295 protein-coding genes, 4 pseudogenes and 1 riboswitch (2 of these 300 only partly in view) are annotated in these 461,373 nt (G+C 42.0%); of the genes and pseudogenes, 185 read left to right on the top strand and 114 right to left on the bottom strand.

The window, feature by feature from the left end:
• Both M2273_RS04710 and M2273_RS04705 read right to left on the bottom strand, forming a co-directional pair.
• On the bottom strand, positions 1-708 hold the 5' portion of the coding sequence (locus M2273_RS04710) for an alpha/beta fold hydrolase (RefSeq protein WP_429393619.1). It extends 9 nt beyond the left edge of the window; only the first 708 of its 717 coding nucleotides appear in the window; the start codon lies at positions 706-708; the stop codon falls past the left edge of the window.
• Positions 709-809: 101 nt separating this feature from the next.
• Positions 810-1,391 carry a Crp/Fnr family transcriptional regulator gene (locus M2273_RS04705; RefSeq protein ID WP_429393617.1) on the bottom strand — a complete coding sequence of 194 codons (582 nt, stop codon included), beginning with the start codon at positions 1,389-1,391 and terminating at the stop codon, positions 810-812.
• Between the two features lie 593 nt (positions 1,392-1,984).
• On the opposite strand from M2273_RS04705, the gene mgtE reads away from it, so the two are divergent.
• Complete coding sequence (gene mgtE / locus M2273_RS04700; RefSeq protein WP_429393615.1) at positions 1,985-3,361, top strand: magnesium transporter; 1,377 nt, start codon at positions 1,985-1,987, stop codon at positions 3,359-3,361.
• Positions 3,362-3,725: 364 nt separating this feature from the next.
• On the opposite strand, the gene M2273_RS04695 is transcribed toward mgtE, so the two are convergent.
• The 5 genes from M2273_RS04695 to M2273_RS04675 all read right to left on the bottom strand — a co-directional run bounded on the left by M2273_RS04695 (position 3,726) and on the right by M2273_RS04675 (position 11,454).
• On the bottom strand, positions 3,726-5,024 hold the full coding sequence (locus M2273_RS04695; RefSeq protein ID WP_429393613.1) for a TolC family protein: 1,299 nt from the start codon (positions 5,022-5,024) through the stop codon (positions 3,726-3,728).
• Positions 5,025-5,035: 11 nt separating this feature from the next.
• Positions 5,036-8,137 carry an efflux RND transporter permease subunit gene (locus tag M2273_RS04690; protein WP_429393611.1) on the bottom strand — a complete coding sequence of 1,034 codons (3,102 nt, stop codon included), beginning with the start codon at positions 8,135-8,137 and terminating at the stop codon, positions 5,036-5,038.
• A 13-nt stretch (positions 8,138-8,150) separates the two neighbouring features.
• Positions 8,151-9,269, bottom strand: coding sequence for an efflux RND transporter periplasmic adaptor subunit (locus tag M2273_RS04685; RefSeq protein WP_429393608.1), 1,119 nt, complete (start codon positions 9,267-9,269; stop codon positions 8,151-8,153).
• Between the two features lie 137 nt (positions 9,270-9,406).
• Positions 9,407-10,774, bottom strand: a complete 1,368-nt coding sequence (locus tag M2273_RS04680; RefSeq protein WP_429393606.1) for an ATP-binding protein — start codon at positions 10,772-10,774, stop codon at positions 9,407-9,409.
• The gene (locus M2273_RS04675) at positions 10,771-11,454 is read right to left on the bottom strand and encodes a response regulator transcription factor (protein WP_429393603.1); all 684 of its coding nucleotides are present in this window, start codon (positions 11,452-11,454) and stop codon (positions 10,771-10,773) included. Before M2273_RS04675 ends, M2273_RS04680 begins: the two co-directional genes overlap by 4 nt.
• Positions 11,455-11,712: 258 nt before the next feature.
• Here M2273_RS04675 and M2273_RS04670 point away from each other — a divergent pair, with 258 nt between their 5' ends.
• From M2273_RS04670 to M2273_RS04655, 4 genes are all read left to right on the top strand, one after another.
• Positions 11,713-11,928, top strand: coding sequence for a hypothetical protein (locus M2273_RS04670; protein ID WP_429393601.1), 216 nt, complete (start codon positions 11,713-11,715; stop codon positions 11,926-11,928).
• 81 nt (positions 11,929-12,009) lie between these two features.
• Positions 12,010-12,315, top strand: a complete 306-nt coding sequence (locus M2273_RS04665) for a PRC-barrel domain-containing protein (RefSeq protein ID WP_429393599.1) — start codon at positions 12,010-12,012, stop codon at positions 12,313-12,315.
• A 60-nt stretch (positions 12,316-12,375) separates the two neighbouring features.
• On the top strand, positions 12,376-12,618 hold the full coding sequence (locus M2273_RS04660) for a hypothetical protein (RefSeq protein WP_429393596.1): 243 nt from the start codon (positions 12,376-12,378) through the stop codon (positions 12,616-12,618).
• Positions 12,619-12,627: 9 nt separating this feature from the next.
• Complete coding sequence (locus M2273_RS04655) at positions 12,628-12,771, top strand: hypothetical protein (RefSeq protein ID WP_429393593.1); 144 nt, start codon at positions 12,628-12,630, stop codon at positions 12,769-12,771.
• 115 nt (positions 12,772-12,886) lie between these two features.
• Here M2273_RS04655 and M2273_RS04650 read toward each other — a convergent pair whose 3' ends face one another.
• From M2273_RS04650 to M2273_RS04640, 3 genes are all read right to left on the bottom strand, one after another.
• Positions 12,887-13,456, bottom strand: a complete 570-nt coding sequence (locus M2273_RS04650) for a CDP-alcohol phosphatidyltransferase family protein (RefSeq protein WP_429393591.1) — start codon at positions 13,454-13,456, stop codon at positions 12,887-12,889.
• 5 nt (positions 13,457-13,461) lie between these two features.
• Positions 13,462-14,481: a metal-dependent hydrolase gene (locus M2273_RS04645; protein WP_429393589.1), complete on the bottom strand. Its 1,020-nt coding sequence runs from the start codon at positions 14,479-14,481 to the stop codon at positions 13,462-13,464.
• Positions 14,482-14,600: 119 nt separating this feature from the next.
• Positions 14,601-14,774, bottom strand: a complete 174-nt coding sequence (locus M2273_RS04640) for a hypothetical protein (RefSeq protein WP_429393585.1) — start codon at positions 14,772-14,774, stop codon at positions 14,601-14,603.
• 30 nt (positions 14,775-14,804) lie between these two features.
• On the opposite strand from M2273_RS04640, the gene M2273_RS04635 reads away from it, so the two are divergent.
• On the top strand, positions 14,805-15,092 hold the full coding sequence (locus tag M2273_RS04635) for a hypothetical protein (RefSeq protein WP_429393583.1): 288 nt from the start codon (positions 14,805-14,807) through the stop codon (positions 15,090-15,092).
• On the opposite strand, the gene M2273_RS04630 is transcribed toward M2273_RS04635, so the two are convergent.
• Entirely contained in the window at positions 15,076-15,504 is a 429-nt protein-coding gene (locus M2273_RS04630) for an Arm DNA-binding domain-containing protein (protein WP_429393581.1), read from the bottom strand. The genes M2273_RS04635 and M2273_RS04630 overlap by 17 nt on opposite strands.
• Before the next feature lie 118 nt (positions 15,505-15,622).
• On the opposite strand from M2273_RS04630, the gene M2273_RS04625 reads away from it, so the two are divergent.
• The 3 genes from M2273_RS04625 to M2273_RS04615 all read left to right on the top strand — a co-directional run bounded on the left by M2273_RS04625 (position 15,623) and on the right by M2273_RS04615 (position 19,375).
• Positions 15,623-16,771 carry an acyltransferase family protein gene (locus tag M2273_RS04625; RefSeq protein WP_429393578.1) on the top strand — a complete coding sequence of 383 codons (1,149 nt, stop codon included), beginning with the start codon at positions 15,623-15,625 and terminating at the stop codon, positions 16,769-16,771.
• Positions 16,772-16,951: 180 nt separating this feature from the next.
• Positions 16,952-17,143, top strand: coding sequence for a hypothetical protein (locus tag M2273_RS04620; protein WP_429393575.1), 192 nt, complete (start codon positions 16,952-16,954; stop codon positions 17,141-17,143).
• A 42-nt stretch (positions 17,144-17,185) separates the two neighbouring features.
• Complete coding sequence (locus M2273_RS04615) at positions 17,186-19,375, top strand: FtsX-like permease family protein (RefSeq protein ID WP_429393572.1); 2,190 nt, start codon at positions 17,186-17,188, stop codon at positions 19,373-19,375.
• Positions 19,376-19,516: 141 nt separating this feature from the next.
• Here M2273_RS04615 and M2273_RS04610 read toward each other — a convergent pair whose 3' ends face one another.
• Both M2273_RS04610 and M2273_RS04605 read right to left on the bottom strand, forming a co-directional pair.
• Positions 19,517-20,185: a LytR/AlgR family response regulator transcription factor gene (locus tag M2273_RS04610; RefSeq protein WP_429393570.1), complete on the bottom strand. Its 669-nt coding sequence runs from the start codon at positions 20,183-20,185 to the stop codon at positions 19,517-19,519.
• On the bottom strand, positions 20,178-21,230 hold the full coding sequence (locus tag M2273_RS04605) for a sensor histidine kinase (protein WP_429393567.1): 1,053 nt from the start codon (positions 21,228-21,230) through the stop codon (positions 20,178-20,180). Before M2273_RS04605 ends, M2273_RS04610 begins: the two co-directional genes overlap by 8 nt.
• Before the next feature lie 159 nt (positions 21,231-21,389).
• Between M2273_RS04605 and M2273_RS04600 the strand changes: the two genes are divergently transcribed.
• Positions 21,390-22,064 carry a DUF4395 domain-containing protein gene (locus M2273_RS04600; protein WP_429393565.1) on the top strand — a complete coding sequence of 225 codons (675 nt, stop codon included), beginning with the start codon at positions 21,390-21,392 and terminating at the stop codon, positions 22,062-22,064.
• Positions 22,065-22,073: 9 nt separating this feature from the next.
• A complete protein-coding gene (locus M2273_RS04595; RefSeq protein ID WP_429393563.1) occupies positions 22,074-23,537 on the top strand; it encodes an aminotransferase class V-fold PLP-dependent enzyme in 1,464 nt (487 codons plus the stop codon).
• Between the two features lie 419 nt (positions 23,538-23,956).
• Here M2273_RS04595 and M2273_RS04590 read toward each other — a convergent pair whose 3' ends face one another.
• Positions 23,957-26,332 carry an ABC transporter permease gene (locus tag M2273_RS04590; RefSeq protein ID WP_429393560.1) on the bottom strand — a complete coding sequence of 792 codons (2,376 nt, stop codon included), beginning with the start codon at positions 26,330-26,332 and terminating at the stop codon, positions 23,957-23,959.
• Between the two features lie 309 nt (positions 26,333-26,641).
• On the opposite strand from M2273_RS04590, the gene M2273_RS04585 reads away from it, so the two are divergent.
• Positions 26,642-27,196, top strand: a complete 555-nt coding sequence (locus M2273_RS04585) for an HAD-IIIA family hydrolase (RefSeq protein WP_429393557.1) — start codon at positions 26,642-26,644, stop codon at positions 27,194-27,196.
• A 56-nt stretch (positions 27,197-27,252) separates the two neighbouring features.
• Here M2273_RS04585 and M2273_RS04580 read toward each other — a convergent pair whose 3' ends face one another.
• From M2273_RS04580 to M2273_RS04570, 3 genes are all read right to left on the bottom strand, one after another.
• Positions 27,253-27,981 (bottom strand): hypothetical protein, encoded by a 729-nt coding sequence (locus M2273_RS04580; protein WP_429393555.1) that lies wholly within the window; start codon positions 27,979-27,981, stop codon positions 27,253-27,255.
• Between the two features lie 289 nt (positions 27,982-28,270).
• A complete protein-coding gene (locus M2273_RS04575) occupies positions 28,271-29,959 on the bottom strand; it encodes a serine hydrolase domain-containing protein (RefSeq protein WP_429393552.1) in 1,689 nt (562 codons plus the stop codon).
• Positions 29,960-30,051: 92 nt separating this feature from the next.
• The gene (locus M2273_RS04570) at positions 30,052-30,846 is read right to left on the bottom strand and encodes a helix-turn-helix transcriptional regulator (RefSeq protein ID WP_429393550.1); all 795 of its coding nucleotides are present in this window, start codon (positions 30,844-30,846) and stop codon (positions 30,052-30,054) included.
• Positions 30,847-31,384: 538 nt separating this feature from the next.
• Between M2273_RS04570 and M2273_RS04565 the strand changes: the two genes are divergently transcribed.
• Positions 31,385-33,403: a M13 family metallopeptidase gene (locus M2273_RS04565; RefSeq protein ID WP_429393548.1), complete on the top strand. Its 2,019-nt coding sequence runs from the start codon at positions 31,385-31,387 to the stop codon at positions 33,401-33,403.
• A 238-nt stretch (positions 33,404-33,641) separates the two neighbouring features.
• Here the strand turns inward: M2273_RS04565 and M2273_RS04560 are convergent, their stop codons facing one another.
• Positions 33,642-35,069, bottom strand: coding sequence for a SusD/RagB family nutrient-binding outer membrane lipoprotein (locus M2273_RS04560; RefSeq protein ID WP_429393545.1), 1,428 nt, complete (start codon positions 35,067-35,069; stop codon positions 33,642-33,644).
• A gap of 10 nt (positions 35,070-35,079) precedes the next feature.
• Positions 35,080-38,211, bottom strand: coding sequence for a SusC/RagA family TonB-linked outer membrane protein (locus M2273_RS04555; protein WP_429393543.1), 3,132 nt, complete (start codon positions 38,209-38,211; stop codon positions 35,080-35,082).
• 339 nt (positions 38,212-38,550) lie between these two features.
• On the opposite strand from M2273_RS04555, the gene M2273_RS04550 reads away from it, so the two are divergent.
• Together M2273_RS04550 and M2273_RS04545 are read left to right on the top strand one after the other, a co-directional pair.
• Positions 38,551-40,635 carry a S9 family peptidase gene (locus M2273_RS04550; RefSeq protein WP_429393540.1) on the top strand — a complete coding sequence of 695 codons (2,085 nt, stop codon included), beginning with the start codon at positions 38,551-38,553 and terminating at the stop codon, positions 40,633-40,635.
• Positions 40,636-40,841: 206 nt separating this feature from the next.
• Positions 40,842-42,068, top strand: coding sequence for a D-alanyl-D-alanine carboxypeptidase (locus M2273_RS04545; RefSeq protein WP_429393538.1), 1,227 nt, complete (start codon positions 40,842-40,844; stop codon positions 42,066-42,068).
• A gap of 447 nt (positions 42,069-42,515) precedes the next feature.
• Here M2273_RS04545 and M2273_RS04540 read toward each other — a convergent pair.
• Positions 42,516-42,995: pseudogene (locus tag M2273_RS04540) on the bottom strand (HAD-IC family P-type ATPase).
• Between the two features lie 237 nt (positions 42,996-43,232).
• Between M2273_RS04540 and M2273_RS04535 the strand changes: the two are divergent.
• From M2273_RS04535 to M2273_RS04520, 4 genes are all read left to right on the top strand, one after another.
• Positions 43,233-44,753: an SGNH/GDSL hydrolase family protein gene (locus tag M2273_RS04535; RefSeq protein WP_429393535.1), complete on the top strand. Its 1,521-nt coding sequence runs from the start codon at positions 43,233-43,235 to the stop codon at positions 44,751-44,753.
• An 86-nt stretch (positions 44,754-44,839) separates the two neighbouring features.
• Positions 44,840-45,103, top strand: coding sequence for a hypothetical protein (locus M2273_RS04530; RefSeq protein WP_429393531.1), 264 nt, complete (start codon positions 44,840-44,842; stop codon positions 45,101-45,103).
• Positions 45,104-45,253: 150 nt separating this feature from the next.
• Positions 45,254-45,895 carry a hypothetical protein gene (locus M2273_RS04525; RefSeq protein ID WP_429393529.1) on the top strand — a complete coding sequence of 214 codons (642 nt, stop codon included), beginning with the start codon at positions 45,254-45,256 and terminating at the stop codon, positions 45,893-45,895.
• A 13-nt stretch (positions 45,896-45,908) separates the two neighbouring features.
• Complete coding sequence (locus M2273_RS04520) at positions 45,909-46,595, top strand: hypothetical protein (protein WP_429393526.1); 687 nt, start codon at positions 45,909-45,911, stop codon at positions 46,593-46,595.
• A gap of 197 nt (positions 46,596-46,792) precedes the next feature.
• On the opposite strand, the gene M2273_RS04515 is transcribed toward M2273_RS04520, so the two are convergent.
• Both M2273_RS04515 and M2273_RS04510 read right to left on the bottom strand, forming a co-directional pair.
• Positions 46,793-49,231, bottom strand: a complete 2,439-nt coding sequence (locus M2273_RS04515) for a TonB-dependent receptor domain-containing protein (RefSeq protein WP_429393523.1) — start codon at positions 49,229-49,231, stop codon at positions 46,793-46,795.
• Positions 49,232-50,144: 913 nt separating this feature from the next.
• On the bottom strand, positions 50,145-51,242 hold the full coding sequence (locus M2273_RS04510) for a WD40/YVTN/BNR-like repeat-containing protein (RefSeq protein WP_429393520.1): 1,098 nt from the start codon (positions 51,240-51,242) through the stop codon (positions 50,145-50,147).
• 241 nt (positions 51,243-51,483) lie between these two features.
• Between M2273_RS04510 and M2273_RS04505 the strand changes: the two genes are divergently transcribed.
• Positions 51,484-52,374: a winged helix-turn-helix domain-containing protein gene (locus M2273_RS04505; RefSeq protein WP_429393518.1), complete on the top strand. Its 891-nt coding sequence runs from the start codon at positions 51,484-51,486 to the stop codon at positions 52,372-52,374.
• A 426-nt stretch (positions 52,375-52,800) separates the two neighbouring features.
• Here the strand turns inward: M2273_RS04505 and M2273_RS04500 are convergent, their stop codons facing one another.
• Entirely contained in the window at positions 52,801-53,670 is an 870-nt protein-coding gene (locus M2273_RS04500; protein WP_429393515.1) for an NmrA family NAD(P)-binding protein, read from the bottom strand.
• A gap of 342 nt (positions 53,671-54,012) precedes the next feature.
• Positions 54,013-54,456: a winged helix-turn-helix transcriptional regulator gene (locus M2273_RS04495; protein ID WP_429393512.1), complete on the bottom strand. Its 444-nt coding sequence runs from the start codon at positions 54,454-54,456 to the stop codon at positions 54,013-54,015.
• A 1,361-nt stretch (positions 54,457-55,817) separates the two neighbouring features.
• Here M2273_RS04495 and M2273_RS04490 point away from each other — a divergent pair.
• The 10 genes from M2273_RS04490 to M2273_RS04445 all read left to right on the top strand — a co-directional run bounded on the left by M2273_RS04490 (position 55,818) and on the right by M2273_RS04445 (position 67,918).
• Entirely contained in the window at positions 55,818-56,390 is a 573-nt protein-coding gene (locus M2273_RS04490; protein ID WP_429393510.1) for an RNA polymerase sigma-70 factor, read from the top strand.
• Between the two features lie 147 nt (positions 56,391-56,537).
• On the top strand, positions 56,538-57,584 hold the full coding sequence (locus M2273_RS04485) for a FecR family protein (protein ID WP_429393508.1): 1,047 nt from the start codon (positions 56,538-56,540) through the stop codon (positions 57,582-57,584).
• Between the two features lie 204 nt (positions 57,585-57,788).
• Positions 57,789-61,160, top strand: a complete 3,372-nt coding sequence (locus tag M2273_RS04480) for a TonB-dependent receptor (RefSeq protein WP_429393505.1) — start codon at positions 57,789-57,791, stop codon at positions 61,158-61,160.
• A 20-nt stretch (positions 61,161-61,180) separates the two neighbouring features.
• On the top strand, positions 61,181-62,818 hold the full coding sequence (locus tag M2273_RS04475; protein ID WP_429393502.1) for a RagB/SusD family nutrient uptake outer membrane protein: 1,638 nt from the start codon (positions 61,181-61,183) through the stop codon (positions 62,816-62,818).
• Between the two features lie 132 nt (positions 62,819-62,950).
• Positions 62,951-64,936: a glycoside hydrolase family 127 protein gene (locus M2273_RS04470; RefSeq protein ID WP_429393499.1), complete on the top strand. Its 1,986-nt coding sequence runs from the start codon at positions 62,951-62,953 to the stop codon at positions 64,934-64,936.
• A gap of 142 nt (positions 64,937-65,078) precedes the next feature.
• Positions 65,079-65,309, top strand: coding sequence for a hypothetical protein (locus M2273_RS04465; protein WP_429393496.1), 231 nt, complete (start codon positions 65,079-65,081; stop codon positions 65,307-65,309).
• A 187-nt stretch (positions 65,310-65,496) separates the two neighbouring features.
• Positions 65,497-66,057, top strand: a complete 561-nt coding sequence (locus M2273_RS04460; protein ID WP_429393493.1) for a TetR/AcrR family transcriptional regulator — start codon at positions 65,497-65,499, stop codon at positions 66,055-66,057.
• Positions 66,058-66,151: 94 nt separating this feature from the next.
• A complete protein-coding gene (locus M2273_RS04455) occupies positions 66,152-67,030 on the top strand; it encodes an alpha/beta fold hydrolase (RefSeq protein ID WP_429393490.1) in 879 nt (292 codons plus the stop codon).
• A gap of 109 nt (positions 67,031-67,139) precedes the next feature.
• Positions 67,140-67,547: a deaminase gene (locus M2273_RS04450; protein WP_429393487.1), complete on the top strand. Its 408-nt coding sequence runs from the start codon at positions 67,140-67,142 to the stop codon at positions 67,545-67,547.
• Positions 67,548-67,714: 167 nt separating this feature from the next.
• The gene (locus tag M2273_RS04445; protein ID WP_429393485.1) at positions 67,715-67,918 is read left to right on the top strand and encodes a glyceraldehyde 3-phosphate dehydrogenase NAD-binding domain-containing protein; all 204 of its coding nucleotides are present in this window, start codon (positions 67,715-67,717) and stop codon (positions 67,916-67,918) included.
• Positions 67,919-68,045: 127 nt separating this feature from the next.
• Here M2273_RS04445 and M2273_RS04440 read toward each other — a convergent pair whose 3' ends face one another.
• Complete coding sequence (locus M2273_RS04440) at positions 68,046-68,963, bottom strand: NADP-dependent oxidoreductase (protein ID WP_429393482.1); 918 nt, start codon at positions 68,961-68,963, stop codon at positions 68,046-68,048.
• 214 nt (positions 68,964-69,177) lie between these two features.
• Positions 69,178-69,402 carry a hypothetical protein gene (locus M2273_RS04435; protein ID WP_429393480.1) on the bottom strand — a complete coding sequence of 75 codons (225 nt, stop codon included), beginning with the start codon at positions 69,400-69,402 and terminating at the stop codon, positions 69,178-69,180.
• A gap of 701 nt (positions 69,403-70,103) precedes the next feature.
• On the opposite strand from M2273_RS04435, the gene M2273_RS04430 reads away from it, so the two are divergent.
• The 8 genes from M2273_RS04430 to M2273_RS04395 all read left to right on the top strand — a co-directional run bounded on the left by M2273_RS04430 (position 70,104) and on the right by M2273_RS04395 (position 79,311).
• A complete protein-coding gene (locus tag M2273_RS04430; RefSeq protein ID WP_429393477.1) occupies positions 70,104-74,228 on the top strand; it encodes a two-component regulator propeller domain-containing protein in 4,125 nt (1,374 codons plus the stop codon).
• 158 nt (positions 74,229-74,386) lie between these two features.
• Positions 74,387-75,109 (top strand): SDR family oxidoreductase, encoded by a 723-nt coding sequence (locus M2273_RS04425; protein WP_429393475.1) that lies wholly within the window; start codon positions 74,387-74,389, stop codon positions 75,107-75,109.
• Positions 75,110-75,117: 8 nt separating this feature from the next.
• Complete coding sequence (locus tag M2273_RS04420) at positions 75,118-75,654, top strand: hypothetical protein (RefSeq protein ID WP_429393472.1); 537 nt, start codon at positions 75,118-75,120, stop codon at positions 75,652-75,654.
• A gap of 10 nt (positions 75,655-75,664) precedes the next feature.
• Positions 75,665-75,925, top strand: a complete 261-nt coding sequence (locus M2273_RS04415; protein ID WP_429393470.1) for an acyl carrier protein — start codon at positions 75,665-75,667, stop codon at positions 75,923-75,925.
• 2 nt (positions 75,926-75,927) lie between these two features.
• Complete coding sequence (locus M2273_RS04410) at positions 75,928-77,277, top strand: beta-ketoacyl-[acyl-carrier-protein] synthase family protein (protein WP_429393468.1); 1,350 nt, start codon at positions 75,928-75,930, stop codon at positions 77,275-77,277.
• Between the two features lie 5 nt (positions 77,278-77,282).
• Positions 77,283-78,095, top strand: coding sequence for an enoyl-ACP reductase FabI (locus tag M2273_RS04405; protein ID WP_429393466.1), 813 nt, complete (start codon positions 77,283-77,285; stop codon positions 78,093-78,095).
• Positions 78,085-78,486, top strand: a complete 402-nt coding sequence (locus tag M2273_RS04400) for a holo-ACP synthase (RefSeq protein WP_429393464.1) — start codon at positions 78,085-78,087, stop codon at positions 78,484-78,486. Before M2273_RS04405 ends, M2273_RS04400 begins: the two co-directional genes overlap by 11 nt.
• Positions 78,487-78,489: 3 nt before the next feature.
• Positions 78,490-79,311 (top strand): alpha/beta fold hydrolase, encoded by an 822-nt coding sequence (locus tag M2273_RS04395; RefSeq protein ID WP_429393461.1) that lies wholly within the window; start codon positions 78,490-78,492, stop codon positions 79,309-79,311.
• Positions 79,312-79,328: 17 nt separating this feature from the next.
• On the opposite strand, the gene M2273_RS04390 is transcribed toward M2273_RS04395, so the two are convergent.
• A complete protein-coding gene (locus tag M2273_RS04390; protein WP_429393996.1) occupies positions 79,329-79,490 on the bottom strand; it encodes a hypothetical protein in 162 nt (53 codons plus the stop codon).
• Between M2273_RS04390 and M2273_RS04385 the strand changes: the two genes are divergently transcribed.
• Positions 79,446-79,967, top strand: coding sequence for a glycerol acyltransferase (locus M2273_RS04385; RefSeq protein ID WP_429393993.1), 522 nt, complete (start codon positions 79,446-79,448; stop codon positions 79,965-79,967). The genes M2273_RS04390 and M2273_RS04385 overlap by 45 nt on opposite strands.
• Here the strand turns inward: M2273_RS04385 and M2273_RS04380 are convergent, their stop codons facing one another.
• Positions 79,968-81,380, bottom strand: coding sequence for a tetratricopeptide repeat protein (locus M2273_RS04380; RefSeq protein ID WP_429393458.1), 1,413 nt, complete (start codon positions 81,378-81,380; stop codon positions 79,968-79,970).
• A gap of 308 nt (positions 81,381-81,688) precedes the next feature.
• Between M2273_RS04380 and M2273_RS04375 the strand changes: the two genes are divergently transcribed.
• A complete protein-coding gene (locus tag M2273_RS04375; RefSeq protein WP_429393455.1) occupies positions 81,689-83,503 on the top strand; it encodes a glycoside hydrolase family 2 protein in 1,815 nt (604 codons plus the stop codon).
• Positions 83,504-83,521: 18 nt separating this feature from the next.
• On the opposite strand, the gene M2273_RS04370 is transcribed toward M2273_RS04375, so the two are convergent.
• From M2273_RS04370 to M2273_RS04355, 4 genes are all read right to left on the bottom strand, one after another.
• Positions 83,522-84,643, bottom strand: coding sequence for an alpha/beta hydrolase (locus tag M2273_RS04370; protein ID WP_429393453.1), 1,122 nt, complete (start codon positions 84,641-84,643; stop codon positions 83,522-83,524).
• A 1,137-nt stretch (positions 84,644-85,780) separates the two neighbouring features.
• Positions 85,781-86,779, bottom strand: coding sequence for a hypothetical protein (locus M2273_RS04365; RefSeq protein WP_429393451.1), 999 nt, complete (start codon positions 86,777-86,779; stop codon positions 85,781-85,783).
• 24 nt (positions 86,780-86,803) lie between these two features.
• Entirely contained in the window at positions 86,804-87,781 is a 978-nt protein-coding gene (locus M2273_RS04360) for a FimB/Mfa2 family fimbrial subunit (RefSeq protein ID WP_429393449.1), read from the bottom strand.
• A gap of 428 nt (positions 87,782-88,209) precedes the next feature.
• Positions 88,210-89,742: a S10 family peptidase gene (locus M2273_RS04355; RefSeq protein WP_429393447.1), complete on the bottom strand. Its 1,533-nt coding sequence runs from the start codon at positions 89,740-89,742 to the stop codon at positions 88,210-88,212.
• A 577-nt stretch (positions 89,743-90,319) separates the two neighbouring features.
• Here M2273_RS04355 and M2273_RS04350 point away from each other — a divergent pair.
• Positions 90,320-92,791 (top strand): ABC transporter permease, encoded by a 2,472-nt coding sequence (locus M2273_RS04350; protein WP_429393444.1) that lies wholly within the window; start codon positions 90,320-90,322, stop codon positions 92,789-92,791.
• A gap of 172 nt (positions 92,792-92,963) precedes the next feature.
• Here M2273_RS04350 and M2273_RS04345 read toward each other — a convergent pair whose 3' ends face one another.
• A complete protein-coding gene (locus tag M2273_RS04345) occupies positions 92,964-93,518 on the bottom strand; it encodes an outer membrane beta-barrel protein (RefSeq protein ID WP_429393441.1) in 555 nt (184 codons plus the stop codon).
• A 274-nt stretch (positions 93,519-93,792) separates the two neighbouring features.
• Here M2273_RS04345 and M2273_RS04340 point away from each other — a divergent pair, with 274 nt between their 5' ends.
• From M2273_RS04340 to M2273_RS04325, 4 genes are all read left to right on the top strand, one after another.
• Positions 93,793-96,159, top strand: a complete 2,367-nt coding sequence (locus tag M2273_RS04340; RefSeq protein ID WP_429393440.1) for an ABC transporter permease — start codon at positions 93,793-93,795, stop codon at positions 96,157-96,159.
• Positions 96,160-96,544: 385 nt separating this feature from the next.
• A complete protein-coding gene (locus M2273_RS04335; protein WP_429393438.1) occupies positions 96,545-96,949 on the top strand; it encodes a BlaI/MecI/CopY family transcriptional regulator in 405 nt (134 codons plus the stop codon).
• 11 nt (positions 96,950-96,960) lie between these two features.
• The gene (locus M2273_RS04330) at positions 96,961-98,523 is read left to right on the top strand and encodes a M56 family metallopeptidase (protein WP_429393435.1); all 1,563 of its coding nucleotides are present in this window, start codon (positions 96,961-96,963) and stop codon (positions 98,521-98,523) included.
• Between the two features lie 256 nt (positions 98,524-98,779).
• Complete coding sequence (locus tag M2273_RS04325) at positions 98,780-99,628, top strand: hypothetical protein (RefSeq protein WP_429393433.1); 849 nt, start codon at positions 98,780-98,782, stop codon at positions 99,626-99,628.
• A gap of 104 nt (positions 99,629-99,732) precedes the next feature.
• Here the strand turns inward: M2273_RS04325 and M2273_RS04320 are convergent, their stop codons facing one another.
• Genes M2273_RS04320 through M2273_RS04310 form a run of 3 tightly spaced genes read right to left on the bottom strand, consistent with a single transcriptional unit; the run spans position 99,733 to position 101,475 of the window.
• Positions 99,733-100,635 (bottom strand): alpha/beta fold hydrolase, encoded by a 903-nt coding sequence (locus tag M2273_RS04320; RefSeq protein WP_429393431.1) that lies wholly within the window; start codon positions 100,633-100,635, stop codon positions 99,733-99,735.
• A gap of 40 nt (positions 100,636-100,675) precedes the next feature.
• Positions 100,676-101,152, bottom strand: a complete 477-nt coding sequence (locus M2273_RS04315; RefSeq protein ID WP_429393428.1) for an SRPBCC family protein — start codon at positions 101,150-101,152, stop codon at positions 100,676-100,678.
• 5 nt (positions 101,153-101,157) lie between these two features.
• The gene (locus M2273_RS04310; protein ID WP_429393426.1) at positions 101,158-101,475 is read right to left on the bottom strand and encodes an ArsR/SmtB family transcription factor; all 318 of its coding nucleotides are present in this window, start codon (positions 101,473-101,475) and stop codon (positions 101,158-101,160) included.
• A 254-nt stretch (positions 101,476-101,729) separates the two neighbouring features.
• Here M2273_RS04310 and M2273_RS04305 point away from each other — a divergent pair.
• From M2273_RS04305 to M2273_RS04295, 3 genes and pseudogenes are all read left to right on the top strand, one after another.
• Positions 101,730-102,677 (top strand): annotated as a pseudogene (locus tag M2273_RS04305) (family 43 glycosylhydrolase).
• A gap of 449 nt (positions 102,678-103,126) precedes the next feature.
• The gene (locus tag M2273_RS04300; protein WP_429393423.1) at positions 103,127-105,058 is read left to right on the top strand and encodes a glycoside hydrolase family 97 catalytic domain-containing protein; all 1,932 of its coding nucleotides are present in this window, start codon (positions 103,127-103,129) and stop codon (positions 105,056-105,058) included.
• 334 nt (positions 105,059-105,392) lie between these two features.
• Positions 105,393-105,515, top strand: a pseudogene (locus M2273_RS04295) (nucleotidyl transferase AbiEii/AbiGii toxin family protein); the annotation flags it as partial.
• Between the two features lie 35 nt (positions 105,516-105,550).
• Here the strand turns inward: M2273_RS04295 and M2273_RS04290 are convergent.
• Positions 105,551-106,678, bottom strand: a complete 1,128-nt coding sequence (locus M2273_RS04290; RefSeq protein ID WP_429393420.1) for an epoxide hydrolase family protein — start codon at positions 106,676-106,678, stop codon at positions 105,551-105,553.
• Between the two features lie 27 nt (positions 106,679-106,705).
• On the opposite strand from M2273_RS04290, the gene M2273_RS04285 reads away from it, so the two are divergent.
• Positions 106,706-106,912, top strand: a complete 207-nt coding sequence (locus tag M2273_RS04285; RefSeq protein WP_429393418.1) for a hypothetical protein — start codon at positions 106,706-106,708, stop codon at positions 106,910-106,912.
• 113 nt (positions 106,913-107,025) lie between these two features.
• Here M2273_RS04285 and M2273_RS04280 read toward each other — a convergent pair whose 3' ends face one another.
• On the bottom strand, positions 107,026-107,304 hold the full coding sequence (locus tag M2273_RS04280) for a hypothetical protein (protein WP_429393416.1): 279 nt from the start codon (positions 107,302-107,304) through the stop codon (positions 107,026-107,028).
• A gap of 585 nt (positions 107,305-107,889) precedes the next feature.
• Complete coding sequence (locus tag M2273_RS04275; protein ID WP_429393414.1) at positions 107,890-108,948, bottom strand: acetylxylan esterase; 1,059 nt, start codon at positions 108,946-108,948, stop codon at positions 107,890-107,892.
• A gap of 486 nt (positions 108,949-109,434) precedes the next feature.
• On the opposite strand from M2273_RS04275, the gene M2273_RS04270 reads away from it, so the two are divergent.
• The 4 genes from M2273_RS04270 to M2273_RS04255 all read left to right on the top strand — a co-directional run bounded on the left by M2273_RS04270 (position 109,435) and on the right by M2273_RS04255 (position 127,569).
• A complete protein-coding gene (locus M2273_RS04270) occupies positions 109,435-116,748 on the top strand; it encodes a SpvB/TcaC N-terminal domain-containing protein (protein ID WP_429393411.1) in 7,314 nt (2,437 codons plus the stop codon).
• A 31-nt stretch (positions 116,749-116,779) separates the two neighbouring features.
• A complete protein-coding gene (locus M2273_RS04265) occupies positions 116,780-125,059 on the top strand; it encodes a neuraminidase-like domain-containing protein (protein WP_429393410.1) in 8,280 nt (2,759 codons plus the stop codon).
• 35 nt (positions 125,060-125,094) lie between these two features.
• A complete protein-coding gene (locus M2273_RS04260) occupies positions 125,095-125,625 on the top strand; it encodes a hypothetical protein (protein ID WP_429393408.1) in 531 nt (176 codons plus the stop codon).
• Between the two features lie 420 nt (positions 125,626-126,045).
• Positions 126,046-127,569: a hypothetical protein gene (locus M2273_RS04255; protein ID WP_429393405.1), complete on the top strand. Its 1,524-nt coding sequence runs from the start codon at positions 126,046-126,048 to the stop codon at positions 127,567-127,569.
• Between the two features lie 215 nt (positions 127,570-127,784).
• Here M2273_RS04255 and M2273_RS04250 read toward each other — a convergent pair whose 3' ends face one another.
• The 5 genes from M2273_RS04250 to M2273_RS04230 form a co-directional block, all read right to left on the bottom strand.
• Positions 127,785-129,911 carry a xanthine dehydrogenase family protein molybdopterin-binding subunit gene (locus tag M2273_RS04250; protein ID WP_429393403.1) on the bottom strand — a complete coding sequence of 709 codons (2,127 nt, stop codon included), beginning with the start codon at positions 129,909-129,911 and terminating at the stop codon, positions 127,785-127,787.
• Between the two features lie 5 nt (positions 129,912-129,916).
• A complete protein-coding gene (locus tag M2273_RS04245; protein ID WP_429393402.1) occupies positions 129,917-130,918 on the bottom strand; it encodes an FAD binding domain-containing protein in 1,002 nt (333 codons plus the stop codon).
• A complete protein-coding gene (locus M2273_RS04240; protein ID WP_429393399.1) occupies positions 130,915-131,694 on the bottom strand; it encodes a (2Fe-2S)-binding protein in 780 nt (259 codons plus the stop codon). The genes M2273_RS04245 and M2273_RS04240 overlap by 4 nt, the downstream gene beginning before the upstream one ends.
• A gap of 64 nt (positions 131,695-131,758) precedes the next feature.
• Entirely contained in the window at positions 131,759-131,971 is a 213-nt protein-coding gene (locus M2273_RS04235) for a hypothetical protein (protein WP_429393397.1), read from the bottom strand.
• Positions 131,972-132,125: 154 nt separating this feature from the next.
• Complete coding sequence (locus tag M2273_RS04230) at positions 132,126-132,947, bottom strand: sugar phosphate isomerase/epimerase family protein (RefSeq protein ID WP_429393394.1); 822 nt, start codon at positions 132,945-132,947, stop codon at positions 132,126-132,128.
• A gap of 385 nt (positions 132,948-133,332) precedes the next feature.
• On the opposite strand from M2273_RS04230, the gene M2273_RS04225 reads away from it, so the two are divergent.
• The gene (locus tag M2273_RS04225; RefSeq protein WP_429393391.1) at positions 133,333-134,061 is read left to right on the top strand and encodes a 3-keto-disaccharide hydrolase; all 729 of its coding nucleotides are present in this window, start codon (positions 133,333-133,335) and stop codon (positions 134,059-134,061) included.
• Positions 134,062-134,348: 287 nt separating this feature from the next.
• Here the strand turns inward: M2273_RS04225 and M2273_RS04220 are convergent, their stop codons facing one another.
• A complete protein-coding gene (locus M2273_RS04220) occupies positions 134,349-134,744 on the bottom strand; it encodes a VOC family protein (RefSeq protein WP_429393389.1) in 396 nt (131 codons plus the stop codon).
• A gap of 586 nt (positions 134,745-135,330) precedes the next feature.
• On the opposite strand from M2273_RS04220, the pseudogene M2273_RS04215 reads away from it, so the two are divergent.
• The 13 genes and pseudogenes from M2273_RS04215 to M2273_RS04155 all read left to right on the top strand — a co-directional run.
• A pseudogene (locus M2273_RS04215) lies at positions 135,331-136,734 on the top strand (NAD-dependent epimerase/dehydratase family protein); the annotation flags it as partial.
• Between the two features lie 2,063 nt (positions 136,735-138,797).
• A complete protein-coding gene (locus M2273_RS04210; RefSeq protein ID WP_429393387.1) occupies positions 138,798-140,105 on the top strand; it encodes an MFS transporter in 1,308 nt (435 codons plus the stop codon).
• A complete protein-coding gene (locus M2273_RS04205; protein WP_429393384.1) occupies positions 140,102-140,299 on the top strand; it encodes a hypothetical protein in 198 nt (65 codons plus the stop codon). The genes M2273_RS04210 and M2273_RS04205 overlap by 4 nt, the downstream gene beginning before the upstream one ends.
• A 65-nt stretch (positions 140,300-140,364) precedes the next feature.
• Positions 140,365-141,024 (top strand): NAD-dependent epimerase/dehydratase family protein, encoded by a 660-nt coding sequence (locus tag M2273_RS04200; protein WP_429393381.1) that lies wholly within the window; start codon positions 140,365-140,367, stop codon positions 141,022-141,024.
• Positions 141,025-141,034: 10 nt separating this feature from the next.
• A complete protein-coding gene (locus tag M2273_RS04195) occupies positions 141,035-141,556 on the top strand; it encodes a GNAT family N-acetyltransferase (protein ID WP_429393379.1) in 522 nt (173 codons plus the stop codon).
• Positions 141,557-141,772: 216 nt separating this feature from the next.
• Complete coding sequence (locus M2273_RS04190) at positions 141,773-142,774, top strand: MBL fold metallo-hydrolase (protein WP_429393377.1); 1,002 nt, start codon at positions 141,773-141,775, stop codon at positions 142,772-142,774.
• A gap of 12 nt (positions 142,775-142,786) precedes the next feature.
• On the top strand, positions 142,787-143,605 hold the full coding sequence (locus tag M2273_RS04185; RefSeq protein WP_429393374.1) for a helix-turn-helix domain-containing protein: 819 nt from the start codon (positions 142,787-142,789) through the stop codon (positions 143,603-143,605).
• Positions 143,606-143,866: 261 nt separating this feature from the next.
• Complete coding sequence (locus tag M2273_RS04180; RefSeq protein WP_429393372.1) at positions 143,867-144,460, top strand: RNA polymerase sigma factor; 594 nt, start codon at positions 143,867-143,869, stop codon at positions 144,458-144,460.
• Between the two features lie 109 nt (positions 144,461-144,569).
• On the top strand, positions 144,570-145,826 hold the full coding sequence (locus M2273_RS04175) for a FecR family protein (protein WP_429393370.1): 1,257 nt from the start codon (positions 144,570-144,572) through the stop codon (positions 145,824-145,826).
• A 129-nt stretch (positions 145,827-145,955) separates the two neighbouring features.
• Entirely contained in the window at positions 145,956-149,351 is a 3,396-nt protein-coding gene (locus M2273_RS04170; RefSeq protein ID WP_429393368.1) for a TonB-dependent receptor, read from the top strand.
• A gap of 10 nt (positions 149,352-149,361) precedes the next feature.
• On the top strand, positions 149,362-151,041 hold the full coding sequence (locus tag M2273_RS04165) for a RagB/SusD family nutrient uptake outer membrane protein (RefSeq protein WP_429393365.1): 1,680 nt from the start codon (positions 149,362-149,364) through the stop codon (positions 151,039-151,041).
• 118 nt (positions 151,042-151,159) lie between these two features.
• A complete protein-coding gene (locus M2273_RS04160) occupies positions 151,160-153,172 on the top strand; it encodes an FAD-dependent oxidoreductase (RefSeq protein WP_429393362.1) in 2,013 nt (670 codons plus the stop codon).
• A gap of 23 nt (positions 153,173-153,195) precedes the next feature.
• A complete protein-coding gene (locus tag M2273_RS04155; RefSeq protein ID WP_429393360.1) occupies positions 153,196-155,103 on the top strand; it encodes an FAD-dependent oxidoreductase in 1,908 nt (635 codons plus the stop codon).
• Between the two features lie 244 nt (positions 155,104-155,347).
• On the opposite strand, the gene M2273_RS04150 is transcribed toward M2273_RS04155, so the two are convergent.
• The 6 genes from M2273_RS04150 to M2273_RS04125 form a co-directional block, all read right to left on the bottom strand.
• Positions 155,348-157,498 (bottom strand): GH92 family glycosyl hydrolase, encoded by a 2,151-nt coding sequence (locus tag M2273_RS04150; protein WP_429393358.1) that lies wholly within the window; start codon positions 157,496-157,498, stop codon positions 155,348-155,350.
• Positions 157,499-157,693: 195 nt separating this feature from the next.
• Positions 157,694-159,388, bottom strand: a complete 1,695-nt coding sequence (locus M2273_RS04145; RefSeq protein WP_429393355.1) for a RagB/SusD family nutrient uptake outer membrane protein — start codon at positions 159,386-159,388, stop codon at positions 157,694-157,696.
• Positions 159,389-159,407: 19 nt separating this feature from the next.
• Positions 159,408-162,587 carry a SusC/RagA family TonB-linked outer membrane protein gene (locus tag M2273_RS04140; RefSeq protein WP_429393353.1) on the bottom strand — a complete coding sequence of 1,060 codons (3,180 nt, stop codon included), beginning with the start codon at positions 162,585-162,587 and terminating at the stop codon, positions 159,408-159,410.
• A gap of 664 nt (positions 162,588-163,251) precedes the next feature.
• A complete protein-coding gene (locus tag M2273_RS04135) occupies positions 163,252-164,868 on the bottom strand; it encodes a DUF6377 domain-containing protein (RefSeq protein WP_429393350.1) in 1,617 nt (538 codons plus the stop codon).
• Positions 164,869-164,960: 92 nt separating this feature from the next.
• Entirely contained in the window at positions 164,961-165,866 is a 906-nt protein-coding gene (locus M2273_RS04130; RefSeq protein WP_429393347.1) for a helix-turn-helix domain-containing protein, read from the bottom strand.
• 15 nt (positions 165,867-165,881) lie between these two features.
• The gene (locus M2273_RS04125) at positions 165,882-166,697 is read right to left on the bottom strand and encodes an SDR family oxidoreductase (protein WP_429393345.1); all 816 of its coding nucleotides are present in this window, start codon (positions 166,695-166,697) and stop codon (positions 165,882-165,884) included.
• 173 nt (positions 166,698-166,870) lie between these two features.
• Between M2273_RS04125 and M2273_RS04120 the strand changes: the two genes are divergently transcribed.
• From M2273_RS04120 to M2273_RS04110, 3 genes are read left to right on the top strand one after another with little or no spacing between them, the layout of a single operon-like run.
• On the top strand, positions 166,871-167,761 hold the full coding sequence (locus tag M2273_RS04120; RefSeq protein WP_429393342.1) for an SDR family oxidoreductase: 891 nt from the start codon (positions 166,871-166,873) through the stop codon (positions 167,759-167,761).
• Between the two features lie 6 nt (positions 167,762-167,767).
• Positions 167,768-168,694 (top strand): SDR family oxidoreductase, encoded by a 927-nt coding sequence (locus M2273_RS04115; protein ID WP_429393340.1) that lies wholly within the window; start codon positions 167,768-167,770, stop codon positions 168,692-168,694.
• Positions 168,695-168,711: 17 nt separating this feature from the next.
• Positions 168,712-169,635, top strand: coding sequence for a helix-turn-helix domain-containing protein (locus tag M2273_RS04110; protein WP_429393338.1), 924 nt, complete (start codon positions 168,712-168,714; stop codon positions 169,633-169,635).
• Positions 169,636-169,961: 326 nt separating this feature from the next.
• Here M2273_RS04110 and M2273_RS04105 read toward each other — a convergent pair whose 3' ends face one another.
• Together M2273_RS04105 and M2273_RS04100 are read right to left on the bottom strand one after the other, a co-directional pair.
• Entirely contained in the window at positions 169,962-170,957 is a 996-nt protein-coding gene (locus tag M2273_RS04105; RefSeq protein WP_429393335.1) for an SDR family NAD(P)-dependent oxidoreductase, read from the bottom strand.
• A 26-nt stretch (positions 170,958-170,983) separates the two neighbouring features.
• Positions 170,984-171,754, bottom strand: a complete 771-nt coding sequence (locus tag M2273_RS04100; protein ID WP_429393333.1) for an SDR family oxidoreductase — start codon at positions 171,752-171,754, stop codon at positions 170,984-170,986.
• A 148-nt stretch (positions 171,755-171,902) separates the two neighbouring features.
• Here M2273_RS04100 and M2273_RS04095 point away from each other — a divergent pair, with 148 nt between their 5' ends.
• Positions 171,903-172,217: a winged helix-turn-helix transcriptional regulator gene (locus M2273_RS04095; protein ID WP_429393330.1), complete on the top strand. Its 315-nt coding sequence runs from the start codon at positions 171,903-171,905 to the stop codon at positions 172,215-172,217.
• A gap of 69 nt (positions 172,218-172,286) precedes the next feature.
• On the opposite strand, the gene M2273_RS04090 is transcribed toward M2273_RS04095, so the two are convergent.
• Both M2273_RS04090 and M2273_RS04085 read right to left on the bottom strand, forming a co-directional pair.
• Positions 172,287-172,670 (bottom strand): DoxX family protein, encoded by a 384-nt coding sequence (locus M2273_RS04090; protein ID WP_429393327.1) that lies wholly within the window; start codon positions 172,668-172,670, stop codon positions 172,287-172,289.
• A 13-nt stretch (positions 172,671-172,683) separates the two neighbouring features.
• Positions 172,684-173,571, bottom strand: coding sequence for an SDR family oxidoreductase (locus M2273_RS04085; RefSeq protein WP_429393325.1), 888 nt, complete (start codon positions 173,569-173,571; stop codon positions 172,684-172,686).
• A 135-nt stretch (positions 173,572-173,706) separates the two neighbouring features.
• On the opposite strand from M2273_RS04085, the gene M2273_RS04080 reads away from it, so the two are divergent.
• Positions 173,707-174,078 carry a winged helix-turn-helix transcriptional regulator gene (locus M2273_RS04080; RefSeq protein ID WP_429393322.1) on the top strand — a complete coding sequence of 124 codons (372 nt, stop codon included), beginning with the start codon at positions 173,707-173,709 and terminating at the stop codon, positions 174,076-174,078.
• Positions 174,079-174,093: 15 nt separating this feature from the next.
• Here M2273_RS04080 and M2273_RS04075 read toward each other — a convergent pair whose 3' ends face one another.
• From M2273_RS04075 to M2273_RS04045, 7 genes are all read right to left on the bottom strand, one after another.
• A complete protein-coding gene (locus M2273_RS04075; RefSeq protein ID WP_429393319.1) occupies positions 174,094-174,666 on the bottom strand; it encodes a cytochrome b/b6 domain-containing protein in 573 nt (190 codons plus the stop codon).
• A 44-nt stretch (positions 174,667-174,710) separates the two neighbouring features.
• Positions 174,711-176,024, bottom strand: coding sequence for a chloride channel protein (locus M2273_RS04070; protein ID WP_429393317.1), 1,314 nt, complete (start codon positions 176,022-176,024; stop codon positions 174,711-174,713).
• A 250-nt stretch (positions 176,025-176,274) separates the two neighbouring features.
• A complete protein-coding gene (locus M2273_RS04065) occupies positions 176,275-176,742 on the bottom strand; it encodes an ester cyclase (protein ID WP_429393314.1) in 468 nt (155 codons plus the stop codon).
• 15 nt (positions 176,743-176,757) lie between these two features.
• Positions 176,758-177,099, bottom strand: a complete 342-nt coding sequence (locus M2273_RS04060) for an ArsR/SmtB family transcription factor (protein WP_429393311.1) — start codon at positions 177,097-177,099, stop codon at positions 176,758-176,760.
• A gap of 202 nt (positions 177,100-177,301) precedes the next feature.
• Positions 177,302-178,177 (bottom strand): RNA polymerase sigma factor, encoded by an 876-nt coding sequence (locus tag M2273_RS04055; protein ID WP_429393309.1) that lies wholly within the window; start codon positions 178,175-178,177, stop codon positions 177,302-177,304.
• 56 nt (positions 178,178-178,233) lie between these two features.
• Positions 178,234-179,010, bottom strand: a complete 777-nt coding sequence (locus M2273_RS04050) for an SDR family NAD(P)-dependent oxidoreductase (protein ID WP_429393308.1) — start codon at positions 179,008-179,010, stop codon at positions 178,234-178,236.
• 376 nt (positions 179,011-179,386) lie between these two features.
• The gene (locus tag M2273_RS04045) at positions 179,387-180,388 is read right to left on the bottom strand and encodes a glycoside hydrolase family 43 protein (RefSeq protein ID WP_429393306.1); all 1,002 of its coding nucleotides are present in this window, start codon (positions 180,386-180,388) and stop codon (positions 179,387-179,389) included.
• Positions 180,389-180,619: 231 nt separating this feature from the next.
• Between M2273_RS04045 and M2273_RS04040 the strand changes: the two genes are divergently transcribed.
• The 10 genes from M2273_RS04040 (at position 180,620) to M2273_RS03995 (ending at position 201,637) form a co-directional block, all read left to right on the top strand.
• Positions 180,620-184,699, top strand: a complete 4,080-nt coding sequence (locus M2273_RS04040) for a two-component regulator propeller domain-containing protein (RefSeq protein ID WP_429393304.1) — start codon at positions 180,620-180,622, stop codon at positions 184,697-184,699.
• Positions 184,700-185,071: 372 nt separating this feature from the next.
• Complete coding sequence (locus M2273_RS04035) at positions 185,072-188,119, top strand: SusC/RagA family TonB-linked outer membrane protein (RefSeq protein ID WP_429393302.1); 3,048 nt, start codon at positions 185,072-185,074, stop codon at positions 188,117-188,119.
• A gap of 16 nt (positions 188,120-188,135) precedes the next feature.
• On the top strand, positions 188,136-189,761 hold the full coding sequence (locus M2273_RS04030; protein WP_429393299.1) for a RagB/SusD family nutrient uptake outer membrane protein: 1,626 nt from the start codon (positions 188,136-188,138) through the stop codon (positions 189,759-189,761).
• Positions 189,762-190,008: 247 nt separating this feature from the next.
• On the top strand, positions 190,009-191,337 hold the full coding sequence (locus M2273_RS04025) for a BNR repeat-containing protein (protein ID WP_429393297.1): 1,329 nt from the start codon (positions 190,009-190,011) through the stop codon (positions 191,335-191,337).
• A gap of 30 nt (positions 191,338-191,367) precedes the next feature.
• Positions 191,368-192,474 (top strand): glycoside hydrolase family 43 protein, encoded by a 1,107-nt coding sequence (locus M2273_RS04020; RefSeq protein WP_429393295.1) that lies wholly within the window; start codon positions 191,368-191,370, stop codon positions 192,472-192,474.
• A 786-nt stretch (positions 192,475-193,260) separates the two neighbouring features.
• The gene (locus M2273_RS04015) at positions 193,261-194,661 is read left to right on the top strand and encodes a S41 family peptidase (protein ID WP_429393292.1); all 1,401 of its coding nucleotides are present in this window, start codon (positions 193,261-193,263) and stop codon (positions 194,659-194,661) included.
• Positions 194,662-194,740: 79 nt separating this feature from the next.
• Positions 194,741-195,826 carry a FecR family protein gene (locus M2273_RS04010; RefSeq protein WP_429393290.1) on the top strand — a complete coding sequence of 362 codons (1,086 nt, stop codon included), beginning with the start codon at positions 194,741-194,743 and terminating at the stop codon, positions 195,824-195,826.
• A gap of 79 nt (positions 195,827-195,905) precedes the next feature.
• Positions 195,906-199,187: a TonB-dependent receptor domain-containing protein gene (locus M2273_RS04005; RefSeq protein WP_429393288.1), complete on the top strand. Its 3,282-nt coding sequence runs from the start codon at positions 195,906-195,908 to the stop codon at positions 199,185-199,187.
• Positions 199,188-199,350: 163 nt separating this feature from the next.
• Entirely contained in the window at positions 199,351-200,808 is a 1,458-nt protein-coding gene (locus M2273_RS04000; RefSeq protein ID WP_429393286.1) for a hypothetical protein, read from the top strand.
• Positions 200,809-200,887: 79 nt separating this feature from the next.
• Complete coding sequence (locus M2273_RS03995) at positions 200,888-201,637, top strand: hypothetical protein (RefSeq protein WP_429393284.1); 750 nt, start codon at positions 200,888-200,890, stop codon at positions 201,635-201,637.
• 164 nt (positions 201,638-201,801) lie between these two features.
• On the opposite strand, the gene M2273_RS03990 is transcribed toward M2273_RS03995, so the two are convergent.
• The 6 genes from M2273_RS03990 to M2273_RS03965 all read right to left on the bottom strand — a co-directional run bounded on the left by M2273_RS03990 (position 201,802) and on the right by M2273_RS03965 (position 208,084).
• Positions 201,802-202,338, bottom strand: coding sequence for an RNA polymerase sigma factor (locus M2273_RS03990; protein ID WP_429393282.1), 537 nt, complete (start codon positions 202,336-202,338; stop codon positions 201,802-201,804).
• Positions 202,339-202,468: 130 nt separating this feature from the next.
• Positions 202,469-202,714, bottom strand: coding sequence for a hypothetical protein (locus M2273_RS03985; RefSeq protein WP_429393279.1), 246 nt, complete (start codon positions 202,712-202,714; stop codon positions 202,469-202,471).
• A gap of 137 nt (positions 202,715-202,851) precedes the next feature.
• Positions 202,852-203,928 (bottom strand): formylglycine-generating enzyme family protein, encoded by a 1,077-nt coding sequence (locus M2273_RS03980; RefSeq protein ID WP_429393277.1) that lies wholly within the window; start codon positions 203,926-203,928, stop codon positions 202,852-202,854.
• Positions 203,929-204,032: 104 nt separating this feature from the next.
• Positions 204,033-205,553, bottom strand: a complete 1,521-nt coding sequence (locus M2273_RS03975; protein WP_429393274.1) for a sulfatase family protein — start codon at positions 205,551-205,553, stop codon at positions 204,033-204,035.
• A gap of 265 nt (positions 205,554-205,818) precedes the next feature.
• Positions 205,819-206,640, bottom strand: coding sequence for a universal stress protein (locus tag M2273_RS03970; protein ID WP_429393272.1), 822 nt, complete (start codon positions 206,638-206,640; stop codon positions 205,819-205,821).
• Positions 206,641-206,659: 19 nt separating this feature from the next.
• A complete protein-coding gene (locus M2273_RS03965; protein ID WP_429393269.1) occupies positions 206,660-208,084 on the bottom strand; it encodes an inorganic phosphate transporter in 1,425 nt (474 codons plus the stop codon).
• A gap of 339 nt (positions 208,085-208,423) precedes the next feature.
• Between M2273_RS03965 and M2273_RS03960 the strand changes: the two genes are divergently transcribed.
• The 5 genes from M2273_RS03960 (at position 208,424) to M2273_RS03940 (ending at position 216,013) form a co-directional block, all read left to right on the top strand.
• Complete coding sequence (locus M2273_RS03960) at positions 208,424-209,011, top strand: RNA polymerase sigma-70 factor (protein WP_429393266.1); 588 nt, start codon at positions 208,424-208,426, stop codon at positions 209,009-209,011.
• 72 nt (positions 209,012-209,083) lie between these two features.
• On the top strand, positions 209,084-210,088 hold the full coding sequence (locus tag M2273_RS03955; RefSeq protein WP_429393264.1) for a FecR family protein: 1,005 nt from the start codon (positions 209,084-209,086) through the stop codon (positions 210,086-210,088).
• A gap of 143 nt (positions 210,089-210,231) precedes the next feature.
• Positions 210,232-213,501: a TonB-dependent receptor gene (locus M2273_RS03950; RefSeq protein WP_429393261.1), complete on the top strand. Its 3,270-nt coding sequence runs from the start codon at positions 210,232-210,234 to the stop codon at positions 213,499-213,501.
• A 93-nt stretch (positions 213,502-213,594) separates the two neighbouring features.
• A complete protein-coding gene (locus tag M2273_RS03945; protein ID WP_429393258.1) occupies positions 213,595-215,133 on the top strand; it encodes a RagB/SusD family nutrient uptake outer membrane protein in 1,539 nt (512 codons plus the stop codon).
• 10 nt (positions 215,134-215,143) lie between these two features.
• Positions 215,144-216,013: a glycerophosphodiester phosphodiesterase family protein gene (locus M2273_RS03940; protein ID WP_429393255.1), complete on the top strand. Its 870-nt coding sequence runs from the start codon at positions 215,144-215,146 to the stop codon at positions 216,011-216,013.
• 65 nt (positions 216,014-216,078) lie between these two features.
• On the opposite strand, the gene M2273_RS03935 is transcribed toward M2273_RS03940, so the two are convergent.
• Positions 216,079-217,101 carry a class I SAM-dependent methyltransferase gene (locus M2273_RS03935; RefSeq protein ID WP_429393252.1) on the bottom strand — a complete coding sequence of 341 codons (1,023 nt, stop codon included), beginning with the start codon at positions 217,099-217,101 and terminating at the stop codon, positions 216,079-216,081.
• A gap of 600 nt (positions 217,102-217,701) precedes the next feature.
• Between M2273_RS03935 and M2273_RS03930 the strand changes: the two genes are divergently transcribed.
• Together M2273_RS03930 and M2273_RS03925 are read left to right on the top strand one after the other, a co-directional pair.
• The gene (locus tag M2273_RS03930; protein WP_429393250.1) at positions 217,702-218,562 is read left to right on the top strand and encodes a universal stress protein; all 861 of its coding nucleotides are present in this window, start codon (positions 217,702-217,704) and stop codon (positions 218,560-218,562) included.
• Positions 218,563-218,860: 298 nt separating this feature from the next.
• Positions 218,861-220,255, top strand: a complete 1,395-nt coding sequence (locus M2273_RS03925; RefSeq protein ID WP_429393248.1) for an FAD-binding oxidoreductase — start codon at positions 218,861-218,863, stop codon at positions 220,253-220,255.
• 163 nt (positions 220,256-220,418) lie between these two features.
• Here M2273_RS03925 and M2273_RS03920 read toward each other — a convergent pair whose 3' ends face one another.
• Positions 220,419-222,344: an FG-GAP-like repeat-containing protein gene (locus tag M2273_RS03920; RefSeq protein ID WP_429393245.1), complete on the bottom strand. Its 1,926-nt coding sequence runs from the start codon at positions 222,342-222,344 to the stop codon at positions 220,419-220,421.
• 690 nt (positions 222,345-223,034) lie between these two features.
• Between M2273_RS03920 and M2273_RS03915 the strand changes: the two genes are divergently transcribed.
• The 7 genes from M2273_RS03915 (at position 223,035) to M2273_RS03885 (ending at position 236,915) form a co-directional block, all read left to right on the top strand.
• Positions 223,035-224,873 carry a family 16 glycoside hydrolase gene (locus M2273_RS03915; RefSeq protein ID WP_429393243.1) on the top strand — a complete coding sequence of 613 codons (1,839 nt, stop codon included), beginning with the start codon at positions 223,035-223,037 and terminating at the stop codon, positions 224,871-224,873.
• A 12-nt stretch (positions 224,874-224,885) separates the two neighbouring features.
• The gene (locus M2273_RS03910) at positions 224,886-226,850 is read left to right on the top strand and encodes a c-type cytochrome (protein WP_429393241.1); all 1,965 of its coding nucleotides are present in this window, start codon (positions 224,886-224,888) and stop codon (positions 226,848-226,850) included.
• Positions 226,851-227,209: 359 nt separating this feature from the next.
• Entirely contained in the window at positions 227,210-228,655 is a 1,446-nt protein-coding gene (locus M2273_RS03905) for a TolC family protein (RefSeq protein ID WP_429393238.1), read from the top strand.
• 24 nt (positions 228,656-228,679) lie between these two features.
• Complete coding sequence (locus M2273_RS03900; RefSeq protein WP_429393235.1) at positions 228,680-229,861, top strand: efflux RND transporter periplasmic adaptor subunit; 1,182 nt, start codon at positions 228,680-228,682, stop codon at positions 229,859-229,861.
• Positions 229,862-229,906: 45 nt separating this feature from the next.
• Positions 229,907-233,167: an efflux RND transporter permease subunit gene (locus M2273_RS03895; protein WP_429393233.1), complete on the top strand. Its 3,261-nt coding sequence runs from the start codon at positions 229,907-229,909 to the stop codon at positions 233,165-233,167.
• On the top strand, positions 233,164-236,460 hold the full coding sequence (locus tag M2273_RS03890) for an efflux RND transporter permease subunit (protein WP_429393231.1): 3,297 nt from the start codon (positions 233,164-233,166) through the stop codon (positions 236,458-236,460). The genes M2273_RS03895 and M2273_RS03890 overlap by 4 nt, the downstream gene beginning before the upstream one ends.
• Positions 236,461-236,537: 77 nt before the next feature.
• On the top strand, positions 236,538-236,915 hold the full coding sequence (locus tag M2273_RS03885) for a MarR family winged helix-turn-helix transcriptional regulator (RefSeq protein ID WP_429393229.1): 378 nt from the start codon (positions 236,538-236,540) through the stop codon (positions 236,913-236,915).
• A 69-nt stretch (positions 236,916-236,984) separates the two neighbouring features.
• Here M2273_RS03885 and M2273_RS03880 read toward each other — a convergent pair whose 3' ends face one another.
• The gene (locus M2273_RS03880; RefSeq protein ID WP_429393226.1) at positions 236,985-238,025 is read right to left on the bottom strand and encodes an acetamidase/formamidase family protein; all 1,041 of its coding nucleotides are present in this window, start codon (positions 238,023-238,025) and stop codon (positions 236,985-236,987) included.
• A gap of 134 nt (positions 238,026-238,159) precedes the next feature.
• Complete coding sequence (locus M2273_RS03875; RefSeq protein ID WP_429393223.1) at positions 238,160-239,560, bottom strand: M28 family metallopeptidase; 1,401 nt, start codon at positions 239,558-239,560, stop codon at positions 238,160-238,162.
• 604 nt (positions 239,561-240,164) lie between these two features.
• On the opposite strand from M2273_RS03875, the gene M2273_RS03870 reads away from it, so the two are divergent.
• The 9 genes from M2273_RS03870 to M2273_RS03830 all read left to right on the top strand — a co-directional run bounded on the left by M2273_RS03870 (position 240,165) and on the right by M2273_RS03830 (position 257,654).
• Entirely contained in the window at positions 240,165-242,435 is a 2,271-nt protein-coding gene (locus tag M2273_RS03870; protein ID WP_429393220.1) for a PSD1 and planctomycete cytochrome C domain-containing protein, read from the top strand.
• Between the two features lie 5 nt (positions 242,436-242,440).
• A complete protein-coding gene (locus M2273_RS03865) occupies positions 242,441-243,898 on the top strand; it encodes a DUF1501 domain-containing protein (RefSeq protein ID WP_429393218.1) in 1,458 nt (485 codons plus the stop codon).
• Between the two features lie 103 nt (positions 243,899-244,001).
• The gene (locus tag M2273_RS03860) at positions 244,002-246,158 is read left to right on the top strand and encodes a DUF2231 domain-containing protein (protein WP_429393215.1); all 2,157 of its coding nucleotides are present in this window, start codon (positions 244,002-244,004) and stop codon (positions 246,156-246,158) included.
• 404 nt (positions 246,159-246,562) lie between these two features.
• The gene (locus tag M2273_RS03855) at positions 246,563-249,664 is read left to right on the top strand and encodes a SusC/RagA family TonB-linked outer membrane protein (protein WP_429393212.1); all 3,102 of its coding nucleotides are present in this window, start codon (positions 246,563-246,565) and stop codon (positions 249,662-249,664) included.
• A 13-nt stretch (positions 249,665-249,677) separates the two neighbouring features.
• Positions 249,678-251,330 (top strand): RagB/SusD family nutrient uptake outer membrane protein, encoded by a 1,653-nt coding sequence (locus M2273_RS03850; RefSeq protein WP_429393209.1) that lies wholly within the window; start codon positions 249,678-249,680, stop codon positions 251,328-251,330.
• A 79-nt stretch (positions 251,331-251,409) separates the two neighbouring features.
• Positions 251,410-252,420: a winged helix-turn-helix domain-containing protein gene (locus M2273_RS03845; protein ID WP_429393207.1), complete on the top strand. Its 1,011-nt coding sequence runs from the start codon at positions 251,410-251,412 to the stop codon at positions 252,418-252,420.
• 8 nt (positions 252,421-252,428) lie between these two features.
• Complete coding sequence (locus tag M2273_RS03840; protein WP_429393204.1) at positions 252,429-254,027, top strand: solute:sodium symporter family transporter; 1,599 nt, start codon at positions 252,429-252,431, stop codon at positions 254,025-254,027.
• A gap of 98 nt (positions 254,028-254,125) precedes the next feature.
• Positions 254,126-255,583: a hypothetical protein gene (locus M2273_RS03835; protein WP_429393202.1), complete on the top strand. Its 1,458-nt coding sequence runs from the start codon at positions 254,126-254,128 to the stop codon at positions 255,581-255,583.
• A gap of 13 nt (positions 255,584-255,596) precedes the next feature.
• A complete protein-coding gene (locus M2273_RS03830; RefSeq protein WP_429393199.1) occupies positions 255,597-257,654 on the top strand; it encodes a hypothetical protein in 2,058 nt (685 codons plus the stop codon).
• Between the two features lie 136 nt (positions 257,655-257,790).
• Here M2273_RS03830 and M2273_RS03825 read toward each other — a convergent pair whose 3' ends face one another.
• The 9 genes from M2273_RS03825 to M2273_RS03785 form a co-directional block, all read right to left on the bottom strand.
• A complete protein-coding gene (locus tag M2273_RS03825) occupies positions 257,791-258,168 on the bottom strand; it encodes a hypothetical protein (RefSeq protein ID WP_429393197.1) in 378 nt (125 codons plus the stop codon).
• Positions 258,169-258,249: 81 nt separating this feature from the next.
• The gene (locus tag M2273_RS03820) at positions 258,250-260,481 is read right to left on the bottom strand and encodes a CRTAC1 family protein (RefSeq protein ID WP_429393194.1); all 2,232 of its coding nucleotides are present in this window, start codon (positions 260,479-260,481) and stop codon (positions 258,250-258,252) included.
• Between the two features lie 75 nt (positions 260,482-260,556).
• Complete coding sequence (locus tag M2273_RS03815) at positions 260,557-261,096, bottom strand: carboxymuconolactone decarboxylase family protein (RefSeq protein ID WP_429393192.1); 540 nt, start codon at positions 261,094-261,096, stop codon at positions 260,557-260,559.
• Between the two features lie 40 nt (positions 261,097-261,136).
• Entirely contained in the window at positions 261,137-261,682 is a 546-nt protein-coding gene (locus tag M2273_RS03810) for a carboxymuconolactone decarboxylase family protein (RefSeq protein WP_429393190.1), read from the bottom strand.
• 32 nt (positions 261,683-261,714) lie between these two features.
• Positions 261,715-262,974 carry an MFS transporter gene (locus M2273_RS03805; RefSeq protein WP_429393188.1) on the bottom strand — a complete coding sequence of 420 codons (1,260 nt, stop codon included), beginning with the start codon at positions 262,972-262,974 and terminating at the stop codon, positions 261,715-261,717.
• Between the two features lie 6 nt (positions 262,975-262,980).
• Complete coding sequence (locus tag M2273_RS03800; protein WP_429393186.1) at positions 262,981-265,752, bottom strand: TonB-dependent receptor; 2,772 nt, start codon at positions 265,750-265,752, stop codon at positions 262,981-262,983.
• Between the two features lie 28 nt (positions 265,753-265,780).
• Positions 265,781-266,341: a carboxymuconolactone decarboxylase family protein gene (locus M2273_RS03795; RefSeq protein ID WP_429393184.1), complete on the bottom strand. Its 561-nt coding sequence runs from the start codon at positions 266,339-266,341 to the stop codon at positions 265,781-265,783.
• 204 nt (positions 266,342-266,545) lie between these two features.
• Positions 266,546-267,094 carry a hypothetical protein gene (locus tag M2273_RS03790; RefSeq protein WP_429393181.1) on the bottom strand — a complete coding sequence of 183 codons (549 nt, stop codon included), beginning with the start codon at positions 267,092-267,094 and terminating at the stop codon, positions 266,546-266,548.
• A 78-nt stretch (positions 267,095-267,172) separates the two neighbouring features.
• Positions 267,173-268,099, bottom strand: a complete 927-nt coding sequence (locus tag M2273_RS03785) for an alpha/beta hydrolase (RefSeq protein WP_429393179.1) — start codon at positions 268,097-268,099, stop codon at positions 267,173-267,175.
• 299 nt (positions 268,100-268,398) lie between these two features.
• Here M2273_RS03785 and M2273_RS03780 point away from each other — a divergent pair, with 299 nt between their 5' ends.
• The 9 genes from M2273_RS03780 (at position 268,399) to M2273_RS03740 (ending at position 280,370) form a co-directional block, all read left to right on the top strand.
• A complete protein-coding gene (locus tag M2273_RS03780; protein WP_429393176.1) occupies positions 268,399-269,103 on the top strand; it encodes a FadR/GntR family transcriptional regulator in 705 nt (234 codons plus the stop codon).
• Positions 269,104-269,187: 84 nt separating this feature from the next.
• Entirely contained in the window at positions 269,188-270,333 is a 1,146-nt protein-coding gene (locus M2273_RS03775; RefSeq protein WP_429393174.1) for a sialidase family protein, read from the top strand.
• An 85-nt stretch (positions 270,334-270,418) separates the two neighbouring features.
• Positions 270,419-273,775, top strand: coding sequence for a SusC/RagA family TonB-linked outer membrane protein (locus M2273_RS03770; RefSeq protein ID WP_429393172.1), 3,357 nt, complete (start codon positions 270,419-270,421; stop codon positions 273,773-273,775).
• Positions 273,776-273,791: 16 nt separating this feature from the next.
• Positions 273,792-275,237, top strand: a complete 1,446-nt coding sequence (locus M2273_RS03765; protein WP_429393169.1) for a RagB/SusD family nutrient uptake outer membrane protein — start codon at positions 273,792-273,794, stop codon at positions 275,235-275,237.
• A gap of 23 nt (positions 275,238-275,260) precedes the next feature.
• Complete coding sequence (locus M2273_RS03760; RefSeq protein WP_429393167.1) at positions 275,261-276,040, top strand: phytanoyl-CoA dioxygenase family protein; 780 nt, start codon at positions 275,261-275,263, stop codon at positions 276,038-276,040.
• A 14-nt stretch (positions 276,041-276,054) separates the two neighbouring features.
• Positions 276,055-276,981, top strand: coding sequence for a dihydrodipicolinate synthase family protein (locus M2273_RS03755; RefSeq protein WP_429393164.1), 927 nt, complete (start codon positions 276,055-276,057; stop codon positions 276,979-276,981).
• 22 nt (positions 276,982-277,003) lie between these two features.
• Positions 277,004-277,948 (top strand): dihydrodipicolinate synthase family protein, encoded by a 945-nt coding sequence (locus M2273_RS03750; protein ID WP_429393161.1) that lies wholly within the window; start codon positions 277,004-277,006, stop codon positions 277,946-277,948.
• 49 nt (positions 277,949-277,997) lie between these two features.
• Entirely contained in the window at positions 277,998-279,110 is a 1,113-nt protein-coding gene (locus M2273_RS03745; protein ID WP_429393159.1) for a galactose oxidase, read from the top strand.
• 21 nt (positions 279,111-279,131) lie between these two features.
• Positions 279,132-280,370, top strand: a complete 1,239-nt coding sequence (locus tag M2273_RS03740; RefSeq protein ID WP_429393157.1) for an MFS transporter — start codon at positions 279,132-279,134, stop codon at positions 280,368-280,370.
• 83 nt (positions 280,371-280,453) lie between these two features.
• Here the strand turns inward: M2273_RS03740 and M2273_RS03735 are convergent, their stop codons facing one another.
• The 3 genes from M2273_RS03735 to M2273_RS03725 all read right to left on the bottom strand — a co-directional run bounded on the left by M2273_RS03735 (position 280,454) and on the right by M2273_RS03725 (position 286,716).
• Positions 280,454-281,986 carry a RagB/SusD family nutrient uptake outer membrane protein gene (locus M2273_RS03735; RefSeq protein WP_429393154.1) on the bottom strand — a complete coding sequence of 511 codons (1,533 nt, stop codon included), beginning with the start codon at positions 281,984-281,986 and terminating at the stop codon, positions 280,454-280,456.
• Positions 281,987-281,997: 11 nt separating this feature from the next.
• Positions 281,998-285,351: a TonB-dependent receptor gene (locus M2273_RS03730; RefSeq protein WP_429393151.1), complete on the bottom strand. Its 3,354-nt coding sequence runs from the start codon at positions 285,349-285,351 to the stop codon at positions 281,998-282,000.
• Between the two features lie 204 nt (positions 285,352-285,555).
• Positions 285,556-286,716, bottom strand: coding sequence for a FecR family protein (locus M2273_RS03725; protein ID WP_429393149.1), 1,161 nt, complete (start codon positions 286,714-286,716; stop codon positions 285,556-285,558).
• Positions 286,717-286,854: 138 nt separating this feature from the next.
• Here M2273_RS03725 and M2273_RS03720 point away from each other — a divergent pair, with 138 nt between their 5' ends.
• From M2273_RS03720 to M2273_RS03610, 23 genes are all read left to right on the top strand, one after another.
• A complete protein-coding gene (locus M2273_RS03720; RefSeq protein ID WP_429393147.1) occupies positions 286,855-287,433 on the top strand; it encodes an RNA polymerase sigma-70 factor in 579 nt (192 codons plus the stop codon).
• A gap of 237 nt (positions 287,434-287,670) precedes the next feature.
• Positions 287,671-288,849, top strand: a complete 1,179-nt coding sequence (gene nagA / locus M2273_RS03715) for an N-acetylglucosamine-6-phosphate deacetylase (RefSeq protein ID WP_429393144.1) — start codon at positions 287,671-287,673, stop codon at positions 288,847-288,849.
• 39 nt (positions 288,850-288,888) lie between these two features.
• Complete coding sequence (locus tag M2273_RS03710) at positions 288,889-289,647, top strand: glucosamine-6-phosphate deaminase (protein ID WP_429393142.1); 759 nt, start codon at positions 288,889-288,891, stop codon at positions 289,645-289,647.
• A gap of 63 nt (positions 289,648-289,710) precedes the next feature.
• A complete protein-coding gene (locus M2273_RS03705; RefSeq protein ID WP_429393140.1) occupies positions 289,711-290,778 on the top strand; it encodes a LacI family DNA-binding transcriptional regulator in 1,068 nt (355 codons plus the stop codon).
• Between the two features lie 77 nt (positions 290,779-290,855).
• Positions 290,856-292,187, top strand: a complete 1,332-nt coding sequence (locus M2273_RS03700) for a sugar MFS transporter (RefSeq protein ID WP_429393138.1) — start codon at positions 290,856-290,858, stop codon at positions 292,185-292,187.
• Between the two features lie 115 nt (positions 292,188-292,302).
• Positions 292,303-293,850: a beta-N-acetylhexosaminidase gene (locus M2273_RS03695; protein ID WP_429393136.1), complete on the top strand. Its 1,548-nt coding sequence runs from the start codon at positions 292,303-292,305 to the stop codon at positions 293,848-293,850.
• Positions 293,851-293,880: 30 nt separating this feature from the next.
• Positions 293,881-294,528: a carbohydrate-binding family 9-like protein gene (locus tag M2273_RS03690; protein ID WP_429393133.1), complete on the top strand. Its 648-nt coding sequence runs from the start codon at positions 293,881-293,883 to the stop codon at positions 294,526-294,528.
• Between the two features lie 67 nt (positions 294,529-294,595).
• Positions 294,596-296,173 carry a beta-N-acetylhexosaminidase gene (locus tag M2273_RS03685; RefSeq protein ID WP_429393131.1) on the top strand — a complete coding sequence of 526 codons (1,578 nt, stop codon included), beginning with the start codon at positions 294,596-294,598 and terminating at the stop codon, positions 296,171-296,173.
• 310 nt (positions 296,174-296,483) lie between these two features.
• A complete protein-coding gene (locus M2273_RS03680; RefSeq protein WP_429393129.1) occupies positions 296,484-298,139 on the top strand; it encodes a glycoside hydrolase family 28 protein in 1,656 nt (551 codons plus the stop codon).
• 11 nt (positions 298,140-298,150) lie between these two features.
• Positions 298,151-299,146, top strand: a complete 996-nt coding sequence (locus M2273_RS03675) for a pectinesterase family protein (protein ID WP_429393126.1) — start codon at positions 298,151-298,153, stop codon at positions 299,144-299,146.
• 8 nt (positions 299,147-299,154) lie between these two features.
• A complete protein-coding gene (locus M2273_RS03670; protein ID WP_429393124.1) occupies positions 299,155-301,059 on the top strand; it encodes a glycoside hydrolase family 88 protein in 1,905 nt (634 codons plus the stop codon).
• A 34-nt stretch (positions 301,060-301,093) separates the two neighbouring features.
• Entirely contained in the window at positions 301,094-302,587 is a 1,494-nt protein-coding gene (locus tag M2273_RS03665; RefSeq protein WP_429393122.1) for a tagaturonate reductase, read from the top strand.
• A 10-nt stretch (positions 302,588-302,597) separates the two neighbouring features.
• On the top strand, positions 302,598-304,250 hold the full coding sequence (locus M2273_RS03660) for a UxaA family hydrolase (protein WP_429393119.1): 1,653 nt from the start codon (positions 302,598-302,600) through the stop codon (positions 304,248-304,250).
• A 19-nt stretch (positions 304,251-304,269) separates the two neighbouring features.
• Positions 304,270-305,283: a zinc-binding alcohol dehydrogenase family protein gene (locus tag M2273_RS03655; protein WP_429393116.1), complete on the top strand. Its 1,014-nt coding sequence runs from the start codon at positions 304,270-304,272 to the stop codon at positions 305,281-305,283.
• Positions 305,284-305,290: 7 nt separating this feature from the next.
• Positions 305,291-306,847: an MGH1-like glycoside hydrolase domain-containing protein gene (locus tag M2273_RS03650; RefSeq protein ID WP_429393113.1), complete on the top strand. Its 1,557-nt coding sequence runs from the start codon at positions 305,291-305,293 to the stop codon at positions 306,845-306,847.
• Positions 306,848-307,069: 222 nt separating this feature from the next.
• Positions 307,070-309,823 (top strand): alpha-d-galacturonidase, encoded by a 2,754-nt coding sequence (locus M2273_RS03645; protein WP_429393110.1) that lies wholly within the window; start codon positions 307,070-307,072, stop codon positions 309,821-309,823.
• Positions 309,824-309,831: 8 nt separating this feature from the next.
• Positions 309,832-312,660 carry a glycosyl hydrolase family 95 catalytic domain-containing protein gene (locus M2273_RS03640; RefSeq protein ID WP_429393108.1) on the top strand — a complete coding sequence of 943 codons (2,829 nt, stop codon included), beginning with the start codon at positions 309,832-309,834 and terminating at the stop codon, positions 312,658-312,660.
• Entirely contained in the window at positions 312,657-316,232 is a 3,576-nt protein-coding gene (locus M2273_RS03635; RefSeq protein ID WP_429393106.1) for a malectin domain-containing carbohydrate-binding protein, read from the top strand. The genes M2273_RS03640 and M2273_RS03635 overlap by 4 nt, the downstream gene beginning before the upstream one ends.
• A gap of 18 nt (positions 316,233-316,250) precedes the next feature.
• Positions 316,251-319,013, top strand: coding sequence for a glycoside hydrolase family 78 protein (locus M2273_RS03630; RefSeq protein WP_429393104.1), 2,763 nt, complete (start codon positions 316,251-316,253; stop codon positions 319,011-319,013).
• A gap of 27 nt (positions 319,014-319,040) precedes the next feature.
• Complete coding sequence (locus M2273_RS03625; RefSeq protein WP_429393102.1) at positions 319,041-320,165, top strand: glycosylase; 1,125 nt, start codon at positions 319,041-319,043, stop codon at positions 320,163-320,165.
• Positions 320,166-320,173: 8 nt separating this feature from the next.
• Positions 320,174-322,588 (top strand): beta-galactosidase GalB, encoded by a 2,415-nt coding sequence (gene galB / locus M2273_RS03620; protein WP_429393100.1) that lies wholly within the window; start codon positions 320,174-320,176, stop codon positions 322,586-322,588.
• A 135-nt stretch (positions 322,589-322,723) separates the two neighbouring features.
• Positions 322,724-324,292 carry a sodium:solute symporter gene (locus M2273_RS03615; protein ID WP_429393098.1) on the top strand — a complete coding sequence of 523 codons (1,569 nt, stop codon included), beginning with the start codon at positions 322,724-322,726 and terminating at the stop codon, positions 324,290-324,292.
• A 19-nt stretch (positions 324,293-324,311) separates the two neighbouring features.
• Positions 324,312-325,247 carry a dihydrodipicolinate synthase family protein gene (locus M2273_RS03610; protein WP_429393096.1) on the top strand — a complete coding sequence of 312 codons (936 nt, stop codon included), beginning with the start codon at positions 324,312-324,314 and terminating at the stop codon, positions 325,245-325,247.
• Here the strand turns inward: M2273_RS03610 and M2273_RS03605 are convergent.
• Complete coding sequence (locus M2273_RS03605) at positions 325,242-326,132, bottom strand: AraC family transcriptional regulator (protein ID WP_429393094.1); 891 nt, start codon at positions 326,130-326,132, stop codon at positions 325,242-325,244. The two genes, M2273_RS03610 and M2273_RS03605, sit on opposite strands and share 6 nt — an antisense overlap.
• 428 nt (positions 326,133-326,560) lie before the next feature.
• Between M2273_RS03605 and M2273_RS03600 the strand changes: the two genes are divergently transcribed.
• The 23 genes from M2273_RS03600 (at position 326,561) to M2273_RS03490 (ending at position 369,160) form a co-directional block, all read left to right on the top strand.
• A complete protein-coding gene (locus M2273_RS03600; RefSeq protein WP_429393092.1) occupies positions 326,561-327,232 on the top strand; it encodes a DUF3826 domain-containing protein in 672 nt (223 codons plus the stop codon).
• A gap of 114 nt (positions 327,233-327,346) precedes the next feature.
• Positions 327,347-330,562, top strand: a complete 3,216-nt coding sequence (locus tag M2273_RS03595) for a SusC/RagA family TonB-linked outer membrane protein (protein ID WP_429393090.1) — start codon at positions 327,347-327,349, stop codon at positions 330,560-330,562.
• A 13-nt stretch (positions 330,563-330,575) separates the two neighbouring features.
• Positions 330,576-332,402, top strand: a complete 1,827-nt coding sequence (locus tag M2273_RS03590) for a RagB/SusD family nutrient uptake outer membrane protein (protein WP_429393088.1) — start codon at positions 330,576-330,578, stop codon at positions 332,400-332,402.
• Positions 332,403-332,470: 68 nt separating this feature from the next.
• A complete protein-coding gene (locus M2273_RS03585) occupies positions 332,471-334,123 on the top strand; it encodes a pectate lyase family protein (protein WP_429393085.1) in 1,653 nt (550 codons plus the stop codon).
• A gap of 26 nt (positions 334,124-334,149) precedes the next feature.
• Positions 334,150-337,308, top strand: coding sequence for a DUF6298 domain-containing protein (locus tag M2273_RS03580; RefSeq protein ID WP_429393082.1), 3,159 nt, complete (start codon positions 334,150-334,152; stop codon positions 337,306-337,308).
• A gap of 6 nt (positions 337,309-337,314) precedes the next feature.
• Positions 337,315-338,700 carry a glycoside hydrolase family 140 protein gene (locus tag M2273_RS03575; RefSeq protein WP_429393080.1) on the top strand — a complete coding sequence of 462 codons (1,386 nt, stop codon included), beginning with the start codon at positions 337,315-337,317 and terminating at the stop codon, positions 338,698-338,700.
• A 19-nt stretch (positions 338,701-338,719) separates the two neighbouring features.
• Positions 338,720-339,664 (top strand): glycoside hydrolase family 43 protein, encoded by a 945-nt coding sequence (locus M2273_RS03570; protein ID WP_429393078.1) that lies wholly within the window; start codon positions 338,720-338,722, stop codon positions 339,662-339,664.
• A 1-nt stretch (position 339,665) separates the two neighbouring features.
• A complete protein-coding gene (locus M2273_RS03565) occupies positions 339,666-341,504 on the top strand; it encodes a six-hairpin glycosidase (protein WP_429393076.1) in 1,839 nt (612 codons plus the stop codon).
• 29 nt (positions 341,505-341,533) lie between these two features.
• Positions 341,534-342,964 (top strand): sialate O-acetylesterase, encoded by a 1,431-nt coding sequence (locus tag M2273_RS03560; RefSeq protein ID WP_429393074.1) that lies wholly within the window; start codon positions 341,534-341,536, stop codon positions 342,962-342,964.
• Positions 342,965-342,971: 7 nt separating this feature from the next.
• Entirely contained in the window at positions 342,972-345,770 is a 2,799-nt protein-coding gene (locus M2273_RS03555) for a glycoside hydrolase family 2 TIM barrel-domain containing protein (RefSeq protein WP_429393071.1), read from the top strand.
• A gap of 3 nt (positions 345,771-345,773) precedes the next feature.
• On the top strand, positions 345,774-348,527 hold the full coding sequence (locus M2273_RS03550; protein ID WP_429393068.1) for a family 78 glycoside hydrolase catalytic domain: 2,754 nt from the start codon (positions 345,774-345,776) through the stop codon (positions 348,525-348,527).
• Positions 348,528-348,550: 23 nt separating this feature from the next.
• Positions 348,551-349,267 carry a DUF3826 domain-containing protein gene (locus M2273_RS03545; RefSeq protein WP_429393066.1) on the top strand — a complete coding sequence of 239 codons (717 nt, stop codon included), beginning with the start codon at positions 348,551-348,553 and terminating at the stop codon, positions 349,265-349,267.
• Positions 349,268-349,280: 13 nt separating this feature from the next.
• Positions 349,281-350,417: a sialidase family protein gene (locus tag M2273_RS03540; protein WP_429393063.1), complete on the top strand. Its 1,137-nt coding sequence runs from the start codon at positions 349,281-349,283 to the stop codon at positions 350,415-350,417.
• 11 nt (positions 350,418-350,428) lie between these two features.
• Positions 350,429-351,829 carry an acetylxylan esterase gene (locus tag M2273_RS03535; protein ID WP_429393061.1) on the top strand — a complete coding sequence of 467 codons (1,401 nt, stop codon included), beginning with the start codon at positions 350,429-350,431 and terminating at the stop codon, positions 351,827-351,829.
• A gap of 5 nt (positions 351,830-351,834) precedes the next feature.
• On the top strand, positions 351,835-352,725 hold the full coding sequence (locus M2273_RS03530; RefSeq protein ID WP_429393058.1) for a sugar phosphate isomerase/epimerase family protein: 891 nt from the start codon (positions 351,835-351,837) through the stop codon (positions 352,723-352,725).
• A 4-nt stretch (positions 352,726-352,729) separates the two neighbouring features.
• Positions 352,730-354,652: a right-handed parallel beta-helix repeat-containing protein gene (locus tag M2273_RS03525; protein WP_429393056.1), complete on the top strand. Its 1,923-nt coding sequence runs from the start codon at positions 352,730-352,732 to the stop codon at positions 354,650-354,652.
• A complete protein-coding gene (locus M2273_RS03520) occupies positions 354,649-355,356 on the top strand; it encodes an L-rhamnose mutarotase (RefSeq protein ID WP_429393053.1) in 708 nt (235 codons plus the stop codon). Before M2273_RS03525 ends, M2273_RS03520 begins: the two co-directional genes overlap by 4 nt.
• 69 nt (positions 355,357-355,425) lie before the next feature.
• Complete coding sequence (locus tag M2273_RS03515) at positions 355,426-356,505, top strand: Gfo/Idh/MocA family protein (protein ID WP_429393051.1); 1,080 nt, start codon at positions 355,426-355,428, stop codon at positions 356,503-356,505.
• A complete protein-coding gene (locus M2273_RS03510; protein WP_429393048.1) occupies positions 356,502-358,103 on the top strand; it encodes a sodium:solute symporter family transporter in 1,602 nt (533 codons plus the stop codon). Before M2273_RS03515 ends, M2273_RS03510 begins: the two co-directional genes overlap by 4 nt.
• 2 nt (positions 358,104-358,105) lie before the next feature.
• On the top strand, positions 358,106-360,301 hold the full coding sequence (locus tag M2273_RS03505; RefSeq protein ID WP_429393046.1) for an alpha-L-rhamnosidase C-terminal domain-containing protein: 2,196 nt from the start codon (positions 358,106-358,108) through the stop codon (positions 360,299-360,301).
• 121 nt (positions 360,302-360,422) lie between these two features.
• On the top strand, positions 360,423-363,707 hold the full coding sequence (locus tag M2273_RS03500; protein ID WP_429393044.1) for a glycoside hydrolase family 2 TIM barrel-domain containing protein: 3,285 nt from the start codon (positions 360,423-360,425) through the stop codon (positions 363,705-363,707).
• 4 nt (positions 363,708-363,711) lie between these two features.
• The gene (locus tag M2273_RS03495) at positions 363,712-367,113 is read left to right on the top strand and encodes a glycosyl hydrolase (RefSeq protein ID WP_429393042.1); all 3,402 of its coding nucleotides are present in this window, start codon (positions 363,712-363,714) and stop codon (positions 367,111-367,113) included.
• Between the two features lie 10 nt (positions 367,114-367,123).
• A complete protein-coding gene (locus M2273_RS03490) occupies positions 367,124-369,160 on the top strand; it encodes an aceric acid hydrolase (protein WP_429393040.1) in 2,037 nt (678 codons plus the stop codon).
• Between the two features lie 179 nt (positions 369,161-369,339).
• Here M2273_RS03490 and M2273_RS03485 read toward each other — a convergent pair whose 3' ends face one another.
• The 7 genes from M2273_RS03485 to M2273_RS03455 are packed head-to-tail and all read right to left on the bottom strand — an operon-like array spanning position 369,340 to position 378,988.
• Positions 369,340-371,652 (bottom strand): DUF5703 domain-containing protein, encoded by a 2,313-nt coding sequence (locus tag M2273_RS03485; RefSeq protein WP_429393038.1) that lies wholly within the window; start codon positions 371,650-371,652, stop codon positions 369,340-369,342.
• Between the two features lies 1 nt (position 371,653).
• Positions 371,654-373,087: a sialate O-acetylesterase gene (locus M2273_RS03480; protein WP_429393036.1), complete on the bottom strand. Its 1,434-nt coding sequence runs from the start codon at positions 373,085-373,087 to the stop codon at positions 371,654-371,656.
• A complete protein-coding gene (locus M2273_RS03475) occupies positions 373,071-374,672 on the bottom strand; it encodes a sodium:solute symporter (protein WP_429393033.1) in 1,602 nt (533 codons plus the stop codon). The genes M2273_RS03480 and M2273_RS03475 overlap by 17 nt, the downstream gene beginning before the upstream one ends.
• 13 nt (positions 374,673-374,685) lie before the next feature.
• Entirely contained in the window at positions 374,686-375,843 is a 1,158-nt protein-coding gene (locus M2273_RS03470; RefSeq protein ID WP_429393031.1) for a four-carbon acid sugar kinase family protein, read from the bottom strand.
• Positions 375,840-376,886 carry a 4-hydroxythreonine-4-phosphate dehydrogenase PdxA gene (pdxA, locus tag M2273_RS03465; RefSeq protein WP_429393029.1) on the bottom strand — a complete coding sequence of 349 codons (1,047 nt, stop codon included), beginning with the start codon at positions 376,884-376,886 and terminating at the stop codon, positions 375,840-375,842. Before pdxA ends, M2273_RS03470 begins: the two co-directional genes overlap by 4 nt.
• On the bottom strand, positions 376,883-377,815 hold the full coding sequence (locus M2273_RS03460; RefSeq protein WP_429393028.1) for a dihydrodipicolinate synthase family protein: 933 nt from the start codon (positions 377,813-377,815) through the stop codon (positions 376,883-376,885). Before M2273_RS03460 ends, pdxA begins: the two co-directional genes overlap by 4 nt.
• Positions 377,816-377,821: 6 nt before the next feature.
• Positions 377,822-378,988, bottom strand: coding sequence for an iron-containing alcohol dehydrogenase (locus M2273_RS03455; RefSeq protein ID WP_429393026.1), 1,167 nt, complete (start codon positions 378,986-378,988; stop codon positions 377,822-377,824).
• 643 nt (positions 378,989-379,631) lie between these two features.
• Between M2273_RS03455 and M2273_RS03450 the strand changes: the two genes are divergently transcribed.
• Both M2273_RS03450 and M2273_RS03445 read left to right on the top strand, forming a co-directional pair.
• A complete protein-coding gene (locus M2273_RS03450; RefSeq protein WP_429393024.1) occupies positions 379,632-381,176 on the top strand; it encodes a M28 family peptidase in 1,545 nt (514 codons plus the stop codon).
• A 53-nt stretch (positions 381,177-381,229) separates the two neighbouring features.
• A complete protein-coding gene (locus tag M2273_RS03445) occupies positions 381,230-382,423 on the top strand; it encodes a threonine synthase (protein ID WP_429393022.1) in 1,194 nt (397 codons plus the stop codon).
• 113 nt (positions 382,424-382,536) lie between these two features.
• Here the strand turns inward: M2273_RS03445 and M2273_RS03440 are convergent, their stop codons facing one another.
• From M2273_RS03440 to M2273_RS03430, 3 genes are all read right to left on the bottom strand, one after another.
• Positions 382,537-383,436 carry a glycerophosphodiester phosphodiesterase family protein gene (locus M2273_RS03440; protein ID WP_429393020.1) on the bottom strand — a complete coding sequence of 300 codons (900 nt, stop codon included), beginning with the start codon at positions 383,434-383,436 and terminating at the stop codon, positions 382,537-382,539.
• A gap of 144 nt (positions 383,437-383,580) precedes the next feature.
• Positions 383,581-384,456 (bottom strand): nucleoside phosphorylase, encoded by an 876-nt coding sequence (locus M2273_RS03435; protein ID WP_429393018.1) that lies wholly within the window; start codon positions 384,454-384,456, stop codon positions 383,581-383,583.
• Between the two features lie 34 nt (positions 384,457-384,490).
• Positions 384,491-386,641 carry a xanthine dehydrogenase family protein molybdopterin-binding subunit gene (locus M2273_RS03430; protein ID WP_429393016.1) on the bottom strand — a complete coding sequence of 717 codons (2,151 nt, stop codon included), beginning with the start codon at positions 386,639-386,641 and terminating at the stop codon, positions 384,491-384,493.
• Between the two features lie 464 nt (positions 386,642-387,105).
• Here M2273_RS03430 and M2273_RS03425 point away from each other — a divergent pair, with 464 nt between their 5' ends.
• The gene (locus M2273_RS03425) at positions 387,106-388,197 is read left to right on the top strand and encodes a phosphatidylinositol-specific phospholipase C1-like protein (RefSeq protein WP_429393014.1); all 1,092 of its coding nucleotides are present in this window, start codon (positions 387,106-387,108) and stop codon (positions 388,195-388,197) included.
• Between the two features lie 63 nt (positions 388,198-388,260).
• Here M2273_RS03425 and M2273_RS03420 read toward each other — a convergent pair whose 3' ends face one another.
• Positions 388,261-389,373 (bottom strand): metallophosphoesterase family protein, encoded by a 1,113-nt coding sequence (locus M2273_RS03420; protein WP_429393011.1) that lies wholly within the window; start codon positions 389,371-389,373, stop codon positions 388,261-388,263.
• 159 nt (positions 389,374-389,532) lie between these two features.
• Here M2273_RS03420 and M2273_RS03415 point away from each other — a divergent pair, with 159 nt between their 5' ends.
• Together M2273_RS03415 and M2273_RS03410 are read left to right on the top strand one after the other, a co-directional pair.
• Positions 389,533-390,144: a GDSL-type esterase/lipase family protein gene (locus tag M2273_RS03415; RefSeq protein WP_429393009.1), complete on the top strand. Its 612-nt coding sequence runs from the start codon at positions 389,533-389,535 to the stop codon at positions 390,142-390,144.
• Positions 390,145-390,227: 83 nt separating this feature from the next.
• Positions 390,228-390,908 (top strand): esterase family protein, encoded by a 681-nt coding sequence (locus tag M2273_RS03410; RefSeq protein WP_429393007.1) that lies wholly within the window; start codon positions 390,228-390,230, stop codon positions 390,906-390,908.
• Positions 390,909-390,926: 18 nt separating this feature from the next.
• On the opposite strand, the gene M2273_RS03405 is transcribed toward M2273_RS03410, so the two are convergent.
• Positions 390,927-391,391, bottom strand: a complete 465-nt coding sequence (locus M2273_RS03405) for a DinB family protein (RefSeq protein ID WP_429393005.1) — start codon at positions 391,389-391,391, stop codon at positions 390,927-390,929.
• A gap of 115 nt (positions 391,392-391,506) precedes the next feature.
• Between M2273_RS03405 and M2273_RS03400 the strand changes: the two genes are divergently transcribed.
• Positions 391,507-394,254, top strand: a complete 2,748-nt coding sequence (locus M2273_RS03400; RefSeq protein WP_429393002.1) for a bifunctional YncE family protein/alkaline phosphatase family protein — start codon at positions 391,507-391,509, stop codon at positions 394,252-394,254.
• 51 nt (positions 394,255-394,305) lie between these two features.
• Here M2273_RS03400 and M2273_RS03395 read toward each other — a convergent pair whose 3' ends face one another.
• Together M2273_RS03395 and M2273_RS03390 are read right to left on the bottom strand one after the other, a co-directional pair.
• Positions 394,306-395,070 (bottom strand): SDR family NAD(P)-dependent oxidoreductase, encoded by a 765-nt coding sequence (locus tag M2273_RS03395; protein ID WP_429393000.1) that lies wholly within the window; start codon positions 395,068-395,070, stop codon positions 394,306-394,308.
• Positions 395,071-395,181: 111 nt separating this feature from the next.
• Positions 395,182-396,093, bottom strand: coding sequence for a helix-turn-helix domain-containing protein (locus tag M2273_RS03390; protein WP_429392998.1), 912 nt, complete (start codon positions 396,091-396,093; stop codon positions 395,182-395,184).
• Positions 396,094-396,298: 205 nt separating this feature from the next.
• Here M2273_RS03390 and M2273_RS03385 point away from each other — a divergent pair, with 205 nt between their 5' ends.
• From M2273_RS03385 to M2273_RS03350, 8 genes are all read left to right on the top strand, one after another.
• Positions 396,299-396,850: an RNA polymerase sigma factor gene (locus M2273_RS03385; protein WP_429392996.1), complete on the top strand. Its 552-nt coding sequence runs from the start codon at positions 396,299-396,301 to the stop codon at positions 396,848-396,850.
• Between the two features lie 112 nt (positions 396,851-396,962).
• Entirely contained in the window at positions 396,963-398,045 is a 1,083-nt protein-coding gene (locus M2273_RS03380; protein WP_429392993.1) for a FecR family protein, read from the top strand.
• A 366-nt stretch (positions 398,046-398,411) separates the two neighbouring features.
• Positions 398,412-401,615 carry a TonB-dependent receptor gene (locus M2273_RS03375; RefSeq protein WP_429392991.1) on the top strand — a complete coding sequence of 1,068 codons (3,204 nt, stop codon included), beginning with the start codon at positions 398,412-398,414 and terminating at the stop codon, positions 401,613-401,615.
• A gap of 4 nt (positions 401,616-401,619) precedes the next feature.
• On the top strand, positions 401,620-403,104 hold the full coding sequence (locus tag M2273_RS03370) for a RagB/SusD family nutrient uptake outer membrane protein (protein ID WP_429392989.1): 1,485 nt from the start codon (positions 401,620-401,622) through the stop codon (positions 403,102-403,104).
• A gap of 258 nt (positions 403,105-403,362) precedes the next feature.
• Positions 403,363-405,567: an alpha-N-acetylglucosaminidase gene (locus tag M2273_RS03365; RefSeq protein WP_429392986.1), complete on the top strand. Its 2,205-nt coding sequence runs from the start codon at positions 403,363-403,365 to the stop codon at positions 405,565-405,567.
• Positions 405,567-408,536, top strand: coding sequence for a beta-galactosidase (locus M2273_RS03360; RefSeq protein ID WP_429392984.1), 2,970 nt, complete (start codon positions 405,567-405,569; stop codon positions 408,534-408,536). The genes M2273_RS03365 and M2273_RS03360 overlap by 1 nt, the downstream gene beginning before the upstream one ends.
• Before the next feature lie 243 nt (positions 408,537-408,779).
• Positions 408,780-409,907: an acyltransferase family protein gene (locus M2273_RS03355; protein ID WP_429392982.1), complete on the top strand. Its 1,128-nt coding sequence runs from the start codon at positions 408,780-408,782 to the stop codon at positions 409,905-409,907.
• 11 nt (positions 409,908-409,918) lie between these two features.
• The gene (locus M2273_RS03350; protein ID WP_429392979.1) at positions 409,919-413,212 is read left to right on the top strand and encodes a GH92 family glycosyl hydrolase; all 3,294 of its coding nucleotides are present in this window, start codon (positions 409,919-409,921) and stop codon (positions 413,210-413,212) included.
• A gap of 5 nt (positions 413,213-413,217) precedes the next feature.
• Here the strand turns inward: M2273_RS03350 and M2273_RS03345 are convergent, their stop codons facing one another.
• The 12 genes from M2273_RS03345 to M2273_RS03290 form a co-directional block, all read right to left on the bottom strand.
• Positions 413,218-413,745, bottom strand: coding sequence for a hypothetical protein (locus M2273_RS03345; RefSeq protein WP_429392976.1), 528 nt, complete (start codon positions 413,743-413,745; stop codon positions 413,218-413,220).
• Positions 413,738-415,009, bottom strand: coding sequence for a phthiocerol/phthiodiolone dimycocerosyl transferase family protein (locus M2273_RS03340; RefSeq protein ID WP_429392974.1), 1,272 nt, complete (start codon positions 415,007-415,009; stop codon positions 413,738-413,740). Before M2273_RS03340 ends, M2273_RS03345 begins: the two co-directional genes overlap by 8 nt.
• A complete protein-coding gene (locus M2273_RS03335; protein WP_429392972.1) occupies positions 415,006-416,286 on the bottom strand; it encodes a condensation domain-containing protein in 1,281 nt (426 codons plus the stop codon). The genes M2273_RS03340 and M2273_RS03335 overlap by 4 nt, the downstream gene beginning before the upstream one ends.
• Before the next feature lie 5 nt (positions 416,287-416,291).
• Complete coding sequence (locus M2273_RS03330; RefSeq protein WP_429392971.1) at positions 416,292-417,497, bottom strand: glycosyltransferase; 1,206 nt, start codon at positions 417,495-417,497, stop codon at positions 416,292-416,294.
• A gap of 9 nt (positions 417,498-417,506) precedes the next feature.
• The gene (locus M2273_RS03325; RefSeq protein WP_429392970.1) at positions 417,507-418,712 is read right to left on the bottom strand and encodes a glycosyltransferase; all 1,206 of its coding nucleotides are present in this window, start codon (positions 418,710-418,712) and stop codon (positions 417,507-417,509) included.
• A gap of 22 nt (positions 418,713-418,734) precedes the next feature.
• Positions 418,735-419,496 carry an alpha/beta fold hydrolase gene (locus M2273_RS03320; protein ID WP_429392968.1) on the bottom strand — a complete coding sequence of 254 codons (762 nt, stop codon included), beginning with the start codon at positions 419,494-419,496 and terminating at the stop codon, positions 418,735-418,737.
• A complete protein-coding gene (locus M2273_RS03315) occupies positions 419,487-419,786 on the bottom strand; it encodes an acyl carrier protein (RefSeq protein ID WP_429392966.1) in 300 nt (99 codons plus the stop codon). Before M2273_RS03315 ends, M2273_RS03320 begins: the two co-directional genes overlap by 10 nt.
• The gene (locus tag M2273_RS03310) at positions 419,774-424,051 is read right to left on the bottom strand and encodes a beta-ketoacyl synthase N-terminal-like domain-containing protein (protein WP_429392964.1); all 4,278 of its coding nucleotides are present in this window, start codon (positions 424,049-424,051) and stop codon (positions 419,774-419,776) included. The genes M2273_RS03315 and M2273_RS03310 overlap by 13 nt, the downstream gene beginning before the upstream one ends.
• Positions 424,052-424,078: 27 nt before the next feature.
• Positions 424,079-431,131 carry an SDR family NAD(P)-dependent oxidoreductase gene (locus tag M2273_RS03305; RefSeq protein ID WP_429392963.1) on the bottom strand — a complete coding sequence of 2,351 codons (7,053 nt, stop codon included), beginning with the start codon at positions 431,129-431,131 and terminating at the stop codon, positions 424,079-424,081.
• 898 nt (positions 431,132-432,029) lie between these two features.
• Entirely contained in the window at positions 432,030-433,469 is a 1,440-nt protein-coding gene (locus M2273_RS03300; protein ID WP_429392961.1) for a SusD/RagB family nutrient-binding outer membrane lipoprotein, read from the bottom strand.
• A gap of 5 nt (positions 433,470-433,474) precedes the next feature.
• Positions 433,475-436,603 (bottom strand): SusC/RagA family TonB-linked outer membrane protein, encoded by a 3,129-nt coding sequence (locus M2273_RS03295; RefSeq protein WP_429392958.1) that lies wholly within the window; start codon positions 436,601-436,603, stop codon positions 433,475-433,477.
• A 414-nt stretch (positions 436,604-437,017) separates the two neighbouring features.
• A complete protein-coding gene (locus M2273_RS03290; RefSeq protein WP_429392956.1) occupies positions 437,018-437,581 on the bottom strand; it encodes a TlpA family protein disulfide reductase in 564 nt (187 codons plus the stop codon).
• 116 nt (positions 437,582-437,697) lie between these two features.
• Positions 437,698-437,808: riboswitch (SAM riboswitch) on the bottom strand.
• A 354-nt stretch (positions 437,809-438,162) separates the two neighbouring features.
• On the opposite strand from M2273_RS03290, the gene M2273_RS03285 reads away from it, so the two are divergent.
• Positions 438,163-440,451: a GH92 family glycosyl hydrolase gene (locus tag M2273_RS03285; protein WP_429392953.1), complete on the top strand. Its 2,289-nt coding sequence runs from the start codon at positions 438,163-438,165 to the stop codon at positions 440,449-440,451.
• 17 nt (positions 440,452-440,468) lie between these two features.
• Here M2273_RS03285 and M2273_RS03280 read toward each other — a convergent pair whose 3' ends face one another.
• Entirely contained in the window at positions 440,469-441,506 is a 1,038-nt protein-coding gene (locus M2273_RS03280) for a LacI family DNA-binding transcriptional regulator (RefSeq protein WP_429392950.1), read from the bottom strand.
• Between the two features lie 311 nt (positions 441,507-441,817).
• Between M2273_RS03280 and M2273_RS03275 the strand changes: the two genes are divergently transcribed.
• Both M2273_RS03275 and M2273_RS03270 read left to right on the top strand, forming a co-directional pair.
• The gene (locus M2273_RS03275) at positions 441,818-442,699 is read left to right on the top strand and encodes an inositol oxygenase family protein (protein WP_429392948.1); all 882 of its coding nucleotides are present in this window, start codon (positions 441,818-441,820) and stop codon (positions 442,697-442,699) included.
• Positions 442,700-442,841: 142 nt separating this feature from the next.
• The gene (locus M2273_RS03270) at positions 442,842-444,533 is read left to right on the top strand and encodes a sodium:solute symporter family transporter (RefSeq protein ID WP_429392946.1); all 1,692 of its coding nucleotides are present in this window, start codon (positions 442,842-442,844) and stop codon (positions 444,531-444,533) included.
• A gap of 76 nt (positions 444,534-444,609) precedes the next feature.
• Here M2273_RS03270 and M2273_RS03265 read toward each other — a convergent pair whose 3' ends face one another.
• Positions 444,610-445,212, bottom strand: a complete 603-nt coding sequence (locus M2273_RS03265) for an RNA polymerase sigma-70 factor (protein WP_429392943.1) — start codon at positions 445,210-445,212, stop codon at positions 444,610-444,612.
• 143 nt (positions 445,213-445,355) lie between these two features.
• Here M2273_RS03265 and M2273_RS03260 point away from each other — a divergent pair, with 143 nt between their 5' ends.
• From M2273_RS03260 to M2273_RS03235, 6 genes are all read left to right on the top strand, one after another.
• On the top strand, positions 445,356-446,504 hold the full coding sequence (locus M2273_RS03260) for a FecR family protein (protein WP_429392941.1): 1,149 nt from the start codon (positions 445,356-445,358) through the stop codon (positions 446,502-446,504).
• Positions 446,505-446,707: 203 nt separating this feature from the next.
• Positions 446,708-450,022 (top strand): TonB-dependent receptor, encoded by a 3,315-nt coding sequence (locus M2273_RS03255; protein WP_429392938.1) that lies wholly within the window; start codon positions 446,708-446,710, stop codon positions 450,020-450,022.
• A 17-nt stretch (positions 450,023-450,039) separates the two neighbouring features.
• Positions 450,040-451,524: a RagB/SusD family nutrient uptake outer membrane protein gene (locus M2273_RS03250; protein WP_429392936.1), complete on the top strand. Its 1,485-nt coding sequence runs from the start codon at positions 450,040-450,042 to the stop codon at positions 451,522-451,524.
• Between the two features lie 334 nt (positions 451,525-451,858).
• Positions 451,859-452,593 (top strand): LytR/AlgR family response regulator transcription factor, encoded by a 735-nt coding sequence (locus tag M2273_RS03245; RefSeq protein WP_429392933.1) that lies wholly within the window; start codon positions 451,859-451,861, stop codon positions 452,591-452,593.
• Positions 452,594-452,811: 218 nt separating this feature from the next.
• On the top strand, positions 452,812-453,519 hold the full coding sequence (gene aqpZ, locus M2273_RS03240; RefSeq protein ID WP_429392929.1) for an aquaporin Z: 708 nt from the start codon (positions 452,812-452,814) through the stop codon (positions 453,517-453,519).
• A gap of 463 nt (positions 453,520-453,982) precedes the next feature.
• On the top strand, positions 453,983-456,124 hold the full coding sequence (locus tag M2273_RS03235; RefSeq protein WP_429392926.1) for a hybrid sensor histidine kinase/response regulator: 2,142 nt from the start codon (positions 453,983-453,985) through the stop codon (positions 456,122-456,124).
• A gap of 15 nt (positions 456,125-456,139) precedes the next feature.
• Here the strand turns inward: M2273_RS03235 and M2273_RS03230 are convergent, their stop codons facing one another.
• Entirely contained in the window at positions 456,140-457,726 is a 1,587-nt protein-coding gene (locus M2273_RS03230) for a gliding motility protein RemB (RefSeq protein ID WP_429392924.1), read from the bottom strand.
• A gap of 254 nt (positions 457,727-457,980) precedes the next feature.
• On the opposite strand from M2273_RS03230, the gene M2273_RS03225 reads away from it, so the two are divergent.
• Positions 457,981-460,998 carry a glycosyltransferase family 117 protein gene (locus tag M2273_RS03225; protein WP_429392922.1) on the top strand — a complete coding sequence of 1,006 codons (3,018 nt, stop codon included), beginning with the start codon at positions 457,981-457,983 and terminating at the stop codon, positions 460,996-460,998.
• Positions 460,999-461,146: 148 nt separating this feature from the next.
• Positions 461,147-461,373, top strand: the start of a protein-coding gene (locus M2273_RS03220) for a DUF3857 domain-containing protein (RefSeq protein ID WP_429392919.1). 2,353 nt of this gene lie beyond the right edge of the window; the window shows 227 of its 2,580 coding nt (coding positions 1-227); the start codon lies at positions 461,147-461,149; the stop codon falls past the right edge of the window.

The following is a 461,373-nucleotide window of genomic DNA, read 5'->3' as shown; positions in this document are numbered from 1 at the left end:
GCAGCCGTTTTTTAAGATCTGACTATATTTATCTTCCAGTCTGTATAAGATATCAACCAATTTATCCGGATGCTCCTTCATCACATTGTGCCCGCAATGTATTGCTTCGACATGCCAATCAGGAGAATTTTTTAAGTTCTCATATTGTTTGAAAAAGGGAGACTGTTCCCAACCACTGAGATAAATGAATGTACGGTTAAGAACTCGTTCATAATCCCCTTTCAAATGTAAACTTTGCATGAATGTTGCCAGCGGATGCGGTCTTCTTCGATTGTCTACCCCGGGCCGGTCTGCTACAGCAAAACCATCATCGCCGGCTCCGGCTACAAAACGTTGTCGGTATACTTCACTCGTCAGACTCCAGCAGGAATCTCCATCTTTGGGAATGTAGGCATCAATATAAACCAATGCATGTATCCTTTCCGGAATTTTATCTGCAACACCTGTGATCACCAGCCCGGCATAGCTATGCCCGCATAAGATCACATCAGTGAGGTTTTCTTTTAAGAAGACATCTATGACGAACTGGATATGCGTATCTAAATTTATGATCCTGTTTAGTATCCCGGATTGTGTTTCAAGACCCGGTAAGGTTAATGAAATACACTTTTTTCCTAACTGTTCCAGCCTTTCAGTTATCGGGTCATAAACCCAGCCACCGTGCCATCCGCCAGGAATAAACACATAGGTTTTTTCAATCTCGTTCATTTTTTTTATTAATTGATGACGAGACAAAGATGGTCGCTAATAGTTCAAACAACACATAAGGTAACTTAAGAAATACCGTTAAGGTAGATTAAGGATAACGCCTATTTTTTGAGGAGATCTTTACGAACTTTACTCAAGAACTCAGGGGTAATCCCTAAGTATGAGGCAATTTGTGTATTTGGAAGCCTTGACAGCAAGTGTGGGTATTGCTTCATGAAGGCCAGGTAGCGTTCCTCGGCCGTTGAACTGATCGCCTGTAAAACCCTGTTCTCTGTTTCAACTAAACGGTTTTCTACAATAACCCTGAAATTTCTGTCGAACTTGGGATTATTATCATACAGATGATAAAGATCAGACTTGGAGATCTGGAATATAACCGATGGTTCCATGGCTTCAATATAAACACGGCTTGGCTTTTCGAAATAAAAGCTAACGATCTCCATAAGCCAGTCGCCCTCGGCAGCAAACTGCAGGTTATGTTCTGTGCCCTTATCATCCACCTGGAACTTTTTGAAACAACCTTCAGCCACAAAGGTATAATGCCTGCAAACATCATTTTCCTGCAATATGAATTGCCTCCGCTTAATCTTCCGCTGAATGACCCGCCCCGCCAGGTCGTGCTTTTCCGCTGTATTAAGTGGCAGATAATTATCGAAACTTGAAAATAGTTTGTCTATAATCACAGGTTTTTATGCAAATATTTTTGAGGGTCAATATAGTGAAAAATAAAGGCCTTAAACCGAATGAATGTGGTTGCGAATTCCGCACTAACAATTCATAAATAGGAAATTATAAAACTCAATCCCCGGATTTTTCTTAAGATAGCCCGAGCTTCTAATGTTCTCAGGCAATAAATAGAGGAATACATTTTTTGATGAAATTGCAATATTATTGAAAGTAATTGCAAAACTTCAATTTTCCTTTCATTGATTTCAATATGTTGTATATTAACGAATCAGCCCGCCCTAAATCTTTATATTGGGGATTTTCTGGCAGAGTTTTGGCAGAGTTTTTTCTTAAAAAAATCCATAAAAAATCGTTGTTTAAAATATTAAAATGCTGTTTTTGTAACGGTTTCAAAAAATGCCATTTATAAAATTAGGGTATTTTTTTCAAACTCTTATGGAAATTTACTGCTTTTTAAAATATTCACCACAATAAATTATATGCTGAAAATCGCTTTAAAACTTTAGGTAATATATCGTTAAACTTCATCCTATATTCATCACAAATGTTTTAATTTCAAACCCATAAGTATGCATTTAAAAGTTACGGTATGGATTTAAAGGAAATAAAGGATAAAATAATCAATGGCGATCTGAAATCACTTTTCTATAAGGGGACAGAAACAGAAATTCACCCTTCCGATGTTGCCAAAATTTTAAAGTCGCTGCCAGTTGACATTGCTCTAAACTCTTTTGAGGGCTTTTCCGAAAAAAAGAAGATGATCATTTTTCCTTTTGCCGGTCATTTTTTACAGGCTAAAATTATTCAGCATCTGCCAGAAAAACAAGCAGCCGACCTTTTGGATAAGCTTAACTCAGACGACCGTTATTCCTTTTTTATTTCACTAAAAGCCCTTGAACGTTCCAAATATCTGGAATACCTCAATGACGAAAACAAAAAGGCGACCCTGGATATGCTGGGTTATCCTAAACAAAGTATAGCGAGGTTGGTTAATACGGATTTTGCTACCATAACCGAAAGCATGACTATCGCCGAAGCCAATGAACATTTACGTAAAAACCATACCGATAGTGTGACAGCCAATGTGATCTACGTAGTTGATGAAAACGGGAAGCTGCTGGACGACGTACCTGTACGCAGGCTGGTATTAAATGAACCGACCAAGCTGATCCGCGATATCATGGATCATGTTTGCTTACAACTGAATATTGACGAAAGTACAGAGGAGGCTATCCATAAATTCAAGGAGTATGACCGCACTGTGCTGCCGGTAACTAATACGGATAACCTGCTACTTGGTGTGGTAACGGTAGACGATGTGATGGATGTGGCCGAGCAACGCAGTACTCGTGAAATGCAAAAATTTGGGGGTGTGGAATCACTGGAGTATCCTTACGTGCATACACCAATTTTCTCACTCATTAAAAAGCGTGCGGGATGGCTCATTATACTATTTTTAAGCGAGATGCTTACAGCTACCGCGATGGGTTATTTTGAAGTAGAAATCGCCAAAGCGGTAGTACTGGCTTTGTTTGTACCATTGGTTATTTCCAGCGGGGGAAATAGTGGTTCACAGGCTGCTACGCTTATCATCAGGGCTATGGCGGTAAAAGAACTAAACGTAAAAGATTGGTGGTATGTAATGCGGCGCGAAATACTTTCCGGTGTATGCCTGGGCGCAATATTGGGTGCTATCGGTTTTCTGAGAATTACCGTTTGGCAGTATTTGCATTGGTATAATTATGGTGAGCACTGGATATTAATGGCTATTACCATCTTTTTCTCACTGATAGGCATTGTATTATGGGGGACATTAAGCGGTTCCATGATCCCGATGTTACTCAAACGATTAAAACTGGACCCCGCTACCTCATCAGCTCCATTTGTAGCTACCCTGGTGGATGTGACCGGTTTAGTGATTTATTTCAGTATCGCGGCAATTATGTTAAAGGGAACCTTACTTTAAACAAGATCCCCTTTAACACTTTTAATTGTAGTAATCTTTATTGTACATTGATAGTAAAGTTAGATATATTATCTCCCCTATAGCGGCGTACCACAGTAGCAGTACTATCTCCCTGTACTGTTGTTTGGTTTGTATATCCAATGGTCTTTATATAATATCTTCCCGGTGTCAGGTTACTGAAGGTAGCAACACCACCGCTATTCGCAGTGAGGATGTCATCATACTGGTTATGATAATACACCGTAATAAACCGTAATAATTAGACTGCCATTACCGCTGGGATCCTTTTCACAGGAATAAAACATGGTCAGGAAAACCAGCGATAAGCAGATTAAGTAAAATTTCTTTTTCATGATTCAATTGATTATTGTAAATCCCAGATGCCTGCTGAGCGCTCCAGCGTAATCAGGGCCGATGCGTAATTAAATAAAGCCTGGTAGTAATTCTGCTGCACATCATTATAGGTACGCTGCGCATTCAACACTTCCAGCAGCGAGGTTTCACCGCGCTTGTAGCTGTAGGTTTTACCGTCCAGTACTTTTTGCGCTTCGGTGAGTAAACCATTCTTAAACTGCGTGGCCTGTTGCTGCGCGGCTTTGTAGTTCATCCAGGCCTGCATTACTTCCGTTTGAATTTGCAGCAACACCTGATCATATTGTACCGCCGACTGTTTAATAGTATACTGTGCGGCTTTAATATCTCCTTTATAGTGATTGGAGAATTTCAGAGGGATAGACAGTCCGGCGTTCAAACTACGATAAGCCGGGGTTGGCGCTATTTCATTGGTAGCCGCTGCATTGTAAGTACCCCCGAGGTTAATGCCGAGGTCAATTGTCCGGTTAGCTTTCACTAATTGCAAGCTTTTTTCAGCAGCAGTCTTGGTGTTTAAAGCCACCACCAGATCAGCCCGGTTATTCTGTGCGTTGGCAATCAGGTTACCTAATGAAAAATCCCGGTCCTGTTTATCAAAACCGCCAGATGGCATAAATAATGTATCGGCATGCGCCTTTCCGGTTAATAAGTTTAGTTGTATCAGGGCTGTTTTCCAGTCGGCCTCATTTTGGTATAGGGTATTCTTTAAGGTACCGGCTTCCAGTTTGGATTGACGGGCATCGGTTTCTGTAATAGCACCCAATTTAAAACGGATGGAGTCGGCTTTGGCCAGCTTATCCATATTCTCCCAGGAATTTTTCTGAACCTGGAAAATATAAAAGTTTTGTATGGCGGCATAATAAGCCAGGGATGCATCGGCCCGCAGGTTACGGAAGTAATCTTCCAGCATAGCCTTGTTTAGTTCCACCTGGCTTTTAGCCAGATCCACTCTTGACCTTCTTTTTCCGCCCAATTCCAACGTGGTGCTCAGGCCGGCGTTATACCCGTAACCCAGTTTCTTACTGGCATTCTGATTATCAAATGCCCCGAAGGACAGTTCCGGATCGGGAAATACTTTCGCGGATTCTATTCCGGCTTCGGCAATACTTACATTGTATTTTTGAGCCTGATAATCCAGGTTCTGTTTTCCCACCAGACTTAAAAAAGTAGTAAGCGGCAGTTTGATCTTTACAAAAGAGGTATCAGCGCTTTGCTGCGCCAATGCTTTTGTATTATTCATCACTACGATGAATAACAGCAGGTATATGATATTGAAATTCTTAGTTTTCATGTCTTTATAGCTTATTTCTCAGGCTCTGCCGGTTTAAAATCATCCTTTCCCCATTTGCTTTCCAGCATGTAATACAAGGCAGGCAGCACAAACAGGGTAATGGCTGTTGCTACAAACAATCCGTATACAATTACTGTAGCCAATGGCCTTTGCACATCAGACCCGATGCCTGTTGCCAGCGATGCAGGCAACAAACCCAATGCTGCAACCGTAGCCGTCATCAACACCGGACGAAAACGGTCTTCAGCTCCTTCCACAACAGCTTTTAGTAAATCGTATCCTTTTTTCCGCAGGTCGTTGATGTGCGAGATCAGTATCACACCATTCTGTATGGCTACACCAAACAAGGCAATGAAACCTACGGCCGAAGACACATTCAATGTCATATCCCTGATGTTCAATGCCAGCATACCGCCAAATAAAGCCAGGGGCACAATGGATAAGATCAATCCCGCCTGACGGAATTTGCCGAATGCACCATAGAGCAGTAAAAACATGATGGCCAATGCCAGCGGCACAATCACCATCAGCTTAGCATATGCCCGGTTCTGGTTTTCAAACTGCCCGCCCCATTTGATCGTGTATTTGTCGTGATCATACTTGATGTTACTTTCAATTTTGCTCTGTGCTTCGTTTAAAAACGCCGTCAGATCATTGCCGCGTAAATTGAGTTTAACGGTCAAATGACGCTTGTTCAATTCCCTTGTAATGGTGCTTTCGCCTGTAGCGGTTTTTACGGTTGCAATTTGCGATAAAGGAATTTTTGCCCCTGTTTGCGAGGTGAGCATCAGGTTGGCAATTTTTTCGGGCGTGTTGCGGCTTTCTTCATTATAACGGCAGATTACGTCATAAACTTTATTGCCAGAAAATACCTGCGATATGGCTTTGCCGCCAATGGCTACTTCGATCAGTTCAGATACATCGCTTACGTTCAGGCCGTAACGGGCCACCGCATCGCGGTCAACACTGATCTGCAATTGGGGTAATGGAGGTTCCTGGTCAATGGCCACATCGGCAGCGCCTTTGATGCTCTTGATCGTGGTCATTACATTTTCTGCAATACGGCGTGTTTCCTTAAAATCTTCCCCGTATATTTTTACCACCAGTTCACTATGCGCGCCTGCAATTTTATCCATTACACCATCGATCATGGGCTGGCTGAACCCGACAGTATAGCCTGGCATGGTTGCATATTCTTTGGCCAGGTCGTTAATCAGGTCGGCTTTTGTCCTGCCGTTCTTCCATTCGCTGTAAGGTTTGATGCCAATGCTGCATTCAAAGTGCGAGGCCGTCCAGGGATCGGTACCGTCATCATTACGCCCGGCCTGCACCATCATATAGGTTACTTCACTGTACTTCATGGTATGCTGCCGCAGGGTATCACTCATTTCTTTTGATTTCTGTAAGGATACGCCAGGAGGAAGTTGCACCTGTAACCAGATGGAGCCTTCATCCAAAGGGGGTAAAAAATCTTTACCTACGGTGATGGAAAGTACTACTGCGCCAATTAAGGCAATGGCCAAAGGGATGAAAACCTGCTGTGGTTTTTTCATCACCTTTTTACCGCCTTCAAAATAGGCGGTGGTTAATTTTTCAAGCCATTTATTATGGAACAGTTTCCTGGGCTTTTTATAAACTGCATAAGCCAGACCCGGTATTAGCAACAGCGCAACCGCCAATGCCCCCAGCAAGGCAAAACCCACCGTGAAAGCCATTGGGGTAAACAGTTTCTTTTCTACCCTTTCAAAAGAGAACAGGGGCAGGTAAGCGGTAATGATGATCACCGTGGAGAATAAAATAGGTTTGGCAACGGCCAATGCCCTTTGCCCAATGGTAGCTTCGTGCAATTCTTCCGTAGGGCTTTCTTCCCGCTTTTTCAAAATGGTTTCCATCATCACAATGGCACCATCTACAATGATCCCAAAGTCAATAGCGCCCAGCGAAAGCAGGTTGGCCGGGATATGGGTAAAGTGCATCAGTATAAAAGCAACCAATAAAGCCAGCGGAATGGTGATGGCTACGATCAGTGCGCCGCGCCAGTTACCCAGAAAAACGATCAGCACAATAATAACCAGGGTCATGCCCTCCAGCAGCGTATGCGATACGGTATGCAAGGTGGTATCAACCAGGCTGGTCCGGTCTATGTATGGCCTAATCCTTACACCTTCGGGTAATACATTTTTATTCAGGTCTTCCACAGCGGCATGGATGCCCTCTAATACTTTTGATGGGTTTTCGCCCTTTAATAGCAATACGATGCCTTCATCGCCTTCGCTGTAATTTACTTTACGGTCGGTATAACCTAAAATGCCTTTGCGTTCCAGGTTGCCGTATTTCAAAGTACCTACATCCTTTAAAAAAACAGGTACGCCGTTTACCGACTTAACAACAACGTTACCCAAGCCCTCCAATGTTTTTACCAGGCCGATGCCCCGTACTACATAACCCAGGTCGCCACGTGTAAGTACACTGCCACCTGCGTTGGCATTGTTGTTATTGATAGCAGTTTGTATATCGGTAAGGGACAGTTTGTATTGTTCCAGCTTACCTGGATCAACTTCTAACTGGTATTGCGTGGTGATACCGCCAAAGTTAGTCACATCGGCAACACCTGCCACTTGCTTGATGCGCGGAATAATCGTCCAGGTTTGCAGGTCGGTGATCTCCCGCAGATCATGATTTTTGCTTTCGATGATATAACGATAGATCTCACCAATGGGTGAGGTTAGCGGGTCTAATCCGGGCTGCGCGCCATAAGGCAGGGTTACGTCGCTCAGGCGTTCGGTAATGCGTTGCCTTGCCCAGTAATCCTCAATACCATCTTCAAAAACGATAGTGATGATAGAAAGCCCGAACGTACTTTTGCTGCGCATTACGTGCATGCCCGGCATCCCGTTCAAGGCCCTTTCTACGGGAATGGTGATCTGTTGCTCCACCTCTTCGGCAGCAAGGCCGGGTACCTGTGTCACTACCTGCGAGGTCACATCGGCAATATCAGGGTAGGCCTCTACGGATAGCTGTGTCCAGGAATAATAGCCAAATATGGCCAGCAGGATGAACAATGCTGCGAAAAGCCAGCGTTTGTTTATAGCTGTAAAAATAAGTTTCTTCATGATGGCTATATTTTTATTTGGCATCCAGCAGGTAAAAGCCACCAGAGGTCAGGATCCGGTCGCCTGGTTTTAAGCCTGATTTAATGACCACCTGGTCGTGATCGGTATTCGCTGTTTCAATTTTCCGCTTTACATATTTTCCCGGTGCCGGTTCTGTAAATACAAAGCTCTCATCGTTCATTTGCAGTACGGCGGTCGTCGGGATCAGGATAACCTGGGAAGGGGCATTGTCAAAATCTACGGTAACATACATTCCCGGCTTTAGGGTCCGGTCGGCATTGTTACACTCGATCAGTACCTGTACACTGCGCGTGTCTTCATCCACCATGTCATTTACATGATAAACTTTCCCTTTGACCTGTTTTTCCGGTAAGGCAGCGATCTGGATAGAACATTCATCCAGCTCATGAATAAAGCGGATGTCTTTTTCCTTGATCTGCCCCGCTACCCAAACTTTGGATAGCTCGGCTACAGTTGCCACGCTGGTCGCATCATTTTTGATGAATTGGCCAAGCACCACATTGTTTTCGATCACCTGCCCGGCAATGGGCGAACGCACCACCAGTGGCTGGCCCAGAACCAGATGATCAGGATCGGCCTTAAATATTTTAATACCGATCACCGCGTTTTCATATTCCTTTTTTTCTACTTCATAAGCGCTCTTGGCTTCTTCCATATCTTTTTGCGTACCCACACCATGCGCTGTTAGGTCCTGTTGCCTCTTCAGGGTTTTTTCTGCCAGCTGCAGCTGCAATTTCTCCTGGAAAAAGATCTTTTGCGCGGTGATAAAATCGGGGGAGCTGACCTCAAACAAAGGTGTTTCCGGGGTGGTACGCATCCCCAGTTTTAAATAGGATTTGGTGATCCGGCCTGAAAATGGCGGCGCAATCTCCGCATATTGGGTCGGGATGGCTTTTACCGTACCCGCTGTTAACAACTGTAAACGGTAAGATTGCTCTTTAACCACGTCTTTTTTTAACTTGTCCGCCAGTTTGGAGTTTGGTGTTACCTGGATCGTATCGCCGGATAAAGTATAATCGCTTGTTTCTTTAGCGGCTTCCGGTTGATGGCAGGCTGCCATGATGAGTATACAGCCAGTAAACCCTATAGGGAAGAACAGATTTTTTTTCATAACGACCTTGCTTTTAATCAATACATAGTTACTGCCTGAGACAGCGATTATTTACGGTGCAAAGGTAGATGCCCGTTTTAGCAAGGACCGTTAGAGGACTATTAGAAAAAAATTAGAAATTCATTAGAGCGGATTCACTAAACATGGGATAGTTCAATAGTAAACACAGTGCCTTCGTCAATCATGGAACTGACGCCTATTGACCCTTTATGCAATTCGATGATCTTTTTGGTTAATGATAATCCAATCCCATTGCCACCGGCAAACTGTTTGTTGGCACCCCGGTAAAACGATTCAAAGATGTGCGGGAGTTCGGTTTCATTTATACCTAAACCCTGATCGATGAAACGTAGAATAGTTTTATCATTACTGTAATTGATAGATACTGTAGCTTCGTTTGCGTTGGAAAATTTGCAACCATTTTCCATCAGGTTTTTAAAGGCTACCCGCAACAAATATTCGTTGCCTAAAACAGAAATAAAATCATCATTCTCTATTTCCTGCTCAAAGCTGATATCGATCTTGTAACCTGGCCTGTCATGTAAGGCATCACTTCGGGCATCTAGAATAACTTCATCTAAACGCAATTCTTTAAAGGAAATCTCTGTGCGGTCATAGTTTGCTTTGGCCAGGTCGAGCAGGCTATTGGATAGGCGTACCAGTTTCTGCACATCACTGATCGCATGATGTATGGATGCTTTATAGGATTCGTTACTCCTTTCTTTTTCTACCGCAACCTGCAATTCAGTGAGCATTGCCGTAAGCGGGGTACGCAGTTCATGCGAAATATTGGATACAAACTCCTTTTGCGCGTCAAAAGATTTTTCCAGACGGTCCAGCATTTCATTAAAAGTAACCGCCAGTTCGCTGATCTCATCTTTTTCTTTTCCGGTATCGATACGCAGGTCCAAATTGGTAGCGGTAATTTCCTCTACCTTGTCCACCATATCAGAGACTGGTTTTAGAGCTTTGCTCGAAAAGACATGACCTGCTATATAGATCAGGAATACCGCTACAAAAAACGAAATGATCAAGGTATATTTCAGATTGCGAAGTTTTACATAGCCTCCCTGGTCATTGGCTATCGCTGTGATCACATAATCCTGGTCATGGTGATGGTAAAAAATACCTACAACCTGCATCTCCCCCTGGTAAAACCGAATCTCCTTTTTTTGGACAATCTCATCGATCATCCGTCGGGTTTCCTTTACCTGGTCGATATCCACCGCATCATGATATAATAGATTAAAGGAGGTATCATAAATGGCTACTTCTTCCTTAAACAAGGAGTTTTCAGCGTTCCGGTAGATCAGCTGCAAGACCGAAGGAGCCACTTTGGCATCCAGCAAAAGGTTCGCTTTATTAATGGCGGTGTGGCGTAGCGAACTGTAATACTCATTCTCTCTGTTTTTAGAAAAGGAAAAATAGACCACCAATGCAAAGGCCAATAATAAGGCCGCGATGATGGAGGTAAACAGCAAAGTGAGTTTATTACGTATGGTCATGACTCCTCCTGAAAAATAAACCCTAAACCGGATTTAGTGTGGATGAGCTTACTGCCAAAGTCTTTGTCGATTTTTTTTCGCAGGTAATTGATATAGACATCAATAAAGTTTGTTCCCGTATCAAAATGGGTATCCCATACTTTTTCCGCAATTTCGGCCCTGGATAAAACCCGTTCGCTGTTTTGCATCATATATTCCAACAGTTTCAGCTCTTTAGGGGTAAGACTTATAGTTTTACCCAACCGGGTAACTGTTTTGGTTTGGTTGTTTAATTCCAGGTCGGCGTATTTTAAAATGTTAGATTGCATCATCTGGTTTCCGCTTTTACGGTTCGTTACTGCCCTAATACGCACCAGCAGCTCTCGAAAATCAAACGGCTTTACCAGATAGTCATCAGCCCCGGCATCAAAGCCCTCTACCTTGTCATCGGTCGTTCCTAACGCCGTAAGTAGGATAACAGGCAGATCGGGCTTGCCCCGACGGATTTCGCGACATACTTCGATCCCATTCAGGCCGGGTAAAATAATATCACTGATCACCAGATCATAATCATTTTGAAGGGCCAGCTTTTTACCGGTTATACCATCATAGGCGATAGTGGTGAGGTACCCCCGTTCTTCCAACCCTTGCTGTACCAGCGTGGCGATGCGGACTTCATCTTCTATGATCAGTATTTTCATGATTAATCTTTAACCACCTGCAAATTAAGACAATTAATTATTTGCAATAAGAGTGGACCATTAAATATAAAATATTTAATGCTTGCATCCAGTTACTGTAAAATGAAAAATGAGTCCTGGGGCAACTTCTGGACGTTTTTCTTCCTGTTGTTTTTTGTTTCCTTAAGCGCAGGTGAGTGGGCAGCGCCGGCAGGCCCTGTCGTATAGGGATATTATTGGGCGCCTCCTGGCTTGATTGCGGCGATTATATTCGCGCTGTTGATCGCAGCCGTGACGCCTGCATCTCCTGTCCCTTGCAAATGGAATAATGGTAATATCAGAAAAAACACAACTACTGAAAAAATCCAGGAAGAAGAGGAAACGGCGGTAATAACTGTTGCGGCAATCGGTATCTTCTTTTGGGTATTGATGATTATATTAATTATTGCGGCTGTTGCAGGTTTTATTTTTAAACTGGATAACCGGCTGGTATAAACTATAATTATCGCTTTAAAGCGGGAATCCATATAAAAAGTATATAAAAGGGAGATTAAATGCAGACTATTAAAGGGAGGGATGATGAGACGTAACGTGAAAAATTTGGCTGGCTTCAGTATGGGTGCAACCGATGGTGAGTTTGGTAAAGTGGATGAATTTTATTTTGATGACGAAACCTGGACCATACGTTACCTTATTGTAAAAACAGGCGGCTGGCTGTTTGGTCTTAAAGTGCTTATATCCCCAACGGCTCTAAAAGAACCGGACTGGGAAAGCAAAATTTTTCAGGTAAACCTTACCAAAGAACAAATTAAAAACAGTCCGGATATAGATACAGAAAGAACCATTTCCCGCCAGCAGGAAATTGAACTTTACAGTCATTGATGGCTGGCCATATTATGGTCCTGTCGGCGTTGGATTTTATGGCGGCATGGGTTTTCGGGTATGGCTGAATCAAGGATACCGTTTGAAGAAAGGATATTGGCGGCATCTGACCAAAAAGAACCGGTTGATCCACACTTGCGGAGTACAAGTGAAGTTACGGGTTACCGGATCCATGCTACGAATGGTGAAATAGGGGACGTAGCGGACTTTATAGTTGATGATCAATTCTGGAATGTACATTTCCTCGTAGTGGATACAGGACATTGGTTTCCGGGAAAGAAAGTCCTGATCAGTCCCAAGTAGATCAATAAGGTGAAATGGGAAGAATCTTCGGTTGATGTCAATATCACGGTAAACGCCGTAAAGAACAGTCCGGAATATGATCCGTCAATGCCACTGCCGGAAACCTATGAAAATGAATTTTACCGTTATTATAGAGGGTTTGATAATAGTTAAATTTAACAGATATAGGGCGTTATTCGGGTTATAACGCAAAGAATTGATTGATGCCAAAGCGAAAGAATTTATGGTACTGTTTGTTTTTCCTGGTTGGGCGTGGTTTGCACAGGCATTAATTTTCGCTTTTTTTTAGCCAGTATAAGCCTTTTACATTGGTCCGGTAATCGGAGAGCAGGAGGGTCAATAGGATTTCTTCGATCAGATCTATTCCGGTGAGGATAATGGTGAGATAGAACAACCAATAAAAGGGCGAAAAAAAGAAAAAAGTGATCAGGAAAATTCCCTGGAATACCGCGGCAATTTTAGCTATATAGGTATGATAACTGGTCATCCTGCGATACTTGATGAAAGCCAAAGTGTTTTGCGAAAGATAAAGTACAAGTAAAATTATAATTGGTATGATCTCCATTAAAAGAAATTCGGAATTTTTAATGAACATGCCAATTATAGCGGCAATAATATTTAAGTCATCAGCAATAGAGTCTATCCTCGCCCCAAATGCACTTATAATTTTATACCGGCGTGCAAAATATCCATCTATGGCGTCAGTAAAAAAACTGAGCGCAAGCAGCCATTTAAATGTGTTGAATTGATGTGTAACTGCCAGATAAATAAGAAATGGTACGGCTATCATCCGGTAGAGGGTAATGCCGTTTATAATATAATAGCTATTTTTAGTCATATGCTTCATGGTGTATTGCCTGCTATCCGTCTGATGTAAGCTTCCAGGGAGCTTTTGTTCCATCCAGCCAGTCTGCCCTTCTGTAATAACACCGTTTGGTTACCACTGGCATTTAGCGGATAGCTCAACACAAATGGGGCATTGGGCATCCGCCAGCCTTGTACCTGCCCAAATCTTAACACATTTAAATACAGAGAACTGCCAGTTTGTGAAAGGGTATAATACGGGTCGGCAAAGGTGATTAAATGCTGTAGAACTCTTTTATCCCCGATCTTAACATTCAAGGAATCATTTTTAAGATGCTTTTCATACCGGACCGATTGCTGCGGATCATCCCATACGGAACTGTAACCCGTATAATAACCACCATCGACGGCCACGACAAGGTACCACAGCATACAATTGAATGGCGCCGGCGTAGTAAAATAGCCGGCTGGGTTCATTTGCTGTGACTTAAAAGAATGATTGATCTTACCGTTAACATAAACTTTATTGATAGCTGCAAAGCCTGTATAGCAGCCAGAAATGATGAGCATGGCCCAGGCCCATTTTTTTCGGTGCGGATACAAGGTACATTTAAAAATTAAGACGAGGCTTCCAACCAGCAATCCGGCCGTAAGCAGTGGATCGACCACATATAACAAATTGATGGAAAAACGCTGGTGACGGAAAGGCTCCAAAAGGCCTGTGCCATAGCTGTTACAGGTATCAATCAGGTCATGAAGCGTGAACTGGAAGCAAAAGAAAAAGAGGAGTGCGGTATACGATAAACCTGCCTGGTTATAGATTTTATGCACCGTGAATGCCAGAAATATTCCTGCAATCAACGCAAATAGAAAGGAATGCGTTAGACCACGATGGATCAGCAGGGATTGGTCTGCAGGTAAAAATAAGGCAGGAAGGGTATCTATATCGGGCAACACCTGAGCCGATGCACCCCAGATCAGGCCCTTTTTGCCCAGCTTTTTGGTCAATAAAACTTCGGTGGAGCAAGCGCCTAAAGCCAGGTGGGTGATTATATCCATGTTTCATCAATATCGCCAACTATAATAAGTGCGCTCCTTATTAAATGTTTGATTCATAGGAATTATTCTCCAAACTATTCTGGATTTTTCCAACTTTACCAAGCGCTTGTTAAAAGCGATCACACCACTTTGATCACGATCTTGCTGCGGCGGCAGGGTTTTGTGTTCAGTTCTTCCGCCTGTCTGGCTTCTTCCGGGCCCAGCATTGCCGATATGACCGGGCTGATTTTGTTTAAATTACAAAGCGCCTGATTGCATGTTTTTTTTATTTTTGAAACCTTCCTGGCCTGCATCTGTTTTCAATTCACTTAATAAACATGCCAATGAAAAGCTTTGAGATACCCGTTGGCCAAAGCCAGCACTTACTGAAATTCGAACCGCAGGAAAAAGCGAACAGCTTTAAAATATACGCCGTAGACCGGGCGGAGGACTGGATCGACCGGGAACAAGCTCGTTCGGTGGACATTCCCGCGGATGGGCTTTTGGGTACGATCACCATCTACAGCAAAACTCATTTTGACTTTGACGGTGTCGGCGCCTTTACGGGACAGGACCTGCAAAGTATCGCTGCCCAAATCATAGGGCACCCGCAATTCAAGGTAGGAATATAAATAGCTGGACGGAACGGGACAATAAAACCGGCCGCTGCGACAAATATGGAAACGATCTCAAATATTTCTGTGAGGTTTTATAATGACTGAGTGTGTTGGGGGAAAGCTGGTGGACCGCAGTTTTATTGTGGTACTCGAAAAGATGACTTAAGGTGTGCTCGACTTCTTCCGTACGTAAAAAGGTGTTTTTTATAGCCTCCGCGGTTATCGGCAGCTTTTTAAGTTGCAATTCCCCGTAGCACTCGCCAAATCCCCGCCTGATATCCCAGGAAGGGGGCTCTATATACTGCTTCAGTCCGAGGTGAATAATCTCCCTGTTGACGGTAATGCGCGCGTAAATAGGCACCTTTCCCTCTTTTAATTTGTCCGGTCTGATCAGGAATTGCAGGCCGAAAGTGTTTACTGTTCTCATATCCTTTGTGATTAATTGATAATTGAGGGATTTTGAAAATCTTTCATTGTAGTAATAACTGTGTTAACAATCCGATTAAAATACAACCTATTCAATTTTTACTTATTTTACCCGGGCAATGACCCAAACCACAGTTTATCTCAAATCAAAAAGCCATTATGAGATCCTCGACGGATTACGTGGCGTAGCCTCTATCTTGGTAGTTATATTTCATGTATTTGAAACTTACTCCGGCGATCGTTTTCACCAGATAATTAATCACGGCTATTTGGCGGTCGATTTCTTTTTCTTATTATCGGGCTTTGTGGTAGCTTATGCATATGATGACCGCTGGGGCAAAATGACCCAGTGGGATTTTTACAAACGCCGCCTTATCCGTTTGCAGCCTATGGTAATTGTAGGCACCATAATTGGCGCATTGCTTTTTTACTTCCAGGCCGGGGCATCGATGCCGCTCGTTGCTGCAACGCCTGTTTGGAAGCTGCTGGTGGCGATGGTGGTTGGCTTTACCATGATTCCGCTGCTTCCCTCAATGGATATCCGCGGCTGGCAGGAAACGCACCCATTGAACGGCGCCGCATGGTCGCTTTTGTACGAATACATTGCCAATATTCTGTATGCGGTGCTGATTCGCCGTTTCTCTAAAACGATGCTTACCATATTTGTCATATTATCGGCCTGTTTACTCGTTAATTTTTTAGTATGGGGACCGCAAGGTGACGTTATTGGCGGCTGGTCTATTGATAAAACGCAGGTTAATATTGGCTTTACACGTTTGCTTTATCCGTTTTTCGCGGGAGTATTGTTGATGCGTATGCGCAAACTGATACATATTAAAGGAGCGTTTGCAGTTTGCAGTTTACTTATTATTGTTTTTTTATCCGTCCCCAGGATTGGGGGCGTCACGCATTTGTGGATGAACGGTATATATGAATCATTTGTTATCATCGTTATTTTCCCGCTTATTGTAGCTATTGGTGCGGGAGGGAGTTTAATCAGCAAAAGTTCCATCAAGGTTTGCAGATTTCTCGGGGCCATATCGTACCCGCTTTATATCACCCATTATCCGCTGATGTATCTGCATATTGCATGGGTAAACAATAATAAGGTACCAATGGCCCAGGGCCTTTTGGGTGGCTTTGGATTGATAATTATTGCAATAGCCATAGCATGGGTGAGCCTGAGGTTTTACGATGAGCCCCTTCGCGAATGGCTTAAAAAGCGTTTCCTGATGAAAAAGGTGGTTAGCCAAAATGCATTAAAATAACAAAGGCCACGCTTTCGGGTGGCCTTCTTTCAGGTAGCCGACATCGTATACGTACATCATCTGTTCATTTTCGAACGTTTATTAAAGTAAAAAGCATATAATGTATTGATTTTAAATACTTTAACTGCGCGGCATATTTGTTGGGAAAATAAATCATTCGTACACCTAATCACCATTGCCATGTTCAAAAACTTTTTAAAGGTCGCTTTTAGAAACGTATCGCGGTATAAGGGCTTTTCATTGATCAATATTGCAGGTTTAACGCTGGGTATGGCTGCGTGCCTGCTGATAGGCTTATTTGTGCAGGATGAATACAGCTATGATAAATTTATGCCGGGGGGCGACAGCGTGTACCGGATATACAACCATTAAACCGACAATAACGAGGAAGCAGACCGCGCAGTTGCGCCGCCTGTGTTTGCGACAACACTGAAGCAGGAGTACCCGGAGATTGAGGCGGTGACGCGGGTAATGGCGTTGCCGCAAGTAAAAAGGCTTTTCGCGGCGGGGAACCACAAGTTTTATGAATCGAGCGGCCTTTTAGTCGATTCCACATTTTTCAGCGTATTCCCCCTCTCATTTACGCATGGGGTATCCGTCGGATCACTTGACGACCGTTCATCCATCGTATTATCGGAGGAAATGGCCGAACGTTTTTTTGGCAAACAAGATCCGGTTGGTAAACAGATAACATTGGATCAGCAGCCTCTCCTGGTGAAAGGGGTTTTTCAAAAAAATGCCAAATTCCACCTCCAGTTTAATTACCTCATCCCTATTTCGGCGGCCCAGTTACCGGCACAGCGTATGCAAAGCTGGGTTTGGCAGCAGTTCTATAATTATGCCAAATTAAAAAATGGTACAGACGTACCCGCATTACAGGCAAAATTTCAGAAGCTGGTAAAAGAACGGTCGGCGCCGTTTATGAACAGTAAACACGGCGGCAATAAGCCGGTTTTTCAGCGCCTGGCTGACATTCATTTATACGCAGCTAATTTCAAATTCGACATCCCCGGCCACGGCAATATTACCTATGTGCGGGCTTTAACCATCATTGCCATTTTCATCTTGCTTATTGCCTGTTTAAATTTTGTAAACCTTGCTACGGCAAAGTCGATGCAACGGGCAAAAGAAGTGGGGGTGCGCAAAAGCATTGGCGCGGCCCGGCAACAAATTGTGCTTCAATTTATTGGCGAAACCGTTTTACTCAGTTATATCAGTATCGTGTTCTCGGCTATGCTGGTGAAGATGTTGCTGCCCTGGCTCAACCAGTTTACAGGCAAGCATATCTCCATAAACCTGATGACAGACCCTGGCATATTGGCCCTGTTGCTTTTACTCGGCCTGGTTACCGGTGTTTTTGCGGGCTTTTACCCGGCGCTGGTTTTGTCGGCATTTAAACCGGTAAAAGTATTAAAGGGCAGTATCTGTTCGGACGTGCCCGGAAGAGCGGGCCGGCTCAGGAATACGTTGGTGATAACACAATTCACTTTATCGATATTATTGATGATTAGCGCGATTGTCGTTTTTAAACAAGTATCGTATTTGCACCACAAGGACCTTGGATTTAACAAGGATGAGATCATGTTCTTTCCGATGCGCGGAGATAATATGTCTAAAAACCAGGAAACTTTTAAAAATAGTTTATTGCATGTACCTGGTGTTTCATCCGTTTCTATCGGCTATGGCTTCCCCGGTGATGCAGTTGCAGGCGACGAAATAAAATCCATGCAAAATGGTAAATGGACGCAGCAGTCGGCCACGCAACTGATGGTCGACTATGATTATATAAAAACGTTGGATCTTAAAATTATTGCCGGGCGCGGGTTCGATAAAGCCATGCAAACAGATAAGGATCATGCATTCGTCATCAATGAAACCGCGGTAAGGGAATTAGGGTTCGGATCCCCCGAAAAAGCTATCGGGCAAAAGCTTGCATGGAACCCCTGGGGCGCCAGCAAACCCGATTCATTAAAAATGGGAGAGGTGATCGGTGTCGTAAAAGATTTTCATTACAAAAGCCTGTATGATAAAGTTGAAACTGCCGTATTGCAGATATTCCCTGACGCAGCCTGGAAGGTAGCCGTTAAAATAAACACGGCGGGTATGGAGAACACGCTTCAGGGTGTTGGGAAGGTATGGAACACATTTTCGCCCGAATATCCTATTGAGTACAATTTTTTGGACGAAAGTTTTGAGCAGATGTACTATACAGAAGATAAGCTGAAATCGCTGATGTGGATATTTACCGGTGTGGCCCTGTTTGTGGGATGTCTTGGTTTGTTTGGTTTGGCCGCATACACTGCCGAGCGAAGGAAAAAGGAAATAGGCATAAGAAAAGTACTGGGCGCCTCTACGCAGAGCATCGTGCTGCTGTTGTCCAAAAACTTTGTTCTGCTGGTGGTCATATCATTGATAATTGCGTCACCCGTGGCGTGGTTTTTCATGCACAACTGGCTGCAAAACTTTGCTTACCGTATTGATATCAGCTGGTGGATATTTGCCTTGGCTACCCTGGTAGCGCTTATTATAGCCTTTGCCACAGTAAGTTTCCAGGCCATAAAGGCTGCGTTACTAAACCCGGTAAAGAGCCTTCGCTCAGAGTGAGCTTCGCTTGCGGTGTAGCTTCAGCGTAGGAGCGCGGCTTTCGAAGAGTTTTGCAGGAACTTCAATCAACGAATGATAAATCTCCCTGTAACGGTACCGCTATCTTATCCCGCCGCATGTTTAGGCCGGGCTTACGTGAAATTAGGTTAATTTTTCAACGTTATCCTTATAAGCTCTCCCTACAGGAACCGACATCCCACCGATCTCCAGAAACCCGGCCGCGTATGATTCAATTTTATTCAAGGCCACAATAAACGAGCGGTGCACCCGCATAAAGAGTCGCTGCGGAAGCAAGGATTCGATTTGCTGGGTGCCCATTTTGGTGACATAAAAATTTTTAGCGGTGACAATCTTGATGTACTCACGCTGGCTTTCGATGTAGAGGATTTCCGAAAACCAGATCTTCACTTTTTTGTGCTGCACATTTAGGAAAAGGTATTCTTTCGCCTGTTCTAAAGGGCTTCTGATTTTATTCACCGCCTGCAGGAAGCGTTCGAAGGCAAAAGGTTTCAGCAGGTAGTCTGTAACATTCAATTCAAAGCCTTCTACAGCATACTGGTGATAAGCCGTCGTCACAATGACAGCCGGCGGTTGCGCCAGCGTTTTGAGGAACGCCATACCCTTCAGTTTGGGCAGATGAATGTCCAGAAAAATCAGGTCCGGCTGGTGATGCCGAAGATATTCTGTTGCACGCAGTGCATCTTTAAAAGTACCGGTTAGTTCGAGGAACGGCACTTGCGCAATATAGTCGGCAAGCACTTTGACCGCCAGTGGCTCATCCTCAATGATAATGCATTTGATATCAGACATGGCTGGCCAGGTTAATCTTCAGGGTCGCCGTAAATTGCGCTAAACCCTGGTGTACGTTTAAACTATAGTCGGTATACTGCAATTCCAGCTGACGGCGCAGGTTGGAAAGGCCGATGTGCTCCCTCACCACAGGCTCCCCGGTTGATTCTTCCGTGGAGTTTTTTACCAAAAAAACAAGCTGACGCTGATTCACCGAAAGATGAATATCGGCAGACGGATTATCCCTGGTTTCAGAAACGCCGTGCTTAAAAGCGTTTTCTACCAATGGTACGAGCAGGAGCGGGGGGATAGCCTGTTTCATATCCTCAATATCGTAATTAAAGTTGACCCTAAGCGAATCGTCATAGCGCAACTTTTCGAGTTCCAGGTATTCACCAACGATCCTGACCTCGTGTTCGATGGCGATAAAATCACCGCCCGTTTCGTACAGCATAAACCGCAGCATCCTGGACAGGCGAAGGATCGATTCGGGGGCCAGATCGCTTTTATCCCTGGCGAGTGCATAAATATTATTCAGGGTGTTGAACAGGAAATGCGGGTTGGTCTGAGACCGTAAATAATTCAGTTCGGCTTCGCGTTTTTCCAGGCGCAGTTGCTGGGCCGACAATTTTAATTGCTGGTGGTTATAACGGTACTTGAATAAGCCAAAAAAGAAAACGGACAATAAGCCATGCGGAACGATATGACCGGTGCCTTTTTCTACCGACTCAAATTGGATCAGCGCCGTATAAATATGCAGCTGTATTCCAAAGAACCGCCAGGCATATAAACCAAAGGAAAATAAGGCCAGCAGGCCAAACACCACCAACAGCCACCACAGTGTTTTGCTGATGGCCGGCCGCTTCCTTCTTAAAAAGGACAGGGTGTATTCAAAAAATATAAAGTTGACGACAGCGAGGTAAATCACCAGCCAGGTATTGTTGAAAAACCTGGGCCAGAACGAACCGGGTTCATTGGCCGAATCGACCACCAGCCAAAACAACAGGTAGCCCAGCGTGACCTGGATATAAAACTTAAACTGTTGTTTACTGATGTTTATTTTCATAATGCCTGAAAAGTAAAATTAGGCATTTCTGTGGATGTTGTCATTGACGTATATTCGCCGTTTGTTGACTGCTTAGCGCCGTCTGTTGACCGCGGGATCTACGCTTTATTTTAATGATTATATTGTTTGAAAAAACAATCATTCATTAAAAATTAAGGTATGAAGAAGGTAATTCAATTCGGGGAACAGGTCGAGGGCTACGACATCCCGGTACTCAACGAGCGGGAGATCAGGGCAGCGGCAGGCATCCTTTTCCTGGTGATCTTTACTTCCTATTTGCTCATTATACTGACTGGTGATTTTGTGCTGGCCAAATACGCGGTCACCCTTTTCTTTACCGACTTCCTGATCCGGGTGTTCGTAAGTCCCCGTTTCTCACCGGCGCTGATCATTGGACGGCTGATCGTACGCAACCAGGTGCCGGAGTATGTTGGTGCCCGGCAAAAAAAGTTTGCCTGGATCGTAGGGGTGATCCTTTCTTTCACCATGCTGGTATTTATGGTCATCATTAATTCTTTCAGCCCGATCACCGGGATCGTCTGCCTGTTGTGTATGATCTTCCTGTTTTTCGAATCAGCATTTGGCATCTGCCTGGCCTGTAAAGTCTATGCTGCGGTTTATAAAGAAAAAGTCCGGTATTGCCCGGGGGAGATGTGTGACGCAAAAGCAAGACAGCCGATACAAAAAACGTCGAAAGTGCAGTTACTGATTGTGCTGGTGTTTGCCGGCTATATATTTCTGATCGCCCATCTCTTTAACGCCAGTTTCCGGGAAAAGCCATATGATATGTTTGGGCTGTTCGGGCCGGCAAAAACGGCATCTAAAAGTAAATGACCCGGGCTGATGGCAACCTTGAGCACACTGGAAACTTATTTCGCCCATTTCCGGGATCATATCATCGGCAACGAACAAACCTTTGCGTCTCCCGATGGCCCCAGGAAGATACTATATGCTGACTGGACAGCCAGCGGGCGGGCCTACCAGCCCATTGAAGCGTACCTGCAACGGGAGATCCTGCCTTTTGTAGCCAATACCCATACGGGTTCCACCATTACAGGCTCCCTGATGTCGCAGGCTTACCAGGAGGCCAAAGCAACGATCAAACAGCATGTTAACGCGGGAAGTGACGATGTGCTGATCTTTTGCGGCAGCGGTATGACCGCAGCGGTGAATAAACTGCAGCGGATATTGGGCTTACGTGTTCCCGAACGGTTAAAGGATTATCTGGAAAAGGGAGGCTCATGCCTGGAGGTTAAGGAGCAGCTCCGGCCGGTCGTGTTTGTTACCCATATGGAACATCACAGTAATCAGATTAGTTGGCTGGAGACGATTGCTACCGTGGAGATCATCGGTAGCGATTTACGGGGCAATGTAGACCTGGATTGCTTTAGCGCGCTTTTAGAGCGATACCGGCACCGGGTTCATAAAATAGCTGCAGTTACCGCATGTTCCAACGTAACCGGGATCGAGACACCTTATCACGAGATTGCCGGCATCATTCATCAGCATGGCGGGCTGTGTTTTGTGGATTTTGCCTGTTCGGCGCCCTATGTCCGTATAGACATGCACCCTGAAGAAAAAAGCACCCGGCTGGACGCCATTTATTTTTCCCCGCATAAATTCCTGGGCGGGCCCGGTACACCAGGCGTATTGATCTTCAACAGCATCCTGTACAGCAACCAGGTGCCGGATCAGCCCGGCGGCGGCACTATCGCTTATAGTAACCCCTGGAAGCAACATACCTACATCGCCTGTATTGAAGAACGCGAGGACGGCGGAACCCCGCCTTTTTTACAGGGTATCAAAGCCGCCATGTGCATACGGCTGAAAGAAAGGATGGGAACCGGAAACATGCGCAAGCGGGAAAAAGAACTGCTGGTCATTCTTTTTAACCGTTTTGAGAAAATAAAGAACGCGACGATTCTTGAGGGCAGTGTTACGGATCGCCTTGGTGTCGTCTCCTTTATCATCCGGGGGGCGCATTATAACCTGGTCGTGAAGCTCTTAAACGATCGCTTTGGTATCCAGACCCGGGGCGGCTGCTCCTGCGCGGGCACATACGGTCATTACCTGTTGAACGTTAGCCTAACCGACTCTCAGGAGATATTAGGAGCTATACTTTGCGGCAACCCGCAGGGTAAACCCGGATGGGTTAGGCTATCCATTCACCCAACGATGACCGATAATGAAATGAATCTGATCATGGACGCGATCGGGCAGGTCGCTGCAAACCACACAGACTGGGGAATGAACTATCATTATTGTCCCGCAAACAACGAATTTTTACTGAATGCAAATATACGATGAGCCATTAAGCGTTCCGTTTAATCGGGCCCGATCCTGGATTCGTTTAGCTAAATACCAGAGACATCTTTTTTTGGCAGCGTTTGTTCGCGGTTGCCATCATTACAGGTTTAATAGGATGGACCACTGTCCCGCATCGTTCAATGCATAGGTCAATCCGTCGCTCATTTATTCACAAAGAAGATCATACAGGGCTAGGGATCGCAGGGGCAGGGATCTGGTTCTGCGATCCTGGTAAAACAGCGGCCGAACGGGCGCCTTGCGGTACGGGAACGCACAAGACTACCTGGCTGGCAAAGCCCGTAAATAAAAATAATTGATATTCATTAGCTGCCCCGGTTCGTTTTGCTCATGAATATCAAATGCAACGGCACGACTATAGTGTATGTCTGTAATTAATGCCATTTACAAAGGCAGACTTATCAATCCATTCTCAAACTTTTTACCGGGTTCATCAGTGCTGCACGGAAAGCCTGTAAACTGATGGTGAACATGGCTATTAAAACCGCAATTGTTCCCGCCAATGCGAACATCCACCATTGGATAGCTATTCGGTAGGCGAAACTTTGTAACCAGTTATGCATGGCCCACCAGGCGATCGGTGATGCAATGACCATGGCTATTACTACCAGTTTCAGAAAGTCTGTGGAAAACAGGGCAACGATACCTGTCACCGTGGCCCCTAATACTTTACGTATGCCGATCTCCTTCCTGCGCTGTTCTGCTGCATAGGTCGCTAAACCAAATAATCCAAGGCAGGCGATTAGCACTGTTAAAATGGCTACGATTAGAAATATGGTTTGTCTGATATGATCCTCATGATAAAATAAGTCCCATTGTTTATCGAGGAAATGGTATTCAAATAAATGGTTTTGATCAACCTTGTGGAGAACTGTATTCATCTCTTCAATGGTCTGGCCTATGTTGTCCGATGCGACTCTTACGGTAAAATAGTCAATGCTCTGAACCGGGTTATTCTGAAATCCCAGCACTATAGGAGCCACTGATTGGTGAAGCGATTGAAAATTAAAATCTTTCACAATACCGATCACCCTTGCATTAAATGGCTTATCCAGCGGGATTTTAATCAATTGTTCTGAAGGGCTTTTTATACCTAATTCCCTGGCAGCTGTTTCGTTGATCAGTACAGCAGCAGAATCACCCAGACTACCTGCCGCAAAGTTTCTTCCCTTATTTAAGGTAATTTGATAGGTTTTAAGAAAATGTGCATCCACACCCAAAAAATACATATCGTTGCCATCCGCTGCCTGTATATTTTCATTCTTTACTTTCACTTTGGGCAGATCTTTCCATTCACCGGGTACCCTTGAGCTTACCGATACATCTTTTACATGCGCCAACTTTCCAAATTCTGATTTAATAGTTTCTGCGGCCCCTCTTACCTTGCCGCTGTTGATATCTACCACCAATAAATGATCTTTCCTAAACCCCATGTCCTTGGTATTTATATATTGCATCTGCCTGTAAACGATGGTGATGACCACGATCATAATAATCGAAAGCACGAACTGGAAAACAACTAATGAGCGACGTATGGAAAGATTTCCCTTGCCAATATTGATCTTGCTTTTAAGCAGTAAAAGAGGCTGTAAACGCGCCTGGAATAAGGCAGGATAAACTCCCGATAATAATCCGGCTATAATAACAATCAACATAATACCGAACCATATGCGGTAATCGGTGCCAATCCCAAGTGTCAATTGTTTTTCCGTAAATGAGTTAAACCAAAACGACAATAAAAACCTGGTCAACCCTAAGGCAAGGAGGAGAGCAATGGCGGTTATTAAAAAAGTTTCCGTTAAAAATTGAGCAGTCAGGTTTTTTCGTGAAGCTCCGGTTACCTTCCGTACAGCGATTTCCTTTGTTCTTTTGGTAAATAGCGCGGTGGTTAAATTCATGTAATTGATACAAGCAATCAGGAGCACGAACAATGCAATGATCGAAAAGGTATAGATGTAGGTAAGGTTCCCGGTTTTACCCGGATTATTTTCTATATCGGCCGAATAAAAGTGAATGTCTTTTAACGGTTGCAGTAAAAAATGGCTTTGATATTTTACCGCTGCATCTTGATTTTGAACAGCAAGCCGGTTAATTTTTGTTTCCACATTATGCGCGTTCGTTTTATCATTTAACAGTATATAAGTGGTAAAACCATCGGAATTCCAGTCCGTACTTACAAAGTTCCTGAACGCCGCATTGTTTATACTTGATTCTGAAAAAAGAAGCTTAAAAGAGAGATGGGAATTGGATGGAAGGTTTTTCAATACTGCCGTTATTTTAAAAGGTGTTATATCCCGGTCAGATTTAATGAGCTTGCCCAATACGTCAGTGGTATGAAACAGCTTTTGTGCCATTTCCGCTGTAAGGATTACCGAATGGGGATCCCGCAATGCGGTAGCGCGATCACCGTACAATAATTCGAAATCAAAAATCCTGAAAAATCCCGGACTGCTTGTCCGGAGTTCCTCATAAAAAACATTGGTATTCTCAACAGTCGAGATATTGGTTCTTCCAAGGGCAAAAAGCCGTACTATTTCTTTTATTTCAGGGAAATCTGACTTAGATTTTTCAGAAACCTGGTATCCCGCAGCAGGGATTTTTGTTTGCTTTCCCTCAGCTGTAGTTTTCCGGTCAATAACCCTATAAGTATTCCCTGCATGCTTATGAAAGCTATCGTATGTCAATTCGTCAAAAACATATAAAGCAATCAACAAAAAGCTTGTTAAGCCGATTGTCAATCCAAAAATGTTGATGAATGAAAAAATTTTGTTCTTCATCAAATTACGCCACGCGATTTTAAAATAGCTTTTCAACATAATGAATATGTAAGTTATTTTATGGTCATTAATGTAAATTTCATGCCATTATTATAAATAACTTATAATCAGTAATTTATAGCAGGAATATCGCCCTTTAACTGTACGGATGCGTACGGTTATTGTGCGTAATTGAACAATAGGCTGCCCAGTGCCGGGTCTGATGAATTGACTCTTCCTTGGAATATATAATCTGCAACAGGCGGCAACTAACAGGTTCTGTTAAAGTTAGATAAAAAAACAAGCGGACTTCCTTAACTTTATGAAGGCATGCAGATGAACAAAGCGGTATTTTTAGATCTGAACGGAACGCTGGTATTACCACTCCGGCAGGAATCACTTGCGGAAATGGAACTCATTCCGGGGATCGACCTGGCTGTGGCGAAACTGCTGACCGCAAACTTCATTTGCCCGGTTGTGACCATCCAGTCCGGAATTGGCAAAGGACGGTTTACTGAACGTGAATTCAGGGATTGGTTTGCAGCTTTCTTCGGGAAATTGAAACTGGATGTCAAAGGACCCTATATTTGCCCGCACCGTTTTGCAGAAGATTGCATCTGCAAAAAGCCCAAGCCATTTTTATACGAGCAGGCCGTAAAGGATTATGCCATTGATCTGTCCGGGTCTTATACCATTGGCGATACCTCCTGGGATGTGCTGGCCGGGAAAAACATGGGCGGCCACGGTTGCCTGGTCAGAACCGGTTGCACAGAAAACGAAATGGAATATCGGAAGGCTAAACCACACGCTGCTTATGTCGGGCAAACATTGGATGATGTCGTGCAATGGATCCTGAAAACTGAGCAAAGCGGGACAACGGTTTAACGGCCTTGAATTTTATAGCCGGGATTAGCTTAATATTTTCTTTTCATAGCACGCATTCATTTCTTTAACAGGCTATCGATCTTTTTTAAAACGACCTCGCTTTCGTCCAAACTCGCGTTGGCCCTTTTTAATACATCATCCAAATCCGTATAAAAAGATAAAATGTTTTTGATCCCAGGTTGCGTAAAAAACGAACGGTCAAGAACCACCTGGTTGTTCGTGTCCCTTTTAAAATTATGAATGAGATAGTCTTTAACCTGGGTATTTAAAAATTGATTGAAGAAATTGATTTGCTGCCCCAGGTCGGGAATTTTTGTCTGGTACAGGTCGATAATGGTATTTTGCAGCGCTTCATCCTCTATTACATCTAACTTGCCGGACGATTTCAGCGATTCATACCGGTTAGTGTTGGGGAAAAAATAAACGTTATGAAACAACTTATAGGAATAATATTTCGTGCTGTCCGAAGACCAGTCGATGCCGTTCTCTGGTCTGAGGAAGTATTTTGCTGCATTTTTCATCGAAATGCATTTTGCAGATGAACCTTTTAATTCCTCCAGGTCATGGGTCAGGTCGGTTTTTAAACCGGCCAGGAATTTTTTTTCCAGCTTTTGGTCATCCTGGTTTTGCCGCCATCTTTCCAAAACCAGCGAAAGCGATATCGCAAATACGATAATCGCGATTTCTGTCAATATTTCTCCCAGTTTATGCCCCGGTTTCAAATTGTCCTTTTTCAGCAATCCAAAAACCCGCCGCGAATGCTTGATAACTTCGTTGGTGCTCATTGTTTAATCCTGATAAATACATCAATATTAGTTATAAAATATCAAAACCGTATAATTGGATTTGTGATCCATCTGATTCCTGGTTGGCGGTTATGGCTGGGGTTTAGGGTGACTAAATGGCGATTTGCAGCTTTTTACGGCCCGAACAGTCGGAATTCGGCGCCAAATTATTGAAAACGCTATCAAAGATCCAGCGAAAAATGGAACAGGCGTTGAGCTTTCTCCTTTAAAATTACAAAGCCTGTACCGGATTCGCTAAGCGAAAGTAAAACAGGCCAGCAGATGTTCATCATCGCTTGTCGTACTTCTTTTCGGTGGAATCATACTTTGTTTTGTTAAATAACAAGCCTGCTGCGTCGCCGCTGGCAAACTCAAGGGCCGTGATTGTTCCTTTACTATCTCTAACTGCCACAACGTGGTCAAAAAAGAATAGTTCGGTAAAAAGGTCATCAGCGCCTACAGGCCTCAATTCAAAACTTCCATGCCGATTGTTGCTCAGCCAGAGCCGTCCGTTTTTGAGCGAGATCGTAAAATTAAAATCCAATTCTGTGGAGGTATAAGAACCGACAAATTCCTTTAAAATAGTTTTTTCATCAGGAGGAACCCTTCGATAAAGCTCTGCAGGATTCGGCCCCGGTTTTTCCAGTTCGAGTTTTTGCGTTGTACCTGCTTTTATGAAATGATAGTTTACCTGCCTGTTGGCTGCTTGTTGAAAAGAACTATCGGCCACAGCCAGCAGTGCCAGATCACCAGCATATACCTGTCCGTTTTTTACACTAATTTTAATCCTTGATCCGTTCTGGGCGATATAATCCCCTGCAAGCCCTTTCGGGACAGTGCCTGCGTATACTGGGGCGCCAGATGCCTTACTTATTGGGTCATCGGTCATGCCTTCCGCCGGATGGGGTAGCAAAATCCTGACTATCGCATCCATAGCCCTGTTCGTCTTTGGGCCGTCATCACCATTCGTTAAAATAATGACACCGGTCTTTACATCGGGAAACACAGCCATAAAGTTTTTGTAGCCGGCCAGGCCGCCTTTATGTGTAAGCCTCCGCTGTCCCCAATATTGATCTGGTATGATCCCCATCGCATAATCCAGCATTCGGCCATTATTTAGCCTGCCTGGTGCAGTGAGCAAGTGTATTATCGCGGTATCTTTATAAGCAGGATGATAAAGATGGCGCATCCATTTGGCAAGATCAGCGGCCGTACTGAACATGCCGCCATCGCCCTGGGTGTAAATATTGTGGTTGACGTTACTGTATCCGCCCTGGTCACCGGCATAGGAGTCCGCCCGCTTTTTGATGATCTCAGCCGAGCCCGGTACGATGCGGCTGCTGGTCATTTGCAGGGGGCGGAAGATCGCTGAGTCCACAAAAGCCGCGAATGGTTTTCCACTGACTTTGGCGACGATCTCAGATAAAAGGATATAATTGGTATTGCAATAGGAGAACTTTTCTCCCGGTTTAAAGTTAAGCGTATGCTGTTTTTTGATCATACCAAGCGCCATATCCTGAGACAATAAACCATCCATGTTAAAACCGGTAAAGGGCAGCAGCGTAAAATCATCACGCAAACCGCTGGTATGGTGGAGCAGGTTCATCACGGATATCTTCGCGCCGTAACCTGGCAGCCAGGTAAGGTAAGTGTGGATATCAGCATCCGGGTCAACCTTTTTATCACGGATCAATAACGCAATGGCGTAGCCTGTGAACTGTTTTGCCAGTGAGGCGAGGTAGTACACACTTTCTTGTGAATTAGGGACACCATCTTCCAGGTTGGCCAGACCGAAGCCTTTACTGTAGATAACCGCATCATTTTGGGTGATCGCAACAGCGCAACCCGGGCCGGTAGCTGTTTTCCATCCGGAAAATGCACTGTCGATGCGTTGCATGGCCTCCGGTGATAAATCTTGCGCAAAACAAGCGTTCAGCATACCAAAAAGAGCAAAAGTAAAAACTAATAAACCTTTCATGGACACTAAGGTAAATACTATACATTTCAATAAATTGTATAAATATAGCGCGCTGGGGACCTATCTTGTAAGTGCCGATTATAACAACATCATCAGGCACGCAGATCCTTTGGAAGTAGCCCTGTCTGCTCTTTGAAAGCGCGGATAAAATGGCTTTGGTCAAAAAAACCGCAAGTGTATGCCACCTCCGCAAGCGGCTTATGGGTATAAGCAATAAAGCCTATTGCCCGCTCAATTTTTATCCTACGGCGGTATTCTCCAAGTGTTGTACCAAAATAACGAACAAAATAACGGGAGATATTAACGGGGTGGATGTTAACTGTCGCAGCGATTTCTTCTATCCCTATTTTTTCCTGCCAGCTGTCGTGCAGTAACGCTCTTACTTGTGCCAGCCATGGAGGAACAGTATCTAAATTACGCAGCCAACCTGATGCGGCATCCAGCAAAAGCATGTGGATACTGTCTTCAGAATATTCGTCATAAAAACAAATTTCTTTAAACAGGCGCGTCATTAACAGTTCGCCTCTAAAGCCAATTCTATGAATACCGTTAGCCACAATTGCCTCCGTTAGGCCATATTTGTTAAAGAAACCTGATTCCAGTTCAAGATTGACGTTGTTGCACATCCGGCTAAGCACCGTATTTTGATGTACTTCTTCTGAATGCATAAAGGAAATATGTTCAGTCGTCGTTCTATCTGACAAGAGCGTTTGGCGCCTCACTTGCATTTCCCCCCGTAAAACAAAACTCAAGTGTGCGTTCTCATGGTAATGTAGCGCACTTGTGCCCATATCCTTGTGGTAATTCGTCAGGCCGGCAAGCACATTGTCAGCATGATAAATTTTATTGGTTGTACTACAATATTGTCCTTTGCTTAGTCTCAGCATATTACCAGTAAAAGTACGGTTATTAGTATCAAAATGATCAAATCAAATGTGGCGAAGTGGGGAGAACATCGAACTAATCGGCTCAATGAAACTGTAGGTGTATTTTTTTGATTAATAAACGATTGGATGTAAAAAAGAACTGGACAGAACCGGAATTAACCGATCTGTCCAGTATGGTGGTATCTAATACCCTCCATTCTTGTCGAAATAAAAAAAGTACAATCCGACTCGGACTACCTTTTAAATCAGAGGCCACAAGTCGAAATATTGAAGCTCTTTTTGTATTCCGGAGATTTAAATTTAGGCGCTTATGCACACGCTGCAATGCCAAGGATAAAAAGTATCTCATGTTTACTTAGTATACATCATTCAACCTTTTACATTCGTTGCTATTACTGTTATTCAGACCTCATTTTTCCCGCTCAAAGTGGGTAATCCTGAATGGCCGGGGATGTTTGTATTTTCGGGCAAGTTTTCTTCCTTTGTCATTTTCTTGCGGAGTATGAAAATTTAATATCTTTAAACAAATCTTCAATTTATGAAAAAATTATTTTGCTTGTGTTTAACGGCAGTATTTTTCAGCATATGGAACTATTCGTATGCTCAAAAGACAGGTTTTGTTGATGTAGCCGGATTGAACCCGCAAATAAAACCCGGTGATAATTTCTTTCGCTTCGTTAATGGCCGCTGGGACGACACCGCAAAAATTGCTAGCGATCAATCAGGTGTGGGCTCTTACTCGTTCCTGAACATCCCGCAAAAACAACTGCTGCAAAACATCCTGGATAGCGTTTCAAGAACTAATAACAAGATGGGAAGCATTGAGCAAAAGATAGGTGACTTCTACGCATCCGGTATGGATATCGCAACGATCAATCATCGCGGATATCAGCCTATTAAACCAATACTCACAGGTATTGATGCCATCAATAATGTACCATCGTTACTCAGATTTGTAGGAACGGAATTAAAATCGGGTAATCGTTCAATCATTAGCTTTGGAGTTTCTCCCGACAACAAAAATAGCAGCTTAAATATTGCCCATGTCTACCAGGGAGGTATCGGTTTACCCGATAGAGATTATTATTTTAAAACCGATTCACCTACGCTGCACATTCAACAAGCCTATAAAGAATATGTCCGTACCTTGTTTGAATTAACCGGCAGCAGCCGTGCCGCCGCAATTAGGGATGCGGCTATAGCTTATGGAATCGAGAAACAAATTGCTGCATCACATAAATCAAATATTGAACTAAGAGATGTCAATGCAAACTACCATAAAATAGCTGTTGCCTCTATCAGGAACTCACAACCAAATATAGGTTGGGTGACTTTGCTTGCGGGCTTAGGCGCAACAACCGACTCGATCGATATGGCCCAACCCGCTTATTACGATAAGTTGAACACGTTGTTAAGTTCAGTCACCATCGATGACTGGAAAGTATATTTAAAGGCCGGCACCCTCGAAAACTATGCTGAAACACTCAGTAAACCTTTTGTTGATGCCTCATTTGAATTTAATAAAGTATTATCCGGGCAAGCCACGCAAAAATCCCGCAGGCAAATCATGACGGAAAGCGTTGATAGCTATTTAGGGCAGGCTTTAGGGCAACTGTATGTAAAAAGATATTTTAACGAGGATTCAAAAAAACGTGTGCTGATATTAGTAAACAACCTCCAGAAATCTTTTGAAAATAGGATCAATCATCTTGATTGGATGAGTGACAGCACTAAACAAAAAGCAAAGGAAAAGTTATATACGATCACAAAAAAAATAGGTTATCCGGATAAGTGGAGAGATTACAATAAGGTACAAATCAACAGAACAGAATACTTTGAAAATGTGCTCTTGCTAAACCAAAACGACTACCAGTTTCAGCTGGCAAAATTGAACAGACCGGTTGACAAAACAGAATGGGGTACAACGCCGGGTACGGTTACAGCGTATTATAATCCATCCCAAAATGAGATTGTTTTCCCTGCAGGTATTTTGCAGTTCTCTTATTTTGATTTTTCGGCAGATGATGCAATCAATTACGGAGGTATCGGCATGGTGATCGGCCATGAGATGACACACGCCTTTGATGACCAGGGCGCACAGTTTGATAAGGACGGTAACGTCAAAAACTGGTGGACAAAGGAAGATTATCAAAAATTCCGGGAGAAAACAAAACAATTAGCCGACCTATATACTTCGTTCACTGTTTTGGATACTGTTCATATTAAGGGAGCCTTGACATTGGGCGAAAACACCGCCGATAATGGTGGCATTGCGATCGCGTATGATGCATTTAAGATGACGCAACAAGGGAAGAGTTCTGAAAAAATTGATGGGTTTACGCCAGACCAACGTTTCTTTCTGTCAGTGGCCAGGATATGGAGGGTAAAAACAAGAGATGCGTTCCTTCGTACGTACGTGAACACTAATCCGCATTCGCCGGCCATGTGGCGGGTAAACGGTCCATTGATGAATTTTGCTCCTTTTTACCGTGCATTTAACCTGCAACCAGGCGATAAGAATTACAAACCCGATGATCAAAGAGTAAAGATTTGGTAAAAGGCGTGGAGGTAAAACCTACTATTAAGGGAATTAAAGCAGGTATTGATGAGCCATTTGAAAAAGCTACGGAACTTATTTTAAATTACAAGCTTACTTCTAAACAAACGGTAATAAACCGTCCGCCAATTTATTGGCAGACGGTTTATTAAATCAAAGCATGGAATTCTGAGGTTAATTAAAATAATATACCTGCTCCGCAATAGTTGTGAGTGGGCGGGTAAGACGAATCATAGCATCATTTATCCCACCAAAGCCTGTCGAGAAGGGAGCCTATCTTTGGAACATTAGTCCCGTTCTTGCTTCGCTCCCCTACGGTGTAATCAACACGGCGAATAAAAGAAGATAACACTGCATTTACCGGCAGGCTGAAGTTTTTGTATTTATAATCAAACCTGCGGGCATCATTCCAGGCCTCCGGATTAAGATAAGTAGCTATATATTTTTCTTTAAAAATTAAATCTAAAGTTAACCCCTGGACACCAACAGAGACAGCCGGGCTGGCTAAGTAGGCAATACGATCAGGATCCGAAGCAGGAACTTGTAACTTATCCATATTGGCATTTATACCTGTCAAATAAGCGGTATAGGCCCTTTCGCGATCGTTGGCGCGGAAAGCAGCTTCGGCTTCGATAAATTTAACTTCTGCATATGTAATGATTAAAACAGGTGATTTATCACCTGTCCATGTCGAGGTTTCTGAAATGTAACACTCATCATGAACGGTATTGTTTCCAGGAGGCCTGTTTCCTGCGCCACTTACAGTACCTATATATTTTCCGGTTATTGTTGTATCCGTAATTTTTCTGATACGGGGATCAAAAACACCATAAGTAGTACCGTTTAACTGATCTATCAACTGGTTAGACAGCCAGCCGCCAAGACTTAAGCTGGCGTTGCTCAATGCTACCCCTGCCCATGGATTACGCAGCTGAAAAGTAGCCATGCCCGCGTCATCCGCATTGGAAGTGAATGAATTACTTACCGCCTGTAAAACAGCGGTTGCATCATAGGTTGATGTTTTACTTATCTTGTTCAGCAACCTGGCCTTTAAAGCATAAGCCATTTTAAGCCATTTAGTTCTATCGCCGACATATATTAAGTCGCTTGTGGCTAAAAGCTTAATAGTTGCGTCTGTTTTAGTTAACTGGGTTATAGCCTCATCAAGTAAGCCCGTGCATGATTTGTACAGATCCTGGTCGGCATCATATTTAGGCGTAAACGTGGTGCCTTTGAAGGCTTCTGTGTATGGGGCACTTCCCCATAAATCATTCACCATACCTAAATGATAGGCTAAAAGTACATCCGCTACACCTATATACTCGCTTGAGTTTTGAGCGGTTGCTTTTGTTTTCATATCATAAATATCAGCCATGGCATAGTACAACGCATCCCAGGTGCTTGAAAAATCCAGTATCTGGTAAGTATCACTTGCAGCAGCGACTGATGGATTAGCTGTATATTGCACATAAGGTGCAACGATGCTGCCAACACTATAGCTATCCATACCGCTTTTATAGGTCGCGGTGGTAAGCCTCGAGGATAACACCGGATCGCTCGCCAGATTCGGGTTTTTATCCAGGTCAAAATACTTTTTGCAACCTGAGAAGGTTAATGATTCTACCGCAAAAAATATGATTAAAATATATTTGGAGAACTTTTGCATGATTACTTCTTTAAAAACCTACGTTAAGTGTAAATAAAATTTGCCTGGCAGCGGGATAGGTGAACCCAGACCAGCCATCAACATTACTCCCGGCATCCGCCGAAATTGATTCTGGGTCTAAACCATAATACTTGGTATGTAACCAAAGATTATTTCCGGTAGCCGAAATAGCAACACTGTGAATAACCTTTTTGGGCAGGAACTTTGCGGGCAAAGCATAGGTCAGGGTTAAGGTTCGCAAACGGATCCAGGAAGCATCTTCCACAAAAGGCTCAGAAATTGCCCTATAATAATTACGATAGTACCCTTCTCCGTAATTTACGCCATCGGGCCCAACGCCCTGACCTAACCAAACTGATTTGGTGTTAGGCGTTCCATCGGCCAATACGCCGGGGAATACTTTAAAATCTCTGCGGTTAGCTGTATAATCGGCAATACCAAATGCCGCGAAAAAGTTATCTAAGCGGTTAAAACGCTGAAATCCCCATCTGCCATCAAATAAAGCAGTTAAGCTAAGGCTTTTATAGGTGAATGTATTCGATAGACCGCCAATCCATTTAGGTTGCGAATTGCCTAAAAGTTTTTGATCTGACACTGCTCCCAATACCGGAAAACCATTTGCACCTATGAGCATCGGCTTGCTTTTGTCGGTAGTTACCGGATCTTCCTGGCCTGATCCGTAATAACGTTGCCAAATGGTACCGTAAATATTACCATAGGATTGCCCGGCAATCAGCTTCATGGTTGCCGGCGAATTTAAGTAACCGCCACTGCTACCACCATAGGTAATTGAATTAAGCCCTGCCGGCAGACTTAGTATCTTATTACGATTAGCTGAGAAGTTAAGGCTCGCATTCCAGGCGAAGTCCCTTGCTTTAATTGGGGTGCCCTTCAATATAAGTTCAATGCCTTTATTACGCATAGTGCCGGCATTTATATAGGTGTTTACATAGCCGGTTGTTGACGATACATCGGCTTTTATAATCTGATCTTTACTTAGTGAATAGTAATAGGTAAAGTCAAAACTTACACGATTTTTAAAAAAGCCCATTTCTAAACCACCTTCATAGGTGTTGGTGAATTGGGGTCTTAAGTTAGGGTTTCCTAACGAAGCGCTTCTGGTATAACCTGTATTTCCGGTAGGTAAGCTGGTATACGGAGCATATCCATTCGAAATCGCATAAGGCTGCGCATCTTTACCCAATTGTGCGTAGGAAGCTCTAAGCTTGCCAAAGCTCATAAATCCAGGCAATTTTAAGTGGTCAGAAAATACATAAGATAAACTTGCCGAAGGATAATTAAAACCCCGGTTTTCTTTAGCTAAACTTGATGTGATGTCCCTGCGCAAGGTAAGGGACAAAAAAAGGTAATTCTTATAATCAAAATCAGCCTCCCCAAAAAGCCCCATCAGGTGATATTGTGTTAACGTGTCATTAATATCAGTAAAAACAGATGCATTAGTCAATTCATAAAAGTTATATACACCAAGCTTTGTTCCTAATATACCTTTATCGGTTTCCCGTCTATCATAAATATCCTGGCCTATGCGCACGGTCGCATGCAGATCAGGCGTTATTTTATGGTTAAACGTTGCTATAAATGTGGAGGTAATAGCACGGAATTTAATATTATACTCGCCTACATAACCGTCTGCATTATCATATAAATGTTCTCCCGGTATTCCCTGGGGCCCCGGAGCGGAACGAACCCGGTTGTCATTGTAAGTATCCAAACCCGCCCTATAGGTAAAATCAAGCCAACTGGTTGGGGTATAGCTATAACTAATTCCTCCAATAAACCGGTTAACATCACCTTTAAACCTGTTTGTAGCGGCACCATAAATAGGATTGTTGGTTCCGCGCCAAACCTGGGTGCCGTCAGGATTCAAATAATCACTAACATCCCAGCGTGGTGAAAAATAAGCCAGGCTTTCTCCAAAACGGTCAGCATCATAGGAATAGCCGCCCGAATTGGTAAAGGTCATGTTAATGCTGGTTTTAAACTTTGGACTGATTTTAATATCTGTGTTTAATTTGCCCGAAAAGTTTTTATAATCGGTAAACGGAAGCATGCCGGTTTGATCAAAATAAGAAACCGATGAATAAAATCTCGCTATATCATTACCTCCTGCAACGGAAAGGGAATTACGGTTTTGTTTACCTGTTTGATAAGCTTGTTTATAGTTATCATAAAGCTGGGCCGGGTGGGTTGGGTCAATCGCTATAGCCTCCTGTACTGCAGGCCCCCATGCCGGACCAAGACCAATTGGCGTATATACCCCTAAAATACCGGCTGTATAGGTTTTTTGAACCGCCGGTAGTTTATCAGGATTCTCAAAACCATAAGTGCTGGAGTAATTAACCTGTACACCATTGGCCTTACCCCGTTTGGTTGTAATGACAATGACGCCGTTTGACCCCCGCAAACCGTACAGAGCTGTAGCTGCGCCGCCTTTTAATACGTTCATGGTTTCAATATCATCCGGGTTAATATCTGAGGCCCGGTTACTTACCGACCGAACGTTATATCCGGCCCCGGCCCCCAGGGTCGATGTGCTGTTATCCATCAGTACCCCATCAATAACAAACAGGGGCTGGTTATCGAGACCTACATCAATAGAGTTTACACCCCTGATCTTAATGTTTGCACCCTGGCCCGGGCCACCGCCAATGCTTGATATGGTTACACCGGCTACTTTTCCCTGCAACGCGTTCACAACGTTGGGCTGGTGGTTTTCATTGAGCTCCTGCGAGGTTACGCCCTGCGCAGAATAACCTAATTCGCGGGATTGCCTGGCTATACCCAATGCGGTCGACACGGTTACTTCCTGTAGCATTTTGCTGTCGGTTGCTAATTGAACATCAATGGTAGTTCGGTTATTGATTTGAATTTCCTGGGTTACATACCCCAAAAACCTGAACACCAAAACACCGTTAACAGGCACGTTCTTTAGTTGATAAATGCCTTTAACATCTGTACTTGTGGCGGAAGTAGCGCCTTTAAGGGATATGGTAACTCCAGGAATCGCTGTACCATCCCCGGCATCCAGTACCTTACCGCTAACCGGCCCATTTTGAGCGATGGCATTCCCGGCCCCGAATAATAGTAATGATAAAATGATTAACGTAAAAATTTTCTTCATAAGGTGGATTAAAATGTAATAAATAGTTTAAAATTCGATTTAATATTTCTTAAAAGTGGTAGTTTTTATATTCATTGTTAATGTTAGTTGCTTTATTTTGATAAAATTATTGTTAAAGCAATTTTTACGATAAAAATTCACCAATTATACTTATGTTTTTAGGTAGTATTTTATTTTTATCGAAAATTTGCTGCCGTTGTGCTACTATTATTGAAAATATTATTCAATAATCGAAATTATATTGATTATGTATTAAAAAAATTACAATAAATTTTTACATATTAAGCAAATTTTGAATGGAAATTAGGTATGATTGTGTTTAGTGTATCAGGTGTTTTTATGAAAAAATTATACTTTTTAAGCTGTCTCTTCTCACTTGTATTTTGTAACGATGCCTTCTCGCAAAAATTCACGCTTGATGCGGCATTAAGCTATCCGTTCCCTACGCAATTAACCAGCTGTCCGGCTTATTCGGAAATTGCCTGGGCGGTAAACCTTCGTGGGTTAAGGAATATATATGTAGCTGCAGGACCTGATTATAAACCCAGAAAACTTACCAGCTACATGACTGATGACGGGCAGGAACTTACCAGCTTATCTATTTCGGCTGATGGAAAGGCAGTTGTCTACGTAAGGGGAGGTGATCACAGCTCAAGTGAAGGGAACGTTGCGGTTAACCCCGCATTTGATCCCATGGGAACAAAGGTTCAGGTATGGAGTATACCATTTGCAGGCGGAGAACCTAAACTATTAGGGGAAGGTGATCTTCCGGTTTTATCCCCCAAAAGTGATCATGTAGCTTTTATAAAAAATGGCCAGGTGATGCTGGCGCCCGTTAACGGTTCAACACCTGCCAAAACGCTGTTCGAAACGCATGGTATGTGCAACGCTTTGGAATGGTCTCCTGATGGCAGCAAGCTGGTCTTTGTATCCAATCGTAAAGACCACGCTTTTATCGGAATATTTAGCGGCGTTGATAAACCCATTCAATGGATAGCTCCCGCATTCTACAGAGATGCCTCGCCCCGCTGGTCGCCTGATGGCAGTAAAATCGCATTTATAAGAACTCCCGGTCTGGGTGGCATACCCGATTCTGTATTAGTCAGAAAACATCAGCCATGGGCAATATGGGAGGCCGACGTTACTTCGGGTAAAGCTTCTATGATTTGGAAAGCGCCTGAAACGCTGGCCGGTTCAGTACCTACAACGGATGGTGGAGTTAACCTTAACTGGGCTGCAGATAACCGGATTGTTTTTTTATCCTATCATGACGGGTGGCCTCACCTGTATTCTATACCAGCCACAGGCGGGCAACCTTTATTGCTTACCCCGGGAGCATTCATGACCGAACAAATTAAATTGAGCCCTGATAAAAAGTTTGTGTTATTCAGCGCAAATACCGGGGGCGAAACGCAGGACATTGACCGCCGGCATATTGCCAGGGTTCCCGTTGATAAAGCCACTATGGAAATGCTCAGTACCGGCACCGGGATAGAGATATATCCAGTAATGGCCGATAATGCCTCAACAGTGGCTTTTTTAAGTTCGACCGGGCAACGGCCACTGCTACCTGCTTTAACAACCATAAACAGAAAGAAAATAGCACTTTTAGGTAAGGACCTGATCCCGGAAAATTTCCCCCAGAAATTAATTACACCTAAACAGGTACTATTTAAGGCGCCCGATGGCACAACAATACATGCCCAGCTTTTTGAACCTGCTGGGGGTAAGGGAAAAAAACCGGCCATCGTGTATGTGCACGGTGGCCCGCAGCGCCAAATGGTGTTAGGCTGGCATTTTATGGACTATTACGCTATCGACTATGCTGTTAACCAATACCTGGCAAGTATTGGATTTTATGTATTGGCTGTAAATTACCGGCTGGGTATCGGCTATGGATATGAATTTCATAAACCAGCCCATGCGGGTGCAACCGGTGTGTCAGAGTATCAGGACATTAAAGCTGCCGGCGAGTGGCTCTCTTCCCAGCCGGAAGTAGATGCCAGTCGCATCGGCATTTATGGCGGATCATATGGCGGCTATCTGACGGCTATGGCGCTGAGCCATGATTCCGGATTGTTTGCCGCAGGTGTAGATATTCATGGTGTACACAAATGGGCAAAGCCTGTTACAACCGGTGAACCAGCCCCGGACGCCGTTCAAGCCGCTAAGGTGGCCCTGCAATCATCCCCTGTATCGTGGGTGGATAGCTGGAAATCGCCGGTGCTTATTATTCATGCCGATGATGACCGTAATGTAGCATTTAGCCAAAGTGTTGATCTCATACACAGATTTGATGTTAAAGGTGTATCTTATGAATACCTGAGTATCCCTGATGATACACATCATTGGATGAAGTTTTCCAACGCGGTGACGGTTAGTGAAGCTACTGCCGAATTTTTAAAAAGAAAACTTTTACCCTAGTTGCTCAAAATGAATTTTACCGCACAGTATTTTCTGATACATGAATAAAAAATATGTAGTGATCGCTTATGAATAAAAGTACACGCCCAACCGGTATCCCTTTTAAGAAAACTTTCCGTCACGTTTTTCTGTACAGTGCCTGCCTTTTGGTAACAAGCCTCCTATTTAGCTGCTCCACACAGCGTGTGCCGAAACGGAAGATTCGTATGCTTATAGAAGAATCAGCTATTAACCGTGATCATTTTACCGGCTTTGCCTTATATGATCCGGAGAAAAGGGAAATGATCTATCAATTAAACGCTGATAAATATTTCATTCCTGCTTCCAACACCAAGCTGTACACTTTTTATACCGCGCTGCAAATGCTCGGCGATTCTATTCCGGGGCTGCGCTATATCAATAAGGGCGACTCCCTGATTTTCTGGGGCACAGGCGATCCTTCATTTCTGCATTCTACTATAAAATCAACCAAAGCTTATCAGCTGCTGAAGCAAACGTCGAAAAAGCTTTTTTACGCCGACAATTACACCGGAAACTTTTATGGCCTGGGTTGGCCATATGGTAATTATGGAGATTACTATCAGGCCGAAATAAACGCTTTGCCCGTCGAAGACAATGTAGCTGTAATTACCCCCGATCATCATGGCGGTTTACTTATAAAACCATCCTACCTGCAAAAATTCCTGATGCCGGACTCTGCATTCCACCCCAAATCATTTATGGTAAAAAGAAACCTGTTTGATAATGGATTTACATATCCGACAGGGGTGATACCTGATAAATACAAAGGGGAGATCCCATGGAAAACCAGCCTTGAACTCACTCAGGCTTTATTGCAGGATACACTCAAAAAGCCGGTTGAACTTATAAAAATGAATATGCCTGATACCGCAAAAATTTTATACAGCGTTGCTGCTGATTCTGTTTATAAAAGTATGCTGCTACCCAGCGACAACTTTATAGCCGAACAGCTGTTACTGGTGTGTTCATCCACACTGCCTGGCGGCAAACTGAATACACAAACTGTAATAGCATACAGTAAAAAAAAATTCATGAACGATTTGCCCGATGAACCACAATGGGTAGATGGTTCAGGTTTATCCCGCCAGGATCTTTTTACACCAAGAACAACTATTGCACTGCTGCAAAAAATAGCTAATAAAATTGGCAGCGAAAAACGGTTGCATAATTTACTTCCTACAGGCGGAGTTTCTGGCACACTGCGCAATGCCTATAAAACAGATAATGGCGTACCATTTGTGTGGGGTAAAACGGGCTCGCTATCAAATAACCACAACCAAAGCGGATACATCATTACCCGAAAAGGTAAAAGACTGCTGTTCTCCTACATGAACAATAATTTTACGCGTTCAACAACGGATATCCGTGGCGAAATGGTACGTGTAATGACTGAAATTCACAACTGCTTTTAAACATCGACGTGGGTATGCCTTATTCACGGCTTATACCGCTTAGGTCGCGGACTTACTTAGGATATTTTGTATAATCCGGACGGCTTACCGGTCAGAACAACCTGAATTTTGTAAACTAGCTTGTTTGTTCTACAATAACAACAGTAGTAATAACTCATTTTATAACAATCAAGATTTAATATCTATCATTGATAAAATGTGGATCGGATGGGATTGATTGGCGTGTAAAATAAAAATGTTTATTTGATATTTTTTGAAATTTAAATCCGACTAAGTATCCTGTTTAAATAAAGGTTATGTTACCTATTTGTTATTTTTGATTAATAAGTATTTGATAATCAACAATTAATTGCATTCCTGCCATGTGATCCGTTGGTATCAGTTAAAAGAGCGTGTGTGTCTCAATGCACACGCTTTATCCTTACATCGGCACCTATTAGTAAGTGATTACCGCTTGACCTTAAGCATGCTCACATTAATAGCCACGACAAACCGTACTGACCGTCATTAAGACTGCGCCCGCGGCTGGGCTTAATACAATACCTTGGCTATACAGCACACCGGCAGCCAGCGGCAACGCGATTACATTGTAACCGGTCGCCCAGGCCAGGTTTTGAACCATTTCCGGTAGGTCGCTTTACAGAATAAGATCAGGCTGACAATGTCCTTTGGATTGCTGTTTACCAAAACAATCCCGGCAGTTTCTGCCGCAATATCTCTTCCCGACCCAACGGCTATACCAATATCTGCTTATGCAAACGCAGGTGCGTCATTAACACCGTCACCGGTCATGGCTACAAACTCGCCTTTGCTTTGCAGTTCTTTGATTTTTTCCAATTTCTGATGCGGCAATGAATGACCTAACTCATTTATATTATAAAAGTGATCACTTTCCTTAAATGTGATTATGTTTTGACTATTAGTAATATAGTGTTATATTTATGTTGAATTGTTATAGTTGATGTATTTTCAATACTATTAATTATGTCCAAGTTCAGTGTTTTCTTTGTATCCCGTCCATCAAGACACCCTGCTAACCAGAAAGGGTACGACTCAATCAGACATTGTTATAGGGAAGAATATGTGAACCCTAAGTTTTGGCATGTTCATTTGCGGCCTCCGTCTTCAGTATTTGCGGGTGAAGACAATAATGGAAGACCTATCATGGCAGTTAATATTGCCTCACTAATTTGGACGGTTAAACAAGTCCGTGGATTATTTGAAGTTACTATCCCTGTGAATAGTTCTCATATAACTGGGGCAACAGTCGTAAATATCCCCGCTCAGGGTGAATATGAAATTACCTTACAAGTAAACCTCTCTGACGGGTCAAGTGAATCTAATACTAAAAATTTCAATTTCCGGGATTATTTAATAGTATCAATTGGTGACTCATTCGCTTCAGGACAAGGAAATCCTGATGTTCCAGCCATTCCTTCAATTGATGAAAAGGCCGCCTGTAAAGCAACAACTTTATTGTTAAGTGTTACAAAGTTAAAGGATAAGTTGGTTAAATTTTTAACCGGACTTAAGGAAGAAGTTAAAGATAAGATAGCAGAATCCATTCCCTACCTCGGGAAAGTTATAGTGGCAGATATCAATGCATTGGGAGATTTAATAGGATTTGTAAAGGATAGAGTTTCAGATTTGAAAAATGTGGTAGTAAATGCAGGTAAAGATGTTGTTGGATTAGCTATGGAAAGTGGGGAGGAAGTTGCAAGTTGGTTTGGTTTTGGAGACGGAGGCGAGTCTGAGGAGATTCAGTCCAAAGCCGCTAAATGGCAAGAACCAAAAGCATACCGATCATATCGTTCAGGACATTCTTTAGCTGCCAGGCAGATAGAGACGGCGATGAGTAATCGTTGTGTTACCTTCCTGTCTTTTGCCCGGACAGGCTCGGAAATAAAAGACGGATTATTGGGACCACGTATGGTAAACCCGAATGCATTTGGGACAGAGTCTTTAGATAACATTTCACTTGATGGCTGGATAGGCAATAAAGGTCAAATTCAGGAAGCTATAGACACAGTTAAAAATAGACCGGTGGATGCTTTAATAATCTCCATTGGTGTAAATGACCTTGGTTTTTCAAGCCTTACTTCGGATTCTATACTTTGGGAAACGGGCGAAAAAAGGAAAGACAGGGTTGCTACAACTGAAAAAAAAATAATGGATGATTTCCCGCGAAACCTGCAACTACTAAAAGACACTATTGATAATCAACTCAGGCCAGGGAAAATTTTCATAACCGAATATCCAGTTGGTGTTTACAAAGAAATAGAAACTCAAGGTCCCTGTGGTGTTTTGGGAGTTAAGGATCGCCCAATTCTTGGTAAGGGCTTTTTAGATCTTGACACTTCCGACGCTAAAGCATTAGGAGCATTGGGCATAAAACTTAATAATAAGATCCGTGAAAAAGCTGAGGAATTCGGATGGATTTTAGTTGACGGAATAGCATCAGGTTTTGATGGTCATGGTTATTGCTCAAAAAACTCGTTTTTTGTTTTTGCAGAAGAATCATGTTTAAAGCAAGGTGATTTCGAAGGCATGTTACACCCTAATGAGTTAGGTCACGAAGTAGCTCGGGATTGCATTGCGAAAGTATTACAAAGAGAACTTTTCACTCGCGAAGCACCTGGTCAAGCGAATTGGCTTGAACCTGTATTGCATGTTATGATGACTTGAAAAACAAGGATGTCTTTTGCCTTAGGACTCGTGGGAAGATAATATATAGTTAATATAATCGTAGCAATTAACAGAAAGGATTTGATATGGCAACTAGAGTAACTGGGAAAGTAATTACCTTGATTGCGGATAGGCAAGGTGCATTTATAGGGCTGGACAATGATCCTAAATTAGGTCCTAAAGACAATTTATGGAGATTGAAACTTGATCATGCAAATTATAATGCACTGTATTCACTTGCGCTTGCTGCGGCTGCTAATCGATGGTCACTAAATATTCGAATAGAGGGGGATTCTCCAATCGATGTCTCTGTCGATGCTGCTATTAAATCATTCGGAGTAGCATTGTGACTGAGCGACAATTATAGTGATCGATTTAAATACAAGCGTTATCTTTTAATTTTCCCGTACAGCCAGACTGTATGTTATAAACTTTGCACGAGTTGTAAAATGCGGATATCGGGTCCCGATTAGTTGATTTACCTCTTTTAATTCTTCATTATGGAACCTTCTGATTTAGCAGAATCAATAAATGTCGTCGATAATGATATTGCTTCCTGGCAGAATAAAATGCTGCCATCAATGCAAAGAATGATTATTGGCCTCGCCATATTTTTCTTCCTGGCAACCCTGTGCCAATTGGCATACCTACAATATGTTGTATTGTCTTTCCCCAAATTAGATCTATCTGAAACGCTTGTTTATCTGACTCCCAACGAAAAAAGTACATTTCAGGAAAGAAAAGAAGCGGTTATTTTGAAGTCTCAGATTTTATTGGAAAATAATACACTGGCACGAAGGCATCATCATGCCTATATTACCCTGATGTCAAGTATGTGGGTAAGGTATTTAGCTTTTGTAACCGGGATGATATTAGCACTAATTGGAGCAATATTTATTCTAGGTAAATTACAAGTAGAAAGATCAGTAGTTGGGGCATCAATTTATTCTGCAAATCTTTCCATAAAAAGCTCTTCACCAGGTATTATTCTTGCCGTTATGGGAACCTGTTTAATGATAATGACTATAGTGATGCAGCATACGGTTAGTGTAAATGATGCGCCTGTCTATTTGGAGCCAGGAACTGTTTCCCTTACTCCAAAAGGGCCAAAAGTGGTTTTTCCGTTAGATTCGATCAAATAATTAATTTATTACTATGAAAACTCTGTTTTTCCCAGCGATCATTTTAATATCGTTGGCATTTGGAAACAATTCGATAGCACAAACTGAACTAATTCTTAGCGACCGTGATTTAGTAGAAAGAGCTAATCAATATGTTGATGGGAAAGATTTTAGGAAAGCAGAAGCTTGTCTATATGCCTTAATTCAACGTAATGCAGAGCCATATCGAACAGATCAGAGGTTTAAAGCTGAAATTAATCGCGCTTTGAAGGAAGTTCGAAAGAACAAGGCGGGACCGGGTTCCTCTGGGAAAGCTGATGATCTTGGATTATTGGGGTATGTAAAAAAAGCTTTGAATGAAAAAGATTCAGAAGACCAAAAAAAAGCAACCACTACTGTACACGTAGGGGCAAGTAAGACTAGATCAGGAGTTTATAAAGATGGTAAAGGAGTTGAGTATCAAATTAACAGAGCTGGAAACAGCGTTTGGTGGACAACAAGAGATTCAAAGGCCCAATGGCCAACTATTCTGTATGGAAAAATTAGTGGCAACATTATAAAGGGTGAGTGGGCTTTTATGCCTCATTTGCAAAACACGATGTCGGGTACGATCAAACTAAAGATTTTAGATTCACAAAGACTTCAGGTTCAGGAAGTAACAGGGGACACTCAAAATCTTCTTAGAATTTCTGCAGGAACGGTATTGACGTTTACAAGGTAGCTGGTGTTTACTTTATTTCCTCTTTGTGCCCCCAACCTGGATATTCCGGGAGGCTTGACCATGTGATTCCGTTCTCCTAATTCATGTATTTGTATGAAAGGTATCAGTAAATTGATTTTGAATATAAGAGCATTGGCACGATCAAAGTGTTACGAAAAGGAACAAACCAATCAACTGGCTGCACGTTAGAAATGCTTTTAGTTCCCCGAAGGCGCTCCCTGAACATCGTCATTACTGATGCCCCTCTTGCTTTTCTTCACCGATTCTTTCAGCTTGCCGAAGCGGTAATTCAGGCTGACGGTAAAGCCTCTGAAGTAAGCACGGTTAATATTTGTTTGGGTAAAATCGGGTCCAAATGAATTCCTGATGTTATTCCTATATTTAGTGAAAGGGTTATTGACCGTGGCCGAGAACGAAAGTTTATCCTTCACCACATCTTTATTAACCGTGAACGATACACTGGCATAAGGGTTTGAAGTACCCTGGATGGAAAGGTTAGGGCCATTCAGAAACACGTTGGTGCTAACGCGCCAGCCCTTCTCAAAATTATAACCGCTGTTGACCGATGCACCATACATAAAGCCCTGATTTTTTACCAGCTGACCATTCACAATACCCTGCACACGGCCATGCGCAATTCTTCCGTTGAACGATGAGCTCCATTTTTTGGTAATGGGGTAATTGATATTGCCGTTGAAGGTAAACAGGCGGGCCTTACCGGTGTTATCAAAACTGTTGCGGGTAATATTCGTGGCCGGATCGAAAACGACAACAGGCATGATCAGGTCATTAAAATAATTATAGCCAAGCATCAGGTTCAACGAAGCCTTTTGGGTTCTGCTATAACCTAACTGGATATTATTGGATACCGCGGGCCGGAGGTTAGGGTTCCCCGACGATTCGAAATTTGGGTTCGAGCGATCTACAAAGGGGTTTAGCTGGTATATACCCGGGCGCTGTATCCTTTGTGAAAACCCGAGGTTTACTGTACTGGAGTTTTTAAACCGTTTATTGATACTTACTGAAGGTACGATATTAAAGAAGTTTTTGTTCAGCTGCGATGCGGTAGAAATAAAGTCGGCATCGATCTGTGTCTCCTCTATCCTGGCGCCTGCTTTAAAGCTCCAGTTTTGCAGGGTGTAGCTATAGCTGTTATATGCGCCCAATACATTTTGGCTATTGTCAAACTTATTGCTTCGCGATGGGTCGGCCTCAAAACTGCCTGTTGCCGCATTATATCCGAGGTACTGAAAATCACTGTTGTTATCGCGCATAATTGCTTTCACCCCCATTTCAATAGTCAACTTGTTTATTGGGTGTACATAATCTACCTGGAAAGTCTGTTCAGAAGATTCGCCTTCGTTGTTTTGCAGGTAATCGGGCGTCGTATAGTTCACGCGGTTTGACGCCGTCAGCGCCGCATGCTGCCTGTTGTTGAATGTATAATACTGGTACGAAAATGTGAGCAGCCTTTGCTTGCTGTTTTTAAAACCCAGCTGGTAATTTAAAGCCACATTCAGGCCCCTGCCGCCTGCCGTATTGTTATTGTACAGGTCGTACTGCTGAACCATGTTGCCTGCTTCGTTCAAAACGGAACTTTGCGTATTGATGCCGTCCTGGTTATTTCCGTTAATATTGAATTGCCCCGAGATAAGGTCAAGGTTGTCTATTTCGTAGCTGATCCCAACTTCCGTATAGCCATTTTTGCCATCCCATTCTGTCGAGTTATGCTGGTTGAGGCTGGTAGAGTTGCTCCCGGTAGTAAGTCTTGTAATGGAATTGAGCACTTCGGGCGAATTGGAAATATTCGCGCCAAAATAGCCCGATAGCTCCAGCTTGCCCTGTTTAGACGAAAACGACCCGCCCAATCTTGGGCCGCCTACCGGGAATACTTGGCTGACGTTTAGCGTACCATTGTACCCGTTATTCACTTTTTTATTGGTTACAATATTGATGATACCCGCCATTCCCTCGGCATCATACTTTGACGAAGGGTTGGTAATTACTTCGATGCTTTGAATGGTTGACGCAGGCATGCTTTTGAGGATATTTTTGGGGTCACGCTCCATCATACTCGATGGCTTGCCGTTAACAAATATCCGGTAGCTGCTATTTCCCTTCAGAAGGATATTGTCGTCGCCATCTACGCTCAACAAAGGCACTTTCCGCATCATCTCCAGCACACTGCTGCTTTTGCTGTCGGGGTCGGATTTTAAGTCGTAGGTGAGTTTATCAATCTCTTGTTTAATGATGGGCCGATCGGCTGTAATAGCCACCGTTTTAAGCTGTGTAGTTTGTTCGCTGATAGCAATGCTGCCCAGATTGGTGGAAGGTTTCGTATTTTCTGTCAGATCGACAGGGAGTGTTTTTGGGTTAAAACCGACACTTATCATCGAGAGGAGGTATTTTCCTGATGGCAGTTTTTCAAACCTGAATGTCCCGTCTGTTTTAGTCACGGCTGTGCGCACTAATTGCTTTGCTTGGTTGCGCAGGTTTACGGTTACATAGCCGACCGGTTGTTTCGATAGCGAATCGGTGGCAACGCCGTTTACTGCAAATAATGCCTGCCCGGCCTGTCCGAATGCCGCGATTCTAGCGAGTGAACACAGGATGATGAGTAAAAACTTTAATTTCATGATGTGATAGGTAAATGTTTGACAATATTTTTTTGAGCCCTTCCAATGAATGTTGTAACTTGCATAATACCATGTAATACATAGTACTATAAACATATGACAACAGCCTCAACGAATTTGTTACACTTACTTGAAATAAAAATTTTATAAAACTGCAGCGGTATCAATCGCCGTTTTTGAATGGGCCTTTGATGTATGCGGAGGCTGTACTCAAGCCAAAGGGGACCCAAAAGCATTGATCGTTCCCAAACCTGAACCCAATAATGGAATGAGGTATGACTGGAGCTGGACATTCTGGAATGCTTGACTATGCTGTTCCCTGCGCATTAGATCAATGAATTGTGTTGTTGAATAATAACCTGGATTCAAATTTATTTTGTTGCAGGCTGTCCGAAAGCACCAAACGAACAGCTGACAGCTCCTTAGTAATCCTGATCGATCACTAACCCGGCCTGCTGATGAACCTGCTAACGCTTAAGGCCTTGAACGTTCCGATCTTTCACCATGTAGGGGCCTGATGGATTCGGACCCATTACCAAAGAACTTGCTGATGCATTACAGGGTGTAGAACATGTCCCGCTTGCCAGCGAACCTGAATCGGTTCATTCTATTTCGGGTGAAACTGATTTGAAAATGTATAGGCGGTTAAAAAATGCTCTAAAGTGTAAGTTTTTAAGAAAGATGGCAACTAATCGTGAAAAACAAGTATGAAAACAAGAACCCTTTTAAAGTGAGTGTAATATATAAGGAGGAACAAAAAACTCCATGTCATTTACGTCTTTAAAAAAGAAAGGGATTATAAAAACGGCCTTCAATTATTTGAAGGCCGTTTAAAGATTTTGTATTTCATAATTTATTTAATTACTTAAGAATTTAAATCAGCAATACACATTATTTCTGAGTTTGGAGTTTTTCAACATCCTTTATTTGGTATGACATAAATTACGTTGCCCGAAACAGATAAATTGAAGCCATAATTTTCTACAGAAGGAAGTAACAGTTGTTTCCATGTTTTGCCCATGTCAGATGACCGGAATATACCATCTGAGCGGCCACATATTAAATATTTGCCCATTTGTTTAATAGATAAAATATCCGATGAAGATTTAACTAAGCCTATTTTTTTCATTAATAAGCTACTCCAGGAAGGCTGAAGTTCTTCACCTATGGCATTCCAGGTTTTTCCACTATCCAGTGAAATGTGTATGCTGTTTGTTTGGGTTATTGTGTTATAAACTATAGCAGCAAATCCTCTATCGATACGTTCCACAGCGATGCCAACGCCCCCTTCACTAATCACACCATCCCAGTTTTGACCATTATCGGTCGACCTTAATATTCCATCTTTGCTGGTAGACAGAAGTACACCGTTTGACTCTACCAATTTCATTGAACCGTCTCCAACATGCATTTGTTTCCAGGTTTTTCCACTGTTAGTGGATCTAAAAAGGCAGTTATTGGAGCCAATGAAAACTGTGCCTCCGGCAGTTTCAAAAACGGAGCGTACTTCTCTCTCTTTATAATTCTTGTACATCCAATCTATCGTTTTGTCTATGCGTACGGCTTGCTCTTGAAAATTTGTGTACATGGGCGACCAATCACTCGTTCCGTTTATTTTTTGTAAAAATTGCCCCCTGAAATTATATGCAAGTATCCCATTCTTGCCAGGGGCAATCTCACGCTGTTTACCAGGGAAAATCTCTTTTGTCCAAAAAGAAGTTGTGGAATTTGGTTCACTGTGATAAACCCCATTGCCGGCAAGTAAATAGAGCCCACGGTCATTTGCAAATAAACTATGACTCCACACACCTTCTCTCTGCAAATTTTCAGGCAGTCCTTCGCTAATGTCCTGCCATGTTTGTCCGCCATCAGTAGATTTGAAAACGATGTTTACAAGCCCTGATTTAGTCCCTGTTGTTTTCTCCCCTGCTTCCTTTTCTTTTAGTACAAAAGAATTTAGTAGAAATAATACCAGGAGGATAGCCGGAACAAATACAAATAATCTTTTCATTTTTTTAAATTTAAAGTAAAATATATTGATTAGTAATTAGCGGAAAGTAGCAAGTCGGGCAATACACATTATTTCTGCCCTCCTTTAGTTTTAAAATCAAATAATCAGGCTGTATACAACGTTTCTTTTATTTTTCATATCCTTTCAAATTTGATTCAGCGAAATTACTTTGAGATATTTCATCGCGGAGAATTTGGATTGTAAATAAAAATGTAAACTTTGTAAATAAAAACTTGACACTATGCATCTTAGCCGAAGTCTCCTCTACGGGAAACGCAAATACCTGTTCGGATTAATATTACTCTCGTTTATCTCTGTAATCTGCGCGGTTTTCAGTATGACCGGCAGTGACGACTTTATTATCGCCAGAAGGGAAGTTTTACTCCGGAGGATAGGAGATGAACTACTCACACAGTCGGGCGACAGTAAATCAAGGGTACTTCCGGTAAAAAAGATCGCAGAAAATGAATACCAGATCAGGTTTGAGCATGAGCTAACTTTTCAACCGGATTCCCTGGTAAATACTACCCGGCGTTTGTTGGCCAAAGACCCCCTCGCACATGACTATGTTGTTAACGTTTTGAACTGTGGCAACTCCAGTGTAGCTTATGGATACGCTATATCCAAAAATAAAAAAGATGATATTGTAGCTTGTAAAGGAAGAGTGCAACCCAGAGCATGTTACATGATCAACGTTAAATTCAAACCGAAGGGCATAAATACAGCAAAGAATGGATATCTTCTGGGCAGCCTGCCATTTTTAGCATTTATTGGGTTTATTTTTTTGAGATCGGTTAAGCCGCGAAGAGCGCTACCGGACGGTCAGTATACTAGTATGTTCACTTTGGGCTCGGCGTTGTTCGATGCAAAGAATCGGAAGCTGATAATAAATGGAAAGACGATAGACTTAACCGGAACTGAAACGCGTGTACTGCATATTTTCGCGGCATCTCCTAACGAGACCATAGAGAGAAGCCGGCTGCAAAAAGAGATATGGGAAGACGAAGGTGTTATTGTGGGCCGCAGTCTGGATATGTTCATATCAAAACTCAGAAAAAAATTGGAATTTGATCCCAATATCAACATTGTTGTTATACGCGGCAAGGGATATAAGCTTGAGATTAACTCTTAAGAAGAATCTCCTCGCTCCGAGTTGATCTTATTAGAATTCAATTTGGCATTGTAGAATTTTATCTTGAATTACTAATGTGGTATCATTAAAAGAATTACTCAGCGCCGGAGTCCCCACGAACCAATTTTTAGATGACCTGAAACGTTTAGCCACTCTGTTTAACGACTGAGGCCGATTTGAAATATCTAACCCGTTTTTGATTGAACCGCCGCTCTAAAATAAAGTGCATTTGCATTGCAGTCGTTTTTATGCTTAAAGTTATACCAGTACACTTGACTTACTTATTGCTCTACAAGTTTGGTGGTAGGTGTAATGAGCTTTAGCATGTTTTATTGCATAAATAGGCGGCGGGAAGATTATTAATTTAATCTCGTTTCGATTGAACCGCTCATCAATAGGACTTATTATTACTTCTTGTCATTTATCTCAAACCGTAAATGCTGGGCGATTCTTTTCAATAAAATCAGCAAACGTCATAGGGCGCATTCCCGTAATTTCTTCTATGGTATTATTGAAATTAGGAGTGCCAAAGATATTATCACTTTGTGTACTGGCAACATGATTTTTAAAATGATCATAGCTTCCCAAACCAATCGAGTCAGACATCTCTTGTACACTCACTTGTTCGTACAGAATATCTTTCCCAAGGATTTTGCTGATGATTTTAGCGATTTCCGTGTAACTTAACATTTCAGGTCCAAATAATTGGTAAATTTTGCCAACATGCTGATCCGGATTAGCTAATATGCTACCCACCGTCCTTGCAAGATCTTCGCCAGCTACCGGAGCGTGTTTTGCATCACCAGGGAAACTCATTTGTAACTTGCCAGCTTTAATTTGATTTGAGACATACAAGAACCACTCAGCAAAAAAAGTTGGTCTAAGGTCCGTTGTTGGAATGCCTGTCCATTTGAAAACCTCTTCTGATAAAAAATGACGGATTGTCGCCGGACTTTTTGAAGTTGAACTCACTTGTTTTTGCGACATATTTACAATAAATTCAGCGCCAGCTTCTTTTGCAGCTTGGGCGAATATCACGGTTACATCCAAAAGATCGGGACTTAATGGGTAGCAGAAATATCCTCTTTTAGCACCCTTCCATGCTAATCTGACATCATCCAAGTTTTGCATATCTCCTACAAAAATCTCAGCACCAAGTTCTTTAAGCCGGGCAGACCGAGCATCTTCTTTGTGCACCAGCGCCCGTACCTCGAACTCTTTTTTCAATAGAATCTCAACAGATGGCGCTCCAGTGGAACCTGTGGCACCCGTAATCAAAATTTTAGGTTTTTCCATTTTAAGTTTCATAATCAGTTCTTAATTAAGCTGAAATCAATTGCGATTGCCAAAAGTGTCGGTGTAGACGAGCCCTGTTAAACAATTACCTTTAATATCAAAACATTTGCAAATCTAACACCTCGCATACTCAAGAAGGTAATTGCAATGTAATTTAACTTGCATAATGCAAGTTAAATTACATTGCAAATTTTAGATGTTACGATAGTTTGGTAAATAATTTTTACAATCTGATTGCCGACACTCAGAGACTATGAACTTCAATAAGTACCTTGGAATACTCCGGTTTTAAGATGAAAAATTAACAAAAGTGACAAACCCAACTGTCTAACATGGATGACATCAAAGGGTTGTAGATTGTGCTTTTCTTTGGTTTTCTGCACGCATTCTTGCTAATTCCTTATACTTTTTGATCGTTTCCTCCCGATCAGGTTCGTATTCTATTATTAAGTCGGGTTCAACCCCTGGCGGGAAATTGGATAATCCCCAAATGGCTAATTCCATAATAACAGGAATTAAGTTGATGCTTTTTTCAGTCAGGATATAGTTGAACTTTGATTTTTTGTCGCGGGCTACCAGTTTTTCGACAAATTTTTGTGATTCCAGGATATTTAAGCGGTCCGCCAGAATATTTGTTGCGATTTTTTCCTGGGATTGCAGGAATTCATTGTAAGATGATTTACCCACGAAAATCATATCTCTCAGGATTAGTAAAGTCCACTTGTCACCAAGTATATCGAGCGAGAAGCTTATAGGGCAATTGGAACGTGGCAGGGCTGATTTCATAAAAGAAACTTTAATGCTTTATGCAGGTCTATTATTGTTGTGCTTTTGTAAGTCAATATGTAAATAAAATATGGTGTTATAAAATAGTACCGATAATCAACGGTATTGCGTGTAAGATGATCGTGGCTGTAATAATTGATAGGAATGGATGAAACACGACCGGCAAATACTTTGCTCAAGTCATTTTACAAGACAGAGAAATTATAAAAAATGGCCTTCAAATATTTGAAGGCCATTTAAAGATTTCATATAAAATCTTTTGACTTTAAATCCCACATGGGATTTTTGTACTCAGCGCCGGAGTCGAACCGCCATAATTAAAACAACAAAGCCCGATATTTTCATATCAGGCTTTGTGTCGATTTGTTTAAGTACTCCTGACGATACAAATATCGAACCGATTTTTGGATGATTTGCAATTTTTAATGCGTTTAACGGCCTGAAACAAGCTTTTTATATATGATGGCGGAAATTTATCGAACCGTTCAACCGCTATTTGGAATTATATGTTTAGTTGATTCCGACTTGTGACCGGCGGTTATGAGTTCGTGTAGCATGCCGACAGTATCATCCTTAATAATTAGAGCGTTTATATATCCATTACTAGTATCGGCTACGATAGATTTGTGAGCGGTGTGATACAACTAACCACCTAAAAGTTAAATGTGATGTACGAAGATTTAATCACTTGTTTCGCAAGAAGTGATTGCTAACGAGTTAGATACTCGCTTTGTTCATTTTTTTAGATAAACATTTGTTATTCAATATGTTTTTATATTTATTGTGAATATTCACCGGTCCGTATGAAGGACGAATTGGCCTCCAGGATTTAGGTGTGGCGCAAGGAGGATTGATCGAAGCGCCAAATGGGACCTGGTATTCTTATTTGTTCCGTGATTATGGTGCGGTGGGTCGTATAACCGTATCTTGCAAATAATCGTTTTATTAACACTTATTTATGAGGTAACAAAGTGCCTTATTTATTAAACTTTTAAGTTTAATAAATAATAATGAATGCTGTTTAATCGGTTAAAATAACAGGACTTTGTATTTCACTTGTTAACGTTAAAGTTAAAATTTAATTATTAGTGTTCTATATACAATTATTTTTCCTTTTTTTACTTGTAAATAAAAAATATTGCTTAGCTTGCCTCTAATTATAACCTAAGTAGTGTTCATGACACGCTTATATGCTAATGCAGTATTGATGATAGATGAAATGTGAAAATGCACAATTCACTGAAATTAAAGACACTCATCAAATAAAGATGTGTTAAATAAGTTTACAAATTAACTGTTCGTAATTATACTAACAGAATGAAGCTATTGTTCCTGTTTTGCAAACGCACAAAGCAATAAAAATGAAGAAGTTATGTGATCTTCCGGATAACGAGTTAGTCGAACTTTTCGGACAGGGAGATATTACAGCTTTTGAAGAAATTTATAACCGGTATTGGTTAGATTTATATGCGGCTGCTTATAAACGACTTAAAGAAAGAGAGCCCGCAAAAGAAATCGTCCAGGATTTTTTTACAAGCTTTTGGATCAACAGAACTCAGGTTAAAATACAGTCTTCTCTTCAGGGATACTTGTTTACATCAATAAGATATTTAGTATTAAATTATAAAAGGGCCGAGGCCGTAAGAAACACTTATAATGAATTATTACTGCTGGTGAATGATCGTTTTGATAACTCTACTGAGGAAAATTTCAGGTACAAGGAGTTAAAAGAAAGAGTTGACATGGAGGTAAATCAATTACCTACCAAATGTCGGTTTGTTTTTGAACTAAGCCGCAATCAATATAAAACTAATAAGGAGATAGCCCGGCTTTTAGGGATATCCGAAAAAACCGTAGAAAATCATCTTACTAAAGCGCTCCGCTATTTACGGGTTAATATTAACGTCTTCTTTCTTTTTTTCTTCCTTTGGTAGGTGTTTAAGAGTAATCCTGTTTTATCAGGTTTTAAGAACAACTTTGTTTTTTTTCAAAAATTATTCTGGATAAAGTAGGGGGTAGGGCCTGCTCAGGTTACATCTTATTATAAACCATAATTAAATCTTGTCTTTAACAAGCACTTAATGAAAAAGAAACTACCTGCCGATCTGTTGGAGAAATATTTTGCCGGCAAATGTAATGAACGGGAAAAGGCCGAGATACGTTCCTGGTATGAATCATTTGAATTGGATCAGGACGATGTTTCCAGTTTGTCCGAAGATGAAAGGGAAGCTTTCAAAATATTGATGTGGAACAGCATCGGGAGCCATATTAAAGATGCTGAAAATGACAATATTTTTCAACTTCGTAAGCTACGGTCAACGCGGTTCAGGTCGGTTATATATTGGGTAACCAGCAGTGCCGCGGTATTATTAATCCTGTTTCTTGTAAAATATAAGGGGCCTTCCCAAAACCCGGTGCCAGAAAATAATGAAAAAGTAATGCTCACCAATACCTCGAATGCCATCCGGAAAATAATACTTTCTGATAGCAGTATGGTGTGGATAAGCCCAAAATCAACATTAACTTATTTAAAAGTATTTGATAAGCAAAAGCGGGAAGTAACCTTAAAAGGCGAGGCTTTTTTTGAAGTAACAAAAGATCATAAACGACCCTTTTCAATTTATACCGGAAACATTATAACAAAGGTATGGGGGACAAGCTTTCGCATCCGGTCTTATACGGAGGATAAGACCACAAAAGTTGATGTGGTTACCGGAAAAGTTTCTGTAAGCGTTGCCGGCCAAAAGGAAAAAAATAAGGTATTAAATACCGCAGGCCAAACCAATGATTTAAACACGGGGGTAATGTTGTTGCCCAACCAGGGAGCTGTTTATGATAAGCAACTTGACCATTTGCAAAAAAATAATGAAGTGAAGGACGTATCTATAGACATGTGGAAAAAGATGAGTTTGTCTTTTAATAACACACCGGTAAAAGAGGTATTTGCTGTACTAAATAAAAGCTTCCATGTTCATATAAGTTCCAGTGATGAAAAGATCAACTCAGATTATTTGAAGGCCGATTTTACTAATGAAAACCTGCCTGCTATCATGGAGATACTGAAAAAAACTTTGGATGTAAGCTACAGTGTGCATGGAAGCGAATTTGTACTGGAAAGCCATCAATAACCAATTATATAAATAACCAATTAACCCCTAATAATTAAAAATATGAAAAAACGAATTAGTACTTAATCCCTTAAATTTTCTTGAAAAAAGAATAGGAGTGCTGGAGACACTCCTAAATCTTTTTATACCCGGAATGCGACGCCTTATACAGGTGATCCGGGCAGTTCTATGTCTCAATTTTTATCAAAAGAAACACTTAAATGTATGAAGATTTATTTACAAAACCATTTTGACTGGTTTAAAATTATGAAAGTCACTTTTAGTCAGCTCGTAATAGCACTCATTTTTACAGGAATGTCCTATGCTACTTCAAGCAAAGGACAGGCTGTATTGGACCGGCGGCTTGATTTTAATATCCATAACTCGAGCTTGAATACAGTTTTGAAACAATTGGAGAAAGAAACAAATTTAAAATTTGTTTATCGCAAAAGCCTTGTTGAAAAGGAACAGGGAATATCTATTGATGCAAAGCAAGAAAAGTTAAAGGAAATACTTACTGAACTTTTACAGTCAAGGGGAATTACCTTTGAGATCATTAGCGACCGTATTGTGTTAAGTAAAGTCAATAAAGATGATAACACAACCGGTTTACCTGCTGCTAAGGAACAGATTGTACCTGCAGAAGTTAATGCAACAGAAGTTAATGCCAAAACTATAACCGGCAGGGTAACTGATGAAAATGATAAGCCCATGCCCGGGGTAAGCGTTAAAATTAAAGGCACCAGTTTAGGTACACAAACAGATACAGATGGTAAGTACTCCTTAAGTGTTCCTGATGATAATGCCACGCTGGTGTTTTCTTTTATTGGTTATATACAGCAGGAAATTGTACTTAACGGCCGTAATATCATTAATATACTGCTTAAAGCATCACCTAACTCGTTAAATGAAGTTGTTGTAATTGGCTATGGGAGCCAAAGAAGAGCGGATGTAACCAGTTCGGTTGCTACAGTAAAGGCCGAAAATTTTGTTAAAGGACCTGTGTTAGATGCCGGGCAGTTATTGCAGGGCAAAGTTGCAGGCTTAACGGTTGCAGCCCCAAGCGGTAACCCAACCGATGGTACACAGATTTTATTACGGGGTAACACCACGTTATTTGGTGCTAATTCTAACCCTTTGGTAATAATTGATGGGGTCCCCGGCGATCTTAAAACGGTAGCTCCCGAAGATATAGAATCAATAGATGTATTAAAAGATGGTTCATCGGCGGCTATTTATGGGGTTAGGGGCTCTAATGGTGTGATTATTATAACCACCAAAAGGGCAAAAGGAACAAATACCAACAGTGTTGATTACAGTGGCTACACCACTACCCAGGTTATTTCAAAAAAGCTTGATATGCTTACCGCGCAAGATTACCGCGATCAGATTAAAGCAGGAACAAGACTTGCCTCATGGGATGCCGGAAGTAACACCGATTGGTTAAAGGAAGCAACCCGGACACCGTTTACACAGGTTCATAACCTGACTGTAAAAGGCGGAAACGGCACAACCAACTACCTGGTTTCTGCAAATTATCGTGCGCTGCAGGGTATTTTTAAAAGGAGCGACAATAATACCTTTACCGGCAGAATTGACGTAAATCATAGTATGTGGGATAATAAACTGAAGTTTAATTTCGGCTTACTTAATCAAACCAATAATTTCACGAGAAATGATAATGGATCTATTGACGGTAGTGGGTTTAATCAATTTGGCAGCTTCAGAGGTTGGATATATAGACAAGCAGTAATCCATAATCCAACGGAGCCTGTACGTAACGCTGATGGTACTTATTTTGAACAAACAGGAAACTTTGATTACGAAAACCCGATATCGCTTTTAAATGAAACTAACGGAGAATCAAAAACTGTAAACTCCCGTATGAATGGTACAATTACGTATAAGCCCTTTAATGATCTAAAACTATCAGCTCTTGTTTCTTACTCAAGGTTTAATTCAAATAATGGATATGCAGAAACCAAAGATAATATATCAACAATTAAAAGTAGTTTAAACGGATTTGCGTCAGTAAGCGCGAGGATGTCAATTGATCGGCTGACGGAGTGGACTGCAGAATATTCTAAAACCCTGAATGACCACCATATTGTAGTTTTAGGAGGTTATGGTTACCAGGAAAATGTTACCACAGGTATGTATGCCGATAATCAGGATTTTCCAACCGATATTTTTGGTTACAATAACATTGGATTAGGTGAAGGGATAAAGAACAAACTTGCTAATGTACAAAGTGGTAAAATAGAGACTAACCTGATCAGCTTTTTTGGAAGATTAAATTATAGTTATAAAGATAAGTACCTGCTAATGGCCAGTTTAAGGCGTGAAGGAGCCAGTCAGTTGTATGGAGCAAATAACCCCTGGGGTAGCTTTTGGGCAGTTTCGGGAGGTTGGAGAATCACCAATGAAAATTTCATGAAAGATCAGGAATTGTTTGATGATATAAAACTGCGGGCAGGTTACGGTATAACAGGAAATCCCCCATCAGCCGGTTTTCTGAGCCAGCCTCTAATAAATTATGGTGATTATGTGTATTCAAATGGTAAATGGACACGGATTCTGAAGCCTGCTACCAATGCTAATCCATTTATCAGGTGGGAAGAAAAAGCAGAAACCAATATTGGAGCCGACTTTAGCTTGTTAAAAGGAAGGATAAGCGGTAGCATTGATGTTTATAAGCGTCAGATCAAAGGGTTGCTTTATGATTATTCAGTGCCAAGTCCCCCAAACTTATACCCAATTACAACTGCCAATGTGGGAAAAATGGAGAATAAGGGTATAGAGGTAATGTTAAATTTTGTGCCGGTAAAATTAAGGAATTTTGTATGGAATACAAGTGTTAATTTTTCAACTAATACCAACAAACTGGTTAGTTTATCAAACGAATTGTACCAAACCACTACGCCTTATTTCACCACAGGATTTGCCGGTATACCGGTTCAAACCTTTACCAATATTGTAACTATAGGCAAGGGCATCGGCGATTTTTACGGATATAAAGTTATTGACATCGATGCAAATGGTAAATGGATATATGAAGGCCGGGATGGCAAACCGGTTAAGTATGATGATCTTGCGCATAGCTTTGAAGACAAAAAAGTAATTGGTAACGGCCTGCCCAAATTTTACGCGGGTTGGAACAATAGTTTTTCCTATAAAAACTTTGATTTGAGTGTTACCATGAGGGGGGCATTTGGTTATCAGATCATAAACTCTCAAAGAATGTATATGGAGAACCCTACCATTCAAAATTATAATATTTTAAAATCTGCTTACAATCCTGTTTTTGGAAAAACTGCATTGAAAGTAAATGCATTGGAGTTTAACAGCTATTATGTAGAAAACGGTGATTTCTGGAAGGTTGACAACATTACTTTTGGTTACAATTTCAATAAGATAAAAACCGGTTATCTAAGGGGCGCACGTATCTACGTGTCAACTTTAAACACCTTCACTATTACTAAATACAAGGGTTTGGACCCGGAAGTAAACAGGCTTGGCTTAAGTCCGGGTATGGATGATCGTGATAAGTACCCTACTACCCGTTCATTTACTTTGGGAGTGAATTTGAATTTTTAACAATTGAAAAAAATCAGACAATGAAAAAGTCAAAAAAAATATACTTAGTTATTGCAGTATTTGTTGCTGTAATAACAATATCAGCTTGTACCAAATTAAAAGATACACCATATACGGCTATTATATCCACCAAATTTAACCCAACTCAGGATGACCTGGCTGCATTGGTGGGAGCAGGGTATTCTCAATGGCGTTTTATACTGCTTGACTGGAATGGTCTGTGGCGGGCGCAGGAAATTACAGGCGATCAGCTGGTTATACCTAAACGGCCCTGGGGGTGGTTTGATGATGGCGTTTACCAAAGGCTGCACAAACACACCTGGACCACCGATGATGACGTGGTTAATCAAACCTGGTCCAGAACGTATGCAGGCATTACAAACTGTAACAGGATCATTTATCAGATAGAATCGGGCCTTATCCCGATCACCGCAGGGAAAGAAGCAACCCTGGCCGAATTGAAAGTGCTGCGGGCCTCATACTACGCAATCTTGTGCGACTTTTATGGTAATGTTCCCATTGTAACAAAGTTTGATTTGCCGGCCGGCTTTTTGCCTAAACAAAACACCCGCACCGAGGTATATGACTTTATTGTTAAGGAGCTTACAGACAATATACCCTTATTAAGTGCCGAAAATAATGTGGCTACTTACGGGAAGTTTAATAAGTGGGCAGCCTATACACTACTTGCCAAAATGCATCTGAACGCAGGTGTTTACACCGGAACACCTAAATGGGCTGAATGTATTGCTGCCTGCGATGCTGTTATAAACTCAGGAGCAGGGTATATATTGGAACCTGCCCAGAAAAATGTATTTGTAACAGAAAACCAAAATTCAAAGGAGATCATTTTTGCAATACCTATGGATGAGGATTATACCAACAACTGGAATGCTTTTGATCTTCACATGCAAACATTGCAGCAGGAAAACCAGGCTACCTATAATCTTAAAAATACACCCTGGGGTGGTATCTGTGCAATCCCTCAGTTTATAAGCACGTTTGATCAAAGCGATGCACGGTACCAGAATAATTGGATAAAAGGTCAGCAATATACTTCGGCTGGTCAGATGCTCTATGTTGCTCAGGGCGATTTTACAGGCAAACCACTAAGCTTTGTTAATGAACTGCCCGGACTTGAAAAAGGAGAATCTATACATGGTTTTCGCCTGGGTAAATTTGAAATAAAAATGGGCGCCACCAACAGGTTAAGTAATGACTATCCTGTTTTTCGCTATGCAGACGTATTGATGATGAAGGCTGAATGCCTATTACGTACCGGGAAGGCAGATGCCGCCGCCGTTATAGTTACCCAGGTTAGGCAACGCGATTTTGCATCAAATCCTGCTAAAGCTACTGTTACCGGAGCGCAGCTACAACAAGGTAGTTCATATGTGTATGGCCTTCAGGATAATGTAAATAACCAGCATACTACTGAAGGTGGTGCCGATATTCAATATGGCAGGTTTTTAGATGAGCTGGGCTGGGAGTTTGATCAGGAAGGCCACAGGCGCACCGATATGATCAGGTTTGGAGCATTCACTAAAAAATCATGGTTGTCTCATGCCGCAACTAATAATATAAACAGAATATTGTTCCCCATACCAAGAACACAAATAGAAAAAAATGCTAACCTGAAGCAAAACACAGGCTATTAATAGAATAAATAAAGTCAGTAACAGAGTATAGGACAACACATCCGTTGTCCTATACTCTTTAGTAGAGAAGAAATCGAGCGCGGTTTTAAAATAAACTTAATAAGTAATAAGCTGATATAAGATGTTCGTAAAATGAGAAAGTTAATAATTGCATTTTTAATGTATGGGAGTGGGGCTGCTGCGCAGGTAAAGGACTATCCCATTAAACCGGTAACTTTTACACAGGTAAAACTGGATGATCATTTCTGGTTACCGCGTATCGAAACCAACCGTACCGTAACCATTCCTGCATCGTTTGCCCGTTGTGAAAATACAGGCCGGGTTAAAAATTTTGAGATGGCAGCTGCCAGGAGCGGAAAGTTTTGTACCAAATTCCCTTTTGATGATACCGATATTTATAAAACTATAGAAGGGGCATCATATTCAATGGCTGTACATCCCGATGTTAAGTTGGATAAGTATGTAGATTCGCTGATAACCGTGGTTGGAAAGGCGCAGGAGCCAGATGGCTATCTTTATACCGCCCGTACCATTGATCCCCTGCACCCGCACCCATGGTCGGGCCCGGAGCGATGGGTAAAAGAAAATGAGCTAAGCCACGAGCTATATAATTCCGGACACATGTTTGAGGCCGCAAGCGCGCATTTTATGGCTACGGGAAAGCGTAATTTCCTGGATATAGCATTAAGAAATGCAGATCTGCTAATCAAAACGTTTGGTCCGGGGAAAAGGCATGTTGCCCCCGGGCATGAAATTGTCGAAATGGGGCTTGTGCGCCTATACCGGATCACCGGGAAAAAAGACTATCTGGATCTGGCTAAATTTTTTATTGATGAAAGGGGCAGGAGGGAGTATGATAAGAATAGTACAGATGAATGGAAAAATGGTATGTACTGGCAGGATGATAAACCGGTTGTGGATCAGACTGAAGCCGAAGGACATGCCGTACGAGCTATGTATTTGTATGCCGGAATGGCTGATGTTGCTGCTTTAACCGGCGATAAACAATATATTGAAGCTATTGACAAGATCTGGAACAACATGGTAAGCAAGAAAATTTATGTGCAGGGCGGAATTGGGGCTGTACCCGGAGGCGAACGTTTTGGTGCCGATTATGAATTACCAAACGCCACAGCTTATAACGAAACCTGTGCATCTATAGGTGAGGTTTTTTGGAACCAGCGCATGTTTTTATTACATGGCGATTCTAAATATATTGATCTGCTGGAGAAAGTGCTGTATAATGGATTGATCTCAGGTGTGGGTTTAGATGGAAAATCATTTTTTTATACCAATGCCATGCAGGTAACAAACGGGTTCACGCATCCTGCTTTAGAACCCGGCAGATCAGGATGGTTTGAGTGCTCCTGCTGCCCAACTAATATGGTGAGGTTTTTGCCGTCTTTACCAGGATATATATATGCTCAAAAGGATAATAGTGTTTTTGTTAATCTCTTTATTGCCGGGTCTGCCAATCTTCTGGTAAACGATAGAAAGGTCAGTATCACGCAGCATAACAATTATCCCTGGAAAGGTTTGTTATCATTTGCTGTTGAACCCGCATCACCCGCTGTTTTCGCCCTGCGGATCCGCATACCGGGATGGATATGTTCAGAAGCTATCCCTTCAGACTTGTATGCTTTTGAAAATAAATCATCGGCAAAGATCAATATCAAACTCAATGGCCATCCGGTTAAATATCATATGGAAAACGGTTATGCTGTTATCAATAGGCAATGGAAAAAAGGTGATGAGCTGCAGTTGGATCTTCCGATGGAGGTTAAAAAGGTTATCGCTCATAAAGCTTTAAATGATAACAAGGATAAAATAGCCTTACAACGTGGTCCAATAATATACTGTTCCGAATGGAAAGATAATGAAGGTAGTTTAAGTAACCTGATCATTCCCAAAAATACCGTTTTCAAGCCTCAGAACAAGGCTGGTTTATTAAATGGGGTCACGGTTTTACAAGGCGAGGTTATGAGAAAAGATAGTTTAGGCGTAAAAAAAGTAATGCTTACCGCAATACCTTATTATTCATGGGCAAACAGGGGAAAGGGCGAAATGATGATTTGGTTCCCGCAGGATGTTAGTGCAAAGCGCACAGGTACAAACTAAAAAAGCAGATGTTCGCCATATCGCTTGCGCAGGCGGTACGCAAGAGCATTGAAAGCCCGGTTGTTTCAACAACCGGGCTTTATTTACATCCATCAATAATTATTTCCCTGGAGATGTCAAAATTTCTACGCCCAAAGGCGGGATGAGCATTGGGATGGAATTTCCGGCTTATGTAGATGCCTGGGAATTACACAGGCGGGCACTGAAGGAAGGTATTGGCATTACCTCCGGTCAAATATTTTCGGCCACCAATCAATTCAATAATTATATCAGGTTAAATTACTGCCCCATTTGGAACACGCGTGTTGATAAGCATTTAGAAAAACTGGCATTGCTGATCATCAATTACCAGGCATATAACATCAATTCCTGAATTGGCCTCTATCCGGATCCGGAAATTGATTTTATGGTAGATGCAATAGCAATGCCTTTGCCGAACAAGCATCTGTGGTATTATTTAACTTTTATATGGCACTTTTCGTTGTTAATGCTATAATTAATTTATTTTACCGAACGTTCAGTATATTTGATTCATAATTCAAAAAGAACAATTTTAAAATATGCGTACTCAAAAAGTTGACCCTGAAAATGTAGACCTGAAGCTGTTTAAAACCTTTAGCGAACTTGGTTATGATGGCGCATCAATGGAATTGCTGGCCCAGGCAACAGGATTAAAGAAAGCCAGTTTATACCACCGTTTTCCAAATGGAAAAAAGGAAATGGCACAACACGTTCTGAGCATTGTTGAGGAATGGATACTTCAAAATATTGTTTCGGTATCGGCAAATAAAAAACTAAAACCCGAAACCCGGCTCAAAAAAGTTATTACCTCTATTGATGAATTGTATAATGGAGGAGCAAATAATTGCCTGCTCAGAACATTAACTATAGGTACAGATGCCGAAGCATTTAAAGAAAAAGTGAACAGTTGCTTTAACCTGCTGGCAGATGGTTTTACAGATATTGGCATTGACCTCGGCTTATCGTCAAAAGTCGCGGGGCAACAGGCAAAACTTATTAATCTCCTTATCCAGGGTTCACTTGTACTGGCCGGAGTTACCGGAGATAAAAATTATTTTAAAAACTGCCTGACCAAAATACCCGCATTATTAACTGCATAATTTAATCTGATACCAACAATTGTAATATTAATCAGAGAAAAGGAGTTTGGAATCTTATTATTTACCGAACGTTCGGTAAATAAATTAAAACAACATGAAAAATCAAACACAACATCACTTCATTAAGATCAATGGAGTGAACATTTTTTACCGTGAAGCAGGTCCTAAAGATGCACCTGTATTAGTGTTACTGCATGGCTACCCAAGTTCATCGCACATGTACAGAAACCTTATTAATGACCTATCAGACAAGTACCATTTAATTGCCCCTGACTATCCGGGATATGGCAGAAGCGAACAACCCGCCATCGCTGATTTTGCTTATACCTTTGAAAACTATTCTGTAATAGTACAAGAACTATTAAACCAGCTTAATATTAAAAAATACAGTTTATACCTCATGGATTACGGCGCACCGGTTGGATGGCGCATTGCATCTAACCACCCTGAAAGAATTGAGACCCTGATTGTTCAGAATGGCTGTGCCTATGATGAAGGCCTGGAAGCTTTCTGGGATCCGATCAAGGCTTATTGGGCCGACAGAAACAACAAAGAAGCAGAAACCGCATTAAGAGGGTTTCATGATGCCAATGGCTTGAAATGGCAATATACCCATGGCGTACCTGATGAAAGTGTGATTAGCCCTGATAACTGGGAAATTGACCTGCGTCACCTGGAAAGACCCGAAAACGGACAAATTCAGCTCGACTTGTTTTATGATTATCGTACCAATGTGCCTTTGTATCCAAAATGGCAGGAATACTTCCGTACTTATAACCCGGAGATGCTGATCGTGTATGGTAAAAATGATTATATATTCCCGGTTGCCGGCGCTGAAGCTTATAAAAAAGATATCAAAAACCTCGAATATCATTTATACGATGCCGGCCACTTTGCTTTGGAAAGTAACGTTAACGAAATAGCTGCCACCATAAGGCAGTTCCTTGATAAAAAAACAGGAGCTCAAAAATAATATCACCATAAAGCATACCATTGATCAGTAAACATCAATGGTATGTTTTTACCATTATTGATAACTTTAATAAAAACATTTTAAGCTTAAACATCACCAAGCATAAGCTATGGACATAGTAACTCATAAAACATACATGGATCGCTGCTTTAAATTGGCTGCAATTGCAACATCACAGGGAGAAAGCGAAGTGGGCAGCATTATTGTACTTAACGGTGAAATTATAGGAGAAGGGTATGAAAAAAGTCGTCAGCTTAAAGACGTTACCCGCCATGCCGAAGTCGTTGCCGTTTTAGATGCTATACAAAAGCACGGAACATGCGAGGGAGCAATATTATATTCAAATGCAGAACCCTACATACTCTGTTCCTACGTTATCAGACATTATAAAATTGCCTCGGTAGTGTTTAGTAAATATTGCGGGGAGCTGGGTGGAACCAATGAAAAATTCAATATTCTGACGACCAATGTAATCAAGAGTTGGGGAGTTGCACCTACTGTTCATGTTTATCTATAAAAACCACCATTATTCCTTTAAAAACTACCATACGATACTATGTATGGCTTGTAACTTTGCTGTCATGACCGGGTAATTTGTGCTTCTAATAACCACCTTTTGGAAACCATTAAAACACATTCCCTGTTACTAAATTCAATACAAGGTGAAAAACATAAAAAACAATTATGAAAAAATTAGCAATCAACGGCTTCGGAAGAATCGGCAGGGCCTCGATCAAAATAGCCCTGGAAAGCCCAGAATTAGATGTAATAGCTATTAACGACCTCATGCATATTGAAAATGCAGCCTACCTGTTAAAATTTGACAGTGTATACGGCCGCTATAATAATACGGTAGAGGTTAAGGGTGATGACGCCCTATATTTATAAAGACGCTAACGGTTTTAGCGGCTTAATGCGGGGAATCTTCCTTCCACTGCAACTCATCGGTGGCCTTGTTTGTGCCTGGATGTGGGTAAAGAAGGGGAGGCCATGACCGCTCGACCTCCCCGGGTCCTTACGGGCGAACGCGGACAATCGTCTTACCCTTGACCCGATTGGTCGAGTTATATTCAGCGACCGCGTCGTCGAGCGTAACGATGTTGCTTATATTCGCCCTCAGGCGGCCTTCACGGAACCTCCGCGCAATTTCACTCAATTGGGCGCGATCGGCTTCAACGACAAAATCGATAGTCAGAACTCCGGCTGGCTGCGCCTCGATCGGGCCGGCAACGGTTACAAAGGTTCCTCCGGCGCGAATCACGCCCAAAGATCGCATCGCGATGTCGCCGCCGAGGACATCAAAAACCAGATCTACCTGATCGATATCTTCTAATGTATCATTATCAAGGTCGACGAACTCATTTGCGCCGAAACGGAGCGCCGCTTCACGGTGCGCGGCGCGTCCGGTGCCAATGACATACGCACCGGCCTCACGTGCGAGCTGGACAGCCATCGAACCAACTATACCAGCCGCCCCATGTACGAGGACTCTTTGCCCCGACTGAAGGCGGCCATGCAGAAACAGCCCCTGCCAGGCAGTCAGACCCGGCATCACGAGCGCAGAGCCATCATTGAAATCAATATCATCTGGCAGCGGTGCAAGGTTTCGCGCCTCAATGGACACGTACTCTGCCAGGGAGCCATTGCGATACCAATCCTGAAGGCCGAACACCCGTTGCCCTACTGACAACCCTGTCGTGCCATAGCCAAGCACTGTTACCACTCCGGCCATTTCGTGGCCGGGGATCGACGGCGTGCGGTCACGATCAGCACGATCGGTCCAGGTCGACGGCCACGACAGCTCGTCCCCGGTAATACTGCCTGCATAAACCTGAACGATGACATCGTTTATCGCTGCCGGCGGTTCAGGCAACTCTACCAGTTTCATTCCGGCTAATCCCGCATCCTGGTCTGTTACAACAATTGCTTTCATAATACACCTCCTTTTTTGCTCATCAGCAAATACCCACTTTATGAAGTGATATTGCCGTATGCTATTGTTTTCATTTTTTTAGTTTTTAGCGTTAATACTTATCATTACACTTTCCGGGAAAACACTCCTGAAATAACAGAAGGTCGGAAATCTTGTTTTCAGCGTGTCAAACCTCCAGGCACCTTCAGAGAAGGTCGATTCGACCCGACAACGGTCAGATCGAGCCAGCCGGCGTAACGGCGGGAAAGTCCTTCTCAGGATCGAACACATTATTGAAAAAATTCGTAAGGGTATACATCGCCACCAGCGCGATGATCTCCATGACGTTGGCATCCGTGAAGCCGGCATCGCGGACCATTGTCACATCGGCGTCCCGCTTCGGATCGCTGGCATGGCCCTTTCGGGCGAGAATGATTTCATCGGCCGGCAGCTTGGCCATATGCTCGGCCGTAAGCTGTGAACCGTCAGGCAGTAGTTGTAGCCATTCCCTTCGGAAACAGCAAGGCCGATGCTGTCACTGGTCTTCACGTCGAGCGCCTTACTCAAGGAGCCGAACAGGGTCACCCATGTGTTGAACGCGATCGGGCTCTGCGCGAAGGTCGCCATCATATTTGGGCTAAACCCGATAGTTGATACCTGCGATTGCGACGTATTTCCATTACTATCCAGGGCCACTATTTTCCAGTAATAGGTTGTTTTTGATGTTGCTGATAATGATGTAGTTGTTACTTTCAGACCATTTAAAACATCCTTCAACCCATTCGCTAACTCTTCTGAGAGCATAATTTGCTACACTTAGCGCCTGGCCCCGCCGGTTGGATGGGCAGTACTAAAATTGATAAAGTCACAAATGGGCCATCGCAATATTAAATATTATATGAAACTATTTCCCATAAACACCGTATGAATAAAAACAAGAACTAACTTAAAATAAAGTTTTTGGTAGTTTGGAATTATTATAAATGTTAAAAGGCGGTTTGATTGATATAAGTTCTGCTCCGGTAGAAATTATTAAGATTAGATTCCTGAGGCCAAACTAATAGGCTCCGCAAATACGCGTATTATTTAGCCGCTGTAATACTTGTTTTGATTTAAAACATCAGCGGATTAGATATACCATAATAGTATTAACACAATAAAATGAGGCCAATATTTCTTTTTATCCCGTGTTTATACCTGCTTTTTCCCGGATTATCTTATTCGCAAATACACGCTCTTAAATTTAAACAGCTTAGTACAAACGAAGGTCTTTCCCAAAGCCATGTAGGAACCATTATTAAAGACAGTCGTGGCTTTATGTGGTTTGGAACCGAAGATGGCCTTAATAAGTATGACGGTTATAAATTTACTCATTATAAACACGACCAGAATAATAAAGCAACTATTATTGATAATTATGTATTAGCTATAATGGAAGACGGTTCCCATAATTTATGGATCGGAACCGAAAGCGGGCTTGACAGATTTGACCGGGCGACAAATACATTTATCCACTATTCCAATCATTTAACTTTTGCCGTCAGGTCTATCTTTTTAGATAGTAAAAAAAGGATCTGGCTGGGCACCAGTAAGGGCTTATATCTATTTAATGCTACAAATGGTTCATTTAAAAAATTTACACATACAGATAAAAACGGTTTAATTAACGACTTTGTTTACCAGGTTACTGAGGATAATAATGGCCGGCTATGGATAGGAAGCGATGATGGACTTTATCAATTTAATCCCCAAAATGGTAAGTTTATTCGTTATGTTCATGATCCGGCAAACAATAACAGTATTGGTGCCAGCTGGATAAAAGCGGTATATAAAGATAGCAAGGGCAATATTTGGGTAGGTACACATGGGGGCGGGCTGGCACTATATAACAGCAGAAGTGATTCATTTATAAATTTTAAACATAACCCCAATAACAGCAATAGTATTTGCCATAATGATATTCTTTCGATACTGGAAAGCGGCGACGGAAAGCTGTGGATAGGGACCGAAAATGGCGGCATAAGTGTGCTCGATTATCCGGCCAATAAGTTTATTTGCTACAAATTTGATCCAAATGACCATTACAGTCTTAGCAGTAACTCTGTTTATTGTTTATATAAGGATGACACAGGAAATACCTGGATAGGCACTTATTCGGGCGGTGTTAATTTTGTGCCGGAGTTTGGCAATAAATTCAGTTCCTATAGTCAAAACCCAAACAATCCCAATAGTTTAAGCAACAATAATGTGCTGGCCATCTCCGGCGATGACACTGACGAAAATATTTGGATTGGCACCGATGGGGGTGGGCTGAATTTATTTAACCGGAAGAAAAAAACCTTTATTCATTACCTGCATAATGCTAATAATAGTAATACGATAAGCAATAATCATGTAATGGCGATAGTATCAATAAATAAAAATATTATCGGTATTGGCTACCACATTGGTGGCTTTGACCTGTTTGATAAAAAAAAGGGAACTTTTATACATCACATGCCCCAGGCAAATAATCCACGCAGCCTTTCCCTTTCAGATATCAACAATATGTATAAAGACCATGACGGCAATATATGGTTAGGTACCTGGAAAGGCGGACTTAATTATTATAACGTAAAAACCGGTCTCTTTACACGATACAGGAACAACCCAAGGAATAATAACAGCATAAGCAGCGATATTGTTACTACCGTATTCCAGGATAAACAGGGCAATATATGGATAGGCACTGATAACGGCCTGGATATATTAAATCCTAAAACAGGCCGTTTTACGCATTACAGGCACGATGAGGGAAATAAACACAGTTTATCAAACAACACTATCGAGTCGGTTACCGAGACGGATGACAGTGATATATGGATAGGTACAAACGGAGGCGGACTTAACCTGTTTAACAAGCGCAGCCAAACATTTACGATATATACCGAAAGGGAGGGTTTGCCTAATAACGTGATCTATACGATTTTGAAAGATCGTAAAGACAACTTCTGGTTAAGCACCAACAAAGGGATTTCCCGGTTTAATCCCAAAACTAAACTCATCAGAAACTATGGTATTTCTGACGGGTTGCAGGGAGATGAATTTAAAGGCCACTCCTGTTTTCAAACTGCAGATGGGCAAATGTTTTTTGGCGGCGTAAACGGATTTAGCACTTTTTATCCCGATAGTTTAAAAGATAATGACTTTATTCCTCCTGTTTATATAACAGGGCTACAGATTTTTAACAAGCAGGTAACCACCGCCGATAAAAACTCCCCGCTTCAAAAAGATATCAGCGAAACAAGTTCCATAAACCTTTCCTATAAATACACGGTACTTACATTTGAATTTGCAGCCCTGAATTATACCATTCCCGAAAAAAACCAGTATGCTTATAAGCTGGAAGGCTTTGATAAAAACTGGAATTATGTGGGTAATAAGCGAACTGCTACGTACACAAATCTGGACCCCGGACAATATACATTCAGGGTAAAGGCATCTAATAACGATGGGAAATGGAACAATAAAGGTACATTTATCACCATTAATATTAAGCCTCCTTTTTGGCTTACCTGGTGGTTTAAATTAATTGCGGCTTTAATTTTTATAATTAGCGGCCCGGCATTTTATATTATCCGCACACGTTCCATATGGAAACAAAAGACCGAGCTTGAACGCCAGGTTGAAGAGCGCACCGAACAGCTGGCCCGGGCGATAGAAGTTGAAAAAAAATCGGCTCTTGAAGCAGAGGAGGCTAACAGGGCTAAAAGTATATTTTTGGCAACCATGAGCCACGAGATCCGGACGCCGATGAATGGAGTGATCGGGATGGCCTCTTTACTTGCCGAAACTCCTTTGGATGAAGAACAGCGGACTTTTACCGAATCTATACAAACCTGCGGCGAAGACCTGCTGGCGGTGATTAACGATATTTTAGATTTTTCTAAAATAGAATCGGGTAATATGGAGCTGGAGGAAAAGGATTTTAGCCTGCGTACCTGTATTGAAGAAGTTTTTGATGTTTTTGCTTTAAAAGCCGCCCACTTAAAGCTTGACCTGGTTTACCAGATTGACTATGATGTACCGGCGCAAATTATTGGCGATAGTTTAAGACTTCGTCAGATCCTGATCAACTTAATAAGTAACGCTATCAAGTTCACCAAAAAAGGTGAAATTTATGTGGCAGTACACTTATTCAGCACTTCAGAGGATAACCAGATTGAATTAAGCTTTGAGATAAAGGATACCGGTATCGGCATTTCTGCCGATAAGCTGAACAGGTTATTTAAAGCTTTTTCGCAGGTTGATTCGTCAACCACCCGTCAATACGGCGGCACGGGCCTTGGCCTGGTTATAAGCGAACAACTGGTGAAGTTAATGGGCGGTAAAATTAGTGTAGAAAGTGAAATTGGTAAAGGAAGTACATTCCGGTTTTCTATTCACTCGCAAAAAAGTTTACTGCAAGACCCAATACAAATAAACCATCATATGAATGGTTTTGAAAAAAGTGAAATTTTGATTGTTGATGATAATGATACCAATTGCAGAATTTTAAAAGGTCAGCTGGAGCAGTGGAAGCTAAGCCCGGTAGTAGCCAATTCAGGTGAAAAGGCCCTTGATATATTGTCGCAACAAATTGATTTTAAGCTGGTTATTGCCGACATGCAAATGCCGTTTATGGATGGAATTGAACTGGCAACCTTAATACGCGCTAAATACCCCGAATTACCCATAATGCTTTTGAGCTCCATAGGCTATATTTTCCATAAAGATAATCCCGATCTTTTTTGCGCTATATTAACCAAACCTGCAAAACAAGATAATTTATATAAACACATTTTAAAAGAACTTGGCAGGCGCATAAATTTTACCATTCATGAGCCGCTGCACGCCGATATTACAAAACATAAACTACCTGATAATTTTGCAAAAAGGTACCCATTGAATATTTTGGTTGGTGAAGACAACCAGATGAACCAGAAACTAATTATGAAGATTTTGAATAAATTAGGATATGAAGCCGATTTGGCAGCAGACGGACTGGAGGTACTGGATTTTGTTAATAAAAAAACATTCGATATTATTTTAATGGATGTACAAATGTCCAAAATGGATGGCCTGGAAGCTACACAAATAATAAAAAAACGATTCCCGACCCGCCCCTTTATTATAGCGATGACAGCCAATGCCCTTCAAACCGACTTACAAATTTGTATGGATGCAGGTATGGACGACTATATAAGCAAGCCATTTAAATTGGATGACCTGGTTAACAAGCTGGAAAAATGGGCACGGAAGAATTAATACAACTGGTTGATAAGCCTTGAACCAGTATAAAAGCAAGCATAATAAGTAACACTAATCAACAACTTTTCGTATACGTGTTTCTTTGACTAAGCCAGTATACATTTGCTTTCAATAATTTAATTACTATATTGATGGACTATTTTTTTATATGATAAATGACAGATAAAAAGATATTGATAACTGGTGCAAGCAGAGGCCTTGGTTTAGCGATATCGAAAAAATTATCAACAGAATACCAGTTAATTCTTCATGCTTCACGTGTCGGGAGCTTTGCAGAGGTTATACCCAATAGTCAGATCTTATGCGCAGATTTTTCTGAACCGGAACAATTGGTTAACTTTTGTAAACAGTTAAAAAAAGAGCATGGAGATTCGTTATATGCTATAATAAATAATGCCGGGGTTACTTTTGATAACTCGTTAATTTATCAACCCGAAAAGTCAATAGACGTTATGCTTAATGTTAATTTAAAAGCGCCTATCATGATTTGCAAAACAGCGATGAAAATTTTTAGTTTAAGTAAGCGTGGCGTTATTATAAATATAAGTTCGGTAGTAGCAGAAACAGGTAATGCATTCCAATCGGTATATTCAGCTACGAAAGCCGGACTGGTTGCGCTATCTAAATCATTGGCGCAAGAAGCCGCTGCACTTAACGAAGATCATCATATTCGGGTGCTTAGCGTTTCACCAGGCTTTATTGAAACCGATATGACTAATAATTTACCTGAAATTCAAAAAGAAAAATATTTGAAAATGATCCCATCAAAGAGATTTGGAAAGGTGGAAGATGTTGCAGAGATGATAGCCTATTTATTATCCGATCAGGCTTCTTATATCAACGGGACAAATATTCATATAAATGGAGGTTTAGTTTGATGGACTTTATGGATAATCTCATGGGAGTTGCCCCTGAGGATGTACTGGTCCATGGCCCTAAAAAAATCTTATTAAATAAATATCATTGGCATCAGCCCGGTGTGGGAATTATTGCCAGCTATTCCCCTACGACTGTAGATGTTGAAGATCATTTTGGAATATTCAGAGGCGTTGACCAGATTGAAGCCTTTGCCCAGGCTACCATCGTATCGTGCAGCGCCTATGCAGAATGTATAAAACAACAATGTACATTTAACCACCTTAAACAAACTTTTAACCCTTTATTTGTGAGTATAGGGCAGGTCAATTTTCGGGGATATTTACAACCCGGCGATGTATTTATCAGTATGGGTTTAATAACCTTTTATAAATTCAGACAAATGACCTGCGATGGAAGAATTTACAAAGTACCGAAGGGATTAGATGTTGATAACTACTTTGGTAATTATACAAAAGAAAAACTGCTTAAGTATGATTTAGAAGATGGGTTTACTTTAATAGCAGAACTATTTGATGTTACAGGACGAGGAATAAAAAAACAATAATTATAACCTAATGGAAAGACAAGAAATAACTACGGGCCTGATAGAAATATTAAGAACAGTCAGAACAATAGATCCGTCTAAACTGGATAATGTTACGGAAGATACTGATTTTATAGCCGACTTGAACACCCCGTCAACAGAAATGATAAACATAGCTGCCAAAGCCGAACAGAAGTTTGATGTAGAATTTGAGGATGACGACATCGATGACCTTGGCTCAAAAGTTAAGGATATTGTTGATTTGATCATAAAAACCAAGCAAAAAGTTTAATTATGAACATCGAGGGAAGGCGCGTGGCCATAGTAGGCATGGGAGGGGCTTTCCCTAACTGTAAGGATCTGAATGATTTTAAGGCAAAACTATTTAAAGGTGAAAGCCTTGTACGGGATTGGGACCTGGCGCTTGCCCATGGAAAAAATATCCGTTCAACAGTATCGGGTTTTATTACCGAAGAAGAAATGGGTCTGGAAGCTATTTACTCAACTCTTGCAGAAAATTATCCGGAAACCTATATTGATACGCTGGGCAGGATACCCGACGGCAATCTGGCTACGGCCGATGTTGGGAGTATCTGGGCTATGCTTGGAGCACAGGAGGCCATAAAAATGGCTGGCTGGACAAAACCTGAAACTGAATCTGAGCAAACAGGGGTAGTTATTGGTTCCGGAGGTGCGGGGCACGTCATTTTAAGGACCGCCTGGCATAATTTTTTTGAACTTAAACGCAAAACCCGTATCGCAGGTTCGCATACGGTTGACAGGGCCATGGTTTACCGGGATGCCGCCAATGTATCCTGCTTAATCAAAAACAGAGGTGTTTGCGAATCTATTGGTTCGGCATGTGCAACCGGGTTAGGTAATATCGGCTATGCTTATCGCCTTATTAAATTCGGTATTCAGGATCGTGTAATAGCAGGCGGGGTTGAGGGTACCTCGTTAGAAACGTTTATTGGCTTTGATGCCATGCAGGTATTAAGTAAGGGGTTTAAAGCTGGTGAAAGTTCCCGGCCATTCGATACCAGCAGGAATGGGTTTGTTTGCTCATTTGGCTGCGGCATTGTTGCCCTGGAAGAATATGAAGCGGCTAAAGCAAGGGGCGCGCAGGTATTAGCGGTAATTGACAATTACCATAACAACTCTGATGGTGCCGGCAATATGTTTTTCCCATCCTTTTCCGGCCAAAAAAGATTATGGAAGGGTTTATTTGGCGATAGTGCCATTAAAGCTGATGTTGTAAAAGTTCATGGTACTTCGACCCCGGTTGGTGATGCCATTGAATTGCTAAGCGTGGTTGATGTGATGGGCGAAGATGGTTACCAGATTGCCGCACCAAAATCGCAGTTTGGCCATATGCTGGGCGCTGCCGGCGCTGTTGAACTGATAGCATCTATATTTATGCTGCAAAACCAACAGGTGTTGCCCTGTTTAAATTCGGAAAGATTAAACCCCGAACTGGAATCATTTCAAAAAACACTGGAATGGGATGGCCCGGATAAACCGCTGGACGCTTACCGGCATTTAATATCTCCGCAAACACTGGCTAAAGAAGTTAACCGGATAGTTTGTTTGAACTATGGTTTTGGCGGTACAAACAGTGCCATGTCCATCTCCAGGAACAATTAAAGCCCATGATCGACAATAAAGATAAAGTAGCGGTTATTTTCGGGGTGAGGAATGATAGCTCCATTGCGTATGATATTGCCGTAAAGCTGCATAACTCAGGTTGTAAAATTGCATTGAGCTATGTTGACGATACAAAGGTAAATGTTTTGCATTTGCTTGATGAGTTAGGCGTACCGCAACATTTTGCTATGGAAGTGGACGTAAGAAATGAAGAGCAGATAACCAGATTTATGCAGTGGGTATATACGGAATTGGGCGCCATCGATTATGTTTTACATGGTGTTGCATTTGGAAATCAGCAGGTCATGTGCTACAGTTTACCGGGCAGCAATGTACCTGCACCAAAGTATATTGATATCCCGTTTGAAGATCTTATGGATTCCTTTAATATCAGTGCCTATTCGCTGCTGAGGATTGCACGGGTTGCAGAGCCTTTACTGGCTCAAAATGCCTCCGTATTAACGCTTACTTACAATGCCTCGCAAAGAGTGTTTCCTGGTTATGCGGGAATGTCTGTTAACAAGGCGGCACTTGAGAATATCGTAGTTTACCTGGCCGATTATTTTAGAAATAAGCAGATCCGGGTAAATGCTATATCTGCAGGCCTGGTCATGACCACGTCGGCAGGCGGTATAAACGGTGTGCGTAAGCTCAGGAAACTCAGTAAAGCTACAGCTCCGCTTGGTAATATTGAGGTTGGGGATGTAGGCAATGCTGCCTTGTATTATTTTTCAGACCTTTCAAAAAAAGTTACCGGAAACATACATTTTGTTGATGGCGGGTTTAACATTATGGCGATAGCAGCTGATGGAGAATGATATTTTAAGATCGATAAACAGCTTAACTATTGACAAAAAATTTGCAATTGGCAATGATCTTGTTTTTATCCCTGATTTTGAAGCTTCATTAACCCCACTGTTTAAAAATAAAGTTTACACCCCCAATGAGATCGTTTATTGTGATCTTTTTGATGATTCCCTGTTGCGCTACGCATCAACGTGGGCGGCAAAGGAAGCAGTATATAAAGCGATTAAACAGCTTGATCCGGCAGCTATTGGCTGGAAAAAAATCGAGATCATCAGGAAAAAAATTGGAGGTCAGCCCCTTGTTATCATTCACCGGCAACCGGCTGATACATTTAACATCAGTCTTACCATATCACACGATGGGCAATATGCCTGGGCTATTGCTATTGTCCAAAACCTTTAACGTATGACCAGCCATTACTTTGACCACACTTTCGTAAGGTTACATTATTATAAGTTTGGTACAGGTGCTGACAACATGTTATGCTTTCATGGTTTTGGGATGCATGGCAAACAGTTTAAATTAATGACTGAAACCTTTGGCGATAAATTTACGTTCTGGGGGTTTGACCTGTTTTTTCATAAAGAGACCTGGTTAAAAGATCAAAGCTTAGCCACAGTAAAAAAGGGTTTGCAAAAAAAGGAGTTTGCCAACCTCATTAAGGATTTTTGCAAACATGAACAGATTGGGCGTTTTTCGGTAATTGGCTATTCCATGGGTTCTCATTATGCCACAACAGTAGTTGAGGAGCTGCCTGATAGGGTTAATGAATATATTGTAGCTGCGCCTTCGTCTATTAATCCGGGCGCTTTGATCCGCTATTTCGGCAAAAATAAAACAGGAAATAAACTGCTTGAAAAATTAATGCTGAGCAAAAAGGCTATGATCAATTTAATAAGTTTATGCGAATGGTGTAAATTTATTGATGCAGCCGGGAGGGACATTTTACATAACGAAATAGGTACGGCCGAGTTAAGGTTTGCTTTATATGCCTGCTTTACTTATTTACGTCATTTAGAAACTAATGAACAGCAATTAATCAATATGCTCGAAAAGCATAACATCAGGAGTATATTTATTTTTGGCAAATATGATAAAATGTATTTACCCGCTATTGGTAAAGTATTTTTTACCAGGTTGAAACAGGCAGAAGTTATAATTTTAGAGGAGAACCACGAAATGATCAATAAAAATTTTGTTTCAACATTAGCAGAGCTGTTGTTATGATCATAAAATCAAAACCATTACATCCGTTTTTTTTTAAATGCGGGGCCATCATCATTGGCCTGATCTTTAAAAGGCGTTTTAATAAAATAGTTATTAAGGATATTGATATCAACCCTGGACATTCCTACCTGCTCATGTGTAACCACTTTAGTTTTCTTGATGGATTTTTGGCCTTTCATTTATGTAACCGGGTAATGTGGGGGCCGAACAGTATGAAACGCCTTTATATTATGTCATTAAAAAAGCAAATGCAAAAGAACAAGTGGTTGAGGTATTGCGGCAGCTTTTCCATAGATCCGGGGAAGCGCTCCATTAGAGAGAGCTTTGAGTATGCAGCCGAAATTTTACGTGAACCAGGTAATTTACTGCTTTTTTATCCGCAGGGGCAACTGGAAAGCAATCATATCAGGCGCATACAATTTGAAGATGGTTTAAACGAGATCATGGCGCTTACTCATGGCAAATGCCAGTTAATATGGAGCAGTAATATATTCGAATATTTTGAAAGCAGTAAACCTTCGGTGTATTTTGACATGTTAGATTGCGGGACCGGCGAGGATTTTGTTTTTGAATCAGTAAAACAAAAAATAAACGCTCACCACAAAAATGCATTGGATAAACATGTTCGCTTTACCCGAGAAAAAGAAGTTGCATAACTAATCCGCCTTGATTCGTTTCAGACCTTCTTTGGCCTGTGTATCAATGCTGTTTTGATACGCATGATCTTTCATCCGGAGCGTCATATTAAAATAATCACCGGCTTTTTTGTAATCCTTTTTTTGCTCATATAGTTCGCCTGAATATAATGCCGAGTTGGCGGCATAATAATAACTTTCGTTTTTACCTATATTAATGGCTTTCTGATAGTTTGTTAATGCCTCATTATAGGCATTCATTTTATCATAAGTTCTGCCTAATCTGTAAAAGAACTCTATTTTGTCCCGAATGATTTTAAAATCATTGGCTTGTTTAGATTTAAGTATCGCAAGCGCGTTATTGTAATAACCTCCGTCAAAATACAGCCTGGCTTTTAATAGGTCTAAATCCGGTTTAACATCATTTGCTTCTTTTAAAGCTTGTTTATCTTTTTCATCGGTCGCGGCCCCTCTGGTACGAACTAATGTTAAATAATTATTGTAATTGACCTGGTCGTTTTTTAAATAATAATAATAAGCCAGCTTTTGATAGGAGTCTTTAATATAGTTTATACCCTGGGTTTCTTTTATATACTTTAATAAATAATTGTTTGCATCCGAGTCCATACGGCACAATTTTGCGTTACCCAACCAATAATTTACAGCTGGCAAAGAAATATATTCAGATGAGCGCGGAACATTTAAAAAAAAGTTGATCGCTTCATCATTATGGCCTGTTTTATACGCTACATATCCCTTTAAATAGCTTTTTAACAGGCTTTTTTCATCCATATCATTTACTAATGAAATAAGACGTCCATAATTGTTTCTGCTATGCAATACATCTATATCTGTAAAACACATTAAAAAAATAATTTCATCCTTATAATAACTATACTTAGTTCCGGCTATTTGAACCCTGAATTTTTCCATTTGATTAAAGCCCCTGGAAATGTCACCCTTAATTCCAAGGAAACTGGCAATACCCTTCAAGTTAGCTGGAATAGCCCCGAATATTAAATCAATGACACCTAAGCTTTTTTGGTTCGGTAAAAAGTCTTTAAATTTTTCATTGTTTTCTGCTAACAGATTTTTGGCTTTGTTTAAATCCATCGTTGAAGAGGTATAATCTCCAAATTTGGCTTTTATTAACCCCCATTGCAGGTATATTTCTGCTTGTGAAAAGAGATAATATGGTGAATTTTTATCATTGTCTTTTATTTCATCGATCCTGTCAGATTTTCGATCCTTAAATTTTTCGTAATCACTTTTATTATCTGAATTTAACAGATAGAGGTAATCGATGTAATTATCTAAAAGAATAGTAATACCATTGTTGGCGTTTCTGCTCTTTTCTTCCTGTATGATCTTTTTAGCTTCCGGGAATCTTAATTCAAAAATAGCTTTATAAGCAGCTGTTGCATTTTGGTTCATGATGAAGCTGGCTTGCACAGGTAAGTGAAAACCAAAAAAGATGAAAACAATCAAAAAATATTTTAAGGACATTTTTCAAAGTTATCATTTGAATTATATTGATAATACGATCTGCGTGTTTTTCTTTTTGGAGCTCTGTATTCGTTTTTTTCAGGTGGAGCATAAACTACAGGTAGATTCCCCACGTTAGTCTGAATTGTGAAGTTCCGGACTTCAACAAACAACGGGTTTACAATTGATGATCAGCGTCGATGCTCAGATAAATTTATTTTAATAAGTTTGGGTTTCCTTCCAATAAACCAATGATCATGAATAAAAGCCGGATTCGCATAGCACTATTTCTACTAATACTTCTCATTAATTGTTCCTGTTTATTTGCCCAGGGGCCTGCCTTACCTACACCGTGGACAAAAGCAGCCTCAGGTGCCGAGATTCCTTTACCCGAATATCCAAGACCACAACTGCAACGCAGCGACTGGATGTGTCTGAATGGTAAATGGGATTATCGGGGAGGAAAAAATATTGCCAGCGCGCTCGGTCCGGAAAAACCCGTATCTTTTGAAAGTAAATCCGAACAAATACGCGTTCCGTATTGCCCGGAATCTGTGTTATCCGGCATTCAGCGTAAGCAGGAGATCAATATGTGGTACCGCCGTAGTTTTGTAATTCCTTCCGGTTGGCAAAACAAACAGATCGTTATTCATTTTGAGGCTGTGGCCCATCATGCAACCTTATTTGTGAACGGACATAAAGCGGGCAGCCACGCCGGTAGTTATGATGCCTTCAGTTTTGACATAACGCCTTATTTAAGCAACGGGGAAAATACATTGGTAGTTGCGGTTCAGGATCTGAATGACGGCCGCGTGCCATCCGGTAAAAGCGGCCCCCGCGGTGATTATACGTTCTGTTCGGGGATATGGCAAACCGTATGGTTAGAACCGGTAAACAAAACGTACATTGAGAACATCCGTTTACTGCCCGACCTGGCCAATGATCGTTTAAAAGTACTGGTAAACACTACAGGCGAAGGAAAAGTAGTCGCGGCAGCCCTTGATGGAAACAATGTGGTTTCGCAGGCAAAATCAGCAAGTGGCGCCTACTTTTACCTGCCCATTAAAACGCCAAAGCTTTGGTCGCCTGATGATCCTTTTTTATATAACCTGACCATCAGCCTGGAAGATGCCCATGGCCATGTTACCGATAAAGTGAAAAGCTATTTCGGCATGCGTGATATTAAATTGGGCAAGGTTAATGGCGTTACCAGGCCCTTGATCAATGGCAAGTTCATCATGCAGCTTGGGCTGCTTGACCAGGGTTACTGGCCGGACGGCATACTGACTGCCCCAACAGAAGAGGCACTCAAATTTGATATCCAGTTCACCAAAAACGCCGGATACAACCTGATCAGAAAGCATATGAAAACCGAGCCGCAGCGGTTTTACTACTGGGCTGATAAACTGGGATTATTGGTTTGGCAGGATATGCCGGCGATATGGTATCAAAATGAAGATACCACCAAAACAAGAACCGAATTCAGGAAAGAGCTAAAAACGCTTATTGACGAGCATTATAACGCTCCATCCATTATTACCTGGGTGCCTTTTAATGAAAACTGGGGTGCTTTTGATGTTAAGAATATAACCAATTGGGTTAAACAATACGATCCTTCAAGACTGGTGAACGGCAATTCCGGTTTTAACAATAACCCCAACTATCAGAAACCCTATGGCGACCCGGGAAATGGGGATTATGTCGATACCCATATTTATGTTGGTCCGTATGGCGCCTCGGTGCCCGACGAGCGCCGCGCAGCATCATTAGGCGAGTTTGGCGGCGTAGGTTTGTTTGTGCGCGATCATATGTCGCCTGTAGCCAATAATGCGTATGACTATGAACCCACCAAAGCCAGGCTGACGGATAGGTATGTGTTTTTGCTGGATCAAGTGGAACAACTCATGAAGTACAAAGGCCTGAGTGTGGCCATCTACACGCAAACAACCGATGTAGAACATGAAATTAATGGGGTACTTACATATGACAGGGCTGTGGAAAAAATGGAAATAGAAAGGGTTAAAGCGGTCAATGAGGCGGTTATTAAAGAAAGTTATAAATTGATGCCTTAATTTTCTCACAAATATTCGTCATTGCGCAACCTTCACCGGGTGATAATCTTTCCAAAGCCACTCCAGCGCTTCGGGAAGTGTTTGCTTTTTTACCTGATCGTCAACGTGCCGGGCGTTGCGGGCAAAAACAAACTGGTATGGATAGCCTTTAGCGGCAAGTACTTTGGCCATATTTTCATTTGCAACCACCCAATCATGCATGTCATCGCGCATGACGTTTGGATTAAAAAGGTCCTGGTCGCCTACCTCCATCCAGATTCGCAATGGTTTTTTGGGGCTTTTCTGCATCATGTGCTCATGAAATTCCCAGGCGCCGTGTGGTGTTTTGGGGTTGTAGGGCCATTGTTGGTTGATATAAGTACCGGAATAGGTGAGCACACGGTGATACCATTCCGGGTGATACCAGGCCATGATCAGGGCGCATGATCCGCCCGAACTGCCACCCATGGCAGCGCGACCGGCAGGATCTTTGGTTAGTTTCAACTGGCAATGCCTTTCCACCTGCGGCAGTATTTCATTTTCAACAAATTCTGCATATACGCCGCTCATCGTATCATATTCCAGACCACGTTCGCTGCCCTGGGCATCGCCGCTGCCGTTCCCGATAGAGATGGCGACCATCGCCGGTACTTTACCTTGGGCAATCAGGTTGTCTAATACCGTGAAAAGCAAATTGTCTGGCCCGTCGGCACCCACTATGAACGGCGCTGCGGTGCCGGCGACATACTGTTTTGGCACGTACACGGCTACCTGACGGGTGTAGGGAGCCGGATGGCTTGTAGTGACGATTAATTTAGCCGGGTTTGCCGGATCTGCCGTGCCAAATGTATTGGGTTCCCGGGCAATGCCGGGGTAAATTTTGCTGTCCTTCGAATCCATGGTAAAGCGAATTATGGTCCCCTGCGGTACGTTAGCCTGTACGATTGATTCCGGTGCAGGATGATGTGTCGGGCCTATAATAAAATTCCCACTGGAGTCGGGTGAAGGAATGGCGCCATCCGGTAATTCCTTTGCTGATACATAGCCAGGTCTATGCGGATCGCGGATTGGTATCTGGGCGATGGCCGGGTTTATGCTCCATATCAGGCAACACAACATACCGAACACTATGGTACGATTAATTATTTTGGTTAACTTCATTGATGTTGTTTTAAGGGAGGCGAACCTTATGCCTGCGTTTAAATTTAGGGCTTATCATTGTAGCATCAAAATTTGGGGGGGGGGTAATTTGAGGGCTATTGCTGTGGAATCGTACGGGGGGCAGATCGGGACTGGGGCATCCCTGGTACGCGGTCAGCGGTACGCCCAAGCGCGATCTTTGCCCTGCCTGGTAAAGATGCCCGCGATCGGATTCTTTTTGATAACTATCAATTTTAATATTATTTGATATTGTTATACTTAAGCGGTTTGAGGTCCCAGCTACAGCAGCCACCTGCCTTAAAGCATAGGCCAATTGAATACTGAATCAATGTCTGAATAGGTTGACAGCATTGTCGAAGGCCAAAATCCAATGCGATGCCCATTTATAAGTTATTAACGGTTCGAGTGAACCGGTCACCTCAGCTTTTCATCCCATCAGACATGCTTCAATAAAACAGAGCTCAATTGCAATTATCCATATACATCTTGTCGTATCGGCCGTTTTTTTATCAAACAATATCCAGGAGATCGCTTATTCTTTCTTGGATCAGATCTGTTTCGGAAGTAAAAAAATGTGATGTTTTGACTATGCCGTCGTAAATATACCTGAAACGGTGTCCTAACAAGATGAACGTGATATCCATACCCGCGTCTCTTGTGTGTTGTCTGATGATGAACTTACATTTAATAATTTGACCATTACTTTTTCTCGTGAACACTATGGAATCGGAAGTGGTGTGCAACCTCTCAAAAGAGATATCAAAAAATTTGTTAGTAATTTTGTGAGTTTGTAAATACTCGATGTACAGTTGGGTATAAGTTAACTCTCCGGACATTCAAATACGCTTGGTTTCCCTATTTAATTTTTTGCTTCTTTCCCTTGTAACAAAAATAAGAAGACACGGGTTGGTAAATAACGTTAAAATTGCGTGAACAACATTAAAGGCCGCAAAGGTGATTTTGCAGCCTTTCTCCATCGATCACATTAACGCTTCTTATTTAAACACGCCGATTGTTCAAGGCCGGTTAGTACTTCATCTACAACGATGTAATTTACCTTCCTATGCATAAAAATCAAAGTGAGCAGCTCTCTTTGTAATTATCTCTCTTAAACATATATCGTTGTATATGGGTGTCTTAAAAAGATATATTGTTGGTTGCTGAATCCCATACGGGATTAACGCTTATATTGAAGCCATTGCCTGCCGGTAGACCGGATCCGCCAAATAACCTACCCGTTACCGTTGTTTGATGACCGATTTGTACAGCAACATTATTAACAATTACGTCAGCAATGGCGTCTCCTGAATAATTGCCGGGAAACCCATCCAATCCAGCTGCTAAGCGTGGTTGCAAAGTATTAGATGCAAACATTCTGATGGAATACGATTTATCAGCGTTGAAAACGTACATACATAATTTCATGTTTTTTACACCTGTTGTAACCGGGACATCAGGCTGCGTGTATATAGTCGTTCGGCCATTGGCATTTAGAGGCCGTCCGGACGCTGTACTAAAAATGATAGGTTGGCCAGAGGTAGGATCATCCGTAAATGTCATGCCTATGAACTGCACATTTGAAGGAATAGCATCTTCGATATTTACAATAATTTTTGCGACGACCCTATTGAGCTGAATATTTTGGCTAATGCCATCTTCTCCAACTATAATGCTTTCCTTTTGGAAAAAAGTATCTTGTACTTGCGCGGCTTGTCCATACGTAAAATTATCATTCGTGAATGTTCCATTACCGGTAAGGGTAAGCCCCGTTTTACCGGCCGTGAAGGCAGCAGTATAGTTACCAGGAGCCAGCGTAACTGATACCCGACCAAAAGAGGTATCTGAAGCTAATTGCTTCGCTGCAAAAACACGATTTCCATCAGCTCCGTAAATGTTTATATAGATAACATCTACGGCAGCCTGGAGTGCCGAATCGGGCGCAGAGAATGTAGTATTTACCTTTAATTTACCAGACCTTATAGCAGCCGTGTTAAATATGCCTGTTGATTGTGCAAAGCCTATACTAAAGCTTACGCGGCTTGACTTTCCGGAGGTGTTTATTTTGTTATTGTTGTCTTTTTTACAAGCGAACAGCATAAGCATAATAGCTAACATACTGAATGTATATTTTCTCATTTGACCTGTTAATTAGTTATGAAATTAATAATGTATTGTTGTCGGGACGCCCCATTCTGAATTTATTGAGATGCTTAGACCATTACCGGAACTTCCATTTGAAAAACTGCCCGTAAGTATGGTTCGTTTATTTACCTGGCAGCTAACATTATTAGCGGCATGCGCTGCGATGATCTTGTTCGAGCTATCATAGGCTGTAAGCGTTATGTTGAATGGAACAGTAGTATTTAGTATTATTTGAGAAAACTTAAAGTTTGCTGTTCCTTTAACAGAATCAGGCACTACAAAGCTCGTGGTAAGTGAATCGGTTCCAACAGGCTGGGCGCTGCCTATGTTGTATTCAAAAAATTCGTTTCGGATAAGCATATCTACCCGGGCAGCGTTCTGAGGTATTACGCTATTAAAATTCACTTCCAGTTTGCCAACTACACGTTCAAGAGTAATTGGTTGATCGATAGGTGCGTTAGTCACAATCAGTTGGAATTTCTTGTAAAAAGTATCATACCATACGCCCTCATTGTTCGCTCCGTTGTGGCTTGTTTTGGGAGAATAAGAATAAAGATAACCATCGGCAAGCTGAAGGTTTTGTTTGTGAAAGTCAGTATGCTGGTCGTCCTGGGGGCCAACGGCCAATTTAAGTTGATTTTGCCCTGCGTCCGCTACAACAGTATAAGTTCCTGCTGTTAACGAATCCGAAATAATCCCGTAGTTGGATACGCCCGGTACCTGCTCCAGCTTTCTTATTAATTTACCTTGATTATCAAAAATACATAAATGAAGTACCGTAGCATACGACTCCATATTAGTTGTTGATGAATCAACCCGCAAGCCGTTGACCTGGGTTTTGCCATTAATAGCATTCGAAATGCTTTGTTTAAAATTAGAGACACTGAAAGTGACCTTGTAGTTTTTTTGAACAGGCTTCACTTCATTTGATTTCTCCATTTTACAGGAAAAAAGAAAAAAGAAAGCCATCGTCATGAAAAGTAGAGCTGTTTTCATTTGATAGAATTTTAATTGTTTATTATTCGGTTCAATAACACTGCATTCTTATAAATGCAATCAAAAAAAACTTTATTATAATATTTAATAAAATATATTTTTTTTCAAATGTATAAAATAACAACTAACTAAATCATTAAAATACAGCAAACTAAATCGTGTAATTACAATGTTACACCAACTTATAAAAAAAATAAAGCAACTTATTTCTTTATAATTAATATAAAATAATACTATTAATTATAACAAAGATGCAAATCAGCATGTTGCGAGATTATTTAAAAAAGATAAAGTTTTAGTTAAAAAGAAATGTGCTTACTAAGCAAATGTTTACTCATAACGAAGCAGCGCGGAGGGGTTTGAATCCAGGCATTACACCAGGAAACGGGCTGATCCTTTATTTCAGGACTATATTGCGTTCTTATACTTTAATACTTGGCCGGATCTCCTGGTTTAGGTATTGATTCCAATATAAACTTCCTGAGATCTGCTGTAGCTGATACCCGTGCATCTTTCTGCATGTAAATCATATGCCCGCTTTTATAGCAGATCCATTTAATGCGGTTTTTTAGCTTGCCGCCCGGGTCCAGCTGCCCAAGGGTGTACCTGACGTCAAAATAATCACATGAACCGTCATAATACCCCGATTGGGCAAGTACATGCAGATGCGGGTTTTCGGCAATGGCTTGCCGCAGGTTTTCGCCGGTATGATCATTGTCATAGTTCCAAACGGTTACATAGCCCGACATAACGTATTTAAGGTCAGTTTTGTAATTCAGATCATTCCTTAAATAGCTGTTAATTGCCGGCGTAAAAGCATTTGACCAAGCAGCAGTTTCGGCGGGGTAATCGGTGGTAGAGCCACCCGCTTGCCTGTCAATTCCTTTGTAGCGCGAGTCGAGCCTGCCTATGGTATAACCCTTATCGCGCAGCAGTGCTTTTTGAAACAGGTCGCGGTGAATATCCAGGTTATACTCCAAGATCAGTTTTTTCGGAAGACCACTATATCGCGCAATTTTTTCGGCCATTTCATCTTTTTTAGCATCATCTATAAAGCCCCCCTTGCTAAGTGCCGGCATTAATTGGTTGATGGTAAAGTCTTCCACTTCTGGTAGCAGGGTCATTAAATCTTTCTGCTGAAGATCAGGCGCGAGCATATGATGGTACCAGGCCGCAGCCGCAAAATAGGGAAGGGGTAAGGCTGCTGCTAACGGTCCGCTGCGGTCAATGCCAAGGTCGGTTGGCGACACCAGTATAACACCATTGAGATAAACTCCGTGAGTGTTTTGAAGCTCCAGTGCCAAGCCGGATACCCGATTAGTACCCGAGCTTTCACCGATCAGGAACTTGGGCGAAACCCACCTGTTCTTGCGTGTTATAAAAGTATTGATCCATTCAGCCAGGTATTTCACATCTTCATTTACCCCGAAGAATTTTGACCCAGGCGTGCTCTTATCTACGATCCTGGAATACCCCGTATTTACCGGGTCGACATATACGATATCAGCGACATCCAAAATGGAGTTCCTATTTTCGCTGACACCATAAGGTTGTATAGGATATCCTTCATCGTCGACATTGACCAGCTGCGGGCCGGTGTAACCGATCTGCATCCAGCAAGAGGGCGACCCAGGACCGCCATTAAAAGAAATTACCAGAGGGCGGCTTGATTTATCTTTTACACCATCGCGTTCATAATAGGTGTAAAAGACCCCGGCAACGGGGCGTCCGTCTTCATCCCAAACAGGGATACTGCCTGCTGTAGCCGTGTAGGTTATTATCTTGCCACTGATGGTAACCTGATGTTTGGTAACAACGGAAGAATCAATTTGCAGCAAACGACTCTTTGTAACGGGGTTCATGTTTTTAGTGGCTATATCCGCATCCGGAGCCGCTGCCTGGCCAAATGCAGTATTCGTACAATAGATAAGAACGAGGACAAAAATTAAAGATTTATTCATGCGGGCGGTTAAATAACCTTGCAAAATAAATTAATATTCAGCATCCATGCCGCAACTAAGCGTGTTTTTTTATTATATTACCCCGTTCTGACGAACGCCTCTTTCATGTGCTTCGCTGGACAAGTTTGTTCTCCTCTTATTAAATTGCGGATCCACTAAAAGGATAAATCGCCATGCCTTCGACCTTCAGGAACGGCAGCACGATACACGAATAAAGCATTTTATCCGTTTTCTAAACCGCGTCCGGTTTCTGCTGTAATTCTTCTATCCGTTTAGAGGCTTCGGCCAATCTACCCGGCCTATTATACATAATCGTACAATGATTGTAACGAAACCGAACAGTATGCTATAATAATTTTATATAATAAATTGATAATAAGAAATATACAACGCTGGCACTAGATTAGATGCGTTCTCATGTGTCGTTTTAAATATCATTCATCACATGGTAAGAATGAAGTTTTATGCCAACCCTTCCGGCAAAAAAATAAAATTTAAAGCTGCCCATCAGGTATTAACATCAAATTATTTTTAACCGTTAAAACCCCTTCCGAAAGGGAGATCAGGAGGTGCTATTATGTTTAAAAATTATTTCAAAACGGCTGTTAGAACCCTTACCCGGAATAAGCTTTACACGACGCTAAATATTGCAGGTCTTACGTTCGGCCTAAGTTGTTTTCTGCTGATAGGTCTTTATCTCTTTGATGAATTCACTTTTGACCATCAGCATAGCAAAGCTGACAGAATTTACAGGATAGTTGGACATAAAAACGTGAATGGCGAATCAACAACGATTGCGGGTGCTGGTTATCAGCTTGCAGAAGAGTCGAAAACAAAAATTCCCGGCGTTGAAAATACAACCCGCATCGTAAGGACCGGAAGATCAAATATTCTCAATCCTGAAAATCCATCTAATTTTTTTCAGGAAACCGTTACCATTGCCGATGAAAATTTGCTGCAAATTTTTGACTTCCCCTTAATCGCCGGTAACAAACAAACTGCATTGACGGAACCTAATTCGATTATCATTACACAGGAGCTCGCCATGCGGCTGTTTGACAAAACAGAGGTGCTCGGCAAAACATTGCAGTTTGATTTTATGCCCTCTCCTCTAAAAATTACCGGTGTTTTAAAAGATCATCCGCGCAATTCAACCTTTGATTTCAGCTCCGTGATTTCAGAACCAACTTTTAGCAACAGGCCCTCTTTTAAACAACGTGTAGCCAGTGACTGGTTATCGGATAGTTTTTCTGTATATACATTATTAAAACCCAATACCAGCGCGGGTTTCGTCGCAGCACAAATGGAGAAAATGGTGCGCGCTAATTTTACTGTACCAGCGGGTACAGCATTTTCTTTTAGTTTGCAGCCATTAAAAGATATCCACCTTAACTCTGAAAATATTATTGACGGTGCAAGAAATGGTAATGTAGATGCTATTGCTCAGGGAAGCCTGCTGTACATCAAGATATTTACATTCATTGCTTTTTTTGTTCTGCTAATCGCCGGCATCAATTACATGAATCTTACTACGGCAAGAGCTTCGAGTCGCTTAAAAGAAATTGGTGTGCGTAAAACGATAGGCGCACTCCAAAACAATTTAATGAAGCAATTTTTATTTGAATCGTTGCTCGTGACATCTGGCTCATTTTTGTTATCGGTGATTGTTGTTAACCTTGTGCTGCCTGCCTTTAATCAATTTACCAATAAAGAACTTTCACTTGGTTTCTCTTCTGATTATCGCATCTGGATTTATGCTATCCTTTTCGCCATACTCACCGGTTTGTTATCTGGTAGCTATCCTGCATTATTGCTTTCCCGCTTTAAGCCCGTTTTATTGCTGAACGGCTTTAAGGTTCAAAATAAAAGTGCTTTATCATTAAGAAAGGGATTGGTTGTTTTTCAGTTTACCATTTCGGTGGTAATGATCATTGCAGCCATCGTTCTGTTTCTGCAGGTAAAATATTTGAACAGTACCGACCTTGGATTTAATAAAAATCTTTTGGTTGTCATTGACGTGAATACGGAAAAGGCAAGAGCAAATTTTGAAACCGTAAAAACTGAGATGGCTAAAATTTCTGCTGTGCAAGATGTGTCAGTTACCTCAAGAGTTCCGGGCGAATGGAAAACCTTTCGTACGGTTAAGATTCAAAATTCCGGCAGTACTAACGAGTCAAAGGTTGCCTACATGTTTGGTGCGGATAAAGATTTTTTAAAAACGTATGAAATCAAATTATTAAAAGGAAGGAATTTTGATGCACCGGCAGATTCATCAGCTATCATCGTGAATGAAACAGCAGCAAAGCTGTTAGGTATAATAGAACCTGCCGGACAGATCGTTGAGATTCCTGGAATGTCGGAAAATGGCGACGGAAGCTTTACGTCGCTGAACGATAACAATATCCCTTTTGAGCCAAGAGTGATCGGAATAGTGAAGGATTTCCATTTTCAAACATTACATGCCAAAATTGAGCCGTTAATACTTGGCTACAATACAAATCCTGTGCAGCGTATTGACTATTATACCGCAAGAATAGCTGCTTCAAATATCAAAGGTACATTAGATAAACTGAAGGATGTGATGGTAAAGAATGATAAAAATGATCCTTTCGAATATCACTTTTTGAACGACCAACTTGCAGGATTTTACATTGAAGATGGGCGTCGGCAAATAATTTTAATATGGGTATCACTCGCGACCATTTTCATTGCGTGCCTGGGTTTATTTGGTTTGGCAACTTTTTCCGCTGAACAAAGAACAAAAGAAATTGGGATACGAAAGGTAATGGGGGCAACTGTTTTCAATCTGACAACATTGTTATCCAAAGACTTTTTGAAACTGGTCCTGATGGCTAATGGCATTGCGTTTCCTATAGCTTGGTGGGCAATAAGCAAATGGTTGCAGCAATATGCTTATCATATTGATATACAGTGGTGGTTTTTTGCCGCAGCCGGAGTATCAGCTTGTATAATTGCATTGTTAACCATTTCTTACCAGTCAATAAGGGCGGCAATCGCCAATCCGGTGAAGAGTTTGAGAACGGAATAAAGGTTTGTTATCTTATTATGTCTTTCTAAAGGCAGGTTAAATTCGATTAGAAGCTTAAATATTCAAAGGTGGATTACCCAATTACCATATGATTAGGCGGGAACAAAGTACTACCTGCATGAAAAAGCCCGGGCATTTGCGCCCAGGCTTGTCTACATGTTTAAGCGTCTGATTAGAAACGGTATGCCAAACGCAGACTTGCCTGATTAAGGGCTCCACTGTTTGACCAGTTTTCAAATCTCGCCCCAACTTCTATTCCGTTGCCAAAGGTATAGCCTACACCAGGCGACCACGCAAATGAAGTTTTATAGTTGGGGCTTTTGGCAGCAATTGCCACACCAGCCTGGCCTTCCACAAAAAAGCCGTGGCTAACGTAATACTTGATACCCACCTTAACGGGTATGAAACTGGCACCCGAACTATTATTGCCGTCAGCCTTGAGAAACTCCTTTTCGAAACTGGTATATGGCAGGTAGGTATACCCCGCTGATATGGTAAACATGGTGTTGGTGGCAATAGGCAACTCATATTTGGCCGATGCCCCCCACACGCCTGTGGAGCTACCCCGAACATGGTTCAAAGTAACTCCCCCGTCCAACCCGAAACTAAATCTGGCATGATCTGCCGGAGTCGATGATGTAGTAGTGGTGCTGGTTGATACTGACTGAGCAAAACTGTACCATACTGTACCGCATACTACGGCCAGCGTAAATAGGATCTTTTTCATAATAAAGTGTGTAAAGTTAAATTTGACAGCCCGGCAGGGTACCGCTGCATTGGCTGCTTGACAACACAGACGCATATTTTTTTGAGATATTATTTCAATCTTCCATATTTAACACTTGTTAACACCCTGTAAAGCTCGATACCAGGCGTTTACCATAAGCTTCACTGCCTGTCTGAATCTTTTCACACAGTTACCACAAGCTTTCGTTTTTTTTAAAAAAAGCTGCAACTTATTCCCTGATACCGGCGTCTTATAGTTATCAAAGCCTGATCATATGCTCAAAAATTACTTAAAGATCACCTGGCGTAACCTCTTGCGTCAAAAAACATTCTCTCTGATCAATATTCTGGGATTGACTATCGGCATGGCAAGTGCTGCGCTGATCTTGTTGTGGATCCAGAACGAGCTCAGCTTTGACCAGTTCCATGAAAAGAGGGAACGGCTTTATTCTGTTTATAACCGGTCGAAATTTGACGGGAAATTATGGAGCTGGGAAACCACGCCCAAAATTATGGGCAGGGTGATGAAAGAAGAATTGCCACAACTGGAAAAAGTAGCCAGGGTTACCGATGCCAGTTTTTTGTTTACTATTGGCGACAAGCACCTGACCGCGGCGGGCGACTTCACCGACCCTGACTTTCTTTCCATGTTCAGTTTTCCGTTGATCAGCGGAGACCAGAAGACCGCGTTGAGCGACCTGCATAACATCGTGATCACTGAAAAATTTTCCAAAAAACTTTTTGGTCAGGAAAATGCGATGGGCAAAACGGTTAAAATAGACAGCAATGCCTATTTCAAAGTGACGGGCGTGATGAAAGATCTGCCAAATAATACACGTTTTGATTTTGAATACCTGGTTCCATGGTCGTACCTAAAAAAGATCGGTCAGGATGATGAATACTGGGGTAATAACTCCATTCAAACCTTTGTGCTTTTAAAACCGGGTGTAACGGAAGCACATGCCGATGCTGCCGTGCTGAACTTTACTAAAAACCATTCCGATACTAAGGATATTCAGCAGTTTTTGCACCCGGCAGATAAATGGCACCTGTATTCGCATTTTGAGGATGGAAAAATAGTGGGCGGGAAAATTGAACGGGTTAGGGTATTCTCGCTGATCGCTGTGCTGATCCTTGTCATAGCCTGTATTAATTTTATGAATTTAAGTACGGCCAGGAGTGAGAAACGCGCAAGGGAGGTGGGTATCCGTAAAACGGTAGGCGCACTGCGGGGCTCGTTGATCTGGCAGTTTTTAGGAGAATCTGTTTTGATCGCCGCTATCGCCGGTCTTTTCGCCGTGTTCATCGTGCAGATCAGTATGTCGGGTTTCAACCAGCTTACCCAAAAGCAGTTATATGTACCCTACGGCAATCCGTATTTTTGGCTGATCGCACTTGGCTTTATTGTAGTCACTGGTGTCATTTCAGGAAGCTACCCGGCATTGTACCTATCTTCTTTTAAGCCTGTAGCCGTATTGAAAGGTACTTTTAAAGCAGCAAATACTTTGGTTACGCCACGTAAATTACTGGTGGTCATTCAGTTTACTTTTGCGGTGGTGCTGATCATTTGTACCATCATTATCCGCCAGCAGTTACAATATGCCCAGGACAGGGATACCGGTTACAGGAAAGATAACCTGATTTATACTTTCATGTCCGGCGATATCACGAAGCACTATCCATCCATCAGAAACGAATTGCTTTCGAGCGGTGCTGCAACTTCTGTGTCCAAAACGAATTCGCCCATAACCCAGCGATATAGCGACAGCTGGGGCTTCAACTGGCCTGGCTCATTGCCCAAGAACAAGGTCGACTTTATTATTTACAGTTCTGACGGGAGTCTGGTTAAAACCATGGGACTTAAGCTCGTAGCCGGCAGGGACATTGACCCTGTTAATTATCCGACGGATTCAACCGCTATGCTGGTTAATGAAGCTTCGGTTAAAATCATGAATCTTAAAGCCCCCGTTGGTCAGTCGATTACCCAGGGAGAGGGCAAAGACATGAAGACCTGGCATATTGTCGGCGTGATAAAGGATTTTATTATTAGCTCGCCGTACGAACCGGTACAGCACATGCTGATTGAAGGGCCAAGCTCATGGTTCAACATCATCCATTACAAGCTCAATAACGCCAATTCCACGAAAGAAAACCTGCGCCGTGCCGAAGCCGTATTTAAGAAATATAACCCGGATTACCCGTTTGAGTATAGTTTTGTCGATCAGGAGTATGCCAAAAAGTTTGGCGACGAACAAAGGATCGGGACGCTGGCCAGCCTGTTTGCCGGGTTGACGATCATTATATCCTGCCTGGGACTCTTTGGTCTGGCCGCTTACATGGCGCAGAACCGTATTAAAGAAATTGGTATAAGAAAGGTACTCGGCGCGTCGGTAGCCAGCGTGACCAACCTGCTTTCCAGGGATTTTCTGAAGCTGGTCGTGATCTCATTTTGCATCGCGGCACCAATCGCCTGGTATTTGATGTATCAATGGTTAAAGGGATACAGTTACCGGATTACCATCAATATCTGGGTATTTGTGATCGCTGCTGCGCTAACATTGGTGATATCTGTTTTGACAGTAAGCTACCAGGCCATTAAAGCAGCGTTAACAAACCCGGTGGAAAGTCTGAAAGGCGAATAGAACATCAAACGACGAGTCTGGATATCTACGCTCCAGCAGACCGGTGTGCTGCGGGTGGGTTGCGGCGATTGTGAATGACTGATCAATTGGATCGTGCGCCCTGGGTTGGTCGCTCTAAGTGTGCTTTGGCGTTGTTGTAATAAGCGATATAAAGGGCTTAATCACGGCGGTTATTCTGCTTTGATTTGCGCGAAAGCATAAGACGTGAACAGCGCATAGCGTCTGTTTTTGAAGGAGAGCGACTGCTTAATCTGAAACGCTGGCACATAGCCGAAGCTATAAAATAAATGCTATCTGTTTAAGCCAGTTGCCGTAAAGCTAAATTTTTTCTATAAAAAATTACATGGCTATTGCAACGTACGTTTTTAATACATACCTTTGATTTATGAGTTTATTTAAAAAAGATATTCCTACTGATGTAACGCCCACCAAAACCGAAATGGATGTTTTGCAGGTGTTATGGCAGTATGGCCCGTCGACAGTGAGGTTTGTGCATGATAAGCTTAATGAGCAAAAGGAGGCGGTAATTTACACCAGCACTTTGAAGCTAATGCAGGTGATGAAAGAAAAGGGGATGCTTGAACGCGATGAAACCCATATGAAACACGTTTACCGTGCCGCCCTTGTTGAAAGCAAAGTGAAAGGGAGTATGCTTGGGCGGTTTGTTGATTCGATGTATAACGGTTCGCCGAGCGATTTAATGGTAGCCCTGCTGGGCAATGACAAAACATCTGCGGAAGAACTCCAAAAAATAAAGGCGCTGCTCAAAAATATGGACGATAATCATTAAAACTTACAGCTATGTACCTGCTCCTGAACGCCAATGCCATTTCCCACAGCCTGATACAGGCTTTTAGCTGGATGCTGATCCATTCCCTATGGCAGGGTTTGTTGCTGGCCCTTAGCAGCGCGGTGGTGATGCTGCTTACCAAAAAAGCGAGCGCGGCAGTAAGGTACAACCTGGTACTTGTACAGTTTTTATTATTTGCAGGCGCCTGCCTGTTCACTTTTGCCTGGGAATGGAATAAGCCGTCGCAGCAAAGCATGCTGCAGTTTGACCATAGTATAGGCGACGGGGCATCAGCTTTATTAAGCCTGAATGCGGATGGGATACGGGCTTTTGCAGCTACCTGTATCGGTTATTTTACGGCCAATGCGCCGATGGTTGTGCTGTTATGGTTTGTTTTTTTTCTGTTCCGGTCGGTACGGATGATGCGCGGGCTCCTGTTTATCCGTGTCGCTAAACACAGGCAGGTATCCGAGCCGGTTAACTATTGGAAAAACCGGGTTGAAGTGCTTGGTGACAAGCTGCGGTTAAAGCGGGCTGTCCGGCTGCTGGAATCAGGCTACGTAAAAATGCCGATGGTTATCGGGCACTTGAAACCAGTGATCCTGATTCCGGCGGGCTTACTGGCCGGGTTGCCGCCCGAACAGGTGGAGGCCATATTGCTGCATGAACTGGCCCACATCCGCAGACATGATTATGGTGTTAACTTTTTACAAACCATTGCCGAAACGGTATTTTTCTTTAATCCCGGTTTATTGTGGATCTCTGCCTTGCTCCGTGATGAGCGGGAAAACTGCTGCGATGATGTTGCCCTTGCCCAAACAAAAAATAAGCGGGCGTTTATACAGGCGCTCGTCAGCTTTAAAGAGCATTCGCTCTACGGCGCAAATTACGCGGTTGCCTTCCCGGGCAAAAAGAACCAGCTGCTGCATCGGGTGAGCCGCATCCTGGGTAATCAAAACAAAACGGTAACCACTGGCGAGAAGGTGTTTTTGTTCAGTGGTGTGGTTATCCTTTCGGCTATTATTGCCACCACAGCCATAGCGCAGATCACGAAAGTCAATTATCCGGTAAGACGTAACACTCAGGTATATAAAAAGGAGCTGCGTGCGGCCCTGCCCATTGGTACCCAAAGGGCGGACATGGTAAAACAAGCCCATAAACCAAAACGTTCAAAACCCCCATATACCGGCGATATACAGCAACCCGCTCTTCCAAGCGAAAATGTGGTTAGGGCTTATGCCGAACTCGTTGCTCAGCAGGAGCAGGCCAACGGCGACCTATTAGCGGCGAAGCAAAAAGCCGAACGTGAAAATCGGCAGATCTTAGCTGATCAAGCGGAGTTTGACCGGGAGCAGCAGCAGGCCCGCCGTGACCAGGAGCAAGCTAAGCGCGACCAGGAACATGCGAAAATAGACCAGCAGCAGGCTATGCGTGATCAGGCGCAGGCGCGGCTTGACCAGGAGCAATCCGAAAGAGACCAGGCACAGGCCCTGCGTGATCAAGCGCAGGCCAGGCGTGACCAGTTACAGGTGGAACAAGCAGCTAAACCCAAAACCAACGTAAGCGTACAGTAAATGAATCAACACCAGGCTTTGTCAGGGCCGGCAGCGCTGCCAGCAAACGGAGTTGTGCATTTTTAAATTTAAGATAACCGGAATTTTAAGAAACTGCTTCGGGCGGGGTGACATGGTATTGCCGTTTATTAGCAGGAAAATTTTACATAACCTGAAAGGGGGAGCATTGAACCAACGAAAAGGGAAATAATAAGCACCAACAAAACAAATGAAAACCAGGCATCACAGCCTTCAACAAAATTTAAATCAGCAGAAAATGAAAACCAATTATTTAAAAAGCGGTATGCTGTTGCTTGCCGCCTTAACATTAACAACCGCAGCAAACGCGCAGAAACCGGCAAAAAAAACAGCCTATGCATCGTACAGTAATGACGACTCCCAGGATGGTAAGGGGCGCGAAAAAATCCAGACTTACCGGCAAGGTAAAACCTACCAGATGGAATTGTTAAACAACAAACTGACAGCCTTGACAGTTGACGGTAAAATGATACCTTCAGCCCAATGGGGCCAGTACAGTACGGTTATTGCGGCTATCCGCGAGCAGATCAGGAAAGATAGGATCCAGGCCCGTAAAGATCAGGCACAGGCGAAGCTCGACCAGGAACAAGCCGGCAGAGATCAGCAGCAGGCCAAACGCGACCAGGAACAAGCCGGCAGGGATCAGCAGCAGGCCAAGCGCGACCAGGAACAGGCAGCACATGACCAGGCGCATGCTAAAGTTGAACAGGAGGAGGCCCAACGTGACCAGGACCAAGCCAAGCGCGACCAGGAGCAGGCATCCCGCGATCAGCAGCAGGCCAAAAAAGATCAGGAACAGGCCCGCTTAGACCAGATCCAGGCGGGGAAAGATCAGGAGCAGGCAGCGGAAGATCAGCGGGTATTAAAACAGCTGACCAGCGATTTAGTAGCAGACCATATCCTACCCAATGAAGAAGCGCTGCATGATCTTTCCTTTAATGCCGAAGAATTGATCGTAAACGGTAAAAAGCAGCCCGACAATGTGTTTAAAAAATACAGTGGAAAATATAAACGATTTGCAAAGGGAAATACCTCCTATGAGAACGGCCAAAAGCAGTTTAACGGCCTGCATATTCACCGGAATTAACGGAACTTTCTTGGTCGAATTACCATACAAAAAGGTACACTGTTTATGATGGTGTGCCTTTTTGATGTAGATCAGTTCATCACCCGTGTATTCGGGTAATTTACTCATGGCTTTGTTTCTGATTGATTAAGGAAACTTTCAATCATTGGGATAACATAGTTTGCTTCTTTGGAATGAGATGGTAGTGTTGTTATTTCTCCTATGTACTCACCGTGTACACCAGGGATGATCGCTAATGCTGAGCCTGCGATCAGCCGCTGCATTTGGATAGCGTGTTCGGGTGTTATAACATCTTTGTCTGCTATGATGATGAGTGTCCGGGCTTTAATAGATTTGATCTGTTCATTCGGTATGTCTTTAAAATTCACCATCCTTTTAACATCCTTGTCGTGCATGATCTGCAGGCCATTTGCGTTTGGCGCAACTTGTTTATAAGCATCTTTTAACTGCTGGGGCATATTAGCCAATGTTGCCTGTTTCATAAAATCCCAAAACTGTGCAGGAACTCCGTTGCGTTTGCAGAGTGCAGAACCTAAGATCATTCTATTCACTATTTCCGGGTGACGGACGGCAATCTGAACGGCAGTTGTTCCCCCGTTGCTGAAGCCAAAAAAATCAGCTTTGCCGATTTTTAGATTTTTTAACAGTGCCGCAACATCATCTGCATCCTGTTCAAAGGACAGATCCCTATCCCTGTCACTGGTTCTTCCATGAGCTTGCAGCTCCATAGCTATAATTCTCCGGTGTTTAGCAAGCATGGGGATGATCCTTCCAAATGTGGTTTGAATGGTAGAGCCACCACCGTGGATCAGCACAAGTGGCTTGCCTTTTCCATAAATTTCATAATACATGTTGATGCCGCCAACTTGCGAATAGCCGTTTTTGGAAACTAAAGCGTCATTTACGGCCGGCTTCATTTGACCATTGATTTCCTTTGGCCGGTCCGCATTATTGCACGATGAAAATATCAGCGCTGTTAAAACAGCATATACGATTGTTGTTCTCATTTTATGGGTTTAGTTGAAGCAAACAATGTTGATCATTTTCTTAATGCAGCAGTTGACCGAGCTTATTAAGCATCTTGATCCAGCTTTGATAAGCACCTGTTTTCTTTGCTTCTTCTTCCGAAACGGTTTGATGGATCGAAACTTTGGTTTGCCCGCCAACCGATTCGAAGGTGACTGTTGTGATTTGCGCCTCAGGCCAGTCTTCGGTTTTGCCGGCGGTAACTGAACTTACGGAATTACCGCCTTCATCTGACATCACCATGGTAAAAACAAGTTTCTGATCCGGCAGGATTTCCAGGTAGGTGCCTTTGATCCAACAGTCGCCGTGTACTGGATCATGGATACAGGAATGAAAGTTACCGCCTTTTGTCGTATCAATTGACTTAAATTCAATGCTGCATCCATCGGGTGCATACCAGTGTTTGAGTTGCTCAGGAGCTGTCCATGCCTGGAATACGACTTCCCTGGGAGCGTCGAACAGGTGGGTAATAAAAAGTTCTTTTTTTGCTGTGTTCATAGCTGTTATTTTTTTGTTGCTGTAAGGAATTTGTCGAGTTTTTCAAATCGCTGGTTCCATAGTTTTCGGGATTTAGTTACCCAATCCGTAACTTCATCTAATTGACCAATCCGGGCTTCACAAAACTGCTCCCGGCCTTTCTGGGTAACGGAGATCATACCGCATTCGTTCAGCACTTTAATGTGTTTGGCAATTCCCTGTCTGGTCATGCCAGAATCATCAACGATCTGTGCAATATTTAACGGTCCTGCCGACAGCTTCTGAATGATCATTCTTCTGGTAGGGTCTGCAATGGCCTGGAAAACATCTCTTCTTTCTATCATAATAATACAACCATTTGGTTGCCAAATATAAATACAACCATTTGGTTGCCAAATATAAATACAACCATTTGGTTGTGCAAATATTATTTTAAAAAAAATGCTTCTTCCTCGGGAAATTATGCGAACACGTCATCATTGAAATCCGAATAGGGTATTCAGCAATTATTTTCCCTGTTAAGGGATTATTAACGTTTTTTTAATTGCCGGGTTGTTATTTGCGGTAGAAACAAAATTTAAATAACATCCTCTGCTATATGAAAAAAACGCTTGTCAGCTTGTTGTTCTTATCCATTACCTTCTTGCTTTCCTTAACAACCCGCGCTCAAAATCCCATTATCCGAAACATCTACACGGCCGACCCTTCCGCACATGTCTGGCGTGACGGGCGCTTATATGTATATCCATCCCATGATGTCGATCCTCCGCGCGGATGTGACCTGATGGATAAATACCATGTATTTTCTACAGATGACATGGTGCATTGGAAAGATCACGGTGAGATCCTTAACGCAACCCAGGTACCCTGGGGACGAAAAGAGGGTGGTTTTATGTGGGCTCCTGATTGCGCCTATAAAAACGGTAAATATTATTTCTATTTCCCGCATCCCAGCGGAACGGACTGGAATAAAACCTGAAAAGTTGGCTTGGCTACCAGCACGCAGCCGGCGGGTGGATTTGAAGCGCAGGGGTATCTTAACCTGGGCGACGATAGCCGTTCTATGATCGATCCCTGCGTTTTTGTTGATGATGATGGCCAGGCCTATTTCTACTACGGCGGCGGCGGCAGATGTGCCGGCACCAAACTGAAAGGCAACATGACGGAAATAGCGGAACCGCTACAAACAATGGAAGGGTTGAAAGATTTTCATGAAGCTACCTGGGTATTTAAAAGAAACAACATTTATTATTTGACCTATGCCGATAATCACGCCATCGACGGAAAAGGGGCTAACAGGTTAAATTATGCCACAAGCAAAAGCCCGCTTGGTCCCTGGACTTACGGAGGGGTATACCTCGACCCGACGGGCTGCGATACCAGTCATGGCTCCGTAGTGGAATATAAGGGCAAATGGTATGCATTTTATCACAATAGTGTGCTTTCAGGCCGCGGAAACCTGCGCTCAGTTTGTGTTGACGAACTGCATTTCAATAACGACGGATCGATACAAAAAGTAGTGCAAACAGGGTTGCTAAGTAAATGAATAGTTCTACTGAACTTTTGGCCGGTAAGACGATGCAACGCAAAAATCGTTCAATAATCCGCATTCATTTGGACAATACTTTTTAAAATCCGCTAAAGCCGTTGTTGCTATTTCGATTAGGTTAAAATACCGGTCGATCGTCGCTGTACAGTCCTCTAATGACTGATAATCACTGTTATGAATGACAGATTTTGATAAGCCGCTGAAGCTGATCTCTATCTTTTTTAAATAACATCCTACGGTGCTGAAACTGATGGCTTTTCCGGATGCCTTGCTGTAAGCATAGGCCAGATCCGTAATGGTCCAGGATGTTTTAATAAGTCATCGGCAATATTTCAATTTAAAATTTACAGTGATAATAAAGTCCATTGATGTAGCCATATTGTCCATTTTTTTAATGGTAGAAGTTGTTTTAATTTAACTGCTGTATTATCCAAGCCGCTCGACATATGAAAAACAGATTTATTTATTGCTCTTTAAGCTTAATAGCGCTTGAAGTATTTTTTTTAACTGCAAACTGTTTTGCCCAAACAAAAGCGCTCTACGTACAGTCTGAAGATCACCTGAATAAAATTACCTTGTCGCTAACCGGAGATGGAAGGCTGTCTTATAAAGTAACCCGGCGAAATAAAACAATAATTGACGATTCTCCTCTTGGCCTGAATTGCGATGATCAGGATTTTACATCCGGTTTATCAGTTGTTGAAATTTCACCCGCTCAAAAAAAGAGAGAACAATATGAATTGAAGGTAGCCAATAATAAAAGTGTAGACCATGTTCTTGAAAGCAGAAGCATAACTTTTAAGAATCGACAAGGAGCAGTAATGATACTGGACCTGATTGCCGGAAAAGAAGGTGTGGCTTTTCGTTACCGGTTTCAGGACGGGGACGAACGTGTGCGGTCAATTAAAGATGAGCTTACAGGTTTTCGTATAGTGCAAAATTCAAAAGGTTGGCTGGAGCCGTATAATAAGGCTGGCAAATATACGCCAGGCTATGAAGATTTTTACCTGAATGTAAATTCGGGCGACCCTATCGTTAACTCACGCAATCCTTCTGTCGGCTGGTGTATGCCTGCTCTTTTCAACGTAAATGAAAATAAAAGCTGGGTGTTGATTGCGGAATCAGGAACGGATGGTTCCTACCCTGGCTGTCATTTAAAGCCAGATGCTACAGGCGGAATCTATCAAGTTGCATTTGCTGAAAAAGACGAGAAGTATACCCTTCCTTTAGCCGATAAAGAACACGCCTATCCCGAGTCAAATCTTCCATGGGTTATGCCATGGCGGACTATTATTATAGGGGATCAGGCCGGAGATATATTGCTGTCAACTTTGATCACTGATCTGGCACCTCCTTCAAAAATTGAAGATGCTTCGTGGATAGAACCGGGTAAGGCTGCATGGTCATGGTGGTCGCATCCGGATGATCATTCGCCAGAAATCTATAATGAATTTACAGATCTTTCAGCCTCCTTTGGCTTTAAGTATACGCTCTTTGATGCCGGCTGGGAAAAAGCTAATAGAGACGGAAAGATCATTGACCATGCTATTTCTAAAGGGATTCAGCCACTGGTTTGGGGTTATTCATCAGAATATTTTGATCCGGAAAAAAGAAAAGCAAGATTTAAGCAACTGGCCCAGATGGGTGTTAAAGGCGTTAAAATAGATTTTTGGTGCTCGGACAGACAGGAAGTAATGGCCGCTATACAATCGGTTTTTGAAGATGCGGCTAAAGAGCACTTGTTGGTAAACCTCCACGGCACTACCGTACCAAGGGGCTGGCACAGAACCTGGCCAAATTATATGACAGCAGAAGCCATATTAGGAACAGAGAGCTATTTTTATGAGCCGAGATTTCCCGAAAAAGCTGCAGAACAAAACACGGTACTGCCTTTTACAAGAAACGTGGCCGGGCCTGCCGACTATACACCTTTTGCATTAACCATGAGAAAGTTCCCGCGTGTGAACACCGGGGTTCATGAACTTGCTATGGCTATGATCTACACGTCCGGCATTATTCATTTTGCAGATTCAAAAGAAGTATTTGATTCGCTTCCTGTTCAGGTTAAGAATTTGCTGAAAGAGATGCCTGCCACCTGGGATAAAACTGAATATATTATAGCTGAGCCAGGGAAGTCGATAGTGCTTTCCAGGCAAAAAGACGCACTTCATTATATTGTGGGTATAAATGGTACCAACAACAAACTGCCTGTTAGCCTGGATCTCAAAAAATGGGGCAAGGGATTTTCTAAGTTCAGACTCATATCAGAAGGAAAAGATCAGTTAATGGAATTCAACGTGCAAACCTATTCCCTCAGTTCCGCCTGGTCGTACGTGTTGGCTCCTAAAGGAGGCTTTATCATTCAGTTTATTAAATAGGATTTATAGTTATAACAACTTGGTTGAATTAAAAAATGAAGGTGGGGCTGCCCCGAACCTGTAGTCGGAGGAGATATGAAAAAGATTACTTTCTTGCGGTTAATAAACGTGAAAAGAGATTCAGAGACAACATTTACGTCTTCTTTCCCGCAGACCGAATTTATAAAAATCGATAAAGAAATTATTCCTAAATATAAAGATCTGCATACCGATGTCGAAGCGGCCATATATGATTAAGGAAATTGGTGAAGTTTTCCTTTTTTTTAGCCAGAAACCATGTTCATTTTACCTGTATTAAGCCCAGGTAGGGCTGGAACAAATTGAATCGGATGAAATGGGAATGGCGGCCGGGCTCATCGAAAAGGATTATTGGATCATGCATGTATTGTACGGTCTAAAAAGTCAAGGTTTTGAGTTTGAGCTGAAAGGAAGCACATCGCTATCTAATGGTTATCATATCATCGACCGCTTTTCAGAAGATATCGATAAAGTTCAAAGTTTTTTAAAAAAATCCTTAATATCATTAGCCAGCAGCAAAGGTTGCTCTACAGCCGCAAAATGTCCGCCTGCGGGCATAATTGTCCAATGCTGTATATTAAATCCCTTCTCTATGTAGGCGCGTGGCGGAGTAGGTAATTCTTTGGGGAATTTGGCGAAAGCCACCGGTACATTGATAAACTGGCCTTTTTCCAGCGCCAGCGGTTTCTTACTGTTTTCATTATAGATCCGCATAGAAGAATGGATCGTTTGCGTAACCCAGTATAAGGTAACATTTGCAAGCAATTCATCTTTAGTGAACGTATTTTCGATATTGCCCTGGCTATCGCTCCATCCATTAAATTTTTCCACGATCCAGGCACATAAACCCATTGGCGAATCATTAAGTCCGTAAGCTGCCGTAAGGGGTTTTGTAGCGTGTACATAAGCATAAGCCCCTTCCTTTGCTGACCATTCCGCCCCGTATTTTTGAAAAGCCAGTACTTCATCCGACGGTTTTTGTCCATCAAGCAGAGATGGTTTATAGGAGCCGGAAATGTAATTAAGATGCAGTCCGATAACATTTGTTGGATACCGGAGCGCCAGCCAGGAACTGATGCCGGAACCGATGTCGCCGCCTTGCGCACCATATTTGTCATAACCCAACCCCATCATTAGCTGATGCCATAGATCGGCAACATAGGTGCTGTTACAGCCCGGCTGCGTTATCTTGTCCGAAAAACCAAAACCTGGGACGGACGGGATAATTAAGTCGAAAGAATGATCGGGTTCTTCTGTAAGTAAGGGAATTAGCTTCATCATTTCCAGAAAAGAACCTGGCCAGCCGTGGGTGATTAATAATGGCAAAGATTGCTTGCCCTTTCCTTTTATATGTATAAAATGAATCTGATGGCCATCTATTTCGGCAATAAAATTGGGGTAAGCATTTATTTTATTCTCTATCTGACGCCAGTCGAATTTGGATTGCCAATAGTCTGCCAGCTCTTTCATATACGAAAGATCGGCGCCATAACTCCAGCCTGAACCGCTTAGCTCGTCAGGCCATCGCGTATGCTTTAAACGGAATTTCAAATCGTCTAAAATATCTTGTGGAACTGCTGCTTTGAATGGAGTGATCCTCATATCTGGTTTGTTTGCAGAATTAAACTTATGGCATTAGGTTCGAAAGGTACTAAAAATGCAGCTACGGCAATGGTGCCTTTCTTTATTAATTCCCTACGGTTGAGTGTCATCGTGGTTACATTTGCGCGGCACCTGCTCATACCTTTCGCGTGGGGGAGCGGTGAGGCCCCGGTTCGCCTTATGCTGCAAAAAATGCTCCATTTTTTGCAGCATAAGGCGCAGATGGTTTGGTAGTTATCCAGTGAAAAGCCGTATACCTGCGTATCCTCAATGTACAGGTAATTTAAAAAACCAATGTCTTAGCGCTACCCTAACAGCAAATCATCCGTTTTTGTCGGTCCCTCAATTTAGATTTCTTTTCCAGCAGCACACCCGTCAACATTGATTTTACTGTTTATGATTTCCAGGTCCTCAATAGTTAGCTTACCAATACGCATATCGTCAAACGAGGCCTTTTTAACAGATAAACGACCAAGATAAAACGCACCAATAGCAATTGACCCGATCGCGATGCATCCCAACGCAAAGGCTCCTGTCGCACCCGCGCCTATTGCCCGGGCGCCCAATGCGTAAGCGCCTATTGCCTTGGCGCTCCCCATTTTCTTACTGATATTTTTTATTCTCATGATCTTGTTCATTTTGTTTAGTGTTACCATGTTGACTTTTGGCTCCTTTTCAACTAACAAATATTTCGATAAAGAGTTGATACCCAAAGTATTTTTCAATTGCACACCGGATTAGCTATCCAACGTTTACTTAACTGTAACTTATCACTGTTTTTAATAGGGAACATTGACTTCGGCTTCGGCGAGCTGGTAGCCACCAGGCTTTTTGTGCACCTTGTAAATGATTGAGATTCAGTAATAAATAGAGATATTAGTGTAGCCCTGGTGGGCGCACCTAACTGGGCAAGCTTGATTTTTCATCGCTTGCCCTTTCTTTTTTAGCCTTTGAACGATCCAAAGAAACCGTCGATATCGGCGCAGAAAAACAAGAAAAGATACTTCAGGCGACTTATGCCACAGACGAACCGCGCATAACCAAAACAACCCGTATCTGGCCAAGGATTACTAATGCGGTTTCCATTCCAACCCTCCCTTCCACAGGTGCCTATTTTATAATGTAACAAGCACCTCCAAAGCAGTCAAGACAAATTCAGCCTGAACAAAGAGAGCCCGCCAATTCTGAGTGCAAGCCGCAAAAGCCAGCAACTACAGCCATTTGCTAAACCAATCCAGTGTCATTTTAAAATGTTCGGGCGTGGAGGTATGGAATAGTTTTGGGGTTATATCACGACTGATTTTGTTGGTCGCGTTTTTAGAGGTGTAAGCCTGCATGGCTGATGCATAAGCGATGTTTGCGCCGGGCAGTGGACAATTTGGATCGTTTTCGGTGCCGACAACCAGCAGGGCCCGCGGTGCCATCAGCCGCAGTAATGACGGACAGTCAAATTCGTCGGTAATATGGGGCAGCAATTTATCCCATACCGCCTTTACGTTCCGTTTGTTTAAGACCGAATCGCCCAGATCTTTAGCTGCCTGCAGATGTGCACTCTGGATCGTACCGGCACGTCCCTGCCATTTATCGTTATCTAACGACCATTTAAAGCTTTGTACCGAAATATCCAGCACGATCACTTTGATCCGCTGATCTGTTGATGCGGCAAGCCATGTTTCTATACCGCCCATGGAGATGCCGCCCATGCCCAGGCGATTGGGGTCGACATCAGGCCTGCTGACCAGGTAATCGGTCACTCGCCATAGGTCAAACGCGGTGTCGAACAAAAAGGGGTGGGTTTGGCGAGTTTTGTCTTTATTTTCCCAGGCGGCGGTTGCCGCTGCCACATATTCCTTTGAACCATGCGCGCCGCCGGCAATCCGTTCGCCATGAAAGCGGGCGTCAATAGAAACGCCCATAATGCCTCTTTTAACCAGCTGGTACAGGATCTTTTTGTTGTCCTCCTTTTTACCGCCTGTGCCGTGTAAAAAAATAACAGCGGGGTATGTTTTTGCTCCCGTAACCGGTTTGTAAATCAGGATGGGTACCCGTTCGCTCTTTTCGCTGTAAATAAAACCATGCTCGATGATTGCCGAATCTGTTTTGATTACTTCGAAGGCGGGGTTTAGCGGAACGCGCGGCCGCTCCAGCAGCTTTTTAAAATCAGCCGCCACCTGATTTGCGGGAGGATAATTTATTTGCTGCGCAGCTGAAAGCAGCGCGCTCAGCGATAACAGTATGCTACTGCAAAATACTTTGATCTTAAATAACATGTTGAGATGGATTTACAGGTACAAGGTATAAAACATAGCGCTTAATCATTGTAACAATATGAATATGCCAGGGGCGAGCGAGCAGGACAAGATTTGCCGAAAACCCCGGGTGATGGCTTCCAGGTAAACCGGGTGATTGATTTTTGAATGTCAATGCTTTTTATAATAAGCTGTTTTTAGCTTAAAAAATACCGTGAAAATACCTACTGTATTTATTAATAATTAAAAATAGCTTTAACTAAAGTATTCCTTTTATCAAACCTAGATAAACCAACCTTATTCACATGAAATTAAAAATGTTCAACCCTCCGGGCAACATGACTGACTTTGAGGGAATCTCTGGCCAGCGACAGCAATGGAACGATGTATTTGGAATGCCTTTCCCAGGACACTTGTTGTGGGTTAGCGCGCTATAACCCTTTACCCATTTCTTCAGAATGCCATCTACCAGCACCTACCATGGTAGATCCTTATCATTTGACAGCTATGAACGATAACTCTGCGAACCCAGCGGGAAAAATGAAACAAGTCTCCTATAATGAGATCAACCTGCCAAAAGGCGGTGGGGGTATGCGCAGCATGGGCGATGCTTACAAAGCCAATATATTCAGTGGTACGGGCTCTTATTCCATTCCTTTTCCTGTAACACCTGCACGGGGTTTTGAGCTTGAGGTCAATCTCGACTATAGTTCAGGTGCAGGCAATACTGAATTCGGCCTTGGTTTCTCTCTTTCGCTACCAAGAATTTCTCTTAATACCGAGAAAAGAATTCCCCGCTATGACGGGTTCGATGGGTTTACAATGAGCGGTCAAGGTGAACTTGTATTAAAAAAAAGCGCGGCTGACAACCCTAACCCGTATAACATTAACTTGGGTGGCATAAATTATGAGGTGAGCACGTACCTGCCCCGCATCGAGGCGGCATTTTCAAAGATAGAGCGGTGGAAAAAAGAAGAAAGCGACGACCAGTACTGGAAGGTCACCTCCCGCGAGAACGTTATATCCTATTTCGGCAGGAGCGCGGCTTCGCGTATATTTAATCCAGCTGATCCCAGCCAGGTTTTTGAATGGTTAGTAGATGAATCTGTTGATCCCAAAGGCAACCGCATCGTTTATACTTATAAAGAGGAGAATGATGAAAATGTCCCGAAAGATGTTTATGAAGTCAATCGCTCTATTACAGCGCAGCGTTACATACATCGCATTGAATACGGAAACTATAAAAAAAAGGACGGTTCAGGGCAAGCTTTTGCCTTTGCCATCATCTTTGATTATGGAGAATACGATATCAACGATCCCCTGACAGCATGGACTCCCGTGCAGGATTGGAGTTGCCGCCCTGATCCTTTTTCTTCTTATCATAGTGGCTTCGAGATCAGGACTTTCAGGCTTTGCCGGAACATGCTCCTCTTTCATTATTTTGAGGAGGAGCTTGGATCACCCTTCCTGGTTAAGGCCGGTACCCTGGAATATGATAACCGGGAATCGTATGACCCCATTCGCTTTAATGGAATCTCAAAGTTGAAGAAAGCAGGACTGAGGGCATTTCGCAAAGCATCAGCGGGCACATTCGAAACGCAGGATCTTCCGCCGCTTGAGTTTGGCTGGTCTGAATTTAACCCTCCTGAACGGCCGGAATTCAAGATCATGACCAGCGGGGGCTATGATATTCCTGGCTTGCTCGGTCCGCAGCAATTTTTCCCAGTGGATTTGAATGGGGAGGGTATACCGGGATTGCTCTATACCGACGGACAGTCCGTAATGTACCTGGAACCGGAAGGAGAGGGAAAGTTCAAAAGGCCTGAAAGCCTGTCGAAATTTCCGGCGAACAAGGATCTGGGCGGAGGTATCGCCTCTATACAGGATATAGATGGAAACGGGGAAATGGAACTGGTAGTTGCAGATGGAAATAAGACCGGGTTTTATGAGCTGCAGGGAGGGGTTGCCTGGCAAAAATTTCAACCGTTTGACAAGTATCCAACGGATTACGCCAATCCTGCAATGGAAAGTGCAGACCTGGGAGGTAACGGGAAATCCGATTTGCTGCTGATTGGAACTGAAGATATCCGCATTTATAATTCGGAAGGGAAGAAGGGCTATGAAAGTTTGAGGATAGTGCCGAACGTGAACAACATCCCGACGAATCCCCTGCAAGATCCCGTTGAATATGTAGGCTTTGCGAACATCTTTGGAGATGGAATGGCTCACCGCGTGCGGGTAGCCAACAAATCGGTACAGTGCTGGCCGTCGCTGGGATATGGAAATTTTGACGAAGTGGTTACGCTGGGGAATCCGCCGGATTTCGGCGGGGATTTTGATGCTGCACGCGTTTTCTTTACAGATATTGACGGTTCTGGTACGGCAGATCTGGTCTATGTATATCCCGACCGGGTGCAGGCTTACCTTAATCAATCAGGCAATTCCTTTTCAAAACCTATAGTAATATATCTGCCCGCCCCTTTCAGCACGCTCGATCAGATCAACTTTGCTGATATTCTTGGCAACGGAACATCCTGCCTTGTCTTCACAAAGATAACTCCGGTGCCCATACAGTACTGGTATAATTTCGGAGGCGAAACCCAGGCGGGAAACGGCGAATGGGTACAAAGCATCAAACCCTATCTGCTATGCAATATTGAAAATCACTTAGGCACGCTAACAACAATTAAATATAGCACCTCGTCGCGCTATGCGATGCAGGACAAACTTAAGGGACGGCCATGGCCTACTGTGCTTCCCTTCCCGGTGCAGGTAGTGGAGGAGATTAATACCTATGACAAAATCTCGGAAATACGCAGCGTTAGCCGCTATGCCTGGCATGATGGATATTATGACCCGCAAGAAAGAGCTTTCAGGGGTTTCGGTTACGTAGAATCATGGGATTGCGAACCTAGGGAAAATGGTAAAGAGCCGTACACTTCCATTTCGCCGGTTTACACGCGCAGTTGGTACCTCACAGGCGCCAATGCTGACTATGATGCATTACTTAAACAGTACAGGGAGGAATATTTCGACAAGGATAAAGAGGCGTTTAATTTCCCCAATAGCCACTTTACTGCAGCGGTTTACCGGCACGGGGAGGCTACGCTCCGGCAGGCTTATGCGGCGTTGAGAGATAAGCAGATCAGGCAGGAAATATATGGATTAGATAACTCTGCCGCAGCTGCTTATCCCTACTATGTCGAAGAATCCAACTACACTGTGGAGTTGATCCAGGCGGCGGAAGAGCATGCACACGGGGTATACAGGATAGATAGCCGGGAAACCATACAGTATAATTACGAGCGCAATCCGGCAGACCCAAATACCAGGCAGGAGTTTACGCTGGAAGTAGATCCGCTTTGCGGTGAAGTAACCAAAAACTGTACGGTATTTCTGGGCCGGAGAGATGTAAAAACACCATCTGTTACTATCTACCCGGAACAGAAAATGCTTAAAGCCACTGCCAATGCAAGTCTTTATATCAACACAAGCCAGGAGCAGGCATACTGGTACCGGGGCCTTTTATACGATCAGCAGGAATTTGACTTGCTGGGGCTGGATCTTGGTAAAGCAAAGTATTTCAGCTATGAGGAGATCAGTAAACGGGCGGCCGGTGCTTTTACTGAAATAGTGCCCTATCTGGGTAATCCACCCGCCGGGTGGACAGGGCCTTATGTATCGCAACTGAGCTGGAGCACCTCTTATTTCTGGAACGAAGACCAGGACAAAGTGCTAAACGAAGGTGAAATTTCATCCCGGGCGTTGCTCCATCACCAGGCCCAGGAAATTTACACCAGGGATAACATCAATTTAATCTATGGGGACCGGCTGAGCGAGGATGTTATATTGGGTCAGGGCGGGTATAGTTATAACGAGGCCCGTGGATATTATGAGAACAGGGGATTGGTGCAACATTATTTTAAAGATGCTGATAGCTTCTTTATGCCCTGGAAGGTGGAGAATTCATTTGTGAGCCCTGCTTCAGAGCTGTACCGAAATTCCACGCTGGAATACGATTCTTATTTTCTTGCGGCAATAAAATCCCGGCTGTACCTCGACGAAAAAACAGAGAATGTAACAAGCGCGGAGATTGATTACCAGGTAATGCAGCCTTGGCAGATCATCGACATCAATAATAATGTGAGCCAGGTACTTTACGATTCTTTCGGCAAGGTGATCGCCAGTTCTCTTTTCGGTAAAGAGGAGGGAAAGGCCTGCGGCGCCATGCGCTTATATGAATATGAAGGTTTGCCTGCAGAGTACATCCGCAGAGATAAGGCGGGCGATGGAGGCCCCATCACATTTGACGATGTTGTTAATAACGCTGAATATTATTTACAAGGTGCATTATCCTTTTTCTTTTATGATCTCCATGCGTATGACCGCTCTGTTGTTCTACAGCAGAGTCCTCAACCGCTGAATTCGGTCAGCCTGCAACGTTATAATTATTATCATCTGAACGGCGGAACTTCGCCTTTCAGTTGCCGCACCGAGATCGAATTCAGCGATGGCCAGGGCAAGATCATTGAGAACAAAATGCGGGTGGAACAGGGCGCGGCCGTCATGAGAGATGGAAAGGGCGCACTTTTAAGAAGCAAAGGTAAAATACGCCAGGCCGAAACTGGAACCCGTTGGCTGGTATCAGGCCGCACGGTTTATAACAATAAGGGCCTTGAAGCTGAACAATACCTGGCTTATTTCAGTAATATCCCGCATTACGAAACACAAAAAGAGATTACGGAAGAGGGGATTGTTCCTCCGCCGGCACGCTATTATTACGACCCATTGCAGCGGCTTGTACGTGAGGATACGCCTAAAGGCTTTTTTACAAAGGTGGAATATACGGCCTGGGAGGAATCACATTTCGATGAGGACGATACTGTGCTTGATTCGGAATATTACAAATGGTTCATGGCAAATTATCCGTCCGACCCCACGCAGGCGCAGAAGGATGAAAAGAATGCTTTGGACAAAGCGGCGCGGTTTTATAACACGCCGGCTATTTATGTGCTGGATAACGCAGCTGGCCGTATCCGGGAGATACAGACAGAAGAAGGGGGAAAGCAGCTTGCTACTTTCGTAGAAGAGGATACACAAGGCAGAAAAACATTGATTATTGACCCACGTCTTTTTAAATCAAACCTTGATAACGGGACAGCCTATTATAACTTTAAATACCTATATCCCATGGGTATAGAAAGCTATGCCTCCAGCGATAGCGCAGATGCTGGATTGGAACGTTTCTTCAATAATATCTTTTCTCAGCTTTGCTGGTCTATCAGCGCCCGCAATTATTGTCAGCTCGTTGTTTATGACAGATTGGACCGCAAAACCAAGCTCAATATCAAGCTGATTGAGTATCTCGGGCCGGTTATTGATTATGAAGACTTTAACCTTGTAGAGGTGTTTACCTACGGAGAGGCGCAAAGTGCTGCAGACACGGCCAACCTTCGTGGCCAGCTTTATGAACAAAAAGATCTATCCGGCAGCAGCCTTAGCCTGCAGTACAGCATGAGGGGCAATGTGCTGAAAAACTCCCGGCAGGTAGTGAAGGATTATGAGACGCCTGCTAATTGGAAAAACAATGTGGAGCTGGAGCCGGAGATATATCACCTTTCATTTACATTCGACGCTTTGGGAGATCTTCTCACAGAAGGCACACCGGATGGTTCCGTTACAAGTTTCAACTATAACATAGCCGGGCTGCTCGACAGGATTGAGGTAAGCAGTAAAGACAACTTTAAACAAGAGATAGTAAGCCAGATAGAATATGATGCCAACCGCCAAAGGCAGAAGATCCGCTACGGCAATGGTATACAGACTTCATATACTTATGAATGGACTACCCAGTTCCTCAGCCGCTTGTTAAGCACACGGCAGTTAGGAAATGATTCGATCGTGCAGGACATCAATTACACCTATGATCCGGTAGGGAATCTCACGCGGAGCTGGGATTACAGCGTCCAAACCGTTTTCTATAAAAATCAGCAGGTTGACCCTATGTCGGATTACACCTATGATGCGCTTTACAGGCTTATTAGTGCAACGGGGCGGCAGCATCCCGGCATTAATGCAAATACGTATAAGAATAACATTACGCAGGAAAGCTTCAAACAATCCATTTTCAGCCAGTTGCCCGCGCCCGGTGATGGCAGTGCGCTGGAAAACTATATGGAAACCTATACTTACGACGACTCGGGCAACCTGGTACGTAAGCAACATACTGCGGCCAGTTCTTCCTTCTCGGTTGATGCCCCGGTAAACAACAACAATAACCACCTGAAAGACGTGGAGTACGATGCCTGCGGCAACCAACGGCAAATTGCTATTAATAACACAGTCGCTCTTTCCTTTAACTGCTGCGAAAACTTAGTGCGTGCGGGGATCATCGAGAGGCCCGAGGAACCCGATGATTCTGATTATTATGTTTATGACAGCGCAGAAGACCGCACGCTCAAAGTAAACGAGCGCATGGCGCAGGGAGGCGCAGTAACCGAAATTTCGCGGAAGATCTATATTGGTAATTATGAAGTAAAGCAGAATTACCAGGTCGCCGAAGGGGTCTCTACCCTAACGATGGAACGGCGTACGCTGAGGATTATGGACGACAAGACCTGTGTGGCCATCATCCATTACTGGGAACAGGACGACAGGAAACGGGAAGTGGAAAAAACTGGTGGCCGCAGCATACGCTTCCAGATGGACAACAGTAATGGCTCAATATCGATGGAGATGGACGCGGATGGCGAGCTTATCAGCTACGAAGAGTATTTTCCATTTGGAGGCACAGCCATCATTGCAGGCGATAATGAACTTGAAGTATCCCTGAAGGATTACCGCTATTCGGGGAAAGAATGCGATGACAGTACCGGACTTTATTATTACGGGGCGCGCTATTTCATTTCCTGGCTGGGCAGGTGGTTGAATGCGGACCCTGTTGGTGATAAGGACGGACTTAACCTCTACTGCTATGTAAGTAATAATCCTTTATTGTACAATGACCCGGATGGCCGCACCAAAAAGCGGAAGCGGGAATGGGAGCTTCCAAAATCAAAAGTGAGGAAGAAAGCAAAGCAGACCGACCTGGACGGAAAGAGTACAAAAGGAAGAAAAAGCTGGTACCCTACTGGAGTAAAGGCAGTTACCCCTGCTATTCGCAAAAGCTACGTTACTTCCCAAACCGGGGTGATCGCCATTCTGAAGATAAACGGCGTTGCCATCCAAACCGGGAAGAACGGCCCTGCCTTTAAGACGCTGTCGTTTCCGGAGGTAGGCACGGAAAATCAAAAGGGATTGAAGATCAATCCCCATGCGGAAGACTGGAACATCTCTTCCTTCAGGACAGCTTATGCGGTGAGCAAAACATTCAGTAAATTCCGAAGCACTTATGGGGTGCCAAGTAGTACTGGTAATACAGGCGACGTGGGTGGAAAGGCGGTGTTCAGCCTGAGGATCAATTTTTCGCCATGCCTGGGCTGCGTGGGTACGATCGTATCCTTTAAAAAATTCCTGGAAACCGAATTAGGTGTGGGGACTTTTCTCCTCCGGACAAAATTCCTGCGGCCTTACGATCTGCCCAAAACCCTCACGTCAGACACATCCTCCAAGGCCACCAATTTTTGGGACGCTATTAACCTGCTTAACGAAAACGGCATCTATGTAAGGCTTCAATCCCAGGCTTCAGCGCAGAAGATGGTGCCCACTTTGAAGTTAGCCGGAACAGATTTCGGGCAGGATGTAATAAAAACGCTTTTCCCGACAGAATATGCACAGCTTACTAAGACATGGAAAACATTAGGCATAAGCCGCACAAAATAAAAATTAATCAAACGGTATAAACAAAGTCGACATGGCCTCAGAAAATAACGCGAATCAACCGGCAACATTCAAGTTGGCCCAGGCATTCACAGATGACAATCCTGACCTTGACATCCACTCAGCGGACCTTTTCAACAAGCCCACGCTGAAAAAATTGAAGCTGGATACACACGCTAAAGCGCCAACGGTGAAAGCCCTGCAGGCAAAGCAGCGGCTGGATAAGCTCCATTCAAGCGGGAGGGTAGTACAAACGCTGATGAGTAAAGGCATCACATCTGCCAATCATTTGGCTATTATACCGAGGGAAAAATTCGTAAAGGAATTTGCCGGCGAGCTGGGCCTGGAAAATCATGAAGCGGAGGATCTCCATAAGCGCGCCACAGGCGTCCGCAACAAATCCATGCACCTCTGGGCTTCCATTCGTGGCACCGTGGCGTCTCCTTTATACCGCGGTTCTGTACTGAATAACGTCAGCTCCGATGTGGAGAAAACTTTCTCGAACCTGCCCAGCTACCAGGACCTTTTTGGCACCCTTGACTATTGCAATTGTAAGGAATGCCGTTCTATTTTCGGCGCGGCAGCTTACCTGGTTGATCTGCAGCGTATTATTGAAGAATACGTTACCAAGCCCAATAAGAACACCATTCTTCCGGAGTTTCTTTTCACTTCCCGCAGGCCCGACATCGGGGAGATCGAGCTTAGCTGCGCCAAAACCAACGACCTGGTTCCTTATCTTCAGATTGTGAACGAAAGGCTGACCGCTTATGCCCAGGATTATCTTGAAAAAACTACGCCCGACCAGGTTATAGAAGCAATGGCCACCACGCTGATCTACCCGATGCAGTTACCTTTCAATTATCCGCTGGACCAGATCAATGTGTTGCTTAACAAGGTCGAAGCGCCCTACGGCGATATTCTGCTGGCGTGGAAGCAGCCTGACGCAATTTCATACGCGCGCGGGCTCACGCTTTCTCCCGAACAGCAAAAAATTGTCATCACCCAACTCCAAACTGCTGCCGAGATCGCTCCGTTTTATAATGTAACAGACATCACCAAGCTTAAAGATGCGGATACATTTATACAGAAGACCTGGATAAACTTTGCGGATCTGTTGAAGCTATTAGACCAGGACCTGAATGATGCGGAAAAGGCAGCCGGATTGCAGAAGCATTTTTATATTAACGAAGGGCTTAATGGCGAATGGGTCAAGATTGAACAGCCCGTAAACGATGGACCTTATGTACTGACCAACCTGGATGTGGTGCCACTGGACCAGATAAACAGGATCAAGCGGTTAGCTGCTGCCATCGGGCAAACGGTAATTGATACCGATTGGGCCTTGCGCTGCATAAAAAAAGGCGCCAATCCTTTATTAGACGATACCGCAATTGCTGAACTTAGTCAATTGCTGGAAAGCGCCGAGCTCCTGGATATGGACTTGGCCACGGCTTCTATGATGCTTGGGCCAATCAAAACATATGGCAAAGTAATAAACGGGAGCGGCTCAGCTTTTGATACACTTTTCAATTCTGCGGGTGTAGTTGCATCTAAACCTGCTTACCGCCCCTCGGGGAACCCGTTGAACTCGCTTTATACCATTACACCGCTGAAATGGACGCCGGAAAAACCCGAAGAAGATAACACCGCATCTATCAACCGGGTTTTGCCTGGTCTCGGCATGACTCTCAACGATGCAAACACACTTGGAAAATATCTTTATGGAACGACGGAAAAGGACTTGACGGTGGATGTACTTTCCGTACTATACCGTCACGCCTTGCTCAGCCGCAGCCTGCGGATGGGAATGGAGGCATATGTCCTCTTTTTACAGATCATGAAGCCGGCCGATCCTCAGTGGCCCAGCGCTGCCGAGCTTAACAAGCTGGTTAAAACCGCACGCTGGATGGATGACCAAGGCGTCAATCCTTATCACATGGATTACATTATAAACGGCAATCTGACGGTGTATGTGAATCCACGTTATCAGCCCGACCGGGTGGATGAATGGCTGCGCACCTTATGGGTGAACGTGAAGCCTGGTACCCCAGAAACAGGCAGCGACATAACCGCCCAGATAGCCATCCTTTTTGGCGCCGATGTGCCGCGTATCACCGCGGTACGTGAAATGGCCGTGGCGGCAGTAACAAAACCCACCGGTGTAACTACATGGGAAGATGGATTTATGACAGCCGATACAGATGGTAAGACACCGAAATACGGACCATATGTACGCGATGTGTTAAAATGGGTATCCCGCTGGATCGCGCTATCAGATGATATTGCCCTGCCTGCCGGGATGGTGGCAGGTATAGCCGGATACCCGGGGGCTTATGGCCTGCCTGATAAGTTTGACAGCATAGGTTTACAGTCTGTTCAATGGATAAGCATGGTGCAGGTTATGATGAAGGCTTATGGCGACTTCCAACAAAACCTGTTGGTTTACATCGCACGGGCTTCAGAAAATGCCCCTCTGGAAGATCAGCTGAATGCGCTGCAAAATGCCACAGGCTGGTTACCTCGCGATGTGGAAAGCCTGCTAATAGGGCCGCTAAAAGCAGATACGATTATATGCCAAAAGCTACAGGACCTGCAGGTCTGCATTACGCTGATGGACAAGTTGGGGGCGAACCCCGAATTAATTGACAACCTTGTGACGCTGGCCGCAAAACCGGCAACCGGGAACTGGGAATTATATAAGAAGACATGCGGGCAGCTCATTGATAAAATCGCGGGGTTATATGGGCAGGGGTGGCCCGGCGTATGGGCAACACTTTCAGGCGACCTCGCGCTGCATCTGCGCGACGCTTTGTTACCCCTTGTGCTGGCCGAGCTTAATTCAGATTATAAAGATATCACGGCAGTACGCAACGTGTATGAGTTTCTGCTCACGGATGTAGAAATGGGCCCCGAAACGAGCATCTCATATGTAAAAGAGGCGTTGAATGCCTGCCAGACTTATCTCCAGCGCTGCCGGCTAAGGCTTGAGCCCGGGGTACTTGATATGAGCAACATACTGGAGCCCTGGTGGGAGTGGATGATGAATTACAGGGTTTGGGAAGCCAACCGCCAGATATTTGTTTACCCGGAGAATTATCTCATCCCTACGCTTCGCAAAAATGTAACGCCCCAGTTTGCGGCTCTGTCCAAAACCCTGCAACAGGGCGATATCACCAAGGCATATGTAGGCTCGGCTTTCAGCAGCTATATCAACGGTTTTTCGGTCGTAGCGGAGTTGAAGCCGGTGGACGCCTACCGCAGTCGAATTGAAAACAGGGACACGATCTACCTGCTGTCACGCACCAAAACCGGCCCTTATGTCTATTACTATTGTGAGCAGCCGGAATTTATGCCATGGACTCCCTGGGAAAAAATAGACCTTACCATTAATTCTCCTAATTGCAGTTTAATCTATGCATTCAATCGTCCATTCATCTTTTGGGCCGAAATCACAAAGAACAACAGCTCTTCAGTTTCTGGCACACAAGGGGAAGTAACTACGAATAACAGCCTTGTGTATACGGCGACGCTGAAATATTCCTTCCTGAACCAGGATGGCGAGTGGGTACAGCCCCAAATACTTGTTGATCAGGAAACGATTTATTTTAATGCGGATGACAGCCGGAAGATCAACCTGAAGAACTCGCCTATTTTTGAAGGAGACTTCAACCTGGATGATCCGGATTGGAATAAAGTATTTGCCTTTAGCGTAAATGCCGACAACTACGTTACCCCGCCATCTTATAAGGCAGGTTCAGAACGGTTGGTTGTAATGTACGGACCGAACATAGCGAACACAGGATCGATAGTGGATGCAGAGGTCTCATCTCCAACAACCGATCCCAATGCAGCAGCCTTTTGGGCCAACCTGCATGTCAGGGCAGAAGATCACAACCGGATGATCGTAGGGCAAAACACCGGCTATCTGCCATTAATGAAGGTACGCATGATCAATGCAAGCCTTGAGCATGATGTACTGGTTCAGCACGAAGAATTTATAATGAACGATCCTTACCTGGCTAACGGGCCTTTATCCAATATCCAGGCAGAGCTGCAAAGCTCGGGCGAAGTGATGCAAATTGCCCGTTGTGCGGAAGCCATTAGCTGTAACCGTAAAGCTCAAATGGCCAGTAGCCTTGATTCCACCAGTCAGGCCACCCAGCTGGACGGGGATTCCTTTATCGCTACCGGTATCAATTCAGACCTCAGTACCCAAATATTTACTGCACTGAAAACTGCACAGGTAATTGACGCAAACGGGTTGGTAAGCCTGCCTGCCATGGTTACGCTTGACCTGTATAAGTCATTGGAGGGTATCACCGCCTATGATTCTTTTGGGCCAGTGCAATTCTCCGCTGTCCTGCAGGTGCTTTTCAATCATATGGAGGCGACACCCCTGTTCAGCCAAGTCAAGGGCAGTAATATTGTGCCAGTTGCAACGCAGCCCGGTTGGTTTATGTTTACCGTTAGTGATGAAATATTCCTGCTGACCCCTAAACCCAAATCGATAGAGAAAACTGCGTTCAGCACTTTTGCGCTTGGCCTGCGTATTGGCGCCCCGCTGCTAACGCAGGCATTTGCCATCATGAAATACAAGGTTTACGATCCTGTTGAAAAAGAGGAAGGCATTAGTGTAGCGTTATCTAAAAAAGTATATGACCGCCTGATAAAGTTTAGCCTGATATCTAACGGAAGGCCGACGATGGAGGCGACGTGGCAGAATTTTTACAGCACCCTGGAGTTTTTTGTGGATTTGGAGGAAATGACGGATGTGCAAATTGGCTACGTGTACCGCGCGTTCAATAACGCAGCGATTATTTTTAAGCAGGATTTTGTTCCTGTAGGGGTAAGCGAACCTGTTTCGGAAGATATATTCAAGGCATTGATGAAATTCAGCATCATTGATCCGGTTGGAAGGATTGATGATACGCTGCTTACAGGCCGGAACGTAATGACCTCACTGGGCAACCTGTTAAGTGCTAATAAAGTTTCGCAATCACAAATAGCCTCGGTTTATAAGATATTGGCTGCTTGTCCGAAGGCGGTCCAGCTTACTTACAATAACGACGGCGACGCAAAGGATAATACTACAACTGCCGAATTTGTATTTGATGTGGTACGTCTTTCCACCGGCGCCATCAACAAGATCAGTCGTGCGCTGTTCGTAAACGGGGTAGACGAACTGCTTAGTCTGAAAACGCAGCAGATACCGGTTGTTCCTGTGCTTCCGTTCGACAGGTTTAAACCCTCGGTAACCAACCTTGTATGGCCATCGGCGCTGGATGCAACACAAGTGGATTTCGATGGACTTTATGGTCAATACTATTGGGAGATCTTTTATCATATCCCCATGCTGGTGTCATACACGCTAAAGATCAACCAGAAATTCCCTGACGCTACAACCTGGCACCAATATATATTCAATCCTACTATCCGGGAGGAATATGTTACACCGGAGGCCATTGTGCGGGATTCAGAAGGGAAGATATTTATACAACAAGCCACCGGCATTGTGAGCAGTTTGAAAACCCATAATATAGGCGACCCGCCTGCACCCATTTTGAATGCAATTGGTGAAGTAAACCCCGGGTTCAAAGCCACCACTGACCTGGCTTTTCTGAAAGTTGCTGATCCGAGCCTTACTGATGACCAGATAACAATGGTCCGTAACATCCTGCTGAATTATCAATTGAATGCACCGTCAGGGCATTACTGGCAATTCAGGCCATTCCGCACCCACAACCTGGAAAGCCTGCAGGAAATGCTGTCTGATAAAAATCCGGCGATGCGGGTTTACAATGATGATCCTTTCGACCCCTTTGCGATAGCACGGCTGAGGATAGGTGCATTTGAAAAAGCAACTTTGATACAGTACATAGATAACCTGGTGGCCTGGGGCGATAACCTTTTCACTGAGGATACCTGGGAATCCATCACGGCGGCTTATATGATCTATGTTTATGCGTACAATCTGCTTGGCCCGCGTCCGCAGGAGGTGGGGGTTTGCCCCGGAGAAAATGTTGTGTTGACTTTCAACCAGATTGCAGCGAAGTATCCAAACGGCATCCCGCAGTTCCTGATCGAGCTGGAGCACTTTACCGGATCAGGCACCGGTTCGCACACTCCGATGCTCGGCCATGCCTTTAACGATCTGAACGTCTATTTCTGTGTGCCGGAAAACGCCGACCTGATGAGACGCTGGGACCTGGTAGAAGACCGCATGTATAAGATAAACCACTCCCTCAACATCAATGGCATATTCAGGCAACTGCCGCTCTTCGAGCCGCCGCTTAACCCGCTTGACCTTATCAAAGCGGCTAAAGCGGGCAATAACATACAAATGCTCACCGATTCAAAGCCAAAGATCTCGCCTTATCGCTACACATCTATCAGCAGCGTATCTGCCATGTTGTGTAGCACCCTTATTGAACTGGGCAGCGCCTTGTTAGCCGCACTGGAAAAGAATGATGCCGAAGCCCTTTCAGCGTTGCAGGCAAATCAGCAAGGGCAGATACTGGATATGACTACCACGATAAAGGAGGACCGGATATCTGAATTAAAGGCAACAATTGCAGGGCTAAACAGCTCCCTTGCATCGGCCAATAACAGGCTGACCTATTACACAGAGCTGATTGACGCAGGATTAAGCGGTTTTGAAAAGACCAGTCTGGATGCTGCTGCAGCCGGGCTGGCGTTCAACATCCTGGCGGGGATCAGCAAGACTGCTGCCTCCATAGGATTTGCGATACCTCAGGTAGGTTCACCGTTCGCGATGACCTATGGCGGAATACAGGTTGGCTCCGCAGTGAATGCCGCTTCAGGCGCGTTTGAAATCGGGGCGACCGTAAGCGCCTTTGTCTCACAGCAGTCTGCCACTATGGGGGGATATGAACGCCGCGGTCAGGAATGGGGGCTGCAAAAACAGCAGGCGGTATACGATTCGCAGAATATTCAGCAACAGATCGACGCCACAAACTATCAACTCGCCTCGGCACAGCAAGACCTGACAATCCACCTCAAAACTATCGAACAGAATAAGGTAGTGGAAAGCTATCTCAAGGACAAGTTCACCAACCAGGAATTATACCAATGGATGATCGGCAGCCTCAGCGGTACCTACTTCCAAACTTACGCGCTGGCCCTTGAAGCAGCCCGGCAGGCCGAAGCATCCTTCCAATATGAATTGAACAGCACACAGCGTTTTCTTTCATTTGACTACTGGGACAGCTTGCATAAAGGGCTGACAGCGGGAGAAGGTTTGAGGCTGGCCTTGAACCGCATGGACAGCGCATTCAGGGCGGGCGATGTACGGACACTGGATATAGTAAAGACAATCCCGCTTTCGATGCTTGCGCCTAACGCCTTGCTTAGCCTTATCAATACAGGCAAGTGCTCATTCCAGTTTACTGAAGCGCTGTTTGATTATGACTATCCGGGACAGTACTCCCGCAAGATCAAGACGATCTCTGTTTCAATTCCTGCGGTGCTCGGGCCATACCAGGATGTGAAAGCCATCCTGAAACAAACCAAGAATTATGTGGTAACGGATGGCAATGCGATTGCGGCCGTAAAATATCTGCTGAGCAGCCAAAATCCCAAACCATCCACCGGCCTTCGCGAAGATTGGGGTGTAAACCAAAGCATCGCCCTTTCAAAAGGCGTGGATGATTCAGGAATGTTCGTTATGGATTTCCAGGACCCCCGCTACCTTCCCTTTGAAAATACCGGTGCAGTTTCAGACTGGGAGCTCAGTATGCCTAAGGAGACCAACCGTTTCGACTTCAACCAGTTGTCTGATGTGATCATCACGTTGAAATATACAGCCTTTTTTGACGGGAAACTGGAAACTGATGTTAAGGCCGAACTGGCGAAATACCCCTTAAGTGGTGGCATCCTCGTAAATGGCAATATGCAAAGCAGCGCGTGGGTTGCATTCCTTATGGATACAGAAAATGCCGCCGTACAAACGCTCACGCTTAAAATTGATCCGACACAGATGGGGTTTTTCAACAGCTTTAACTATTACACCATTATCCTGCAGCTCGAGCTCGGCGAAGGGGTTACCGTAATGGATGGATCGACATTTCTGAAGCTGGTGGCAGACAGTACTACTACCGGTACCCCTCCATTGAATAAAGGCCAGGGGATAATTAGCAGCATTACCTGGGATGCAAAAAAACTTCCCACAAGCTGGAAGCTGGAGTTCGACCTCAATAGCGATGCTATTAAAACTATTTTGAAGGATGGACATATTGATGGAAAAAAACTCCTGAATGTGCAATTGATCGGGCTGTATAATGCCAAGTTGTATTAATAACAGATATAAAAAAATTTATTTCAGATTTAGATATGAACGAAAACGCGAATGAACGAAAGCTTCAGGAACAATGCATCGAGATGGCAGCGATCCTGGGCCTGGATGAGCCCGTGCCGGAGAGAACGCTCCGTACCGCACTGGCAGATCCGAACTACGCGCACAATCTCCTGGTGGTGCGAAATGAGACAGAGTACCTTACTTATTTGCTTGACCATCCACCTCCCGTTGCAGAAAAGGAGGGGAGCGACATTCCGGCAGCTACCCTTGTGAAACGAGCAGCTCGGTCGCTGCTGAAATGGGCAGGTACCGGTTTTTCTACGGTGTCAAATGAAACCTACGAGCGTAGGATTAACGCTTGTAACGTTTGTCCCAATCTGCGGGTGCCATCTTCAAATCAAAATGCCCTTTACAGCATTGCCGGCGCAATGAATAATAAATCTGTTTGCGGAAAATGTGGCTGTGTGGTAAAAGTGAAGGCGAGGAGGGGTACGGATACCTGCCCAGACCTGCATCCGTTTAAAACCGATTTAAACCGATGGGAGGAGCAATATTTAACGGAATAAACGCTCTCCCGATTGACATTTGTCTCTGAGCAAAGATGGAGAAAATGCAACAATAAAAATTTAGACGATCTAAACTTCAATAATTCATCACTAAAAACAAAAATCATGGGATACGATCCAAATGTTTGCTTACAAAGAATTAAGGATAAAGGGCGGCTACCCTGCGATGAGCTGGGATTACCCTACCACTGTGATACGCTCACCGGTGTAGACGGCGACTATCACGATGAGTGTGTAGAAGCCGGAATTATTTATTTCCAGGTGAAGGTTTCTACCTGCTGGAACCCTGTAACGAACCAGTTCAGATATTTTCCACCTGCAACCTATTTTGCAGAGTGCAACAAATTGATTTCTCAGGACAAGAACTGGCAACAGAGCTGGTGCTGGTGCTGCTGCGCATGTTTTGCCAAGGATACGCTGGTGGCCGTACCTGGCGGCTACGCAGAGATCTACACTATTCCAGTGGGCGCCAAAGTGCTCACCCGCGGCGTAGATGAGACCGATTGGTCAGAATCCTTGGTTAAATTCAGTATGGGTACCGGCGACGGCCCCCAGGCTTTTATGGTTTACATCGGCTTTGGAAATAACGTAGCAAAAGACCTGATCTGTACACAGGAACAGCCTTTTCTGCTATCCAATGGAAAATTCACGACCGCCGGTAAACTTACTCCCGGCATGGAATTGGTTGATAAAGATGGCAAGCCGGTTGAAATACGGTCTGCGAGCCTTGGCACCTATACCGGGGCCGTGCATCATATCGCGACAGCCAACCTGTGGAAAGACTCTCCGGATGGGCACCTTATCCTGACGGGTGGCGTAGTGGCAGGGGATTTTGATATGCAGATAAAATTCGGGAGCCTGCCAAACTCTCTGAAAAATGATCCTGAAAATGTCCATCCTTTAATAGGGACTAAAGCTTATGACACGGCTGTGAGCGGGATAAGTAATTTGGCCAAGCCTTCTAATACCCATTTTGAGTTTGTTCACAAGCAGACCAAAGGAGATGGTGAGGTTTCCAAAAAGCTTGGTAGCGGTAGTTTTAAAACTTATAGCCGTATTACCTCAGTCGTTCCGCATGGTGCGCAGGCGCTGCTTACACAAAAACAAGCCGAGGATATCCTCAAAAATGGCCGGCAGGTTCCGTTCTCGGATCCTACGCCTAAATATTTCTTTGACATTGCAAGTGCACAGCTCAGTGGTTTCTATAAAGACATAGTATTTTACCTTGACGTATTTGACGTGCTGCCAAACGTGTATGCCTTTGAAGCCTATGGGAAAAAGATTGTGCAGGTTTCAGGCGGGCTGGCAAGACTAATCGATTTTAACTTTGAAGGGCTCCTGATGGCCATGGCCCATGGTGTGGGCTGTTTTTACGGCGGTGAACCTAAAATTTCAGGCGGATATTCCGCAGTGGGACAAGCTGATCGTTTTGCATTCGGTAAGGTTACCAGTATGCTTTGGCTCGGCGACCCCGCATTCGGCTATATTAACGCCAGCATCCTTCAGTGGATGGCGCTCTTCAAACTTATTGATAAGGACAACTGGGGCGGTACCAATCCGCTCACAGATCCGTCCATTGATTGCCGTGAGCTTGTTATCCAGTCAGCTCCTTTTGGTGGCGGCCTGCCCCCTTGTGCCGGCGGTACGCCTCCAAAGCTAATCCAGTTACAAGTTGCACAGGCGCTCACCCTCGATAAGGTGGAGCTTATTTTTAACGTGGCGATTGACCCTTCTACAGCAGACAAGGTTTCGAACTATATTTTCTCGCCCGACGTAAAAGTGCTTGAAGCCAAACGCAGCACGGAAAAGGATTTCGTTGTGGAACTCTCAGTAAAACTTGAAGCGGAAAATAGTTATGAAGTTACGGCAAAAAATCTTAAATCTGCATTGGGCACAGGTATGGATCCAGCACATTCCACAGCCGGATTTGTTGCGCCGGAATAGATGTGTGGATGAACAGAAAATTTGAGAACAATAACCAAATAAAAATAGATGGGTGGCATAAAAATGCCCCCCGTTTATTTTTTTAGAAATTACGGAAATCTCATCTTCATTAAAAGTAATTTTGTTGGTGTATTATGTAACAGTGGGCATGACTGTGGACATCAAGACGAAGAACGCGAAGGATGAATAGCCACTAAACGGTCTGTTGGATCAACTTATAATAATTTATCAGGCGTGATCGGTACATCCCGTACCCGTTTGCCCGTAGCATTAAAGATCGCATTGGCAACAGCAGCCGCTACGCCAACGATGCCCACTTCACCTATCCCTTTAATTCCCATTTTATTCACGATACTATCTTTTTCGTTTACGAACATCGCGTCCATCTGGCCAATATCCATATTGGACGGCACATGGTAATCGGCAAATGACCGGGTTGCGAAATTACCCCAGCGTGGATCGATCAATGATTCCTCACTCAGCGCCATACCAATGCCCCAGGTGTTTCCGCCAATGATTTGCGAGCGGGCAGTTTTAGGGTTCAATATTTTACCGGCACCGACCACTGCCAAAAATCGGGTTACTTTCACCATACCCGTTAAGCTGTTCACCCGTACTTCGGCAAAATTCGCGTTAAAGCTATGCGAGGAATATTCGCCTGCATTAGCCGGTGCTTTGGCATCGGCACGGGTCTCGAATTCAGTAACCTGTTCCGACTGCATCAATTGGTAAGCCGTAGGGCGCACAAAAAACTGTTTACCCGATTTGTAGACCAATTCATTGGTGATCTTTTCGCAGGCATCATTAACGGCGTTGGCAAAACTGGCCGCACCAACCGAACCTACTGAACCCGCCGCAGGCGGCAGGTCAGAATCGCCAAGTTTAACGGTAACGTTGGCCAGCGGCATACCCAGACCATCCGCTGCCGTTTGCGTTAGTATAGTAAAAGTGCCCGTCCCCAGGTCAGATGCTGCGATAGCTACTACTGCGTTAACCGTATTGCCCGTGCGAGTCAACTTGATCGTTGCCGAGCTTGGCCTTTGACGTGCCGGGTAGGTACCGCAGGCTACGCCGTAACCGATCAGGTCGTTACCTACTTTATTTTGACCGGGCTGCTTTTTACGTTTTTCCCAACCGAAGGCTTTAGCCCCTTCCTGTAAACATGTAATGGTAGCCCGTGATGACCAGGGTTTACCACTTGATGGATCTTTATCCGGCTGGTTCTTTAAACGCAGTTCGATCGGGTCCATCTCAAGTTGATGAGCCAATTCATCCATAGCAGATTCTAAGGCGAAGCTGCCGGTAGAGTGGCCCGGACCGCGGGTATAAGTCGGTAAAATGACATTCATGGGCACCACCCGGTATTTGACCAATAAGTTGGGGACATCATACATGATCTTCGCGCCTTCGCCGCACCTTTCAATAAATTCATCCTCAATAGCGGTATGCGTTGTGGTTTCATGGGCCAGGCTGATCAGTCGGCCATCGCGCATAGCGCCGATACTGATCTTCTGAAAGTTTTGCTGGCGAAGACCCACCGAGTTGAACATTTGTTGCCGCGTCAGCGCCAGTTTGACCGGCCGGCTGGCAACCTTAGCCGCTACGGCAGCCAGAACAAGATTAGCCCATTGGCCGCCCTTGGAGCCAAAGCCGCCGCCAATAAATGGAGAAACGATGCGCACTTGCTCCGGTTTCATATTCAACGTTGCAGCCGCCGAGTTCTGCGCCCCGTTAATGATCTGCGAGCCATTGTATAAAATTACCTTATCGCCCTCCCAGACCGCTACAGTCGAATGCGGTTCCATGGGGTGATGGTGTTCTATCGGTGTATGGTAGGTACCTTCAAATTTGACCTCCGCGCTGTTGAAGGCCCCTTTTGCATCGCCCCGGTTATGGTCGGCCAGTTCCTCGCCTTTAGGCACTACTGCGCCGGGCGCCAGTTTTTCAAAATCAATTTTAGCGTCTGTATTTGGGGTATAGGTTACCTTAACCATTTTCGCCGCGTGGGTGGCCTGTTCAAAGGTCTCTGCTACGACAATACCGATATGCTGCCCGTAAAAATAAACTTCGGGGCCCTGCAGTAAAGCGCCACCCCGCAGGCCGCCTTTAACGTTGAGTTTGGGCGCGTTTTCATGCGTGATCACGGTTAGCACGCCTGGAAGACTTTTTACATCGGCGGTATTGATCGAAGTGATCTGACCCGCAGCGATGGTGCTTTTGAAAAGCACGGCGTAAGCCATTTCTTTTGCCGGATAATCGGTGGCATAATTAGCCTTACCGGTCACTTTCAATAAACCATCTATACGGGTGATGGCTTTGCCAATGGTGTTTTTGTCTTCCATAATTATTATCCGTTATAGCTATCACCTTTTAAGGCCAATTCCAGCGAGCTGATAATAGTGCGCTTGCCTAACTCTACTTTAAATTTATTGTATGCTAAAGGCTTTGCGCTGCGCATAGCCGCCTGGGCCGCTAAACTAAAGTTGGCTTTAGTAGCCGTTTTGCCTTTTAAAAATCGTTCTGCTTCTAATAAGGGCCAGGGTTTATGCGCCACGCCGCCCATGGCCAAATGTGCCGACACAATGCGGTTACCCTGTAACACCAAGCCGGCTGCTACCGATACCAGTGCAAAGGCATAAGAGTTACGGTCGCGCACTTTCACATAAGCCGAATGCCCCGCGAAGGCATTTGCAGGGAGCTCTATGGCCGTGATCAGTTCACCATGATTTAATATGTTATCTTTCTCCGGCTGATCGCCGGGCAGTCGATGGAAATCCTTGATAGAAATTAAGCGTTCGGTACCATTTGGCTGAAGTACTTTGATATTGGCATCTAGCACGGTAAGCGCCACTGCCATATCCGACGGATAGACCGCTATACAGGTATCCGACCAGCCGAATATTGCGTGCATCCGGTTAATCCCCTGCATCGCCGCGCAACCTGTGCCCGGTTCGCGTTTGTTGCAGGGCATGGCTACATCATAAAAATAACTGCAACGGGTACGCTGTAACAGGTTGCCACCATTGGTTGCCATATTGCGGATCTGCGCCGAAGCACCGGCCAAAATGGCCTTGGTTAACAGCGGAAAATTTTTGCGCACCAGAGGGTGGTTAGCAGCATCGGTGTTTTTACCCAGGCTGCCCAGCGAGATGCTACCATTTGTTAATTGTTTGGTCGTCGTCAGGTTTAGTCTGCCTAAGTCTATCAACTCATCCGGGCGCTCCACATCTTCCTTCATCAGATCGAGCAGGTTAGTGCCGCCCGCCAGGAATTTGGCTTTTACATTACTGGTCAACAGGCTGATAGCAGCAGGAGCGCTGCCAGCCTGGGTAAATTTAAATGGTCTCATATCGTCAGCCAGATTTGTTCCACACTTTTACCGGTTTGGGCCTCTTTAATAGCCGCCACAATGTTTGGGTATGCCCCGCAGCGGCAGATATTGCCCGACATGCGCTCGGCGATCTCCTCGTTACTCAGCATCAGGGAAGTTTGCGCCTGCCGCACATTCGCAGTCACATAGCTCGCTTGTCCTTCTTTAGCTTCTTTCATTAAGGCTACCGCTGAACAAATTTGCCCGGAGGTGCAAAAGCCACACTGAAAGCCATCATGTTTTAAAAAAGCTTCCTGCATCGGGTTCAGCTGATTGTCTTTCGCCAGGCCTTCGATCGTGATAACGGATTTACCTTCACAGGTCGCTGCCAATGTCAGGCAGGAAAGCACGCGGTTACCGTCAACAATAACGGTGCAGGCACCGCACTGGCCATGGTCGCACCCCTTTTTGGAACCCGTAAGACCCAAACGCTCACGCAGGGTATCCAGCAAGGTCATGCGTGAATCGACCATCAACCTGGTTGTTGCCGAATTCACTTTAAAACTAACGTTGACGCCATTTTCGATAGCCGCAGCAGGTAGTTCGTCAATTTCGCCCAGTGCCACACCACGGGCAAAGGCCCGTTCAGCGCCTAATAAGTAACCGGTCAGCAATCCCGCCGAGGCGAGGCCGACCAGCTTCATAAAATGACGACGGTTAAGCCCGGTCTGTATAATCTCTTCCAGTTCTTCCGGCATCAGATCGCCAAAGAGCTTCTTTTCCTCTTCGGTTAGTTGGGTAGGTCTATTGTTCATACAGAGTGCTGATTACTATCTAATAACACCAGCCAGGACGGATAGTTTGTGGGAATATTTGCAATCATTTTTTAATAACATGAGCAGCCAGGTAATCAATATTGGGTTTATGTATCTCTGATCCGTAACACCCAACATCCGAAAATCCAAGATCATCAGCCATAGTCAACACGATATTTGGCCGGTTACCCTTTACAGATGATTTAGCAGATTTTTTAAAAAAGATGAACAGCGAGGCTAAAAGAAGCACTGCCAAAGATAGATTGGTCTTTTTCATAGGACTTTAGATACCGCTTAGCTACAAGACCAAAGATAATCAAGCCACCGATCATACTGCTAAGGATCCATAAATAAACCGGTTAGCGATTTTTGCAAATAGCATCAACTTTAGTTGATGCTGTTTGCTTTCCTATCAAGTTAAATTTTATTGACTAAAACGGGTTATTAAACACCAGGTGCCGGGCAGCCTGCACTTCCTGAAGAAATACCGGAATGGTTTTATAAGGATCATAAGGTGGTTTGGCGCCTTTGTCGACTTCTACGCTTTTATTTGCACCCGGAGGCTCCAGGGTTTCTATAGGCAGGTAACCTTTATAGCCGGAGCGTTTAACGATATTCATTATTTTTACCACGTCCATTTTTATTGGGCCCGTAGGTCCGGAGAAACTTTCTTTAAGTTGGAAATTCACTGCATAAGGCATCGCTTTTTCAACATCGGCGTAAAGGAAAAAGCCGCTGTCCACAACTACCCCAAACCAGTCTGAATTAACCATTTTTACCAGTTTAATTACTTCATCGGCAGTTTTAATAAAATCACCATGGTTTTGTATGCCTATCAAAATACCTCGTTGCGCTGCATAGGCAGCACATTCTTTTATACTTGCGGCTATATAGCGGGTTACTTCATCCCTCCGGTTTTCATAACCGGCCGGAACCGGGCCGGAAAAGATCCTGATCACCGGCGCCCCTAATTTGGCAGCCACATCAATCCATGCTTTTACGAGTTTTACATCAGCTGCCCTTTTTGCCGGATCAGGATTGGTAAAATCGTTTCTTACCCCGGTGCCGCTAATATCAAGTCCCTGCAAAAAGGCATGCCTTTTTACCCGGTTAATAAACTCGTCTGTGGGTACGGCAGGATAGCCCGGAAAATAATAACCGGTGATATCTACCGCATCAAAACCTTGTGCTGCCGACCAGTCTATTAACTCAAATAATGACATACCCCCGTGTCCGTTCACTTTATTATTCATAAGGGGTTTGTTAAAAGAGTAGGCATTTAAGCTGATTTTAACATGCGATTTACCTTTATGCATTACTCCCGAATCACTTTGAGCATATAATGAAATGCTGTAAAATATCATGAAAATAATAGCAATCCAACATGTAGATTTTTGAATTTGATTCATTTTTACTGGTTTTGCATCCATAGCCTGGTTTAGTGTTTAATGGTTTTATGCGCTACTATTGGTTGGGGGGCCTGCAGCGGTAAACGTTACAGTTGTATAGTTAAAAATAATTCTATTTAATTCCAATTTTTCTGAAGGGTAATTGGAACGGCCTGATTATGGAACGGGATTGTACAGGATTGTTATTCGGTTGTTTGTTTGCATCTTTCACTAACTAATTATCCTGAATATGAAAACCAATAAATTTTTGCTGCCCACGGCTTTGCTGTTTGTTTTATTATCTGCGTTTACATTAATTACACAGGCGGATAAGGGTTTTAAACCCATGTTTGATGGTGAAACATTGAACGGCTGGGAGGGTGACCCCAAATACTGGCGGGTTGAAGATGGTGAGATTATTGGTGAAGTTACTCCTGCAACACTTTTAAAAGCTAATACCTTCCTGATCTGGAAGGGCGGTCAGCCTGCCAATTTTGAGCTGAAGGTGAACTATCGTATATCGGTCAATGGTAACAGCGGTGTAAATTACCGTAGTATACGGATTGACAGTCTGCCCTATGCCCTGAAAGGTTATCAGCAGGATATTGATGGGAAAGATAAATACAAGCTGGGGTATCCCCGTTATTCCGGGCAGAACTATGAAGAACGCGGTCGCCAGTTTCTGGCCCTACGTGGGCAGAAAGTTACCATTGATAAAGGTAAACTACCCCATATAACCGACTCGCTGGGCACAAAAGAAGAGTTGCTGAAAAGTATTAACTACGATGGCTGGAACGAGCTGCATATTATTGCCAAAGGAAACAAGTTGCAACATTACCTAAACGGCAAACTCATGAGCGAAGTAGTTGATAATGATACTCTTAATCGTAAATTAAATGGCCTTATTGGCGTACAGGTGCATGTTGGGCCGCCAATGAAGGTGGAGTATAAAGATTTTATGATCAAGGTTTTAAAATAGGTATATAGTAAACAACCCCCACCTATGGTGGGGGTTGTTTACTTATCAACACTATTATATTTGTATAAGCCGAAGAACAAAAACATCATCAGGTATGTATGGACAAAGGAATAACCCAGCTGGCAGCCTACTTTAAAGTAAGACAGGAAGCATTCAACAGACAGTATAGCTTAAGGGTATCAGCTGCCAAGTCAAACCAAATTATATAACTCAGGGTAGAAGATTTTTAAGTCTTAATTACCAAATGTTAGTGCTGACTGTAATTTTCTCAAATACCCCATGTCTGTTCACATATTATCCATCAATAGTACATTAAATTTATGGCCGTCGGGATCAGCAAAGGCAAAACCATAATAATTGGCTTCATCTCTTGCCACTTCCTGAAAAATATGACCGCCGGCGTTTTTAACCTTCTCTGCCCATTGATTCACTTCCGCCTCTGTTTCTGCAGAAAGTGTGAAAATAATTTCGCTGGTGGTTTTTGACCCGGGGGTTAAATACTCATCTATTTTTGAACCCTGTTCAAAAAAATGAATCACAAGATCATCATCACCAAAAATAAAACTAGCCAACTTCGGATAGTTGTTTGGCCCATTGGGAGTAAAACCCAATTGTGTATAAAATTGATTGGTGCGCTTCGCATCTTTTACACTAAAATTAGCCCAGATTTTTCTTGTTTTCATACGGTTGACTTTTGAAACAATTTTAACAAAAAAAGTCAACAACTGTTTCCCGATATAAATCAAGAAATAAGTTCTTTAGAAGCAATCAGCTTGATATTTAAAATGAACTCATCGTCAATTGCTTTGTCACCAAAGCTTTCAAAGAAGCTTTTTGAGCCGAAATAAGAATTAAAAATCACTCAAAAAGACTTAAAAAAAAGAAAATTATTTTTCAACTCGCGACTTGGAAATAAGCCGTCAGGATGTGACATCGTTTGCGCTTAGTTGCACACTATCGACGATTTTAGGCTGCCCTGGGTTCTCGGCAGGGAATGGGAACTTAATGCCAAGATGCACAACCCCGCTTAACCGTTCCTGCAATGTATATAGCGATAATAGTGGAAGAAGTTGAGCCCCGGGGATGCAAGGGGGATTTTGAATTTAATACTCTACTATAATAAATTGAAACTGAGTAATTATTATGCTAACAAACAAGCTGCCTTAGCCCGTTAATTTCGATGTCCTCTCAACAAAGTTAAATATGCCCATTCAACAAAACTGCCGACCTCTATAACGTGGAGTTTTGTGCTATCAAATATGTTTAGCAATGAAAGAGCAAAATTTAAAGGAAAAGGTACTGGTAACCGGCGGCACCGGCTTTGTCGGGGCACATTGCATCCGGCAACTGCTGCAAAAGGGTTACCGCGTGAAAACCACCATCCGGTCAATGTCCCGGAAAGATGACTTGATCGATATGCTGAAGACCGGCGGTATTGCTGATTTTGACTGCCTGGAGTTTACCGAGGCCGACCTGAAAAAAGATGCCAATTGGGATCAAGCGGCCGATGGCTGCGATTACGTTCTGCATGTAGCGTCGCCTATCGGACTAAGCATTCCCAAAGACGAGAACGAGATGATTATTCCCGCGGTTGAGGGCACCTTACGTGTACTTAAAGCGGCTAAAGCGGCTGGTGTTAAACGGGTGGTAATGACGTCGAATTTCGGCGCCGTGGGTTACAGCCACGCAGATACCTCGACGATCATTACTGAAAAAGACTGGACCGATCCAGACGAGCCGTGCCTATCAGCCTATAATAAATCCAAGGTCCTGGCAGAAACAGCGGCTTGGGAGTTCATGCAAAATACTGACGGCGGGATGGAACTTGCGGTGATCAACCCAATGGGGATCTTCGGGCCATCCCTTGGCCCGGAACTTTCAAGCGGTTTTGAATTATTGAAGAAGGTCATGGACGGTTCGCTGAAAAGGATCCCCAATATCACGCTGGGTATCGTGGATGTACGTGATGTCGCCGACCTGCATATCCGGGCAATGACCCATCCGGCCGCAGGCGGGCAGCGTTTCCTGGCTTTGGCCGGCGGCATCATCAGCCTGCCGGAAATCGCCCAACTGCTTAAAGATAACTTAGGTGAAGCGGCGGAATTGGTTTCCACCAAAATAATGCCTGACTGGATGGTGCGGATCGCCGCCTGGTTCAGCCCGGTCGCCAGAAATATCGTCCCCCAGCTTGGCCGTTACCGGAATGCCAGCAATGATAAGGCAAAAAGTCTTTTAGGCTGGCAGCCACGAAGCAATAAAGAGGCGATCCTGGCCACGGCAGAGAGCCTGATCCGCTACGGCGCCGTAACATCAGGACATGGGAAAAGCACGGTTGCCAAAAAGATATTGAGTTTGTTGCTGATGCTGTTTATGCTGACCGGACTGCATAAAGGCTTTGCGCAAACCAGCCAAACGATCCGGGGAACGGTTACCGACAAACTGACCCAATTGACGCTTCCCGGCGTGACCGTTAGCCTCAGCGGCGAAACCGGCAAGGGAACAACGACAGATGCAGCCGGCCGTTTTAGTATCACCGGAGTAACACCTGGCCGTTATGATATCGTTTTTTCTGTTGTCGGCTATGCACCGTATACCCAGCCTAACGTAGAGATCACCTCCGGGAAAGAGGTACTTCTTGATATCGGTATGGAAGCAAATGCGAAGTCACTTAATGAGGTCGTTGTGCGCGGAGGTGCGAAAAAACATGAAACAGTGAATCAACTGGCCGCGGTTAGCGGCCACTCCTTTACCCCGGAGGAAGTGAACCGCTATTCCGGCGGACGTTCCGATCCATCCAGGCTGGTGGCGAACTTTGCCGGCGTGAGTGCACCTGACGATTCCCGGAATGATATCGTGGTACACGGTAATTCGCCGTCGGGTATCCTTTGGCGGATCGAGGGGCTGAATATTCCCAATCCCAACCACTTTTCCACGTTGGGGACAACCGGCGGATCGGCCAGCGCATTGAATACGAATATCCTCAAAAATTCCGATTTCCTGACATCGGCCTTTCCTGCCGAATATGGCAATGCCAATGCCGGGGTGTTTGACCTGGGCTTTCGTACAGGCAACGCCAATAAACAGGAAACGACCATTCAGCTCGGTGCGCTTACCGGTCTTGAAGCGATGACCGAAGGCCCCATCAATAAGGATAAAGGTTCTTCCTATGTCGCCGCCTTCCGGTATTCATTTACCGGCCTGGCCCAATCGCTGGGTATCACGGTAGGCACCGCCGCCACGCCATTTTATCAGGATCTTTCCTTTAAGATCAACAGCGGCAACGGAAAGCTGGGGCGGTTCACGCTGTTCGGCCTCGGCGGAACCAGCAGCATTGATATCCTGCACGACAAAGTCGACCCCGATGATATCTTCGGTAATCCGGAAAGAGATTCCTATATGAAAAGCAGGATAGGTTTGCTCGGTCTGAAACACTTTATCCGGGTCAGCAACAAATCTTATTTCAATACGGTGCTGGGCGTTACTTATGCAGGCACGGTACAAAATATTGACAGCATCGGTGTAACAGCCCCGGCCCGCGTAGTTGAAGTAACGATGGATCAGTCGCGTTATTCCCTTAACACTTCTTTTAACAGCAACATTAGTCCCAGGTTGTTTTTGAAGATTGGTGCTATTGAGGAACTGATCGATATCAACCTTTTTTACCGTGATCGGGTGTCACCGCCGCATAACTGGGTACAGATCTGGGATTTTAAGGGCAACACCTCCCTTATGCAGGGGTATGCCCATTTGAAATATGATCTATCCGATCGTCTGGTGGCAAATGTTGGCCTTCATGCGCAATATCTTACACTGAATAGTTCGTCGTCACTGGAACCCCGCGCGTCGCTAAAATACCAGCTGACAGATAAAAGCACGCTGAGTGCAGGATTCGGCATGCACAGCCAGATGCAGCCTACCGACATTTATTTCTACCAGTCAAAAAATACCGACGGAACCACCGACAAGTCAAATGAGGACCTGGGTTTTACCAAGAGCCGCCACTATGTAATCGGTTATGAGGTTTTACCGGTACAGAACTGGCGGGTCAAGGCAGAACTGTATTACCAGCAGTTATACGATGTGCCGGTGAGCAATACGCTGAGCAGCTATTCCATGCTCAATGCGGGCGCACGTTCGTATTATTACAATGAAGAAGGGCATCTGAACAACAGCGGAACCGGCACCAATTACGGCGCAGAACTGACGATAGAAAAGTTCTTTAGCAACGGTTATTACGGCTTATTCACCGGTAGCCTGTACCAATCGAAATACAAAGGCAGCGACGGCATCGAGCGGAATACAGCTTTTAACGGAAAATATGTATACAATCTGCTGGCCGGCCGGGAATGGAAAACGGGCAAAAACAACAAGATCAGCCTGGATATGAAGCTGACCCGTGCCGGGGGACGTTATTATACACCGGTAGATTATGCGGCTTCGATTGCCAACAACCGGGAGATCTTACAAACCGGAGATGCGGCTTATTCCGCGCAGAATGCCGCTTTTTTCCGACTGGACATCAAAGTGGGCCTAACGATCAATAGTAAAAAGCGTAAACTTACCCACGCTTTCTACCTGGATATACAAAATATCACCAATAACCAGAATGTACTGGTAGACCAGCGCTTTAACCCGGCAACTGAAAGGGTTAGCACCGCTTACCAGATCGGTTTGTTCCCGAATTTTGTTTACCGCCTTCAGTTTTAACCGCCCTCACTTATTTATTTAAACAGCCGATGAAACAGCAAGATACAACGGGCGCCGGGGCCTGGCGCAGTATAGTCATTATCGTGTTTTTGGTAATTCTATCCATGGTTGACCGGAATTCTATCAACCTGATGATTGCGCCTATCCGAAAGAGCTTTGGTATTAATGACCTTCAGTTCGGCTTGTTACAGGGACCGGCATTCGCTGTGTTTTTCCTGCTGGGAAGCGTGGCGATGGGCTGGCTGGTGGACAAATATTCCAACCGCTGGCTTATTTATGCAGGGGTTATGCTATGGTCGATCGCTACTATTGCCAGCGGCTTATCCGGTAGCTTTACAGCACTGCTGATCGCCAGGTGCTTTGTCGGGCTGGGTGAATCCGTCTTACAGCCTGCAGGATGGAATATTGTCACCAAGCTATTTCCCGCTGACCGGCTTTCTACCGCTATGGGGGCACTTAGTGCAGGTTCAACTGTGGGTGTGGCCGTTTCGTTCATTCTGAGCGGTTACCTGATCAGCAAAGCTGCGCAAGGGCCGTTAATGCCGCTGCCATTTTTAGAACATGTCCAGCCATGGCAATGGGTGTTCCTGGCCGCGGGTGTTCCGGGCCTTCTCATTGCGCTGCTGATCTTTTTACTTCCTCCGGGTTCAGGAAAAGCAAATCTGGCTAACCCCAATAACTCCGGAAAACTTTCCGGGTTCATCCGCGAGAACCGCGCTTTTCTGTTCTGCCATTTCGCGGGATTCGGGTTGCTGAGTGTCATGGTGAACGGCGCTGCCGCCTGGGGACCGGAATACCTGACCAGGACCCACCAGCTGAACGCTAAAAATATCGGGCTGTTGTTCGGCTTTATCGGTGTTCCCCTCGGTGTAGGCGGCGTTCTTGTTGCGGGTTGGCTGGTTGACCGGGTTTTTAAAAAAGGCCATTATGATGCGCACCTGAGTCATTTTGTGATCAGGGCATTGCTGGTGGCGGTCATTGGCTTTTTAGGCTTCACGTTTGATCGTCAGGTGATCATCCCGCTGGTTTGTTTTGGCCTCATCCAGTTCATTCAACCTTTTGCAGGTGTAGCCGGCGCATCGCTGCAGGTTTCCACACCTGAACAGTATCGCAGCCGCATCTCGGCCGTCTTTATCATGTGGTACAATGGCGCCGGAATGATGCTGGGGCCAAGTTTTGTAGCCCTGCTCAGCAACGTGTTCGGGCACGGTAAACTCGGCATGGCTATCGCGGTCAACTACTTAATTCTTGGCAGCATCGCTGCGGTATTGCTGTGGGCGGGTCGACGCTACGCCTCGGCATCCTATCAACGTTATAACTTAAATCGATCCTCTTGAAAACTTTATCGTTCATCATCGCGTTTAACCGGTCATCCATAGTCTATGTTACACTGGCTTACAACGCCCCGACTGCTGATAGCACGGCATACCGGTACTATCCTTTAAAGCCCGCAGAAGCCTTCAGGCCTTTTACAACTGGTAATGATGCTGCTACTTCTGCAGGTTATCCAAATAATTATATGGCAATTTAATTTAGACCGCTCAACAAAGCGGCGTGGCAAATTAATGCCGAGCTTTGTATTTTATCATCAAAAAAATGAGCATCAAAATCATTATCACGGGAGCTACCGGATTTGTCGGTGAGGGCGTACTATTGGAATGTTTGCGACACCCAGGCATTTCAACTGTACTTATGGTCAACCGGCGGCCATTTAACCTGGAACACCCGAAGCTTAAAGAGCTGATTGTTCCTGAGCTGCAGCAAGCAGATGCCAATGCAGAAACACTGGCAGGATACGATGCCTGTTTTTTCTGCGCCGGGATTAGTTCCGCTGGGATGAGCGAGGAACAATATACGAAAGTCACCTACGATACGACCATCGCCTTTGCCAATGCGGTATTGCGGTTCAATAAGGAATTAACTTTTTGCTTTGTTTCCGGGAGTCATACCGACAGTTCTGAAAAAGGCAAGGTGATGTGGGCGCGCGTCAAGGGCCGGACGGAAAATGCCCTGCTGAAACTGCCTTTTAAAAAGGCATATAATTTTCGTCCCGGCGGCATGATCCCCACCACGGGACAGCAAAATGTAAAAACGGCTTATAAACTTATTGTAAAATTGATGGCCATATTAATGCCGAACCGTGTCAGCACCTTAAAGGAAGTAGGCCTGGCTATGATTCATGCGGCTATCGATGGTAGCAGCAAGCAGGTGCTGGAGATAAGCGACATTAAGGAACTGGCAAAACACGCGCTTTAATGAAAAATATATGGCTATAAATAAGGGAGTTATGCCGGCTTTGCCGGAGGGTGCAGGGCAACTGGCCGAACTGGTAAACAGCGCCTACCGGGGTGAAAGTTCCAGGCAGGGCTGGACGAATGAAGCGGAATTACTGGACGGCGAAAGAATAGATGAAAATGAACTGTTTGCGCTCTTACATAACCCTTTTATTACCATCCTGAAATACCAGCCCGGGGATATGATACTTGGCTGTGTCCAACTGGAACAAAAAGAGGACATACTTTATATCGGCATGCTGACCGTATCCCCGGCGTTGCAAACCCAGGGAATAGGCAAACGATTATTAAAGGCGGCGGAAGATCATGCCAAACAACAGGGTTACACAATGGCAATGATGACTGTGATCACCGTGCGGGTTGAATTAATTCGATTTTATGAACGGCAGGGATATGTTAATACCGGTTACAAGCAAGCTTTTCCGAAGCAGGCGAACGTTGGCATGCCTAAAACGCATTTAGAACTGGTCACACTGACCAAAGCGATTTCCTGACCTTTCAACAAAGTAAATTTAGACCGCTCAACAAAGCTAACTGACTTTTTAATGCCGATATTTGCTTTTTCCTGTTTGCCATAAGCTATGAAAAGATCACTGAATATTCTAAAACGTCCGATGCTGATCATTTTAGCTGTTGTGTTATTACTGTTTGTAGCTGTCTGTGCCGTTATGCATCAGCCGCAATTCGGCGAATTGCCTAAGGGGACCCGATTGGCGAGGATAGAAAAATCACCACATTTTAAGGATGGCCGCTTTCATAACCGTGTGGAAACGCCCACGATCAGCGAAGGCTATAGTTTTACCGGCGAACTCTACAAAACACTATTCAAGAATTATCCCAGGCGGGCTCCGAAAGATTCCCTGCCGTCTGTAAAAACAAACCTGAAAGGGTTACCACCCGGCAAAGACCTGATCGTCTGGTTCGGCCATTCCTCGGTTTATATACAGGCCGGCGGCATCAGGTTCCTGATTGACCCGTCCTTCAGCGGGAAAGCGTCACCCTTACCCTGGGGACCGAAAGCTTTTAAGGGCAGCAATATTTACGCGACAAGCGAAATTCCGGAAATCGATTATCTGCTGATCTCGCATGACCATTACGACCACCTGGACCATGAAACAGTACTCGCTTTAAAACACAAGATCAGGTACGTGGTGTGCGGTTTAGGAACGGGCGCTCATTTCGAGCGTTGGGGATTTACACCGGAGCAGATTATTGAAAAGGATTGGTACGAAAAAATTGCCGTGAATGACAGTGTTATCATCAACACTGAATCCTCGCACCATGATTCCGGCAGAGAGTTCACCCGCGGCAAAGCCTTATGGATGTCTTACCTGATCCAAACACCAAAAACAAAGATCTATATCAGCGGTGACGGCGGTTTTGATGACCATTTCGCAGCAATAGGAGAAAAATATGGAACCATAGACTGGGCAGTGATGGAGGACGGGCAATACGACAAGGCCTGGAACTCCGTCCACAACCTGCCTGAAGAAGTGGTACAGGCAACTTTGGACCTGAAAGCGGCCAACCTGCTTCCGGTACACCATTCTAAATTTATCTTGGGCAAGCACCCCTGGGATGAGCCGCTGATCAAAATAACCGAACTTTCCAGTCTAAAGCCGTACCGGCTGGCCACCCCCATGATCGGGGAAGTTGTCTGGCTGAATGACAGTTCACAGGTTTTTAAGCAATGGTGGAAAGGGATCAATTAAATGAATAAAGTTATGCAAGCTAAACAGATCACGTCCTGCTATATCGGCCCCCATATTTCCCCCGAGAATTTTGTTGCCGAACATTTCTTTTTACACCTCGCCAAAGGGATCATGAATGGTTATGACGGCCATAAGGATTACACACTGAACGCAGGTGAATATTGCCTGGTCAGAAAAAACCATTTAGCCCGGTACAACAAGCAAAAGGAAAACGACGAATTCGAGAAGGTGATCATCATGTTGGACGAACCATTTCTTAAGCAGTTCCAGCAAAAGCACAAAGTCAAGGCAAGTGAAGCAGTAAATAACGATGCTTTTATCCGCATCAAAAAGAACGAACTGATCGGTAATTTTCTGCAGTCGCTGAAACTGTACTATAATAAACAGGGAGCCATCAGCAATACCTTTGCCGATCTTAAAAGGGAGGAATTGCTGCTGATCCTGCTGCAAGTGCAACCTGAACTGGCGCAGATTCTTTTTGATTTCGGTATACCGCAAACCATAGACCTGGAGTCGTTTATGAACCGCAACTTCAGGTTCAACGTCGCCATCCAGCGATTCGCTTTTCTTACCGGAAGAAGCCTGACCCGGTTCAAGTACGATTTCAAGAAAGTATTCAATGACACACCCAGCCGCTGGCTGATCCGGAAACGACTGGAAGAAGCCTACTTTCTGATGGACAAAAAAGGCCGGAGAGCATCCGAGGTGTACCTGGAAGTCGGTTTTGAGGAACTTTCGCATTTCTCATTTGCTTTTAAAAAATCCTTCGGGTTTTCCCCCAGAGAGCTGGCTGAACGGGATCATATGAAAGACCGTACGAGCAGGGCTTAATCCTAAACCGATTGATGTAAATGGAATGACCTTCTCCATTCTGCAAACCCATTTTTAATTTTTCCTTGCTGAGCCCGAAATGCAAAGGCTGAAAAGTTACTAAACGCCATTAACTGCCTCTTAGTTCAATAATCAACGAGCTCAAATGGCTCAAGAGCTATCAGGTCAAGAACATAATCACAAATATCATCCAACATTAATTATCCGGCTCATTTTATTTATTACATTTGTTTACCAACTATTATAAATCTAATTATTTAAATGACCGAGCATGAAGATGAAAGGGCATTAATACTATGTATTATTGAAGGCGAGCGCACAGCCTTTACTGCCCTTTATTCACGATATATTAATAGTCTTTATCGCTATATATACTTGTTTACCAAATCAAAGGAGACAAGTGAAGATATCGTCCAAAATGTCTTTATTAAAATATGGGAACGTCGCGCGTCATTAAAAAACATCACAAGTTTTAAAGCCTATTTATACCAATGCGCCAAAAACCTTATGCTTGATGAAATAAGAAGAAATCAAACTAAGGAAAAAATATTTTCGATGTTCAAGGATGGTACAGAAGAAAGCGTTGAAGGATTTGAATCTAAAATTATTTATGGAGAATATTATCAAATAGCCCAGGATGCAATAAACCTACTTCCCGAAAGGAGAAAGTTAATAGTTGAAATGCGTACGAAAGAAGACCTTAGTCTTGATGAGATCGCCGAAAGATTAGATATCTCAAAATTTGTTGTGAAAAAACAACTATATTCAGGTTTACACTTTATCAAATCATATCTGCAGAAGCATGCTGAGCTTACTTTGCTTTTAGCCTTATTTATTTCTCTTTTTGAGTTGTAATGGGACTTTAATAAGGGGAAATTTTCTCTAATTCGTATTCCAACAGGACATTCTAAAAAAAAATACACCTCAAGGGGTTCTTTTGTCCGGTTCGTTCGTCTCTACCATAATGATGGACGAAAAATCACTTAATGAGTTCCTGGAAAAATATATAGCCAACCGGCATACGGAACGTGAACATGAATTATTCATGGAATGGCTAAACACCGCGCCCCTGGATGAGGTGCAGCGAATAATTGATAAATATCAGTTTGCTGCCCAAAGAAATTTGAATGAAGAGCAAATGCTATATCCGCACCTGGCCAGCAGGATTGAGGCAGGGATTGATGAGTTAGATAAAAAAGATCAACAAGTTAAGTCTGTAAAAACGTTATGGCCATCTTTTAAAAAGATAGCCTCAGTAGCAGCTGCTTTTATAGTGATTGCTTCAATTACAACCTATTTCTTATCATCCCGGAGTAGTAAAAAGCAGGAAATTACAGCAGCTAAAACCCCATCAAAAAATCAAATTCCTCCGGGTGGAAACAAAGCTGTGCTTACGCTTGCCAATGGCTCACAGATTATATTGGATAGTGTACAGAACGGTATATTAGCCAAACAGGCTAATATTGATATCCGCAAAACAACAGGCGGCAAAATTATATACAATGCATCAAACCCGTTGGGCTCCAATACACCAGCTTTATATAACACTATTATTACCCCGCGTGGGGGGCAATACCAGGTTACTTTATCTGATGGAACTAAAGTATGGCTTAATGCTGCTTCTTCATTGAAATTCCCGGCCGCATTTTCCAATAATGAACGTGTAGTTGAACTAACGGGAGAGGCATACTTTGAAGTGGCAAAACTTACCAGTCCCTCTGTTGCAGGGCGTGAGGGCAGCCGCATACCATTTAAGGTAATTACAGCTAACCAAACCGTTGAAGTATTAGGTACACATTTCAATGTAAACTCGTATGACGATGAGGCTACAATAAACACAACTTTACTGGAAGGCAGTGTAAAAATAGTTCAAGCTAAAACCAATGCTTCGCAATTGTTAAAGCCGGGCCAACAGGCAAAAGTTGGAGCTAAAATTCAAATATCAGATGTAGATGCCACACAAGCCATTGCCTGGAAAAATGGCTATTTTATTTTCTCACATGAAGATATCGGCAGCATTATGCGCCAGGTATCAAGATGGTATGATATCAATATTCAATACGAAGGTAATGTTACAAAAGAAGGATTTGTAGGTACAATATCCAAATTTAAAGATGTAGCACAAGTGTTGGATATGCTGCAATTAACAGGGGCCGTTCATTTTAAAACAGAAAACGATCCGGCAGAACCGGGAAAGAAAAGGATAATAGTTATGCCATAACACACACCATAAATGCGCTCCTGAAATACGAAGGTTCCGCCTGCCAGCGGAACCTCAAAATGTCTGGAATTAGCATATAAATCGCAACTAACAATCTAATAACCAATTAAAAACCAAACGTTCAAATGTATGAAAATTTTTACTCAAACCGGGTATAAGCTCCCTGCTTATGTCCTTGACAAAATGCTTATCGTTGCAGATTTGAAGCTTTTTGGCTGCAACTCGGCAAATAAAAGAAAGATCATTATGCGAATAAACCTAACATTTGCTTTTTTGATTACTGTGCTTTTGCAAATAAGCCTCGCAGCTGATGCACAAAAAGTAACATTTTACAAAGCAAATGCTTCGCTTGAAGATGTCTTAAAAGAGATTCGAAAACAAACGGATTACAATTTTTTGTATACCGATGGAATGATGAAAGGTACTAAACCTGTTGATGCCCAGTTTAAAAACGCTTCGATTGAAGATGCGCTTAAACAATGTTTTGCCGGCCAGCCATTAACTTATTCCATCAGCCAAAAAACAGTGATCATAAGACGGTTACCTAAATTGGTACAACAGGTATCCGTATCGCCATTACCTCCTCTTTCTATTAAGGGTAAGGTAACTGATACCTTAGGGGCGCCTCTCCCGGGGGTTAATATTAAACTTAAAGGAACGTCAACCAGTACAACTACCGATAATGATGGGCAGTATTCCATAAGCATCCCGGATGGGAGCGGCACTTTGGCCTTTAGTTATTTAGGTTTCACCACGCAGGAAGTAGAAGTAAACGGCAGAAACACGATCAATATCCAGCTTAAAGAGAAAGCCTCCGCATTAAATGAAGTGATAGTTGTTGGATACGGAACACAAAAGAAAGTGAATTTAACCGGTGCTGTTTCAGTAGTAACGGGTAAGGATATTGATACCCGTCCGGTTGGACAAACATCAGCGGCTTTAGAAGGTATAGCGCCCGGGGTAACTGTTACACAAAGCTCGGGCAGGCCGGGTGGCGACGCGGGTACTATTCGTATCAGAGGGGTTGGAACTATACCCACCAGCAGCGGTAGTAACTCTGACCCTTTGGTATTGATTGATGGGATAGAAGGTACAATGAATAATATTGACGCCAATATTATTGAATCCATATCTATTTTAAAGGATGCGGCATCAGCATCTATCTATGGTTCACGCGCTGCAAATGGTGTTATTTTAGTAACCACTAAGCGTGGCTCGGGCAAAAAAATCAGCATAACCTATAATAGCTATGCCGGATGGCAAAAACCAACAAATATGCCTGATGTGGTGGATGCACTTGATCATATGCTGCTGATGAATGAGGCATATACCAATGTAGGCAGAACCCAATTATATCCTAATGATTTAATTGAACAGTACCGTACCCAAAACGGGGTAAGCTCTGATAAATACCCTAATACAAACTGGCAAAAAGAAGTACTAACAGGTTCGGGTTTTCAGCAAAGCCATTTTGTAAATATTAACGGCGGATCAGATAATATCCGCGTGCTTACCTCTGTAGGATATTTTGATCAAAAGGGCATCATTCAACACTCAGGTTACAGGCGCTATACCGTTCGTAATAATACCGATATCACGTTTTCAAAAAAACTGAGTATGAAATTCGACCTTCAGTTTGTAAACGGAATAACCAAAGAGCCTGCTATAGGTACCGGAAATGTATTTAACTATATGGATGGTATTCCTGCCAACCAGTTAGCAAGAAATTCTAACGGCACATGGGGTATTGGCTGGAACGGCCTTAACCCGGTTGCTGCAAGTATAGATGGGGGCACTAATCAAACCACCAGCCCATCTGGAATTATCAATGCATCGCTTAATTACCGCCCGGTTGAGTGGCTTACGGCCGAATTTACCATAGCACCTAAACTGGGAGAAACTATCGGTAAAAATTTCAACAAGTCTATTCAAACCTATTATCCTGATGGAACTATAGGTTATAAATCGCCTGCTTTAACTTCATTAACAGAAAGTAACAGTCGTTCAGTTTATAACAACATGCGGGCCACACTTACCATGAATAAGGGATTTGGAGCTCATACGCTTAAAGTGCTTTTAGGTGCCTCACAAGAAGATTACCATAATGATTATATAAGCGCTTTCCGCGATACCTATCTATTGCCAAATTATCCGGTAATAAATGCTGGCTCGGCTGTAAATCAGCAAACTACCGGTACATCCGAAGAATGGGCGCTGCGTTCATTTTTTGGCAGGATAAATTATGACTACAAGCAAAAATATCTGTTAGAAGTGAATGGCCGTTATGACGGATCTTCACGTTTTTCTACAGGAAATAAGTACGCCTTTTTCCCTTCGGTTTCTGCCGGATGGCGTATATCACAAGAAAACTTTATGCAACCACTTAAAAATGTTGTTGATGAGTTAAAGTTAAGGGCATCATGGGGGCGCTTAGGTAACCAAAACATAGGCACTTATCCATCTGTAACATCTGTAGACTTAGGTTCAGGGACTTTGGGCAAACAAATTGTAAATATTGCCGCCCTTAATAATTTGGCTAACCAGGATATCAGCTGGGAAACTACCGAAATGTCTGATGTGGGTATTGACATGGTTTTATTTTCCAATCTTACCATATCTGCTGATTACTATAACAGGAAAACACGAGACATTCTCTTACAACTGAATATTCCTTTAATTATTGGCTTAAGTTCCCCGTTTCAGAATGCCGGGGTAGTTAGTAACAAGGGATGGGAAGTAGCAGTAGGTTATAAAGGAAACATAAATGAATTTAAATATGGCATAAACGTAAACTTATCTGATGTAATAAATAAAGTGGTTGATATGCGGGGTATAAACCAAACCGGGCTTCAGGTTAGCCAGGAGGGTTATGCTTACAATTCTATTTATGGATTACAGGCAGAGGGTTTTTTTAAAGATGCCCAGGATGTTGCAAGCCATGCAAAACAATATGGCACGGTTGCCCCGGGTGATTTAAAGTATAAAGACCAGAACAACGACGGTATAATTAATGATAATGACAAGGTGGTTTTGGGGAGCACAATTCCACGGTATACGTTTGGTGTTAATTTTAACAGCTCTTATAAAGGAATTGACCTAAGCTTTCTTTTACAGGGCGTGGGAAAAGGCAACTCTTATCTTTGGGGACCAGGAATAATGCCATTTAGCGTAGGGAATTTAGGCGGTACCATACTTGAACCTAATAAAGACCGGTGGACACCTGCAACTCCTAATGCAAAATATCCACGACTGGCATTTGGTGAATCTAACAATGAGCAAAACTCAAGCTTTTGGATGAAAGACGCTTCTTATGTGAGGCTTAAAAATGTACAGATAGGTTATACTTTCCCTGTTTCTATATCCAGCATGGCCGGAATTAAAAAATTACGGCTATATGTAAACGGTTCAAATCTTTTCACGCTTGATAAGTTCTGGGATGGATTTGATGTTGAATCACCCGTTGGAACTGTAAGTGTGTATCCGCAGGTTAAGGTTTACAGTTTTGGTTTAAGTGCTAATTTTTAATATTTTAAAAATGAAAAAGAATATAAAGTTTTGTTTACTAATCACTATCCTGGTTCTGGCAGGCTCGGCTTGCAATAAAGGCTACCTAGATAAAGGCCCTTTATCGGGCCCTTCAAATGAATCTTTCTTCAGCAGTCAGGATGAATTGGTACTGGCAGTAAATGGTATTTACACTGCTATGGTTATCAGTCCTACTGATGCTATGCCCTTTAATACTACCATAGATGCGGCAACAGATATTAACTGGGACCGTAACACCAGTGGCCTTCAAATATTAGGTAAAGGTAGCCAGGATAGCAATAATGACTATGCGCTAAGTTTATGGAGTTCATTTTACAAGCTTATTGCAAGGTGTAATTTTATATTAGACAATATAAGCAAGGTAAAAGACAAAACCACTCCTGAAATTTATGCGAGGTCTGTTGCAGAAGCCCGTTTTGGTAGAGCATTTGCCTATCAAAACTTAATTGAACTTTATGGTGGCGTACCACTGGTAACAAAAGTATTGTCTTTAAATGAAGCGCAGATTCCAAGAAATACGAAGGAAGAAGTTTTAAACTTTGTTTTAACCGAGTTAGATGAGGCCGCAAAAGATTTGCCGATAACTTATGGTACAGCTGATGTTGGCCGCGCAACAAGGGGGGCCGCACTTGCGTTTAAAGCCCGCGCCGCTTTATTTAATGGTAAATGGGATATTGCCGCTGCTGCCGCCAAAGCGGTAATGGATTTAAATACCTATAGCCTGCATACCAATTTTGGCGATCTGTTTACTTACAACGGTCAAAGTTCTAAAGAGATCATTCTCGCTTTGCAGTATTTAAAAACAGCAAAAAGGACACATTCTGTACCCCGCAATTTATTATCAAGAAACGGGCAGGGTACTGCCAATAAAGTTCCATCACAATCATTGGTTGATGCTTTTGAATGTACGGATGGTTTAACAATTGATAAATCACCATTGTATAATCCGGCAAAACCTTTTGCGAACCGCGATCCGAGGCTTGCTTTTACAGTGGCATTGCCAGGCTCTGTATACTTTAATTATCAGTTTGAAACACATAAGGACAGTCTTAAATGCTGGAATTATAATACAAACCCGGCAACAAGGATAGATAACCAGGATGCTATACATGCTTATGCTTCTTTTACCGGTTACTGCTGGCGTAAATACGTAGATTTAACCGACAAGGTAGACGTGTCCAATTCTGAATTGAATATCATACTGATAAGATATGCTGAAGTTTTGTTAACCTATGCCGAGGCTAAGATAGAAGGCAACCAGATAGATGCAAGCGTTTATGATGCTATTAATGCCGTTCGTCAAAGGCCAAGCGTAAACATGCCCGCAATACCATCAGGGTTATCACAATCCGAACTTCGTTCTATTGTGCACAAAGAACGTTTATACGAATTGGCGATGGAGGGCGTAAGGCTTTTCGATATACGTCGCTGGAAAATAGCTGAACAGGTAATGACCGGACCTTTTTATGGCCGTATACCGAAGGGATTATTAGCTACTGCACCTGTTATAGATGCAAACGGAATTGCAAAATATGATAATGTACCTAATAAAGCTGATATGCGTGTAATAGAAACCAGGCTGTTTAATGTTAACCGGGATTACCTTTGGCCAATTCCTAATATTGAGATTGTTACTAATCCAAAGCTGACACAAAATCCGGGCTATTAAGCCGGGAGATCTATCTATCGGCATAAACAATACTGATTTAAAGCCTGCTGTTGAACAGCAGCAGGCTTTTCTTTTATCAATTTTAACACTATGTTAATCATTTAACAAACTGATAGTTATGAAGAAGTATCAAAAGATTATAGCCCTTTTACTGGTTGCCCTAAGCTTTAGTGGTATACCTCATGCCCAGGCACAAAAAGAAAGTATTATAGAGGCAGATGTATGTGTATATGGCGGAACCTCCGCTGGCGTGATTGCTGCGTATACTGCAAAAAAAATGGGCAAAAAAGTCATACTTATTGAACCCGGCAAGCATTTGGGAGGAATGACCTCAGGAGGATTGGGTTATACGGATATTGGCAATAAATATGTAGTGACTGGCCTGGCCAGAGACTTTTACCGCCGTATTGGTGAACATTATCAAAAATTTGAACAATGGATTTTTGAACCCAAAGTTGCAGAAGGCATATTTAATGATTACGTGAAGATGGCCGGCTTTAACGTTTTATATGAAAACCGTATTATAAAAGTAAATAAGTCGGCAAATCAACTCCAGGAAATTGTAGTTGAAAATGCGGCCACACCAACTGTTGCTAATCGCAAAACTATCCGCGCAAAAGTATTTATTGATTGTACTTATGAAGGTGACCTGATGGCGCTGGCAGGCGTTGCTTATAGCGTTGGCAGAGAAGCTAATAGCCAGTATAATGAAACCGTAAATGGTGTGGAGGTAATGGAAGGGCATCAGTTTCCTGATGGGATAGATCCCTATGTTGTACCTGGCGATTCTAAAAGCGGTTTGCTATGGGGTATAGGCAGTTTGCAATTACAGCCAAAAGGTGCTGGTGATAAAAAGGTTCAGGCCTATAACTTCCGTATCACACTTACTAATGTACCCGAAAATCGCATCGCTATTACCAAGCCCGAAAATTATGACCCTAAAAAGTATGAACTGTTATTGCGTTTAAAGGAAAAAAAGCCCTGGAAAGCACTTAGTGATGTTTTTATATGGAGTATAATGCCCAATGGCAAAACAGATATTAACAACAAAGGTGGATTTTCTACTGATATGATCGGTATGAACTGGGATTATCCCGACGCCGATTATAACAAGAGGGCTATCCTTTGGAAACAGCATGAGGATTATACGAAAGGCCTGCTGTATTTTGTAGGTAATGATCCGCGTATCCCGGTAAATATCAGGACTGAAATGCAAAAATGGGGATACCCGAAAGATGAATTTACAGATAATCATAACTGGACGCCACAGCTTTACATCCGTGAGGCACGCAGGATGATTGGCGAACTGGTAATGACCCAGCATTATTGCCAGGGTAGGGAAGTAGCCAATGATGGTGTTGGTATGGCTGCCTACACTATGGATTCCCATAATTGCGACCGCCAGGTTGTAAGCGGGGTCGTAAAAAATGAAGGGAATGTAGAAGTTGGTGGTTTTGGGCCATATCCTATTTCTTACAGGGCAATTGTCCCAAAAGAAAAAGAAGCGGCTAATTTATTTGTTCCGGTATGTTTATCAGCCACACATATCGCCTACGGTTCAATACGTATGGAGCCGGTATTTATGGTTTTAGGTCAGTCTGCCGCTGTAGCTGCCTGCCAGGCAATTGATAAAAAGATACCGGTACAGCAAGTAAATGTAACAGCGGTGCAGCATATATTAAAAAGCAACCCCCTTGCAGATAATAGCACACCGGAGCTATTGGTTGATAATGGAGATGCTAATGTGCAAGTAACAGGTAATTGGAAAACTGAAAAGAACGGCGGTTACGGCCCGTCATTCCTGGTGGATACTTCAAAAGCGTCAACAATCAACTCTGTTCAATTTACTCCTGAAGTGGTTAAAGGTGGTACCTATCAGGTGTATTCTTATTTTCCAAAAGTAAAGAATGCTTCAGCTAAAACTATTTTTACCATTTATGATGGACAAAAGGCTACTGAAAAGGTAATAAACCAGGCAGATATCCAGGTTCAGGGACAAACATCGGGAGAGTGGATCTCATTAGGGTCTTATAATTTATCCCGTGGAAAAAAAACGTATGTACAGGTTTCAAATAAAAATGCAGATGGGGCCATCATTGCTGATGCTGTTCTTTTTGTTCCTGTTAAATAAACTACCAAAAAACATTTACAAGCATGAATATAGCTCCATTGAAAATTAAACTCTTGTTTTTTATAGGCATTGCATTTTGTACGGTTGTTAAGGCGCAACCCGGCGTATCCGGCACGGATATAAAAAAATACGACCTGGTGATTGTTGGTGGAACTCCTGCCGGTATCATGGCGGCTATTTCATCTGCCAGGTTAGGTAAAACATCGTTAATTCTTGAACGTACCTCGCATGTAGGCGGGTTACCTGCCAACGGGTTAGGGGCAACCGATATTGCCACGCGCGGCGCTACCACAGGTCTGTTTACAGAATTTGTTGAACGCGTTAAAAAATACTATACTGACAAATACGGAGCTTCATCTGAGCAGGTTAAAGCATGCAGTGATGGGTATCACTTTGAGCCATCAGTTGCCGAAATGATATTTGGACAGATGTTGGCGGAGCATGCCGGTAAAATAACAGTACTTAAGATGCGCCAGTTTGATGCCGAGCCGCAAAATATCCAAATAGCAAATGGTAAAATATCCCGCATTAGCATATTAAACAGGGATACAAAAAAACAGGAGGACTACGAAGGGAAGGTTTTTGTAGATGCAACTTATGAGGGCGACCTGGGCGCAGCAGCCAAAATACCTTTCAGGGTTGGCCGCGAGGGTAAAGGTGAATTTAATGAGCCCGGAGCCGGGAGGGTTTACAAATACTGGCAGGGAGCAGAGGGAGAAGGCAGTACTTACCAGGCAGATAATGCAGTACAATCGTATAACTACAGGATATGCCTTACCAATGACCCATCGAATAGTGTACCCATTGAAAAGCCGCTTAAATATAACAGGGATGAGTACGTTTCCATGATAGAAGATGTTTGGACAGGCAACCATACCGGTGTGCAAATGAAGCAGGTTACCACCGCAATGATGGAAGATAACCGTAAGAACCTCGCAAATGGCGGTGTAACTAAAATACCTGGAGACAGGTGGGGAATTGGCAAAATAACCAATATGGTAACCTTGCCTAACCACAAAACTGATGGCAATAATCAGCACATGTCATTTATTTCTACTGATCTTCCCGAGGAGAACTGGCCCTGGCCTACATCTGGCTGGGCCTGGCGCGACGCTTTTGCACAACGATTAAAAGAATATACGCTCGGTCTCATCTACTTCGCGCAAAATGAAAAAGAGCTTCCTGAAAGTTTTCGTAAAGCAACGAGAGAGTGGGGTTTGGCTAAAGATGAGTATAACGACAATGAGCACTTTCCCCGCCAGGTATACATCAGGGAGGGCCGTCGTTTTGAGGCTATGTATTTTTTCACCGCACATGATGCAACGCCTGTATCGCCAGGTAAGCGCCCGCCAGTGCATCCATCAAGCGTCACTGCAAGCCACTACGCGCTTGATTCGCATGCTGTAAGAAAGCGTGAGCCGGGTAAAATACACCTTGACGGCTTTATCAGTTATCCAACGGCTATTTATACCGTACCATTGGGAGTAATGGTTCCAAAACAGGTAGATAATTTGATTTTACCGGTACCGGTATCAGGCAGCCATATAGGCTTTTCTACTATTCGTATGGAGCCTTGTTGGATGGCCCTTGGGCAAGCGGCCGGGATAGCTGCATCACTGGCGATTGATAACAATACCCGTATAAGAGACATAAACAATAGCCAATTACAGGGTACATTAATTGATCAACATGCCACTTTAATATATTACAAAGATATTAATCCCTCAAGCCTGGATTTTAAGATGGTTCAATTAATGGGTTTGAAAGGCTACCTGCCGGATTGGGAGGCTAATTTGGAAGCTCCTGTCGATAATCAGCAGGTTGCGATATGGAATAAGTTGTCTGGTTTAAAAACAAGGTTTAAACCGGGGGTAACTACCCGCAAAGAAGTGTTAATTAGCATATATAAATCGCTAAGTAAAGTAAGATAACCGGATCAAAAAAATAACCTGCCAGCATCAGTTTCATGAAAACCACCGGGGTCTATGCTTTTCTGACACTCACTTCCATAGTACTTAGAGGTGGAGGCATATAAGAAATTAAAGTCAAGTATACTTTGGAGCTGGGCGGTTTGTACAGTAGCTATTATTACGATAATCGGGACGACGAATCCTCCGACGCCCAGATCACCATCATCGTCCCGGCTGCCTGAGTAAAGGAGCCGGGATTGTTTAATTATTTGCCGGTTGTTATTACCAATGTTTTACCTTTTTTTAGTTCTGCGTCATCAATAAAATAACCATTCACTTTTTGGCCATCATAACTGATATCGCTGATCTTTTTACCAGAGTTTTTTTTGATGATAGTAAAGCCTCGGTTGGTCCCTCCAAATTTAAAATCTACCTTGTCAAATAGCGGTACAGAAACGATATACTTAGCATCAGCAGGCGAAAACGGATAAAATCCCATGGCATTAAATACATACCATGATGACATTTCACCGGCATCATCCATGCCGGCATAAGCCAGTTTCTCTTTGCCCATACCATAAAAATGGTTCATGATACTATCCAGTATAACCTGTGATTTTTCTTGCTTGTTAACAAAGTAATACATAAACGGCGTGCTGTGATCGGGTTGGTTTCCCTGGCAATACTGCCCAATAAAGCCTGATATATTTTCGGCTTCATATCCTTTCCATGGAATGGTAAAAAGTGAATCCAGTTTTTGCTCAAAAGCTGCTTTGTTTGGATAAAGACCAACTAAGCCGTTTGGATCATGAGGAGCAAAAAAGGTTGACTGCCATGCATTGGCCTCGCGGTACATATATTCAAAATAAGGGTAATCCGGTTTGAAGTTTTTCACCCAGCTACCATCGGCTAAACGACCGCGCATAAACCCTGTTGCGTTATCAAATACGTTTTTATAATTACCGGTCTTACTCATAAGCATGCGGTAGTTAGCTGTATCTTTTAGCTCCTTGGCCAACAGGGCCACCGCGTAATCGTCATAAGAGTATTCCAGTGTTTTGGTAACCGCCGCTTTGGTAACGGTATTGGTAACGGGGTGCTCTACATCAAGCTCTGCTATGTAACCTTTGGTATTAAACTCGGTTATATACGGCCTGGTACCACCTTCAACAGTAGCATTTTTTAATAGCAGGTTATAGGCACTTTTTATATCATAATCTCTTAATCCTCTTAAATACGATCCGGCAATAAAGGCCGATGCATGATCGCCATGAAAAAAGGTTGGCATAAACCCTCTTATTTCTCCCTTATCTATTAATGATTTGATCACATCGTTGGTTACCTTAGGCGAAAGCAAACCGAGGAGCACCAGTTTATTACGGTAGTCGTCCCATAAAGAAGGTTCGGTATAATAATTAAACCCTTTGTTAACCACCTTACCACTCATGTCTGTAAAATCGCCGTTTGCGTCACTGCGCAAAGCGGGCCACAGAAACGACCGGTACAGACATGAATAAAACAATCCCTTTTGACGTTCGGTACCACCGGTAACCGTAATTTTTGAAAGCAGATCATTCCAGGTGTCTGCAGCTTCTTTCCGTACCTGATCAAAGCTTTTATTTAGCATTTCCTTCGCTAAGTTTTCCTTTGCATTTTTTATGCTCACAAATGAAAACCCTATCTTCATTTCCAGGGGCTTATCAGCATCTTCGAAACTCACAACCGGTACAGTTTTTGGTTCGTTTCTTTTCGACTCACTTTTTACCGAATCAATGCTTTTTATTTTGTGATTGGTAACCGCGTAGAAATACATTTTTTCGCCGGCTTGCTGAAAGCCTGTAAAGACATTGTCCCCTTCCTGAGTAATATTCCAGCTTTTAACCCGCTCGTTAGACATGGAAAGGTCTGCAATTAGTTTTTTATGTTCCCCGGTCTTAAAGGTATATTTATGAAAGGCACACCGTAATGTTGAGGTCAGTTCGGCATTAATGCCGTAGCGCTCCAGGTAAACCTGATAATAACCCGGATGGGCCGATTCGTTTTTGTGGCTAAATTCCGACTTATAATCATCGGCAGTTATGGTTCCCGTAGCCGGCAGTAAGGGGATATAACATAAATTCCAGTGCCCTTTACTGGTGTGGCTAAAACCATAAATAACCTTATCCTCATACTGATAACCCGAACCACTATGAAATTGCGTAACCGGAGTTAACTGAACCATGGCATTAGGAACCGATGACCCAGGAAACACTTCTGCGCCCCACACTCTTTTGGTAGGTACAAATCCCGCGTCTTTGGCATCCCATAATGTAGCTGTGCCCAATAATGGATTTACATAGTTAACGGGCGTTTTTTGAGCTTGCGAACGGCTTATGGCAAACAAAAAGATAATGATTAATACAAAATTCTTTTTCATGATAGCTGATTGTAGTTGTGTTGGGTTTAATATATGTAGTTGATGGCAAATTTTAATAAAATGAAAAAATAAAATGCAGCCAATGCATTTTATTTTGAATTAAGGTAAGATGCCCGGGGTTGACATCTTACCTTATATTTTTTTAACAAATTACTATATCTTTTCAATAATGAAATGATAAGCCTAATTTACCCATTACCATCCCGGATTTTGGGTTAGGTTCGGGTCGGTTTGGATACTTTCTGTAGGAATGGGCCACAGATAGTGTTTAGCCGGGTTGAATGTTCTGACCACTAACTTCAGGAAGGCGGTATTATTTGAAGCAAATTTGGCACCACGCACCTCGTTGCCCGGCGGGTGGTTCAGCACAACTTCTGCAATTTTCCACCTTTTGATATCGTCATAACGCAACGATTCAAAAGCCAGTTCGCACCTTCTTTCGTTCCTGACCTGGTCAATCATCTTCATGGTGGTATTACCGGGATAATTTAATGCTAAAGTATTAACAAAACCGGCTCTTATGCGTAATGGCTTTATTGTTTTATCCCAAACGGTTGCATCCATTTGTCCCAGCATGGTTTTTGCTTCGGCCTCCATCAATAAAACCTCGGCCCATCGCTGTATAACTATGTTTTCGCCATAATTAAAAGTACCGGCCGGAGCTGTAGGATCAAAATATTTCCTCCAATAGTATCCGGAAGTTGTAGCTGTAGGACCGGCTTCATTCTTTTTATTGGTGGCATCCGGCGCGGTTCCGGGTTTAATATAGATTATCTGCGAATTGCCTAAATTATTTATCCATCGGTATTTATCATAAACAATAGTATAACCTAAACGCGGATCGCGGTTTGCATAAGGCGCATTGTTTTCATCGTAGCCTGAACCCGGTTCAAATATGTTTTTACCATCCAGGGTAAGGTAGCTTTCTACCAGGTCCTGGGTGGGCACCAGGTTGCTATTGGTTGCCGCGGTAGCCCCGGATCCGGTATAAAAAGGTCCAAAGTCAGACCAATCAGTCCAGGTACGGTTAGGCTGCTGGTACCCCAGATCGGCTATAACCTCCGAATTATACTTATTGGTAGCGGAGAAAATATCGGGAAAAGAAGCCTGCAAAGTATAAGTGCCATTCTCGGGCTGGTTATTCATCAGGTCTTCACAAACAGCTGCACACTCGGCCCATTGGTTGTTATACAATAACACTCTGGCCTTCATGGCTTTTGCAGCTCCTTTTGTTATGCGCCCGCGATCGGCAGGTGCAAGTTCCTCTCTTTTTGGCAAAACAGCGGCAGCGGCATCCAGTTCGCTCAGAATAAACTTTATCACATCGGCCTTGGGCGTTTTCGAAACAACTTTCGCTTCTTCCGGGGTTTGAACTTTTGTAATCAAAGGAACATCGCCAAAAAAGTTTGTTAACCTGAAAATCGCGTGCGCCCGGAGGTATCGGGCTTCGCCTTTCATTCTTTCAATAAGAGGGGTACCCAATGTGGTATTCTTATCTATGTTTTCCAGAAACAGGTTGCATGACCTGATGTTGGTATAATAACTGCCCCACTCGTATTTAACCCTGTTTATGCCTGGGTTAAAATTAGCGTCGCTGCCGCTTGATATCTGGGTTGGCGTACCAACGTTAACATCAAGCGGACAAAACGCGTTATCAGAAAGAGCTTCGTTGTAAAAATAAGCCTGCGCAGCACTGCTCGATCCTGGTTGCCCGCCGCTAATTTGCTGACTGTAGCAAGTAGCCAGCGCATTGAATGCATTGCCGTTTACCTGCCAAAAATTATCATCGGTATACCTATCCTTCGGGCTGAGGTCAATCTTTTTACAGCCTACCACAGCAACCACAAGGATTATGATGAATTTTGTTTTATTAAAATATCTTAAACGCATAATAATTTAATTTTAATTGTTAAAAAGTCATGTCTAAACCCATACCATAGAAAACAGGCACCGGATATCCGCGTGGGCTGTTAGCACCCACAGTGTTATCCAGATTATTACCGAACTCAGTTCCTTCTGGGTCGGTAAATTTCAAAGGCGATATGGTGAGTATATTTTGAGCCGTAAAATATACCCTTGCTCTTTTTACACTTATTTTAGATAATAAACCGGCCGGCAAAGAATACCCGATCTGTACATTTTTAAGCCTTCCGTAGGCGGCATTAAATAAATACATATCAGAGCCGGTACGGTAATCATTATTGTTAGCCACCGTTCCGTTTTCGGCTAAGCGGGGATATTTAGCATCGGTATTTTGCGGTGTCCAGAAATCGCTCGAACTATCATACACCGTGCCTCCATAATTGCTAAAGTGGTAAGGTTCAATTAATTCGCCTCTTATCAGGGCGCTTCTTTTTAATACGCCCTGTATAAATATGGTTAAATCGAAACCTTTAAACGATGCATTGTAATTAAAGCCAAATGTGTATCTCGGAAAAGGGTCGCCTAAAATGAACTTATCCTGTGCGTCAATTTTGCCATCATTGTTTTTGTCAACAAACTTCCAGTCGCCCGGAGCCAGGCCTGTGGTATAATTCGCAAACCTGGGGTAGCTGTCAACCTCTGCCTGTGACTGATACAAACCATTGGTTTTATAGCCCTGATAAACCGTTATAGGGAAACCTACCCTGCGAACAAACTCAAACTCTTCTCTCTGGAATACATTTTCTGTTTGACCATAACTGAATGCCAGTAATTTGCTCTTGGCATCTGAAATACTGAATGAGAAGTTCTGCGCGAATGTTCCTCTGGTTGCATAGGTTATTTTTAATTCCCACCCTCTGTTTTGAACTTTAGAAACATTATATGAAGGGAAGCCTGACCCAAAGAGCGTTGGAACGTCCTGCCGTGGAGCAAGGATATCTCTTGTTATTTTGTTAAAATAATCGGCACCTACCGTTAACTGGCCATTAAAGAATGTAGCATCCGCGCCCACATCAAGCGTTGCTGCCTTTTCCCAGGTAAGATCTGTATTGGCGAGGTTACGAGTAGCACCTGCTGTTGAAGTATTATTAAAGGCGTATACATTGGCATTAGTATTAAATGAAGATGTAAATTGATAAGCGCTAACGTTTTGATTTCCTAATACCCCATAATTTGCTCTCACCCTCAAATCACCTACTTTCTCTTTATAATTGCTCATGAACTCTTCTTCGCTTAAACGCCAGGAGCCGCCTACTGAAGGGAAATATCCCCAGCGCTTATTCTTAGGAAAGTTTGAAGAGGCATCGCCTCTGAATGTACCGTCTAAAAAGTATTTATTGGCAAAAGAGTAGGATACGCGACCAAAATAGGAGTTAAGACTGGTTTCAGTGGTATTTGTAAGGGAATTGTATGAACCGCCGGTGCCTGGGTTTGAACCCGGATCTATTATTGTGCCGGTAGTTGGAACACCCAACAGGGAGTCAGTCAATGATTTACGCACACCGTTTCCCTCTGATGTATATGACTCATTTGCTACACCCACCAAAACATTTAAGGAATGTTTACCAAAGTTTTTAGTGTATTCGGCAATTAAGTTGGTATTTGTAGCAAGCGATTTGGTGTTATAGTTAGCCGTTTGCCTGCTTGAGTTAGACTCTCCTGTAGGGTAATATTTTAAGTCGACTTGCCTTTGTAACTGTGTATTTGCCTTCACTGTACCGCCGAATACTGCTCTGATTTTAAAAGCAGGCGTAATAGCATAAGCAGCGTTAAAGCTACCGTTTATCTCATCATTGTTTGTATATTGAAAACCGCCGTTACGTAAAAGATCTAATGGGTTAGATGTTACAAACCCGGTAATGTAACGCCCCTGAGCATCCTGAAAACTATCGGTTAATGGAGCACGAAGCGCGTCGCCAACTACATCGTTGAATGGTTCGTTATATTGGATCTTCGCGTAGGTTAAATTCCATCCGGTACTGAAATTACCAAGCGTAGCTGTTTGATTTAAACGAAAGTTAAACCTTCTTAATCCATAAGTACCATTGATCAAACTTTTCTCTAAATAATTCCGCTGATCAAAATAGCCAAAAGACATCAAATAGGTGCTGGTTGGCGATCCGCCACTTATGGTTAAGTTTTGATTGGTTTGGGGCGCATTGTGCATAATTGTTTCCAACCGCCAATCGCCGTCACCCTTTGCTTTAATATCTGCCAGTTGCTGATCTGAGTATTGAGGTGGTCTGCCTGAATTGGCCAGCGACATGTTTTTATCAAGCGCATTGTCATAAGCACTTACAGGGTGAAAGGTAAAGTGAGGAACTTGTGTACCGTATATGCCGTTGTAAGTAATGCTGGGTTTAGTCCCAAGCTTTCCTTTTTTGGTAGTAACTAATATTACACCATTGGCAGATCGGGAGCCATATATGGCGGCAGAACCGGCATCTTTTAAAACGGAAATATTATCAATGTCATTAGGGTTCAACGTGTTAATATCACCGCCAATAATTCCGTCAATAACAATCAGGGGATCATTATTACCAGTAGTTCCTGTGCCCCTTATATTGATGTTGTAAGATCCGCCACCCGACGGGCTCCAGCCTTTTTGTTGGATAATAAGGTTGGGAGATTCTCCTTGTAATGCTTGTATTGCACCGGTAACAGGGCGGCCTTCCACCGCCTGCGTGCCCGATACCCGGTCGACAGCGCCGGTTAGTGAAACCTTTTTTGCAGTTCCGTAACCTATTACCACAACTTCATTTAGGCTTTTGTTTGTTGAGGTAAGCTTAACATTGATAGTTGTTTTTCCGCCAATAGGAACCTCTACAGACTCATATCCGATATAGGAAAATACCAAGGTTTCTGTTCCGTCAACATTAATGGAGAAATTTCCATTTACATCAGTCAATGTTCCGGCTTGTTTTCCTTTTACACCAACAGAAACACCGGTTAATTTTTCGCCACTCGCGCCGTCGGTAACGGTTCCTTTTACAGTTATGGCAATGGGGCGCCTATTTATTTTTGCAGTAAGCGATATTTTACCGGGTACAATATTCTTAAAACCACCGGCAATACCAGCGTTTGACAGGAATAACATCACCATAACGACTATGCAAAATGGGGGCTTTTTGAAAATCGAAATTGCTGTTCGTAATTTTTTTTTCATAATTGGTTTTTGATTAGATACTAAAGAATAATGATTGAAATTTCAGTGATGATTGCCTTTAGTTTTTCTTCATTGGCATGCTTTTTTAGGTTAAAAATTGGCTAATAAAATCGTTTTAGGAACATCGCAAGAGGTATTCCTATCAATTTAATCATTGGTTTATGCTGTTCCGGGATAATAGCTATGGTATCGACAACTCCTTTGGACAGAAACCTGGCTCCATGCAATTTTGGAGCATAGCCTTACAGCTGCATTTTTATAGTCAACATCAAAGTCTCGTTTTCGACCGGCAAAATTTTTCAGCAGCCTGCAGCCTGCTTACCACATTTTACACACGCCATTACATCTCCGAAAAAAATATACTATTATTTGGTTTATAAGGGTTTCCCATCATCGGTAGTGCGGTTAAACTTAGATTAACCGTAAATGATTGGATATGTACAAAGTTGTACATAGAAAATTAAAATAAATGCCAGTTTGGTGGATGCTTACAAAAAATCCACTTGTGTTTTATTGTAATAAATTCATTATCAATAAATTAAAACACATTGATTGGCAAAAAATCTAACTTAAACTTAAGGCATTCAAGATAAAAACATTAAAATTAACCCAGAGATTAACCCCGGGGATAACCTTAACTATCAAAAAGCGCGAGTAAATCTGATTAAGGATGGATGTCATTGCTGTCAACGAAATTGATCTCCATTATCCTGTTTTCAAACTCGTCGCCCTGAACAAGTGCTTTTGATTTAATGCGAATTTTGTAGGTATAAATAGTACTTACAGCACTCTGTAATATATTGGCTATTGTTCGATTATCTTTAATACCTAATCTCATCAGGGCAAATATGCGCAGATTGGTATTTAAAACTTCGTTGTCCTTTGGCCATATCTGATCTTCAGGCTTTAGCAAGGCATTAAACGCGGCAATAAAATTAGGGAACAGCTTAAGGAATATATTGTCAAACGTATGGAATAAAGCATGGCGTTCCTGTTTAATATCAATTTCATTGGCTAAATGCAATAACTCCTCATAGTTCTTTATTTTGATCTTGCGTTCGGTATTTCTTTTAATTTTTTCAAGTTTGAGGATATAGCCAGAAATAACGTCAAAAAAATAACCAATGTATTCTTCTTTGATCTGGGTATCTTCTGAAAGTTTTTTATTTAATCCGTCTAAATGCAGATTCTTTTCCCTGACAATAGCCTCACGTCGCTTTACTCTTTTTAGCCTGATATATACAACTACAGATATAATTGCTACACCAGCTATAGCTATACTCAAAATGGTTATCAGATACGTTAATATTTGATTTTTTTTATTTTCAGAGTTAATAAGTTTTTGGGCAGACAGTGTAGTTAAAATAGCTACAATTTCTATTTTATGCAACTTATTGCCATAAATACTGGCCTGATCCAGTGCTTCCTGCAAAAGCAATTCGGCATCTTCTATTCTGCCCTCATCCATTAATATTTTCCCAAGTGTAAAAATAGCCAGGGTCTCTTTGGTTGATGAACGGATATCATAAATGGCGGCAAGCGTTATTAGTCGTATTTTTTTGGAACCCGTACTCAAGTTACTTAAATCGTGCGCTATCATGGCTCGTTCATGATATGTTGGCAAATTGCTGTTTAGTAATTTGATACAGTAAGCCGCAGCTTTGTCGTTTTGCCCGTATATAGTGCAGAGTTCCGCTAAATGTCTGTATTTTTCGTAAGATCCCGGCTTACTTAATTGTATTGCTGCGTTTAACGCTCTTATAGACTCTGCGCGGTTGGAAGGAGAATAAAATTCATCTGTATTGTATAAAGCCTGCCTGGTATATGCCTTGGATTTTAATTCATAGTATTTTAATTTGACACTGTCGGGCGCCTGCCTTACGTTAATTTGATTAAGACATTCGAAAGTTTCCTTAAACATACCCCAGGACGATTGAATAGCCCCCAGCTTTATTTTGCTTTCGTAAAGCTTAGGAATATCATGCATCTGACCGCTTAATTCGAGAAGTTTTTTGGTGTATACATGTGCCGAATCAAATACAAAATCTTTATATTCCTGGTACAATTTATCACAAATTGCATATTGCGTGTAAAAATCGGTTTTGGGAACCGTGCCTAAGGATTCTTTTAATTTTTTGATATGGCGGTCTTTTTCAGCATCGTAGAATTTTTTTTTAAGGATTTCGGATTTTAAAACCTGTAAAAGACTGTCAGTATATTCTTTACATTTTGCATTACAGGATACTATTACAAAAAAGAACACAGACAGCAACACTTTCATAATTAGAGCGGTTTATTACAGCTAATTTATATTTAATATGCGCATTAGAATAGCGTTCTTGAAACAAAATCAATTTAGCAAAATGCTTACTTTCAGTTCAAGCTGCGAAACTCGATAGGGGTTTTTCCGGTCTTTTGTTTGAAGAGCTTATTAAAATATTGCGGATATTCAAATCCTAAAGCATAGGCGATCTCGCCGACGGACTTATCGGTGCTGAGTAGCAAGTTTTTAGCTTCCTCGATCAAATAAAAATGGATATGGTCCTGGGTGTTCTTGCCGGTTTCTTTTTTGAGCAAGTCGCTCAGGTAACCTGATGATAAAAACACCTGCTCCGCCAAATCTTTGACGGTCGGCAGGCGTTTTTCAGAACTATCCTGAAAATAGGAACTCAAAATCCTTTCTATTTGCATGACGACTGCATTGTTCGAGTTCTTACGGGTAATGAACTGCCGGCTGTAGAAACGGGTGCAGTAATTTAGCAACAGTTCAATTTGCGAAACGATGATGTTTTGGCTGTGGTCGTCAATATTTTCCTTTAATTCCGCTTCGATCTTCGACACGCAGTCCTTTAGGATCTGATTCTCTTTATCTGACAGATGCAGCGCTTCCCCAACTTCGTAAGCGAAAAAACTGTAATCCTTCATTTTTTCAAATAATGAGGTTGCCCTGATCAGGTCCGGGTGAAAAAATACACCCCAGCCGGTTATGACCGCATCGGGCTCAAAATCGTTTTCCAGTTCCAGTACTTGGTTCGGCGCCATACAGATCAGGCTGCCATCCTGAAAGTCGACGATCTTATGGCCATATTTGACGTTGTTCCGGTTATAGCTTTTACAGATCAGTGAATAGAAATCGCAGGAAAGCAATGTCTTGTCTGTAATATCTTCGCTGACCTTGCTAAAATCGATCACTGCCACCAGCGGGTGCCGGACAGCCTGTTCCAGGCGGAAAAACCGGAACAGGTCTGAAATGCTTTGTAAATGGAGGAACAAGCTCATTACTGTAAATATAGCTTAAATCCCGAATTGTGTTTTCATCCCTGCGATAAACGTGGCATCATCGACTTCCCCCCGCTGTGCGATAATCGCTTTAGCATCTTCGCCTGCAGTATAGCGTAACTGGTTTTTACCATCGGTGGCCGCCTCAAATATCACATCCGCAACCACACTGGCCGGAGAAGCATTCTTAAAAAACTCCGGCATCCCCGCCAGTATCTTTTGGGCGATGGATTGATATTCGGCCATACTTTCATCATTGCTAAAATCCAGCGATCGACCTGAAAAATCGGTCGCGATAGCACCTGGTTCAACGATCTTTACTTTGCCACCAAACTGTTCCACCTCGTAACTCAACGATTCTGATATACCTTCCACCGCGAATTTCGTCCCATGGTACAAAGTCCCCAAAGGGAAAGTCATTTTACCGCCGATAGAGGAAATGTTAATGATGATCCCGCTCTTGTTGGCACGGAAATGTGGCAATAATGCTTTGGTCACATCCAAAAGCCCGATGACATTGGTGTTGAACTGTCGGATGATCTGCTCCCTCGAAAAAGATTCTAAAATCCCGTAAGCGCCATAACCGGCATTGTTCAGCAACACATCGATCCGGCCAAATTTTTCGATACCCTGATTTACCGCATTTTCGATTGAAGCCAAATCCTGCACATCGAGTCTGGTAACCAGTGCCTCATCCGAGTTAACTAAAGCGGTTTCCTTTTCAGGACTGCGCATGGTTGCAATTACATTCCAGCCTTTGCTTAAAAATAGTTGGGCAGTTGCCGCGCCTATACCGCTGCTGGCCCCTGTGATTAAAATTGTCTTTTTCATTTTTTTGTGTTTTATATGATGACCCAAAGGTCAGTTCAAAACGCGGCCGGCAGATAACACGAATTCAGGATGTTTGTATGCTTTTTACGGTTTTGGCTAAACCAAACGCAGATTTGGATAAATCCTGCCAGCCAAAGCAGTCCATCTTTGTATCAACAAAAGAAAAATTAATTATGCGTGTATTTGTTACAGGAGCCACAGGCTTCATCGGTACTGCCATTGTGCAGGAATTAATAAGCGCTGGCCACCAGGTATTGGGACTGGCCCGTTCGGATGCATCAGCCCAAAAGCTGATTGATGCCGGTGCAGAAGTGCACCGGGGTGACCTGGAAGATCTCGACAGCCTGCGCAGCGGTGCTGCGTATGCAGATGGCGTGATCCATGCCGGATTCATCCATGACTTTACCCGATTCCAGGAAGTTTGCCAGGTAGATAAAATAGCCATTGAAACCATCGGCGAAGTGCTGGCCGGTTCTAACCGCCCGTTTATTGTTACCTCCGGTACGGCGCTGGTAAGCCCGGGAAAGTTGGCCACCGAAGATATCATCCCGCCGTTCAACCCGGCCTGGCCGCGGGCTTCCGAACAAACTGCAGATGCTGTAGCAGCGCTGGGAGTGCGTGCGGCAGCCATCCGTTTGTCGCCATCGGTGCATGGCGATGACGACAAACATGGCTTCATACCCATTCTGGTCAATCTCGCTAAAGAAAAAGGCGTATCTGCTTATATTGGCGAGGGACAGAATCGCTGGAACGCGGTACATCGGCTGGATGCAGCCCATTTGTACAGATTGGCATTAGAGAACGCTGCATCGGACGCTCGTTATCATGCTTCTGCCGAAGAAGCCATCACGGTTAAAACGATAGCCGAAGCCATTGGCAAACAGTTGGATATCCCGGTAGTTTCCATATCACCTGAAGCAGCCGCTGAACATTTTGGCTGGTTTGCACACATGGCCGCGATAGACTGCCCGGCATCGAGCAAGTGGACACAGGAACATTTGAACTGGCATTCAACGCACTCCACATTACTTGCCGATATTGATAACGGCGTTTATACCAAATAAAAAGCGATGAAAATTATTGTAACCGGTTCTTTAGGGAACATCAGTCAGCCGCTTACAGAAATATTGATCGCCCAGGGACATGCGGTGACTGTTGTCAGCAGCGATCCCAAAAAACAGGCAGCTATCGAAAACTTAGGTGCGACATCAGCAATTGGCTCGATCTCTGATGTTAGGTTTTTGATCAATATTTTTAAAGACGCAGACGCGGTTTATGCCATGATCCCCCTGAGTTTTAGCGAGCCTGATCTGGGTGATTACCTGCACCGGATGGCGCAAAACTATGCACAAGCCCTCAAAGAAGCCAGCACCAAACGGATCGTACTCCTGAGCGGTTGGGCGGCAGACCTGGTTAAAGCCGAAAACGTAGAACACATATTAGATAAACTGGACGCCTCCATTACGATCATGCGGCCCGCGGCCTTTTATACCAACTTCTACCAGTCTATCGACCTGATCAAAGGCAAAGGCTTCATCGGCAAATTCCTGACGCTGCGTTATTCCGGTCTTCGGGCCTTGCTGAGCGGTAAGACCGGCTTACTAATGGGGAACTATGGCGGAGAAGACCGGATCGTTTTTGTATCGCCAAAGGATATCGCGGATGCCGTTGCTGAGGAACTGCGATTATTACCCAAAGAAAAAACCATCCGTTATGTAGGCAGCGAGGAAATGACTTGTAACGAAGCGGCAAAGATCATCGGTACTGCCGTAGGCAAGCCCTGGTTAAAATGGGTGCTACTATCGGACAAAGAAATGCTGCAGGGATTAAAGATGGCCAAAGTTCCCGAAAAGCTGGCGGAGACGTTAGTCGAAATGCAGGCAGCCATGCACAGCGGCAAAACCCTGGAGAATTTTCACCGGAGCAAGCCGAAAATGGGTAAGGTCAAACTCGCTGATTTCGCTAAAGAGTTTGCCGCAGCTTATCATAAAAAATAACGAACTTTATCATAGTTATGAATAATAACCAGCTTTACCATTTTCATACGATCACTGAATATCACCGGGCTGCGGGCCTGCCTAACCCGGCGCACCCGCTGATCAGCCTGGTGCATATGGACCACCTGGACAGGCCCCTGGCCCAAGGCACGTTCAGTTTGATCTATGATTTTTATTCGATCTCGATGAAAAGGGTGAAGAACGCTAAATTCAAATACGGCCAGCAGGCAAGCGATTTCGACGAAGGTGTATTGTTCTTCATGTCACCCGGTCAGGTGTTTGGGGTCGAAATTGAAAAAGGCAGCGTGATGCACCGTCCCGAAGGCTGGATGATCCTGATCCACCCGGATTTTTTATGGAACACCCCGCTGGCTAAAACCATCAAACAATACGAATTCTTCAATTACTCGGTTTACGAGGCGCTTTACTTATCAGACAAGGAAGAAACTATGCTCACAACTATCGCACAAAATATCGAGCAAGAGTACCATGCCAATATTGACCGGTTCAGCCAAAGCGTGATCATTGCCCATCTGGAATTATTGCTGACCTATTCGGAAAGGTTCTACCAGCGCCAGTTCATCACCCGCAAGATCGCCAGTCATGAAATCCTAATCAAACTGGAAGATTTACTCACCAATTACTTCAATAGTGGCGCACTTTCCCAAAAAGGACTCCCCAGCGTTACTTATATCGCCGAAAACTTAAATATCTCACCGGGTTACCTGAGCGGTTTGCTCAAATCCCTGACCGGCCAGAATACCCAGCAGCATCTTCACAACAAACTGATCGAACTGGCTAAAGAGAAACTCTCGACAACCAATCTTTCCGTTAGCCAGATCGCCTACGAGTTGGGTTTTGAACACCTGCAATCCTTCAGTAAACTGTTCAAGATCAAGACCAGCCTCTCGCCCCTGGAATTCCGTCATTCTTTTAATTGAAGCCGCCTCTTCCTTAATGACTTTAGAATAATTTGAGAATTGTCCAGTAGGGGCTCAGCCATAATTAGATCTTTGAAAAAACAGCAAAGTCCATAATCATTAAAAGGGATGGTTATTGAGGTTTTTTAGAAATAACTGCTGTCTGCTTGAGTTCATTAAAGCTATAATAGCCATTGGTTGGGCCCGAACCAAATGAACCACACAGGCATATGGTACCCACATACAAATTCATCTGCGATCAACTTGCCTTGGTTGCAGGAAGTTAAATGTAGGGTGTTATGTGTTTGAATTGAAATGCCATATGCCTGCGTGATCCAAGGGGAAAATTAATCAACGTTAAATGTAGCGCCTGTTAACTCTTCGGTCAGTTTCCACAATTGTTTGGCACTGGCTTCGTCTAAAGAATACGGTTTTACGCCATTGGGTATTGATGAATCGATAGCTAATTCGGCTATATCAACATCTTCGAGGTACACACCGCCTATTTCGTTTAATAGCGGGCTCGTAGCAGCCCATATGGTTGTGGCCGCACCTTGCGGAATGGTTTTAAGCGAATCAATAACTTCCGGTACAGGATTTCCTTTGTCATCTAAGAAGCCAAATTGCTGTAATATTTCAATTGGGGCCTCTCTGGCTAATTCTGTTCCCCAAATATTGCCGGGGTGAATTGAATATACACTTACGCCGAATGATTTAGCACGGTTGTCCAATTCAAGCGAAAGGAGATTGACAGCGGTTTTTGATTGTCCATAGGCTTGCAATGTTTCATAGTCACGATGTTTAAAATTCGGGTCGTCGAAATTGAAAGGTGCAAAATGGTGCCCCAAAGAAGAAACATTGATCACTCTTGCGCCATTCGCTTTTTTTAGCGCGTCCCACAACCTGGCAGTAAGCCGAAAAACTGAGAGATAATTGGTGGCGAGTTGCGATTCATTTCCTTTTGCATCACGGCGTAACGGCACGAACATAATTCCTGCGTTGTTAATAAGCAAGTGTAATGGTCTGCCCGAAGCCAAAAACTTTTCGGCAAAAGTGTCAATAGAATCAGGATCTATTAAATCCAATTCTTCTATTTCAACATTGGCAATTCCTTGCAGATTTTCCTTCGCTTTTTCAACATCTCTTGCAGGTACAATAATTGTTGCCCCGGCTTTTGATAGGGTTTTTACCGTTTCCAAACCAATGCCTGTATTACCGCCAGTAACGATAGCGATTTTTCCTTTGAGGTCAATTCCTTTTATTACATCATTTGTAGTTGATGTTGCGTTAAATCCAGAACCTATTGGTTTCTGCAACGCTCCATTATAATTATTCTGTATCATTTTCAGTATTGTTTATTTAAGATAAATTATTTCATCAGGCTGATATTTGTCATGCCGCCGTCTGATATAATTTCGGTACCAACAATAAAAGCCGAGTCGTCTGATGCTAAAAATACAGCAGCGTTTCCAATATCAGACGGAAGTCCTTGTCTGCCTACAGGTGTAATATCTATCCAAATTTGTTTTACCTGTTCCACTTGTTCTTGTGGTACAATTTTTCCAAAAACAGGCGTATCAATAGAACCTGGCGAAAGTGTATTAACCCGTATTTTTCTTGACAACAGATCCAGAGACAAACCTTTTGCCAATGATATGATAGCCGCCTTTGCTGCTCCGTAGATAGTCATTCCCGGTGCGGCACGATGCGCGGCAGTCGATCCAATAAGTATGATGGAAGCACCGTCATTTAAATAAGGAAGTGATTTTTGCACAGTGAAATAGGCGCTTTTCAAGTTCAGGTCCATGTAACGGTCGTAATTTTCTTCCGTAACATCGTTTATCGCAGCCATTGGCACGCCGTCCACAATACCGCCTGCATTAACTACCAATGCATCAATCTTCCCAAATTTATCAATGGTTTTCTTGAATATATTTTCCAGATCATTGATATTCGTGACATCACCTTTAATGCCGATAAAATCTGTACCTAACGTGTCCGCAGCAAGGTGTAATGTCACCTCGTTTCTTCCGGTAATAGTGCCAACCGCACCTTCATTTCTGAATGCTTCTGCAATACCAAATCCAATACCGCTATTGCCGCCTGTAACTATGGCTACTTTGTTTTTTAGTTTATTCATTTTCTCTATCTATTAAATTCTTGAGCTGCAAAGTTATACCAGATAGATATATTTTAGTAACTTTGTATCTAAAAGTAACAGTAACCTTGAAGTAACAAAGTAACTTATGGAGTGTATAAAAGAATTTCAACAGGATCGTAAAAAAGAAATGATGGCTGTTCACGATGCTATGGATGTGCTGAGTGGGAAATGGAAGATCTATATCATCTCATCTATCTGCCATTACAACAAAAGAAGGTTTTCTGACATTTTGAATGATGTGGTAGGTATTTCGAACAAGATGTTGAGCAAGGAATTAAAGGAATTGGAAATAAACAAATTGGTTGAACGAACAGTTTTAGACACGCACCCTGTAACTGTTCAGTATGAACTCACCAAACACGGCAAAACGTTACAGACAATAATTAACAATCTGACAGATTGGGGAATTCAACACCGAAGGGAAGTTATCGGGAAAAATTAATATGCGCAATTCATCGTGCTATTTATCCTTTTGTAAATCACTTTTCTTATTAACTCCTGTTTGAGCCAATTAAGATTGCAAATTCCTGTCCTTAATTTTATGGTAAGAAATGTACGATCCTACTAAAAACGCTAAAAAAATGATTGGGAAAACACGCATGACCATCGGGTCACCCACGGAGGAATGTGCTATAAACGCGGATACAAAGACAATGGTGAATGCCGCATAAACCCATTCCTTTAGTCTTTCTAACGTACGGGTCAAAGGAACCAGCAATATGATGATGCCCAGAAATTTGGCCACTGCCAGTTCGATCCGGAAATAGGAGGGAAAACCAAGGTGCCCGAAGGTTGCAACCATTTGCGGCGATGTTAGGTACGAATAGGACGAAAATAAGCTGCCCAATGCTGTAATGCCCGTTAACACCCAATAGGTGATTTTTGTAGTTTTCATTAGCGTTAATTAATTAGGATTTGCTGTAGAAAGATTTCAGATAATTAAAGACAGTTTCGGGCTTACGTCCCAGTATTTTTTCCAGATCATCGGTTACATTAGCGAATTCTCCATGTGCCACCGCTTGCTGCATCTCTTTAAGCGCAGGACCCAGCCATTCTGGTGTTCCGTTATTTTTCATGGTTTCCAGAAATTCAGCAACTTCAGGCGAGATATACTTAAATTTATCACCTGTAACGGCGCTGATCATATCGGCAATAGTTGCCCAGGTTATGGCCTCCGAGCCGGTCAACACAATAAATCTGTTATCATATTGTCCTTTCTCATCTATGGCGATAATTGCACCAGCCTCACCCAGTTCCGCGCGAAGGGCATATGCCGCTGTACCGTCCTCTGCTGGCAGGTAGATGATTTTCGTTTCTACTATTTGTTGTCCCGCGTAAAGTGGGATCATGTCCGTATAAAGCGATACCTGTAAAATAACATAAGTAATACCTGATGCTACGAGTGCTTTTTCGGTTATCATGTGGGCAACCGTCTTGTTTCCCAATAAGCCACCGTCCTCATTATCGTCTTTACGCTGCAAACTATAGTAAATGATCTTTTCTACACCGGTTTCCCTGGCTGCCCTAATCACATTCAGGTGCTGGTTTGCCCGGTGTTCAAGATCGTTACCGGATATCAACACTACGGTATCAACACCTTTTGTAGCTTCAACAAGTGAGGGGTAGTCGTTATAGTCGCCAATGGCGGTGCTGACGCCCTTGTCTTTAAAGGCATTGGCTTTTGTCTCGTCTCTGACAAGTGCTCTGACAGCAAATGCATTTTTGTTATTTAATAGCGTGGTGATTACTGCTGCACCCAGAGGACCGGTCGCGCCGGTAACTAATATAGTTTTCATGTTACTTTTAATTAACTTTGTATATTAACTTACTTTAAGTAAGTCAAAGGTATTTGGTAAGTATAATAAAAACAAGAAGACACCTGAAGATCAGATACTTACTTCGAGGTAACTATTATTGAGAATCAAAGTGATATGAAAAAAGAAAATTTAAGAAAATGTGAGGAGGGCCGGGAAAAAGCACCGATCACGGATGTTTTGTCACGTCTGGGAGATAAATGGTCGATGTCCACCGTGATCATGCTGGCGGATCATGGCACCTTACGTTTCAATGAACTGCACCAAATGATCGAAACGATCTCTCAAAAAATGTTGACAGTAACATTGAAGACGCTGGAATCAGATGGATTAGTGACCAGGAAGATGTACCCGGAGATCCCTCCTAAAGTAGAATACTCTTTAACACCGGTTGGTGAAACGCTCGTTCCTCATCTCATGGCATTGTACGATTGGGCTAATGAGCATATGCCTGCTATTAAGGCATCCCGGAGCCGGTTCCAGAGGTAGCCAAATTGTTGATATTCAGGTTTTGTCGCCGCTTACTATTTTTGAAATTATCCCTTTTTCAGGCCCAAACTCAGCAAGCATGACACCTCCAATATGCAATACGATAAAGGTAACCACATAGTAAAGTGATTGTACATGAATAAGTTCCATATTATGCTGTAAACTTTTTGGCCCGTTTTGTATCATAAAGCCCGTTAAAAGAGATATCGCCAGCAAAGAATAAAAAACAATGTACACCCAGGCCTGAAACTTTTCCTTTATTTTGGTCTTTTTTGAAAATGAACTTTTGTAGGCAATTCCTTGTACGGCAGTCAGTGCCATCCTGATGAGGTAGAGACCAATCAAGGTATAACCAGCCAGTATATGCCAGTTCCACATGGGTTTGCGTACCGCCTTCCCTATAACTGCGGCAGCTTTTGTGTTGATGTGAACATTTGACTTATTCAGGTTTTGCTGAATGATGTTCCCTACATGATCTTTGTTCATCCAACCCATTCGCAATAGAATAGTCAGTAAAAGAAATAACGTGGTAAAAGCGATAGCCCAGTGAATGAGCCGGTGTGCGAGATTAAACCTTTGTTCTCTCATATGATTTAATTTAGAAAAAATGTATTAGCAGATTAAGGGATAAATTATGTTTTGATCTTTTCAACGTGTTCAGCCATTTCAGTTTCTTCGGTAGTATTCAGGTCCCGTATAAATTGAAGTTTGAGATAGTTATAAAGTGAATGTTTGTCTACTAAAATGGATACGAGGCTGGAAATCATACCTGCTAATAGCAAGTGAAATATTACGGCATGGCGATCTGTCATTTCCAATACGATGATTATCGATGTAAACGGCGACCGCGTTACCCCGGTTAAGAATCCAACCATTCCTGATAAAATAAGCATATTAGTATCGATAGCTGAAAAATTGAACCAACTGGCCACTAAGGAACCTATACTTGCTCCCGCACCCAGTGCTGGTGTAAATATGCCGCCTGCCGCGCCTGTTGTGAACGATAATAATGGGCCGGCAGTTCTTAATATAGGACTATACCAGTGTACATATTTAGCAGAAGTAAACAGGGTGTTTTGCATAACATCTTTACCAGAACCCAAAATTTCGCGGTTAACGAAGTAAGCCAGGGAAATCATGATAAGTGAACATGCTACAACATATAATACATGATGCCAGGAGAATTTAAATTTTGTTTTCCACGCGAAAATGAACAGGATCAATTTTGATACATAGCTCCCAAGCAATCCTGAAATCAGGGCAACTACAGCTACACCACAAAATATGTATGAAGAAAGGCCATTTAACTTTGGCGAGCCTAAGTATAAATAGGGGCCCAGCATCGCTTGTGCTGTAAGGCCAGCAATAATAACAGACGAGACAATTGCGGTTTTATTATAACTGAAGTGTGTTTTGGTTAAGCCCTCCATAGCAAAAATAATACCTCCTAAAGGCGTATTAAATGTTGCGGCCACGCCGGCTGCCGCACCCGCGATAAGCATACTTGATTTGGTGATCTTTGGCCACCATTTTGGCAGTACCTCGTATATTATTTTAAATATGGAGGCCGCTATTTGAATAGTAGGGCCTTCTCTGCCGATAGCCCCGCCGCCAAGTGCCATGAATAAACTTGAAATTACTTTTATGAATGCCACACGGAGGCTTAATAGTTTGTCAACAACCGGGTTGTTTTTGCGGGTAGCCGATAATTGTATGGCCGCCATAACCTGGGGATCTCCGCCTCCTTTGGAATAAGGTGCAAAACGGTGAACGAGCCACCAGGCCACAACAAAACAAACGGGCGACAAAATGAACAACGCCCATGCATACCGGTCAAAAATGGAAGATGTAAAATCCTCCGCTATCTGAAAAAACTTACCGTAAAGAACTGCAACCAGACCTGTAATAATGGATGCGATCCAAAAGGGGACCGCCTGTAATAGCATTCTTTTTAAGGTTACATTTCTTGTTTTGCCAACAGAATGTCTTAAATGAAGCCCGGTGCTGTGCATAATTTTCATTAATGATAATATGTAACCCCGCGGCATTAGCGTTAAATAAACAATGCTTATTCAACGCTAATGCTATTAAAAGAAATTGACTTTTATATTTAAGGTCATTAAAGTTGAATCGTTATTTCGGAATAAACCGATACATTGATTCAATAATTGCCTGTAAATAGGGGTAATTAAATGATTAAATTTTTTGTTGAGAAGAGGCTTTGGTAAGCTGCTCATACACTTCCCAGGAATTACGCTCCACCCGGTTATGTGCTAATTTGTTATCGCGTATTTCCCATATGGCAGTTCCGATTAAATTTATAGGCTGATTATTAGGTTCCAGCCCAAACATGCCGTTATGGAAACCGGTAAATCTCCATCTTGATACTACCTTGGAGCCATCCTTGCTTTCAAAGATATCCAGGTTTTCTAAATTGGCATTGTTTATTGTTTTCAGAAATCCGGCAACCCATTGTTTAAAATTCTCGCGGCCTTTGATTTCTACACCAGCATTGGTGATCATAAAATCTTCAACCATAAGTTCATCAATGAGGTTTAAATTATAAGGGTAGCTCCACACGTTATTCCAAAAATGCAGAACCTTGTCTACCGGAGATAATTCCGACAGAGCCTGTTGTTGAGAGGTGTTTGAATTTTTCATCATTTTTATATTTAAGTTTTAACATAATAAGCTCAGTTCCTGAAAAATGGCTTCATTTCTTTTATAGTAGGTCCACTGGCCCTTATGGGTAGAGATAAGTAATCCGGCTCGTTGCAACACCGCAAGGTTTTCCGAAATGGTAGACTGGGTCATACCAGTTTTCTTTTGGATTTGGCCCCCGCAAATACCTGTAATAAATGGTTCTTGTTGGTCTGGAAAATAATATTCAGGTGTTTTAAACCAGGCCAGTATTTGCAAACGGGTGGGGTTAGCGAGCGCTTTAAAAATTTCTACATGATTCATGACACAAATGTACATCGGGATTTCCCGATATTCCAATTGTTTTTTCTGAAATGACATGAAATTGACGGTATTAACATCAAGGATAACCTTTCTGTTTTGTGCGTTTATAGCACTCACAACTTTGCCGCGTTAGATATTATGTGTTGTTGGCACCCTGACCCGGAAGTTCAACAACCACAACTTTTTGACCTTTGAAACAGGACGCCGGGGGCAGCGATGTGATGATCGCTTTGAAATTTAAAATTGTAACTGGTAACGCTTAGTTTAAATGAAACAGTTGCTTGATTTGCGGGTCAAAAAGCAGCGATTCAATAAGTTGATCGCCAGCCTTTGTATCCGCATAAACCTGGCTGGTAAAAAAATGAAGGTATTTGCCTTCCATAAGGCTGTCTAATTCCTCGTTCTTGGCAACTGTTACTGAAAGAATAGACTGACGATATTCCGGTTTAAACGTCTGCGTTTCGGCATCTATTTTACCTTCATTCATAAACCCTTTCGTTTTCTTAAAGCACCTGCATGGATTATCCGGGTTCATTAACCCGCATTTATGGTCCATAAACTGGAAAAGATCCGCCTTTGCCCGTGATAATTGTTTTCTGAAATTCTCCGGAGTAATATCAAGCAATGCCGAAGCGATAGTAGATTTAATGTTAAAAATACCCCCAAGCACAAAAATAGCCCTTTGCTGCCTGTCCAGGCAAAGCAGCATGCTCGACATACAATTGTTACGCACGTCGGTAATGTGATCGCTGTACCGTTCCTGCTCTTCAAGGCTCATATCCTCACTATCATGCACCTCATCAATATAAACACCGAGCTTATTAAAAGAAATTACCTCCTTCTCCGCCTTTTTGCGTTTACTGCTGATAAAATGGTTCATGACCATGCGATACAGCCAGGTACGGAAACTACTTTTACCGCTGAATAAACTGAGCTTTGTTATCATTTTAATCAGTACTTCCTGTGTCAGGTCGGCCGCATCATCAGCGTCCCTTACCAGCTTGAGCGCTACGTTATAAATAAAGCGTTGGTGCAGACTGACAAGTTTTTCCATGGCTTGCCTTGAACCGTCGCAGGCTTGCTGAACGATGATGATGTCCTGGCTTTCATCGTATTTTTCGATAAATGGATACATGATCAAAAAGTTTATAGTGAGGCGGCATGTAATAACCTGCAAGTTAGTTAATTAAATTAGCTTCGGCCGGCAGCAAGACCGCCATCAATATCCAGAATAGTTCCGGTAATCCATTCCGCGTCGTCGGATAATAAAAACACGATAGCGTTAGCCACGTCCTGAGGCTGGCCGTTACGGCCTAAGGGATGGATGCTATTTAAACCCTTATAGGCATTTTTAACACCTTCAGCTGAACCGGCCAATTCATCCAGAACGCCAGTTTCAACAACACCGGGAGCAATGGCATTTACACGAATTTTATCATCAGACAATTCCATTGCTGCATGCTGTGTAAAAGCCTGCAAAGCGGCTTTGGCCATTGAATAAGCTGAGGTTGGGGTTCCTTTGACAGCATGTTTTGCCCAGTATGATCCGACGTTAACAATTGATCCGCCACCATTGGCTTTCATTTTTTTTGCGATCGCCTGGGTAATGAAATAAAACCCTCTGTTAATATCCTGAAAAGCATCATAATCTTCACGCGTGCTGTCCAAAAATGGTTTGGGAGCAAAAATACCTGAAGCATTTACCAGGTAATCGATGGCCTGATTGTCTCTATCAAGTGTCGAAATGTAATTAGTCACGTCCTTATCTGACGTGAGGTTAAGCCTGATTCCGGAGACCTCGCCGAATGCGCTTAATTCTGTTACGGCTGCATCAACACTTGACTGACTTTTACTGATAACAATCACTTTAGCGCCGTTTTCTAACAATAATTTTGCAGTGGCTTTGCCCATGCCGCTTGTTCCGCCAATTACAATGGCTGTTTTTGAGTGGAAAGATGAAGTTTTCATAATTGCTTTTTTAATTTGTTTACACCTTAGACGCATCTTTTAAATACTGTGACAACTTTAATGATGACGTCACAAAGCAGCTATGCCGGTCATTACTTTATCAATTGACAGGGTCAAAATCAGATCGATCAATCCCTGTTCTTCTATTAAGTCTTTTTGTATTTGACAGGAAAGTTTAAAAAACGTTCATAAAAGCCCTTTGCACTGTACTCTGAGTGCAGTCACCATTTATGAGATCACTTTAAAAAGGATTGGTAGAACAAAGTGATTTTTACGACTAACTGATGTCGCGCATAGGCAACATGCCTTCCGTTGAAGTGCATATTATGGAAAACACGGCGGATGCCAGTGGTGTGGTGAGCCAGGTCAGTGATCGTCAGCGTGTAATGGTCTCGGCGTGCACTATCAGCCTGTCGCCAGAGTCATCTACTTCAAACAAATGGGGTATCCGTCGGTACCGGCCATTAATATTCTGGTGACTATGTACTGCCATCAACAGTTTGCCCTGTAATGTTTTGAATAGCATGCCATGTCCGAAATTAGGCGGGGTAATAGGTTCTTTCTCATGTACCCATGGGCCATCGAGCGTACCGCTTGAAGAATAGGCCACACCTTGCGTATAAACGTCATACACCCAACTTGTCCAAATCATACCCAGGCGCCCTGTTTGGGTACGGAACACGTACGGTCCGTCTGTAACCTTATTAGGGTGGACATTCCCGTTTTCATCCTTTTCCCTGCTCCAGGGAGAATCGCTGGCGCGGAATAATACCTTTCCAATTCCCACAGAGCCGCTTAAATCAGGTTTTAGTTCAATTTTCTCGATAGTGCCGTTCCAGTTCTGTAACCATTCATAGCAATATATTATATAAGGTTTTCCATCCTTGTCCACCCAAAATGTTCCGTCCAGCGTCGGTTTGTTAGCAGGCAAATAAGTAGCGTCATGCATTGGCACATAAGGGCCGGCCGGCCGATCACTGACCAGGACATGAGATGCACGGCGTTCTATGACATTGCCTTTTACTGTATCAATCTTAACGTCACGGTTAGTAAACGTAGCAAAGTAATAATACCTGCCCTTATACTCATGCAATTCCGCAGCCCAGATCATAGGGTGGGGGCCCATCCAGGACTGGGGATCGGTCTTTGTAACCTGGAAAGGACCATCCCACAATTTGAGATCTTTGCTTTTCCAGAGCATGCCGCCTGTACCCGTCATGTAGTACATGGCAGTTTTAGAATCTGCCAGGATAAATGGATCGCTAAGCTGGATGAAATCAAGCGGAATATTTTTTCTCGGGATAATAGTTTTTTGCTGAGCAAAAAGGGTGATTGAAAAAATCAACAAAAAGTATAAAAGAGGGAAAGACTTTTTCATATCAATAAAAATTGGCATGCTGTTTATTTATGGTTTTTTAATATTGGCTAAGTACGAATTTAGGTGTTTTTTAACCGACATAAAGGGGGATAAAACCATATTTTTCAGGGGCCATAATCGCTTTACAGGTCTTCCAGAACGAATATTTTGGAATTATTTATTAATCAATCCCGATGCCCGTTTTTTTAAATTATTTGTAGTTTTACGAACCAACCGTGTGTTTTAATAAAAATGCGTAAAAAAATAAAGTATGTTTTCCTTTTCAAAGCGTACTTGTATTTTAGTATACTATTACCTTTCAAAGTTGGGGCTGCAACACAACAACCCATCAGAGTTCTTAATATTGATAATGGTTTATCTAATAATTCTGTCACCTGCATAACTAAGGATAAATACGGGTTTATGTGGATGGGGACTTATGATGGCCTTAACCGTTATGATGGTTACACGTTTAAGGTTTTCCGGAATATTTGGGGGGATAAAAATTCGCTGGTCAACAATCACATTAAATCCATTAATGCTTACGATGGACGAATATATGTAGGCACGGAGAAGGGCCTCATGTTTTTTGACTATGCTGATTCCCGGTTTCATGCACTTTATTGTTATAATGAACAGCATCAGCCTGTTAAAATCGGATTTAATATCAATGAAATAGTTGCCGACCGCTCCGGTAATGTTTTTGTCACTAACGGTACGTACGGTTTCTTGAAATTTGGTAAAACAGATACCATTGGCAAAGAGATCCCGTATGACACCAATAAACAACGGTTTAATACGCTGGCTACCCGCATAGATAACCGGGGCACCATATGGGTGCTGGTAAGCAAAATTGGGCTCGGCAGATATGACGCCGTAAATGAAAAGATAAAAATTGTAGCTCCTGAGCTGGCATATGCTGGCTGTATGACCATTGATGGAAAAGGTAAAATAATAGCGGGTTCGGGCAACGAATTATTTATGTACGATCCCGTTTCCCTTAAAACCACAAAGCTTGATAATGGGCTGAACAAATTGACCAGCAATAATATTTTTAGCTTAACTACAACAAAAAACGGTGATATCTGGGTAGCGACCAACGGGGGAGGCATCAAAGTATGGAATCCATCGGCAAATAACCTTACTTATATCAATGCAGGCGAAACACCCAATAGTTTACGAAGCGGTGCCGTTGATGCTGTTTATGAAGATGATGAATCCCGGATCTGGATAGCAACCTTACGGGGCGGCGTAAATATTATTGACCGCAAGCCGGTATCATTTCATTTATTCGCACATGATGCTTTTAATAAAAACAGCGTTATCAATAATTTCATCCTGTCGTTTTGTGAAGATAAACAACATAATGTGTGGGTTGGTACCGATGGCGGCGGGCTAAATTACTGGAATACCAGGACTAATACATTTGAAACCTATATACACCAGGATACACCCGGAACCATAAGCAGTAATTTTGTTGTAAGCATTTTAAATGACTATACCAACAAAATATGGGTAGCAACTTTTAACGGCGGTATTGACGCGTTTGATAATGTAACCAGGCGGTTTAAACATTATAGTTGCTACAATCAGGTAGATAAAAAGGAGGAAAGAAACTTTTGGAAACTATATGAAGATTCGCAGCACCGCCTGTGGGCAGCCAGCACCTGGGGAGGCGCTTTGTTTTTGTACAACCGTAATAAAGATCAATTTGAACTTTTTGATAACAGCCTGGTAAATATCCACGCGCTGTTTGAAGACCATGCGGGTAATTTATGGGCCGGAAATTACATCAACCTTATTAAAATTGATGTTCAGCATAAAAAACACCACTTTTATTTTATTGGTCAGGCCATAAGGGCTATTACTGAAGATAGTAAACGCAATTTGTGGGTTGGCACCGAAGGTGGTGGATTGCTTCAATATGATACAAATACCTATCAATATAAAAGGTACACAGAATCGGCCGGATTACCAAGCAATAGTATACTTAATATATTGGTGGATAACAACGGGAATTTATGGTGCAGTACCTATAACGGACTTTCCAACTTCAATGTAAAAACAAAAAAGATCACCAATTACAATGCTTCTGATGGGTTACAAAGCAACCAGTTTAATTATAACGCGGCCCTGAAACTGGCATCGGGTAAAATGCTTTTTGGCGGCATAAATGGATTCAATTTTTTCTCGCCAGATAGTATCGCATCCTACGTGCACCAGCCCCGGCTGATGCTTTCTGACTTTAAAATAAATAATGTATCCATTGAGCGCGATAGTACCTATGAACAAAAACAGCCATTAAATGAATTAAAAGAAATAACTATCCCGTTTAACCTGGCTACATTGAATATCAGTTATACGGCGCTCGAATACTCCTTTCCTGAAAAAATCTCTTATGCCTATTACCTCGAAGGCTGGGATCATGGTTGGAATTATGTAGGTAAGCTCAAGTCAGCCTATTTTTCGCGCCTTAATGAAGGAACTTATACCCTGAAAATCAGGGCTACCAATACAGAGGGGCAATGGGCAGCGCCACCCATCGCCATTAAAATTATTGTTTTACCTCCGTGGTACCGTACGTGGTGGGCCTTTTTAATTTACCTGTCACTGGTGTTCGCTATAGCGTACGCGTTTTATAATTACAGGGTAAACCAGGCCAGGCTCAGGTTTAAAGTAAAGCTGGCCAACCTGCAGGTAGAAAAAGAAAAGGAGCTTAACGAAAAGAAGCTAACTTTCTTTACCAATGTATCGCACGAGTTCAGGACGCCGCTAACGCTTATTATTAACCCTATAAAAGATCTTCTTAATCAAAGCAAGGGTAATACCGAAGAACTGAGTACCATTTATCGTAACGCGCGTCGCCTGCTTGGTCTGGTTGATCATTTACTGCTTTTTCGGAAAACCGAAAGCGAAAACACGCAGCTGAAAGTGAGTAAGCTAAATTTTGTGAGTTTATGTAGGGAGGTTTATTCCTGCTTTATTCAGCAAGCCAAAATTAAACACCTTAATTATAGCCTCGAAAGCCGGGTAGAAAACATGGAGGTATACGGCGACCTGGAGAAGATAGAAATTGCCCTGTTCAACCTCATATCAAATGCTATAAAATTTACTCCAGACGGCGGTACTATCCATATTATAATTGAGCAGGATGATGCTCTCGTGTACTTTAAAATAATGGATAGCGGCATAGGTATAAATGCCGATGTGGGTGACAGGCTGTTTGATAAGTTTTACCAGGCAAAAGATAAAAACTATTTCCGTAAAGGTTTTGGCATAGGTTTATACCTGGTTAAGGTTTTTATTGAAAGCCATAAAGGTAGTATCAGCTACTTCAACAACTCTGATGGTGGTACTACATTTTTGCTCGCACTGTTAAAAGGTAAGGCTCATTTTTCCGAAGATGCGATAGTTGATGATGCTGTACCAGATTACACCTACGTAAATGAACTTATTGATGATGATAACAAAGATGCTGAGCAGGAAGAAGATCTGGCCGCGTTGGAGTTATTCAGTTCGGCCAAGTATTCGCTTATAGTGATTGATGATAATGATCAGATCCGGTCATACATCAAAAAGATATTTACGCCTGGTTATATCGTAATGGAAGCCCAAAATGGCACTGCAGGTCTTGAGCTTATTAAAAAACATATGCCTGATGTAATTATAAGCGACATTGTAATGGATGGTTTGAGCGGGCTTGATTTATGCCGGATCATAAAGGAAGATCAAGCCATAAGCCATATCCCTGTTATACTTTTAACCGGGGATACAACGCCTGATATCATGTTGAAGAGTATAGAGGAGGGGGCTATTGATTTTTTACGCAAACCTTTTGATAAAGAATTGCTTATTGCGCGGGTAAAAAGTGTATTGCGCAATAAAACCGAGCTGCAGAACTACTTTTATAAGGAGGTTACCAAAAATAGCAACGGCCGTAGTATCTCGCAGGAAAACAAGGATTTCCTGGATAATTGTATTTCGGTGATCGAGCATTATTTTACCGATGACCAGTTTGATGTATATGTGCTGGCCAAAGAGATCGGTATTAGTTACCCAACGTTATTTAAACGCCTGAAAGGTATCACCGGGCAGTCTGTTAATAATTTTATCCGATTTGTGCGCTTGCGCAAAGCCGCCGAATTGCTCATCCAAACCAATCGTAATGTTAACGAAACCGCATTCCAGGTGGGCTTCAGTGATGTAAAGTATTTTCGCGAACAATTCTTCAAGCAATACGGGGTCAATCCATCCGAGTTCATCAAAAAACACCGCGCCAGTTTTCAAATCTCCTATCGTATGAATGAGTTTGAAAAAAACTCATCCAAATAAATTGGCCTCTATTTTGGCGATATACTATCGCTCGGAAAATCTCCCCAAATAAAATAAGCGTTATTTTAACACTTATTTCTTGCGTATTTTTCAAAATCTGTTAAAATAACGTGTTTTTATATGTTTTGACCCCTGTAATTTATAGTTTTACCCCTCTCTCGCAATGCCGAATTACGCTTATTTCGTTTCCACCAACAAGCAATAATCAATATCAATATTTTATTGCCGGCAAATTATAAACTAAAACCAAACGCTATGGAAATTTCAAAAACGCACAATTGGATAGCTCCTGCTGTGGGGTTAAATCGCCCGGGATAGATGCGGTTACTAACTATAATCCGAATTAAATAAACCCAATAAACCAATTAAATTATGAAGTACAGATTTACTCACTTAAACAGTTTTTCCGTATGGCTTTTGATAATAATGCTGATGGGCATTACCCAAGGGGCCAGCGCGCAAACAAAAATTAATGTAAAAGGCGTTGTAAAAGATGCCACCGGCAATGTGCTACCGGGTGCAACGGTAAACATCGAAGGCACAAGCCAGTCAATCACAACCGATGCTAATGGCGCTTTTAAAATTGATGTTGCCGAAGGCTCCACGCTAAGAATCTCCTTTGTGAGCATGGTTGCTAAAAGTATCCGGGTTAATAAAAATACAACCACATTAAACGTAGTACTTGAAGATAGCAACAAGCAACTGAATGAAGTAGTAGTGGTTGGTTACGGTACTCAAAAACGATCGGATGTTACCGGATCTGTTACAACCGTACCTAAATCGCGCCTGTCACAATTGCCGGTTACCAATATTTTACAGGCCGTTGAAGGAGCTGTTGCCGGTGTTACAGTTACCTCACCTTCATCTGTGCCCGGCTCACAACCAACTGCCACTATTAGGGGGCAAAATTCAATTTCAGCCGCTTCCGGACCATTCGTAGTAGTTGATGGTATCCCGCTTACCAAAAGCGGCGGCTCACTCAATGATATCAACCCCAATGATATCGCCTCCATGGAGATATTAAAAGACGCGTCGGCGGTGGCTATTTACGGTGCCAACGGTTCGCAGGGTGTTATCCTGATCACAACCAAGCGCGGTACAACAGGTAAACCGGTTATTCGGTATAATGGTTATGGCGGTTATGAAAACCTGGGCCATATTCTGGAACCAAGGGATCCGGCAGCATTTACCCAAAAGTTTTTGGATTATGAAGCGCAAAATAATTTAAAACAGCAATTTCCTGAACCTGTATATAACAACTCCGAACGGGCTAATTACGCTGCCGGACGTACCATTGATTGGGTTAAAGAAAGCACCCAACAGGGTATTATGCAGGATCATAACCTGAGTGTAAGCGGCGGCACACCGGATGTGAAATATTTTTTGTCTGCCGATTACCTAAAACAAAAAGGGGTCATAAAGGGCTATCAGTATAACCGGGCAAGCGTACGTTCAAATTTGGATGTAAATGTAACCAGTTTCCTGAGCATGGGCGCAAACCTTTATTTCGCTAATAATAATTATGACGGCGGCCGGGCCAATTTACTCAACGCCACCGCTATGAGCCCATACGGTAATGAGTATAACGCCGATGGTACCTATACCATTTACCCGATGGCGCCCGAACAGTTATTCACCAATCCATTACTGGGCTTAACTACCGATCAGATTAACCGCAGTGTAAATATTAGCGGGAATGGTTATGCCCAGATAACATTTGGCGGCGTGCTTAAAGGATTAAAATATCGCTTAAATGCGGGCTATACCTATTTACCCACCCGCGTAGACAGCTACAGCGGCAGGCTGGCGAACACGCCATTAGGTTCGGCTACAGCATTAAGCTCCGAAACCAACAGCTACACGCTGGATAACTTATTATTATATACAAGGGACTTTGGTAAACACCGTATTGATTTCACCGGGCTTTACAGTACCCAGCAAAGAAAATACTTTACTTCGGGCATAGCCGGAACAGGCTACATTAATGATGAGCTCTCATTCAACCAGATCGGGATTGGCTCAACCATATCGGGCGCAACAGTAAATGGTTCATTTTCAGGGACCTATTCTGACAGGTATGCGCTCAATTCACAAATGGCGCGTTTAAACTATTCTTATGACAGCCGTTATTTATTAACACTAACTGTTCGTCGTGATGGCTCATCGGTATTTGGTGCCAATACTTCCAAATATGGCTGGTTCCCGGTAGCGGCTGTTGGCTGGAATGTGAGCAACGAGCGTTTTCTTAAAGACTCCAAATGGATCAATAATTTAAAGTTAAGGGCATCTTACGGTAAAACCGGTAACGAAGCTGTTAGCGTATACAGAACAATAACATCGGATGGTACCGTCAGGTTTCCGTTTAACGGGGTAAGCAACATAGGGGTACAGGCCAGTAACCTTGGTAACAGCAACCTGCATTGGGAAACTACCAATGAGGGTAACATAGCAGCTGACTTTTCGGTACTGAACAGCCGTATTTCAGGTACAGTTGAATATTATGATTCACGTACCTATGGGTTATTGTTAAACCGTGCCCTTCCGCTTATTACAGGTTATTCCCAGGTGGTTGATAACATTGGTAAGGTGGCCAATAAAGGTGTGGAGGTTACCCTGAACACCCGTAACATCGACGGCTCAAATTTTAAATGGGAAAGCACCATTGTATTTTCAGCCAACAAAAATAAAATAGTTGACCTGTATGGCGATGGAAAAGATGACATCGGTAACAGGTGGTTCATCGGAAAACCAATCGGCGTAATTTATGATTATAAAATGACCGGTGTTTGGCAAACAGGCGAAGACGCTTCAAAACAAGACCCCGGCGCCAAACCCGGCGATCTGAAGTTTGCAGATACTAACGGCGATGGCAAAATTACAGCTGATGACAAGGTAATTCAGGGGCAAACCGCTCCTAAATGGACCGGGGGCTTAACCAATACTTTCCATTATAAAAACTTTAACCTGAGCATATTTATACAAACTGCCCAGGGCATGTTAAAGAACAATACCGACCTCAACTATGCTGATGAATCGGGCAGAAGAAATACACCGGCAGCTATTGGCTATTGGACACCAACTAATGGCAATCAACAGTTCCAGTCGCTATCATACACAAATACCCGTGGTTATGGTTATCCCCGCGATGCCAGCTATACCCGTATCAAGGACATCACCTTTAGCTACGTTGTGCCGCAGAAATTGCTGGATAAGGCGCATATAGCCGGTTTAACACTCTACGCAAGCGGGCGTAATTTAAAAACCTTTACAAATTGGATTGGTTGGGATCCACAGCAAAGTTTTTATACCAGAGGTACATCAAATTCCGGAGCTAATCAGTCGGCGTATATTGCTGATTGGACTAACAATTATCCTGTAACACGTACAATTATTATAGGCGCTAATATTTCTTTAAAATAAAGACACACGTAAAGACATGAAAAATTATTCAACAATATTAATTTTTGCAGCAGTGTTGGCAACGGCGTTTGCATCTTGTAAAAAATCCTTTCTGGACGAAAAACCTTACTCATCCTATACCCCGTTAACGCTTACCGACTCCTTAGGTCTTGAAGCATCTGCTATAGGCTTATATAACCTGCAAACCGGTATATTAACCTACTCAAGCGCGCAAGGCTGGCCCAGCGTTTGGCAGGTAGGTACCGATGTGGCAAACGCCACCATACAACAGCAGGGTATTGAAGTACCTTATTATAACTATAGCCAGCTCACCGCAACCGATGGCGCGGCTTCTTATATATGGGGGAAATATTATGCATTGATCAATAATGCCAATAGCATAATTGACAATACAGAAAACCCGGCCACAACCAAAATAGGGGCGCTTGGCAAAAAACAGGTTGAAGCCGAAGCAAAGTTTTTCAGGGCTTATGCCTATAATAACCTGGCTACGCTTTTTGGTGGGGTTCCGCTGATTATACACGCGTTATCTGCCCCAAAAACAGATTTTATCCGGGCAACACTTAATGATGTAAATGCGCAAATTGTAAGTGATTTAACTTATGCAAGCGCCAATCTTTACGAATTAAATGCGGGTAATGCTAAAACCAACGCCCAGGGCAAGCCGGTTAGCCGTGCCAATAAGTACATGGCCATGCAATTACTGGCCGAGGTATATCTCCGTATGGGTAAAAATGACCTGGCCGAGCAACAGGCGCAGGCTGTTATAAATAGTGGTAAATTTAGCCTGGTTAAAGGGCGTTATGGTGTTAGGGCAGGTGGTGCCGGCGACTACTATTCTGACATGTTTGTTTATGGCAATCAACGCCGCTCACAAGGTAACACCGAAGCTATCTGGGTGCTTGAGCAGGAGAACTCAGCAGTTGTAGTGGGTGGTAACGTTGATAATGCGCAGCAACGCCGTGTATGGGGCGCTGCTTATTATGCCGTTCCGGGTATGCTTCCCTGCGATTCACTGGGGGGGCGTAGTATCGCGAGGTTAAGACTAAGCAACTGGGTGCTTTATGGCTTATATCCGGCTGGCGACATGCGCAATTCGCAGTACAGTATTAAAAGGCAATATTATTATAATGACCCTGCTTTCCCTGCTTTATTGGGTAAACCGGTACCTTTCGCCGGTGCCGATACCGCTTTTAGAATTTGCCCAAGCACGTTGAAATGGGGAGCCTTTGACCCTAATGATACTTTTGGCTATGCCATGATCAAAGATTTTGTGATGATGCGTCTTGGCGAAACTTACCTGCTTTTAGCCGAAGCACAGGTAAAACAAGGTAAAACTACAGATGCCGCTGCCGCTATAAACGCGTTAAGGACCAGGGCAAATGCCCCGCAGGTTACACCAGATCAAATGACTTTGAACTTTGTATTGGACGAACGCGCCCGCGAGTTGGTGGGGGAGGAGAACCGGCGTATGACACTGATGCGTACCGGAACACTTGTTGAACGCGCCCTGCGGCTTAATGGCAATGACGCGGTGCATCCTACAAGCGGTTTAACCGCTAAAAACATGCTGCTGCCAATCCCTTTAACCGAAATTCAATTAAATAAGGATGCAAAATTAGACCAAAACCCCGGATATTGAGGAGCGAAGGCGGATTAATGAGCTTATTAACAGACGAAAAATTGCAGTAAATCAGGACATACCAAATGTGTTAAGCAAACCGGTTAAGGAAGGTCCTTAACCGGTTAATAAATAAGAGCCGGAGAATACGAGTGTATCACGCCCGTTTCCAGGAAAGACCCGGGGGGGGAATTTCCCCGGGACTACCGGCAATTAAAACTCAAATAAAAGACAAGGGCAGTGTTTATTGCCCTTACTTTTTCTTTTTATGAAATTATACTGTTTAAAATATCAACTTTTAATAGGTGTCCTGCTTTGCGGTGCGATGGCTGCAATAGCGCAAACCGGCAAGGTTACTACCAGTACTATAGGCCTGGGCTGGGCAAACAACTCCGTTAATACGGTTGTATTTCGTAAAAATTCACTCGTTACTTTTAAGGGCGAACAATATGCAGCCTATTACAATAATGAACAGATATTGGTGCTGGCTAAAAGAAAAAGCGGCGCGGCTAACTGGCAACTTTTAGCTACACCATATAAAGCCGATGCTACTGATGCCCACAAGGATATAAGTATTATGGTTGATGGTGCCGGTTATTTACATGTTGCCTGGGGGCATCATAACCAAACATTAAATTATGCCAAAGGTGTTAAACCCGGCAGTCTCCTTTTATCGGCACCACAAAGTATGACGGGCGTTAACGAAAACAGGGTCAGCTATCCCGAGTTTTACCGTTTGCCTAATGGCGATCTGCTGTTTGTTTACCGCGATGGAAGTTCAGGTAATGGCAACCTGGTGATGAACAGGTATGACACACGTTCGCAAAAATGGGCTAATGTACAGCAAAATCTTATTGATGGCGAAGGCAAACGCAATGCTTACTGGCAGATGTGTATTGATATAAAAGGGACTATTCATATTTCATGGGTATGGCGCGAGAGCCCCGATGTGGCAAGCAATCATGATATGTGTTATGCCCGTTCAAATGATGGCGGTCTAAGTTGGGAAAAATCAACCGGCGAAAAATGTACGCTCCCCATTACGGCCGCCAGTGCCGAGTATGCCTGCAACATACCACGACATAGCGAACTCATCAATCAAACATCCATGTTTGTAGATGATAAGGGTAACCCGTTTATTGCTACCTATTGGCGTGATAGCAGCACTGCAGTTCCTCAATATCATATTATTTATAAAACAGGGAGCAACTGGCAGTCGGCCAACCCTGGTTTCAGAAACACGGCTTTCAGCCTTGGTGGGGAGGGTACCAAAAGCATCCCCATATCCCGACCACAAATAATTGCCTGGAAAAAAATCGGGAAACAATCGGTAGCGCTTATATTCAGAGATACTGAACGGGGTAATAAAGTTTCTGTGGCTGTAAATGCCGATCTGCAAAGTACCAACTGGCGGGTTAGTGATTTGACAAGTACATCCGTAGGGGAGTGGGAGCCAACTTATGATACCGAACTATGGAAAGATAAAAAAGTACTCAACCTGTTTGTGCAAAAGGTAACACAGGTTGATGGCGAGGGGAAAGCCAGCATCGCTCCCACTAAAGTACAGGTATTGGAATGGAATCCTTTAAATAATTAATCATCATAAAAATAACAGAAACATCATTATATGAAATACTATCGCTTTTTATTACCTGCCTTTTTGCTGCTAAGTATCATTGGTCATGCGCAAATCAAGTTAAACAGTTTCAGCCCCGGCGCACGCTGGCCCGATGACAAAGGGGTACACATTAATGCTCATGGCGGAGGTATATTATATAATAACGGTGTTTATTATTGGTTTGGTGAGCACAAGGTTGCCGGCAATGCGGGTAACCGGGCCATGGTGGGGGTGCATTGCTATTCGTCAAAAGATCTGTATAACTGGAAAGACGAGGGCATATCACTAAGTGTTTCGCCAGACCCGGCAAGCGATATCGCAAAAGGATGTATCCTGGAGCGGCCAAAGGTTATTTATAACAAAAAGACGAAGAAATATGTCATGTGGTTTCATCTTGAATTACTGGGTAAGGGGTACAGCGTGGCCCGTGCAGGAGTTGCGGTAAGTGATAAGGTGACCGGTCCATACCAGTTCGTTAAAAGCTACCGTCCTAATCCGGGGCAAATGCCGTTCTATCCAGAGCTTACTCCTCAGTCTGATCAATTAAACTGTCTTAGCCCGGCTAACAAAAGCGATGGTTTCTTTTGCCGTGATTTGCCTGGTGGTCAGATGGCGCGCGACATGACCGTTTTCGTTGACGACGATGGCAAGGCTTACCATGTTTTTTCATCCGAAGAAAACTACACGCTTGACCTGGCCGAGCTAACACCCGATTATACAGGTCATACCGGCAAATTCATTCGCATATATATAGGCCACCAAACGGAAGCGCCCGCTTTGTTTAAGCGCAATGGAATTTATTATATGATTGGCTCGGGCTGTACAGGCTGGGCGCCTAACGCGGCCCGTTGGTTTACGGCCAAATCTATCTGGGGGCCATGGACCTATCACGGTAACCCCTGCCAGGGGCAGGATAGCCAGATCACTTATGGAGGTCAAAGCACCCATGTGCTGCCCGTAGCTGGTAAAAAAGATGCCTTTATATTTATCGCTGATAAATGGACTCCGAAAGATGCAATTGATGGCCGTTACCTGTGGCTGCCTATAAGTTTTAAAGGTGATGATATGGAAATAAACTGGATAGATAAATGGAGTCTTGACACATTTGAGAAATAACATGCGGAATCTTCGCTGCTAAAGTCTTTATTACCTTATTGTAAATTTTGAAAAACACTCATGGAATAATGAAGTGAAAATCATTTATTTTGAGTATTCCAAAGGATGTATACGAGCCAGCATTTTAATCCTAATATTGCCTTTAGAGCATCAAACAATGTCACTAAACTAAATGAGAAATCATTATTAATCTTTAAATCAATTCTGTCCATAACCAGGCCATAAGTGAAAAAAAGAATAAACCACCGCAGATGACTAAACTACCTGTTAACAGTAGATTTGGATTATAACCAAGGTGTTCAGGGATTTCTTTGTCTAAATTATCCTGCTGCATACATTAAACTGAATGATACGGCCCGTAAAAGATTTTTTTTTGTGAGAATAACGCCATAAAATCTTCGTCCAAACCAAATTGCCCAAATCAGAACAACAATATCGAGTAATGACAAAATTAAAATAGAGATGCTTGTTCTATGCATAAATAAGTTTTAAGGGACAGACTTTCCGATACCTAATGGGGCACAGGATATAATTTGTCAGGTGTCGCAAGTCACTGTCAAAAATTATACTGCCTATTAATAGCTACACGGTTAATAAGCCGGAATTTACTACTTCATATTGCAAGAAAAATTTTCAGGGATGAAATTAAAAACGAATGGTCGCTAAATCCCATTAATGATCATGTTATCAGATATTCTCATTTAACTCATTAAAATGCATTAAAGAGAATAGTAAAATAACCATTTCCATTCGTGTATAAACAGGAAACAACATTTCCATTATACTATGAAATTTTTTAAAAAAATTGTCTTGCCAACCTTTTTGGTAATATCTGCTATTGTTGTATCCTGCAAGAAAAACGGAGAAGCGCCCAATATACTACCAGAAAACAATCAATGGATTTTGGATAGCATGAAAGTGTATTATTACTGGGCCGATCAGTTACCGCAAAGACCGGGTGCAAATACAAATTCTACCGATTTCTTTAAAAGCCTGCTTAATTCTGCAGACAGGTTTTCCTATATGGACGACCCGGAACATCCTCCAACCGAATATTCATCTTTTGGTTATTATGGATTTGAGTATGCATTGATAGAGCATCCGGCTTTTCCTGGTCGTTTATTGGGCACGGTAACGCTGGTTACTCCAGGAGGACCTGCCGCGAAACAAGGACTACGACGTGGGGATTTATTTTTATCAGTAAATGGAACGGAGATTAATTCCGCTACAGCGGATGGGATTATACATACTTTAAAGCAAGGGGCAGATATTGTATTGCAAATGACAACAATTAGCAACGGTCAGCTAATTAACGGATCTGCACTTTCAATTTCACATTCCTATTTCCGGGAGCAGCCCGTTTACCTGACTAAACTGTTTACCAACGGAAGTAAAAAGGCTGGCTATATTTATTACAATGGTTTCACCCAAGAGTTTGACAGAAACATACTTGATTCCATTGCAAGATTTAAAAGCAGCGGTATTTCAGATCTGATAATAGACTTACGGTATAATCCGGGTGGCGACGTATCCACGGCTGCGAAAATAGCTGTAGCATTAGCACCTGTTAAAGAAGGCCAGACATTTATAATTAGCCAGGCAAATAAAAATGGCGGACAAATTACCGATTCATTTGCTCAAAGCATTAACAAAGGTAATTCACCTCCCAGAACTTTTGCCGAGGTGAGAGATTCAAGAATAACTATTTCTAAACTATATGTGCTTACCTCTTTAGCTACTGCCTCGGCAGCTGAATTATTGATCAATAATCTTAAACCTTATTTGCCTGTTGTACAAATTGGAGAAAAAACTGTTGGAAAAGACATGTCTGGTTTTGAAATCTACGACCAGCGGACACCCCCCCAAATAACTTATTTATTACATCCCCTGATTTTTAAATTATATAATGCAAATAAGCAGGGGGATTATAGTCAGGGATTAATTCCTGATTATTATATTGATGAATTTGGCGCCTTACCATTAAAAGAATTTGGAGACAAAAATGACCTTTTGCTAAAAAAAGCATTGGAATTATCGTTGGAGTCCTCATTAACAACTTCTTCCTCCAGAGTTACTTCAAACTCAGAAATGTTATCCAGGAGAGGCAAAGCTATATTTCAGTCTTCTGCTGCTCGTAGCGCAGGTATGTCGCCTGTTAAAGCAACAAAAACAGGACTAAAATTTTAAAAATAAAAAGCGTAGTAAAAAATACAATCTCATTCGTATTACTAATAAAACCAGAATAAGTCTGGATGCCCTTAAATTGATGACAAAGCAATTAATATATAAATATTTCGCCGGTAATTGTTCACCTGAAGAATGTGCAATGGTTGATGAATATCTTAAAGGTAGTGATTTAAGATTGCTTCATGATTATATGGATAACATGGCTAAAAACATTGCTAATGAAAGTGTTTTTAGTAAAGACGAATCTGATAAATTACTGGGTTCTATCCACCAAAAAATAAATAGCGAAGAAAAATTCCATTATATACATCAGAAAATTAATTATAAAAAACTTCAGGTAGTTTCTGCAGATAAGGATGATAAAATAAAACAGATAGACATATATGAGAATAAAAGAAAATCATCATGGAAACCTCAGCTGCGCATAGCGGCAAGCATTACCTTGATTTTGTCAATTGTAGCAGGGTCTTATCAAATATGGAAGCGACAGGGAAATAGCACAAAATCAAGCCTATCTGTATCCAACTGGACAATGGTAGACAATGCTTCGGCAAATGTAAAGGAGTTACAAATGCCAGATGGTACAAATATCTGGTTAAATGCATACTCTTCTTTGGCTTTTAAAAAATCAGAATACAATTGTTTGAAAAGGGAAGTGCGGATTAGTGGTGAAGTTTTTTTTGATGTAGCGCACAATGCCAGCAAACCTTTCATTGTGCGGGCCGGAAACATAAGTACTACAGTACTGGGTACCGCTTTCAATATTGAGGCATATGGAGCTGAAAAAGATATCAGGGTAATATTGGTTCGCGGTAAAGTTCGTGTTAAAACCGGGATTTCTGAACATATACTTACTCCAGGCCAAGTGCTGAAGTATAATAACAGTAATCGTCAGATAGCTGTAAATGAAATCCAAACCAAAGATGTTAATTCCTGGATTAACGGAAAGCTTGTATTTAATGATGTTCCATTGCAAGCCGCCTTCAACAGGATCGCACAGCTGTATCATATAAGGATAGTTGTGGCTAAAAATACAAAACTGGAAAACAAACGCCTTACAGGTGTTTTCGAGCGCAAATCGCCTGAAAATGTACTGAATAATATCCTTTTTGTTTACAAGTTGAATTACCACAAGAAAGGAGGCGACTATATTGTAAATCCTTAGACAAAAAAGGAAAGCGTTGTTCCACCAACGCTCTCCCGAATAATTTTTCAAGCTGTTAGAACTTAAAAAAAATAAATTTATGTATCTCTTTACACAATTACGTGTTTTTAATAAAAAAAAAATAATAGTTATCCTCCTGCTATCTACGCAGTTCTTATTTGCACAGGGTTCATCAGGCCAGTTTGCAAATAATAATATATTTAAGATCAATGCCCCGGTAACGCTAACCCTGGCTAATCCTACTTTAGACCAAGTGCTGATGAAACTAAGCGGCCAGGCCGGTTATCGTTATGTGTATGACAATAGCCAGGCTAAAACAGTTAAAATTAACAGCTTAAATTTTAATAATATACCATTAGGCAAAGTTTTGCAAAAGTTGCAGGATGAAGCCGCGCTAACCTATAATATGGAGGGAAATTCAATCATGATCAGGATTGAAGAGCGCAGGAAAATAAAAAAAGTTGATCCGGGTAAAATTACAGGTAAAGTTTTGGATGAAAAAGGCGAAACGTTACCCGGAGCTAATATTAAAGTAATTGAAACAGGTACAGGTACACAAACCAGTGTAGATGGCAGCTATTCGTTAAGCCTTTTACCCGGTACCTACACTTTAGAAATATCATACATTTCGTTTCAAACACAACGTATTACGGGCGTTGTGGTTGGTGCAGGCAAAATGACTTCATTAAATATTGCCTTAAAAATAGCCACCGGAACTTTAAATGAGGTATTAGTCACCTCCACTTATCAACGGGCTTTTGTACAAGGTTTATATGCGCGCCAAAAAAATAATGCGGCTATGTCTGATGGTATTACCGCCGAGCAAATTAGCCGTACGCCAGACAACAATGCCGCTCAGGTTTTAAGAAGAGTGAGCGGTTTACAGGTATCTCAAAACAAATATGTGGTTGTACGGGGGCTTAGTGACCGATACAATAATGTATTACTTAATGGCAATCAACTTCCGAGTACTGAACCTAACCGCCGGGATTTTGCTTTTGACTTGATCCCGAGCGCCCTGGTAGATAATATCGTAGTTAATAAAACAGCCACGCCCGATCTTCCGGGTGAATTTACAGGGGGGCTTGTACAGGTAACCACCAAAGATATACCAGATGAAGACTTTGTTACGCTTTCTATAGGCAGTGGTTTTAACAGCCAGGCAACCGGAAAAGATTTTATCGGCGGTCAAAGAGGATCATCCAATTATTTCGGCTTTGCCAATGATGTGCAAAAAAAGCCAACAGGCATGTCATTTGCCGATTATAATGTACTGGCTGCTAAGATCGATAACAGTAGCGCCTCGACCGAAGAAAAGCAGAAAGCCTCACAATTTCTTGGTAAATTCCCGGATAACTGGGCTATGCGCCGTTATACCGCGCAACCTATCCAAAGTTACTCTTTAGCAGTTGGCCGCAGTATCCCTATTAATAACTCGAAATTGGGGGTAATCGCGGCCTTTACTTATCGTAACGAACAAACAGCCGATCAGGATGATCAATATTTACCCACCGTACTTGATTATAAAGGTACCGATTATGTATTTACCACTTTATTAGGCGGCAGCTTGAACCTGGGTTATAGTTTTGGTAAAAATAAATTCACTTTAAAAAACACCTACAATCGCCGTTTTACCGATAAACTTTACCAATTTAGGGGTACCGATCTATTAAGTACTGGTACACTTAATAATTACGCTGCGCAAACCCTGATTAATGAATTATTCCAGAGCAGTTTTACGGGCGAACACGCTTTTGGCAAAAGAGGCATTAAACTCGATTACAGCGGCGCCATTTCTACATTGGAACGCGACCAGCCCAACAGCCGCGTGGTTAGTATGCTTGGGGACCCTGTAAGCAGTGGGTCGCCTGATAATTACTATCACTATAATTTTAATGATTTCACAGCAAGTTTAGGTTCTGTTTTTTATTCGCACCTTTCAGAGCGGCGTTATGCTTACCAGGCCAATGTCCAATTTCCTTTTAAACTGCTTGGCCTCGACCAAAGCTTTAAAACAGGGTACCAGGGTAGCTACCGGAAGGCAAATTTCGGCGCTGATTCTTACAGGATCAGGAACTTTCCGGGCAATGTAACTAACTTTTCTGGATATGCTTACACCGATGTGTATAACAACCAGAATTTTATTGACCAGAAATTATTTTTCATTCCTTTTATAGGCGGAGGGGAGCCCGCAAGCAACGGCTCCGCTACCGGTTATAACGGTAAACAGCAACTGGATGCCTATTATGGTATGTTGGATATTAAACCTGTAGCGAAATTAAGATTGATAGGCGGCTTACGGTTGGAGCAAAATAACCAGCAGGTTTTTACCAGTACCTTAGGCAAAGCCGCTGACAACCAAGTAAGGCCATTTGTTGACAGTTTGATAGCTGTTAAAAAAACGGATTGGTTACCCTCTGTAAACGCCATTTACGCGCTAACACCCAAAATGAATATAAGGGCAGCTTTTTATAAAACGATAGCCCGACCCGATCTGAGGGAACTTTCATTCTTTCAGTATTTTGATTTTGATGTTTTTCGCACCGTAAGCGGTAGCAATCTCAAGCCTACGCAGATCAAAAACTACGACCTGCGCTATGAATTTTATCCCAGCCCCGATGAGATTATTTCTGTATCAGGGTTTTATAAAAAATTCACCAACCCAATAGAGTTAACATTCGAAAACACCTCCGGCGTACCCAATTTAGTGTACCGCAACCTGGCCAGCGCTAAAGATGTTGGCTTTGAAGTTGATTTTCGTAAATCCTTAAAATTAATTTCGCCATCTTCGCCATTTTGGAAAAACCTGTATGTATCGGGTAGTTTTACCCTGGTTGATGCTTCTGTTGATCTTGGCGCACGGGCCGGGGTAGATAGCACGGGAAAAGCGATCATCAGCAAGCGCGACCGGCCTTTATACGGGCAATCGCCTTATATCATTAACGGAGGCATCAATTACACTGGCACCCGCTTTGGCCTCAATGTGGTTTATAACCGTTACGGAAAAAGGGTTGTAACATCTACAGCCAATATATCAACCGATGAATATGAGAATCCCCGCGACCTGGTTGACATGCAAGTGAGTTATAAGTTTTTAGAAAAGCGGCAGGCAGAACTACGGTTCAATATCAGCGACCTACTTAACCAGAATTTGATAACGTACCGAAACCAGTATGGCGAAGGCAATCCAACTTATCCGCCATATACTCCATCCGTTAAACCATATCCCGGAGACGGATCAACTTTTGGGCCTGGGCAGCTGGATCCTAAAGGTACTTCCTACAATGCCAAATATGATGCAGTTACTTTCCGCCGGAAGAGTGGAACCAATTATACACTCAATTTTATATATCGCTTTTAATTGTACCTATAAATAAAACAACCCTAAAAAAGAAAGGAGAAAGGCTTATTAAAAAAAGAAAAACGGGCCGGATATGATCTGGCAGAATCAGGAAAATGAAAATTCAAGTATCTATTTTATTAAAATCAAGCATTAAGCTTAAGTTATAAAAACTACTAATATTATGAAAAATCAAAATAAATTTACAGGTATCTATCTTTCTAAATTTTCTTTTTTATTCGTCTTAATTGCCGCCATGTTTATAGCTGGCTGTAAAAAAGATAACGGAAGCAACGCCGCACCAGAAGGTGAATTTAACCGCGCTGCTAATGCCTTATTTCCTGATAACAGGCCAGTTCCTACCACTGTTGTTACTTTAAGTGGTGTTTTAACCGGAACAATCAATCTTGTTAATACCACTTTGTATAAACTTAATGGCCCTGTATATGTAGACAGCTTAGCCACAATTAATATCCAGGCCGGTACTTTTATCAAAGGGTTGGATAAAATCCATACTACTTCTGGTTTTCCTTCTTATCTGGTAATTAGAAGAGGCGGTAAAATTAACGCGACTGGAACTGCAACAGCTCCTGTTGTTTTTACGTCTGAGTACGCTGCTGGTAGCCGTGCCGAAGGAGATTGGGGTGGTATAGTGTTATTAGGCCGTTCACTGGTTAATAATGTTAATCCTAAAGTAGAGGGCATCCCTGCTGCGCAAATCCCAGCTGTACTTGCTGGAAAAGATGCAATAGGCTATGGCGGAAATATTGAAAATGATAATTCAGGTATACTAAGAAATGTAAGGATCGAATTTGCCGGTGAAGTTATTACAGAAGGTAATGAGCTAAATGGCTTAACTTTAGGAGGCGTTGGATCTGGCACTACTTTAGATCACATCCAGGTATCATATGGCGCCGATGACGCGTTTGAATTTTTTGGCGGATCGGCAAATGCTACTAATTTGATCTCTTACCTGAATGATGATGATGACTTTGATTTTGATCAGGGTTACCAGGGCAGTATCCAGTTTGCTGTAGCTCAAAAAGATCCAAGAGCTGCTTTCCCAAGATCAACCAGCCCTAATGGTATTGAATCAAATAATGTAACAGCACCAATAGTTATCGGTGGTGTTAATGCAGGGAGGGTTACCAATCCTATATTGAGCAACTTTAGCCTTTTAGGTGATACATCAAGTACCACAGCACCGTCTGTAGGTAATGGTACTGTATTTAGAGTAGGCTCAAGCGCGGTGTTTAAAAATTCAATTGTTGGCGGTTATATTACCGGCGCAAACGTTTCAACAGCTGCTGCTTCATTGGTTTACACTAATAACCTGGTACATTATTTTACTACATCAGGTGTTCCAGCTGGAAACACTACTTTCACAGGTACCGCATCTGATCCGTTCAGACTTTTGGCTCCATATAATATCACAACACCTGATTGGAGATACAATACTGGTTTACCAACTTCTCCTGCAGCTACCGGATGGAATGCTACCGGCCTTACTGTTACACATGCCGGAGGCTCACTTGCATCATTTACCAATACAACTTACAGAGGTGCATTTGGTATCAGAACTGGCAGCAGATGGGATTCTACAGGATGGGCTTCATATCAGCCAACATCAAATCCTTACTAAAAAGTTTATAAGTACAATTAAAAGAAACATCCCGGGGACTATAAAGCATCCCCGGGATTTATTAATAAATAATTCAAACATGAAAAAAATCAAACCAACATTGTTCTTGCTTTCTATTATATTAATAATTACAGCCTGTAATAAAAATGGAGAAATTGTTAAATACCCGTCTTTTGGAAGCTTAAATATCTCCGGAACTTTATCAAGCCCATTAATTGTTAAGATTGATGGAAAAATAATAGATACTTTAAACGCTGCATCAAATGGAATAATTAGACCGGTTGAGGAGGGGAAACATAAAATTTCTTTATTAAACAGTGCAAAAAAGTCTGTTATCGATACCGTTTTAACATTTCAAAAAAGGAAAACAAGATACCTAACTAACTTTTTTTATACCGGATACGGAGTTCTTTTTCCAGACCCTGATAAAACGCGAAAACCAAAGCGTGGAAATATGTTAGTGCGATTTGTGATCACTGATAAAACTCTTCCTAACGAATTAAACTTAAAACTATTTATTCTTGATTTTGGAACGGGTATTAGCACTCCGCTCAATATTAAAATTAACGGGGTAAGAAAAGATAAGTTTTCAAATTATATAGAATTAGATAATCCTGGATCGAGCGATTTTTATTATTTGTTAGAAGGGTACGATTTAAGTGGTAAAAAGATAATGTCCATTGATAACAATACTTACGGATATGTAGTATCAGACAACAACTACACCCCTTTTACAGAAAATAGTATAATTTCATTAGGAATAGGTCCAGGAAATGAATCTGCCCCTTCTCATCTTCCTCAAGTCATTTTTCAAAGGATTGCACAATAACCAAACAAAAGGCTTGCCATAAGCAAGCCTTTATGAAAATTCAAATTTCATTACAGGTATCTATGCTGTAAGATATTGCAATATACAATATATATTAATTTGATGTAAAAGTAAGTTCATAAAAAACCAGCAAAAGACTGTCTTTTTATGAACTTTCATCATTATTAATCAATACCGGTCTTTAAATACACCTGCAATTCGCTGCGAAGAATGGATAAGGATTTCTGTAAATGATTATCGACGGTATTGGGTGAAACACATAGTTTTTCAGCCAGCTTTTTTCGGGAAAGCCCTTCTTCCAGGTACAACTGGATAACCTGCCTTCTTCGGGTTGTTAAACGGGATAATACGAAGTTGATGGCCTCCAGGTATTCCTTTCGTTTATATTGGCTCTCTGCCGATGGACTATATGTATCAATAGTGCGGGTTATATTTGCTACCGCCGCCCGTCCACATCCAACCTTCCTTAAGTCATCTATATAAATATTTTTAGAATAGGTAAATAATAAAGGGAAGAGGTTTGCTTTATCCTTTATATTATCCCATTCCTCCCACAATTTAAGATATACTTTTTGTAAAATATCCGCCGTAAGGTCATTATCCCGGCAGATATTTAAAATAATAGAATGTAATTTTTTATGTGTGGCATAATAAATCGCATTGAATTGCTCTGTTTGTAATGTTTTAGCAGTCATAAACATAGATGCAGATGTTTATTTAAAACTGCACTTATATTGTTAATTACACGTAAACCAAAGGTTATTTCTATTTATTATTTATATTGATAATAAATACTTTTTATTAAAAAATAATTCGTAGTTAAGAAATTTGTTATAGCTGATCTCTTAGGAGTAGCAGCTTTATTACTCCGCCGCCTTTAACCCAATATGATGCCGCCGCTACGCCTATGTGGCGCAGTTTTAGTAATAAGGCCGATTTGCGTGCTTTTAAGGTAAGGCCAAACAGGGTGGATTTGAATGAAAAGAACGAGGTAAAGAATAAATTTAGTGCGCTGTCAAATAAGCTCGATTTTTCAAAGGAAGATGTTATCCCGGACCAAATATTAAATGAAATCATTTGGAAATCGGTTAAGGGTGAAAATTCACAACTACCAGGCCCAACAAGAGCAGCATTTTTTAAAGAAATTAAAAGTGACAAGGATTAATTGATAAAATCTCATTGTAAAGCTCTGTGAATTTATAACTAAATTCACGTTACTTATCTGCCACGCATCTGAAGCCAACATGTTCCATACCGCTGTCTTCTGTGCTTTTCATACGGCGGGCTACCCGGTAACCAGAACAATAGCTATCATTACACAGGTAGGAGCCACCTCTTATCACACGTTTTTTAGCATAAGGTTCCTGGGGATCAAAGCTGGTTGCCGGCCCTTTGGGATTGGAAATACCAGCAGGTTTGTTTATTGAGCTATAATATTTGTTATTGTACAAATCATTGCACCATTCCCAAACATTGCCTGCCATATCAAACAAGCCAAAATTATTTGCTTTGAACGATTTAACAGGTGCCGCGAAGTAAAATTTGTCGGTTAGCAGATTTTTATAGGGAAAACTTCCCTGCCATGTATTGGCTTTGGGCTTCCCCGAATCAACGGGTTCATTGCCCCATGGGTATATATTATTGGTTACCCCCCCCCTGGCGGCCCATTCCCACTCAGCTTCGGTAGGCAGGCGTTTACCAGCCCATTTGCAGTAAGCCTGTGCATCATACCAGGAAACCTGTACAACCGGGTAATTATCCTTACCCTCAATATTGCTGCCCGGTCCATGGGGGTGGCGCCAGTCGGCACCTGCCTGCCATGACCACCATTGGCCGTAGTCATTTAAATCAACAGCCTGTTTTGGTGAGCTGAATACGAGCGATGCCGGTACCAGCAGCTTATCGTCAGGTTTTGGGGTGCCGGGGGGCAATTGTTTTTTAAGTTCGTTCCAATCGGGCTTTTTTTCTGCGGTGGTAACATAACCTGTAGCTTTAACAAAGCGAGCAAACTCGGCATTGGTAACTTCGGTAGCATCAATCCAAAAGCCGGTAACAATTACTTTATGTTTAGGATATTCATCTTCGGCAGCCTGTTTATTATCTGCTCCCATCATAAAGTCCCCATTTTTTATCCATACCATTCCCTTATGCGAGCCACTTCCTTCCGGTATGGTTGATAAGGTGTTTGCCGGCTGGGTTTGCAAGCTGGCAAACCTCTTGGGAATATTTGATTCGCAGCAAATTGCTTTGTTTTTCTTTTGTGCCGTTTGCTGCGGTTTTAAACTTGCCACAGGCTGGCTTTTAGGTTTGCAGGCGTAACAAAAAAATAATAATATATAGATGAAGAATTGTGCTTTTATATGCATTTTATAGAATATGAAGTATCAGGATATCATTACTGATTCTTAATGTTTTGTAGTAAACTTTTTAGCTCGTTTAATTTTTCAGGATTCGAATCAGCTAAATTATGTTTTTCGCCAATATCATTCTTTATATTGTAAAGCTGCGGTTTCGGATCGTTACCCAATTCAATATTTACCTCTTTATTAATACGTGGGCCATTGCCAGGTTCAATATATTTCCAGTCACCTGCTATTATCGAAAGCGTATTGTTCAAGGCCTGTTCAATAATATGCTCCCTACCGGTTGTGTTTTTACCTAACAACACGTCAATAGCGTTTTTACTATCGAGTTCAGAGTCGTTTTGTAGCGGATTCCCGGTAAAGGCGGCAAATGAGGCTAAAAAGTCAATCTGGCTTAGCAAGGCATTTGAAACACCTTTCGTAACATGCCCGGGCCATGATATAATTAGAGGGATCCTGGTGCCGCCATCAAAAGCGCTGTACTTTCCACCTCGTAACGGGCCTGCTGGTTTATGACCGTTTAGCTTTTGAACAGCCTGATCCTGGTAACCATCATCCAATACCGGACCATTATCGCTGGTAAATATGATCAGCGTATTATCAGTAAGTTTAAGACGGTCAAGAGTCTTTAAAACTTCGCCTGTGGTCCAGTCCAGCTCCAAAATGGCATCGCCACGGGGGCCCATAGTGCTTTTACCTGCAAAACGTTTATTAACAACTCTGGGAACATGAATGTTATGGGTGGCAAAATACAGGAAAAAGGGTTTGCTCTTATTGGTTTCAATAAATTTTACAGCTTTATTGGTTATAACGGTGCTTATTTCCTCATCAACCCAAAGCGCCGATTTTCCACCGGTCATATAACCGATCCGGCTTACGCCGTTAACGATAGTTTGATCATGCTGATGCGACGGCTTTAGCTTTAAAAGCTCTGGATGATTTGCTCCGGTTGGCCAGTTGCCGACAGGGTTTTTATAATTCACCTGTATCGGGTCGGCCGGATCAAGGTTGGCCACCCTATGCCCATCAACATAAACACAGGGAACGCGATCAACCGTAGCCGGCAAAATAAACGAAGTATTAAAACCAAGTTCTATTGGTCCGGGTTTAATTTCGCCGTTCCAATTAGGGCCGGTACCTTGTTCGCCTAATCCCAGGTGCCATTTACCAATTACACCGGTTTCGTATCCGGCCTGTTTAAATACAGACGCGAGGTTTGGGCGATTTGGGTTTATTAATAAAGCGGCATCACCGGGAGCTATGCCAGTACCTTTTTTTCGCCAGGCATACTGGCCGGTTAATAATGAATATCTTGATGGTGTACAGGTTGCCGAGGTAGCATGTGCGTTAGTGAATAAAAGACCGTTTGAGGCTATGCGGTCGATATTAGGGGTATGTACGTTTTTTGCATTGTAACAGCTGATATCTCCATAACCTAAATCATCAGTATATATAATAACGACGTTGGTTTTGGTTTGCTGCGCGGCAACGTTTAAGTTAAATGATAAAAATGTGAAAATGTAAAATACAGACAGATAAAAAAAATGCCTCATAGGTAAGCTGATAATTTTGTAAACCGATTAGAGCCAATACAACCTGGCCATAAATATACAGAGACCTTTTTTAAGGCTGAATACCATTAATTAATAAAAAACTCCAGTAATAGGGGTAAAACAGGAGCTAAGCTATAGAAGTAATTTTACTAAATGACAAGGAAATTCATCATAGCGGCATTGGTCCTGTTGTCGTTATCAAACTGTATGTGCAGGAAAAAATAGAATGGTAATGAGCCTTACATACTGTTAACGGTTGCACCTGTTATTCATGCAAAACAAGGATAGCTTTGACAGAACGATTCATGATTTGGTTAATCGTGCTGCGATTAAACAGGCGATAAATGATGTTGTGATGGTGTTTCACCAAGCATAAAATATCCGTCTCGTTCTTTTCGATAAAACCCATGATTCCGCTGAATGGACTACTATCTTTCAGGTAGTTAAAATTAAGTGCGGTTTTCGGAATGAGCTCTTTGAGTCGCGCTTCTCCGGCTAGAAGATGTTTGGCGTCTGATTTTTCTTCGACATACAAAACTTCCATAGCTACCAGTTTGAATGCTTTTACTATTTCATTGAGTGCGGCTACATCTGTTGACGATAGTTTGGTTTCGTAGTCTGTAGCCAGGGTGATTGCAGGAATGCTTGGGAACTTACTGTCCAATGGAATGATCAGTGTTGGAATCTTGACCTTGGTAACCACCATGCTTGCATTGCTACCTACGATGCCACTCAGACCGGTAGCGCCTGTAATTCCCATGACCAGTAATTCTACCTGATGGTTGTCAATGAATTTGGTGATAACGGTCTTTAAAAATCCTACATCGCAAAGGGAGGTAACTTTAACGTCCCTAAACGCATCTTTTTGAGTATAAGCATTAGCCCATTCTTCTAATGCCTCTCCTTTGTTGCGGTAATAATCCTCAATAAAGATGGCATTATAGATGTTGTTATTAATGCCTTCTGTAGGATGAATTGCGTGGATGGCACATACTTCCAATTTGAGTAGCGCAGCCAGAGCCATAGCGTATTCCATCGCGTTAGCCGCGCTGGGAGAAAAATCGGTCGCAACCAGGATCTGTTTCATTTTTAATAAATTACAAAAACTATATGAACAAATGGAAAAACATAAACAGTAACGCCGCTAAGATAATAGACACAGGCAGTGTCAATAACCAGGCCAGTGCTATATTTTTTAAAGTATTGTTATTTAAGTTGCCTTTGCCGCCAGAAGCAACCATAGCGCCTGCAATACCACTCGATAATACATGGGTGGTACTGACCGGCAAGCCAAAGACAGTGCTCAATCCGATAGTCGAAGCTGCAACGATCTCAGAGGTGGCCCCCTGCGCGTAATTCAAATGCTCATTGCCAATTTTTTCACCAATAGTTACAACAATCCTTTTCCATCCGATCATAGTGCCCAGACCAAGTGATAACGAGATCATGGCAATAACCCAGATAGGGGCAAAGTCTGTAACGTGTTCTAACTCTGCAGCAGTACCTGTAAGTGTATCCCTGTCTTTCTGTGAGAATTTAATCTTTTTATCTTTGATAACTGCCCTTATATCTTTAATTACGCTTTCAATCTGTTTCCGGTAGCTATAGGTTTTAGCCACATCTTTTTCGCTTTTGGCAGCCAAAGAAGCCCTGGTCTGGTTTATAGCTCTGTTTAATTGTGTCAGGAGGTCATTGCGGCCGGGATCGGCAGTAATCGTTTTGGTGATCACCTGCTCCGTTTGATTGAGCGCAGTTAATACTTTAGCGTTCGGAATGTTGTGGTTCACCGCAAACCGTGCGGGCATAAAAGCAATCAGGATCAGCATAAAGAGGCCCACACCCTTCTGCCCGTCATTACTGCCGTGAAAAAAGCTGACCAGCGTGCAGGTTGTAATTAGCATCAGCCTGATGTGGATAGGGGGACGATCATTTTCTCCCGAAGGGATATGAAACAAGGCATGCGATTTGGTGACATGTTTCAGGAAAAGCATCAATAGCGCAGCAACACCAAAACCGATTATGGGTGATAAGATCAATGACGATCCAATTTCACCGGCTTTATCCCAGTTAACACCGGGGCCATTGTAATACCAGGTGAAAACGAGGCCACCACCAATCATCGCACCGATCATCGTATGTGAACTGGAGCAGGGAATACCAAGATACCACGTGCCCAAGTTCCAGATGATGGAGGCTAATAATACTGATAACACCAGGCAGGCACCTACACTAACGGGCAGAGTCATTAGATTATCTAATGGTACCAGTTTTAAAATGCCCATAGCAACGGTTACACCACCAAGCATTACTCCTAAAAAATTCCATATGCCTGACCATGGTATGGCGTAAACAGGTTTCAGCGCTTTGGTATAGATCACAGTGGCTACCGCATTGGCTGTATCATGAAATCCATTTACAAATTCAAAGCCTATTACCGCTATTACACACAGAAAAAAAACGATTAATAAGTAACCGCTTAAATCAACCTGGCCAAGAAAAGGAAGAATAACCGCGATGAGTGAATGATGCATAGAAGAGCTTTGTGAAGAAGGGGATTTATCGTTGTGGTATTTTATTCAAATAACAGCTTCTTAAGTTGCCTTAATGCAAAATTCAGGTTAATATATCATTACCTTATAGCATGCAGCTTTCTACGAGGGCGGCTTTGATCAGAAGGGAGATCAGCCACAGTATAATATGAACCGTACAATTTGATCAGGCTGTCTGCCCTGATTAAGCTTTGCGCGTTGATGTCTTTTTCGTCAAAATATCAAAATATAGAAAGCTCCTTATCTGTTAATTGTAACTTAACAATGGGATTACTTACCTAAGCTACCTTTGATTTTATCAAAATCCGCCCGAATCGTCATATGCATAAAAATAATGTGAGTGATGAATATTTGCTTGAACAGGTTTGTGTTTACAGCGATGACCAGTCTTTAGAATACCTGTTTGACCGTTATTTTCAGCGGCTCTGTACGTTTTCGCATACTTTTGTTAAAGATCATGCTATAGCAGAAGAATTGGTTGCGGATACATTTTGTACCATTTGGTTTAACCGGGCTAATTTGAACGTACCTGATAAAGCACGACCTTATCTTTATACTGCAGTCAGAAATCATTCGCTTAATCATTTAAAGAAAAAGAGAGTTGAGCATATCGATATAAGTTATGCCGAAACAATGCCCGATAATAACCTGGGACCTGAGCAACTGCTTACTTTTAATGACCTGTTAAAGGAGGTTAATTTACTGGTTGATGCCCTGCCCGAAAAAAAACGGATCATATTCCGCATGAATAAAATAGAGGGTTTCAGATATAAAGAAATAGCCGATATTTTAGGAATATCCGTACATACTGTTCAAAACCATATGGTAGAGGCTATAAAGATACTGGCAGAAAATGCCCCACAAAACAACCTGCTGTTTTTAGCGCTTGTGTTCCTTACATTATCTTAACAAAAAGATAGCTTTTTGTTAATCGCTTCGGGTAGTTGATTTTTTTTCGGATCACTGTCTATAGGAGTGATTATGGATAAAGATCTTTTTTATATACTGACCACAAAGTACCTGAGTGGTGAATCAACCCTGCAGGAAACCGATCAGTTGAATGAATATTTAGAACAGGAATATTTTTTAGAGCTGTTTCTTAAAATCAATGAAACCTGGCTTCAAAAAAACAAACAGGATAACGAACATATATATGACCTCAACAGAGGGCTTACGCTGTTAAGAAACCGCATCGCAGAACAAGCCGAAAGTAAGACCATTCCTGTAATTCGTCTTTATAAAAAATACTTTGCTGTTGCGGCGATACTGGCCGGTCTGGCTTTAAGCGTAGTACTCCTGATATATGGTTTCAAAAACGACATGGTTAGCATTACGGCACAAAACGGGGAAATTAAACAGTTTGATTTACCCGATGGCAGCCATATTGCACTAAATGCTGGGAGCACCTTATCATTTCCCTCAAAGTTTGAAGAACCAACCCGGGAGGTTTACCTTACCGGCGAGGCGCTTTTTAAAGTAAAATCAGATAAAACCCACCCCTTTATTGTACACACCAATAACTACGCTACAAAGGCAGTTGGTACTGTATTTAACATAAAGGCATTTACAAATGAAAATCATATTATCATAGCGCTTATGAAAGGAAAGGTGTTGATTTCCAATACCCAACATGCTCTTAATGATTTGGCTTTGCTGCCTATGCAAATGCTGACAGTAGATAAAAAAACGGGTAAAACTTCCATTGAGTCCTTTAACTCTAACCTGGTAACCAGTTGGGAAGATCATGAACTGAGATTTAAGGAAGAACCGCTTCCGGAAGCATTTAACAGTATAGCCCGTAAATATGGCATTACCATAAGCTACAATGAAAAGCTATTTAAAAATTGCAGGGTTAATGCAAACTTCACTAACGAGTCGGTTACCCAGGTGCTTGAAGCCCTGAAATTTGCCCTCAGGTTTAATTATAAAATCACAACCAACGGCAAAGGCGGGCAGGTGGTGATCATTAATGGTTCAGGATGCTAACAGTAAATAATGATTTAAATATGAAATAGAAACTAAAATGAAAAGAAAGGCACCCTGCTTATAGGGTGCCTCCTGAGTAGTTTCCCGAAGGTCTCAAGCTTCCGGAAACTTAATTAATTATAAAATTAATCCAAACAAAAATTATGAAAATTATCATACAAAACAAGGATTTTGTATTTGTTCTTCTATTGTCTCTATTTTTGAGCAACAGTGCGTTCTGTCAGCTATCGTCTAACAGCCCGGCCCCCACCGGCTCTTCAGGTGTTGCAATTAACATTAAGGCACAAAAACTAAGCCTGGCCGATTGCTTTAAAAAAATTGAAACAGCCACAGGCTATCAATTTGTATATTCATCTAAAGAGGTAGATATCAATGAGCTAACAGGTTTAAACTTTGTTAATTTGCCACTGGGGCAGGTTTTATCTAAACTGGGCGAAAAGCATCATTTATCTTTTAAAATTATTAATAAACAAATTGCCGTTAAAAGAAATCCGGTTAATATAGGCACGCCACATTTAATCAGTGGTGAAGTTATTGACTCTGCCACCCGTGAAACCATAGTTGGTGCGGCTATCCGGTTAAAAGATAAGCCCAATGGTTTATCTACCGATGCAAACGGCAAGTTTTCACTAACCGCCGGTTATGGTGAAACGCTGATAGTTTCTTATATAGGTTACAAAACGCAGTTGGTTGCAGTTACGCAGGATCATATGACTATCATGCTGGCAGCTCAGCGTTCGTCCTTATCAGAGGTTGTGGTTGTTGGTTATGGTACACAGAAAAAGCGTGATGTAACAGGTTCCGTAGTTTCAGTTAATGCAGAAGATATTAAGCAGATACCCGCAACCAATCCATTCCAGGCTATAAAAGCCAAGGCAGCTGGGGTTGATGTGTTTAATGGTGGCAATGAACCCGGTGCGGCGATCAATATCCAGATCCGTGGGCAAAACTCAATGAAGGCAAATAATCCTCCGCTGGTAGTACTGGATGGGATTCCGGCAATTGAGGGTTTTATTAACGATATAAACCCTTCCGATATTCAATCTATCGAAATTCTGAAAGATGCTTCCGCGACTGCCATATATGGCTCAAGGGCATCTAATGGCGTATTGTTAATTACCACCAAACGTGGGGTAACCGGTAAAACCAATATTAATTACGATTCTTATTATGGTGTAACATCTACCATCAACCGGTTGGATTTGATGAACGGGCAGGAGTTTGCACAACTACGCCGGGAAGCTAACCGCACAGCTGACCCCAAAGGGGCATATCCTCAGGATAAAGATATTTTTGACAATATCGCTCTTGAATCTATCGCTACGGGACGGAGCACTGACTGGCAGGATGTGATTTATGGAAGGGGTAACAAACAAAACCATCAGCTTTCTATCAGCGGGGGTAAAGATAAAACCCAGTTTGCCCTTTCAACCAATTATTTTAAGGAGAACGGTATTGTTGATAAATCTGATTATACGCGCGGGTCTTTCCGTATAAATGTTGACCATCGCATAAGTGATAAGCTAAAGGCCGGGATCTCATCCTTTGCAAGTCGTTCGGTTCAGCACGTGCCCAGCGGCGATGTGTTTGACAACGCCCTGAGACTAAACCCATTGGGTGTACCTTATGACGCCCAGGGAAACTTGCTTTTCAGGCCAAATAATGATGAGGGCCAGCGTGTTAACCCGATATATGATATTAACGCATCGCTGGATGAGCGTTATCGTACGCGGGTGTTCGCGAGTATTTATGGCGAATATAAATTCTCTCCGGCGTTAAGCTATCGCTTAAATGTTGGCCCCGATGCCGAATTTGCAAATGGCGGCACATTTAACGGAAGTTTAACCACTGCAAACCAAGGCGGTTCATCAACAGCGGGTGTCAACGAAACCAATATATTTTCAATCACTGTTGAAAACATATTGAACTATGATAAACAGTTTGGCCACGATCATCATATTACAGCAACAGCAGTTCAAAGTTATCAGAACCAGGTAACCAACTCCTCTTTTACCAGTGTAAGCAAATTGCCTTACGAATCGCAAACTTATCATAACCTGGCAACTGCCGGCTCTGTTATCGGTGTAGGCAGCGATTATCAAAAATGGGGCCTGGCATCTTACATGGGCCGTATCAATTACCAGTATAAAGATCGTTACCTGCTTACCGTTACAGGACGGGCCGACGGCTCATCTCGTTTTGCCCCTGGGCATAAATGGGGTTTTTTTCCATCTGCCGCATTAGCCTGGAAAATATCTGACGAGGATTTTTTAAAGAGAAGCTCATTTGTTTCCACACTTAAGCTCAGAACCAGTTATGGCAGCACAGGTAATACGGGTATTGTTCCGTATCAAACATTTGGTGTATTGCAAAAAACATCGTATACTTTTGGCGATACCGGCGCGCCGGGTTTTTTACCGGGTAGCATTTCCAATCCAAATTTGAAATGGGAAACCACCAACCAGATCGATGGCGCGGTTGATTTTGGTTTCTGGAATGACCGCCTTACCGGAACCATTGAGTATTATCAATCCAAAACACACGACTTGTTGCTTGACCGCAGTATTCCTACCAGCACCGGATTTGTTTCGGTACTTGAAAATATAGGGTCAACACAAAATAACGGTCTTGAAATTTCTTTATCATCGGTGAACATAGCCTCTTCCAATAATGGTTTCCGGTGGAAGACTGATATTAATTTCTCCAGAAACCGAAACAGGATTACCGAACTGCTGGGCGATGGTAAGGATATTGTTGGAAACAGCTGGTTTATAGGACATCCTATTAAAGTATTTTATGACTACAAAAAAATTGGCATCTGGCAAACTGATGAAGCCGCGGTAGCTAAACAAAATGGTTTTGCAGTTGGTGGAATTAAAATTGAAGACACCAATCATGATGGGAAATATAATGCTGATGACCGCCAGATCCTCGGCTCTTATACGCCTGCGTGGATAGGGGGATTAACCAATACTTTTTCTTATAAAGGGTTTGATCTGTCGGTTGTATTACATACGCGTCAGGACTACTTAACTTATTCGCAATGGTATGATAACAATAATAGGCTTGCCGGCAGGTACAACAATCTTAATGTTAACTACTGGACACCTGAAAACCCAACCAATGAAAATCCGCGGCCTGATAAAAACCAGGAAGGTGTTTTTCTGGGCTCAACGCTGGCTTATAAAGATGTGAGTTTTGTAAGGGTTAAGAACATGACATTTACCTATCACTTTCCATTGGCCTGGATTAAAAAGCTGCAGTTAAGCGCCCTGAGCCTCAATGTATCTGCCGAAAATCCATTTACCATAACGGATTATAAAGGCTATGATCCGGAATTTGAATCAACCGGGCAACGTGCGCTTTATCCTTCTACAAAAATGTATGCTATAGGGGTTAATGCCTCTTTTTAAAATATTAATCAATAAAGTCATGAAGTACATAAGCTTAAAAAAGAAATGGATGCAGGCTTAGCACAACATAATGACCGTTAAAACAATTTTAAAATGAAAATTATAAAAAAACTTTTTGTTGCCTTATGTGTGGGAGGTATCGCATTGGGTTCTTCCTGTAAACTGGATGAAATACCGGTGTCACAGGCCACACCAGAGATATTATTTGCCACACCATCAGGAATACGGGATGGTGTATATGGGGTATATTCAAAATTAAGAGCCCTTTACGGTTCACAGGTAGGATTTACTCTCACCACCATGGGTACCGATATTTTTCAGCATGGTAAAGATGGCGGTTATAAATTTCTGGAGGCTTATGATAGCCAAACCAGCTCGTCAGTAGGCTATTTTGCACAATTATGGTATGATTGTTACCAGGGTATTAACGCGGCCAATACCATATTGGCGTATACAGACAAGGCTGGTCTGCCCGAAAGCGTGAAAACACAATACAAAGCCGAGGTCCGTTTCTTAAGGGCGCATTTTTATTATTGGCTTACAGTGCAGTTTGGAGGTGTAGTATTAACCACAACCGAAACAAAAGGCGTAAATACCGCAGCTGTACGTACATCCAAAGAAGAGATTTGGAAACTGATGAATGAAGATACCCAATACGCGGTTGATAACCTGGGCTGGACGGCCGACGCTTATGGCAAAGTAACAAAAGGGGCGGCATTGCAACAGCTGGCTATCATATTACTGATGCAAAAGGACTATCAGAAAGCGGCGGATGCTGCCGAAACCATTATCAAATCAGGGCCCTATAAATTGCTGGATTCTTATGCCGATATTTTCAGGTACGATAACCAGCAAAACGCTGAAATTGTTTTTGCTGCACAATACACCAAAGATATACTTCAAAATGGTGATGGTAACCAGGGACATGCTTTTTTTACGCCCGCCTATGACCAGTTTCCCGGTTTACAGCGTGATTTAAACCAGGGTGGTCGTCCGTATACCCGTTTCAGACCTACTGAATTTTTTCGTAATCTTTTTAATCCGAATGATAGCCGCTTTGAAGCTACCTTCCGTTACGTATGGACTTATAATAATCCCGCGACACTTCCCAAAGGCAAAGCTATAGGTGATACAGTAGAATGGCAGATAAGCCCGGGTGTAACTTCAAAAATAGCACCCAATACTGATAATATGCACTGGGCCATCAAAAAACATGACGACCCCACAAGGGCAAGCGTACAGGATCTGGCCGGATTCAAGGATTTCTTCATCTACCGGCTTTCTGAAACCTACCTTACCGCTGCCGAAGCACTGCTGCTTGCCGGTAAACCGGCCGAGGGAGTGGTATACCTGAACAAGGTGAGGGCAAGGGCCGCCAAACCGGGTACAACTATGCCCATGCTGTCTGCTGTGGAGCTAACTATGGATCAGATACTGGATGAGCGCGCAAGAGAATTAGGAGGCGAAGAAAAACGCTGGATGGACCTGGCCAGAACCGGGAAACTGGTAGAACGGGTAAAAAAATACAATCCCAATTCATCAGCTATAAAAGATATGTATATCGTTCGCCCTATTCCTCAATCACAAATTGATCTTTCAACTATAAAATTTCCACAAAACCCAGGTTATTAAAATTATCATTATGAAAACTATATTAAAAAACAGCCTCTTCGCAGGCATATTATCAACCTTATTTATGATACAACTGGCTGAAGCTCAAACCAGGGCCGACGTATTGGCTGACGTATTTGTCAATCATCCCGAACAGATCATGGTAACTGCTCACCGGGCAGCACACACACATTATCCTGAAAATTCTTTGGGAGCCCTTCAGGAAGCCATCAGGCTCGGTGTAGATATTGCCGAAGTTGACATCCGGCAAACTAAAGATCATGTACTGGTTATTATGCATGATGGTAAAGTAGACCGCACAACAAACGGAAAGGGTGCCCTGGCCGATCTTACCTACCAGCAATTAATGGAGCTGCGTTTAATACAAGATGGTAAACCAACTGATGAAAAAGTGCCGACATTAGAGCAGGTACTAAAAATGGCAAAAGGGAAAATCTTGGTTGACCTTGACTTTAAGTTGGGCGATGAGGATGCTTTAAAAAGAACCTATAAAACTATCGAAGAAACGCAAACTACCAACCAGGTTTTGTTTTTCCTATATCAGTATAAATATGCACCGCTTGTGCATGCAGTAAACCCTGATGTTAAAATTATGCCGCGCGCGTATAAAGTGGACGATGTTAATAAAATACTCGACATGAAAATTGCCAAAGTGATCCACATAGATGAAAAATTTTACAGCGATACCTTAATGAAAAAAATAAGAGATCAGCATGTACGAGTTTGGAGTAATGCACTTGGGGTATATGATGATCTTGAGCTATCATCGCACACCGGTTTTAAAGCGTTACTGACAAAAACAAAATATGTAAACGTCATTCAAACTAATCTTCCCGAAGAATGGCTAAAGTACCTTAAGCAAGCGGGCCTGCATAATTAATAGGTCTCTAAAACCTTATTGAGATGGCCTGCCATCTCAATAAGGTTTTATGTATAAGTATGCTTTTAGTTTTTCTTTCCCCTCAGCAAATTTAAAATCTTACTTACCCCTCTCTTTAATTTTGTTTTTTTTATGTATGCCGGGGTGAACTTATAAAAATGCCTTAAATTTTCAAGTCTTTTTATGTAGCCAACAGCCGGTTTAAAATCGTTTACTTCTTTTGAATGCGATACGCCCGGTTTAAAAACAGCTCTTACATACTCATCACCATAAATAGGTACAAAACCATGTTTATTAAACAAATTTATTAGTGAAGTTAGGGTAAAATGATAGGTATGAGCATTTTGAAAATAAGTCAATATGTTCATTTTATAATTTTTGTCAATTTGCTTAACTCCAGGCACTTCTATATATATCAAAGTATTTTCATTGGATATATTTTTAATTAGCTTAAGCTCTTTTTCTATATCAAGCAAATGTTCTAAAACATGCGAATAAATAATTAGATCCGGCAGTTTGTCCAATTGAATCGTGTCAAGCATGCCTGTTGTTAAATCTAACCCATGTTCCTGGCGCCCAAAATTAATATACTCATCCCCCAGGTCAATCCCTTTAACGGTATGGCCTTTTTGCTTAAAATATTGCAAAATCCCACCGGCCCCGCATCCTACTTCCAAAACAAATTTGGATGTGCCATCATTAAGTAAGTCATGTGAGGTAATGGAATCATATATTTTAGAGCCCTTATGATATTGATTTAAAAAAAACTGTTGGCTGGGAACTGATGTGCCGTTGTATAATTTACGGTATTCATCATTATAAAATTTGTTATATGAATTTTGAGTCATGCGGGGCGCTGTAAATATTAATCCACAACTTTTGCATATCCTGGTGGGATAATAGAACCCATACCTATCCTTTTCTCCAATTAATTCCGAATCTGACGAGGAACATATAATACAGTAAGCCTCTTCAAACTCGTAAATATTACGTTTGATCTTATCTTCAACTTGCTGTTTCATTTCTCGTTGAAGCGTGTTAAGAGTTAATTCAGGGATTCCGTCATTTTTTAATCTTGGTAATAACATTGCATCTAAGTTTATTTGGTTTATAAATTCTTAAGCAACAGAACTGCAAGCTTTCTTGTTGTGTATTTTCCTGATTTTAAAAGATAAGGTGGGTTTATTTAATCCTAAAACGATGGAATGCGTATTAGGAATACATACTGACAACTTTTAAATGTCCTCACGTCAGTAATGCATAATTTAAATTTATGGAAATTATATATAAATCAATCTTTTTTATTAATGATTCTGTAAAAGGTGAATAATAGAGATAGAATAAGTGCGAGGGGAAACCTGAACTTCAGGAGTTGGAAAGCTTTTATTATGAACCATATTTTTTCATAAATCTGCATGGTTTTAATGCAGGTGTTGCCCCATCAAATTAGCAACATTCTATTACATAATTTGGTAGCAAACCAAAGGACTTTTTTTACATTCCACGTTACAAATATGCAACATTCCCAATTTTGACTATTTCAAAATTAACCGTAACTTATATATTATAATTAATGCGAATCATCAGGGATTTTAGATCTTAAAGTATTATAGATCACTATCATCAGGGAGCATGAACAGTATCATTATTTAGGTATAAAAGTTTGCTCAGCTTAATATTCAAATATCATGAAAACAATACTTTTTGCAACAGACTTTTCAGCCAATGCCAGGCATGCGGCTGAGTATGGTTATATCCTGGCTAAGCAGATAAAAGCCAATATAATACTGTGCAATGCAGTAATAATACCGGCAGAAATGCCGCAATCAGGATTGGTTGTCTGGCCGATGGAGGAATCTGAATTGTTATTAATGGATAGCAAAAAAGAATTACAACACTTAAAAACTCACCTTGAAAGTGCAGATCATGAACAGGGCTTTAAACCGGGTATTATATGTAGAAGTGAATCGGGCATAATGACCAATGTGATTCAAAGTGTAATCTCCAGCCATTCGGTTGACCTGGTGGTCATAGGGACACATGGCAGCAGCGGGTTAGGCCATTTTTTATTAGGCAATCATAGCAGTAACATGATAGATACTACCACCAAACCCTTAATGCTGATCTCGCCTGAAACTCCTGTTTTGCCTGTTAAGAAGATCGCTTTCGCTACAGACTTCACACATATGGAAAGTGACCTGGAATGTTTATATCATTTAATACCACTGGCTAAGTTGTTGGACGCAAAGATTTTATTGACGCATATCTACAGTGAACAGCAGCCAGCACCTGAACTAAGAAAAAAGATAGACCACTTTATGGTGCAGGTTTCCAATAAAGCCAATTATCCGCATATCTATTATAGAGGTTTAAAAAACGGTCATATAGAAACAGGTTTGAGCTGGTTATGTGAACATGGGCAAATTGATATGCTGGTGATGATACATAGACCGCACAGCTTTTTTTATAAATTGTTGAAAAGCAGCCATTGTGAAAAAATGGCTGGTCATATTGCCGTTCCTTTATTGATTTACCCTGCCGAAAAATAAGCGTATGGTTATGACATTCGGGCACTAAACGAACGCATAAACATCATGTTAAACCGCCCCATTTTATTTTTGAAGATGGCTGTCAATAAATAAAATCTATCATTATTTAAAGGTTTTAAAATCAGTTTGTTATCCATATATTTATATAAGCGTTTCAATTCAACCAATTAAAGCCGATATGTAACGATGCCGGAATATGTATTGTTCTTAAGGTACATTGCCATGAACTAATCTAAGTTTTTGTATTGGAACTACTACGTGGTTTAAATATTTTTTCATCAACTTAAATAAAAAAGTTATGTTACCGGAAGAAAAAATCACCCATCTGAAACAGGCTCTGCGCGGGAGGCTGATTCAGCCTCATGATGACGATTATCATACTGCACGCAAAGTGTATAATGGTATGATAGACAAGTGCCCTTTATTAATAGCTAAATGTGCAGACGTAGCCGATGTTATTACGGCAGTGAATTTTGCAAGAGAAAATGATCTGCTTACAGCAATAAGAAGTGGCGGCCACAATGGTGGTGGTCTGGGTATATGCGATAATGGTTTGGTAATCGACCTTTCGCAGATGAAGGGTATTAATGTTGACCCTGATACAAAAACGGCATGGGTACAAGCGGGCTGTACTTTGGGTGATGTTGATCATGCCACACATGCATTTGGCCTGGCTACCCCCAGCGGAATCTTTTCTACCACGGGAATAGGGGGGATTACTCTGGGCGGAGGCCTTGGGCATCTTACACGGCAGTATGGTCTTGCTATTGACAATCTGCTTGAAGCAAATGTAGTATTGGCCGACGGAAGCTTTGTTAAGGCCAATGAAACAACTAACAAAGATCTTTTCTGGGCGCTTCGCGGTGGTGGTGGCAACTTTGGTGTGGTTACTTCGTTTGTATTCAGGTTGCATGCGCTAAGTACTATATATGGCGGGCCGATGCTATGGGAATTGGATGAAACTGAAGATGTATTAAGATGGTATCAGGATCTGATTAAAAGTGCTCCTGATGAGCTTAATGGGTTTTTTGCTTTTCTTTGTGTTCCGCCCGGACCTCCTTTTCCGGAACATTTGCATACAAAAAATATGTGCGGCGTAGTGTGGTGCTACAGCGGTGACATGGAAAAAGCTGAAAAGGTTTTTGAGCCTATCCGTAATTTTAAAAAGCCAGCCCTTGATTTTGTAGGTCCCCTGCCTGTTCCGGCATTAAACAGTATGTTTGATGCACTGTTGCCACCCGGATTAAACTGGTATTGGAAAGCTGATTTTGTAAATGAGTTGAGTAGCGAGGCGATTGACCAACACATAAAATTTGGAACTCAATTACCTACTTTACTTTCAACTATGCATCTGTATCCAATTAATGGGGTTGCTTCCAGGGTAAGTAATAAGGATACCGCATGGAGTTATCGCGGCGCAACATGGGCCATGGTAATTGCAGGGATTGATCCCGATCCTGCTAATAATGATAAGATAAGTAAATGGGCAAAGGATTACTGGGAAGCATTACACGGCTATTCGGCAGGTGGTGCTTATGTGAACTTTATGATGGAAGAAGGAGAAGACAGGGTTAAAGCGACTTATGGAGATAATTATGAAAAATTAGCTTCTATTAAAGCAAAATATGATCCGGATAACTTGTTTAGGGTAAACCAGAATATTAAACCCGCATTACATGTTCACATGGATTAAAACTCTCGAACGTTTTACCGGGGTGTTCTGAATTTTACACCCACGTGGTTTTATACAAATAATTCGGATTCAGTTTAAGGGTGTATCATAGATCATGATACACCCTGTTTTACTACAACTCATTTATTAGTTTAATTAATAACTCCAGGCTATTTTGTAAGATTTACTTTGCAAAATAATTACTTAATGCGCCGCTGGCTTCCCCATAATTCCAGCGAATCTGATCTGGTTTTCCATCGCCGTTGATATCGGCAAAATAAAAATAAGTACTTGAACTTGCTGAAAGCCCCCATAATGAATAAACCGGGCCATCGAACACATTGGTGGCCTGCGAGTAATAAACTTTTATTTTACCTGAATAATTCCCGGGGTTCCAATATATTTTATCTGCCCTGCCATCGCCATTTACATCAGCAAAATAAAATGTTGTACCTGCCGATGCACTTGAGGCTCCTGAATTACTGAACGTTGAAGACGCGGTAAAGGTACCATCACCATTGGATAAATAAACCATAGGTTTCCCGGAGCTTAGTGTTGGTTGCCACATTATTTTATCCGCCTTCCCATCACCATTTACATCAGCAAAATAAAATAATGTACCGCCTGTAGTGCTCATCCCGGCATCAGTATTAGAGATTACTGTATTACTAAAAAAACCTCCGCTTGTAGCCAGGTAGATACGTGTATGGCCGCTATCAACAGTACCGTTCCAGTAAACTTTATCGGCTTTACCATCGCCATTCACATCATCAAAATAGTAGGTTGTAGTGGTTCCTGCACTGGTTCCCTGCGTATTGTTGATTGCGGTGGCGCTAAAATTACCACTGCCTGTAGCTAAATAAACCATTGTTTTGCCTGAGTTCAATGTTGGGTCCCATAGTATCTCATCTGCTTTTCCATCACCATCTATATCAGCGTAATAATATCTGGTAGTGGTAAGGGCCGAAGCTCCTGCAGCATGTGCAACGGCAGTTGTTGCAAAAGTGCCATCGCCATTTGACAGAAAAATCTGAGGTTTACCGCCGTCAAAAGTAGAATTCCAATAAATTTTATCTTTTTTCCCATCGCCATTTACATCGGCAAAAAAGAATTTTGTATTAGGATTTGCGCTTAACCCATGAGTATCCGTATGCGGAGCACCAAAAATTGCAGGTATAAAAGTTGCCATTACAGGCCAGTGGTCTGATGGCCAAAAGCCACCATAACTTGTAGTGATAACCTGGAAGGATGTATAGGCAAAACTCTTATTGCACATTAACCAGTCAATTTTTGCATCACCGGTAGCATCCCAACCGTGAAATGTTGGATCGCCATCACTATCGCCAAGTGCATCGGCCACGCCAAGTGCATTTTTCAGGTTTGAAATTTGAGTTGTACCTGGCGCAGAATTAAAATCGCCAAAAACAACCTCTGGCAATCCGTCAGGATTATTGGTTTGAACCGCGGTTATTACTGCCTGCGCATTAGTAATCCTTTCATTATTATTAGCTTCAGGCGACCAATGGCTGTTACAGAAAAAGTACTTGTTGGAATTTACATTATCTAATAAAATGACCCAGGTACCAGTTCTTAAAGGATCGATTAAAAAGGTACCACTGCTCTGCAAAGTAAACCTGCTGGTTTTATAAAAAATAACTTTGGGAGATCCCAACCCTGCCGATTCATTAAAATATACGCTATAACCTAACGTAGCCATTTGAGGCATAAACCAGTTTTCAAAATTATTTTCAGAAAACTCTTGTAACCCAAAAACATCAGGCGTATTGTCTACAATTATTTGACGGATATTGCCTTGCCGTTGTTCCATGGTTTGCGGGTCCGAAGCACTATTACCTCTGACATTAAACGACATTACTTTGATCTGATCGGTACTTGTTAATGCTGATGTGCGTAACGGGGAAGAAGAGGAAGTTGGAGTTGCGGGTTCAATTGCTTTTCTCAGTTCTGTTTTATTGCACGCTGAGAAACATAAAATAACTGTTAAGAAAAAAAATGTTTTCTCCAATATACCGTGTGTATGGTAACGGGGAGCGTGATCTTTAAACAGCACTTCTTTAATGCTCTTTTGGTTTAGGTTTGGTTTTTTCATATTGATTGGTTTGATTCGTGACTTTTTTTATTCAGGTTGTAATTTGTCGGTCTGTTTATAAAAGCAGGCTAATAATTGCTGAGTGGCAAAATCTCTATCAGCGTTAATTTAGCATAAAAGCAACTCAGTATTCTTGATATAATCCTGCCATAGCGTTTTTACACCTTTTAGTTTTTGAAATAAAATGATTAGTATTTAAAGTTTGTAAAGTACTAATGTAATAAATTTTAATAAAAAAAAACCATATGAAAGTTATTTGTTAATATTTTGAAAGTTTGCCGAAATTAAAAAGGGTGTAACAATCAACAATTAAGAAAATGTTAACCTTTATAACCTATGCTATATTTTTATTTCAGAGGTATATTACTTCCAGCCCCAAAATGAAAATATAAGGCCGGGAGAAATCTATAAAGGGAAGGACCCCGAACCATTTTTGAATGATTTGAAGGATTGATACATAATTTTTTAGTTAATAGCAAACCGATAGGTAGTGCTTCGGTTTCCCAGCCAAACAGCCGTTCATAGAGTTTGCGGAAGTAATTAGCCCGGCGTTTTACTTTTTTTAAATGAATTTATGCAATCGATTGAGTAATTTGCTATTTTGCGTCGTATTAAGGGATTACTTATGTTAAATGCTGTAACAGGAAGTAGCTGCCCTTGATCTGATAAACCAAATTATAACCTAATCAAATGTATCTTTTTAAGTATCCCGCTGTAAACTTTAGCAGTAAAAGCTTTTTAACGCTGATAGCTTGCCTTATGTGGTGCCCGGCACTTATGGCACAAACCACCGTGCCGCTAAATGATCTTTCTTTTTTTCAGGATCCATCACCCAACTGGAAACTTGCAGCTAATGTACAGGCCGACCTGCTACAGGATGAGGTATTAAGCACTTCAGATGGCACAGGGATCTTAGTAAATCTGCCCGATAAGAAAGGGGCAAAGGATCTGTACACCAAATCTGTTTATGGTGATGCTGACCTTGAGCTTGATTATATGATGGCTAAAGGATCAAACTCGGGCATCTATTTACAAGGCCGTTATGAAATTCAGTTGTTGGATAGTTGGGGAACTGTAAACCCAAAATCAGGAGATAATGGTGGTATTTATGAACGCTGGGACGAAAGTAAACCCGATGGGCAAAAAGGTTATGACGGTCATGCACCAAGACAAAATGCTAGCCGTGCGCCGGGATTATGGCAACACATCAGGATCTCGTTCCAGGCGCCGCGTTTTGATAATAAGGGACAAAAGACAAGCAATGCAAAAATATTGTACCTATGGTTAAATGGGGTTTTAATACAGGATAATGTGGAGCTGTCCGGGCCAACCCGTGGGGCTTTTGACAATAAGGAAGACGTATCGGGCCCTTTACGCCTGCAGGGCGATCATGGCGCAGTGGCCTTTAAAAATATCAGCATTACCAGTTTTGATAAACCGAACCCCACCTTATCTAATTTAAAATACAGCATATATGAAGGTAGTTTTGCTGCTGAACCTGATTATAAGAACTTAAAACCCGTTACAGAAGGCAATGCGTCGATATTGTCATCAAATCAGGGGAAATTAACGAATGATTTTTTAATGCACTATACCGGCACTATCAAAATAACAGAAGCCGGTGAATATACATTTAAACTGAGTGTTCCCGGCGGTAAGGGTGCTCTGCGTATTAGCCAGAAAACGGTGATACCCATAGCCGAAAACAAAGGTACTGGCAAAATAAGCCTGCAACCTGGCGAACTGCCAGTTGACCTTTTTTATGCCAAAACTGTCGACTGGGCTAAACCGGCTTTAGGGCTTATAGTTGCCGGACCGGGTATTCGCGAGTATTTGCTGACCGATGCCAATGTAAGTTCAAACGATCCGATTGACCCCATTCTGATTAATGCTACTGCCAATACCATTCTGCGGAGTTTTACTGATTTGCCTGGTGGTATCAGGGTAACGCATGGCGTAAATGTAGGTAGTACGGAACAGGTACATTATACCTATGATCTGGATAAAGGAATGATAGTGCAGGTTTGGCGCGGCGGTTTTTTGGATGCCACACCCATGTGGCATGAAAGGGGCGATGGCTCATCGCTTCCCGCAGGGTCAGTGCAATATTTGGGTAAACCTGTTCCTGCCATTGAAAAACTAACCAATACGCAAGCCGGCTGGGCTGCTGATACCGTTGGTACGGGTTATAAACCGAAAGGATATATTTTAGATGGAAACGACAGACCGGCTTTCCGATACATGATCTATGGTTCGTTGGTTAATGATGCCAGTACGGTTTTACCAGAAGGGCAGGGGATTCATCGGGAAGTAACGGTGCAGAACCCCGCGGATAACTTATTTATGCACCTGGCCGATGGTAATACCATTGAGCTGCTTAAAAATGGGTTGTACACAGTTGATAATAAATCCTATTATATCCGGATAGATGATGCCGGCGATGCAAAACCGCTGATCCGTAACGTAGGCGGCAGGCAGGAATTGATTATCCCGATCCAAAAGAAATTAACCTATTCTATCATTTTTTAAGCCGCCTTAGTCATGAATTATACATTAAAACAAATGATAAACAGGTTTTCGTTAATTATACTAAGCGTTGCTATCCTGTTAGCGGGCAGTCAAAAAATTTATGCTCAGGCCGAATCAGCAAAAGAGGATGATTATTTTAAGATCATGAAGATACCTGCTCCCGAAGGTACTATACTGGAGGTGGGCGGTTTGTGTACCTTACCAAACGGTAGTCTTGCCGTAACAACGCGTCGTGGCGATATTTTTATAGTGGAGAACCCAACCAGTCAGCATCCTTATTTTCGCAAGTTCGCGTCGGGACTTCATGAGGTGTTGGGAGCTGCCTATAAGGACGGCGCCTTATATGTTGTGCAACGCGGCGAGCTCACCAAACTGGTTGATACCAATATGGATGGCAAGGCCGATGTTTTTGAAACCATTTATGCATGGCCATTATCCGGTAATTACCATGAATACAGCTTTGGGCCTAAAATAGCCCCCGATGGCTCCTTTTTTGTTACGTTAAACCTCGGCTTTCCGCCGGATTGGTGGCACCCTAAAAGTTTTGTGCCCTGGAGAGGATGGACGTTGAATATTAAAGAAGATGGCACCGTTACCCCCTGGGCGGCAGGTATGCGGTCGCCCTGTGGTATCAGTATGATTGATGGTGAACTCTGGTACAGCGATAACCAGGGTGACTGGGTTGGTTCAGGCAGTATCATGCAGGTTAAAAAGGGTGCCTTTATGGGCCATCCGTCAAGCCTGGTGTGGACGAATTTGCCAAACTCGCCATTAAAGCTTACAGCCGAACAGTTTTTTGCGAAAAACAATCCGCGGCTGGAGTTTGATAAGGCCGGGCAGCCTGTAAAACCGCAGGATGTGGTGAATGAAAAGTTTAAAACTGAATTTGAAGCTAAAAAGGAAATTCCCGAACTGCAATTACCCGCTGTTTGGTTGCCGCATGGCATATTGGGTATATCCAACTCCGAAATTGTGAAAATACCTGAAGGGGCTTTCGGGCCGTTTGCAGGCCAGTTATTGGTGTGCGACCAGGGCCAAAGTATGGTTGACCGTATTTTTTTAGAGAAGGTTAACGGCGAATACCAGGGTGCTGCCTGGGCTTTCAGAAGCGGTTTTCAGTCGGGAATTGTACGTTTGGCCTGGCTGCCCGATGGTTCACTGGCAACAGGGGAAACCAATCGTGGATGGGGATCTGCCGGCGAAGCGACCATGGGACTGCAGCGCCTGGTGTGGAATAACAAAGTTCCGTTTGAAATGAGGGCCATACGTGCCATGCCCGATGGGTTTGAGATTGAGTTTACCAAACCGGTTGATAAAAAAGTAGCTGCGGATATCGCATCGTATTCGGTAGAAAGTTATATCTATAAGTACCATGGTGTGTACGGAAGCCCGCCGGTAAATACTGCAAAATGCCCGATAACAGGTGTTAAAGTATCAGAAGATGGTTTAAAAGCCAGGTTGATCGTCAATAATTTGCGCAGGTATTATATACATACCATTACACTTAGTGGCATCCGCAATAAAGAAAACTATTTTAACCTGGTGCATCCTATAGCTTATTATACTTTGAATAATATTCCCGAAGGCCAAAAATTGTCGATGGCAGAGGTAAGCACAGTTAATTCAAAAAAAGTAACTAAATCCGCTAATATTAAAAAAGGTTCATCAGCCAAAACAGTGGCTTCTGTTTCGAAAGTAGCTGTTGCAGATAACGCAATTCCAAAATTTGAGGAAGTTAAGCTGCTGCTGGCAAAAAATACCTGCTTATCGTGCCATAACGTGAATAAGCGCCAGGTTGGCCCGGCTTATACTGATGTGGCTAAGCGTAAATACAGTGTAAACGAGCTGATACAACTGATCCGTAACCCAAAACCCGAACACTGGCCCGACTATTCAACCCCGATGCCGCCAATGCCACAGGTGCCTGTGCAGGAAGCCCGCAAAATTGCGCTCTGGATCAGATCGCTTGCTAAATAATTATATTATAATTATAATGGCAAACATTAAAATTACATAGGGTAGCTAAATTTTAGCTGCCCTATGTAATTTTTTCTATAATGAATGAACCGGATACTGATTGTACGTTCCGGAAGGCTCTACTATGCAAAACTTGTAACAATATTGTTCAGTTACCTTACTGTTTATACCGCTAACAAAAATGTTACCTGAATAATAATGTAATAATAAAGGTTTTTATCACTTTCGCTCACCCTGCTAACATAACCGGAAATTCATCCTTTTAAGGATGCCCGGGCACTTACATTAACCGAATCATTTATTGGTTTTTTAACTAATATCATCTTCATTTTTTTGGAGGGTGATGAACATGTTTTAGTATGGACAGGAGTCGCGTTTTTTTATTTATTTCTACATTGTTTTGTTTACCGGTGTTTGCCCGGGCTCAAAATAATCACTCAAACAATTTACCACCGGTTGTTCAGCCGGATACCAGCAAGAATATCCTGATCATTCCCCTGAATCCGCATGGTGCAGGGCAAGATAGTTCTGGTCAATTCTTAACACTTCAGCAATGTATTGATTATGCTATGCAGCATCAACCTGCATTAAATAAAGCATTGATCAATGTATCAGTTGCCAAAGCTACCAATGCCATCAATTTGGCTGGCTGGCTCCCGCAGGCCAGTGCCTCCGGTGATCTGATCCATTACATCCAAACCTCCAATAGCTCGGCGGCTATTACAACCGGCGGCACAGTAACACCCGGTGGAACCTCCACGGGCGCGTCAAGAGGGCAATACACCAATACTTTTATACCGGGCGTATCGGTTACACAGGCATTATTTAACCCCAGTTTGTTATATGCCGCTAAAAGTGCTCCTGTTTTTTTGAAACAAGCGCAACTGGTTACAGACAGTACTAAAATATTTCTGGTTTCTACAGTAAGTAAATCGTTTTATAATGTATTGCTCACACTCGAACAAATTAATGTACTGAAAGAAGATACCACCCGCCTGGGCAAAAATCTAAGAGATGCTTATCACCAATATAAAGGTGGTATTGTTGACGAAACAGATTATGAACAGGCAGCCATCACCTTAAATAACTCAAAGGCCCAGTTAAAACAGGCTAATGAAAATGTGGTTCCGCAATATGCTGCTTTAAAGCAACTAATGGGCTTTTCGCCCGAAAAAGAGTTTAATGTAAGCTTTGATACCGTACAAATGATAAAAGGTATCTATATAGATACCACACAGCAGTTACAGTATGAAAAGCGAATTGAGTTCCAGCAAATTAAAACAAATAAAGACCTGCAAGGGCAGCTTGTAAATTATTACAGGACCTCGTTTTTACCAACAGTATCCGCGTTTTACAATTATAACTTGGCCTATGAAAATAACAGATTTTCAAACCTGTTATCAAACTCCTACCCGAGCTCATTAGTAGGTCTGTCGTTTAATATACCAATTTTTACAGGTTTTTCAAGACTGCATAATTTACAAAAGGCCAAATTGCAGCAACAGCTGATAGGGTGGGATGAAGCAGACCTAAAGCTACAAATCAATAAAGAATATACAACAGCTTTAGCCAGTTACAAAGGCAATTTTTATAACCTGCAGCTGCTGCAAAAAAATGTAGCTATGGCCAGGCGGGTTTATTTTGTTGTGACCTTACAATACAAGCAGGGCATAGTTCCCTATTTAAATGTAATTACTGCCGAATCTAACTTAATTACTTCCGAAATAAGCTATTTAAACGCGTTATTCCAGGTGCTTTCCAGTAAAGTAGACCTGCAAAAAGCTATGGGAAGTATTTCTTATTAATATATCAAATAAAAACATGCCTCTATGAATAGAGTAATTTTAAGTACCGTTTTAATTAGTTGCGTGGCCGTAATGGCTTGTACAAAAAAGCAACCGCCATCAAATCCTGAGGTACCTGTTAGTTTATTAAAGTTAAAAACGCGAAACGTTTTATACTATGACAAATATCCGTCAACAACCGCGGCGTTGAGCCAGGTTAGCCTGCTGCCGCAAATACAGGGTGCAATTACGAATATATTTTTTACGGAAGGCACGTACGTTAAAAAAGGACAGAAATTATATGAGATAGATGAGCGTATTTATCGCGACAACTATGATGCTGCAGTTGCTAATCAAAGGGTAGCAGAGGGCAACCTTGCACAGGCCCAACAGGATGCTGACCGCTATGAATATCTGAATACATATAATGCAGTTGCCAAGCAGTTGTATGATCATGCCATCATCACACTGCAAAATTCAAAGAGCGCTGTTAAATCGGCCGAAGAAACTGTTAAGACGGCGAAAACTAATTTAAATTATGCTATTGTAACTGCTCCGTTTGACGGAACCATTGGATTTAGCCAGGTAAAGCTGGGTGATGTGGTTACCGCGGGTTCAACAGTATTAAATACTATTTCAACCAATGATCCTATCGCGGTTGATTTTATCATCAATGAAAAGCAATTGTCTCATTTTGAAAAGCTTCAGAGCGGCAAACCGGTAACCGATTCGTTATTTACCATTTTACTGCCTGATAATACGCTGTACCCTTACACCGGAAAGATCTCGGTGATTGACCGTGCCGTTGATTCGCAAACAGGAGCCATCAGGATCCGGCTTGTATTCCCGAATCCTAAAAACAATTTAAGAGTAGGAATGAGTTGTGTGGTAAGGGTGCACAATGAAGAAACCACACCTCAAATGGTATTGCCAAATAAAGCGGTTGTGGAGCAAATGGGCGAATATTTTGTATTTGTTGCGAAAGATAGCGTGATCAATAACCCCAAAGCACAAACAGATACCGGAAGAATAAAACATAAGATGCTGGCATTTCAAAAAAAGGTACAGGTTGGACAAACGATAGGGCCAAACGTAATTATAAAAAGTGGTGTAAACCCTGGCGACAGGATAGTGACCGATGGTGTACAGCTGCTTCATGATGGTTCACAAATTACTACAGCAAACAAAGTGGGTCCATCAGCAGGTGGTAAAGGCGGCCGCGGATAATAAATGATTACACAGGCGCTTCTGTGTTAAGATGAATGATTATATATGATAGCTAATACCTTCATTAAAAGACCCATAACGGCTATAGTTATATCTATTGTACTGGTAATTACCGGTACAGTATGTATCCTGCTTTTGCCGATAGATCAATACCCTGATATTACCCCGCCAATTGTACAGGTAAACGGCCAGTTTACAGGAGCTGATGCGCAAACGGTTGAACAAACAGTAGCCACGCCTATTGAAGAGCAGGTAAATGGTACCCCCGGCATGGAATACATGCAAAGTAACAGTACCAATAACGGGCTGATGTCAATGAATGTAACCTTTAAAATTGGTACCGATATTGATGTTGCCGCGCTTGATGTGCAAAATCGGGTGAGTATTGCCACCCCCTTGTTGCCGGCAGTGGTAAGCCGTTTGGGGTTAACCGTTAGAGCGGTAAATCCAAGTATGCTGATGATGGTTGCCATATATGCACCCAAAAACACGCATAATGTTACTTTTTTGGATAACTACACCAATATTTTTATTCAGGATGCTTTATCACGTGTACCAGGTGTAGGAACTATTAATAGGTTTACTGATGATTTTAGTATGCGTATATGGATGAATCCGGAGAAAATGGCATCATACAGTTTAACCCCTGCCGATGTTATTGCTGCTCTTAATGCGCAAAACGTACAGGTTGCGGCCGGAACGGCTGGTGTACCTCCGCAGTCGTCCAGTCAAACCTATGAGTTAGGCATTTTGGTAAACGGAAGGTTGAGCAAAGTATCTGAGTTTGAAAATATTATTGTTAAAACTATTCCTAAAACCGGAGAGCTGGTTTACCTGAAAGATGTAGCGAGGGTTGAGCTGGGTAAATTTACTTTCTCAAGTAACTCTTTTGTTGATGGTCACAGGGCGTCATACCTGCAAATTTATCAGGCGCCTGGCAGCAACGCACTCGAAACAGCTAAGGGAATTTATGATGCATTGGCTAAGCTAAAACAAACTTTCCCTGCCGATGTGGAATACAGCGTTCCATTTGAATCGGTTACGGTTGTGAAGGTGTCTATGCAGGATGTTGTTGGAACGTTGTTAAAAACATTAGGTTTAGTGGCAGTTGTGGTGTTCCTTTTTCTGCAAAACTGGCGTTCTACGTTGATACCTGTTCTTGCAATTCCGGTATCTATTTTTGGTACATTCTGCTTTTTTATCCCCCTGGGCTTTACCATTAATACGCTAACTATGTTTGGTTTTGTGCTGGCCATCGGTATTGTGGTAGATGACGCCATTATTGTTGTAGAAGCAGTACAGCATTATATCGACCATGATAAGATGTCGCCCAAGGAAGCTACCTATCAGGCCATGAAAGATATATCGGCGCCGGTTGTGGCTATCGCACTCATTCTGGCAGCTGTGTTTGTTCCGGTTGGTTTTATTCCGGGTATAGTGGGACGTTTATACCAGCAGTTTGCTATCACTATAGCTATATCTGTAATGATATCAGCATTTATAGCATTGTCATTAACTCCTGCGCTTTGTACTTTATTATTAAAACCTACAGACCCAAGCAAACAGAATACAGGATTAAATAAATGGTTTAATAAATTCAATGCCTGGTTTGACCGGGTTACGGCCAAATATACTCGTGGTGTAAAAAAGAGCATCCAGGGTTCAAGATACATACTGATCCTGTTACTATGTATTTGTATAGGTACTTACTTTATGTTTCAGGGAAAACCATCGGGGTTTATACCGTCTGAAGATGATGGAAACCTGTATGTTACTTTCCAGTTACCTCCGGCCTCATCAACTGCTGCTTCGGTTGATGCCATGTCAAAGCTGATGCATGTAATTGGGACAACGCCCGGTGTTGCCCATTATGCGGCACTATCAGGCCTTAATGTGGTTACCAATGCAAGTAACTCCAATAGCGGTACCATTTATTGCCAGTTGGCCCCATGGGATGATCGCACCAAATCAAGCGAACAAGTGCCCGGAATTATTGGTGTATTGAAAAAGCGTATTGCTGATGCCGGTATTAATAATGCCAATGTACAGGTGGTGCAGCCGTCACCATTACCGGGTGTAGGTACAACTGTAGGTTTCAGCATGCAAATTGAACAGCGCAGTACAACAGATGATGTGCATGCATTTGAAAAAGTAGTAAATGATTTTGTAGCAGAGGCTAACAAAACGCCTGGGATAGCTAAGGCCAACAGTTATTTTACAGCGCATACCCCGAATGTTAATTTAACCGTCGACCGTGAAAAATGCGAGAAACTTGGCGTTAACATAGCCGACGTATTCACTACCATACAGGCCTACATGGGTAGTTTGTACATTAATGATTTTACAACCTATAACCGTACCTTTCACGTAGTGGTACAGGCAGATACTGCATTCCGTACAAATGTATCTGACATGGATAAGTACTATGTGCGTAATCAGGTGGGTACTATGGTACCGCTTGGAACCCTGATCAGCAATAAGCCAACAGAAGCCGCACCGTTGATATCGCATTTTAATATTTTCAGAACTGCTGAAATTGACGGATCAAATGCCCCGGGTTACAGCAGCAGCCAGGCATTAGCTGCCCTGCAAAAATTAGCAGCCGAAAAGCTGCCGGAGGGTTATACCTATGAGTTTTCAGGCCTAAGTTATGAAGAACAAAAAGCCGGTTCAACTACTATATATATCTTCATATTCTCTATAACTTTTGTATTTCTTTTCCTGGCGGCGTTGTATGAAAGCTGGTCGGTGCCTTTTTCAGTATTGCTTGCGGTGCCTATTGGCGCGTTCGGTGCCATATTAGCATTATTGTTGGTTCCCGATCTTACAAACAATGTTTATGCGCAAATTGGTTTAATCACACTAATAGGGCTTGCAGCTAAAAACGCCATCCTGATTGTGGAGTTTGCCAAAGTACGTGTTGACAGGGGAGAAGATCTTTTACAATCAACGTTAGATGCGGTAAGCCTTCGTTTACGCCCAATTATCATGACATCACTCGCGTTTATTTTAGGTGTATTGCCTCTTGTTTTAGCAACAGGTGCAGGTGCCGTATCCCGAAGAACAATAGGTTATACCGTTCTTGGAGGGATGTTCGCGGCTTCCACCATTGCCATATTTGTTGTCCCTGTGCTATACGTAGTAATTACGCGCTTGTCATACGGTAAGGCCCGTTTGGAGTACCTAAAAGAGCATCATGAAGAGTTGATGGAAAAAGCCAGAAAAGTAGAGGCACAAAATATTGACCCTGAATTAGAATACGAAATCGCAAAATCACGCGATTTAAGTAAACCAGATCATATATGATTGCGAATACATTTATAAAAAGGCCTGTAACTGCAATCGTTATATCCATAGTTTTAATGATTGCGGGTACTATTTGCCTTTTCAATTTATCGGTAGATCAATATCCTAATATATCGCCTCCAAGTGTATCGGTTAATGGGTCATATACGGGGGCTGATGCCGAAACCGTTGAGCAAACTGTAGCCATTCCTATAGAGGAACAAGTTAATGGTACACCGGGTATGGAATACATGCAAAGTACCAATACCAATAGTGGTGGTATTGGTATGAGGATAACTTTCAATATTGGTACCAATGTACAAATAGCCGCGCTTAATGTGCAGAACCGGGTAGGAATAGCCAAGCCGATACTCCCCGCGGTAGTGAGCAAATTAGGATTAACCGTACGGGCAAGTAATCCCGATCAGCTGATGCTGATTGCTATTTATTCGCCAAAAAAAACGCATAATATAACATTTCTTGATAATTACACCTCTACGTTTATTCAGGATGCCATATTACGTGTGCCGGGAGTAGGTGATGTAAGTGCACGTACGGATAATTTTAGTATGCGCATTTGGATGAACCCCGAAAAAATGGCATCGTATCATTTAACTCCTGCAGATGTTTCAGCTGCTTTAGATGCCCAAAATGTATACGTGGCTGCAGGTTCTGCAGGAGCACCGCCTCAAAAATCATCGCAATCACACGAGATAGGTATACTGGTGAACGGTATGATCAACAAAGTGCCTGAGTATGAAAAAGTGATCGTAAAAACTATTCCATCAACTGGCCAACTGGTTTATTTAAAAGATGTAGCGCGGATAGAGTTGGGTAAGTTTACCTTTTCAAGCAATGCTTTTGCCGATGGTAACAGGTGCTCTACGATACAGGTTTACCAATCGCCGGGAAGTAATGCGCTGCAGACTGCCGAAAATGTATATGCCGAATTGGCTAAACTTAAAAAATCATTCCCTGCTGATGTTGACTACACCGTTCCTTTTGAATCAGTAACCATTATTAAGGTTTCCATGCAAGAGGTGATCGGTACTTTGTTAAAAGCGTTGGGCCTGGTTGCTATTGTAGTATTTCTATTTCTGCAAAATTGGCGCTCGTCATTGATCCCTATTTTAGCTATTCCGGTTTCCCTTTTATCCACTTTTTGTTTTTTCATCCCCTTAGGGTTTACCATAAATACCCTTACCATGTTTGGTTTTGTGCTGGCCATAGGAATTGTGGTAGATGATGCCATTATTGTGGTTGAGGCGGTGCAGCATTATATTGATGAAAAGGGAATGTCGCCCAAGGAGGCTACTTATCATGCCATGAAAGAAATTTCTGCACCGGTTGTAGCCATCGCGCTTATTCTGGCTTCGGTATTTGTACCGGTTGGTTTTATTCCCGGCATTGTAGGAAGGTTATACCAGCAGTTTGCCATAACCATTGCCATCTCTGTAATCATATCGGCATTTACTGCATTATCATTAACTCCAGCTTTATGCACATTGCTTTTAAGACCAAGCCATTTAAACAAAAAATCATCCAACTGGCTGGATAAGTTTTTTTATCGTTTTAACGGTTGGTTTGACCGGGTTACTTTTAAATACTCCAATGGCGTAAAAAGAAGTATAAAGAATGCTAAGTTCATAGTAATTATACTGGTGTGTATTTGTGTAGGGACCATCCTTTTATTTAAATCCAAACCATCGGGCTTTGTTCCGTCTGAGGATGGCGGACGCCTTTTTGTAACCTACCAATTACCCGAAGCTTCATCAACAACACAATCGGTTAACGTTATGGAAAAGTTGATGAAGATAGTAGGTTCCACTCCGGGAATACTGCATTATACGGCTATATCAGGTTTTAATATTTTAAACGGCGGAGCAAATTCAAATAATGGTTCCATGTTTTGTATGCTAACGCCGTGGGATGACCGTACCACACCAGAAACACAGGTGGCTGGTATAACCACAGCCATAAAAAAACGAATTGCCAAAGCCGGAATAAAAAATGCTAATGTGGTAGTAATTCAGCCGCCGCCAATTAGGGGTATTGGTCTTGCTGCCGGTTTTAGTATGCAAATTGAGGTAGGTAGTTCAACAGACGATGTGCATGCGTTTGAAAAAACGGTTCAGAAATTTGTGGCCGAAGCAAAAAAAATACCGGCTATATCCACCTCCTTCAGTTATTTTTCGGCACATACACCAAGCTTTGAGCTTACTGTTAATAGGGAGAAATGCCAAAAACTTGGGGTAAATATCTCTGATGTATTTTCAACCATGCAGGCCTATATGGGTAGCCTGTTTGTAAATAACTTTACCTTATATAACCGTACATACCACGTAGTTATTCAGGCTGATACTGCTTATAGGGCGTTGATAAGCAATATGAATAAATATTATGTGCGAAACCAGGCAGGTAATATGGTGCCACTGGGTAGTATTATTAATTACAAGCCTACGGTTGCTGCCCCGCTTATTTCGCATTTTAATATATTCCGTTCGGCAGAGGTTGACGGTGCCATACCTGAAGGCTACAGTAGCGGTCAGTCATTGGATGCTTTAAAAGCATTGGCTGCAAAAGTATTGCCGCGGGGTTATACTTATGAATTTTCGGGACTGAGCTATGAGGAAATAAAAGCGGGGTCAATTACTATATATATATTCCTGTTCTGTATAGTTTTCGTGTTTCTTTTTCTGGCTGCATTGTACGAAAGCTGGTCGGTGCCGTTTTCTGTAATGCTGGCAGTACCTATCAGTGCCTTTGGGGCCATAGTTGCCCTTACAAGCGTTCCGCAGCTTACCAATAATGTATACGCGCAGATAGGGTTGATCACGCTGATTGGCTTATCTGCCAAAAATGCCATCCTTATAGTTGAATTTGCCAAGATCAGGGTTGACCGGGGTGAAGAGTTGATCAAATCAACGCTCGAGGCAGTTAGATTACGTTTAAGGCCAATTATTATGACCTCATTGGCTTTCATCCTGGGCGTGCTGCCGCTTGCCCTGGCAACCGGGGCAGGAGCAGCTTCAAGAAACACTATAGGTGTAACCGTTTTAGGGGGGATGATAGCTTCCTCAACCATATCTATATTCATAGTGCCGGTTCTTTTTGTTTTATTCACTCGCTTCTCATACGGTAAAAAACAATTAGCCTGGCTACAAGAACACCATGAAGAGTTGATGGAAAAAGCCAAAAGAGTTGAGGAGCAAAATATTGATCCCGAACTGGAATATGATATCATGCTGGCTCATGCCGAGAATAAAGCATCGCGGGATGAACATGAAAAGGATAAAGAGGATAAAAAGCAGTAATATTAAAATTAAAGTTTATGGAAAGTGTTCAATTAATATCACATAGATTAAGAAAGATTAATTATTTATATAATAAAATGCTTTCAAAAGAACTGTCCGTTTTTAAACTGGATCATCACTTTGAAGTATTGATGGTATTGGCCACCCAGGAAACACCGGTGACGCAAAATAAATTGACAGAGTTATTACAGATTGATAAATCACGCACAGCGGTAATTGTTTTTGATCTTGAAAAGCGCGGACTTGTGCAAATAAAAATAAACCCCAACGACAGGAGACAACATTATGTTTCTCTTTCCCCGTCGGCTTTAACCTCCATACCGCATATTGAGGTAACCATTCAAAAGATCAATCAGCTGGCAGAGGCTGGCATAGAACAGCAAAAGTTAAGCACCTTTTTTGAAGTATCTCAAATGATCCAGCAAAACCTGGTAAGAATAGGAGTTAAAAACTAACCGCGATTTGTAAGCAAGCCGGCCACCTATGCTGTTCAAATTTACAGGCAGGCAGCCGGCTATAATTCATCACTTCTTTGTGAAGATAGCTTTCGGTAGCATGGCATGTACACCAACATTACCGTCAACCAGTTGTGTAATGTCCATATCTACTGCCACACTGCAAAGCATGTAAGCGTCTGCTTGTGATAGCTTCTTTTCTTCCATCAGATAGCTGATCATTTCGCGTAATGCAATATGTGTGGCAGCGTTTAAGTCCCTGTCACATCCCATTGTAATAACATGTGTTGCGGTTTCGGCCCTTGGCCAGTGCAGCGTTTGGCCTTTGTGTACAATAAATTCCAGATTGCCTATCAGTGAGGTTTCAATAGCAGTAATGTCTACTTCTCCATTACCCTGGGCGGCATGACCATCACCTATTTCAAAAAGCGCGCCTTTTACATGTACAGGAATAAAAAGCGATGAGCCTGCTACCAGTTCTTTGTTGTCCAGATTGCCTCCATGAATCCATGGCGGAGCACTGTTCCAACGGCCAGCTTCTTTGGGTGGTGCTACACCAACGCTTCCAAAAAACGGATGTAACGGAATATCAATGCCATCAGCAAAATGCCCGGTCATTTTTTTCTTATCAAGAGTAATCAGCTTCATTTTCCGGTCAAAAATTTCGTCAGATAAAAAACCGTTTTGACCGATGGCATTGTATCCGTAAGGTATGGCCAGTTCAATGGAATGAAAGCGTACCTCCAGCACATCGCCTGGTTCGGCGCCCTCAATATAAATGGGGCCTGTGAGCACATGCCCACCGGGGCCGCGGTCTTTAACGGTTTGCACATCACGCAATTCTTTTTCAACCTGATTTGGAGGAAGACCTGCTGCTTCCAGCCTTTCAGGGTTGGAGGTAAGCAGGGTGTGTACCTTCACGTAATCGCCTGACCGAATGTGGAGTACCGGGGGCATCTCTGACCAGTAACTACCCCATACCACCGTAGTGGGAGAGGCATTTAATACATGCGGGTTAGAAGCGGATCCTTTTTCCTGTGCCGCTGCAGAAAACGAGAACGCGATGCAGACAAGCCCCGCAAATAGTTTGAACTGATGTGTAAAAAGCATGATGTAACTTATAATTAACGCAGTAAATTTTTATACCTATACTTTATTATTAATATGCTGTTTCCTGTATACGGGTGCCATATGGGCACCGGCTAAGGAATGTGTTTAAGCTGAAAACCGATAACGTTTTAAAGTTAATTGCTCTTTTGATTTGTAGTGGCTGTTGCCGGGCGTGGTCTTCTTAATACGGAAGGAACCACAGGTAAGCTTTCGTTGCCGCCATCACTAACAGATTGCACAGCAAAAAAATAATTATCCTTAGAGTAAGGTAACTTTATCTCGTTAGCTGTTGTAAAAAACTTTTTTTGCCATACCGGGCTTGTTGTTTCCCTCATCATAACATAATAGCCTTTTACCCTTCCAGTAGCAGGGGCCTTCCAGTTTATACTGGTTGAGTTGCCCTGACCTTCCATAACCAAAGAAACGGTTTGAGGCATGGATGGTGCTTTTGCCAAATTAGCTAGATTAGATAAGTTCAGGGCTGTATTTTTACGTAAGTACTCAAAATCCATATACTCCGGTAAATCTCCATAGCTTATTCCATTTTCTGTACGCACATTTTGGTGCTGGTGATAAAAGTTCTCATTCATTTCGGTTAAACGTACGGCGGCGTATCCATTTTGCTGATAAGGCCCGTGATCGCCCCCGCGCCCAAATCGATCAGGCCGGTAAACCATAGATACCTCCAGGTTATCAACATAACGCTCACCTGTTTCTTTAACGTAACGTGCTAACTGCCGGGAAGCTCCATCATTTTCTAACCCCATAAAGCGTATGGCTGCCGCTTTTTTATCATCAAGTTCAAAAGTTGGTAAACCTTCGCTAAATACCCTGATCTTTGTATTCTCAATGATGTTGGTTTCGTTGCTGTTATTGCTGCCTATGATATCATTATTTAAAACAGCCTCAATATCCCAGTTGTTCTTTTTTGCATTTGCAGCCATAAAGCCAGAACCAAGCAAGCCTTGTTCTTCGCCGCAAACGGTAACAAATATAATTGTGGCCGGGAATGTTTGCTTACTCATGATCCTCGCGCATTCTAAAACAGCTGCTGACCCGCTACCATCGTCATTAGCGCCAGGTGCATCGCCTTCCCTGTCCATCACGTTGGTGCGCATATTATCCATGTGACCGCTTATTACAAATATGCGATGATCATTCGGATCTGTACCTTTCAGGGTAGCCACTACATTGGTTAATACAACCGGCACATCAATTCTTTTACCATCGGGGTGATAGTTATTGGTATCCAGCTTGGCAGTTAACCTGCCGCCTGATGATTTTGCGAAAGCGTTAAATCTGCTCAGGATCCAATTACGGGCTGCACCAATCCCTCTTTTTGGGTTAGTAGTAGCGCTTAATGTATTGCGTGTGCCAAAGCTTACCAGTTTAATAATATTAGCGTGTAATGAATCGGCAGATACCTCACTTACCATTTTCTCAATTTGCGCGTCTTTTTGAATAATGACCGGTGATTGCGCAAAAGCGTAAGTACAACTGCTTAATGTTATTAAAAGCAATATTAATTTTCTCATGATGTATTTTATAGGCTAAATATAATTATTAAAAAAAGATAGCCACTGCTTAAGCAATAAGCTATCTAAAATGTTACCTGACTGAGGAATGGCAAATGCTAATAAAATGAAAATAACCGGAAATAAATACCATTAAGGAAGATAGTTATTTTGTTTTTTTTGCATTAATGTTACCTCTCTTTTAATAATTATGCTAAATTACCACATACGATCTTTTGCAAAAAAAAGGAGTTTAAGGTGGCCTGTAATTGAACTGATATTTAGGTATTAGCTACAAAAAGAGATATTGACAACGGAGCCATGTTAAATAGTGTACTTTTTAGTAAATTTGATTTAATTATAAACAGAAGTTAAAAGCTTTTTTGCAATAAACCAGTTATAAATACGGTGTTTTTTCATCACAGAAAGAATATCCTAATACCTAAAACTTGAATATGTTGGTATATATATACTAATGATTGAGTGGGTGAATTTGATTAGTTGATCCTGTTTGGTTAGGGTGACCAGATAGTGATTTATTATTTTACTGCTCCTTACTGCCAAATTAATTATGAATCGGAAGCTGTATTTTTTATCAATTGTGTGCGCAGGCTGTGTTTTGTGCATGTTCTATGCTTGTACCCGTTCCGGATCAAGCCAAAGCACGGAAGAACAGATACCGGATATAATAAGTTATAATTTTAATATCAGACCAATTCTTTCTGATAAATGCTATAAATGTCATGGCCCCGATGCCAGTAAAAGAGAGGCTGGTTTGAGGCTTGATATGCCCGAAAGCGCCTATAATGTCTTAAAAAATAACCCACAGGCTCATGCGCTGGTTCCCGGCAAGCCTGATCAGTCGGAGGTTTACCGGCGCATTTCAACCCAGGACACTGCCGAGATGATGCCGCCACCTGCCTCAAATCTGAAAAGATTATCGTCATATGAGGTTGAGCTGATAAAAAAATGGATAAAACAAGGAGCTAAATATGAAAAACACTGGGCATTTATTCCTCCAAAATCAATGCCTGTCCCCACAGTGGAAAATACCGCATGGCCCAAAAATCAGATAGATAATTTTATACTGCAAAAGTTGGAGCAAAAAGGAATCGAGCCAAACCTTGAGGCCGATAAGGAGCGCCTGCTTAAGCGCGTATCGCTTGACCTCACCGGCTTGCCACCCAGCCTGCAAATGATGGATACGTTTTTGGCTGATAAAAGCCCCGGTGCTTATCAAAAAGCGGTTGACCAACTTATGCAAAGCCCACAGTATGGCGAAAAAATGGCCCTGCACTGGATGGATGTTGCCCGCTATGCCGATTCGCACGGTTTCCAGGATGATAATTACCGCAGCCAGTGGCCCTGGCGCGATTGGGTAATACATGCCTTTAATGAAAATTTACCTTACGATAAATTTATAACCTGGCAATTGGCCGGCGATCTGATGCCAAATTTTACCAAAGAACAGTTGCTGGCAACAGGCTTTAACCGTAACCATAAAATAACCGAAGAAGGTGGCGTAATTGATGAGGAATACCGGGTAAGTTACGTAACCGATCGTACCAATACCTTCGGCAAGGCATTACTGGGTGTTACGCTGGAGTGCGCCCATTGCCATGATCATAAGTACGACCCTTTTTCGCAAAAAGAATATTACCAGATGTATTCCTTTTTTAACAACGTAAAGGAGGTAGGTATCGAATCGACCGTTGGGGGCCCTGAAACCTATGCTAAGAAGCCAATGATGCAGATCAGCAATGAGGATGTAAAAAAGGTGTTAAATTTTATAAATAAGCAGGACACCGCAAAGCTCATCGTATCCATAATGGGCGATAGTGATAAAGTACGCCCAACATACATCCTGAAGCGCGGTAACTATGATGCGCATGGTGATGAGGTTGAACCCGGAACTCCCAAATCCATTTTGCCTTTTACCAGCAACTATCCTAAAAATAGACTTGGCCTTGCCGGGTGGCTGTTTAATAAAAACAACCCGCTTACTGCCCGGGTATTTGTGAACCAAACCTGGCAGGAGTTTTTTGGTAAAGGCATCGTAAAAAGTTCGGGCGATTTTGGCATGCAAGGCGATCTGCCGTCACATCCTGAACTGCTGGATTGGCTTGCAGTTGATTTCAGGGAACATGGATGGGATATAAAACGGCTGGTGAAACAGATTGTAATGTCGGCCACCTACCGTCAATCGGCAATCCTCACACCCGAAAAAGCAAAAACAGATCCTGAAAATACATACCTGTCGCGCGGGCCACGTTATCGCTTGCCCGCAGAGTTTGTACGCGATCTGGTACTGGCCAGCAGCGGTCTGTTAACCCGTACTATTGGCGGCCCAAGTGTTAATCCGTATCAGCCACCAGGTCTTTGGGAAAACGCCACATCGGGCCGTGGTTTATTGGCCAATTATAAACAGGTGCATGGCCCCAACCTTTACCGAAGGGGCATGTATACCCTTATTAAACGTACTGTACCGCCTGCTTCATTGGGTATTTTTGATGCCAGCAACCGCGACCAGTGCGAAGTGAAGCGTTTACGTACCAATACACCACTACAAGCACTTGTGATGCTGAACGATCCAACCGTGTTGGAAGCTTCCCGTGTATTGGCCGCCCGGTTATTACAGGATAACAGCGTGGCTAAAGATAAGATCATTAAGGCTTTCAGGCTCATTATGTGCCGCCATCCACAAGAAAATGAGCTGACTATATTAACTGCTTATTATAACGACGGTCTCAAAACAATAAAAAAAGCTGATGCGGAAAAGTTGCTGAGTGTTGGTGAATACCCGCTGCCTGCTAACCCGGATAAAATAACACTGGCCGCTATGATGAAGGTGGTTGATACCATTTATAATTTAGAAGAAGCAATAACCAAAACTTAAGAGCTATGGAAAAAGATTTTTTAGAAAGCCGGTTAAATATTAACAGGCGCAGGTTCCTTTCCCGGCTTAGTTTAGGTATAGGTAGTGTTGCCCTGGGCTCTTTGCTTATTCCAGATCTTTTTAGTGGCAATGGTGGCGAAAGTGAGGCTGATTTTATTCCGGGCATACCTAATTTTGCGCCTAAAGCAAAAAGGGTGATCTACCTATTTCAGGATGGTGCGCCATCGCAATTGGAATCGTTTGATTATAAACCCAAGCTGCGTGATATGATGGGACAGGAACTGCCTGCATCTGTTCGGGGCAACCAGATCCTTACCGGGATGACAGCCAAACAGGCTTCCTTTCCGCTGGTTGGTTCTTATTATGATTTTAAACAATACGGTGAATCCGGTGCTTATGTGAGTGACCTGTTCCCGCACATAGGTAAAATTGCCGATGATATCTGCATCATCAGGTCAATGAACACAGATGCCATTAACCATGATCCGGCGCTTACTTTTTTTCAAACCGGAGCACAGCAGGGTAACCGTCCAAGCATGGGCTCATGGGTAAGTTATGGTCTGGGCAGCGAGAATAAAAATCTGCCTGCATTTACCGTATTATTATCAAAAGGGAAAGGCAACGGACAGGGGGTATACTCCAAATTATGGAGCAATGGTTTTTTAGATTCCATTCACCAGGGGGTACAATTTAGTAGTGGCGAAAACCCAATACTTTATTTGAACGACCCAGATGGGTTGAACAGGCATGAGCGCAGAAAAATGCTGGATAACCTGGCCGCACTCAATGATATTAATTATAAAGAATTTGGCGACCCTGAAATAAATGCCAAAGTACAGCAATACGAAATGGCATATCGCATGCAAACCGCAGTTCCCGAAATTATGGATATATCTAAAGAATCAGACGATATTGTAAAGATGTATGGCCCTGATTGCCTTATTCCCGGTACGTATGCTGCAAATTGTCTGCTGGCACGTAAACTATCAGAAAACGGGGTTCGCTTTGTACAGCTCTACCACCAGGGATGGGATCAGCATACTAACCTGCCACAGGAAATGGCCGGGCAGGCCAAAGATGTAGACCAGGCTTCAGCAGCGTTGGTTACTGATCTTAAACAACGTGGCCTGCTTGATGAAACATTGGTGATATGGGGCGGTGAGTTTGGACGTACTAATTACAGTCAGGGTAAACTTGAAAAAGCCAACTATGGCCGTGATCATCATCCGCGTTGTTTCAGTATATGGATGGCCGGTGGCGGCATTAAGCCGGGCATCGTGTATGGCGAATCGGATGAGTTTGGTTATAATATTGTAAAAGATCCGGTACATGTACATGATTTTCATGCTACCATACTTAACCAGCTGGGTATCGACCATGAAAAACTAACCTTTAAAAGTTTAGGCAGAAGATACAGGTTAACTGACGTGGCGGGTAAGGTAGTGAAGGGGATAATAACGTAAACGATATGATACCCGCTTTCGGCTGAAAGCGAAGAGAGGGAGAAGTGTACAAAATTACAGAAGTTTAAACTAAAGCATTGCTGCTTATATACAGGTTATTTTAATGAAGACCAGCCACAAAGGTTTTGCAGAAGGATTATTATTTACATTAAATATTTTCATTGTAGTTTTATTGGTAGCCGGTAATAGCCTGGTTGTACCTCAATGGCTACAGCCTGTTGGCCGCCTGCACCCGCTTATATTGCATTTTCCTATAGTGATACTGATGCTGGGCATGGTGATGGAGTTTTTTCGTTTCAGGCCCGAATTCTCGGGTGAAAAACTGTATCAGCGCTTCACCACTTATCTGCTGGTTCTGGGGGCGCTCTTGTCGTCCCTTACCGTTATCATGGGTTTGTTCCTGTCAAAAGAGCCTGGTTACGAGGGTAGTACTTTACAATGGCACAAATGGTTTGGAGTGAGCGTGGCTTTTGTAGCCTATATTATTTATTTATGGCGAAACTCATCGCGCTATACAGCAACCATGGCCAAAACCAGCGCTTTTGTTACCTTGTTTTGCCTGATATTTGCCGGGCATTTTGGTGCCGATCTTACTCATGGTGAAGATTTTTTGCTGGCTCCCATTTTTCAAAAAGAGAAAAATACAGTATCGGTTGATAAGGCACTGGTATACCAGGATGTTATTGCACCCATTTTTGAGGCCAAATGCCTCAGTTGTCATAATCCTGATAAAATGAAAGGCGGCCTAATGCTTACCAATGCAGCTGCTATACTTAAAGGTGGCAAAACAGGCAAATTGTTTGTTAAAGGGCAGCCTGCCATCAGCCTGTTACTGCAGCGCATACACTTACCCGAGGAAGAGAAAAAGCACATGCCACCAACCGGCAAACCCCAATTAACAGACCAGGAGAAAATGCTGCTCTATCTGTGGATTAAAAGCAATCCTGATTTCAAGAAAAAAGTAATTGAACTGCCCGAAACAGATTCTTTAAGAGTATTGGCATCAACCCGTTTAAAACCGGCTGAAAGTACCGAAGAAATATATGATTTTTCGGCTGCCGATGATAAGGACATTAAAAAGCTTAACAATAACTACAGGGTGATATATGCATTGGCAAATGAATCGCCGGCATTGGCAGTAAATATTTATAACAAGAGCACTTATTCTGTAAAAATGCTGGATGAGTTAAATCCCATTAAAAAGCAGGTCGTGGCACTCGATCTGAATAAAATGCCGGTAAAAGATGCAGATCTTAAAACCATTGCCCGGTTTGAAAACCTACGTCGGCTTAATCTTAATTTTTCTGACATTAATGGAAGTGGGCTAAAGGATCTGGCATCGCTTAAACATCTCAAAACATTGTCGTTGGCCGGAACCAAACTAAATCCTGATGCTGTAAATCAAATTATGGGTATAAAAAGCATAACGGAATTAGCCATTTGGGATACCGGTTTAAAACAGGCTGAGATACAACAATTGCAGGCGGCAAATAAAAGGATCAGGCTTCTATCAGGTTATAAAGATGACGGCAGACCTTTAAAACTCACCAGCCCGCTGCTTAAAAATACCAGTCAAATATTCCAGCAATCATTCCAATTGCAACTGAGCAACCCCATAAAAGGCGTGGATATACGTTATACTACCGATGGTAGTGTACCGGATAGTACAAGATCAGTTTCCTATAAACCAGGCACCGTGTTTACAACAAGTACAACATTGCGTGCACGGGCCTTTAAAGCCGGATGGCTGGGTAGTGATACCGTACAATTTAATTTCTACAAAAATACTTATACACCTGATAGTATTAGTTTTTTGGCCCCCGCCGATAGCAAGTATTATGCTGATGGTGCTAAAACAGTAATTGATAAAGAGCTTGGCGGTACCAATTATGGTAATATGAAATGGCTGGGCTCTCAAAAGGATATGACCATGCTGCTGCTGTTTAAAAAACCAATCAATCTGCATTCGCTTACGCTAAACACAATACGTAATATAGACGGCCAGATATTTTTACCGGTCGAAATTGAAGTTTGGGGAGGTACAGATGAGCAACACTTAAAATTATTGAGCACACTAAGCACAGCACCCCCGCATAAAAAAGATCCGGTTGCTGTCATCAGCCTGGAGTGCAGGCTTAAAACGACCGCCTCCATATCCTGCATAAAATTAATGGCAAGGCCACTTAAAAAAGTGCCAGCCTGGCACCCGGCAAAAGGTAAACCCGGATGGGTTTTTACAGACGAGCTGTTTTTAAATTAGAAAATTGAACCTGGTAAATTGAAAGGGTTCTGTTTTAATTTTTATGCAAAATCGCCAAAGATTGTAAACAGATGTATTTTTATGTTATAAATCTTATTCTAAGTAAAGCTGCATCGAAAGGGCGGCTTTTACTTTTTTATGATCACCATATTAGCCGCTCACCAGGCTTAAATTTATAAATCAAACCAAAGCACCTTCTGCAACACGCAATAGAAATATCTGATATTGCTTGCTTAAAATCACCCATAAAATAGTTCAGCAATTTAATTGGAACTGGTAATCAAATTATTAGCAGTAATGGCATGATAATTTTTAATCAGGAAAAATTTGTTTGTATCTAAAATGTTTCTACCTTTATTATAAGAATAGACCAGAATAGAATAACTAAATTAAAAAAACCAATTATGAAAAGAAAAGTACCACCTAAAAACTTAGGCCTGTTAATGCTATGCGGCATTTTGCTGTTTTGTTCCCAGCAGGCTTTCTCCCAAAAACTTAAAAAGATTTCCGGCCATGTAAGGGACGAGCGTGGTTTAATTTTACCGGGTGTGAGTATTCTTCTTCAGGGAAGTTCAGAGGGAACCACAACCGATTCGAACGGATCTTATACCATCAATGTTCCGGATAATAATGCCATTCTTGTATTCACTTTTATCGGCTACGAAAAAAAAACGATAAAGGTTAGTAGTGATTGGACCGGAGACGTAGCGTTGGTTCCGGATAAGAGATCCGGTGAACTGAACGAAGTTGTTGTTATTGGTTACGGAACAAGAAAAAAAGCTAACCTAACGGGTGCGGTAAGTACTATTAAAGGTACCGAACTTGAAAAATCACCGGTTGCCAACGTCTCTAACACGTTGGCAGGAGCGGTTTCGGGTATTATTGCCAATACACCCAGCGGTGAACCCGGAGCTGATGATGCCAAAATCCTGATCAGGGGTAAAGGGACCCTTGGTGGCAATACAGGTCCACTTGTTGTTGTGGATGGTATACCAGACCGCGGTTTTAATCGCCTTGATCCGGCAGATATTGAATCTTTTACAGTACTTAAGGATGCAACCGGTGCTATTTATGGTGCAAGGGCCGCCAATGGTGTTATCTTGATCACAACCAAGAGGGGAACCACTGGTAAAACCTCGTTATCATTCACCTCCAATTTTTCTATCACCCAACCTACCCGGGTTCCAAAAATGCTCAGCTCATGGGAGTACGCGCAATCTACCAATGAGTATAACCAGTTGGTAGGGCAACAGCCTGAATATACCGCTGATGACATTCAGAAATATAAAGACGGCTCCGACCCGCTGGGCCATCCAAACACCAATTGGTGGGATGCGGTGATGAGGCCATGGGCAACGCAAACAAACAACGTATTAACTTTGAGGGGAGGATCTGAAAAAATAAAATATTATCTTTCAGGTCAGCACCTGTATCAGAATAGTTTATACCGTGGCGGAACCGACCGTTATAAGAATGACAACGCGCGGGCCAATATTGATATAGCTGCCACAAACAACTTTAAAATAGGTGTGGATGTAGCTTACCGGGCCGAAAATAAAAAAGGCGTATCACCAGGGTACGATGCCGGGGCTATCTTCAGTCAGCTTTGGAGCGCGTACCCTTATCTGGTACCGGTATATCCTAACGGAAAAGTTGGCGTTGGTATAGGTGGCGGCCCTGCTACCAGTATGGTATACATACTGAACGGAGGCTTAGGTTTTACCAATAATGATTACCAGTTTTTACAAACCAAAACATCGTTTAGCTGGGCCTTGCCAAAAATAACCCCGGGCCTGCACCTTGATGGTTATTTTGCCTATGATGTAAACTCTATTGATTATAAAGGATTTACCGCTATGCCACCTCCGGCCTATAGCTATAACAAAAACACCCAGAATTATGATGAATACACCTCAACCGTTCCTCCAAATCTCACTTTGCAGGATAGCTCAATGACAAGCCGGTTGATCAATCTTAAATTAGGATATGAACATAAATTCAATAAAAGTACAATAGAGGCATTTGTAGCCTATGAACAACAGCAGCAAACTTATAAGGAGCTTGATGCCTACAGAACTGGTTTTTTAAGTAATACCGTTACCGAGTTATTTGCCGGCAGTACCGCCGGTTCTACCAATAACTCATCAACCAGGCAGTTTGCCCGTCAGAATTTTATCAGCAGGTTGTCCTATAATTATGATGACAGGTATTTGCTTGATTACAATATGCGTTATGATGGTTCACCAAATTTCCCTGCCGGAAAGCGTTTTGGCTTTTTCCCTTCATTGTCTGCCGCCTGGAGAATTTCGCAGGAGAGCTTTTTTCATTCTTCATTTATTGATGATTTGAAATTGAGAGCATCATGGGGTAAAACTGGTAATGATGCGGTGAGCGCGTTCCAGTACATACAAACATATGGCCTGCAGGCTGGTCAGCTTTCACAGTATTTAGGAGGAGGCTATTACTACGGCCCAAATGCAACACAGTCGCCGGGTTTTATACTGGGGCCAACACCTAATACCAACATTACGTGGGAAGTAGCTACTACCACCAACATTGGTTTAGATGCCCAGCTATTCCATGCCTTATCGGTAAGTATTGATGTTTTTCAATCCAAACGTAAGGATATCCTGATACCACCAAGTGCCGCTGTGCCGGATTATACAGGCCTTACCTTACCCGATGAAAACCTGGGTAAAGTAAACAATAAAGGTATCGAAATTGATTTGGGTTATGGTAAACGCGTAAGCAACGATTTTTCTTACAATATCAGCGCGAACATGACTTATGCGGTTAACAAGATCATCTACCGGGCAGAACCGGCCAATGTGCCCGATTACCAAAAAAGTACAGGCTTCCCTATAGATTCATGGTTGCTATACCAGGCCGATGGTATATTTCAGAATACCACTGAACTTAATTCGTATCCCCATCCTGTAGGCACAGGCGTTGGCGATATAAGGTATAAAGATGTCAATAACGACGGGCAAATCAACGACCTGGATAAAGTACGCAGCACATTATCCAATACACCTCAATTACTTTACGGTACCACCTTCGGCGCCAAATTCAAGAATTTTGATGTGACCATATTTTTCCAGGGGCAGGCGCGTGCAAAAGCTATCCTGATACCTAACGGTTTAAATATGGCCGAAGAGTTTTTTACCGGTCGCTGGCAAAAAGAGGGGGATAATACATACCCGCGAACCTTTAATGGCCCAACAAGCCGTACCTACGGTTCAAATGCCTACCCGTCGACATTTTGGTTACGCAACGATGCTTTTCTTCGTTTGAAGAATGTGGAGCTGGGGTATAACTTCTCTAAAGAATGGCTGAGCAAGATCAAGGTTCAGGCTGCAAGGATATTTGTAAGTGGTAACAACCTGTTTTCGGTTGATAGTTTCGGACCTTCATTTGATCCGGAAAGTGCTACAGGTACAGTGAATAATGGTCGCTACTATCCGCAGCAAAGAGTACTTAACCTTGGTGTAAATGTTACATTTTAAAATGATCACAGTGATGAAAAAGATATATATAATTTTAAGCGCGAGCCTGGTACTGCTTACTGGCGTTTCCTGTAAAAAGGTGTTGGACCTGCAGCCTACGGGTTCGTTTTCTACAAACAACGTGTGGAGTGATCCTGCGCTTGTTCAGGTATTTGTTAATCAGATATATAAAGAGTCGGTATTCGCCTTTAAAGATGGCGGTTTTGGATGGGGCTCACAAACAGATGAATTGTACAGCAACTTTAACTGGTGCAGCGAAAATACTTATGCCATGGGGCAATCTACCCCCGATAATCAAAAGAGTTCTTTCCCGCTCAATTACAGTTCAACCCTTAACTATTGGACAACCCTATACAGCACCATTCAAAAAACAAACCAGTTTTTTCAAAATGTAGGTATGGCCGATACTGTGGGGCATGGGGCTCAACTTAATAACCTTAAAGGCGAGGTTCATTTTTTAAGGGCGCTATGTTATTTTGAATTGTTAAAGCGTTTTGGCGGGGTACCGTTAATTACCAAAGTTTACAACGCCAACGACAAAACTTTTAACGAAACCAGAGCTACCTGGGATCAGACCAGGGATTTTATTCTGACTGAAATTGCAGCGGCTGTTGCTGCCTTGCCTAAAACGTATACTGATAACAGTAATTTGGGTAAGGCTACACAAGGGGCTGCACTTGCTCTTAAATCGCGGTTGTTATTGTACGCCGCCAGTCCTTATTTTAATACTACCAATGATATGGCCCGCTGGCAGGCCGCTGCTGACGCAGCAAAAGCGGTAATAGACCTGGGGACTTACTCGCTGTACGCAAACGCCCCTACATACAACACCATTTTTACCGATAACTTTAACAGCGAGGTTATTTTCTCGCGCGTGTTCAGCTCAACAGTTCAGGAAGACAGGTATAATACACTTTACCGTGACCTAAGCCCGAACGGGTATAACGGCTATAGCGCCTATAATGTATTGGAACAAATGGTTGAAGATTTTGATATGGCTGATGGTACTCCGTTTATTTGGGGTAGCCCAACCGCAAATCCGTACTTGAACAGAGACCCTCGTTTTTATGCAGATATTCTGTATAACGGGGCACCTTTTCAAAACAGGAACGCACAATTTTATGAAGGCGGTCTTGACTCTAAAACAAGTACATTATCACCATGGAATGCCTCAAAAACGGGCTACACTATCCGCAAGATGATTGACCCGAGTTATAATTTTAATATCCAGCCTTACAGTTCATGCCAGTGGGTAGCCTTCCGTTTAAGTGAAATTTATTTAAACTATGCAGAAGCGGAAGCTGAACTGGGCAATAGTAACCTGGCTTTAACATACGTAAACAAAATAAGGCAAAGAGTAGGCATGCCTGACATTTCAGGGTCAGGTGCGGCTTTGATCAATAGTATACGTCATGAACGGAGGATCGAGCTATGCTTTGAAGGGCACCGCTACTTTGACATCCGCAGATGGGGGATGGCGGACATAGGTTCAAAAGATGCTTTGGGTATAACTATTACCCCAACATCATCTGCAAACACAGCCTTTACTTACAAAGTTATTACTACCCAAAAGCGGGTATGGCTTCCGGCTTTTTATTATTACCCTATTCCCCGTAAGGAGCTTCAGATTAACACTGCTTTGAAACAAAACCCGGGTTATAATTAAACATCTTATAAAAGTTAAGAAGAAAAGGCGGCAAAACGGCTGCCTTTTTTCTTACTTTGGCTAAAAATCAAGATTTTACATGGATAGAATTTTTCAAGAAATAAAAAAACTGACAGACATACCTTCTTACTCAAAGCATGACAGATTTGTTCAGGGCATGATCAATGCAATTAATGAAAAGATCATTGGCCAGGATGAAATGCTGCCTTCAGTAAACAAGCTGATCAAAGAACTTGGTTTTTCAAGGGAAACGATAATGAAAGGGTACAAAGATCTGATCAGTCGCGGTATTGTTGAATCAAAAAACCGGCTTGGATATTTTGTTGGTAATGGCAATACGGAACAAACCCTTAACGTTGCGCTGCTCATGTATAACCTGGATACCTTTGAGGAACAATTTTACCGGAATTTTCGCCATGCACTGGGACCTAATGTGCATTTAAGTACCTATTTCCACCATGGAGATATTGAAATATTTGAAACCATCCTGATGCAGATAAGAGGCAAGTACGGAATGTATGTTGTGGCTCCTATCCCTCATTCAAAAACTAAGGAGCTATTAGATGTCATTCCCCGCAATAAACTGCTCATGTTTGACCGTTTTGAACCACTTGATGGCGATTTTAACCATATTACCCAGGAGTTTGGTCAGTCTTCTTACGAAATATTTGCAAAACTGGCGCCTAAAATAAGCCAGTTTGATGAAATGATATTTTATCACTCGCCCGATTCTTTAGACCCTAAGGAGATTGTACAATCTTACAAGAAGTTTCTGAAGGATTTTAAGATCAAGGGCCATGTTGAAAAGGAATACCTGCCGGGGTCTATTGAGAAGGGGAAAGTTTATTTTACACTGGATAACTTTGCGCTTTGGCAAATTATGCGCGACTGCAATAGTCAAAAACTAAAGCCGGGAAAGGATCTGGGGGTACTTTCAAGTAATGATGAACCCGCTAAGGAGATTATCGGAATTACAACCTTTTCTGCAGATTTTTCCAACATGGGTAAAATGGCCGGGCTTGCGGTGCTCAATAAAGAAAAGATACAGCTTACAGTCCCTATGATCTTATTTGAAAGAAATACGCTTTAAAAGCTCACATGAATTGGCTGGTGATCGCAAGCTTCCTGTTTTTTATTGGTATCCTGGCTTTTGCTTCCTGGTATAAATTAAGGCGCAATAGGCTCAATACACTGAATAGCTTATTCATGGCCGACAGGAGCCTGAGTTTTTTACTGGTAGGGGGCGGTTTATTATTCACCAATATCAATACAGCTACAATAATAGGAGAGAATGAACTTTCCTATACCCATAACATGTCGGTTATGGCTTGGGGCATAACTTCTGTGCTGGCCATGCTCCTGGTATCTGAGTTTTTAATGCCCATGTATCTAAGGCTGGGTATTGCTACCACGCCAGATTATCTTACAGCCAGATATGGCCGCGGAACCGGCAAACTCGTATCCGTCATCTTCCTGATCAGTTATATTATTAATTTATTACCATCCGTACTATATAGCGGGGCAGTTGCCTTCAATGGCTTATTTCATTTTTCTGAAATTTTAAAAACGGATTACTGGACCACGATCTGGATACTGATCTGGGTTATGGGAACAATTGGCTGTCTTTACGCTTTACTGGGAGGATTAAAAGCAATTGCTGTTTCGGATACGCTGCTTGGCCTGGGTATTTTTGCAGGTGGGCTTTTACTGCCTGTGTTTGCGCTCAGGTATCTCGGACATGGCAGCATTCTGCAGGGCCTCCATACCGTACTAAACACACATAAAGAACATTTGAATAGTATAGGCGCCCCTTCAGATCCTATTCCATTTGGTACGCTTTTTACAGGAATGCTATTGGTTAACCTTTATTACTGGGGTACCGAGCAGTATATTGTTCAGCAGGTACTGGCCAGTAAAGATCTTAAAAACAGCCAGAAAGGTATTGCGGTAGCATGTTTAGGCAAGCTCATTTCTCCCTTGCTTTTAAATGTACCCGGCCTCATTGCCGTACATATTTTTACCAGTATGCATAATCCTGCAGAAGTATTTCCAAAGCTTGACAGCCTGGTTTCGCCGCCTTTTATAGCCGGGTATATCGCGGCCATTATTTTTGGTGCCGCGTTAACAACTTTCAACGCCGGTCTTAACAGTTCAGGCACCTTGTTTGTACTAAATATTTATAAACCATGGCGGGAAAAAAAGTTAAAACAGATTCTGGAAAAGGACCTGATCAGGACAGCCAAAAAATTTGAGATCATTGTTTGTTTGGCAGCCATGTTTATCGCCCCGTTTATCATATTTGTTAAAAATGGGTTTTATACGTATGTACAAATTGTCAATGGCTTTTTCAATGTGCCCATTTTTACCATTATGTTTATGGGTTTTGTTACCAAAAGAGTACCGGCACTGGCAGCAAAAGTTGGCCTCACTTTTTTCATCGTTACTTATGGCCTCACGCAACTTGTATTTGATCTGCATATCCATTTCCTACATATACTGGCCATTTTATTTGTTGTAACCTGTAGTATCATGTTTGTTATCGGTAAACTTTACCCCATGCCTGTTCCTTACCAGCAAAAACTCAATAACCAGGTTAATATTGAGCCATGGAAAAACCGGCATATTTATAGCGGGATTTTGCTGGTGCTGATGATCCTGATGTTTATCTTGTTTTCGCCGCTTATTCTTGCAAAATAAATTTTGCACGGTAAAGTATATTTTCTATTTTTATAGAATAGACCAGAATAGAATTAATTTATTTTTATCTTAATCAAACCTAATATAACATGCGCGTTATGATTGCCTTTTTTTACAGGAAACTATATTTTGTATTTATACTATGTACATTTTCTTTTTCGGTTGCCCGGGCACAAGAAACAGGTGTTAAGTTCACTTCATCAGATAAAGAGATGGAAAATGCTTTTATCTGGGCCAAAGGTATGGCATTGCATTATAAAGGTAATGCAAATGATCCGGTAGGACCATGGTATGAGTCGGCATTGCCTCCCAGAGATGCCTTTTGTATGCGGGATGTATCACATCAGAGCATTGGTGCCGAAATATTAGGGTTAAGCCGGGAGAATCACAACATGTTTACTTTATTTGCCAGTAACGTTTCTGCTTCAAAAAATTGGTGCTCTTATTGGGAAATCAATAAATTCGGAGTACCCGCGCCGGAGGATTATAGGAACGACAAGGAGTTTTGGTATAACCTGCCAGCTAATTTCGATGTGTTGAATGCTACCTGGAGGCTGTACTTATGGACCGGCGACAGCAGCTATATCAGCGATCCGGCTTTTGTTCGTTTCCAGGAAAAATCTGTCAAAGAATATGTAGATAGCTGGGTGCTTTCGGCCGATTCTCTTTTAAAAAGGCCCGCACATCCTAACGCACCTATTCCTTTTAATGAAGAAGATTCTTTTCACCGTTGCCGTGGGTTGCCTTCTTACTCTGAGGGAGTGCCCAATTTGAAAACAGGGGCCGATCTCGTGGCTGCCTTATACAGAGGGTTACTTACTTATTCGGCTATATTGACAGAAAAGGGGCAAAAAAAGGAAGCTGCTTTATATGCCCAAAAGGCTGAGCAATACCGGCAGCGCCTGGAGGCCGATTGGTGGGACAAGAAAGATGAACGGTATTATACCTATTATAGCAACGATAATAAATTCGGTAAAGACGAAGGAGAGGCCTTCCTGCTTTGGTTTGATGCTTTGAAAGATGATGTACGGGTTAAAAAGACCATTGATCACATTAGCTCAAAAACCTGGAATATGGAAACCACTTCCTATCTGCCTTTCCTGTTTTATAAAAACGGTTATTGGGATAAGGCGAGAGATTATATATTATATCTTTCAGATCCATCTACCCAAAGAAGAGAGTATCCCGAAGTTTCTTTTGGGGTAATTGAAGGAGTTGTTCAGGGACTGATGGGAATAACCCCTGATGCGCGTACAAATACGATCAGCACTATTTATAAAACGAATAGTACAGGTAGTGCAGCAATAAATAACCTTGCTGTTATTCATACTATAATTGACATTACTCATCTTAATAAACACGAATCAGTTTTACGCAACACCGGAAAACGATCATTAAAATGGAAAGCCATGTTTTATGGAAATTACAAAATGTCTTATTCAAACAAAAAGCCGGTGCCTGTAAAAAAGGAAACTGATGCTCAGGGTAGAAAGATATCTTTTGTAGAAACTACCGTTCAACCCGGTAAAGCAGTAAGTGTTAAAGTTAAAGACTAATCCAAATTCATTAATGAAAGCCTGTAAAAACAACGTACTGATAATTATATTCCTCGTTTTAATTCAATCATCATTATACGCCCAAAAAACAGTTTTACCCCAGCAAACCGACAGGTGGTCTATTCAGCATGACGGTAGTATCACTTGGAATATAAAAGACAGGTTACCACATTCGGATCATATTGAAATGTCGGGCGAAAAAGTATCCCTTTGGGTTGCTTATGGTATTGATACCGCAGGAGTATCAAAAATTATCCGTACCGTAGTTTTTCCAACTTTCAGGATGCTTCCTGATGATACCAGGAGCCATATTGCTTATACCTTCGCTGATAATGAATTACCTCGTATCTACATCAATAATAACTTGCTCCGAACCGATATTTCTAAACTGAATGAATCAGAAGGTACTGCTTTCCAGGTTAAAAGCATCAATCATCATGGCATTATGCGAATATCAGCACAGGCCGTTAACCCCGCACTCGTTAAAATTGAACGGAGCCTGTTTCCTTCGGTTGATAAACCTTTGGCTATTGAAAAGTTTGAGTTCACGAATATCAGCAGTAAACCTGTAACGGTTTCTATGGAGCATTTAAAGCGTGAAGTAACAACCGATACCATCCGTAGTAAATCATCGCCCCATTCGGTTATTATGGAATCTGTTAACGATGGCAGCCGCGTATTACAGCCTGGCAAATCAACTGTTTTTGCTGTGTGCTACCGGGCTACGGATCATCCTTCGTCTCCCATATCTATTTACCCCGAAGCAGAAGAGAACGCAAGAGCAAAACGGATAGCCGAAATTTTGGCGCCATTGCGACTGGTAACTCCGGATAGTATCCTGAATACAGCATTTGCCTTTGCCAAAATACGCGGCACAGAAAGCATTTTTAAAACAAAGGGCGGATATATGCACGGTCCTGGTGGTCTATCGTATTATGCTGCTATATGGGCAAATGACCAGGCAGAGTATATTAGTCCGTTTTTTGCTTTCTCCGGAGATAGGATAGGGAACCTGTCGGCTATGAACTGTTACAGGATGTTTGCCAGATACATGAACCCTGAATACAATGCACTGCCAAGCTCCATAGTGGCAGAAGGTGATACCGTTTGGAAAGGGGCAGGCGACCGCGGTGATCAGGCGATGATCGCTTACGGCGCTTCGAGGTATGCGCTTACCTATGGTAATGTAGATTCGGCAAAGGTGTTATGGCCATTGATCAGCTGGTGTTTGGAGTACAGCCGCAGGCACGTCAACAACCGGGGTGTTGTTGAGTCAAAAAGTGATGAGCTGGAAGGCAGGTTCCCATCAGGTAAAGCTAATCTTTCTACCAATTGTTTGTATTACGATGCCCTGATTTCGGCTGCTTTGCTTGGCAAACAATTGCACATTCCAAAGGAGCAAATAAATAAGTACACAAAACAAGCCGCTGAGCTCAAAAATAATATTGAAAAGTATTTTGATGCTAATATAGATGGGTTTGAAACCTACAGGTATTATGAAACTAATAATGTTTTGCGTGCCTGGATCTGTATGCCATTAACTATGGGGATTTTTGACCGGAGCCGGGGAACGATTGATGCTTTATTCTCGCCTCAGCTTTGGACAGCCGACGGACTGGCCACAGAAGCCGGAAAAGACACTTTTTGGGACCGCTCCACATTGTATGCGCTTCGTGGCGTGCTGCAGGCAGGGGAAACAGAACGGGCAATAACGTTTTTGCATTATTATTCGCGCCGCAGGCTCCTGGGTGAGCATGTGCCTTATCCGGTTGAAGCCTATCCCGAAGGTAATCAAAGACACCTCTCTGCAGAAAGCGGTTTGTATTGCCGAATATTTATTGAGGGGTTATTCGGGATGCGGCCAACAGGTTTTAATAGTTTTAACTGTACACCCAGATTACCAAAAAACTGGAACTACATGGCATTAAATAACATTCATTCGTTTGGGACAGTATTTGATTTGAAAATAATAAGACAGGCAAATGGTAAAATAATGATGAATATAATCAAAGGAAATAATAAACAATCCTATATCACTAAAGAAGGAGAAATGGTTCATGTTAAGCTATAGCTGGCCTTGCTCCGTAAAACGTCATTTAAATAAAACGACAGCAAGGCTGCAGGCAGTTTTGTGATCCACTAAAGGGAGTAAACTAATAAAGCGGCCTAAAGCCGCTTTATTAGTTATTATTTAAACTGATTATTTTTTATTGAGGTGAGCTCCATCCATCTCCCCAGCCGGTACCTCCCTGGTTTTTAGTGTCTTTAATCAATTTGTCATATTTAACAGCCTGATCTTTAGTTAAAACAGTTTTGATCTTGGTTATTGTTTCGGTGCGAAGAGGCTTTATGGCAACTAACATTTTAGCATTGTCACCGTGCTCAGCCGCCTTAATTTTATCAAATTTTTGCGACGACTCCTTGTAAATTGCTGAAATTTTACCGGTTTGTACATCGGTGAGTTTTAGTTGTTTTTGTAGTTCTTTTGCCTTTTCAACCGGGCCTACTGCAGCCGGGTGAGTTTGGGCATTAACTGCTGTTGCTAATCCTATGAACAAACAGCATAGTAATAAGATCTTTTTCATTGTTAAATGTTAATTTAGATGGTTTATGATTTAAATATAGTTTTTATTGTTTGGATATAAAAGCTGTGTTTATAGCAATAGCTAATTTGATTTTGCTGTCATGGGCATACATACGGGTATGCCTTGTTTGTTTATAAAGGTTAGCTTTACCAGTGATTTAACTTTATATTGCTTTATCCCTTCGGTAATATACAAAAATTGATTCGGTAAAATGTTTTTAAAATATTGAACTGTTTTACTTCCAGCCCATTTTATCTCAATTTCGTCTATTGATTTTGCCTGACCAATCCCCATTTCCTGCTGTAATGGCGATGCCCCGAAACTTCCGCCCGAGTTCACATCTTTGTATACACTTCTTTTAACTCCATTTTCAGTAAAAGTCACTTTTATATGGCTTCCTATGGCAGCCTTATTTGCTTTTACTCCCTGCAGCTTTAAACTTATCCAGTTATTATTCCCGATTCCCGGATTTAGGTATAATGAGCTGGTATAAGAATCCCCTTTATAGGCGCCTCCCATTTCAGCATAAATATCCTGTTGCCCGGTATTTCTCAGGTCCGCAAAGGCAATACCATGACCTTTTTGTAAATTACCTGTGCGGGAAGATGCAGTAATGTCAACAAACCTTTTTCCATTAATGTTTTTAAATAATTTATTAGGCACTAATGATTTAAAATCAGGATTGCCTGTGCCAAAATACATGTCCGGGTAACCATCATTATCAATATCACCAAAATTACCCCCCATGCTATAAACCACCTTATTTAATCCTGCTTCTGTAGTTACATCAGTAAAAGTGCCATCATGATTGTTTTTATATAAAAACACGTTACCAGCATTTGGAACAGGGTGTCCCAGTGCTTCGGCAGCGCTATAGTATCCCAGTGTTTGGTTAAATTGGTAATCGCTTACCAGTATATCCTGCCAGCCATCATTATTATAATCGTAAAACCAGGTGGTAAATGTTCTTTCTCTATTTTTGTCAAGGCCGGCTTTCATGGTAACATTTTCAAAGCTGATGGATTGTCCTGTTTTACCTTTATTCCTGAGCAGGAGTTTGTTGCCATTCATGGTTGAAATAAAAATATCCTGCCAACCGTCATTATCATAATCGGCAGAAGTTACCCCCTTTACAAAAGCGCTGATATTACAATGTGCCGATGCTGCAATATTGGTAAATGTTCCGTTGTGATTATTAATATATAATGCACTGGATGATGTATCCCTGTCCTGAGGTCTGTTCATACTTTCAGTACCTACAAAAACATCAAGCCAGCCATCATTATTAAAATCGGCCCAGGTAGCTGTTTGGGTAGGATGAAAAAACAACAGGCCGCTTGGTATAGTAACATCAGTGAAAGTTCCGTCACCATTATTTTTTAATAAAGAGCTGGGCTGATTACCAAAGCTGCCGCTAAGCCATGCTCCCCTCAAAATAAAGATATCAGGATTACCGTCGTTATTATAATCGGTTTGTTGAATATTTAAGCCGCCCGTAATACCTTTTAGGCCACTTTGCCCGGTATGGTCACTAAAACTACCGTCTGCATTGTTTTGAAAATAGTGCATAGGATCACTCAGATCCCATCCCGACGTAATGATATCCAGGTACCCGTCATTATTAAAATCGTCAATAATAACACCACCCGCCCTGCCTTTTATATCCAGGCCCAAACTACCAGCTATATCAATGAACGGTTTTACGCCGGAAACACTGTCAGAATTTAAATCAGGGATTAACAACTGCTTGGGTACCTTTTGCGGGTATTCACCTAAAGTCATGTAAGCAATATTGATTAACCACCTGGATTCCAGATCATACGGATGGACTCTTAAAATTGCTTTATAAACATCAATAGCTTTTCTTGAACCAGTTTCGATCTTATGTACGCCATCATTTTTAATAGGGAAAATACATGATGACCCCGTATGATTAAGCATGCAATTATTGCGCTCGCCTAAACGCATATAAGCTATACCTATAGCAGGCATCAATTCTTCCATTGACATGAAATCCATGCGGTCGATCAATTTTTCATAGACATTAACAGATTGCTCTTCCCGCCCGGCTTCGAGCAAAAGCGATGCTTTTGAAGACAGAAGATAGGAACCCTGATCATAGGCACCTGTATTGAGGATGGAATCGCAATAAGCTATTTTGGTTTCCTCATTAAATGGGTTTGCAATATTATAGCTCTGTTTATTAAGCCTTTGAAGTATTTCAATCATTTCCTGGTGCGAAGAGCTTTGACAGCAAACTAACATGGAAGCCCCCAGAAAAAGTATAATTGGCACTGCAATTTTGTTTTTCATACATTATTTTCAAAACCTTGATTTAGTTTAAAATTCAGGCCCCGGCATACAATACAGGGCCTGAATTTTAAACCACTAATATTTTCCGTAACCAACATGGGCCATTCGTTCACCCATTTCGGCATAAGCCTCATTTGGGCCGGGCGCCCAGGTGCCCAGGCCGTCTACATACCGGTTAAACATGCAGAAGGCAGCTGCTATTAAAACGGTATCGTGAATTTCAGTATCTGTTGCGCCTTCTTCACGTGCTGCTGCAATATCCTCATCGGTTACATTTTTACCGTTCCCTTGTACCTGGTGGGCAATGTGCAATAGTGCCCTTAGCTTATCAGATACGGGTGTATTGGGTAAGCCTGCTTTAATATCATCAATAAGATTAAGGCCGCTTTTTAAATGAGCTGCTGCCGCCGCCGCGTGTGAAGTGTGGCAAAAGTGGCACTGGTTCCAGTAGGATACCGATGATGCGATGATCTCCCTTTCGCCACTGGTAAGGCGTGATGGGCCGCGTAATAGGGTTTCGGCCAGATCAAGTAATGGCCGTGCGGTTTCAGGCCGATAGTTCAGCAAGCCAACAATGCCGGGTAATTCTTCGTTGTTTAATTTAATATGTGCCATGTTTTTATTGATTAATGATTTTGTAATTTTTCTGTATGGTTTATTTATAAACACTTGACTGATAGCCGTCCAGCGCGCGTTGAGGGGCACGGTCTACGTAAAATTGCCGGTCCTGCGGCGCCCATGTTCCTAAGCCATCAACATAGCGGTTAAACATGCAAAAGGCTGCTGCTATCAACACGGTGTCATGAAGCTCCGTATCAGTTACTCCGGCTGACCGGGCATGATCTATTTGTTCGGCAGTTACGTACTTTCCTCCCTTTTGTACACTTGCCGCAATGGCTAATAATGCTTTCATTTTTGGCGATAGATCTGCTTGTTGAAAGTTTTCTTTTATCTGGTCAATATGCCTGATATTACAATCAAGGTAATGACCCGCTAAAGCGCCATGTACATTCTGGCAAAAAAAACAGTCGTTAAGATAGGATACATAAGTAGCTATCAGTTCACGTTCACCTCTGCTTAATGAATTTTCTCCTCTTAATAATACCTCGGCCAGCGCGTTTAAAGGACCTTCGGTTTCGGGCCGGTAAGCCATTAATCCCCGTATGCCGGGTAACTCATTATTTAATTCAATGTGTGCCATGGGTTTTTATTTAATGTTTGAATTTTTATAGCTTAGTTTTTAGTTGCCGGCTTTTCTCTTACAAATAATACCACCAGCAATCCTATAATAAATACGAGTGAAAAGGTAAATATCGCATTGCCATAACCACCAAGTGCTGATACCAGCACACCAACAAATAATACGGCCGATGCAGTAAATATGCGGCCTATGTTAAAGCAAAAGCCGGTTGCCGTTGCCCTGATACCGGTGGGGAACAATTGTGGTATGTAGGCCGATAGTACCCCCTGGCTTGCCCCAAAGAACAATGCCAGTACAGCAATTTCGACATAAATAACCGGGCTGAATACGGTATTGGTTTTAAACAATATGAAAGACATACCCGCGCAGACTGCAAAACAGATAAGCATGGACCGCCGTAATGTTAACAGATTAACCAGCCAACCTGAAAAGAAACCGCCGGTTAAGCCGCCCATACCTAAAAACATCATGCTCAAACCACGCTCTTTTGCGGCATCGTGTGTGGTGATGAGGCTTTGAACCCAGGTAGGCAGCCATGAAAATATGGCCCATAAACCAATCAGCATGGTGCCAAATGTTAACGATCCCACAATCAGTTCACGGCGGTGGCTGGCCGAAAGTAATTTATTAAGCGGATTGTTTTTATTGGCCTTGTCGTTGCGGTAGTTTAACCAGCTTTGGGATTCTGATAACATCCATATGCCGCTAAGTGCAAGTGCCAACGGAATAGCGCCGATCAAAAAACCCTCGCGCCAGGAAGAAACCACGTAGTTTATTAAACCAGCAGAAAATATCCCTACCGGAAAAGCGATAGAAAGAATACCAATAACAACCGCCTTACTCCTGGCCGGCCAAACTTCGCTCACCAAGGTCATGGTGGTTACCAATACGCCGCCAACCCCAAAACCGCTCATGAAGCGGCATAATACTACGCCCCACCAATTGGGCATTTGCCCGGTTAAAATGGTAAAAATCCCATAGCAGGTTACTGCCATGATCAGGGCTGTTTTACGGCCCAGTTTATCGCTGATTACTCCCCAGGTAAAGCCTCCGAATGCCCAGCCAAATATGAAGATGGCATTGATATAACCGCTTATTGAGTTTACCTCACCGGGGGGCAAGTTACCTTGAAGGTCTTTTACAACTACCGGCAGGTAAACAGACATCAGGGTTGATACCGTACCACCCAGGGCGCTGCTCAAAAAACATATCACGAATAATATCATCCGGTAAACCTTAGTGATATTTGTTGTGGGTTGGCTAACCCGCTCATCAATTACAATAGTGCTCATATTGGTTTATTTTAAAAGGTCATCAAATACAATAGAAACATAATATATGGCGCCAATGGCCGGTGAGCCGTAGGACTGGTAGATATGCTTATTGAAAATATTACTGCCACCCAGTTTAATGGTCGATTTTATTTTTGGCAGCCTTTTGCTCACTTGCAAATCAACCATGGAATAAGCGTCTACACGGCCAGGGCGGGTGCCGTTAAACGTTCCGTACCAGTCATAAGCGGTTTGCCAATGCCAGGCCATGTTAAAGCCAAAATCATTAATAACATTGCTGTTGCCAAAAGTGGCATTGGTGCTCCATTTTGGCGTATTAAATGCAGCTATATTATTTGGATTGGCATTACGCAGGTTAAAGGTCGATAAGGTACCATTACCGCCTAAAGCATAACCTTTGTCAAATAGATAGGTTAAACCGGCGCTTGCTCCTTGTGCCGATACTTTGTCGGGAGCATTGGTGTATAACTGGAACGCATGAACCTTGCCATTAGGGATATCACTCGCGGCCGCGGTATTGATACTTCCATCAGCAGCAAGAATAGGATTGTCGGGCTGTATAACTACGGTGTTAAGGATAAAGTTGGTATAGCTACTGTAATAGTAATTTACATCAACCAATAGTTTATCTGCAATTAAACCTTTATAACCCAGCTCAAAGGCTTTTTGCTGTTCGGGCTTAATGTAGGCTACGTTTGATTTTTTAAGCAGCCCTTTATTGTTTGCAACCGCCTGCGGAAATGGTGTGCCGCTTTGCATAGCTGCTCCAAACGCCGCGCCGAACGCGCTTACAGATGATGCAGTGAATGAGTTTTCGTATACGTTTAATCCTTTGCTGTTGTTAGGCGCGCCACCCAAAATGGTGATAGGGCCTACATTGAGATGGATAAACTGATCAACAGGGGTAGGGTTCCTGAAGCCGGTTTGGTACGATGCCCTGAAATTTTGGGTTTTATCAACTGTATATACTGCCGAAAAACGAGGGGTAAAGTTGCCTTTAAAGTTCTCGTTTTTATCAAAACGAAGGGAGGCTGTCAGTTTCAGGTTATCATCAAATAACCTTTTTGCAGCCTGTATAAAGGAGCCATATTCTTTGATGGTTATCTTGTTGGTTTTATCATCAAACAAGCTGCCATTGGTAAACATTCTGTAATCACGGAAACTACCACCTGCAAGCAGTTCAAATACTTTTATGGCACTTGTAAAATCATACTGGCCTTCGGCATGGTAAAATTTACTGTTACTAAAAACTCCCGCTCCGCTCAACCCATAATTATGGATGGATGCATCTTTAGCAGTATTAAATGCATTTGTCCCTGGTAAAAAGCGGCCCTGATCGGCAAATGTTCTTGCGGTGGCATTATTTTGGGCAGTTACACCGTTTACGTTTCCATTATAAGCCGCGCTGTAACGGGTGAACCAGGTATCGTCGGCTTTATCAGGTGTTACTACATTACCACTCAGATCTTTTACCCAATCACGGTTGACGAATTGCGCCAGGGAACGGGTATTGTAGGAGTCATGAGAGTTTTCGGCAACGGAATATCCACGGATAAAAAAGTTGCTGCCTTTTAACTCTGCCCGGTGAGTTTGCAATACAAAGTTATTAAGATCGAAACGGCTGCTGCCTGTATAGCTGGCAGTACCACGACCATAGTTGTATTGATAAATGGCCTCTAAATTGCTACTGATACGGTATTGAAGCGCGCCGTTGAGTTTAAGGCTGTATACATTATAGTTCATCAGGTCCTTTTCTTCATAACCTGTTCTGGAAACAAGGCCTATGCCGGGCAAGGTGCGTGACACTTCATCGCCATAAATATTTAGCGCGTCGCGACCGGGGTTATTAGGGCCACGCTGCGCAGGAGGTGTTGATGCGCTTACATCGGTATAGTTATCCGCATACCAATCGCGGCCGGTAAGGTATGACGCGTTAATTTTAAAGGCAAATTTGTCATTAAATGCTTTGGCATATCTTGCGGCAAAATCGTAAAGACCTTGTGGTTTAACTGCTGACTCGCCGAAATGGTTCATCCCCGTTTTTACCTGAACCGTTAAGCCCTGATATTTAAAAGGGTCTTTTGTGTGCAGGGAAAGTAAACCGTTAAATGCCACAGGACCATACAATGCCGAAGCAGCACCGGGAATCACTTCCGCGCTTTCAATATCAATATCTGATGCACCAAACAAGTTACCTACCGAAAAATTTAGGCCTGGGGTTTGATTATCAACCCCATCAACCAATTGCAAAAACCTGGAGTTACCTGTGCTGTTAAAACCACGTGTGTTGATCTGCTTATAGGTTAGGCTGCTGGTTACCGCTTCAATGCCCTTTAAGCTCTGCAATCCATCATAAAAAGTGAAGGAGGGATTTTCCTTTATCGCCTTAAGATTCATTTTTTCGATGCTTACAGGCGACTGCAAAATGCTTTGGTTAATACGTGTGGCGGCAGATACAACTTCGTTAAGCACAATAGCTTTTTGCTGTAGTTTTACGCTGATGCTGCTACCCAATGTAGTGATCTGCCTGTCAATGGGCTCATAACCCATGGCAGAAATTGTTATGGTAAAAGGTAGCTTTATTTTACTAATGGTTAAGGTATAATTACCCTTTGAGTCGGTTATAGTGCCGGCAAGTTTGTCTTTAACACTAATGCTTGCGCCGGCAAGAGGTTTGCCTGTAGTAGCATCGGTTATATTACCCGTTATTTGGGTTTCCTGCGCAAACAGGTTTATAGATGATAGTAGTAATAATATGATAAATAAAAGTTTTTTCATTGTAATTAGGGGGTTAGATTAATCAGGTTTATTTTTTAAGGTGATCATACCCTTGCGGTAGGCGGGTATAGCCATGATTTACCAGCCGTTCGGCCAGTACATTATAGTAGCTGGCATCAACGGGCAAGGCTGTTGCCATACCATCTACATAGCGGTTATACAGGCAAAACAGTGCGGCTATGAGTACCGTATCATGAATCTCTATATCGGTTGCTCCCTCAGATTTTGCTTTTTCAATAATTTCGGGAGTTACCTGCCGGCCGCTTTTACCTGTGAGTGCAGCAATGGTTAACAGGGCTTTCATTTTTTCGCTTACCGGTGCTGTTGCAATATCCTGTTTTACCATTTCGGCTGTGTTGTTTTCACCAAACAGCATATCAGCGGCAGCTGTATGGGCGGCAGTACAAAATTTGCACTGGTTACCAAAGGAAACTACTGTGGCAATTAGTTCGCGGTCAGCTTCGCTAAGGGTTGATGGTCCCCTGAGCAGGATCTGTGTAAGTTCGCGGATAGGTTGAGCTGTATCTTTACGGTATTCCAATAAGCCGGTTATACCCGGCAGATGGGTTGCAAGAACTATGTGTGGCATAATTGATATTAAATTTGATTACAAGCGGGAGAGGGGCATGTAGTTAATTACAAGGGTAGACCCCCAAATATATATCTGTAAGTCGTCGTCGATTAATCGATAACAATCTGGGTGATATAAAAATAAGGTCTGCAATACCTTGCAAATCATGCCAAAGCATAACAATGCCTCAACTCCGAAAAATGAATTAATGAGAAGGGGGAATTAGCAGGAAAATTTAGGCGGTTGTTCCGGGATATCCAGGTGAGGGTGAACCAGTTGTAATACAGGTTGAAGAACTGGTTTAGCCAATGTTCTTACCTGGATAATTATGGCAAATTGTAATAAAGTGATATTGGAATCATCTTTTAGGGTGCCTTTACCATAAGGAATATGTTGTTTTTGAGGAACCTTAGTGCCGGTCATGTTTTTAGCCTGGATAATGTTTTTATCCGTTAGGCGTGTGGTTTTATAATTCGGAATACACATGAGGTATATTGCATTCCGGGTAATCTTCATTTTTACATAATTATAACTGGTATTCCCAAATTGAACCTGGCCCGAAATGTTTTCGTAATGTTTCCAGTCGGTAATGCCCGGCAAATTTGTAGGCAGTTTAACTTCGGTCAGATCATTTGAATTGTAAAGACCCTTACGTGTTTGTTCGGTAAAAAAATGATCTGTTTTATATTCTAAATATTCATGAATAGCAAGGTAACCCCCTATGTTAAACAGGAAAACAGCAAGCAATATTAAGGCAATAAGCTTTTTCAATTGGTTTATACAAAAGGTTGCTTAAAGATGTGATTTTTAACGGGACTTTCAAAATTTAATTTTAAGTGTTTACAATGACTATTGTGTCTCTTTAAATAATTTATTTGCCATCATCCAGTTAAGGCAACGGTCCATCCAACTGTCGGTGGTAGTAGCATTATGCATTCCAAATCCATGGCCTCCGGCCTCATAAATATGCATTTCGGCTTTTACATGGTTCCTTTGCAATGCATTATAATAATTTATGCTGTTAGCAACGGGTACAACATGGTCATCAGAGCAATGCACAATAAATGCAGGCGGCGTATCAGCAGTAACTTGTAACTCATTTGAGTACTCCCTAACCTTATCACCTGGCGCATTCTCACCAATTAATGCCTTTTTTGATCCTTTGTGTAATATACTGTCCTGAAAAGTGATAACCGGATAAATTAGCAATGAATAATCAGGTCGGAGGTTGGTGTTAGAATCGTTCTCGATCAAACTTTTTTGGTAATGGGTTGATAATGTTGATGCTACATGCCCCCCGGCAGAAAAACCCATAATCCCAACTTTATTTGGGTCAATATTCCATGCGGTTGCATGTTCACGTACAAGTTTAATGGCTTGTTGGGCATCTTGCAGGGGGCCTATCTCTCTTTTTACCATGGTCAGGTCATTCGGTAGCCTGTACTTTAACACAAAGGCGGCTATACCTTTTTTAACAAATTCCTGTGCAACATCTTTCCCTTCGTGATTTACTACCAGGTAAGTATATCCACCGCCGGGGCATATAATTACAGCCACACCATTCGCTTTTGATTTTTCTGGCAAATAAGCTGTAATAGTTGGTAAAACTACGTTGGTTACCTTGCCTCTTACAGAAGTGCTGTCTGATTTTTCGGTTATGGTAGTAGGTTTTGAATTGGGTACTTCTTTGTAAAGCGGTATTACTGTTTGTGCTCTTACTTTTAGTTGAACCATTGTAATTATTAATGCAGCTACTGTTATTAAAATTGTTTTCATAAAAATATAATTGGGCTACAAACCTAATGTAATTTGTATATATGTCCAACATAATAATATATTACCAATCAAAACAAACTCTAATCAACTACTTATTTCTCTTAAGAATTTTAAATTCGGTTTAGCCTGGATATTAAACGGAGTAACTGAACTATAACTTTAACCACGTGTCAGGTTGATTTACACACTTAACAGTGGCAATTAAATAGAAAGTCTTTGCTGTATATATAAATTGCAATATATTCTTTTGTACAACATAAAATTAATACCATTTTTGATACTCAAAGTGTAATGGATTTATGTCGAAACAAATTGAATTAAATAAAGATCTTGGCCGTGTATCTTCTGATACGATGGCAGATGTAGTAGAATCGCGTTTACGCGACTATTTCAAGAAAAAATCTTTTAAACCGGGCGATGCCCTGCCTAAAGAACTGGAGCTTGCCGAAGCATTGGGGGTAAGTAGAAACGTTGTAAGGGAAGCTTTGAGCCGTTTAAGGATGCTTGGCATGATAGAATCGCGGAAGAAAAGGGGTATGATCTTATCAAGTCCGGATATTCTTGGGGCTTTTGAGCGTGTTTTAGACCCAATGATCATCACTGAGGAAACCTTGCAGGATTTATTTGAGCTCAGATTAGTGCTGGAAATGGGGCTTGCCGATATTTTATTTATTAATCTTACTGAGAAACATTTGCATGAACTGGAGTTAATAGTTGATAATGAAATTAGAGACAGTGAGCAGATATTTCGTATAAAGAATGAAATTGCCTTTCATGGAAAACTTTATGAAATTGCCGGTAATGACACCCTTAAACGTTTCCAAAATATGTTATTGCCTATTTTCGGATATGTGTTAAAACTGGAAAAGGAGCCGATTTCTGGAAAAGTATCACATCATGATCTGCTGGATTTACTTAAACACGGTAATAAGAACGATTTCAGACAAGGCATGTACGAGCATTTGAAGCCCCATTTTGATCAATTGAAAAAAATAAAAAAATAATTACTTTTTATGTACTACATAATAACTTAATAATTATATTTGCTTCCCGCCTTCCAAATGCGGCGAGAACCAATTATAATTATTATGAATAGTATAACCTCTTTGTTTAGGCTCCTGGGCTTATTTGTGTGCTTTTCTTGCATCAGGGTAGTTTATGCCCAGGATAATAATCAACCCGCACTTAACTATCTGTACAAACCTGGCGATAATGGTTATGCCTGCTTCAGGATCCCTGCATTATTAAATACTTCGAATGGGGTTTTGCTGGCATTTGCCGAGGCCCGCAAAAATAATTGCGGTGATTCCGGGGATATTGATTTAGTGCTTAGGCGTTCAGAAGACGGAGGAAAAACATGGGGTAACATGCAGGTTGTATGGAGCGATTCTACCAACACCTGCGGCAACCCTGTACCTATTCAGGATGCAGCTACCGGCAAAATATGGCTTATATCGACATGGAATTTAGGTACTGACCATGAAAGACAAATAGTAGATGGAACCAGTAAGGATAGCCGGCGGGTATTTTCATTATCATCTGATGATGTTGGTAAAACATGGTCGGCAGCAAAAGAGATTACAGCACAAGTAAAAATGCCCGACTGGACCTGGTATGCAACCGGTCCCTGCCATGGTCTGCAAATAAGCTGGGGTAAATTTAAAGGCCGTCTGGTTGTGCCAATAAACCATATAGAGAAACCCACGGGTAAAAACTTTGCCCACATTATTTACTCTGATGATCACGGTAGTACCTGGCAATTAGGAGCTAATACACCTGCTGATATGGCAAATGAAACCACCGTTGCCGAGATTAAAAAAGGACATCTGATGATAAACATGCGTAACAGTGGCCGCAAAGATAAAACCCGTAAGTTTGCCACCAGTAAAAATGGCGGTGCAACCTGGCGCCATATGGGTACAGATACAGTACTTATTGAACCTATATGCCAGGGCAGTCTGCTAAATTATCAGCTCACACCTAAAAAGTCCATCTTGCTTTTCAGCAATCCGGCAAACAAATCCGCACGATCTAATCTTACGTTACGCTTGAGTTTAAACGATGGTAAAACCTGGGTAGCAAGCCAGGTGATATTTTCGGGACCTTCTGCTTATTCAGACATCGCGGTTAACAATGATAAACAGGTTGTTTGCCTGTATGAAGCCGGCATAACCAAACCTTACGAAGGGATCGCTTATAAAGCTGTAGATCTTCTCCCATTATTAAAGCCATAAATTAATAGCTATACCAACCAATTATTTAACTAAACCTAATTATTCACCTTTAATATGTAGTACATAAGTACTAAATAATCAAATTATGCGAAGAAAATTACTTATTTTATTACTCATGGCCAGTTGTGTGGCTATTGGTAAGGTAAATGCACAAACCAATGCATTTACAGTATCCGGAGTGGTTTCTGATGGTACCAGAAATGAAACCTTACCTGGTGTTAGCGTGAAATTAAAAGGCACATCAATAGGCACGCTATCGGATATGAATGGTAAATATACATTGCGTGTCCCTTCCTCAAGTTCAACGCTTATATTTTCATTTATTGGATATGATAATACCGAACTATCCATTAATGGCAGGGAAACGATAAATGTAACGTTAAATGCCAATTCAAAATCATTATCAGAAGTAGTGGTGGTGGGCTACTCACAACAAACCCGTGAAAAGAACACGGCATCAATTTCAAAGCTTGATGCAAAACAATTGGTAAACACCGCCAATGCTACTGCAATTAACGCGTTGCAGGGGAAAATTGCAGGTGTTTCCGTTCCCATTTCCAATGGTCAGCCCGGATCGGCCCCAAGTAATATCATTATTCGTGGCGGATCTAAGCTAAATGTATATGGTACAGGTACCGGTAACTCGGGTGGCGACCCCGTGCTAAGTTCAGATGCCTCCAGCCCCCTGGTGATTGTGGATGGGATTTTCAGGCCGATGAAAGACATCAATCCTGATGATATTGAATCATTGCAGGTTATGAAAGATGCCGCTTCAACTGCCATATATGGGGCAAGGGGCGCCAATGGTGTTATCGTCATTAAAACAAAAGGTGGCAAATTTGGATCAGGTAAAGCTAATATCACCTTTAATTACCGTACCAACTGGGAGGTGCCAACGGGGCAGCAAAATTACATGAGCGCACGCGATTACCTAACGCTGGCACGTACCACTGTTAAAAACACATTCGACGCAATTGATAAAAATACTTTGCTCAATAACGGTGGGTTTTCTGCCGGTACTAAAGTGTATACCACCAAAGGACAGTATGGTACAGCTACCAACCTTACCGCGCTGTATGATAATATTGTAGCTGTAGAGGGTCAGGATTATGTAAATAATTTGTTGGCCAAGGGATGGGAAACAATGGATGACCCCATTAATCCGGGAACAAAGTTGCTTTTTGCCGATAATCATTACCAGGATAAACTATGGAACACCGGTATGACCAATAATTACAATTTGGGTGTTGATGGGGGCAGTCAGGTAGCCAATTATAATGTGTCATTTAACTATATAAATCAGGCTGGTACATTTGTGGGTACAAACTATAAGCGCTATAGTGCCTTAGGCAATTTTAGTTTTAAAGCTACCAATAACCTGCAAATTAACGCGATGGTTAACTATCAGAATATATTGCCAAATTATGTGGATGCCTATACCAATGACCTTGTCAGGGCCACGCGTATTACACCGCTCATCCGTATATTTAAAGATGATGGTACGCCAACCACCGGCGAAAATCTGACCACCCGTAACCGCTTTCATACATTGGCTTATGATAATACCAGAGTATCAACCGAGCGATTGGCATCCAGGGTAGATGCCGACTGGAGCATTGTTAAGGGTTTGCATTTCAGGCCAGCCTTATCTTATTTAATTAATGATGGCAGGACGCTGTTTTCCAGGAAAGCATTTCCTGATCCTATCCAGTTTGCCACTTCCCGTTTAAAAACAGAGAATGTTAATAACACCCGCCAATTGATGATTGATCAGATATTACAATATGATTATACCTTGCACGAGGATCATCACTTTATGGCACTGGGCGGTTTTAACTATACCCGTAATACCGGTAATGTGGTCGATATCGGTTCACAAAGAGGTACAAATGATTATATCACTACCATTAACGAGCCAACGGTAACTACTGTAAATGGTATTACTGTTACCAACGTAACCAATTTTGGTACCAGTTTAAGTGAATCAAGATCGGCCAGTTTTTTTGGTCAGTTAAGTTATGATTATCAATCTAAATATTTGTTCAGCGCTGTGGTCAGGCGCGATGGTTTCTCCAACTTTGCTCCGGCAAACAAATATGGTACTTTCCCTTCAGCCTCTGTTGGTTGGAATATCAACAGGGAAAGCTTTTGGAAAGAAAATGTGGTTAGTACATTAAAATTACGTGGTAGCTGGGGCCAGGCCGGCTCAAGCGATCTGAGTTTAACAGATACCTATGGTAATTATACGTCTACAGTGTATAACCAGCTTGCAGGCATTCAGCGTGCAAACTTATCTAATCCAAACCTCAAATGGGAAACTACCCAAACTACAGACGTAGCGGTTGACGCTGGGTTTTTCAAAGACCGGGTTACTTTAACTGTCGATTTTTATAATAAGTTAACTAAAGACAGGCTTGATTCAAAACCCTTACCTGCCGAAGCACCCTTCTCGTCAATAATATTTAACAATGGCACCATTCAAAACAAGGGTGTTGAAATAGAATTGCAGGCAACAGTGCTTCGTGCAAAAGATTTTAGCTGGCGTACCAATTTCTCCTTTGCCTACAATGCACAAAAAGTAATATCGCTGCCAAATAATGGGCGCAATAAAAATCGCCAGGGCGGGGGTGTAGTGATTGATCCGCGAACCGGCAAAGAGATAGAAGTGGGTGGCTATGCCGAAGGTGAACGTCCGTTTAGCTATTACGCCTGGAAAGTGGTGAAAGTATTTTCAACAGATGCAGAAGCGGCTGCCTGGCAGGCTACACATGTTGACCAGATTGCTTCGGCAGCTGGTCTCAAGACAGGTAAACACGCGGGTGATTATCAGTTTGATGACCTGAATAATGATGGCATTATTGATAACCGGGACCTGGTTTTTATGGGTTACAAAACACCAAACAAAACCGGTGGTATGCAGAATACATTTATCTACAAAGGTTTTACTATGCGGGCGAATGTTGATTTTTCATTGGGCAACATGATAGATAATGGTTCGCTGGGGCGTGAACTGGGACAGGGCAGGGCCTATAATGAAGGGGCGCCCATAGAGGCTTTAGGGCCAGATATCTGGCAGAAACCAGGTGACGTTGGTAAGAAATATGCACGCTTCTCTTTCGGCGATTCAGATTTCGGGCAAAAGAACTTTATCCGCCAGGCCGCCAGTGATGTAGGTACCGGCAGCGCCTACTCTGCCGATGTTTCCACGCTCATCAGTAAAGGAGATTTCCTGGCTTTCCGCGAAGTTTATTTGAGTTATGATCTGCCTAAAAGTTTATTGTCCAAAATTAAATCAACCGGACTAACAATTTTTGTCAGCGCTACCAATCTGGGCTACTTAACAGCTTATAAAGGCCAAAACCCAGAAGTTGTTACCGGTTTTGACCCAGGAGGTTATCCACGGGCAAGGCAATTCACTTTAGGCGCATCATTAAGATTTTAATTTTATTATCATGAAAATGAAAAAGATATATATCATACCGGCTATAATCATTTTAGTGACAGCCGTTTGTACCTCATGTAAAAAATTATTAGAGGTTACACCACAATCGCAAATTACCGATCAGGTATATTTTAAGAACGAAACCGACTTTGAACCTTATGTAGTAGGTACTTATACTTCTATCCGTTCCTTCGCCAATTCTGTTTTGTATGGTACTGAACGGAGTGAGGAGCTTATTAATGGTACTAACAGCCGTTTATCAACCGCATGGTCGCAAATACTAAGTCCAACGGTTGGCGCTATTAATTATAACGGCCAGTATAAAGCAATTGGTAATGTTAACCTGCTGCTTAGCAAGATAGAGCCGTTTAATTTTTCAAACCCTGCAATCAAAAACAAATTAAAAGCCGAAGCGCTTTGTCAGCGGGCCTATACCTATTTTTATCTGGTTCGTATTATTGGCAATACCCCACTCATGCTGCAGGCAATTACTGATGATAATGTACCGCTGCTGCCACGGTCAAAGGCATCTGATGTGTTGAAACAGGTTTTTGCTGATCTGGATCTGGCTATCAGTCTGTTCCCTGATAAAAACTATGCTAATAAATACCGCTTTTCTTATGGTGCGGCACAGGCGTTAAAAGCAGAAGCAAAACTTTGGAGCGCTAAGGTTTTAGGTGGTGGCGAAGGTGATTTTAATGATGCCTTAAAGGCCGCTGAAGCGGTTGAGAGCACTGCGGTTAGCCTGTTACCCAACTTTAAGGATGTAACTACTACAAGGGCCAATGCAGAGGTTATCATGTCTGCCTATTATTATCGCGACGAAACAGGTGCTAATTACGGCCTCAATGCCTTACCATTCTTAACGGCCATATCCAGCGCCACTAACCTGGACAGTATTGCCTATTGCTTAACCTCAGTTAACGGACAGGGAGGATATCAGATAAGTAAAGAAAGCCGGGCTCTTTTCAGCGCTTTACCTAATGATAAGCGTATACCCGCAACCTTTATTATTGAGCGACAAGGTAATGTGCAAAAAAGCGCGTGGATAACAAAATTACCCGGTACCAAATATGTTGATGACAGAGTATCGGATAATGACGTGATCATGTGGCGTTTGGCTGATATTTATTTGATCGAAGCAGAAGCCTATGCCGGTTTAAACAATACAGGGCAGGCTATAACCTACCTAAACAAAGTAAGGATAAGAGCTGGTATTAACAATTATGACGGTGCTAACGATAAATCAACTGTTGAACGGGCCATATTTGACGAAAGAGGGCGTGAATTATTTTTTGAAAACAAACGTTGGTATGATATAGTACGCTTTCATTACGGTACAACTATTAATGCTTATGACTATGTTCCAAATTTGAAAGGAAAAACAACACCTTTATTCTGGCCGCTTTCAACAACTGTACTGGCTGCAAACTCCAAATTGGTACAAACGGAAGGTTATTAACTATCTGTATTAATGTAATTTTTATGAAAAAGGAAGAATGGTTCAATTACAAAAAACTAACCAGCGAACAGTTAGATGCATTCCGGGAAAATGGCTTTTTAATTATCAAAGAAATTGTTAAGCCTGCAGGACTAATACAAATGCAGGAGGAATGTATGCTTGCCTGGAACAATGAAAAAGAATCATTTGATCCTGATAAAAGCTGGTTGCAAAACTCCTTGCTGGTTAACATACATCATCATGCGCCAACGGTATGTGATTATTACTTCGAAGGCCCGCTTGTTGATATCGCATCACAAATTATTGGCCCTAATATTAAGGGGGCTACCTCGCAGCTCACTTTTAAAATGAAGGGTAATACCAAACCTTTTGGCTGGCACCAGGACAATGGTTATGGCGAACTGGAACCTTATAACGCGTTAACTACACTTACCGCGCTTGATGATACTGATAGGGGCAACGGTTGCCTGTGGCTGATACCGGGCAGTCATAAACAAGGCCAGATAAGGGTTAATCAAAACGAGGAACAGAAAAAAAGCCAATCCGAAATTATCGTTGATACCGATGAAGGCCTTGCTGTACCGATGGAAATGAAAGCCGGTGATACGCTTATATTTAACTGCTGGATGCTGCATAAATCAGATGGTAACTATTCAAACAATCGCGACCGACGCGTTCTTTTTTTGCGTTATGCTGATGCGGATGCTGTAGAGGTTTATAACGGTAACAAACCACGTCTTGGGCGGCTGTTAAAAGGCAATACCAGGTTTGAAGAAGTTAAAGCATTTGAATCCGACCTATAAATTTTACATCACTGATGCAAAAACTCACAACAGAAACATTGAAAGGTAATTGGGCCACCTTATTATTGCCCATTAACAAAGATAATTCCATTGACTATCACTTATTGGGTGATGAAATTGACTATATGATAGCTGCTGGTGTTAATGGGATATATTCAAACGGTACAGCTGGTGAGTTTCATAATCAAACCGAGCAGGAGTTTGATAAGATCAATGCAATACTGGCTACTAAGTGTACCGCGGGGGGTATGCACTTTCAGATCGGAGCCAGCCATCCTTCGCCCGTTATATCACTTGAGCGGGTTAAAAGAAGCATTGGCCTGCAACCCGGAGCTGTACAAATTATCCTTCCCGACTGGGTAATTGCTAATGGCTATGAGCAAATAGCTTTTTTAGAAGGTATAGCTGAACATGAAACCCCATTAGTGCTTTATAATCCGCCGCATGCAAAAACAGTGCTTAAACCTTTTGAGTTTGCAAAGCTTAAACAAGCAATACCCCAGCTAATTGGCTTAAAAGTGCTTAGCGGCAATGAGCATTGGGTTGAGGCAATGAAACAATACGCGGGAGATCTATCCATATTTGTGCCTGGTCATTTCCTGGCAAGCGGCGTAAAAAATGGTATTGCTTCGGGAGCTTATTCAAATGTGGCCTGTATCAATCCACTTGCGGCACAAAAATGGTGGGAGCAAATGCATATGGATATTAATGCCGCGCTTGATATAGAACGTCGCATTTTACAGTTTTTTAAACAATGTATAACACCTTACCAGGAAAAGCAGTATTCTAATCCGGCTTTAGACAAATTCTTAGCAGCAATAGGTGGCTGGATGCCTTTAGGTACGCGTTTACGGTGGCCTTATCAATCCATCACAGAATTAGATGTGTTACCCGCTCGTAAACTCGGGAAAAATTTAATACCTGAGTTTTTTAATAATTAAATATAATTTAACAATCATATAGATGAAAATAAAAGGCATAGTTGCTGCAACATTTGCTGCTTACAATAAAGATGGTGGCCTGAATACAGATATTATAATAACAATTGTAGAAAAACTTATTGCCGATGGCGTTTCGGGAGTTTATATCTGCGGTACAAATGGCGAAGGCCCTAATATGACCGTGGAGGAACGTATGGCTGTTGCCGAAGCTTATGTAAAATTAGCGCGCAAGCGCATATTGGTGCTGGTACATGTTGGGCATACCTCAATCGTGGAATGCAGAAAGCTTGCCGCCCATGCCGCAGCTATTGGTGCGGATGCATTTTCTGCTGTTGCGGCGTTTTATTTTAAACCGGTGTCGGTTCAAAACCTTGTTGACTGTATGGCCGAAATCGCATCAGCAGCCCCCAGTCTTCCGTTTTATTATTACCATATGCCCTCCCTTACAGGTATAGGCATGGATATGGTTGATTTTTTGAAACTTGGCGAAACCGCGATACCTAATCTTGCCGGTATAAAATATACAGCCTCAACATTGTATGAATATCAGGCATGTTTAAACTATAAAGCAGGTATGTTCGATGCGCTTTTTGGCTTTGATGAGATGTTGCTGAGTGCGTTAATTGTTGGTGCAGAAGGTGCAATTGGCAGTACCTATACCTTTGCAGCGCCGGTTTACTTAAATATTATAGCGCTTTATCGTGCCGGTAAGCTTGATGAGGCCCGCAAGGTACAGCTAACCATGGTTAACGTGATCAGATGCATTACCAGGCATCCATCAATTGCCGCGCAACGGGCCATCATGAAAATGCTGGGTATGGATTTGGGAGATGCAAGATTACCATTAACCTCATTAACACAGCAAGCTTATGATCAGCTCAAAACTGATCTGGAAGAACTTGATTTTTTCAAACTGCTTAAAAGTAACCAGTCGCAAACAGGTGAAACAAACACATTACTGGGTTAACAACACTTATGTTATGCAATTAGGCAATATTTATCTATGTATAATTTTTATGCTTTTAGCAGTAAATAGCAAGGCTCAGCAAAATACCGGGTCTCCTCATTTTCGTTGGTCACAGCTTACGGCATTGCCAGATAAGCATGGTTTTGCCGGCTCATTTGCCGGGGTATCAAATGGTTGTTTAATTGTAGCGGGCGGTGCAAATTTCCCGGATGGCGGTGCCCCATGGACAGGCTCAAAAAAAGCATGGACGGATAAAATTTTCGTGCTTGAAAAACCCGATGGTGCTTGGAAAGAGGCCGGAAGACTTTCACAACCCCTTGGCTATGGCGTATCCATAGTTTATAACAATCAGCTTATTTGTTTTGGTGGCAGTAACGCGAAAGGGCATTATAAAGATGTTTTCAGCATTACCTATCAGCATGGTAAAATAAACATCAGGAAATTACCCAACTTGCCCACCACATTGGCAAACAGTGCCGGAGCGTTGGTTGGAAATACGGTTTACATTGCTGGTGGCTTAATCAGTCCCGATGATAAACATGCGGCACGTAATCTCTGGTCAATTGATCTGGCTCAGCCTGCAGATAAGCAAACATGGCAAATATTAGAAACCTGGCCCGGCCCGGAACGGATGTTAAGCGTTGCTGGGGTTAAAAATGACAGCTTTTATATTTTTAGCGGCGCGGGTTTAACTGATGATGGTAAAGGCTCAGTTAAACGGATTTATTTAATGGACGCTTATAAGTATAAGAAAGGGAAGGGCTGGAAAAAGTTACACAATATGCCATATGCAACAGTTGCAGCAGCGGGGCCGGCGTACTATTTAAAACACCATGAAAAAGATCTTTTTTTGATATTTGGTGGAGATGATGGTAAAATGGTTGAAGCAGCGGGGGAGTTAAAGGATAAACATCCCGGTTTTACAGCTAATATACTTGGTTATGATGTTGCAAGAAACTCCTGGTTTGATGCCGGTAAAATATTTACTGATAAAAAATCAGATTCGGTTTTAAATCCCAATAACAGCATTTGGCTACCTGTAACCACCACATCGGTATTGTGGAATGGCAGTTTGATATTTCCCGGAGGTGAGGTTAGACCAGCCGTACGAACACCCCGGGTGCTAAGGGCCACATACATCCCTGTTTTAAATAAAGAATAATTCAACTATTATTAAATACCAATGGCAAACTCAAAAACCTCAAATTCTTATTACCCATGGCTTGTTGTAGGTATGTTATGGATTGTGGCTTTTCTCAATTATTTCGACCGTATTCTTATCACCTCCATGCGCGACCCAATAGTGTCGGATTTTCATTTAAGTGATGCACAATTTGGGCTGCTTACTTCGGCATTTCTTTGGTCTTATGGTATACTAAGTCCATTGGGTGGTTATTTTGCTGATAAATATGGCAGGAAATCAGTAATAGTTTTTAGTGTATCAGTATGGTCGGCAGTAACCATCTGGACTGGCTTTGTAACCTCATATAATGAAATGCTGGTTGCCCGCATCATTATGGGCATTAGCGAAGCGTGCTATATTCCTGCTGCCCTGGCCTTAATAACCGACTATCATAAAGGCCGCACAAGATCATTGGCTACCGGATTACACATAAGTGGTTTGTATGCTGGTTTAACATTAGGTGGTTTGGGCGGTTATATTGCAGAATTATGGGGCTGGCGATATGGTTTCCAGGTGTTCGGGTTGTTCGGCATATTTTATGCCGTAATCCTTTTGTTTTTATTGCGGGATACATCTAAAGCATCGGATACTCAACCAGAAGCTATAAAAACACTTGAAAGACAAGTTAATCTTGTGGATTCTTTCAAAGTCCTGTTTTCTGAATCATCATTCCGTATCCTTTTATTTTATTTTTGCGCGTTAGGTATAGTAAACTGGCTTATTTATGGCTGGCTCCCTACTTTTTTGAAAGAACATTTTCACCTGGGCCTTGGCGAAGCCGGATTTTCGGCGACCGGATATGTACAAGTAGGCTCTTTTATTGGTGTAATATGTGGCGGCCTGCTTGCCGACCGGTGGTCGCGCAGTAATTCAAAGGGACGTTTATATATTGTGATCATAGGTTTTACCCTTGGTGCACCATTTCTGTTTTTAATGGCGTCTACCTCTGTTTTTTTAATAGGTATTATGGCCATGCTTGTTTACGGGATATCCCGTGGATTTAACGATGCTAACCTGATGCCCATATTATGCCAGATTGTTGATAGTCGTTATATAGCTACGGGATATGGATTCCTCAATTTTTTAAGTACTATCATAGGCGGCATTATGGTTTACGTAGGTGGGATGCTTAAAGACGCACACGTAGATCTGTCAATTATTTATCAGGTTTCGGCAGTACTTATGTTAATAGCTACCTGGTCACTTTTTGCAATCAAGATCAAAAAAACATCCTATTAAGCTTAAATGAATTTATAAAAAAGCCGCCTCAATTATTTATGAGGCGGCTTTATCAATTGAAATGGCGTATTTAATCCCGCCTATTATTTATAATCGGGATTTTGTACCAATACACCACCACTTTTATCAATTTCTGTTTGAGGTAGTGGCCATTTGTAAAACTTATCCTCAAAATGGTAATTGATCAATGAGGTTTTAACATTATTAAGTACCGGACCGGCAATATGCCACCTTAACAGATCATAATGGCGCAGACCTTCAAAAGCAAGTTCAATCCTGCGCTCATGACGTATCCTTTCACGCATCTGATCTTTAGTATAACCAGCCGGATACGGAGGCATGCTTACCCGTGCCCGCAGATCGGCCGTAGCCTTATAAACGTTAGCATCCGGACCAACAATTTCATTCTGAGCTTCTGCATACATCAGCATCACTTCGCCCAAACGTAGTATAACTGCATCCTGCTGGCTAAGGGTTGAAAAGCCATAAGGCATATTATTGGGTTCTAAAAACTTAATGGTACCATAACCGGTAGGCCTCAGGTTTGATGGATGATAAACCTTGCCCGGCCCAAAATCAACAGAATCTGCGTACACTGTTTTACGCAATCTTGGATCGCGGTTATTAAACTGGTTTTTGGTATCGGTAAGTGGTGATGAACCGGGTGAGGTACCATAAGGTAACCCATCGGTACATTCAAAAGCATCAACCATGTTTTGCAGCGGCGCGCAGGCATCCCAGTCGCCATAATACATATCCCATTGTGCTGCATTGTTTGGGGCCAAAAAGTTAATAGAGAAAATGATCTCGGTATTATTCTTTTGTGTGGCATCCCTGAATATATCTTCAAAATTGGTGCTCAGTTTATACTGCCCCATTAAATCAAGGCAAATATCTCTCACCTGTGTCAATATAGCTGGATCTGGCGTTCCTGTAGTACCATAAGCGGCAAATAATAATACCCTTGCTTTTAATGCTTTTGCCGAAGATGCCGCCGCGTGACCACCATTTGCATAATAAGCGGCAGTATTCAAATTGGCAATACTATAATCCAAATCAGCGGTGATCTGGGTCAAAACTTGTGCAGCCGGTACTTTAGGCTGTTTTTGGTTGCTCAGATCAAGAGGCTGCAGCACCAGTGGCACATCGCCATAAATGCTATACAATTGAAAATAGAAAAAAGCCCTGATGAACCTTACTTCGCCTTCGTATACCTTTCTTTGCGCATCAGAAATGTCGCTTCCTTTGTAATTAGTCAGATTTTGAAGGAATAAATTTACCCGCGCAATACCGGTATAACTATCATTGTAAATCCCGGTTTCGTAGCCGCCGGTAGTTGGGTTAAAATTGCCCTGAACAAAATCCTTAGAACCACCCGAGCCAAACTGATTATAGCCATTATCGGTAAAGCAATCCCTGAAACCTATACCTACTGCAAACTCTTCAGGCTGTAAGGAGCCATAAACGGCAGCAAGAGCCTGATCAAAATCAGCTTTTGATTTATAAAAGGTTGAGGTGGCTATCTGATCCAAAGGGTTTAGATCCAACGTTTTTTTACATGCACCTAAAAACAGTGATGTAATGAATATAGTTGTTATTATAATTCGATTTTTCATTTGGGGGCTGATTAAAAAGTAACGTTTAAACCAAAAGAGTATATTTTATTTTGCGGGTATTGCACCTGGTCTCCGCTACCATAACGCTCAGGATCAAGGCCTTTAAACTTGGTTATGGTTAATAAATTATCGCCGGCAAAATAAACTCTCAGCCTGTTGATACCTACCTTTTTGGTAACCTGTGCAGGAATAGTATAACCGAATACAAGGTTTTTAAGTCGCGCATAGGATGCGTCCTGTAAGAAATAAGAAGACCGTCGACCGATTTTATCCGGTGCGCTTTGCCCAAAATAGATACGCGGCATAGTAGTTGACGGATGCTCAGGTGTCCATGCGTTTAACCAATCTGTGGTAGGCGAGGCCCCCTGTACAAAAGGTATGGTGCCCCAACCAGACACATATGATTTTACACCATAAACACCTTGAAGCATGGCAGACAGGTCAAAGCCTTTAAAACTGGCTGATAAGTTAAATGAGTAATTTAACTTTGGATAGACACCACCAATGATGGTCTTGTCATTTTGGTCAATTTTGCCATCACCGTTAACATCCTTGTATTTCAAATCGCCCGGTAAGGTAGAATCGGAAAATTGTTTAGGCGAATTGGCAACCTCTGCCGCTGATTGGAATATCCCAATCACCTGCAACATATAAAATGAATTCCAGGGTTGCCCGTTTTGGTTAATGGTATAATCATTAATTTCTGTCTGGCCAAACTGTACCAGCTTATTACGATTATGATCAACGTTAACACCCAAGTTATAGGCAAAGCCGCTCAAAGCACCATCACGTACAACGTTATTGTATGACAAACCAAGTTCAACACCCCTGTTATTAACAACACCATCGTTAATAGTGGGAGCACCTAAGCCCACAACCGCGGTAACCTGCGCAGTTCTTAAAATGTCAGATGTCGTTTTATTATACCAATCAGCCGTTAAATTAAAGTTTTTGAAAATGGTAACATCCAAACCAATATCGGTCATGGTAGTGGTTTCCCACTTAATAGCAGGATTGTTCAGGTTTTGCTGGGCCACGCCTGTTGTAAGGGTTGAGTTATCAAAAGAGTAACCACTGGTAAAATTCAGCAATGCCTGATATGGATAATTGGCTCCATATCCGCCAATTACAATGTTTTGATTACCTAACTGGCCCCATGAACCTCTTAATTTAAAATTATCCAGCCATTTTAAATTCATTGCTTTTACAAATGGCTCTTCGGTGGCCCGCCAACCTCCTGAAAACGATGGGAATATTCCCCACTTGTTCTTGCCTGCAAATTTTGAACTTCCGTCATCACGGATATTAGCTTCTAACAGGTAACGACCTTTATAATCATAATTCAAACGGCCGAAATATGACATTAAAGCCCATTGATTGGAGGTACCATAAGCATTTTGTATATCTGAACCTCCAGCGTTCAGTTCATGTAAATCCAAGTCAGCAAAGTTCTTGCGATATCCTGATAAATTTTGATATTTACTTTGTTCAATACTGTATCCGACCTGGGCCTTAATATTATGCCCGTGAAAATCATGCGCATAATTTAAGTAGCTATATAAATTGGTATAAACGGTTTGTTCGTCCTGCTCGGTTAAACCCTTGCCCAGGTCCAGTGAAGTTTGCAGTTGATTGGTCTTGAAATTGTATTCATCAAGGGTTGCTTTAAAATCCTTGTATTTATCCATATTAAAGTTCACAGCACCTTTGGTATACCAGGAAAAATCCTTATTGAATTGAACTTCAACCCAGCCTTGTGCATTTACGGCATAATCATTGGTAATCCTGGTAAAGTTTTGATCCAGTACAGCTATCGGGTTCTTATTGTTATACTCAAAGTCATAGGCTTTGTAGGTGTAACGCCCGCTGCCATCAGTCAGATAAGGACCATAAGTAGGTGCTTGTGACATGGCCGAAAGAAAAAGATCCATTGAAGAACCGTCCCATTGGCTGGGTGATGAAGGATTACCTGCAACAGCATCCCTTGTGCCTGATTTTAACAGCACATTGGTTCCGAATTTAATATGGTCGTTAATCTTTGAGGTTAAATTAATACGTGCATTGTATCGTTTATAATCAAAGCCCCTTTCAATACCATTCTGATTAATATAACCCAATGATACGTTATAAGTAGTTTTGTCATTACCGCCGCTAAAGGTCAGGTTATGGTTTTGTGTGGGAGCGGTTCTGAATATCAGGCTTAACCAATCGGTATTAGGGTAATGCAGCCTGTCTGTACTGTTACGGTAAAGATCGATCTGATCCTGCGGGTAAAGCGATTTAGCATCTGTTGTACCACTGTTGATCCGGGCCTGATTAAACAACTCCATGTACTGGGCAGAGTTGGTTACCAGTTTAAACATTTTGGTAGGACTGTAAAAACCCACATTGCCATCATAGGTAACTGACATTTGTCCGGCTTTACCTTGCTTGGTGGTAACCAGTACCACGCCATTGGCCGCTCTGGAGCCATATATAGATGCAGAAGCCGCATCTTTCAGCACAGACACGTTATCTATATCGGTTGGGTTAATATCGCTAAAGCTGCCGGGGACGCCATCAATCAACACCAGTGGATCTGAACCCGCTCCGCTAAATGTACTATTACCGCGGATACGAATAGATACGCTCTCATTGCCTGGTTCACCAGAGCCGACATTTACTGCTACACCGGGAGCCAATCCCTGAAGCATGGAGGCTGGATTCACCACCGGGCGCTTGTTCAATGTTTCGCCGTTAACAGTGGAAACCGCTCCGGTCAGGTTTACTTTCTTTTGCGTTCCGTATCCCACCACTACAACTTCATTAAGGGCTGATGTTTGCTCCTTTAAAACCACATCGATACGGGTTTGATTACCTACCAGAATTTCTTGTGAAACAAAACCAATAAAACTAAATACCAGTATAGCATTATCATCAGTTACATCAACCCTATAGTTGCCATCAATGCCGGTTTGCGCGCCAACGTTGCTCCCCTTTACTTTGATAGTAACACCGGGTAAAGGCAAACCTTTTTCATCTTTAACCTGGCCGGTAACAGTAATGGCCCGAACAGGTTTTGACTCAACCGGTTTTGGCGTAACCACAATGGTGTTGTTATTGATCACATAGGTAAAAGGCTGATTTTTGAAGCATTGATTTAAAACTTCTTCAAGATCGGCATTTGACAGGTGTACATTTACGGGCACTGCCTTTTTGAGCATTTTGGCGTTATAGAAAATACTGAAGCCACTTTGCCGGTGAATTTCCTGTAGGGTTTCTGACAGGGAAGCGTTGCTTTTATCCAGGCTTACCTTTTGTGCAAAGGAAGTGGCAGCGCTAACCTGCAGTATAGAGACCAGGCACAAAAAGAACGACAACTTCATAATTAGAAATAATTTAGCTTTAACGCAGGATAGCTTCCTGCAACTTATTGCAGTAGAATTTTTATACATTTGAATGTTGGGTTAAATAATTGGTTATGAGAAATATGATCATTAGTATTACCTGACAGCTATTTGTAGCTTTATACCAGGGGCGCTGCGAACGCTCCTGGTTATAAACAGGTAACATTATTAAAGCGGAAATGTCTACTTCATAATGATTACCCTCCTTCCATCTATTTTATAGTGAATTGAGCGAGTTAGCTGCATAATATCCAGTAATTCGTTGATGTTTTTGTATTTGGATACGGTACCTCCAAACTCATTGTTTGTTACATCGCCCTGGTATTCTACGTCAACATCATACCAGCGACTCACCTGTTTCATCACTTCAACAATATTTAGGTCATGGAATATGAAAAAGCCATTTTTCCAGGCCATTGTTTGTTGTATATCGGCCATACTAACCTTGATGACGGCACCTGAATTAGCAGCTGCGCCCTGTTGCCCCGGAACAAGCATCACCACCGAGTTTCCGTGGGCCAAACGTACCGATCCTTCAAGCAATGTGGTAGTTACATCATTATTGTCGCCATAGGCATTTACATTAAAATGCGTGCCTAACACCTGCACCTGAGTACCATTTGCCTGTACCATAAAAGGCCTGGCTTTATTTTTAGCAACTTCAAAATAAGCTTCGCCCGTTAATTCAACCTCACGCTGTTTACTTGTAAAGGCTTGTGGAAATCTTAATGACGAAGCAGCGTTTAACCAAACTTTTGTACCATCGTCCAGTATAACCTGATATTGGCCGCCACGCGGTGTAGTTATGGTGTTATACTCAGGTTTTGTGTTTACAGATGTATTATCAGGAGTTTTATTGAAATGATATACCAGCATGCCATTAGTGGTTTTGCTTACCTTAAGGCCTGGCTTGGTTACCAGATCTCCGTTTTTGGCATCATTTAGTATAATACGGGAACCATCGGCCATTGTAAGATAGGCTTTGTTGCCACCCGGAAGTATCACTTTTTGTTTGATCTTCGCCATAGTAGGCTGTGGCTTGGGTTTTTCGTTATTAATAAAAAATAGCCCAACAAGAAATGATAACAACAAAACAGCTGCAACCTTAAGCCATAAATATTTATTGCTTTTTTGCGATGCGATTGGAACTACTCTGCGGCTTTCACTTAAGCGTTGCCAGATACGGGCATGCACATCTTCTTCCTTAATTAAATCATTATTCCACTCACCTTCAAGTAACTTTATTTCGTCAACATAGGTATCCAGCAGTTCTTTTTCTGCAGGGGTACATTGCCCGTTATTGAACTTTTCGTACAAAGTCAAAAACTCTTCTTTGGTTATCATCAGGAATTATAATTACAGGTTTACATTTTATTAGTGTAGATTTTGTTTAGGCACACACATAGTTTTTTTATTTTATTTGTTACATATAAAATAATTGACTTATTAACGGGCTTTTCCTAATTTTATCGACCCAATTGTATGTTTAAGTCCCCGCTAAGTGATGTTGAATTATGGAATGCTATCCGTTGTAATGACGAGTTGGCTTTTACCGCGCTTTTTGATCGTTATTGGGTAAGGCTATATAAAACCGCCGTTCGTTATCTCAAAGATCATGAGGCAGGTGAGGAGGTTGTACATGATGTTTTTTTAAATATATGGGAGCGGAGGCATCAGCTGGAGATTGAATCGTTCCCCAACTTTTTACTTACTGCAATTCGCTACCAGGTTTATAACCGGATGCGATCTGCAAAACCACGTGTTATTTTAACAGCGATTGATATAGAATTAAATGAACTGGACCACAATAAAGGTGAAAATCGTATTAAAGACCAGGAGCTTCAACAGGAATTAAATCAGTATCTTGTTCAGCTGCCCAAACGCTGTCAGGAAATATTTTATATGAGCCGGGTAAACCAGCTTTCAAACCAGGAAATTGCAGGTCGCTTGGGCATATCAAAACGAACCGTTGAAAATCAGATTACCGTAGCTTTAAAACACCTTAGGGGTAGCTTTAAGAACATTTGGATCATTACCTTCCTTTGGTACATCTTTAAATAATCATTTAACACCTTTTGATGGGATAATTTTTATCTATAGGGGAAATAGGATGTTTTCTTATCGCTTACTGTTACTTATTCATTACCAACTAATTGCGGCTTTACCGAGAATTTTGATATTTCCCGTGCTGCCCATCAACCAAATGTTAAATAGATTATCAATTAATGATTTAAATGAAAAATTTGTATTTTCGTGTACGTACACGAAGCTGTATTTGTATATAAATTACTCAAATCGATGATAAAAATATTTAATGGTAAAATTATCACACCGTACCGGATAATTCCTAATGGGACCGTACTGGTTAAAGATGGTGTAATTGTAGAAGTTGCCGCCGGAGATATTGCTGTAGAAGGAGTAAAGGAAATAGATGCAAAAGGGCAATTTATTGCCCCTGGTTTTATTGATCTGCATGTACACGGAGGAGGTGGGCATGATTTTATGGATGGCTCAGAAATTGCTTTTTTAGAAATTGCTAAAATTCATGCGCGTTATGGCACAACATCTATGCTACCAACAACTTTAACCAGTGAGCATGAAGATCTGATGCAAACTATTGAATTGTACCAGATAGCTAATGAAAAAAATACATCAGGGGCGCAATTTCTTGGTTTACATTTAGAGGGGCCTTATTTTGCCATGAACCAGCGCGGCGCACAGGATCCGCGTTATATCCGCGATCCTGATCCGGAGGAGTATCAGCAAATTTTGGCGCATACTTCGGTTATTAAACGTTGGAGTGCAGCCCCGGAGTTAAAAGGAGCAATTGAATTCGGAAAGTACATAACATCCAAAGGTGTGCTTGCTTCACTGGCACATACCGATGCCATATATGAAGAGGTGTTAGAGGCTTTTGAAAATGGATATACATTGGCCACGCATCTTTATTCAGCTATGTCGGGTGTAACCAGGCGAAATGCTTTTCGTTATGCGGGCGCAATAGAAAGTGCATTTATTATTGACGAAATGAATGTAGAAATTATAGCAGATGGTATTCATCTGCCACCTCCGCTTCTGAAACTGATATATAAAATCAAAGGACCAGACCGGATAGCATTAATTACTGATGCCATGCGTGCTGCAGGTATGGGGCCCGGCGAGAGTATTCTGGGTGGATTGAAAAACGGGTTAAGAGTTATTGTTGAAGATGGGGTTGCCAAACTGCCTGATCGTTCGTCATTTGCAGGAAGTATTGCCACTGCTGATCGTTTAGTATGGAATATGGTTAAAATGGCTGATGTTCCTTTAATAGAAGCTATTAGAATGATTACCGTAACCCCTGCAAAAATAATAGGCGTGGCAGATAAAAAAGGAGCTTTAGTAGCCGGCAAGGATGCTGATATAGTAATTTTTAATGAAGATATTGAAATACAAGCTACCATAATAAAGGGTAGGGTTGTGTACCAGAAAGCATAATTAAATAAGATTAATCTTGTAACAATGAATGTTAAATCAATGCCGTACACAATAAATATAGATCGCCTGAAAGTTGAAGTTTTTGAGTCAAGAATAGCAATGGGGCTGGCCGCGGCAAACCAGGTAAGCGAAAAAATAGATGAGCTTTTAAGGACAAAAAACGTGGTCAATATCATTTTTGCAGCTGCGCCCTCGCAAAATGAATTTTTAAATGAGCTGATTAAAAAAGATATTGACTGGACCCGTATCAATGCTTTCCATATGGATGAATACATTGGCCTGGATGCCAATGCGCCACAGGGGTTTGGGAATTTTTTAAAAGACCGGCTATTTGAAAAGGTACCATTTAATACTGTTCAATATCTTAACGGCAATGCAGCTAACCCGGAAACAGAATGTAAAAGGTATACGGATTTACTGGACCAATACCCGGTTGATATCGCTTGTATGGGTATTGGCGAAAACACGCATTTAGCCTTTAACGACCCACATGTAGCTGATTTTAATGATCAAAAAGCGGTAAAAATTGTTGACCTGGATTTGGAATGCAGGCAGCAACAGGTTAATGATGGTTGTTTTGGCAGCATTGACGAGGTACCAACACATGCTTTAACTTTAACCATCCCGTCTTTATATAAAGCTACATATGTTTATTGTATAGTTCCGGACGAAAAAAAGGCCAATGCGGTGTATCATACTTTAAATGAAAGTATAAGCGAAAAGTATCCTTCTACTGTTTTACGGAGTCATCCTAATGCCATACTGTTTATAGATGAAAAAAGCAGCTCACTTATTTAAAATAGTAAGATGTGCAGAATTGTGAACTTAGTATTAATTTACATAAATTATTGAAAAGCGAAAATGAAGAAAGATGGCGGTATAGAATTATCTGGTGTGAAGGAAATAGCCCGCAGAGCAAATGTCTCGATTGCTACGGTTGACAGGGTTATTCACAACAGATCAGGCGTATCTGAAAAAACCAAGAATAATATATTGGCTATAATTAAAGACCTGGATTATCAGCCTAATATTTTAGCCAGAAGGCTGGCTTCAAAAAAAACACTTCATTTTGCGATTTTAATACCTGCAATTTCCCAGGAAACTGAGTTTTGGAAAGCGCCGTTGAGCGGAATTGAGCAGGCAGAATCAGAAATAAAGCCATACGGAATAAAAATTGAAAAGTACTTTTTTGACCAAAATGATAAAAGCACGTTTATAAAGCAAACTAAAAAAATACTCAAAAGCGAAGTTGATGGTATTTTACTGGCACCATCTTTTATTGATGAGTCTTTAGAGTTTACCAAAGTATGTCAGTATTTTAAAATCCCATACGTTTTCATCAACTCCGATATTCCCAATCAAGATAGTCTTTGTTACATAGGGCCCGATTTGTTTCAAAGCGGTTATTTAAGTGCCCATCTTACTAATTATGCCGTTGATAAAAATGGTAAAATACTGATCATCAATATATCCAAAGAAATGGATAATTACCATCACCTTTTAAGAAAAGAAGAAAGTTTCAAAGCCTATTTTCGGGATAATCATAAAAATAATGAAATTATAAAAGCCGATATCAGGCAAACAGATTATCAATCTGTTGTAACAAAGCTTAAGGAACTATTGACAATTCATCAGGATGTAAAGGCAATTTTTGTAACCAATTCAAGGGTGTCATCTGTAGCCCGGTTTTTAGAAGAATCTGAAATTAAGGGTATCTTATTAATTGGCTATGATTTTCTGAATGAAAATATTGAATATCTTAAAAAAGGTGTAATAGATTTTCTTATCTGTCAAAAACCACAAGAGCAGGGGTATAAAGGCATAATGGCACTTTACCAGAATCTGGTATTAAATACTGCTGTAGATAAGGCTTATTTTATGCCAATTGACATTATTACCAGAGAGAATTATAAATTTTATAGAAATTAGCTTTATTAGCTGATTTATCTGTGAACTTTTTTAATAAAATTACGGGTGCGTACACAGTATTGAATTATATTTAAAATATGAATATAAGGATAAAAAAGGCAATCGCGGTTGAAGCAGCATCTCTAAGTGAAAGGGAGATTTTTATCTCCATGCTCATTGTAGCTGTGTTGTTTTTTATATTTGGTTTCGTTACCTGGGTAAACTCCATTTTAATACCATATTTTAAAATAGCCTGCCAATTATCCAACTTTCAATCCTATCTGGTAGCTTTTGCTTTTTACATCTCTTACTTTATCATGTCGGTCCCGTCATCGTACTTACTTAAAACTATAGGATTTAAGCGGGGCATAATGCTTGGTCTTTGGATTATGGCTGTAGGGGCCTTTATTTTTATACCCGCGGCCTTAAGCCGCACCTATGAAACTTTTTTGTTTGGACTTTTTACTATTGGAACAGGGCTGGCTATTTTACAGTCTGCCGCCAATCCTTATGTTACCGTTCTGGGTTCAAAAGATAAAGCGGCTAAGCGTATCAGTATTATGGGGATATGTAATAAAAGCGCTGGGATACTTGCGCCTTTATTATTTGCAAGTGTAGTGCTTAAAGTTACTGATAGTGAACTATTTAAACAGCTGCCGTTGATGGATGCCCAGCAAAGAAATGAAGCCCTTGACTCCCTGATAAGAAGAGTAATAGTTCCTTACGCGTTTATGGGGCTACTGCTGCTGGGTTTAGGAGTTTTTATACGTTACTCCCCATTGCCTGAAATTGATACAGAGCACGAAAGTTCAGAGCTGGCTCATGTCAATTCAGGGAAAAAGAATATTTTTCAGTTCCCACATCTGATATTAGGAGCCCTGGCAATTTTTCTTCATGTAGGCACACAAGTGATCGCTATTGATACCATCATAGGATATGCAAACTCCATGCATATAACATTGATGGAGGCCAAGGTTTTTCCATCATATACTTTATTTGCAACCATTTGTGGCTATCTGATGGGCATTGTGCTCATTCCCCGTTATATAAGCCAGGTAAATATACTCAGGGTGTGTACCATGTTAGGCACAATATTCACCTTGCTGATTGTTTTTACACAAGGTAAAGTAAGCCTGCTGGGACATGTAGCAGACATATCAATATGGTTTGTGGTGTTATTGGGACTGGCGAACTCCATGATATGGGCAGGGATATGGCCGCTGGCACTTAATGATCTTGGGCGATTTACCAAGCTGGGGGCATCGGTCATGATCATGGGCTTGTGTGGAAGCGCTATTCTGCCGCTTGCATATGGCCATTTTGCTGATTTATTTGATGTTAAAAAGGCCTACTGGGTATTATTCCCTTGTTATATGTACCTGGTGTTTTATGCTTTTTACGGCCACAAAACCAGGAGCTGGTCTTTATAAGTTAAATATCATTGCTCAGCTTCATACTATGAGGTAGGGTATATGTTAAATAATTATTTACTGGCTTGGGGGATATTTATTGATACTGTATATGTAAGATTAAATAGCAAATGATATGAAAAAATTATTTCCATTTTTATTTCTCCTGATTAATTTAAATGTTGCGCTTGCTCAAACTAATCCAATGGCTGAGGAGCCATTTCCTGTACGCGGTTTTCATCTCGACTTAAGGATACAGGTAATGAAAATGGATGCTCTTAAAAGCTTCGTTTTAAAGCTCAGCAAAGCAGGGATCAATACCCTGATCATGGAGTGGGAAGGTACTTATCCTTTTGAAAAACATCCGTTGATACCTAACCGATATGCTTATACTAAACAAGAGGTAATATCTTTTATAAAATACTGCAACGGTCTTGGGGTTGATGTTATCCCATTACAACAAAGTTTTGGCCATGTGGAGTACATTTTACGTAATGAACGCTATAAATCATTGCGCGAAGATAAAAAGGATTATTCACAGGTTTGCCCGCTGGAAGCCGAGGGAGATAAGGCACTATTTACTGATCTGTACAGGGAATTAGCATCTACACATACTTCCAAATACATCCATATAGGGGGAGATGAAACGTATTTATTAGGGCATGATGAAAAATGCAGGTTGAAAGCAGAGCAGGAAGGAAAATCCAAGTTATATACCGATTATATTAAAATGCTGTGTGATATTGTCATGAAGATGGGTAAGGTACCGGTTTTGTGGGCTGATATCGCATTGAAATACCCGGATGCCATTAAGTCGCTCCCGAAAGGGACTGTTTTTGTTGACTGGAACTATGGCTGGGATCTGAACCACTTTGGGAATCATCAAAAATTAATGGAAAGCGGTTTTGAAATTTGGGGAGCCCCAAGTTTAAGGTCAAGTCCTGATAATTACAATTTAACGCAGTGGGATAAGCATTTTAAAAACATACGGGATTTTATTCCTGTATCACAGAAGCTGGGTTATAAAGGTATTGTCATGACTTCATGGTCAACCTCAGGTGTTTACTCATCCCTTTTTGAATCAGAGGCTGATCTTGCCGAATTATATGCGATCAGGCATGTATATCCGCTTTCTGGTTTTAATATCCTTATAGATGCTTTTACGGAAGAGTTAAAATCCGGACAAACTTTTGATATAGATGGTTTTGTACAGAAATATTGCAAAGATCATTTTGGGTTTAACAAAGCACAGGCATCAGATTTTTGGGGTGCATTAAAAACCACACCTTATGAAGTTAAACAAGGTGAAGTAATATCACCTGTCCCTATGAGTTTACCGCAATTACTGGATAGTAATAGCGTAGCTGTTAAAATCTTATATACATTAAGCCCGGTAAAAAACAAGCAAGAGTTTGAACACTTTAAGCTGATGGCCGATATCCGCAATTATTATTTGCGTTACCAGGTTATTGAAAAACAGGCAAATGACACAACTTTTAATGATACCCAAAAAGTTGTTGCGATTAATCAGCTGAAAGAGTTACTGGTAGCTTCAAAGGATTTGGACAAGCGTTTCAATGAATTGAATAAAGATTTTTTAAACCCATCAGCAATAGCAGATGAAAACCAATTAAGAAACATGAAAGTAATTAATTTATACAACCGCCTGGCCAGAAATAAATAGGGGGGAATCAAAAAATTATTCACCCTAATTATGAAACATATAAATATCCCGTTAGTACAATCTGTTAATTATAATTCCAGTATTAAAGATGTTTCCATATTATTGGACACATTACCTAAACACTATATCGACAATGAACTTTGGTCTGAATTTAAAAGTAATTGCGAAACCAGCTTTTCTATTGCACACTGCGGTTCCGCCATTTTGCTGAAGTATTATGTTAATGAAGATGTAATTAAATCTACCATGTTTAAAACCAATGATCCTGTTCACAGGGACAATTGTGTGGAGTTTTTTATTTCATTTGGTACCGAAAACGAATACTATAATATAGAAATGAACTGTTTAGGCATTTGCTTTACGGGGTATGGGGTTGATAGGGCCAGCAGAGAGATACTGCCCGAAGCTATAATTAATAAGATCAAGAGGGGAGTACTAATAAGATCAGCAGAAGAACCCACAGGAACAAAATTTGAATGGCAAATAACCCTGGTTATACCCATAGAGGTGTTTACCTATACTGACTTAACTTCTTTTGAGCAAGAAAAAGGCCTTTGCAATTTCTTTAAATGTGGCGACGATTTACCAGAACCTCATTTTTTTAGTTGGAATAAGATTTATAACGAAAAGCCTGACTTTCATTTACCTGAGTTTTTTGGCAATATTCAATTTATGTGATTTAGCAAATTCATTTGTGAAAATAATTGTATTTTCGGGTGCGTACACGGAGTTTTAAATTCATATTATGATAAAGTCTATCCTAATTGGTATAATTCTATTTTTTTCTCTTCAGCGGGCAATAGCTCAACAACCCGATATTATACCACTTCCTGATCAATTCAGTAAGGTTGATGCTGAATTTGTTTTATCCTCCGGCACTGTTGTTACCGTACAGGATAATGAATTTAAAAAAGTTGCCTTGTTCTTTCAGCAACAAGTGCTGGAATATACCGGTATATCACTTCCTTTAAAAACCAAAACTAAAGAACGGTCGGTCAGCTTTATTAAAAAGAAGTCTGGAAAAGATCCAGAAAGTTATTCATTAGAAATGAATGATAAGCATGTCATCATTAGCTCGTCAACAGATAGGGGAGCATTTGATGGTGCTGTTTCCTTGCTACAACTAATACGAAAAGGCAGTGTGAAAGAAAACGCGGTAAACCTTAGCTGCTGGAAAATTGAGGATAAACCGCTTTATTCATGGAGAGGCTTTATGCTGGATGAATCAAGGCATTTTATGGGTAAGGCAAAAGTTAAAAGCTTGCTCGATTGGATGGCTTATTATAAACTGAACAGGTTTCACTGGCATTTGACTGACCAGAATGGTTGGAGAATTGAAATTAAAAAATATCCTAAACTCGCACTGGTTGGCGGTATAGGTAATTATACAGATCCTTTTACTGCGGCAACATTTTATACCCAGGAAGACATTAAAGAGATCGTGCAATATGCTGCGCAGCGTTTTATTGAAGTAATTCCTGAGATTGATATGCCCGGACATGCCCGGGCTGCAAATATGGCTTATCCTGAGTATAATGGAGGAGGAACCCCAAAATACCCTGATTATACATTTAACCCGGGTAAAGAATCAACTTATTCCTATCTCAGTAATGTTTTAAAAGAAGTAAATGTGCTATTTCCGTCCCATATGATACATATGGGCGGAGATGAAGTGAGTTATGGGAATAAAAATTGGGAAACCGACAACGATGTTAAAGCGCTTATGAAGCAGCATGCGCTTATTGATATAGCTAAAGTAGAGCAGTATTTTGTTTCCAGAATGGCAGATTCTATAAGGGAATTAAACAATAAGGTATTGGTATGGGATGAAGCGGTTGATACCAATCTTCCGGTAAATGAAACCATAGTTTTCTGGTGGCGACAAAATAAACCCGAACAATTAAAAAAAGCGCTTGATAAAGGATTTTCCGTAGTACTTTGTCCCCGTTTGCCCCTTTATTTTGATTTTGTACAGGATAGTTTGCTCAGCAACGGGCGTAAATGGGAAGGTAAGTTTAATGCATTAGGGGATGTTTACTCATTTTCGCTGAACAATTTTCCTGATACAAAGGGACATGAAGATCTTGTTAAGGGCATACAGGCAAATCTTTGGACAGAAACTATTCCAGGTATACAAAGGCTCGATTTTATGTTATTCCCCAGGATATGTGCCCTTGCAGAGGCAGCATGGACCTCTCCTGAAAAGAGGGATTTTAAATTTTTCGAAAATCGTTTAAAACCTGAGCTGGGGCTTTTTAAAAAGTCAGGCTTAAATTTTTATGAGAAAAAATATATGGCAAATGAAATCATGGGAAATAATTAAATCGCCGTATTCCTATAATAACTGTTAAAATAACAGGATTACGAATAGTTCCTAATCATTTGTAATCAGCCTAAATTGCTTTAAAATTTAGATTTTCGAATATTTTTAAAAATCCCCCAAATACAATTAATCTGTGAAAAATTGTGCAATCGTTTCCGGGAACGATTGCACAGATTTAGTTGATCATATCTTTTTTTTATCAATCAAGAGTAATTAATCTTGTTTAGGAATTAGGTTTTTATATGCTTAAAACGCATATAAAAATGCCTCTTCTGTACCAATTATTTGGCTAACCATTATTACATAAAACATGTCTATCGTAAAAGGATCATTTGCTATTGTGGCCTTGTTTGCTGCAGGTTCACTCTTTGCCTCGGCGCAGGTTAAGCCCTATTCATGGCAGCATTTACCGCATGTTAGCAGTCCTGTATTTAAAAAAGATACTTTTAACATTTTAAAATATGGTGCCAAATCCGATGGGCATACACTAAATACCAGCAGTATTAATAAAGCCATTGCTGTTTGTAGTTCAAAGGGCGGGGGAGTAGTGCTAATTCCGCAAGGCTTATGGCTCACCGGCCCCGTGGTATTGAAAAGTAATGTGAACCTTCATGTAAGCAGAGCCGCGCTACTGCAATTTACCGATGATAAAAGCCAGTATAAGCTGGTTGAAGGCAATTATGAAGGTCATGCGGCTGTACGTAATGAATCGCCAATTTCAGGTACTAACCTTGAAAATATAGCTATAACAGGTGATGGCATTATTGATGGGCATGGCGAGGTATGGCGTGCCATAAGTAAAGAAAGACTTACCGAGGCTGAATGGAAAAAGCTGGTGGCATCTGGTGGCGTGGTTAGTGAGAACGGAAGATCATGGTATCCCTCAGAAAGCTATGTAAATGGCCTTAAAACCCCAGGAGCCGGAATCCTGGGCCAGGGCAAAACCCTAAAAGACAATGAGCCGATGAAAGATTTTTTCAGGCCCAATATGTTGGTACTTACCAATTGCAAAAAAGTATTGTTGCAAGGGGTAACGCTTCAAAATTCACCGGCCTGGGATATTCACACTCTGTTATGTGAAAACCTGACCGTGCAAAATGTACGGGTAAGAAATACATGGAACGCGCAGAACGGTGATGGTATTGATGTGGAATCATGTAAAAATGTACTGATAGAAGGCAGCACTTTTGATGCCGGCGACGATGGAATCTGTATTAAATCTGGCAGAGACGAAGAGGGCCGCAGGAGGGGTAAACCGACAGAAAATGTGATTGTACGGAATAATATAGTTTACCGTGCACATGGCGGTTTTGTAATAGGCAGTGAAATGTCTGGTGGGGCAAGGAATATTTTTGTGTCCGACTGCACTTTTATCGGTACTGATATTGGCCTGCGCTTTAAAACCACTCGTGGCCGTGGTGGTGTAGTAGAAAATATCTTTATCAAAAATATCAGCATGAGGGCCATATTACATGAAGCTATACTTTTTGATATGTACTACGGGGGTAAATCGCCGGGTGAAGATGACGAGGTTAATGATAAAACTGCTATCCCTGTAACAGAAGCTACACCATCGTTCAGGAATTTTTATGTAAATAATGTAGTATGTAATGGCGCCGAAAAGGCGCTTATGATCAGGGGGCTGCCCGAAATGAGTATCAAAGGCATCCACATAGAGAATAGTTCTTTTCTGACTGATAAAGGAGCCGATATTATTGAGGGGCAGGATGTTAGTCTTAAAAATGTGTACCTGGAAAGTAAAGACACTAACCCGTTGATCAATATACAGAATGGCCGCGACATTACGCTTGACCATGTGACTTATAATAACGCGCAATTGCTGTTTAAAATTGCCGGTAAAAAATCAGCGCGTATACAGCTCTTAAATACCGATACCTCCAAAGCTAAAACTAAGGTTGAATTTGGTTCGGGCGCGGTTAACAGCGCGTTAGTGATGGCTAAATAATAGAGGGAAAGATGAGGAAATTACTGTTATCGATATTGGGTTTGCTTACTCCGGCAATTTTGCTGGCACAGGCGGTTACGTATCCAACTCATTTTACGGTAGCACAGGATGGAAGCGGCGATTTTAAAACAATACAGGAAGCTGTAAATGCCGTGCGCGATCTGTCGCAAGTGCAAGTTTCAATCTATATTAAAAAAGGCATCTATCGTGAAAAGTTAGTCATTCCTTCATGGAAAACGAGAATCTCATTAATTGGCGAGGATAGGGAAAACACCATCATCACTAATAATGATTTTTCGGGTAAAGCAAACCCACAAGGTAAAGATGCCTTTGGTAAGGATAAATTCACTACGTATACTTCATATACTGTTCTGGTGCAGGGTAATGATTTTATTGCCCAAAACTTGACTATTGAAAATGCAGCCGGACCGGTTGGGCAAGCTGTGGCTCTACATGTGGAAGCTGACAGGTGTGCTATAATAAACTGCCGTTTGCTGGGTAACCAGGATACCTTATATGCCGGTACTGAAAATAGTCGTCAGTTTTATAAGGATTGTTATATTGAAGGCACCACTGATTTTATTTTTGGCGAGGCTACTGCGGTGTTTCAACATTGTGAGCTAAAGAACCTTAAAAACTCGTTTATTACTGCTCCAGCCACAACACAACGACAACAATTTGGCTTCGTGTTTTTTGATTGCAGGCTTTTGGCTGTTGATAGTGTAAAAAAAGTATTCCTCGGCAGGCCGTGGCGCCCTTATGCAAAAGTTGTTTTTATTAATACCGATATAGCCAGCCCTGTATTTGCAGCAGGCTGGGATAACTGGCGTAATCCGGAAAATGAAAAGACAGCCTTTTTTGCAGAGTATAAAAGTACAGGTAAAGGTGCGGTTACGAGTGATCGTGTATCATGGTCGCACCAGCTTACTGAGGCGGAAATAAAGAAATATACCATAAAAAACATCCTGAGCGGTACTGATAATTGGGATGTATTATCTATAAAATGATCTACATAATGAAGAAATTATTGCTGTTGTTCACTTTTCTTTTTTTGGGTCTGTTGCTGCACGCGCAAACAGAAAAGCCATGGTCACAACGGATGGCAGCTACGGCTATGCATTTATGGAAAGACTCTTTGCCCAGCAATAACTGGACGTATGACCAGGGCATAGTTTTGCAGGGGTTGCAAAGTGTATGGCTACAAACGGCAGACAATGAATATTTTAAATACATACAGCGAGCCATGGACAGGTACGTTAATGCAGATGGTTCCATTCGCACTTATAAATCGCAGGATTATACACTGGATAATATTTTATCAGGTCGAAACTTGTTAATGCTTTACCGTGTTTTAAATACCGAAAAGTACTATAAAGCTACAAACTTACTGCGCAAGCAACTTAGTCAGCACCCGCGTATACCCGAAGGCGGTTTCTGGCATAAAAAACGCTATCCTAACCAAATGTGGCTTGATGGATTGTACATGGCCGGGCCCTTTTATGCTGAATACGCTGCTACATTCCATGAAGACGCTGATTTTGATGATATAGCCAATCAGTTTATTCTGATGGAAAAATATGCGCGTGACCCTAAAACAGGCTTGTTATATCATGGTTGGGATCAAAGTAAAAAGGAAAAATGGGCTAATCCTAAAACAGGGCTTTCCGCTACTTTCTGGGGCAGGGCAGATGGCTGGTATGCTATGGGCTTGGTTGACGCATTGGATCAGTTTCCGGCCAATCATCCAAAACGTGCGGCGTTACTGGCAATCTTGAACCGTTTTGCTGCGGCTATTACTAATTACCAGGATAAAAGTACGGGTGTGTGGTACCAGGTTTTAGATAAGGCGGGCGAAAAAGGCAACTACCTGGAATCATCAGCTTCCTGCATGTTTGTATATGCTTTGGCCAAAGGTGTAAGAGAAGGGTATCTGCCCGAAAAATATTTATCGGTAGCACAAAAAGCATACAAAGGCATTCTCAAACAATTTATAGAAACCGACGCCAGTGGGCAGGTTAATATAAAAGGCGTTTGTGGTGCTGTTGGCTTAGGAGGCAACCCTTATCGCGATGGCAGTTACCAGTATTATACCAGCGAAAGGCCAGTTGTTAATGAAACTAAAGGCGTGGGCAGCTTTATGCTGGCCAGCACGGAGATGGAACGTTTGGCTCATTTTAACGCAGGTAAAGGTAAAATTGCCCTGCTCGATAGCTATTTTAATGATGAACACCGGCAGGATAATATTACCGGCACAAATATTTCCTTCCATTACAAATGGGAAGAGTGGGACAATAATGGTTCCTCTTTATTCGGGCATATTTTTAATACTTATGGCTTACATACAGAAACCTTATACCAGGCTCCTGACGCTGCAAACCTGAAAAAAGCAGCTGTTTATATTATTACGGATCCTGATATACCCAAAGAAAACCCTGATGTTAAATACATAGAAAACCCGCATATTAAAGCCATAAGCGAATGGGTGAAAAATGGTGGTGTATTGCTGGTGTTAAATAATGACACAGGCAACGCCGAGTTTACACATTTGAACAAGCTGATGGCAAAATTCGGTATTCATTTTAATGAGAATAGCGTTAATCATGTAGCTGGTCGCCAGTTTGAGCAAGGTGCAATCAATATACCCGATGGGAATACCATATTTAAAACCGCAAAAAAAATATATATTAAAGAGTTGAGCACTCTTCAGCTCACCGCACCGGCTGTAGCCCGGCTCACTAATGGGAATGATGTAGTTGTTGCTACAGCTAAATATGGTAAAGGCACCGTATTCGCTGTGGGCGATCCCTGGTTTTACAATGAGTACACCGATGGCCGTAAACTACCACCCGATTATGACAACTTTAAAGCAGCCAATGATCTGGTGCGCTGGGTTACACAACAAACAGCAACAAAACAATAATTAATTTATATAGATACCCCATTTATCAAGCACAATGATCTTATCAAGATATAACTTAAAAAAGATAAGCATACCGGCAGTTGAATTGCCCGGCGAGCAAATATTTGATCTGCCCGAAAGAATATTGCAATTTGGTACAGGTGTGCTTTTAAGAGGCCTGCCCGATTACTTTATTGACAAGGCCAATCGTAACGGAATTTTTAACGGCAGGATAGTAGTTGTAAAATCAACAGATACAGGTTCGGTAACTGATTTTGATAAGCAGGATAGCTTATATACTGTTTATTCAAAAGGGATTGAAAACGGAAAAGAAGTGAATGAACAGGTAATATGTTCAGCTATCAGCAGGGTTCTTTCGGCAACAAATGATTGGGATGCCATATTGAAAGTTGCCCGGAACCCGCATTTACAGGTGGTTATTTCTAATACCACAGAGGTGGGTATAAAGTTGGTAAAAGAAGACGTAAGCAAGCACCCTCCGGTTTCCTATCCAGGTAAATTACTGGCTATTTTATATGAGCGTTATAAAGCATTTGATGGCAGCGAAGACAGCGGATTAATAATTATACCTACCGAACTTATTGTTGATAATGGCAAAAAGTTAGAATCTATAGTATTAGAACTGGCACATTTGAACAAGCTGGAACCGGCATTTATGGATTGGCTGGAAAGTAGCAATAGTTTCTGTAATTCGCTGGTCGATAGAATAGTACCTGGCAAACCAGATAAGGCGCTGAGTGATGAGTTGGAAACTGCAAATGGTTATATCGATAACCTGAGCATCATGGCAGAAACCTACAGTTTATGGGCTATTGAGGGTGATGATAAAATTGCATCGGTATTAACATTCAGCGAGGCAGATAAAGGAGTCGTAATAACGCCGGATATTGAATTGTTCAGGGAGTTAAAGCTGCGCTTGCTAAACGGAAGCCATACTTTAAGCTGCGCGGTGGCCTATCTTTCAGGTTTCAAAACAGTTAAAGAGGCTATGGACGATGAGCACTTTACCAAATTCATCACACAATTAATGTTTAACGAGATCAAGCCCGCCATTCCTTATCAAATTGATGATGCGGTAGCGACTGACTTTGCCGGTAAAGTTTTAGACAGGTTCCGTAACCCGAATATCAGGCATGAGTGGTTAAGCATTTCCATGCAATATAGTACCAAAATTAAGATGCGGGTGATTCCGTTATTATTAAATCATTATAAGCAAACTAATTCGGTACCCTTGGGCATGGCGCTTGGTTTTGCGGCTTTCATCAGATTTATGCGGGTTAAAGGTGGTACTCAGGGACAATATACGGGAACTGCTAATAACACGATATACAAAGTTACCGACAGCCAGGCCGAATATTTTTCAAAGATTTGGGAAAATGCCGATATCAATACCGTAGTACAAAACGTATTAAAGAATAAAGAGCTGTGGGATGCTGACCTGAGTATTTTGCCCGGTTTTAAGGATGCGGTAATTGAACAATTAAACCGTATCAATGCAAAGGGACAGCTTGAGCTTAGTACTATCTGAATTAAACACCATGAAACAAAAAATAATTAAGGTACATCCGGCAGATAATGTGTTGGTAGCGCTTACCGATCTGCAAGCTGGTGAGGAGGTTGTTTATCAAAATAACCGCTATAAAATAATTGAACTGATACCCGCAAAGCATAAGTTTGCCATTGCCGATATTGCCGAAGGCGGCGAAATTATTATGTATGGGGTATTAGTAGGGAAGGCTCAAAGCCATATACCAGTAGGTGGTTTATTATCAACAGGCAATGTAGTACATGCTGCAAACAGTTTTTTAACCGGCAGCAGCCATACCGACTGGCACAAACCTGATGTAAGCAAATGGCAAAGCCAAACATTTAATGGCTATCATCGTGAAGATGGCAGTGTAGGTACTGCAAACTACTGGCTGGTGATACCTATGGTGTTTTGCGAGAACCGCAACATTGAGGTATTGCAGGAAGCACTGGTAAAACCATTGGGCTATGGCCGCAAAAAAACTTACGAGATCAAGGCCCAGCAACTCATCAGTAAGATTAAGGCCGGCGGCGCAATAGACGAAGTTTTATATACCGAAATTGAAGGTGATACTACCCGGATCAGCGGCGATAAATTATTTCCCAATGTGGATGGTATTAAATTTTTAAGCCATACAGGCGGCTGTGGCGGTACACGTCAGGATTCTACCACCTTATGTGGCTTACTGGCGGGTTATATAACACATCCAAATGTGGCAGGGGCTACGGTACTGAGCCTGGGTTGCCAGAATGCGGAAGTAAAAACCTTGCAGGAGGAGATTAGCAAACGTTCGCCAAACTTTAATAAACCTTTATATATCCTTGACCAGCAAAAAACTGGTAAAGAGGCCGATCTGTTAGAACAGGCTATACGCCAAACGCTGGCCGGTTTAATGCAGGCTAATGCCTATACCCGCCTCCCAGCGCCTTTAAGTAAGCTGGTAATTGGTTTGGAGTGCGGTGGTTCTGATGGCTTTTCGGGTATCTCGGCTAATCCGGCCATTGGTTACACATCAGATCTGCTGGTGGCACTTGGCGGTTCGGTTATCCTCGCAGAGTTTCCTGAACTGTGCGGTGTAGAGCAAAACCTGATCGACCGCTGTCTGGATAAAGATAAAGCCGAGCGTTTTGCCAGTCTGGTGAGCAGCTATAGCCAGCGTGCCGAAGAGGCAGGTTCAGGTTTCTATATGAACCCATCGCCGGGAAATATTAAGGATGGTTTGATAACCGATGCCATCAAATCTGCCGGAGCAGCAAAAAAAGGTGGTACATCGCCTGTGGCCGATGTGCTGGATTATCCGGAAAAAGTTACTAAGCCCGGTTTGAATTTGCTATGTACCCCTGGTAACGATGTGGAATCAACTACAGCTGAGGTTGGTTCAGGAGCCAATGTGGTTTTATTTACCACTGGCTTGGGTACACCAACAGGAAATCCGATTACGCCTGTGGTAAAGATCGCCACAAACACTACCTTGTTTAACCGTATGAGCGATATCATCGACATTAATACTGGAACCATTGTGGAGGGTGATGAAACTATTGAACAAGCTGGCGAACGAATACTGGACTATGTAATAAAGGTAGCAAGCGGCGAAATTGAAGTAAGTGCGGTAAGACATGGCCAGGACGATTTTATTCCGTGGAAAAGAGGCGTTTCTTTGTAAAATGATATTTGTATAAATAATGAAAGTACTAACCTGTATAACACCCGGGAAACTGGAATATGGCTCTGCTGATGCTCCGCAAGTTAAACCGGGCTACGCCTTACTGAAAATTAAACGTATTGGTATATGCGGAACAGATCTGCACGCGTTTGAAGGCACACAACCATTTTTTAGCTATCCTCGCGTATTAGGCCATGAACTGGCTGCCGAACTGGTAGATGCGGGGGATGCACAGGGTTTTGAAAAAGATGAGTCGGTAACTTTTATTCCTTATTTTAATTGTGGGCATTGCATTGCTTGTCGCTCTGGCAAGCCTAATTGCTGCGTAAACATACAGGTTTGCGGTGTACACACAGATGGCGGGATGGCCGAATATCTGCAGGTGCCGTCGCATTTATTGGTGCATGGCGAAGGCCTTAGCTTTGATGAACTGGTGCTGGTTGAACCTTTAGCCATAGGGGCACATGGCGTACGCAGGGCCAATGTACAACAGGGAGAATTTGTACTGGTAATTGGCGCCGGCCCCATTGGTTTGGGCATTATGGAGTTTGCACGTATAGCCGGTGGTGTGGTTATAGCCGCCGATTTCAACCCTCAGCGTTTGGCATTTTGTAAGGATAATTTAAAGATTGCCCATGCCATAAATGTAAAGGACGAGAACATGATGGAACGGCTGAAAGAGATCACCAACGGCGATATGCCTACCGTGGTAATTGATGCCACCGGCAATCAAAAAGCTATAAACGGTGCTTTTCAGTATATGGCACACGGAGCCAGGTATGTGCTGGTAGGTTTGCAAAGGGATGAGATTATTGTAAGTCACCCCGAGTTTCACAAACGCGAGGCCACCCTGATGAGCAGCCGCAATGCCACACGTGTGGATTTTGAGCACGTGATCAGTTCCATGAAAAACGGTTTGGTTGATCCCCAGACTTATATAACACACCGGGTAAAATTTGATGAAGTAAAAGATCAGTTTGAAAGCTGGTTAAACCCGGCTAATGGTGTCATAAAAGCCATGGTTGAGGTATAAAATAACGATGAAGAGATCTGCAATATTGGGCTTTATCATTGGTTTGTTGAGCCTCACAGCAATTAATGGTCATGCACAGCAAAAACATTTGCTTGGTTTTGATAAGCTAAAAAACTACGTCAGCTATTTTAATTCAATTGACACCGAAGCTGTTAAGAATTACGTAACGAACGATCATGCTTATGATTGGTTGGCCAAAAATGTCCCGTTGTTTGAGTGCCCAGATTCTGCTATCCAAAAAATATATTATTATCGCTGGTGGACGTTCCGTAAACACCTAAAACAAACACCTGATGGATTCATCTTTACGGAATTTATAACACCGGTAAGCTTTACGGGTGTTTATAACAGCTCAAGCAGCGCGCTTGGTCACCAGGTTTACGAGGGCCGTTGGCTGCATGATCCGCAATATATCAACCAGTATATTAATTTTTGGCTGTATGTTGATCCTAAACAAAAAAAGCCACACCTGCATGCTTTTAGTAGCTGGATAGATGATGCTGTTTACAACTATTACCTGGTTAACCTGAACAAATCCTTTATTCAACAAGCACTTCCTTCACTTAATCTGGATTACAATAAATGGGAAACCGAAAAGCAATTACCTTCCAAACTGTTCTGGCAGTTTGATGTAAGGGATGCCATGGAAGAATCCATCAGTGGTTCAAGAAAAATAAAAAATATCCGGCCCACTATCAACAGTTATATGTACGGTAATGCGGTGGCACTATCAAAAATGGCCTCTTTAGTTGGTAACGATACCCTGCAGGCCAAGTATACCCAAAAAGCAGCTGAATTGAAAAAATTGGTACAGGATAGCTTATGGAGCGATTCTGCCTCATTTTTCGAGGTCAGAAAACCCGATGGGAAATTTGCCGATGCTCGGGAGGAGATTGGATTTATTCCCTGGTACTTTAACCTGCCTGATGATAAGCCAACCTATGCTAAGCAATGGAATCAGCTAACGGATACCAAAGGTTTCAACGCGCCATGGGGTATTACTACTGCCGAGCGGCGCCACCCTTTGTTCCGTACCCATGGTACCGGGCATGGTTGCGAGTGGGATGGAGCTGTATGGCCATTTGCCACCACACAAACCCTGAAGGGCCTGGCTAATTTGCTTACCAATTATCAAAATAAAGACAGCATGACCCCGGTTGTTTTTTATAATGAATTGCATAAATATGCGCTGTCGCACATTAAGCGTGGCGTTCCTTATCTGGGCGAATATCAGGACGAAAAAACTGGCTATTGGCTCAAAGGCGATAGCCCGCGGAGCAGTTACTACAACCACTCAGGTTTTTGTGATCTGGTGATCAGTGATCTGGTTGGATTAAAACCGCGTACAGATAATATCCTGGAAGTTTTTCCGCTTATCCCCCAAAACCAATGGAAGTGGTTTGCGTTGGATAATGTGCTGTATCACGGTCATCTTATTAGTATTTTATGGGATAAAACAGGAACCAAATACCATAAAGGAAAAGGTTTTATTATTTACGCTGATGGCAAAGTGATCATGCGCAGTACTCAGCTCAAACATGTATTGGCAAAGCTACCGGTTTAAATATAGCCGATTTTCTCTCTTTTCTGGATTGCAAGGGTTATAATGATGGCAATATCGTATAGTACCTGGAAAAAATATCAGATGAAATTACCACACCATACCGATATTTTTGAGTGTTATACAACCAATTAAGTTCAAACCTTAATACCATCTTAACATAACCTGCTATATTAAGTCTGCCCCCTGAAATGGCTTTGTAGCAAATGATGTAAAAACATGAAAATGAAAATTACCTTTAGCTACATTGCATTTCTGATACTGTTATTCAGCTGTCTTTATACATCATTAAAAGCTAAAGATCCGTTAAAAAAAATAACCATTATACTTCCTGCGAAACATCATGAGCGTTTAGATTACGGCGCTCAAAAATTAGGTTTGGCTTTGCAACAGGCCGGTTATACAGTTGCCACACAGCAAGGTACCAAAGGTGTTGCGGGTAGTGCTATTTTCGTTGGACTTTTACAGGATGCCTTTATCAAATCAGCATTGATGAAACAACATGCCGGTACTGGCAAAACACCCGGAAAGGAAGGTTTTACCATTAACAGCAATAGCAGCACCACTATTATAGCTGGTGCTGATAATTCGGGAGCTTTATATGGCTGCCTGGAATTGGCCGATCGGGTTAAAAATGCAAACGCTTTACCTGCGAAACTGGCGGTAACAGATCAACCTGAAATGGTTTTGCGAGGCGCTTGTGTCGGGGTGCAAAAACCGGCCTTATTGCCTGGTCGCGGTGTTTATGAATATCCATACACGCCCGAAAATTTCCCCTGGTTTTATGACAAGGTATTATGGTTACGTTATCTTGATTCATTGGCCGAAAACAGGATGAACTCCTTGTACCTGTGGAACGGGCACCCTTTCGCGTCGCTGGTAAAAGTAAGGGAATATCCCTACGCGGTTGAAGTAGATGATGCCACGTTTAAAAAGAATGAGGAAATGTACCGCTTTTTGGCAAGGGAGGCCGATAAACGCGGGATATGGTTGATACAGGGCTTTTACAACATTATTGTATCTAAACCTTTTGCCGAAAAAAACAACCTGAAAACTCAGGATCGTAATCGCCATATTGTACCTGTTATTGCCGACTATACCCGTAAATCCATCGCTGCTTTTGTTCAAAAGTATCCCAATGTAGGTTTACTCATCACCCTGGGTGAAGCCATGGAAGGAGTAGGGCAGGATGACATAGACTGGTTTACCAAAACCATTATACCGGGTGTACAGGACGGCCTGAAAGCATTGGGCCGTACCGATGAGCCGCCTATTGTACTGCGGGCGCATGACTCAGATGCTCCTTCGGTAATGAAATACGCTAAACCATTATATAAAAACCTGTATACTATGGCTAAATATAATGGCGAGGCGCTTACCACCTATGAGCCGCATGGCCCCTGGGCTGATCTGCACCGGACACTCAGCCGTATTGGTACTGTACAGATAGAGAATGTACACATCCTGGCCAATCTTGAGCCATTCCGCTATGGTTCGGCCGATTTTATACAGAAATGCGTGCAGGCAATGCACAATACCTATGGCGCCAATGGCTTGCATATCTATCCACAGGCCTCATACTGGGACTGGCCATATACTGCCGATTATAGCGGTAATACACGTTTGCTGCAAATTGACCGCGACTGGATCTGGTATAAAGAATGGGCCCGCTATGCATGGAACTGTCACCGCGACAGGGCCGGTGAAATAAATTATTGGGCCAAACAACTCGCTGGTAAATACGGCAGCAATGAAGTACATGGCAGAGATATTTTAGCGGCCTATGAGCAATCGGGCAACATTGCTCCCGAACTGTTGCGCCGCTTTGGGATTACCGATGGCAACCGCCAAACCATGACGCTGGGCATGCTGATGAGCCAATTGGTTAATCCCGAAAAATATGGCTTGTTTACACTGCTTTATAATTCTGAAGGTCCGGTTGGCGAAATGATGAGCGAGTATGCTGAAAAAGAATGGAAGCATCAGCCTCATATCGGCGAAACACCCGTAAAGATAATTGATAGCGTAATAGCACAGGGCCACAAAGCGGTTGAAGCTGTTGACGCTGCGTCGGCAGGAATAACAAAGGATAAGGCAGAATTTGAGAGACTTAAAAACGATATGTATTGTTATAACGCACTGGCTAATAGTTATGCTTATAAAGCAAAGGCAGCACTATGGGTACTGCGGTATAAATATTCAGATAATGTTGCCGATCTGGAAAAGGCTCTGCCCGAACTGCAAACCAGTTTAAAGTATTATGAAGAACTGGTAAAACTAACTAAAGACACTTACCTATACGCCAATAGCATGCAAACTAAGCAACGCAAAATCCCCGTTGGTGGTAACGATGCTAAAATGAAAACCTGGATGGAGTTGCTGCCAGTTTACCAAAAAGAGCTGGACAATTTTAAACGGAATATCGATTCGCTGAAATCGCCGCAGACTGCAGCCAAAAAAACAGAAGAAATTGTTTTAACCGATGCCGCTGTAAGCATCCCATCGGCAGATTACTATAAACTTACCGCTGGTAAACAGGTGTTTGCAGATACTACCGTAGCCATAAAAAATGTGGCGCTTGAACTGGCTGGGTTAAGAGCAATAAAGCTAAATAAAGCCAATCAGCTTAAAAATGGAACGGAACTGAAGTTTACCAATAGCAAGTCGGTAAAAGTGCTTGTTGGCTTTTTTAGCACCAAAGACGCCGGGTACTCGCCCGAGCCACAGTTGGAAACAGATGCCAGCGCCAATGATTACGGACAGGCGGATATTAAAATTGCCAATGCTATCCAGATTGAAGGTTTGCCACCGGTTAACATGCACACTTATACCTTTAAAGCAGGCACCAACACGCTCACTTTAGGCAAAGGCGCTTGTTTAATTTTAGGAATTGTTGACGATAATGCGCCTATCCCGGTTTATGATGCGGGTTTAAGCAATGCTGGAAATATTAAGGATTTACGCTGGTTGTTTAATTAATTTAGGCTATGAAAAACACAAGATCATCAGTCTTTAAGCGATTAGTTATTGCGGTTTTATTGTTGCTTAGTGCGAATTTGACCCACGCTCAAACCGACCTGAAACTGTGGTATAAACAACCGGCTCAAAAATGGACGGATGCATTACCTATTGGTAATGGCCGCTTGGGGGCTATGATATTTGGCGGTGTGAGTGAAGACCGGATCCAGTTTAATGAGCAAACTTTGTGGACAGGTGGCCCGAGGGCTTATGAGCGTGAAGGAGCTGTAAAATACTTGCAACCCATCCGCCAGTTGTTATTTGATGGCAAGCAGGCCGAAGCTGAAGCGCTGGCTCAGGAACATTTCATGGGCATGAAAAGCAATGAAGCTAATTATGCTGCCGACTCTGCCGCCTGGTTAAAAAAGGTAAGCTCGGCCATTGCGCCTGCCGCTGCAGATTTTAATGACAGCAATTGGAAAACCATCATATTGCCTGCTGCTAATGGCTGGGAAACAATCCCCGGTTTTGAAGGATTGGATGGTACTGTTTGGTTAAGAACCACATTTAATCTCCCTGCAAATATGACGGGTAAAAACATGGTACTGAGCATTGGTCGTGTACGTGATGTTGATTTTACCTATGTTAATGGCAAGCTTGTTGGTTCGGCAAATAATACTGGTAACCGTAAGTATACTATTCCTGCCGGATTGCTTCATGCAGGTGAGAATACTATAGCCGTTCAGGTAATCAACTTTTTTGATAAGGGTGGACTCACCACAGTTAAAGAAAAATTTGCTGTTTATCCTGAAGGGAGTAATGCAGAAACCGGCATTTTGCTAAAACCTCAATGGAAATACTGGATACAGGATGATAATCCACCCGCATATCCGCGTTATAATGCCGACTATCAGCCCTTTGCTGATGTGTACCTCCAATTTCCCAAACAAACACTAAGCAACTACAAGCGCGACCTGGATATCAGCAACGCTACTGCTCATGTAAGCTACAAGGCCAACGGCGTAACTTATACCCGCGAATACTTGAGCAGTGCGCCTGATCAGGTAATGGCTATTCATTTAACAGCCAGCAAACTAGGCAGCATCACCCTAAAAGCTTTGATGAAAAGCTTGCACAAAAACTTCATTACGCGCAAGGTCGACGATTATACCCTGGCATTGTCCTTAAAAGTGCATGACGGGGTTTTAAAAGGAGTAAGTTACCTGCGTGTACAAAATAAAGGCGGCAGGGTTCTGGTAACATCAAATAATATTACGGTTACCGGGGCAAACGAAGCTACGTTTTATTTAACTGCAGCAACCAACTTCAAAAATTACCATGACGTATCCGGCAATCCGGAGGCTATCTGCAAAAAACAATTAACCGCTATCACTCATAAAAGCTATGCGGCTATAAGGGCAGATCATATAAAAGACTACCAAAAATTTTTTAACACATTTTCTATTGTTCTGGGTAAAGGTATAAATGCTGGTTTGCCAACTGATGAGCGGATCCTTAAATTCAGGGAAACACCAGACCCATCATTTATTACGCTTTATACGCAATACGGCAGGTATTTGCTTATCTCTTGCTCACGCCCGGGAAATGGGCCGGCCAATTTGCAAGGGTTATGGAATGACTTGCTTACCCCGCCATGGGGTAGCAAGTTCACGACTAACATCAACTTACAAATGAACTACTGGCCTGCCGAGGCGCTTAACCTTTCGGCCTGCAGCCAGCCATTTTTTAGCATTGTTGATGATCTGGCGCAAACCGGTAAACAAACCGCAAAAGAACATTATGGCGCATCGGGTTGGGTGTTGCATCATAATACCGATGAGTGGCGGGGCACCGCACCGGTAAATGCTTCCAACCATGGTATCTGGGTAAGTGGCGGTGCCTGGTTGTGTCACCAGTTATGGGAACATTATTTATACAGTCAAGACCAAGATTTTTTGAAAAATCATGCTTATCCTGAAATGAAGGGTGCGGCAGAATTTTTTGTACACTTTTTAGTGAAAGACCCTAAAACCGACTACCTTATCAGCGCCCCATCCAATTCGCCAGAACATGGCGGACTGGTGGCCGGGCCAACCATGGATCATCAGATCATTCGGGATTTATTTAAGAATTGTATTAAAGCATCAGAAATTTTAGGCATCGACAGAACGTTTGCCGATACGCTTCGACTGAAATATAACCAGATAGCGCCCAACAGGATAGGTAAATATGGGCAACTACAAGAGTGGATGGAAGATAAGGATGATACTGCAGATACCCACAGACATGTATCGCACATGTGGGGTGTATTCCCGGGTACCGATATTACCTCAAAAACACCTGAACTGATGAAGGCGGCTGAAAAATCTATGCGTTACCGCGGCGATGAGGGAACCGGCTGGAGTATTGCCTGGAAGGTGAATATATGGGCCAGGATGAAGGAGGGTGACCATGCTTATATGATGTTTAAAAAGTTACTTTCACCGGCCGATGTAAGTTCTGGTAAAGAAAAGGGCGGTGTTTATCATAATCTGTTCGATGCGCATCCACCATTCCAGATTGACGGGAATTTTGGTGGCGCTGCCGGATTATCTGAAATGCTATTGCAGAGCCAGGGCGATGATATTGAACTGTTACCCGCCTTGCCATCGGCCTTAGCTGAGGGCAATATTAAAGGTATTTGCGCCCGTGGTGGTTTTGAGTTGAACTTTAACTGGCAAAAGGGGCGGTTACAAGGTGTACAGGTATTGTCAAAAACGGGCGGTATTTGCCATCTGCGCTATCAGGGTAAACCCATCAGTGTTGATACACAAAAGGGCAAAACATACCGGTTTAATGCCGATCTGAAACAAATATGAGTGTGCGTAGCCTGTATATTAAAGGGCGGTTGTTACGGTTGAATTATCAATCGGTTTTGGCGCTTTTTATTAGCCTGTTATTTACTTTTATTAATAATGCAGCATTTGCTCAACAAAATATCCGGCAAGAAATATCACTCAATAATAATTGGCATACTGTTGCCGATGATAATAACCAGAAAGCTTATTCTGGTTTTGAACAGGTCGGCTTTAAAGATAGCCATTGGAAAACCGTAAACGTACCACATAACTGGGATACATATGAAGGTTATCGCCGTTTAAAGCATGGTAACAGGCATGGATATGCGTGGTATCGCAAGGTGTTCCCATTAGCTGTAAAGCAAGCGGGCAAACGTTATTTTTTATGGTTCGAAGGAGTGGGCTCATACGCTACCGTTTGGTTAAATGGCGAACAGGTGTGCTATCATGCCGGCGGGCGCACTTCCTTTACGCTTGACGTTACAGAAGCGATAAAAGCAGGCAAGCAAAACCTGCTCTGCGTTCGGGCGGATCATCCTGCCTTTATCAAAGACCTGCCCTGGGTATGCGGTGGATGTTCCGGCGATCCGGGTTTTTCAGAGGGTTCGCAGCCTATGGGGATCTTCAGGCCAGTTCATCTGATTGTTACCGATCCTGTTCGTATAGAACCTTTTGGCGTACATATCTGGAATGATACCACGGTAGCTGAAAAGTCGGCCACCCTTAATCTCGAAACAGAGATCAAAAATTACAACAGCCAGTTATCAACTATAAGTGTGATTAATAAACTGGTTGATGCAACGGGTAAAGCAGTAGCAGAGACTCATACTTCAAAAAACCTTAAACCCGGCGAAACAGCTGTACTGCCGCAAGTAATAAAAGATATAACACATGTTCATTTATGGTCATTAGAGCAGCCATATTTGTACAATTTGATCACTCAAATATGGAAAAATGGCAAACTAACTGACCAAACCATAACGCCCTATGGCATCCGCTGGATTAGCTGGCCCATTGGCCGCAACAATGGTGATAATCGCTTTTATTTGAATGGAAAACCTGTATTTATTAATGGCGTTGCTGAGTATGAGCATTTAATGGGTAAAAGCCATGCTTTTAGCAACCCAGAAATTAAAGCGCGTGTAATGCAGGTAAAGGCAGCAGGCTTTAACGCTTTCAGGGATGCGCACCAGCCGCATAATCTCGAATATCAAAAGTATTGGGATAAGCTGGGCATTTTGTGGTGGCCGCAATATTCGGCGCATATCTGGTTTGATTCGCCAGAGTTCAGGGCCAGTTATAAAGCTTTGCTGGTCGACTGGGTTAAGGAGCGCCGTAATAGCCCATCAATTATTCTGTGGGGATTACAAAATGAAAGCAAGCTGCCTGCTGATTTTGCTCGTGAATGCAGTGAATTGATCCGCAAGTTTGATCCGACGGCATCATCTCAACGCAAAATAACCACCTGCAATGGTGGCACCGGTACCGATTGGGACGTACCCCAAAACTGGACGGGCACTTACGGCGGCAATCCTTTAACTTATGGCGATGATCTGAAGAAACAGATCCTGGTAGGGGAATATGGTGCTTGGCGCAGCCTCGGTCTGCATACTGAAGGGCCTTTTAATCAAAACGGTCCGCTTAGTGAAGATCGTTTAAACCAGTTGATGGAAATCAAAGTGCGCCTTGCTGAATCGGTAAAAGATCAGGTTGCAGGGCATTTTGAATGGTTACTGTACTCACATGAAAATCCGGGACGTACACAGGGAGGCGAAGGGCAGCGCGAGCTTGACCGGGTTGGCCCCATTAATTATAAAGGCTTGTTTACGCCCTGGGGGCAGCCTACCGACGCTTTTTATATGTACCGGGCCAATTACGCGCCAAAGAATAAGGAGCCGATGGTTTATATCGTTTCCCATACCTGGCCAAACCGCTGGCTTACTCCAGGTAAAAAGGATAGTATAACCGTTTATTCTAATTGCGATGAGGTAGAGCTTTTTAATGATGTAAACGATGCATCCTTAGGTAAAAGAAAAAGAAACGGAATAGGCACGCATTTTCAATGGGATGGTGTAAACATAAAATATAATGTTTTATACGCGGTTGGCTATGTGAATGGCAAAGTTGTAGCACATGATCAGATAGTACTAAACCATTTGCCCGCTGCGTCGCATCTCAATAAAAAAGCTGATCGCAAAATTCTAAAACCGGCTGTTGGTTATAATTACCTGTACCGGTTAAATTGCGGCGGTCCGGATTATAAAGATAACTATGACAATGTGTGGATGGCCGATAGGCATCGGGACAATAAAAAGCAGGCCGGATCTTTGTCATGGACCGATGATTATCCCGGTATACCTGCCTTTTTTGCCAGTCAGCAACGCACGTTTGACTGCATTAGGGGAACAAATGATAGTCCCTTATTCCAAACCTTCAGATATGGTATGGATAAGCTGCGGTTTAACTTCCCGGTACCTGATGGCGATTATCGCATCGAGCTTTATTTTACCGAGCCCTGGTATGGTACAGGCGGGGGAATGGACTGCACCGGATGGCGTTTGTTTGATGTTGCCGTTAATGGTAAAACCAAGATCAAAAATCTGGATATATGTAAGGAAGCCGGGTATGCTAAAGCCCTGAAGAAAACACTTGCGGTAAATGTAACAGGAGGAATACTTACTGTTTCCTTTCCAAATACCGAAGCGGGTGAAGCCATTATATCAGCTATAGCAATCAGTACTTTAAATAAACAGACGCATGCTGTTTCGGGTAATAGTGGTATAATTAAACATTTAGAAGCGGATAACGATTGGTCGGTACAAAGCTGGATGGATCTTGGTCAAAAGCAGTATGCTCATGCCGATATAGCTTTTAGTAACCTGCCACCAGTTCTTTATGGTGCCGATTGGATACGTACAACTAACGCTGCTGCTAATCAATCAGCCTCATTCACAATCAATGCAGATGCTGATGTTTTTGTGGCGATGGATATTGCCCCGATGCAAAGGCCCAAATGGCTTGGTGACTACGAAGTAACCGGTCAATCGGTAGAAACCGATGCTGATGGCGGACGCAAATTATCGGTTTACCGCAAAGGTTTTAAAAAGGGAAGCATCGTTTCATTAGGCCAAAATAAAGGCAAATACATGTATACGGTGGCTGTGTTGCCCATTTCTACATTAGAGCCTGCAACCGACCTGCGTAAAACGGTGAGCTATAAAGCAGAGATTGCAGAGTTAAAAGGAAACGGTATAACAAAAGATACGCTGAACGGCAAAAAAGTGGTACGCTTTGAAAAAGATGGGGATAACAGTGTGTCATTCCCGGTTACTCCCGGCGTGGCCGATCTGTATGCGCTGCGCATTAAATATTATAATCAAACCGGCAAAACTTTAACGGCTAAAATGCAGTTGCTGGCCGCAGATGGTACCGTAATGAAAGAAGAAAACCTGATCTTTAAGCCTGTGCCGTCTAATAAATCGGGTACTGTGACCTCAAGTACAGGCACGAGCATCAATGCGGGGAATTATAAACTGGTTATTACAGAAGTAGAGGCGGCGGGTTTATGTATATCGGGCATTGAAATGCAGTAACATTTAGAATTTAAATTGATGATAAAAGGAATTTATTTATTGCTGTTTATATTACCGGTTCAGGTGTTTGCACAGGGGGTAAGAGTAGTTAACCTGCAATGTGAGTATAAGCAAAATCCGCAGGGCGTTGAATCTTCTTCACCAAGATTAAGCTGGGAGTTGCAAAGTGAACAGCACAATGCATTGCAAACTGCATACAGGATATTGGTGGCTGATGATCCGGGCAGGTTGAAAAATAACACAGGTAATGTTTGGGACTCTAAAAAAATAAATTCACCGGCTTCATTACAGGTGGCTTATAAGGGTATTACGCTGCAATCAACCAAAACTTACTATTGGAAGGTGATGGTTTGGGATAATCATCAGCAGGTATCGGTATGGAGTGGTGTTGCCAACTGGCAAATGGGGCTGTTAAACAAAGTCGACTGGAGTAATGCTCAATGGATAGCTTATGATAAGTTGCCCGATACCGCAGCTATTGTTCCGTTTTACCATGGCAAAGGACCTAAAAAGTTAGGTATGGCTAATGATGTGTTACCGCTGATGCGTAAAACGTTCAGCGTAGGTAGTCAGGTTAAAAAAGCCACATTATACATTTGCGGATTGGGTCATTTTGACCTGAGCCTGAACGGCAAAAAGGTAGGCGATCATTTCCTGGACCCCGGATGGACAAAATATGATAAACAGGCGCTGTATGTTCCATTTGATATTACAGATCAGTTAAAAGCCGGAAAAAATACTATCGGTGTAATGCTGGGTAATGGGTTTTATTATATCCCACGCGACAAACGTTACCGCAAGCTCACCGGCGCTTTTGGTTATCCCAAAATGATATGCCGGTTGGTTGTTGAATATAAAGATGGTCATATAGATAATCTTTTAAGCGATACCTCCTGGAAAACGTCACCAGGCCCTATCACCTTTACCAGCATTTATGGGGGCGAAGATTATAATGCTAACCTAAAGCAGACCGGATGGGATACCAACGACTTTAACAATGAAAATTGGCGTAAGGCAATCATTGTTGATGGCCCGCCATTATTAAATGCCCAGATGGCCGATCCGCTAAAGGTGATGCAGGAATTTACGCCTAAAAGTAAAACTCAATTAAGCTCAGGAGCGTGGATCTATGATCTGGGTCAAAATTTCTCAGGCATTCCGCAGATCACTGTTAAAGGGAAAAAAGGCGATACCGTAAAGATCATCCCGGCAGAATTGGTTAATGCCGATGGCAGCGCAAATCAAAAAGGATCAGGCGGACCGCATTATTACAATTACATTTTAAAGGGCGATGGTGCGGAAACCTGGCAGCCGCAGTTTACTTATTATGGTTTCCGTTATTTACAAGTAGAAGGTGCGGTTCCGCAAAATGAGGCTAATGCTAAACAGCAACCTGTTATTATCGGCATAAAAGGGTTGCATACCCGCAATTCCGCTGCAACGGTTGGCGATTTTACCTGTTCAAATGACCTGTTCAATAAAACCTTTAAATTGATTGATTGGGCCATGAAGAGCAATATGGCCAGCGTATTTACCGATTGCCCTCATCGCGAAAAGTTGGGCTGGCTGGAAGAAGCGCATTTGGTTGGTAGTTCGCTGCACTATAATTACGATATAGTTGGACTGGCCCGTAAATGCATCAACGATATGCGCATAGCACAAACTGAGGATGGATTGATCCCTGAGATAGCCCCAGAGTTTGTAAAGTTTGAAGAACCTTTCCGCGACTCGCCCGAGTGGGGAAGTAATGCCATTATACTGCCCTGGTATGTGTACCAATGGTACGGCGACCAAGAGGTGCTCACCGAAAATTATGATATGATGAAGCGTTATCTCACTTACCTGGATAAAAAAGCAGATGATCATTTGCTATATCAGGGGTTAGGTGATTGGTTCGATCTGGGGCCAAAACCACCGGGCGTTTCGCAATTGACACCTAAGGGTATTACAGCTACAGCTTTATATTATTATGATCTGGATATAGCCGGCAAAATAGCCACTTTGCTTGGTAAAACTCAGGATGCGGCAGCGTACAAAAAACTGGCAATGGCGGTGAAGCAAGCCTACAACAAAAAGTTCTTTAATGCCGAAACCAAGCAATACGGAACAGGCAGCCAGGCTGCTAATGCCATGTCGGTTTATGCAGGACTGGTTGAACCGCAATATAAAACCGCGGTAGTGAACAACATTGTAAAAGATATCCGCGATCGTGGTAACAGCCTTACCGCAGGTGATATTGGTTACCGTTACCTGTTGAGAGTTTTGGATGATGAAGGTCGCTCTGATGTGATATTTGACATGAACAGTCGTGCCGATGTGCCGGGTTATGGTTATCAGTTAGCACATGGAGCAACTGCCTTAACCGAGTCATGGGCAGCATTGCCGGCAGTATCAAACAATCACTTTATGCTGGGGCATTTAATGGAATGGTTTTACAGCGGGCTGGCCGGCATCCGTCCGGCAGATGATGCCATCGCTTTTAATAAAATTGAGATCAGACCAGAGGTTGTGGGTGATGTCACCTGGGCCAAGGCCAATTATCAATCGCCTTATGGCACTATATCCAGCAGCTGGAAAAAAGAAGCCAGCAAATTTGAACTAAGTGTAAGCATCCCGGCGAATACTACAGCTACTATCTGTTTGCCGGTGAGCAAAACAGCGGGGGTTACTGCGGATGGGCAAAACATCAAAAATAGAAAAGATATGAAATACATAGGGTACCATGATGGTAAAATGCTGGTTAAGGTAGGTTCAGGTAATTACACATTTATCGCCAAATAAAGGTGGTATATGAGCTTTTATAATATTATGAAATATACATTTAAACACTTTGTATTATTGGTTTGTCTGTTACTGTCGGTCAAAGTAAACGCGCAAACAGGGCCAAATGCAGTACCCGAAAAGGTAATGCAGGATATTTATCAGCAGGTAAAAACCCCCTACAAATATGGTTTGGTGATGGTACCTGATAGTAATTCAAAAAAAGTGGATTGCCCCAGTGTTTTCAGAAAGGGAAACAACTGGTACATGACCTACCTGATATTTAACGGGCGTGGCTACGAAACCTGGCTGGCTGATAGCAAAGATCTATTACACTGGAAAACCCTTGGGCGCATCATGTCATTTTCTGACACTACGCAGTGGGATAACAACCAGAAAGCCGGGTACGTTGCCCTGCAGGATTACAAATGGGGTGGCTTGTATCAGCTACAAAAATATCAGGATAAATATTGGATGTCGTACTTCGGAGGACAGAGCAGGGGATATGAGAAGGGCTTGCTATCTATCAGCATAGCTTATACCGATAAGGACCCGGCAACGGCTCATGAATGGCAGCGCCTTGATCACCCGGTATTATCAAGCGTTGATAAAGACGTAAGTTGGTGGGATAATCATACCCAGTATAAGGAAACTGTGATATGGGATAAAGCCAAAATCACCGGACACCCATTCGTAATGTATTACAACGCTAATGGTGACAGCGTGAACAAAAAACGCGGTGCGGAACGTATTGGCATGGCCGTTTCTGATGATATGCTGCGTTGGCAGCGTTTTGGTAAAGATCCGGTGCTGAACCATGGTGACGGCATTACCGGAGACCCATACATACAAAAAATTGGCAATGTGTATGTGATGTTCTATTTCGGAGCTTTTTGGAAAACTGGTACTTCGGGCGTGTTTAATCGTTTTGCCTGTTCTTATGATCTGATACACTGGACCGACTGGACTGGCGATAAACTGGTAGAATCATCTGAGCCCTATGATAACATGTTTGCCCATAAATCATTCGTAGTTAAATACAAAGGCGTGGTATATCACTTTTATTGCGCGGTTAACAAAGCCGATCAGCGGGGTATAGCGGTTGCTACATCCAAAGATATGGGCAAAAGCGAATTGAATTTTGTTGCGCCACCTATAAAAAAGAAAAAATAGTTTTCGGTATGCGGTATCATTATTTTTTGTTGATTGTTTTATTAAGTTGTGTTTTTGCAGCTAATGCTCAAAGTGCACGTAAAACAGAGCGCTTTAACGCCAATTGGAAATTCTTTTTGGGGGATGAGCCACAGGCAAAAAACACAGAATTTGATGACGGTAATTGGCGTGCCCTTGATTTGCCTCATGACTGGAGTATTGAGGGGCGATTTGATCCTAAAAATTCAACCACACAAGCTGAAGGTGGTTTACCTGCTGGTATTGGTTGGTACCGTAAAACATTTACAGTGCCTGCATCAGCCCAAAACAAAAATGTATTTATTGATTTTGATGGCATTTATCATAACAGTGAGGTCTGGATAAATGGGCATTATTTAGGTAAAAGGCCAAATGGCTATATATCGTTCAGGTACGAACTTGATAAATACCTGAAATTTGACGGCTCTAAAAATGTAATCGCTGTTCGGGTTGATAATTCTGATCAACCAAATTCCCGTTGGTATACTGGTTCAGGTATTTACCGCAATGTTTGGCTGGTTACCAATGCTAAAACATATCTCACCAATTGGGGCACATTCATTACTACCCCGCACGTTGATGAAAAATCGGCAGATATAGCGCTGAATATATCTATCCATAAATCGCAATCGATAAATCAAAAATCAGCTGTTCAAACCATAGTTTATGATGCCGCGGGGAAAATGGTTGCGCAAAAAACAACATCGGTAAATAACCCGGCCGATTCTACCACCACAGTTGATCAATCATTACAGGTAAATAATCCACGGTTATGGTCGGTTACTGATCCGTACCTGTACAAAGTAGTAGTAAAACTGTTGGAAAACAACAAGGTGATTGATGATTATACCGCTCAAACCGGTATCCGTTATTTTAATTTTGATGCGGACAAAGGTTTTTCGTTAAACGGGAAACCCATGAAGATTCTGGGGGTATGTATGCACCATGATCAGGGGGCTTTGGGTGCGGCGGTCAATGTCCGGGCTATAGAACGTCAATTGCAAATACTAAAAGCGATGGGATGTAATGCTATCCGCACATCGCATAATCCCCCGGCACCCGAACTGCTTGACCTCTGCGATAGAATGGGCTTATTGGTGATGGACGAAGCTTTTGACATGTGGAAGAAAAAGAAAAGCAAGTTCGACTACCACCAGGATTGGACCAAATGGCATGTAAAAGACTTACAGGATCAGGTGTTACGTGACCGTAACCATCCTTCCATATTTGCCTGGAGCATAGGAAACGAGATCAGGGAGCAGTTTGACAGCACAGGTATCAGCATCGGCCGCGAACTGGTTGGCATTGTAAAGCAACTGGATAAAACCCGGCCAGTTACTTCGGCATTGAGCGAAGCAGATCCTAAAAAGAATTTCATTTATCAGTCCGGTGCACTTGACCTGGTAGGATTAAATTATCATCAGGAAGTATATGCTGATTTTAAAAAGAACTATCCCGGTCAAAAATTCATAGGTGCCGAAAATATGTCGGCACTGGCCACCCGTGGACACTATGATATGCCGTCGGACAGTATCCGTCGCTGGCCAAAGGACGGCAAAACGCCGTTGAAAGATGGTAATCCCGATTTTACAGTATCTGCCTATGATAATGTTTCGGCCTACTGGGGCTCCACGCACGAAGAAACCTGGAAGATCATTAAAAAACATGATTTCCTTTCAGGTTTATTTGCGTGGACGGGTTTTGATTACATAGGTGAGCCAACACCTTATTTATGGCCCGCGCGCAGTTCATACTTTGGTATTGTTGATTTGGCGGGCTTCCCCAAGGATGTTTATTATATGTACCAAAGTGAGTGGACTACCAAACCTGTTTTGCACCTGTTGCCACACTGGAACTGGAAACCCGGCCAAACTATTGATGTTTGGGCCTATTACAATAATGCCGACGAAGTGGAAGCTTATCTGAACGGCAAGTCATTAGGTATCCGGAAAAAAACCGGGGACGATCTGCATGTTATGTGGCGGGTTAAATATGAGCCGGGTATTTTAAAAGCGGTTTCGCGAATGAACGGTAAGATCATAAAGACCACGCAAATTTCAACAGCAGGTGAGCCATACCGGGTTCAACTTAAAGCAGACAGACGACTAATAAAAGCCGATGGTAAAGACCTTTCATTTATTACAGTAACCGTACTTGATAAAAATAATAACCCTGTACCTAATGCTAATCACCTCATTAAATTTACTGTAAGCGGGACGGGTATATTAAAAGCGGTGGATAACGGATCTCAAACAGATCCTGACCCTTTTATTGCCAATGAACATCGGGTATTTAACGGGTTAGGCCTTGCCGTGATACAATCAAAAGTACAAGCAGGGGAAATTACCATTAGAGCTACGGCAGCTGGTTTGCAGCCGGCAAAACTGAATATCGAAAGTAATTAAAAACTGTAAAGCCAAATGATAATATCATACAATAGCTTGAGAAAATGTTACAGGAAAGGGTAGGCTTACAACGCTACATTTGTTTATACAATTTTAAACCGCAATATAAATCTTAATGGAAATTCTGTTTAACGCATGAAAGTGTTACCCGTGCTTGATTTTACCATTATAGGTATTTACCTGATAGGGATGATACTGGTTGGCTTTTATTTTTCACGCAAAAATAAAAGTGCTGAGCAGTTTACCATGGCATCGGGATTAATACCAGGCTGGGCTATTGGTCTATCCATATATGCCACATTTTTAAGTAGTAATACTTTTTTAGGAGTGCCTGGGAAGGCTTATGGTAGTAACTGGAATGCCTTTGTATTTAGCCTGTCCATGCCACTTGCCGCATGGATCGCCGTAAAATATTTTGTACCATTTTACCGTAACACAGGCGAAATATCAGCATATACTCACTTTGAAAAACGCTTTGGCCCCTGGGCACGTACTTACGCGGTGATCTGTTTTTTACTTACCCAACTGGCGCGCATGGGTTCGGTGTTTTTTGGTATCGCGTTGAGCTTGCAGGCGCTAACGGGAGTTTCCATGAAAATGATCATGCTGATCATGGGCATATCCATCATATTATACACCGTATCGGGCGGTATAAAAGCAGTAATATGGACAGAGGTGGTACAAGGCATTATAAAAACATTGGGTGCTATACTGATCATTTACCTGGTGGTTACCAATATTCCCGGAGGTTTTACAAAGATCATGGACATTGGCAAAGCCGATCATAAATTTAGCCTGGGGAGTTTTTCGCTCAACTTTACCGAGCCAACCTTTTGGGTGGTGCTGTTTTATGGTTTCTTTATCAACCTTAATAACTTTGGGATGGATCAGAACTATATACAGCGTTATCATGCTGCAAAATCGACTAAACAGGCGGCCAAATCGGTATGGCTGTGTGTTGGTATATATGTGCCTGCATCATTCCTGTTTTTTGTAATAGGTTCTTGCTTATATGCTTACTATAGTCAGCACCCTGATCTTATCATCAGCCTAAAACATCAGGCTGCTGTAGAACGGTTACCGGTAACAGCAACACCAGCACAGGTTGCCGCGATGATGGCTAAACTAACACCAGCTGATTATGGCGATAAAATAATGCCTCATTTTATGGTGACCAAAATTCCGGCAGGATTGGTTGGGATCATTGTTGCAGCTATACTATCAGCAGCTATGAGTACCATCAGTTCGGGCATGAACGCATCAGCTACAGTTTTTACAGTTGATATTTATAAGCGATATTTTAAACCGCAATTAAACGAAAAACAAACCCTGAATTTACTACACATCGGAACAGTTGTGTTTGGGTTGGCAGGTATGGGAGCGGGGATAGCCATGATTGGTGTAAAAAGTATTTTGGATCTGTGGTGGCAGCTTTCCGGGATATTCGCGGCAGGTATGCTGGGGTTATTCCTGCTGGGTATCATCAGTAGGCAAACCCGTAATCATGAGGCCCTGATTGCTACATTGATAGGACTGTTAGTTATTTTATGGCTCACTTTCCCAACAATAATTCCAGATGAGTACGCAGCGCTTCGCAGCACTTTGAATACCAATATGATCATAGTAGCGGGCACACTTACTATTTTCCTGACAGGGATATTTTTAACAAAAACAAGACAATTAACGGTAACGCCGATTAATTAATACAACAATTTATAATACAATGGAACAGGAAAAGAAAGGTTTTATACCCGTAATGTTAACTCCTTTTAAAGATAATGGTGATATTGATTATGAGATACTTACTCAATTAACTGAAATGTATTTGCAAGCCGGTGCATCGGGCCTGTTTGCCAATTGTCTGTCCAGCGAAATGTTTGAACTTACCGATGAAGAGCGCTTACAGGTGATAAAGCATGTTATAAATGTAGTTAACGGAGCCATACCTGTTGTTGCTACCGGCACCTTTGGCGGGCCAATTACTAAACAAGCTGATTTTGTAAAGCGAGTACATGATACCGGTACGGCAGCAGTAATAGCCATCACCAGCTTATTGGCAGATGAGAACGAAGCCGTTGCCGTGCTTAATGACAGGGTATTTGAGTTGATAGATCAGACCCCGGGTATCCCTCTGGGTTTTTATGAATGCCCTGTTCCATACAAAAGGTTATTATCGCCACAACAACTGACTGATTTTGTGGCAACTGGCAGGGTAATTTATCATAAAGATACCTGTCTTGATATTAACCTGGTAAAGCAGAAACTGGAGGCTGGCAAAGTTAACCCGGCTTTTGGTTTATATGATGCTTATATGGCACACGCGGTTGATTCGCTTAAGGCTGGTTCAGCAGGTCTTTCCTGTATTCAGGGTAATTTTTTTCCGGAGATGATTGTTTGGCTTTGCAATAACTACGCTGATATAGCCTTACAACAGGAAGTGGCTATGGTACAGCAATTTTTGATAGACAATATGGATGTGATGCATAATGTGTACCCGTTAGTGGCGAAATACTACTTAACAAAACGCGGACTAAAAATATCAACTACTACCAGGCGTGATGTGGGTAATTTTTCGCCGGCTATCCGCAATCAGATCGAAAATTTATACAGCGATTATACTCACCTGCAAAGCAGTGTAGGGATAAAAAATTATTTATAATACTTTAGCTGTTTGCCCTTTCAGGTATCTTCTTTTATATTCAAGCGGGGTCATTTTTGTAACTCTTTTAAAATGACGGTAAAAGTTCGAAATATTGTTATACCCACATTCAAAACACAACACCTCGGTAGGTAATTTATCTTCAATTAAAAAACGGCAGGCATGACTGATCCTGATCTCGGTTAAAAAATCAAAATAGGTTTTCTTGGTCATCAGTTTAAAATACCTGCAAAATGAAGTAACACTAAGATTTCCAATAGCAGCTATTTTTTCCAGACTGATCTCGGTTTTATAATTCGCCAGTGTATAAGAGCAAACCTTGTTTAGCCGTATGGTATCAGACTCATTAGATTGATGGAACTCATTAGGCGATAATATAATCGGTTCAAAATCCTCATTTTCGGCCAGTATCTTTAATATCGATAGCAGAATAATTATACGGTCTAAATTAGTGGAATTAACAGCTTGCCTCATCAATTTGGCTAACTCCAGTTTTGCAGGGCCGCCAATAACCATTCCGCTTTTAGCTTTTTCAAATAGCTTAGGCAACAAATAAGTCTCTGGTAAATTTAACAGGTACTTGCCCAGGCAGTCGGGTAAAAAATGAATAACAATTACTTCAACGTTCAAGCCAGAATCAGGTTGGAAATATTCATCCTTGCAGCGCCAGCAATGCGGCAGGGTTTCACCAAGCAAAGTAATTTCTCCCGGCGAAAAATTGCTGATATTATCACCGATAAAACGGACACCTTCGCCCTTAATCACATAGTGTAATTCCAGTTCAGGATGATAATGCCATATCCCTCTGAAGGTGGGTAAAATATCATGCCTGATACTAAAAGAGTTTTGCGGTTTTACAGCAACCTTAAGAAAATGGGGCTTCATTTTTAAAAAAATCACTAACTGGTTATCAAATGGACAGATTATACGCTGTGTATTGATTGGTTTATAATTTTTAAAAATAGAAAATTTAAATGAAACACTGTTTATATAAAAGTAACATTCTCTTGACCTTCATCAGATAGATTGAAAAAGCAGTGTTATGATAGGATTGTACAATAAATTGATAAATACAGGTAGAAATGACAAGGGCTAATATTTGATATTTGTTAAAGCATCCTGTGATACAGGAAGCGACTACCCCAAACATAAACCAATATAGTTAAGCGATACATTTTGTTTTTGAATTAAGTATTGATAAAATATATGCATTTGATTAATTGTGATAAACACAATTAAATTATGCAAAAAGATAATTGATGATGCGAAATTAAAACCAAATACAGAGCTCCTTTAAAATTAAATTAATGAGTATGAAAAGATATATAATAATGTTGATGTTCATTTTTTCGGGAATTGCAATGGCTTTTGCTCAAGCAGCCTCATCAGGCACCGATCAGGATAATTATACCCAGGTAATTACACAACGATCAAGCAAAATTGTCATGGTATTAAGTATCACCGATTCTGTTAAGTTTAAGAAAGTGCGTGATATTATTGTAGAGCAGTATCGTAGTTTAAACGATATATATAATAGCAGAAATGCAAAAGCTAAGCAAATAAAAGAACAATCAGGCGATGATAAAGCCGCAGCTACTATCAAAATTGCTGATATAGATAGTAATGTAAATAAGCAGTTAAAAACATTGCACACAGTTTATCTTGCAAAATTAGGTAAGGAATTAAGTGCAGACGAGATTGATAAAGTTAAGGATGGCATGACCTATAGGGTATATCCTATTACTTACGGAGCCTACCTTGATGAACTGCCCAACCTTACCGACTCCCAAAAAGTGAAGATCAAAGGATGGCTGATAGAAGCCCGCGAAAATGCTATTGATGCGGAGTCGTCAGAAAAAAAGCACGCCTGGTTTGGCAAATTCAAAGGACGTATCAATAATTATTTATCGGCACAGGGCTACGACATGAAAAAGGAGGGCGAAGAATGGCAGAAACGGATAAAAGAAAGGAATGCTAAGAATTAATAAACCGATAACGGCTTTAGCTATAGTTAATAATTGAGAAGTATTAACTATAGTGCCTGTTCAAATTTTTACCAATTAATTAACCCAATTATATGAAACCCAAATCAATTTTTTATGAGAAAAATTTTCCTCTTGTTTGCAGTATTGCTTTTAATAAGTAATACACTCATGGCACAAGACCGCACCATAACGGGAACGGTTGTGAGCAGCGACAAAAATGAACCCCTAATAGGCGTTGCTGTGCAGGTTAAAGGCAGCAATGGCGGTACAACAACCGATTTGAATGGACGTTTTTCACTTAAAGCCACAAATTTACAAAGCATAGTGGTAGGTGTAAGGTACATAGGATATGCTTATCAGGAAAAGACCTTAAAAATAGGCGAAATGAATGCCGATTTTAAATTGGTAGCCACTTCAAGCAGCCTGGATGAAGTAGTGGTAGTAGGTTATGGTGAACAAAAGAAGATTCACTTAACCGGAGCTATTAGCACTATTGATACCAAACAGATACAAGATATACCCACAACAAACCTGGCTTCAGCACTGCGTAACCAGTTGCCGGGTGTTAGTGTTGCCGGCGGGGTTGCCCGCCCTGGCGATAATGCTTCAATTACTATTCGTAACCCGGTTTATTTATCAAAAGATGGTGGATCTAACCAACCGTTATATATTATTGATGATGTTCAGCGTAATCTGGCTGATTTTAACTCCCTTGATCAAACCGAAGTTGAAAGTATATCAGTGCTTAAGGATGCTGCAGCTGCCATTTACGGTATCAGAGGTGACAATGGTGTAATTGTAGTACGGACCAAAAGAGGTAGGTCAGGCGCGCCAAAGGTTACTTATAGTGGGTCTGTGGGTTTAACAGATGCTACACAATTACCTGAAATGATGACCAGCCTGCAACAGGCCACCTATTTAAATGATTTTGCACGTGCAAGTCAATCATATAATGGTAATCATACCATTGACGATCATGGTTACATTGATGGCAGTTCGACCAATAAGCTTACAAGCTTTTATACGCCAGACGAACTTGCCTATTTTGCTGATCCGGCAAATAGTACCAATTGGCTAAAAAAAGCCTGGCAAACATCATACTTGCAGCGTCATGCACTTAGTGTAAGCGGAGGATCAGACAAAGTTACCTATTTTGCCGGTGCCACGTACATTTCTCAAAACTCAAATTTTAAAGGTGTAAATACAGATCGCTGGACCTACAGGGCAAGTGCAGATGCTAATGTAGCCAAAGGGTTAAAGGTATCCTTATCAGTGAGCGGGTCACTTAATGACGATACCAGATTTTTTTATAAACAAGGTAGTGAAAATGCCGATAATGATGTAAGATATCTTTCCCAGGCCCCTCAATGGACACAATATTATATTAATGGTTTGCCGGCATTGATTACTCCCGGAAATACCAACTCTAACAATGGCGAAAGCTTTAACTTTTTTGAAGCCCGTAAGGAGAATAACTACACACAAAGCAAAACTACGGTACTTAACGTACAAACCCGGGCAGATTATGATGTGCCATTTTTAAAAGGCTTAAAATTAAGTGTTAATTATAATAAAAACATTAACAACTTTTTTGGAAAGCAATTTGGTACATCTTATTACGCAACCCAATTCGCGGGCCTGGGCGAAAATCACCACATTCCTGGTGGAGATGTAGTTGGAAGTCCTGTATTGTTAAAGAATGGTGACAGAATAAGGCTTAATCCAACCTATACCAATAATTATCAGTTAAATGGTATTATATCATTTAATAAGAAGATCGGCAAGCATGAATTTTCAGCGCTGGCACTTGTTGAACAATCTGAGGTTTTTACCGATGGGTTAGCCGGAATGGTTGAAGGTGTTGTTGTAGGCGGATATGATAACCAGAATTTTGCTATCGGTACACAAACCTCTGTTGAAACAACCAGTGAATCTGGAAGGTTATCTTATGCCGGACGGTTAAATTATAGTTACGATAATAAATACCTGGTTGAATTGTCTTACCGTGCAGATGCGAATACTAATTTCCCTCCCGAAAACCAATGGGGATATTTCCCATCAGCTTCTATAGGCTGGGTAGCTTCTGAAGAAGGATTTTTTAAACGTAATATTAAATTCATAGACCTTTTAAAAATAAGGGCATCAGTTGGTTTGCTGGGTAACGATAATACCAAGCCCTTCCAATATCAGGAAAATTACAATTTTGCACAACAGCAAAAAGCCGCTGTGTTTGGTGGCAATGGAGACAGGGGGTTGGCTATATTTCAAAACGTAGCTATTGCTAATCGTGGTATCAGGTGGGATAGCGATTTAAAAAACAACGTTGGTTTGGATATGCAATTCCTGAACAACCGTTTAGGGCTTACGGTTGATGGCTTTTTGAATCACCACTATAATATGCTTCAAACCCTTAACGCTTCTGTTCCTTTAACTATTGGCGCTTCCACCCCTCCTGAAAATTATGCCTCTATAAACAGTTTTGGTTATGAGATATCCGTTTCATGGAAAGACAGAATTGGCAAGGATTTTAGCTACTATGTTTCTCCATTCCTAGCCTGGAGTGATGACAAGATCTTAAAGATAGATCAGGCTGCTGGTGATGTTGGGACATATCGTGATTTGCTTGGCCGTTCTGATGATCTTGGATTTTTAGGTCTGAAATCATTGGGTATGTTTAGAACTCCGGCCGAAGCGGCTGCTTATGCTGCAGCAAATCCTAATTATACGGTGTATGGTTTTAAACCAACAGCTGGTATGTTATACTATCAGGATGTAAGGGGGGCAAGAAACCCGAATGTTCCCGGAGGTTATGATGGCCCGGATGGTAAAATTGATGATAATGATATGATTTATCTTACCAACAAGAATAACAACCATTATTCTGGTGGCTTTAATTTTGGTGGATCATATAAAAACTTTTCAGTGTCTGTAGTAATGGGCCTTTCATGGGGCGGTGCTACAAATATCGAGGGTGATGCCAGAAGTGCCGCAACCGCCACATCAAACAGACCAGCTTTCTGGGCTGATCACTGGACACCAGAGAATACCGATGCAAAATATCCCAGTCCATATTTTGCGTCTGATTATAACGTAAACTCTGATTTTTGGATGAAAAGTACTTTTCAATTTAGAATGACTAACCTAAACTTGTCATATACATTTCCAACAAAAATATCAGGCACATTAGGGGTAGGCAGTATCCGGGCATTCTTAAATTGTGTTAATCCGCTCAACCTGTATAATCCATATGATTATAGGGATAATGGTTCTATTTACACCACTTATCCTGTATTAAAATCGTATACTTTTGGTTTAAATGTAGGCTTCTAAATAAAGAAATTATATGAAAATATATAAAATTACAATAGCAGTTTTCATAGGAGCGCTGCTGTTTACAAGTTGCAAAAAAGCACTTGATAAAGTTGATCTTTCAAAGGGTACTGCCAGTATTATTTTTGGCGACTCAACACTGGTAAAACAGAATATTGATTATATATATGACCAAAATTTGCCTGTGTGGTATGGTAATGACGGCGGAGCCATGTTTAGCGCAAGCGGTGGTATCAGCGGCTTATCAGATGAATCATATGGTGATAATAAGTTTTTGCAGGGTATTGCTATCAACACTGATGTGGGCGACATAGGTGTAGCAAATTCAAGTGGCAATACTTATGGCAAGATAAGGGTTATCAATACCTTCATAAGGGATTGTGGCGCCGGAACTTTAGCTGCCGGTGTTAAAAGAAGATTTTTAGCACAAGCCTACTTCTTTAGAGCTTATCGTTATTTTCAATTGGTACGCGTGTATGGTGGTGTGCCTTTAGTTTTAACACCACTGCCTTCGGTTGGAGATGCTAAAAGTGAAGCTGCATTACCACGTAGTAAAACATCAGAGTGCTTTAAGCAAATTGCCAGTGATCTTGATTCGGCTATCAAATATTTGCCTGTAAAGTGGCCACAATCTAACGATTGGGGACGCGTAACATCGGGAGCCGCGGCGGCATTTAAAGGCCGTGTATTACTAACTTATGCAAGTCCGCAATTTAATCCTGCTAATGACATATCAAGGTGGCAGGCGGCCTATGATGTCAACACACTGGCTAACAACTTATTGAAAAGCGGCGGCTTTGGTTTAAATTCTTCTTATCAAAACATGTGGTTTTCGGAAGTGAATAATCCCGAAGCCGTATTGGTAACCGGATTTAATAATTCTACGGCTCAGTACACCTCAAAAAACAACACCTATGATAAATCGGTAAGACCGGCTTATTTAGGTGCTGGGAGTAGTTCATCACAGCCAAGCTGGGATTTTGTTCAGGATTATCCAATGCTTGATGGTAAAGCTCCTGGTGTATCAACTAAGTATAGCTATTCCCTGCAAACATTTTATAAAAACCGTGACCCGCGTTTTGATGCTACAGTTGCTTATAATGGCTGTTTATGGCCAATATTAGGAAACAATAACTACAGGTTGTGGACTTATCTATTCTATACTGATGATAATGGAACTAAATCATCCAGTACCGAAATAACAGGTGCTACCAATACCGGCTTTTATTTGCGTAAAGCAGTTAACTCAAGTGTTGATGCCAGCAATGTACAATATAGCGGGACCGATTGGATGGAGATACGTTATGCCGAAGTATTGCTGAACCTTGGAGAATGTGCGGCCGAATTAAACAAGTTAGGCCAAGGCGAAGAAGCTTATTCGGGCATAATTGCTGTAAGAAAAAGAGCAGGTATTGAAGCTGGGAGCGATGGCTTATATGGTTTGGATCCAGGCATGACACATGACCAGATGATCAATGCAATTATGCGTGAACGTGAAATTGAGTTTTCATTTGAGGGTAAACGCTTTTGGGATTTGAGAAGAAGAAACCTGTTGTTGCCATTATTGAATAATAAGAAAACCAGGTTAGGCCTTACCATTGTACTTAAAAATACGGGGAGCAAATCTGATTATATAAAAAATACACGTGAGACCGGGCCTTTAGATGACCTGTATTCAAACACTTTTACTATTACAACAAAACCACTGGATACAAAATACAACTTAAACTGGCAGCCAAACTATAGCTTCTTTGCTATTCCACCGTCAACCATAGCCAATGATCCCAAGATTTTGCAAACCAAAGGTTGGGATAATGGTTCTTTTGACCCATTACAGTAAATCAATTTATAAGGCAGCGGTACTGCTGCTGTCTTATATAAACCATAAGAATAACGATCATTTTAAATATGAAAAAACACACAGCCTTATTTTTAATAGCAGCAGCGTTGGGTTTTGCAAAGCCTGCTTTTGCGCAGTATCCGGATATACCTCAAAAGGTAAAAGAAGAGAGTGAAGCATTAATGAAAGAGGCAACACGTCGTTCAGATTCCGCATGGCAGGTGGCATTACCTATTATAAAAGCCGATCAGCGAAGAGGTAAAGTATTTGTGCCCTGGGCAGCCAGACCAACCGATTTGCCGCAGGCAAAAATACCTGCATTTCCAGGCGCCGAAGGTGGTGGTAAATATACTTTTGGCGGACGTGGAGGTAAGGTTTATGTAGTAACGAGTCTTGCCGATAGCGGACCAGGAACCTTACGTGACGCTTGCGAAAAAGGTGGTGCACGTATCATTGTGTTTAATGTTGCGGGTATAATCCATATTAAAACACCAATTATAGTACGGGCTCCATACATCACTATTGAGGGACAAACAGCCCCAGGTGATGGTATTTGTGTGGCGGGCGAATCGTTTTGGGTAAATACTCATGATGTGATTATCCGTTATATGCGTTTCCGCAGGGGCGAAACCAATGTGGGCCGCAGGGATGATGCCTTAGGCGGTAACCCCATAGGAAATATTATAGCTGATCACGTATCAGCAAGCTGGGGTCTTGACGAAAACTTCTCTATGTACAGGCACATGTTTGATCCTGGTGATGGTTCAAAAGAACAAAAACTTGGAACGGTTAACATTACCATACAAAACTGTATTTACTCAGAGTCGCTTGATTACTGGAATCATGCCTTCGGTAGCACTACGGGTGGCGAAAATAGCACTATGCTTCGTAATCTTTGGGCCGATAATACTGGGCGTAATCCGTCGGTTGGTTGGAACGGGGTTTACAATTTTGTTAACAACGTAGTATTCAACTGGCACCATCGTTCAATGGACGGCGGCGATTACACCACCAATTATAATATTATCAATAATTATTTTAAACCCGGTCCGGTTACACCTAAAGATCAGCCGGTTGGTCATCGTATACTTAAGCCGGAATCAGGCCGTAGTAAGCTTAAAGAAAGAGTATTTGGTCGGGTATATGCGGTTGGCAACATCATGGAAGGCTATCCCGAAGTTACTAAAGATCCCTGGAAAGGTGGCATTCAGGTTGAGGGCCCAGGAGGTAAAGAAATGCCAGATGCAGGCGAATATAAAGATTACATGAAATCTGATAGCCCTTTCCCAATGGCTCCGGTAACTATTCTGCCGGCTACCGATGCGCTTAAATTTGTTATTGCCAATGCAGGTGCAACTTTGCCAAAACGCGATCCGGTTGATGTACGTATAACTGAGCAGGTACGTACCGGAAAGATCACTTTTAAGGAGATGAAAACCGATACTGCATATCAGTTTAAAGTGCGTAAATTACCAAAAGACTCTTACAAGTTAGGTATCATCACAGCTCCCTGGCAGGTTGGCGGATACCCTGAATATAAAGGATCACCCTATAAAGACGCTGATAATGACGGGTTACCTGATGATTGGGAAACTGCACATGGTTTAAACCCTAAAAACGCGGATGACTCTGCACTGCCGGCAAAAAATGGTGGTGGTTATACCAATATTGAGGTTTATTTAAATGCGGTAGCCTTAAAAGGCGAAAAAAAGATTAACTAACATAAAATAAGTATATACAAACGGCGATGTTAGGATTTAAGTTTAAAAAAGGTCTTTTTTATGTTCTGAGTTGGTTAATGCTGGGGTGTGTGCAATTGCATGCACCCTTATTTGCTCAGGGTAAAAAAAAGGCAGTTAAACCTCAGTCTCCTGTCGCTGCTGATAAAGGAGGGAAGCTGATCTATGCCATTGCCTCAAATGGCGACCGCATTCCTGATTATTCCTATTGTGGATATATGGCTTCGGAGAAACCAATACCTGAGGCCACTGTGCGTGTAGTAGTTCCATTAAAACCAGGTGATGCTACCCTGAGGATACAAGCTGCACTGGATTATGTTGCAGGATTACCTGCCGGTCAGGATGGTGTTCGTGGTGCTGTATTGCTTAATAAAGGGGTATATAATGTTAATGGTAGCCTTAAAATAAATGCCTCGGGAGTTGTTTTGCGGGGTAGTGGAATGGGTACAAACGGAACCATACTATTGGCTGCTGGAAAAGACAGGGAAACTTTTATTCATGTTTCAGGTAAAAACGACAGGCAAACCGAAAAAGAAATTAAAATCACCGATGCTTATGTACCTGTAAATGCCAATATTGTGCATATAGCCTCCGGTGCTGATATTAAAACCGGTGATATGGTTATAGTGCACAGGCCAAGCACGCAGGCCTGGATCAACACTATAAAAACTGATCATTTTGGTGGCGACCTAACCGCATTAGCCTGGAAACCCGGCGAACGTGATATTTACTGGGATCGAAAGGTAGTTGCTGTTAATGGCAGTGCCATCACCCTTGATGCACCTCTTACTACAGCTTTAGATACTGCCTATGGTGGTGGGCTTATAGCAACCTATAAATGGCCAGGTAGAATAGTGCAGGTGGGTGTAGAAAATTTAAAATTACAGTCAACTTATGATCCATTAAACCCAAAAGATGAAGCTCATCGCTGGATGGCTATCACTATGGAAAATGTTGCTGATGCCTGGGTGCGCCAGGTTACATTTGAGCACTTTGCAGGTTCAGCGGTATTTGTAGGATCAACAGGAAACCGTATTACTGTTGAAGATTGTAAATCTCAGTCTCCAATATCCGAAATAGGTGGGCAACGCCGTAATACATTTTTAACTATGGGCGGGCAAACCCTGTTCCAACGTTTATATTCGGAGCAAGGCTTTCATGATTTTGCCACCGGGTATTGTGCTCCTGGCCCAACTGCCTTTGTACAATGCATGTCATCACAATCCTACAGCTTTAGCGGAAGTATCGACAGCTGGGCTTCAGGAATTTTATTTGATATTGGTAACATTGACGGACAAGCATTAAGCTACATGAACCGCGGCCAGGATGGCCAGGGAGCAGGATGGAACGCTGCCAACAGCTTATTCTGGAACTGTACTGCTGCCCGTGTGGATTGTTACCAGCCACCAACCGCCCAAAACTGGGCCTTTGGTACCTGGGCACAATTTGCAGGCGATGGCTATTGGGAATCACCAAACAGTACTATCAATCCGCGCAGTTTTTACTATGCGCAGTTAGCAAACCGCTTAAATAAGGATGTAAGTAAGCAGGCCAATATTTTATATCCGGCTACAGAGCCATCAAGCAGTCCAACTGTTGAACAAGCAGCCGCGTTAATGGCCGATGCAAAAAAGCCGGCAGTAACCATTGTTGACCTGATTAACCTGGCTGCTGAAAAAACACCGGTCAATACCTCATCAGCCGGCGCTAAAACCATTGATCAATTGGGTTATAAGCAAGCCGCTGCGCCTGTTATGGCTCCAAAAATGAGCGTTGAAAATGGCTGGCTGGTGCGTGGTAATACCGTGCTGGCAGGCAGGCATTTTGAAACTCCCTGGTGGAGCGGTACTGTTCATCCAGATTATACATCGACAACAGCCAAGCCAGCCATTACCCGCTGGGTACCTGGTCAAACCGGAACCGGATTGACCGATGATCTGAATGAGGTAGGCAATTGGATGGTTAAAAATAATATTGTAGCCTTTGAGCATAATTACGGCTTATGGTATGATCGCCGCCGTGACGATCACGAACGCATCCGCCGTATGGATGGCGATGTATGGGCGCCATTTTACGAGTTGCCTTTCGCCCGTAGCGGTAAAGAGTTAGCCTATGATGGCTTAAGTAAATATGATCTTACTAAATACAACACCTGGTACTGGGATCGCCTGAAGAAATTTGCTGATCTGGCCGATCAAAAAGGGTTGGTACTGGTACATCAGAATTATTTCCAGCACAATATTATTGAGGCAGGAGCTCACTATACCGATTTTCCATGGCGTACAGCCAATAACATTAATGGCAGCGGTTTCCCCGAACCTGTTCCTTATGCAGGCGATAAGCGCCAGTTTATGGCCGAACAGTTTTATGATGAAACTAATCCGGCAAGGCGTAAGCTGCATCAGGCTTATATCAATAAATGCATGGATAATTTTGCGGGCAACAACGGTGTAATTCAGTTGATTGGGGCAGAGTTCACCGGCCCGCTTCATTTTATGCAGTTTTGGGTTGAAACCATTAAACAATGGGAAACCACCCATAAAAAGAAAGAAATTATAGGCCTTAGCGCCACTAAAGATGTACAGGATGCGATACTGGCCGATCCCACTAAAGCATCGGTTATTAACGTGATCGATATCAGGTATTGGTATTACCAGGCCAACGGCGATGCTTATGCACCTATTGGGGGTCAAAGCCTTGCCCCACGCCAGCAAGCACGTATTTTTAAGCCCAAAGCAGCATCGTTTGAACAGGTTTACCGTGCCGTGCATGAATACCGCACCAAATACCCGGATAAGGCGGTGTTATTCTCTGCCGATGGCTATGATCATTTTGGTTGGGCTGTATTCATGGCAGGAGGTTCATTGCCGGTATTGCCTTCCGGAACGGACAGCGGGTTTTTAACTGCGGCAAGCAGCATGAAATCAATTGCATTACCAGGTGCACCTAAAGATCAATTCGCTTTAGGGGCGGCTAAGGGATATGTTGTTTACAACAGTTCTGATAATGCCATTCGTTTAGACTTGCCGACAGGTGGTTATAAAGCGCAATGGATAGATGCCCAAACAGGCAAAATTGCAATCGGAGAGCAGATAAAAGGCGGCAATGGTGTCGAAATAAAAAGCCCGAAAGCTGGGACTGCCATTTTATGGCTAAGCCGTAACTAATTATTTATGATGAAGAAAGTTGTTTTAATAGTATTTGCTTGTGGTTTGCTTTTTTCTTTTAAAAGCAGTGATCCGGTAATGCAGCCCTTAAAAGTATCCGAAAATCACCGGTATTTTACTGCAGATGGGAAACCATTTTTCTGGCTGGGTGATACCGGGTGGCTCCTGTTTTCTAAAATGAAGCGTGAAGAAGCCGAGCAATACCTGGATACACGTAGTAAACAAGGTTTTAATGTAATTCAGGTAATGGTGGTACACAGCATAGGCGAAATGAATGCTTATGGCGATTCGGCTTTGATCGGTAAAAATATCGCCCAACCTAAAATAACGCCCGGCAATACCTTTGGCAAAGGCAATGAATACGATTATTGGGATCATATTGATTGGATAGTTAGTAAAGCCGCTGAAAAAGGGATTTATATAGCTATGGTACCTGTATGGGGCGCAGTAGTAAAAGGAAGTCATATTGGAGCAGCAAAAGCGAAAATATACGCCGAGTTTTTGGCTAAAAGATACCGTAACCGGTCAAACATTATCTGGATGAACGGTGGTGATATCCCAGGCACAGATTCACTAAAAACATGGAATGCTATTGGTAATGTATTACATGCGCTGGATACCACACATTTAATTACCTTTCATCCCCGCGGGCGCACACAATCATCTACCTGGTTTCATGACCAGTCATGGTTAAGCTTTAACTGCTTCCAATCCGGTCACCGTACTTATGCGCAGGACACTTCTAAAAAAGATCTTAATTATGGAGAAGATAACTGGAAATATGTACAGGTTGACTACGCTAAAACACCCGTAAAACCAACGCTCGATGCCGAGCCATCTTATGAAAGGATCCCTCATGGGTTGCATGATGTTAACCTCCCCCGGTGGACGGCTGCCGATGTAAGACGTTATGGTTACTGGTCGGTATTTGCGGGTGCCTGCGGATATACTTATGGCAACAACGATGTAATGCAAATGCATAAGCCTGGCGAGAAGAGAACCGCTTACGGTTCAAAAGGATACTGGTATAATTCCATCAATGACCCCGGTGCCCAACAGATGATCTATCTGAAAAAACTCATGTTATCCCGGCCGTTTTTTGACCGGGTACCGGATCAGTCGTTAATTGCCGGTGGGCAGGGGCAAAAGTATGATCGACTTATCGCAACAAGGGGTAAAAACTATGCATTTATATATACTTATACCGGCAGGGACATCAATATCAATACCGAAAAACTGGAAGGGACTAAGATAAAAGCGTCATGGTATAACCCGCGTAACGGACAAGTTACAGCTATTGGAACGGTTGCAAAGGCAAAAACGCTTAAATTTAATCCTCCCGGCCAAAAAGCAAATGGCAATGATTGGGTACTGGTCATTGACGCAATATAAACCTGAAAATAAAGTACAAATGAACCGATCTGTTAAATACATGTTATTAGGATTTGCCCTTGTTTTGATGTTATCATGCAAAACAGGTAAAAACGTGTACTTATTCACCTCGTTTCATGAACCGGCTAATGAGGGCTTACGCTTTTTATACAGCTATGATGCTTATCACTGGACAGATCTGAACCACATATTCATAAAGCCGGAAGCCGGCGACGCTAAGATCATGCGTGACCCATCCATAGCCCAGGGACCTGATGGCGTTTATCATTTGGTATGGACTACCGGCTGGAAAGATGATCAGGGTATTGGTTATGCCAGCTCAAAAGATTTGATCCACTGGTCGGCGCAGCAGCACATCAATGTAATGAGTTATGAGCCAACAGCGGTTAATGCCTGGGCCCCGGAGCTATTTTATGATGATGAAGTTGATCAGTTTATCATTGTATGGGCCTCAACTATACCAAACCGTTTCCCTAAAGGGCAGGAGCCTGAAAATAACAATCATCGCCTGTATTACACCACCACTAAAGATTTCAAAACATTCGCTCCAACAAAATTATTCCTCGATCCCGGTTTCAGCGTAATTGACGCCGAAATTGTTAAACGGGCAAAAAATGATTATGTGCTGGTGATGAAGGATAACACCAGGCCAAACCGCAGCATACTGATAGCTTTCAGCAATAATCCGCTTGGCCCATACACCAATTATACCAAACGCTTTACAGAAATGTACAGCGAGGGGCCATCTATGACCAAGTCAGGTAACAACTGGCTTATTTATTACGATTCGTACCGATTAAAAAGATATGGCGCCATGCGCACAACCGATTTTAAAACTTTTACAGATATATCAGATAGCGTAAAGGTGCCCGAAGGGCATAAGCATGGTACCATATTTAAAGTGACCAAAAAACAACTGAACCTATTGTTAAAAGAAACACAGTTGAAAAACGACAGAAGCTAACATGAATAAGATCATCATCAATATATTACTTTTTACCTTAATTACTTATGCCGCGCAAGCGCAGGATACCGTGCACTATACCGGCAATACTGTAGTTAATGTAGATTATCATCATGGGCAATTAAGCCCTGTAATAGGGGTTCATAGTCAACAGATATTCCGGGCTAACCGCGAACATCCTGAGCTGGCTGATGGCTTTGGTTTTACCTATAACCATGCCCCGATGCTGGCCTATTGGAACAATACTTTTTATGTAGAATATTTGAGCGATAAGGTAGGAGAGAGCATTCCCCCGGGCCAAACACTGGTAATTACTTCTAAAGACGGTCAAAGCTGGTCGAAACCAGCGGTGGTATTTCCTCAGTATAAAATACCAGATAGCACTACAAAAGAGGGACATCCCGGTGTAGCTAAAGACCTATATTCGGTGATGCACCAGCGTATGGGTTTTTATACCGCCAAATCAAAACGCTTGCTGGTACTGGGTTTTTATGGTATTTGTTTAGATGGCCACGATGACCCCAATGACGGTCTTGGAATTGGTCGCGTAGTGCGCGAGGTTTTGCCCAATGGTAAATACGGCCCAATCTATTTTATCCATTATAATCCTAAATGGAACGAAAAAAACACCAGTTATCCTTTTTATAAAACCAGTAAGGACAAAGGCTTTGTACAGGCTTGCGATGAGCTCATGGCTAACCCTTTAATGATGATGCAATGGGCTGAAGAAACCGACAGAAAAGATCCATTAATACCATTGCACAAGGAATATAAAGCATTTAATTTTTATCACCTGCCTGATGGTCGCGTGGTGGGTTTATGGAAAAACGCCCTTACGGCAATCAGTATAGATAATGGCAAAACCTGGCCCGCAAATGCTTCGCGCGCGCCGCGCTTTGTAAATAGCAATGCCAAAATATGGGGGCAGCGCACATCTGATGGTAAATACGCCACAGTTTATAACCCGTCGGAGTTCCGGTGGCCGCTGGCTATTTCCGTAAGTCAGAACGGGTTGGATTACACGAACCTTTTATTGGTGAATGGTGAAATTACCTCGTTGCGTTATGGAGGTGCCTATAAATCTTACGGACCGCAGTATGTGCGGGGCATAGAAGAGGGCAACGGTACCCCGCCTGATGGTAAACTATGGGTAACCTATAGCATGAATAAGGAGGATATATGGGTATCATCCATCCCGGTACAGGTAACAGAAATTGCCGATGCTCATGCCAGTGAGGTTTTTAATGATATGCCCGCAGGTAAAGAACTTGAAAAGTGGAACACCTATAGTCCGCAATGGGCGCCTGTAACCATTGAAAAAGCCCCTGATGGCGAAAAGAGCCTTACGCTAAAGGATAGCGACCCGTTTGATTATGCCAAAGCGGAACGGGTTGTACCTGCATCTAAAAAGTTATTGGCCGATTTTACCATCATCCCCGGGCAAAACAATACCGGCAAACTGGATATTGAATTCCAGAACGAAAAGGGAGATGCCGCTATCAGGCTTACACTTGATTCGACTGGCAGATTCTATACCAAAGCAGGGTATCGCGATAAGAACATTATGAAGTATGAGGCAGGTAAGCCCTACCACATCATTCTAAAATTACATACCAATACCCGCTTTTATACGGTGAACGTAAATGGGAAGGATGTATTGACCAGTTTGTTTTTTGCACCTGTGCTCGATATTAACCGTGTAGTTTTCAGAACCGGTGATGTAAGACGTTTCCCTAACGCAGATACCCCAACCGATCAGGATTATGACTTACCTAAACCCGGTGAAGCTGCTAAACAGGCTATATTCTATATTAAATCATTTAAAACAAGCAATTATTAAGGATGAAGAGGGGGGCGATTTTTTGCTGGATGATAATAGGTCTGTTTTGCTTTACTAACAGCAATGCCCAGGTAGTTTTACCTAAAATATTAGGCAATGGTATGGTGTTACAACGTAATCAATATGTGCCAATTTGGGGAACCGCTACTGTTGGCGAAAAGGTAACCGTTAAGTTTAACGGACAAACTAAAACAACTACAGCCGATGCCGCAGGTAAATGGATGGTAAAGCTTAACCCTATGCCTGCATCAGCAAAACCTGCGGTATTAACTATTGCTGGTACCAATACTGTAAAACTTGATAATATCCTGGTAGGTGAGGTATGGCTATGCTCGGGCCAGTCAAATATGCAGTATGAAATGCGTAAGAACAGCAAAGTAAAAAAGCCAGATACCAGTACAATAAATTCACCGGTTGATGAGCTCGACCGGGCGCATAACCCGCAAATCAGGATCTTTTTAGTTACCCAAAAGAACCTGCAAAAGCCCGACTCTACGCACTCAGGCTGGAGCATTGCAGAAGATTCAGCCTTACGAGCATTTTCGGCAGCAGGTTATTTTTTCGCTAAAAACCTTAATCATGATCTGAATGTACCGGTCGGTATCATTTCATCAGCAGTAAGCGGCAGCCATATTGAACCATGGGCACCACAGGAGGCCTATGATGCCATTCCTTATTTTAAAGCCAACAATATCAAAATTGAAAATGATCCTGGTAAGTTCTACCCCAAAATGATAGTGCCGTTGGCACCATTTGCTATTAAAGGATTTTTATGGTACCAAGGGGAAACCAGTTGTTTTTTGGCCGAAACCATTACTTATACCTACAAAATGGAGGCGCTCATCAATAACTGGCGCAGGCTTTGGAACAACAAAAACATGCCCTTTTATTATGTGCAAATAGCGCCATTTTATTACTCGCAAAGTAAAGGACAGGTACCTTTTACAGAATTTACAGAACCCGAATTGCGTGAGGCCCAAACCCTGGCCCTGCAGATCCCTCATACCGGAATGATTGTTACTACCGATCTGAACGATGATCTGAAAAATATCCATCCTCCTTTTAAATGGGAAGTTGGCCGCCGGTTGGAATTACTGGCTTTAGCCAATACTTACGGACAAAAGAATGTGGTTTTCTCAGGGCCGATGTACAAGGATATGAAGATCAGCGGCAATAAGATCATTCTTGATTTTAAGTATGCGAGTGATGGTCTGGTTAGTCATAATGGCAAACCGCTCACTGATTTTACCATTGCCGGATCAGATGGCAAATTTGTAGCTGCCGAAGCTGTGATCAAAGGTAATACAGTGGAAGTTTCAGCCTCATCGATAAGCGCCCCGGCAGCTGCACGTTTTGCCTGGTCAGAGTCGGCCCAGCCCAATTTTTATAATAAGAACGGATTACCTGCAGTTCCATTTCGTACAGATAACCCATTGAAATTTACCTTAACCTCAAACTAACAAATCTATGAGATCTGCCTGTTTTAAAATATGTATAGGTGCACTGTTAATACTAACCGGATTAAATACCCGTGCCCAGGAAACGCAAAAAATGTACTTATCAGGCACCGGCAGCGATCATACAGTTAACTGGCAGTTCTTTTGTACCCAAGGACGTAACTCGGGTAAATGGACTACTATCCCAGTGCCATCAAACTGGGAATTTCAAGGTTTTGGAAAATACAATTACGGCCTGGCTAAGGATAGTTTAAGGGGAAAGGAACAAGGATTATACAAATACGAATTTACCGTGCCGGCTGCCTGGCAGGGTAAAGCTATTAATATTGTTTTTGATGGCTCTATGACCGATACTGAAGTTAAGCTCAACAGCAAATCGGCAGGGGCCATCCATCAGGGCTCGTTTTATCGATTTAAATATGATGTGAGCGGTTTGCTTAATTATGGCAAATCAAATCTATTGGAGGTAACAGTTTCCAAACACTCGGCCAATGCGTCTGTGAACGCGGCTGAAAGAAAAGGTGATTTCTGGATCTTCGGTGGTATCTTCCGCCCGGTTTTTCTCGAAGTTTCTCTTAAAACAAATATTAATTATTATGCAGTTGATGCCAAGGCCAATGGTAATTTGAAAGCGGCTTTGAAACTTTCGGCAGCTAAAGCAGGCACCATAACCGGGCAGGTATATGCACTCAACAGTCAAAAAGTAGGTGCAGCGTTTACTACTAAAGTAAAGAGCGGCGACACGCTGGTTAATATCAGTACCCGAATTGCATCTCCTAAATTATGGACACCGGAATCTCCTAACCTGTATAACGTGGTGTTTACCCTCAATCAGAATGGCAAGGCTGTGCATAGTGTAAAACAAAGGTTTGGTTTCCGCACGGTTGAGTTGCGTGTTCATGATGGTATTTACGTAAACAACGTAAAGATCAAGTTTAAGGGCGTCAACCGCCATTCCTTTTGGCCAACCACCGGCAGGGCGCTTAATAAAAAAATAAGTATCGAAGATGTAAAGATGCTGAAGGATATGAACATGAACGCGGTACGCATGTCTCACTATCCGCCTGATGATCATTTTCTGGATGCTTGCGATTCATTGGGTCTGTTTGTATTGGATGAGTTAACCGGTTGGCATCAACATTATGATACACAGGTAGGCTCCAAACTGGTGAAAGAACTGATTGAGAAAGATATTAATCATCCTTCCATTGTATTATGGGATAACGGTAACGAGGGTGGTTTTAATTTTGATCTCGACCATTTATTTGACGAGTTGGATATACAAAAACGTCCGCTCATACATCCCTGGGGTATTTTCCGGGGTACAAATACCCAGCACTATATCAATTATGATTATGGTACAGGTACAGGAATGCATGGGCACGATGTATTTTTCCCAACCGAGTTTTTACACGGTCTTTACGATGGCGGCGCAGGCGCGGGTTTAGATGATTTCTGGGATCAGATGTGGCACACGCCTATATCGGCAGGCGGCTTTATCTGGGATTTTGCTGATGAGGCCGTAGTGCGTACAGATAAGAATGGCGAATTGGATACAGATGCCGACCATGGCCCGGATGGTATTGTTGGCCCGTATCACGAAAAAGAAGGTAGCTATTACACCATTAAAGAAGTTTGGAGTCCGGTTTATTTAGAACCGCGTGAAATAACTCCGGCATTTAACGGGACGATAAGATTAGAGAACCGGTTTTTCTACACCAACTTAAAACAATGCAGCTTTAGCTATAAACTGGCCAGGCTGGATAATCCATATCACAAAGCGGGCATCGCACCTAAAACCGGAATTATTGCTTCGCCCGATGTAGCGCCGGGTCAGTACGGTAACCTGCAATTGCAATTACCTGCAGGCTGGCAAAATTTTGATGTGCTGTATGTAACGGCTTATGACATTACTAAACATGAGCTGTATACCTGGAGTTTTCCGATCAGCAGCCATGATAAAATTACTGCGGGTATGATCACTAAAACCGGAGGGAGTAAAGCCTCGGTCGAAGAAACAGATTCCCTGTTTAAAGTTAAAACCAACAATGGCATTGAACTGGAATTTAACCGAAATTCAGGCATACTGGTAAAAGTAAAAAACGCTAAAGGAAATATCCCTTTTAATAACGGCCCTGTATTGATCGAAGGGCAAGACCAATCAGGTTTTCAAAAACTTACGCACCGTTACGATGGTGATAACCTAATTATTGAAGCACAATTCCCTCCCAAGAAAACCGAACCTATGCTTAAATGGACCATCTACCCATCGGGTTGGGTACAGCTGGATGTAAGATACTGGCCGATAGGCGAAGAGGCTGCATTATTGGGTGTTAATTTCTCTTTCCCCGAAAAGGAAGTAAAAGGCGTAACCTATTTAGGCGATGGCCCATACCGCGTTTGGAAAAACCGGATGAAAGGAACCTCATTGGGTGTTTGGAATAAGGCATATAATAATACCATAACCGGGCAGGGTAATGTAGTTTATCCCGAGTTTAAAGGATATTATTCTAACCTGTATTGGATGAAGCTGGAAACTACCAGTCAGCCCATAACTATAGTGTGCAATAACCAGGATGTGTTCATGCGCCTGTTTACACCCGCTAATCCTCAAAAAACTTACAACGTTGCACCTGCATTTCCATCTGGCGATATATCATTTATGCACGGTATCACGCCAATAGGTACCAAATCGCAAAAGGCGGAATACCTCGGTGCAAGCGGACAAAAGAATAAATATTTTAATTACGATAAGAATATTGAGGATGCATTGCCGCTCACTTTATACTTTGATTTCTCGGGTAAATAATTGATGAAGAAGATATCGGTACATATCACCCTCATGTTCATCGCTGTTTTAAGCTGCTGCTTAAATTGCTATGCCAATGTCAGCTTCCAAAACCTGAAGTGCGAAATGCTGGAAAATCCTTTGGGCATTGGCACCGTTCATCCGCGTTTAAGCTGGCAGATCATGAGCGATGCGCGTAATACTAATCAAACCGCTTATCAAATAATTGTAGCTTCAACGGCTGCAAAGTTGGCCGCTAATCAGGGCGATCTGTGGGATTCGCACAAAGTAAATTCAGATCAATCCATCCTGATCGCTTATGCTGGTAAGCCGTTAATAAGCCGCACGGTCTGTTTTTGGAAAGTTAAAGTATGGACCAGCAACGTTGAAAGTAAATGGAGCGAACCCGCAAAATGGACCGAAGGCTTGCTGAACACTGCCGATTGGAAAGCCCGTTGGGTAGGTTATGATCATGGTTTTCCCTGGGACAGTGTTTCCAAATTCTCCCGTTTATCAGCTCGCTACTATCGTAGACAATTTGATGTTAAACCGGGTATAAAAAAAGCTACGGCTTATATAGTTGGCCTGGGTCATTATGAATTATATGTAAATGGCAAAACCATAGGCGATCAGGTTTTGGCTGAGCCGCCAACAGACTACACGCAGTCGGTAAAATACAGCACTTTTGACGTTACTCGAAACATTAAACAAGGTGAAAATACCATTGCTACTGTATTGGGAAATGGCCGCTTTTTTACCATGCGCCCAAAGTATAAACCCAAAAAGATCAAGGAGTTTGGCTTCCCTAAAATGTTGTTGCAGTTGGAGGTGGAATATGCCAATGGTACCAAACAATTAATTGTAAGCGATGGCAGCTGGAAATTTACTGCAGATGGCCCCATCCGTACCAATAACGAGTATGACGGCGAAGAATATGACGCTACCAAAGAGTTTCCGGGGTGGAACAGCGGCGGTTTTGATGATAGTAAATGGTTAAAGGCAGAACTGGTTGAATCACCGGGCGGCAGGGTAGAGGCGCAGATGAATGAACCCATCAAAGTGATGGCTACAGTAAAACCTATAGGTGTTACCCAGCTTAAACCCGGCACCTGGACCATGGACATGGGGCAGAACATGGCCGGTTGGTTGCAAATGCGTGTAATGGGTAACCGAGGCGATAAGGTGACCCTACGCTATGCCGAAACACTACAACCTAACGGCGAATTATACGTTGCTAACCTGCGCGATGCTAAAGTAACTGATGTGTATACGTTAAAAGGAGGAGAACAGGAAACATGGCACCCGGTATTTGTATATCACGGTTTTAGGTACGTAGAGATCAGTGGCTATCCCGGTAAACCCGAACTTTCAGATTTTGAGGGGCAGGTAGTATATGATGCCATGGCTACTATCGGGCACTTTGAAACATCAAATCCACTCATTAACCAAATCTATCATAACGCCTATTGGGGCATACTGAGCAATTATAAAGGTATGCCGGTTGATTGCCCGCAGCGTAACGAACGTATGCCCTGGTTGGGCGACCGCGCGGTGGGTTCGCTGGGCGAAAGCTTTGTGTTTGCCAACGGAAACCTGTATGCCAAATGGCTGGATGATATTGCCGACTCGCAAAAGCCAGATGGAGCCATACCCGATGTAGCCCCTGCTTATTGGAACTATTATAGTGATAACATGACATGGCCTGGTACATATATCCTGGTAGCTGATATGCTTTATCGTCAGTTTGCCGATAGATCTTCCATTGAGAAGCACTATGCCTCCATGAAAAAATGGATGGCTTATATGCGCTTAAAATACATGAAAGATTATATTGTGACTAAAGATAAATATGGCGACTGGTGTGTACCCCCTGAATCGCCGGAATTGATCCACTCTAAAGATCCTACACGTAATACCGATGGTCAGCTTATTGCTACAGCATATTATTACCACCTCTCAGGTTTGATGCAGAAGTTTGCCAAACTGCTCCATAAACCTGCCGACGCGCAAGCCTTCGCGACTTTGCAACTGAACATTGGCAACGCCTTCAACCAAAAATACCTCGATACAAAGAATTTTAAATACGATAACAATACGGTTACAGCTAATCTGCTGCCGCTTTACTTTGGTATTACCCCGGCTGCAAATCGCCAGGCAGTATTTAAAAACATAGTTGATAAAATTCAGAATGAAGCTAATGGCCATATCAGCACAGGTGTTATCGGTACCCAATGGCTCATGCGTGGGCTCACAGAATATGGCCGGCCTGATCTGGCTTACCGTATAGCCTCCAACAGTGATTACCCAAGCTGGGGTTACATGGTTAAACATGGCGCTACAACCATTTGGGAATTATGGAATGGTGATACCGCTAACCCGGCCATGAACTCGCACAACCACATTATGCTTCTTGGCGATCTGATAGGCTGGTTTTACCAGGACCTGGCTGGTATAAAAACTATAAACGCGGGTTTTAAAGAAATGGTAATGATTCCCCCGGTCATTGAAAGTCTGGATAAGGTTGATGCCTCGTATCAAACTCCTTATGGATTAGTGAAAAGTAGCTGGACAAGCGATAAAACCAATTTCAACTGGCATATAACCATACCACCCAACAGTAAAGCTTTGGTTTATATACCGGTAAATTCGACCAGTAATATAACCGAAGGCGGCCAAAAAATAACAGGCATAAAAAATATTAAACTGATTAAAATGGAAAATGGGAGAGCCATTTTTCAAATTGGATCAGGTAGTTATGGTTTTGAAGTTAAAAATTAAATGATTTATAAAATTAGATGATTATGAAAAGATTAAACATCGCGGGTATAGCATTAGCATCGTTGCTCCTGTTATCAACCATAAGTAAAGGGCAGGATCAAGCCGCGACAAAACCAGCGCCATCGCCTGAAGCGCAGGCCAAAGCAGATGCTGATGTAGATAAAAAGGCTACCGACTGGGTAAGCTCATTGGCGCTTAATGATGCTGCAAAAGAGGCAAGGGTAAAGGATGTAGTAGCTATACACCTGAAAGCTATCCGCGATTGGAATAACAGCCATTCGTACGAATCGGTTCCGGCAGGTATTGATCCGACAACGGGCAAGACATTAAGTACTATGGATCGCCAGATCATCGTTAATTCATCCCTGCCAAAATCTGTACATGAAAACCTGATGACGGGCTTACGTAAAGATTTGACTGAAGAACAGGTTGAATTGGTATTGGATAAGTACACCATAGGTAAAGTAGCTTTTACTTTGGCGGGCTACAAAGCCATAGTTCCTGATCTGACAGCGACGGAAGAAGCAGCCATCCTGACCAACCTGAAACAGGCCAGAGAGCAGGCAGTAGATTTTAAGAACATCAAACAGATATCGGCCATATTCGAGATCTATAAGACTAAAAATGAGCAATACCTGAATACTAACGGCCGCAACTGGCATCAATTATTTAAAGCTTATGTTGACGCTGTAAAAGCTAAAAAAGCTGTCGATGCGGCCGCGAAAAAATCGGCACAATAAATTATAAATACCTATGTATAAAAATATTTTACTCATTATATTAAGTTTCTGTTTATTGACAGGAAATAGTATTGCTCAAACCAACCCGTGGCGTAAAGGAATCTTGACGGATGAGTTTATTTACGAAAAAACATCATACCCAGAATGTCATGCAGCTACCATTGCCGAAACCCCAAAGGGCCTGGTGGCTTCCTGGTTTGGTGGTACTAAGGAGCGCAACCCTGATGTTTGTATTTGGGTAAGCAGGTTGGTTAAAGGTAAATGGACTGAGGGTATTAATGTAGCTAATGGCATACAGAACGATAGCTTACGTTATGCCTGCTGGAACCCTGTATTATACCAGGTTCCGGGTGGCGACCTGCTTTTGTTTTATAAGATAGGCCCAAGTCCTTCCAAGTGGAGAGGGTATATGAAAACATCGGCTGATGGAGGTATCACCTGGTCGGCACAAAAGGCTTTGCCTGATGGTTTTTTGGGACCTATTAAAAACAAACCTGTATTGCTGAAAGATGGTACACTGCTAAGTCCATCAAGTACCGAAGGTAAAGGCTGGCAGGTGCATTTTGAGGCGAGTAAGGATTTTGGCAAAACCTGGACAATGATTGGCCCTATTAATGATACCAAAGATTTGATGAAAGCGATACAACCAAGCATCTTATTTCATCAGGATGGCAGGTTGCAGATACTTTGTCGCAGCCAGAACAGGGCAATATTAACATCATGGTCAAAGGATAACGGGCAAACCTGGTCGCCCCTTGAAAAAACAAACCTGCCCAATAATAACTCCGGTACTGATGCGGTAACACTTAAAGATGGGCGTCAGTTGCTGGTATATAACCATGTATTGCCTCCGGGTACCCTTGCAAAAGGCGCACGTACGCCATTGAATGTGACTGTTTCAAAAGATGGTGTTACCTGGTACGCGGCTTCGATCCTGGAAGATTCACCTATCAGCCAGTATTCTTATCCGTCGGTGATCCAATCATCAGATGGCCTAGTGCATGTGGTTTATACCTGGCGCAGGCAGCGGATCAAGCATGTGGTGATCGATCCTGCAAAACTGGATCTAAAAGAGATTAAAAATGGCGAATGGCCTAAGGTGAATGGTTATACGGCCCCTGTGGCAACTGGTGATACTAGGGATCTATAAAAAATAGAGCGATGAGAAAAAGCATATTCTTTGGCCTGCTAACTTGCCTAACACTGTTGTTTTTTGGTGCTAACGCTCAACAAACTACAGATGGCTTGTATAAAAAGTCATTAAAGGAAGTACTGGATGAAATACAGGAAAAATACCATGTAACGATTAAGTACAGCCCAAATACGGTTAAGGATAAGTGGGTAAACTACGCTGAGTGGCGCTTTCGCCCGGATGTAGATACTACATTGACCAATGTATTAGCACCGCTTGATCTGAAAGTGAATAAGGAAGGCCCGGGCAAGTATAAATTAAAAGAATATGAATATTTCCGCTGGTCGGTGACTGATGGCTGGAAAGAGCTGGATCGTATTGCCTCACAGTATCATGATAAGGGCAGTTGGGAAATGCGCAAAGCTATATTAAAACCACAATTGTATAAAGCTTTAGAACTATCACCAATACCCGCTAAACCTGCGTCAAAACCAATTATAACTCCTAAAAGAGTATTTGACGGCTATACGGTTGAAAATATTGCTATCGAGATATTGCCTGGTTTATATATCAATGGGTCGATATATAAGCCACTGAAAATCAAAGGAAAAATACCGATTATATTAAGCCCTGATGGACATTGGGAGCACCAGCGTTATCGTGCCGATTGCCAGATCCGCTGTGCTACACTGGCCCGCATGGGAGCAATGGCCTACAGCTATGATCTTTTTGCCTGGGGCGAATCATTGCTGCAATTTAAAGCGGCGGATCATCGCCGCAGTTTGGCGCAAACTATCCAGGCTTTAGGGGCTATCAGAATTTTGGATTATGTGCTCGCGCTAAAAGAAACCGACCCGGCAAGGGTAGGCATTAGTGGAGGTTCTGGTGGTGGTAGTCATACTGTTTTAATGACGGCGATGGATGACCGTATCAAGTTGAGCGCGCCGGTGGTATCCGTATCATCGTACTTCTACGGTGGCTGCCCCTGCGAAAGCGGTATGCCTATACACCAGTGTGGCGGTGGAACAGACAATGTGGAAATTGCCGCCATGGCGGTCCCACGCCCGCAATTGCTAATATCTGACGGGCAGGACTGGACAGCCAACATGCCAGAACATGATTTTCCTTATCTGAAAAAAATGTACGGCTATTATGGTGCCGAAAATCTGGTGGAGAATGTACATATCCCAACAGAAGGCCATGATTTTGGACCTTCGAAACGATATCCATTGTACGCATTTATCGCCAAAAATTTTCATTTGAATCTCAATTCAATAAAGGATAAAAGCGGCAAGATCGATGAGTCAAAAGTAACGATAGAGAAAGAACCTGCCATGTATGTTTTTGGTAATAAAGGTGAAAAACTGCCAGCCGGTGCAATAAAGGGGTTTGACCAGTTACAGAAAGTTTTTGCGGCAGCTACAAAATGAAAAATATGAAAGGATCAATATGGATTTTAGGTTTAATGTTCCTGATGGGATTTCCGTCAGAGCAAGTGTTTGCACAAACTTCGGCGGCAAACCAAAGATATAAAATAGCCGTGGTTGACCTCATGATCCTGAAAAGGCAAAAGCTCGGCGCTTTTCAACTCACCAGAGATATTGGGGCCGATGGGGTTGAGGTTGATATGGGCGGTTTGGGCGATCGTGAAACATTTGATAATCAATTAGCCAAAGATTCGGTCCGTAAGCAATTTTTAAACAAAGCTAAGGAACTGAACCTTCAAATCCCTTCAATGGGCATGACAGGCTTCTTTGCGCAGTCATTTGCCGAACGGCCAACCGCTGTAAAGGCGGTTACTGACTGCATCAATACCATGACACAAATGAATGTTAAAGTTGGTTTTTTGCCAATGGGCACAAAAGGCGACCTGGTTAAGTATCCAAACCTGCGTCCGGCCATTGTAACCCGGTTGCAAGAGGTAGGGAAAATTGCAGAAAGGGCGGGCGTGGTGATCGGTATTGAAACATCTCTGGATGCTAAAAATGAATTACAATTATTGAAAGATATAGGCTCACCTGCTATAAAAAGCTATTTCAACTTTCAGAATGCGCTTGACAATGGTCGTGATCTGGAAAAGGAATTGCAAATATTGGGAAAGAAAAACATAGTGATGATCCATTGCACCGATACCGACGGCCAATGGCTGCAAAATGATCCTAAGATAGACATGGAAAAAGTAAAAATTACCCTTGATAAAATGGGCTGGAGCGGCTGGCTGGTGATAGAGCGGTCAAGGGATATCAAGGATGTACATAATGTGAAGTGGAATTTTAGCGCCAATACAACATACCTGAAATCAGTTTTTCAAAGCCCTAACGAATAAGTTAATGAACATTAGCCGCATAATTGTTTTCGTTTTACTGTTAAATATAATTTTAACAGATGGCGTTTTCGCGGCTGAAATTTGGGTTGCTCCAAACGGATCAGATAAGAACAATGGTACGCAACAGCGGCCATTGGCAACCGTGGCCATGGCCTTAAGAAAAGCCCGTGAGTTGCGCCGTTTAAGTGATCCTGCTGTAAAAGGTGGTATATACATCAGGGTTGAACAAGGCATTTATCAATTAACAGAAACGCTGTTTATCCGTCCCGAAGACTCTGGTACGGCTGATAGTCCCACTATCATTGAAGGCGCTACTGAAGGGCAGTCTATTTTAAGCGGAGGTATGAATCTAAGCGGATGGCATAAAGCCACAGGCAATATCCCCGGTTTGCCCAATGAAGCCAAAGGAAAAGTTTGGGTAACCGACGCGCCGTTAATCGGGAATGAAGCGCTGCAGTTCAGGCAGCTTTGGGTAAATGATCATAAAGCTACCCGTGCCCGTGGAACAGATGCCCCATTGATGAACCGTATTTTATCCTGGGATCATCAAACGGAGACCTGCTGGATACCCAATCCAAAATCGATTGATTTAACCCGAGTTAAAGGCATGGAAATGTTTATCCACCAGTGGTGGGCCGTTGCTATTTTGCGGATCAGATCTGTTGAGATGCAAGGCGATAGTGCAAGGTTATCCTTTTATCAACCCGAAAGTCGTATCCAGTCTGAACATCCCTGGCCCGCGCCCTGGATGTCTAAAAAGACGGGTAACTCGGCTTTCTATCTGAGCAATACCATCCAGTTTTTAAACCAACCAGGCGAATGGTATCTGGATACAGAACATCTTAAGGTTTATTACATACCTCGTGAAGGTGAGAACCTGCAAACTGCCACCGTAACTGTTCCTATCCTTGAAAATATTATAAAGGTTGAGGGAACGATAGATCGTCCGGTAAGTTATGTCAGCTTTAAAAATATTTCCTTTCAGCATAGCAGCTGGCTGCGCCCATCCAAAGCCGGATTGGTGCCCCACCAGGATGGTATGTACATGCTGGATGCCTATAAGCTGAAAATACCCGGTACACCTGATAAAAAAGGACTGGAAAACCAGGCCTGGGTTGGTCGACCAGCTGCGGCGGTTGAAGTAGCCTATGCTTCTCATACCACTTTTGATGGATGCCGCTTTGAGCACATAGCTTCAACCGGGTTGGATTATCAGCGTGGTACACACGATGATGAAATAAAAGGCAATCTGTTTAAGGATATCGGCGGCACAGCTATTCTTGCCGGGGTGTACTCAGATGAGGCGCAGGAGGTTCATCTCCCTTATAATCCCACTGACAAACGCGAAATAAGCACTAATGAGCATATTGAAAATAACCTGATCACGGATGCTACCAACGAAGATTGGGGATGTGTGGGTATAGGCGCGGGCTATGTAAAAGGCATCACTATAGCTCATAATGAGATTTGCGATGTAAACTATACCGGGATTAGCATGGGTTGGGGTTGGACAAAAACCACCAATGCCATGAGCGATAACCGTATTACTGCCAATAAGATCCATCACTACGCCCGTAATATGTATGATGTGGCCGGTATTTATACTTTATCGGCGCAACCGGGTACAGTGATCAGTAATAACTATGTGGATAGTATTTATAAGGCCCCTTACGCGCATGACCCCGAACATTGGTTTTACCTGTACACCGATGAAGGCTCATCATACATTACCCTGAAAAATAACTGGTGTCCCGCCGAAAAATTCCTGAGGAACGCAAATGGTCCAGGGAATGTTTGGGAAAATAACGGTCCGCAGGTAGCTGCTGAAATTAAAAACGCGGCAGGGGTAGAGGCGCCTTACCGGTATCTGTTAAAGTATAAAACTGTTAACCGGGAGGGTCAGCCCATTAATCATAAGTTGGAATGAAGGCTTTAATTAAACACATCACCCGGAAAAGTTTTGGGCTATTAGTTATAACTATATTACTGTTTAATATAGTAAAAGCAGGTGAAATAAATACCTCATATACTGCCATTGAAATTACCACACCGGTTGGAAAAACCATAAATCTCCGGCCTTTATTGAGTCTTATAAAGGACCAGGGATTGCCATTATCTTCAATTTATGCGTGGAGTAATCATTTAGTTATTTATAGTAATAATCTGAATATAAATATTTTATATAAAATAATTAAAGGGTCGTATCCAGGCCTAACAATAAAGGTATATAGTCATCCCTTTTATGTTTTCAATAAGCAACAATGTTGCGTTAACTCAGTTTTAGCGCCGCAATGGGACAACATTATACTAACAGCCAATTTGGTGAAAGACCCTAAACTGCAGCAGGAATATTTAAACTACCATGCTACCCAATTTAAAAAATGGCCCGAAGTAGCCAACGGTTTTTGCAATGCAGATTTTCAGCAATTGCTGGTTTTTAAAAATGGCAGGCAACTGTTATTGGTGATCAGTATACCAAAAGGAAAAAGTTTAGATGAACTGAATCCTAAAACAACAGAGAACAATCCCCGTGTGGATGAATGGAACAAACTGATGGCAAAATATCAGGAGGGTATACCGGGTACAAAATCGGGAGAGGTGTGGGTGTTTTTTAGCCCCCTAACCCCCTAAAGGGGGAATGAATAAACTACGGTGGTAATAAATAAATCAATAATTCAGTAAATCAATAATTCAAAATTAATGAAGATAGGAATATTAGGATTAGGCGAAGGCCGCAGTACCATGTCGGCAGCATTGCAAAGCGATAAACTGGAGCTGAAGATGATATGTGATATGAATATAGAAATGTGCAAACGCCGGGCCGAAGAGTTCAACTTTCATAACTACACTACCGATTACCAGGATATGCTTGATGATGCGGAAATTGATATTATTGCTATATATACGCCTGATCACCTGCATGCTGAACATGTTAAACAAGCCCTGCTGCATGGCAAACACGTAGTGTGTACCAAACCCTTTATTGATGAGCTAAGTAAAGCCGCTGAATTGTTAGCACTGGTTGAAAAGAGCGGTAAACGGGTATTTATTGGCCAAAGTTCCCGCTTTTTTGAACCCATGAAAAAGCAGCGTAAAGATTATGAAGATGGTCTGATTGGGGAACTGATCACGATAGAAGCGTATTATCATGCTGATCACCGCTGGTTTCTGGAAAAGCCATGGTCGTTACAACAGGCTTTTAAGTGGTTGTATGGCGGGCTAAGTCACCCTACAGATTTTATACGCTGGTATTTACCCAATATTGAAGAAGTGATGGGGTATGGTATGCTTAGTTCTAACGGCGCAAGAGGTGGCTTAAAGAACCCGGATACCATGCACTTTATTTTTAAAGCTAAAGATGGCCGCATAGCCCGCGTAAGCGGTTGTTACACCGGCCCGGTGCAGCCTGCAACCCGCGACAGTGAGATGAGTTGTGTTTTAAGAGGTACCGAAGGCTGCAGCCAGGGCGATTATATGGACTTGCGCTATGCCATAACCGACAAAACAGGTGAAGAGCGGATGCTTACCTGGGAACATAAACTGAAACACTATTTCAGGTTCGAGGGCAAAAGCCACCATGCAGGCGAATATCAAAACTACCTCGAATACTTTGCCGACAGTCTTACCGATGGTTATACCGCTTATCCGGACATTAAAGAGGGTATAGGCACCATAGCACTGCTGCAGGCTATGGACCGATCGCTGCAAACAGGCAAACCGGTAAAAGTTGACGATATATTAGCAGAATATCAATTAACCCCTAACCAGTTAAGCGCATGACCATCGCCATGAGCAATATCGTGTCGCGTTTGACTGCTTTGGATTATGCTGTTGTGGCTATATATCTGATTATCTTAATGGTGATCGGTTACCGTGCCAGTTTTGGTAATAAAAGCCAACCCGGCGAAACACTTTTCCTGGCCAATAAATCATTGGGATGGGCCAGTATTGGATTCAATATGTGGGGTACCAATGTTGGGCCATCCATGCTGCTGGCCTTTGCCAGTATTGGGTATAGTACTGGCATTGTGGCTGTAAATTTTGATTGGTATGCTTTTGTGTTCCTGATGCTGCTGGCGCTTGTTTTCGCGCCAAAGTATATCGCCGCCAAAGTATCCACTATGCCCGAGTTTATGGGTAACCGTTATGGCGACTCCACCCGCAATATCCTGGCCTGGTACGCGCTTATCAAAATGCTCATTTCATGGTTGTCATTGGGCTTGTTTGCAGGCGGTTTTTTGGTGAGGCAGATCCTGGGTATCCCCATGTGGCAATCGGTTATTGTATTGGTTTCATTCGCGGGTTTGTTTGCCTTTACCGGTGGATTAAAAGCTATTGCTAAAGTAAACGTGTTTCAGATGTTGCTGCTTATAGGCGTATCGTTAACCTTAACAGTTTTGGGTGTAAATAAAGCCGGCGGTCTTTCTGCTGTTTTTCACCAGGTACCCGGTAATTACTGGAACCTGATCCATCCTGCCAGCGATGTCAAGTATCCCTGGTATGCTATTTTATTGGGGTATCCGGTCTCGGCAGTTGCGTTTTTCTGTACTGATCAGGCCATGGTGCAATCGGTATTGGGGGCTAAGAACCTGGAGCAGGGGCAACTGGGGGTTAATTTTATCGGCTGGCTCAAGATCTTATCCTTACCCTTATTTATCCTTACCGGTATTTTATGTTTTATCCTGTACCCACACCTGAGCGATCCGTCTCTGGCCTACATGACCATGGTGACTAATCTTTTCCCTCCGGGGATGAATGGGCTGGTGATCGTGGTATTGATAGCTGTTTTGGTTGGCACTATAGGGTCATCGTTAAACTCATTAAGCACGGTGTTCACCATGGATGTGTATGCCGAAAAGATAAATCCCAATGCTACCAACAAAGACCTGATCAGGGTTGGAAGAATGACTGTAGTAGCCGGTTGTTTATTCGCCATAGGTATGGCGCTGGCCATTGATAGCATAAAGGGGCTTAATCTGTTTGACGTATTTCAATCGGTATTGGGCTTTATTGCCCCGCCGCTGGCTGTAGTTTTTTTATTAACCGTTTACTGGAAACGTACCACCCGTAAAGCCGTGAATACAATTCTTTCTGCCGGTTCGGCTTTTAGTTTGGGCACAGGAGTAATGTATCTGTGGGTATTTCCTTCTGACAAATATCACTTTTGGCCGCATTACCTGTTGCTGTCGTTTTACATTTTTGTTTTTCTTACTGTTTTGGCAATTGTTATTTCATTACTGGATGCTTCGCCCAACGTATATCAACCTGATGCACAGGAGATCAGTCGCATAGCCAAACCTACTAAACGTGTGAAATTAGCCTGGGCGTTGCTAACTGTAGTGATGATCATCTTATACCTCATTTTTAACGGACATTAACCATGAATAAAAATTTTACCTGTAAAAAATTCAAAAGCTGGCTGATTGCTATGCTATGCTTAGGTTTTATGTTTTTTGCTGATGTAGCAAAAGCCCAAAAGGCCACCTGGATTTGGTATCCCGGCGATTATGAAGTGTGGCTAAGCAATAAAATGCAAAACAGGCGTACAGAACGTGGTGCGTTTTTTCCGCCCTTCTGGAAACTGGACAGCCATTATGCACTAATTGATTTTCATAAAGATTTTGTACTGCCCAACCCTGAAAAAGTGGATCTGGCTGTTGAAGGACAATATAATGTAAAGCTTGATGGTAAAGCGCTGTCAGGCTATCCTAAATCTATCAATATACCGGCAGGAAAGCACCGGTTAAGCTTAAAGGTATACAATTCAGGTAGTGTACCTGCTATATACGTAAAAGGTGCGCACCTGGCATCTGATACCTCATGGCTGGTAACTTATGAGGATAAGGAATGGATAGATGCATCCGGTAAAACATCTGATGTATCGGCAACGCAATATGTATCTGCGGGAGCGTGGAATTTTGATTCGGCCGATAAAACCCCATCAACATTCCGCTTACCTACAGAAGAACATCGCCCCGAAAAAACAGAAAGAAAAGAACACTCCATACTGGTTGATTTCGGTAAGGAGACTTTTGGCTACGCTAAACTGAATGGCTTAAAAGGAGCAGGCAATGTAAAACTTTGTTATGGCGAATCAAAGGAAGAAGCCCTGGCAACCGCTACCTGTGAACTATTAGACAGTATTCATATTGATCAGTCGCAAAAAGCGGATCTTACGATGGAAGGCTCCCGTGCTTTCCGGTATATCAATGTGTTGTTTGATGAAAACGTGAGTGCCGATGATATATCCATGCTGTACGAATACTCGCCGGTAGAGCAGCGGGGGAGTTTTCGTTGTTCCGATGAGGAGATCAATAAAATTTGGGATGTATCGGCCTATACATTGCATCTGAATACCCGTGAGTTTTTTATCGATGGCATTAAGCGCGACCGTTGGGTATGGTCAGGTGATGCTTACCAGAGCTACCTGATGAACTATTACCTCTATTTTGACTCGCCTACAGTTACCCGCACCCTGTACGCGTTGAGAGGAAAAGACCCCGTTACCAGTCACATTAATACCATTATGGACTATACCTTTTATTGGTTCATGGGTATTTATGATTATTACCAGTACACTGGCGACAAAAGCTTCATAAAACAAATGTATCCACGTATGCAAAGCTTGATGAGCTATTGTTTGTCGCGCAGAGATAAAAATGGCCTGATGGAGGGCTTGCCCGGCGATTGGGTATTTATTGACTGGGCCGATAAACTGAACAAGCAAGGTGAAGTAAGCTTTGAACAATTACTGCTTTGCCGTAGCCTGGAAACTATGGCCCTGTGTGCTAATATTATGCAGGATAAGCCGGGGGCTGCACGATACAATCAATTATCAACCGGGTTAAAATCAAAAATATTCGCTTATTACTGGAGCAATCAAAAACATGCTTTAGTACATAGCCGCGTAAACGGCAAGCAAACGGATAATGTAACCCGCTATGCTAACATGTTTTCTATATTCTTCAACTATTTCACTGAAGCACAAAAACAGGATGTGAAAAAATATGTGCTGCTGAATGATAAAATTCAGAAGATAACCACACCGTATATGCGCTTTTATGAACTGGAGGCCCTTTGTGCAATGGGCGAACAAAGCTATGTGCTTAAAGAAATGAAAGATTATTGGGGCGGTATGCTAAACCTGGGCGCTACCACTTTTTGGGAAGAATATGATCCGAATAAAAGCGGCGCGGCGCACTATGCCATGTATGGTCGTCCTTTTGGTAAAAGCCTGTGCCATGCATGGGGCGCGAGTCCTATCTATTTGTTAGGTAAATACTATCTGGGTGTTAAGCCCACAGCACCGGCTTATCAGCAATATATTATAGAGCCTAAGTTGGGCGGCTTGCAATGGATGGAAGGGAGCGTGCCAACCCCTAAAGGTGATATAAAAGTGTATTGCAGCACCAAACAGATAAAAGTAAGCGGGGATACAGGTACCGGGATTTTGCATTTTGCCAGCAGTACTATGCCGGTTTGTAAAGAGGGTACGGTAATAACAAAAGGTAAAAATGTTTACGAATTGAGTATCGTCAAAGGCAAAAAATATACGGTTGATTATAGTGCGTTGTAACCTCTCCTAAGTTCTCTTCAAAGGAAGAGGACTTGTTGATATGCTTAATTGTCCCTTAGGGACAAAACATTTGTAGAAAAAGTAAAAAAAGTTTTTGCTCCATAGGAGCTACCTAAAATAGATGCAAAAATATATAGCCATAATAGTTAATCTGTTATTTGCCTTTAACGGTTACGCGCAACTGGTTGATAAAACTCCTGCGCCGATACCCAACGTGCCTGTTGTTTTTGATGCAGAACCCTGGGAAAATCCACTGGTTGATGGTATTAACCGCGACCCGGCAAGGGCTACGGCTTATTCCTATACCAGTGTACAGGATGCTTTAAAAGGTGATCGTGAAGGATCGGGCCGAATGCTGTCGTTAAATGGGTATTGGGATTTTAGCTATGCCAGCAAACCTGCGGATGCACCAAAGGATTTTTATAAAAGCAGGGTAAGCGGCTGGAAAAAGATCATCGTACCATCAAGCATTGAGATGCAGGGTTATGATAAGCCTATATACAAAAGCGCAGTTTATCCCTTTCGTCCTGTTAACCCGCCACACGTTCCGCAGGATTATAATGGCGTAGGCAGTTATCAACGCACTTTTACCTTGCCCAAAAACTGGAAAGACATGAACATTACCCTGCATTTTGGAGGCGTAAGTTCTGGCTTTAAGGTATGGTTGAACGACAAGTTTTTAGGTTACGGTGAGGATAGCTTTTTGCCATCTGAATTTAACATAACCCCTTATTTACAGGCAGGTGAAAATGTGGTATCGGTACAGGTGATTCGCTGGAGCGATGGCTACTTTTTGGAAGACCAGGATCAATGGCGCATGAGTGGTATTCATCGTGAGGTAATGTTACTTGCTGAACCCAAACTGAGGATCGCTGATTTTCAATGGCAGGCCAAACTGGATAAACAATACAAGGATGCCATATTCAGCATTCGTCCGCGTATTGAAAACCTGACAGGCAAAGCTGTTCCAGGGTATAAGATTGAAGCCCGGCTTTTTGATAAGAATAATAAAGAGGTATTGCAGAAACCACTGGAACGCAGTGTGGAAAGCATCATCAATGAGATCTATCCGCGACTGGATAACGTAAAGTTCGGCTTGCTGGAAACTAAATTGAAAAATCCGGATAAGTGGAGCGATGAAGAACCAAATTTATATACGCTTACGTTATCATTAGAAGACAGCACAGGGCACATATTGGAGGTAAAAAGCTGCAAAGTGGGTATCAGGAGCATTGAGTTTGGCAAAGACGACAGCAAACTGCTCATCAATGGTAAGGTAACCTACCTGTACGGGGTAAACCGGCCAGATCATGATCCTGTAAAAGGTAAGGCATTATCCCGTGAGGATATTTTAAATGATGTGCGTACTATAAAACGCTTTAATTTTAATTGTATCCGCACCAGTCATTACCCCATGGATCCATACCTGTATGATTTGTGCGACCAGTATGGTATCCTGGTGATTGATGAAGCCAACCTCGAAACGCATGGCCTGGGTTCTAAACTAAGTAACGATCCTATGTGGACCGGCGCTTACCTTGACCGGGCAACTCGCATGGTCATGCGCGATAAAAACCATCCGAGCATCATTATCTGGAGTTTAGGTAATGAGGCCGGGCGCGGCCCCAATCACGCTGCTATGGCCGGTTGGATTCATGATTTTGATATTACCCGACCCGTACATTATGAACCCGCCCAGGGAACGCCGCAGGCCGAGGGTTATATCGACCCAACTGATTTCCGGTATCCAAAAACAAATGATCATTCACACCGCTTGCAAAACCCAGTCGATCAGCCTTATGTGGATATTGTTAGCCGCATGTATCCGGGTTTATATACTGCGCCACTACTGGCTAATCAGCAAAATGGGGATAACCGGCCTATATTTTTTGTGGAGTATTCGCACGCTATGGGAAACTCTAACGGAAATTTGAAAGAGTTTTGGGATCAATGGCGATCAACCAAACGCATCATCGGGGGAGCTATTTGGGAGTTTAAAGATCAGGGGCTATTGAAAAAGGATTCCGCAGGAGTATCATATTATGCTTATGGTGGTGATTACGGCGAACGCTATTTTGATAATTTCACCATCAAAGGAATTGTAGCATCCGACGGTCGGCCCAAGCCTGCTATATATGAGTGCAAGCATGTTTTTCAACCTGCCGTTTGCGAACTAACAGATGCCTCAAAAGGTCTTATTCATATTAAAAACGGGCATAGCGTGGCTAATCTGAATGAATATGATGTGTATCTGCAGGTTTGTGAGGATGGTAATATCATCGCTAAAAAACAATTGCCGCATATTAATCTTACGGCAGGTCATGATACGGTGGTCAGTATAAAACCCTACTTACCTGTTTTAAAATCCGGGCACGAATACCTGGCTGACATTCATTTCACTTTGACGCAGGATGAACCCTGGGCCGGGAAAGGTTATGAAATAGCTGCCGATCAATTTGCATTGACTGAAGTACCGGTTATTAAATTACAAGCTCAAAATTATCCTAATATCACTGTGACGGATGATGCATCAATCAGCATCAGTGGTAATAATTTCAACATCCAGATCAATAAGGTTACCGGGGCATTAACCTCTTATTTGTGGAATACGAAGCAACAGGTGTTTGCACCATTGATGCCCCATTTTACCCGTCCGGTTACCGATAATGACCATCGTGGATGGAAGGCGGAAAGAAAATTAAAGAGCTGGTTTAACACACAGCCAAAATTAAAAAGTATCAGTATTGACCGATCTCAAAATGGCATAGTCAAAATTAATAGCACTTATAATCTGATCAATGACAGTGCATCAGTAAACGTAATGTATACCATAAACGGCAATGGGGTTGTCAAAGTAGATTACAGTTTACAAGCTGATAAAAGCTTGCCCGATCTGCCAAAAGTAGGTATGCAAATGGGCATTTTACGTGCCGATAGCAATATCACTTATTATGGCCGTGGGCCCTATGAAAATTATATCGACCGGCGGACAGCTTCAGAGACTGGTATTTACTCACAACCCATTCATCAGTTTATGGAGCCTTATGTGGTACCACAGGAAAACGGTAACCGCACCGATGTACGGTGGATGTTGTTACATCAAAAAAATGACGGCTTGCTAATAGTGGCTGATAGTCTGCTTAGCATGAGCGCCTGGCCTTATACCGAAGATAATATACTCCATGCTAAGTATACCAATAAATTGAAGGATACAGGATTTATTACCTTGAATATTGATCTGACACAGATGGGAGTAGGTGGCAATGATAGCTGGAGTGAAGTGGCCGCCCCATTAGACCAATATCGAATACCTGCAAAGGATTATCATTACAGTTTTTATATCATGCCTTACAATGGCAATGCCGATAAAGCTGGTGAAGTGGCCCGTAAAATAAAGTTCAAGTAACAACATGAAGAAATTCATCTTTATAATCACTGTTTGCATTTGCTGCTTAACGTTACACGGAACAGCTCAGGTGCGGAGCAGTTCCTCTGCAAAAGATGAATTAAAACAGGCGTTCCTGCACCCCCCTGAATCGGCCAAACCCTGGGTGTTTTGGTACTGGATGCAGGCCGCGGTGACCCGCGCAGGTATTACTGCCGATCTACAGGCTATGAAACAGGCAGGCATTGGTGGTGCCTACCTGATGCCTATAAAAGGAGCGGCAAATCCCCCATACTTAACCCCACCGGTTGAGCAGCTAAGCCCGGAATGGTGGACCATGATAAAATTTGCCATGCAAGAGGCTAACAGAATAGGTGTTAAACTGGCCATGCATGATTGTGACGGCTTCGCTTTGGCGGGTGGCCCGTGGATAACGCCGGAGCTGTCTATGCAAAAAGTGGTATGGTCAAAAATATTGGTTACGGGAGGTAAAACCTACCGGGATACTTTACCCAAACCGGCGCATTATAAAAACTATTACAAGGACATTGAGGTGTTGGCCTATCCGTCATTACCAGGCGAGGGTACAAGCAGTTATGATGCCCATCCTAAATTAACCACCAGTATAGCCAATACCGATGTACAGCATCTTTCAGAAAAAGGTAATAAAAAAAGTTTTGCAAGCAGTGAACCTTGTTGGATCCAACTGGAATTTGAAAAACCCTTTACCTGTCGTTCGCTCGTAATTCATACTTCGGCCAGTAATTACCAATCAGAGCGCTTGCTTATACAAGTGAGTGATGATGGTAAAAATTTCAGGTCACTGGGCAGGTTAGAGTCGCCGCGTCATGGCTGGCAGGATGGCGATGCGGAGATCACCAATGATATTGTGCCAACTACAGCCAGATATTTCAGGTTTGTATATGATAAAACAGGTTCCGAGCCCGGTGCTGAAGATCTGGATTTTGCTAAATGGAAACCATCACTGAAGCTTTCAGGTATCGAGCTATCTGCCGAACCACGTATTCACCAGTATGAAAGTAAAACCGGCGAAGTTTGGCGGGTGAGCAAGCGAACTAATAAAAATCAACTGCCAGATGAGCTGTGTATTCCAAAAGATAAATTCCTCAATTTAACAGATAAAGTAGATGCCAATGGGCAATTAAACTGGAATGTACCTGCCGGGCAGTGGACCATACTACGTATAGGCCATACTTCCACGGGGCATACTAATGCAACAGGTGGCGCGGGCAGTGGTTTGGAATGCGATAAGTTTAACCCTACAGCAGCCAAAGTACAGTTTGACAACTGGTTTGGGGAGGCGGTGAAGCAGGGCAGCCCTGCATTGGCGAAACGGGTATTAAAGATATTTCATATTGATAGCTGGGAATGCGGGAGCCAAAATTGGTCGCCGGTATTTGCAGGAGAGTTTAAAAAGCGCAGAGGATATGACCTGCTGCCTTACTTGCCGGTGATGGCGGGCGTACCGGTGCAAAGTGTGGATGTATCCGAAAAAGTATTAAGTGATGTGCGGCAAACTATCGCCGAACTATTGGTCGATAATTTTTATGGTACCATGGCTAAGCTGGCCCATGCGCAAGACTGCACTTTCACAGCCGAAAGCGTTGCGCCAACTATGGTAAGCGACGGTATGCTGCATTATCAACTGGCTGACATACCAATGGGCGAATTTTGGTTCCGAAGCCCTACACATGATAAGCCAAATGATATGCTGGATGCTATTTCGGGTGGGCACATTTATGGTAAAAATATTATTCAGGCCGAGGCATTTACCGAGTTGCGGCTATTATGGGACGAACACCCGGCTATGCTTAAAACTATGGCCGACCGTAATTTTGCTCTTGGTATTAACCGTTATGTGTTCCATGTAAATGTGCATAACCCCTGGCTTGATCGGAAACCCGGTATGACACTGGATGGTATCGGCATGTTTTTTCAGCGTGACCAAACCTGGTGGAAACCGGGCAAGGCATGGTTTGATTATATACAGCGATGCCAGGCTTTATTACAGCAGGGGCATCCGGTAACTGATATTGCTGTATTTACCGGCGAAGAAACACCTCGTCGGGCTATATTGCCCGATAGATTGGTTAACACGTTGCCTGGTATATTTGGTGCAGAACGGGTAAAACAGGAAGCTGAAAGATTAACCAATAAAGGTGAACCTGTAGTAAGTTCCATCTCTGACGCCAGCCACTCGGCCAATATGGCCCTGCCCGAAAACTGGATAGACCCATTGCACGGCTATGCCTATGATTCCTTTAACCGCGATGCTTTATTGAGATTAGCTACAGTAAAGAACGGCAGGGTCATTCTACCCGGCGGTGCAAGCTATGCCATACTGGTGATACCGGGTGCACATGCCATCTCGCCGGATTCAGGACTAATGTCGCCGGAGGTAGTTAAGAAGTTGCAGCGATTGGTTAGTGATGGGGCTACTGTGTTAATTAATAATCAACCCATGCGGGTACCCGGCATGGCCAATGATGCAGACGTTGTACAGGCTGGCAAGCAGCTTTTTGCTGATGCTGGTAAAAAGGGCAAAGTCATTATCGGGCCATATAAAAAAGACACATTTGATGAGCTGGGTATAGCAAGGGATTTTATAAGCCGGGAGAATGGGCAAATAGCAAAAGACATTGCCTGGACACATCGCAAATCACCAGCTTTTGAATTGTATTTTATATCTAATCAGCAGGCCGAACAGCGTACTATCAATTTATCGTTAAGGTCTACGGGTTATGTGCCTGAGCTTTGGAATCCGCTTACTGGTGAAATTCATGCTATAAATGATTGGCAGGTAATATCAGGGCGTACAGCATTGCCGGTTAGTTTAGCGCCAAATGGTTCTGTGTTTATTATTCTCCGTAAAAAAGCTACGATCACTGATAGGAAAAGTAAAAACCGGCCGGTTGAGAATCTGGTTCAAACGCTTGCCCAAACTTGGAAAGTGAACTTTGATCCCAAATATGGCGGACCAAAAGACGCAATCACTTTTAATCAATTAGATGATTGGTCAAAACGTGGGGAAAGCAGTATTAAATACTATTCGGGTACGGCCAGTTACAGCCAAACCTTTACATGGAACGATATCATACAGGGAGAGATCTGGCTTGATTTGGGCAGAGTGGAGAATCTGGCCGAAGTATACGTAAATGGTATAAACTGTGGCGTAGCCTGGACCTGGCCTTATCGGGTAAACATTACCAAAGCACTAAAAAAGGGCACTAATCAATTAAAAATAGAAGTGAGCAATACCTGGGCCAACCGGCTAATAGGTGATCGTGCACTACCTGAAAAAGAGCGCGTTACCTGGACCAATGCGCCTTATCGACTCGAGGGTAAACCTTTATTGCCTGCCGGATTGTTAGGGCCTGTCAAATTAATCAGACTTAATTATAAATAACTGAAAAGATATGTGGAGTAAAACTTTAAAACTGTTAGCCGTTAGTATAGTATTAGTAATAGGTAACGTTAATGCCCAGAATAAAGCGTTAGTGAATACCGGCAAAAGCACCTACGCCAAGTTGAGTAGTGTGGATATGGGGAATGTGACCTGGACGAACGGTTTTTGGGCTGATCGCTTTAAAGTTTGCCGCGATACCATGATCCCTAATTTATGGCGGATTTATACAGATCCTAAAATTAGTCACGCTTATCGTAATTTTGAGATTGCCGCCGGGTTGGATACCGGTTCGCATGAAGGACCACCGTTTCATGATGGCGATTTTTATAAGCTGTTTGAAGCCGTGGCCAGTATGTATGCATCCACTCATGATCCTAACCTGGATGCCCTGATGGATAAAACTATTGCGGTGATTGCCAAAGCCCAGCGTGCAGATGGTTATATTCATACCCCAACCATTATTGAGGAACGTAAAAATACGGGTAAAGAAAAAGCGTTTAATGATCGTCTGAATTTTGAAACCTATAATTTGGGCCACTTAATGACGGCCGCCTGTGTACATTACCGCGCAACGGGTAAAACTACCCTATTGAAAGTAGCTGTAAAAGCAACGGACTATTTATACAATTTTTATAAGACAGCATCGCCAGAACTGGCACGGAATGCCATTTGTCCCTCACATTATATGGGGGTGGTAGAAATGTACCGCACAACGCGTGATCCTAAATATCTGGAACTTGCTAAAAATCTGATCAATATCCGCGGATTGATGGAAAACGGGACTGATGATAACCAGGACCGCATCCCCTTCAGGCAGCAAACCCAGGCTATGGGGCATGCCGTGAGGGCCAATTATCTTTTTGCCGGCGCGGCCGATGTTTATGCCGAAACTGGGGATACTACCCTGATGCATACCCTCAACCTGATGTGGAACGATGTGGTGAATCGGAAAATGTACATAACAGGTGGCTGTGGCTCATTGTATGATGGGGTATCGCCCGATGGTACATCATATAACCCAAATGATGTGCAGAAAGTGCACCAGGCCTACGGGCGCGATTATCAGCTGCCTAATTTTACCGCGCATAATGAAACTTGCGCCAATATTGGTAATGTGCTTTGGAACTGGCGCATGCTGCAAATTACCGGTAAAGCGCAGTATGCCGATGTTATGGAGCTGGCATTGTACAACAGTGTACTCTCCGGGATCAGTTTAAGCGGACGTGATTTTCTGTACACCAATCCGCTGAGTTATTCGGACGATCAGCCTTTTAGCCAACGATGGTCAAAGGATAGGGTGGGATATATCAAACTGTCTAACTGCTGTCCGCCCAATGTGGTGCGAACGATATCCGAGATCAGTGATTATGCTTATAGTGTGTCTGATAAGGGAATTTGGTTTAACCTGTATGGTGGTAATGTACTGTCGACCAAATTGAAAGATGGTTCTTCAATAAAACTTACACAGATAACCAATTACCCCTGGGATGGTAAGATCAGTATCAATGTTGATCAGGCGCCGGGCAAAGCAACTTCCATGTTTTTCCGGATACCTGGATGGAGCAAAAACGCGGTTTTGACAATTAATGGGAAAGCAGTTACTACTATATTATCACTAGGCGATTACGCAGAAATTAACAGAGAGTGGAAAACCGGAGATAAAATAGAACTTAACCTGCCTATGCCAGTAACGATGATGGAAGCTAATCCATTGGTAGAGGAAACCCGAAATCAGGTAGCCGTTAAACGCGGCCCGGTTGTTTACTGCCTGGAATCTGCTGATCTGGCTAAAGGGCAAAGGGTGTTCAATATTGCCTTGTCATCTAAAAATGAACTGAAGCCAGAGATGATTAAAATAGACAACAGCAACATCATGAGCCTTACCGGTAAAGCAGATGTACGTGATGAAGCAAGCTGGAAAAATCAATTGTATAAAGAGATAGCTACCCCAAAACAAAATGCTGTTGATATAAGATTGATCCCTTATTATGCCTGGGGCAACCGTGGGCATGTGGATATGGAAACCTGGATACCATTGGACAGATAGGGGAAGCTAAAAGCGAAAGGCAAAATAAGCTCATTCATGTAAATCAGTAAATTATTAATTGATAAGTCATCCCGAATTTATTTCGGGATCCCACTTGCAGGGCTGCAATATTCAAGGTATACCAACATGCCAGAAGCCATCCTGAGAGATCCTGAAACAAGTTCAGGATGACACTTTTCTCATTTTAACATATTAACCACATCCTTCATTCTTTCCTCCGGTAATACTTTCAAATTCTCAACTTTTCCATTTTTCAATGTTGCCTCAATAGTAGTATTATAAGATGCGTGGAGCTTAAAGTGTACATCCCAATCCTTTGGCCAGGCAGGGAACAGGTAGATCTTCTTATCATCAACCTGCAATAGCATGTCCTGCAGACCGATCATGCCCGAGCCTCCCCAGTTATGGTCAGGCGTCCAGTCGAAGCCCGGCCCCCAGAAGGCTGGGAAACGCCTGCCGGAATCTTTTAGTTTAAAGGTAGTTAGTTCAGCAGCTTCTTTGGTTAAACCTAAACGGGCCGCGAATATATTGTCCTGTTTCCAGCCAATGCCACTTCTTAATTTAATGGCAAGGGTATCCAGTTTCCAGCTGTTGAGCGCTATATCCAAGCCCGGTTTGCCAATGCCATAGATGCCCCAGGGAAATACCGGGTAAAACTGCGGACTTTCTACATTGTTAACACGTTCCCATGTTTTGGCGGGAGTAAGTACTTTATGACCTTCTATTTCACCAAAACTAATAGGGGGAGTGCGTTTTAATAATCCCGCCAATTTCAAACGCTCGTCCTTATCCAGATAAGTATCCGGTAAAGCCAGCATACGTTTGGTAATGGTTTGCAAAGCTGCGATAGTGGAGTTGGAATTATAAGCCATCTTAAAAGTCTCGGCACCCGAGCCGGGGTATAAGACTAAATGCCCGTTGCCATCAAGTGCCTTACTGCTACGCTGCCGTGCCAGGTATTGATAGTGTTCATCAAAAAAAGTCAGACAGCTTTTAATAAATGGGATATACTGATGAATGTCTTTATCTGCATAACGTTCTGTTTCCAGCATCATCAGGCAAAACTCAAATACGGTATCCCAAGTATATTCCAGCCAGGCGTTATATTCCACGCCCTTATCAAAACCTGCCGGACGTTTCCAGTTATATTCAGCGCTGTTGGGCAGACCGAAGTTTTCTACTTGCTCCGTAAAACTGGCACCTTTATGCCCCCAGTAAACCTCGCTGCGCAACTCGGCATTGCGTAAGGATCGCAGGTAGAAATCAAATTGCGGTTTCATCATTTCTATATCGCCGCTTTTGAGCATTGGGAAATATACCAGTCGCTGGTTTTGGGCCGTCATTAATCCGCCACCCCAGTTTCGGAAATCCGGTGTATAGTTCATTTTGGGATTTACAAAAACAGGGTCGTAGGTAAACAATCCTCCATTGAATTTGGTGGGATATTGCCCGTAGGCATTGCAACCCAACATATACCGGAATAGCTGATAGTTTTTACCAGTTTGCCATGCGGCTGTGTCGGCTTCGGGTTTGTTAGGGTTGATATAAATAAAACTCCTGTTCCAATATTGTTGCCACCAATCGGCTGTTTTTTGCCACGCTGTTTTTTGGTGAGTATCAGCATCCTGAATGACTTTGTTAAGTCCGTTTTGCCATTTGTCAATAGAAGCAACTTGTGCTGTGTTCAGGTAGATCTCAATATCCTGATCACGTGCTGGCCTAATACTTTGTAATTTCCAGCCCTCAAAATCAGTATCCAAATACTTACCGGTATAAGTACCTGCGGCTTTAAGGTTTTTGCCGCGCATAAGCCCCCCGAAAGTGAGGTTTTTAAGCGGACTGAACATTTGCTGCTTCACAGCATCCATACCCTGCTGTTTTACGGTTACATCAAATATGGTAGAATCAAGGTTGTGGTGATAAAACAGGATCTCGTTGTTCTTAAAGGCGATCTCATCCTTCAGTGTTTTAACTTGTCCTTGTGGAGCAAATTTCCAGGAGCCCTGGTTATTCTCAGTACTTTTTACCGCTCGGTCCTGATATCGCCAGCTTTCAAAGGCTGCTTCGGTTTTTATGGCTCTATTGCTTTTAATACTGAGGTGGATTACCGGCCTGTAAACATCAACCCAAAGCTTAATTTGCGCAGTGATATCACCATTTTTACCGTTGATAAGCACAGAGCCATTTTGCAGGGTTAACCGTTGTTTAAAATCATTACCATCAATTGTGTTAGGAGAGAGCTTAACCCTTACACGACCCAGTTTGAGCATGGCATTGTTTTCGTCGAACGTGCCACTGCGGGCTATGTAAAAAAGCAGTTCGCCTTTCTCCACCCATACATTCAGCCCAATGTCGCCGCCGCCGCAAGGCATGGATTCACCTGAGTTTTTGCTCTGGCTTGTCCAGGTTACATTATACTGCTCCATATTATTGGTTTGTGCAAAGGAGGAGGCACAATACAAGGATACCAATAGCAGCAGCGTAAATTTCATATTACCAATCGTCAGTTCTGAATGATGAAGCTGGTAAACCATTAGTGCCAAACAGGTCGCCCACCACAAAATCCCTGAAAGCATAACGAACGGCCACAGGTTCCTGAACCAACGGGGACGATACCACAACGGTACTGCCTGAGATCATGGCTTGCGCCGGATAAAACATTTTATTCTTCCCCGCTATTTCAAAGCTTTGCAAAGGTTTATTCCAGGAGGTTAATCCGTTTTCGGCATAATCAAACCTGATAGAAACCCTGCTGCCCTCAATGGTCATAGATTTATAGATTGGGCTGGCATAATCAAAACCCTTGATGCCATAAGTTTGTGCCAGGGCCAGGTAGGCCAGGCGGGTGCCCGCAGGTTCTTTACGCGGAGGATGTATGGTGGTTTGCTCACCAACATCAAGCAATACGGCCATGCCGCTGTTGGGTATACTGTTTAATGATTTACGCTGAGCATCGCGCAGATAAGCTGAGTTATATTTACCACCTGAGTTGTAGGGTGGAGACTGTGTATAATCATAGGGTGCTATCTGTGCATAATAAAAAGGGAAATTGCCTTGTCCCCATAATTCGCGCCAGCGTTTTACCATAGCCGGAAATAGCTTTTCATATTGGTCGGGATGTTCATAATTGGATTCGCCCTGATACCAGATACAACCTTTTATACCATAACCAATAACGGGATTGAGCATACCATTAAATAATGTAGTAGGGGTACGTGATACGGCTTTAATGGAATCCGTTTTGGCTGGAATTTTTATTTCGGGGAAGTCACTTAATCCTTTCGGATCCATCCAGGCCTCGGCGCTTGAGCCTCCGTAACAATCACTGATTAATCCGATGGGCACATGCAGCATTTCGTTTAATAACCGCCCAAAATAATAACCTGTAGCACTAAAGTTGGCAACAAATTCAGGCGATGCCACATGCCATTCAGATGGTTTGCTGTTTTCCTGCGCTTCGGTTATTGATGAGCGTGGAACTGTATAGATATGTATATTATTGTTGGCCGATCTCAATATGGCATCAGTTGAACCAACAAGCGGTTGACTTTTAAAACCCTTCATTGGCATTTCCATATTTGATTGCCCGGTGCAAAGCCAAACCTCGCCTATCAACACGTTATGCAGTTTAATGGTAGTGTCACTCTTAATAGTTACAGTATAAGGGCCGCCATAAACCGGAGTAGCTATTTTTACCAGCCATTTACCACCACTATTTGTTTTTACATTATAGCTTTTTTTATTCCACGAAGTAGTTACAGTGATACTTTTACCAGCTTTACCCCAGCCCCAAACCGGCACCTGGCTTTGCTGCTGCAATACCATGTTATCGGTAAATATTGATGCTAATTTTACTTGTGCATGCACAGCAATATTAAAAAGCAGGCTGCATGTTAATAAGGTCAGTGATTTAATTTTTATCTGCATTAATTTCATCTACACTAATTAATTTATTCAGTTTATTGGCGCGTTTGGCTTCGAGCCATCCGCTGAAAAGTAAATTTTTATTGAGTATTGGTTTCGGGAAAAACAAGCTGCTACCATAACCAACAATAATTACTACAAGATGGCTATAAACACCCAGCATGTATTTGTGCTGGTTAAAGTTGTATTTACCCAGATCAAGCAATATATGTTTTTGATCCCCCAATCCAATTTTTGTGGAAGTTAAAAAGGCATAAGCGGTGAATATGATACAAGCCGTAATGCCAATGTTAACACCCTGCCTGTTAGCGCGGCTGCTAAATAACCCTAAAAGGAAGATACCTGCTATACCACCCGAAAATATAGCATATAAAGTAAATACAATACCCAATGCCCCTTCGTCACCAGCCAACAGATACAGCGTAGCAATAAGTATGGCACCCAGGCCCGCCGCCACTACTATCCATCTGCCAGCTTTTAGGTATTCTTCATCCGTTTTATTGGGACGGAATTTCTTATAATAATCCTCTACGCCAATGGCAGACAGGCAGTTCAAATCAGCGCCAAGACTTGAAATAGCTGCTGATATTAATGCCGCCAGTATCAAACCCACCACACCGGTAGGCAGTTTACTCATGATAAAATAAGGGAAAACGGCATCGGCTTTAATGCCGGCAGGCAAAGGGTTTTGCTGGTAAAATGCAAATAACGCTGTACCTATAAACATAAAAAGCGCCCATAAAGGAACAGTTAGGGCCACACCCATTATGGAGGCCCTGATTGCTGCCTTATCTGTTTTAGCAGTGAGATAGCGTTGTACCATGGTTTGATCTGTACCGTACTTCTGTATGGCATAAAAAACGCCGTTTATAGCCATAACTATAAAGGTGAGCTTTTTAAAATCCCACGAATAAGGGCCAAAGTTATTTTTATGATTAATGGTGGCAATATGCCAAAGCTCAGGGAAACCACCTTTTATAGAAAAAATGAGGATAACGAATGATACTATACCGCCACCTATCAGCAGGAAGCCTTGAACCACATCGGCCCAGATCACGGCCTCGATACCACCTATCAGCGTAATCACAATAATTACAAAACCAATGATCCAGATAATGGCATAAGTATTGGTATTGGTCATGTTGGCCAGCGCGAGGGCCAACAGAAAGAACACAGTACCCATTTTTGAAAAGTGGGTCAACACAAAACTAATGGAGCTGTAAAACCGGGCAAATGTGCCAAAACGCTTTTCAAAATACTCGTAAGTACTTACACCAATTACCTCGCGGTATAGGGGTACAATGAACCATACCATCAGGAGCAATACGATGGGCACCATAAGCCCTTGTACCAGCAATATCCAGTTTGATGAAAAACCTTCGCCGGGGTAGGCCAGGAAGGTTACACTGCTGATGAGCGTAGCCATGAGCGACATGCCAATGGCCCAGGCCGGTATAGATCCACGTGATACAAAATACTTTTTGGTTGAATTTTGTCCTTTTGAAAACCTTAGGCCGATGGTTAATGAAGTAGCCAATGCTACTGCTATAATAATATAATCTGCCAGGTGCAGGGTTTCATGTCTCATAAATAGCTATATATTAATTGGTTGTCCAAACAAATGCTGGCCAGTCATAACTGCCGGGTTTTAAAGTTAAATATAATTGATTATTGCCTGCTATTTTCATACGGATAACCCCGGGGCCTATTTGTTCCAGGGGATATAATTTTGAAATATTAAGCTGTGCTAATATTGCCCACGCGGTAGCGCCACCCTCAATCAGCAGTTCGTGCAGATGTGTTTTTAAGTTTATATATTTTACAATGGTACCCATTTTATGAGTAAGCAGAACGGGATCAATGTTAAGTCCCTTAGTAGTATCAGGATGTATGGCCATTATAGCGTTGTGGTGTTCTGTAAGCGTTTGAACAACCTTGTTAGCATAGCACTCATATTCGGAAGTCTGTGGATCATCACTATCAATGATGGACGAGGGGATATAAACCACAGGGATATCATTAATAAAGCCGTTATGATTATAGTGTATGTCCTGATGAAATGTACTGCCGAATACAAATAAGCGGGAAGGCGAAATTTGATAAATAATAGTAGTGTCAACAGCTGGCTTTGCCGGGATTAAACGATTAAGTAAACAATTGAATAAACCTGATGCGCCGGCAATAATGGTGTTATCATCAGCAAGTTTAATCCAGTGTGTGAGGGCGTTTTCATCTGCCGCTTCACATATCATTATACCCGTATCTGGTAGTTTTTCATGGGTTTTTAGCAGAGGTAGATCATCATCAGCCCTGAGCATGTGCCTTACATCTGACGACGTTACCGGGAACGCCGGATCAACTGAGTAATTGCTTAAATGCACAGGCACATTATTAAAATAATAAATGCCGTTAATGATCTTTTTGCCATGCAGAGGATTCCCCGGGATGATCAATGTCCTTTTTAACCCGGATGCTTTCATTTGACTGCTAACTTCATCTAAAATATGTCCTCGCAATACGGAGTCGATCTTTTTAAATAGTACCCTTGGTTTAAGGGCCATTAACTGACGAGTTAGCTCGTAGATTATTCTTATGGCTTCGGCTGCAGGCAGGGATCGGGTATCTGTCGCAATGATCAGCAGATCAGCTTTGCAATCCGGTTCAACAATGGTATTAATTTCGGTTTTTAGCTGATAATCTAATCCAATACCGGCCAGTTCGGCCGCTCCTGTAAGATCATCTGCAATTACCGCTATCATATATTTTGATTTAACCTGGTTTTGCTAAGCCTTACAGCCGATTCAATAGCCAATATCATAGCATCGCTGCTGGCCACACCTTTCCCGGCTATTTCAAAAGCAGTCCCATGATCAACAGATGTGCGGATGATAGGCAATCCCATGGTGATGTTTACGCCTTTTACACTATCCATCTGCTGCTTTTGGGCGTTCCATTTAAAGCCGGTAAGTTTAAAAGGAATATGTCCCTGATCATGGTACATGGCTACTATGCCACCATAATAACCAGTTGAAGCTTTAGAAAACAAGGTATCGGCAGGAATAGGCCCTTCCACATCATAGCCAGCTTTCAGTGCTTCCTGTACAGCAGGTAATATCTCCTGATCATCTTCGGTACCAAATAACCCTGAATCACCAGCGTGAGGGTTTAACCCGGCAATGCCAATTTTTAGATTTGTTTCACCTAGCTGTATCAATCCGTTATGCAGCAGTTCAATCACCTCTATAATTCTTTCTTTTTTCACCAGGTCACAGGCCTGCCTTAACGAAACATGGGTTGATACATGGATCACTCTCATTTTTTCTTCCACCAGCAGCATAGCATATTTTTTAGTGTTGGTGAAGTGGGCGTATATCTCCGTATGGCCGGCAAAATGATGGCCGGCCTCATTAACTGATTTTTTATTAATAGGTCCCGTAACTGTAGCGTCAACCTCGCCAGCAAGTGCCAGATCGATCACTTTTTTTACTGCCTCAAATGATGCATTACCTGCCATTGCTGATATCTCACCAAAGCGCAACTCGCTCATATCCACATTTTGCAGATCAAATACATCGGGCTCGCCATAAATGAATTTGGCATCCTGTATGTTTTTTATGGGATTGATCCTGGCATTAAATCCTAATCTTTTAACAATATCATTAAAAACAGCTGCATCGCCAATAATCACCGGGTTGCATATTTCAAACAATTGTTGGGTAAGCAGCGCTTTTACAGCTATTTCCGGTCCAATGCTGGCCGGGTCGCCCATGGTAATCCCTATAATTGGTTTTTTTGTTATCATTGGTATATAGGCAAGTTAAGATTTTCCTGAGTAATGATGCTTTGCAGGGTTTGTCTGAGTTCGGCTGCATCGGGTTGTGATACCTGTTGCAGTGGCGGCATCATGTGTGACTGGCATAAACCTGCACTTTCCATTAATGATTTGAGCGCTGCCAATGATCCGCCTAATAAACGTTTGCTTTGGTAAAGATCACCCAGCATATTAGAATGTCTTTGTAAGGCCAATGCAGCCTGCTCATCATTATTATCTGCAGCTACCAGCATTTTATAATAAATATCAGGAAATAAATTGCCGGTGCTTGGTACAAGTCCATCGCCACCTGTAAACAAAGCGTGGGCAGATTGCGCGCCCCATCCTAAAAAGTGGCTAAAATCAGACCGGTTGGCCCACAAACCCAGCGATTGTTTTAAACGCTCATGATTACGTTCAGAATCTTTAGTGCCTACAATATTATCATGAAAGCTCAATTCATTCAATAAGGACAAATCAATGGAAGTATGGGTGGTTGCCGGTATGTTATAAATGATTAACGGCAGCGGAATCTCATCGGCCAGGGTTTCAAAATACTGCTTTATTTCCTGTTCAGTTAATGTAAAATATGCCGGCAAATGGGCCACCGCTACATCAACTCCTTCATCAGCGCACAGTTTGGCTATAGCCACTGAATCTGCTACGCAGTTAGATGAAATGCCCGCATAAAGCAATTTGTTTGGTTGCTTAAGTTTTGTGGCCAGTTTAATAAAATCGAGCTTTACATCACTTGATAATGAAGATGCTTCGCCTGTTGTACCCAGGATAAACGGAACGCCTCCATAATTAAAGATATTGTCAAAAATCTTTTCAACAGCTTCATGATCCAACTTATAATTTTCTGTTAGCGGTGTAATTGATGGCACCACCAAACCATTATATTTCTTTTTTATTTTCATTTTATTTCAATAAGCTGCTTCATAAATGTAGATAGCGTCGCTAAGATTTATCTGACGTGGATTATTTTTAAGTAGTCGGGCAATTTTCATAGCATCGGCCGCCATAGCCGGTATAGCTTCTTTGTTTATACCAGCCTCGCTAAGCCGAGAAGGGATACCACATTTTTCAATCAGCTCCCTGATCTTATCAACTCCGGCATACGCTGTGTAAACATCTGTTTTTCCGCTATTACAACCCAATGCACGGGCAACATCAGCATAACGCGCAGGTGCCGATGGTATATTAAATTCCATTACATAGGGTAATAGCAACGCGTTTGATAAACCGTGTGCCATATGGAACATACTACCCAATGGATATGATAAGGCGTGTACGCCAGCAGTATTTACCGGGCCTAAACAAAACCCGCCTAACAGGCTGCCTATGGCCAACTGTGTACGGGCATTTTCATCGGCTCCGTTGTTAACTGCTTTAACCAGATTTGCTGCTATAAGCCGCATGCCCTCATAGGCGTACATGTCAATAAATGGATGTGCAAACAGGTTCGTATATGCTTCCAAACAATGTGTTAATGCATCAAGTCCGGTTGCTGCAGTTATATCAGGTGGCAGGTTATAAGTCAGGGCCGGGTCAATGATCACCATATCAGGAACAAGGTAAGGGCTTATGATACCCTTCTTTTGGTTATCAGCATCATCAATCAATATAGCGTTAGGTGATGCCTCACTGCCTGTACCTGCTGTAGTGGGCACACATATTAATTTGATGTTGCGTTTTTTGAGCAGACCAATGCCTGTTATATCACTTAAAGTTTGGTCATTATCAATTTGTGCCGCTAACAGTTTGGCTACATCGAGCACGCTGCCACCGCCAATGCCAATAACCACATCAACTGGTTTATCAGCAACAGAATTTATCAAAACATCAAAATCACAGAATGATGGTTCCTGAACTATAGTTGTATTTACGTTAACGGTTATGCCTTGTATTTTAAGTTGTTGTATAAGCGGGTCAAGCTTTGTTAAAAGCACATTTATAGTAATGATCAATACGTTGGAATATCCTGCCGCAGCTACTTCATCAGCTAATTTCAGGTACGAGTTTTTCCCGATAATTATTTGAGCAGGAAATCTGACAGTGATATCCCGGTAAGCAATATCTGTTTGTGTCATATATATTAAATGCGATCTTTTAAAATGAATCTCATTGCAGTGTTTCTATTAACTTCTTTAACCGAAGCCTCATTTTTTACCGGTATTGTTGACATGGGGGACAGGTTATTAATTAGTCCTGGGTTAAATATTCCTGTAAACTTTAAAGAATAAATAGATTTAAGCTGCATATATTTTATAATGAATAGAATAGAGGTTTGGTCAATTGGTTGATATGAACAAAGATGTGCAAAGACACACCTCGTTTTTACCTATGTGTTATCAAATTATTGTACGATATTATCTAAAGCCCTATGTATGCAGACAGGATTAGCAACCAACTATATTTTATTGCTCACTATATCTGAATTTAACACTTACTTCATTATTAGGGTATAAACATTTATAGGAAGGCAATTAAATATCAGGACAATTTATTATAGAGAAATAAGCCGTTTTGTTATACAAAAGTCTTTAATGTTAGGGGCACAAGGTAACATTATCGATAAAAACTTGCTCGTAAAGACGTTAGTTAATAACTTGCGGGCTTGTATGTTATTAATCCATATAAGTAATGATTAAAATTTGCAGGCTCTTATTTCTCGTTTCAATTATTTCACTTGCCAGTACTGTATTTGCGCAACAAATTAAATTAGGCGCAAATGTGGAACAGTCATTAAAACAGGTTAGCCCCGAACAAATAAAAACAGATATTACATATTTGGCTGATGACAAGTTAAAAGGGCGTGCACCAGGAACGGAAGGTTATCAAATGGCGGTTGACTATGTTATTGGTCGGCTAAAATCACTTGATGTTAAACCTGCCGGCGAAAATAATACCTGGCTGCAACAGGTAAAGCTGCGCAAAGCATTTACCAATAATGCTGTTTTATCTTTAAATAGTGGCCAGTTAAAAAATTTGGTTGTACGAGACGATGGTTATGTAATTTACCCTAATCCTTCTGTCCCTGAGGTTAAAACCTCTGCAGATTTGGTATTTGCCGGATATGGTATCAGTGAACCCAGCCTTGGTTATGATGATTATGCCGGGTTGGATGTAAAAGGAAAGATCGTACTGATTACCCGGGGCGCTCCTGAAAAATTTTCATCCTCGGTTGCCGCGCATACCATGAACTCCGCCCAGATATTAAAAGTAGCGGCAGAACATGGGGCAGTAGGTGTTATTATTGGTTTGGCCGATTCTACAGCTCGTTTGAACAATGTTAGTAAAGGCATTTACAGTGTAATGGATAACGAAGGCAAAGTTGCTGTTTCACGCGTTTATTATTCTGATCAGATAAGTGTGTTTGGTAATATGAACTATGCGTTGTTTAATTTGTTGCTTAGTAATTCAGGTAGATCCCTGCCGGAAGTTATGAGCCATTTAAAAGCGGGTCAATCTTATTCATTTTCATTAAATGTAGGTGCTAAAGTTTCGTATACCTCAACTTACCAGGATATTACCAGCTATAATGTTATCGGAAAAATACCGGGCACAGATCCTAACCTGAAAACTGAATATGTGGTGCACAGTGCCCATTTAGATCACCTGGGTATCGGCACACCGGTACAGGGCGATTCCATTTATAATGGGGCGCATGACAATGCCTCGGGTGTAGCCAGCCTATTAGCCATTGCTAAGATATATAAAGGTATTAAACTGAAGCCTAAACGCTCTATCCTTATGGTATTGGTAACCGGCGAAGAGTTAGGTGATCTGGGATCTGGTTATTTTGCCAAACATCCAACAGTACCTGCTAAAAGTATGGTTGCAGATATAAATACTGACATGCCTACTATTATTGCTCCCTTATTATCAATTACAGCTTTAGGGGCCGAACATTCATCGCTGGCTAACCAGGTTGCTGAGGCGGCAGATCATCTGGGCTATTTAAGTGTGGAACCAGACCCCGAACCTAAGCAAGCCCGCTTTACACGGAGCGATCAATATAGCTTTGTTTTGCAGGGTATTCCGGCCTTGCATATTAAATACGGGAGTAAAACAGCCGATGGTAAAAATAATATGAACGAAATAGTGGCATCATGGCGCGAAAAATATTACCATAAACCACAGGATGATATAAATGGGATATTTGATTTTGAAGCCGGAAAGAAATACGCCCAGCTTAATTTTTTGATAGGTTATCTTGTAGCGCAGGATGTTGCCCGGCCAACATGGAACGCAGGGGATATATTTGAGCAGAAGTAATTACCCGGAAATTACTTTTCGCAGTTTAGGTTTTAATAACTTTATCATATCTAATGGTTAATAATATTGAATTGACAGAAACTTCCTTGTTAATAAATTTAAAGTGCCCCGAATGCGGCACTATACATAATACTGCGGTTATCAATACGGTTTGTATTAATGAAACCTGCAGATCTACCTTATTTGCGCAGTATAATTTAAGTACGGGTATCAACAAAGCTGTTTTACAGGGAAGGGTGGCAACAATGTGGCGGTATAAGGAATTTTTACCTGTTACTGATGAAAGACATATTGTTACGCTTGGCGAAGGTTTTACCCCTATAATACAAATTGAAAATTTAAAACAATTTACTGGGAATAATGAAGTGTTCTGGAAAGATGAATCTGGTAACCCAACTGGTTCATTCAAAGCGCGGGGCATAAGCGCAGCCGTATCCAAAGCTAAAGAACTGGGCATCCAGACAATTGCCACACCTACCGCCGGAAATGCCGGGGGCGCATTGGCTGCTTACGCGGCCCGCGGGGGAATGAAAGCGGTTGTATATATGCCCAAACAAACACCCAAGGTTTTTAAAGATGAGTGCCATTTATACGGCGCCGAACTGGTGGAGATTGACGGCAATATAAGTGATTGCGGTAAATTGGTAAATGAACATGCCCTGTTAAATAATTGGTTCCAGGTATCAACGCTGAAAGAACCCTATCGGTTGGAAGGCAAAAAAACCATGGGTTATGAAATAGCCGAGCAGTTTAACTGGCAATTGCCTGATGTAATATTTTATCCGACAGGCGGCGGTACAGGGCTTATCGGGATCTGGAAAGCATTTGATGAGATGGAGCAATTAGGCTGGATAGGCAGCAAAAGACCGCGCATGGTGGCTGTACAATCGCAAAGTTGTGATGGTATTGTTAAAGCATTTCATGCAGGGCAGTATGTTTCTGAATTTGCTGATGGTGGATTTACCATAGCCAACGGTTTGCGTGTGCCCAAACCTTATGCCGATAAAGTTATTCTGAAGGTTTTACGCGAAAGTGAAGGATTTGCCCTTACTATTAGTGATGAAGAAATGAGCACTGCATTAAAAGAAATTGCGAAATATGAAGGTATGCTTATAGCGCCTGAGGGGGCCGCGTTATGGCAAGCCTATAAAAAATTGAAAGCCACTCAATGGATAAAGCCCGAAGAAAAAGTGTTGCTTATTAATACAGGGAGCGGATATAAATATCTGGAGAACATTAATATATAGGTCTCTTGTCTTTCGGGTTTAAGAGGGTGCAAAAAAAAGTCGTTTTCTTTACAAAACGACTTTTTTGTATCTTATAGAATAAGAATCCACCACAATATTGATGAAAATATGCTCTATTTAATCTGATCCTGAAAGCTTCCAAACAAGTTTACCAACTTATCAGGATAGTCGGAGATAATACCATCTACTTGCCACTCTGCCATTTTTTGCATGGAGGCTTCATCATTAACAGTCCACGGTATTACTTTAACATTGCTTTGGTGGGCATTTTTTACAAAATCAGCATCTATTAAAGCATAATTAGGGCTGATGACTGCCGGAGAAAAGCCAAGTTTCTTAATATTATCATCAAAGTTGTCTTTATTCTGTACTAAATATGACAGCGGTTGTTTAGGATATTTTTGATGCAGCAATACTAACGGTCTGGTATCAAACGACTGGATGATAACCCTTTTTTGAACGCCTTTTTTCTTTAAAACATCCATTACCAGCTTAACGAAAGCCGCAGGTTGTGGATGCGCGATATCATCAGCCGCGGGTGAGCTTTTAATTTCTACATTGTAATATACAGCCTTTAAATGATGAGCTTTAACGTATTGTTCAACACTATCTATCAATGTTGACAGCAGCGGCTTATATGTTTTCATTTTCTTCTGTTCAGGAAACTGAGGGTGTGGTTTAGTACCCGCGTCAAAACGCCTGATACTATCGTAGGGCATTCTGTATAATAAAAATTGTTTTTCCTCGGCTTTGCTGATCAAACTGCCATCAGGTTTGAGCATAAAATCGGACGACATATAAACATCGTGCGATACAACTACCTGTTTGTCTTCTGAGATCACGCAATCCAGCTCCAGCGTTTTAACTCCCAGGTCAACGGCATGAAGCATGGTCGGAATGGTGTTTTCAGGCATTAGGGCCCGTCCGCCGCGATGGCCTTCCACATCTAACTTTTGCTGTGCAAAAACTGAAGATATAATACAACTGAACAAGGGTACAAATAAATATTTCATAGATAAATTTTGATGACTGGTTATTTAAAAATTAACTTTCTTAAATTTTGCTTGATTTGTAATGTAGTTAATCAGGGGCGAAAGTAGGGTAGGGTTGTTAAGTTGGATTTGGAGGTTTATTATCAAATTGATAAATTTAATGAACTATTTGGCGGATAATCCGGTTAAGATAGATTGTATAAAACCATCCATTACCTTGGCCGGGTTTGCACTAAATTTATTTGTTGACCGGTTAGCAAGGATAACATTAAAAGATAACGCATGATGACCAAGACATTGGGCAAGGCCGTATATTCCAGCGGTTTCCATTTCAAGATTGGTGATTTTTTCTCCTCCTGACGATTTAAAAGCAGAAAGTATGGATAACAGTTGGGGCATTGATGACTTTGCCCTTACCTGCCTGCCCTGGGGTGAATAAAAACCGGGAGCAGTAAGGGTTAAACCAAGTGGCGCCATATAGTTAAATTGATTAAGTAACTTATTGCTGGCAGATGCTAAATAAGGATCAAGGTTGTAGCCACCCGGAATGGATGAGCGGAATTCTGATAAAAGTTGCTGATCTTTTAAAGTTATTGAATACTCATAAAAATGCATGAGCGAATCCATGCCAAGTGCGGCAGACGAGATCAATAAACTATCAATCGGGATCTCTGGCTGCAATGCGCCGGAAGTGCCAATGCGGATAATATCAATACTACGAAGGTTTGAATGGGGGAGCCGGGTTTTAAGATCAATATTTACAAGGGTATCTAATTCGTTTAATACAATGTCAATATTGTCTGTACTGATGCCGGTTGAGATAACAGTCAGGCGTTTATTACCGATTCGTCCGGTATGTGTAATGAATTCACGTTTACCTTTTTTTATTTCAATATGATCAAAAAATTTGCTTACCCGTGCAACCCTGTCCGGATCTCCAACCAGAATAACAAGGTCGCTTATATCGTCAGGATGCAAATTTAAATGATAAAGGCTGCCGTCCTCATTTAAGATGAGGTCGGTTTCTGAAATTCTTTCCAATAGTTTATGTTGATTTGGGGTATATTACCGATACTTAAATTAATTTATCAGGAGTGATAGGCAACGTTCTTATCCTTTTTCCAGTGGCATTATAAACCGCATTGGCAATTGCCGCGGCTACCCCGATGAGTGATATTTCGCCAATACCTTTTGTTCCTAACGGATTAACATATGGATCTGGTTTGTCAATAAAGATGGCTTCCATTTGGGGTATATCCGCGTTAACGGGTACGTGGTAATCGGCAAAATTATTATTTACATACCGGCCATAACGGTCGTCAAATAGAATTTCCTCTGTGAGTGCCATTCCAATGCCCCCAACGGCTCCGCCAATCATTTGGCTGCTGGCTGTTTTGTGGCTTACAATTTTACCGGCATCAACAACGGCAACTACTTTTTTTACTTTAACAACACCTGTTGCCGGATGTACATGAACCTGTGCAAAATGTGCGGAGAATGAATACATGGAATATTTTTGGCCCTCATCTCCACCTTGTGAATCTTTGGTCACTTCCAGGTATGGCAAATTAAGCTGTTTTAATACATTATCATAAGCAATTGGTGCAGTATCACCTTCGGGTTTGCCTGTTAATGTGTTAAGCTTTTGTTTAAGCGCTATGCAAACATCATGTACTGCTGATCCTACTGTAGATACCGTGGCTGATCCACCCTGTGTTGGAGCTTGGGGATAAGATGAATCGCCCAGATCAAAAGTGATTTTGCCTGGGGAGATACCTAAAACATTTGATGCAATAAGTACCATAGCTGTGCCAGTACCCGGCCCGATATCGCTTGCCGCACTTTGAATATTTACAGAACCATCGGGCATTAGTTTAGCTTTTGCCAAAGCCTTACCCCGGTGGGCGCCGAAAGCGCCACAGCCAATGCCATAACCTACAAGCCATTCGCCATCGCGTATGGAAGCGGGTTTGGTGGGGCGTTTATCCCAGCCAATATGTTCGGCGCCTAATTGGTAACATTCTTTTAAATATTTACTTGACCATGGTAAATTCCGTTCAAGATCTGTATCAGCATAATTACGCAATCTTAATTCTATGGGGTCAATATTTAAAGCATAAGAAAGTTCGTCAAGGGCCGATTCCAGTGCAAAAGATCCGGTTGCTTCACCGGGGCCACGCATTGGGGCTGGTACCCCTACATTCAGAGGGACTACCTTATAACGGGTATTGGCATTGGGGCTGGCATATAAAAATCTGGACACATTAACAGAGCCCTCTGTGAATTCTTCATAAACCGCTGTCTGAGAGTGTGATTCATGGGTGATGCCAACTAATTTACCATCAGGGGTGGCGCCTAAGCCAATTTTTTGAACGGTATGCGGTCTGTATCCCACCAGCGTGAACTGCTGCTCACGGGTAAATACCAATTTTACCGGGCGATTAACCATTTTAGCGGCCTGAACCGCTGCAATTTCATGCGGCCATGTACGCAAAGCCGAACCAAATGCGCCACCAACAAACCGCGAGTTGATTTGCACATTATTTATATCCAGTTTAAACGCGTCTGCAATGGCCCTTTGGGTATTTTTAACTCCCTGGGTTTTTGTATACACGGTTACTTTATCAGCCGTATCCCATATAGCAGTGGTAACGTGTAATTCCATTGGGTTATGCATTTCTGATGGCAGTGTATATTCCTGTTCCACTTTTACAGGTGCATTTTTATAAGCATCGGCTTCACCGCGTACATAATCAGTATAGCGGCCTCCCCCTGGTGTAACGCCTTTATCAATGTTTTTATTAAAATCAGTTTCAAAAGCCTTCTGTTGGTAGGTTGCTTTAACCAGGGATGCGGCATAGGTGGCACGTTCAAAAGTATCGGCTATTACCAGTGCTATGGGATGGCCATTGAAAAATATTTTATTGTCAATGAATAATTTTAAACTTTTTCTTGCCGGCTTGGATGGGTCAGGTTGATAGCCAGGCACTTGCGGTGCATTTAGATAGGTCATTACTGCGAGCACCCCCGGAGCATGTTCAGCAGCTTTTGTATCCATATCAGTAATGGTGCCGCTTGTAATTGTAGCGGGTACCAACACCGCATAAGTTAAGCCAGGTACTTTATACTCTGCCGAATATTTTGCTGCGCCAGTTACTTTCAATCGGCCATCTACACGGCTCAAAGTGGTAACTGCTCCATCGTTTTTTAATTGTATCTCTTCCATAGAATGAAATTTAAAATACTGCCATTAAGTTAACAATTGAATATTAAAAAAGCAGTGTGTAACCACATTGTTATTTTAATAATTCTGTCATCAAATATCGGTAATGTATATATCGTTATATTTTATAATTTCATGTGTTGGTAAAAAACAATCGTTTTTACCAGGATAACCAATCTTATGCAACTGAAAAGTTACCGGGTTGATATTATTCTTAATAGGTAGTTAACCTAAATGCAACATTCGAGGCGCAATTTTGCAACAATTTTTAAAAGCGTTTATAGTATTCTATTTAACATGTAATTGATTCTTTATTACATGTAATCTTGAGCAAACGCCAGCTTTTAATAATATTATGATCAACAATGATTCAAGTTGTATGTTTTATTTCCATCTCTTGTATCAGAAATATCATATTTCCCAAGCATTTTAATTAATACTTTTGAACTATAATAATGATAATAAATATGAAAACTCTTTTAGGCGTAATTTTAATACTGGCTTTACCATGCTATAAGTGGAGTGGTGATAATGATGATCTGCCAATTAATAAGATCCAGGTAATAGGTTCGCACAACAGCTATAAGGAAGCTATTGACCCGGCTTTGTTTAAAGTTTTTCAAAAACAAAATCCTGAGGCCGCCGAAAAAATTGATTATGAGCACATCAGCCTTACAGATCAGCTTAATATGGGCTTGCTAAATCTTGAAATTGATGTTTATGCAGATTCAAAAGGAGGCAAATATGCGCACCCCAAAGGTTTGGATTGGGTAAAAGATCAGCCACCATTTGATCCGGATGGTGAAATGAAACAGCCTGGTTTTAAAGTATTTCACATTGTTGATCTTGATTTTAGGAGCCATTGTTTAACTTTTAAAGATGGTTTAAAACAATTAAAAACATGGTCAGATGCCCATCCTGATCATAATCCCATCTTTATTACTTTAGAGCCTAAAGATGGAAAACCCAAAGATCCCAAGCTTACCGTTCCTGAAAAATTTACCACGCAAACGCTTGATGAACTTGATCAGGATATCAGAGATGGTTTAGGTAATTCTATCATTACACCTGATATGGTTAGGGGTAAATATGCTACCCTTGAAAGCGCTGTGCTGCATGGCAACTGGCCAACTTTAAAAGCTGCAAAAGGTAAGTTTATATTTATAATGGATAACAACAAGGAAGACCGGGCGCTTTACATTCAGGGGCATCCATCTTTAAAAGGAAGGGTATTGTTTACTAATACTGATCCCGGCAATCCTGAGGCTGCCATGATGATCCTGAACAATCCCCAAAATCCGGATATAAAAGAGCTGGTTAAAAAAGGATATATCATCAGAACCAGGGCCGATTCAGATACCGAACAAGCCCGTGCCAATGATAAAACAGATTTTACAGCAGCCTGTAATTCCGGTGCGCAAATAATAACTACAGATTATTACTTAAAAAGCACGCACTTTAAGTCTGATTATGTGGTGAACTTTGATGGAGGAAACAAATATTTCCGCTTAAATCCTGTACTTAATAATAGCATAGTAAACAACGGTACTGGCAATTAAGGATAATTACAAGGGACTGCTAAACAGCGGTCCCTTGTAATATTGTATACTTTCGCAAGTATATCAGTTAGTAATATTAAGGCTAAACTGGTCGGTTAAGGTGGCTTGATCGTCCTGAGCGGTTAACGCGTAATATTGACCGGTTATGGTTAATCCTTCAGTGGTTTTTTCTACAGCTATCTTTAAAAAACCATGTTTGGAATCACAATAGTTTACCAGCTGAATATGATCAAATAACGGGTCTTCATTGGTAAACCGTTCATCATCGGGCTGCGCTACGGCATGCAACTCATCAAAGCCGCCTGCTCCTGCAACAATATAGGTCAACACTTTATTATCTGAATATACCTTATTGAATCGCTGGTAGTTATGTACGTGGCCGCTCAAAACCATGTCGGGTTTCATGCCCGTTTCTTCAAATACCCCTTCCAGTAATTCAATCATAGGGAGGCTCGAACCGTGGTTAATATCGGCAGAATAGGGGGCATGATGTAAACAAAGCAATAAAGCTTTCTCCGGGCGTTCCTGGTCATTGGCTTTAAGCTCTTCTATAAACCATTTCCGCTGTTCTGCTGTAATAACACCAAATTTAGGTACGTTGCTGTGTAAACCGATAATATTGATGAGCGGCGTTTTTAATGTCCAGTATATATTAGGCTGAATCATGCTCATTCTATCAGTATCTCCACCCAAATTAACCGGGTTTGAAACCGTGTCGCAAAATACTTTAGTAAAAGCTTCCAGGCTATGATAAGGAACCGGGTTGGCCGGGTTTACATCGCTATCATGATTGCCCGCGATTGCAAAAATAGGCCCCGGATAATTTTTATACGGTGAAAAAAACTGTTGGTTATAACAGGCTGATTCACCATGATTGTAAACAATATCGCCTAAATGGTACAGGAACTGGGGCTTATCAGTTATTGCTGCCATTTCATATTGTTTAGACATCTCCGCGGCAACTAACTGAATGTTTTCAGGGTGGCGTACACTGCCGGTATCGCCAACCATGTGGAAAACTATTTTCTGGTCATCAACTCCGGGCAGTATTTTATTTATAGATAGATGATAAGGGTACAAACCAGTAGGGGAAGGTAAAGGTTGAAATTTATAGATATCATCAGGCTGATCCAGTTTAAACACCGGTTTTGCCTGCAAAGTGTTAAATGTTGTCATGTTGTCAAAAATACCAAACGGGTATTAAGCCTTGATTAAATAAATGAAAGTTGACATCATAATTACCCTGAAAATTCAATTGATGTAATAGGAAACATGCAATGGTTCTCTATTTTACCCCATAATTTTCTACTTTTAGCATTATATTATAAGTATTGTATGTTTTGGTACGAAGAAGAGGTTAAAGGACTCGAAAAGGAAAGGTTGCAATTAACCTATGAGCCATCAACATTGTTCTATGGAAGTTCGTCTATAAGGCTATGGGATAAACTATTTGATGATTTCAGGCCCTTTAAACCAGTTAACCTGGGTTTTGGAGGGGCTACACTTGCGGCATGTTCCTGGTTTTTTAACCGTATTGTTGCTCCCTATGATGCTAAATCCATCGTGATTTATGCAGGAGATAATGATCTGGGAGATGGAAGGCATCCTGAAGAAATATTTATTTTTTTTGAGCAGTTAGCCAGCCAAATTTCCAACCGGTTTGGTGATATTCCTTGTTATTTTATTTCTATTAAACCCAGCATTGCCCGTTGGGACTTGATCAACTCACTAAAGTATGCCAATAACATAATTGAAAACGAGATCATAAAGCAGGATAATAACTGGAAATTCATCAATATATATAACAAGATGTTAAATAAGGATGGATCTCCTGAAAAAGAGTATTTTCTGCAGGACGGGCTTCACTTAAGTGCTAAAGGATATGCATTGTGGAAACAAGTGGTATATGCCAGGCTTTTAGAAAATTTTCATGCAGAATTAATATAAAGGTCATACGATAGCCTCATCTTGCAATGCACAATATGAATAGAGAATATATTCAGTGGTATAGCCCTTCTCTTCAAAAAAATATGGAGATGCTTATTTTTGGTTATGGCGGAGCCTCTGTTTTATTTTTCCCAACCAGGATGGGAAGGTTTTATGATTACGAAAACTGGAGGGTAATAGAGTCCATGCGTGATAAGATTGAAAAGGGCTATATTCAGGTTTATTGTGTTGACAGCTGCGATTGCGAAAGTTTTTATAGTTCAGGATTCCATCCATCGGCAAAAGTAATGCGCCATATTCAATATGAACAGTACATTCTGCAGGAAGTTATGCCTTTTATGCATAAGAAAAATCCCGGTTCATTTAAAATTGCCGCCGGTTGCAGCCTTGGGGCCTATCATGCTGTAAATATCTCACTGCGGCACCCTGATGTATTTAATAAGGTGATTGGTATGAGTGGCAGATATGACCTTGCAAGTAAAATTGGGCATTATGAAGATCTGTTAGAAGGTTACTGGGATGAGAATGTTTATTTTAACATGCCCCTGCAATATATTCCTAATTTAATGGATGAAGACCGGTTGTTTAATATAAAACAAATGCACATTGTTATAGCTATTGGGCAAGAGGATGTATTGCTGGAAAATAACCGTACGTTATGTAGGATGTTATCGGAAAAGGGGATAAACAGCTCATTATATATCTGGGATAAAGAAGCACATCAGGCCCGGGCATGGCGCCAAATGGTAATTAATTATTTATAGGTTTCAGCAAAATAGAGCTCATTTATAATTAGCCATTTGAAAAATAGTTAAAAGATGGTGGGCTTCATGCAGTAAAAAAAATTCGGTCCATTTCAGGATATTCAAATTTCCGTAAACCGGGTGGGTGCCTGTTTTATTCAACTCTGTTTCTGAAATACCTTCAATTAATTGGAGTATATCCTGACGGTTTAATTTGATCTGTTCAATCAAATCTTTTGTAGGCCTGGTTCTCCAGCCTTCAAATTCCGGATCATCTTCCGCTTTGTAGCGGCCAAATGAAGGGTTCTCTGTTGATAGAATTTTATTGATCCTCTCCATAAATACAAGTTGATATCTTGTTAAATGCGCTATGTTATCATGTATGTTCCATTTATCGGGCTGAAGTTTTTTAAATAATTGTTGTTCATCAAGATCAAAAATGATCTCACTGATTGTTTCATGCTGCAATTTTAACCTGCAGGCTATTGAATCACTAATTTTCATATGCGGTTATTATGGTTGTTAATAGCAATACTAAGTAACAATTATGATAATTTAGTACCTCTTAACTTTCAATATATATTGTTACTATAATTTTACTGTTTAGAAGATAGAACGTATGATCAAAAAAAGCCTGGCAATAAGCACTTTTATAACTTTTATAGTGGTACTATTTATATCACTTACAGCCTGCCATACCGTGAACAGCAGTAAGCAGCCTGATGAAAATGAACAGGCCAACATGCACAGTGCTTATGATGATAGTACGCTTAACCGAACTATTTTGCCTGTTTTAATGCCGTACAACCGTATAATTGACCCTGCAGGGAGGGTTATATCTTTTGGTGATGCTGGCGATGAGAACCATAGCATGGATGTAAGATTGATACCTGGCAGCAAACTCATAGCTGTTGAGGATAGGTATGGCATTACTTTAATTGATACGGTACAAAGTAAAGTGATCACCCGCTGGACTTATAAACAGGATTCCCGGTACAGGGGCCTGACAAGTACTTATTCTGGTTTAAAAGTTTTAAAGGCTGGTGATCAAACCCAAATATTCTGGAGCGCGGCAGTTGGTAAAGGCAAGGATTCAAAATCATATGTTTTCCAGGCAATTTGGGATGGCGAAAAGATCAGCATTAAAAATACGTTTGCTTTTAAGGCCGAAGGGGAATCGCCGCTGGCATTACCTAATGACCTGGCTATAAATAATGAAAGCGGAATCAATTTTCTTTATGTGGTTTTAAACGGTAATAATCAGTTAGTTAAAATTGATCTTTCAACCAATAAAGTAGTTTGGACAAAATCTACTGGTGTTGCACCTTATGGCATTGTAATAGCCAAAAATAAAGCTTTCATAACAAATTGGGCCGGTCCGCAAGCTGTTGATACGGTGAACAGGGAAACAGCGGGTGTACCATACGGCAAAGCATATATCGATCCTAAAACCGGTGCCACGGCCAGGGGCACGGTCATGGTAATGAGTTTGGAAAGGGGGGAGGTAATAAAGGAAATACCGGTAGGCCTGCATCCCAATGCTATCATTAGTAGTGCCGACGAAGCTTTTGTTTATGTTGCCAACGGCAACAGTGATATGGTATCGGTTATATCAACAGGCTCACTCCAAAATATTGATGCCATTGATGTAAAATTAAATCCGGGCAAAAAAAGTTATATAGGTGATACCCCCAATGCCCTGGCCATTAACACAGATGGAACAATCTTATATGTTGCCAACGGGCTTGATAATGCAGTAGCGGTGGTTAAGCTCGGCTCAAAAACTGCCACCAAAGGCACTGGCAATAATGCCGTAAAAGGTTTCATACCAACCGAAGCTTATCCGGGTGGGCTTGCTGTTGATGGTAATACCCTGTTTGTAACCAACCTTGAGGGCGAAGGTTCACGCATAAACAGCAAGGAAATTGGTAAAGCCGGATTGGGAGGAGAGGTAGCTGAAGGGAGCCCTAAAGCTTATAACTCGCATCATCAAAAAGCAACAGTGTCTATTATTTCAATTCCTGACGATGCATTATTAAAACAGTACACCCAAAAGGTGCAGGATCTTAACCTGAGTTTCAGGCAGCAAATTGCTCAGTTATTACCCCGTAAAAATGTACCGGCGCGTCCTATGCCTGAGCGTATTGGCGAACCATCGGTATTTAACCACGTACTTTATATCATAAAAGAGAACCGTACTTATGACCAGGTTTTGGGCGATATGCCCGAAGGTAACGGCGCTAAATCATTGTGTATTTATGGGGATAGCGTTACACCTAACCAGCATAACCTCGCCCGTAATTTTTTACTGCTTGATAATTATTATGCATCCGGAAAATGTTCGGCCGAGGGCCACCAATGGACAGATGCCGCTATGGTAACCGATTATGTTGAAAAGAGTGTAAGATCATGGTTCCGCAGTTATCCGCATGTTCAGGAGGATGCGCTGGTTTATGATGGCAACGGTTTTATATGGAACAACGCTGCCGACCATGGCAAAACAGTAAGGATATATGGCGAGGCTTGTGCCGTTCACTTTGATAACAAACTTAGCTGGACAGATATTTACAATAACTATAACGCAGGTAAACCTTTTGTATTTAATAATACCAGCACCATATCGCGTGTAAGGCCAATGCTATCACAAAACTATCCTGGTTCTGATGAGCACAAGATCAATGAGCAATTACGCGCAACCGCTTTTATAAAAGAATTAAATGAGTATGAGAAAAAGCCTGGTGATCAGTTACCCCAATTGATGATCATGGCCCTTTCTGCCGATCATACCGTAGGAACCAGGCCAGGTTTCCCAACCCCCGATGCTATGGTAGCCGATAATGACCTGGCGCTTGGTCGTATTGTTGAAGCGGTATCCAAAAGTCGTTTCTGGAAAAATACCGTGATCTTTGTTACCGAGGATGATTCGCAGGCAGGCTGGGATCATGTTTCTGCATATCGTACTACCGGTTTTGTAATAAGCCCTTATAGCAGGCTGCAAAGCAAAGTGAGTAAAAATTATAATCAAACTTGTATAGTCCGTTCAATTGAGCAGATATTAGGGTTGCCGCCAATGAACATCATTGATGCAACAGCATTACCTATGTTTGATTGTTTTACCAGCAAACCATCTGATTATACCTATCAAAGCTTGAAAAACCGTATTCCTTTAAATAAGGTTAGTCCACCGTTATCATCACTTAAAGGAGCAAGCCTTCATTATGCAAAGTTGTCTTCAAGACCCGAGTATGACCATATTGATGGGGGTAATGATGATGTTATGAACCGGATATTATGGTTTGCAGCCAAAGGTAAAAAAGCTTATCCGGCTAAACTTGCAGGTAAAGATACAGACGACGATGATGATTAATTGTAAAACAGGCAGGTAGAAATTAAGACTATCCTGCCTGTTTTTACAATATTATAGGTTCATGCCACCAGATACTTCAATACGTTGTGCATTGACCCATCTGGCTTCTTCTGTACATAAAAATGCTACCACACCACCAATATCGTCAGGTAATCCTACACGACCTAAAGCGGTAAGGCTAGCAATTTGCTTATTAATCTGTTCGTTATCACGAACCATCCCACCGCTAAAATCAGTTTCAATAGCACCTGGGGCCACCACATTTGCTGTGATCCTACGAGAACCAAGTTCTTTTGCCTGGTATCTGGTTAAGGTTTCAACGGCACTTTTCATTGCCCCATAAGCTGATGAACCGGGTATACTGAAGCGGGCCAACCCAGATGATATATTAATGATACGGCCACCATCATTAATAAGCGCTAAAGCTTTTTGAGTTAAAAAATAAACACCCTTAAAATGAATGTTAAACACCAGATCAAAGTCTTCTTCACTTGTTTCCGCAAATGATGAGTGCAAGCCAATTCCTGCATTGTTCACCAAAAAGTCAAAATGATCTGTATTAAAAGTATCTTTCAATGTTGTGGTTAGCTGGCCAAAAAAAGCGTCAAAGCTTTTAACGTCGCCTGTATTTAGTTGTAAAGCAACAGCTTTTTGACCCAGTTGTTCAATTTGTGCCACTACAGCAAGTGCTTCATCTTTTTGGCTGTTGTAGGTTAGTATTACATCAAATCCTTTTTTTGCAATGCTTAAAGCCATGTTTTTGCCTAAACCACGGCTACCACCTGTAATCAGAGCTATTTTTTTTGTTTGTGTCATGTTATTTTTGTTTTAGATAATTATTTAATTTGATGACACAAAGATAGGACGCTAAACAGGCGGGTTGTTTGCAAGTATCAATCTGATATTTGCAAAATTCAAATAGAAGCATTACATCCTGAAGGTAATTGGCGAAAATGAGGTTTGTTTTCTGAAAAAGTTAGAAAAATGGGCTACCTGCTCAAAACCAAGACAATAACTGATCTCCGAAATATTCCAGTCGGTTTGTTTTAGCAAGATCTTCGCCTCCTGTATAATCCTGCTGGTAATAATATCAGTGGTGGTTTGCCCGATATTCTCTTTTAATACTTTATTCAAATGGTTTACATGAACAGCCAGGCGGTCGGCGTAATCTTTAGCGGTACGCAGGCTGAGTTTTTGATGAACAGATTCAATAGGGAACTGCCGTTCCAATAGTTCAATAAATAAAGAAGAAACACGTGCCGAGGCAGTATGTAATGGATACAGAGCGGTTGCCGGTTGCAGCTTTTGACCGTAGTGAATCAGTTCAAGAACGTAGTTACGCAGCAGGTCATATTTATATGCATAATCTGACGATAGCTCCTTGTACATCTTTTTGAAAATAAAGGTGATATCTTCGGCTGCCTCGTCTGTAAGCTGGAAAATAGGGTATCCCCGGGGCTGAAAAATAGGCAGATCGTCAAGTACAACGCCGCTTTTATGCTGGATCAAAAAATCGCTGGTGAAAATGCAGAAATAGCCAGACTGGTCTTCATCCTGGGGCACATAGTGGTAGGGGATCTTAGGCGTTGCAAATAATAACGCGTTTTTTTCAATATCGATCACCTTATCTGCATATTCGGCCCGGTTATGGCCGCTTATCATGCTAATTTTATAATAAGCCCGCCGGTTATAAGGCATGATCCCCTTCTTCCGTGTTTGGGCCATCATCTCATCTATCTTAAACACATTAAAATGCCCTATGTCCTTGTTAATGCCTTCAGGAAGCAATAAGGAGGTTTGCTTATAAAATTCCTCGAGCGTGGTAATATCAGGTGCCATGTTTGCAAAATTCAAATGTTATACAAATATAAGCAACTTCATAAACAGGTAAAAAATATAATATTCCACGGCTTAATTAAAGGTTTTGAGCCTTTTTGAAGCATTGACGCAGAATACTGTACTATTTATGTGTTATGTAGTAATAATTTTACACTTTTGCTTATCAAAAACATTTTCAATTAATTTAAACTGTTGTTAAAAAAAAATGCCGGCCATTGTGAGTACACAGGAGCGTATTCGTCGTATTCAGGTTAACGGGGATGAGGCTGCATTTAATGAGCTGTATGAATTGCACGCGGCCAAGTTGTACAAATTTGCCTATTCGTTCCTGGGCGAGAGAGAAGCAGCCCAGGAGATTGTAAATGATGTTTTTTTAAAGATATGGATAGGACGTGGAAGTCTTGACAATATTAAAAACCTACAGGTTTATTTATATGTGCTAATAAAAAATGCCTGCCTGAATCATTTACGAAGTATTTCATCAAAAAAAATAAAAGAACTGAAACTTACAGAAACGTATTATTTTCAATTATCTGTTGATCCCTCACAATTGCTGATCAGTAAGGAATTACAAACTAAAGTTTTAAAAGCAGTTAACGGATTACCTGCCCGTTGCAAACTCATATTTAAAATGGTAAAAGAGGACGACCTGTCCTGCAATGAAGTTGCAGCCATACTGGGGCTTTCAAATAAAACCGTTTTTGCCCAATTGTCCATCGCCCTTAAAAAATTGGATGATGCGCTTGGCGGCAAATAAGTGTAAATTACCTCCTGAAAACCCACTCAATTAAAACCCTCAAAAAAAAGTTTTATTTTCTTTAGGAAAAACCACCCGGTACTGTGTCCTTACTTCAGAATCTAAAATTATTATGGGCAAATCCAGGTTTATTGAGTTAATGGCTAAAAGTATGGGTAAAACAGCCACAGCAAATGAGTTAACCGAGCTTGAAGTTTTTCTTGAAAAATTTCCTGAATATAAAAGAATGCACCAGGTTACCGATGCTTTAAAAGGTGATGCAGGGCAACCCGATGTAGTTAAACCAAAAGACCTCCGTAAAAAGCTTGAAGAGCTTTGGGATAAAATAAAAAGTTCAAATGAAGGCTCAATAGCTCTTAATGAAACAAACAGGATAAAACCCTTGTTTAACTGGCGATGGGCTGCAGCAGCTATCCTTATACTTGGCATAGCCGGAGGGGTATTTTATAGCGTTAAATCGGGGTATAGTGACCAAAGTGCGAATTTGGTAGTGCATGAAGTTCATGTACCATACGGAACTACCAAAAAGCTGGTAATGCCTGATGGTACAAAAGTGATGCTAAACGCCGGCAGTACATTTACTTATCCCGAAACATTTTCAAAAAGCACCCGGGATGTAAACCTTAATGGTGAGGGCTTTTTTGAAGTAACCCACAATGCTAAAAAGCCATTCCTGGTTCATACCAGTAAACTAACCATAAAAGTACTTGGAACGGTATTTAATGTTAAAGCTTATAATAACGATAAGACAACTGAAACAACCCTGCTAAAAGGTAAAGTACAGGTTGACCTAAAAAACAACCCCGAAAAAACAATTATATTATTACCTAACGAAAAGTTAATGGTGACAAATAACCCGCCTCAAAAGCAAGTTACAAAGGCTGGTAATATTAATGTTGGCAAAATTGAATACCAGGTAACCACATTACCAATGGTTAAGCCTACAGAGATCAAAGAAACAGCATGGCTTGATAACAGGATATTGTTTACCAACGAAATGTTTGAAGATGTGGCAAAGCAAATAGAACGCAAATACAACGTACAGATAGTATTTGAAGATTCTGCACTTAAAACCGAACAAATAAGTGGTTTGCTTGATAAGGAATCACTGAAAAATGCTATGCAAATTATTGAAATGACAACCCCATTCAAATTCAGAATGGATGGAAAGGTTGTTTACCTGGCACAAAAATAAAACAACATAAAACTAATTTAATTAACCCCTTAAACTAACTGCGTATGACATTGAAACAATACTTATCAGATTCCTGAAAATTCGAAATAAACAAGGGAAGAGCTGGCACTCCTCCCTGTAAAAACAAATAGGATTTATTAACAAGAGTAAGGTGTTGTAACACAGTGCTTACTCTATCCATTAATTTTCAAAACAAATGTAATGAAAAAAACAAGAAGGGCATTTCCGCTTCAGGGAACCCCCGTATGTCTAAAATTTATTTTGCTAATGAAAGCAGTTTTTTTTCTAATTCTGGTTACATGCATGCAAGTTTCGGCAACAGTGTATTCTCAGCAGAAATTTACACTCAGCATTAAGCAAACCGAAGTGAGCAGTATATTGACCAAAATTCAAAAACAAAGTGATTATCGGTTCTTTTACAACTATGCATCCATTAAAAAATTGGGTAAAGTTGACCTGAACGTAAAAGATGCAACGATTGATCAGATATTGAATTCCATTATTGACAATAAGCTATCCTATAAAATGGCTGATGATAATGTGGTTATTATCTCAAACCAGGACGATGCCGATAAGCAGGTTATTATTAAAGGAAAAGTTGTTGATAAAACAGGCGAGCCTTTAATTGGTGTAAGCATAAAACTGCAAGGCACAAATGTTGGTGTTACATCGGATATCAATGGTAATTTCAGCATAAACGCCCCTGACAATGGCGTACTGGAGTTAACCTACATCGGGTATGCCAAAAAAATAGTCCCCATAAGCGGTAACCAAACTTTAACCATTACTATGGAGGCCCTGCCATCTGCATTAAATGAGGTGGTAGTGGTAGGTTACGGTACCAGTAAAAAAGTTGACCTTACCGGATCGGTAGCAAGCGTTAAAGGGGCCGATTTGCAAAATCAGCCTGTAAGTAGCGCGGCACAAGCCTTAACCGGACGTGCGAGCGGTGTAAACATTGTACGTAACGATGGCTCACCAGGCACTGCCCCAAGTATCCGCATCAGAGGAACAGGTACCCTTAATGATGCCAATCCGCTTGTGGTTATTGATGGTGTACCCACAAGTAACCCCGATGCTTTAAGTGATATTAACCCTAATGATATTGCTTCGGTTGATATTTTGAAAGATGCTTCTGCAAGTGCTATTTATGGTACAAGAGCAGCAAATGGCGTGGTTTTGGTAACAACCAAAAAAGGTACCTATAACCAAAAGCTGGGTACTACGGTTAACTTTTACAATGGTTTTTCAAACTCAACAAAATATATAAAATTACTTACGGCGCCTCAATTATATGATCTTAAAAGAGAGCGTTATGCCAATGATGGAGCTGATATTGGTGAACCATGGAATGATAGTTATTACGCTACGCAAAGAACCGACTGGCAGCGTGCCATAATGGGAACAGGCCATGTAACTAATGGCGATGTTAACATACAGGGAGGTAATGATGTATCTAATTATTATTTTTCTACTTCCATTTATAATGAAAAAGGCATCATTGATAAAAGCGACTTTAAGCGCTACAGCCTCAGGATCAACTCTGAGCACAAAGTAAAGCCCTGGTTTAAACTGGGCGAAAATGTGCAGTTAACTTATGCTGATAATAACGGCTTTGATACCCAAAGTTCACAAACCGGGCTTGTTTTCTCGGCATTACGCTTTAACCCGGCTATACCTTTGGTAAACCCTGATGGTACGTTTGGTACCTCAAAAGCGTTTGCAAATCAGCTTGGCGATATCAATAGCCCTTATGCTACAATACAGGAAACTGATCGTTACACCAAAAAATACCGTGCATTAATTAACGCTTTTGCCGAGATCTCGTTTTTAAAGGAACTAAAACTTAGGGTTAATTATGCTTTTGATGGTACCATTAATCGCGGTTATAATTTTGGTATAGCCGATGTAAACCAGGCGCGTCAAAATCCAACATCTACCTTAACTCAAACCGAAGGTGAATTATCATCACAATTGCTTGAGTCATTTTTGACATATGATAAAACCTTTGGCAAACATCATTTGACATTAACCGGTGGTTTCTCCTATCAAAACTTTAAAGAATATGGTTTTAACGCATCAAGATCAGGTTATGATGATACCGATGTAGATCAGCGTTTTCTTAATAACGGAACACAGCAGTTCAATTCCAATGTTATACCTGATCTGTACGCACTTGAATCTGGTTTCGGACGTGCTTTTTATGATTATGACGGTCGGTTCCTGGCTACTGTAACTTTCCGTGCAGATGGTTCCTCAAAATTTGCCACTGGAAAAAAATGGGGTTATTTCCCAGCTTTTTCATTAGGTTGGCGGTTATCAAACGAGCAATTTATCAAAAACATCACTTGGATCAGCAACCTGAAACTGACAGGTGGCTGGGGCGAACTGGGTAACCAGAATGTTGATCCTTTTCAATACGTAAATATCATACAGATAAATAACACCTACGGCAATGGTGGCTATGCTTTTGGCGGCAATGGTGTAAGTGGTTCGGCTATTACAAGAATAGCCAATCCTGATATTACCTGGGAACGGGCATCAATGGCCAATGTAAGTTTAGAGGCTGGTTTTTTAAATAATCAGTTAAATACAACCATAACCTATTTTAATAAAAACACTAAAGATATGCTTATACCCCCACCCGTAGTGGGTACAACGGGGTTGGTTACTATTCCCGATCAGAATATTGGCACCATGAATAATAAAGGTATTGAAGCTGAAGTAAACTACCAGGGTGGCGATAAGGTGAAATTTTCGGTTGGAGCAAACGCATCGTTTATTAAAAACAGGGTTACGCAGCTTAACGGACCTGGCACTTTCATAGGTTCTGTAGTTTATGGTCGTTCGAGCCAGGAGATATCCAGAACATACCAGGGTCAGCCAATCGCATCGTTCTACGGGTGGAAAACCAATGGCTTATACCAAACCCAGGCCGATGTTGACAATGATCCCGCTTTGAAAAACGATCCGCGCAAAGGCAATATCAAACCTGGCGACGTACGTTTCCTTGATTTGGACGGCAATGGTTTAATTGATGGTAATGACCGCACTAACCTGGGCAATCCTAACCCCAATGTTACAGCAGGTTTACAGGGTAGCGTATCCTATAAAGGTTTTGATCTTTCGGCAAACTTTACCGGTGTATTTGGTGTAAGCTTGTACAATGCCGACAGGATGCAGGGTATTGACCCAACCTATCCGTTTAATTTGTACGCCGAGACCTTAGGTCGCTGGACAGGGCCGGGTACCAGTAACACCATTCCAAGGATGACGCTTGACCGCGCGAATGACAACTACCGTACTTCTGATCTGTTTGTTGAAAGCGGTAACTATTTCAGCCTTCGGAATGTAACCATTGGTTATACCTTGCCGTCACTTTGGACACAAAAAGCAGCGTTAAGCAGTGTAAGGATATATGCTTCAGGTCAAAATATGTTTTTCATAACCAACTACAAAGGCTATACACCTGAGTTGGGTTACACAGATGGTAACAGACAAAGAGGTGTAGATGTGGCTCAGTATCCTTCTGTACGCACAATAACTTTTGGTATAACAGCAAAACTATAACGCCATGAAATCGAAAAAAATATTATATATAGCAGCCCTGGCATTATTATCGGCCACTGGTTGTAAAAAAGCGCTTGATCTGCAACAAAAGGGCGTTTACAATACAGATAATTATTTCAGGAACCAGGCCGATGCCGTAAATGCCATAACTGGTATATACAGCTTGCTGGAAGGTGAGGATTACATTGCTCACGCCGAAACAACTTTTGACGTGGCATCTGATGATTACTGGCGTTCTGGCGACCATAGTGAAGATGAAGCTATTGAGAACTTAACCTATGACGCATCAAACGCGCAGGTTAATTACAGCTGGAGATGGAAATATGAAACAGTGAATCGGTCGACAAATTGTATTCTTAATATTCCAAAAATTACACAGATTGATGCAGCTATTAAAACACGCAGCATGGGTGAAGCTTATTTTTTCAGAGCTTTTGGCTACTGGCGCCTAATGGTAATTTATGGCGATGTGCCTATCATTACCGAGGATGATTATTCCAAACAAAATTTCAACGTGCCTAAATCGCCTATTGAGGAAGTACGTAAGCAAATAGAATCAGACTTGAAACAGGCTGTAAGCATGCTTCCTGAAAGCTATGGCCCGGCAGATCGTGGCCGTGTAAGCAAAGGTACTGCCCTTGGGTTTTTAACCAAGTTGTATATGTATTGGGAGAAATTTCCTGAAGCAATTGCTACAGGAAACCAGGTAATATCCAATGCTAATTATGCGCTGGCTGCCAATTATCAGGATAACTTTACCCGTGCCAATGAAAGCAGCAAGGAAATATTATTGTCTATACAGGCAATACAAAATGTAATAATGAACGATTTTACCGTGTATTATATCCCGAGGCCGTGGGGTGGTTATGGTTTTAGCCAACCTTTGCAGGGGCTTGCTAATGAGTTTGAAGCTAATGATTCCAGGAAAAAAGCTACTTTATTAGCTGTTGGCGACACCATTGATATTGGTTTGGCCACCACCCGTACCAGTGTATTTACAGCCGATCTTTCGGCAACCGGGTTTGCCTTCCGTAAATATGCTGTATTTAATCCACCAAATGGTGATCAGGATGGTGGTGTTGATCATACCTTCGCGGTGCCTTTAATGCGCTCAGCCGATATTTACCTTCTGGTTGCCGAAGCGCTGATCCGCACTAAAGGTGCTGGTGCAGGCGATGCTTTAATTAACCAGATCAGGCATAGGGCTTCACCTTTATTGAAACCTGTTGCGGGCGCGGGCATGAAGGAGCTGATTCACGAGCGTCGTATGGAACTTGCAGGTGAAGGTGAGCGTCACCAGGATCTGATGCGTTGGGATAAAGATAAGATTGTTGATATCGCAGCCATCTATAACTCACCTGTATCCAAAGCGCCGATAGACAAGAATAAAAACGTTGTTTTCGTTCGCCCAAAACATTATTATTACCCAATTCCACAGGTTGAAATTGACAAGAGTAAAGGTGTTTTAAAACAAAACCCTAACTTTTAAAGGATGGTGAAATAAATTGCCGGCAATCAGGATAAAAATTTCTTTTCGAGGAATGATTTGTTCTGGTTGCCGGCGTTTTGTACTCAGCGTTTACTGGGATCTTTCAAAAGACTAAAAAATTGTCATTTCGAACGATAGTGAGAAATCTTATACAATTTGTAATGTTCACTTTGCATATCTCATAAGATTTCTCCTCGTTCCTCGTTCGAAATGACAATACTATTTTATATTCAATAACAGACACATTACTACTGATAGATGAGAAAGATTTTACTTGTATTTATTGTTATTGCATTTGCCATCAAAGCCAGTGCCCAGGTTGATCAGAAGGCTTCAATTGCTTTTATTGAGCGCATTATTCCGGGTAAAAGTGGTTTGTTTATTGTTGAGGCTATCCAACCACAAAATGGGAAAGATGTTTTTGAACTGGATAGCAGGGATGGTAAAATAGTTTTGCGGGGTAATAATGGCCTGTCAATAGCATCGGCATTAAATTATTACCTTAAAAACTATTGCTTTTGCGATATCGGCTGGAACGGCACCAACCTTAACTTACCGGCAACTTTGCCGATGATCAAAAGCTTGGTACATAAAACCACACCTTATCAATACCGCTATTATTTAAACTATTGCACCTATAACTACTCCATGGCCTGGTGGGATTGGGAGCGCTGGCAAAAAGAAATTGACTGGATGGCTTTAAACGGTATTAATCTGCCATTAGCAATAACAGGAGAAGAAGCTGTTTGGCAAAATGTTTATAAAAGCATGGGTTTTACTGATAAACAACTCGATGAGTTTTTTAGCGGTCCGGCTTATTTTGCCTGGTTTTGGATGGGTAACATTGATGCCTGGGGTGGCCCACTGCCGCAGCATTGGATGGACTCACACAAAGAGTTACAAAAAAAGATCCTGGAGCGTGAACGCTCATTCGGTATGAAACCTGTATTGTCCTCATTTACAGGTCACGTGCCGCCATCATTTAAAGATAAATTTCCTGGTGCAAAAGTAAAAAAGACCAACTGGGATGCCGGTTTCCCCGATGTATATATCCTTGACCCTGACGATCCGATGTTTGAAACCATCGGTAAAAAATATATAGAGGCACAAACCAAAGAGTTTGGTACAGACCACCTGTATTCTGCCGATACCTTTAACGAAAATGTACCACCAACAAACGACTCTACCTATCTGGATGGTATGAGTAAAAAGGTGTTCAACTCCATGGCTGCTGCCGATCCGAAAGCTATATGGGTAATGCAGGGCTGGATGTTTCATTATAACAACAAATTCTGGCAGCCGCAGCAGATCAAGGCCCTGTTAAATGCAGTGCCCAACGAGCAAATGATCGTTTTAGATCTGTACAGCGATGCCCATCCCGTATGGAACCGCACCGAAGCCTATTATGGTAAACCCTGGATCTGGAGCATGTTGCAAAATTTTGGTGGCAACATAAGCCTGTTTGGCCGTATGCGTCACGTAGCTGCCGATCCAGCCATAGCCCTGCATGATCCCGAATCAAAAAATATGCGAGGCATAGGCATCACTCCTGAGGGTATCGAACAAAACCCGGCTTTGTTTGCATTGATGTTGGAGAATGTATGGAACGATACGCCAATTGATGTAGATAAATGGCTCGTGAACTACGCTCAAAGGCGTTATGGACAAAGCAACAGTCAGATTAATGAAGCATGGCATATTCTGCTGAATACCGTTTACTCCGGCGGTTTGACAGAGGGTGGGCAAGAATCAATTATTGTTGCAAGGCCAACGTTGAAAAAGACCATCGATAGGGTACTTACCAAACTGGATTATGATCCGGCACAATTGGTTAAAGCGTGGGGCATGTTTATAAATGCCTCTGATAGTCTGAAACAAAGCGATGGCTTTCAGTATGATTTGGTTGATATAACCCGCCAGGTACTGGCAAACTATGCAAGTCCGTTGCAGCAAAAAATGGCAAATGCTTACAAAAGCAAGGATAAGGAACACTTTAAGCTATACAGTACACAGTTTTTACAACTGATGGATGATATGGATGCTTTACTAAGCACACGTAAGGATTTTCTGCTGGGTAAATGGATCAATGAAGCAAGGGCTAACGGTATAACCAAAAAGGAAAAGAACCTGTATGAACTTAATGCCCGCGATCTGGTTACGCTTTGGGGCGATAAAGAAAGTGGCTTAAGCGAATATTCCAATCGCCAATGGGCCGGACTTATCAAAGGCTATTACAAACAGCGTTGGGTGTTATTTTTTAGCCAGTTAGATAAATCCTTGTCGGCAGGTACTGAATTTGATGGTAAAGCTTTTGATAAGCAGGTAAAGGATTGGGAATGGCAATGGGTAAACAAACATGATAATGCCTATCCCAATACTACCAGCGGGAACGCGGTTGACCTTTCAAAACAGTTATTTGAAAAGTATAACAATGTAATTCAGCAAGCCTATAATCAGCAGTAATGAACAGGCGTAATTATATTATTCTTTTAATTATCGCTTTAGCTGTTTGCAGTAACACAGTTTACAGCCAGGCAATTAATGACCATATATTCCCAGCTCAGGCATCAGCTAAGCCGTTTATTGATTTTGACAATAAAGGCTTTTTAATAAATGGTAAGCGCACTTTCCTGGCCTCTGCTGGTATGGAATATGCGAGGGTACCACATCAGTTATGGCATGACCGTTTGCTGCGTTTAAAACGCGCGGGTTTTAACTGTGTGGAGATATACACCCTGTGGAATTTCCATGAACCGCAGGAAGGCAAGTTCAACTTCACAGACGACCACGACCTGAACGCGTTTTTAACTATGGTTAAAGACTTAGGTATGTACGCCATTGTTCGTGTCGGACCCTACTATTGTGCCGAGTGGGATATGGGCGGTTATCCAATATGGTTAAAATTTAAACCAGGCTTAAGGGTAAGGGAAGACAACGAGGAATTTGAAAAATACGTCGACCGGTTTTTTGACAAGCTTCTACCTATTGTATGCAACCAACAGATCAACAAAGGCGGAGCGGTGATCATGGTTCAGCTGGAAAACGAACATAACAACGGCTGGGGAACTATAATACCCGATAATTACTTTAGACGTTTACAAAGTAAGGCCTTGGGTATGGGCATGCAGGTGCCATACTTTTTCAGCGGCCTTCACCATGCCAGCGACCCGGCGGGCGATGATATGCTGGATGATAGTACACGGCCCAACCCCTGGTTTTCAACCGAGTTTTGGAGCGTATGGTATTCTCAGTACGGAGCTAAGCCGACTGATTCGGCTGTGTATGACAGGCGCACCTGGAAAATAATAGCACATGGCGGCGGTGGGTACAATTACTACATGGCGCATGGCGGATCGAACTTTGCTTATACCAATAATGATGAAGACGCAGCCTCGTACGATTACGGAGCGGCTATCGGTCAGGCAGGTGATTTGCGCCCTATTTATTATGCCTTTAAACGGGCTGCTATATTTGCACGCAGCTTTCAGGATATATTAGAAAACAGTACTGATGCAACTGCATCGTATAAAAACATAACTGCTGATAAGGGGATAAAAGTAACCTCACGATCCAGCAATGTGGGTGATCTTGTCTTTCTGGATAATCCGGGCATAAATACGGTTAAAGCTACTATTAGGGTAGATGCCGCGATACCAGCATCAAACATAACAATAGCTCCCGGCGAGATATATCCGCTGGTACATAATTTTACCATTAGCAAAGCAATTACCCTTAATTGGGCACTTACACGTATTTACGGATTGGTAAAACAAGGGAATACTACCACCATTTTGGTTGAAACCACAAAGAGCAATCCTGCATCACTTTATTTTAAAGTAAGCGGGAAGCCAACGATAGTTAAAGGAGCACCGGGGTTTAGAATAACAAATGGCAACATCAGCCTTATAGCTCCCCAACATCAAACCGATAACCCTGCAGAATATACATTTGAAGTTTCCGGCCAGCGTGTCCGAATTTTGGTATCTGATGCACAGGGTATGGACAAAACCTGGATCACGGAAATACCCGGATCAAATGCTATTATCAGTGGAGCATCATACCTTGGAGAAGTTAAAGTGCAAAACAAACAGCTGCTGGCAAATGCCGAATATCCTTTGATGGCTAAAAAAGACGGTCAGATCAGGTTGTATTCAGATAAGAGCTTATTTGTATTATCTACTGTTTATCAGAATGATATAAATTCAAGCTCAACTATTAATTTATCTGCATGGCAAAACAAAAATGCTGCTGTTTATGCTTTACCTGGTTACGATGATAAAGATTGGTTCAGTTCAGCTAATCCTATGCAAATGGGAGCTGATGATAATATTACTGCCAATGCCTGGTATCGTACCAAATTAGATGTTCCATCCTCAGGTAAATACACCATGCAGGTTGACGGTGGTGACAGGGCTACAGCTTTTATTGATGGCAAGCAGGCTGTACGTTGGAAAATCCGTGATGGAGAGGTAACGTTCGATATAGAAAAAGGCAAACATACGCTGGCAGTATTTACCGCGCATGATGGTCGTGATAAACTGGCTGCGTATATGGGCGCAATTACCGACGTGGATAAAAAGGGTTTATCAGGCCAGGTGCAATTAAAAAAGGGTGGACCTTTTATCTCTACTACCACAAACTGGTATTTTATAAAGGCTGAAAGGGCAACGGATGTAAAAAATGCTATCCCGGCATTTGACACTGTTCAATGGAAAAAATACAAGATCGGCGATGATGTATTTAATAAGCAGGAGGGTTACGGCTGGTTTCAAACCATTATTCCTGTATCCGAAGGCAATCCTTCAAAGCTGATGATCAATTTCAGAAGCGTTGATGAAGATGCTACCGTATTTATTAATGGTAAACAGGTAGCACAGCACAAAGGCTGGAACTCGCCATTCGCGGTTGAGGTTAATGATGCGGAGATCCTCAAAAAGCCAATCACCCTTACTTTGTTTATCGAAAACCATTCGAATGAAGGCGGGATAGATCAGCCGGTAAAAATTAACAGTATTGGCGGTGGCATGGTATTATCCGGATGGAAAATGTTCGGCGGTCCGGGTGATTCCTATGCAACCTCGGGTTGGAATAAAATTTCACCCAAAATAACATTCTCCGGTCCGCAATTTTTCCGGTCGCAATTCACGGTGCCGGCGTCAAAAGGGAAACACCTGGTATGGCGTGTACATACTGATGGGTTGAGTTATGGCTCGGTATGGGTAAACGGTCATAACCTTGGTAGGTACCCCGAAAAAATTGGCAACATTGGCATGTATATACCGGAGTGCTGGTTAAAAACCGGCATAAATCAACTGGTGATCTATGACGAAAATGGTAAACGACCCGATGGGGTAAGCATCCGGTTGGAGAAAGAAGCAAGTAAGGTTAACTATAATATTAGGTCATTGCGAGGCACGAAGCAATTTCATTAGGATTGGGTTTAAAATAAAGCTGTCATGCTGGGCTTGTCGAATCATGGTAGGTAGGCCTTTACGCACGATCTCCTTCGACAAACTGGATGACTGCAGGAAATGAATTATAAAACGGTTGTCATTTCGAACGATAGTGAGAAATCTTATACGATTAGTAATGCTTAAGTTGCATATAGAATAAGATTTCTCCTCGTACCTCGTTCGAAATGACATCAGAATAAAAACTAATCAATATTACCAATAATGACGCTATCCAATAACAGATTTATAACGCTCGATATTTTCAGGGGGATGACGATATGCTTTATGATCATTGTGAATGCTCCCGGTTCTGGCGCGGTACAATGGGCGCCGCTTGATCATGCCGCCTGGTTTGGTTTTACACCTACCGATCTTGTTTTTCCATCCTTCCTGTTCGCGGTAGGGAACGCGCTTAGCTTTTCAAAAAATAAGTTTGAAACCAACGGAGCTTTTTTGCGCAAAATTGGTAAGCGCACGCTGATTATATTTTTATTAGGATACCTGATGTATTGGTTCCCGTTTTTTCACCGCGAAGCTGGGGGATGGGCGTTTAATCCGCTGGCCAATACCCGCATTATGGGCGTACTGCAACGTATCGCGCTTTGTTATTTCTTTGGATCGCTTATCGTTCATTATTGCTCCAAAAGAGCGGCACTTATAATTTCGGCGGCGCTTTTATTGGGTTACTGGGTGTTTCTGTTATTGTTTGGTGAGCCGGGCAAGGAGTTTACTATGCTGGGTAATGCGGGTACCCACCTGGATATTTTAATCATGGGTAATGCGCACCTGTACCATGATAAGGGCGGCCCAATCGCTTTTGACCCCGAAGGTTTGTTGAGCACCTTAACAGGTATTGTAAACGTAATTGGCGGCTATTTGGCCGGTGCCTATATACAGCGTAAAGGCCGGAATTATGAAACGGTAGCCAAATTATTAATAGTTGGAGCATTTTTAATTGGCGGAGCCTTGTTTTGGGGCCAGTTTTTTCCGATCGCGAAAAAACTATGGACAAGCTCGTTTACACTGCTCACAATAGGCATCGACCTGGTGATCATCGGTGTACTGATCTATGCTATCGAAATAAAGAACATTAAGCGGGGTACAAATTTTTTCCTGGTTTTTGGCAGGAACTCACTGGCCATATATCTATTATCAGAGTTATTATTCACTGTAATTTCAACTATCTGGGTAAAACCCAATTTAAGTTTTTACGACTGGATAAACCAGGTGTTTTACCAACCACTTTTTCCGGGAGCATTCGGTACACTGGTTTTTGCATTGTGTTATATGATGCTCTGCTGGTTTGTGGGCTACCTGATGGATAAAAGAAAGATCTATATCAAAATATAACCCTGTGCTTTATGTTTAAAAGAATTTTTTTCGGGATAAGGTATATATTGTTTTCGCTGATATTGCTTTTAGCAGGAACCAATATTTACGCGCAGGAAAAAACAAATCTGCACTATGTAAATCCCTTTATAGGCACTACTAAAAGTGGTGTACTTACCCATTGGGGTGGCGACGGTGGCACATATCCCGGCGCTGTGGCCCCGGCAGGCTTTATCCAGATAAGCCCCGAAACGCGGGTTGCAAAAGGCTATGATTATACCGATTCGGTTATTTATTATTTTAGCTGCCTGTGGCATCACAGTGGCTTTCCCGAAGGTTCGGCCGGGCGTTTGTTCATTATGCCGGTAACCGGCGAAAAACAGTTTGAACCTTCTAAATACAACAGTCGCTTTTCGCATCGTAATGAAGTAGCCCGGCCCGGTTATTACAAGGTGAAATTTAGTGATAACCATATCATTGCCGAAGCCAGCGCCGCCACACGTACAGGCGTGTTGCGTTTTACTTTCCCGGTTAAAGCAAAGGTTCAGGTTTTTGTAGGTAATACCGATAATATCAGCCTTATTTCAGGCCGGATAATCCACGGAGAGGTTCTAAACACGGTAATTAATTTCAGTGAAGATTACATTGAAAAGAAGCAGGTTAAAGATGGCTACCTGTTTACATTTAAAAACCCTGTTGCCAGCCCAAAGGTTATTGAAATTAAACTAAGTACATCAACAGTGAACTTTGCCGGCGCGCAAAATAATATTGATAAAGAAACTGGTAAGCTTAGTTTTGATGCACTTGCTAAACGTACATCAGGAGAGTGGGTAAAGCAGTTATCAACGGTTGATATCAGGGATACCAGTGAGGCTAATAAAACCATATTTTATACAGCACTTTACCATTCGCTTTTAATTCCCTGGGTAATTTCTGATGTTGACGGCAGTTATCGTGGAGAGGACGGGGTAGTTCATCGTGCCAGTGGAAAATATCAATACGGCGGTTTTTCGCCCTGGGATACCTTCCGTTCACTGCACCCATTGTTGAGTTTGCTGTATCCCGAAAAGCAAAACGACATCATTTTATCCATGCTGGATATTTATAAGCAGACCGGCCATTTACCAACCGAAAGCATGACCGGCAACCATTCGGTGCCTATTATTGTGGATGCCTATTTAAAAGGCATTACCGGCTTTGACAAAACACTGGCTTATGAGGCCATGAAGAAGAGCATCATTGATTCGCCTTTTGTACAAAAGGACATGGAGATCTATCATCGTATGGGCTACGTTCCTTATTCTAATTCGGAATCAGTAACCCGAACGGTAGAGTATGCCTATGACGATTGGGCATTATCCCAATATGCCAAACAAGTGATGCATAACCAGCCCGACTATCAGCTTTTGCGGCAACGGGGCTTTAATTACAGGAACCTGTTTTACCCCGAAGGCTTGTTTTTGCTCCCGCGATTAGGAAAGGATTTTAAGATCAACCCGGGAATGTCAGGCTATAAAGAAGGAGATAAATGGGTATATTCTTATTTTGTGCCCCATAATGCTAAAGACCTGGTAAACCTGATGGGAGGCAACGAGGCTTTTGCTAATCGTTTAGATTCAGCTTTAAGGAATGATGTAATACTGTTTGATAACGAGACTGTTATACACTTGCCTTATCTTTTTAATTCAGCTAACCGTCCTGATCTTACTCAAAAGTGGTGCAGGGATATTATGTTATCGCGATATAAGAACCGTCCGGATGGCTTGCCCGGCAATGATGATCTGGGTGCCATGTCAAGCGCCTATATATTTAATGCGCTGGGGATCTTTCCGGTATCTCCCGGCCGACCGCAATATGCCATAGGTTCTCCATTATTTCAATCGGTAAAGCTGCATTTAGCTAATCATAAAACATGGGTAATTGAAAGCAAAAACCAATCTGCCGCAAACAAATATATAGCGTCATTAACCATAAATGGTAAACCCCATGATCAGTTGGTGATACCTCATTCCTTAATAACACAAGGGGGCACGATGCAGTTTACCATGAGCCAAGGTGCACCTAACCGCTGGCCTGTTGATAAAGATCCCATATCCTTATCAGAAACTAAAACACCAGTTGATATACAGCTATTAAAGTACAACCTGCAAAAAACTAAGGCAGAACCTAATGAACTTTTATGGCTGCATTTTACAGTCAAAAATAATGGTGCTCCCGGTACTAAGAATATCAAACTATATGTTGATGGAAAAGAAAGTGCTTCTAAAAATTATCTTGTTCAGCAAGGCGCCACGATAACAGATTCCATCAGTTTCAGGTTGTACCGTTTAGGAAAAGTAAGCATAGGCCTGGATAGCAAGGGTGGTAATATAGTTGAAGTTATTGAACCTGCAGGGCAGGTAAAATATCCTTTTGAAATATCAGCGCTTAGCCTTAAACCGCTTATACAGCAAAATCAGGAACAAAGGATCAGTTATACCGTAAAAAATCTGACCGGTAAAGACCAGCAGTTTAGCATCCCGGTAAATATGAATGATTCCCTGTTATATACCGACCATATACAGCTTACTCCGGGAGAAAGTAAAATGCAGGAACACCGTTTTATTGATCATAAAACCGGGCTTAAAGCGCTCAGGGTTGATAGCTCAGGAACAAAATATAAGGTTTATAATAACAATACCACATCATTACTTCTTGACTTATCGCTCGTTGCAAATAGTAAAGATCAGCTTGTTACAGATCGGTCGGGTTTTGATAATAATGCACATATTATCCGCTCAAAGACAGAGTCAAACCAAACAGGGAAAAGGATATTATTGGGTGATGATTGTTTTGCAGAAGTACCACACGCCCTAAGCCTGGATAATATGGGGCAAACTATTACCATGATGACCTGGGTTTATCCGCAGGGACAGGAAACAGGCCTTGTGGATATGCTAACCAAGGGCGATACGCATGTTTTACAAATGATGAATAATAAAGCGCTTACCTTTTTTGCAGGCGGATGGGGCAGGGGAGATTGTACAGTAAATCTTCCGGCCGATTGGAAACAACACTGGCACCATATTGCAGGTGTTTGCAATGGCAACACCCTGTTTATTTATATTGATGGTAAATTAAGTGGTACGTCAACAGTTGAAGGAACGGTGAGCCTGTCTACACCCAACAAATGGCAAATAGGGCGCAATGAAGAATTTCCCTCAGAGAGGGTGTTTCATGGTTATATGGATAACATAAAGGTTTATGCTCAACCACTATCTGCTGATGAGGTTATGGAGGTTTTTAATAAGGAGCGGGCCAGCTTTGAAAATCATCCGGAAAACTAAATGACCTAAGCAGATACGGGCACTTCCGTTTGCTTAAACATGTATTTTTTTAGTTTTTTAATCGGCAGATAAGTAAAGATCACGGAGTACAAGCCGGCTAATAATCCATCAAGAAAAGCCAGTAGTGTTCCATTAAAACTATAGTGTTCAGGCAAGTTTAATTGTACACCAAACATAAGCGCCAAAACAAACAATAAAACACAAAGACCATGAATGGTGGCCATTTGAAAAATAAACTTGTTTTTGTTAAGGTTATCATCAACTGCCAGATCAATAGCGCCCTGCTCTGAAAGCAGTATGGTCTTTTTGAGAATATCAAAGGTGATGATGAATGGTATAAATAATGACATAGGTAATGTAAGCCTTGCCAGATTCTGTTCGCCCGCAAATAAGTAAGCATATCCCAATTTAGCGAAACTGGCATAGGCAATCAGGGTATTAAAAAAAATATTGGGAATAATATAGTACAGCAGTTTTTTCCGCAGAAACCGCTTTAGTGTAGTTTTGGCTTCTTGTTTAACTATATCAGGCATGTGATAATTGCTGTAAATTGGCAAACAGTATTTCCATTGTTGCGGCTTTGATCTTTATAGCGTCGGCTTTATCAAGGAATGCATCGTTTGACATAAATGTAAAATCCATCCGGTTTTTAAATGTTGTTGTTACCAATGTATTAGGGTTACGCCACGGGAACGCGACCGTTGGACTGTAAATGGTTTCCAACTCAAAAGACTGATAGGTTTCAGGGATATTCAACCTGCCCATATTAGATAGGGTAATATCATGCGTACCATCAGTTGCCTTTAAAAACTTAACCATCCTGTTAACTGACGCGTGCATATATTCACCCATCCATAACATTTCATAGGTGTTCATGGCTTCAATTTTGTTCGTAAGGTCGGTTTTAATGTTACGGGCCAGAGTCCAGAAATCAATATCCTGCTTCTTATCTATAGTGAGCTCAACTATGGGGGCAAAGGCAAACATGGTGTCCTGTTTTATTTCAGGAATAAAACGCCTGATATCAACCGGGCTTATAACCTTCCCCCGGGCTTTATCGCCCCTTATTTGCTGAAACGCTTTCATAAAAGCTACGCATAAAGCACCATGTACAGAGGTGCCTGCATTTTTGCAAGCATCGGTTATTGAAAGGGTGTGTTCTTCATCAAGTTTCCAGTGCAGTGCATAATTATTTCCGCTGCCAAATTTGTTGCGGGTGTTTTTAAACAGAAAAAACAGCTTACCTAAAAATGAAAATATCCGGGCTTTACGGGCATTTTTAACCCGGTCAAAAGTATCAGGCATTAATTCTTTTACCGAATTAAATGTAGTATAAGCTTCAAGTTCCTGCTCAGGATCATCCAACAAACTTAATATCTCACGCATTAGGGCTACGCAGGTACTTCCATCACAAACGCAATGCGGCATTACCAATAGCAGTTCAGACACCGTTGCTGACCGTACCCAAACCAGCCTGGCCAGTGGCTCATTTACTCCATCAAACAGCTTATACCATTCTGTTTCCGACTCTTTTAGCCAATCATCATCTGTGAACCGCTCTGCTATACGAACAGGGATCATACGAACACTGTCATTCAGAATAAAATATGGCCCACCTTCCTGATCTTCATCGATACATACACGCAAGAGAGGGTGTTTATGCTGAACTTTAAAAAGCGCGGTTTGCAGGTTCTCCGGATTTATACTGCCATGTATCTTTGCGGTGAATACACAATTAAGCGGCGTAGTAGCATCTACGTGCATAATTCTTTCCACCATCATCAGTTTTCTTTTCATACTACGGCTATAACTGCATGACCAATCTGTTCTTTAATGATCGAAATTATTTTATCCTTAATAGCCAGAGCTTCCTCATAAGGGATAAATCCTTCGCTGGCGATAAAAGAAAAATCCATATGTCCCCTGTAAGTAGAGGTAACCAACGTAGTAGTATTACCAAGCGGGCCAATTACCGAAGGGCTGAATATGGTTTCCAGTTCAAATAATTGATACTGATGCGGGATATCGATCTTGCCAAGATTAGAAAACATACAGTCGTTACTGGATTTCCCATTTTTTAGAAGGTTAGTGAAATTATCCATGCAGGCATGGGCCGATTCCATCATCATCATAGTTGCATATGGGTCAAGCTTTGCCGATTTTTTATCGACGTGTTTTTGCCTGGCCTTTATATTATCTAAAAAATCAAGCCCAGGATAAGCCGACACCACCAGCATTAAGCCAAATGCGAAGATCTGGTCTTTTTTAATTTCGGGAGCAAACCGACGGATATCTACCGGGCAGGATACTTTGTTATGCGCCTGCTCTTTTCTTACTTGCTTAAAGGCACTCAATACCACACCGCACAACATGGTATTTACAGTTATCCCTGCCGATTTGCAATAAACAACCAGATCTTTACTCAATTCCCGGTCAAATTTCCAGTGAATAAGGTAATCGTTTTTCCTGTCAACGCCGTTTTTCTTAACCGGTATAAGCCGCAGAACCAACGTGGCTAATCCGCCAATCAGCTTTGCTTTTATTTGTTTCTTTCTGTTGTTAAGTATGGCTGGGGGAATAATATCTTCGACCCCTTTTATCGGATCTTCTTTGCCTATATCGGCATTGGGGTCATCCAAAAGTTGCAGCAATTCGGTTAAAATACTCATGGCCGAACCACCATCACATAAACAATGATGTATAACAAATATCATATCTGAAACAACATCGTCCTTTATCCATACCAGGCGTATAAGCGGCCCTTTTGCAGTGTCAAACGGTGTGTGCCATTCTTTTTGTGACTCTGTTTGCCAATCATCATCTCCTGTTCGTTTTACTATTCTGACAGGAATTTTAACTGATTGTGCCTCATCAACAATAAACCAGGGCCTTTGCTTTTCGTCATCCTTTACAAATGCATTTAGCCAGGGATGTTTTTCCTGTAATTTTTCCAGTGCATGATGCAGGTCAGCTTCAAAAAAAACGCCCCGAAGCCTAAACGGAATAACCGCGTTAAAAAGGGTGTTCCCATCGCCGTGCAGCATTCTTTCGCCAAATAGTAGTTTTCTTCTCATAGCCATTAATTTAATGGTTCAAGAATTTGTTCGGCTTTTGCAAAATCTTCCAGTAATTGTACTGCCTTGTCATTACCGCCGGCTGCTATAAAGGTTTCTCTAACTTTTTGTGCGGCAGTACGGTAATTAGGATTTTGCAACAATTCAAAAACAGTATCACGCAGATCGGTTATCCTTAAACGTTTGTAGCGTATGCTGATACCTGCGCCTGAATTTTCAATAAGCTTTGCCGTGTGGAAATGATCATAAGCGATAGGGGTGATGAGCATAGGTAAACCATTGGTAAACGTATCATTAACGGTATTAAAACCGCCATGGCAGATCACCATGTCCATATGTGGCATTAGTTCCGTTTGGGGTACAAAACCATTTACGATAAAATTATCCGGCCATACCTCAAAAATATCAGGATTAGTAGCGGCAATGATGGTTACCGGCTGATCAGCAAAAGCAGTGATCAGCTTTTGGAAAAACTCCTTGCGGATATCAACCAGCAGGGTGCCTAATGACACAAAAACTTTTGGAGTGGTGGCTTTCGCCAATCGTTCCCAATCAAAAGCAGCTTCGTTTGGCCTTCCCTTAACAGGGCCTACAAATTTCATGTGCGGGGGCACATCACTGAACTCCGCAAATGCCTGAGAGGTAAATATCATATTAAGCTTATGCGAATGGATAAATATTTCATCGCCATAAACCCCAAACTCCTGTTGCAAGCCTTTGGTCAGGTTTTGCTGCCACTCAAATATTTTAGGGGCACTGTTTGCGGTATCGCCCATTACATCAGGTGGTACCGGGGTAGTTGTTACACATGGGATGCCTTTGATGTGGGCACACAATGCACCTGCAAAAGTGATACAATCATTAATGATCACATCCGGTTTCCAGGCATCAACAAAATTACTCAGTCCTGGCATCATGATACGGGCGAAGGGTACGTAGGTTTCTTCCAGCGCAAGCTTCATAACTTCGGGACCTGAGCAGGCTGGCCCATCGTCCTGTCGTTTTAATATACGGGTTATTTGCTCCTGGTGTTCTTCCAGCTCTGCTTCGGGAACTATAAATTCACCGCCAACTGGCACATGCTTAGTTGCAAGTGGTGTTATGCCCAGCCATTTTACTTCATGCCCGCGGGCAATTAAGCTGGCGCCTATACTTAATGTGGGACTGATGTGACCAAAAAATGGCGGAACAACAAATAAAAATCTTGCCATAATAGCGTTTTAATTTTTTAATACTTCTAAAGGTTGTTTAATGGCGACCTGTTCGAGCAGATCAGTCGCGGTTTCTGTACCGCCGGCATTCAGGAACGATTGTTTTAGCTGTTCTGCAGCTGCTTTATAATCAGGGGTACTTAATATCTCATTAACGGAATCTTTAAGATGACCGGCTTTAAAACGGTTAAAATTTAACCGCAGTCCGGCTCCTGTACGAACCACCCGCCCTGCAACGTGCGATTGATCATAAGCAATAGGGATCACAACCATAGGCAAACCATTCAGCAGGGTTTCGCAAACGGTATTGTGCCCGCCATGGCATACTACAGCATCCAGGTGGGGGAGTAATTCTAACTGTGGTACTTGTGTTTTAACTATAAAATTTGAGGGCCATTCATCAAACAGGGCAGGATCTGAAACTACTACAACTGTAAGCTCCTCATTGTCAAATGCCTCGATCACTTTGGCAAAAAAGCTCTTTTTATGCTCGTGATCAAACGTGGTACCAATGCTTACCAGTATTTTTGGCCTGTTACTTGCCTGTAACCTATACCAATCAAACGTTAACTTAACCGACCGACGATTGATCACCGGTCCCGTAAAACGATAGTGTACAGGTAACTCCATTTCGCCAAAAAACAATTGTGAGGTAAGTACCATGGTAAGCAGGTTTGAACATGCTATAGACGAGGCATTATCGATACCAAACTCCCGTTGCAGGGCTACTATCTGGTTCACTTCCCATTCATGTACCTTCGGCAATTCATCCATTACCTTTATAGCCGCCGGGGCTGTAACCGATGTAGCATAAGGCAGGTTTTTATTAACCGCGGCAATGGCTCCGGCAAACATTTGGTGATCAGTGATAACCAGATCAGGCTTAAATTGATCAAGCAAGTTGACTATACCCTCATAGCTATGCCGGTTTAGGGGAATCAACACCTCTTCATACAAAAATTTGATGCTATCTATACCGTAAACAATTTTTTTGGTGATGATATCCAGGTATTGCTCACTATCCTGTTTCTGCTGGTCGCTTTCGTCATAGTTGATGTATAACAGTTCGCCGCCTTCAGGTAATTTTGATGCTAACGACTTATCGAGTGTTATCCAGCCAACCCGGTGACCACGCTGCAGCAAAACAGCACCCATACTTAAAGTTGGGTTAATATGCCCGGTTAAAGGAGGTACAACAAATACAAACTTTGCCATGATGATGCTTTAGGGGTATTATTTAATTCATAAAAAATGTATTGATCATATTGCCAACCAATACCGGTTCCTGTATCGGGATGTTATGATCACCGGGTACAGGCATTAGTTCCGAGCTTTTTATCATTTTGCTTAATTGTTCTCCGGTTCCCAAACAGTTAGAGTCTGATCCGTAAAGCAGCAGGGTTTCTTTGTTTATGGTAGTAATTTCAGGATCGCTAAAAAAGTCTTTTTCGGCCACCATATCGTTTTTTATACTGGTTTGGTAAAACAGATATTCATACATCCGGTGATTGCGTTCCATTTGGCGTTTACCCATTTTTACCTTGGTGGTATCTGTGAAATTCTCTACATAATGCTCCAGGAACTCCCGGCTATAATCATCAATAATACCACGCGCTTTTTCGTCGCTAGGATCAGGCGCTTCAATAATGGCCAGTTTTTTAAGTTTTTCAGGAAAACGAAGTGCCATTTTTAAAGCGATCAACCCACCAAAACTGTAACCCGCCAAATGCACTGTATTTAAATTCAGTGTTTCCATCAGGGCATAAAGGTCATCGGTCATGCTATTCAGGTCATAGCCATTTAATGTACATTCGCTCATGCCATGGCTTTTCAGATCGTACATTACCACATGAAAATGCTCGGCCAGTATTGGAGCTATATTAAAATAATACACAGAGAGGTTGCTAAACATACCATGGATCAGCAGCACAGTTTCAGTAGCTTCTTTGTTAAGCTCCTGGATATGTACATCCCTGTTATTTATCTTAATTATTGGCATTCGTGAATGTAATTGATGATCATACCTAAGTTCAGGTTAATAAGCTGGTCAAGATCCATTGATGATAACCAGCCGGTAAAATCTATCTGATCGCCAAAATGTGCCTTTATTTTTTCGGAGAAGGATACAATTTCAATACTGTCCATTTCCAGGTCTTTGGTAAAAGAACTTTCAAGGGTGATATCCATCTCTTCAACAAATTCTTCGCCTATTACTTCGGTAATAAATTGTTTCATAAGATCAAAGATCTCGTCGCTGTTCATTTTTGCGGTTGATGCTACTGTGTCCATCCTATTATGTAATTTTTATGTTTTAATGTTTTTATGAAAATGTCATTGATGCGCAGTTCATCGCCCTTGACCTCTTGAACTGCGTATGCCTTCGGGTTACCCTGCAGGCCTTTGCCCAGGTATTTGCCATAGGCTTCTTTAGCCACCCAAAAGCGGGTTGCCCATTCGGCTTTGTCTCTATCAGCTAATAAGATTATTTCTGTTTCTGAAAATACCATGTCAAAAAAGCCCTCGCCGCGTTCTTCAATCGTTTCTATATCGATGCCTACCGGTTTATCAAATTGGGCAATACCAACAGCATCGGTGCCTTTATGGGCAATAGATATGTGAATGCCATCGGTAAGGCCTCCATGCGGATAGGGTTTACCCAGTTCATCTGATTTTATTTCGAAAGTGATAGGGTAGCAGGCTTGTTGTTTGGCTTTATTCAACAGGTTCCTCACAGCATCCTTTACGGCAACGCGACTGATCATCCAAATTTTTCTTTTATTAGGCATCATGCTATTATGATGCTTTTTCTCGTCCTGATTGAAATAGCGTTTCAATATAAAATCCCAGGAAACCACGCGCGAATAAGCCTGATGGAACATGAAAATGCCCGGAGCAATTTCTTCCGACAAACGGTTGTGCAAGGGAGACATAGACACATTCCATAAAGGTTCGTCAATTTCAAGCCGCCTGTTTTGCCAGCCCGAAATAATGGCCCAGATCCGGCCATCGCGTTTCATCACAAAATCTGCTGTGGCAAATTCATCATTAAGTTCTGTAAGTACACAGGTGCATTCAAATTGTCCCTGCTGATCTTCCATTAGCCCGAAAAATTCGACCTCCTGTATTTTTACTGGGAAAGCTATGCGGTCTTTGGTGAGCGTTAACTGTAACCATAATCCAAATAATTGCCCTGCATTGTCTAACAGGGAGCCTTTGCCGGCAGCGCCTTCAATAATGCCTGTAATGCCTTTGCTGCCAACCGCTTTTAATGATCTGATGCCCTGATAACGCGGGCCATGAAACATATGTGCATCATAGATCTGTTCAGGTGTACGTTGTATATCCAGCGTTTCGCCAATATCAAAATGCCTGTTGGGTGCTGCATTAAGCTGTTTGGACAACTGTACCTCGGCATTGGCAAATCTATCAAGATCAAGATATACGCGTTGCTGGTCTTTCCATTCACCAGTGACAGTTTCACGGAAAGGTTTCACTACGTTCATCCATTGAAACACTTTGATGTTCATGATCTTTTGAACCTGCTCACCCGGTGATTGCTCTGCAGCTATTTCACCAAACATTTCAAATATCATGGTCATGGGGATCACGGGATCCATATCTTCCACACAATGCCAGCCTTTTGGTTGCCTTAACAAGGAGTGGTCTATCAGATATGGGCAGTTATCCAATGTAACGTCTAATTGTTTGGAGAACGGAACCCGTTTTGCCGGTGATGTTGTTACAGATAGTGGTGCCGCTACCGGGGGAGATGTTACTACTCCCTGCATTGTCCTTACTACCGGTTGCAAAGTACGGTTCTGAAAAAGCTGCAGCATTTCTGTTTGGATGCTAACCATTTCGGCCACATTGCTGTTAAAAGCCTGCATAATAGGGTCTGCTACATCAACCAGTAATGCTTCGCGGTTGATTGGAGTCGGTTGATGAGTTTGAGTTGCAAGCCCTTTTACACCTTCCAGTTTACGAACTATGGGAGATCCTAATTGTAGTTTAATACCTTTAATTGCTGCAGGCGCAGTAGTTTTTTTATGTCCCATAAAGTCCATTCCAACTTCTTTACCCTCTACAAATAACGCTGCCAACACCCGTTGTAATTGAGTTAAACCCGACCGGATAGGTACGTTGGAGGCTATGGTACTAAAGTTCTTTCCTTTTAAGGTATCGTCAATAAAACCCATTAAGCCACCTGAACCAACCTGGATAAAAACCCGGGCGCCTTCACTGTACAATCTTTCTGTAAGCTCACGGAAACGCACCGGTTTGATGAGGTGTTCGGCGCTTAATTGCCTGATAGCTTCAAAACCCTCGGGATAAAGCGCTAAAGTGGTTGCCGACCATAACGGTGTAGTTGTTTTACGGAACTGCATATTACGCATCCCGTCAAGAATCAAATCCAGCTTGTCGGCCACAAAAGGGGAGTGGAAACCCGATTGAAAAGGCAGAATCTGGTGAAAGATCTGCTTAGCTTTCAATATAGGCACCAGTTCATCCAAGGCAGGTTTGCTACCGCAAAGTATTACCTGTTGCGGGCAATTATCATTGGAAAGATATACGTCTTTAATATTGGCTATAATCGGCTCCAACTGGTCAATTCCGCTACCTACGGCAATAAATCTGGAGTCTTTTAATTCAAAGGTTTCGGGGTTTAAAACATCAAGCAGTTCCATAACCGAAGTTTCTTCGGCCAGTTCAGATGAACGGGCTGCCAGCCATTCGCCTAAGCTATGCCCGGCGTTCATATCAGGCTTTATACCTAATTGTTTAAGGGCGGTATCCAATACGCGGCTCTTGTTTAATATTCCTAATGCTTCGCTTAATAAGCCTTCGGCTTTTGTATCGGTGTCCGTAGCTATGTTAAAATAATCAGCTACAGTAGTAACCTCGCCACCCGCCAAACCATCCAAGCCGGGGAATACAAAAGCAATTTTTCCGCCATTGTTAAGCAGGGGCGAATTGGTGTACCAGATGTCCTGTTTATTGCGCCATGGATTGTTTTTAGTAGCAATTTTAGCAGCTTTTTTTAGCCGCTCAGGTGTTGGATTGAATACGGCGATGCGGTAGTTGCCACTTCCTTCGGTGAAATCCTGTGTTTTCAGTGCTGTGATCAGCGCTTCGTTACTTTGCCTGGCAAGGAGTAATACTTCGTCTTTTTTAGGCGAATTAAATCCTTCAAGCACCACATGGGCGTTAATACCCCCAAAGCCAAATGCATTTACCCCCGCAAGTTTGGGCAAACCTGATTCGGCCCAGTTCCGTGGGTTCTTTACAGCCGAAAAGCGGGTTTTGCCCATCTGCGTCAAAGGAGTTTCGCAATGCAGGGTTGGGGGTAAAGTATCGTGATATAATGCCAGGCAGGTTTTTATAAAACCGGCAATACCAGCCGCGGGCATGGCATGACCAATGTTTGATTTTACAGTTCCGATACCCGCGTTAGGCAGATCGGGGTGATGGCCAAAAAACTGTGTCAGGGTTTCCAGTTCAGTTTTGTCACCAAGAGGAGTGCCAGTGCCGTGGGCCTCCAGGTATCCAATGTCATTTATAGCTACACCTGCATTTTCCCACGCCTGTTCAATAGCTTTAAGCTGACCTTTTACGGATGGGCTCATTACGCTGGTACCACTGCCATCACTGCTAACACCAACGCCTTTAATTACGGCGTAAATCTTGTCTTTATCCTCAATGGCATCTTCCAGTCGTTTTAAAACCACAAAACCACAGCCTTCGCCAATAATCAATCCATCGGCATTGGTATCAAAGGGTTTTATTTTTTCCTGACGGGACAAAGCGCCCAACTGCGAAAATATACTCCAGAAAGCGGCATTTTGACCCACGTGTACACCACCGGCTATAACCATGTTACAGCGCCCGCTGTTAAGCTCCTGAACGGCATGATCAATAGCAATGAGTGAACTGGCACAGGCGGCATCAAGCGTAAAAGCCACACCGCCAAGATTTAGACGGTTAGCTACCAATGAGGCAACCAGGTTGGGGATAAGCCCCATAGCGGTATCGGCACTAAAGCGACCTTTGCGCAGCTGAAATTCGTGCTTTACTTTTTCTATTTCATCCTCACCCAAGTTTGGCAGGATATCTTTTAGAATGGAGGCTATCTGCTCACCCGTTCTTACAATTTCAATAGCCCGCGTTGCGCCCGGACCTGCATAATTACCTTTGCCTATAATGATGCCTGTTTTTTCGAGCGTGATATTTTTTGCAAATACACCGGCATCCTCCAAAGCTTTATATGCCAGATCGAGCGTTAATAAATGATCAGGCTCGGTACCTTCAACCGCTACAGGAAGGATGCCAAAACGACGCGGATCAAATTCATAATCGGGAATAAAGCCCCCACGATTGCAATAAAAGCGGTCGACACAAGAATCTCCTTTGTCAAAATGCACCGGATCTATGCGATCTGACGGCACTATTTGAGTTGAGTCGACCTTATTAATTATATTTTGCCAAAAAGTTTCTACATCAACCGCACCTGGAAAAATGCATGACATTCCAATTACTGCTACGTCGGTTTTCTTCATGAGTGATGGGTTTAAGCTGGTGAATGTTTACCAGTTGTTGCCTGCCATGATCAATACCTGGCTTTCTTTTCCGTATTTTAATTCATTTAAAAATATTTCGCGACCATCCTGCAGCGGAATAAGCGCTATCCCGCGACGTTCATATTCTTTTTCAAGGGTAGGCGACACCATTCCGGCACCTTTCCATGGGCCCCAGTTTATGGAGATCACTTTACCATTGATCTTTTGTTTTAGTGCCCAGGCATACCTGTCTAACACGCTGTTTGCAGCTGCATAATCTGTTTGTCCGCGATTGCCATAAACTGAAGCAATGCTGGAGAAAAATATGACGAATTGGGTATCAGGCCTTAGTTGTTCTGCCAGTGTGCGCAATGGAGTAACTTTGGTGTCAAACACGCGCCCAAATGATTCGGAAGTTTTGCTATGGAATAATTTGTCTTCCAGTAAACCAGCGCCATGTACCACACCATCTATGCGGTCATATTTTTTGTAAACGTTACTAATAAAATTGCTTAAGCCAGCTTCATCGCACAGGTCAAGTGATTCATACACTACAGTTGATCCACTTTTTTCCATCAGGGTGATAGTGCGCATAATTTGATTGTTCTTAAAGATGCGCGCTGTTTCCCGTTCAATCTCTACAGGTTTTTTAATTTCTCCCTGTTGAACTAAATAATTGCGGATCTCATCCTTAGTTTGCAATGTATCAGCATGACTTTGAGCTATAGTTCTTGGATCGGCAGATCGGCCTACCAGAATATAAGTACAAGGGTAATCTTTAGCAAAATGGATCATCAGTTCAGAGGTAATGCCCTGGGCACCGCCCAATACAAGTACTACAGCATCCTTATCCAGTTTAATGTGCGATTCTTCCAATCCTGTGATCAACTGGGAAGGTACCAGCTCCATGACATGTCTTTTATTATCCTGGTAAATGATCTCTGATGGTTCATCAAGGGTAAGTATTTCTTTTAAAGTGATATCAGCTATTTCATCTGCAGACATGGGGCTTCCCAGGCTCACCAGGCGGCATTTGGTATGCTCATATTCGCGATCCAAACTTTTGAAAAAGCCCGGATAACCCTGGTAACGCCTTAACAGGCTGATGTCTGTAAATTCTGTTAAATGAAGTTTGGTATCCGATATAAGATACACCCATTTTACTGCCGAGAAATCAAGCTTTTTGATCAATAAGAAATGGTCAAAGATCCCAACTCTTTTTTCGGCGGCAAACATGTTCAGGATAATTAAGCCCTGATAACCCTGCAAATTTCCGCCTGGATATACAATATCAGCCGTAGCACCATGGCGCTCAAACAGATCCTTCATCCTGATTGCCTGTACACCGCCGTCATCAGTTATAGCAAAACGTTGTCCTTTAATAACGGAAGCTTCGGCAGGGGTTAATGTTGCCGGGGTAAGCTCAAAACGCAGTCTTGATAGTGTTTCATTAACTATTGTTTCCGTGTCGGTTTCCTCAATGATCTTTTTTGCTTCGGTAAGTAATCCTGCGCTTTCTGATTCTATCTCGGCTATCCAGTTAGCTAAACCATTCAGGGTTTTTATCGCGGCAAGTTTTTCCATGATATCATCACCCTGATCCTGGTTTTTACCAAAACCTATTTTGATCTTCAGATCGCCAATAATTTCCATCCTTTTAATGGAGTCAATGCTCAGGTCGGCCTCCAGGTCAAGATCCATGCCCAGCATATCCTGCGGATAACCTGTTTTTTCACTTACCACGGATAGTATGGCTGATCTTAATTCTTCAATTGAAAATTTAGGCTGAGCGCTTTGTACAGTTACTTCTATATCAATATTAATGGCAGCAGAGGGTAAAGCTGCGGCAGGTACTGCATTCTCGGTGATCCATTTTACCAATCCATTTAAAGTTTTAATACCGGCAAGCTGCTCCATTACGGTATCTTCATTCTTACCGCCCTGGTCAAAACCACCTAATTCAGTACGCAACGTTCCAATGATCTCTACACGCTTAATAGAATCGATGCTCAGATCGGCTTCCAGGTCCATTTCCATACCCAGCATATCCTGCGGATAACCCGTTTTGTCGCTTACAACCTGTAGTAAAATTTCTTTTATATCTTTTTGTACTGCGGTAGCCTTTGAGACCACAGGTTGATCAATAACCTGTATATTTTGCTTAGCTGTTTCGGCGTGTGTAGCAACGGGTATTACTTGCGGAGTTATAACCTGGGGCTGCGGAGCCTGGTAGGAATTAAAGTTACTTATGGTTGGATTTTGTCCTAAAAAGGTGAGCATGACATCACGTTGCGCCTGGATCATCATTTTCATGCTGTTCAGGTATTCCTGCATCATCAATTCGGCAGCAGAATTTACCACCGGAGAAATTTCAGTTCTTGCTTCTTTATTTTTCATTTTTATAGGTTGAGTAATAGGCATTACCCCATTTGCAGGCAGCTTTCCGGAAGCAGGAATGGCATGTTGACCATTAACATACCAAACAGCTGCACTCTTTTTATACAATGCCGGTTCATCAAGATTTAACAGTTTAGCACCACGGCCTTCAAATAGTTTTTCTATATGGATATTGCGGCCTGTGCCCATATAATCGGCCAGCATGCAGAGCAGGTGGGTTAACTTATTTCGTCCGTTATCTTCGGCATACAGTAAGATCTCATCTTTGCCTAAACATGCTTTTGTTAAACCGGTTAATACCTTACCTGGGCCCACCTCAATAAATACCCGGGCGCCGGCAGCATACATTTGCTGTACTTCGTCAACAAATTTTACTGGTTTTATCAGGTGATCAGTAAGCCGTTCTTTGATATCCCCGGCTTGAATAGGGTACTTAGCCGCTGTAGTGTTTGACCATACAGGTAAATTCAGGTTATTGAATTCAACATTAGAAAGCACCTGTTTGTAAAGATCCTTTGATTTAGCTACCAAAGGGCTGTGGAAAGCGCAGGCAACTTCCAGCTTCCTGAACGATATTTTGGCTGTTTTAAGCACCTCCATTAAATGTTGTATGGCAGGGGTAGAGCCGGCAAGTACACATTGTAATGGTGAGTTGTAATTTACCGCATATACATCTTTTAAGTCTGAAATGACCTTTATCAATTCATCCTGTGCTGCATTTATAGCAACCATAGCGCCTGCATCACCATCTTCAACCGCATCTAAGATGGATTGGGCACGCTCGGCACTGAGTTTTACCAGGTCATCCTCGGTAAAAGCACCGGCAAAGCACAATGCAGGCAATTCGCCATAGCTATGACCGGCAACCATATCCGGTTCAATACCCAGTGTTTTTAAGAAATTGGCTATAGCCAGATCAACAATACCTAACAGTGGCTGGGCCATGCGTGTATCTTTAATGTTTTCTTTTTGCGCTTTTATCAGGTCGGCATCAAATGCGGCATTTGGGAAAAGCACTTTTTCATATTCCGGGTGCTGTTTTAACAGGCTGCGCATAGTCGGGAACACCACAAAAAGGTCGCGTGCCATATTAATACGCTGGCTTCCCTGTCCGGGGAACATAAATGCAACCTTACCTTCCTGTTTTTTAACAATATAGGTGTCTTTGCTTTCAATACCTGTGAGGGCAAGTTCTACCTTCATCATCAGGTCATCCGCATTATCAGCAACTATGCTGAGTTGCACAGGTTTGGTACTGGTAGCTGCCAGACTAAAGGCTATATCTTTCAGATCGATATTGTCATTTATATCCAACAGCGCTTTAACTGAATTTAAGCGTGCTTTGGCTTCATCATAATTATCGCCCCTGAAAACAAAAAGCTCAGAAGGCCATGACTTAATTGAAGGGTTTTGTGTTGATACCGGATCTGCGTTTTCAATTACAGCATGGAAATTAGTACCGCCAAAACCAAACGCACTTACACCCGCATAGCGTTTTTCATCCATCCACAAACCGGCTTCGGTATGGAAGGCGAAGGGGCTGGTTTCGGGATTATAAAAGCCGTTAGGGTTTTTTAAGTGGATGGTTGGTGGTTTAATGCCATGATAAACAGCTAATGATGCTTTAATGAGCCCAGCTAAACCTGCCGCGCATTTAGTATGCCCGATCTGTGTTTTTACAGACCCAAGGTGTGTTTGACCGGCAAGCGCACCTGATTGGTTAAGCATATCGGTTAAAGCGCTTAATTCTGTTTTATCACCAACTACGGTTCCGGTTCCATGTGCCTCAACCAAACCAACAAGGGATGGTGTGATACCTGCCTGATCATAGGCGCGTTCTAAGGCGCGAACCTGCCCAATTTTACGGGGCGCGGTTAAGCCTAAGGCCTTACCATCGCTTGAACCGCCTACACCTTTAATTACGGCGTAAACCCTGTTGCCATCGCGCAGTGCATCTTCATGCCTTTTTAGTACTACCATGGCAATACCCTCGCCTAAGGCGATGCCATCTGCTTCGCCATCAAAAGTGGCGCACCTGCCTTTGCGCGACAGGGCATGGGTGCTTGAAAACATCAGGTAATCATTAATGCCATTATGCAAATCGGCACCACCTGCAAGCACCATATCTGATTTTTCAAGGAACAACTCCTGACAAGCCAGGTCAACAGCAGCTAATGATGAAGCACAGGCAGCATCCACCGTGAAGTTTCGGCCCCCAAAGTCCATTCGGTTAGTAATCCTGCCCGAAATTACGTTAGCTAAAATGCCTGGAAAAGAATCTTCGGTAGTTTTTGGTAATGCTTCGTCCACTTCGGGTGGCATATCACCAAATACTTGTTTAAAGTATCCCCTGAAACTGTAGTTGTTGGCCAGATCATTACCACCTTCGGCACCAATAATTACAGATACATTATCATGGTCAAAATTACCATTAGCATATCCGGCATTTTCCATAGCCTGTTTGGCTACCATAAGGGTTAGTAGCTGGGTAGGCTCAACAGCTGCCAGCGATTGCGGCGGAATCCCAAATTCAAGCGGATCAAAGTCTATTTTGGGGATAAAACCTCCCCATTTAGAGTGCGACATGTCGTCTGCGGTAGATGCAGGATCGTAGTATAGTTCTTTGTTCCAGCGTTCGTCGGGTACTTCCGTAACACAATCTTTCCCTAAAATAATATTGCGCCAGTACTCCTCTATGTTTTTTGCTTCGGGGAAGATGCAGGCCATACCAACTATAGCCACGTCAAGTGATTTTTCTGTTGACTGTGGTATTTGCGGTGTTGCTGCATTTAAAATATGCTGATAATTATTTTCGGCAACATCCTGGTGCAACTCCTGTAAGGAAATTACCTTATTATGCATTACGGCAACCTGACCTATCATGTACATACCCAGGTTTAGCTGATCGGCCTCATTAATAGTTACCAGTTCATCGCCGCGCCGCTCTATACCTTTGGCGGCAATCCGTAGCCTGCCCACATTAAGGGTTTCAAGTTGTTCCCATATTTCTTTTTTGCCGATACCGCTCTGTTGCAGTTTTTCTTTTTCGGTATTAAAGAAATCTGCAAAGGGAGAGTTCAGGCATCTTGTTTCATGGCCTGGCGCAGTTTCAAGTAATACGGTATCAGTAGCCTGCATCGCCTGCTCCTGAAATTTATCCTGTATGGCTCCGGTAATAACCGCTTCTTTGGTATACAGATAAGCTGTACCCATCAGCACACCAACTTTTACTCCTTTGGCCGCTAAAGGCGCTGCCATTACGGCTATAAACGCAGTAGAAAATGCATCATGGATACCGCCGGCGAAGAATACACTAATCTGTTCGGGTTGATCTTCTTTTAGTAAGCGTTCAATTTGTTTTTCCCAAAGCACCATGCTTGATAGCGGCCCAACGTGCCCACCGCATTCACGTCCTTCAAAAACAAACCTTTTGGCGCCTTCCTTTAAAAACATATCCAGCAGAGATACGGAAGGGACGTGTAAAAATGTTTTTATACCTGCTTTTTCAAGGGGTTTAGCCTGTGATGGCCTGCCGCCCGCAATTAAAACAACTGGTGGTTTAGCCTCGAGGATGTACTGCATTTGTTCGTCGCGTAGTTCTTGTGGGGCAAAACCAAGTATACCCACGCCCCAGGTTTTGTCGCCCGCCAGTGCTTTGGTATCGTTTACAAGTTCTTTTGCACGCGCTCCTTTTAATAAGGATAGCGCGATGAAAGATAAAGCACCCGCTTCTGATACGGCATTGGCAAATGGCGCTACATCACTTACCCTTGTCATAGGGCCTTGTGCTATAGGGTACACTATATTAAGGTCTTTTGCCAGGGCATTACCCGGACTGATCACATTTAACGATTTGGCCTGGTTTAAATGCCCATATATAGCTTCGTTAATACCAAATATAAGTTTGTTTAGTTTTTTATACCGGTTAACAAGGTCGGTAGCCAGGGCAATATCCTGCCCCATAGGGATATAGCTCTTTTCGGGATCAAGATCTGTAAAATATGCTTTAAGATCGTTATAAGATGCATTATCGGGAAGAGCAGGGGAGTTTGGACGAACCAAAACACGGCAATTATCAATCAATTTGGTTTCGGTACCGCTTAATTTGGTACAAACGTCTTTAATGGCTTTTGGGGCCGAGCATTCAGGGAACAATGCTAACTGGCTATCAAGTACTATACCCGCAGCACCCTGGGCAGATAGTGCAGCCGCTGTATGGATACCCACGCCACCCTGTACCCAAACAGGTATATCCTTAATTTCCTGTATAACGCGCTGAAAAAGTACAAAGGATGATTCATAGCCAACGTTTCCGGCACCCTCGTTACCTTTAATAATAATACCATCTGCGGATTCGGCTTTTGACATCCTTGCAGATTCAAGGTCATGAACCTGGTAAATTACTGAGGTAGTTATATTTTTACGTTTGATTTTTACACCATAAGGTATAATTATCATACTAACCTGGTCAGGTAGTTTAATGGTTGTAAGATCACTTGAAACAAAACAGACACCGAAGTCATTTAAACCACTCTTTACTAATTTTGCAAGCGCCTCTTCGGCAGTGGCTTTGTTAAAGCCAAGATTTAATATGGGAAAGGCTCCTGCCTTGTGCAGAGCGAGTGCGAGCGAGACGTCGGGTTTTTCAAACGGGGTTACCCCAATTATTGCACGTTTTTTCATGTTGTTTAGGTAGGTAAAATGTTAAACGTTAATGGTTATCTGCAAAAACTACCATTAATCCCAGATGATGGATATACAGAACAATAATATATGGCAGATAAAAATAATAATCTCATTTGATATTTTAACCAAAAAGTAATAATTTAACAATAAAGACATCTTTATCTTATAAATTATACAATAATAAGACTAAAATTTTATATTTATGCATAGTGAATACAATGAACAAAATGAAAAATTGTAGTAAAAAAACGCCTAAAAAGATATTATATGGCCATGTGCTATGTGTTTTATAAAAGAGGTGAAGGGATTTATCTTAAATAATAATGATAATTATTGGTTAATAAATAGATGCTTTAAAGTTAAATTCATTGATTTGGTAGTATTTAAATCATTTTGTTGATGTATACTTAATATACAACGAGTTTTTACAATCGATTTAAGTATTACTTATTTTTAGTTTATATTATTAATAATCAGTTATTTAATCAATATAAAGAATGTGATGTTTTTGCACTATAAGGTTGTGAAATTTTCAATCTCGAAATTTTCCAAAAACTTGGCTGAGGGATAAAATGGTATTTTAAATAATGATTAAACTAATCTTGCCTGAAAAGAAATATTTGTAACATTTTGCATATAGATAATTGATCTGTAATAATATATATGTAAGGCTAATATGATTTTTTACTGGTAATCAGTAATTGCATGTTCAACAATAGTGGTCTGATTATGCCAACAATAGTCGAAACAAATATCTTTGTGAAGACTAAAGCGGTACTTAATCCCATCAGATTTGGAGAACAACCTTTCTATAAAGAAATGGTGACGCAAATCTCCTTAAAAAACAAAAGAGGCCGTATTAAGTACGGCCTCTTTTGTTTTTTAAGAGAAACTATTAGTTCACATCAAACCACAATTTAGTGATAAGCAGATCAGCGCCCTGCCGGGCAATAGCTGCTTTATAACTTGTGCCGTTTAGCGATTGTTCAGTGCCCGGATAAATGAATCTTACCGGTAGTTTACCGTTAAGTGCTCCCACAACAGCCGGTTTCAATTGCGGATAATCAAGTCTGCGCCATTCTGCAAATGCTTCAAGGCCTTGCCCAAACAAGGCAATCCATTTCTGGTTGCCTATTGATTTTTTATAATTGGAAGCATCATACTTAACCGCAGGCTGAGCTATATAAGTATCGACTGCCGCACCACTAATGCCATATTGCAGAAATGCGGCCTTTATGGCTTGGTTATACAGGTCTTCGGCATTTTCGGCAGTAAAGCCGCGGGCAGCTGCTTCGGCACGGTCAAATAATACTTCTGCATAGCTGATGATCACGGCAGGAGCATGCGGTGCCAGGAAGTAAGCGCCTGGTTTTGACGTTTTGGTAAAGCCCAGATTGGCGGCGTCACCCACTAACAAACCATTAGGTATGCCTACATAAGTTTGTGGAGTTACATCTTTTGTAGGACTGGCATAAATAGGTAGGCGGGGATCTTTCAGCTCAAATAGTTTGTCGACAATGGTTTTACTGATACGGTAATCATCGCGGGTATCAAATAAATTGCTGATGGGGTTTTGATTTGGCGAATCCAAATAACCAAACTGCGCTATTTCGCTATTTGAGCTAATGTAACCGCTTCCTTCTGCCTGTATATCAGCCAATATCTGTTTCGTCTTTTCGGGTTCTCTGTCGGCTATTCGTAACGCAATACGCAAACGTAATGCATTGGCAAATTTTTTCCATGATGCAACATTATTTCCATAAATAACATCACCCAAAATAGCTTTGCCCGATGGATTGAGCGATGCCTGAGCTGTTTTCAAATCATCAAGAAGAGCGAAGTAAACATCTTTTTGCGCGTCATAGGCCGGTGTTAGATATTGATCGATATTAATTGCTTGTTTATAAGGTATATCACCGTACTGATCAGTAAGTAAAGTAAATACCCATGAACGTAAAACCAATGCCACACCCTTGTAGTTAGGGTTGGCTTGCGCATCGGCCAGCTCAATAATTTTATTCAGATTGGTGACACCTTTAGAATAACCTATAGTCCATAAGTCTTGAAATGACGTATTTGTATAGATATACCTGTCGGGATCAGTGTACTGTATTTTTGCCCAATACTGTACAAAAAGGAGGCTTGCATCCATATTATTTGATGTGCCCCAGTAAGTATCAGATATGTTTTTAGTAGCACCGGCAAGCAAATAATCTGGCTGCGGATTTTGAGTAGCGTTCGGGTTTTGATTAATATCAGATAGTTCTTTTTTGCATGCGGCAAATGATAGCAGCAATGTTCCTGATAGTAAAATGGATATATATTTAAGTTTCATGATTGTTAGAATTTAAGGTTAACGTTAAAACCAATGTTGCGTACAGTAGGTAGGGTTAGGTCCTCCAAACCTTGTCCGTTGCCTGTGTTAAAAGCTGTTTCAGGGTCGATATTAGGCGCGTTTTTGTGAATGATCCATAGATTACGACCTACAACAGCAAATGATGCTCCCTGGAAACCGATGCTTTTAGCCCATTTTTGCGGTATAGTATAGCCCAGTTTAACTTCTCTTAATTTGATGTATGATGCACTATAAACGAATGGCTCATCGGCATTGGTTAGTGCTTTATAATAAGCCTGTGCTGATAAAACGGTGGTGTTTTTGCTGCCATCAGCCTTTACACCGTTAAAAATAATACCATCGTTGAAAGTGGTTTGGCCAACAGTATAACTTAAACCGCCATTGGCTGCACCACGTCCTGGTAAAGTTGAAGCCAGTACGCCTGTATAAGTACCGGTGCTGTTGGTGCCCGAGTAAATGGAACCACCTATGTGTGCATCAACTAATACGCTTAGGTTTATTCCTTTATACGTAAAACTGTTATTGATACTGCCTAACCAGCTTGGTGTAAACTTACCAAGGTATTTTTGGGTAGGATCGATAACTGGTGTTCCATCGTCGGCTACAATAACCTGACCACTGGCATTACGTTGAAATGCATTACCATAAATAGCTCCATAAGGTTGCCCTACTGCGGCCAGTATTTGTACGGTACCATCAGATCCTAATATGTAGCTTTGCAGCCTATTTTCTTTATCTAAAGAAACCACCTTGCTCTTATTGCGCGAATAGTTTACGTTTACGTCCCAACTAAAATCCTTAAGTTTTACAGGTGTTAAACCCAACTGAACTTCTAAACCTTTATTATTAATGGTGCCACCATTGATCAGTTTTTGGTTATATCCTGTAGATTGGCTTACATTAACTTTCAGTATCTGGTTAATGCTATTTGTGTTATAAACACTCGCATCCAAACGAATCCTGTCATTAAAAAAGCCCAGTTCAAAACCTGCTTCTGCCGAGGTAGTTGTTTCTGGTTTTAGATTAGGGTTCAGATCTACACTATTGGCGTTTTGCTGCGGGTTGGTACCGAAAGGTGCAGTGAAATCATAAGCATTAATTAACTGATACGGATCTGTAGCTTTACCTACTTTTGACCAACCGCCGCGAAGTTTGGCATAACTCAAAATGTCACTTTTAATATCCAGCGCTTCGGATAGTACCAAACTTCCATTTACAGATGGGTAAAAATAAGACAGGTTTTCTTTTGGAAGTGTAGATGACCAGTCGTTACGGGCTGTAACGTTGATAAAAGCATAATTCCTGAACCCGATTTGGCCGGAAGCAAAATAACTGTATGTTTTATATTTATAAAAAGCATTTGATGAAATCAGCGGATCACGGGAGTTACTCAAAGTGTACAATCCACTTACTGCCAGTTTGGGAGCCTTTTGATCATGGTTTTCCGATGTGTTTACTTGAATGTTACCACCTATAAATGCATCAATAGAAAAATCATCATTTAACTTTTTGGTGTACTGCAGCCTGCCCTCGGTGTTGGTTTCGGTAAAATCATAGGCATCTTCTTCGTACGAGCCAAAGGGGGTACCATTGGTGCCATATGCTATTTTGATCTTGCGGCGGTCGTTATAATAATCGGTACCGGTACGGAAGTTTGCAGATAACCCATCGATAATTTTATAATTCAGTTCGGCACTGCCTATAAAACGGTTGCGGGTTTGGCCAACAGTATTTTCATAAGCCGTAAAATAAGGATTGCTATAATAACTATTGTTCCAGTTAAAGGTATTCCCGTTAGCATCGCGGTAGTTTTTTAACTGGCTCACGTCAACTTGTCGGCCAAACCAGGTAAATTGCAGCATGGTACTGGTAGCCCGTCTGCCACCTGCTCCCGGTAAATTACCGGCATCGTCTTTAATATAATTGGCAATAGTGGTTAAGGTTAGCTTCGGCGTTATTTTATAGCTTGCGTTTAATAAAAATGAATTGCGCCCCTGTGAGGTATTTGGGATAACCCCGGTTTGATGCAGGTTGTTGTATGACAGGCGGAAATCGTATTTATCGCCCGAACTGGCCAGCGATACGCCGTTATTTAAAGTTACACCTGTTTTAAAGAAACTGCGGACATTATCAGGATGTGCTACAAATGGCACAGGTTTTCCATTTGAATTAAACTGCGGAATAAGGGCACCGTCCAATGCCGGACCCCAGCTTTCATCCACACCATCATTAACACCACCGCCTTTGCCATCAACATAGCTGAATTGGCCGTTTGAACCTTGTCCGTATTGATTTTGATAATCTGGCAGGATCAATAAGCTGGAAAATGATGTGTTTGAATTGATGGTAACACCAATGCCTTTAACACCTTTTCCGGTTTTGGTTTTTATTAATATAACACCGTTGGCAGCACGAGAACCGTAAAGTGCGGCTGCATTAGGGCCTTTAAGTACCGATATTGATTCTATATCTTCAGAATTGATATCAGATATCGGGTTGGCAAAGTCCCTTGAGCCCCCAACACCCAGTTGTTGGGTATTATCAACAGGCAAACCATCAATCACAAATAAGGGTTGATTGTTATTAGCGATAGAGGTTTCGCCACGGATAACAATGCGTGACGAGCCCATGTCGCCCTGGCTGCTGGTGATATTTACACCGGCAATTTTTCCGGCCAGTGCATTTACCAGGTTGGTTTCTTTAGCCTCCGATATATCTTTTGATTTTAATCCCTGTACAGAGTAACCCAATGACTTTTTATCTTTTGATATATTCAGCGCCGTGATAACCACCTCGTTTAAAGAGTTCGCCAGCTCGTCGAGCGTTATTTGAAGGGCCGTTTCATTTTGCGTAATTGGTATTTCTTTAGGGGTAAAGCCAATGTAAGTAATTCTTAACACATCGTTCACTTTGGCGTTTAAGGTAAACTTGCCCTCATTATTGGTTTGAGCTCCCGTAGTGGTTCCTTTGATAGAAACACTTACACCGGGTAATGGCAGTCCGTCAGACTTGGCGGTCACCACTCCGCTTATTTTAACAGATTGCGCAGCAACTGTTTGGATGAAAATAAAGGGCAATAGTATTGCCAATAACAATTTGTAATTTTTAAGCATGGTAATAGATCGTGAAATGATTAATGATACCAGATACAGTATTTAAAGACGATCAGTTAATAGTAGTTATGAATAGTAAATTATATCCAGCTGCTTATATTGTCTTCTAAAAGTTGTAAAGGCTTTGATTGTTGAGTGTTGTTTAAGGGTATCAAATGCAAGTATTGAAACAGCTTAAACAAAGGTTTTTTAACAGCAACAATGCATGTTTTGCATACAGGCAACCAGGGTATTAAAGGTGGTAAACTTTGTAGAATAATTAATGTTAAGGTAGTTTGTGTTAAGGATTGTACTTTGTGTTTCCATGTACTGATGTTATATTTAGTGTAGATTGTTATTAATTGCGTTGTTATTGTTTATACCGCTATAAGCAAGAATTATAAGGCATAGCTAAACGCTGTTTTATTTGTTTTTTTAGTTTGCTGATGCGTTTTTATTGTTTACAAAAGCATCAATAACTTTAACCATTGATGCAAATTCCTGTGGGTCATACAACCGTGTGAGGTATACGATGCGACCATCCCTGTTAATCACTACGTTACGGGTAACACCACTTTTTTTATTAGCAAACCTGCCGAAAATATTTGCCTGAGGGTCAAGTGCAAGATTATAAGTGATCTTCATATCCTGATGGAATTTTTGTACCTTTTTAATAGGTTCGTCCCGGTCGACCCCAATAAGTACCAGGCCTTTATTTTTATAGGCTTCCCATACATCTTTTTGTAAATGGGACATTTCTTCACGGCATACACTGCACCAGCTGGCAGTAAATTGAAGTATTACTACTTTGCCGCGTAATTGTTTTAATGATGTTTTGGTACCATCAGTTAATACAAGTTCAAAATCGTCAGGCGCCTGATCGCCCACTTTAACAATATACCCCCGGTCAGTTTGGGCTGTATCAGCAGAAGTGGTTGCATATGTAGCAGCACAGGTGAATGTTAATAAGCAAATTATTAGTAAAAGTTTTCTGTTCATGATATTTAATAGCATCAGCTATAATTAAGCAGGTTAATAAAAATGTTAACGGATGTAATTAAACAGAAATACAGGGAGGGTAATATGAACAGCTTATAGCTGCAATTAGTGTAGTATCATTATCTTTTCTGCTTTTTTATGGCAGATAGGAATTAGCACCTTTATAACAATGTGTACAGGTTGCTAAGACATCACAGGGCCTTTCCCTCAGTCTTTCTGGATAATCAAAAATGAAATAAAGAACGTTTTCTGATGCAAATATGTAAATAATTCTACTAATTCCATAGAATTAATATTAATTATTGAATTAGCTGATCGTTTTGACAATAAGATGGCATTAAACACTGCCAGCGAAGGAAAACTAACCTGTGCAAAAAACAGGTAATCGATTAAGTAAAAAAAGAAAATGTTTTTGTTGAATATGATCTTAAAAATAAGAGATTTGTCAGAGCCTCATTGCAGGAGATATTCACCAATTATATTTTCTTTTAATGATCATGGTAATACTGCTCAAAGGGCAGACAACATGAAATGCAGGCCTGATAAATAATGATCTTATTGAAATACCATTTATGATTTGCATGCAATTTAAACGCAGTATTTATCTGTTAGGATTACTGACCTTTTTTTATGGAAACGGCAATGCTCAAAATGCCGCCTCGAAAAAACAACTTGACGAAGTTGATTATGTAAACCCGATCATAGGCACCGCTATTAAAGGCTTTGGCAAGGGTTTGTTGGAGGGCAATGGCGGCGGCGGTACTATGCCATGTGTAAATGTACCGTTTGCCATGACCAACTTTGTTGCGCAAACCCGCGAAAACAAAATGAGCTACATGGTTTACCAGTATGAAGATAATTCAGTTATCGGACTTACCGCCACCCACCAGCCCACCGTTTGGATGGGCGATTATGGCTATGTTTCTGTTATGCCCCAGGTAGGCAACCTCCGGGTTTTGCCCAAACAGCGTGTGCTGTCATTTAACCATCAGGATGAGATTTCTAAACCATATTATTACTCGGTAAAGTTAAAAACTACCGGTACTGATAAAATTAAAGCCGAAATTGCAGGTGCCAATACCTGCGGCATGTTCCGGTTCACGTTTCCAAAGGCAGATCAGGCACATCTGATCATACAGGGCATTAACCTTAACCCCGAGCTTACCGATTGGGCAAACGATTATACTTCCCGGATGAAAAAATTAAAGGGGTATGTTCATGTTGATACCGTTAATAACGAAATAACCGGTTATAATCCAGACAGGCAATCGGCGCAGCTTGGCCCCGAGTTAAAGAATTTTAAAGGTTATTTTATTATTAAGTTCAATAAACAGATAAAAAAATATGGCACCTGGGATAAGCAGGTGATCAACAAAGGCAGCCAGAGCCAGTATGGTACACGAATGGGGGCTTTTATTTCTTTCAGAACCAAAGCAAATGATGAGATAAAGGTAGTAGTTGCTACTTCTTTCATCAGTATTGATCAGGCAAGGGACAATCTTAAAAAGGAAATTACCGGCTGGGATTTTGATAAAATAGTTAAAACAACACGTAATGAATGGCAGCAAGCTTTAAAGGCTATTCAGGTAAGCGGAGTAACCAAAACACAAAAAACTATTTTTTATACCGCAATGTTCCATACTATGTTATTTCCGCGTCAGTTTTCGGAATACGGCAGGTATTACAGCGCTTTTGATGATAAGGTGCATCGTGGTTCGTCATACAATGATTATTCGCTTTGGGATACTTTCAGGGCTTTGCATCCATTATTAACCCTTACACAACCTCAGCGGGTTGATGGTATGGTAGAGTCGCTGCTGCAAATGTATAAGGAAGGAGGGTGGATGCCGATGTGGCCAAATCCTACCTATACCAATATTATGATTGGTACCCATGCCGATATTGTTGTGGCCGATGCTTATGTTAAAGGCTTTCGTGGTTTTAATACAAAACTGGCTTATGAAGCGCTGCATAAAGATTCGTACGATGCGCCCGATGGTGATACACATAAAAGATGGGGCGACCGTGACCTGTGGACAAGCTTTGAAGCAAGAGGTGGTTTAACCAACTATCATAAATTAGGTTATATCCCGGTTGATAAAACAAGAGAATCGGTTTCGCGGACTATTGAATATACAATTGACGACTACGCTGTAGCCCAGGTTGCCAAAGGATTAGGGAAAGATGATGATTATAAACAGCTCATGGCCTGGAGTAAAAACTATCAAAACGTGTATAACAGCGCTACCGGTTTCATGGCTCCCCGTAATTCAGACGGTCATTTTTCGGCCAAACCAGATTCGGGCTTTACGGAGGGCACCAAATGGACCTATACTTTCGGTGCCATGCATGATGTGCCCGGCATGATCAAAATAATGGGCGGCGAGAAAAAATTTGCCAATAAACTAAGCAAAAACTTTAGTGAAGGTCATTACCATGCAGATAATGAACCCGGTCACCACTACCTGTACCTGTTTAATTATTGCGGCATGCCCTGGAAAACACAGGAATTGGTAAGGGAACATACCTCATCACAAAATTTCAGAAACGCGGCGGTTGGTATTAATGGCAATGATGATTGCGGCCAAACTTCGGCATGGTACATTTTCAATACGCTTGGTTTTTATCCGGTGGCACCTGCGTCAGGTTATTACAGTATTGGCGCCCCACAGTTCCCGTATATGGTATTGAACCTGCAACATGGTAAAAAGTTGATCATTCAGGCAAAGGACCTATCAGCCAAAAATAAATATGTAAAAGAAGTGACTTTTAATGGAAAGCCTATTAAGGATTTTTTGATCTCGCATCAGGATATTATTGCGGGAGGAACATTAGCTTTTACAATGACCGGTAGTCCCCAAAAAAACTAATACAAACACCAACTGATTTAGTCAGAGATCCGGGTTGAATCTCTGACTACCAGTTTGGATGGTAAGATAATCGTTTCTTTTTCCATTTGGATGGGCTTACCTGATAAATGCCAAAACAGTAATTCCGCGGCTTTTCGCCCCATATCGTACGCGGGTTGTAAAACGGTAGTAAGCGGAGGATTAAGTATAGCCGCGGTTATCTGATTAGTAAAACATACCACTTTTATATCCTGGGGGATATTTAACTTCATTTCTTCGCAAGCCAGGTAAGTAGTAGTAGCTAAATGCTCAACCGTCGCAATTATGCCATCTGGTTTTACTTTGGCTATGTGATTTTTTAAAACAGCAATATTCTCGTTTGTGTATTTATTGGAGCAACTAATTATGTTATGTTCTTCTGGTTTTATATTTCGCTCAGCCAATGCCTTTTTATAGCCATCTTCCCGCGCAAGTAATATAGAAGGATAACCTTCAATGGTAACCAGCGAAATATTTTTACATCCCTGATCAAGCAAATGGCTGGTAGCCATGTAAGCACTATTAAAATCATCAGTTTTAATCTTTGCGGTAGGTACATCCTCGCAAACCCTGTCAAAAAAAACGATAGGGATACCAGCCTGCTGTAACTCTTTAATGTGTCTGGTATCTTTGGTATTACTGGCAACGGACATTAATATACCATCGACCCGCCCACTGGTAAGTTCGTTAAACATTTGAGCTTCACGTTCATAACTGTCATGGGTTAAATATATTAAGGCATGATATTTTTCCAGATCCACAATACTTTCAATACCATTTATAGCCTGGCTAAAAAAACTATCCGCAATTTCAGGAATTATAATGGCTATGGTATTACTTGACCGTTTACGGAGGCTGCTTGCGTAAGGGTTAGGCACATAATGTAATAGTTTGGCAGTTTCAATAACCCTGAGTTTTGTTTCATCACCTATATCATGACTATCCCTAAGCGCTTTGGATATTGTTGCGATAGACACATTTAACACTTTTGCAAGTGTTTTCATATTTACTTTATTACTCTTTGTTCCGTCGGCCATTGATAAAAGGTTTTTTCAAAATTTTAGAAGTCTGTTATTTGACTTTTACTGCGAAACTATGAATGTTCATGATTTTGTATTGGTTTATAAAACAAAAGTTGAGCAATATAATAAAAATAGCTATTGCAAACTCTACGGCAGAGGGGGAAGGACGTTAATGGGCTATAAAAATTTAGGTAAACGTTTAAGCAAATAAATCAGGTACTTTTCATGAATTTAACTTTAAAAATGAAGAAATTTGTATAAGACAGCTATGAAAATTGGCTATAAAGGATTGTTTGCCAATTATACTCCTTTTAAATTTTAACGTTATGAGCAAGAATACAGGAACACCAGATCAAGGCCCTTTAAATTCTATAGAAGAATGGGAAGATGATTTATTAGTTCGTTATCCGGATGCAGATTCAATAGCCGCAGGGCGAGATACTGATGCATACCGTGATTATGAGGCCACAACAAAAGATTCCGTTCGTGAATTTTATCGTTTGCAACATATTAACCAGACCTACGATTTTGTTCTCGCAAAGAAAGAACAATATTTATCGTTCGATAAAAAAGAAATGTCGGTTTGGGATGCTTTTGATTTTCTTAACCAGCTTGTAGATGATTCAGATCCTGATACAGATCTTGATCAGTTACAGCACCTGCTACAAACCTCTGAGGCTATCCGTGCCGATGGCCGGCCTGATTGGATGGTACTTACCGGGTTATTCCATGATATGGGCAAAGTATTGTGCCTTTTCGGCGAGCCACAATGGGCGGTAGTAGGTGACAGCTATCCTGTGGGATGTGCTTTTTCGGATAAGATTGTTTTTTCTGAATATTTTAAAGACAACAAAGATCATCACGACCCGCGTTACAATACCAAATACGGCGTTTATGAGCCCAATTGCGGTTTAGAAAATGTACACATGACCTGGGGCCATGACGAATATATTTATCACATGATGAAGCCTTATTTGCCTGAGCAGGCCTTATATATGCTTCGCTATCATTCCTTTTATCCGCAGCACAGGGAGCATGCTTACAGCCATCTCATGACCCCTCATGACCACCAGTTATTTAAAGCAGTAGATTTATTTAATCCTTATGACCTTTATTCCAAGAGCCCGGTTCCACCGGATTGGACTAAACTGCGTCCGTATTATGAAGATCTTGTTGCCAAATACCTGCCGTCAACATTAAAGTTTTAAATAAGGATATCATAATATTGTTGTTGTATGGCTGCCGTTTATTTTCGTGCAGCCTTGCCAATTCATTTTATTTCATAGATTTGAAAAATTGAACCGGCCCTGAAAATTAATGGCCTAAATTTCCTATTGCAAAAAAATACTCATGCTGAATCATATTTCTACGGCCGATCTTCTGGTCTTTTTCGCCTATTTCATAATAGTTTCTTGCTATGGATACTTTATTTATCGCCGAAAAAAGAATGAAACAAACACCAGTTCACACAGCTTTTTCCTTGCAGAGGGCTCGCTCACCTGGTGGGCAATAGGTGCATCCATCATCGCGTCCAATATCTCGGCCGAACAATTTATAGGCATGAGCGGTGATGGTTTTTTTGCTGGTATTGCTGTAGCTGTATATGAATGGGTTGGGGCTGCTGCATTAATTATTGTGGCTGTATTTTTTATGCCGGTATATATCAAGAACAAAATATTTACCATGCCACAGTTTCTGCAAAACAGATATAATAGTGGCGTGGCTTTGGTAATGTCAATATTCTGGTTGCTTTTATATGTATTTATCAACTTAACCGCTATTTTGTACCTGGGTGCTTTAGCCATTAACGGTTTACTTGGTGGGGCATATTTTCATGAAATTATGATAGGCCTGGCTATATTTGGGGCTGTTATTGCTCTGGGCGGGATGCGGGTTGTTGGCTATACAGATGTTATACAGGTTGGCGTATTGATAGTAGGTGGTTTGGCTATCACTTACCTATCACTTACTATTGTCAGCGAAAAATTTGGTTTTGGAACCAATGTATTTACCGGCTTTAATTTACTATTAAAAGATGCCCCCGATCACTTTCATTTAATCTTTAAAAAACCAGCTGCAGGGGCATCAACCGAAACTATAACCAAATATCTTATTTTACCGGGCTTTGCCATGTATGTTTCAGGGCAGTGGATCAGTAATTTGAATTACTGGGGCTGTAACCAATACATAACACAGCGAGCTTTAGGCGCCAATATAACCACTGCACGCACCGGTATTTTGTTTGCAAGCTTGCTGAAAATACTGATGCCGGTAATTGTTATGCTGCCGGGTATTGTTGCTTTTGTGTTATACAAACACGGTCATTTACCTCAATTAGGCAATGGAGGTAAAGATGGTGCTTATTCGGCCATATTATCTTTTTTACCTTCGGGACTTAAGGGGTTGTCGCTTGCTGTTTTAACCGCAGCCATAGTTGCTTCCCTGGCGGGTAAAATCAATAGCATCGCCACCATTTTTACCCTTGATATTTATAAAAAATACCTGAATATCGAAGCCAATGAACGGAAAATGGTTTGGATTGGCAGGCTTGCTATCGTGTTTAGCTTGTTGATAGCCGTTTCATTTACCTGGCACGATGTATTGGGTATAGGAAGTTCAGGAGGATATACATTTGTACAGAAATATTCAAGCTTTGTAAGCCCCGGTGTACTTGCTACATTTTTACTGGGCATGTTTTGGAAAAGAACCACTGCCGAAGCCGCCATCATTGGGATATTGGTTGGCTTTGCAGCGTCAGTATTTTTTAATCAGTTTGCCGTTACTGTGTTTGGCCCCGAAACCATGTTGTATTCAGCATTTAAAAATGCGGCGGGGCAATATGAAATTCCGTTTTTTATATCACTTAGCTGGTCGTTCCTTATAACTTGTATTGTAATGGTATTTATAAGTTTGGCCGGCCCGGTGGTAAATGCCAAAGCAATAGTTGTAGATAAATCAATGTTTAAGTTAAAGCCTTCATCAGTTATAATGATAGTCGTTATTCTGTTATTGCTATCGGCTATTTATATAAGGTTTTGGTAGTAATATTCCAGAACCCTATTTAACAAAAAGAGCCCGTAAATATAAATTACGGGCTCTTTTTGTTAAACATGTTTTTTTACTCAAAGGTTTTTGCTAAAAACAAAACGATGAGGATCATCAGTGAAACTAAAGGCAGTTTAGGATAGGACATTCTCAGGAACCTCAGCGCAAACGTAATTTGATTTTCAACAGTACGTTTGGAGATATTAAGTTTATTGGCAATTTCTTCATTACTTAAATTTTCTACCCGGCTTAACCAAAAAATTTCCCGACAGCGGCGGGGCAGTTCCAGTAATACTTGTGCAAGTTCCGATTCAAGGGCTTCATAACCCAGCTTACTATCGGCGGTGTTATAAACAACCATGCTATCGCTTTCGGCAAATTGATCAATATATTCTACACAGTTTATCTTAGCCGCTTTTAAATGTTTAAATACCTGATACCTGGCAGTTACATGAATGTAATTTTGAAAATTTTGGATCTTCAGGTATTTACGCCTTGTCCATAACGCCACAAATACATCGTGTGTAATCTCCTCAGCTACAGTTTCATCTTTTAAATAATAATTAGCGGTTTTATAGAGTTTTTTCCAATACCTGTTGTACAGGACTACAAAAGCCCTGGAATTATCTGAGACAACGGAGTCCCATAATTCACTATCGGTAACTTGACTGATCATAATTGGTTTGATAAAAATAAGAAATGTTTATCAAATACAATTGTCAGCCACACATGTATTTTAATGTTTAAAAATATTTTCAAAATCATGTGTGTTGAATTAGATTTTGCAGCACTTTATATATAGTAAGCAAAACCAATTTTATGACTCCTGAGCAATACATACTACTTTATGAAAAACACCTTTCGGGTTTATGTACTCCTGAGGAAGAAGAATTATTAATGCAGCATAAAGATAATTTTAAAATACACGACGATCAGGAAATCAGGCTATTAAGAGGCGATAAGTTGATCAGAAGGAGTATTTATGGTCGCATCGTTCAATCAGTATCAGGCAGTAAATCCAGGGTTGTAAAGATGGCCTGGTGGTGGACAGCCGCTGCGATGGTACTTTTATCAATAGGATTGGGCAGTTTGTTTTTTAATAACCAACCTCAAAAGCTGATTGTTAAAAATGAGATCAAAAAAACAAAAAATAACATCATAAAACCTGGTACTACAACTGCGGTTCTTACGCTGGCTAATGGAGCCAATATAGTTTTAGATAACGCCGCGAATGGCGTTGTGGCTACATCAGGAAATACTGCGATAAAAAAATTAAAGAACGGCTTGTTATCCTATACTGATAATGGAACAGATGCTGGTGTGGATGCCAATGCTTTAAATACCATAACCATCCCCAGGGGCGGGCAATACACAGTTACATTACCTGATGGTACAAACGTATGGCTAAATTCCGAATCGTCATTAACTTATCCTGTTGGTTTTAAAGGTACAAATCGGAAGGTGAGCTTAAAGGGCGAGGCTTATTTTGAAGTAGCAAAAAATAAGCAAATGCCTTTTATTGTACATACCAACGAAGTGGATGTTAAGGTTTTAGGAACACATTTTAACGTAAAAGCTTATCAGGATGATAGCGGCGTAAAAACCACTTTGCTCGAAGGTTCGGTACGTTTATCAAACACGGTGGCATTTGCCATGTTAGTTCCAGGCGAACAGGGAGTCGCTGATCGTTCTGCCAAAAAAATTGCAAAGAAAAAAGCCAATATAAACCAGGTAATGGCCTGGAAATCGGGATATTTTGTTTTCAGAGAAGATGATATTCATGATATCATGAAACAGATAAGCCGGTGGTACGATGTTGACGTTGAATACCGCGGAAACATGTCAAATATAAAATTTGGAGGTACTTACTCTAAAAATAAAGATATAAATGAATTATTAAAAGGCCTTGAATTAACTGGATTGATTCACTTTAAAATTGAAGGAAGGAGGATAATTGTTATGACTTGATAAAAAAGTTTAACGGTTATCTAACAAATAGATCAGGAGCGTTCCAACCGCTCCTGATCATCAGCTTACGCTGAGTTAGTTAACTACATATCAATTGCGAGAACAATCAATTATAAATTAAACCTAACATTCAAATGTATAAAATATTTACTGAATCAAAGTTCAGATGGCATAACCATGTCCTGCTTAAATTTATTCGCATCATGAAATTAACCTGTATCCTAATAATGGTAGCCATACTACAGGTTAGTGCGAGTTCATATGCTCAAAAAATAAATCTGGAGGTACAGAAAGCTCCTTTAGAGGATGTTCTTTTTACGCTTCAGCAGCAAAGCGGATACGATTTTCTGTATAGCGCGCAATTAATAAAATTGGCTGCGCCGGTGTCGTTATCTTTAAAAAATGCAACTATTGCACAGGCACTTGAGAGAATTTTCAGTGATCAGCCGCTTATTTATCTGATCAATAAAAAAACGATAACCATAAAGTCAAAACCTTTGCCCGAAAGCGTAGAGATCTTGAATATTAAGGGGAAGGTTACGGATAAGAAAGGTGTTCCGCTTCCGGGTGTTTCCATACAACTAAAAGGTTCCAAAACGGGTACCGTGAGTGATGTTGATGGCGCGTTCAGCCTGAATGTGCCGGATGGGAACGGCATATTGGTATTTAGTTTTATAGGTTTTGCGAAGCAAGAAATAGCCATTGATGGAAAAAGTGTAATTAATGTTACGCTCCTTGAAGATAATCAGGGCTTAAGCGAAGTTGTAGTTACCGGGTATAGCACCCAGAGTAAACATACGCTGACGAGCGCCATTGTTTCGGTTAAGGGCGAAGACATGACCAAAAGGGTGGCAACTGATGCTACTTCCTTACTGCAAGGGCAACTACCGGGTTTATCGGTTATTCAAAATTCTGGCGAACCGGGTAACGAAAATGTGCAGCTGCGTATCAGGGGGGTAGGTACCTTTAGTAGTGCGGGTAATAATCCGCTGGTTATTGTTGATGGGATACCCGGTAATCTTGGAATAATTAATCCTAATGACATAGAATCGGTAACCGTACTAAAAGACGCCGCTGCTGCTGCCATATATGGTTCGCAGGGCGCAAATGGTGTGTTGGTAGTTAAAACCAAAAAGGGCAAAGCAGGCGGTTTTAGACTTGCCTATAACTATAACGTAGGATTTGCCAGTGCAACCAGGCTGCCTGAACTGATAACCAATTCGGCTCAGTACATGGAGTTATTAAATGAGGCCGAAGCAAACGCCGGAAACGCACCCATATATACACAGGATCAGATTGATCTGTATAAAAATGCTACTGACCGTGTCAAATACCCGAATCATGACTGGTTGAAGGATATGTTTAAAACAGCAGTGGTGCAAAATCATTACTTAAACCTGAGTGGTGGTAATGAAAGTACCACATATAGCCTGGGTTTGGGTTATACCAACCAGCCAGGTAGCATGCGCGGTTTTGAGTATAAAAAGTATACCGTTGATCTGGGCCTTAGTTCAAAAATAAACAAGCGAGTTACCCTGGGTACAAATATTCAAATCCGCTATGGCGACAGGAATTACTCTTTTGTAAACAGTACCGATCTTTATATATCCACATTGTCCCAATCACCGCTATATCCGGCTCAAACAGCCGATGGTTTATGGATTAGTAAAGCTTATGATAAAGAACTTGGAAATAAAAACCCCGTATTGGCCTCCCAGATACTTACACATAACCCTAATTATTACGGGCAGGGTAATATATCATTGGATGTAGATATTCTTGATGGTTTGAAATGGGAAAACCGAGCTGGAGTGAGCTTTAGCTATAATAAAAACAAAACATTCCGGCCAACTATACCAACCTATTATTACAGCGATCTTTCTTTTAGCCATAATGCTGATGTAGGTACCCCCGGTTTATCGGTGAATAATAATGATGAAACGCATTCTACTATTTATAGTCAGTTGAATTTCCATAAAATGCTGGGCAAGCATGACCTGACCATTTTGGGTGGTGTACAACAGGAGGTAGATAATGTAAGTAATGTTAATGCTTACCGCATCGGGTATCCTACAAATGACCTTCAGGAATTGAATGCCGGGTCGGCAAACAATCAAACTAACGATGGTACATCTGCCCAATGGATCATTCACTCACTTTACGGAAATGTGAATTATAATTTTGAGGATAAATACCTGCTGGGAGCAAGTGTACGCTATGACGGTACATCACGTTTGCCGAGCCATAGCCGCTGGGGTTTATATCAATCGTTCTCGGCCGGATGGCGCATCTCTAAAGAAAACTTTTTAAAAGATGTAAGTTGGATAAATGATCTGAAACTACGTGGTTCATGGGGCCGTTTAGGTAATCAGAACATAAATACAACTAATGGTAATGTTCCTTATCCATATCAACCTATCCTTAATCAAAACACATACGCATTTGCCGGAAGTGTTTCTTCAGGTTTTATACCCGGCGCCCTGGTTGATCCCAACCTGACCTGGGAAACCACCCGGATGACAGATCTGGGTTTTGATCTGGTGGCATTTAAAAACAAACTGACTTTTACCTTTGACTGGTTTAATAAGTACACCTATAACATTTTACGGCAATCACAGGTTCCCCTGGCCCTTGGTGTAAATGCTCCGGTTGTTAATAATGGAGCTGTAAGCAATAAAGGCTTTGAGTTTAGTTTACGCTATCAGGACCGCATATCCGAAAAATTCAGCTATTATGCCGTGGCTAACCTGCAATTATATCGTAACAAACTGGTATCATTTGGAGCTGATGAAATAGGGGGGCCTGACGGGCAAACCATTATGCGAAACGGATACCCGGTTAGCTCATTCTATTTACAAACTATGGATGGCATTTTCCAGAGCCAGGCCGAGATCAATAACTCACCGGATCAGTCGTCTTTAGGCGGTGTCCCAACCCCAGGGGATATTAAATACAAAGACGTTAATGGCGATGGAAAAGTAGATGCCAATGACCGCAGTATTATACCCGGACAATATCCCAAGTTTGAATATTCCTATACCATGGGAGCAACCTGGGGTAATTTTGACGCCAGTGTACAGCTATATGGCTCATACGGTAATAAACTTTATTTGTACAAATGGGGTGTAGATCCGTTTGCACAGGGAGCTATGCCTACTGTTGACTGGTTAAACAGATGGACACCGGAGAACCCATCAACCACGATGCCTAAAATTTATCTGGGTTTTTATGGTTACCCCAAAATCACCAATGTACAATCAACCTATCATTTATATAATGCCAGCTTTATGCGCATTAAAAATTTACAGATAGGTTATACCTTCCCTAAAAGGATGATCAAAGGCGTTAATTCGCTTAGGGTATTTGGTTCGGTTGATAATCTGGTACTCTTTACCCCACTTAAACAGCCCACTGACCCTGAAAGGCAGGACATCACCAATAAACCCGATGCCTGGTATGGCTTTGCCAATTATCCGCAAAACCGCACTTACACGTTTGGTGCATCTGTTCAATTTTAATTTCAATTTAAAAGCAAATGAAAACAAACATAATCATATTTATAGCAGCAGTGTTTTTTATAACATCATGCAAAAAATTGGATGTTACGCCTCCTGATAAGCTATCAACAAACAACTTTTGGAAAACAGCTGCTGATGCCGATCTGGCGCTTACCGGCCTTTATGGAACACTATACGCGCAAAACGGTCAAATTACCGAATATGCACCCATGTGGTGGGAAAATTTCAGCGATAATTCCTACAGTCAAAATAATCAGGGTAGTTCGCAACAATCACTTATCGCCGGTCTTACATCTACTATAGGAGGGTTCCCGACTGATAACAGCCAAAGCTTATATGCAAACGCTTACATAGGTATAGCTGCAACCAACAGCTTTTTAGTTAATGTAAGCAAAGTATTAACCGGCGACAAGTTAAATCAATATAAGGGTGAGGCTTACTTTTTACGCGCGTTTAATTATTTTTTACTGGCCGAAACCTATGGTAACGTTCCTATAGTAACTGCCGATCCGGTGACCGTTGATTTTAAAAATAAGGTATCAAAATCAGCAAGAACCGATGTTTTAAAGTTGATAGAAAGTGATCTTGACCAGGCCATTGCATCACTGCCAAACGCAAAATACAATACGGGCCACGCGGTAAGGGCTTCGGCACAGGGGATAAAGGTAAGGGTATTGTTGTTTGAGAAAAAATATGCAGAAGCAGCCGCCCTGGCCAAAACCATTATTGACGGTGGTTTATTTTCTCTAAACGCTAACTATCCGGCCAACTTTTATAAACCCGATCAAAGCTCCAGCCCCGAAATTATGTTTTCGGTACAGTTTCAGGCTCCGGCTGCACCGCATAATTTCCCGATCACCATTGCAATCATAGGCGCCGGGTATAAAGATTTGCAGGGCACACAGGATATGATCAATGAGTATGAGGCCAATGATCCGCGGAAAACGATGACCTTTTTCTTCCCGGGTGATACCCCCGCAAAAGGCTGGCCGTTCCCGAATACAGTTGGAACCCCGGGTGTAAACAACTGGACCCAGGGTTTTTATCCGGGAAAAAAATGGCTCGATCCCAAAAATGTAAATCCGCAGCCGGGTATGCTTGATGATCAGGATTATGTATGGCTGCGATACGCTGATATTAAACTAATGTATGCCGAAGCTCAAAATGAAGCATCAGGGCCCGATGCCAGCGTTTATCAGCAGGTGAATGAAGTTCGTGCCCGCCCGGGTATTAATATGCCGCCACTACCTGCCAATCTTAATCAGGCAGACATGCGCGCACGCATTCAACACGAAAGAAGAGTTGAATTTGCGTTAGAGGGGTTGCGTTATTTTGATCTGCGTAGATGGGGCCTTGCCAAGCAGAAGCTAAATGGCTTTATACAAAATCCGTTAACTCCGGCAGTAAAAACTATTTATAAAGATAATTTTGATTTTTGGCCAATACCACAAAACGAAATTGACAGAAACGCGCCGGTACTTATTCAAAATAATGGTTATTAAAAGTACACTATAAAAACAAAAATGATCCGCTTTTTAAAAGGAGCAGATCATTTTTGTTTTAGATCATTTGATAAACCCCGGGCGTGAGGGGTTAAATCTTATATATATGGTTATTTTTAAGTATTGATTTAAAATAATATTCATATCTTGTTATTCTTATAAGTTGTTGATCCTGTGTAAAGGGGGAGTTAATGGTAACTACCATTTGAATTGGATTTTGTTGGATCAAACTTGTAAGGAAGTTGTTATAATTTAAAAATTACCATGAATTTTATAATATAATGGTTAATTTGCATAATAAGATCAAACACCTTTATTGCTTATTTTTAAACCGATGCCAATAGACTGTATGATTGTTGACGATGACGAGATGGTGCTTTCCCATCTTCGCAGTCTTGTTGTCCAAACGCCCTTTTTAAACTTACTATCATTTCATACTAATCCTGCCGATGCGTTAATAGCCATTGAAAACCAAAACCTGAAACTCGTTTTCCTTGATATTAATATGCCGGGCATTAGTGGTATGGAATTAGCCCGGATAATTAACAATAGAAAAGGTACCGAGGCCCCGCGTATTATTTTTACCACAGGCTTTGAACGTTTTGCCCTGGAAGGGTATAAAGTTAATGCTCTTGATTATCTACTTAAACCCATTGAGTACGAAGCCTTTATTAAAGCCGCCTATAAGGCTAAAGCTGATATTGAGAATAATATTAAACCACTTCCTGGTGTAACCGGGTATACTGAAAATGATTTTATTTTTTTAAGGGTGGAGTATGAACTGGTAAAAGTTTATTTAAAGAACATTCTTTATTTTGAAGGGTTTAAAGACTATGTGAAAGTTTATGTAGCTAATAGCGATAATTACATAAAATCACTTACTACCATGAAAAGCCTTGAGGAAAAACTAACCGTAAATTCCTTCATGCGTGTACATCGTTCGTTCATTGTATCGCTTGATAAGATCGATACTATCACTAAAAATACCGTTAGGGTAGGAAAAACATTGATCCCGGTTAGTGAACAATACAAGGAATCATTTAAAAAATTTATTGATAAGTGGTTTTAACAATTTTAAATTCTATCCAACTCTTTTGCCTTTCTGTCGATATTATATAGCTATCTATCGAAACTACTCCACATTCGGTTTAAAACTCATTTTATTTGATTAGGATTTTCGGCCTGATTGTTCATGTTATAAAGTTATGATATGGCTTATCCTTAGTTTAAAATCAACAATAGTTTGATCATACTTCATCTAATCCTTTTATTTAATTCAATTTCACTATGGAAACAAACACCTTCTCCAAATTTTCAGCTGAGCTTTTTGGTACGCTCGTATTAGTTTTAATGGGCTGCGGCAGCGCGGTAATTGCAGGAGCAAACGGTACAACCGGCGTAGGTCTTTTGGGTATAGCTTTCGCTTTCGGTTTGTCTGTTGTGGCAATGGCTTATGCAATTGGTCATATATCTGGTTGTCATATTAACCCGGCTATTTCTATTGGTATGGTTATATCAGGTAGGATGAAAGCAAGCGAAGCCGTGATTTACATTATTGCTCAGGTATTGGGAGCCATTGCAGGAGCCGGTATCCTATTGCTTATTGCATCAGGTAAAGATGGGTATAGTGTTGCTGCTAATGGTTTAGGTCAAAATGGCTATGATGCTTTTTCGCCGGCGCATTACAATTTACTATCAGGGTTTGTTGCCGAAACTATTTTTACATTTATATTTCTTCTGGTGATATTTGGCTCAACTTCTACAAAAAATATACATGGTGGTTTTGCCGGTTTAGCAATAGGTTTAAGCTTAGTGCTTATACATATAGTAGGCATACCGGTTACTGGTGTATCCGTAAATCCGGCGCGCAGTATTGGCCCGGCATTACTGGTTGGTGGTGCTGCCATTAGTCAGCTATGGTTGTTTATTGTTGCTCCTATATTAGGTGCTGCGCTGAGTGCAATTGTTTGGCGTTATGTTTTGGAAAGAAAATAGAATAAGAACTAAAACGAATGTTTATCAAATCTGTTAAACATTCGTTTTTATGCATTGAATGGTGTATGACCAGTTATCATATTTAATAATATATAATTGATTTTAGTATTCTTTGAACTGCCTGCTTAATAATTTTTCCTTTAAATATTCAAATCACTTCATGTTAAACACTGCTAACTCCGCTCTTTACGGTTTTAGTGAAGAAGTCTTTAAATTTTACCTTGCTATACTTTATATCGTCAAATCAAAAAAACGCTAATATGCAATATTATTTAACTGCATATCAGACCCACCTCCTGATGTGAAACTTTCGTTAAGTTTAATTATTTATTTAATCGTTTATATTTTAAACTCATCATTACAGTAAGGTTAAAATATATGATTCTGACTTTATTAAATACTATTATTGCCCCTTAATTTCATGATGACTATCATCATTGTACTCTTTTAGCTAACCGCTTTAATGAAATCGACGTATACTCAAAAAATTTCAAGAAAAATCCTGCTGGCATTTTTAGCATTCGTTATTATTTTGGCCATAGCAGCCCTTTTTGTTCGGGATTCTATCTCCCATAAACTGCAAAACATCTCTAAATTAGCGCGCAATGTGGAATATGATCAGTCAAAACCACAACAAGCCCTGTTACTATTACATGAGGCAGAGGACGACTTTCAAGAGTCATTATTAAACACCGATGGCGCAATAAGTAAAGCCTATAAAACAAAATTATCTCAAGCTTTTGATGAGATAGATACCCTGCTTAGGGAACATGCCGATACGCTGAGTTTAACCTCGGTACAACACAAAAAGGTACAGTACTGGCATAATAAAAAAGTACAACTGTCGGCCAGGTTGTATTCACTTAAACATAATTTTGATTCCCTGCTTACCGTTTATGCCGATTATAATACCCTTGCTAATAAAAATTCAACCCATATTAGCATAGATAACAGCCCCAGTAAAAAAACTGTTGAGAGCAAAACAGACACCATAAGGAAAAGCACCGTAGCTAAGAAAAAGGGCTTTTTTGCAAGGATAAAAGATGCTATCTCCAATAAAAATGGCAATGCCTCATCTACAAATATTATTGAGGTTAATCATAACCGTACAAGCCATGTAGTTGATTCAACCACTCGCAATATTGCTTACAGGGATAAAAGGATCTACGACCAAAAGTTAAAGCAGCTGCAACAACGAAACACAGCGCTGCTTACAACACAAAAAGAACTGATTTCGCTTAACGTAAGTATCAGGAATGAGCTGGAAAGTATTATAAATGATATTAAGGAGATTAATTACGGTATAGCGAATGAATTTAAAGGGATGACCTTTAAAAACTATCAGGAAACAACGGCATTGCTAAATAACTTTTACCTGGCAGCCCTTTTTTTAGTATTGATATTTGCGGCTTTGCTTATTGTATTTATACTTAAGCTTGGCGTATCTGAAACACTTTTACTCCAGGAAAATGAACGGTCGGTAACTATAGCTCAGCAAAAAATGGATCTGTTGCAACATATGAGCCATGAAATACGCAATCCGCTTACTGCCATTAAGGGTTTCCTGTATATATTCAGTCAAACTCAGCTATCTCCCCGCCAGGCCGATATGCTGGGTTCTATCAGGTTGTCTTCTGATATGCTGCTGCGTACACTGAATGATACGCTGGATGCCGCGAAAATGGAGAATAGTGAATTTAAGATCAATAAAGATCCGTTTAATGCTGATTTTGTATTAAAAGAGGTTATTGAAAGCATGGAATTTAGCGCCACCAAAAAGCAACTCGATCTTGATTATAACTTTGAGGGCAATAGGGGAGCTTTGATTTTAGGAGATAGTTTCAGGCTTAAACAAATTATGGTTAACCTGCTCAGTAATGCCATTAAATATACCAGTACAGGTAGTATTACAGTAAATGCAAGCCTTACATCACTAAATGACGAGCATAGGTTAAAGGTTGATATCGTTGACACGGGGGCTGGGATTAGTTTAGAACAGCAGGTAAATCTTTTCTCAAAATATTATCAAACCAACTCTGCTAAGGGCCAAACGGGGACAGGCCTTGGGCTTTATATTTGCAAACAGCTTGTTCTGTTGCAAAAAGGGCAGATTAGTGTAAAAAGCAATGCGGGTAAGGGCAGTACTTTTAGCTTTTGCATTCCTTATGAGGAGGGTAAAAACATTAATTACTTTATAGATAAACAAAAAATCGATGACCCATTATCGTTGCTTAACGGAATAAGTATCCTGGCTGTTGATGATAATGAACTAAGTTTAATGTTCCTGAAGATGATGACCAGCAAATGGAATATCAAGTTTTACCAGGCATTTAACGGAAAGGAAGCATTGGACATTTTAACTAAAGAAACCATAAACGTAGTATTAACTGATATTCAGATGCCCACTATGAATGGGCATGAACTTATTGCAGCAATAAGGCAATCAAAAGCGCCATTAAGTGAAGTGCCGGTAATTGCCATCAGTGGTAACGCCAAACTATCAGAAACCGAAAAGCTTTCAAAAAAAGGATTCTCGGGCTTTGTTACCAAACCGTTTATCGAAGCTGAGTTAATAAAACATATTGTTGATGCATTGAAATTATAACCCGGCAGCCTTAACTTAAAAATCGTGATATAAATTTCTGAACGAACTCCTTAAGCCGAAAGTAACCATTGTGGTTTTTGTGTCGCTCTGCACGTTTTTTTCCTGCCTGTAAAGGCCGCTAAGTTCAATACGTAAGTTATACTTGGGGTTGATAAGGAATGATACCGTACCCTCGGTGTAATAAAGTTGTGTGCTTAAGCCCTGACCTATAACAGGTACTGGGTTGGGTGTTGCCGGGTACGGTTTGTTTATCAGCTTTCCATTGTTATCTGTTTTGGCAGCGTCAAGTCCATATTTTCCATAATCAAACTGGCCCTGAAAATCAAAACGGCCAAGCGAATAGTTTACGATGCCTAAAAACTCTCTGAAGTTTGCGCCAAACGGATGGGCCAGCGGATCGCCAAAGAAAGTATAACTATCAAGTGGTTGGGTGCTTGAATAAGTATACGGTTTAACGGTATTAAATTCAAAAAGGTAATTAAGCCGGTTAACTTTAAATATATCAGCCCCACGAATACCCAACTGTACGCCATTGGTATTATCAGTATTATTACCAGAAAAGAAATTGCTGGCTTTAAACCTGTCAAGCATCAATTGTCCGTAAATGGCTGTTTTATCAAATATTTTATACTTGCCTGTGAAACCCATAAAAACGTTGTCTTTAGGAGAAGCTGATGAACCCAAAGAGCTTGAAAACAGGATTGGGTTAATAAAGTTTACATCAAAACCGCGCCTGTTTCCCTGTGCATCAGCTTCGGGAGTAATAAGCGCGTTAAAGAAACCAAATGATAACCTGTTGCTTACATTCCAGTCTAAATAATGGAAAAGCGCCCATTTACGGCGATTACTGCCAAAAGTATCGAATTTCTTCTCTTTTATATCCTCAAGGTATGTCCATGCCATCATATACTGTAACTTTCCGAAGTTTGCTGTAACCCGTAATAAAGGCATATTAGCTGCATAATCTGATAACAACAGGGAGCGATATCCATCGCCTATAAACATTTTATCCTGCCCTAAAGTAATGTTAAGCTGTTTTATAGGAGTATAAGAGACAGTTGCAGTAACATATGACCAATCCTGGCTAATCTGGGCCAGGCCATTATAATGCCGGGCATAAGCCTGTCCTGGTACAAAACCATTGGCATTAACAAGATCATTATAATAATTGGGGAATGTGCCTTGGTTTTCAAAACCACTGGTGTAAAATGAAAATTTAGTGCCTACAGTTCCACCAAACTGGTAGCCGCGTGTATTTAAATTAGGTGTTCTATGGGCGGTAAATTCCCTTCCGGTTAAAAGATCAAGGATGATATCACCATAAAAAGTATAATCTTTAGTTTTTACATCAAATAAATGCTCATTGAACAATTTACGCATTAGCCAGCTTTTATTGTTGCTGCTTACCCCAACATTCATAACCGAATCATAAGTGCGATTTATTGAACTATCAATTAAAAAAGGGCGCAAAGAAGTATGAAATGAGCTTTTGGTACTATAAATATCTGCATTGAATTTTTGATAAAGCTGGTAGGAGTCGGGCAAATAAACAGACTGTGCATTAGTTAGTTGCGCTGAAAATAAAATGAATCCAGTTAGCAAAAATAATTTTATAAAGCGAAAAAAGTAGAGTTTCTGCATCGGAGCAAAGTAAGTATTATTTATGGTAAGATAAAAATTTCGTTGCACGTGTTTAGGTTATAATAATCCTGAGGTTTTACTGATCAATAAGATGTTAAATGATCTTAAAAGTTAATTAATGTTAAATTTGTTTGCATGAAACTGTTTTTTTTAAATAAGTTATAAAAATCCTGATATTTGCCCGCGCGATAAAATCATACTATATCATATTATAAATGCAATACAAAAAAATCAATAACCTTTTAGGCTGGCTTTGCTTTGTTATAGCTTCTGTTACCTATATTTTAACTTTAGAGCCATCCGTAAGTTTTTGGGATTGCGGCGAATTTATTTCATGTGCCTACCGTTTACAGGTAGCCCACCAACCTGGGTACCCCGTATTTGCCATGCTTGGCAAGTTGTTTTCGCTACTCTCATTTGGCGATAATACAAAAGTGCCATATTATACCAACATGGGTTCGGCAATAGCCAGCGGGGCAACTATTATGTTCCTGTTTTGGACCATAACCGCACTGGCTAAAAAAATGCTGCTTAATAAGCGTGATGATGTTGTAGATCAGTCAAATCTTATCCTTATTATGGGGGCTGGCCTTGTTGGTGCATTGGCCTTTACTTATACTGATACATTTTGGTTTTCGGCTGTTGAAACCATCGTATTTGCTTTGTCGTCAATGTGCACAGCCATAGTATTTTGGGCCATTTTAAAATGGGATGCCCATGCCGATGAGAAAGGTTCTGATAAATGGCTGATTTTTATTGCCTATGTTATGGGCCTATCCATAGGTATCCATTTATTAAACTTATTAACAATTCCTGCAATAGCTATGGTTTACTTTTTCAGGAGGAGTAAAAAGGTCAATACAAAAAATGGTATCCTGGCATTCTTAGCAGGTATTGTTATATTGGGTATAGTGCAGTATGGTATAAGAGGCTATACCATAAAATTTGCTGCTTATTTTGATCTGTTCTTTGTAAACTCGCTTGGTCTTGGCTTTGGCACCGGTGCGTTTTTCTTTATATTGTTAATTGTTGCGGTATTGGTAGCCGGTATAGTATATAGCATTCGTGCCAGGAAACCAGTACTTAACCTGGCACTGTTGTGCATAGCTTTTATTTATTTTGGATATGGTTCTTTTGCATATATTCCTATCAGGGCCACCGCAAATACCAACCTGAATAACTCTCATCCCGATAACGCATTTACACTTTACGGCTATTTAAACCGTATTCAGTATGGTGAAAACCCTTTATTGACCGGACCTTTTTATGATGCCACCATTACCGATCAAAAAGAAGGCAGCATTATTTACCGTAAAGGAAAAACACAATATGAAAATGCAGGCCGCAAAGTAGAAAGTGTATACAGTCACACTACCTTCCTGCCGCGTATGTACAGTACCGAACCACAAGACGTTCAGTTTTATAAAGATTGGTTGCACATTCCCGATGGACAAGCGCCAACCTTTACTGATAACATGAAGTGGATGTTTAGCTGGCAAATGTACCAGATGTACTGGCGATATTTCTTTTGGAATTTTGTAGGCCGGTATAGTGATGCCGATGGGCAAACAAACACCGAAGGCATTGATGGTAACTGGACAACTGGTCTTTTTGATAAAAACTTACCTAAATCAGTGGTTAACGGTACAACCTATACACCATTATATGCATTGCCTTTAATTTTAGGTTTAATAGGAGCTTTCTATCATCTTAATCGTAAAAAGAAGGATGCACTGGTTGTTTTATTGCTGTTCTTTTTCACCGGGCTTGCCATTGTATTATATGTTAACCAACCCTCGGTACAGCCGCGAGAGCGCGATTATTCCTACGTCGGCTCCTTTTACGCCTTTGCCATTTGGATAGGGTTTGGTGTAATTGCTATTGCTGAATTTGCGCGTAAGTATATCAACCCAAAGATTGCAGCAATAGGATCAATTGGCGTTTGCCTGTTGCTGGCACCGGTACTGCTTGCCAGTAAGGAATGGAAAGCCCATGACCGGTCAACCAAGTGGACAGCACATGATATGGCCTATAATTACCTGATCTCGTGCCCGCCTAATGCTATTTTATTTACCTATGGCGATAATGATACCTATTCGTTATGGTATGACCAGGAAGTAGAAGGCATAAGACCCGATGTGCGCATTGTTAACCTGAGCCTTTTTACAGGTGATTGGTACATACGTCAGATGCAGGGAAAAATGAATCAGTCGGCTCCGTTACCCATTACTATGCCTTATGATAAGTATAAAGAAGGGGTGAGGGATGTTATATATTACAGCGACAGGAAAATACCTGGCCCTGTTGAGGTGAAAGAAATATTTGATTTTATATCGTCAGATGATAAGGCCGCACAGGTGCAATACCAAAGTGGCGATTATGGTAATTACCTGCCTACCAAGAATTTTAAAATTACCATAAACCCTGATGAAGTAGTAAAGAACGGTGTAGTTACACCTGATCAAAAAAGTAAGCTTACCAAAAGCATGGAGTGGAAATTTACCTCCAACTATGTTACTAAAGATAACCTGGCCATGCTTGATATACTGGCACATAATCATTGGAAAAGACCAATTTGTTTTACTACTACAATTGGGAATGATAACCTTATTGGTTTACAACCTTACCTGTATAAAGAAGGGTTTACTTACCGTTTAATCCCATTTGAAAAGGATACTACCAAACGTGATCAGTTAGGTAAAACAAATACCATGGTGATGTATAATAATATCATGAACAAGTTTAAATTCGGTAATTTTAAAAATGCCCGTTACCTTGACCATGAATCAACCTCCATGTTTTATCCGGTAATGACATCTACTTTTATTGATCTGGCGCAAAACCTGATGGAAGAAGGTCATAATGACCTGGCATTAAAGGTTATTCATAAATATGACCAGGAAATGCCAGATATAACTCCCTATATAGATGTTGCTGGTCGCAAATTATTTTTAGCCCAATTGGCGTTTCAGCTGAATGATGTGGTACTGGGTAAGAAATTGATAACCAGCATTGACAATTACGTTACCGATCAGCTTGATTATAATTACCACCTGCTTACCAACAATGCAAATAGTATAAACATGCGCGATGTGCAGATCAGTATGCAATTGCTAAATGGTATGGCCGATTTTACTAAGGAAAGTAAACAAGCTGATATCAATAATAAGGTACAGGCACAGTTAAAAGATTATATGAAAAAATTTGCCCCCGTTTTAGGCGGTCAGCAATAAGTACTATAATTAAAAAAAGATAACAAAGCCACTTCAGCAAAATGAGGTGGCTTTGTTGTTTAATGATATGGTAAGTAATTGATTTTAATAGATAATATGAAAATAAATAAAAGAAAAGTCAGGTTCTTTATTTATTTTCATTGCCTGTATGCAGAAGCTTTTTAAAATATACCTCACCTTATTTGTTTGTTTTTTATTTGTTAACAACCAGGTTAAAGGCGGCACACCAACCGTTCATATATCGGCTAAACCAACCTGGCTTAGTACCTGTAAAGTTTATAATCAAAAGCCATCTTCGCGTACCATTGAAAGAGGCTTTTTTTACGCCCTTGCTGAACAGCAGGTACATGTAGAAAAACAGGCAGATTATCATCA

The organism is Mucilaginibacter lappiensis (genome assembly GCF_050433765.1).
Lineage (GTDB): Bacteria > Bacteroidota > Bacteroidia > Sphingobacteriales > Sphingobacteriaceae > Mucilaginibacter > Mucilaginibacter lappiensis_A.
The sequence above is the reverse complement of the archived record's forward strand: the minus strand, read 5'-3'. Positions and strand labels throughout refer to the sequence as shown.

What these genes read in the sequence shown, in the direction of transcription:
- mgtE (WP_429393615.1), top strand. Translation starts at nt 1,985, where the DNA reads ATGGATTTAAAGGAAATAAAGGATAAAATAATCAATGGCGATCTGAAA.
- M2273_RS04695 (WP_429393613.1), bottom strand. Translation starts at nt 5,024, where the DNA reads ATGAAAACTAAGAATTTCAATATCATATACCTGCTGTTATTCATCGTA.
- M2273_RS04690 (WP_429393611.1), bottom strand. Translation starts at nt 8,137, where the DNA reads ATGAAGAAACTTATTTTTACAGCTATAAACAAACGCTGGCTTTTCGCA.
- M2273_RS04685 (WP_429393608.1), bottom strand. Translation starts at nt 9,269, where the DNA reads ATGAAAAAAAATCTGTTCTTCCCTATAGGGTTTACTGGCTGTATACTC.
- M2273_RS04680 (WP_429393606.1), bottom strand. Translation starts at nt 10,774, where the DNA reads ATGACCATACGTAATAAACTCACTTTGCTGTTTACCTCCATCATCGCG.
- M2273_RS04675 (WP_429393603.1), bottom strand. Translation starts at nt 11,454, where the DNA reads ATGAAAATACTGATCATAGAAGATGAAGTCCGCATCGCCACGCTGGTA.
- M2273_RS04665 (WP_429393599.1), top strand. Translation starts at nt 12,010, where the DNA reads ATGATGAGACGTAACGTGAAAAATTTGGCTGGCTTCAGTATGGGTGCA.
- M2273_RS04660 (WP_429393596.1), top strand. Translation starts at nt 12,376, where the DNA reads ATGGCTGAATCAAGGATACCGTTTGAAGAAAGGATATTGGCGGCATCT.
- M2273_RS04650 (WP_429393591.1), bottom strand. Translation starts at nt 13,456, where the DNA reads ATGACTAAAAATAGCTATTATATTATAAACGGCATTACCCTCTACCGG.
- M2273_RS04645 (WP_429393589.1), bottom strand. Translation starts at nt 14,481, where the DNA reads ATGGATATAATCACCCACCTGGCTTTAGGCGCTTGCTCCACCGAAGTT.
- M2273_RS04640 (WP_429393585.1), bottom strand. Translation starts at nt 14,774, where the DNA reads ATGCAGGCCAGGAAGGTTTCAAAAATAAAAAAAACATGCAATCAGGCG.
- M2273_RS04635 (WP_429393583.1), top strand. Translation starts at nt 14,805, where the DNA reads ATGAAAAGCTTTGAGATACCCGTTGGCCAAAGCCAGCACTTACTGAAA.
- M2273_RS04630 (WP_429393581.1), bottom strand. Translation starts at nt 15,504, where the DNA reads ATGAGAACAGTAAACACTTTCGGCCTGCAATTCCTGATCAGACCGGAC.
- M2273_RS04625 (WP_429393578.1), top strand. Translation starts at nt 15,623, where the DNA reads ATGACCCAAACCACAGTTTATCTCAAATCAAAAAGCCATTATGAGATC.
- M2273_RS04620 (WP_429393575.1), top strand. Translation starts at nt 16,952, where the DNA reads ATGTTCAAAAACTTTTTAAAGGTCGCTTTTAGAAACGTATCGCGGTAT.
- M2273_RS04610 (WP_429393570.1), bottom strand. Translation starts at nt 20,185, where the DNA reads ATGTCTGATATCAAATGCATTATCATTGAGGATGAGCCACTGGCGGTC.
- M2273_RS04605 (WP_429393567.1), bottom strand. Translation starts at nt 21,230, where the DNA reads ATGAAAATAAACATCAGTAAACAACAGTTTAAGTTTTATATCCAGGTC.
- M2273_RS04600 (WP_429393565.1), top strand. Translation starts at nt 21,390, where the DNA reads ATGAAGAAGGTAATTCAATTCGGGGAACAGGTCGAGGGCTACGACATC.
- M2273_RS04595 (WP_429393563.1), top strand. Translation starts at nt 22,074, where the DNA reads ATGGCAACCTTGAGCACACTGGAAACTTATTTCGCCCATTTCCGGGAT.
- M2273_RS04590 (WP_429393560.1), bottom strand. Translation starts at nt 26,332, where the DNA reads ATGAAGAACAAAATTTTTTCATTCATCAACATTTTTGGATTGACAATC.
- M2273_RS04585 (WP_429393557.1), top strand. Translation starts at nt 26,642, where the DNA reads ATGCAGATGAACAAAGCGGTATTTTTAGATCTGAACGGAACGCTGGTA.
- M2273_RS04580 (WP_429393555.1), bottom strand. Translation starts at nt 27,981, where the DNA reads ATGAGCACCAACGAAGTTATCAAGCATTCGCGGCGGGTTTTTGGATTG.
- M2273_RS04575 (WP_429393552.1), bottom strand. Translation starts at nt 29,959, where the DNA reads ATGAAAGGTTTATTAGTTTTTACTTTTGCTCTTTTTGGTATGCTGAAC.
- M2273_RS04570 (WP_429393550.1), bottom strand. Translation starts at nt 30,846, where the DNA reads ATGCTGAGACTAAGCAAAGGACAATATTGTAGTACAACCAATAAAATT.
- M2273_RS04565 (WP_429393548.1), top strand. Translation starts at nt 31,385, where the DNA reads ATGAAAAAATTATTTTGCTTGTGTTTAACGGCAGTATTTTTCAGCATA.
- M2273_RS04560 (WP_429393545.1), bottom strand. Translation starts at nt 35,069, where the DNA reads ATGCAAAAGTTCTCCAAATATATTTTAATCATATTTTTTGCGGTAGAA.
- M2273_RS04555 (WP_429393543.1), bottom strand. Translation starts at nt 38,211, where the DNA reads ATGAAGAAAATTTTTACGTTAATCATTTTATCATTACTATTATTCGGG.
- M2273_RS04550 (WP_429393540.1), top strand. Translation starts at nt 38,551, where the DNA reads ATGAAAAAATTATACTTTTTAAGCTGTCTCTTCTCACTTGTATTTTGT.
- M2273_RS04545 (WP_429393538.1), top strand. Translation starts at nt 40,842, where the DNA reads ATGCTTATAGAAGAATCAGCTATTAACCGTGATCATTTTACCGGCTTT.
- M2273_RS04535 (WP_429393535.1), top strand. Translation starts at nt 43,233, where the DNA reads ATGGCAGTTAATATTGCCTCACTAATTTGGACGGTTAAACAAGTCCGT.
- M2273_RS04530 (WP_429393531.1), top strand. Translation starts at nt 44,840, where the DNA reads ATGGCAACTAGAGTAACTGGGAAAGTAATTACCTTGATTGCGGATAGG.
- M2273_RS04525 (WP_429393529.1), top strand. Translation starts at nt 45,254, where the DNA reads ATGGAACCTTCTGATTTAGCAGAATCAATAAATGTCGTCGATAATGAT.
- M2273_RS04520 (WP_429393526.1), top strand. Translation starts at nt 45,909, where the DNA reads ATGAAAACTCTGTTTTTCCCAGCGATCATTTTAATATCGTTGGCATTT.
- M2273_RS04515 (WP_429393523.1), bottom strand. Translation starts at nt 49,231, where the DNA reads ATGAAATTAAAGTTTTTACTCATCATCCTGTGTTCACTCGCTAGAATC.
- M2273_RS04510 (WP_429393520.1), bottom strand. Translation starts at nt 51,242, where the DNA reads ATGAAAAGATTATTTGTATTTGTTCCGGCTATCCTCCTGGTATTATTT.
- M2273_RS04505 (WP_429393518.1), top strand. Translation starts at nt 51,484, where the DNA reads ATGCATCTTAGCCGAAGTCTCCTCTACGGGAAACGCAAATACCTGTTC.
- M2273_RS04500 (WP_429393515.1), bottom strand. Translation starts at nt 53,670, where the DNA reads ATGGAAAAACCTAAAATTTTGATTACGGGTGCCACAGGTTCCACTGGA.
- M2273_RS04495 (WP_429393512.1), bottom strand. Translation starts at nt 54,456, where the DNA reads ATGAAATCAGCCCTGCCACGTTCCAATTGCCCTATAAGCTTCTCGCTC.
- M2273_RS04490 (WP_429393510.1), top strand. Translation starts at nt 55,818, where the DNA reads ATGAAGAAGTTATGTGATCTTCCGGATAACGAGTTAGTCGAACTTTTC.
- M2273_RS04485 (WP_429393508.1), top strand. Translation starts at nt 56,538, where the DNA reads ATGAAAAAGAAACTACCTGCCGATCTGTTGGAGAAATATTTTGCCGGC.
- M2273_RS04480 (WP_429393505.1), top strand. Translation starts at nt 57,789, where the DNA reads ATGAAGATTTATTTACAAAACCATTTTGACTGGTTTAAAATTATGAAA.
- M2273_RS04475 (WP_429393502.1), top strand. Translation starts at nt 61,181, where the DNA reads ATGAAAAAGTCAAAAAAAATATACTTAGTTATTGCAGTATTTGTTGCT.
- M2273_RS04470 (WP_429393499.1), top strand. Translation starts at nt 62,951, where the DNA reads ATGAGAAAGTTAATAATTGCATTTTTAATGTATGGGAGTGGGGCTGCT.
- M2273_RS04465 (WP_429393496.1), top strand. Translation starts at nt 65,079, where the DNA reads ATGAGCATTGGGATGGAATTTCCGGCTTATGTAGATGCCTGGGAATTA.
- M2273_RS04460 (WP_429393493.1), top strand. Translation starts at nt 65,497, where the DNA reads ATGCGTACTCAAAAAGTTGACCCTGAAAATGTAGACCTGAAGCTGTTT.
- M2273_RS04455 (WP_429393490.1), top strand. Translation starts at nt 66,152, where the DNA reads ATGAAAAATCAAACACAACATCACTTCATTAAGATCAATGGAGTGAAC.
- M2273_RS04450 (WP_429393487.1), top strand. Translation starts at nt 67,140, where the DNA reads ATGGACATAGTAACTCATAAAACATACATGGATCGCTGCTTTAAATTG.
- M2273_RS04445 (WP_429393485.1), top strand. Translation starts at nt 67,715, where the DNA reads ATGAAAAAATTAGCAATCAACGGCTTCGGAAGAATCGGCAGGGCCTCG.
- M2273_RS04440 (WP_429393482.1), bottom strand. Translation starts at nt 68,963, where the DNA reads ATGAAAGCAATTGTTGTAACAGACCAGGATGCGGGATTAGCCGGAATG.
- M2273_RS04435 (WP_429393480.1), bottom strand. Translation starts at nt 69,402, where the DNA reads ATGGCCAAGCTGCCGGCCGATGAAATCATTCTCGCCCGAAAGGGCCAT.
- M2273_RS04430 (WP_429393477.1), top strand. Translation starts at nt 70,104, where the DNA reads ATGAGGCCAATATTTCTTTTTATCCCGTGTTTATACCTGCTTTTTCCC.
- M2273_RS04425 (WP_429393475.1), top strand. Translation starts at nt 74,387, where the DNA reads ATGACAGATAAAAAGATATTGATAACTGGTGCAAGCAGAGGCCTTGGT.
- M2273_RS04420 (WP_429393472.1), top strand. Translation starts at nt 75,118, where the DNA reads ATGGATAATCTCATGGGAGTTGCCCCTGAGGATGTACTGGTCCATGGC.
- M2273_RS04415 (WP_429393470.1), top strand. Translation starts at nt 75,665, where the DNA reads ATGGAAAGACAAGAAATAACTACGGGCCTGATAGAAATATTAAGAACA.
- M2273_RS04410 (WP_429393468.1), top strand. Translation starts at nt 75,928, where the DNA reads ATGAACATCGAGGGAAGGCGCGTGGCCATAGTAGGCATGGGAGGGGCT.
- M2273_RS04405 (WP_429393466.1), top strand. Translation starts at nt 77,283, where the DNA reads ATGATCGACAATAAAGATAAAGTAGCGGTTATTTTCGGGGTGAGGAAT.
- M2273_RS04400 (WP_429393464.1), top strand. Translation starts at nt 78,085, where the DNA reads ATGGAGAATGATATTTTAAGATCGATAAACAGCTTAACTATTGACAAA.
- M2273_RS04395 (WP_429393461.1), top strand. Translation starts at nt 78,490, where the DNA reads ATGACCAGCCATTACTTTGACCACACTTTCGTAAGGTTACATTATTAT.
- M2273_RS04385 (WP_429393993.1), top strand. Translation starts at nt 79,446, where the DNA reads ATGTGTAACCACTTTAGTTTTCTTGATGGATTTTTGGCCTTTCATTTA.
- M2273_RS04390 (WP_429393996.1), bottom strand. Translation starts at nt 79,490, where the DNA reads ATGAAAGGCCAAAAATCCATCAAGAAAACTAAAGTGGTTACACATGAG.
- M2273_RS04380 (WP_429393458.1), bottom strand. Translation starts at nt 81,380, where the DNA reads ATGAACCAAAATGCAACAGCTGCTTATAAAGCTATTTTTGAATTAAGA.
- M2273_RS04375 (WP_429393455.1), top strand. Translation starts at nt 81,689, where the DNA reads ATGAATAAAAGCCGGATTCGCATAGCACTATTTCTACTAATACTTCTC.
- M2273_RS04370 (WP_429393453.1), bottom strand. Translation starts at nt 84,643, where the DNA reads ATGAAGTTAACCAAAATAATTAATCGTACCATAGTGTTCGGTATGTTG.
- M2273_RS04365 (WP_429393451.1), bottom strand. Translation starts at nt 86,779, where the DNA reads ATGAGAAAATATACATTCAGTATGTTAGCTATTATGCTTATGCTGTTC.
- M2273_RS04360 (WP_429393449.1), bottom strand. Translation starts at nt 87,781, where the DNA reads ATGAAAACAGCTCTACTTTTCATGACGATGGCTTTCTTTTTTCTTTTT.
- M2273_RS04355 (WP_429393447.1), bottom strand. Translation starts at nt 89,742, where the DNA reads ATGAATAAATCTTTAATTTTTGTCCTCGTTCTTATCTATTGTACGAAT.
- M2273_RS04350 (WP_429393444.1), top strand. Translation starts at nt 90,320, where the DNA reads ATGTTTAAAAATTATTTCAAAACGGCTGTTAGAACCCTTACCCGGAAT.
- M2273_RS04345 (WP_429393441.1), bottom strand. Translation starts at nt 93,518, where the DNA reads ATGAAAAAGATCCTATTTACGCTGGCCGTAGTATGCGGTACAGTATGG.
- M2273_RS04340 (WP_429393440.1), top strand. Translation starts at nt 93,793, where the DNA reads ATGCTCAAAAATTACTTAAAGATCACCTGGCGTAACCTCTTGCGTCAA.
- M2273_RS04335 (WP_429393438.1), top strand. Translation starts at nt 96,545, where the DNA reads ATGAGTTTATTTAAAAAAGATATTCCTACTGATGTAACGCCCACCAAA.
- M2273_RS04330 (WP_429393435.1), top strand. Translation starts at nt 96,961, where the DNA reads ATGTACCTGCTCCTGAACGCCAATGCCATTTCCCACAGCCTGATACAG.
- M2273_RS04325 (WP_429393433.1), top strand. Translation starts at nt 98,780, where the DNA reads ATGAAAACCAATTATTTAAAAAGCGGTATGCTGTTGCTTGCCGCCTTA.
- M2273_RS04320 (WP_429393431.1), bottom strand. Translation starts at nt 100,635, where the DNA reads ATGAGAACAACAATCGTATATGCTGTTTTAACAGCGCTGATATTTTCA.
- M2273_RS04315 (WP_429393428.1), bottom strand. Translation starts at nt 101,152, where the DNA reads ATGAACACAGCAAAAAAAGAACTTTTTATTACCCACCTGTTCGACGCT.
- M2273_RS04310 (WP_429393426.1), bottom strand. Translation starts at nt 101,475, where the DNA reads ATGATAGAAAGAAGAGATGTTTTCCAGGCCATTGCAGACCCTACCAGA.
- M2273_RS04300 (WP_429393423.1), top strand. Translation starts at nt 103,127, where the DNA reads ATGAAAAACAGATTTATTTATTGCTCTTTAAGCTTAATAGCGCTTGAA.
- M2273_RS04290 (WP_429393420.1), bottom strand. Translation starts at nt 106,678, where the DNA reads ATGAGGATCACTCCATTCAAAGCAGCAGTTCCACAAGATATTTTAGAC.
- M2273_RS04285 (WP_429393418.1), top strand. Translation starts at nt 106,706, where the DNA reads ATGGCATTAGGTTCGAAAGGTACTAAAAATGCAGCTACGGCAATGGTG.
- M2273_RS04280 (WP_429393416.1), bottom strand. Translation starts at nt 107,304, where the DNA reads ATGAGAATAAAAAATATCAGTAAGAAAATGGGGAGCGCCAAGGCAATA.
- M2273_RS04275 (WP_429393414.1), bottom strand. Translation starts at nt 108,948, where the DNA reads ATGTTATTTAAGATCAAAGTATTTTGCAGTAGCATACTGTTATCGCTG.
- M2273_RS04270 (WP_429393411.1), top strand. Translation starts at nt 109,435, where the DNA reads ATGAACGATAACTCTGCGAACCCAGCGGGAAAAATGAAACAAGTCTCC.
- M2273_RS04265 (WP_429393410.1), top strand. Translation starts at nt 116,780, where the DNA reads ATGGCCTCAGAAAATAACGCGAATCAACCGGCAACATTCAAGTTGGCC.
- M2273_RS04260 (WP_429393408.1), top strand. Translation starts at nt 125,095, where the DNA reads ATGAACGAAAACGCGAATGAACGAAAGCTTCAGGAACAATGCATCGAG.
- M2273_RS04250 (WP_429393403.1), bottom strand. Translation starts at nt 129,911, where the DNA reads ATGGAAGACAAAAACACCATTGGCAAAGCCATCACCCGTATAGATGGT.
- M2273_RS04245 (WP_429393402.1), bottom strand. Translation starts at nt 130,918, where the DNA reads ATGAGACCATTTAAATTTACCCAGGCTGGCAGCGCTCCTGCTGCTATC.
- M2273_RS04240 (WP_429393399.1), bottom strand. Translation starts at nt 131,694, where the DNA reads ATGAACAATAGACCTACCCAACTAACCGAAGAGGAAAAGAAGCTCTTT.
- M2273_RS04235 (WP_429393397.1), bottom strand. Translation starts at nt 131,971, where the DNA reads ATGAAAAAGACCAATCTATCTTTGGCAGTGCTTCTTTTAGCCTCGCTG.
- M2273_RS04230 (WP_429393394.1), bottom strand. Translation starts at nt 132,947, where the DNA reads ATGAATAATAAAGTGAACGGACACGGGGGTATGTCATTATTTGAGTTA.
- M2273_RS04225 (WP_429393391.1), top strand. Translation starts at nt 133,333, where the DNA reads ATGAAAACCAATAAATTTTTGCTGCCCACGGCTTTGCTGTTTGTTTTA.
- M2273_RS04220 (WP_429393389.1), bottom strand. Translation starts at nt 134,744, where the DNA reads ATGAAAACAAGAAAAATCTGGGCTAATTTTAGTGTAAAAGATGCGAAG.
- M2273_RS04210 (WP_429393387.1), top strand. Translation starts at nt 138,798, where the DNA reads ATGAAACAGCAAGATACAACGGGCGCCGGGGCCTGGCGCAGTATAGTC.
- M2273_RS04200 (WP_429393381.1), top strand. Translation starts at nt 140,365, where the DNA reads ATGAGCATCAAAATCATTATCACGGGAGCTACCGGATTTGTCGGTGAG.
- M2273_RS04195 (WP_429393379.1), top strand. Translation starts at nt 141,035, where the DNA reads ATGGCTATAAATAAGGGAGTTATGCCGGCTTTGCCGGAGGGTGCAGGG.
- M2273_RS04185 (WP_429393374.1), top strand. Translation starts at nt 142,787, where the DNA reads ATGCAAGCTAAACAGATCACGTCCTGCTATATCGGCCCCCATATTTCC.
- M2273_RS04180 (WP_429393372.1), top strand. Translation starts at nt 143,867, where the DNA reads ATGACCGAGCATGAAGATGAAAGGGCATTAATACTATGTATTATTGAA.
- M2273_RS04175 (WP_429393370.1), top strand. Translation starts at nt 144,570, where the DNA reads ATGATGGACGAAAAATCACTTAATGAGTTCCTGGAAAAATATATAGCC.
- M2273_RS04170 (WP_429393368.1), top strand. Translation starts at nt 145,956, where the DNA reads ATGAAAATTTTTACTCAAACCGGGTATAAGCTCCCTGCTTATGTCCTT.
- M2273_RS04165 (WP_429393365.1), top strand. Translation starts at nt 149,362, where the DNA reads ATGAAAAAGAATATAAAGTTTTGTTTACTAATCACTATCCTGGTTCTG.
- M2273_RS04160 (WP_429393362.1), top strand. Translation starts at nt 151,160, where the DNA reads ATGAAGAAGTATCAAAAGATTATAGCCCTTTTACTGGTTGCCCTAAGC.
- M2273_RS04155 (WP_429393360.1), top strand. Translation starts at nt 153,196, where the DNA reads ATGAATATAGCTCCATTGAAAATTAAACTCTTGTTTTTTATAGGCATT.
- M2273_RS04150 (WP_429393358.1), bottom strand. Translation starts at nt 157,498, where the DNA reads ATGAAAAAGAATTTTGTATTAATCATTATCTTTTTGTTTGCCATAAGC.
- M2273_RS04145 (WP_429393355.1), bottom strand. Translation starts at nt 159,388, where the DNA reads ATGCGTTTAAGATATTTTAATAAAACAAAATTCATCATAATCCTTGTG.
- M2273_RS04140 (WP_429393353.1), bottom strand. Translation starts at nt 162,587, where the DNA reads ATGAAAAAAAAATTACGAACAGCAATTTCGATTTTCAAAAAGCCCCCA.
- M2273_RS04135 (WP_429393350.1), bottom strand. Translation starts at nt 164,868, where the DNA reads ATGAAAGTGTTGCTGTCTGTGTTCTTTTTTGTAATAGTATCCTGTAAT.
- M2273_RS04130 (WP_429393347.1), bottom strand. Translation starts at nt 165,866, where the DNA reads ATGAGCTTGTTCCTCCATTTACAAAGCATTTCAGACCTGTTCCGGTTT.
- M2273_RS04125 (WP_429393345.1), bottom strand. Translation starts at nt 166,697, where the DNA reads ATGAAAAAGACAATTTTAATCACAGGGGCCAGCAGCGGTATAGGCGCG.
- M2273_RS04120 (WP_429393342.1), top strand. Translation starts at nt 166,871, where the DNA reads ATGCGTGTATTTGTTACAGGAGCCACAGGCTTCATCGGTACTGCCATT.
- M2273_RS04115 (WP_429393340.1), top strand. Translation starts at nt 167,768, where the DNA reads ATGAAAATTATTGTAACCGGTTCTTTAGGGAACATCAGTCAGCCGCTT.
- M2273_RS04110 (WP_429393338.1), top strand. Translation starts at nt 168,712, where the DNA reads ATGAATAATAACCAGCTTTACCATTTTCATACGATCACTGAATATCAC.
- M2273_RS04105 (WP_429393335.1), bottom strand. Translation starts at nt 170,957, where the DNA reads ATGATACAGAATAATTATAATGGAGCGTTGCAGAAACCAATAGGTTCT.
- M2273_RS04100 (WP_429393333.1), bottom strand. Translation starts at nt 171,754, where the DNA reads ATGAATAAACTAAAAAACAAAGTAGCCATAGTTACAGGCGGCAATAGC.
- M2273_RS04095 (WP_429393330.1), top strand. Translation starts at nt 171,903, where the DNA reads ATGATGGCTGTTCACGATGCTATGGATGTGCTGAGTGGGAAATGGAAG.
- M2273_RS04090 (WP_429393327.1), bottom strand. Translation starts at nt 172,670, where the DNA reads ATGAAAACTACAAAAATCACCTATTGGGTGTTAACGGGCATTACAGCA.
- M2273_RS04085 (WP_429393325.1), bottom strand. Translation starts at nt 173,571, where the DNA reads ATGAAAACTATATTAGTTACCGGCGCGACCGGTCCTCTGGGTGCAGCA.
- M2273_RS04080 (WP_429393322.1), top strand. Translation starts at nt 173,707, where the DNA reads ATGAAAAAAGAAAATTTAAGAAAATGTGAGGAGGGCCGGGAAAAAGCA.
- M2273_RS04075 (WP_429393319.1), bottom strand. Translation starts at nt 174,666, where the DNA reads ATGAGAGAACAAAGGTTTAATCTCGCACACCGGCTCATTCACTGGGCT.
- M2273_RS04070 (WP_429393317.1), bottom strand. Translation starts at nt 176,024, where the DNA reads ATGCTATTACAGGCGGTCCCCTTTTGGATCGCATCCATTATTACAGGT.
- M2273_RS04065 (WP_429393314.1), bottom strand. Translation starts at nt 176,742, where the DNA reads ATGATGAAAAATTCAAACACCTCTCAACAACAGGCTCTGTCGGAATTA.
- M2273_RS04060 (WP_429393311.1), bottom strand. Translation starts at nt 177,099, where the DNA reads ATGTCATTTCAGAAAAAACAATTGGAATATCGGGAAATCCCGATGTAC.
- M2273_RS04055 (WP_429393309.1), bottom strand. Translation starts at nt 178,177, where the DNA reads ATGTATCCATTTATCGAAAAATACGATGAAAGCCAGGACATCATCATC.
- M2273_RS04050 (WP_429393308.1), bottom strand. Translation starts at nt 179,010, where the DNA reads ATGAAAACTTCATCTTTCCACTCAAAAACAGCCATTGTAATTGGCGGA.
- M2273_RS04045 (WP_429393306.1), bottom strand. Translation starts at nt 180,388, where the DNA reads ATGAAAAAGTCTTTCCCTCTTTTATACTTTTTGTTGATTTTTTCAATC.
- M2273_RS04040 (WP_429393304.1), top strand. Translation starts at nt 180,620, where the DNA reads ATGCGTAAAAAAATAAAGTATGTTTTCCTTTTCAAAGCGTACTTGTAT.
- M2273_RS04035 (WP_429393302.1), top strand. Translation starts at nt 185,072, where the DNA reads ATGAAGTACAGATTTACTCACTTAAACAGTTTTTCCGTATGGCTTTTG.
- M2273_RS04030 (WP_429393299.1), top strand. Translation starts at nt 188,136, where the DNA reads ATGAAAAATTATTCAACAATATTAATTTTTGCAGCAGTGTTGGCAACG.
- M2273_RS04025 (WP_429393297.1), top strand. Translation starts at nt 190,009, where the DNA reads ATGAAATTATACTGTTTAAAATATCAACTTTTAATAGGTGTCCTGCTT.
- M2273_RS04020 (WP_429393295.1), top strand. Translation starts at nt 191,368, where the DNA reads ATGAAATACTATCGCTTTTTATTACCTGCCTTTTTGCTGCTAAGTATC.
- M2273_RS04015 (WP_429393292.1), top strand. Translation starts at nt 193,261, where the DNA reads ATGAAATTTTTTAAAAAAATTGTCTTGCCAACCTTTTTGGTAATATCT.
- M2273_RS04010 (WP_429393290.1), top strand. Translation starts at nt 194,741, where the DNA reads ATGACAAAGCAATTAATATATAAATATTTCGCCGGTAATTGTTCACCT.
- M2273_RS04005 (WP_429393288.1), top strand. Translation starts at nt 195,906, where the DNA reads ATGTATCTCTTTACACAATTACGTGTTTTTAATAAAAAAAAAATAATA.
- M2273_RS04000 (WP_429393286.1), top strand. Translation starts at nt 199,351, where the DNA reads ATGAAAAATCAAAATAAATTTACAGGTATCTATCTTTCTAAATTTTCT.
- M2273_RS03995 (WP_429393284.1), top strand. Translation starts at nt 200,888, where the DNA reads ATGAAAAAAATCAAACCAACATTGTTCTTGCTTTCTATTATATTAATA.
- M2273_RS03990 (WP_429393282.1), bottom strand. Translation starts at nt 202,338, where the DNA reads ATGTTTATGACTGCTAAAACATTACAAACAGAGCAATTCAATGCGATT.
- M2273_RS03985 (WP_429393279.1), bottom strand. Translation starts at nt 202,714, where the DNA reads ATGATTTCATTTAATATTTGGTCCGGGATAACATCTTCCTTTGAAAAA.
- M2273_RS03975 (WP_429393274.1), bottom strand. Translation starts at nt 205,553, where the DNA reads ATGAGGCATTTTTTTTATCTGTCTGTATTTTACATTTTCACATTTTTA.
- M2273_RS03970 (WP_429393272.1), bottom strand. Translation starts at nt 206,640, where the DNA reads ATGAAACAGATCCTGGTTGCGACCGATTTTTCTCCCAGCGCGGCTAAC.
- M2273_RS03965 (WP_429393269.1), bottom strand. Translation starts at nt 208,084, where the DNA reads ATGCATCATTCACTCATCGCGGTTATTCTTCCTTTTCTTGGCCAGGTT.
- M2273_RS03960 (WP_429393266.1), top strand. Translation starts at nt 208,424, where the DNA reads ATGCATAAAAATAATGTGAGTGATGAATATTTGCTTGAACAGGTTTGT.
- M2273_RS03955 (WP_429393264.1), top strand. Translation starts at nt 209,084, where the DNA reads ATGGATAAAGATCTTTTTTATATACTGACCACAAAGTACCTGAGTGGT.
- M2273_RS03950 (WP_429393261.1), top strand. Translation starts at nt 210,232, where the DNA reads ATGAAAATTATCATACAAAACAAGGATTTTGTATTTGTTCTTCTATTG.
- M2273_RS03945 (WP_429393258.1), top strand. Translation starts at nt 213,595, where the DNA reads ATGAAAATTATAAAAAAACTTTTTGTTGCCTTATGTGTGGGAGGTATC.
- M2273_RS03940 (WP_429393255.1), top strand. Translation starts at nt 215,144, where the DNA reads ATGAAAACTATATTAAAAAACAGCCTCTTCGCAGGCATATTATCAACC.
- M2273_RS03935 (WP_429393252.1), bottom strand. Translation starts at nt 217,101, where the DNA reads ATGTTATTACCAAGATTAAAAAATGACGGAATCCCTGAATTAACTCTT.
- M2273_RS03930 (WP_429393250.1), top strand. Translation starts at nt 217,702, where the DNA reads ATGAAAACAATACTTTTTGCAACAGACTTTTCAGCCAATGCCAGGCAT.
- M2273_RS03925 (WP_429393248.1), top strand. Translation starts at nt 218,861, where the DNA reads ATGTTACCGGAAGAAAAAATCACCCATCTGAAACAGGCTCTGCGCGGG.
- M2273_RS03920 (WP_429393245.1), bottom strand. Translation starts at nt 222,344, where the DNA reads ATGAAAAAACCAAACCTAAACCAAAAGAGCATTAAAGAAGTGCTGTTT.
- M2273_RS03915 (WP_429393243.1), top strand. Translation starts at nt 223,035, where the DNA reads ATGTATCTTTTTAAGTATCCCGCTGTAAACTTTAGCAGTAAAAGCTTT.
- M2273_RS03910 (WP_429393241.1), top strand. Translation starts at nt 224,886, where the DNA reads ATGAATTATACATTAAAACAAATGATAAACAGGTTTTCGTTAATTATA.
- M2273_RS03905 (WP_429393238.1), top strand. Translation starts at nt 227,210, where the DNA reads ATGGACAGGAGTCGCGTTTTTTTATTTATTTCTACATTGTTTTGTTTA.
- M2273_RS03900 (WP_429393235.1), top strand. Translation starts at nt 228,680, where the DNA reads ATGAATAGAGTAATTTTAAGTACCGTTTTAATTAGTTGCGTGGCCGTA.
- M2273_RS03895 (WP_429393233.1), top strand. Translation starts at nt 229,907, where the DNA reads ATGATAGCTAATACCTTCATTAAAAGACCCATAACGGCTATAGTTATA.
- M2273_RS03890 (WP_429393231.1), top strand. Translation starts at nt 233,164, where the DNA reads ATGATTGCGAATACATTTATAAAAAGGCCTGTAACTGCAATCGTTATA.
- M2273_RS03885 (WP_429393229.1), top strand. Translation starts at nt 236,538, where the DNA reads ATGCTTTCAAAAGAACTGTCCGTTTTTAAACTGGATCATCACTTTGAA.
- M2273_RS03880 (WP_429393226.1), bottom strand. Translation starts at nt 238,025, where the DNA reads ATGCTTTTTACACATCAGTTCAAACTATTTGCGGGGCTTGTCTGCATC.
- M2273_RS03875 (WP_429393223.1), bottom strand. Translation starts at nt 239,560, where the DNA reads ATGAGAAAATTAATATTGCTTTTAATAACATTAAGCAGTTGTACTTAC.
- M2273_RS03870 (WP_429393220.1), top strand. Translation starts at nt 240,165, where the DNA reads ATGTTCTATGCTTGTACCCGTTCCGGATCAAGCCAAAGCACGGAAGAA.
- M2273_RS03865 (WP_429393218.1), top strand. Translation starts at nt 242,441, where the DNA reads ATGGAAAAAGATTTTTTAGAAAGCCGGTTAAATATTAACAGGCGCAGG.
- M2273_RS03860 (WP_429393215.1), top strand. Translation starts at nt 244,002, where the DNA reads ATGAAGACCAGCCACAAAGGTTTTGCAGAAGGATTATTATTTACATTA.
- M2273_RS03855 (WP_429393212.1), top strand. Translation starts at nt 246,563, where the DNA reads ATGAAAAGAAAAGTACCACCTAAAAACTTAGGCCTGTTAATGCTATGC.
- M2273_RS03850 (WP_429393209.1), top strand. Translation starts at nt 249,678, where the DNA reads ATGAAAAAGATATATATAATTTTAAGCGCGAGCCTGGTACTGCTTACT.
- M2273_RS03845 (WP_429393207.1), top strand. Translation starts at nt 251,410, where the DNA reads ATGGATAGAATTTTTCAAGAAATAAAAAAACTGACAGACATACCTTCT.
- M2273_RS03840 (WP_429393204.1), top strand. Translation starts at nt 252,429, where the DNA reads ATGAATTGGCTGGTGATCGCAAGCTTCCTGTTTTTTATTGGTATCCTG.
- M2273_RS03835 (WP_429393202.1), top strand. Translation starts at nt 254,126, where the DNA reads ATGATTGCCTTTTTTTACAGGAAACTATATTTTGTATTTATACTATGT.
- M2273_RS03830 (WP_429393199.1), top strand. Translation starts at nt 255,597, where the DNA reads ATGAAAGCCTGTAAAAACAACGTACTGATAATTATATTCCTCGTTTTA.
- M2273_RS03825 (WP_429393197.1), bottom strand. Translation starts at nt 258,168, where the DNA reads ATGAAAAAGATCTTATTACTATGCTGTTTGTTCATAGGATTAGCAACA.
- M2273_RS03820 (WP_429393194.1), bottom strand. Translation starts at nt 260,481, where the DNA reads ATGAAAAACAAAATTGCAGTGCCAATTATACTTTTTCTGGGGGCTTCC.
- M2273_RS03815 (WP_429393192.1), bottom strand. Translation starts at nt 261,096, where the DNA reads ATGGCACATATTAAATTAAACAACGAAGAATTACCCGGCATTGTTGGC.
- M2273_RS03810 (WP_429393190.1), bottom strand. Translation starts at nt 261,682, where the DNA reads ATGGCACACATTGAATTAAATAATGAGTTACCCGGCATACGGGGATTA.
- M2273_RS03805 (WP_429393188.1), bottom strand. Translation starts at nt 262,974, where the DNA reads ATGAGCACTATTGTAATTGATGAGCGGGTTAGCCAACCCACAACAAAT.
- M2273_RS03800 (WP_429393186.1), bottom strand. Translation starts at nt 265,752, where the DNA reads ATGAAAAAACTTTTATTTATCATATTATTACTACTATCATCTATAAAC.
- M2273_RS03795 (WP_429393184.1), bottom strand. Translation starts at nt 266,341, where the DNA reads ATGCCACACATAGTTCTTGCAACCCATCTGCCGGGTATAACCGGCTTA.
- M2273_RS03785 (WP_429393179.1), bottom strand. Translation starts at nt 268,099, where the DNA reads ATGAAAACAATTTTAATAACAGTAGCTGCATTAATAATTACAATGGTT.
- M2273_RS03780 (WP_429393176.1), top strand. Translation starts at nt 268,399, where the DNA reads ATGTCGAAACAAATTGAATTAAATAAAGATCTTGGCCGTGTATCTTCT.
- M2273_RS03775 (WP_429393174.1), top strand. Translation starts at nt 269,188, where the DNA reads ATGAATAGTATAACCTCTTTGTTTAGGCTCCTGGGCTTATTTGTGTGC.
- M2273_RS03770 (WP_429393172.1), top strand. Translation starts at nt 270,419, where the DNA reads ATGCGAAGAAAATTACTTATTTTATTACTCATGGCCAGTTGTGTGGCT.
- M2273_RS03765 (WP_429393169.1), top strand. Translation starts at nt 273,792, where the DNA reads ATGAAAAAGATATATATCATACCGGCTATAATCATTTTAGTGACAGCC.
- M2273_RS03760 (WP_429393167.1), top strand. Translation starts at nt 275,261, where the DNA reads ATGAAAAAGGAAGAATGGTTCAATTACAAAAAACTAACCAGCGAACAG.
- M2273_RS03755 (WP_429393164.1), top strand. Translation starts at nt 276,055, where the DNA reads ATGCAAAAACTCACAACAGAAACATTGAAAGGTAATTGGGCCACCTTA.
- M2273_RS03750 (WP_429393161.1), top strand. Translation starts at nt 277,004, where the DNA reads ATGAAAATAAAAGGCATAGTTGCTGCAACATTTGCTGCTTACAATAAA.
- M2273_RS03745 (WP_429393159.1), top strand. Translation starts at nt 277,998, where the DNA reads ATGCTTTTAGCAGTAAATAGCAAGGCTCAGCAAAATACCGGGTCTCCT.
- M2273_RS03740 (WP_429393157.1), top strand. Translation starts at nt 279,132, where the DNA reads ATGGCAAACTCAAAAACCTCAAATTCTTATTACCCATGGCTTGTTGTA.
- M2273_RS03735 (WP_429393154.1), bottom strand. Translation starts at nt 281,986, where the DNA reads ATGAAAAATCGAATTATAATAACAACTATATTCATTACATCACTGTTT.
- M2273_RS03730 (WP_429393151.1), bottom strand. Translation starts at nt 285,351, where the DNA reads ATGAAGTTGTCGTTCTTTTTGTGCCTGGTCTCTATACTGCAGGTTAGC.
- M2273_RS03725 (WP_429393149.1), bottom strand. Translation starts at nt 286,716, where the DNA reads ATGATAACCAAAGAAGAGTTTTTGACTTTGTACGAAAAGTTCAATAAC.
- M2273_RS03720 (WP_429393147.1), top strand. Translation starts at nt 286,855, where the DNA reads ATGTTTAAGTCCCCGCTAAGTGATGTTGAATTATGGAATGCTATCCGT.
- nagA (WP_429393144.1), top strand. Translation starts at nt 287,671, where the DNA reads ATGATAAAAATATTTAATGGTAAAATTATCACACCGTACCGGATAATT.
- M2273_RS03710 (WP_429393142.1), top strand. Translation starts at nt 288,889, where the DNA reads ATGCCGTACACAATAAATATAGATCGCCTGAAAGTTGAAGTTTTTGAG.
- M2273_RS03705 (WP_429393140.1), top strand. Translation starts at nt 289,711, where the DNA reads ATGAAGAAAGATGGCGGTATAGAATTATCTGGTGTGAAGGAAATAGCC.
- M2273_RS03700 (WP_429393138.1), top strand. Translation starts at nt 290,856, where the DNA reads ATGAATATAAGGATAAAAAAGGCAATCGCGGTTGAAGCAGCATCTCTA.
- M2273_RS03695 (WP_429393136.1), top strand. Translation starts at nt 292,303, where the DNA reads ATGAAAAAATTATTTCCATTTTTATTTCTCCTGATTAATTTAAATGTT.
- M2273_RS03690 (WP_429393133.1), top strand. Translation starts at nt 293,881, where the DNA reads ATGAAACATATAAATATCCCGTTAGTACAATCTGTTAATTATAATTCC.
- M2273_RS03685 (WP_429393131.1), top strand. Translation starts at nt 294,596, where the DNA reads ATGATAAAGTCTATCCTAATTGGTATAATTCTATTTTTTTCTCTTCAG.
- M2273_RS03680 (WP_429393129.1), top strand. Translation starts at nt 296,484, where the DNA reads ATGTCTATCGTAAAAGGATCATTTGCTATTGTGGCCTTGTTTGCTGCA.
- M2273_RS03675 (WP_429393126.1), top strand. Translation starts at nt 298,151, where the DNA reads ATGAGGAAATTACTGTTATCGATATTGGGTTTGCTTACTCCGGCAATT.
- M2273_RS03670 (WP_429393124.1), top strand. Translation starts at nt 299,155, where the DNA reads ATGAAGAAATTATTGCTGTTGTTCACTTTTCTTTTTTTGGGTCTGTTG.
- M2273_RS03665 (WP_429393122.1), top strand. Translation starts at nt 301,094, where the DNA reads ATGATCTTATCAAGATATAACTTAAAAAAGATAAGCATACCGGCAGTT.
- M2273_RS03660 (WP_429393119.1), top strand. Translation starts at nt 302,598, where the DNA reads ATGAAACAAAAAATAATTAAGGTACATCCGGCAGATAATGTGTTGGTA.
- M2273_RS03655 (WP_429393116.1), top strand. Translation starts at nt 304,270, where the DNA reads ATGAAAGTACTAACCTGTATAACACCCGGGAAACTGGAATATGGCTCT.
- M2273_RS03650 (WP_429393113.1), top strand. Translation starts at nt 305,291, where the DNA reads ATGAAGAGATCTGCAATATTGGGCTTTATCATTGGTTTGTTGAGCCTC.
- M2273_RS03645 (WP_429393110.1), top strand. Translation starts at nt 307,070, where the DNA reads ATGAAAATTACCTTTAGCTACATTGCATTTCTGATACTGTTATTCAGC.
- M2273_RS03640 (WP_429393108.1), top strand. Translation starts at nt 309,832, where the DNA reads ATGAAAAACACAAGATCATCAGTCTTTAAGCGATTAGTTATTGCGGTT.
- M2273_RS03635 (WP_429393106.1), top strand. Translation starts at nt 312,657, where the DNA reads ATGAGTGTGCGTAGCCTGTATATTAAAGGGCGGTTGTTACGGTTGAAT.
- M2273_RS03630 (WP_429393104.1), top strand. Translation starts at nt 316,251, where the DNA reads ATGATAAAAGGAATTTATTTATTGCTGTTTATATTACCGGTTCAGGTG.
- M2273_RS03625 (WP_429393102.1), top strand. Translation starts at nt 319,041, where the DNA reads ATGAAATATACATTTAAACACTTTGTATTATTGGTTTGTCTGTTACTG.
- galB (WP_429393100.1), top strand. Translation starts at nt 320,174, where the DNA reads ATGCGGTATCATTATTTTTTGTTGATTGTTTTATTAAGTTGTGTTTTT.
- M2273_RS03615 (WP_429393098.1), top strand. Translation starts at nt 322,724, where the DNA reads ATGAAAGTGTTACCCGTGCTTGATTTTACCATTATAGGTATTTACCTG.
- M2273_RS03610 (WP_429393096.1), top strand. Translation starts at nt 324,312, where the DNA reads ATGGAACAGGAAAAGAAAGGTTTTATACCCGTAATGTTAACTCCTTTT.
- M2273_RS03605 (WP_429393094.1), bottom strand. Translation starts at nt 326,132, where the DNA reads ATGAAGCCCCATTTTCTTAAGGTTGCTGTAAAACCGCAAAACTCTTTT.
- M2273_RS03600 (WP_429393092.1), top strand. Translation starts at nt 326,561, where the DNA reads ATGAAAAGATATATAATAATGTTGATGTTCATTTTTTCGGGAATTGCA.
- M2273_RS03595 (WP_429393090.1), top strand. Translation starts at nt 327,347, where the DNA reads ATGAGAAAAATTTTCCTCTTGTTTGCAGTATTGCTTTTAATAAGTAAT.
- M2273_RS03590 (WP_429393088.1), top strand. Translation starts at nt 330,576, where the DNA reads ATGAAAATATATAAAATTACAATAGCAGTTTTCATAGGAGCGCTGCTG.
- M2273_RS03585 (WP_429393085.1), top strand. Translation starts at nt 332,471, where the DNA reads ATGAAAAAACACACAGCCTTATTTTTAATAGCAGCAGCGTTGGGTTTT.
- M2273_RS03580 (WP_429393082.1), top strand. Translation starts at nt 334,150, where the DNA reads ATGTTAGGATTTAAGTTTAAAAAAGGTCTTTTTTATGTTCTGAGTTGG.
- M2273_RS03575 (WP_429393080.1), top strand. Translation starts at nt 337,315, where the DNA reads ATGATGAAGAAAGTTGTTTTAATAGTATTTGCTTGTGGTTTGCTTTTT.
- M2273_RS03570 (WP_429393078.1), top strand. Translation starts at nt 338,720, where the DNA reads ATGAACCGATCTGTTAAATACATGTTATTAGGATTTGCCCTTGTTTTG.
- M2273_RS03565 (WP_429393076.1), top strand. Translation starts at nt 339,666, where the DNA reads ATGAATAAGATCATCATCAATATATTACTTTTTACCTTAATTACTTAT.
- M2273_RS03560 (WP_429393074.1), top strand. Translation starts at nt 341,534, where the DNA reads ATGATAATAGGTCTGTTTTGCTTTACTAACAGCAATGCCCAGGTAGTT.
- M2273_RS03555 (WP_429393071.1), top strand. Translation starts at nt 342,972, where the DNA reads ATGAGATCTGCCTGTTTTAAAATATGTATAGGTGCACTGTTAATACTA.
- M2273_RS03550 (WP_429393068.1), top strand. Translation starts at nt 345,774, where the DNA reads ATGAAGAAGATATCGGTACATATCACCCTCATGTTCATCGCTGTTTTA.
- M2273_RS03545 (WP_429393066.1), top strand. Translation starts at nt 348,551, where the DNA reads ATGAAAAGATTAAACATCGCGGGTATAGCATTAGCATCGTTGCTCCTG.
- M2273_RS03540 (WP_429393063.1), top strand. Translation starts at nt 349,281, where the DNA reads ATGTATAAAAATATTTTACTCATTATATTAAGTTTCTGTTTATTGACA.
- M2273_RS03535 (WP_429393061.1), top strand. Translation starts at nt 350,429, where the DNA reads ATGAGAAAAAGCATATTCTTTGGCCTGCTAACTTGCCTAACACTGTTG.
- M2273_RS03530 (WP_429393058.1), top strand. Translation starts at nt 351,835, where the DNA reads ATGAAAGGATCAATATGGATTTTAGGTTTAATGTTCCTGATGGGATTT.
- M2273_RS03525 (WP_429393056.1), top strand. Translation starts at nt 352,730, where the DNA reads ATGAACATTAGCCGCATAATTGTTTTCGTTTTACTGTTAAATATAATT.
- M2273_RS03520 (WP_429393053.1), top strand. Translation starts at nt 354,649, where the DNA reads ATGAAGGCTTTAATTAAACACATCACCCGGAAAAGTTTTGGGCTATTA.
- M2273_RS03515 (WP_429393051.1), top strand. Translation starts at nt 355,426, where the DNA reads ATGAAGATAGGAATATTAGGATTAGGCGAAGGCCGCAGTACCATGTCG.
- M2273_RS03510 (WP_429393048.1), top strand. Translation starts at nt 356,502, where the DNA reads ATGACCATCGCCATGAGCAATATCGTGTCGCGTTTGACTGCTTTGGAT.
- M2273_RS03505 (WP_429393046.1), top strand. Translation starts at nt 358,106, where the DNA reads ATGAATAAAAATTTTACCTGTAAAAAATTCAAAAGCTGGCTGATTGCT.
- M2273_RS03500 (WP_429393044.1), top strand. Translation starts at nt 360,423, where the DNA reads ATGCAAAAATATATAGCCATAATAGTTAATCTGTTATTTGCCTTTAAC.
- M2273_RS03495 (WP_429393042.1), top strand. Translation starts at nt 363,712, where the DNA reads ATGAAGAAATTCATCTTTATAATCACTGTTTGCATTTGCTGCTTAACG.
- M2273_RS03490 (WP_429393040.1), top strand. Translation starts at nt 367,124, where the DNA reads ATGTGGAGTAAAACTTTAAAACTGTTAGCCGTTAGTATAGTATTAGTA.
- M2273_RS03485 (WP_429393038.1), bottom strand. Translation starts at nt 371,652, where the DNA reads ATGAAATTTACGCTGCTGCTATTGGTATCCTTGTATTGTGCCTCCTCC.
- M2273_RS03480 (WP_429393036.1), bottom strand. Translation starts at nt 373,087, where the DNA reads ATGCAGATAAAAATTAAATCACTGACCTTATTAACATGCAGCCTGCTT.
- M2273_RS03475 (WP_429393033.1), bottom strand. Translation starts at nt 374,672, where the DNA reads ATGAGACATGAAACCCTGCACCTGGCAGATTATATTATTATAGCAGTA.
- M2273_RS03470 (WP_429393031.1), bottom strand. Translation starts at nt 375,843, where the DNA reads ATGATAGCGGTAATTGCAGATGATCTTACAGGAGCGGCCGAACTGGCC.
- pdxA (WP_429393029.1), bottom strand. Translation starts at nt 376,886, where the DNA reads ATGATAACAAAAAAACCAATTATAGGGATTACCATGGGCGACCCGGCC.
- M2273_RS03460 (WP_429393028.1), bottom strand. Translation starts at nt 377,815, where the DNA reads ATGAAAATAAAAAAGAAATATAATGGTTTGGTGGTGCCATCAATTACA.
- M2273_RS03455 (WP_429393026.1), bottom strand. Translation starts at nt 378,988, where the DNA reads ATGACACAAACAGATATTGCTTACCGGGATATCACTGTCAGATTTCCT.
- M2273_RS03445 (WP_429393022.1), top strand. Translation starts at nt 381,230, where the DNA reads ATGGTTAATAATATTGAATTGACAGAAACTTCCTTGTTAATAAATTTA.
- M2273_RS03440 (WP_429393020.1), bottom strand. Translation starts at nt 383,436, where the DNA reads ATGAAATATTTATTTGTACCCTTGTTCAGTTGTATTATATCTTCAGTT.
- M2273_RS03430 (WP_429393016.1), bottom strand. Translation starts at nt 386,641, where the DNA reads ATGGAAGAGATACAATTAAAAAACGATGGAGCAGTTACCACTTTGAGC.
- M2273_RS03425 (WP_429393014.1), top strand. Translation starts at nt 387,106, where the DNA reads ATGAAAACTCTTTTAGGCGTAATTTTAATACTGGCTTTACCATGCTAT.
- M2273_RS03420 (WP_429393011.1), bottom strand. Translation starts at nt 389,373, where the DNA reads ATGACAACATTTAACACTTTGCAGGCAAAACCGGTGTTTAAACTGGAT.
- M2273_RS03415 (WP_429393009.1), top strand. Translation starts at nt 389,533, where the DNA reads ATGTTTTGGTACGAAGAAGAGGTTAAAGGACTCGAAAAGGAAAGGTTG.
- M2273_RS03410 (WP_429393007.1), top strand. Translation starts at nt 390,228, where the DNA reads ATGGAGATGCTTATTTTTGGTTATGGCGGAGCCTCTGTTTTATTTTTC.
- M2273_RS03405 (WP_429393005.1), bottom strand. Translation starts at nt 391,391, where the DNA reads ATGAAAATTAGTGATTCAATAGCCTGCAGGTTAAAATTGCAGCATGAA.
- M2273_RS03400 (WP_429393002.1), top strand. Translation starts at nt 391,507, where the DNA reads ATGATCAAAAAAAGCCTGGCAATAAGCACTTTTATAACTTTTATAGTG.
- M2273_RS03395 (WP_429393000.1), bottom strand. Translation starts at nt 395,070, where the DNA reads ATGACACAAACAAAAAAAATAGCTCTGATTACAGGTGGTAGCCGTGGT.
- M2273_RS03390 (WP_429392998.1), bottom strand. Translation starts at nt 396,093, where the DNA reads ATGGCACCTGATATTACCACGCTCGAGGAATTTTATAAGCAAACCTCC.
- M2273_RS03385 (WP_429392996.1), top strand. Translation starts at nt 396,299, where the DNA reads ATGCCGGCCATTGTGAGTACACAGGAGCGTATTCGTCGTATTCAGGTT.
- M2273_RS03380 (WP_429392993.1), top strand. Translation starts at nt 396,963, where the DNA reads ATGGGCAAATCCAGGTTTATTGAGTTAATGGCTAAAAGTATGGGTAAA.
- M2273_RS03370 (WP_429392989.1), top strand. Translation starts at nt 401,620, where the DNA reads ATGAAATCGAAAAAAATATTATATATAGCAGCCCTGGCATTATTATCG.
- M2273_RS03365 (WP_429392986.1), top strand. Translation starts at nt 403,363, where the DNA reads ATGAGAAAGATTTTACTTGTATTTATTGTTATTGCATTTGCCATCAAA.
- M2273_RS03360 (WP_429392984.1), top strand. Translation starts at nt 405,567, where the DNA reads ATGAACAGGCGTAATTATATTATTCTTTTAATTATCGCTTTAGCTGTT.
- M2273_RS03355 (WP_429392982.1), top strand. Translation starts at nt 408,780, where the DNA reads ATGACGCTATCCAATAACAGATTTATAACGCTCGATATTTTCAGGGGG.
- M2273_RS03350 (WP_429392979.1), top strand. Translation starts at nt 409,919, where the DNA reads ATGTTTAAAAGAATTTTTTTCGGGATAAGGTATATATTGTTTTCGCTG.
- M2273_RS03345 (WP_429392976.1), bottom strand. Translation starts at nt 413,745, where the DNA reads ATGCCTGATATAGTTAAACAAGAAGCCAAAACTACACTAAAGCGGTTT.
- M2273_RS03340 (WP_429392974.1), bottom strand. Translation starts at nt 415,009, where the DNA reads ATGAAAAGAAAACTGATGATGGTGGAAAGAATTATGCACGTAGATGCT.
- M2273_RS03335 (WP_429392972.1), bottom strand. Translation starts at nt 416,286, where the DNA reads ATGAGAAGAAAACTACTATTTGGCGAAAGAATGCTGCACGGCGATGGG.
- M2273_RS03330 (WP_429392971.1), bottom strand. Translation starts at nt 417,497, where the DNA reads ATGGCAAGATTTTTATTTGTTGTTCCGCCATTTTTTGGTCACATCAGT.
- M2273_RS03325 (WP_429392970.1), bottom strand. Translation starts at nt 418,712, where the DNA reads ATGGCAAAGTTTGTATTTGTTGTACCTCCTTTAACCGGGCATATTAAC.
- M2273_RS03320 (WP_429392968.1), bottom strand. Translation starts at nt 419,496, where the DNA reads ATGCCAATAATTAAGATAAATAACAGGGATGTACATATCCAGGAGCTT.
- M2273_RS03315 (WP_429392966.1), bottom strand. Translation starts at nt 419,786, where the DNA reads ATGGACACAGTAGCATCAACCGCAAAAATGAACAGCGACGAGATCTTT.
- M2273_RS03310 (WP_429392964.1), bottom strand. Translation starts at nt 424,051, where the DNA reads ATGAAGAAAACCGACGTAGCAGTAATTGGAATGTCATGCATTTTTCCA.
- M2273_RS03305 (WP_429392963.1), bottom strand. Translation starts at nt 431,131, where the DNA reads ATGAAAAAACGTGCAATAATTGGGGTAACCCCGTTTGAAAAACCCGAC.
- M2273_RS03300 (WP_429392961.1), bottom strand. Translation starts at nt 433,469, where the DNA reads ATGAAACTTAAATATATATCCATTTTACTATCAGGAACATTGCTGCTA.
- M2273_RS03295 (WP_429392958.1), bottom strand. Translation starts at nt 436,603, where the DNA reads ATGCTTAAAAATTACAAATTGTTATTGGCAATACTATTGCCCTTTATT.
- M2273_RS03290 (WP_429392956.1), bottom strand. Translation starts at nt 437,581, where the DNA reads ATGAACAGAAAACTTTTACTAATAATTTGCTTATTAACATTCACCTGT.
- M2273_RS03285 (WP_429392953.1), top strand. Translation starts at nt 438,163, where the DNA reads ATGCAATTTAAACGCAGTATTTATCTGTTAGGATTACTGACCTTTTTT.
- M2273_RS03280 (WP_429392950.1), bottom strand. Translation starts at nt 441,506, where the DNA reads ATGGCCGACGGAACAAAGAGTAATAAAGTAAATATGAAAACACTTGCA.
- M2273_RS03275 (WP_429392948.1), top strand. Translation starts at nt 441,818, where the DNA reads ATGAGCAAGAATACAGGAACACCAGATCAAGGCCCTTTAAATTCTATA.
- M2273_RS03270 (WP_429392946.1), top strand. Translation starts at nt 442,842, where the DNA reads ATGCTGAATCATATTTCTACGGCCGATCTTCTGGTCTTTTTCGCCTAT.
- M2273_RS03265 (WP_429392943.1), bottom strand. Translation starts at nt 445,212, where the DNA reads ATGATCAGTCAAGTTACCGATAGTGAATTATGGGACTCCGTTGTCTCA.
- M2273_RS03260 (WP_429392941.1), top strand. Translation starts at nt 445,356, where the DNA reads ATGACTCCTGAGCAATACATACTACTTTATGAAAAACACCTTTCGGGT.
- M2273_RS03255 (WP_429392938.1), top strand. Translation starts at nt 446,708, where the DNA reads ATGAAATTAACCTGTATCCTAATAATGGTAGCCATACTACAGGTTAGT.
- M2273_RS03250 (WP_429392936.1), top strand. Translation starts at nt 450,040, where the DNA reads ATGAAAACAAACATAATCATATTTATAGCAGCAGTGTTTTTTATAACA.
- M2273_RS03245 (WP_429392933.1), top strand. Translation starts at nt 451,859, where the DNA reads ATGCCAATAGACTGTATGATTGTTGACGATGACGAGATGGTGCTTTCC.
- aqpZ (WP_429392929.1), top strand. Translation starts at nt 452,812, where the DNA reads ATGGAAACAAACACCTTCTCCAAATTTTCAGCTGAGCTTTTTGGTACG.
- M2273_RS03235 (WP_429392926.1), top strand. Translation starts at nt 453,983, where the DNA reads ATGAAATCGACGTATACTCAAAAAATTTCAAGAAAAATCCTGCTGGCA.
- M2273_RS03225 (WP_429392922.1), top strand. Translation starts at nt 457,981, where the DNA reads ATGCAATACAAAAAAATCAATAACCTTTTAGGCTGGCTTTGCTTTGTT.